Origin of the sequence: Shewanella sp. OMA3-2, assembly GCF_021513195.1 — a bacterium.
Classification (GTDB): Bacteria; Pseudomonadota; Gammaproteobacteria; order Enterobacterales; family Shewanellaceae; genus Shewanella.
The window spans coordinates 3,374,253-3,835,625 of record NZ_CP090974.1; the positions used below are offsets into that span (position 1 = coordinate 3,374,253).

The 461,373-nt window shown below is 41.4% G+C and carries 379 protein-coding genes, 7 tRNA genes, 1 other RNA gene, 25 pseudogenes and 2 riboswitches (2 of these 414 running past the window's edge); of the genes and pseudogenes, 156 read left to right on the forward strand and 256 right to left on the reverse strand.

Features of this window, described 5'->3' with window-relative positions; genetic code table 11:
* Positions 1-140, reverse strand: the 5' portion of a protein-coding gene (locus L0B17_RS14880) for a hypothetical protein (RefSeq protein WP_235085865.1). Its footprint begins 73 nt before the window's first position; the window shows 140 of its 213 coding nt (coding positions 1-140); the start codon lies at positions 138-140; its stop codon lies beyond the left edge, outside the window.
* Between the two features lie 35 nt (positions 141-175).
* On the reverse strand, positions 176-967 hold the full coding sequence (locus L0B17_RS14885; protein WP_235089854.1) for an SAM-dependent methyltransferase: 792 nt from the start codon (positions 965-967) through the stop codon (positions 176-178).
* A 303-nt stretch (positions 968-1,270) separates the two neighbouring features.
* On the opposite strand from L0B17_RS14885, the gene L0B17_RS14890 reads away from it, so the two are divergent.
* Entirely contained in the window at positions 1,271-1,762 is a 492-nt protein-coding gene (locus L0B17_RS14890) for an outer membrane protein assembly factor BamE (protein WP_235085867.1), read from the forward strand.
* 80 nt (positions 1,763-1,842) lie between these two features.
* Here the strand turns inward: L0B17_RS14890 and L0B17_RS14895 are convergent, their stop codons facing one another.
* Both L0B17_RS14895 and L0B17_RS14900 read right to left on the reverse strand, forming a co-directional pair.
* Positions 1,843-2,178 (reverse strand): RnfH family protein, encoded by a 336-nt coding sequence (locus L0B17_RS14895; protein WP_235085868.1) that lies wholly within the window; start codon positions 2,176-2,178, stop codon positions 1,843-1,845.
* Complete coding sequence (locus L0B17_RS14900) at positions 2,168-2,605, reverse strand: SRPBCC family protein (protein ID WP_235085870.1); 438 nt, start codon at positions 2,603-2,605, stop codon at positions 2,168-2,170. The genes L0B17_RS14895 and L0B17_RS14900 overlap by 11 nt, the downstream gene beginning before the upstream one ends.
* Positions 2,606-2,832: 227 nt before the next feature.
* On the opposite strand from L0B17_RS14900, the gene smpB reads away from it, so the two are divergent.
* On the forward strand, positions 2,833-3,330 hold the full coding sequence (gene smpB, locus L0B17_RS14905; protein ID WP_235085871.1) for an SsrA-binding protein SmpB: 498 nt from the start codon (positions 2,833-2,835) through the stop codon (positions 3,328-3,330).
* A gap of 71 nt (positions 3,331-3,401) precedes the next feature.
* Positions 3,402-3,757: a transfer-messenger RNA gene (gene ssrA, locus L0B17_RS14910) on the forward strand.
* Positions 3,758-3,897: 140 nt separating this feature from the next.
* On the opposite strand, the gene L0B17_RS14915 is transcribed toward ssrA, so the two are convergent.
* The 5 genes from L0B17_RS14915 to L0B17_RS14930 all read right to left on the reverse strand — a co-directional run bounded on the left by L0B17_RS14915 (position 3,898) and on the right by L0B17_RS14930 (position 8,445).
* The gene (locus L0B17_RS14915) at positions 3,898-6,765 is read right to left on the reverse strand and encodes a DEAD/DEAH box helicase family protein (protein WP_235085873.1); all 2,868 of its coding nucleotides are present in this window, start codon (positions 6,763-6,765) and stop codon (positions 3,898-3,900) included.
* A 92-nt stretch (positions 6,766-6,857) separates the two neighbouring features.
* Positions 6,858-6,980 (reverse strand): hypothetical protein, encoded by a 123-nt coding sequence (locus tag L0B17_RS18125; protein WP_268833998.1) that lies wholly within the window; start codon positions 6,978-6,980, stop codon positions 6,858-6,860.
* A gap of 4 nt (positions 6,981-6,984) precedes the next feature.
* On the reverse strand, positions 6,985-7,563 hold the full coding sequence (locus L0B17_RS14920; protein WP_235085875.1) for a class I SAM-dependent methyltransferase: 579 nt from the start codon (positions 7,561-7,563) through the stop codon (positions 6,985-6,987).
* A 171-nt stretch (positions 7,564-7,734) separates the two neighbouring features.
* On the reverse strand, positions 7,735-8,079 hold the full coding sequence (locus L0B17_RS14925; protein ID WP_235085877.1) for a zinc ribbon domain-containing protein YjdM: 345 nt from the start codon (positions 8,077-8,079) through the stop codon (positions 7,735-7,737).
* 174 nt (positions 8,080-8,253) lie between these two features.
* On the reverse strand, positions 8,254-8,445 hold the full coding sequence (locus tag L0B17_RS14930) for a ribbon-helix-helix domain-containing protein (protein WP_235085879.1): 192 nt from the start codon (positions 8,443-8,445) through the stop codon (positions 8,254-8,256).
* A gap of 369 nt (positions 8,446-8,814) precedes the next feature.
* Between L0B17_RS14930 and L0B17_RS14935 the strand changes: the two genes are divergently transcribed.
* Positions 8,815-11,625 (forward strand): EAL domain-containing protein, encoded by a 2,811-nt coding sequence (locus L0B17_RS14935; RefSeq protein ID WP_235085880.1) that lies wholly within the window; start codon positions 8,815-8,817, stop codon positions 11,623-11,625.
* Here L0B17_RS14935 and L0B17_RS14940 read toward each other — a convergent pair.
* A complete protein-coding gene (locus L0B17_RS14940; protein ID WP_235085882.1) occupies positions 11,614-12,936 on the reverse strand; it encodes a leucine-rich repeat-containing protein kinase family protein in 1,323 nt (440 codons plus the stop codon). The two genes, L0B17_RS14935 and L0B17_RS14940, sit on opposite strands and share 12 nt — an antisense overlap.
* A gap of 238 nt (positions 12,937-13,174) precedes the next feature.
* Entirely contained in the window at positions 13,175-14,218 is a 1,044-nt protein-coding gene (locus L0B17_RS14945) for an alkene reductase (protein ID WP_235085883.1), read from the reverse strand.
* 127 nt (positions 14,219-14,345) lie between these two features.
* Here L0B17_RS14945 and L0B17_RS14950 point away from each other — a divergent pair.
* A pseudogene (locus L0B17_RS14950) lies at positions 14,346-14,911 on the forward strand (TetR/AcrR family transcriptional regulator).
* A 56-nt stretch (positions 14,912-14,967) separates the two neighbouring features.
* Here the strand turns inward: L0B17_RS14950 and L0B17_RS14955 are convergent.
* The gene (locus L0B17_RS14955) at positions 14,968-15,225 is read right to left on the reverse strand and encodes a TIGR02922 family protein (protein ID WP_235085885.1); all 258 of its coding nucleotides are present in this window, start codon (positions 15,223-15,225) and stop codon (positions 14,968-14,970) included.
* 369 nt (positions 15,226-15,594) lie between these two features.
* Here L0B17_RS14955 and L0B17_RS14960 point away from each other — a divergent pair, with 369 nt between their 5' ends.
* Complete coding sequence (locus tag L0B17_RS14960; protein ID WP_235085886.1) at positions 15,595-16,314, forward strand: YebC/PmpR family DNA-binding transcriptional regulator; 720 nt, start codon at positions 15,595-15,597, stop codon at positions 16,312-16,314.
* A gap of 96 nt (positions 16,315-16,410) precedes the next feature.
* On the opposite strand, the gene hpf is transcribed toward L0B17_RS14960, so the two are convergent.
* Positions 16,411-16,767 (reverse strand): ribosome hibernation-promoting factor, HPF/YfiA family, encoded by a 357-nt coding sequence (gene hpf, locus L0B17_RS14965; protein ID WP_235085888.1) that lies wholly within the window; start codon positions 16,765-16,767, stop codon positions 16,411-16,413.
* Between the two features lie 388 nt (positions 16,768-17,155).
* On the opposite strand from hpf, the gene L0B17_RS14970 reads away from it, so the two are divergent.
* The gene (locus L0B17_RS14970) at positions 17,156-17,803 is read left to right on the forward strand and encodes a DsbA family oxidoreductase (protein WP_235085889.1); all 648 of its coding nucleotides are present in this window, start codon (positions 17,156-17,158) and stop codon (positions 17,801-17,803) included.
* A 245-nt stretch (positions 17,804-18,048) separates the two neighbouring features.
* Here L0B17_RS14970 and pulA read toward each other — a convergent pair.
* Both pulA and L0B17_RS14980 read right to left on the reverse strand, forming a co-directional pair.
* A pseudogene (pulA, locus tag L0B17_RS14975) lies at positions 18,049-22,382 on the reverse strand (pullulanase-type alpha-1,6-glucosidase).
* 96 nt (positions 22,383-22,478) lie between these two features.
* A complete protein-coding gene (locus L0B17_RS14980) occupies positions 22,479-25,418 on the reverse strand; it encodes a TonB-dependent receptor (protein ID WP_235085891.1) in 2,940 nt (979 codons plus the stop codon).
* 399 nt (positions 25,419-25,817) lie between these two features.
* Here L0B17_RS14980 and L0B17_RS14985 point away from each other — a divergent pair, with 399 nt between their 5' ends.
* From L0B17_RS14985 to L0B17_RS15005, 5 genes are all read left to right on the forward strand, one after another.
* Positions 25,818-26,255, forward strand: a complete 438-nt coding sequence (locus L0B17_RS14985; RefSeq protein ID WP_235085893.1) for an OsmC family protein — start codon at positions 25,818-25,820, stop codon at positions 26,253-26,255.
* Between the two features lie 141 nt (positions 26,256-26,396).
* Positions 26,397-27,722 carry an IS4 family transposase gene (locus L0B17_RS14990; protein WP_235085703.1) on the forward strand — a complete coding sequence of 442 codons (1,326 nt, stop codon included), beginning with the start codon at positions 26,397-26,399 and terminating at the stop codon, positions 27,720-27,722.
* A gap of 1,081 nt (positions 27,723-28,803) precedes the next feature.
* Positions 28,804-28,965 (forward strand): hypothetical protein, encoded by a 162-nt coding sequence (locus L0B17_RS14995; protein ID WP_235085894.1) that lies wholly within the window; start codon positions 28,804-28,806, stop codon positions 28,963-28,965.
* Positions 28,934-29,473 carry a hypothetical protein gene (locus L0B17_RS15000; protein WP_235085896.1) on the forward strand — a complete coding sequence of 180 codons (540 nt, stop codon included), beginning with the start codon at positions 28,934-28,936 and terminating at the stop codon, positions 29,471-29,473. Before L0B17_RS14995 ends, L0B17_RS15000 begins: the two co-directional genes overlap by 32 nt.
* Positions 29,474-29,797: 324 nt before the next feature.
* A complete protein-coding gene (locus tag L0B17_RS15005; protein WP_235085898.1) occupies positions 29,798-29,962 on the forward strand; it encodes a hypothetical protein in 165 nt (54 codons plus the stop codon).
* A 311-nt stretch (positions 29,963-30,273) separates the two neighbouring features.
* Here the strand turns inward: L0B17_RS15005 and L0B17_RS15010 are convergent, their stop codons facing one another.
* From L0B17_RS15010 to L0B17_RS15030, 5 genes are all read right to left on the reverse strand, one after another.
* Positions 30,274-33,543 carry a S41 family peptidase gene (locus tag L0B17_RS15010; protein ID WP_235085900.1) on the reverse strand — a complete coding sequence of 1,090 codons (3,270 nt, stop codon included), beginning with the start codon at positions 33,541-33,543 and terminating at the stop codon, positions 30,274-30,276.
* A gap of 241 nt (positions 33,544-33,784) precedes the next feature.
* The gene (locus L0B17_RS15015) at positions 33,785-34,672 is read right to left on the reverse strand and encodes a hypothetical protein (RefSeq protein WP_235085901.1); all 888 of its coding nucleotides are present in this window, start codon (positions 34,670-34,672) and stop codon (positions 33,785-33,787) included.
* 2 nt (positions 34,673-34,674) lie between these two features.
* The gene (locus L0B17_RS15020; RefSeq protein WP_235085903.1) at positions 34,675-35,289 is read right to left on the reverse strand and encodes a sigma-70 family RNA polymerase sigma factor; all 615 of its coding nucleotides are present in this window, start codon (positions 35,287-35,289) and stop codon (positions 34,675-34,677) included.
* Between the two features lie 252 nt (positions 35,290-35,541).
* On the reverse strand, positions 35,542-37,437 hold the full coding sequence (locus L0B17_RS15025; RefSeq protein WP_235085904.1) for a vWA domain-containing protein: 1,896 nt from the start codon (positions 37,435-37,437) through the stop codon (positions 35,542-35,544).
* A gap of 487 nt (positions 37,438-37,924) precedes the next feature.
* Positions 37,925-38,815, reverse strand: a complete 891-nt coding sequence (locus tag L0B17_RS15030; protein WP_235085906.1) for a hypothetical protein — start codon at positions 38,813-38,815, stop codon at positions 37,925-37,927.
* A gap of 436 nt (positions 38,816-39,251) precedes the next feature.
* Between L0B17_RS15030 and purE the strand changes: the two genes are divergently transcribed.
* Together purE and purK are read left to right on the forward strand one after the other, a co-directional pair.
* Entirely contained in the window at positions 39,252-39,743 is a 492-nt protein-coding gene (gene purE, locus L0B17_RS15035; protein ID WP_235085908.1) for a 5-(carboxyamino)imidazole ribonucleotide mutase, read from the forward strand.
* Complete coding sequence (gene purK, locus L0B17_RS15040; protein ID WP_235085910.1) at positions 39,743-40,825, forward strand: 5-(carboxyamino)imidazole ribonucleotide synthase; 1,083 nt, start codon at positions 39,743-39,745, stop codon at positions 40,823-40,825. The genes purE and purK overlap by 1 nt, the downstream gene beginning before the upstream one ends.
* An 88-nt stretch (positions 40,826-40,913) precedes the next feature.
* On the opposite strand, the gene L0B17_RS15045 is transcribed toward purK, so the two are convergent.
* The 6 genes from L0B17_RS15045 to L0B17_RS15070 all read right to left on the reverse strand — a co-directional run bounded on the left by L0B17_RS15045 (position 40,914) and on the right by L0B17_RS15070 (position 48,825).
* On the reverse strand, positions 40,914-42,092 hold the full coding sequence (locus tag L0B17_RS15045) for a methyl-accepting chemotaxis protein (RefSeq protein WP_235085912.1): 1,179 nt from the start codon (positions 42,090-42,092) through the stop codon (positions 40,914-40,916).
* Between the two features lie 427 nt (positions 42,093-42,519).
* Positions 42,520-43,137, reverse strand: coding sequence for a transglycosylase SLT domain-containing protein (locus tag L0B17_RS15050; protein WP_235085913.1), 618 nt, complete (start codon positions 43,135-43,137; stop codon positions 42,520-42,522).
* A 61-nt stretch (positions 43,138-43,198) separates the two neighbouring features.
* Positions 43,199-43,651 carry a hypothetical protein gene (locus L0B17_RS15055; RefSeq protein WP_235089856.1) on the reverse strand — a complete coding sequence of 151 codons (453 nt, stop codon included), beginning with the start codon at positions 43,649-43,651 and terminating at the stop codon, positions 43,199-43,201.
* A gap of 19 nt (positions 43,652-43,670) precedes the next feature.
* Positions 43,671-45,296, reverse strand: coding sequence for a glutamate--cysteine ligase (gene gshA, locus L0B17_RS15060; protein WP_235085915.1), 1,626 nt, complete (start codon positions 45,294-45,296; stop codon positions 43,671-43,673).
* Between the two features lie 199 nt (positions 45,297-45,495).
* The gene (locus L0B17_RS15065; protein WP_235085916.1) at positions 45,496-48,354 is read right to left on the reverse strand and encodes a M16 family metallopeptidase; all 2,859 of its coding nucleotides are present in this window, start codon (positions 48,352-48,354) and stop codon (positions 45,496-45,498) included.
* Between the two features lie 48 nt (positions 48,355-48,402).
* Entirely contained in the window at positions 48,403-48,825 is a 423-nt protein-coding gene (locus tag L0B17_RS15070) for a YqaA family protein (protein WP_235085918.1), read from the reverse strand.
* A gap of 290 nt (positions 48,826-49,115) precedes the next feature.
* Here L0B17_RS15070 and L0B17_RS15075 point away from each other — a divergent pair, with 290 nt between their 5' ends.
* Positions 49,116-50,366: a dicarboxylate/amino acid:cation symporter gene (locus tag L0B17_RS15075; protein WP_235089857.1), complete on the forward strand. Its 1,251-nt coding sequence runs from the start codon at positions 49,116-49,118 to the stop codon at positions 50,364-50,366.
* Positions 50,367-50,646: 280 nt separating this feature from the next.
* Here L0B17_RS15075 and L0B17_RS15080 read toward each other — a convergent pair whose 3' ends face one another.
* From L0B17_RS15080 to alaS, 12 genes and pseudogenes are all read right to left on the reverse strand, one after another.
* Positions 50,647-51,456: a RecX family transcriptional regulator gene (locus L0B17_RS15080; RefSeq protein ID WP_235085920.1), complete on the reverse strand. Its 810-nt coding sequence runs from the start codon at positions 51,454-51,456 to the stop codon at positions 50,647-50,649.
* A 173-nt stretch (positions 51,457-51,629) separates the two neighbouring features.
* Positions 51,630-52,760: a sodium ion-translocating decarboxylase subunit beta gene (locus L0B17_RS15085; RefSeq protein WP_235085922.1), complete on the reverse strand. Its 1,131-nt coding sequence runs from the start codon at positions 52,758-52,760 to the stop codon at positions 51,630-51,632.
* Between the two features lie 9 nt (positions 52,761-52,769).
* A pseudogene (oadA, locus tag L0B17_RS15090) lies at positions 52,770-54,552 on the reverse strand (sodium-extruding oxaloacetate decarboxylase subunit alpha).
* 20 nt (positions 54,553-54,572) lie between these two features.
* On the reverse strand, positions 54,573-54,806 hold the full coding sequence (locus L0B17_RS15095; protein ID WP_235085924.1) for an OadG family protein: 234 nt from the start codon (positions 54,804-54,806) through the stop codon (positions 54,573-54,575).
* Positions 54,807-55,677: 871 nt separating this feature from the next.
* Positions 55,678-55,754 (reverse strand) — tRNA-Arg (locus L0B17_RS15100).
* Between the two features lie 76 nt (positions 55,755-55,830).
* Positions 55,831-55,922 (reverse strand) — tRNA-Ser (locus tag L0B17_RS15105).
* Between the two features lie 8 nt (positions 55,923-55,930).
* Positions 55,931-56,007: transfer RNA gene (locus L0B17_RS15110), tRNA-Arg, on the reverse strand.
* Between the two features lie 31 nt (positions 56,008-56,038).
* Positions 56,039-56,115, reverse strand: a tRNA-Arg gene (locus tag L0B17_RS15115).
* Between the two features lie 23 nt (positions 56,116-56,138).
* A tRNA-Arg gene (locus tag L0B17_RS15120) sits at positions 56,139-56,215 on the reverse strand.
* Between the two features lie 23 nt (positions 56,216-56,238).
* Positions 56,239-56,330 (reverse strand) — tRNA-Ser (locus L0B17_RS15125).
* A gap of 277 nt (positions 56,331-56,607) precedes the next feature.
* Positions 56,608-56,802, reverse strand: coding sequence for a carbon storage regulator CsrA (csrA, locus tag L0B17_RS15130; protein ID WP_226410645.1), 195 nt, complete (start codon positions 56,800-56,802; stop codon positions 56,608-56,610).
* 403 nt (positions 56,803-57,205) lie between these two features.
* Complete coding sequence (gene alaS / locus L0B17_RS15135; protein ID WP_235085926.1) at positions 57,206-59,830, reverse strand: alanine--tRNA ligase; 2,625 nt, start codon at positions 59,828-59,830, stop codon at positions 57,206-57,208.
* A gap of 318 nt (positions 59,831-60,148) precedes the next feature.
* Between alaS and L0B17_RS15140 the strand changes: the two genes are divergently transcribed.
* Entirely contained in the window at positions 60,149-60,544 is a 396-nt protein-coding gene (locus L0B17_RS15140) for a DUF2391 family protein (RefSeq protein ID WP_235085927.1), read from the forward strand.
* 224 nt (positions 60,545-60,768) lie between these two features.
* Here L0B17_RS15140 and recA read toward each other — a convergent pair whose 3' ends face one another.
* Positions 60,769-61,830 (reverse strand): recombinase RecA, encoded by a 1,062-nt coding sequence (gene recA, locus L0B17_RS15145; RefSeq protein ID WP_235085928.1) that lies wholly within the window; start codon positions 61,828-61,830, stop codon positions 60,769-60,771.
* Positions 61,831-62,158: 328 nt separating this feature from the next.
* Between recA and mutS the strand changes: the two are divergent.
* Positions 62,159-64,770 (forward strand): annotated as a pseudogene (gene mutS / locus L0B17_RS15150) (DNA mismatch repair protein MutS).
* Between the two features lie 64 nt (positions 64,771-64,834).
* Here mutS and rpoS read toward each other — a convergent pair.
* The 13 genes and pseudogenes from rpoS to rlmD all read right to left on the reverse strand — a co-directional run bounded on the left by rpoS (position 64,835) and on the right by rlmD (position 79,191).
* Positions 64,835-65,803 carry an RNA polymerase sigma factor RpoS gene (rpoS, locus tag L0B17_RS15155; protein WP_235085930.1) on the reverse strand — a complete coding sequence of 323 codons (969 nt, stop codon included), beginning with the start codon at positions 65,801-65,803 and terminating at the stop codon, positions 64,835-64,837.
* Between the two features lie 77 nt (positions 65,804-65,880).
* Complete coding sequence (locus tag L0B17_RS15160; RefSeq protein ID WP_235085931.1) at positions 65,881-66,804, reverse strand: peptidoglycan DD-metalloendopeptidase family protein; 924 nt, start codon at positions 66,802-66,804, stop codon at positions 65,881-65,883.
* A 39-nt stretch (positions 66,805-66,843) separates the two neighbouring features.
* Positions 66,844-67,479: a protein-L-isoaspartate(D-aspartate) O-methyltransferase gene (locus L0B17_RS15165; RefSeq protein ID WP_235085933.1), complete on the reverse strand. Its 636-nt coding sequence runs from the start codon at positions 67,477-67,479 to the stop codon at positions 66,844-66,846.
* Positions 67,476-68,225: a 5'/3'-nucleotidase SurE gene (gene surE, locus L0B17_RS15170; RefSeq protein WP_235089859.1), complete on the reverse strand. Its 750-nt coding sequence runs from the start codon at positions 68,223-68,225 to the stop codon at positions 67,476-67,478. The genes L0B17_RS15165 and surE overlap by 4 nt, the downstream gene beginning before the upstream one ends.
* A 31-nt stretch (positions 68,226-68,256) precedes the next feature.
* Positions 68,257-69,324, reverse strand: a complete 1,068-nt coding sequence (truD, locus tag L0B17_RS15175) for a tRNA pseudouridine(13) synthase TruD (RefSeq protein ID WP_235089861.1) — start codon at positions 69,322-69,324, stop codon at positions 68,257-68,259.
* Positions 69,325-69,338: 14 nt separating this feature from the next.
* The gene (ispF, locus tag L0B17_RS15180; protein WP_235085935.1) at positions 69,339-69,818 is read right to left on the reverse strand and encodes a 2-C-methyl-D-erythritol 2,4-cyclodiphosphate synthase; all 480 of its coding nucleotides are present in this window, start codon (positions 69,816-69,818) and stop codon (positions 69,339-69,341) included.
* A gap of 13 nt (positions 69,819-69,831) precedes the next feature.
* A pseudogene (ispD, locus tag L0B17_RS15185) lies at positions 69,832-70,534 on the reverse strand (2-C-methyl-D-erythritol 4-phosphate cytidylyltransferase).
* 4 nt (positions 70,535-70,538) lie between these two features.
* Positions 70,539-70,841 (reverse strand): cell division protein FtsB, encoded by a 303-nt coding sequence (gene ftsB / locus L0B17_RS15190; RefSeq protein WP_235085937.1) that lies wholly within the window; start codon positions 70,839-70,841, stop codon positions 70,539-70,541.
* A gap of 95 nt (positions 70,842-70,936) precedes the next feature.
* Entirely contained in the window at positions 70,937-72,238 is a 1,302-nt protein-coding gene (gene eno, locus L0B17_RS15195; protein ID WP_235085938.1) for a phosphopyruvate hydratase, read from the reverse strand.
* 266 nt (positions 72,239-72,504) lie between these two features.
* The gene (locus tag L0B17_RS15200) at positions 72,505-74,142 is read right to left on the reverse strand and encodes a CTP synthase (protein WP_235085940.1); all 1,638 of its coding nucleotides are present in this window, start codon (positions 74,140-74,142) and stop codon (positions 72,505-72,507) included.
* A gap of 161 nt (positions 74,143-74,303) precedes the next feature.
* On the reverse strand, positions 74,304-75,128 hold the full coding sequence (mazG, locus tag L0B17_RS15205) for a nucleoside triphosphate pyrophosphohydrolase (protein WP_235085942.1): 825 nt from the start codon (positions 75,126-75,128) through the stop codon (positions 74,304-74,306).
* A gap of 128 nt (positions 75,129-75,256) precedes the next feature.
* Positions 75,257-77,461: a GTP diphosphokinase gene (relA, locus tag L0B17_RS15210; RefSeq protein WP_235085944.1), complete on the reverse strand. Its 2,205-nt coding sequence runs from the start codon at positions 77,459-77,461 to the stop codon at positions 75,257-75,259.
* A 335-nt stretch (positions 77,462-77,796) separates the two neighbouring features.
* Positions 77,797-79,191 (reverse strand): 23S rRNA (uracil(1939)-C(5))-methyltransferase RlmD, encoded by a 1,395-nt coding sequence (rlmD, locus tag L0B17_RS15215; protein ID WP_235085946.1) that lies wholly within the window; start codon positions 79,189-79,191, stop codon positions 77,797-77,799.
* 102 nt (positions 79,192-79,293) lie between these two features.
* On the opposite strand from rlmD, the gene barA reads away from it, so the two are divergent.
* The 6 genes from barA to L0B17_RS15245 all read left to right on the forward strand — a co-directional run bounded on the left by barA (position 79,294) and on the right by L0B17_RS15245 (position 86,960).
* Positions 79,294-82,164 (forward strand): two-component sensor histidine kinase BarA, encoded by a 2,871-nt coding sequence (gene barA / locus L0B17_RS15220; RefSeq protein ID WP_235085948.1) that lies wholly within the window; start codon positions 79,294-79,296, stop codon positions 82,162-82,164.
* A complete protein-coding gene (locus L0B17_RS15225; protein ID WP_235085950.1) occupies positions 82,154-82,750 on the forward strand; it encodes a YjaG family protein in 597 nt (198 codons plus the stop codon). The genes barA and L0B17_RS15225 overlap by 11 nt, the downstream gene beginning before the upstream one ends.
* 224 nt (positions 82,751-82,974) lie before the next feature.
* On the forward strand, positions 82,975-83,943 hold the full coding sequence (locus tag L0B17_RS15230) for an AEC family transporter (protein WP_235085951.1): 969 nt from the start codon (positions 82,975-82,977) through the stop codon (positions 83,941-83,943).
* 125 nt (positions 83,944-84,068) lie between these two features.
* Positions 84,069-85,727, forward strand: coding sequence for a DNA repair protein RecN (gene recN / locus L0B17_RS15235; RefSeq protein ID WP_235085953.1), 1,659 nt, complete (start codon positions 84,069-84,071; stop codon positions 85,725-85,727).
* Positions 85,728-85,785: 58 nt separating this feature from the next.
* Complete coding sequence (locus tag L0B17_RS15240) at positions 85,786-86,556, forward strand: hypothetical protein (RefSeq protein WP_235085955.1); 771 nt, start codon at positions 85,786-85,788, stop codon at positions 86,554-86,556.
* Positions 86,553-86,960 (forward strand): hypothetical protein, encoded by a 408-nt coding sequence (locus L0B17_RS15245; RefSeq protein WP_235085956.1) that lies wholly within the window; start codon positions 86,553-86,555, stop codon positions 86,958-86,960. Before L0B17_RS15240 ends, L0B17_RS15245 begins: the two co-directional genes overlap by 4 nt.
* 2 nt (positions 86,961-86,962) lie before the next feature.
* Here L0B17_RS15245 and L0B17_RS15250 read toward each other — a convergent pair whose 3' ends face one another.
* The 9 genes from L0B17_RS15250 to glyA all read right to left on the reverse strand — a co-directional run bounded on the left by L0B17_RS15250 (position 86,963) and on the right by glyA (position 94,474).
* Entirely contained in the window at positions 86,963-87,457 is a 495-nt protein-coding gene (locus L0B17_RS15250) for a phosphatidylglycerophosphatase A family protein (RefSeq protein WP_235085958.1), read from the reverse strand.
* Entirely contained in the window at positions 87,457-88,413 is a 957-nt protein-coding gene (thiL, locus tag L0B17_RS15255) for a thiamine-phosphate kinase (RefSeq protein WP_235085960.1), read from the reverse strand. The genes L0B17_RS15250 and thiL overlap by 1 nt, the downstream gene beginning before the upstream one ends.
* Positions 88,414-88,500: 87 nt before the next feature.
* Positions 88,501-88,905: a transcription antitermination factor NusB gene (gene nusB, locus L0B17_RS15260; protein ID WP_235085961.1), complete on the reverse strand. Its 405-nt coding sequence runs from the start codon at positions 88,903-88,905 to the stop codon at positions 88,501-88,503.
* Between the two features lie 11 nt (positions 88,906-88,916).
* Positions 88,917-89,396: a 6,7-dimethyl-8-ribityllumazine synthase gene (ribH, locus tag L0B17_RS15265; RefSeq protein WP_235085963.1), complete on the reverse strand. Its 480-nt coding sequence runs from the start codon at positions 89,394-89,396 to the stop codon at positions 88,917-88,919.
* Between the two features lie 122 nt (positions 89,397-89,518).
* A complete protein-coding gene (ribBA, locus tag L0B17_RS15270; RefSeq protein WP_235085965.1) occupies positions 89,519-90,622 on the reverse strand; it encodes a bifunctional 3,4-dihydroxy-2-butanone-4-phosphate synthase/GTP cyclohydrolase II in 1,104 nt (367 codons plus the stop codon).
* Positions 90,623-90,765: 143 nt separating this feature from the next.
* The gene (locus L0B17_RS15275) at positions 90,766-91,422 is read right to left on the reverse strand and encodes a riboflavin synthase (protein ID WP_235085966.1); all 657 of its coding nucleotides are present in this window, start codon (positions 91,420-91,422) and stop codon (positions 90,766-90,768) included.
* A gap of 57 nt (positions 91,423-91,479) precedes the next feature.
* Positions 91,480-92,616 carry a bifunctional diaminohydroxyphosphoribosylaminopyrimidine deaminase/5-amino-6-(5-phosphoribosylamino)uracil reductase RibD gene (ribD, locus tag L0B17_RS15280; RefSeq protein ID WP_235085968.1) on the reverse strand — a complete coding sequence of 379 codons (1,137 nt, stop codon included), beginning with the start codon at positions 92,614-92,616 and terminating at the stop codon, positions 91,480-91,482.
* A gap of 26 nt (positions 92,617-92,642) precedes the next feature.
* Positions 92,643-93,092: a transcriptional regulator NrdR gene (nrdR, locus tag L0B17_RS15285; RefSeq protein ID WP_235085970.1), complete on the reverse strand. Its 450-nt coding sequence runs from the start codon at positions 93,090-93,092 to the stop codon at positions 92,643-92,645.
* A 128-nt stretch (positions 93,093-93,220) separates the two neighbouring features.
* Positions 93,221-94,474 (reverse strand): serine hydroxymethyltransferase, encoded by a 1,254-nt coding sequence (gene glyA, locus L0B17_RS15290; RefSeq protein WP_235085972.1) that lies wholly within the window; start codon positions 94,472-94,474, stop codon positions 93,221-93,223.
* 431 nt (positions 94,475-94,905) lie between these two features.
* Here glyA and ettA point away from each other — a divergent pair.
* The 3 genes and pseudogenes from ettA (at position 94,906) to L0B17_RS15305 (ending at position 98,755) form a co-directional block, all read left to right on the forward strand.
* Positions 94,906-96,572 (forward strand): annotated as a pseudogene (ettA, locus tag L0B17_RS15295) (energy-dependent translational throttle protein EttA).
* Positions 96,573-96,823: 251 nt separating this feature from the next.
* Positions 96,824-98,035, forward strand: a complete 1,212-nt coding sequence (locus L0B17_RS15300; protein ID WP_235085973.1) for a hypothetical protein — start codon at positions 96,824-96,826, stop codon at positions 98,033-98,035.
* Between the two features lie 246 nt (positions 98,036-98,281).
* Entirely contained in the window at positions 98,282-98,755 is a 474-nt protein-coding gene (locus L0B17_RS15305; RefSeq protein ID WP_235085975.1) for a LabA-like NYN domain-containing protein, read from the forward strand.
* Between the two features lie 21 nt (positions 98,756-98,776).
* Here the strand turns inward: L0B17_RS15305 and L0B17_RS15310 are convergent, their stop codons facing one another.
* On the reverse strand, positions 98,777-99,202 hold the full coding sequence (locus tag L0B17_RS15310; protein WP_235085977.1) for an OsmC family protein: 426 nt from the start codon (positions 99,200-99,202) through the stop codon (positions 98,777-98,779).
* Positions 99,203-99,431: 229 nt separating this feature from the next.
* On the opposite strand from L0B17_RS15310, the gene L0B17_RS15315 reads away from it, so the two are divergent.
* Entirely contained in the window at positions 99,432-99,872 is a 441-nt protein-coding gene (locus tag L0B17_RS15315; protein WP_235085979.1) for a thioesterase family protein, read from the forward strand.
* 130 nt (positions 99,873-100,002) lie between these two features.
* Here L0B17_RS15315 and L0B17_RS15320 read toward each other — a convergent pair whose 3' ends face one another.
* Entirely contained in the window at positions 100,003-101,505 is a 1,503-nt protein-coding gene (locus L0B17_RS15320; protein ID WP_235085981.1) for a putative bifunctional diguanylate cyclase/phosphodiesterase, read from the reverse strand.
* Positions 101,506-101,573: 68 nt separating this feature from the next.
* Complete coding sequence (locus L0B17_RS15325; RefSeq protein ID WP_235085982.1) at positions 101,574-102,416, reverse strand: HDOD domain-containing protein; 843 nt, start codon at positions 102,414-102,416, stop codon at positions 101,574-101,576.
* Positions 102,417-102,702: 286 nt separating this feature from the next.
* Here L0B17_RS15325 and trhP point away from each other — a divergent pair, with 286 nt between their 5' ends.
* Positions 102,703-104,091, forward strand: a complete 1,389-nt coding sequence (gene trhP, locus L0B17_RS15330) for a prephenate-dependent tRNA uridine(34) hydroxylase TrhP (protein WP_235085984.1) — start codon at positions 102,703-102,705, stop codon at positions 104,089-104,091.
* A gap of 19 nt (positions 104,092-104,110) precedes the next feature.
* Positions 104,111-104,362 (forward strand): YfhL family 4Fe-4S dicluster ferredoxin, encoded by a 252-nt coding sequence (locus tag L0B17_RS15335; protein WP_235085986.1) that lies wholly within the window; start codon positions 104,111-104,113, stop codon positions 104,360-104,362.
* Between the two features lie 413 nt (positions 104,363-104,775).
* Here L0B17_RS15335 and L0B17_RS15340 read toward each other — a convergent pair whose 3' ends face one another.
* The 4 genes from L0B17_RS15340 to L0B17_RS15355 form a co-directional block, all read right to left on the reverse strand.
* Positions 104,776-105,459, reverse strand: coding sequence for a PA2778 family cysteine peptidase (locus tag L0B17_RS15340; protein ID WP_235085988.1), 684 nt, complete (start codon positions 105,457-105,459; stop codon positions 104,776-104,778).
* 51 nt (positions 105,460-105,510) lie between these two features.
* The gene (locus L0B17_RS15345) at positions 105,511-105,888 is read right to left on the reverse strand and encodes a PA2779 family protein (protein ID WP_235085990.1); all 378 of its coding nucleotides are present in this window, start codon (positions 105,886-105,888) and stop codon (positions 105,511-105,513) included.
* A 262-nt stretch (positions 105,889-106,150) separates the two neighbouring features.
* Entirely contained in the window at positions 106,151-107,701 is a 1,551-nt protein-coding gene (locus L0B17_RS15350) for a sigma-54-dependent transcriptional regulator (protein ID WP_235085992.1), read from the reverse strand.
* A complete protein-coding gene (locus L0B17_RS15355) occupies positions 107,701-109,881 on the reverse strand; it encodes a PAS domain-containing hybrid sensor histidine kinase/response regulator (RefSeq protein WP_235085993.1) in 2,181 nt (726 codons plus the stop codon). Before L0B17_RS15355 ends, L0B17_RS15350 begins: the two co-directional genes overlap by 1 nt.
* A gap of 549 nt (positions 109,882-110,430) precedes the next feature.
* Here L0B17_RS15355 and L0B17_RS15360 point away from each other — a divergent pair.
* Entirely contained in the window at positions 110,431-112,845 is a 2,415-nt protein-coding gene (locus tag L0B17_RS15360) for an ice-binding family protein (protein WP_235085995.1), read from the forward strand.
* A gap of 290 nt (positions 112,846-113,135) precedes the next feature.
* Positions 113,136-114,584, forward strand: a complete 1,449-nt coding sequence (locus tag L0B17_RS15365; RefSeq protein WP_235085997.1) for an ice-binding family protein — start codon at positions 113,136-113,138, stop codon at positions 114,582-114,584.
* A gap of 361 nt (positions 114,585-114,945) precedes the next feature.
* Here the strand turns inward: L0B17_RS15365 and ubiT are convergent, their stop codons facing one another.
* Complete coding sequence (gene ubiT / locus L0B17_RS15370; RefSeq protein WP_272491874.1) at positions 114,946-115,317, reverse strand: ubiquinone anaerobic biosynthesis accessory factor UbiT; 372 nt, start codon at positions 115,315-115,317, stop codon at positions 114,946-114,948.
* Between the two features lie 149 nt (positions 115,318-115,466).
* On the opposite strand from ubiT, the pseudogene ubiU reads away from it, so the two are divergent.
* From ubiU to L0B17_RS15385, 3 genes and pseudogenes are all read left to right on the forward strand, one after another.
* Positions 115,467-116,479: pseudogene (gene ubiU / locus L0B17_RS15375) on the forward strand (ubiquinone anaerobic biosynthesis protein UbiU).
* 11 nt (positions 116,480-116,490) lie between these two features.
* Positions 116,491-117,378: a U32 family peptidase gene (locus tag L0B17_RS15380; protein WP_235085999.1), complete on the forward strand. Its 888-nt coding sequence runs from the start codon at positions 116,491-116,493 to the stop codon at positions 117,376-117,378.
* An 863-nt stretch (positions 117,379-118,241) separates the two neighbouring features.
* Complete coding sequence (locus tag L0B17_RS15385) at positions 118,242-119,603, forward strand: YjiH family protein (RefSeq protein WP_235086001.1); 1,362 nt, start codon at positions 118,242-118,244, stop codon at positions 119,601-119,603.
* 80 nt (positions 119,604-119,683) lie between these two features.
* Here the strand turns inward: L0B17_RS15385 and L0B17_RS15390 are convergent, their stop codons facing one another.
* The 12 genes from L0B17_RS15390 to rpoE all read right to left on the reverse strand — a co-directional run bounded on the left by L0B17_RS15390 (position 119,684) and on the right by rpoE (position 130,193).
* Positions 119,684-120,208 carry an Mpo1 family 2-hydroxy fatty acid dioxygenase gene (locus L0B17_RS15390; protein ID WP_235086002.1) on the reverse strand — a complete coding sequence of 175 codons (525 nt, stop codon included), beginning with the start codon at positions 120,206-120,208 and terminating at the stop codon, positions 119,684-119,686.
* A 130-nt stretch (positions 120,209-120,338) separates the two neighbouring features.
* Positions 120,339-120,719: a holo-ACP synthase gene (gene acpS, locus L0B17_RS15395; protein ID WP_235086004.1), complete on the reverse strand. Its 381-nt coding sequence runs from the start codon at positions 120,717-120,719 to the stop codon at positions 120,339-120,341.
* Positions 120,719-121,456 carry a pyridoxine 5'-phosphate synthase gene (pdxJ, locus tag L0B17_RS15400; protein WP_235086006.1) on the reverse strand — a complete coding sequence of 246 codons (738 nt, stop codon included), beginning with the start codon at positions 121,454-121,456 and terminating at the stop codon, positions 120,719-120,721. The genes acpS and pdxJ overlap by 1 nt, the downstream gene beginning before the upstream one ends.
* Before the next feature lie 188 nt (positions 121,457-121,644).
* Positions 121,645-122,352: a DNA repair protein RecO gene (recO, locus tag L0B17_RS15405; protein WP_235089863.1), complete on the reverse strand. Its 708-nt coding sequence runs from the start codon at positions 122,350-122,352 to the stop codon at positions 121,645-121,647.
* A gap of 42 nt (positions 122,353-122,394) precedes the next feature.
* Complete coding sequence (gene era, locus L0B17_RS15410) at positions 122,395-123,408, reverse strand: GTPase Era (protein WP_235086008.1); 1,014 nt, start codon at positions 123,406-123,408, stop codon at positions 122,395-122,397.
* The gene (gene rnc, locus L0B17_RS15415; RefSeq protein ID WP_235086010.1) at positions 123,405-124,085 is read right to left on the reverse strand and encodes a ribonuclease III; all 681 of its coding nucleotides are present in this window, start codon (positions 124,083-124,085) and stop codon (positions 123,405-123,407) included. Before rnc ends, era begins: the two co-directional genes overlap by 4 nt.
* Positions 124,085-124,999: a signal peptidase I gene (gene lepB / locus L0B17_RS15420; protein ID WP_235086012.1), complete on the reverse strand. Its 915-nt coding sequence runs from the start codon at positions 124,997-124,999 to the stop codon at positions 124,085-124,087. Before lepB ends, rnc begins: the two co-directional genes overlap by 1 nt.
* Positions 125,000-125,174: 175 nt before the next feature.
* Positions 125,175-126,965 (reverse strand): translation elongation factor 4, encoded by a 1,791-nt coding sequence (gene lepA, locus L0B17_RS15425; RefSeq protein ID WP_235086014.1) that lies wholly within the window; start codon positions 126,963-126,965, stop codon positions 125,175-125,177.
* 473 nt (positions 126,966-127,438) lie between these two features.
* Positions 127,439-127,906, reverse strand: a complete 468-nt coding sequence (locus L0B17_RS15430) for a SoxR reducing system RseC family protein (protein ID WP_235089865.1) — start codon at positions 127,904-127,906, stop codon at positions 127,439-127,441.
* Positions 127,907-128,002: 96 nt separating this feature from the next.
* Positions 128,003-128,932, reverse strand: coding sequence for a MucB/RseB C-terminal domain-containing protein (locus L0B17_RS15435; RefSeq protein ID WP_235086016.1), 930 nt, complete (start codon positions 128,930-128,932; stop codon positions 128,003-128,005).
* A gap of 63 nt (positions 128,933-128,995) precedes the next feature.
* The gene (locus tag L0B17_RS15440; RefSeq protein WP_235086017.1) at positions 128,996-129,589 is read right to left on the reverse strand and encodes a sigma-E factor negative regulatory protein; all 594 of its coding nucleotides are present in this window, start codon (positions 129,587-129,589) and stop codon (positions 128,996-128,998) included.
* Positions 129,590-129,614: 25 nt separating this feature from the next.
* Positions 129,615-130,193: an RNA polymerase sigma factor RpoE gene (rpoE, locus tag L0B17_RS15445; RefSeq protein ID WP_235086019.1), complete on the reverse strand. Its 579-nt coding sequence runs from the start codon at positions 130,191-130,193 to the stop codon at positions 129,615-129,617.
* 240 nt (positions 130,194-130,433) lie between these two features.
* Here rpoE and nadB point away from each other — a divergent pair, with 240 nt between their 5' ends.
* Positions 130,434-132,041: an L-aspartate oxidase gene (nadB, locus tag L0B17_RS15450; RefSeq protein ID WP_235086020.1), complete on the forward strand. Its 1,608-nt coding sequence runs from the start codon at positions 130,434-130,436 to the stop codon at positions 132,039-132,041.
* 70 nt (positions 132,042-132,111) lie between these two features.
* Here nadB and L0B17_RS18325 read toward each other — a convergent pair whose 3' ends face one another.
* The 5 genes and pseudogenes from L0B17_RS18325 to nhaA form a co-directional block, all read right to left on the reverse strand.
* Positions 132,112-132,447 carry a protein YgfX gene (locus L0B17_RS18325; RefSeq protein ID WP_443019899.1) on the reverse strand — a complete coding sequence of 112 codons (336 nt, stop codon included), beginning with the start codon at positions 132,445-132,447 and terminating at the stop codon, positions 132,112-132,114.
* 91 nt (positions 132,448-132,538) lie between these two features.
* Positions 132,539-132,787 carry an FAD assembly factor SdhE gene (locus tag L0B17_RS15455; RefSeq protein WP_235089867.1) on the reverse strand — a complete coding sequence of 83 codons (249 nt, stop codon included), beginning with the start codon at positions 132,785-132,787 and terminating at the stop codon, positions 132,539-132,541.
* Positions 132,788-132,827: 40 nt separating this feature from the next.
* Positions 132,828-133,761 (reverse strand): annotated as a pseudogene (nhaR, locus tag L0B17_RS15460) (transcriptional activator NhaR).
* A gap of 178 nt (positions 133,762-133,939) precedes the next feature.
* Positions 133,940-134,329 carry a hypothetical protein gene (locus tag L0B17_RS15465; RefSeq protein WP_235086021.1) on the reverse strand — a complete coding sequence of 130 codons (390 nt, stop codon included), beginning with the start codon at positions 134,327-134,329 and terminating at the stop codon, positions 133,940-133,942.
* A complete protein-coding gene (gene nhaA / locus L0B17_RS15470) occupies positions 134,329-135,501 on the reverse strand; it encodes a Na+/H+ antiporter NhaA (RefSeq protein WP_235086023.1) in 1,173 nt (390 codons plus the stop codon). Before nhaA ends, L0B17_RS15465 begins: the two co-directional genes overlap by 1 nt.
* Positions 135,502-135,840: 339 nt before the next feature.
* Here nhaA and L0B17_RS15475 point away from each other — a divergent pair, with 339 nt between their 5' ends.
* Positions 135,841-136,692: a thymidylate synthase gene (locus L0B17_RS15475; RefSeq protein WP_235086025.1), complete on the forward strand. Its 852-nt coding sequence runs from the start codon at positions 135,841-135,843 to the stop codon at positions 136,690-136,692.
* A 12-nt stretch (positions 136,693-136,704) separates the two neighbouring features.
* Here L0B17_RS15475 and L0B17_RS15480 read toward each other — a convergent pair whose 3' ends face one another.
* The 3 genes from L0B17_RS15480 to rppH are packed head-to-tail and all read right to left on the reverse strand — an operon-like array spanning position 136,705 to position 140,321.
* Positions 136,705-137,505, reverse strand: a complete 801-nt coding sequence (locus tag L0B17_RS15480; RefSeq protein ID WP_235086026.1) for a sulfite exporter TauE/SafE family protein — start codon at positions 137,503-137,505, stop codon at positions 136,705-136,707.
* A gap of 29 nt (positions 137,506-137,534) precedes the next feature.
* Complete coding sequence (ptsP, locus tag L0B17_RS15485) at positions 137,535-139,769, reverse strand: phosphoenolpyruvate--protein phosphotransferase (RefSeq protein WP_235086028.1); 2,235 nt, start codon at positions 139,767-139,769, stop codon at positions 137,535-137,537.
* A 27-nt stretch (positions 139,770-139,796) separates the two neighbouring features.
* Positions 139,797-140,321 (reverse strand): RNA pyrophosphohydrolase, encoded by a 525-nt coding sequence (gene rppH, locus L0B17_RS15490; RefSeq protein WP_235086029.1) that lies wholly within the window; start codon positions 140,319-140,321, stop codon positions 139,797-139,799.
* Between the two features lie 823 nt (positions 140,322-141,144).
* Between rppH and mutH the strand changes: the two genes are divergently transcribed.
* Entirely contained in the window at positions 141,145-141,813 is a 669-nt protein-coding gene (mutH, locus tag L0B17_RS15495; protein ID WP_235086031.1) for a DNA mismatch repair endonuclease MutH, read from the forward strand.
* 221 nt (positions 141,814-142,034) lie between these two features.
* Positions 142,035-143,054: an adenylate/guanylate cyclase domain-containing protein gene (locus L0B17_RS15500; RefSeq protein WP_235086033.1), complete on the forward strand. Its 1,020-nt coding sequence runs from the start codon at positions 142,035-142,037 to the stop codon at positions 143,052-143,054.
* Between the two features lie 76 nt (positions 143,055-143,130).
* On the opposite strand, the gene oxyR is transcribed toward L0B17_RS15500, so the two are convergent.
* Both oxyR and L0B17_RS15510 read right to left on the reverse strand, forming a co-directional pair.
* Entirely contained in the window at positions 143,131-144,051 is a 921-nt protein-coding gene (gene oxyR / locus L0B17_RS15505; RefSeq protein ID WP_235086035.1) for a hydrogen peroxide-inducible genes transcriptional activator OxyR, read from the reverse strand.
* Positions 144,052-144,219: 168 nt separating this feature from the next.
* On the reverse strand, positions 144,220-144,585 hold the full coding sequence (locus tag L0B17_RS15510; RefSeq protein WP_235086036.1) for an Hpt domain-containing protein: 366 nt from the start codon (positions 144,583-144,585) through the stop codon (positions 144,220-144,222).
* 881 nt (positions 144,586-145,466) lie between these two features.
* Here L0B17_RS15510 and gltB point away from each other — a divergent pair.
* The 8 genes from gltB to L0B17_RS15550 all read left to right on the forward strand — a co-directional run bounded on the left by gltB (position 145,467) and on the right by L0B17_RS15550 (position 156,368).
* The gene (gene gltB / locus L0B17_RS15515; RefSeq protein WP_235086038.1) at positions 145,467-149,915 is read left to right on the forward strand and encodes a glutamate synthase large subunit; all 4,449 of its coding nucleotides are present in this window, start codon (positions 145,467-145,469) and stop codon (positions 149,913-149,915) included.
* Positions 149,916-149,920: 5 nt separating this feature from the next.
* Positions 149,921-151,327: an FAD-dependent oxidoreductase gene (locus tag L0B17_RS15520; RefSeq protein ID WP_235086040.1), complete on the forward strand. Its 1,407-nt coding sequence runs from the start codon at positions 149,921-149,923 to the stop codon at positions 151,325-151,327.
* A 241-nt stretch (positions 151,328-151,568) separates the two neighbouring features.
* On the forward strand, positions 151,569-152,867 hold the full coding sequence (locus tag L0B17_RS15525) for a Xaa-Pro dipeptidase (RefSeq protein WP_235086042.1): 1,299 nt from the start codon (positions 151,569-151,571) through the stop codon (positions 152,865-152,867).
* Between the two features lie 158 nt (positions 152,868-153,025).
* Positions 153,026-153,718: a 5'-methylthioadenosine/adenosylhomocysteine nucleosidase gene (locus tag L0B17_RS15530; RefSeq protein WP_235086043.1), complete on the forward strand. Its 693-nt coding sequence runs from the start codon at positions 153,026-153,028 to the stop codon at positions 153,716-153,718.
* Between the two features lie 73 nt (positions 153,719-153,791).
* Positions 153,792-154,808 (forward strand): cobalamin biosynthesis protein, encoded by a 1,017-nt coding sequence (locus L0B17_RS15535; protein WP_235086045.1) that lies wholly within the window; start codon positions 153,792-153,794, stop codon positions 154,806-154,808.
* Between the two features lie 69 nt (positions 154,809-154,877).
* Positions 154,878-155,267 (forward strand): DUF2721 domain-containing protein, encoded by a 390-nt coding sequence (locus L0B17_RS15540; RefSeq protein WP_235086047.1) that lies wholly within the window; start codon positions 154,878-154,880, stop codon positions 155,265-155,267.
* Entirely contained in the window at positions 155,264-155,890 is a 627-nt protein-coding gene (locus L0B17_RS15545; protein WP_235086048.1) for a trimeric intracellular cation channel family protein, read from the forward strand. The genes L0B17_RS15540 and L0B17_RS15545 overlap by 4 nt, the downstream gene beginning before the upstream one ends.
* A 67-nt stretch (positions 155,891-155,957) precedes the next feature.
* Positions 155,958-156,368 carry a nuclear transport factor 2 family protein gene (locus L0B17_RS15550; RefSeq protein ID WP_235089868.1) on the forward strand — a complete coding sequence of 137 codons (411 nt, stop codon included), beginning with the start codon at positions 155,958-155,960 and terminating at the stop codon, positions 156,366-156,368.
* A 126-nt stretch (positions 156,369-156,494) separates the two neighbouring features.
* Here L0B17_RS15550 and tyrS read toward each other — a convergent pair whose 3' ends face one another.
* A complete protein-coding gene (gene tyrS / locus L0B17_RS15555; RefSeq protein ID WP_235086050.1) occupies positions 156,495-157,691 on the reverse strand; it encodes a tyrosine--tRNA ligase in 1,197 nt (398 codons plus the stop codon).
* A gap of 134 nt (positions 157,692-157,825) precedes the next feature.
* On the opposite strand from tyrS, the gene L0B17_RS15560 reads away from it, so the two are divergent.
* The 4 genes from L0B17_RS15560 to L0B17_RS15575 all read left to right on the forward strand — a co-directional run bounded on the left by L0B17_RS15560 (position 157,826) and on the right by L0B17_RS15575 (position 161,664).
* On the forward strand, positions 157,826-159,295 hold the full coding sequence (locus L0B17_RS15560; RefSeq protein WP_235086052.1) for a peptidoglycan DD-metalloendopeptidase family protein: 1,470 nt from the start codon (positions 157,826-157,828) through the stop codon (positions 159,293-159,295).
* Between the two features lie 98 nt (positions 159,296-159,393).
* A complete protein-coding gene (locus tag L0B17_RS15565; RefSeq protein WP_235086054.1) occupies positions 159,394-160,506 on the forward strand; it encodes an anhydro-N-acetylmuramic acid kinase in 1,113 nt (370 codons plus the stop codon).
* Positions 160,507-160,759: 253 nt separating this feature from the next.
* The gene (locus L0B17_RS15570; protein ID WP_235086055.1) at positions 160,760-161,146 is read left to right on the forward strand and encodes a DUF2750 domain-containing protein; all 387 of its coding nucleotides are present in this window, start codon (positions 160,760-160,762) and stop codon (positions 161,144-161,146) included.
* Between the two features lie 5 nt (positions 161,147-161,151).
* Positions 161,152-161,664: a hypothetical protein gene (locus tag L0B17_RS15575; protein ID WP_235086057.1), complete on the forward strand. Its 513-nt coding sequence runs from the start codon at positions 161,152-161,154 to the stop codon at positions 161,662-161,664.
* A gap of 72 nt (positions 161,665-161,736) precedes the next feature.
* On the opposite strand, the gene erpA is transcribed toward L0B17_RS15575, so the two are convergent.
* From erpA to L0B17_RS15585, 3 genes are read right to left on the reverse strand one after another with little or no spacing between them, the layout of a single operon-like run.
* Entirely contained in the window at positions 161,737-162,087 is a 351-nt protein-coding gene (gene erpA / locus L0B17_RS15580) for an iron-sulfur cluster insertion protein ErpA (protein WP_160053015.1), read from the reverse strand.
* A complete protein-coding gene (locus L0B17_RS18130) occupies positions 162,080-162,211 on the reverse strand; it encodes a hypothetical protein (RefSeq protein WP_268834000.1) in 132 nt (43 codons plus the stop codon). The genes erpA and L0B17_RS18130 overlap by 8 nt, the downstream gene beginning before the upstream one ends.
* Entirely contained in the window at positions 162,183-162,905 is a 723-nt protein-coding gene (locus L0B17_RS15585) for a DUF6776 family protein (protein ID WP_235086059.1), read from the reverse strand. The genes L0B17_RS18130 and L0B17_RS15585 overlap by 29 nt, the downstream gene beginning before the upstream one ends.
* Positions 162,906-162,968: 63 nt before the next feature.
* Between L0B17_RS15585 and L0B17_RS15590 the strand changes: the two genes are divergently transcribed.
* The 5 genes from L0B17_RS15590 (at position 162,969) to nhaD (ending at position 169,834) form a co-directional block, all read left to right on the forward strand.
* The gene (locus tag L0B17_RS15590; RefSeq protein ID WP_235086060.1) at positions 162,969-164,693 is read left to right on the forward strand and encodes a chloride channel protein; all 1,725 of its coding nucleotides are present in this window, start codon (positions 162,969-162,971) and stop codon (positions 164,691-164,693) included.
* A gap of 9 nt (positions 164,694-164,702) precedes the next feature.
* A complete protein-coding gene (locus L0B17_RS15595; protein WP_235086062.1) occupies positions 164,703-165,809 on the forward strand; it encodes a glucosaminidase domain-containing protein in 1,107 nt (368 codons plus the stop codon).
* 121 nt (positions 165,810-165,930) lie between these two features.
* A complete protein-coding gene (locus L0B17_RS15600; protein ID WP_235086063.1) occupies positions 165,931-166,950 on the forward strand; it encodes an aspartate carbamoyltransferase in 1,020 nt (339 codons plus the stop codon).
* A gap of 27 nt (positions 166,951-166,977) precedes the next feature.
* A complete protein-coding gene (hemL, locus tag L0B17_RS15605; protein ID WP_235086065.1) occupies positions 166,978-168,264 on the forward strand; it encodes a glutamate-1-semialdehyde 2,1-aminomutase in 1,287 nt (428 codons plus the stop codon).
* Positions 168,265-168,586: 322 nt separating this feature from the next.
* Positions 168,587-169,834, forward strand: coding sequence for a sodium:proton antiporter NhaD (gene nhaD, locus L0B17_RS15610; protein ID WP_235086067.1), 1,248 nt, complete (start codon positions 168,587-168,589; stop codon positions 169,832-169,834).
* Positions 169,835-169,929: 95 nt separating this feature from the next.
* Here nhaD and L0B17_RS15615 read toward each other — a convergent pair whose 3' ends face one another.
* Together L0B17_RS15615 and L0B17_RS15620 are read right to left on the reverse strand one after the other, a co-directional pair.
* Positions 169,930-170,946, reverse strand: a complete 1,017-nt coding sequence (locus tag L0B17_RS15615; RefSeq protein WP_235086069.1) for a general secretion pathway protein GspB — start codon at positions 170,944-170,946, stop codon at positions 169,930-169,932.
* Positions 170,947-171,011: 65 nt separating this feature from the next.
* Positions 171,012-172,718 carry an ExeA family protein gene (locus L0B17_RS15620; RefSeq protein ID WP_235086070.1) on the reverse strand — a complete coding sequence of 569 codons (1,707 nt, stop codon included), beginning with the start codon at positions 172,716-172,718 and terminating at the stop codon, positions 171,012-171,014.
* A gap of 128 nt (positions 172,719-172,846) precedes the next feature.
* Between L0B17_RS15620 and L0B17_RS15625 the strand changes: the two genes are divergently transcribed.
* Together L0B17_RS15625 and L0B17_RS15630 are read left to right on the forward strand one after the other, a co-directional pair.
* The gene (locus tag L0B17_RS15625) at positions 172,847-174,073 is read left to right on the forward strand and encodes a multifunctional CCA addition/repair protein (protein ID WP_235086072.1); all 1,227 of its coding nucleotides are present in this window, start codon (positions 172,847-172,849) and stop codon (positions 174,071-174,073) included.
* A gap of 279 nt (positions 174,074-174,352) precedes the next feature.
* Positions 174,353-174,619, forward strand: coding sequence for an Lpp/OprI family alanine-zipper lipoprotein (locus L0B17_RS15630; protein WP_235086074.1), 267 nt, complete (start codon positions 174,353-174,355; stop codon positions 174,617-174,619).
* 475 nt (positions 174,620-175,094) lie between these two features.
* Here the strand turns inward: L0B17_RS15630 and L0B17_RS15635 are convergent, their stop codons facing one another.
* From L0B17_RS15635 to folB, 4 genes and pseudogenes are all read right to left on the reverse strand, one after another.
* Complete coding sequence (locus L0B17_RS15635) at positions 175,095-175,937, reverse strand: putative RNA methyltransferase (protein WP_235086075.1); 843 nt, start codon at positions 175,935-175,937, stop codon at positions 175,095-175,097.
* A 93-nt stretch (positions 175,938-176,030) separates the two neighbouring features.
* A pseudogene (locus L0B17_RS15640) lies at positions 176,031-176,830 on the reverse strand (undecaprenyl-diphosphate phosphatase).
* Positions 176,831-176,965: 135 nt separating this feature from the next.
* The gene (gene folK, locus L0B17_RS15645) at positions 176,966-177,478 is read right to left on the reverse strand and encodes a 2-amino-4-hydroxy-6-hydroxymethyldihydropteridine diphosphokinase (protein ID WP_235086077.1); all 513 of its coding nucleotides are present in this window, start codon (positions 177,476-177,478) and stop codon (positions 176,966-176,968) included.
* Positions 177,479-177,530: 52 nt separating this feature from the next.
* Positions 177,531-177,883 (reverse strand): annotated as a pseudogene (folB, locus tag L0B17_RS15650) (dihydroneopterin aldolase).
* Positions 177,884-178,152: 269 nt separating this feature from the next.
* Here folB and plsY point away from each other — a divergent pair.
* Positions 178,153-178,737: a glycerol-3-phosphate 1-O-acyltransferase PlsY gene (gene plsY / locus L0B17_RS15655; RefSeq protein WP_443019958.1), complete on the forward strand. Its 585-nt coding sequence runs from the start codon at positions 178,153-178,155 to the stop codon at positions 178,735-178,737.
* 67 nt (positions 178,738-178,804) lie between these two features.
* On the opposite strand, the pseudogene tsaD reads toward plsY, so the two are convergent.
* A pseudogene (tsaD, locus tag L0B17_RS15660) lies at positions 178,805-179,817 on the reverse strand (tRNA (adenosine(37)-N6)-threonylcarbamoyltransferase complex transferase subunit TsaD).
* Between the two features lie 310 nt (positions 179,818-180,127).
* On the opposite strand from tsaD, the gene rpsU reads away from it, so the two are divergent.
* From rpsU to L0B17_RS15710, 10 genes and pseudogenes are all read left to right on the forward strand, one after another.
* Complete coding sequence (rpsU, locus tag L0B17_RS15665; RefSeq protein ID WP_006080725.1) at positions 180,128-180,343, forward strand: 30S ribosomal protein S21; 216 nt, start codon at positions 180,128-180,130, stop codon at positions 180,341-180,343.
* Between the two features lie 7 nt (positions 180,344-180,350).
* Positions 180,351-180,794 carry a GatB/YqeY domain-containing protein gene (locus L0B17_RS15670; protein WP_235086080.1) on the forward strand — a complete coding sequence of 148 codons (444 nt, stop codon included), beginning with the start codon at positions 180,351-180,353 and terminating at the stop codon, positions 180,792-180,794.
* A 90-nt stretch (positions 180,795-180,884) separates the two neighbouring features.
* Positions 180,885-182,611 (forward strand): annotated as a pseudogene (gene dnaG / locus L0B17_RS15675) (DNA primase).
* Positions 182,612-182,758: 147 nt separating this feature from the next.
* A complete protein-coding gene (gene rpoD / locus L0B17_RS15680) occupies positions 182,759-184,597 on the forward strand; it encodes an RNA polymerase sigma factor RpoD (RefSeq protein ID WP_235086082.1) in 1,839 nt (612 codons plus the stop codon).
* Between the two features lie 184 nt (positions 184,598-184,781).
* Positions 184,782-184,858: transfer RNA gene (locus L0B17_RS15685), tRNA-Ile, on the forward strand.
* 175 nt (positions 184,859-185,033) lie between these two features.
* Complete coding sequence (locus L0B17_RS15690; protein WP_235086083.1) at positions 185,034-186,272, forward strand: integrase domain-containing protein; 1,239 nt, start codon at positions 185,034-185,036, stop codon at positions 186,270-186,272.
* Positions 186,273-186,360: 88 nt separating this feature from the next.
* On the forward strand, positions 186,361-187,518 hold the full coding sequence (locus tag L0B17_RS15695) for a hypothetical protein (protein WP_235086085.1): 1,158 nt from the start codon (positions 186,361-186,363) through the stop codon (positions 187,516-187,518).
* 127 nt (positions 187,519-187,645) lie between these two features.
* Positions 187,646-187,909 (forward strand): helix-turn-helix transcriptional regulator, encoded by a 264-nt coding sequence (locus tag L0B17_RS15700; RefSeq protein WP_235086086.1) that lies wholly within the window; start codon positions 187,646-187,648, stop codon positions 187,907-187,909.
* On the forward strand, positions 187,906-188,340 hold the full coding sequence (locus L0B17_RS15705) for a hypothetical protein (protein WP_235086088.1): 435 nt from the start codon (positions 187,906-187,908) through the stop codon (positions 188,338-188,340). The genes L0B17_RS15700 and L0B17_RS15705 overlap by 4 nt, the downstream gene beginning before the upstream one ends.
* Before the next feature lie 291 nt (positions 188,341-188,631).
* Positions 188,632-189,210: a YagK/YfjJ domain-containing protein gene (locus tag L0B17_RS15710; RefSeq protein WP_235086089.1), complete on the forward strand. Its 579-nt coding sequence runs from the start codon at positions 188,632-188,634 to the stop codon at positions 189,208-189,210.
* A gap of 163 nt (positions 189,211-189,373) precedes the next feature.
* On the opposite strand, the gene L0B17_RS15715 is transcribed toward L0B17_RS15710, so the two are convergent.
* Positions 189,374-190,461 (reverse strand): IS3 family transposase gene (locus L0B17_RS15715; RefSeq protein ID WP_188923338.1). Its coding sequence is split into 2 segments (ribosomal slippage): positions 189,374-190,200 and positions 190,200-190,461, totalling 1,089 coding nucleotides; the frame shifts between segments, so codons are not numbered across the junction.
* 222 nt (positions 190,462-190,683) lie between these two features.
* Between L0B17_RS15715 and L0B17_RS15720 the strand changes: the two genes are divergently transcribed.
* Positions 190,684-190,935 carry a PH domain-containing protein gene (locus L0B17_RS15720; RefSeq protein ID WP_235086091.1) on the forward strand — a complete coding sequence of 84 codons (252 nt, stop codon included), beginning with the start codon at positions 190,684-190,686 and terminating at the stop codon, positions 190,933-190,935.
* Positions 190,928-191,545: a hypothetical protein gene (locus L0B17_RS15725; RefSeq protein WP_235086092.1), complete on the forward strand. Its 618-nt coding sequence runs from the start codon at positions 190,928-190,930 to the stop codon at positions 191,543-191,545. The genes L0B17_RS15720 and L0B17_RS15725 overlap by 8 nt, the downstream gene beginning before the upstream one ends.
* A 205-nt stretch (positions 191,546-191,750) precedes the next feature.
* Here the strand turns inward: L0B17_RS15725 and L0B17_RS15730 are convergent, their stop codons facing one another.
* The 14 genes and pseudogenes from L0B17_RS15730 to L0B17_RS15795 all read right to left on the reverse strand — a co-directional run bounded on the left by L0B17_RS15730 (position 191,751) and on the right by L0B17_RS15795 (position 209,218).
* Positions 191,751-192,473, reverse strand: coding sequence for a DUF599 domain-containing protein (locus L0B17_RS15730; protein WP_235086094.1), 723 nt, complete (start codon positions 192,471-192,473; stop codon positions 191,751-191,753).
* 125 nt (positions 192,474-192,598) lie between these two features.
* Complete coding sequence (locus L0B17_RS15735) at positions 192,599-193,261, reverse strand: RluA family pseudouridine synthase (protein ID WP_235086096.1); 663 nt, start codon at positions 193,259-193,261, stop codon at positions 192,599-192,601.
* A gap of 82 nt (positions 193,262-193,343) precedes the next feature.
* On the reverse strand, positions 193,344-195,461 hold the full coding sequence (locus L0B17_RS15740; RefSeq protein ID WP_235086098.1) for a methyl-accepting chemotaxis protein: 2,118 nt from the start codon (positions 195,459-195,461) through the stop codon (positions 193,344-193,346).
* A 188-nt stretch (positions 195,462-195,649) separates the two neighbouring features.
* A complete protein-coding gene (gene gabT / locus L0B17_RS15745) occupies positions 195,650-196,927 on the reverse strand; it encodes a 4-aminobutyrate--2-oxoglutarate transaminase (protein ID WP_235086099.1) in 1,278 nt (425 codons plus the stop codon).
* A gap of 11 nt (positions 196,928-196,938) precedes the next feature.
* Positions 196,939-198,386 (reverse strand): annotated as a pseudogene (gene gabD / locus L0B17_RS15750) (NADP-dependent succinate-semialdehyde dehydrogenase).
* A gap of 30 nt (positions 198,387-198,416) precedes the next feature.
* A complete protein-coding gene (locus tag L0B17_RS15755) occupies positions 198,417-199,703 on the reverse strand; it encodes an NAD(P)/FAD-dependent oxidoreductase (protein ID WP_235086101.1) in 1,287 nt (428 codons plus the stop codon).
* Positions 199,704-200,095: 392 nt separating this feature from the next.
* Positions 200,096-200,914, reverse strand: a complete 819-nt coding sequence (locus tag L0B17_RS15760) for an ABC transporter permease subunit (RefSeq protein WP_235086103.1) — start codon at positions 200,912-200,914, stop codon at positions 200,096-200,098.
* Positions 200,911-201,807, reverse strand: coding sequence for an ABC transporter permease subunit (locus L0B17_RS15765; protein ID WP_443019959.1), 897 nt, complete (start codon positions 201,805-201,807; stop codon positions 200,911-200,913). Before L0B17_RS15765 ends, L0B17_RS15760 begins: the two co-directional genes overlap by 4 nt.
* Entirely contained in the window at positions 201,807-202,943 is a 1,137-nt protein-coding gene (gene potA / locus L0B17_RS15770) for a polyamine ABC transporter ATP-binding protein (protein WP_235086107.1), read from the reverse strand. Before potA ends, L0B17_RS15765 begins: the two co-directional genes overlap by 1 nt.
* A 144-nt stretch (positions 202,944-203,087) precedes the next feature.
* A complete protein-coding gene (locus L0B17_RS15775; protein WP_235086109.1) occupies positions 203,088-204,188 on the reverse strand; it encodes a polyamine ABC transporter substrate-binding protein in 1,101 nt (366 codons plus the stop codon).
* 320 nt (positions 204,189-204,508) lie between these two features.
* Positions 204,509-205,879: an aspartate aminotransferase family protein gene (locus L0B17_RS15780; protein WP_235086111.1), complete on the reverse strand. Its 1,371-nt coding sequence runs from the start codon at positions 205,877-205,879 to the stop codon at positions 204,509-204,511.
* 211 nt (positions 205,880-206,090) lie between these two features.
* The gene (locus L0B17_RS15785; RefSeq protein ID WP_235086113.1) at positions 206,091-207,446 is read right to left on the reverse strand and encodes a glutamine synthetase family protein; all 1,356 of its coding nucleotides are present in this window, start codon (positions 207,444-207,446) and stop codon (positions 206,091-206,093) included.
* A gap of 3 nt (positions 207,447-207,449) precedes the next feature.
* Positions 207,450-208,214 carry a gamma-glutamyl-gamma-aminobutyrate hydrolase family protein gene (locus tag L0B17_RS15790; protein ID WP_235086115.1) on the reverse strand — a complete coding sequence of 255 codons (765 nt, stop codon included), beginning with the start codon at positions 208,212-208,214 and terminating at the stop codon, positions 207,450-207,452.
* 455 nt (positions 208,215-208,669) lie between these two features.
* On the reverse strand, positions 208,670-209,218 hold the full coding sequence (locus L0B17_RS15795) for a cupin domain-containing protein (RefSeq protein WP_235086116.1): 549 nt from the start codon (positions 209,216-209,218) through the stop codon (positions 208,670-208,672).
* A gap of 209 nt (positions 209,219-209,427) precedes the next feature.
* Here L0B17_RS15795 and L0B17_RS15800 point away from each other — a divergent pair, with 209 nt between their 5' ends.
* Positions 209,428-210,735 (forward strand): NAD(P)/FAD-dependent oxidoreductase, encoded by a 1,308-nt coding sequence (locus L0B17_RS15800; protein ID WP_235086118.1) that lies wholly within the window; start codon positions 209,428-209,430, stop codon positions 210,733-210,735.
* 47 nt (positions 210,736-210,782) lie between these two features.
* Here the strand turns inward: L0B17_RS15800 and L0B17_RS15805 are convergent, their stop codons facing one another.
* From L0B17_RS15805 to L0B17_RS15820, 4 genes and pseudogenes are all read right to left on the reverse strand, one after another.
* Positions 210,783-211,496, reverse strand: a complete 714-nt coding sequence (locus L0B17_RS15805; protein ID WP_235086120.1) for a ZIP family metal transporter — start codon at positions 211,494-211,496, stop codon at positions 210,783-210,785.
* Between the two features lie 88 nt (positions 211,497-211,584).
* Positions 211,585-212,508 (reverse strand): sulfurtransferase, encoded by a 924-nt coding sequence (locus L0B17_RS15810; RefSeq protein ID WP_235086122.1) that lies wholly within the window; start codon positions 212,506-212,508, stop codon positions 211,585-211,587.
* A complete protein-coding gene (locus tag L0B17_RS15815; protein ID WP_235086123.1) occupies positions 212,501-212,923 on the reverse strand; it encodes a VanZ family protein in 423 nt (140 codons plus the stop codon). The genes L0B17_RS15810 and L0B17_RS15815 overlap by 8 nt, the downstream gene beginning before the upstream one ends.
* 158 nt (positions 212,924-213,081) lie before the next feature.
* Positions 213,082-214,577: pseudogene (locus L0B17_RS15820) on the reverse strand (aldehyde dehydrogenase).
* Positions 214,578-214,869: 292 nt separating this feature from the next.
* Here L0B17_RS15820 and L0B17_RS15825 point away from each other — a divergent pair.
* The 4 genes from L0B17_RS15825 (at position 214,870) to L0B17_RS15840 (ending at position 219,119) form a co-directional block, all read left to right on the forward strand.
* Complete coding sequence (locus L0B17_RS15825; RefSeq protein WP_235086125.1) at positions 214,870-216,219, forward strand: aspartate aminotransferase family protein; 1,350 nt, start codon at positions 214,870-214,872, stop codon at positions 216,217-216,219.
* Between the two features lie 86 nt (positions 216,220-216,305).
* Positions 216,306-217,802, forward strand: coding sequence for a CoA-acylating methylmalonate-semialdehyde dehydrogenase (locus L0B17_RS15830; RefSeq protein WP_235086127.1), 1,497 nt, complete (start codon positions 216,306-216,308; stop codon positions 217,800-217,802).
* Positions 217,803-217,818: 16 nt separating this feature from the next.
* Positions 217,819-218,184, forward strand: coding sequence for a cupin domain-containing protein (locus L0B17_RS15835; protein ID WP_235086128.1), 366 nt, complete (start codon positions 217,819-217,821; stop codon positions 218,182-218,184).
* 212 nt (positions 218,185-218,396) lie between these two features.
* Positions 218,397-219,119: a TorF family putative porin gene (locus L0B17_RS15840; RefSeq protein WP_235086130.1), complete on the forward strand. Its 723-nt coding sequence runs from the start codon at positions 218,397-218,399 to the stop codon at positions 219,117-219,119.
* A gap of 81 nt (positions 219,120-219,200) precedes the next feature.
* Here the strand turns inward: L0B17_RS15840 and L0B17_RS15845 are convergent, their stop codons facing one another.
* From L0B17_RS15845 to L0B17_RS15890, 10 genes and pseudogenes are all read right to left on the reverse strand, one after another.
* Positions 219,201-220,499, reverse strand: a complete 1,299-nt coding sequence (locus L0B17_RS15845) for a glutamate-5-semialdehyde dehydrogenase (protein ID WP_235086132.1) — start codon at positions 220,497-220,499, stop codon at positions 219,201-219,203.
* Positions 220,489-221,619 (reverse strand): glutamate 5-kinase, encoded by a 1,131-nt coding sequence (gene proB, locus L0B17_RS15850; RefSeq protein WP_235086133.1) that lies wholly within the window; start codon positions 221,617-221,619, stop codon positions 220,489-220,491. The genes L0B17_RS15845 and proB overlap by 11 nt, the downstream gene beginning before the upstream one ends.
* Positions 221,620-221,799: 180 nt before the next feature.
* Complete coding sequence (locus L0B17_RS15855; RefSeq protein ID WP_235086135.1) at positions 221,800-223,089, reverse strand: NCS2 family permease; 1,290 nt, start codon at positions 223,087-223,089, stop codon at positions 221,800-221,802.
* Positions 223,090-223,621: 532 nt separating this feature from the next.
* Complete coding sequence (locus L0B17_RS18330) at positions 223,622-223,723, reverse strand: immunity protein Imm33 domain-containing protein (protein ID WP_443019960.1); 102 nt, start codon at positions 223,721-223,723, stop codon at positions 223,622-223,624.
* A 240-nt stretch (positions 223,724-223,963) separates the two neighbouring features.
* Complete coding sequence (locus tag L0B17_RS15865) at positions 223,964-225,487, reverse strand: hypothetical protein (protein ID WP_235086137.1); 1,524 nt, start codon at positions 225,485-225,487, stop codon at positions 223,964-223,966.
* A gap of 87 nt (positions 225,488-225,574) precedes the next feature.
* Entirely contained in the window at positions 225,575-225,886 is a 312-nt protein-coding gene (locus L0B17_RS15870) for a group II intron maturase-specific domain-containing protein (RefSeq protein WP_235086139.1), read from the reverse strand.
* Positions 225,887-226,304: 418 nt separating this feature from the next.
* A complete protein-coding gene (locus L0B17_RS15875; RefSeq protein ID WP_235086141.1) occupies positions 226,305-227,279 on the reverse strand; it encodes a transposase in 975 nt (324 codons plus the stop codon).
* A 247-nt stretch (positions 227,280-227,526) separates the two neighbouring features.
* Positions 227,527-227,769, reverse strand: a pseudogene (locus L0B17_RS15880) (transposase); the annotation flags it as partial.
* 52 nt (positions 227,770-227,821) lie between these two features.
* Entirely contained in the window at positions 227,822-228,814 is a 993-nt protein-coding gene (locus L0B17_RS15885) for a transposase (RefSeq protein WP_235086142.1), read from the reverse strand.
* A gap of 529 nt (positions 228,815-229,343) precedes the next feature.
* Positions 229,344-230,087, reverse strand: coding sequence for a hypothetical protein (locus tag L0B17_RS15890; protein WP_235086144.1), 744 nt, complete (start codon positions 230,085-230,087; stop codon positions 229,344-229,346).
* A 461-nt stretch (positions 230,088-230,548) separates the two neighbouring features.
* On the opposite strand from L0B17_RS15890, the gene ltrA reads away from it, so the two are divergent.
* A complete protein-coding gene (gene ltrA / locus L0B17_RS15895) occupies positions 230,549-231,898 on the forward strand; it encodes a group II intron reverse transcriptase/maturase (RefSeq protein ID WP_235084858.1) in 1,350 nt (449 codons plus the stop codon).
* 91 nt (positions 231,899-231,989) lie between these two features.
* On the opposite strand, the gene L0B17_RS15900 is transcribed toward ltrA, so the two are convergent.
* The 4 genes from L0B17_RS15900 to L0B17_RS15915 form a co-directional block, all read right to left on the reverse strand.
* Positions 231,990-233,036: an AAA family ATPase gene (locus L0B17_RS15900; protein ID WP_235086146.1), complete on the reverse strand. Its 1,047-nt coding sequence runs from the start codon at positions 233,034-233,036 to the stop codon at positions 231,990-231,992.
* Positions 233,037-233,046: 10 nt separating this feature from the next.
* Positions 233,047-234,134, reverse strand: a protein-coding gene (locus L0B17_RS15905) for an IS3 family transposase (protein WP_188923338.1) whose coding sequence is annotated in 2 segments (ribosomal slippage) — positions 233,047-233,873 and positions 233,873-234,134 — 1,089 coding nt in all. Because the reading frame shifts where the segments join, the coding sequence is not laid out codon by codon here.
* 67 nt (positions 234,135-234,201) lie between these two features.
* Positions 234,202-234,654 (reverse strand): AAA family ATPase, encoded by a 453-nt coding sequence (locus L0B17_RS15910; RefSeq protein ID WP_235086147.1) that lies wholly within the window; start codon positions 234,652-234,654, stop codon positions 234,202-234,204.
* A gap of 1,611 nt (positions 234,655-236,265) precedes the next feature.
* On the reverse strand, positions 236,266-237,795 hold the full coding sequence (locus L0B17_RS15915; protein ID WP_235086149.1) for a M17 family metallopeptidase: 1,530 nt from the start codon (positions 237,793-237,795) through the stop codon (positions 236,266-236,268).
* A gap of 205 nt (positions 237,796-238,000) precedes the next feature.
* On the opposite strand from L0B17_RS15915, the gene L0B17_RS15920 reads away from it, so the two are divergent.
* Positions 238,001-239,461: an aminoacyl-histidine dipeptidase gene (locus L0B17_RS15920; protein ID WP_235086151.1), complete on the forward strand. Its 1,461-nt coding sequence runs from the start codon at positions 238,001-238,003 to the stop codon at positions 239,459-239,461.
* A 36-nt stretch (positions 239,462-239,497) separates the two neighbouring features.
* Here L0B17_RS15920 and dinB read toward each other — a convergent pair whose 3' ends face one another.
* A complete protein-coding gene (gene dinB, locus L0B17_RS15925) occupies positions 239,498-240,571 on the reverse strand; it encodes a DNA polymerase IV (protein ID WP_235086153.1) in 1,074 nt (357 codons plus the stop codon).
* A gap of 180 nt (positions 240,572-240,751) precedes the next feature.
* Here dinB and L0B17_RS15930 point away from each other — a divergent pair, with 180 nt between their 5' ends.
* Complete coding sequence (locus L0B17_RS15930; protein ID WP_235086155.1) at positions 240,752-241,378, forward strand: FMN-binding negative transcriptional regulator; 627 nt, start codon at positions 240,752-240,754, stop codon at positions 241,376-241,378.
* 57 nt (positions 241,379-241,435) lie between these two features.
* On the opposite strand, the gene L0B17_RS15935 is transcribed toward L0B17_RS15930, so the two are convergent.
* The 12 genes from L0B17_RS15935 to dnaK all read right to left on the reverse strand — a co-directional run bounded on the left by L0B17_RS15935 (position 241,436) and on the right by dnaK (position 255,450).
* On the reverse strand, positions 241,436-241,840 hold the full coding sequence (locus L0B17_RS15935; RefSeq protein WP_235086156.1) for a GFA family protein: 405 nt from the start codon (positions 241,838-241,840) through the stop codon (positions 241,436-241,438).
* A 139-nt stretch (positions 241,841-241,979) separates the two neighbouring features.
* Positions 241,980-242,291, reverse strand: a complete 312-nt coding sequence (locus tag L0B17_RS15940; protein WP_235086158.1) for a Fis family transcriptional regulator — start codon at positions 242,289-242,291, stop codon at positions 241,980-241,982.
* Between the two features lie 171 nt (positions 242,292-242,462).
* Positions 242,463-242,930, reverse strand: a complete 468-nt coding sequence (bfr, locus tag L0B17_RS15945) for a bacterioferritin (protein WP_235086160.1) — start codon at positions 242,928-242,930, stop codon at positions 242,463-242,465.
* 12 nt (positions 242,931-242,942) lie between these two features.
* Entirely contained in the window at positions 242,943-243,413 is a 471-nt protein-coding gene (bfr, locus tag L0B17_RS15950) for a bacterioferritin (RefSeq protein ID WP_235086161.1), read from the reverse strand.
* A 209-nt stretch (positions 243,414-243,622) separates the two neighbouring features.
* Positions 243,623-246,844 carry a carbamoyl-phosphate synthase large subunit gene (carB, locus tag L0B17_RS15955; protein ID WP_235086163.1) on the reverse strand — a complete coding sequence of 1,074 codons (3,222 nt, stop codon included), beginning with the start codon at positions 246,842-246,844 and terminating at the stop codon, positions 243,623-243,625.
* Between the two features lie 23 nt (positions 246,845-246,867).
* Positions 246,868-248,025 carry a glutamine-hydrolyzing carbamoyl-phosphate synthase small subunit gene (gene carA / locus L0B17_RS15960; RefSeq protein ID WP_235089872.1) on the reverse strand — a complete coding sequence of 386 codons (1,158 nt, stop codon included), beginning with the start codon at positions 248,023-248,025 and terminating at the stop codon, positions 246,868-246,870.
* A gap of 174 nt (positions 248,026-248,199) precedes the next feature.
* Positions 248,200-249,015: a 4-hydroxy-tetrahydrodipicolinate reductase gene (gene dapB, locus L0B17_RS15965; protein ID WP_235086165.1), complete on the reverse strand. Its 816-nt coding sequence runs from the start codon at positions 249,013-249,015 to the stop codon at positions 248,200-248,202.
* Between the two features lie 110 nt (positions 249,016-249,125).
* Positions 249,126-249,743, reverse strand: a complete 618-nt coding sequence (locus L0B17_RS15970; protein WP_235086166.1) for an FKBP-type peptidyl-prolyl cis-trans isomerase — start codon at positions 249,741-249,743, stop codon at positions 249,126-249,128.
* A gap of 89 nt (positions 249,744-249,832) precedes the next feature.
* Positions 249,833-250,639: a M48 family metallopeptidase gene (locus tag L0B17_RS15975; protein WP_443019900.1), complete on the reverse strand. Its 807-nt coding sequence runs from the start codon at positions 250,637-250,639 to the stop codon at positions 249,833-249,835.
* 197 nt (positions 250,640-250,836) lie between these two features.
* Positions 250,837-252,096 (reverse strand): DEAD/DEAH box helicase, encoded by a 1,260-nt coding sequence (locus L0B17_RS15980; protein ID WP_235086170.1) that lies wholly within the window; start codon positions 252,094-252,096, stop codon positions 250,837-250,839.
* 179 nt (positions 252,097-252,275) lie between these two features.
* The gene (gene dnaJ, locus L0B17_RS15985; RefSeq protein ID WP_235086172.1) at positions 252,276-253,406 is read right to left on the reverse strand and encodes a molecular chaperone DnaJ; all 1,131 of its coding nucleotides are present in this window, start codon (positions 253,404-253,406) and stop codon (positions 252,276-252,278) included.
* 124 nt (positions 253,407-253,530) lie between these two features.
* Entirely contained in the window at positions 253,531-255,450 is a 1,920-nt protein-coding gene (dnaK, locus tag L0B17_RS15990; protein ID WP_235086174.1) for a molecular chaperone DnaK, read from the reverse strand.
* Between the two features lie 679 nt (positions 255,451-256,129).
* Between dnaK and L0B17_RS15995 the strand changes: the two genes are divergently transcribed.
* Positions 256,130-256,456, forward strand: coding sequence for a hypothetical protein (locus L0B17_RS15995; RefSeq protein WP_235086175.1), 327 nt, complete (start codon positions 256,130-256,132; stop codon positions 256,454-256,456).
* Positions 256,457-256,619: 163 nt separating this feature from the next.
* Positions 256,620-256,964, forward strand: coding sequence for a DUF3634 family protein (locus L0B17_RS16000; RefSeq protein WP_235086177.1), 345 nt, complete (start codon positions 256,620-256,622; stop codon positions 256,962-256,964).
* A gap of 126 nt (positions 256,965-257,090) precedes the next feature.
* Here L0B17_RS16000 and L0B17_RS16005 read toward each other — a convergent pair whose 3' ends face one another.
* The 10 genes from L0B17_RS16005 to L0B17_RS16050 form a co-directional block, all read right to left on the reverse strand.
* Entirely contained in the window at positions 257,091-257,672 is a 582-nt protein-coding gene (locus L0B17_RS16005) for a DUF3833 domain-containing protein (protein ID WP_235086179.1), read from the reverse strand.
* A gap of 2 nt (positions 257,673-257,674) precedes the next feature.
* Entirely contained in the window at positions 257,675-258,292 is a 618-nt protein-coding gene (locus tag L0B17_RS16010) for a chalcone isomerase family protein (RefSeq protein WP_235086180.1), read from the reverse strand.
* Between the two features lie 30 nt (positions 258,293-258,322).
* Positions 258,323-258,943: a DUF2878 domain-containing protein gene (locus L0B17_RS16015; RefSeq protein ID WP_235086182.1), complete on the reverse strand. Its 621-nt coding sequence runs from the start codon at positions 258,941-258,943 to the stop codon at positions 258,323-258,325.
* A 58-nt stretch (positions 258,944-259,001) separates the two neighbouring features.
* On the reverse strand, positions 259,002-260,240 hold the full coding sequence (locus L0B17_RS16020) for an SAM-dependent methyltransferase (RefSeq protein WP_235086183.1): 1,239 nt from the start codon (positions 260,238-260,240) through the stop codon (positions 259,002-259,004).
* Positions 260,241-260,344: 104 nt separating this feature from the next.
* The gene (locus tag L0B17_RS16025; protein ID WP_235086185.1) at positions 260,345-261,163 is read right to left on the reverse strand and encodes a DUF1365 domain-containing protein; all 819 of its coding nucleotides are present in this window, start codon (positions 261,161-261,163) and stop codon (positions 260,345-260,347) included.
* On the reverse strand, positions 261,160-262,428 hold the full coding sequence (locus tag L0B17_RS16030) for an NAD(P)/FAD-dependent oxidoreductase (RefSeq protein ID WP_235086186.1): 1,269 nt from the start codon (positions 262,426-262,428) through the stop codon (positions 261,160-261,162). Before L0B17_RS16030 ends, L0B17_RS16025 begins: the two co-directional genes overlap by 4 nt.
* A 67-nt stretch (positions 262,429-262,495) precedes the next feature.
* The gene (locus tag L0B17_RS16035; protein ID WP_235086188.1) at positions 262,496-263,260 is read right to left on the reverse strand and encodes an SDR family NAD(P)-dependent oxidoreductase; all 765 of its coding nucleotides are present in this window, start codon (positions 263,258-263,260) and stop codon (positions 262,496-262,498) included.
* 3 nt (positions 263,261-263,263) lie between these two features.
* The gene (locus L0B17_RS16040; RefSeq protein ID WP_443019961.1) at positions 263,264-263,704 is read right to left on the reverse strand and encodes a nuclear transport factor 2 family protein; all 441 of its coding nucleotides are present in this window, start codon (positions 263,702-263,704) and stop codon (positions 263,264-263,266) included.
* 266 nt (positions 263,705-263,970) lie between these two features.
* Positions 263,971-265,302, reverse strand: coding sequence for an ammonia-forming cytochrome c nitrite reductase subunit c552 (locus tag L0B17_RS16045; RefSeq protein WP_443019962.1), 1,332 nt, complete (start codon positions 265,300-265,302; stop codon positions 263,971-263,973).
* A gap of 82 nt (positions 265,303-265,384) precedes the next feature.
* Positions 265,385-266,596 carry an NnrS family protein gene (locus tag L0B17_RS16050; RefSeq protein ID WP_235086192.1) on the reverse strand — a complete coding sequence of 404 codons (1,212 nt, stop codon included), beginning with the start codon at positions 266,594-266,596 and terminating at the stop codon, positions 265,385-265,387.
* Between the two features lie 468 nt (positions 266,597-267,064).
* On the opposite strand from L0B17_RS16050, the gene L0B17_RS16055 reads away from it, so the two are divergent.
* From L0B17_RS16055 to L0B17_RS16070, 4 genes are all read left to right on the forward strand, one after another.
* Positions 267,065-267,766 (forward strand): haloacid dehalogenase type II, encoded by a 702-nt coding sequence (locus L0B17_RS16055; RefSeq protein WP_235086193.1) that lies wholly within the window; start codon positions 267,065-267,067, stop codon positions 267,764-267,766.
* A gap of 518 nt (positions 267,767-268,284) precedes the next feature.
* On the forward strand, positions 268,285-269,304 hold the full coding sequence (locus L0B17_RS16060; RefSeq protein WP_235086195.1) for a hypothetical protein: 1,020 nt from the start codon (positions 268,285-268,287) through the stop codon (positions 269,302-269,304).
* A complete protein-coding gene (locus L0B17_RS16065; RefSeq protein ID WP_235086197.1) occupies positions 269,267-270,157 on the forward strand; it encodes a fibronectin type III domain-containing protein in 891 nt (296 codons plus the stop codon). Before L0B17_RS16060 ends, L0B17_RS16065 begins: the two co-directional genes overlap by 38 nt.
* A gap of 50 nt (positions 270,158-270,207) precedes the next feature.
* Complete coding sequence (locus L0B17_RS16070; protein ID WP_235086199.1) at positions 270,208-273,507, forward strand: Ig-like domain-containing protein; 3,300 nt, start codon at positions 270,208-270,210, stop codon at positions 273,505-273,507.
* A 506-nt stretch (positions 273,508-274,013) separates the two neighbouring features.
* Here the strand turns inward: L0B17_RS16070 and phrB are convergent.
* From phrB to L0B17_RS16085, 3 genes are all read right to left on the reverse strand, one after another.
* Positions 274,014-275,483 (reverse strand): deoxyribodipyrimidine photo-lyase, encoded by a 1,470-nt coding sequence (phrB, locus tag L0B17_RS16075; RefSeq protein WP_235086200.1) that lies wholly within the window; start codon positions 275,481-275,483, stop codon positions 274,014-274,016.
* Between the two features lie 40 nt (positions 275,484-275,523).
* Positions 275,524-276,486, reverse strand: coding sequence for a YbgA family protein (locus L0B17_RS16080; RefSeq protein WP_235086202.1), 963 nt, complete (start codon positions 276,484-276,486; stop codon positions 275,524-275,526).
* Positions 276,487-276,663: 177 nt separating this feature from the next.
* Positions 276,664-277,605 carry a DUF368 domain-containing protein gene (locus tag L0B17_RS16085; RefSeq protein WP_235086203.1) on the reverse strand — a complete coding sequence of 314 codons (942 nt, stop codon included), beginning with the start codon at positions 277,603-277,605 and terminating at the stop codon, positions 276,664-276,666.
* 137 nt (positions 277,606-277,742) lie between these two features.
* On the opposite strand from L0B17_RS16085, the gene L0B17_RS16090 reads away from it, so the two are divergent.
* From L0B17_RS16090 to L0B17_RS16110, 5 genes are all read left to right on the forward strand, one after another.
* The gene (locus L0B17_RS16090; protein WP_235086205.1) at positions 277,743-278,222 is read left to right on the forward strand and encodes a hotdog fold domain-containing protein; all 480 of its coding nucleotides are present in this window, start codon (positions 277,743-277,745) and stop codon (positions 278,220-278,222) included.
* A gap of 85 nt (positions 278,223-278,307) precedes the next feature.
* Positions 278,308-279,525 carry a DUF418 domain-containing protein gene (locus tag L0B17_RS16095; protein WP_235086207.1) on the forward strand — a complete coding sequence of 406 codons (1,218 nt, stop codon included), beginning with the start codon at positions 278,308-278,310 and terminating at the stop codon, positions 279,523-279,525.
* 60 nt (positions 279,526-279,585) lie between these two features.
* Positions 279,586-280,272, forward strand: coding sequence for a YceI family protein (locus L0B17_RS16100; protein WP_235086208.1), 687 nt, complete (start codon positions 279,586-279,588; stop codon positions 280,270-280,272).
* The gene (locus L0B17_RS16105; protein ID WP_235086210.1) at positions 280,269-280,664 is read left to right on the forward strand and encodes a DUF1294 domain-containing protein; all 396 of its coding nucleotides are present in this window, start codon (positions 280,269-280,271) and stop codon (positions 280,662-280,664) included. The genes L0B17_RS16100 and L0B17_RS16105 overlap by 4 nt, the downstream gene beginning before the upstream one ends.
* Before the next feature lie 99 nt (positions 280,665-280,763).
* Positions 280,764-281,234 carry an FKBP-type peptidyl-prolyl cis-trans isomerase gene (locus L0B17_RS16110; RefSeq protein ID WP_235086212.1) on the forward strand — a complete coding sequence of 157 codons (471 nt, stop codon included), beginning with the start codon at positions 280,764-280,766 and terminating at the stop codon, positions 281,232-281,234.
* Positions 281,235-281,341: 107 nt separating this feature from the next.
* Here the strand turns inward: L0B17_RS16110 and L0B17_RS16115 are convergent, their stop codons facing one another.
* On the reverse strand, positions 281,342-282,562 hold the full coding sequence (locus tag L0B17_RS16115; RefSeq protein ID WP_235086214.1) for a M24 family metallopeptidase: 1,221 nt from the start codon (positions 282,560-282,562) through the stop codon (positions 281,342-281,344).
* A gap of 199 nt (positions 282,563-282,761) precedes the next feature.
* On the opposite strand from L0B17_RS16115, the gene L0B17_RS16120 reads away from it, so the two are divergent.
* Positions 282,762-284,555: an aminopeptidase P family protein gene (locus tag L0B17_RS16120; RefSeq protein ID WP_235086215.1), complete on the forward strand. Its 1,794-nt coding sequence runs from the start codon at positions 282,762-282,764 to the stop codon at positions 284,553-284,555.
* 275 nt (positions 284,556-284,830) lie between these two features.
* Positions 284,831-286,132 (forward strand): DEAD/DEAH box helicase, encoded by a 1,302-nt coding sequence (locus tag L0B17_RS16125; RefSeq protein ID WP_235086217.1) that lies wholly within the window; start codon positions 284,831-284,833, stop codon positions 286,130-286,132.
* Between the two features lie 138 nt (positions 286,133-286,270).
* On the opposite strand, the gene L0B17_RS16130 is transcribed toward L0B17_RS16125, so the two are convergent.
* Positions 286,271-286,489, reverse strand: a complete 219-nt coding sequence (locus tag L0B17_RS16130) for a DUF6500 family protein (protein ID WP_235086218.1) — start codon at positions 286,487-286,489, stop codon at positions 286,271-286,273.
* A gap of 101 nt (positions 286,490-286,590) precedes the next feature.
* On the opposite strand from L0B17_RS16130, the gene L0B17_RS16135 reads away from it, so the two are divergent.
* The 3 genes from L0B17_RS16135 to L0B17_RS16145 all read left to right on the forward strand — a co-directional run bounded on the left by L0B17_RS16135 (position 286,591) and on the right by L0B17_RS16145 (position 289,102).
* Entirely contained in the window at positions 286,591-287,220 is a 630-nt protein-coding gene (locus L0B17_RS16135) for a peroxiredoxin-like family protein (protein ID WP_235086220.1), read from the forward strand.
* A gap of 321 nt (positions 287,221-287,541) precedes the next feature.
* Entirely contained in the window at positions 287,542-288,174 is a 633-nt protein-coding gene (locus tag L0B17_RS16140) for a DUF2913 family protein (RefSeq protein ID WP_235086222.1), read from the forward strand.
* Positions 288,175-288,316: 142 nt separating this feature from the next.
* Positions 288,317-289,102 (forward strand): substrate-binding periplasmic protein, encoded by a 786-nt coding sequence (locus L0B17_RS16145; protein ID WP_235089875.1) that lies wholly within the window; start codon positions 288,317-288,319, stop codon positions 289,100-289,102.
* On the opposite strand, the gene L0B17_RS16150 is transcribed toward L0B17_RS16145, so the two are convergent.
* Complete coding sequence (locus L0B17_RS16150) at positions 289,029-289,601, reverse strand: DsrE family protein (RefSeq protein ID WP_235086223.1); 573 nt, start codon at positions 289,599-289,601, stop codon at positions 289,029-289,031. The two genes, L0B17_RS16145 and L0B17_RS16150, sit on opposite strands and share 74 nt — an antisense overlap.
* 84 nt (positions 289,602-289,685) lie before the next feature.
* On the opposite strand from L0B17_RS16150, the gene L0B17_RS16155 reads away from it, so the two are divergent.
* The 4 genes from L0B17_RS16155 to L0B17_RS16170 all read left to right on the forward strand — a co-directional run bounded on the left by L0B17_RS16155 (position 289,686) and on the right by L0B17_RS16170 (position 292,140).
* Positions 289,686-290,189 carry a GNAT family N-acetyltransferase gene (locus L0B17_RS16155; RefSeq protein WP_235086225.1) on the forward strand — a complete coding sequence of 168 codons (504 nt, stop codon included), beginning with the start codon at positions 289,686-289,688 and terminating at the stop codon, positions 290,187-290,189.
* Positions 290,190-290,433: 244 nt separating this feature from the next.
* Positions 290,434-290,685, forward strand: a complete 252-nt coding sequence (locus L0B17_RS16160; protein WP_235086227.1) for a DUF2960 domain-containing protein — start codon at positions 290,434-290,436, stop codon at positions 290,683-290,685.
* A 14-nt stretch (positions 290,686-290,699) separates the two neighbouring features.
* Positions 290,700-291,209 carry an RDD family protein gene (locus L0B17_RS16165; RefSeq protein ID WP_235086228.1) on the forward strand — a complete coding sequence of 170 codons (510 nt, stop codon included), beginning with the start codon at positions 290,700-290,702 and terminating at the stop codon, positions 291,207-291,209.
* 235 nt (positions 291,210-291,444) lie between these two features.
* Positions 291,445-292,140 carry an aspartate/glutamate racemase family protein gene (locus L0B17_RS16170; protein ID WP_235086230.1) on the forward strand — a complete coding sequence of 232 codons (696 nt, stop codon included), beginning with the start codon at positions 291,445-291,447 and terminating at the stop codon, positions 292,138-292,140.
* Positions 292,141-292,309: 169 nt separating this feature from the next.
* Here L0B17_RS16170 and lptG read toward each other — a convergent pair whose 3' ends face one another.
* Positions 292,310-293,368 (reverse strand): LPS export ABC transporter permease LptG, encoded by a 1,059-nt coding sequence (gene lptG / locus L0B17_RS16175; protein WP_235086231.1) that lies wholly within the window; start codon positions 293,366-293,368, stop codon positions 292,310-292,312.
* Positions 293,365-294,480, reverse strand: coding sequence for an LPS export ABC transporter permease LptF (gene lptF, locus L0B17_RS16180; protein WP_235086233.1), 1,116 nt, complete (start codon positions 294,478-294,480; stop codon positions 293,365-293,367). Before lptF ends, lptG begins: the two co-directional genes overlap by 4 nt.
* A gap of 274 nt (positions 294,481-294,754) precedes the next feature.
* Here lptF and pepA point away from each other — a divergent pair, with 274 nt between their 5' ends.
* The 5 genes from pepA to L0B17_RS16205 all read left to right on the forward strand — a co-directional run bounded on the left by pepA (position 294,755) and on the right by L0B17_RS16205 (position 302,070).
* Complete coding sequence (gene pepA / locus L0B17_RS16185; protein ID WP_235086234.1) at positions 294,755-296,263, forward strand: leucyl aminopeptidase; 1,509 nt, start codon at positions 294,755-294,757, stop codon at positions 296,261-296,263.
* A gap of 149 nt (positions 296,264-296,412) precedes the next feature.
* Positions 296,413-296,862, forward strand: coding sequence for a DNA polymerase III subunit chi (locus L0B17_RS16190; protein WP_235086236.1), 450 nt, complete (start codon positions 296,413-296,415; stop codon positions 296,860-296,862).
* Between the two features lie 32 nt (positions 296,863-296,894).
* Complete coding sequence (locus L0B17_RS16195) at positions 296,895-299,807, forward strand: valine--tRNA ligase (RefSeq protein ID WP_235086237.1); 2,913 nt, start codon at positions 296,895-296,897, stop codon at positions 299,805-299,807.
* A 235-nt stretch (positions 299,808-300,042) separates the two neighbouring features.
* Positions 300,043-300,381, forward strand: coding sequence for a PBPRA1643 family SWIM/SEC-C metal-binding motif protein (locus tag L0B17_RS16200; RefSeq protein WP_235086239.1), 339 nt, complete (start codon positions 300,043-300,045; stop codon positions 300,379-300,381).
* A 150-nt stretch (positions 300,382-300,531) separates the two neighbouring features.
* Positions 300,532-302,070, forward strand: a complete 1,539-nt coding sequence (locus tag L0B17_RS16205) for an MFS transporter (protein WP_235086240.1) — start codon at positions 300,532-300,534, stop codon at positions 302,068-302,070.
* Between the two features lie 154 nt (positions 302,071-302,224).
* Here the strand turns inward: L0B17_RS16205 and L0B17_RS16210 are convergent, their stop codons facing one another.
* Complete coding sequence (locus L0B17_RS16210; protein WP_235086241.1) at positions 302,225-302,941, reverse strand: 16S rRNA pseudouridine(516) synthase; 717 nt, start codon at positions 302,939-302,941, stop codon at positions 302,225-302,227.
* A 77-nt stretch (positions 302,942-303,018) separates the two neighbouring features.
* Between L0B17_RS16210 and glnD the strand changes: the two genes are divergently transcribed.
* The 3 genes from glnD (at position 303,019) to L0B17_RS16225 (ending at position 306,741) form a co-directional block, all read left to right on the forward strand.
* Positions 303,019-305,667, forward strand: coding sequence for a [protein-PII] uridylyltransferase (gene glnD, locus L0B17_RS16215; RefSeq protein ID WP_235086243.1), 2,649 nt, complete (start codon positions 303,019-303,021; stop codon positions 305,665-305,667).
* A 146-nt stretch (positions 305,668-305,813) separates the two neighbouring features.
* Complete coding sequence (locus L0B17_RS16220; protein WP_235086244.1) at positions 305,814-306,314, forward strand: YcxB family protein; 501 nt, start codon at positions 305,814-305,816, stop codon at positions 306,312-306,314.
* 100 nt (positions 306,315-306,414) lie between these two features.
* Complete coding sequence (locus tag L0B17_RS16225; protein ID WP_235086246.1) at positions 306,415-306,741, forward strand: hypothetical protein; 327 nt, start codon at positions 306,415-306,417, stop codon at positions 306,739-306,741.
* Between the two features lie 96 nt (positions 306,742-306,837).
* Here the strand turns inward: L0B17_RS16225 and L0B17_RS16230 are convergent, their stop codons facing one another.
* From L0B17_RS16230 to L0B17_RS16250, 5 genes and pseudogenes are all read right to left on the reverse strand, one after another.
* Complete coding sequence (locus L0B17_RS16230; RefSeq protein ID WP_443019901.1) at positions 306,838-307,647, reverse strand: CsgG/HfaB family protein; 810 nt, start codon at positions 307,645-307,647, stop codon at positions 306,838-306,840.
* A 4-nt stretch (positions 307,648-307,651) separates the two neighbouring features.
* A complete protein-coding gene (locus L0B17_RS16235) occupies positions 307,652-308,041 on the reverse strand; it encodes a curli assembly protein CsgF (protein WP_235089879.1) in 390 nt (129 codons plus the stop codon).
* A gap of 20 nt (positions 308,042-308,061) precedes the next feature.
* A complete protein-coding gene (locus L0B17_RS16240) occupies positions 308,062-308,424 on the reverse strand; it encodes a curli production assembly/transport protein CsgE (protein ID WP_235086248.1) in 363 nt (120 codons plus the stop codon).
* A gap of 324 nt (positions 308,425-308,748) precedes the next feature.
* Positions 308,749-309,132, reverse strand: a complete 384-nt coding sequence (locus L0B17_RS16245; protein ID WP_235086250.1) for an MAPEG family protein — start codon at positions 309,130-309,132, stop codon at positions 308,749-308,751.
* A 143-nt stretch (positions 309,133-309,275) separates the two neighbouring features.
* Positions 309,276-309,554 (reverse strand): annotated as a pseudogene (locus L0B17_RS16250) (DUF1428 domain-containing protein); the annotation flags it as partial.
* 1,478 nt (positions 309,555-311,032) lie between these two features.
* Between L0B17_RS16250 and L0B17_RS16255 the strand changes: the two are divergent.
* Complete coding sequence (locus L0B17_RS16255; protein WP_235086252.1) at positions 311,033-312,628, forward strand: TIR domain-containing anti-phage reverse transcriptase; 1,596 nt, start codon at positions 311,033-311,035, stop codon at positions 312,626-312,628.
* Between the two features lie 903 nt (positions 312,629-313,531).
* Here the strand turns inward: L0B17_RS16255 and cobO are convergent.
* The 8 genes from cobO to L0B17_RS16295 form a co-directional block, all read right to left on the reverse strand.
* Positions 313,532-314,209, reverse strand: a complete 678-nt coding sequence (gene cobO, locus L0B17_RS16260; protein ID WP_235086253.1) for a cob(I)yrinic acid a,c-diamide adenosyltransferase — start codon at positions 314,207-314,209, stop codon at positions 313,532-313,534.
* Complete coding sequence (locus L0B17_RS16265) at positions 314,206-315,690, reverse strand: cobyric acid synthase (protein WP_235089883.1); 1,485 nt, start codon at positions 315,688-315,690, stop codon at positions 314,206-314,208. The genes cobO and L0B17_RS16265 overlap by 4 nt, the downstream gene beginning before the upstream one ends.
* 80 nt (positions 315,691-315,770) lie before the next feature.
* A complete protein-coding gene (gene cobU, locus L0B17_RS16270) occupies positions 315,771-316,343 on the reverse strand; it encodes a bifunctional adenosylcobinamide kinase/adenosylcobinamide-phosphate guanylyltransferase (RefSeq protein WP_235089884.1) in 573 nt (190 codons plus the stop codon).
* Entirely contained in the window at positions 316,343-317,125 is a 783-nt protein-coding gene (locus L0B17_RS16275; protein ID WP_235086255.1) for an adenosylcobinamide-GDP ribazoletransferase, read from the reverse strand. Before L0B17_RS16275 ends, cobU begins: the two co-directional genes overlap by 1 nt.
* A gap of 7 nt (positions 317,126-317,132) precedes the next feature.
* Positions 317,133-318,179: a nicotinate-nucleotide--dimethylbenzimidazole phosphoribosyltransferase gene (gene cobT / locus L0B17_RS16280; protein ID WP_235086257.1), complete on the reverse strand. Its 1,047-nt coding sequence runs from the start codon at positions 318,177-318,179 to the stop codon at positions 317,133-317,135.
* 74 nt (positions 318,180-318,253) lie between these two features.
* Positions 318,254-319,336 carry a FecCD family ABC transporter permease gene (locus tag L0B17_RS16285; protein ID WP_235086258.1) on the reverse strand — a complete coding sequence of 361 codons (1,083 nt, stop codon included), beginning with the start codon at positions 319,334-319,336 and terminating at the stop codon, positions 318,254-318,256.
* Positions 319,333-320,193 (reverse strand): ABC transporter ATP-binding protein, encoded by an 861-nt coding sequence (locus L0B17_RS16290; protein ID WP_235089886.1) that lies wholly within the window; start codon positions 320,191-320,193, stop codon positions 319,333-319,335. The genes L0B17_RS16285 and L0B17_RS16290 overlap by 4 nt, the downstream gene beginning before the upstream one ends.
* Before the next feature lie 165 nt (positions 320,194-320,358).
* Positions 320,359-320,507, reverse strand: a riboswitch (cobalamin riboswitch).
* Complete coding sequence (locus L0B17_RS16295) at positions 320,478-321,218, reverse strand: histidine phosphatase family protein (RefSeq protein ID WP_235086260.1); 741 nt, start codon at positions 321,216-321,218, stop codon at positions 320,478-320,480. It overlaps the preceding riboswitch by 30 nt.
* A gap of 193 nt (positions 321,219-321,411) precedes the next feature.
* Here L0B17_RS16295 and metH point away from each other — a divergent pair.
* A pseudogene (metH, locus tag L0B17_RS16300) lies at positions 321,412-325,125 on the forward strand (methionine synthase).
* 231 nt (positions 325,126-325,356) lie between these two features.
* On the opposite strand, the gene L0B17_RS16305 reads toward metH, so the two are convergent.
* The 3 genes from L0B17_RS16305 to pbpG all read right to left on the reverse strand — a co-directional run bounded on the left by L0B17_RS16305 (position 325,357) and on the right by pbpG (position 328,535).
* Entirely contained in the window at positions 325,357-326,559 is a 1,203-nt protein-coding gene (locus tag L0B17_RS16305; protein WP_235086262.1) for a GGDEF domain-containing protein, read from the reverse strand.
* A 104-nt stretch (positions 326,560-326,663) separates the two neighbouring features.
* Entirely contained in the window at positions 326,664-327,299 is a 636-nt protein-coding gene (locus L0B17_RS16310; protein ID WP_235089888.1) for a cupin domain-containing protein, read from the reverse strand.
* Between the two features lie 336 nt (positions 327,300-327,635).
* A complete protein-coding gene (gene pbpG / locus L0B17_RS16315; protein WP_235089890.1) occupies positions 327,636-328,535 on the reverse strand; it encodes a D-alanyl-D-alanine endopeptidase in 900 nt (299 codons plus the stop codon).
* A 400-nt stretch (positions 328,536-328,935) separates the two neighbouring features.
* On the opposite strand from pbpG, the gene L0B17_RS16320 reads away from it, so the two are divergent.
* The 3 genes from L0B17_RS16320 to rpiA are packed head-to-tail and all read left to right on the forward strand — an operon-like array spanning position 328,936 to position 331,723.
* A complete protein-coding gene (locus L0B17_RS16320) occupies positions 328,936-330,177 on the forward strand; it encodes a hypothetical protein (protein ID WP_235086263.1) in 1,242 nt (413 codons plus the stop codon).
* A gap of 21 nt (positions 330,178-330,198) precedes the next feature.
* A complete protein-coding gene (locus tag L0B17_RS16325) occupies positions 330,199-331,023 on the forward strand; it encodes a mechanosensitive ion channel family protein (protein ID WP_235086265.1) in 825 nt (274 codons plus the stop codon).
* Positions 331,024-331,060: 37 nt separating this feature from the next.
* Positions 331,061-331,723 carry a ribose-5-phosphate isomerase RpiA gene (gene rpiA / locus L0B17_RS16330; protein WP_235086266.1) on the forward strand — a complete coding sequence of 221 codons (663 nt, stop codon included), beginning with the start codon at positions 331,061-331,063 and terminating at the stop codon, positions 331,721-331,723.
* Between the two features lie 276 nt (positions 331,724-331,999).
* Here the strand turns inward: rpiA and L0B17_RS16335 are convergent, their stop codons facing one another.
* The 3 genes from L0B17_RS16335 to L0B17_RS16345 all read right to left on the reverse strand — a co-directional run bounded on the left by L0B17_RS16335 (position 332,000) and on the right by L0B17_RS16345 (position 335,258).
* Positions 332,000-333,862 carry a methyl-accepting chemotaxis protein gene (locus L0B17_RS16335; protein ID WP_235086268.1) on the reverse strand — a complete coding sequence of 621 codons (1,863 nt, stop codon included), beginning with the start codon at positions 333,860-333,862 and terminating at the stop codon, positions 332,000-332,002.
* Between the two features lie 251 nt (positions 333,863-334,113).
* Entirely contained in the window at positions 334,114-334,347 is a 234-nt protein-coding gene (locus tag L0B17_RS16340) for a cytochrome c3 family protein (RefSeq protein ID WP_235086269.1), read from the reverse strand.
* Positions 334,348-334,613: 266 nt separating this feature from the next.
* Entirely contained in the window at positions 334,614-335,258 is a 645-nt protein-coding gene (locus L0B17_RS16345) for a pseudouridine synthase (protein WP_443019963.1), read from the reverse strand.
* A 330-nt stretch (positions 335,259-335,588) separates the two neighbouring features.
* On the opposite strand from L0B17_RS16345, the pseudogene L0B17_RS16350 reads away from it, so the two are divergent.
* The 4 genes and pseudogenes from L0B17_RS16350 to L0B17_RS16365 all read left to right on the forward strand — a co-directional run bounded on the left by L0B17_RS16350 (position 335,589) and on the right by L0B17_RS16365 (position 339,672).
* Positions 335,589-337,675, forward strand: a pseudogene (locus L0B17_RS16350) (M13 family metallopeptidase).
* Positions 337,676-337,812: 137 nt separating this feature from the next.
* Positions 337,813-338,595 (forward strand): RelA/SpoT domain-containing protein, encoded by a 783-nt coding sequence (locus L0B17_RS16355; RefSeq protein WP_235086273.1) that lies wholly within the window; start codon positions 337,813-337,815, stop codon positions 338,593-338,595.
* 129 nt (positions 338,596-338,724) lie between these two features.
* Positions 338,725-339,126, forward strand: a complete 402-nt coding sequence (locus L0B17_RS16360) for an SMI1/KNR4 family protein (protein WP_235086274.1) — start codon at positions 338,725-338,727, stop codon at positions 339,124-339,126.
* Between the two features lie 45 nt (positions 339,127-339,171).
* A complete protein-coding gene (locus tag L0B17_RS16365) occupies positions 339,172-339,672 on the forward strand; it encodes a DUF4447 family protein (RefSeq protein WP_235086276.1) in 501 nt (166 codons plus the stop codon).
* Between the two features lie 178 nt (positions 339,673-339,850).
* Here L0B17_RS16365 and L0B17_RS16370 read toward each other — a convergent pair whose 3' ends face one another.
* Entirely contained in the window at positions 339,851-342,418 is a 2,568-nt protein-coding gene (locus tag L0B17_RS16370; RefSeq protein ID WP_235086277.1) for a TonB-dependent receptor, read from the reverse strand.
* Between the two features lie 347 nt (positions 342,419-342,765).
* Here L0B17_RS16370 and L0B17_RS16375 point away from each other — a divergent pair, with 347 nt between their 5' ends.
* The 4 genes and pseudogenes from L0B17_RS16375 (at position 342,766) to L0B17_RS16390 (ending at position 347,524) form a co-directional block, all read left to right on the forward strand.
* Entirely contained in the window at positions 342,766-344,028 is a 1,263-nt protein-coding gene (locus L0B17_RS16375; RefSeq protein ID WP_443019902.1) for an Nramp family divalent metal transporter, read from the forward strand.
* A complete protein-coding gene (locus L0B17_RS16380; RefSeq protein ID WP_235086279.1) occupies positions 344,025-345,092 on the forward strand; it encodes a serine hydrolase domain-containing protein in 1,068 nt (355 codons plus the stop codon). The genes L0B17_RS16375 and L0B17_RS16380 overlap by 4 nt, the downstream gene beginning before the upstream one ends.
* A gap of 84 nt (positions 345,093-345,176) precedes the next feature.
* A complete protein-coding gene (locus tag L0B17_RS16385) occupies positions 345,177-345,641 on the forward strand; it encodes a DUF1456 family protein (protein ID WP_235086281.1) in 465 nt (154 codons plus the stop codon).
* A 195-nt stretch (positions 345,642-345,836) separates the two neighbouring features.
* Positions 345,837-347,524: pseudogene (locus tag L0B17_RS16390) on the forward strand (NAD-dependent malic enzyme).
* Positions 347,525-347,654: 130 nt separating this feature from the next.
* Here L0B17_RS16390 and L0B17_RS16395 read toward each other — a convergent pair.
* Entirely contained in the window at positions 347,655-348,083 is a 429-nt protein-coding gene (locus L0B17_RS16395) for a DUF3069 domain-containing protein (RefSeq protein ID WP_235086283.1), read from the reverse strand.
* 60 nt (positions 348,084-348,143) lie between these two features.
* Positions 348,144-348,686 (reverse strand): phosphatase PAP2 family protein, encoded by a 543-nt coding sequence (locus L0B17_RS16400; protein ID WP_443019903.1) that lies wholly within the window; start codon positions 348,684-348,686, stop codon positions 348,144-348,146.
* 490 nt (positions 348,687-349,176) lie between these two features.
* Between L0B17_RS16400 and L0B17_RS16405 the strand changes: the two genes are divergently transcribed.
* The 3 genes from L0B17_RS16405 to L0B17_RS16415 all read left to right on the forward strand — a co-directional run bounded on the left by L0B17_RS16405 (position 349,177) and on the right by L0B17_RS16415 (position 353,750).
* Complete coding sequence (locus L0B17_RS16405; RefSeq protein WP_235086284.1) at positions 349,177-350,784, forward strand: tetratricopeptide repeat-containing diguanylate cyclase; 1,608 nt, start codon at positions 349,177-349,179, stop codon at positions 350,782-350,784.
* 557 nt (positions 350,785-351,341) lie between these two features.
* Entirely contained in the window at positions 351,342-352,526 is a 1,185-nt protein-coding gene (gene queG, locus L0B17_RS16410; protein WP_235089896.1) for a tRNA epoxyqueuosine(34) reductase QueG, read from the forward strand.
* Positions 352,527-352,835: 309 nt separating this feature from the next.
* Complete coding sequence (locus L0B17_RS16415) at positions 352,836-353,750, forward strand: LysR family transcriptional regulator (protein WP_235086286.1); 915 nt, start codon at positions 352,836-352,838, stop codon at positions 353,748-353,750.
* 34 nt (positions 353,751-353,784) lie between these two features.
* Here the strand turns inward: L0B17_RS16415 and L0B17_RS16420 are convergent, their stop codons facing one another.
* The 6 genes from L0B17_RS16420 to L0B17_RS16445 form a co-directional block, all read right to left on the reverse strand.
* Positions 353,785-354,525, reverse strand: coding sequence for an HDOD domain-containing protein (locus L0B17_RS16420; RefSeq protein WP_235086288.1), 741 nt, complete (start codon positions 354,523-354,525; stop codon positions 353,785-353,787).
* A 177-nt stretch (positions 354,526-354,702) separates the two neighbouring features.
* Complete coding sequence (locus L0B17_RS16425) at positions 354,703-356,697, reverse strand: TonB-dependent receptor family protein (protein ID WP_235086290.1); 1,995 nt, start codon at positions 356,695-356,697, stop codon at positions 354,703-354,705.
* Between the two features lie 135 nt (positions 356,698-356,832).
* A riboswitch (cobalamin riboswitch) is annotated at positions 356,833-357,027 on the reverse strand.
* Between the two features lie 134 nt (positions 357,028-357,161).
* Positions 357,162-357,827 (reverse strand): hypothetical protein, encoded by a 666-nt coding sequence (locus L0B17_RS16430; RefSeq protein ID WP_235086292.1) that lies wholly within the window; start codon positions 357,825-357,827, stop codon positions 357,162-357,164.
* 161 nt (positions 357,828-357,988) lie between these two features.
* On the reverse strand, positions 357,989-358,291 hold the full coding sequence (locus tag L0B17_RS16435; RefSeq protein WP_235086294.1) for a DUF3622 domain-containing protein: 303 nt from the start codon (positions 358,289-358,291) through the stop codon (positions 357,989-357,991).
* Positions 358,292-358,377: 86 nt separating this feature from the next.
* On the reverse strand, positions 358,378-360,291 hold the full coding sequence (locus L0B17_RS16440; protein ID WP_235086296.1) for a peptidase U32 family protein: 1,914 nt from the start codon (positions 360,289-360,291) through the stop codon (positions 358,378-358,380).
* 120 nt (positions 360,292-360,411) lie between these two features.
* A complete protein-coding gene (locus L0B17_RS16445) occupies positions 360,412-360,978 on the reverse strand; it encodes a phosphoribosyltransferase (protein ID WP_235086298.1) in 567 nt (188 codons plus the stop codon).
* Between the two features lie 180 nt (positions 360,979-361,158).
* Between L0B17_RS16445 and L0B17_RS16450 the strand changes: the two genes are divergently transcribed.
* Positions 361,159-361,818, forward strand: a complete 660-nt coding sequence (locus L0B17_RS16450) for a DNA-J related domain-containing protein (protein WP_235086300.1) — start codon at positions 361,159-361,161, stop codon at positions 361,816-361,818.
* Positions 361,819-361,963: 145 nt separating this feature from the next.
* Positions 361,964-362,644 carry a thiol:disulfide interchange protein DsbA/DsbL gene (locus L0B17_RS16455; RefSeq protein ID WP_235086301.1) on the forward strand — a complete coding sequence of 227 codons (681 nt, stop codon included), beginning with the start codon at positions 361,964-361,966 and terminating at the stop codon, positions 362,642-362,644.
* Positions 362,645-362,777: 133 nt separating this feature from the next.
* Here L0B17_RS16455 and L0B17_RS16460 read toward each other — a convergent pair whose 3' ends face one another.
* From L0B17_RS16460 to L0B17_RS16485, 6 genes are all read right to left on the reverse strand, one after another.
* On the reverse strand, positions 362,778-363,389 hold the full coding sequence (locus L0B17_RS16460; RefSeq protein ID WP_235086303.1) for a hypothetical protein: 612 nt from the start codon (positions 363,387-363,389) through the stop codon (positions 362,778-362,780).
* A gap of 169 nt (positions 363,390-363,558) precedes the next feature.
* Positions 363,559-364,074: a cytochrome b/b6 domain-containing protein gene (locus L0B17_RS16465; protein WP_235086305.1), complete on the reverse strand. Its 516-nt coding sequence runs from the start codon at positions 364,072-364,074 to the stop codon at positions 363,559-363,561.
* Positions 364,075-364,078: 4 nt separating this feature from the next.
* Positions 364,079-364,609, reverse strand: coding sequence for a menaquinone-dependent protoporphyrinogen IX dehydrogenase (gene hemG, locus L0B17_RS16470; RefSeq protein WP_235086306.1), 531 nt, complete (start codon positions 364,607-364,609; stop codon positions 364,079-364,081).
* Between the two features lie 170 nt (positions 364,610-364,779).
* Positions 364,780-366,417 carry a di-heme oxidoredictase family protein gene (locus L0B17_RS16475; RefSeq protein WP_443019904.1) on the reverse strand — a complete coding sequence of 546 codons (1,638 nt, stop codon included), beginning with the start codon at positions 366,415-366,417 and terminating at the stop codon, positions 364,780-364,782.
* A 68-nt stretch (positions 366,418-366,485) separates the two neighbouring features.
* A complete protein-coding gene (locus L0B17_RS16480) occupies positions 366,486-367,640 on the reverse strand; it encodes an imelysin family protein (RefSeq protein ID WP_235086308.1) in 1,155 nt (384 codons plus the stop codon).
* 68 nt (positions 367,641-367,708) lie between these two features.
* Entirely contained in the window at positions 367,709-369,121 is a 1,413-nt protein-coding gene (locus tag L0B17_RS16485) for an OprO/OprP family phosphate-selective porin (protein ID WP_235086310.1), read from the reverse strand.
* A gap of 309 nt (positions 369,122-369,430) precedes the next feature.
* Here L0B17_RS16485 and L0B17_RS16490 point away from each other — a divergent pair, with 309 nt between their 5' ends.
* Entirely contained in the window at positions 369,431-370,564 is a 1,134-nt protein-coding gene (locus tag L0B17_RS16490; RefSeq protein WP_235089899.1) for an MFS transporter, read from the forward strand.
* Positions 370,565-370,590: 26 nt separating this feature from the next.
* Entirely contained in the window at positions 370,591-371,436 is an 846-nt protein-coding gene (locus L0B17_RS16495) for a TIGR03899 family protein (protein ID WP_235086311.1), read from the forward strand.
* A 47-nt stretch (positions 371,437-371,483) separates the two neighbouring features.
* Here L0B17_RS16495 and L0B17_RS16500 read toward each other — a convergent pair whose 3' ends face one another.
* From L0B17_RS16500 to L0B17_RS16510, 3 genes are all read right to left on the reverse strand, one after another.
* Positions 371,484-372,098: a hypothetical protein gene (locus L0B17_RS16500; RefSeq protein WP_235086313.1), complete on the reverse strand. Its 615-nt coding sequence runs from the start codon at positions 372,096-372,098 to the stop codon at positions 371,484-371,486.
* 202 nt (positions 372,099-372,300) lie between these two features.
* Complete coding sequence (locus L0B17_RS16505; RefSeq protein WP_235086315.1) at positions 372,301-372,978, reverse strand: type 1 glutamine amidotransferase domain-containing protein; 678 nt, start codon at positions 372,976-372,978, stop codon at positions 372,301-372,303.
* Between the two features lie 31 nt (positions 372,979-373,009).
* Positions 373,010-374,044 (reverse strand): NADP-dependent oxidoreductase, encoded by a 1,035-nt coding sequence (locus L0B17_RS16510; protein WP_235086317.1) that lies wholly within the window; start codon positions 374,042-374,044, stop codon positions 373,010-373,012.
* Positions 374,045-374,195: 151 nt separating this feature from the next.
* On the opposite strand from L0B17_RS16510, the gene L0B17_RS16515 reads away from it, so the two are divergent.
* Entirely contained in the window at positions 374,196-374,645 is a 450-nt protein-coding gene (locus L0B17_RS16515) for a MarR family winged helix-turn-helix transcriptional regulator (RefSeq protein ID WP_235086319.1), read from the forward strand.
* A 215-nt stretch (positions 374,646-374,860) separates the two neighbouring features.
* On the opposite strand, the pseudogene L0B17_RS16520 reads toward L0B17_RS16515, so the two are convergent.
* Positions 374,861-376,175: pseudogene (locus tag L0B17_RS16520) on the reverse strand (amidohydrolase family protein).
* Positions 376,176-376,395: 220 nt separating this feature from the next.
* On the opposite strand from L0B17_RS16520, the gene L0B17_RS16525 reads away from it, so the two are divergent.
* The 5 genes from L0B17_RS16525 to L0B17_RS16545 all read left to right on the forward strand — a co-directional run bounded on the left by L0B17_RS16525 (position 376,396) and on the right by L0B17_RS16545 (position 383,279).
* Positions 376,396-377,448, forward strand: a complete 1,053-nt coding sequence (locus L0B17_RS16525) for a 2-dehydropantoate 2-reductase (protein ID WP_235086320.1) — start codon at positions 376,396-376,398, stop codon at positions 377,446-377,448.
* 4 nt (positions 377,449-377,452) lie between these two features.
* Positions 377,453-380,731 carry an nSTAND1 domain-containing NTPase gene (locus L0B17_RS16530; RefSeq protein WP_235086322.1) on the forward strand — a complete coding sequence of 1,093 codons (3,279 nt, stop codon included), beginning with the start codon at positions 377,453-377,455 and terminating at the stop codon, positions 380,729-380,731.
* Positions 380,732-380,747: 16 nt separating this feature from the next.
* Complete coding sequence (locus L0B17_RS16535) at positions 380,748-381,131, forward strand: DP-EP family protein (protein ID WP_235086324.1); 384 nt, start codon at positions 380,748-380,750, stop codon at positions 381,129-381,131.
* Between the two features lie 135 nt (positions 381,132-381,266).
* Entirely contained in the window at positions 381,267-382,361 is a 1,095-nt protein-coding gene (locus L0B17_RS16540) for a sensor domain-containing diguanylate cyclase (protein WP_235086326.1), read from the forward strand.
* Between the two features lie 210 nt (positions 382,362-382,571).
* Entirely contained in the window at positions 382,572-383,279 is a 708-nt protein-coding gene (locus L0B17_RS16545) for an oxidative stress defense protein (protein WP_235086327.1), read from the forward strand.
* A 156-nt stretch (positions 383,280-383,435) separates the two neighbouring features.
* Here L0B17_RS16545 and lgt read toward each other — a convergent pair whose 3' ends face one another.
* A complete protein-coding gene (lgt, locus tag L0B17_RS16550; RefSeq protein WP_235086329.1) occupies positions 383,436-384,230 on the reverse strand; it encodes a prolipoprotein diacylglyceryl transferase in 795 nt (264 codons plus the stop codon).
* A 180-nt stretch (positions 384,231-384,410) separates the two neighbouring features.
* Between lgt and L0B17_RS16555 the strand changes: the two genes are divergently transcribed.
* Complete coding sequence (locus L0B17_RS16555) at positions 384,411-385,268, forward strand: pseudouridine synthase family protein (protein ID WP_235086330.1); 858 nt, start codon at positions 384,411-384,413, stop codon at positions 385,266-385,268.
* Positions 385,269-385,286: 18 nt separating this feature from the next.
* Here L0B17_RS16555 and ybaK read toward each other — a convergent pair whose 3' ends face one another.
* The 3 genes from ybaK to L0B17_RS16570 form a co-directional block, all read right to left on the reverse strand.
* Positions 385,287-385,757 (reverse strand): Cys-tRNA(Pro) deacylase, encoded by a 471-nt coding sequence (gene ybaK, locus L0B17_RS16560; protein WP_235086332.1) that lies wholly within the window; start codon positions 385,755-385,757, stop codon positions 385,287-385,289.
* Between the two features lie 285 nt (positions 385,758-386,042).
* On the reverse strand, positions 386,043-387,362 hold the full coding sequence (gene dbpA, locus L0B17_RS16565) for an ATP-dependent RNA helicase DbpA (protein WP_443019964.1): 1,320 nt from the start codon (positions 387,360-387,362) through the stop codon (positions 386,043-386,045).
* Between the two features lie 256 nt (positions 387,363-387,618).
* Positions 387,619-388,488, reverse strand: coding sequence for a pirin family protein (locus L0B17_RS16570; RefSeq protein ID WP_235086334.1), 870 nt, complete (start codon positions 388,486-388,488; stop codon positions 387,619-387,621).
* A 133-nt stretch (positions 388,489-388,621) separates the two neighbouring features.
* Between L0B17_RS16570 and L0B17_RS16575 the strand changes: the two genes are divergently transcribed.
* Together L0B17_RS16575 and L0B17_RS16580 are read left to right on the forward strand one after the other, a co-directional pair.
* Positions 388,622-388,837, forward strand: coding sequence for an ATP-binding protein (locus L0B17_RS16575; protein ID WP_235086336.1), 216 nt, complete (start codon positions 388,622-388,624; stop codon positions 388,835-388,837).
* A gap of 159 nt (positions 388,838-388,996) precedes the next feature.
* Positions 388,997-390,322, forward strand: a complete 1,326-nt coding sequence (locus tag L0B17_RS16580; protein ID WP_235086337.1) for an IS4 family transposase — start codon at positions 388,997-388,999, stop codon at positions 390,320-390,322.
* A 68-nt stretch (positions 390,323-390,390) separates the two neighbouring features.
* On the opposite strand, the gene L0B17_RS16585 is transcribed toward L0B17_RS16580, so the two are convergent.
* The 16 genes and pseudogenes from L0B17_RS16585 to L0B17_RS16660 form a co-directional block, all read right to left on the reverse strand.
* Positions 390,391-392,367 carry a tetratricopeptide repeat-containing diguanylate cyclase gene (locus L0B17_RS16585; protein ID WP_235086339.1) on the reverse strand — a complete coding sequence of 659 codons (1,977 nt, stop codon included), beginning with the start codon at positions 392,365-392,367 and terminating at the stop codon, positions 390,391-390,393.
* A gap of 403 nt (positions 392,368-392,770) precedes the next feature.
* A complete protein-coding gene (locus tag L0B17_RS16590; protein ID WP_235086340.1) occupies positions 392,771-394,090 on the reverse strand; it encodes a DUF2254 domain-containing protein in 1,320 nt (439 codons plus the stop codon).
* Positions 394,091-394,467: 377 nt separating this feature from the next.
* Positions 394,468-395,556, reverse strand: coding sequence for an endonuclease/exonuclease/phosphatase family protein (locus L0B17_RS16595; RefSeq protein WP_235086342.1), 1,089 nt, complete (start codon positions 395,554-395,556; stop codon positions 394,468-394,470).
* Positions 395,557-395,601: 45 nt separating this feature from the next.
* Positions 395,602-395,976 carry a hypothetical protein gene (locus tag L0B17_RS16600; RefSeq protein WP_235086344.1) on the reverse strand — a complete coding sequence of 125 codons (375 nt, stop codon included), beginning with the start codon at positions 395,974-395,976 and terminating at the stop codon, positions 395,602-395,604.
* A 482-nt stretch (positions 395,977-396,458) separates the two neighbouring features.
* Complete coding sequence (locus tag L0B17_RS16605; RefSeq protein WP_235086345.1) at positions 396,459-396,635, reverse strand: hypothetical protein; 177 nt, start codon at positions 396,633-396,635, stop codon at positions 396,459-396,461.
* A 160-nt stretch (positions 396,636-396,795) separates the two neighbouring features.
* A complete protein-coding gene (locus L0B17_RS16610; RefSeq protein ID WP_235086347.1) occupies positions 396,796-397,173 on the reverse strand; it encodes a DoxX-like family protein in 378 nt (125 codons plus the stop codon).
* Between the two features lie 453 nt (positions 397,174-397,626).
* Positions 397,627-398,397 (reverse strand): ABC transporter permease, encoded by a 771-nt coding sequence (locus L0B17_RS16615; protein WP_235086349.1) that lies wholly within the window; start codon positions 398,395-398,397, stop codon positions 397,627-397,629.
* Entirely contained in the window at positions 398,397-399,332 is a 936-nt protein-coding gene (locus L0B17_RS16620; RefSeq protein ID WP_235086351.1) for an ABC transporter ATP-binding protein, read from the reverse strand. Before L0B17_RS16620 ends, L0B17_RS16615 begins: the two co-directional genes overlap by 1 nt.
* 67 nt (positions 399,333-399,399) lie before the next feature.
* Positions 399,400-399,927 (reverse strand): hypoxanthine phosphoribosyltransferase, encoded by a 528-nt coding sequence (gene hpt, locus L0B17_RS16625; protein WP_235086353.1) that lies wholly within the window; start codon positions 399,925-399,927, stop codon positions 399,400-399,402.
* 7 nt (positions 399,928-399,934) lie between these two features.
* A complete protein-coding gene (locus L0B17_RS16630) occupies positions 399,935-400,594 on the reverse strand; it encodes a flavin prenyltransferase UbiX (protein ID WP_235086354.1) in 660 nt (219 codons plus the stop codon).
* A gap of 77 nt (positions 400,595-400,671) precedes the next feature.
* Entirely contained in the window at positions 400,672-402,072 is a 1,401-nt protein-coding gene (gene mpl, locus L0B17_RS16635) for a UDP-N-acetylmuramate:L-alanyl-gamma-D-glutamyl-meso-diaminopimelate ligase (RefSeq protein ID WP_235086356.1), read from the reverse strand.
* A 107-nt stretch (positions 402,073-402,179) separates the two neighbouring features.
* Positions 402,180-402,857 carry a GTP cyclohydrolase I FolE gene (gene folE, locus L0B17_RS16640; protein WP_235086358.1) on the reverse strand — a complete coding sequence of 226 codons (678 nt, stop codon included), beginning with the start codon at positions 402,855-402,857 and terminating at the stop codon, positions 402,180-402,182.
* A 20-nt stretch (positions 402,858-402,877) separates the two neighbouring features.
* Positions 402,878-403,255: a dihydroneopterin triphosphate 2'-epimerase gene (gene folX / locus L0B17_RS16645; RefSeq protein WP_235086359.1), complete on the reverse strand. Its 378-nt coding sequence runs from the start codon at positions 403,253-403,255 to the stop codon at positions 402,878-402,880.
* Positions 403,256-403,394: 139 nt separating this feature from the next.
* A pseudogene (locus L0B17_RS16650) lies at positions 403,395-406,465 on the reverse strand (efflux RND transporter permease subunit).
* 7 nt (positions 406,466-406,472) lie between these two features.
* Positions 406,473-407,555 (reverse strand): efflux RND transporter periplasmic adaptor subunit, encoded by a 1,083-nt coding sequence (locus tag L0B17_RS16655; protein WP_235086361.1) that lies wholly within the window; start codon positions 407,553-407,555, stop codon positions 406,473-406,475.
* Position 407,556: 1 nt separating this feature from the next.
* Positions 407,557-408,657, reverse strand: coding sequence for an efflux RND transporter periplasmic adaptor subunit (locus L0B17_RS16660; RefSeq protein WP_235086363.1), 1,101 nt, complete (start codon positions 408,655-408,657; stop codon positions 407,557-407,559).
* Positions 408,658-408,899: 242 nt separating this feature from the next.
* Between L0B17_RS16660 and L0B17_RS16665 the strand changes: the two genes are divergently transcribed.
* Together L0B17_RS16665 and L0B17_RS16670 are read left to right on the forward strand one after the other, a co-directional pair.
* On the forward strand, positions 408,900-409,304 hold the full coding sequence (locus L0B17_RS16665; RefSeq protein WP_235089901.1) for a thiol-disulfide oxidoreductase DCC family protein: 405 nt from the start codon (positions 408,900-408,902) through the stop codon (positions 409,302-409,304).
* Between the two features lie 78 nt (positions 409,305-409,382).
* Complete coding sequence (locus tag L0B17_RS16670; protein WP_235086364.1) at positions 409,383-410,252, forward strand: SDR family NAD(P)-dependent oxidoreductase; 870 nt, start codon at positions 409,383-409,385, stop codon at positions 410,250-410,252.
* 172 nt (positions 410,253-410,424) lie between these two features.
* On the opposite strand, the gene mdh is transcribed toward L0B17_RS16670, so the two are convergent.
* Positions 410,425-411,360 (reverse strand): malate dehydrogenase, encoded by a 936-nt coding sequence (mdh, locus tag L0B17_RS16675; RefSeq protein ID WP_235086366.1) that lies wholly within the window; start codon positions 411,358-411,360, stop codon positions 410,425-410,427.
* Positions 411,361-411,837: 477 nt separating this feature from the next.
* Here mdh and L0B17_RS16680 point away from each other — a divergent pair, with 477 nt between their 5' ends.
* Both L0B17_RS16680 and L0B17_RS16685 read left to right on the forward strand, forming a co-directional pair.
* Positions 411,838-412,287, forward strand: coding sequence for a GNAT family N-acetyltransferase (locus L0B17_RS16680; protein WP_235086367.1), 450 nt, complete (start codon positions 411,838-411,840; stop codon positions 412,285-412,287).
* 149 nt (positions 412,288-412,436) lie between these two features.
* Positions 412,437-413,237, forward strand: a complete 801-nt coding sequence (locus L0B17_RS16685) for a hypothetical protein (RefSeq protein WP_235086369.1) — start codon at positions 412,437-412,439, stop codon at positions 413,235-413,237.
* 187 nt (positions 413,238-413,424) lie between these two features.
* On the opposite strand, the gene L0B17_RS16690 is transcribed toward L0B17_RS16685, so the two are convergent.
* On the reverse strand, positions 413,425-414,210 hold the full coding sequence (locus L0B17_RS16690; protein ID WP_336246478.1) for a ribonuclease H family protein: 786 nt from the start codon (positions 414,208-414,210) through the stop codon (positions 413,425-413,427).
* A gap of 76 nt (positions 414,211-414,286) precedes the next feature.
* Between L0B17_RS16690 and L0B17_RS18135 the strand changes: the two genes are divergently transcribed.
* Positions 414,287-414,415: a hypothetical protein gene (locus tag L0B17_RS18135; protein WP_268834002.1), complete on the forward strand. Its 129-nt coding sequence runs from the start codon at positions 414,287-414,289 to the stop codon at positions 414,413-414,415.
* A gap of 17 nt (positions 414,416-414,432) precedes the next feature.
* Here L0B17_RS18135 and L0B17_RS16695 read toward each other — a convergent pair whose 3' ends face one another.
* On the reverse strand, positions 414,433-415,242 hold the full coding sequence (locus L0B17_RS16695) for a DUF4097 domain-containing protein (protein WP_235086370.1): 810 nt from the start codon (positions 415,240-415,242) through the stop codon (positions 414,433-414,435).
* On the reverse strand, positions 415,243-416,367 hold the full coding sequence (locus L0B17_RS16700) for an IS630 family transposase (protein WP_223418185.1): 1,125 nt from the start codon (positions 416,365-416,367) through the stop codon (positions 415,243-415,245). It lies immediately after the preceding gene.
* 52 nt (positions 416,368-416,419) lie between these two features.
* Here L0B17_RS16700 and L0B17_RS16705 point away from each other — a divergent pair, with 52 nt between their 5' ends.
* From L0B17_RS16705 to L0B17_RS16735, 7 genes and pseudogenes are all read left to right on the forward strand, one after another.
* Positions 416,420-416,683: a LexA family protein gene (locus L0B17_RS16705; protein ID WP_223418192.1), complete on the forward strand. Its 264-nt coding sequence runs from the start codon at positions 416,420-416,422 to the stop codon at positions 416,681-416,683.
* A 384-nt stretch (positions 416,684-417,067) separates the two neighbouring features.
* Complete coding sequence (gene yjjX, locus L0B17_RS16710) at positions 417,068-417,625, forward strand: inosine/xanthosine triphosphatase (protein ID WP_235086372.1); 558 nt, start codon at positions 417,068-417,070, stop codon at positions 417,623-417,625.
* 6 nt (positions 417,626-417,631) lie between these two features.
* A complete protein-coding gene (locus L0B17_RS16715) occupies positions 417,632-418,120 on the forward strand; it encodes a GNAT family N-acetyltransferase (protein ID WP_336246479.1) in 489 nt (162 codons plus the stop codon).
* A gap of 131 nt (positions 418,121-418,251) precedes the next feature.
* On the forward strand, positions 418,252-419,292 hold the full coding sequence (locus tag L0B17_RS16720) for an NADP(H)-dependent aldo-keto reductase (protein ID WP_235086374.1): 1,041 nt from the start codon (positions 418,252-418,254) through the stop codon (positions 419,290-419,292).
* 95 nt (positions 419,293-419,387) lie between these two features.
* Positions 419,388-420,621: pseudogene (locus tag L0B17_RS16725) on the forward strand (SufS family cysteine desulfurase).
* 8 nt (positions 420,622-420,629) lie between these two features.
* Positions 420,630-421,079, forward strand: a complete 450-nt coding sequence (locus L0B17_RS16730) for a SufE family protein (RefSeq protein ID WP_235086376.1) — start codon at positions 420,630-420,632, stop codon at positions 421,077-421,079.
* Between the two features lie 15 nt (positions 421,080-421,094).
* Positions 421,095-422,255 carry a membrane dipeptidase gene (locus L0B17_RS16735; RefSeq protein WP_235086377.1) on the forward strand — a complete coding sequence of 387 codons (1,161 nt, stop codon included), beginning with the start codon at positions 421,095-421,097 and terminating at the stop codon, positions 422,253-422,255.
* A 340-nt stretch (positions 422,256-422,595) separates the two neighbouring features.
* Here the strand turns inward: L0B17_RS16735 and cysC are convergent, their stop codons facing one another.
* From cysC to cobA, 5 genes are all read right to left on the reverse strand, one after another.
* Complete coding sequence (gene cysC / locus L0B17_RS16740) at positions 422,596-423,219, reverse strand: adenylyl-sulfate kinase (protein WP_235086379.1); 624 nt, start codon at positions 423,217-423,219, stop codon at positions 422,596-422,598.
* A 73-nt stretch (positions 423,220-423,292) separates the two neighbouring features.
* Positions 423,293-425,017 carry an SLC13 family permease gene (locus tag L0B17_RS16745; RefSeq protein ID WP_235086381.1) on the reverse strand — a complete coding sequence of 575 codons (1,725 nt, stop codon included), beginning with the start codon at positions 425,015-425,017 and terminating at the stop codon, positions 423,293-423,295.
* 3 nt (positions 425,018-425,020) lie between these two features.
* Positions 425,021-426,463, reverse strand: a complete 1,443-nt coding sequence (gene cysN, locus L0B17_RS16750; RefSeq protein ID WP_235086383.1) for a sulfate adenylyltransferase subunit CysN — start codon at positions 426,461-426,463, stop codon at positions 425,021-425,023.
* A gap of 62 nt (positions 426,464-426,525) precedes the next feature.
* Positions 426,526-427,434: a sulfate adenylyltransferase subunit CysD gene (gene cysD / locus L0B17_RS16755; protein ID WP_235086385.1), complete on the reverse strand. Its 909-nt coding sequence runs from the start codon at positions 427,432-427,434 to the stop codon at positions 426,526-426,528.
* Positions 427,435-427,503: 69 nt separating this feature from the next.
* Positions 427,504-428,325 (reverse strand): uroporphyrinogen-III C-methyltransferase, encoded by an 822-nt coding sequence (cobA, locus tag L0B17_RS16760; RefSeq protein WP_235086386.1) that lies wholly within the window; start codon positions 428,323-428,325, stop codon positions 427,504-427,506.
* Between the two features lie 236 nt (positions 428,326-428,561).
* Here cobA and L0B17_RS16765 point away from each other — a divergent pair, with 236 nt between their 5' ends.
* Entirely contained in the window at positions 428,562-429,431 is an 870-nt protein-coding gene (locus tag L0B17_RS16765; RefSeq protein ID WP_443019965.1) for a phospholipase A, read from the forward strand.
* A gap of 73 nt (positions 429,432-429,504) precedes the next feature.
* Here the strand turns inward: L0B17_RS16765 and L0B17_RS16770 are convergent, their stop codons facing one another.
* Positions 429,505-431,223 (reverse strand): hypothetical protein, encoded by a 1,719-nt coding sequence (locus tag L0B17_RS16770; RefSeq protein ID WP_235086389.1) that lies wholly within the window; start codon positions 431,221-431,223, stop codon positions 429,505-429,507.
* Positions 431,224-431,948: 725 nt separating this feature from the next.
* Positions 431,949-432,926: a transposase gene (locus L0B17_RS16775; protein ID WP_235086391.1), complete on the reverse strand. Its 978-nt coding sequence runs from the start codon at positions 432,924-432,926 to the stop codon at positions 431,949-431,951.
* 127 nt (positions 432,927-433,053) lie between these two features.
* Between L0B17_RS16775 and L0B17_RS16780 the strand changes: the two genes are divergently transcribed.
* Complete coding sequence (locus tag L0B17_RS16780) at positions 433,054-434,727, forward strand: AAA family ATPase (RefSeq protein ID WP_235086392.1); 1,674 nt, start codon at positions 433,054-433,056, stop codon at positions 434,725-434,727.
* A 347-nt stretch (positions 434,728-435,074) separates the two neighbouring features.
* On the opposite strand, the gene L0B17_RS16785 is transcribed toward L0B17_RS16780, so the two are convergent.
* Both L0B17_RS16785 and L0B17_RS16790 read right to left on the reverse strand, forming a co-directional pair.
* Entirely contained in the window at positions 435,075-435,971 is an 897-nt protein-coding gene (locus L0B17_RS16785) for a hypothetical protein (protein ID WP_235089957.1), read from the reverse strand.
* Positions 435,972-435,995: 24 nt separating this feature from the next.
* Positions 435,996-436,076 (reverse strand): annotated as a pseudogene (locus L0B17_RS16790) (RHS repeat-associated core domain-containing protein); the annotation flags it as partial.
* A gap of 88 nt (positions 436,077-436,164) precedes the next feature.
* Here L0B17_RS16790 and L0B17_RS16795 point away from each other — a divergent pair.
* Together L0B17_RS16795 and L0B17_RS16800 are read left to right on the forward strand one after the other, a co-directional pair.
* Positions 436,165-436,890, forward strand: a complete 726-nt coding sequence (locus tag L0B17_RS16795) for a zeta toxin family protein (RefSeq protein WP_235086394.1) — start codon at positions 436,165-436,167, stop codon at positions 436,888-436,890.
* Positions 436,891-436,911: 21 nt separating this feature from the next.
* On the forward strand, positions 436,912-437,076 hold the full coding sequence (locus tag L0B17_RS16800; RefSeq protein WP_235085898.1) for a hypothetical protein: 165 nt from the start codon (positions 436,912-436,914) through the stop codon (positions 437,074-437,076).
* 82 nt (positions 437,077-437,158) lie between these two features.
* Here the strand turns inward: L0B17_RS16800 and L0B17_RS16805 are convergent, their stop codons facing one another.
* The 6 genes from L0B17_RS16805 to L0B17_RS16830 form a co-directional block, all read right to left on the reverse strand.
* Positions 437,159-438,103: a tyrosine-type recombinase/integrase gene (locus tag L0B17_RS16805; RefSeq protein WP_235086396.1), complete on the reverse strand. Its 945-nt coding sequence runs from the start codon at positions 438,101-438,103 to the stop codon at positions 437,159-437,161.
* Positions 438,097-438,888, reverse strand: a complete 792-nt coding sequence (locus tag L0B17_RS16810) for a hypothetical protein (RefSeq protein WP_235086397.1) — start codon at positions 438,886-438,888, stop codon at positions 438,097-438,099. The genes L0B17_RS16805 and L0B17_RS16810 overlap by 7 nt, the downstream gene beginning before the upstream one ends.
* Position 438,889: 1 nt before the next feature.
* Positions 438,890-439,636: an IS21-like element helper ATPase IstB gene (gene istB / locus L0B17_RS16815; RefSeq protein ID WP_235086399.1), complete on the reverse strand. Its 747-nt coding sequence runs from the start codon at positions 439,634-439,636 to the stop codon at positions 438,890-438,892.
* Complete coding sequence (locus L0B17_RS16820; RefSeq protein ID WP_235086401.1) at positions 439,629-440,405, reverse strand: Mu transposase domain-containing protein; 777 nt, start codon at positions 440,403-440,405, stop codon at positions 439,629-439,631. The genes istB and L0B17_RS16820 overlap by 8 nt, the downstream gene beginning before the upstream one ends.
* Positions 440,402-441,181 carry a hypothetical protein gene (locus tag L0B17_RS16825; RefSeq protein ID WP_235086403.1) on the reverse strand — a complete coding sequence of 260 codons (780 nt, stop codon included), beginning with the start codon at positions 441,179-441,181 and terminating at the stop codon, positions 440,402-440,404. The genes L0B17_RS16820 and L0B17_RS16825 overlap by 4 nt, the downstream gene beginning before the upstream one ends.
* Positions 441,182-441,384: 203 nt before the next feature.
* Positions 441,385-441,684 (reverse strand): hypothetical protein, encoded by a 300-nt coding sequence (locus tag L0B17_RS16830; protein WP_235086405.1) that lies wholly within the window; start codon positions 441,682-441,684, stop codon positions 441,385-441,387.
* A 196-nt stretch (positions 441,685-441,880) separates the two neighbouring features.
* Between L0B17_RS16830 and L0B17_RS16835 the strand changes: the two genes are divergently transcribed.
* Positions 441,881-442,840, forward strand: a complete 960-nt coding sequence (locus L0B17_RS16835) for a hypothetical protein (RefSeq protein ID WP_235086406.1) — start codon at positions 441,881-441,883, stop codon at positions 442,838-442,840.
* Between the two features lie 87 nt (positions 442,841-442,927).
* Here L0B17_RS16835 and L0B17_RS16840 read toward each other — a convergent pair whose 3' ends face one another.
* From L0B17_RS16840 to L0B17_RS16865, 6 genes are all read right to left on the reverse strand, one after another.
* The gene (locus L0B17_RS16840) at positions 442,928-443,083 is read right to left on the reverse strand and encodes a hypothetical protein (RefSeq protein WP_235086408.1); all 156 of its coding nucleotides are present in this window, start codon (positions 443,081-443,083) and stop codon (positions 442,928-442,930) included.
* Positions 443,084-443,524: 441 nt separating this feature from the next.
* On the reverse strand, positions 443,525-445,111 hold the full coding sequence (locus L0B17_RS16845; protein WP_235086410.1) for an N-acetylmuramoyl-L-alanine amidase: 1,587 nt from the start codon (positions 445,109-445,111) through the stop codon (positions 443,525-443,527).
* Between the two features lie 2 nt (positions 445,112-445,113).
* The gene (locus L0B17_RS16850) at positions 445,114-445,290 is read right to left on the reverse strand and encodes a hypothetical protein (RefSeq protein WP_235086412.1); all 177 of its coding nucleotides are present in this window, start codon (positions 445,288-445,290) and stop codon (positions 445,114-445,116) included.
* Between the two features lie 388 nt (positions 445,291-445,678).
* The gene (locus tag L0B17_RS16855) at positions 445,679-446,431 is read right to left on the reverse strand and encodes a phosphoadenylyl-sulfate reductase (RefSeq protein ID WP_235086413.1); all 753 of its coding nucleotides are present in this window, start codon (positions 446,429-446,431) and stop codon (positions 445,679-445,681) included.
* Positions 446,424-448,118 carry an assimilatory sulfite reductase (NADPH) hemoprotein subunit gene (gene cysI / locus L0B17_RS16860; protein ID WP_235086415.1) on the reverse strand — a complete coding sequence of 565 codons (1,695 nt, stop codon included), beginning with the start codon at positions 448,116-448,118 and terminating at the stop codon, positions 446,424-446,426. Before cysI ends, L0B17_RS16855 begins: the two co-directional genes overlap by 8 nt.
* A 184-nt stretch (positions 448,119-448,302) precedes the next feature.
* Complete coding sequence (locus L0B17_RS16865) at positions 448,303-450,096, reverse strand: assimilatory sulfite reductase (NADPH) flavoprotein subunit (protein ID WP_235086416.1); 1,794 nt, start codon at positions 450,094-450,096, stop codon at positions 448,303-448,305.
* A gap of 460 nt (positions 450,097-450,556) precedes the next feature.
* On the opposite strand from L0B17_RS16865, the pseudogene L0B17_RS16870 reads away from it, so the two are divergent.
* The 3 genes and pseudogenes from L0B17_RS16870 to L0B17_RS16880 all read left to right on the forward strand — a co-directional run bounded on the left by L0B17_RS16870 (position 450,557) and on the right by L0B17_RS16880 (position 454,419).
* A pseudogene (locus tag L0B17_RS16870) lies at positions 450,557-452,083 on the forward strand (Re/Si-specific NAD(P)(+) transhydrogenase subunit alpha).
* 11 nt (positions 452,084-452,094) lie between these two features.
* On the forward strand, positions 452,095-453,582 hold the full coding sequence (gene pntB / locus L0B17_RS16875) for a Re/Si-specific NAD(P)(+) transhydrogenase subunit beta (RefSeq protein ID WP_235086418.1): 1,488 nt from the start codon (positions 452,095-452,097) through the stop codon (positions 453,580-453,582).
* Positions 453,583-453,714: 132 nt separating this feature from the next.
* Positions 453,715-454,419 carry a hypothetical protein gene (locus tag L0B17_RS16880; protein ID WP_235086420.1) on the forward strand — a complete coding sequence of 235 codons (705 nt, stop codon included), beginning with the start codon at positions 453,715-453,717 and terminating at the stop codon, positions 454,417-454,419.
* Between the two features lie 66 nt (positions 454,420-454,485).
* Here the strand turns inward: L0B17_RS16880 and L0B17_RS16885 are convergent, their stop codons facing one another.
* The 3 genes and pseudogenes from L0B17_RS16885 to L0B17_RS16895 form a co-directional block, all read right to left on the reverse strand.
* Complete coding sequence (locus L0B17_RS16885) at positions 454,486-454,848, reverse strand: DUF3703 domain-containing protein (RefSeq protein ID WP_235086422.1); 363 nt, start codon at positions 454,846-454,848, stop codon at positions 454,486-454,488.
* Between the two features lie 165 nt (positions 454,849-455,013).
* Positions 455,014-455,238 (reverse strand): amphi-Trp domain-containing protein, encoded by a 225-nt coding sequence (locus L0B17_RS16890; RefSeq protein ID WP_235086423.1) that lies wholly within the window; start codon positions 455,236-455,238, stop codon positions 455,014-455,016.
* A 208-nt stretch (positions 455,239-455,446) separates the two neighbouring features.
* Positions 455,447-457,641, reverse strand: a pseudogene (locus L0B17_RS16895) (TonB-dependent receptor family protein).
* 307 nt (positions 457,642-457,948) lie between these two features.
* On the opposite strand from L0B17_RS16895, the gene L0B17_RS16900 reads away from it, so the two are divergent.
* On the forward strand, positions 457,949-458,650 hold the full coding sequence (locus L0B17_RS16900) for a DUF3581 domain-containing protein (RefSeq protein WP_235086425.1): 702 nt from the start codon (positions 457,949-457,951) through the stop codon (positions 458,648-458,650).
* Between the two features lie 364 nt (positions 458,651-459,014).
* Here L0B17_RS16900 and L0B17_RS16905 read toward each other — a convergent pair whose 3' ends face one another.
* From L0B17_RS16905 to hldE, 3 genes are all read right to left on the reverse strand, one after another.
* Positions 459,015-459,494, reverse strand: coding sequence for a TetR family transcriptional regulator (locus L0B17_RS16905; protein WP_235086427.1), 480 nt, complete (start codon positions 459,492-459,494; stop codon positions 459,015-459,017).
* 271 nt (positions 459,495-459,765) lie between these two features.
* A complete protein-coding gene (locus L0B17_RS16910; protein WP_235086429.1) occupies positions 459,766-460,794 on the reverse strand; it encodes a hypothetical protein in 1,029 nt (342 codons plus the stop codon).
* Position 460,795: 1 nt separating this feature from the next.
* Positions 460,796-461,373, reverse strand: partial view of a bifunctional D-glycero-beta-D-manno-heptose-7-phosphate kinase/D-glycero-beta-D-manno-heptose 1-phosphate adenylyltransferase HldE gene (gene hldE / locus L0B17_RS16915; RefSeq protein ID WP_235086431.1) — the end only. The gene runs 853 nt beyond the window's last position; 578 of the gene's 1,431 nt are visible here — the last part of the coding sequence; its start codon lies beyond the right edge, outside the window — the gene reads right to left on this strand; it ends in the stop codon at positions 460,796-460,798.

Genomic DNA, 461,373 nt, shown 5'->3' on the forward strand with positions numbered 1-461,373 from the left:
AAATCACCAGACATAATTAAATCAACTTGTTCGACTGTTAAGCCATTTGCCAGCATAACGCCTCGAGGATCCGCTTTATAAGCTTCTAATAATGCTGCATCAACCGATAACGCTTCGGCAAATTGTTGTAATTTAGACATGGTATTCCTTTATAGTTTTTATGATTTTTTTTTAACTAGCCAATACTAGCAGCTGTTATGCCTAATTTATCTAAAATTTGTTGATTTAACACTAGCTTTTTTGCTGGTGGTATCATTAACGTACTAATTGGTTTGAGTAGCGCAAAAGGTAAGTCACTCAAAGCAACAGTATCAATTCTTGGTTGTTGGAATGGCAAGGTGGCCGCTTCATAAATCACCACGGAATGATCTAATGGATACCACTGGCTCAAATGCTCAACTAACACTTCAAGTTTTGCTTGTGTGGTCGAAAATTGGGTCAAGGTATGCTCACCAGCCAACGCTATTTGCCATAACAATAAATGGGTACAGTTATTGGGTATATGGTTATAAAGTAAAAACTGCGTCGCCTCAAAACTTTGGTGGCCCACATTAGCTGGGTCAATCCCTAAATCCGCCCATAAACACGCTTCTGCTGAAATTCCAGGTAACATACTCGACTCAAACCCTTCAGCTCGGGCTTGCTTAATTGCCATATGTGCAACACACGCAAAAACACCAGGGTGACCATAGAAGGCGCACACCACTAATTTGCCTTGGCGCACTTCTGATAAAATGGCAGCTACCATTTCATTATATGTATCACGTCGATTTTTAACTTGGTCTGGTTTAGCATAAAAAGATTGTAACGACCGCACATCAGCGTTAGTCGAATCAAGCCACCGCTGAGCAAAACCATCAGTTACCAATGAAAAAACCACATCGGCTATTTCAATATAACTTTTGCTTAATGTGCTAATTTGTCCAGCCAAGTGCATACCAGTGCCCACGCAAACCAACCTACCGATACTGTTGGGTTGTTCAAAATTGGCCGCTATTTTAGTATTTTTGACGTTCAAGATTACACTATTCATTATTTATTCATTTTTATTATTAAAATACCGTAACAGAGTGCAAAATAACATTTAATTTATAGCTCAAGCTAAACAATTTGAATAATTATTCCAATGTTTTTTTACTTAAAAACATAATAAACCATTGAACTTATGCTTATTGAGCTAATCAAATTTGCCACAAGTCACATCCGCCCTTGTCATCATAGGGTTTGCTTGGGTATGATAACCAACAGAATTTAGGAAGTAGCACAGACAATGATTAACAAAAAACAAAGTCTTACTCTGTTAAGCGCAGTAGCATTATCTATATCTTTAAGCGGTTGTAGTGTATTTGACTGGTTGATTTATAAGCCAGATGTCCCGCAAGGGAACTACATGGAAAGCCAGCAAGTCGATAAGTTACGTATCGATATGACTAAAGAACAAGCTGAATATATTTTAGGGCGTCCCGTTTTACGTGACAGTTTTGCTGATGATACTTGGTATTACGTGTATCACTTTAAAAGTGGCCGCGATGCTAGCATTATTCATAAAGAGTTAATTATTCATTTTATTGATGACAAGGTTAACCGTGTTGAAGGTGATTATGATTTACATGCGGACTTTAATACTCCGCTTGATGAAAACAAGTTACCGTCAAGCAATGAACCAGAGGATGACCCGCTCATTCCGGAAGCTCGTCCAGACGCAAAACCTTTAGTTGAAGAGCAACGTGGTTTAAACAGCACTATCAACGATAAAAAATAAACCTCAACATAACGGTAGAGGCCTAAAATAAAAAGCAGGGATGCCTCCCTGCTTTTTTTATGCCTGCAATGCAAGCGTGCTTAACCTAACTTAGCGCCAGTAATTTTATTAATTCGCCCTTCATCTTTAGCTTTCTCCGCACGTTTACGGCGCACGTCTTTAGGGTCAGCAATAAGCGGCCTATAAATTTCAACACGCTGACCAGGCACAAGCACCTCATCGTGCTTAACTTGGCGACTAAACACCCCAAGTTTTACCTGTTCTAAATCAATTTCAGGAAAAAAAGCGCAAATATCACTTTGTCTTACCGCCTCAATAAAACTGCAACCTGGTTCAACCATCACAGTAATGACTTTTTGTTGGGTTGGCAGCGCATAGACCACATCTACAGCAAACGGTTGTTGTTCAATTGTCACGATAAATTACCTTAGCTCGGTCAGTAAATGCGGTCACCATAGACGACATCAATTGTTTAAATACCCGCCCAAAAGCTAAATCAGACAGCGGATTAGCAAATTCAAAATCCAAATCAAACTCTACTTTACAGGCATCATCTGTTAGCTCAGTAAACACCCATAACCCCTGTAAGCGTTTAAACGGACCGTTTTCCAGTGTTAACGTAATTCGTTTACCTGTTTCAACTTGATTACGTGTTGTAAAAGTTTTTTTAATGCCAGCTTTACTGACATCAACCGATGCCACCATGGTAGAGCCATCAAACTCCAACACCTTACCGCCCACACAGCCAGGTAAAAAAGCATGGTAAGACTCAACATCATTAACCAACTCATACATCTGCATGGCACTAAAGCGCACCAACACACTCTTGGAAATCTTAGGCATCTGCACTCACTTCTACAAAATAATGTCGTGATTTTATCACGATAAATGAAAAAGGCATCTGTTGCAGCACAACATAGACGTACACAAACTAATAATTTAGGTATAATCGTTGAATTATTAATACTCTCCCCCCATATCTGTTGTAGTACCGAATAAAAAAGTTAACACAACAGCGCTTTTCAAATGGGCAAATTGCAGGCGATATAACGCCTAGATGGTAAAAAAGCATGGTAAAGAAGAATTCAAAATCGGGAAAAAACCCCTCAGCAACCATCGCACGTAACAAACGCGCGACTTTTGAATACCGCATAGAAGATAAAGTCGAAGCGGGATTACAACTTATGGGCTGGGAAGTTAAATCTATCCGCATGGGTAAAGTTAACTTATCTGATTGTTATGTTTACATAAAAGAAGGTGAAGCCTTTATGCATGGTTGTACTATACAACCACTTAATACCGCTTCAACCCATGTTATATGCGATCCAATAAGAACCAAAAAACTGCTATTAAAGCGCAGTGAAATCGACAAACTTGCCGGATTAATTGAACGTCAAGGTTACACCCTTGTCCCCTTATCCATGTATTGGCGTAAAGGTGCTTGGGTCAAAGTCGAAATAGGCTTAGGCAAAGGTAAGAAAGATCACGATAAACGTGAAGACACCAAAGAACGTGAATGGAAAGTCGAACAGTCTCGCGTAATGAAAAAGAGCAGACTGGACGGATAATAACCAAACGATGATATTTTGTTAATCGTCGCTAGGTATTAGCCAAACAACACGTTATGATATTACTAATTGGGGGCGATTCTGGATTCGACAGGATTCACGAAACCCAAGGAGCATGTCGAGGGGCGGTTGGCCTCGTAAAAAGCCGCACCGTTATAGTTGCAAACGACTCTAACTACTCTCTAGCAGCTTAGGCTAGCTAGCCATCACCCACACGTTTCGCACGTGGACAGTGGATCATGATGGTCATATTACAGTGTGCTAGCGAGGGAACTCCGTCCAGGGGTGAACCGCGAAACAGTACCGGACTCACCAAGTAGCATCCTGTCTTTCGGAGACTCCTTGGTTAAATAAAAGAGAGACTAAACATGTAGTGCCGAGGATGTAGGCTTTCTGGACGCGGGTTCAAGTCCCGCCGCCTCCACCAATTTATAGAAGGGCTTAGCAGCAATGCTAAGCCCTTTTTGTTAGTTTTTTTAACTTATATTGTTACAGCGAAAATCACTTTCTATTTTTATCCAATTCAGATGTGGCGGCGGGACTTGAACCCACGTCCTATTTGCATCGCTAAACCTCAATAACTCCTTTAAACCTTGCAAAGGTATTCATTGACGTTGTTGATTGCATGTCTTGATAATCTGGATTATTGGCACTTAAAGTGTACTGACCTTGCCCCAGTTTTTTCACTTTACGTAATAAATATTGGGGATCTCCGGTTTCATCTAATAATTCAATCGCAAGAGTATGATTGGATATTGAGCCCGCACTCGCTGACGTTATCCACTCAAACAGTAGATAATCGCCATCACAAATAGGCTGTTTACCTCCATTCATTGAGTTGCCCTTTGCGCGCGCGATGAAGTGTTTCTGAGAATTTAAGTTGCCATAGTGTGCAGGGACTTTAATGGTACTAACTTGTTCGGCTGAACTGGTTTTAAAATGCCCACACGCAATTTTTAAATCTTCATAGAATGGAAGGTAAATAACATTATCTTGGGGTGCATCATTTAGCATAGATAACGCACTGGTTGATAAACTCAGTGAGTTTAAATCTGATGGTTTTAATATAATATCGAGTTTGGCGTAATAATCTTTTAAGTCAGTTAGCATTTGTTGATTAAGCTGTTTTAGATCGCTGTCTTCAAGCTTTTCCCATAGTACAGTGTCAAATGACATTAAACTGAGTTCATTACACTGATAAAAGAACCGTTTCCGCTCAAATTTTTCAAATGGATTACTGCTTATACTGCGTTTAATATATGCATTATCAAATAAATTTTCATGGCGATTTAGCGGATTGTGCTCTTTCTCACTTCGACCATATTGCTGTAACATGGTCTGGTAAAAGCCACTGTAATGTTGAACCATTTTATCAATGTCGACTTCACCTTGCGGATTATGATGGTTAATCATGATCAGCATAAAGATGATTTTATATGAATAGGTATAATCTCGTTTTTCAATAAACTCGATAAAATCAGCTTTACGGGTATCTTGAGTACGAATAGGGATATTTTTATCTTGTCTAAGATCATTAAGCTTTTGCTGGCTGAAATAATTTAAGGTTTTACTGCCAAAGGGGATCGTTTTACTTGCAACGAGTTCACCTTTTCTCATCCACGCTTTAACAGTACCCGTTGATATAAAGAGTTCTCGAGCGAGTTGCTCTTCATTGAGTAAATCACTGAATTCTTTTTCAAAGTTAAATATATTGATTGGCTCAATTCTTCGTTCAGACTCCCACAATCCATCTAGGATAATCAGATCATGCTGTAGGGTGCCATGGACATCTTTTACCACATCACCAAAGGGTTGATAAAATCCTAAATTAAACAACCCATGAATTGACCAAGGCTTAATCACAGCGCCATAACTATCAACAACGTCAATCACATATAATGCTTCTTTGCCTGGATGATTTCTTGTTCCACGGCCTAACTGCTGGGTATACAGCACCTTTGACATAGTCGGCCTTGCCATAACTAATATACTGGTTTGTGGGGCATCCCAACCTTCATTCAGTAACTCGCATGCACAAATTATCTGTACTTTCCCTTGCTGGTATAAATCAAGGCCTGAGCGATCTTTACCGCTAACAGCCACCGCTGTTATGCCTGACTGATTCAACAATGCAGCCATTCGCTGGGTATGTTTAATATCCACACAAAAGATAACCCCCTGTTGGGCGCTAATTTTGTATTCGCTATTATGAGGAAAAAAATACTTTTTCAACATATCAACAATGAGTTGATCCCTAGAAGGTAAGATGATTGTTTTTTGCAAGTCACTTTTAACAAACTCTTTGCCATTAAAACGCACTTTTGAAAAGTCGATATTTGACTCTAGTCGAAAAGCCCTTATTTGAGGAACTAGCTTTTGCTGAATGGCTTCTTCTAGTGTCATTTCAACTTCATACTGACCAAAAATATCAGCCAATTGGCACTGATCATATCGTTGATCCGTTGCCGTTAAGCCTAGTAAAGTTTCTGGAGAGAAATAACTTAGCGCTTGCCTTAACCCATCAGCACCAGCTCGATGAGCTTCATCCACAACAATATAGTCAAAATGATTTTTAGCTAATTTACGATAATGCCGCAATACATAGGCGCTTGTTTGCACAACAATATCCAATTGAGTATTTGATAACTCTAGACCAACGTGGATATTAGGTAGACGTTTCTGTATTCGCTCTATTAATTGCTGGCGTAAATCACGGGTAGGTACGATGGCAAGCACCTGTTTAGCTTTAGCTTGTTGACACTGTAATCTGAAGTCTTCAATAAAAACTTCGGTTTTCCCTGTTCCTGTTGGCAGCACGACTAAAAAACTGTTTTGACCGTTTTCACGTTTCAAGGCCAGCTTATCTACTGCATCTTGTTGATGTTGATATATCTCGAAATTATAGGCTCGTTGTGCTCTATAAAGCGGCGATTTTTTAAAGCTATTTGCGTCACCAAAATATTCCTTTATTTGATCTTCAAATTTAAACTCGTCACTCATGCCGCGATCAGACCAGCGATAAACCAGGTAGCCATCGTTAACTAATGAGTTCTGCTTAAACAATTGTGAACGGTATTTATTTTTAGTGACTAAAGCAGATAAAGGGTGATGATAGATTTCACCATTGAGTTCAATTGCGATGGGATTGGTGCTGCGTTGGAGAATGTAGTCAACGTAACGTTTATGACCTAATCTATCAATATAAGGTGCTTCTGCTTGCAAGGCATGGATAGAGGCAGCGCCATAAACTTGTTCAAATAACTCGGCAAATTTATATTCTGGTGGCGTTGGGTCAATATGATCCTCAGATCTATTGGCACCAAACTTTCTTAACTCAATATCTTCAATCTCATCAAATAAAAAATCTTGCCAATCATTGAGTAATTGCAGCTTATCAGATGCACAGAAACGATAAAGCCCCTGATATCTATGCATGATTCTGTTTTGATAACTCGTATAGTTTACATAATGAAATGACGTTGGTGATAAATCATATAATGTGTGATCAACCAATACAGCAGGCTTCTCTAAAGCAGAATATTGACTCCCCCACCGATATAAATATACAAACGACCAACATCAACCACATCTTTAAGTTGATACTGAAAACCAGCAGCTATGTTATCTATGTCATGTCCAGTGATAGCCATAGTGTTACCGTTTTATCAAAATGGCATTTAGCCACTTATCATCTTGCCTGTCGGGTCTTACATCTTGGGTTATCCATGTTTTTTTTATTGATAAATCAGAGTGAGCAATGAACGAAGCAAGCCTTTCTTCATTAGCATTGGTAAAGAAGCGCCCTCCTCGACTTATATCATCATCACCATACTTAAATGAGCAATAGAAAATGCCTCCAACGGCTAAATGTGAGGCTAAACGCTTGAACGTAGTGGTAATTAACGGACTAGGCACATGTAGCAATGACGCGCATGCCCAGATAGCATCAAATTTAAATCGAGTGTCAAAACTGTCAAAAGTAGCCAGTGAGACTTCAAGGCCTGTATATAACCTCGCTTTATTTACTAGGGCTTCGCTAGCATCAAACGCGGTAACCTTAAACCCCTGTTTAATAAAATAAGCACTGTCACGGCCGCTACCACAACCTGCGTCAAGGATAGTGCCAGTTAACGGAATGAGGGGAACAAACTCATTATAAAGGGCTGTCATATTCACATTAACAGTATCAGAGTAGAAGGCATCAGAATGCTGGTTGTAGAAATCTATGGTCATACTGAGTTTAGGTATTTTCGGGACTAGACATAAACTCAAGATTAACATAACCAATTGAAAGGTATAGTAACTAATTCACATTACCGCGACAAAAAAATACCTGCACTTGGCAGGTATTTTCGTAAGCTTAAAACAAATCAAGGGCGAGCTATTAACTCAACGCTTGTGTTATTAGCTTTGCTTTTTTACAAACTTCGACTTCAGCATCATTTGGCCGTTACCATCGACTTTACAATCTATGTCATGGTCGCCAGCCGCAAAACGGTTGATTACTGCTTTAGTACCCACTTTAAGTACGAGTGATGACCCTTTCACTTTAAGATCTTTGATTAAGGTGACTTTATCGCCCTCTGCCAGCAAGTTACCTACTGCATCGCTTAGAATGATGACATCTGGATCAACGACCACTTCATTTGGGTTCCACTCGTTGGCGCATTCTGGGCAAATTAATAATGTACCATCTGAATAGGCGTATGGTGACTCACATTTTGGACAGGGTGGGATTATATCGCTCATCTGTAACTCTCTTTAATTAACATACTATAACAGTCAGAACTTTATATGCGATGCTGACTCTATAATGAGTCTAATGGGCTGTAAGCAGTATTCTGACCAAAAATGATAATGGTATTATAATAAAATTATCATTCATACTCAATCCAGCATCCTCTTTTAAGACTAAAAGTAGCGCTAGCCTTGCACTTTTGGGTTATTAGTCGGCTTTTGATCCCCGTAGCTGACATCATGCTGCTCAAGATAACCACGAATTAGCTGGCGTACAACTTGCGATGGAGTTAAATCTTGTGATGCGCACAGTTGCTCAAAAGCCTGTTTTTTATTTGGGTCTAATAGCACAGTAAATCGTGCGGTTTTATTTTCCATCAAGGTTACTCCCTTAAAACATTATCATTTGATGATAATACCTTATATGCAATGATGCAGATACTGGTTTTATCTCCAGCTGGCACAGAATTGTAGCTGCCAATAGCAACGTGTATTACCACTCTTATGACTGTAATTGTGACATTAGAATATCAGGTTTAGAATGTGATTTTAGTTAACGCTAGGCTTGACCGAATCCATTTTGCACCGCATATTATCAGTAACAAAATATCTACATTTTATCTTCTCGTTAGTCTATCCGTCAGGTGTGCTACTACTCGTATTAAGGATGGCATGTGCCGCGGTTTCATTCGATCAGTTTTTTAACTAGTGGTGACGCTACATGATTACCATAAGCGTTGTCATTAGATGAGTTTGATTGCCCATTATTTACATAAGTGGAAGTTTAGATTAGCCATATTGATTGGCTTACTTTTACTGTGGCCGCTTCAAAATGCTTTCATTAGCACCTTACAGTCGGATGCGCTTAAACCTTATCATATTCAGTTACCCGTCAACCTTGATAGTGCTACCCGTGATAAATGGGGAATAAACCAAGACGCTGTTATTGAAAAAGTATTTGTTAGCGGAAGCTTTAGCGACTGGCATATAGATGACACCTTTTATCAATTAACGCAGCAAGACGGGCATTGGCAGTTTGATTTACCTATTTACCCTGGGGAACTAGAATATAAACTGGTGTTATTTATTCAAAACCAAGTTGAGCCTGTGTGGATTTTAGACCCTAACAATCCTGACATTACCGTAAACCCATGGGAGGGGAGCAACTCTGTTTTACACATTGCCGACTGGCCAAAAGTCAGCTTAATCAGTCAAATCCTTACCGCTGCGTTACTAGGCACATTTTTACTTTTTTGTATTTTAGAACCTTTTCTTTATTGGTTACTGCACCAGAAATTACCCTTTCATCGGAAATTAGTGCTCAGTAATATTTTAATTTTAGCCTGTACGCAAATTATATTTCTAAGTTACCAACTGCATTTAAATAGGCAACTAATTAAGCAGGGCTTAATCGACAGCGTACACGGTATGCATCTGATTTTTCATGGCGAAGGAGTTGATTTTGAACATCTCAATACACAAACAGATAATATCAATCATGCATTAACAAAATTCTTTTTACCTGCCACCACACGCATTGATAAAACTCAAAGTAGTTTATTTCAAATTACCCTATCTGACTTCGCCGTATTAAACGAAAACGGCCAGTTAATTACCCTGCGCCATCGAGAACAAAATCAACATATTCAACAGTCACGGGCTGAACAACTGGGATTTAATAATAGCCAGGACTACTTTATTAACGGCATGTGGCAACACTTATTGCCTAACGCGATAACTAACGCCCTAAACGGCCAAATAGTGATAGCGTCACGGCCACATAATATGCGCAAGGTTGAAACATCGCGTACCCAGTCGGCAGAGTTGATACTTGGGTTTAGCCAGTTTGTGCAACCCATTGTATCCCGAGGCCAGTTAAAGGGCTTTTATGCAGGCTCGGTTCAAGTCAAGCTGTACGGAGATGAACTACTAAGAATACTTGTGTTTCAGTTGCTATTACTTGTGGGAGTGATTGTATTATCAAGTTGGTTATTTACCCGCGTGGGCAAAATGGTCACTGAGGATATTTTAAAGTTAACCCAATGGACTCAAAATATTGTTAAAGGCAATTTATCACAAATATTGACCATCAATAGCCAAGATGAAATTCAACAGTTGTCTGAAAATTTCAATAAAATGCGCCAATCTTTACAGGATAGTTTTGCCCAAATAGCGGTGCAAAATAATAAACTATATCAAGAAGCCTATTTTAATGGGCTAACGGCATTACCAAACCGTAAAAAATTGCATAGCGATCTAGCTGAGCTAGCTATTGGCGCCTTGTTGGTGATTAACATTAATGATTTCGGCGAGTTTAATGACTTTTATGGTGTCGATGCCGGTGATGAAATTTTATTAGAAGTGGCTAATCGACTTGCGTCAGGAAACAGACCGGTTACATTATATAAAACTGGCCCGGATGAGTTTGTCGTAACATTAACAACTCAAGTGTTAACCTCTACATCAATATCAGATTCGCTATCATCCTCAGCCGTGACTACTGTAGCAAGCTCGAATAATCAACAACTGGCAAAACTTGCGCAGCTTTTATTTGATGATATTTGCCAAAAACCGCTGCTTATCAAAGGCAGTGAATATTATATCTGTGTCAGTATTGGCGGTGCCCTGCTGGCTAATGAGCAAACATTAGTGACAGAAGAATCGGGGTTATCAGTTGAACACTCTCCTGCCACAAAGTCAGCTAATCAGTTGCACCGACATGCAGATTTAGCCCGTCGCTTTGCTAAAAAACAGCAACTCTTTTATTGCTGTTTTAGCACTGAAATGGCTAACTCAGCCGCATTTGAAGAAAACATGCGCCAAAGTAGAATGCTAGCAAAGGCTGCACAAGAGAATTGGGTGGTGCCTTATGTTCAGCTTATTCAGCCTTTAATTGATGCGCCTATAAAATTTGAATGTTTGATGCGCCTGCAACTCCCCGACGGACAAATATTAGCGCCCCATCAATTTATGAAAGCCGCTAGACAATCACGTATTTATCCGCAGTTAATGCGTTGCATGTTACAAAAGTCGATTGCGCTGTTTAAAGACCAACCCTATGATTTTTCGGTTAACATCACTTTGGATGATATTGCCATTACACAAAATCTAGAGATAATTATCAGTTTACTGAAAACTGATCCAAACACCTGTCAACGGATAACCTTTGAGCTACTCGAAAGTGAAGAAATTACTAACTATGAGGCGGTGGAACATTTTATTAAGTTAGTCAAACCATTAGGCTGTAAAATTGCTATTGATGATTTTGGTGCCGGTTATTCAAACTTTGTGCATTTACTCAGTTTAGATATTGATATTATCAAAATAGATGGTTCATTAATCCGTCATTTAGATAACGATCCTAAAGCCAGATTATTGGTTGAAACCATCGCGATTTTCGCCCATAAGATGGGTAAAAAGACCGTAGCTGAATTTGTTGAAAATGATGCGACTCTGAACTTACTTAACCAATATGAAATTGATTATGCTCAAGGTTACTTACTTGGCAAACCTGCGCCAACAATCACTCAAGCACTAGCCATTTATTCAACTAAGTAACTGTGCTGATATCATTTTAAAATCTGGACGCTGTAATACATTCTCTTGCATACACAGTTTCGCCAAAGCAGTTAATTCAGCATGCTTTGGTATTGAATACTGTGGATTTTCTGGTGTAATTAACGCTAACAAGTCATCAATTAAACAGCCTAAGGCACGCACTTCAATTTTATGCATTTTGAGGCGTTGTTGTAACGGTAAGTTAGCTAAGTTAGAGGCTGCGCCAAAATCACCAAATAACACCTTACACTCATTATCAATCATAATATTATGCGCGTAGATATCGCCATGACTAACCTGTTGCTGGTGCATATGGGTCATGGTGTCACTCATTTGCTTAACTATTCGCACTATGGCTTCAACAGAGAATTGTGCATTGTCATTAAAAGTGTCACGGGTACACGTCTGCAATGAGGGTGGCAGCCCTAAGTTTTGATAACCTTCAGGAATAAGTGCCATCACCAAGCCTAATTGTTCACCATGATGAATTTGACCAATGGCGGGAATTAAATTTACATGCTCGCCTGTTGTTAAACAGCAATCCAGCTCATCTGCTGGGTAGCCGTCGCTGGTAATGGCGCCTTTAAAAATCTTCACTGCGACATTGTCGGGTAAATGGGCTTGAGTGGTAGGTCGATTAAGCCAATGGGCTTTATATATAATGCCCGATGCACCTTGACCAATTTGAGCACTGAAATGCAAGTGTTCGGGGTCTATCATTGGCACACTGTTATTTAAACATTCATCAACATGGCTAAAAGGATTACCTGCAAATGCAAGCCAACTGAGTTTGGGTAAATTGAGCAACCAATCGGGTAAATGACTCAGTTGGTTAGCGGATAAACGCACTAATTCAAGTTCACGGCAATTAGCCATAGAGTCAGGTAATTCGGTTAACTGGTTACCGGCTAGCGCAAGTTTTTTAAGCCGAGTTAAGCGCCCCATTGACTGGGGTAAATGGCTTAATTGATTATCGGTTAATATCAACCACCGGGTTTGGCTAGGTAAAGCATGCTCACTAACATGGCTAATTTGATTGGCTTTAAACCCAATCATTTCCAGTTTAGGACAACGAGCTAATACCTCAGGTAACTCAGTAAAGCAGTTTTGCGATAGAAACACGATGCGAAGCTGAGTTAATTTTTCAAAGTCATCAGGTAGACTTGATAATTGGTTATTCGATAAATCTAAAATCTCTAAACTGTCAGCTAATGACAATATCGCCAGAGGAAACTCACTGAGTTTGGCCGCTATTTGCACACGAGAAAGCCCTTTCAATTCGCCTGATTCAAGCTGTTCTAATGTATGCATGGTAGTATTCCTGTCAATGTCGTAATCGGCTAAATGAACGCGGGATTGTAAAGAAGCAGGCCCTTGATAGCAAATACTCATCAAATTGATATTGCCATAACAGATTGGAATGACAGGCTGAAATAACAGCACAAAAAAACCACTGCATAACAGTGGTTAAATGGATACTAAAATGTCAGTTTGGGGTTGATGCTTTAGCTTTACGTTCAGTTAACTGAAAATAATATCCTTAAAAACATTAGATAAGTTCAGCTAGCATTGCGTCGTTATATTCAACAACCGCTTCACCTTGGCGCACTTTGGCCACGTAATCTGGGTTGGCAATAAATGGACGACCAATGGCCAGTAGATCAAATTGATTATTTAAAATAGCTTGTGCGCCTGTGTCTGCAGTATAACTGCCAACACCCACTAAGGTTTTTGGATACACTTTACGTAAGTAGCTAGACACTCGACCATCGAGGTAGTCAAACTCCATTGAGTCGTCAAATATCCCAGCATGAACAAAAGCAATATCACGCTTAGCCACTTGTGGTAATAAATAGTCAAATACCTCACGGTCACGTTTGTCGCCTGCTATATTGAAATAAGCACCTGGCGATAAACGCAGACCGGTACGTTCTGCACCAATACGCGCAACAATCGTATCAAGCACTTCTAATGCAAAACGAGACATATTTTCAGGGGTTTGGCCATATTCATCATCACGACGGTTACTGTCATGGTGTAAAAATTGATCGATTAAGTATCCATTAGCACCATGAATCTCAACACCATCAAAACCGGCATCCATCGCATTCGCTGCTGCTTGGGCATAATCTTTCACTAACTGTGCAATATCTTCTTTAGTCGCTGCTTTAGGCGTTTGATAAGTCAGTTCGCGCATTCTTGGTACACTGCCCTCAATCGCAATGGCTGACGCAGATAACACATCGCCGCCACCAAAAAAATGTGAGTGCGCAACGCGACCGGTATGCCACAGTTGAGCAAATATTTTGCCTCCATTTGCATGTACCGCATCGGTTACCACTTGCCATCCCTTAATTTGCTCAGGGCTAAATAAACCAGGTGTATTGGGGTAGCCTTGACCATCTGGACGAATAATAGTGGCTTCACTAATAATCAGCCCAGCGTCTGCACGACGAGCGTAATAGTCAGCAATTTGCTGAGTGGGCACTAAGTTAGCATCGGCCATGCAACGCGTTAATGGCGCCATTAAGATTTTATTGGCTAAGGTTAACGTATTATTTAATGCATATGGCTGGAATAAATTGGCAGACATGACAGTTCCCTTTCTTGAGTATGCGTTCAAGATAATCTTATTTGAACGATCATTCAAGTAGTTTTTGAATGTTTATTCAAAATTGGGTAAACTCAGCCAATACTTACTTAACACTATAGAGACCACCATGAGAAATGCAGAGTTTGATCGCCAAGTTGTCCTTCGTGCGGCCATGCGAGCATTTATGGTGAAGGGTTATACTAAAACCAGTATGCAAGATTTAACCAAAGCAACTGGGTTGCATCCAGGGTCGATTTATTGTGCATTTAAAAATAAAAAAGGCTTATTATTAGCCGCAATAGGTCAATACCATGATGATCGCAGCGTGCAGTTTCAACAGTTATTTGCCAATAATAATAACCCGCTGCATAATTTAAAAGCTTACTTGGCCTCTATTGTAGAAGAGTGTTTAAGTTGTGATGCCAACTAACGAAAGCCTTAAATGAGGTAGGTGAACAAGATGAGGATATTAGCCAATTAATTAATACCAATCTGAATGCATGGCAACAGGCTATTGAGCAAGTGTTTGATGCGGCAAAGTCACAAGGGTTAATTGAAAATGGCACCAGTAGCCAATTACAGGCGCAATTTTTAATGATGGGCATGTATGGTTTACGCACATTTGCCCATACACACCCTACAAAAGAAATGTTATTACCACTGGCTGACAAGCTATTTAACAGCTTACTTTAAAAAAATGACGCCTTTCGCGTCATTTTGTTTAACTGAAATATGGGTTTAGCTTACTATTAGCCAATCGTTTTTTGTGAAAAGACTCGCTCGCCCAAGGCATTCAAAATAGTACATTCGCCATCTAACACCGCAATAATCGATTTTCCGCGACGAAAACTATCAGGGATCATTACCCTACCTGTGTGGCTAACCGGTAAATCGGTTAATACCATATTATGCATTTCAAGCCCAGCTGGTGCTTCATAAAACAATATTGTCACCGTGGCTAATGACGGTTGTTCGCTATTTGTATCTTGCTTTGCTTCAGATTTCATTCTTTACTCTCGTACCAGTAGACACTAGTTAAGTGAAGGATTAATTAGCCAACATTCCGTATTTAGTTTATCAATCGTTGTCATTTCTAAACTGTGATGTGATCAACCCATAAGAAAAATCAGATCACTTTTAAATTTAATAATATGCTTTTTGATGCGTTAATCCTATACAAAAAGAAACAAAGGTAACTAAAAATACTGCCAAAGTTACCAAGATTAATGAAATGTAAGCGTTATTAATTTAGCACAAGTGGATTTAAATATAGATTATCTACACGTTTTTTAAAGTCAGCCCTAAACAGCTTGAATGATTCCTGCTAGAATCGATGACAATTTTTAGCCTTAAACATTTAATAAAACGAGATTAAGATGGGCAGAGCATATCAAAATAAAAAAGAGTCCATGGCGAAAACCGCTGGCCAAAAGACACGAATTTACTCACGTTACGGTAAAGAAATTTACATTTGCGCTAAAGGCGGTGTTGACCCTGATGGCAATTTAGCACTACGTAGCTTAATTGCCCGCGCGAAGAAAGATCAAGTTCCGGCGCATGTTATTGAACGTGCTATTGAAAAAGCCCGTGGTGGTGGCGGTGAAGATTACGATACGGCTCGTTATGAAGGTTTTGGCCCTGGTGGTTGTATGGTTATTGTCGACTGCCTTACAGATAACGGTAACCGCACATTTACCCAAGTTCGCCAGGCGTTTGTTAAAAATGATGCCAAACTAGGTGGCCCAGGTACTGTTGGTCACATGTTCGAACATCAAGCGGTATTTGTGTTTGAAGGCGATGACGATGAAGCCATTTTAGAACTGCTTATGATGGCTGACGTTGACGTTGCCGACGTAGAACTAGAAGATGGCATTATCAGTGTATTTGCACCGGTATCAGAGTTTAACAATGCTCGTACAGTGTTAACTGAAGCTTTTCCTGACATTGATTTCAAAGTAGAAAATTTAGCGTTTGTACCACAAACCATGACAGAAATCAGCGGTGAAGATATCGAAAGTTTTGATAAGTTTTTAGCGGCATTAGATGATTGTGATGATGTACAAAACGTATATCACAATGCTGAGATTAACGAGTAATCTCTTATGGAATCAACACTGAATTCAGTTTGATGCCATAAACAAAAAACGCAGCTTAGGCTGCGTTTTCTATTAGCATTGGATTTAACAATTCAATTAACGTAAATCCATCTCTTGTACTTTTTCATAAGCAATTTCTGGCGCGGTCACTTCAGGCTTTGCATGCAGATCTGCTTTTAAATGACCTTTACGGTGCTTAAGTGCTGCGTCTAATTTTTTAGCTGCACTTGCAATAGCTGGGTACATTACGGAATCAAGGCCTTTAGCCGCGATACGAGTACCTTCATAATTAGTACTAACTTCTACATCATATTCGCCGTGTTCTTTGGCAATGATAATGTCTAGTGCAATTAGAGTAGGAAAATGGCTAGCAAGCTTAGCGAACTTTTCTTCTACATGTTGTTTGACAGTGTCAGTAACATCTACATGGTGACCAGAAAGATTTATTTTCATAAAGTGTCCTTAGCGTTATAACGTTTCTTTAATGTCATATTAATTGACTGCATAAAAGAGAACTTGGGGCATTTACTGTAGATTTCAAGAGATTAAATCAAAAAAGTGTCAAAATGAATATCAAAGTCACATCTGTAATTTAATTCTGTATTGCTTGCATCAGTAAAGTTAGCTCCAACTTTTTGAACAACCTTGTTCTCAATTTGAGTTAACATCACCATACACACTTAGTATAGGCATAAACAAGTAACTTTGTTCACTACTTTTACTCGCTTTACAACACCGCTCACAAAGCAGTCTAATAAATGACTTTTTAAGTTAAATTTTGACCAGTTAAGTGAGTTTTACCTTACTTTGATAAACTTAAATTAATCTATAGGTTAACCCAATGTCACTCAAAACCCTGCAAATAGATATTGTCTCAGATGTTATGTGCCCATGGTGTATTGTTGGCTATAAGCGACTTCAACAAGCCTTAACCGCTTTTGCTGATACCCAGGTGCAAATCACTTGGCACCCGTTTGAATTAAATCCCAATATGGGCAAACAAGGACAGCACCTTGGTGAGCATTTAGCTAAAAAATACGGTTCTACACCGCAGCAAAGTCAGCAGAATCGAGCCAATTTAACGGCTATCGGTAAAACGCTAGATATTGAGTTTAACTTCACCGACCAATCGCGTATTTACAATACCTTTAATGCCCACCAGCTGCTTCAATGGGCAAAGTTATTCAATAAACAAACTGAGCTTAAGCTCGCCTTATTTGATGGCTATTTTACCCAGCAGCAAAACCCTGATGACATTAGGGTATTATTAGATATTGTCGACAGCGTGGGATTAGACCGAGTAGAAGCGGAGCAAGTACTGGCTTCTCAACAATTTTCCGAGTCAGTTAGACAAGAGCAAGCTTTATGGCAAAGCAGAGGCATAAGCGCTGTGCCAGCGATTGTATTGAATCAAAAGTATTTGATTTCCGGTGCACAAAGTGCAGATTACCTCATTGAAGCCATTAAACAGTCAGTAAAACCAGATTAGCTCAATAACATTGAGCATACTTATTGATTATGCTTATTTAGCACAGTCATTGAGCTGGCTTCTTTGATTTAGCTGAAGTTGATGAAGCTGAAGTTGATTTAGCTGAAGTTGATGAAGCTGAAGTTGATTAAGCTGAGGTTGATTAAGTTTAGTCCATAAAAAAACCAGCTCATGCTGGTTTTTTGTCATTACGTTTAAAACTAGCTTTTTAATAACCGCTATTTAATCTTGTCGCGTTAGACCTATTAATTCAACTTAGTCACATTCAATGTAGGCGAGTTGCTACTTGGACCGGTTACCGTAAAACGATAGGTTGCATTACTGGCGACAGATAACGTCAAGTTAGCGCCCTTCTTCGCCAAGGTTTTAATTGCGCCTTCAACCACGGCTTCATCAGCGGCAATAGCGCCAAAGTCGACGGTTGACCAATCGCCTGTGGCGATTTTGAACTCATAATCACCGGCAGCAACAGCAATATCAACCGTGTACACAGATGAGCCTTGATACGCAAGTGCATCAACCTCGCCCCAACCATTCATGCCACCGCGAATATAAACGGTATTACCGGCAAACATATCGGTTTTATCTATGGTTAAGATAGGTTCGTTACGGTTGCTCATGTCGAATGTGAAACTGTACATGGCATCGCTAGCAAAATTAAAACCTAAATTAGCGCCTTTTACCGCTAACACTTTAGGCAGTCCTAATTGAACGGTTCCGTCAGCATCTGCGCTACCATAATCTACGCTGCTCCAGTCACTTGAGGCAATTTTAAAGCCTTTAGTGCCCGCGGTGACCATGATTTCGGCGCGGTATAAGCTGCCCCCTAAATAAACCATTTCACTGTCAGTAGACCAACCATTCATGTCACCCAGTAAGTAAACCGCTGTGCCGATAAATGGCTCTTCATTGAACACAGTTAATACTGGGTTGTCTTTGTTTGCAGCATCTAATGAGAACACATAGGTGGCATCAGTTGCAGCCGTAAAGGTCATGTTAGCCCCTTTAGCGGTCAGTTGCTCAGCGATATCTTGATCAACCCCTGCAACATCGGCCGACACAGCGCCAAAGTCGACGGTGTTCCAATCAGCTGAAGCAATCTTGAACTCATAACTGCCAGCGGCAAGTGTAATCGCAATACGATATTCGCCTGCGCCCACATAGGTAAACTTATCCACTTCACCCCAACCATTCATGCCACCACGCACAAACACATCTGTACTGCCATAAGGCACAACATCGGGTGCACCTGCGGTAGCATTGGCACTTAAGCCTTCGCCTTGGGCATTACCTTGGTTTTTAACAAATACGGCTGTGGTGTAAGCCGGCACAGTAAAGGTACCGTCAGTATCACCCTGGCTGAAACTTGCGCCTTGAACTGTGCTGTCAATCGACATCATTTGTTTAGCGTGTAAGCTAAAGCCCGCGGCGGTGGCTATGGTATGCGATTGGGTTTGTGCGCTACCGTTTACCATTACCACAATGGCGTCAACTGCTGGGTCAATATCGGCTAGGCCTAGGCCGTCGTCGATGCTCATGACTATCAGGCCCTGCTGCTGGTTTTTACCAATATTATGGAAACCAACCCGGTCGATAATGTCTTGTGCTGTGGTCAAGCGGAATAACTTACTTGATTGACGAATCGATAAAAACTCATTGAACACACTTGATGCAAAATCAATTTCTGACATTGAAGCGGCTGCATTAGGGTTAGCCGAAATACCACTAATAACCGACCACTTTTCTTTATTGTCTTGCGCTAAAGGTAAGCCAACATTCCAGTTATTACTGTTTTTACTAAAGTCGACCCAGTTAAACCAATCGCCGGCATCGTATGTGTTTCGGTCCATTGATTTTGAGCGCAGCATTTCGCCGCCCATTTGGAAAAATGGAATACCCTGACTCATTAACGGAATCGTGGCGGCAATATTTTGCACCCGCACACGGTGTTCTAACGACAAACCGACTTTATGTTTATATTGTAAAGTATCCCATAGGGTTTCGTTATCATGTTTGGACACGTAGTTAATGCTGTCGGCTGGATCTAAAGTGTAACCCGTTGGTTGACTGTTCCAGCTAAAACTACTGCCTTTGGCTGAATTGCCGTTAAAGTCTTTTAGAATGTAGTGTTGTAAGTTACCCGCCATAGATAAGCGCAGCGTATCTTGGTCGCGTAGGTAGTCATCTTTTTGGTCTGTGGCAAATAATGCACCACCGCGCACGGCTTCACGAATACGGTCGTTAAAGGTGCCCACTTCACTGCCGGCCATGTTAGCTTGAGTCGCTTGCTCAAATAATCGATTATCAGCCACCTCACCAAAGTTCCAACCTTCACCGTAAAAGTAGTTGTCGGCGTCCACAGCTTGAACCGCTTCACGGGCGGCTAAAATACTGCTTTTAGGCATATGGCCCATCACGTCAAAACGAAAGCCATCATAGCCATATTCTTTGGCTAAAATCACCATTGAATCTGATACAAACTTGTCCATCATCCGATGTTCGGTAGCAGTATTGTCACAACAGGTTGATGATTCAATATTGCCGCTGATTTCGTTATACCTGTGGTAGTAACCTGGTACCACTTTATCAAGCACTGAATTGTCCCATAACCCTGATGAACTGGTGTGGTTATACACGACATCAAGAACTACGCGTAAACCTAGCTCATGTAAGGCTTGGTTCATGGCGCGTAACTCTTTGACTCGCGCAACCCCTTCAGGGCTTGAAGCGTAACTGCCTTCTGGGGCAATAAAATGCTGTGGATCATAACCCCAGTTAAAACCATCATAGCCGCGCATGGCATTAACCAGATCTTGTGCATCACCAGAGCCAGGTAAAAAGTCCGCTAATATATCAACAATTTTGGCTGATTTATCTTCTGTTTTACAGGCTTTAGCGTTGTCAGCAATTTTGCTACATAACATGCCTAAGGTATCGGTAATTTCAATTCGCTTAGTCACATCTTCTTCTATGGTGGCAATATCGGTTACTGGCAATACGTGGAAATGGGTGACGCCATTGTCAGCAAGTTGGCGTAAATGCTCAACCGGTGCACTTCCTTGCTCAGTAAAGGCTAAATATTTACCGCGATTAGCAACAGACGTGGTTTCATCTCTGATACTAAAATCACGTACATGGCCTTCATAGATAACAATATCTTCTGGATTTTCGACCGTTGCAACTGTGTGCCCGTCCCAGCCATCCGGCTTAGTGTCATCGTCAGATAAATTAATAAACTGACTGAAACGGCCGTTAGTTGATACGTTTAGTGAGTATGGGTCTGTGGTTTCCATTGTCTCAATTTTTTTAGACACAGGATGGAAGGCTTTCACTTCATAACGATAATATTGACGGTCTAAACTCATATCACCATTAAATGACCAAATACCGGTTAGGTTATCAAGGGTCATGGCCTCAGTTTTAGTCAGTTTTTTTGCACTGTCATATATCTTCAAATTGACCGATTGTGCAGTCGGCGCCCACACTTTCGCGCTAATGCCGTTGTCATACACAATACCGAGTGTGGCTTCATCGGCATCCATATCACCCCGGTATAAAGTGCATCTAACACTTTAGCCACTTGAACATGGGTCGCTGCAGCGGGTTTGTTATCACTGTCGTACGCCACCAATACCAATTGTTCTTTAGCGATATTTTTCGCTTCATCAACGCTAAAGTTGGCTTCATAAGCAGGCCATTGTGCTAAATGCGGCACTAGGGCTTTTTGCTCGTCAGTCAGTGTCGCTTCGGTTAACTCAAGTTGAATACCGTTGATATTACTGTCGTTATCAGCCTCAATACCTGCGGTGGCTGAATGGTGTAATACAAATTTAGCGATGCCCTCTGGCGACTCATTCCACACAAAGGTGTTTTGATCTAACCAATGTGCGCTTGCGCCATCAATGGCAAAGCCGACATCTAAAATAGGATAGTCATACACATCACTTTCACCGTGAATGGTAAAATTGACTCGATTAAATTGGGCTTCAGGGGCGGCGTCATCAATAAAAGATTTAAGATTCATCACTGAATCGCCATCGCCTAATGCTTTACCCGAACCTTCAGTACCAATATGGATGATAAAGTTAGCGCACTCGCTGTAGCCTTCTTTTAAATTGATTAACCAGTAAGCGCCGTAATTAGGGTCGATGCCATCAAAAGAATGACCATTAGCCCAGTCAGTTGAATCAAAAGGTGGCGCATAAGCGTCACAGGTATCATTGTTCCAAGAATGGAGTTTATAGCCTGGGTAATTTGGATTACCACTGCTGTTATCTTTGTCTTTAATGCGGTTGTAATACAGCACTGCCTGATTTGGCCCCGCCAATACTGAAGGTAAAGGTAAATCTGGGTTGTAACCCACAATACAGCTTTCGTTGTTAGCATCGGGGAACTTAGGCGCTGGGCAGCTTAAGGGGGGCGGTGGCACACACGCGGTTCCCTCTGCATTGGGCACGTTTGGCACATTACAGGTCAGTAATACTTCACCCGATTCGGTTGAGTCACTGCCGCATCCCATTAGTACTGTCATACTCAGTGCAAGTACACTGAATGTCGTTATTGTTGGCTTAGTCATCATGACTGAATTCTCCCGATCACTTTTTGCTGTAAAGCAACTGCTTGATTAGTGCTTGTTGTTATTGTGATATTGCTAATGTCTAAAATCGCTAGGTGATTACATCGCATACGTGAACCCCATATAGAATTCGCGGCCAAAGTATTGCAAGGTGCCGGTTTTGTTTTCGGTGCCGAAGTAACTTCTGGTCGGCTCGTCAGTTAAGTTGTTCACTTGAAACAACACCCCTAGGCTGTCAGTGACTTGGTACGATGCTTGGTAATCAATCACGGTTTCGCCGTCAAAGTTAACCACTTGCTCGTTAATGGCGACCTGCTCTGAAACAAACTCATCACGGAAACGCGCACTTACGCGGGTTTCAAAACCTTCATAGGAATAGAACAAAGTGGCACTGACCACGTTATTAGACAAACCGGGCAAATCTTGCGCGCTTGTATCGCCACCAAGGTTGGTGATTGATTGCACTTCAGATTCGGTGTAGGAATAACTGGCGTTAAAACCTAATCCAGACCAAGCATCAGGCAGCGAGGCAAACACTTGGGTATAAGCCAGCTCTAAACCTCGAATATACCCGCCCTCAGCATTGTTTACTGCTGTGGTGTAGGTGCCATTGGTGGTGGCAATTTGCTCACCACTGACTTCATCAATAATATATTCAGGTACGTTGAATCCATTACCTTTAAAGTCAAAGTTTTCGATGGCAACAGTATCGATAAATGAATCAATATTCTTATAGAAAATGGCGGCAACAAATGCGCCTTCATCAAAATACTGCTCAAAGGATAAGTCGTATTGATCAGCGTAAAATGGCATTAAAAACGGGTTGTTAGTGCTTGAACCATTAATTTTGCCGTCATCGGACACTGATGCGCTAATATCACCGGCTAAACGATTAATCGGTGGACGTGACATAACTTTTGCTGCGGCAACCCGAATTTGCATGTCGTCTGCCACTTTGAAGTTTAAGTTAAGTGATGGCAGATAATCGGTATAGCTAATACCTTGCACCGTTGGCGCGTAGTTTTGGTTAATAATGCCAATGCTGTCAGCAATATTTTGCGCGCCTAGGTTTACATCACCCTCAACGTTTTGCAGCATGGTGGCTGACTGGTCGGTATCAACCATACGCACACCAAAGTTACCGGTAACAGGAATACCCGCTAATTCAGTATCAATATTGGCCATCACATAGGCCGACAATACTTCTTCATACACCTCGCCGCTTTGCAGCATGGTCCATGAGTAGTTGGTGGTGTAACCTTGCGGGTCAATAACGCCCCCCGCATTACCCCAGGTTTGTACCGGTTGCGGCACACCATTTGGAAACCAGGCATTTAAAGCGGAATCTAAATCAATGGCGAGATAAGACGGGAAGTAACTAAAGTCGCCTTGCCAATCGACCACTGTGGTCATGTCGTCGGTGAGTTTTAACGGCGGCTGAGATTTAGAAAAAGCGCCATCATTACCGTATTCAAATACCGAGCGGTCATTTGAGTAATTACGGTCAGAATAACGTGCGCCAAACTCAACGCTGGTAATCACATCCATTTCTAAGTCGTATTTAAAGTCAACTCGATAAGCTTTTACTTCATCTTCATTGAGAAAAGGATAAATCCCGTACTTGCTGACCATCACGCGGTCAACATCAGAAAAAGCATCAGCTTGATTAAAACCAACATCTGGCAGGTTTAGGCCGTTGAGTAAATAACTGATCGACACGTTTTCATCAAAAATAGGAGTTTCTGCATTGGCATCCTGGGCAACATTGGCCCATAACAAACCGTTGCGGAAATCACTTTTAGCCGATGATAACGACACATCTAGATTGACATTTAATCGGTCAGTGACTTGCCAATCGGCATTAATGCCATAGTTGTTTACTTCATCGAAGTCTTGGTTGTCATCGTTAACAATTTCTACTCGGGTATAGCTTTTTGAGGTGCGGTTGAACGTGCCACCAATAACGCTGTTACCGTCAAGTACAGGGTTCGCCACGCTAGCATTACGGCCACCTAATTTGGCGCGAAAACCGCGGGCAAATGATTCACTGTCAAAACGAGACATAAACGCATCGGCTTTAAGCACAAAGTTATCAACGGGTGCCCACTCAATGGCGCCCATATAACCATTACGGGTTTCAACGCCGCCTAGGTGCTGCATTTCAAAACCTTCACTAATATATTCATAGCTTGGGTTATCAACCGGACCATTGGTGTCGTTTGCTAGGCCGTCTATTTCTTTAGAGTCGTTATAAGCTAAACCAATAAACTGGGTTGCTACGCTGGGCTGATCTAAACGAGCATAACCGACCGCAATACCGACTGTGTCTTCTAAAAACTTGCCTTGATATGAAAAACTTAAGCGGCTACCGTACTCTTCTGCACCAAACACTTCACTGGCGCGATCATTATGCATACCACGGGCGTTGACGACAAAACTATGGTCTTTATCTATACTTAAAGGGCTAATGGTTTGCAGCTCAACCGTACCGGCTACGCCGCCTTCAATGAGTGAGGCTTTAGGGGATTTATAAACCGCAGCAGAGCTAATAAGCTCTGATGGATACTGATCAAACTCAATACTGCGTGAGCCACTAGTAGAGACTTGTTCACGGCCATTAAGTGTCGAAAATACAAAGCCGCCAGACATTCCGCGAATATTAATTTCAGCAGCCTGGCCACCGGTTCTAACCGCTGATATCCCTGGTAAACGCGTTAATGCGTCAGCCATTGATACATCGGGTAAAGCGCCCAAGTCATCCGCTGATAACTGCTCTGATACGGTATCACTAAATCGTTTCGAGTTAAGTGAATCTATCAAGCTACGGCTGTAACCTTTAACCGCTATACGTTCGATCTCTTGATCATTTTCAGTAAGTGTATTGTCAGTAGGCTCATCACTAATCACATCGGCTTTGACTGCTTCTGGTTGCACAATTGGCTTTATATCTGCTGCATTAGCGCCATAAGACATGAACATCACACTCATACCCGCTGCCGCTAACGCCAATGATAAAACACTGGGTTTACTTTTAAGCATTGGTCTTCCCCTTCACCTTTAAGGTTTTATTTTTGTCCAATACTCAGATATACCACCCAAATTATGCAAAATATCGGACACTTATTATCCCGATATACTAGGCTTGCCCCCTTTTGATAACAATACAGTGCATACGTATTCATAACATTTCGGCAACAATTGAGTTTTCAATATCACAGCTAAATGTCTAAATTGTGCACTTTTAGTGTTATAAATTAATGCTTTGTAATTAACTCTCAATAAAACATATACTTTTGTGTTAGACCTCATACGAAAATCATTTGAACCTAACGCCTAAAAGCGTGGATAAAGCATGGACATTAGCTGCCAGTTAGTGTTGAATCAGCACCGCATAACGCATTGTGAATACAATGTGGTCGCTAAAAATAGGAGTATCAGATGGGTTTTAAAGTCACTGTGGATTGGCACTCTTCGCCAGCACAAGAGGGTGAATTTAATCGTGATCACCAAGTCAATTATGGCAGTGGTCAAATGGTTCAAGCGTCGTCAGCGCCAGAATATAAAGGCAATGCCGATAAAGTGAATCCAGAGGAAAGCTTATTGGCGGCGTTGTCTTCTTGCCATATGCTCACTTTTCTGGCTATTGCGCACCTTAAACGTTTACCCGTTAGTACCTATAGCGATAATGCTATTGCAGATTTAGGCAAAAATGATACGGGTAAAATTGCTGTGGTAAAAATGACCTTAAACCCTGAAGTGGTATTTGCAGAAGGTGTTGAAGTTAGCGAAGAAACCATCTCCAAAATTCATGAAAAAGCCCACGCTAATTGCTTTATCGCTAACTCTTTAGCCTGTGAAGTTGAAATTAAGCACTAAATTGTGTGTGGAAAATTGAAAAAGCCGCTATTTAGCGTAATGCCGATCAGTTAAGAACTGAAGTGATAAAAAATATACCGATCTATTGACCGATCCTTTTAGTCTGCCAAAATCCGATAATCTTTATTATCGGATTTTTTTATGGAACTTTCAGAAGCACTTGCTCGCACTTCAATTAACCGACTTACCGAATTTTCATCTCTTGCTGATGTCCTTGAACCCGATATTATTCAATCTTGTCTAGACTCCAATGGTGTTGCCACATTAAGACGTCGAAAACTACCCATGGACGCTATGGTTTGGGCTGTTATTGGAATGTCTTTATTTCGCACTGAATCCGTTCGTCAATTGATTAACAAGCTTGATATTGTGCTGCCACAAGAGGTTGATTATGTGGCGAGAAGTGCTGTCACACAGGCCAGAAAAAAGCTTGGCAGTGATGTGGTTCGCGATATATTTCATCGCTCAGCGGCCACATGGCATCAACGTGCTGAACATCCTCATTGGTGCGGTTTGAACCTCTTTGGCGTTGATGGCGTAGTCTGGAGAACGCCTGAAACGAAAGAGAATAGTGCAGCTTTTGCGCGCACAGCAAACAAATCAAGTGAGTCTGGTTACCCTCAAGTGCGCATGGTTTGTATGATGGAACTGAGTAGTCATTTACTGGTTGATAGCGTCTTTGACAGTGTGGCTGAAAATGAAATGAACTTAGCGGCTAAGCTTATCAAAAGTGTACCCGACAACAGCTTAACCTTGTTTGATAAAGGCTTTTACTCGCTAGGCTTATTACACGATTGGCAGGCTAAAGGCGTCAACACCCATTGGTTATTACCGTTAAAAAAAGGCACTCAATATGAAACAATCCGCAGTTTAGGTAAGCACGATAAGCTTGTCAGGTTAAGTACAACGCCTCAATCGAGAAAGAAACGCCCTGAATTACCATTAACAATAGAAGCCAGATTAACCACTCGTCAGATAAAAGGTAAACAGGTCAACATTCTGAGTTCAATGCTTGATGTTATGGCCTATCCGGGTGCAGAAATAGTTGATTTATATACACATCGCTGGGAGATAGAGCTGGGTTATCGAGAAATGAAACAATATATGTTAGAAAGTCGATTTACGCTGAGAAGCAATCTTCCAGAGTTAATAAATCAAGAGCTATGGGGACTATTATTAGCTTATAATTTAATACGTTATAAAATGATTTTAATGGCGAAATCGCTTAAAAATGTATTTCCAAATCAGCTGAGTTTTCGAGATGCTTCATCTCATATTATCAATCAACTCACTAATATGCCGTTATATGCACCAGGAAATGTTCCGAGGTTTATTTTAGATATAGAGAGAAATGCCAAGCAGTTTAAGTTGGAAGGAAAACGAGAAAGAAGTTATCCAAGGTGCTTAAAAGTCAGTAAAAATGGCTACCCAGTCGCAAAAATAAAAAATGCCGCTCACCTTAAGTGAACGGCATTAGCTATTTAGCGGCTTTTTTTATCCGTTTTGCACAGCAGATGACTCAAGTCTTTGCATGAAATCGTCGCTAGAATCGGTTTTCCAATACTTGTAGCCTCGAACCGCGGCCTGAGCGGCTGCAGCCATAAAATTCACTTGGTAGGTTTTCACGCCATCAATATCAACCGACTGATTAGCAAACGCTTGAACGACGTGTTCTGGCTAATAAAGATATGATGACTTTATTTATCAATCACTTTGTTAATGAGGATAGTCAATAACCTCAGCGGTGATAATGAATACATATCAAGGATTAACACATTTTTGCCCCAAGGTTTGCGTGAAAATATGCAGCTTCGCTCATAGCAAAAAATATACGTGAAGTTTATCGATGTAGGTTCAGCATCGCATTAACTCATCGACACGCAGCATTCTTTCGAAATAGAAAAGTCCTTGTAGCTCAGCCGCCCCATCCCTGGGTCGGATGCTCGGTTCGCAAACGACTATAATGAACCGTTCGAGCATTTTCTTAACCTGCTAGTTTTAAAGATTGAGTAGAATAAGATTATTTTTAAAACACTGACTTGGTTTTGCCCCAAAGTTTGATTAGATGTATGGCCTAGGGCCACTATGAGAATGGTGCTTCGCTCATAGCAAAGCATGTATAGTGAAGTTTATCTATGTAGGTTCAGCATGGCATTTACTCACCGACACGCAGCATTCTTTCGAAATAAAAAAGTCCTTGTAGCTCAACCGACCCATCCCTGGGTCGAATGGTCGGTTCGCAAACTACCATAATGAACCTTTTCAGTATTTTCTTAATCTGCTAGTTTTAAAGATTGAGTAGAATAAGATTATTTTTAACACTGACTTGGTTTTGCCCCTTTGCTTGTTAGAGCAAAAACTCACTTGCATCCTGTTTATTCCACTTTGACCTATTAAAAGTTATCCGAATACCAGTACGAATAGTTAAACGAAGAGTTGATTCATTGACCACTACAAATCCCCTTTCATTCAATGTGCATGAGTCAACCTAGGTTTTCTTATGAGTTTTGTAATGTACCTCCAATGAAGCCATGATAATGGCGCAACGTTGGAAAGACGTAAACCGCTCAATGACCTAGTGCGTACCGTCTATCAGGAACAAGGCAAGCTGGGCACGGAAAACATCCTGACCGAGTGCGTGGTATCCAATCAGAGCCTGTATTTTGCGTTCTCCAAGGGTGAGCTGGTACGCCTTACCAAGAACGAATAAGCGGGATTTTACTAACTGCCAGCAAAGCACTATTACTCAAGTGCTGCAACAGGGGGAGGATATTCGTTTTACCGTCAAGCTCGATAACGGCCGTACGGTGAGCTTTCAGCAGTCCGATTACTGTGACGAGCAAGGCAGGCTGCAATTAGTCCAAGCCTATGCCAGCACAGTCTACAGTGCTCAAGGCGCTACCGTCGATGGCGACACCTTTGTGCTGTACACCACAGCCATGGACAGAGCGGCATCCTATGTGGCCGGAAGTCGCCATAAAGATAATTGTCACTGGTTCATCAATGGCCAAGAGCTGGATGCCCAAAGCGGTCAGGCCGACAAAGGCCAGATGCCAGACACAGAAACGCAGCTGAAAACCTTAGCCCGCTGCATGAGCGTCAATAAACACAAGGCCATGGCCAGTGAGTACCTTGCAGAGCAGAAGGTCGGACAAGAGACTGAGCAAGCAGCCGAAAAGCAGGTCAAAAAGACAAACGATAACGAATTGGCAGCCTAGGCCAGAGACAACAAAGCCCGCAGTGCGGGCTTTGTAATCACGTTAACTGACCGACTAAATATTGTTAATTATGGGTGTCTCGTTTAAATTTCTGATCAATTCTTAAATTCGCAAGAGGTAGTCAGGCAAGTCAAAGCCAAATATGGTGCAGCTATCAAGATAGATCTACTGATAAAGAACAATGATGGTAGCACTCGTATCTATCATGACAACATCACGGCTGTTGAACATCATATTAAGAAAGAATACTCTCGCGCAGAATTAATAAGACTGTTAAACTTGCCATCTGAGCCTGTTTTTTAGGCTGTTTTATGTGAGAAGCCTATGTCGACCAATGCAGCTAAAAATAACGTTACCACGTCCAAGCTTTCAGCCTTTGTCATGAGCGCAAGTTCAGCAGAGAAAAAGCGTGTGTATACTCAAGTTATCAAGAAAGCGACTGAATCACAGAATAAGATGATTATTGAAGCCAAGTCCATGGCAGTGTAATTCATTGGTTCTGAGAAAAAGCCCCGTTAGGGGCTTTTTCATTTATCCTATTTTTTGTAAAATCCTCAACACGCCTCAAACTTCATTCCCCCTCTCGTACCGCTGGGTATACAAAACAGGACGTTTAAGTTAATCCCACATGGATGCTGATTTTAAAACTAAGAGCCGGCGTCTCGCTGGATCATTTGCACTTGAAGTCTATCTAACACCAATGAAAATTTAATTGAGTTTAGGTTAAATAAAAAAGCCCCATCACTGATGAGGCTGTAATTGATTAAATCGACATTATCTGACCATGTAAAATCAGCTGATTAATTCGTTTTAATATCATCCGCCTTACCTGTTTTAGGTAATGGGAGCACTTTTAACGGTTGATAAGGACTTTGTATTAGCTGCTCTTTTAAATAGCTGATGGCTTTTTCTAATTGCGCATCTTCACCTTGATAGGTGGCATGGGGTAAGTTGCTCACTTCAATATCAGGTTCCACACCATGGGCTTCAACTACCCAGCGACCGTCCATTGCATATTGTGGATACTCAGCAACCCTTGCCATACCATTGTCAGCAACACTGTTACGACCCGATAACCACACACCTGCACCTGCTGTTTGCTTACCAATTAATGGCGCGATACCTAGGGCTTTAATTCCCGCAGAGAAGGTTTCACCATCTGAGTAAGTCATTTGATCAGCCAGTACCACCAGTTTGCCGCGGAAGGTTTGCTGCATATTAGTATTGGCACTGCCATGGGTTGGCTTCCAGAATGCCCATGCTTTACGTAATAGCTTTTCAATAATCCAACTATCAATATTACCACCTCTATTGCGGCGAACATCGATAATTAAGCCAGGTTTATCGTAGTTGGTATAAAACTCACGGGCAAAACTTTCGATGTCACCCGAGCCCATAGCGTACAAATGCAAATAGCCAAACTCCCCTTTTGATGCTTGAGTGACTTTAGCTTGATTATGTTGCACCCAATCTAAATAACGCAATGTAGCATCAGTGTTGGTGTCGGTTGGTAACACCACGGTTTTGTGTTGATTTCTGCCACGCTCTAAAGTTAATAACACTTGTTTGTTGGCTTGGTTACGCAATAGCTGTGCAACATCCCCTAAATTAGCCACGGGTTTACCATTAATAGCTTTAATAATGTCGCCGACTTGAGCATCAACTTCGATACGGGCTAATGGTGAAGCCTGGCTAGGTAACTCAGGATCGTTTTGATAAATATGCGCTATTTCAATACCTTTAGTCGTCAGGTTTAAACGCGCACCCAGTGAGGCTGATTTAGCCGCATCTGCGTCCTGCGCCATATCGCCACCGCGAACTTGCGAGTGCAGCGAATTTAGCTCGCCCATCATTTGCTCAAATATATCGTTCAGTTCATTACGTTCAGTGACCCTTTGCAACAAAGGCAGATACTTGGCTTTAGTTGCTTGCCAATCGAGTCCACGCATTTGAGTATCAAAAAATTGATCTCGGTGCATTAACCACGCATCTTCAAATATTTGCTGCCATTCTTGCATAGGTGAAATGCGCAGTTGCCATTGATCGGTTTTCACCTTCGCCTGACTCACATCAGTGGGTAGCTTCTCGCCTGCGTCGACAATCAATAACTCTTTAGGATTGGCTTGCTTGCGCAGTAATAAAGTGGATTGATCATCTGCTAGGGTAAACTCGGCTACATCGTCGGCAAATACTTTGGCTTTTGGGGCCACATTATCGAACTTAATCCACTTTAAGGCGCTTTTATCGTTCACACTATCAATAACATACAAACCTGATTTTGATTGCTGTAAATGACTGTAATTACCTGACTCTACAGGTACTTGCCATAATCGCTGCGCCAGTCCTTGCCATTCAAGCTTAATATCCGCTTTTTCAACTTTATCTTCAGCATCTTTATCATTTTGTATTGATAGCTCGGTGGTTTTAGCGAACGGGAATAGTGCTTTTTTGTTTAATGCGAGGGCAAACACTTGAGTGCGTTTATCAAATACCAGGCCCATATTTCTGTCGCCCCAGGGCGAACTTGGGGTAGCATGGAAATCACGGTTTGATAGAAAATACAACCAGTTGCCATCTAAGCTAAAGCTTGGCGAGAATGACTCATACTTATCTGATGTCAATGTTTGCGCTTTAGATTCATTAACCGAATACAACACAATTTGCGGGCGTTGTTTGCCAATTTCGGCTTTAGTTAATGCGATGTATTCACTGTCTGGTGACCAGATAATATCTTGATATGGCCCTAGACCTTCGCCATTAACGGCAATTTTACTATTTTTATTGTTGGTTAAATCTAATAACCACACATTGCCCATATAATCGTCATGGGCCAAGTATCGACCACTTGGTGATAGCGTTAAACTGGTACGTAGCGTGTTGCCATCTTTAGTTAACTGTTTTGCACCTTCGCTACCATCGGCTGGAAATTGCCATATTTCTTGTTCGCCAGAGGCGTCACTGATGCCGTACACCCATTTACCATTTTTACTCAGTAATGCATCACGTACCCTGCTATCGGGGGCTGACGCTATTTGCACTAAGCGACGATCATCTTTATTAGCAATAGCAACATGGCTGCGCGCCGTAATCACCACTTGATCGCCTTTAGGGCTTAAGCGAGTTGAAGTAGCGAAATCCATTGGGTCGTTGACCCAGTGCTCACGTCGATGGGGAAAGTCACTGCTTAATTCAACCTCCACAACGGAGTCTTTATTAGTGGCGAGATCAAATAGTTTGATATCAGCACCCTGCTGAAATACCACTTTACCCTGATGCAACTTAGCGTCTCTGACTTGCCAATCACTATATTGGCTATGCTGCTTAATGTCGTCTCCGGTTAATGCCATAGACCAAATATTGTCATTACCCGATGCATCACTAATAAAATACACTCTGTCCTGCCACAACATAGGTTGACGTACAGACCCTTCATGCTGAGTGGTTAATTGCTGGGCTTCTTTATCCTGACCTAAACGGTAACGCCAAATTTCACCTTTAGCACCGCCACGATACACTTTGGCGTTATCGCCACTGGCTTGCAGGCCAAATTGGGTAAAATAAACATATTCGCCTTTAGCATCTATCACCCCTTCTATGGCATCGGCAAGGGGTAAGTCAGTCACAGCTAACGTATTAGGATTAATGGTTTTTAATACCCAATAGTTTGCTGGACCAAAGGCGTTGTCAGTGGAATACAGAATGTCACCTGTGGCTGTCCAACCTTGTAATCTTATCCGCGAGTTTTCGAAACTGACTCGTTTAGCCACTCCGCCCGCCATAGGCATAACATACACTTCAGTGGCGCCTTCATAGTTGGCGCTAAATGCAATCCATTTACCGTCTTGGGAAATACTGGCATCGGTTTCTTCCGCTGCCTGAGTGGTTAACCGACTGGCAACTTGGCTATTAAGCTGGGTTTTCCATAAATCCCCTTCAGCGGTAAAGACTAAGGTGTTGTCATGTAGTGCGGGGGCGCGATAATAACCATTACTGGCCTGCACCATAGATGAGAATGCACTGACACAACCTAAGGCAATCATGCAGCTTAATACTGAGCGACGAAGTTTCATTAAGGGTTTATTCCATATTATTTTTGTTGGCGGTTAAGTTACCAGAATGTGGCTTTTTTTAAAGTCTAAAAATGTAACCAATGGCAACTGGCAGATGAGCAGCTAGATTGTTTTTGCAGGCTTAATAAATAGAGGTGTTTGATTGGCTGTATTTGGTATTTAAAAGTCGCTTAATTAAGGCGATTTAGTGTTAGGCGCCAATCGAAAGTATTCGACTAACGCCAGTAGGGTGTTTCAAGTATCACTTCACGGTTAATTGTTGCTTAATTTTGTGGTAAGCATCATGTAAAGGATGCGAAGGGTTATTAAGCTCTGGAAACCGCTGCTCCATCGTTAACATATAGCCCTCTGCTTGGATCAATTTATCTAATTTAACTAACTCAGTTAACCTTAACATCGCTTTATCTGCTGTATCTAAGCTAATAATGTCAGTACCTTTGGAATACTGCTCCCTAGCGACTGAGCTTAGCTCACTGCGGGCTGATGGTTTAAGTGTCGATATTATTTTTTGTTGACCGCTTTGCTCAATTTTTTCGGCCATTTTAGCGGTTTCATTCGCTGGTTCAGCTTGCAGTGATGACTCTGTTTGTAATGAACCTGCTTGCAACGACCTTGTTTGAGATGTGTCTTTGCCGTTAACCATAGCATCTGCGTTATTGGTAGCGGCTCTGTCTTGCGCTAATGAAGGCGAGTTAGATGCCGACATGGGCGCAGACTTAAGTGCGGCCATGGGGGATATGCCATTAGCCTGGTTATCTGCCACTGGCATATCCAATGATAACGACTCAAGCGCTGGTGACTCAAACTTGGACGAATTAATCTCTGATAAATTAACGTGCTGCTCCATTGGCATCATCATAAATAATCCTGCCACCAGCACAACAGATGCAGCACTCGACAATTGCCAGCGATATTGTCGCCAATCTTTCATACGGACAACATTAGTGTCATCTTGGTTTTGAGCCGCGGGTTCTAATACCGCAGACTGGCTTATGCTTAATTCAGCTTGGGCTTGGGCTAAAATCGCTTCATCTAATTGTGCAGACGGCTGCGGTTTAGGGCCTTGATGATATAGTTTAGTTATTTCATCTTGTAGGGCTAAAAATGTTTCATCATGCTGTTGAGTCATCTTTATACCGCCTGTAGTTTTTGAGTAACGCAAGATTTAATACTTTGATAAGCGTAGCGAATACGACTTTTAGTCGCTTCCACTGTCACCTGTGCAATATCGCTAATAACCGATGCGGTAAGTCCTAATTCAACATTGAGCAAAAATGCTTCTTTTTGTACCGCTGGTAACAAATCAATACAGGTTTGCAATAATCTCGCTTGCTGTTGTTGCTGTAATTGGCTATCTGGCTCTACCTGTGGTGCAGCGCTAAAGCTGTCCATAGTTTGATCTTCTGCCAACTCTTGTGTGTCATCCAAAGGCTTTACCGCTCGTACATGATCAATAATTAAGTTATGGGCAATTTTATAGAGCCAGGTGGTAAATTTAGCGCTGACCTGATAATTTACCGCCGCTTTAATTACCTTACCCCAAACCTCTTGATATAAATCTTCCGCCAAGGCGTTATCGTGTAGCTGACGCACAAAATAACGGTATAGCGGTCCTTTATGTTTAGTATAAAGCACCTCAAATGCTTTTATATCGCCCGCTTGATAAGCTAACATCAAGTGTTCATCGCTTTGCGCATTGACAAGGCTTACATCTAACTCAAGGGTTTCACTCTGATTTGGTGTCATGCACGCTCTCTTTAAAATCCGTTTGTTTATCCCAAGACTGGAGGTTAACAGCTGCCAGCCTAGAGATATTAGTGTTAATTGGCTTGGGTCGACTTTGGCTCTAAGCGCTTTTTACAGGAGCAATTTCTACAATGCCCCATCAACTGAATCACTTTCTACTGGTTCACTCTAGGCAGAATCACTGAGTCCCGAATAGTTGGACTCTTGATGATCAGGCGCAGAATAAAGCCTCGAAGAATACTCTGCTGACGATTACTTGTCGTAAAAGCCCTCTTGTTGCTCCACACCCTGTTCAACTAATAATTTAGCGGTACGCATTAATTGAACAAACTCATGTCGATAGCCAAAATTATCTTCGCCTAGTCCCGTTTTAGCGAGTGCTATCAACTTAGCATAATCCGTATTATGCACATAATGATTATGATTAAGTAGTTGCCCAAAGCCCGCTACTGCAGCGGCAAACCTAAAATCATCACTGGCTTGTTGAATATCTTTAACTTCGATATCGGCATAAATAGGCTGACTGATTAACTGACTGTCATTTACCGCGAGTTTCCCCCCTGAAAAAGGTTTATAACGCAGCTTTAAAAATGCAATTTCATTACGGGTAAATGGCTTAGGCACCTCCCCTGAACTCGGCTCACGCTTTTGTTTATAGCGTAATGGCTCATGCATCAAACTATCACTGTCGTGATAGCGTAGCTCGTAAATAGCAGTCACGTTATGGCCTGCGCCAATTTCGCCAGCATCGACTTTATCGTTATTAAAATCTTCGCGTTGTAATTGACGATTCTCATAGCCGATTAAACGGTATTCAGACACGATGGCGGGATTAAACTCGACTTGAATTTTAACATCAGACGCTATGATATCGAGGGTTTGTGATAATTGATCATGTAGCACTTTTCGCGCTTCATTGAGGTTATCGATATAGGCGTACTGACCATTGGCTTGATTGGCAAGCTGCTCTAATAAAACATCATTAAATTGGGCCGACTGCGAGCCTAAACCAAACCCTAATGTGGTCAAGCCGATCCCCTTTTCTCGCTGTTGAGAAACATAGTTTATTAATTCTGCTTGGCTAGTCATGCCAAGATTAAAGTCACCATCGGTAGCCAGTAACACCTGATTAATACCTTGATCAATAAAATGCTGATGAGCCAAATCATAGGCTAATGCCAACCCTTTCCCCCCATTGGTGCCACCGCTGGCTTGAAGATCATTTAACGCCTGCTGTATTTGCTTGGTATTATTTCCCTTGGCGCCATCCAGCACTTTATGAACGCCATTGGCATACACCACAATCGATACTCTGTCTTGTGACGTTAATGATTGCGTTAACATAATTAATGCTTGTTGTAATAAAGGTAACTTATCTGCTGCAGACATTGAGCCTGAAACATCGATTAGAAATACTAAGTTTTTAGCTTTAATTTGATCTGCAGTTAACTTAAACCCTTGAATACCGATGCGTAAAAGCTTTGCATCTTGATTATACGGCGAGGGGGCGAGTTCTGTATTAATACTAAAAGGCACCTCATTTATGTTTGGTATAGGGTAGTCATAATCAAAGTAATTCAGTAACTCTTCCACCCGAACACTGTTTTTAAGCGGTAATATTGCGCGGTTTATTTGTTGTCTCATGGTGGTATAACTTGCTGTATCAACATCAATTGAAAATGTCGATACCGGTGTTTCTGCCGTGACCATATTGCCATTTTGCGCATAGGCAGCAAAATTATCTATTGCCCCAGTACGGTTTGCAGTTGATCCGATAGGATATTGTTCAGAAGCGGTTTGATGAGTACGTATTGTTGATTTAACCCATGCCGATTTAGTCTGATGTGCAGACGCATCAGCGCTAGCATGGGCTAACGAGTAGGACGCGGCTTCATCTCCGGCTAACGGCGCTATCACTTGCTCCGGGGCTATTATTGGTTCAGGGGCAGCTATTGGCTCTGGAATTATTCTGGTAGCAGGTTCTAACTCAACTTTTTGCTGACATCCCATAAACCCAATAGCGCTAAGCAGTAATATGCCTATAGACCTCTTTGCGCCTAAAATAATCTGCTGTGATGTTTGATTAGGTGATAGCTGGTTTTGTGGCTGTTTATTTTTCAAAAGCCATAATGGAGTAAAATTCGTCATGATAAAACCCTTATTGATATACGCTTATGGTTACTAACGTATTCGAATCTAAAAAGGGTTTATTTAAAAATAAGGCTCTATGACTCAAGCCACTATTGATTGGATTCATATCACTAAAATAATTATAGCTGCGAGAACTTGTCAAAACCGAGTTGAACGAGTGCCTGCTGAACATAATCAAAGCGTTGACTATATTCTTCGATAAAAACCTGCTTAAGCTTGGAGTCGCCATAACCCTATTTATTGCTTACCCACTAGGGTCTGTTGATCTTTCAAGGTTGTTTTTGCTCAAATGATATAGCCATAGTGAGCTTGCATAGCCGTTAATCAGGAGGTGAAGTATTGCAGGAAATGCTCAATATCGATAATACTAACTTTCAGGGTAGAACAGCTTGCTAGTCACTATAATGTTTAAACAGGCGCAAAGTTTAAATGATGGAATAGCTCCCAGCATACTCTTGCTAAACGGTTGCAAATTGAGAACCCTTTACAGCTGTGTTAATACTTTATTTTTTAATAATTCAGGTTGGGAAAAAATATTGATAAGTTCAGACGTTAATAATGATTTGTCATCTATAGATGAAAACTCATTATGAATAGATATTAGCTCTTTTTGAAAATACTCATTTCTCATCGCCTGATCAATGGCATCAACGAGTTGTCTACCATATGCCGTTTTAGAGCACACGATATATCCAGGCGAGGGTTTATCAACGCCTTTTATAGGGATACTTTTAAAATCAAAATTAATTTTATTTTCAATAACATAAGTATTGACCGAATCAGCATACTCGATAAAGCCATCAATTCGGTTAAGCGCTAACATGTCCACTAGTTTGCCAACAGAGTTTGCCCCATCACGAAAAAATAATAACTCTTGTTTTGCAGAAATCAGTGTATCGAGCATTTTGCCATAGGAGCGACTTTTAGCCACCGCATAACGCATATAATGCTGCTGTTCAATGGTCGATAAATCAAAACCAGTTGAATATTGACTAGCATCTGCGGCACGAACTATCAGTCTTAATGGCGGATATAAGGTAATCGGATATTGACTATAATAACCAATCTGTTCCCGTGCCTCGGTTTTGACTTTGTTATACATGCAGGCATTGTCAATTTTAGTTATCTCTAACCACCCACGAGGCATACTCATTTGTTGGAAAGAGAATCCAATATTTTGTAGGCTGTTTTTTTTCAATAAGGCCAGCACAGCCATCGGCTTCATTTGTGTCACATCGATAGCATTCTCAGAGAACTCACCTAGCATTACAGCGTTTAGTTCAGTTCCATAAGTCATCGGAGCTGATAAAATCAGCCCTAATAAACCTGCTAGCTTATATGATGCTGGGTTGCTGGATGAGTATCTAATGCTCAATTCTGCACTCCCTATTAATAATTAAAATTAGTTAAGTTATAGTTTAGCGGGTGATGATGATAATTGCTTTTTATGTTGTTTTATAAAGGTTGCGTTAAGTGCAATAAGTCAGCATTTATAACACAGTATACTAAGCGTACTAGTCACAATATACTACCTTTGGCCCAACATACCGCCAATATAATGAGGGTTAATCATACTTTTTTGATCTGCATCATTTTTATCCCCTGTAGAATGAATTATTACCTTAATAGAGTTTTCTATTTTAGAAACTAAGTGTTAGCCGCACGAAACACTAAACAGCAGCGAACTTAACGTCACCATGCTATTATCTGTCCCCTTTTTTATCGCCTTAATATTGATGCTGTAATCACTTCACCACTAATGGGTAATGATGAGCTAAATATACCAATAAATAGTACATTAAGGAGTAAACATGCAAGCCCTTGTTGCTGTAGTTATGGGTTCTAAAAGTGATTGGCCAACCATGGAAGCTGCGGCTGAAATTATGGATAAGCTCCAGGTGCCTTATCATGTTGAAGTTGTTTCAGCTCACCGTACTCCAGACAAGCTGATGGACTTTGCCAGTACAGCTGTCGACAAAGGTTACAAAGTGATTATTGGCGGCGCGGGTGGTGCGGCTCATTTACCTGGCATGATTGCTTCAAAAACACGTTTACCTGTTCTGGGTGTCCCAGTACAAAGTAAAGCGCTATCAGGCATGGACAGTTTATTATCTATCGTGCAAATGCCAAAAGGTATTGCGGTAGGGACTTTGGCGATTGGTACCGCGGGTGCATTTAATGCAGGCTTATTAGCCAGCCAAATCCTTGCGATAACCGACAGTGCATTAGCTGCTCGACTTGATGCATTTCGTGAAGAACAAACTCGCACGATATTAGACAATCCAGATCCGAGAGAAGCGTAATGAGCCAACAACATACTGTTTGGGTTTTAGGTAATGGTCAATTGGGTGCCATGCTCAGCCATGCAGGGCAGCCTTTAGCGATAGATGTTCGCCCGGTTGACATAATGGCGCCAACAGGCAAGACCTTACCCATTGATGCATCACACGTTATTACTGCTGAACGTGAACAATGGCCAGAATCAAGCACTAGCTTACAACTCAGCACTCATCCACACTTCATCAATGGTCCTGTATTTGGGCGCTTAGCTGATCGCTTCACTCAAAAAAGTCTACTTGACGAACTCAATGTCGCGACATCTCCTTGGCAGCTAGTTGACGAAAAAGTACAAGCCGACGACTTACACCAAGCTTATGGCGATCGCGTGCTATTAAAGCGCCGCACTGGTGGTTATGACGGCAAAGGTCAACACTGGTTAAAGCAAGCTGAAGCAACTAGCATTCCCAATGACTGGCGCAATGAAGCCATTGCTGAGCAAGCGATTAATTTTGATGAAGAAGTGTCTTTAGTTGGCGTGCGAACTCAAGATGGCCGCTGCTTGTTTTACCCTTTGACATTAAATTTACATCAAGACGGTATTTTAATGGCGTCGATTGCACCATTAGCTCGCCTTAGTCATTTGCAAGATGAAGCTGAAAGCATGCTTTCAACCATTATGAATGGCCTTGAGTATGTCGGTGTAATGGCTATGGAATGTTTCCGCATAGGAGAACATTTACTGGTTAATGAACTGGCTCCACGCGTTCATAATTCAGGGCATTGGACACAAACGGGTTGCCATATTAGTCAATTTGAATTGCATTTACGTGCTTTATGTCATCTGCCAATTCATACACCGCAAGTCAACTTTCAATGTGTCATGGTGAACTTAATTGGCATTGAAAAAGATGACCGCTGGTTAAGTCTGCCTAACGCTGAACTGTTTTGGTATAACAAAGAGGTTCGCCCTGGTCGTAAAGTGGGTCATTTGAACCTATCAGTGCATAATACTGAAGCGTTAAATGAAACCATAAGCCAATTAAAATTATGGATGCCAGAGCAATACCAAGCACCACTTGATTGGATATTAGCTGAATTTGCTTAGCGATTATCGCGTTATTGTCTACGTATAAAAAAAGAGCCTAGGCTCTTTTTTTATACTCATTTTTCACATTAATTTTTATGATAAAAATCTATACACAGACTCGCCCAAGTACTTGTTCTAACTTGTAGGAAGTTTTACTTTGAATTTGAGCACTTTCGACAACCACTTTTAACCCTTGAGACACTTCTTGGCTCAGGCGTGATATTTCATTGGCTCGTTGATTTATGCTTTCAGTTGAGGTTTGCTGACCTTGAATGCTATACGTCATATTACTGGCCACATTGTCTAGTAGGCTATAGGCTGCTTCAATATCTTTAAAAGCGCGAGTGACACGTTGACACTGTTCAACACTTTCATGGCTAATACGTTGACTTTCGCTAATGCCATTAACGGCATTTTTAGCTTTAGTTTGCAGCTGCTCAACAATGGTCTGTATTTCCACAGTTGACTCTTGAGTGCGATGTGCAAGTGCACGAACTTCATCGGCAACCACGGCAAAACCTCGCCCTTGTTCTCCAGCTCGCGCAGCTTCAATAGCGGCATTTAATGCAAGTAAGTTAGTTTGCTCAGCAATACTCTTAATCACTTCAAGCACCTTACCTATCTTTAAACTGTCGTTATTCAATAAACTAACATCATTGACCATGCTTTCAATTCCACTGGCTAAAGCCGTCATTGCGGTTTGATTTTCAATAGCGTCTTTATTGCCAATTTGCAGTAATTGATGCACTTCTGCAGACGTTGATTTTAACTTACTTGCATTAGTTGATAATTCAGTAGCGGTATGGGTAATTTCTTGCAGTGATAGGGTAATTTGCTGGTTTTCTTGAATGCTTTTATCGACTGAACCTTCGGCATGATGCATTTGTTCGGTTAATACATTCGCCCCTAGCTTGAAAGCTTTAGCATCAAGCCTTATAGCATCGAGTATCACTTTAAGGCCTTCAATAAACTGGCTTAAGTCATTAGTGATTAATGCAAGTTCGTCAGATTCAATATCTTTAAGTGGCCCTACTGGCGCTTTTTCTGTACTCACGACGAGTTGTAAATACTGATGTAATTTAGCCAAACGTACTTGTAAATAATGATCCATTGACCACAGCCCAATTGCCAGCTGGCATAATAGTAATCCAATCAATAAGCCAAATACACTTGCCTTAGTCATGTCATTATCTAGAAAACTGACAATGACTAAAAAAGGGACAAAGGTTAATAAAATAGGTACTAATAGCTTACGGTGTATCGATTTTTGGAATGTCGTTTTCATATTATTTTCCGATCATCTTATTATTATTCAATTTGAACGTTTTGTTATCACTAAATAACCTCAACTCGGGTTAAGAGATGGGCTCAATAAGCTGAATTCAACAGATTTAGCTTATTTTGTAGCAAACTTGCCATTTGTGTTGAAAACAAGGCGCATTAGCACGTCAATAGCTGGCCTATTGCACGTACTCTTGTGAAAAAAATAACGCTGTTAGCAATGCAAATAGCTGTTTGGTAAGCGTTTATCATCCCGATCTGAGGTTAAATACTTGTGCTAGCAGCCTTACTGGAACAGGTATCCTTAACAAACTGATTACATTGTATCGACAAACAACTGTGAAGTTAAACTAATAAAATATTATAAAAAAATACCACCTAATTTTAGATGGTATTTTCTTGATTATTTTAACAATAAAAATGGGCTTGAGTTAGCCGAAGAAAAGCCGCCATAACCATGAAGAGTCAAGATCGTCCTTACATGTTTGATATTGCTGAGCATAGCGCCTAGCACGATCATCAACTTTTTGAGCGACTGGCGTTAACCATTTTTTGGCTTTATAGGAACCGCGTTTATACCCCCCCCAACCTTCGTGGTAATTTAGATACTGGTTTTTCGCATCCCATTTCGACACGCCATTAATCTTATTGGTTTTATATATAAACCAGCCCATAAAGTCCATCGCATCATCAAAGTTACTGCGACTAGACCAAGAGTTACCTGTTTCTCGCACATAATCATCCCAGGTCATGGTTTTAGCCTGCGCATAACCATATGCATCGCTGGCACGCCCCGTAGGAATAAAGCCTAAAAAATACTCCATTGGTGGAGCGGCATTATGCTTGAATGAACTTTCTTGATACATCATGGCTAAAGGTATATGGACAGGCACGCCCCATTTTTCACGGGTATCAACCGCAGCTTCATACCATGAACGATGTTCTTGAAAAATGGAGCAAAGGTTTTCAGGCTCGGCAGGAGGAGATGTCGCACAACCGGATAATACAATTACACTGCACAAACTGACCATGCATAAGAACGGTTTCATAACACCTCAATTAGCTAACTTAATATAAATTTAGTGTCACATCTATGGTCAGCTAATGCAATTATGGTTGTGGATTTAGCTCACATTCAAAAAACTCTTGTTTAAATACCACGGGTTGCCAGAAGTCTTTATTAGTACCGACGTAAATTTTGTCGGTATTCATTTGAGCGGCTATATGATAACGCTGATCCGTTTCAACATTGACGATTAAGGTTTTTGGGCCTCTGGCTGACAGTGACACTTTTAACTCTGGTGAGTTTATTAATTCCACTACCGTAAATTGATGCTCACCCGTTTGCAGTAAGTAATTAGGACGAGAAATAACCGGTTTACCATCTAAGTGAGTCACAATCGTGCGATAAAGGTACTGGCTTGCATCCGGTTTGATATAAGCCGACACAATGCCACATTCAAGACCATTGCCAGACAAAGCACAACCAGACAGCAACATTATCGTTGCTGTTAGACTGAGGAATAACCCTGATTGTGGGGATAATCGCTTTACTACACCCATCACACTTTATCGCCTGTCATTATGCTTTACAGCCACTATACAACTCTGGCGAAGCGACTTCTTTAAAATACTCTTGTAGGAATACATCAAAATTAGGCATAGACTCGGATTCTATTTGTTGCTGCTTGCTTAGTGATGATTCGGCCTCATCTCTATACTGCTGTTCAGTATCATGACTTAATGGATAAGTGCATAAAAACTCATGATAATTATTAGCGAGTTGTTTAACCCAGTCACCATGATCAACATTTTTAGTGATAATTTCATTAAGCACACGGCCAGAAAGTGTTTGACTAGGATCTTCAATCGCACCTGCCCAATGAGTTAATGCGTTTTGATAACTGTAGCCATGCTCACCATCTAACAAAGTGGCTAGCGGAGACAGATCGGCAAATAAATTGGTTAGCCACACTTTAATGTCAATGTCCTGGCCATTTTGCTTAAGCAATAATCCAGGCTTACGCCCTTCTAATACAACTGCTTTTAGGTTAGCAGCAATCTCTTTTTCACCTTGGCCATCTGTCAGTGCTGACGGTGACAATAAACAATACAGTAAGAATAAATCTAAAAAGCGCACTTGAGTCGCATCAATACCCACTGGACTAAATGGATTAACATCCAGTGCCCGTACTTCAATATATTCAACGCCGGCACGCATCAGTGCCTGTGAAGGTTTTTCACCTGCTTTAGTTACCCGTTTTGCGCGAATAGGCGAGTAAAACTCATTCTCAATTTGCAAAATATTATGGTTTAGCTGACGGTATTCGCCGTCCACATGTACACCAATTTGTTCAAACTTTTTCGATGGCATTTTAATCGCAGCTTGCACGCCAGAAAGATACTCAGGTAATGAGTTATAACTGATATTCAGTGTATCTTGCTCTTTATTGGTATAGCCTAAATCACTCATGCGTAATGAAGTTGCATAAGGTAAATAAAGCGTACCTTTACCGATTTTTTTAAAATCAAAATCAACGGTTTGATCTTTCACAAACGATGAACATAAGGCTGGAGTAGAGCCAAATAAATACGGCAATACCCACACTAAACGGCGATAATTTCGGATCAAACCAAAATAAGATTCAGAAATGAACTCACAGCGACTTAATGAGTCTGAACGCATCTGCGGATGATTAGACAATTTGCGGTCAAATAAACGTTGCCATAATTCCGCTGACACTGAAAAGTTAAAATGCACCCCTGAAATAATTTGCATTAACGCACCGTAACGGTGGGTTAAGCCTTTACGGTAAAGGGTTTTCATCAGGCCGTTATTTGACACACCGTACTGCGCCACCGGAATGTTTTTCACATCGCCAACATAACAAGGCATGCTAACGGGCCATAATTTTTGGCCATTCAAATTTCGCACTGTGTAGGCATGAGTTTGCGTTAACTCTTCGAGTAACGCATCAATGTTATTGTGCACAGGGGTAATAAATTCAAGTAAAGCTTCACTGTAATCAGTGGTTATCCTTGAATGTGTTAATGCAGAGCCTAAAGCTTGTGGGTGTAAATCTTGTGCCAACTGGCCATTATCTTCGATACGCAAAGCTTCACGCTCAATACCACGAAGCATACCGAGTAAGGCTTCGCGCCCTTCGCTGTCGCCAAGTTGGTCGACAATTTCATTGAAAGATTTCAATATTCTATTCTCTATTGATTAATTCGCGTGATTAAATACGATTGGTATCATTAGACCCGATGATACCCGAGATTATTACCAAATTGGCAAAAAAACTGTAAACAAAAACGGCAACAGAAAATCTGCCGCCGTTTTTTATCTGTTATTGATATTGATATTGGGGTAAATCAGCTCAATTCAAGTCAGCTAGATTAAGCAATTAATTTAACACTTCAATTGGATAACCTAATAGTGAGAGTTGCGGCTCAATCACCTTCTTATCGCCAACCACTAATATCACCATAGTATTGATATCAAGTAGCGATTTAGCAAGTGAGTTTAATTCAGTAATCGTCACCGAATTAATAATCTTAGTCTGCTGAGCGGTAAAATGATGGTCAAGCTGATAACGCTGAATTTTACGAATAAAACCGGCCTTTTGATAAGGTGTTTCAAAGTCCAAAGCTTGTCCTTGAGTAATCGAATTGCGCAAAAATGCCAATTCAGTTTCATTCATACCTGACTGCTGATAAGCTTTAATTTCATGAATAAACTCACTAATAGCCGCACCTGTTACATCGCTTCGCACACTGGCTGTGGCAATAAACTCACCACTGTCCTCTTGGCCACTGAAGCTTGTTCTGGCGCCATAAGTGTAACCTTTATCTTCGCGTAGATTTAAATTTATCCGGCTATTAAATGCGCCACCCAATGGGTAGTTCATCAAATTAGCTTTAAAATAATCACCTGTTACATCATAGGTTAACGCGCGTTTACCAATATTGATCACCGACTGTGCCGCATCTGGCTTATCGATAATATAAATAGTTGCAGGTTTAGCATGCACACGTTTATCAATTGGTGACAGCGCACTAGCGGGACCTGCCCACTGGCTAAATCCGTTAAGCATAGGCATCACATCGGCTTTAGTTAAATCAGACACTAACACCATTTGCGCATTACCTGCAGTAAACTGCTGTTGATAGAAAGCTTTTACATCATCAAGTGTTAATGCTGATACCGTTGCAACCGTGCCTAAATCGCTGCTGCCCATGGCGGTGTTATTGCCATACAACAAGGCAGAAAAACCATTATTAGCCAAGAAACTTGGATTGGTCATCGCTTGTTGTAAACTTTGTAATTGCTGTTGTTTAACGCGTTCAAAGTCAGCACTGACAAAGCCAGGGTGAAATAAACGTTCTTCAACAATACTTAAGGTTGCAGCAAGATTTTTAGACAAACTAGACACTTGCACATAGGTTTGTGACTCTCCAGCACTAACACTGACACTTGAGCCTAACATTTCTAATGCTTGGGCTAACGCCTCCGCTGAGCGCTTATTGCTTGATTCATTCATCATAGCTGCGGTTAGCTTAGCTAGGCCGGCTTTCTCAACAGCGACAGTACGATGCCCTCCCTCAAGGTAAATCACTAGCTCAACTGTCGGTGTTTCTTCATTTTCAGTGCCCATCACCTCAATACCATTACTTAAGGTAGCAGACCAAAGTGTTGGTACAGTCAGTTGTGGTGCCTCCCCCGTAGCGGGCATTAAGCTGCGATCAAAACTTGATACTACAGGTTTAATATCAACCACTTCGGCAACAGCATCTTCTGCTATAGCCAAGGTTTTTGGCGCAAAGTTATCTGCTTTGGCAATCAATTGAGATTGACCTTCAGGCACGACACTCATGACCACTTTAGGTTTATCTTTGATGTACTGATTAAATACCCGCATAACATCTGCTTTAGTCACGCTGTTGTAGCGGGCTAAGTCTTTAGCAACCCGATTAGGGTCACCATAAAAGGTCTCATTTGACGCTAATGTAGCAACCTTACCCGCAACGCTTTGTAATCCAAAAATAGTACTGGCTTCAAACTGCACTTTGACCTTTTGTAAGTCGTCGTCAGTCACACCACGTTGCTCAAACTCGGCAATAGATTCGTTAATTTTAGCTTCTAATGCATCCAGCTTGCCACCATTAGCAGGGTTGGCTAATGCATAGAGGGTAAATTGACACATTAATTCTTGGCAGGGATGGCTAACCGAAGATTGCACTGCAAGCCCACCTTTGACCAGATTTTTATATAATAATGATGTTTGACCACCGCCAATAATATTGGCCAGTAAATCTAATGCGGCTTCATCAGGGTGACCGGCATACACGGTTGGCATACCAACGTACAGCAAAGGCAGATGCACTTTATCTTCCATTGAAAGATAACGTGTTTTATCTAGGGTCACCGCAGGTTTAGTCGCTGCATCCACTTTAGGGCCAGAGGGAATTTCACCAAAATATTGGTTAATCCAGGCTAAGGTTTGCGCTTCATCAAAATCACCACCAATGGTTAATGTGGCGTTATTAGGCCCATACCAGCGTTGAAAAAAGTGTTTAACATCATCAACAGTGGCACGTTCAAGATCGTCCGGCCAACCAATTACTGGCCATGAATAAGGATGCCCTTCAGGATAAAGAGCTTGTGCAAAACGTTCACCTAAACGGCCGTAGGGGCGATTATCAATCCGCTGTGCTCGTTCATTTTTAACGGTTTCACGTTGTACCTCAAACTTTTCGCTGGTTAATGCGGGTAACAAGAAGCCCATTCTGTCGGACTCTAACCAGAGCATTTTTTCTAGCTGGTTTTTAGGCACGGTTTCAAAATAATTGGTTCTATCTGAATTGGTGGTGCCATTTAGCGTCCCACCTGCTTCGGTAACCACTTTAAAGTGTTGCTCATCCGCGACATTTTGTGAGCCCTGAAACATCATATGTTCAAATAAATGGGCAAAACCACTGCGTCCGGCTAATTCTCGCGCAGATCCGACATGATAAGTCACATCAACATGCACTAGAGGATCTGAAGTGTCTTGATGCAATATCACTGTCAGTCCATTGGCTAACTGATATTTTTTATAAGGAATGCCGCTGTTGCTGTCATCGACAGCAAGGGCTTCAACTAAACTAACGCCTGCTGGCAAGCTGGTTTGCTGTGCGATTGGGTTAACACCATTATGAGTATTTTCTGCTGCACATCCGGTAATAGCCGCACTGATCGCGACTGCAAGTATCCACTTTTTCAAAAACACACCTCTTGAACTATATAGCTGTATTATCATATAGCTATATGATTAAATTGCTGCCATAAATATAAAAACAATGACACTGTAGCGTACTGTTTTTCCAATAAGAATCATGACTATTGAGCTTGCCACTGGTAATTTAGACCAGCCAGCAATTAAACATAAGAAGTCACCTATAAGCGGTAACCAAGATAACAATAACGCCCATACACCAAAGCGCTCAAACCACCTTAATGCACGTTGATAATATTTATTATCAAAATCCGTTGGCGATTTTGCAAACCGCCCCGCTCGGCCTAAATAATAACTCGTGACGGCCCCTAAGGTATTACCCACACTGGCAACAATTAACAAGGCTAACCAGGGCTGGCTGTTTTGTTGCAACAAGCCAATAAGTAAAATTTCTGATCCACCTGGTAACAAAGTGGCAGCTAAAAAAGCCCCAGAAAACATCAGCCATAACTCGGTCAAAATATACCCTTATGATTTTAAATACTATTTAAAATATTTATGAATAAAAAACGCATCATTATAAAGGTTACTGCGCAGTAACAATTAATAATTATATTAACATTGATATATATAATTATAAGTTATATCAAATTGACGTTGTTTGTCTGCATTTGCCTATCTAGAATGCCATTAAACTTGATTCATCTACTCAGCATGCGTAACGTACGCTGTTGATTCATCCCGCGATAGTAAAGATGAGTTATTCGTCTTTATAGCTGACTAATAATGACAATAATATGAGAACTTCGATGATTTTAGACACCTTTAAACGTATTCCATTTTGGCAAAAAGTCCTCGCAGGCTTCATCTTAGGGACTCTAGCCGGTATCGCTTTAGGCAATTCGGCAGTAATGCTTAAGCCGTTGGGTGATTTATTTATCAGCGCCATTAAAATGCTGGTCGCCCCGTTAGTTTTCTGCGCCATTGTAGTCAGCATTACCTCATTAGGAAATCAAACAAACTTAAAGCGCTTAAGCTTTAAAACCTTAGGTCTATTTATGCTAACAGGCACAATAGCCTCATTTATTGGTCTTGCCGTTGGCAGTTTAATTGACATGGGCGGTTCACTTGAACTAGCCACCAGCGAAGTGCGCGAGCGTGATATACCTGGATTTGCTCAAGTATTGCTCAATATGATCCCAGTTAATCCTTTTGCTTCTTTAGCTGAAGGCAAAGTATTACAGATAATTGTGTTTGCAGCCTTAGTGGGTATTGCTATCAATGCCGTAGGTGAAAAAGCAGAACCTTTAAAAAAGGTTATGGAAGCCAGTGCTGAAGTGATGTTCCAACTGACACGCATGGTACTTAAACTTACCCCGATTGGTGTGTTTGGTTTAATGGCTTGGGTGGTTGGCGAGTATGGCTTAAGCACTTTACTGCCATTAGGTAAGTTTATTATTGCCATTTATATTGCAGCGTTAATTCACATTATATTTGTTTATGGTGGCTTAATTAAATTTGCCGCAGGGTTAAGTCCGATAAAATTTTTCCGCAAAGCCATGCCTGCTCAACTGGTTGCTTTTAGTACAGCTTCGAGTTTCGGTACCTTACCCGCCAGTACTCGTTGTACTGAAGCTATGGGCGTATCAAAACGTTATAGCGCCTTTGTATTGCCTTTAGGTGCGACAATGAACATGGACGGTTGTGGCGGTATTTATCCTGCTATTGCGGCGATATTTATTGCGCAAATTTATGCAATTCCATTAGACATGACCGACTATATGTTAATTGCTGTCACCGCAACTGTGGCTTCAGTCGGCACAGCGGGAGTGCCAGGCAGTGCAATGGTTATGCTCACGGTTACCTTGGGCGTGATTGGTTTACCATTAGAAGGTATTGCATTTATTGCTGCTATTGATCGCATTATTGACATGATCCGCACCGCAACTAATGTGACTGGCGACATGATGACCGCGGTGGTTATAGGTAAAAGCGAAGGCCAATTAGACGTTGAACAGTTCAACGCTGAAGAGATACCAGCGGAGCAAAAAATAGCATAACAAGTATTAAAATGACTTATTGAGTATCTTTGAGTCTATTGATGCCGATACAATAAATGCCAATATCAACTTAATGATGTTGGCATTTTTTTATCACTTATTCTGCCTGGTTAACACTCATTTGATATCACTCTGATTTACCATAATCATCATGCAACAAACATCTTGGGCAATAGCACTAGACGCAACCTAAAGTAGAGTCTCTCTATGTGTAAAGACTGTTCATATCGAGTAAAAAATGCCATTCAAGTTACCGGCTATATAAACAAATATATTTTGATTACTCGTCATCTAGCATCATAGCTTCTTTTATTTCATCACTGCCGAATCCTTTACGGGATAAATAGGCATATGCTTTGGATTTTTCTTTGTGATCCGATAAGTTATAACGCTTTTTAGCGAGTTGATCTTTACAGCTTTGATAGAAATCAACTTCTTCGGTTAAGGTTAATTGGTACACTACTTCCTCAAAATCACTGACATCAATTAATCGTTGTTTAAGCTCCTGCAAGATAAGTGTTCTACCTTTGCCTTTATTATATAGCTTAATAATTTCTGTTGTGAGGTCGACTTTATCCGCTTTTATCGCCAGCTTGCTACGCAATGTGTCACTTTCAGGATGCTGAGATAGTGCATGTTCAATTTCTGCACGAGAAAACCCTTTGGTGGTCATCTGGGTGTAGACTTTTTCTTTACTGGTACCATAAAAATTATCAAATCTATTGAGTAATCTAGAAGTGGCCATTTCAAAGGTATCAACTTGTTGCTCCTCCATTACTTGCTCTATTGCTGTTTCAATGTCTGTTGCGGATACCCCGCGCAGTTGCAATTTTCGCCTTATAGCTCCCGCGCCTAGCTCACTGCTAAAAGCCGACTGACAATAACGAACAGCGAAGTCGAAGTCATTTTTTAAATAACCGTTTTCTACCAGTTTAGCCAGTACGATATCAATCCACTGTTGATTATCAGTTTTACGCGCTAGCTTGGTGCGAATTTCATTAATAGTGAAGTCTTGCTGACCAAGATGCCAGTAGGCACTATTAAAGACATTATCGATGGTTTTGGCTTGACGTAATGGGGCGCGCTGCATAGAAATGGTTCTTTCAGTAACAAATAATCTCCAACAGTGTAGCAGTTATGGCTAATGATGATTAAGCAAAAAAATAAGGCCAGCACATGATGTACTGGCCTTAATTTAGTAATATCGACACACATTACTAGGTGTTGATTCTATGTGTCATACATAACTACTTTTAAGTAATATTAGCCTAACACGGCTAATAACACCCCCGCAGCAACCGCGCTACCGAGTACACCGGCAACGTTAGGCCCCATTGCATGCATTAATAAAAAGTTTTGATGGTTAGCTTCAAGGCCAACTTTATTAACCACTCGTGCCGCCATAGGCACAGCAGATACGCCAGCGGCACCAATCAATGGATTAACTTTACCACCTGACAATTTACACATTAGCTTAGCCATGAGTATGCCGGCAGCGGTACCAATACTAAATGCGACAGCACCTAACACTAAAATACCTAAGGTTTCGATACGTAAAAACTGATCTGCCGATAATTTAGAACCCACTGCGAGCCCTAAGAAAATCGTTACAATATTGATTAATTCGTTTTGTGCTGTTTTTGATAAACGGTCAACAACCCCCGACTCACGCATCAAATTACCTAAGCAGAACATACCCACAAGTGGTGTTGCCGCAGGTAAAAACAAAATGGTTAACCCAACTACCATTAACGGGAAAATAATCTTTTCACGCTTACTGACTTCGCGAAGCTGTTCCATTTTAATGCTACGTTCAGCAGGAGTGGTTAATAACCTCATAATAGGTGGCTGAATTAAAGGGACTAACGCCATGTAAGAGTATGCAGCAACGGCTATTGCGCCCAATAAATCAGGTGCTAGCTTAGAAGCCAAAAAGATAGCGGTAGGCCCATCCGCACCACCAATAATGGCAATAGCCGCGGCATCTTGCATGGTAAATTCAAAACCTGGCACCCAATTTAATGCTATCGCGCCCAGCAATGTGGCAAAGATACCAAACTGTGCTGCGGCTCCTAACAGTAACGTTTTAGGGTTAGCAATTAAGGCTCCAAAATCGGTCATAGCACCTACCCCCATAAAGATCAATAACGGAAAAACCCCCGTCTCAATCCCGATATGGTAAGCATACCAAAGTAAGCCGCCTTCGTCGGTAAAGCCTGCATTGGGAATGTTGGCTAAAATAGCACCAAAGCCGATAGGCAATAATAACAAAGGTTCAAAACCGCGTGCGATTGCGAGATAAAGTAATAAACACCCTACCCCCATCATTAACACTTGCCCCCCAGTAAAATGAGCAATACCTGTTTCGCCCCAAAAGGCCATTAATCCTTCCATAATGCCCTCTTACGCCAAATCTAATAAAGCTGAACCAACCGTGACACTGTCGCCTTGCTTGACAGCAAGATTAGTCACAACACCGTCTTCGTTCGCACGCACTTCGGTTTCCATTTTCATAGCTTCAAGAATGATAACCACTTCACCCGCTTTAATTGCTTGGCCGTTAGTGACAAGCACTTTGAATATATTACCTGACAGAGGCGCTCTCATACTGTGTTTAACAGCCCCCGTCGGCGCTGAGGCGACAGGTGTAGGCATTGTAGTATGGGACGCGGTAGCAGGGACAATTTGGCTAATTTCGCCGCCTTGGCTGACCTCAACAACAAAGCTTTGACCTTCAACATTGACGGTATAGGTTTCTGGCCCTTTTTCTTTATCGGCTTTAACCACTAAATCATCTGCGGACGGCACAGGTTCAAAGGCATCAGGGTTACCCCGATTTTGAAGAAATTTAAGACCAATTTGATTAAATAACGCATATGTCATCACATCGTCATCAGATTCCGCCGCTAAGGTAAAACCTTCCTCTTGGGCTTTAGCAGCGAGCTCTGTTCGTAGTTTATCTAATTCAGGTGCGATTAAATCAGCAGGACGACAAGTAATGGCTTGCTCTCCTTTTAATACACGAGCTTGCAGCTCAGCATTGACTGGCGCGGGTGTTGCACCATATTCACCTTTGAGCACACCTTCGGTTTCTTTGGTCATCGACTTGTATCGTTCACCCATCAACACATTAATCACGGATTGAGAACCAACAATTTGTGACGTTGGCGTGACTAAAGGTAAAAAACCTAAATCGGCACGCACACGTGGAATTTCAGCTAACACGGCATCCATCTTGTCTGCTGCGCCTTGCTCTTTTAGCTGATTTTCCATGTTAGTTAACATGCCACCCCGGCACTTGTGCACGTAAAATGCGTGAATCAATGCCTTTTAGGGCACCTTCAAAACGAACGTATTTTTTACGCACCTCACGGAAATAAGCGGCTATCTCTTCTAATAAAGCCATATCGTAACCAGTGGCTCTATCGGTATCCTCTACCATTGCCACCAAGGTTTCGGTGGCGCTATGGCCATAGGTTTGGCTCATTGAAGAAATGGCGGTATCTAATACATCTACACCCGCTTCGATAGCCTTTTGGTATGTCGCTGTGCTTAAACCTGTTGTCGCATGACAATGCATCGATACCATTAAGTCCGTTTGCGTTTTTAGACGGCTAATTAAGTCATAAGCTTGCATTGGCTTAAGTAAGCCGGCCATATCTTTAATGCATAATGAATCTGCGCCCATGTCTTCTAAACGTTTAGCCATATCAACCCAAGTATCAAGGGTATGAACCGGACTAGTGGTGAATGAAATTGTTCCCTGGGCGTGCCCTCCCACATTCTTAACCGCTTTAACTGCCGTCTCTAAATTACGCACATCGTTCATCGCATCAAAAATACGGAACACATCGACACCATTGGTGTGAGCACGCTCAACAAAACGAGTCACAACGTCATCGGCATAATGACGGTAACCTAATAAATTCTGGCCACGTAACAGCATTTGCTGTGGCGTGTTTGGCATTGCCTTTTTAAGCTCACGAATACGATCCCATGGGTCTTCACCTAAATAGCGAATACAAGAATCGAAAGTCGCGCCACCCCATGATTCTAATGACCAATAACCCACTTTATCCAGTAGCGGAGCAATAGGTAACATGTCATCAATACGCAGGCGTGTTGCAAGTAAAGATTGGTGGGCGTCACGCAGGACGACATCGGTGAGTACTAACGGCTTGCTCATAAAAGCTCCCAAAAAAATGCTTACGCGCGATACTGATGAATCGCAGAAGTAATGGCGGCGACTAACTTAGGATTTAAACCTGTCGTTGATCTCGTGTTGATGTTTGGCTCTGGTGTTGGCTCAACAGGTACTGGACTATATTTAGCCACTATTCCAATGCCGACAATTAAAATACTCAAGAAAATGAACACTAAGCCCATTCCCATTACCATAATGCCAAGCGCATCAACTAATTGTTGGCTGATCGATACCATAGTCCCTCACTGTAATAAATGTGCTATACGATAAATGTGTGCTTCTGAATTGAATACCATGCCAAGTAAATGACATGCGTATAAGTCATGATGATTAGCGGCTTCGTTGGCTTGCACCTATCTAAAACCACCTCCAGAATAAATATTCAGTCACAGCTAACTACATTAGCTAAAGTTCATCTAGTAAAAGCTAAATTCGGATACACTTTTAAGGCTTTGCACGTTACAAAATACAAACAAATCATATCAAAAACATTATCAACCTGTAAAATGGTCTTACCAAAAACAGTTACCTTAAACAGGAACAAATGATAATTATTCATTAAACCTAACCAGTTACTAAAGATTCATCAATAAATTTCTTTTAACAGCTATCACGACGCAATCGTTAAATCATTGTTAACAATAATTCTTATAAAAACGAATTAATAATCAGATATTCATTCTGATTTTTCACCCAAGACACAGCTATTGAATAAAAAACCACTTAACATAGCAATAAAGTCAAATTTCAGTTGTGAGATAGCATTCTGGCTATCAAAAAGTCCATCAGATGATTAAGAATGGGGAAAACATAAGTAGCTGTAGCAGTGATCTGTTACACGTGAGCTAAATAACCTGAACTCGGGATAATAAAAGGTTTTCAAACAGCCCTTTGTCTCGCTAACTGCGTTGAATGAACTTGCAATAGGCTAGCTATTGACGCGTTAATTCGCCTTGTTTAGCAAAACAAATGACAAGTTTGAAATATTTTAACCCTAATGCTTTGATATTAAGCATTCTGTTTCCATCTCTTATCCCGAGTTCAGGTTAAATAGATATAAATTTAAAGCAAAAAAAAACCTGCTAATTAATAGCAGGTTTTTTAATATGGTGCGCGTGGGAGGAGTCGAACCTCCGACCGCCTGGTTCGTAGCCAGGTACTCTATCCAGCTGAGCTACACGCGCAAAATCTTATTTCGTACTTAATGCCAATCACTGCATACCATTAAAGTGCTGAGCACTATTAACAATAATGAATGAATGGCGGAGAAGGAGGGATTCGAACCCTCGATGGGAGTTAAAGCCCATACTCCCTTAGCAGGGGAGCGCCTTCGGCCACTCGGCCACCTCTCCGTCAAATATGGTGCGCGTGGGAGGAGTCGAACCTCCGACCGCCTGGTTCGTAGCCAGGTACTCTATCCAGCTGAGCTACACGCGCAAATTTGTCGTTTACAGTCTTTCATTTTGAATGGTGCGGATGGAAGGAGTCGAACCTTCGACCACCTGGTTCGTAGCCAGGTACTCTATCCAGCTGAGCTACATCCGCATTCAAAATCACAACAATAGAAATGGTGCGGATGGAAGGAGTCGAACCTTCGACCGCCTGGTTCGTAGCCAGGTACTCTATCCAGCTGAGCTACATCCGCATCGATTTAACTATTGTAAGAAATGGCGGAGAAGGAGGGATTCGAACCCTCGATGGGAGTTAAAGCCCATACTCCCTTAGCAGGGGAGCGCCTTCGGCCACTCGGCCACCTCTCCGTTTTCTTGGCGCACATATTACTGTTTGCCGAAAATAAGTCAAACCCTTTTTCCAAACAGCTAACCATTTGAACTGTTTTTAAGCACATTGAGGGGTTTAACGGCAAATAAGGCCAAAATGCAGTGCTATTAAGTGAATAAATAATATTAGCCAAATAAAATATAAGCTAACTCGTCCACCATATTTATTGCCGAGCTCAAAAAAACATTGCCGCGCTTAAAAACAAAAAAGTCAGCATATGCTGACTTAGTCGTTTCGATATCTAACAAAAACTGCTTAGAAGTTACCGCTATCCGATGAGTCTGATTTTTCAGATTGGATCCTTTGGTAAATCTCTTCACGGTGAACAGATACTTCTTTGGGTGCATTGACACCAATACGTACTTGGTTACCCTTGACACCTAATACTGTGACAGTGACTTCATCACCAATCATCAATGTTTCGCCTACACGACGAGTCAAAATTAGCATATTGGTTGCTCCTTTAGTTCACACTGCATAACACGCTTTGTCCGTAATATGCGTTTATTATAGGGTTTGCTCAGTAAAAGTCATAGTAACTTCAAATACAAAGTTTGACTATTAAGCATATATAATTCAAAAATTAACAAATGAGCTAACATCAACAAAAAAGTATATTGACATTAGATCATACAAAATGACAATTACAATAAATAGTTAACAAACCCGCTATGCACGATATATTAAACCATTTTAGAGCTAACTTAAGCGTTAAGTTAATCGCGCTGTGATCATAACCAGCAACAAAACTATGTTAACTATGCCAAAAGTGTCAATGACACTCAAGCCTTAAAATGTAATAACACGACTTTAAGGCTTGATTTAAGTATTATTATTCATTAATGACTACTGTCTAGCCTAAGCGTTCAGTCAACCAAGGTAACACTAGAGCTAATGCTGCATCTAAGTTCTCAGGTTGAGTCCCGCCCGCTTGAGCCATGTCTGGGCGTCCACCGCCTTTACCACCGACCTGCTGAGCAATCATAGCCACTAACTCACCGGCTTTCACTTGCTTGGTTAAGTCATTACTGACACCGGCAATCAAATTAACTTTACCTTCAGTTGCAACACCTAACACGATAATGGCAGACTTTAGCTTTTGCTTAAGTTCATCTTGCAAACCACGTAGTGATCCAGCATCCACGCCTTCAAGCTTTTTCACTAAGACTTTAATACCATTAATTTCAATAGCATCAACCGCTAAATCAGCACTTGCTGCTGCAGCAAGCTTATCTTTCATTTGCGATAAGTCTTTCTCAAGTTGTTTCACTTTATCAAGCTGTGCTTTTAATTTAGTGATAACCGAAGCACTGTCTGACTTAAGTAATGCTGCGGCTTCTTCTAGTTGAGCTTGTTGCTCGGCAACATAAGCCATTGCAGCTGCGCCAGTAACGGCTTCAATACGGCGTACGCCTGCCGCTATACCGCTCTCAGAGGTTAACTTAAATAAGCCTATATCACCGGTGCGGCTAACGTGAGTACCACCACATAGCTCAACAGAGAAGTCACCCATAGTAACAACACGCACTTGAGCATCATATTTCTCGCCAAATAACGCCATTGCGCCTTTTTCTTTGGCTTCATCGATCCCCATTTCTTGAGTATTTAATTGATGATTTAAGCGAATTTGAGTATTCACTAACTCTTCAATTTGTTTAATTTCGGTTGCTTTAACGCCTTCAAAGTGTGAGAAGTCAAAACGTAAACGTTCTGGATTCACTAATGAACCTTTTTGAGTCACATGACTGCCTAATACCTGACGAAGTGCGGCATGCAGTAAGTGAGTCACTGAATGGTTAAGTTCAGTACTTTGTCTAAGCTTTTTATCCACTAATGCGCTTAACTTAGCGCCTATTTTTATACTGCCTTGAACGACTTTACCTTGATGACCTGTTGCCTGACCAAATTTTTGTGTATCAAGCACCTCAAAGCTAACGCCTGGCGCATTTAGTACACCTTGGTCACCAACTTGTCCGCCAGATTCAGCGTAAAAAGGCGTGTTATCGACAACAATCACAGCTTCTTGACCAGCGGTCACTTCACTTACTTCAGTGCCATCAACGTACAAAGCAACCACTGTCGCTTCACCACTTAAGCCTTTATAACCACAAAATGCGGTTTGCTTATCAATAATTAACTGTTTGTTGTAATCAGTGCCAAAGTTACCTGCAGCTTGGGCGCGGCTACGTTGCTCAGCCATTGCGGCTTCAAAACCCACCTCATCAACGGTAATATCACGTTCACGGCACACATCTGCGGTCAAATCCACAGGGAAGCCATAGGTATCATAAAGTTTAAATGCAGTGTCACCATCAAGCACCTTGCCTGACAAGCTATTGAGGGCGTTATCAAGCAAGCCTAAGCCACGCTCTAAGGTGCGGGCAAATTGTTCTTCTTCAGCTTTTAACGCTTTTTCGACAATCGCCTGCATTTCAGCTAAACCTTTAGCCGCATCGCCCATAACAGCAATTAAGGTCGGCACAAGCTTGTAGAAGAAAGCATCAGTAGCGCCAAGTTTATTACCGTGACGTACCGCGCGGCGAATAATACGACGGAGCACATAACCACGGCCTTCGTTAGAAGGTAAAACGCCATCGGCGATCAGGAAAGAGCAAGAACGGATATGGTCGGCGATAACTCGCAATGATTTATTTTCTAAATCGGTGACGTTTATTATTTCAGCTGTTTTAGCAATAAGTTGCTTGAAGATATCAATTTCATAGTTTGAGTGTACACCTTGCATGATAGCGGCAATACGCTCAATCCCCATACCAGTATCAACCGATGGCTTAGGTAAAGGTAGCATCTCACCGTCAGCTTGGCGGTTATACTGCATAAATACGATGTTCCAAATTTCGATAAAACGATCGCCATCTTCTTCGGGTGAACCTGGACGGCCACCCCAGATATGATCGCCATGGTCATAAAAAATTTCAGAACATGGACCACAAGGACCTGTGTCACCCATTTGCCAAAAGTTATCTGACGCATAAGCCCCGCCCTTATTGTCACCGATGCGAATTATATTCTCAGCAGCTACGCCAATTTTTTTATTCCAAAGCTCAAACGCTTCATCATCAGTTTCATAGATGGTCACACATAGTCTTTCTTTTGGCAGCTTCAATGTTTCAGTTAAGAAGGTCCAAGCAAAACGAATCGCTTCTTCTTTAAAATAATCACCAAAACTGAAATTACCTAGCATTTCAAAAAAGGTATGATGACGCGCGGTGTAACCCACATTGTCTAAATCATTATGCTTACCGCCAGCACGGACACAGCGCTGTGATGTTGTTGCACGAGTGTAGCTGCGTTTATCCATGCCCAAGAATACATCTTTAAATTGGTTCATGCCGGCATTGGTAAATAACAGTGTTGGGTCGTTAGTTGGAACCAGCGAACTACTGTCTAAAACTTGATGTCCGTTATCTTCAAAGTACTTTAAAAAAGCACTTCTTAACTCTGCAGTGGTCTGAAACATGGATGCGTCCTGATATAAAGAATACAAAAGTGTCTAACTTGCTATACAAGCCAGTAAATGGGGGCATTATATACTGAATTTACGCAAAAATGCGAGATGAGTAAGGCGATTATCGTCTGCACAATATTAGATTAGCATATCGCCAAATATGTTTGTTATAGCATCAAACTAACAATCTTCTCAATTGCTATAATGGTCAATACTGGTGCACAAACACTCACTTTAAGGTAATTTGTGCTTCAACAATCATGCATATATTATTTGAACACTGCTACTTGTGGTGAGTTATTCAAACGACAATATTTAGAAGGGAAAATAATGAAGTTTAACTTCAACGGCGAAGATGCCAGCCAAATTTTTGTAGGCGCATTTGCGCTTGCGGTACCTATTTCATTTTCAGAGGAAGCCTGGCGATTAGGTGAAACACTGCCACTTTTCAATTTATTGATGCTATTTATCTTGTCGGTGATTTTTCTGGGGCTATATACCTACCAAAGTGTTTTTCAACATAATATTCGCTCAAGAAAAATAGTGTTTATCTCTCGTATTGTTATCGCTTATTTGATGACAGCTTTAGTCGTCGCACTAGTTTTATTTTGTTTAGACAAATTACCATTTTTGGTCGAACCATTAATATCGTTAAAACGGGTCATCGTTATTACTATGCCAGCCTCTATGGGTGCGATTGTTGTGGACAGTTTTGATAAAGAGTAATAATAAGCACTATTACATAGGGTATTTAAGTGGGCCATTGTTATGTGGTTAGCTTTCAAGCTACAAATAAATTGAATCACTCACTTCATTGAGCTAATGACGGGTTTATCGAGTAAGCACCGCGAGGATCACAAGAGAGTTCTTATCCTCCTTAAAATGAAACGTCGCGATACGTAAATGACGTACCGCGACTCAAATAAACCAGTAGCTAAAGCAAATTTAGCTTAAAAAACTTCGCCGGTTTCTAAATCAATATTTTCATCTGTAGATGATGCTGCGCCTGTACTGGTACCTGAACCAAGTAACATCTCACGTAATGTCTTATCAATTTCTTGTGCAATAGCTGGGTTTTCGGTTAAGAATTTACCGGCATTAGCACGACCCTGACCAATTTTTTCGCCTTTATAACTGTACCAAGCACCTGCTTTGTCAACTAGCTTATGCGCAACACCTAAGTCCACTAATTCACCAGTGCGGTTAATACCTTGACCGTAAAGAATTTGAAATTCAGCTTGCTTAAAGGGGGCAGCTATTTTGTTTTTAACCACTTTAACGCGAGTTTCGTTACCGACAACTTCATCACCATCTTTAATTGCGCCGGTTCGACGAATATCTAAACGAACAGAAGCATAAAACTTAAGTGCATTACCACCGGTAGTCGTTTCAGGGCTACCAAACATCACGCCAATTTTCATACGAATTTGGTTAATAAAAATAAGCAAAGTATTTGATTGCTTAAGGTTACCAGCCAGTTTACGCATCGCTTGACTCATCATACGTGCTGCAAGGCCCATGTGCGAATCACCAATCTCACCTTCAATTTCAGCTTTAGGCGTTAATGCGGCAACCGAGTCAACCACGATAACATCTACCGCGCCAGAACGGGTTAACGCATCACATATTTCTAATGCTTGCTCACCTGTATCTGGCTGTGAACATAATAAGTTATCAATATCTACGCCTAGTTTTTTAGCATAAATAGGGTCAAGTGCATGCTCTGCATCGATAAAGGCACACGTTTTTCCTTCACGTTGTGCTGCGGCAATAACCTCTAGGGTCAGCGTTGTTTTACCTGATGATTCTGGGCCGTAAATTTCAACAATACGTCCCATTGGTAGCCCACCAGCGCCAAGGGCTATGTCCAATGAAAGTGAACCAGTAGAAATAGTTTCTACATCCATGGTGCGGTCTTCGCCCAATTTCATGATAGAGCCTTTACCGAATTGCTTTTCAATTTGGCTTAACACTGCGGCAAGTGCTTTCTCTTTATTTGGATCAACCTTCATTTTGACACCCCTTCCAGGCAATAACTTTGTTCACAATTAATGGTAAAACTGCTGTGTATAATCTTGTTTGTAAGCGGCGTTTAAATCGTCACCCAACTCAATATGATGTTCAGTATACTGTATAATCATACAGTATCAAGTGCTGAGGTTAATTTTTTTTATTTAACAACAAAATCAATATTTTAATTATTTTATACTAATATAATGAATTTGTATTTTTCCTATTGCGGCTTATTTTGTTAAGATTACCGTCAATAAAAACGCCATCTTAATTCTACCAATGCTTAATGAATAACTACAGATGATTAAAAAGAGTATTACACAGCCCATGACTGAAATTGTTAGCCTAGATTTAGAGAAACATACTCCGATGATGCGTCAGTATTTGACTCTGAAAGCCGCTCATCCTGACATGCTGTTATTTTATAGAATGGGTGACTTTTATGAGCTTTTTTATGACGATGCTAAAAAAGCCTCTGAAATGCTCGGTATTTCATTAACTGCACGCGGCAAAAGTGGTGGCGATCCGATCCCCATGGCAGGTCTTCCTTACCATGCGGTAGAGGGTTATTTGGCTAAGTTGGTTCAAATAGGTCAATCGGTCGCAATTTGTGAGCAAATTGGCGATCCTGCTACGTCAAAGGGCCTGGTTGATCGTCAAGTGGTACGTATTGTTACACCGGGTACATTGACAGATGAAGCCTTATTACAAGAACGTCAGGATAATTTATTAGCCGCGCTTTACCAGGGTAAGATCGGTTATGGCTTTGCCACATTAGATATTTCTTCTGGTCGTTTTGTTATTTCAGAATTAGATTCAAGAGAAGCATTAGAAGCTGAGATCCAACGTACTCGCCTGGCGGAATTACTCTACAGTGAAGATTTCACTGATATGATACTAATCAATCATTTAAAAGGTATTCGCCGCAGACCTGAATGGGAGTTTGATTATGACAGCTGTGTCAATTTATTATTAAATCAATTTGGTACTAAAGACTTACATGGCTTTGGCATTCATGATGCTCGGTTAGCATTACAGGCTGCTGGCTGTTTGATGCAATATGTTAAAGATACTCAAAAAACAGCTCTGCCGCATATCAATTCTATTGTGCGCTTTAATCAAGCTGATTCGATTATTTTAGATGCCGCCACCAGACGAAACCTTGAACTCACCCAAAATCTTTCTGGCGGACGTGAAAACACGCTTTCATGGGTATTAGATAGTACGGCGACGCCAATGGGGAGTCGCATGTTACAACGTTGGATCCACCAACCACTGCGCGATCGCAAACAAATAACCCAGCGTCATAATGCTGTTCAAGAGTTAATAGAACAAGATCTATACTCTGTTTTACACCAGCAACTAAAAGCACTTGGCGATATAGAACGAATAATGGCCCGTTTGGCATTAAGAAGTGCCCGCCCACGAGACTTTGCTCGACTTAAGCAAGCTTTAGGTCTATTACCAGAAATTAAACAAACGCTGCAAACTTGCCAACAGCCACAGATGACTAGTTTGGCCACCCTATTAGGTGAGTTCCCAAATGAATATGATTTACTAACCTGGCAATTATTGATAACCCACCTGTATTGATCCGTGATGGCGGCGTCATCAAAGATGGTTATAACAGTGAGCTAGACGAATGGCGTAGATTAAGTGAAGGCGCCAGTGATTATCTAGATGAGCTAGAAACTCGCGAGAAACAACAGACCGGCATCAACACCTTAAAAGTGGGCTATAACCGCGTGCATGGTTATTACATTGAAGTTAGCCGACTACAGTCTGATCGAGTCCCTATTCATTATCAACGTCGACAAACGTTAAAAGGGACAGAGCGTTACATTACCCCTGAACTTAAAGAGCATGAAGAGAAAGTGCTTTCAAGCCAAGGTAAAGCGCTCGCATTAGAGAAACGCCTATGGGAAGAATTGTTTGACTTACTACTTCCTAAGCTTCATGAATTACAACAATTTGCCAATGCAGCAGCAGAACTTGATGTGATTAGTAATTTTGCAGAACGAGCAGAAACCTTATCTTATCACTGCCCAACTATGACGAATGATATTGGTATTGCTATCGAAGCGGGTCGTCATCCTGTGGTAGAAAAGGTCAGTCAAAAGCCTTTTATTGCTAACCCAGTGCGCTTATCACCAAAACGAAAAATGCTGATTGTAACCGGACCTAATATGGGCGGTAAATCAACCTACATGCGACAAGTCGCGTTAATCACCTTGATGGCTCATATTGGTTGTTTTGTGCCTGCACAGAGTGCTGAAATTGGTCATGTTGATCGTATTTTTACCCGCATTGGCGCCTCAGATGACCTTGCATCAGGACGTTCAACCTTTATGGTGGAAATGACTGAGACTGCTAATATTTTGCATAATGCTAGCAAACAAAGTTTAGTATTGATGGATGAAATCGGCTGGGGAACATCTACTTATGACGGTTTATCGTTAGCTTGGTCTGCTGCTGAGTACCTTGCCCAAAAAGTCGGTGCTCTCACCTTATTTGCGACTCATTATTTTGAGTTAACACAATTACCAGAATTACTCGATGGCGTGGTTAATGTACATTTAGATGCCATTGAACATCAAGACACGATTGCCTTTATGCATGCCGTTCAAGACGGTGCCGCGAGTAAAAGTTATGGCCTACAGGTTGCCGCTTTAGCAGGTATACCTCAGCAAGTGATCAGCGCCGCTAAGCATAAGCTACATCAATTAGAAAGCCGCGACGATAACTCTGGTGTTAATAATTTTGGTGTTAAAAATTCTCATATTAACCAGAATACATCGACACAAATGAGCTTAAGTATGCCGCACATTGATTATTCACCTTTGGCTGAAAAATTGACATCCATTAATCCTGACGAGCTAACGCCAAAACAAGCACTAGAGTATTTATATCAATTAAAACAACTAGCTAAGTCTATATAAAACAAAAACGCCATATGACATTTCATATGGCGTTTTTAATCTGTCATTACTCTTTATAAACAAACTAATCTTGAAAAAGTGCCTCAACTGATAAGCCTTGTTGACCTAATATATCCTTAAGGCGTTTTAAAGCTTCAACCTGGATTTGACGCACTCTTTCCCGTGTTAAGCCAATTTCAGCACCGACATTTTCAAGGGTCGAAGGCTCGTAGCCTAATAAACCAAATCGGCGGGCAAGTACTTCTCGCTGCTTAGTATTTAATTCATTTAACCAACCCACAATCGAATTAGATAAATCTTCATCTTGAACGCGGTGATCAGGTCCTACGGAGTCATCATCGGCGATCACATCGAGTAAGGCACTATCATTATCACCACCAATGGGCATATCCACCGAAGTAATACGCTCATTCAGTTTTAGCATTCTGCTTACATCACCGGTAGAGACATCTAATTTTTCAGCAATTTCTTCTGCGGTTGGTTCATGATCTAATTTTTGCGCAAGTTGTCTCGCGGTTCTCAGGTAGACATTTAATTCTTTTACAACATGAATAGGCAAACGGATAGTACGCGTTTGATTCATGATGGCGCGCTCGATGGTCTGACGGATCCACCAAGTCGCATAAGTTGAAAAACGGAAACCACGTTCAGGATCAAATTTTTCAACCGCTCGGATCAGTCCTAAATTACCTTCTTCAATAAGATCAAGTAAGGCTAGACCACGATTATTATATCTTCGGGCAATTTTTACCACGAGACGAAGGTTACTTTCGATCATTCGGTTACGAGATTTTGCGCAACCTTTGAGGGCTTTACGTGAAAAGAAAACTTCTTCCTCTGCGCTTAGCAGTGGTGAGAAACCAATTTCACCTAAATATAATTGAGTGGCATCTAAATTTTTATGTAAGTCGTCTTGGACTTTTTCTTCAATGTCTAATTGTTGAACTAACGTGTCTGTAGTTGCAACGTCTTGTGGTTTTTTAGCTTGATCAACAGATTGTTCTGCTATAGCAGTACTTATTTTCTGGCTCATAATTGCTCTCCCAAACCTTAATTGTGATGTTTAAAATCTACACTTGATCATCCTCCGTTATTTATGTTGCTAAACAATTACTGTTTAGGTAGATATCGTAATGGGTTGACAGACTTACCATGATGACGAATTTCAAAATGTAACATCACTTGGTTTGCCCTGGTACTTCCCATTTTTGCAACTGTTTGACCTGCGCTAACATATTGCTTTTCTTTAACCAGAATCTTGTCGGTGTGTGCATAGGCGCTTAAGTATTCATCGTTATGCTTGATAATCACTAAGTTTCCGTATCCACGTAACGCATCTCCTGCGTAAACGACTCTCCCATCTGCCGCAGCCTGTATAATATCACCGCGGTTTCCTGCAATCTTTATACCTTGATTGCCTTGCTCACTAGAAGAAAAATAACCGACTATTTTTCCTTTTACGGGCCAGTACCACTTCTGCACTTTACTGGGTAAATCGGCTATCAGTGGACTTTCAGTTTGGTTAATTTTATGTTGGGTAGTTGTTACAGAATACGCAGGCTTAGCTTGGTGATCAAGAACTTTTTTCACTGTTGTCGCATTTACCGTTTGATTAGGTTCCAAGCGGGTTTGCGGTTGATTTATTTTAGAATTTTTACTCGAATTAACTCTGGGGTAAGGTAATGTTGCAGCCTGAGATGTTACAACTGAAGTATTATAGTGACTATTTTGTGCCGCACTATTTGCTGATCTGTCGGCTAATTCAATCTTCTGACCAGGGTAAATAGTATAAGGCATCTTAAGATTATTCAGTCTTGCGACTTCGGTAAAATTTCGCCCTGCGCCCCAGGAAATAGAATAAAGAGTGTCCCCTTTTTTAACTATATAAGCAGAATCTGTCAATGAACCACGATTATATTTAGGGCTATAAGTGCTGGATGAAATATTCTCCACTGGCGCAGGCTGATTAGCCTGAAAACTACAACCAGATAGAAATATCGATAATATGGAAAGTCGAAGTAAAAACGAACACATCAAATACAATCCTTTAAGCTGAATAGCACAAAGACAAGCTTATGCTAGATCGCCATTAACTAATGGCACAAATTTGACCGCTTCAATTACTTGGGATTTATATTCATCCCCACGGCGGGTTATTTTCAGCAATTGTTGGGTATCGTCACCAACTGGAATAATTAATACTCCTCCTTCTGCAAGTTGCTCTAATAACGCTTGCGGCACACTCGCAGCAGCTGCAGTAACCATGATGCCATTAAATGGACCACGATTACTCCACCCTTTCCAACCATCACCATACTTAAAAGAGACGTTATGAAGATCTAACTTTTTGAGTCTTTGCCTTGCTTGAATTTGTAACGACTTAATTCGCTCTATTGTACAAAGCTCTGGCACTAACTGCGCTAAAACTGCGGCTTGATAACCTGAGCCAGTACCAATCTCTAACACTCGTTGTGGTTTGGTCTGCAATAATAGCTCGGTCATTCTTGCGACAATATAGGGTTGTGATATGGTTTGCCCTTGCCCGATAGGTAAAGCGGTATTCTCGTATGCTTTATGTGCAAGTGCATTATCAAGAAATAACTCCCGCGGTGTATTGGCGACAGCCTCAAGTACCACGGATGATTTGATCCCCGACTCAGCCAGTTTTTTAGCTAAATTCGTTGCACGTGCAGACGACACTCCGGTCATATTCTCGTTACCCAGTCAGCTAACTTTGTTAATTGATTATAAGCCGTTAAATCAACCGTCAATGGCGTTATCGAAACGTACCCATCGGCTACAGCACCAAAATCGGTTCCCTCACCAGCATCTTGCTCTGCGCCTACAGGGCCAAGCCAATATATGTCTTTACCTGCTGGGTCTTGGGTTTTAACCATACCTTCCGCTTTATGCCGAGCACCAAGGCGTGTAACTTTGATACCCTTAATTTGATCAAGCGGTAGATCAGGCACATTCACATTTAAAATTTGATTAGATTCAATAGGGTGTGCGAGTAAATGTTTAACTATTCTTGCAGCATAATCTGCGGCGCTTTGATAATGCTGTAAATTTTTTCCAACTAATGAAATGGCAACTGCGGGCAATCCTAAAAAGCGCCCTTCCATCGCTGCTGCAACAGTGCCTGAATATAAAGTATCATCGCCCATATTCGCTCCAGCATTAATTCCTGATATCACAATATCAGGCTCAACTTGGCATAATTGTCTTATTGCTAAATGGACGCAATCTGTTGGTGTGCCGTTAACTGAAACGTATCCATTATCTAAGTTGTTTATTCTTAATGGATTAGTTAACGTTAGCGAATTACTGGCACCAGAACAATTTCTGTCGGGGGCAACAGTTAACACCTTCGCGAACGCGTTAAGCGCATCACTTAATGCAATTATTCCTGGTGCATTTACACCATCGTCGTTACTGACAAGAATATTGATCATTTGAGTTGATTCATCCATTTAGTGATTAAGCTTATGAGTTGGCTTGAGCTTGCTGATCTGCAACCATGGTTTTCCATTGCTCATCTTTTATATCTTGATAATCGACTAACTCACGTAATACCGATGTCGCATAACTTCCAGCAGGTAACATAAATTCAATAGTGCAAACATCACCATCAACCCGTAATTTCATTGCCTGAGGCTTTAATAATAACAAGCGTCGCTCTTGGCTCAAGCCCGCATTTTCAAGTCCGTATAAATCATCTTCGAATGCAGCTATCGCTGCCGCTTCCATAGCCGCAGCTTCAGTTAAAGCAAGTGGTTGCCCTCTGCCCCACAATGGGACTGAAAAGCCAATATCATCTTCTTGTAAACGTTTCAGCAGCAACTCATCCCACTGCTCGGCGACAAAATAACTCTTGCTGCCCGCCAACATAACGCAATCTCCAGCTAAAGGCTGAAGCTGATGATGCTCAAGTCGGTAAGAGGCAACCTGATTAAAGATGTGTGATCGCACCGCGGATAAATACATGCTTTTTTTCGATCTATCATGTACTTTACGCGCGCCCGAAAGCATTTGCCTTCCTTGCTGTAAATTTTTACCGTTGTGACCAAAACGTTGTTCACCAAAATAGTTGGGCACACCAACGGCGGCAATTTGATTAAACCTTTGTTTCAAAGCGTCGATATTAGTCACATTGCGCAGCGTAAGTGTAAAACGATTACCAAGTAGTGCACCAATACGCAGCTTTTTACCGTGACGAGCACTGGATAATATCGTCAGTTGGTCACTATTTAATTGTTGCCAATCGGGTGTTTCTTTTCCGGGTATACGAACGCCAAACCACTGTTCAGTTTGAGCATTTTTGTCTTTCTGGCCGGCATAAGTCACCTCTTTCGGGTGAACTTTAGCAAATTTGGCCAGCACTTCAGCGACATGCCCAGTATTGAGACCATCTTTGCGAATATGCAGCATATGATGCTCGCCTTCACCTGTAGGTGAAAACGGTAAAATTTCCTCTACGATAAAGTCACTATTATGAGTACGTAAATCAGCGGTACTGTTTGGTTGCCCATATAAATAATACAGATCAGTTATCATTTTCATTATTCCTATTTCTGTATCATTAATACAACAGATTCAACAGCAATGCCTTCCTTACGTCCAGTAAACCCTAGCTTTTCTGTCGTAGTCGCTTTGACATTAATATCATCAATAGATGTGTGTAAATCGAGTGCTAAACACTGTCGAATAGCCTCAATATGAGGTGCCATTTGGGGTGCCTGTGCAATGACAGTAACATCCAAATTACCTATTTTGTAGCCCTTGTGCAGCGCTAACTCGTAACAGTGTCTAAGTAGCACACGACTATCAGCACCTGCATATTCGGCATCGGTATCGGGAAAATGTTTACCTATATCTCCTAATGCCATCGCTCCTAGAATAGCATCACTAACAGCATGTAAAATGACATCACCATCGGAGTGAGCAATAAGACCTGTCTCATACGGAACAATCACACCACCTAGAATAAGCGGCTTATCTGCGCCAAACTTATGTACATCAAAGCCATGACCAATACGCATTTTCATTTTGTTGTCCTGTCTATTCTGATATTGATTGCTGCTTTAAAAAAAGTTGTGCTAGCTGTAAATCATCAAAGTGAGTAATTTTAATATTATCAACTCTACCCGAAACTAAGCCCTGGCTGAATACCCGCCCATTCCATGGCACTGGCTTCATCTGTAATCGTCGCTTTAGCATGTAATGCGTGTTTAAGATTTTGTCTTAGAGCTAATACTGGAAACAACTGCGGCGTTAATGCATGCCATAATTGAACCCTATCTACCGTTTGTTGAATTGTTCCATTGGCATTTGAGCGCTTCATGGTATCTCTTACCGGAGCGGCTAGAATAGCGCCTTGTGGATACTGGCTAATGGCATTAATGAGTTTATCGATATCTTTGTGGGTAATACACGGCCTTGCAGCATCATGGACTAATGCCCAAGCATTTAAATCTGCTTCTTCAAGTGCGGCCAATACCGAATCAGCTCGTTCTCCCCCACCAATCACTTGCACCAACTTAGGATCTAATGCTTGGGGTAGATTTGCGAAAAAAGTGTCTTGGGGATGTAAAGCGATAATCACTTTATCAATGGCTGGATGAGACAATAAGCGCGTTAAAGTGTGCGCCAAAATAGTTTGCTCACCTAAGGTTAAATATTGCTTGGGAATATCAGTCCCCATGCGGCTGCCGATACCAGCAGCAGGAACAATGGCTACAATATAAGGAATAGAAGATGTCATGAAATTATTGGCCCAAACTATTTCGATCACGCAATTCAGCACCGACTACGCGGTAAAAAGTCTCACCTTCTTTTACAAGGCCTAACTCATTACGGGCACGCTCTTCAATCGCTTCAGTGCCACTTTTAAGATCGATAATTTCTGCTTTAAGAATTTGATTTCGAGCGTTCAACTTAGCGTTGCTGTCTTGCTGTGCCTGAATTTGAGTTTGCAGCAGAAAATATTCAGATAAGTTATTCTCGCCCATCCATAGTCTTAATTGGAGTAGCGCTAACAAAGCCGTTAGTGCGAATAAAAGTTTCTTCATGGTAGCTAAGCAAATTATCCGAAATGATGAATAAGCTTATGATACAACAAAAAAGGCCACCGAGTGGTGGCCTTTTTAATCAACAAAGCAAAATATTAACCTTGGCCTTTAACTTCTTTAAGACCGTTATAAGGTGCTTTTGAACCTAGTGCTTCTTCTATACGCAGTAATTGGTTATATTTAGCCACACGATCACTACGGCTTAGTGAGCCAGTTTTGATTTGTCCTGCCGCTGTACCCACTGCAAGATCAGCAATTGTTGAATCTTCTGTTTCACCACTACGATGAGAGATCACCACAGTAAAGCCAGCATCTTTAGCCATTTTAATTGCAGCCAATGTTTCAGTTAACGAACCGATTTGGTTGAATTTAATTAAAATTGAGTTAGCGATACCATTGTCGATACCACGCTTAAGAATTTTTGTATTGGTTACAAATAAATCATCACCGACTAATTGGATTTTGTCGCCCATTAGTTTAGTTTGGTGAGCGAAACCATCCCAGTCTGACTCATCTAAGCCATCTTCTATCGACACGATTGGATAACGTTCAGTTAGACCTTGTAAGAAGAAGTTGAACTCTTCAGAAGTAAACTTTTTGCCTTCGCCTTTAAGGTCGTAAATGTTGGCTTGTTTGTCGTAAAACTCAGATGCAGCACAATCCATAGCTAAAGTGATATCTTTACCTAACTCGTAACCTGCGTTGGCAACCGCTTCTTTAATTGCAACAAGGGCAGCTTCGTTTGACTCAAGGTTTGGTGCAAAACCACCTTCATCACCTACCGCAGTGGAGTGACCACCAGCTTTTAATACTTTAGCTAGGCTGTGGAATACTTCCGCGCCCATACGTAAACCTTCACGGAAGGTCGCAGCGCCAACAGGCTGGATCATAAATTCTTGAATATCAACGCTGTTATCAGCATGCTCACCACCATTGATAATGTTCATCATAGGCAGTGGCATAGAATACACACCTGGAGTGCCGTTTAAATCAGCAATATGAGCATACAAAGGAATACCTTTAGCTGCTGCTGCCGCTTTTGCTATAGCAAGCGATACAGCAAGAATGGCGTTAGCGCCAAATTTTGCTTTGTTTTCAGTGCCATCTAAGTCAATCATGATTTGGTCAAGCTGCGCTTGAGCTAATGCATCTTTACCTTTAAGTGCCTGTGCAATTGGACCGTTTACTGCAGCAACAGCATTTAATACGCCTTTGCCTAAGTAACGAGATTTGTCACCATCACGTAATTCTAATGCTTCACGACTACCCGTAGAAGCACCTGATGGCGCAGCTGCCATACCCATAAAACCGCCTTCTAAATGCACTTCGGCTTCAACAGTTGGGTTACCGCGTGAATCCATGATTTCGCGACCGATGACGTTAATAATGTTAGCCATAATTCCCTCGTAAATAATGTCAGTAATACTGAAAGTTTTAAATATAATAAAAAATTAACACCAATAAAAACCCATTTAAGCTTCAATTAACAACTTATTATTGGTATTAACTTTCAATTTGGTAATTTAAATCCGTAAACACTAGGATAAATCTAATTCGGTTCAGCAGCAACTATCAATTTAGTCACAAGTTGATCTAGCGTATATTATGTGCAAATAAATAACATAAAAAAAGCCGCTGAGGTTAATACCAGCGGCTTATAATATTAGTTTAAATCTTTTTTCTGATAAGCAAAGGAAGCTGCAATAAAGCCTTCAAATAGTGGATGCCCATCACGAGGCGTTGAGGTAAATTCAGGGTGGAATTGACCTGCAACAAACCATGGGTGATCTGGCAATTCAATCATTTCAACTAACTTACGGTCAGAAGACAATCCACTAAAGACTAAACCTGCTTTCTCTAAACGCTCAACGTAATTGTTATTCACTTCATAACGATGACGATGGCGCTCGACACAAGAAACACCTTTATAGGCTTCTGCGGCTTTTGAACCTTCAAGTAAATGACAAAGTTGAGCACCTAAACGCATGGTACCGCCTAAATCAGATTCTTCATGACGTTGCTCTACATCACCGTCTTCATTGATCCATTCTGTAATTAACCCCACTACAGGGTAAGGCGTATTTTTGTTGAACTCAGTCGAATGTGCATCTGCAAGATTGGCCACATTACGGGCAAACTCAATTAACGCGACTTGCATACCAAGACAAATACCAAAATAAGGTAGATTATTCTCACGTGCATATTGTGCCGCTAAAATTTTGCCTTCAATGCCGCGCTCACCAAATCCACCAGGAACCAGAATACCATCTAGACCATGTAAAACATCTGTGCCTTTAGCTTCAACGGTTTGTGAATCAATATACTTAATATTGACACAAACGCGTGTTTTGAGACCTGCATGCTTAAGTGCTTCATTTACAGATTTATAAGCATCTGGTAACTCAGTATACTTACCAACCATACCAATGGTCACTTCACCATTTGGGTTAGCCTCTTGATAAATAACGTTTTCCCATTCAGACAAATCAGCATCAGCACATTCAATATTAAAACGCTTTATGACTAAGTCATCTAAACCTTGTGAGCGTAATAATGCTGGTATTTTGTAAATACTATCAACGTCTTTTAATGAAATAACAGCGCGCTCTTCCACATTACAGAATAACGAAATCTTCGCTTTCTCATTAGCAGGAACCGCACGGTCACCACGACAAATGAGCACGTCAGGCGCAATACCAATAGAGCGTAATTCTTTAACAGAATGCTGAGTTGGCTTAGTTTTAATTTCACCCGCAGCACCCAAGAAAGGCACTAAGGTTAAATGGATAAATAAGGTGCGTTCACGTCCAAGTTCTGCACCTAATTGACGGATAGACTCTAGGAAAGGTAATGATTCGATATCACCTACAGTGCCGCCTATTTCAACAATAGCAACATCATGCCCTTCGCCACCAGCAATGACTTTTTCTTTAATCGCATTAGTAATATGCGGAATAACCTGAATGGTTGCACCTAAATAATCACCGCGGCGTTCTTTGCGAAGCACTTCTTCGTAAATACTGCCAGTAGTGAAGTTATTACGACGATTCATTTTAGTACGAATGAAACGCTCATAATGACCTAAGTCTAAGTCAGTTTCAGCACCATCTTCAGTCACGAACACTTCACCGTGCTGAGTAGGGCTCATTGTACCTGGATCAACGTTGATGTATGGGTCCAGTTTCATAATGGTTACATTAAGGCCGCGAGCCTCTAAAATTGCCGCTAATGAAGCTGCTGCAATGCCTTTACCTAGTGATGAAACAACGCCACCAGTAACGAAGATATACCTTGTAGTCATGCTGAACCTGAGAAAATGTGTTGGAAAAATACGTGCTTGTAAGAAAGCACTAGGACGGGGAGACATTGTACCAAAGCCACAACGATTCGACAAATCAAAACAGCGATCATTTAGACGATAAACACTCAGGCTGCTGATTAGCCTAAATGAAAAATAAAGAATTAACGTTTTTCTTGCAGCTTTACTTGGGTCCAGTACAGATCTAGCTGCTCAAGGCTATGTTCATCAAATTTTTTCCCGCTTTGCTGTACACAATCTTCAACGCCCCGAAAACGACGTTCAAATTTGCTATTGGCTTGTCTTAATGCCTGTTCCGGATCAACATTTAAATGACGGGCTAAATTGACTACCGCAAATAATAAATCACCGATCTCATCCTGCACTCTAGGTTGGTAGCGCGCAGGATCGGTATCAAGTAATTTAGCTTCTACCAACACTTCATCTATTTCTTCGTATACTTTTGCCACTACAGGCTCAAGTTCAGGCCAGTCAAAGCCAACTTTAGCTACTCTTTGTTGAATTTTTGCCGCTCGTTTTAAAGCAGGAAAAGCATGCGGAATATCATCTAACAACGACAGTTGCTGCTTATCGGCACGCTCCTGCGCTTTAATCGCTTCCCAGCTGTGCTTAACTTGAGCCGCGGTTTGCTCTGCTGAGGTGCCTATATTACTGAAAATATGTGGATGTCGGCGGACGAGTTTAGTGCAAATGCGCTCGATTACAGTGGCAAAGTCAAACTTACCTTGCTCGGTTGCGAGTTGACAGTAAAACACTACCTGAAACAGTAAATCACCTAGTTCATCAGGTAATTCATCCCATGCGGTGCGCTCTATTGCATCTGCTACTTCATAGGCTTCTTCTAAGGTAAAAGGTACTATGGTATGAAAGTTTTGCGCTAAGTCCCATGGGCAGCCCGTTTCAGGATCGCGCAGTTTTTTCATTATATTAAGTAACGGTTGAATATCCGCGTGGGGTGTAGCATCCATTCTGGTTTCACTCACCTATAAAAATTACATCGGCTTTTATAGCGGCAATTTATTGGCTATCACCAATATAATGAATTACCGCATTAAGTGCTCAACAAACAATTTGCTATCAAATCATAACGCCAAATTTATAAGCGTCTTGACTCGATAACACCCTCGACTTGAGACAATTTAGACTGTACCCGCGATAAGTCATCAACATTATAAAGCTCTAATTCAAGCTCAACCGTTGCCGTTTGGGTTTTCACATCGGAAGTTGAACTCATCGCCATAACATTCGATTTTTCAGCGGCAAGCACTGCGGTTAAATCCCGTAACAATCCACTGCGATCATGGGCCACAACTTTAACCCGAATGCGATATCCACCAGAGTAGTTCTCGCCCCATACCACATCAACGCTCCGCTCTGGGTGAACGCGCATTAACTCTTTAACTTGTTCGCAATCACTACGGTGAACTGAGATACCACGGCCCATAGTGATATAACCAAAAATTTCATCGCCAGGCACTGGCTGACAACAACGCGCGATATGACTAAGTAAATTACCTACCCCATTTACCTCAACTTGACCTTTACCCATTTTTTTAGGGCGGTGAACCGCTTTCTTTAAAATGTCTTCAACAATATCTTCTTCTGAATCAGGTTCTTTACGCAACTTGGTGTCAATATAGTTAACCACTTGGTTTAGGCGTAAATCCCCCCCACCAATAGCCGCTAGCATGTCATCCATACCGTTGAGATTAAAGCGCTCAACGGCGATGTTTGCATCTTTCAATTTAAACCCTGCACGATGTAACTCGGTTTCAAGCATTTCCTTGCCTGCGGCAATATTTTTGTCGCGGTCTTGCTGTTTAAACCAATGCTGAATTTTAGAGCGTGAACGCGAAGATTTGATATAACCTAAATTAAGGTTGAGCCAGTCGCGTTTCGGATTAGGTGTTTTTGAGGTGATAATCTCAATGCGCTCACCGGTTTCAACTTGGTAAGTAAAGGGGACAATTCTGCCATCAACTTTAGCACCAATACATCTATGCCCTACTTGAGAATGAATATAGTAGGCAAAGTCCAATACTGTTGAGCCTAATGGAAGGTCGACCACTTCACCGCTTGGGGTAAACACATAAACCCGGTCTTCAAAGACCTGACTGCGTACTTCGTCAACCAAGTTGCCACTCTCAGCCACATCTTCCTGCCATTGCAAAATTTTACGCAGCCAGTTAATTTTTTCTTCATAGCCAGTTTGTTTGGTATTGCCCGCACCTTCTTTATATTTCCAATGCGCTGCGACACCGAGCTCAGAATCTTGGTGCATCGCCTCGGTTCGAATTTGAATTTCAACCGTTTTACCCTCAGGCCCAACAACTACGGTGTGGATTGATTGGTAGCCATTAGGTTTGGGGTTGGCCACATAATCGTCAAATTCACGCGGAATGTGATGCCATAAATCATGCACTACGCCTAAGGCGCCATAACAATCTTGCAGTCGGTCAGTCACAATACGTACCGCACGCACATCAAATAGCTCATCAAACTTAAGGTCTTTACCCTTCATTTTGCGCCAAATGCTGTAGATATGTTTGGGTCTGCCATAAACCTTGGCACGAATTTGGTCGTCATCAAGCCGTTTTTGCAGTTGGGTAACAAACATGTCGATATAGACCTCACGGTCCATTCTTTTTCCGTCAAGTTGCTTAGCGATATCTTTATAAACCGTAGGGTGCAGGTAGCGGAACGAAATGTCTTCAAGCTCCCATTTTAGCTGGCCAATACCTAAGCGGTTAGCCAGTGGAGCGTATATATCGGCGATTTCCCTTGCAAGTAATACGCGGGTTTCTTCATCGGCATTTTTAACCGCGCGCAGTAAACACACTCGCTCAGCCAGTTTTATTACCACAGCACGCACATCTTCAACCATGGCTAACAACATTTTACGAATGTTATCTATTTGAGGTTCTGCACTTCGGCCATTGGACACTTTTAATGCGCCAATGGCATTCATGGTCACAACACTGGCAACTAGTTTGGCTAAAGGTTCGCCATAGGACTCAAGAATTTGTGCTTCATTAATGCTGTTGGCATCTAAAATAACAAACAATAATGCCGCCTGAAGCGTTTCTAAGTCCATATTAAGTGGCGCTAGAATTTCAATCATTTCACGCGCGCGGGCAAGTAATTGCGTATGGGCCAACTTATCTTTAATAGGCAACGCTTCCATGCTCTTGAGCATGTCCAGGAGAGTTTGCGCGTCGTTAACATCTTCGATGTAGCGGGCCACCCAGTCTTCAAGGTTGAAATCGTCTGTATTAAAATGCGCTTCGCGAACTGAAACCATGTTTTATCCTTACCCATTGGTGCTTATCTTCGCAACAATGTTATGTACTTTTCTGCCAAAACGGACCATAAAATGAATAAAGCGTAATCTGCAATTAAAAACATCACAAACCACGCAAATGCAACTTACCTAGGAAATCGTCTCGAATTTTATAAAGTCTATATTGAGCGTATCGCAACTATTTATCAATTCAATAAACGGTAAATGACTATGTTTACTCATTATTTAACGTTATTCAGCTTTTATATCAATATTGATAGCTGTATTAAGACTTAGTAACATTAAGACTTAGTAGCATTAAGACTTAGCTGTATTACGGCCTAACAATGCTAACTTCACTCGTCGTTTAATTCAAATAGCGCCATAGCTTCAATATGGTGAGTTTGCGGGAACATGTCGACCATGCCTAATTGTCGCAGCTGATAGCCTTGTTCAATCAACACTTTACTGTCACGGGCTAAGCTTGCAGGATTACATGAAACATACACCACCTTTTTAGGGCGCATTTTTTTAAGCCATTGCAAGCTTTCAAACGCGCCAGCTCGAGCAGGGTCGAGTAATAACTTGTCAATTTTACCCAGCCACTTTTCATGGGTGAGATCGGCACTTAAATCGGCATGATGAAAAGATAAGTTGTCTAGCTGATTCAATGCTGCATTATCTTTAGCTTGCTGCACCATTTCAGGCACACCTTCCACGCCAATCACTTTCGATGCGCTTAACGCCAAAGGGAGGGAGAAGTTACCCACGCCGCAAAATAAATCTAATACTCGCTCATCGGCTTGCGGATCTAGCCAAGTAATCGCCTGCTGCACCATAGCATGATTTATTTCCCCATTAACTTGCACAAAATTACCTGGGGTAAACTCACAGCGTAGTGACTGCTCCGCATCTGTACTTTCAGTTGCAGTTGCAGCTAAAGAGTAATAAGGCAAAGTCACGTTTGTATCTGCATCATCGACTTTGGGGTATAACTGGCTTAATTGGTTGTCGTTATCTTGGGTCAATAAACAGATTTGATGCTTTGCAGCAAACTCAGTTAACCAACGAATATCTGACGCGGGTAAAACCTTAGTCACACGCAATACCGCAAACAAGCCATTTTCAGCCATGGTTAATTCTAAATGGCCTAGACTGGCTTTAGATTTTAATTGGTTTAAATTAACCGCAAACGGGGTAATCAAATCAGATAAAGGTTTCGCTAATACGTTACATTGGGTAACAGAGACTATGTTACTAGATGCTGATTGACGAAAGCCGAGTTGCAAATGATTGGTTTTTTTATCGAAAACGGCCGCTAAACGCGCTCTGCGTCGGTAGTGCCATGCATCACCTGTTATTGCAGGCGCTATAACATTTTGCGCTAAGGTACTATTACCCAATTTAGTCATTAGCTCAGTTAGCGCCTGCTGTTTGAATTCACGCTGGGCATCGACATCTAAATGCTGTAAATCACAACCACCACATTGCACATAATGGGGACAAAGAGGTTCGCGTCTTACCGCGCTCGCTTTATCAATTTTTATCAGCTTAGCTTTAGCATAACTTTTCTTTTGCTCTGTCAATTGCACTGTGACTTGTTCATTTGGAAGAGCTCCGGCAACAAACACGACTTTCCCCTGATATTGCGCCATTCCGGCGCCCAAATGATCCAACTGGGTAATATCAAGGCTAAGCTTTGCTGATAATTGCTTAGATTTGTTTGGTTTAGCTTTAAAAAATTGTGCCATTTCGGCCTCTAAAAATGAATAAAACACTAGTCAAGAGTGCGGGCTTTCTGGCAGTCTAGACTGAATATCAACAGATTATTGTAGGAACCTAAGCCAAAGACCATGAAAAGTACCGAAAATATGACTAAATACAGCCTTCGTTCGTGGGTACTGGTACTGGCATTGGCTCCTACCATTGTGGTAGGTATTCTACTTGGAAGTTACTTCACCATAAACCGCTTTTATGAACTTGAAGACACACTGATGGCAAAAGGCAGCAATATTATCGAGCCATTAGCCATCGCCAGTGAGTTTGGTATTGTGACTGAAGATAGAGAGTCAACAAAAAAACTGCTTTCTGCAACGCAAATGAAAAATGCATCATTAATACTCTCTATTGCGATTTTTGATAGTCAAAACCAACTTTTTGTCACCTCTCATTACCATAAAGACTTCGAGGTAATGCGCACTCAGCAGCCATTATCAACGTTAGACGCCACTGAATTTAATACCTTAGAAGATATTTTAGTCATTCGCAGTCCTATTGTGTCCAATACGCATTTTAACCCACTTGCTTTTATTAATACTCAATCAAGTAAAGATCCGCTTGATTCTATTAATCAACAAAATACGGTTTACAGCCAAAGTATGGCAAAACCTATTTATAACAGTAAACAAGAACAAGTTATTGGCTATATCGCAATATTAATCAATAAAGAAAATGCGTTACTAGAGCAACATAGAGCTGCCATTGCCGCGTTTATTATTGTCCTGATTGGCGTGCAGTTTAACCTATTTTTCACCTTTCGCTTAGTGAAACACGTCAACCATCCTATTACCGAAATGGTCAGGGTTGTGGCAAAAATTCGTGAAGGTAAACTCGACACCCGTTTAGATGGTAATTTAATTGGTGAATTAGATTTACTTAAACGAGGCATTAATGCCATGGCAGGATCCTTGTCTGAATACCATGACGAGATGCAACAAAATATTGATCAGGCAACCTCGGATTTACGAGAAACCTTAGAGCAGATTGAAATTCAAAACGTTGAATTAGATTTAGCCAAAAAGCGTGCATTAGAAGCCAGTCGCATTAAATCTGAGTTTTTAGCCAATATGTCGCACGAACTGCGTACCCCGCTCAACGGGGTGATAGGGTTTTCAAGACAGTTAATTAAAACACCGTTACATTCAAGTCAGCTCGATTACATTAAAACCATTGAGCGTAGCGCCAGTAATTTATTAGGCATCATCAATGACATTCTTGATTTCTCTAAACTTGAAGCCGGTAAAATGGTGTTTGAAAAAATGCCTTTTGCGTTACGTGAAACCTTAGCTGATACCTTAAGCCTTATCGCCGGAAGTGCGCGTGAGAAAGGCCTAGAACTTGTTATTGATATTGATTCTAATGTGCCTGAAAGCGTTAGCGGTGATGCAATGCGTGTGAATCAAATTATTACCAATCTGGTTGGCAACGCAATCAAATTTACTGACCAAGGTAGCGTAATGCTAAAAATCACCCTTGTGGGCACTAATGAAGATACTGTGACCCTTCGATGTGAAGTCATCGACACAGGTATTGGCATTGATGAAGGACAGCAGGAATATTTATTCCAAGCTTTTGGCCAGGCAGATTCGTCGATATCTCGCCGTTTTGGCGGAACAGGTTTAGGCTTAGTGATAACCAAACGCCTCATTAATCAGATGGGCGGCCAAATTGGATTTACTTCAAGCCCAGATAAAGGGTCAAACTTTTGGTTTATTTTACCCCTAAGCACCAGTCAGTTTGACATAGGTGAAGTATTACCAATGGATGTGCTGCAGGGCAAATCTATTCTATTATTTGAACCAAGAGAGCTCACACGTGGCACCTTGAATAAACGCCTAGAATCATGGCATTTAAAACTGACCAGTGTGGGGCAGTTAGAACACCTCAATTCCATCCTTGGGCAAAACAATATTCACTTTGATTATATCTTAACAAGCTGTCATGGCTTTGATAGCCCGGAGCAAATCAGCTCACAACTACAAGAGATGAAAAATCATACGCAATGTCTGATTTTACTGCACGACTGTATAGACCAAGACATCATTAGTTATCACTTGAAACCCAATACCGATTTACTGCTGAGCGTGCCTATCAATGATATGGAGTTAGCCAGGCATTTAATTTACCCACCGACGCCCAAAGCTTTACAGCAGTTGCAGCCTGTCGCGTCTGTCACTGATAGTGAGCGTTTGAATGTGTCAGTGTTAGCCGTAGATGACAATATGGCCAACTTGAAGCTGATTGATACTTTATTACAAGAGTTAGTTGTCAATGTCACCACAGCTAAAAATGGCCAAGAAGCAATTAAGCTGGCAAGAAGTAAAAGCTTTGAATTAATCTTTATGGACATTCAAATGCCGGGGATGGATGGCATAACAGCAACCAAGCGTATACGTCATGAATCAATGAACCGCAATACGCCAATAATTGCCGTTACAGCCCATGCTATTGCAGAAGAAAGAGAAAATATTTTAGCGGCAGGTATGGATGCCTTTCTACCCAAGCCCATCGATGAATCATCCTTAAAAAAAGTGATTAATCGCTGGGTAGCAAAACCTAAATTTACCCATTTTGAGCTTCATACCCTCAATTGGGAATTATGCTTAAGCCAAGCAAGCCAAAAACCAGACTTAGCACTTGAAATGCTACAGATGTTGGTAGACTCTATTCCCAGCACTATCGCCACCATTGAGTTAGCGCTGCAAGAGCAAGATCAATCGCAAATGTTACAAGCGGTTCATAAACTGCATGGTGCCAGCTGCTATTGTGGCGTACCAACAACGCAGAAGCTTTGCCAAGAAATAGAATTAGCATTGAAGCACAAAACCTCGACGAGTGAGCTAGAACCGGAAATACTTGAGTTACTTGATGAGCTAACTAAGGTAGAATCAGCGGCAACTCAAGTATTAGAACAGTTATCGATGGACATCACGCATGACTCATAAACCTGGATTTTTTCAACGTTTAAAAGCGTTATCTTTACCCCAAAAACAATTATTTGCGATCGCTTTATGCCAGCGTATGTTACCTAATTATCAACTATTTTCAGAGGTATGCGAATTTGGCCAACCTGCCGTTCTATCAACGGCCCTGGACTTATTATGGCAAAGCCAGTACGACAAAAAAAACAAATACAATGTCGATGTACATTTACAAAAATTAGAAGAAAACACTCCTGACCCAAGCGAATTTGAAGCTTATGGTGTTTATCCTGCAATGGATGCTGTAGTAGCAATTTCAACATTAATGAGTGCGATTGCAGATAAAATTGAAGATGACATTATCAATATCAGCAAGCTATCTTCCAGTACTGTGGCGAACTATGTTGAAGCCCTGAGTGATGATGATTTGATGGATGAAGCATTAGATGACTTTGTATTTGCCCATCCTGTGATGATAGAAGAAAAAGAGCTACAAAATATGTTATTAGATATTATTGAAGCAAACCCAGATATTCATCCAGACTTAGTTAAAGGTTTACGAAAAGATATTATCGACGCGGGTGTGTCCAACATCGGCATTAGTCTCTAGGGCCTGATACTGATATCGTTAAAAACATTCAAAAGCCTGATATTCTTCAGGCTTTTATCGTAATATCTTCAGTAAATTTAAACACGTCAATAAGTTTAAGCACGCCAGAATGTTAAGCCTAAAACTCAATAAATAAGCACTTGTTTAACTTTAGCCTAATTGCATCATCGTATTAAAACGCAGTAAAGTGAGCTTATTATTATTTTGCTAAGGAATTGCGAGGGATGTCCAGTATTCTTACCCCGCTTATCGCTGTGTTTATTATTATGTTACTCGGCGGCATTGTTCAAAAATTAAGATTTCTACCTGCAGATACCAATCTTATTCTCAATCAGTTTGTTTATTATATTGCCTTTCCAGCCATTTTATTGATTGTACTCGCCGAAACGCGCATTGAAGATATTATGCAATGGGGCTTTATTGGTGGATTTAGTTTAGCAATGGTCACCACCTATGCACTCGTCATAGCGGTATCCTTATGGCGTAAACCTAAGCAGCAAGCAATTGCCGCTATGCGCGCATTAAATGCCACCTTTGGCAATACTGCCTTCATTGGTATTCCATTACTCAGCTTACTATTTCCGGGTAACAAAATCGCATTAGTGGCCGCAGCAATAACTAGCTTGCTGTCTGTCATCATGTTCGCCTTTGCATTAGTCTCCATTGAACTGGCCAGCCGTAACAAACAGTCTACCGATCATGCCGTTATCATTATGGCCAATGCACTATTTAAAAACCCGATAGTTCTCGGTAGCGTTATAGGGATCAGCTTATCAGCATTACATATCACCGTACCTGAAAGCCTATCATTAGTGCTGCACCAAATAGGCAGTACCTCTAGTCCCTGTGCACTATTCGCTATAGGAATGGTTCTTGCCAAAGCGTTTCAGCATCAATCTTTTGCAAACATGTTCAGCTCTAGCCTGATTGCAGAAATAAGTTTAATCAACTTACTTAAATTAATTATTCAACCTTTTATTGCCTTTGGATTGCTGAAACTGTTTAACGTAGAGCATGAACTACTGACAATGGGAGTGCTTTTAGCTGCTTTGCCTACGGCAGCAAGTGTCTATTTATTGGCAGAGCGATACCAAGTTAATGCCAATATCTGCGCGCAAAGTATTTTATATGGCACATTAATTACCTTTGTAAGCTTGCCTATAATAGAAACACTATTAAAATCTACTGCTTAATGATCATCCGACTGTCGATGATATAATGGTCAATGATAATTTTACCTCAACCACTTTACTGTATAAAAAATCAGTATATACTGTTTATTAATACAGTGGTTTAGTTTTAGTTACAGGACATCATTATGCTTTGCCAACTCAGTATCAACAATTTTGCGATAGTACGTTTTTTAGAACTTGATTTTAAAGCCGGCATGACCACCATCACGGGTGAAACGGGTGCGGGTAAATCTATTGCTATTGATGCGTTAGGTTTATGTTTAGGTAACCGCAGCGATGCCAATACCGTGAGACCTGGAGCCAGTAAAACCGAAGTAAGCGCTCGCTTTACCTTACATGATGTGCCACAAGCTAAGCGCTGGTTAGAAGATAATGACCTTGATAATGAAGATGACTGCATTTTACGCCGCACCATTAACAGTGATGGTCGCTCACGCGCTTATATTAATGGCAACCCAGTCCCGATTGCGCAACTTAAAAGCATAGGACAATTGCTAATAGGTATTCATGGTCAACATGCTCACCATGCAATGCTAAAAAGTGAGCATCAACTTACGCTACTAGACAGCTATGCTAATCATAAGCTGTTAATTGATACTGTACATGCCAGTTACCAACGTCATAAACAGATCGAAAATGAGCTAAAAATGCTCGAACATGCGCAACATGAGCGTATATCGCGTAAACAGTTACTCCAATATCAAGTTGAAGAGTTAGATGAGTTTAATTTAGCAGATGGTGAGTTTGTTGAAATAGAACAAGAACATAAGCGTCTTGCTAATGGCACCGAATTGATAGAAACCTGCCAAGCCAGTTTAGACCTACTGACTGAAGGTGAAGAATTCAACATAGAATCACTGCTAAATAAAGTGATTCATTTAGCTGATAATTTACAAAATGTAGATGAAAAGTTCGCCCCCGTAGCCAGCATGCTTAATGAAGCATTAATTCAGATCCAAGAAAGCACAGTTGAAATAGAAGACTACCTTAGTCGTTTAGAGCTAGATCCTGAACACTTTATCTATTTAGAAAAGCGTTTAACAACGGCCATGCAACTTTCACGCAAGCATCATGTCAGTGCTGAAGACTTATTCGCGCACCATGCTCAACTGAAAGCTGAACTTGTTAGCCTGTCTGATGATGAAACTAAGTTAGATGAAATTAAACAAGCTTTAGATTTTAGCCGTGATGCCTATTTAGCACATGCACAAAAACTCAGTCAAAGCCGTGCTCGCTATGCTAAAGAGTTAGATAAATTAGTTACCCGCTCAATCCACGAATTAAACATGCCAAAAGGCCAATTTAATATTGCGGTAAACTTTAACCCAGAAATGAGTAACAGTTTAGGTTGTGATCAAGTAGAGTTTTTAGTTAGCACCAACCCTGGCCAGCCACTACAACCGATTGCTAAAGTGGCTTCAGGTGGCGAGTTGTCTCGCATAGGATTAGGCATACAAGTTATTACCGCCAAAAAAGTCTCTACCCCCACATTAATATTTGACGAGGTCGATGTTGGTATTTCAGGACCGACTGCGGCTGTTGTTGGCAGAATGCTGAGAAGCCTAGGGGATTCAACCCAAGTATTTTGTGTTACCCATTTACCGCAAGTAGCTGGAAATGGCCATCAGCATATGTTTGTCAACAAGTTCAACAAAGGTGGACAAACTGAGACGACCATGCAAAGTTTAGATAAAGAGCAACGCATAAACGAACTAGCGCGTTTATTAGGGGGTGATATTATCACTGAGAACACCCTCGCAAATGCCAGAGAGTTGTTGCAATAATGTAATATAAAATTCTAGTATGGTCGTTAAATAAAGATAAATAAAATCAAGGATAAGAATGTTTAAGTCGATACTTAAAATAGCCATTTATAGTGTAGTTTCAATAACATTAGTGATGGCGCTTACCTTTGCTGTTTTATTCTATATTAATATTGAAGACCGCTATTTATCGGTAAACACTCAACAACTAGAAAAATGGGCGCAACTTGAATCTGTCGATGAAAGTCAAAATGCTTTTATATTAGCGCAACAAATAGTCGGCACCCAGCAAGCTCCTATAATACTGCCTTTGTCAGACGCTGAGCACGTATCGCTGCAGCATTACCAACAAGCCTGCCATAAAGAACCGGTTGAAAATTGTCAGGCTTTTATAACAAGTAACTTATTAGAAATTAAGTCTATGCTGATAAGTCATGTTGATTTAATTAACCAATACCAACAAATCATCACGCAGCCTTTGTGGCAAGAAAATCTAGCTAACTCAACAGATAGACAGTTACTTAATTTCACTAACTTATTTAATATTCAGATGCTTGCCGAGCTGAATGTTCTCGTGAACTCAAGCACTCGCCGCCCTGGTATTATTAATGACTTTATCGATGCAGACTATCGTTTTTGGAACACTGTTTTCCATTCATCAAGCTACCTTGTTACCTTTTCTCTAGCCGGCAGTAAAATGCAAAGTAACTTAGCCTGGGGAGTGAAAATGCTTAGTTTAGAATCAAGCCTTAACGGTACTTACCCTGCAGCTTGGCAACTTAGCAGTAAGCTATCAGAACAAAGTATCCAGAGAGTGTTTGCGGGGAATTTGTTTTTGGCAAAGCAATGATGGTTGAAATGCTTGATAATCCCTATCCATTATCTGATATTAACTATTATAAGCAATGGCTTGTCAGTCATTTTTTCAAGCTAAATGACAGCATCAACATGAATGCGGAAAGATTGATGAATCAATATCAAAAAGTCATCGCAAACCAAATAAATAACAAAATAGTGAAAGATTCAATACATGAGTTAACAGCAAAGGATGATCAAAATGAGCAAAAATTTGCATATTGTGACCTTGATTCAACTATAAAAAAACTTTGGGCGATGAAATATAACCCTATAGGTAAAATGCTCAGCTGTTTGAATATGGGTGTGGATAAGTACTTTGACCAATCTGAGAAAATTACACGGCTACAACAAAAATCAATACGGCTTAGCACTGAAAGCACACACTCGCTAAGATAGCATTATCCGAAAAAGTAAACGCATGCCTGCAAACACAAAAAGGCAAAAACACCCGCCAGTACATCATCAATCATAATACCAAAGCCACCATGTACTTTGGCATCTAGCCACCTAATAGGCCAGGGTTTTAGGATGTCAAAGAACCGGAAAAAACCAAAACCGACTAACAACCATACCCAACCTGTAGGGGCGGCTATTAAGGTTATCAATAAACCTGCGACTTCATCCCACACAATTGCGCCGTGATCATGCACTTGCATATCTCTGGCTGCTTTATCGCAAATATAAATACCCAGCAGCACACTTATTAATGTCAAAGCTAAATATACTGGCAGGCTTAAGTGGCTCATCAATAAATATAAAGGGATAGCCGCAATAGTGCCAAAGGTGCCAGGCGCTTTAGCTGCTAAACCACTTCCAAAACCCAATGCAAGAAAGTGAATAGGATTAGATAGACGTAAACGTTTCAGTGCTGGGTCTTGTGAGAGTAACTTCATTAAAAATGCTCGAAACCTTTAAACTCTGGCGTGAAAGGTTGACCGTCTAAAGTGAATTTAATTTTATCACCAGAACAAATTTGGCCAACGTTAACAAACTTAACCCCCGCATGAATTAAGGCGGTGTCTATTGCCCCACGCTGCGACTCAGGTACAGTAAATAACAGTTCATAGTCTTCACCTCCGGTTAAGGCATAGGCTAAAGCTTGCTCTGCCGTCACACTATTTTTTAATGAGCTAGATAATGGTATTGCATTAGCATTAATCGTTGCACCCACATTGGATGCTTTAAGAATATGAGAAAGATCTGAGACTAAGCCGTCAGATAAATCAATCGCGCTAGTCGCAAGACCACGTAATGCTTGCCCTGCTAGCACCCTTGGGGTGGGATAATAATGGCGGTTCAGTAGGTATTCTTTGTACTCTGGCTTAACAGTCTGAACACCACGCAGCATATCGAGTCCAAGCGCTGAGTCGCCTAAAGTTCCGGTCACATATATCCAGTCACCCACTTTTGCACCACTGCGTTTTAGCGATTTACCTTTAGGGATCTGCCCATTAATGGTCAGATTTATACAACGGGGTCCACGGGTGGTATCGCCGCCGACTAAAGCAACGTTATAATAGTCTGCGATTTCAAATAACCCATTACTAAAATCAGTAAGCCACTGAGCATCAACATCAGGTAAAGATAGCGCTAAAGTCATCCAGGCAGGTTCTGCTCCCATAGCGGCTAAATCAGACAGATTCACTGCCAGTGATTTATAGCCAAGAGCATGTGCAGGCATATCAGCAAGAAAATGTACCCCTTCAACTAAGGTATCGCATGAAATAGCAATAACCTTACCCTCTGCAGGCTGTACCAGAGCACAATCATCGCCAATACCTAAGATGACATCACGGCGCTTCTGGCCACGGTTTTTAAAAAACTGTTCAATAAGTTGGAATTCTTTCACGCTAGCACTGGTCGGAAAACCCGCCCACCTTATGTTTAAGCATGTTAATACAAATAAAAACGGTATCCGAAGATACCGTTTCTAGGGTTACTTATTTCTCACGATTTTATCCAACAAACCGTTGACGAACTTGTGACTGTCATCAGCACCAAAGGCTTTAGCAAGTTCGATACCTTCGTTGATGGCTACCTTAAAAGGAACATCTTTTTTGAAAGTCAGCTCAAATGTTGCTAAGCGTACTATGGCTTTTTCAACTGGCGATACTTCACTAAAATCACGGTCTAAGTGTGGTTTTAATAATTCATCTATCTGAGCGACTTTAGCTGTAACACCCGCTAAAAGTTCACGAAAATAAGCAACATCAACACCATCTAAACTTTGTTCGGTTAAAAACTCATGTTCAACATCAGCAACATTGTTGCCTGTTAGCTGCCATGAATAAATTGCTTGAACGGCTAAACGGCGTGCCTTACGGCGCTCTGAAGGCTTCATTAAATTTCCTACTATACCAACTGTTTTTCTAACTCTTGAAGCACGTTAACCATCTCCAGCAGGCTTAATGCAGCTTCGCCACCTTTATTGCCCGCTTTTGTACCTGAGCGCTCAATGGCTTGCTCAATGGTATCTGTTGTTAACACACCAAAAGAAACGGGGATGTCGTACTCTAATGCTACTTGAGCAAGTCCCTTATTACATTCACCGGCAACCATATCAAAATGAGGTGTACCACCGCGGATCACAGCACCAAGTGAGATAATGCCATCAAATTTTCCACTTGCAGCAACTCGACGAGCAGCCAGTGGTAATTCCACAGCGCCAGGCACACGCACAACTGTAATGTTATCATCTGCAACCTGACCAAAACGTTTTAAAGTATCTAGTGCGCCGCTAAGCAGACTTTCAACAACAAAGCTATTGAAACGCGATACAACGATCGCCACTTTGGCATTTTTCGCTTCGATATTACCTTGAACTATGTTCATTTTTATCTTACCTAATTTAGCTAAAGCACCCAGCCTGGGCGAAAGAGGCGGTATGATAACACAGCCGACCACTCTGAGCGCAATGCAATTATTGAAAATGTTAAATTGAATTTATTAACAATTTATTCCGAAATATATTCAGTCACTTCCAAGCCGAAACCCGACAAAGAATGATACTGCTTAGGCGAACTCAACAAACGCATAGTGGTGACACCAAGGCTTGATAAAATTTGTGAGCCTACACCAACACGACGTGACGTACCTTGCCACAAAGCAGGAGCCATAGCTTGACCATTGTCTTCGGCCTCAAATGACTTAACCTTAGCCAATATACTGCTGGTGTGTTCTTGATTACCAAGCAATACCAATACACCACCGTCATCTGCAATTCGCTCCATGGCTTTTTCAAGCGGCCAGCTGCGTTTTTGATCGCGTTCTGAATGCAGTAAATCATTAAAGGTATTCTGCAAATGCACCCGCACCAATGTATTAGCGTTAATATCACCCTTAATCAAGGCGTAATGAAGTTGGTTATCGATAGTGTCTCTAAATGTCACCATATCAAACTCACCAAAGCGGGTAGGCAGTTTACATTTTGCTTCACGTACAACTGTGGTTTCTTTGTTATTACGATACTCAATTAAATCGGCAATAGTGCCCATTTTTATGCCATGTTTCTCACTAAAAATTTCTAAATCAGGACAGCGAGCCATAGTGCCATCTTCATTTAAAATCTCAACAATCACACCTGAAGGTTCAAAACCAGCAAGACGGGCTAAATCACATCCAGCTTCAGTATGGCCAGCACGGATCAGCACCCCGCCATCTTGGGCCATCAAAGGGAATATATGCCCTGGCTGAACTAAATCGGATGCTTTGGCATTTTTAGCCACTGCAGCTTTAACTGTTACCGCTCTGTCGTGGGCAGAAATACCTGTGGTAACACCTTCAGCCGCTTCAATAGACACGGTAAAATTAGTTGAAAACTGGGCGTTATTATTGGTCACCATTAAAGGTAAATTTAATTGCTGACAACGCGCTTTTGTCATAGTTTGACAAATTAAGCCACGACCGAAAGTGGCCATAAAATTGATTGCCTCCGGCGTCACACAATCGGCGGCCATGATTAAATCACCTTCATTTTCACGGTCTTCGTCATCCATCAAGATAACCATTTTACCAAGACGGATGTCTTCGATGATTTCTTCTATACTGTGTAAAGCCATGTAGGGACCTTTATTTGTTATTTAGGGTGATTAGTTATGCTCTACTCAACATGCCGAAAAGTAGTACATTGGTCAGAATGTTGTTTTATAAGGCTTAGTGGTAATGATAAAACTCTAGGCACTTATTAATCACATTCTACGGGTTACTTCATAAATCCAGCACTGGCTAACATCGACAAGGTGACGCCAGATTTAGGTTGCTGTTCATCTTGTGGTTGCATTAATCTTTCAAGATACCGAGCTATTAAGTCAACTTCAATATTAACGCTAGCACCGGCTTTTAATTCGGTTAACGTCGTTTCACTTGCTGTGTGCGGCACAATAGTCAACCTAAACTGATTACCTTTGACCTCATTAACGGTCAAGCTCACACCATCTATGGTGATTGAGCCTTTATGGGCAATATATTTAGCTAAATCAGCAGGAGCTGACAACCAAAACTCAATCGCTTGTCCACGGTACTGACGCCCATCGACTTTAGCGACACCGTCAACATGGCCGCTAACCATATGGCCACCTAAACGCGTTGTTGCTGTAACCGCCTTTTCTAAGTTAACTTTTTGGCCAACCTGATAGTGAGCGAACCCCGTTAAGGTAACAGTTTCTGCAGAAACATCGGCAACATAGCCATCGGCTAAGCATTGGACTACAGTCAAGCAAACGCCGTTTGTGGCAATGCTGTCACCTAATTTTACATCAGATAAATCAAGTTTACCGCTAGCCACAGTTAAGCGGATATCGTTACCTTTACGCTCAATTTTGCGCAAAGTGCCTAGGGCTTCAATAATGCCTGTAAACATAGTGAGTCACTTTTCCTATTTATGCCCATCTGAATTGAACATTAATGATGAGGTATTCTAGCTGAAACCAAATACAAATCGTGTGTCTTGGCCAACATTTCGTTTATCTTTTAAGACTATTTTAGGAATTTGATCCATTGATTGATAATCCGCTAAGGTCAACATGTTGCGCCCTTCACTGCCTAACAATTTTGGGGCTTGATACACAACAAGCTCATCGACCAAATGATGTTCAATAAAACTGCCCGAAAGTGTCGCACCGGCTTCAATCATCACAGAGTTACAACTTTCGCCCAAATATTTCAATACGGTGTCCAGACAAACTCGCCCTGCACTATTTGCATTTACTTGCAGTAAACTAACATGCTTAGGAAAAAGTGCTTGTACCGCATCAGAATAACCACAAGTTGACACCAATAAAATCGGCGTTTCAATACTGAATAAGGTAAATTCAGCGGTTAATCGGGCTTGGGAATCTAATACAACCCTTAGTGGCTGATGTAGAGATGTGGGTAAAAGTGAATTTTTCAAGCTACCAAGCTCGTTATAACGCACATTTAAGCTAGGGTTATCTGCAATAATGGTTTCAACGCCTGTGATTAATGCACTATGACGGGCACGCATTCGTTGCACATCTTGTCGAGCGGCAGGGCCGGTAATCCATTTAGATACACCATTAGACAGCGCTGTTTTGCCATCTAAACTGGCAGCAACTTTAACCGTCACCCAAGGTAAACCGGTTTTCATCCGCTTCATAAAGCCTGGGTTTAACTCCAATGCTTCAGCTTCTAATAACCCGACGTCGACGTGAATACCTGCATCTTGCAACATCGCAATGCCGTTATCAGCCACTTGAGGATTAGCATCTTTCACCGCAATAACGACTCTAGCAACTTGAGCATTAATTAACCCTAAGGCGCAAGGCGGAGTACGCCCATAATGACTACAAGGCTCTAACGTGACATAGGCTGTCGCGCCAAGGGTAGAATGCCCTTTTTTAGCGGCATCAGCTAACGCATTGACCTCAGCATGCCCTTGCCCCGCAATCTGATGATAACCTTCACCAATAATAACTGAGTCTTGAACAAGTACGCAGCCAACTGATGGATTGGGGCGAGTGGTATAAAGACCTTTTCGCGCCAGCTGGATCGCTCGACTCATCATTTGGGTATCAAATACACTAAAACTAGTCATAAAAGTTTACTCAAGTCGTAGGAAAATTATTTTTGCAATTTGGCAATCGCTTCACCAAATTGAGACACATCCTCAAAGGCGCGATAAACAGAGGCAAAGCGAATATAAGCTACTTTATCTAGGCTCATTAATTGATCCATCATTAAGTTACCTATCATCTCTGAGTTAATTTCACGTTCGCCTGTTGCACGTAATGTCGACTTGATTTTTGTAATTGCTTGTTCGATTTCATCCATAGAAACCGGACGTTTTTCAACTGCGCGTAACATACCACCGCGGAGTTTTTCTTCATCAAAAGGTTGGCGGCTGCCATCACGTTTAATCACCCTAGGCATGACTAGCTCTGCGCCTTCAAAGGTTGTAAAACGTTCATGGCATTCAGTGCATTCGCGGCGACGGCGCACCTGGTGGCCATCGGCCACTAAGCGTGAATCGATAACTTTAGTGTCTGTCGCGCTACAAAAAGGACAATGCATTGAACCTCCGTAAAATAAAATGGCCGCTAAAATTAGCGGCCATAAAGTTTATCCTATTTACTCATCAAGGTTAAGCTAACCTTTAAGGCTGGCGCTACCGATGAAAAAGGATGTTCCGCAAACTGGAGTTATCCGTAAACAGGGAACTTAGCACATAAGGCCAACACTTGACCTTTTACGCTATCAATCACAGTTTGGTTTTGTGCGTCATCTAAAATGTCACAAATCCAACCCGTTAATTGCTTCGCTTCAGCTTCTTTAAAGCCACGACGAGTAATCGCTGGCGTACCAATACGAACACCTGAAGTCACAAATGGTGAACGTGGATCATCTGGTACCGAGTTTTTATTAACCGTGATATTGGCACTGCCTAAGGCTGCATCCGCTTCTTTACCGGTTAAATCGCGACCGATTAAATCAACAAGCATTAAGTGGTTTTCGGTACCGCCAGAAACAATTTTGTATCCACGCGCTAAAAATACTTCAACCATTGCTTTAGCGTTTTTAACAACTTGTTGTTGGTAAACTTTAAACTCAGGCTCTAGTGCTTCTTTAAACGCAACCGCTTTACCTGCAATAACATGCATTAATGGGCCGCCTTGGCCACCAGGAAATACCGCTGAGTTTAATTTTTTGTATAAGTCTTCGTCATCAGCTGCAGAGATAATGATACCGCCACGTGGGCCTGCTAATGTTTTATGGGTTGTTGAAGTAACAACATGGGCATGAGGCACTGGCGTTGGGTAAACACCTGCAGCGATAAGACCCGCTACGTGCGCCATATCGACAAAAAAGTATGCGCCAATTTTGTCCGCTATTTCACGCATTCTGGCCCAGTCGACAATACCAGAATAAGCAGAGAACCCTCCAATCATCATCTTAGGTTTATGCTCTACCGCTAAACGTTCCATTTCATCGTAATCGATTTTGCCCGACTCATCGATACCATAAGGAATGATGTTATATAATTTACCAGAAAAGTTTACTGGTGAACCGTGGGTTAAGTGACCACCATGCGCTAAGTTCATACCAAGTACAGTGTCACCCGGTTTTAAAAGCGCCATAAATACTGCACTGTTTGCTTGTGAACCTGAATGCGGCTGTACGTTGGCGTAAGTTGCACCAAATAATTCTTTAGCACGTTCAATAGCTAAGGTTTCAACAACATCAACATATTCACAACCGCCGTAGTAACGCTTACCAGGGTAGCCTTCAGCATACTTATTGGTTAACTGTGAACCTTGAGCTTCCATCACGCGTGGGCTAGTATAGTTTTCAGATGCAATTAACTCGATGTGCTCTTCTTGGCGACAAGTTTCATCTTCAATGGCTTTAAATAGTTCTGGATCGTAATCCGCTATATTCATCGCTTTCTTAAGCATGGTAACTCCAACGGTAGGTTTTATATTAGTAGGGTTGCGCGGTATTCTACTCTGCAAATGCAAACAATCCCAGCCTTTACGGCATGAATTAAGTTATTAAACAACAATAGATAATCTCATGCGAAACAGAAAATAACCTTAACTTACATGCGTTAACTATCGCCACCTTAAGATTTATGCCATTTTTTCACCCTACATAATCCATAAAACAGTCACTAAAAACACTGTTCTATTTTTACGACTAAAACGGCTTATATTACGCAGTAAACCACGACTACTAGGCGACTTTCTGTTTAGCCTAATTCTGACGGTTCTGAGCTAGTGCGCTACAAGATGATAAAAATCGACTTATTACAATTAAAATCCGATTTAAGTTCGATTAAGATTCCATTAGAATCATCCTATTCTGTGTTAATCAATGTTGGAACCTCATGGCTCAATTTGTATATAGCATGCTAAGAGTGGGCAAAATTGTCCCACCTAAAAAGCAGATTTTAAAAGATATCTCTTTAAGTTTTTTCCCTGGCGCAAAAATTGGCGTATTAGGCTTAAACGGTTCAGGTAAATCAACACTGCTGCGCATTATGGCTGGTCTTGATACTGAAATTGAAGGCGAAGCTCGCCCTATGCGGGCCTAAAAATTGGTTATTTGCCACAGGAACCAAAACTAAACTTAAACCAAACGGTTCGTGAAGCGATTGAAGAAGCGGTAAGCGAAGCTAAAAACGCACTAACTCGTTTAGATGAAGTTTATGCTTTATATGCTGAGCCTGATGCCGACTTTGATGCATTAGCCAAAGAGCAAGGCGAATTAGAAGCCATTATTCAAACCCACGATGCCCACAATCTAGACAATGTGTTAGAACGCGCGGCAAATGCATTACGTCTGCCCGATTGGGATGAGAAGATTGAAGTGTTATCGGGTGGTGAGCGTCGCCGAGTGGCGATTTGTCGCTTATTACTTGAAAAACCTGAAATGCTGTTACTTGACGAACCAACCAACCATTTAGATGCTGAATCAGTAGCTTGGCTTGAACACTTTTTACAAGAATACACTGGTACTGTGGTCGCTATTACCCATGACCGTTACTTCCTAGATAATGCAGCGGGTTGGATTTTAGAGCTTGACCGTGGTGAAGGTATTCCATGGGAAGGCAATTACTCTTCCTGGTTAGAGCAAAAAAATGATCGTCTTAAGCTAGAATCAGCAACTGAAAGCGCTCGTCAAAAGACCATAGCAAAAGAACTAGAATGGGTACGTCAAGGCGCTAAAGGCCGCCAATCTAAAGGCAAAGCACGTATGGCGCGTTTTGAAGAGTTGAACACCAACGACTACCAAAAACGTAATGAAACTAATGAGTTATTTATCCCTCCTGGACCACGTTTGGGTGACAAGGTCATAGAGGTTACCAACTTAACTAAATCCTATGGCGATCGGGTATTAATTGATGATTTAACCTTCACTGTGCCAAAAGGCGCAATCGTCGGTATTATCGGCGCCAACGGCGCGGGTAAATCAACCCTGTTTAAAATGATCTCTGGTACTGAACAACCTGACAGCGGCACAATTTCTGTGGGTGAATCAGTGCAAATAGCCTCAGTAGAGCAGTTCCGTGATTCAATGAATGATAAGAATACTGTGTGGCAGGAGATCTCTGGCGGTCAGGATATTATGAAAGTCGGCAATATGGAGATACCAAGCCGTGCGTATGTTGGTCGCTTTAACTTCCGCGGTGGAGATCAACAAAAAATTATCGGCACTTTATCAGGTGGTGAACGCAACCGTGTCCACCTATCTAAATTACTTCAAGCCGGTGGTAACGTATTACTACTCGATGAACCAACCAATGACTTAGATGTGGAAACTTTACGTGCACTAGAAGAGGCGTTATTAGAGTTCCCAGGTTGCGCCATGGTAATTTCCCATGACCGCTGGTTCTTAGATCGTATCGCAACCCATATTTTAGATTACCGTGATGAAGGTAAAGTTAACTTTTATGAAGGAAACTATACTGAATATTCTACTTGGCTAAAAAGTACTTATGGTGCTGATATTGTTGAGCCACATCGCTTAAAATATAAGCGTATGACAAAATAAAATCACCCAATTGACAACAGGGGCTTCGGCCCCTGTTTCATTATTGTCTAATGATCGTCAGATAAAGCATTAGGGCATTACGTCAAAAATTTGTCATTTATACTGAGTCCTCGCCATAATCTGTTTGTAAACCCCTAACAAGTTAAGTATTATCACTTAATTAATGGATTATTTTGTGCGTTGCTGATTTTTGTTAACAATTTCATTTTGCAGCGATTGTATAAGCTAATAGTTATTCAACGGAGATATCAGTGAGATACGGTTCAATTACCCTTGCGTTATTGTACTTATTTGCGAGCAACTCTTTTGCTGCATTAGAAGTCATCAACTCAGAAGAAAAAAGACGTCTAACTCAAATTGAAGATCAATTCGATATTGATGCACTATTAATTTCAGTTAATAACAAATTTACTCAACATAATAAGAAAGCCTTTGATATAGAAGAGCTGGTAGAGCAAATTGAAAGTGAAAAACAGTCATACGATTTGTTAATCACTGATTTACCTAAAAAAATACTTGCTAAAGACAATATGCCTCAGGTCTATAAACAGATTGAGTCAACGGTAAACAAAATTGACCAACTTGAAACTCGCTCAATTGAAGAATCTGCAGCTTTAGAAGCAGAAAATGCTGAAATTTTGGCAGAATATAACGCGATTAATACTAAGCGTACTGCACAAAGTAAACAGCTTTTTAAGTTGAAAACAGATATAACTAACCGTTTAATTGGCGATTTATCAAAATCAAGTAGTAGCCTTCCGGTAAATATTAATGGTTCAACTGAATGCTCTAAATACCAGTCAATTACTGATTGTTTAAAAGAATCTAAAAGCTTTATTTTAACTAACACCCGCAATGAATCACCATTTCTGAATGATAAAAGCGTGCTATTGTCGTACGAAGTAATGGATGCCAACATGAACATGAATGGTAACTTAAATTACACCGTAGCGATGAAATTTAAACCATCATATAACAACAAAATTGATCAACTACTTAATGAAAGATTAGGATTAAACTCTGCCATGATCACCTTGGTCAGCAATGTGCCTGCTGATTGGTTTGTTAATGGTGTTAAAATTGGTACTGGTAAAGAACTATTCCATGAAATTCCTCTAGGAAAGCATGGTATTTTAGCGTCATACCAATCAAAAGATAAATCCAGTGTTGAGAATATTGAAGGTAACGGCGTATTTAATTACACCTTTGACTTATCTGGTTCTGCTTTAACCAAAAGTAACAGCAAATCGTCTTCAGGTGTGACTGAGTCAGCTAAGGGTGAAATCAAGCAAAAACCTAAAGCTAAATATACCTTAATGGCTGATCAAAAAACCATTAAAGAAACCAAACAGCCAGAAGCGAAAAAATCACTATCTGAGCGCGGTTATGAGTATTTTATGGGTGTTACACCATCAAATAAAAAGCAAAACTTTGAATTTACCAATGAACCGGTAGAAAAGTAACTTACTCGATATTTGTTTAATGCTTAATCAAGCCATGCCACAGTGTATGGCTTTTTTTATGGCATTAATCACTGGATAATTGACTAGGGCCTGTGATTTTTCAGGGTTGTTTTTGCAGCGAATTGTTCGAATAAAAACGTTTTTAACTCGAACAAAATTCAACCAGCAAAGATCAACAGACCCCAGGTTAATATGGTAGCATTAACTATTAATATTTTATTAAACTCATGTGTCTAAGGTTGATTAATGTATAAAATTGCTGTGTTTGTTGATGTTCAAAATGTGTATTACACCTGCAAACAAGCGTTTGATCGCAGCTTTAATTACCGTGAATTATATAAACAATTAGCTGACAGGGGTGAGATTACCCATGCGATTGCTTATGCGATTGCCCCAAATGATGATGGTCAGGTCAAGTTTCAAGATGCGCTTAAATACATTGGTTTTACGGTTAAGACAAAACCCTACATACAACGCAGTGATGGCTCAGCTAAAGGTGATTGGGATGTAGGGATAACGATTGACATGCTTGAACTGTCCGCTGACGTTAATGAAGTTATTTTATTGTCAGGTGATGGTGATTTTGACTTGCTGATTAAAGCGATTAATCGTAAATATGACTGTTTAACCCATGTGATCAGTGTGCCGCGGTTAACGGCAAAGTCACTTACGGATCAATGTCAGCAGCATACCCCAATAGATTCTACACTGCTGCGTTAACCGATTGACTATCCAAGGCCTTTATTTAGCACTATGGCTGACTAAGGTTGGGTTGAGTAAATTATCGTGTACCGGGCAACGATGGCATACCTCATCAAGAAATGCCTGTTTTTGCTGTTCGTCTAAATCGGCATCAATCGTCGCCATTAAATCAATCTGTTTAAAACCAATTCGGTCATCCGTTGGCTGTCCAGACAGCCCTGCAGTATTTACCACTGCTTTAACTTGCATATCAAACTGACGAATATGAATTTTTTTATCACGCGCAACCATTTTGGCAATGGCAGAAATACACCCTGCAAGTGAGAATAAAAAAGTTTCTAATGGGTTTGCTCCTTCATTACCTGCTGTAGGTTGATCGATAATCAATGTGTGCTCACGAATTTGGGCGGTCACTTTCCAGCCTTCACCCATAGTGGTATTAACTTCAACAATTTTGTCCGCCATAGAAGCACCATCCATTAAAAAAATCAAATTACATTAGAAAAATCTTATGTAAAGAATTATACCTTTTATTATTGCTTAATGGCAATGGTTACTGAAAAAAGACATTACTCTATGCTGAATATATTGACTGAAAAATTGTTCAAAATCCTCTACACTGCCATCGTTTCATTTCGACTTACACGTTAACAATGCTGCGTTTTATATAAACAATAAAACGATTAGGAAAATCATGAACAAACCTACTAGCCACAACTCGCTTATTTGGAGTGATACCGCTCACTTTGCCGTACAAATTTACTATGAAGATACGGATTTTTCTGGTGTGGTTTATCACCCTAATTTTTTAAAGTACTTTGAACGCGCCCGTGAACACGTTATTGGGGCAAATATATTGCAACAACTTTGGAGTGAGCAAGGATTGGGGTTTGCCGTGTATAAAAGCGACATGATTTGCCATGACGGGGTGGAGTTTGCTGACATTATTGATGTTAGAACGCAATTTTGCTTTGAAAGTAAATATCGTACTATATGGAAACAAGAAATATGGCGGCCTAATGCCACTAAAGCTGCTGTCACCGCTAATATTGAAATGGTGTGTATGAATAAAAATCGACAGCTTGCGCCGATGACAACCGAGTTGATTACATTGCTTAATACAAATATTACTTAAGACAACTATTTTTTCATACGACTATGGCTTAATAAAATGGTGTCTTGATAAGACTATAATGGTTTGTTTGAGCGGTTATAATTTTATTAAGTTATCAGGGTTATGAGCAATATTAACGTTATGTCGCAAATTATTCATAAACCTGATATTGAGATAATTTTGGATAAGCGTAGGCAAACTCAGTAGCATCACAAGGCTTAGCAAAGTAATCGCCTTGAATACGATCAACACCAAATTCGGTTAATATCTGTAAAATACTGAGCGTTTCAACGCCTTCAACTGTCACATCAAACCCCAGTTCTTTAGCCAATGCAATGGTCATTTTTACAATACTTTGCGCTTGTTTTTCATGTTGAAAACCTTCCAAGAACGCTTTATCTATTTTGACTTCATTAACCGGTAAATGACGTAAATAAGCTAAAGACGAGTGACCAGTACCAAAATCATCAATAGCCACCTTTACCCCTATCGCTTGTAAAGCTTCAACGGTACTGATCACGTGCTCAACTGATTCCATCAAGGTGCTTTCAGTTATCTCAATCATCAAACATTCTGCAGGCACTAAATACCGTTGCAGTGTAGTAGTGATATTATTAACTAACTGTTCATTGTGTAAATCTGCACTGGATAAATTAATCGCAACTTTGACATTAATTCCTTGTTCACGCCATTTCGCTTGCTGAGACACCACTTGTTCTAATACCCAGTCACTGATCATACTGATCATACCGGTTTTCTCAGCTAAAGGAATAAACTCATTGGGGGAAACATCGCCTAATCCTTCATGACGCCAACGAACGAGCGCCTCCACTTCAGTACACTTACCGGCTTTAATATCCAACTTTGGCTGGTACACCATAAATAGTTGATTTTGCTTTAAATTTTTAGGAAGGCTATTTATAATTAATAACTCACGGTACTGTTTTTTATCATCATCTTTATCATAGTAAGCGATATTATTACGATGCAATTTAGATTTTTTTAACGCTAAATCTAAGCGGCGTAACATAATACTGACATCACCATGATGTGCCGCTACAGCTAACACACCTAACTGTACTGTAACACTAATAGGTTGTTGTTCAATTTCAAATGGCTGTTGCAGCTGCTGTTTTATTTCGATTAAATATTCATCGCTTACACTGTCGGGGAAAAATAACAAAAACTCATTACCATTCATCCGGGCAACAAACAGGGCTTTTTCCGGTAAACCTGTAACACGATGAGCAAAAGCCTTTAGCAAAGCGTCGCCAAAAACAAAGCCAAACAAGTCATTTACAAAGCGAAACTGTTTAATATCAATAAGCACAATCATGCCTTGTTTTATCGGCATACGACTGAGCATTTTACGCTTAAAACCCACTCGATTTGATAAACCGGTGAGCTTGTCGCGTTCAACGTTGAAGGGAATCGATTTCTGTAGATTGATTAACACTGTGATAAGTGAACTGAACACTTTAGGTACATTGCCAAAATCAACGGCCGAAATCATCTCTAGTTGGCGTTCTAAAGCGAACGTCAGATAGTGTAGATATCGTTTTAGGCGCCAACAATAAATGCCACCCACAACCAAGATGATGCAGAGTAAGGTGGCTAAAATGGACACACTAAATAGATATACTGTCTGAGTCATCAAATTGTTCTATTCACGTTATACCGGCACAAATAATCATTATTATTACTAACAGTCGTTAGTATCAATTATTCATAACTTTCTTTAATAGAATGATATAGATCAGTAAACGCATCACTGCCTAAATCCTCTGGTGTTACTGGTAATCCTCGTTCAGCAAACACATTAAGACGCTGTGCTAGCTCTTCACCGGCACGTAACTCTCCAGTATAAAAAGCGGCTGCGCGAATAAAGTCTAAATAGGTAACACGCTCTGAAAGATAATGTAAATCAGCCCATCGTTCAACTACTTCTGTTACTTCAGGCGCGAAGTCCCAACTTTTCAACACCGCTCGACCTATTGGCCCTTGCATTTTACGCACTAAGCCGCGGAGCTGATCGATACTGGCAAAAAACTCTGGATGTAATTCAGCTTCAGACAATACCGGTAATGCACCAATATTATGCACCAGTCCCGCTAAAGTAAGGGTTTCTCGATCTAATTTCTTACTTGGATTACGTTTATTATAAATCTCTAACATGGCACAAGCCGCTGCCGTCACTTCAATAGATGTGCTCCATACTTCATCCATAACTTCCCAGACCATTTCATTGGTCGAGATAAATAGCTGTTCCATTGCAACAGAAGTGGTAATTGATTTAATTTGAACCAAGCCAATACGATTTACTGCAGCGGTAATATTCTCGGCTTTATTGCCTCTTGAATATAATGCGCTATTAGCCACTTTAATGATCCGGGCAGAAATCGCCGCATCTTGACCAATAATATCACCCACTTGTTTCAAACTAGAGTCTGCACGGGCAACCACTTCTTGCACTCTCATAGCAACTTCAGGCAATGTTGGAAGGACTAATGAGTCGTCTTTTAATTTTTTTAATAAGCTGACTAATAGTTGATGTTCAGTAGACATGTTGTCTCCATCAAAAAAGGAAAATGGTTAAGAATAGAATTGTATACCGAATACAGGGCAATGTGCGAATTTAGCCAATCAAAATCATTACAATGTGATAACTTTAACTAACAAAATCATATTATCACCTCGGTACGAGTTTAATATACACCTATATCACTGCTGGTAAGCTTAAAAGGAGAGTTACCTCACATAACAGAGGGCCATGTTTGCTCCACTGTTATATCTTAAGTACGATTCGGCCCCCCACGATTGGTACATTAAAAATGCGAGATTGAGCGTAATTATGTTTAAACCTGAGTTATTGTCTCCTGCCGGTACCCTTAAAAATATGCGCTATGCCTTTGCTTATGGCGCAGATGCTGTCTACGCCGGCCAGCCTCGCTATAGTCTACGGGTGAGAAATAATGACTTTAAGATGGAAAACTTAGCCAGCGGTATTGAAGAAGCACATTCTCTTGGCAAGAAACTCTATGTAGTGAGTAATATTGCGCCCCACAATGCCAAATTAAAAACCTATATAAAAGATATGAAACCTGTGGTCACGATGAAGCCAGATGCACTGATTATGTCTGACCCTGGACTTATCATGATGGTACGTGAAGCATTTCCCGATCAAGTAGTTCATCTTTCAGTACAAGCTAATGCGATTAATTGGGCCTCGGTTAAGTTTTGGCAACAACAAGGTATTAAACGAGTTATTTTGTCTCGCGAATTATCACTCGATGAAATAGAAGAAATACGTCAACGCTGCCCTGATATTGAGTTGGAAGTCTTTGTTCATGGCGCATTATGTATGGCATATTCTGGCCGTTGTTTATTATCTGGCTATATTAATAAACGCGACCCAAACCAAGGTACTTGCACTAATAGCTGCCGCTGGAAGTATGATGCCCATGAAGCCAAGCAAGATGACAATGGTGATATCATAGCGCTGCAATCAAGCCCTTCAATTTATAATCCAAGGGATGCACAAATTGCGGTTCCAACCTTAGGCGCAGGTGCCCCAACCGATAAAATGTTTTTGTTAGAGGAGCCTGGTCGCCCAGGTGAGTTAATGCCAGCCTTTGAAGATGAGCACGGCACTTATATTATGAACTCCAAAGATTTGCGCGCAATTCAACATGTCGACCGACTGACTAAAATGGGCATAAACTCATTAAAAATTGAAGGGCGAACCAAGTCTTTCTATTATGTCGCGCGTACCGCACAATTATATCGCCAGGCAATTGAAGATGCTGCGGCAGGTAAGGACTTTAACCGCACACTGATGCATAATTTAGAAGGATTAGCTCATAGAGGCTATACTGAAGGCTTCTTGCGTCGTCATGTGCATGACGAATACCAAAATTATGAACATGGTTATTCTGTTAGCGATACCCAGCAATTTGTGGGCGAGCTTACCGGTAAACGTAATGCCGAAGGTCTAGCTGAAATAGAGGTTAAAAATAAGTTCTCTGTTGGTGATAGCGTAGAAATCATGACACCTCTGGGTAATATGAACCTAACCATTGGCCAGCTCGTTAATCGTAAAGGAGCACAAGTCGAAGCAGGATTAGGTTCAGGGCACTTTGTATTTCTAAAGCTGCCGCCAGAAGTGGGTACTGACAAAGCGATTTTAATGCGTAACTTGCCACAGGGTCAGAATACGCGTAACCCTCATCAACAAGGTTAAATTATTACAAGGTTAAACAATGGCTTTACTCATAGATGATAGCTGCATTAACTGTGACATGTGTGAACCTGAATGCCCAAATTCAGCGATTACTATGGGTGAAGAGATTTATGAGATAGATCCGCTATTATGCACCGAATGCGTAGGCCATTATGATAAGCCGACATGTATTTCTGTTTGCCCTATTGATTGCATCGCCATAGATCCAAATCATAAAGAGTCACAAAATGAGCTGCAGATGAAATATACCGCTATTATGGAGTTAACATAAAGTTGAGCCCAAATTGCTTAAAATAAGCACTGAGTAACGCTTGAAAACAATAAAGCGACAAAGTAATTTTAAACCAAAGCACTGCACTTAAATGCACATTATGCGATACCATTCAAACGACTAACTTTAATGCTCTGAACAAATACCACTGTCAGGTATTTGCTCTATTTCTTTTTGACTATTCTGAATGTTGCTATCGGCAGGGTCTAAGCTAAGGGCCTTTTCAATCATTTCCATAGCGCCTTGTTTACACCCAATTAAAGACAGACTATAAGCATAATTATTTAAATAAGAAGCCTGCTGCTTAGCGTGCTGTTTTGATAATTTTTCTGTAAAAACAAGTCCCTTTTTATACCAATAGTTAGCTTTGTTCTTATCAATGGTTAAATAATAATTTCCAAGTAAAAAATAACTTAGCCAATAGTCAGGCCATTGCCGGTCGCATTTTCCAAAGCCGCAATCCCGTAACGGCTTTGGCCAATACTCAGTAAATCTTGGGCGGCACTAATGTACACAAAAGGATCGAAATACACACTTGCCACATCAGTAGGTACCGCCGCCAGTAACCAATATTGACCGCGCTGCCAAGTTTGCTCAAACACCTTAAATTCGGCAATTCGGTTCTTATTGGTACCAGAATGCAAGATCACATGCTGCTTATCTAAATCGTAGCCCGTGACCACGGCGTAATGCCACATGGGATACCATGCAGTCGATAAGTTTTGTAGCACAATAACTGGAATATTCTCACTAACCAACGAAAGTAACTGTGTCAAATTACCAGACTCTGCATAAGCAAGCAGGCCTTGTTGACGTGCCGCTGCAACCATTTCAATTTGCAGACTTCCTTGTAAATCAGGAATAAAAAGTGAGGGGGCAATTTGTTGTGGCGTTTTACTCATCCCATAAAAATTAAATATTTCCGATAATGTGGTAGGACCACAAAAATAGTCCTCTTGAGCATAAAAAGGAACATCGACTATTTGATATTTAGGCGAGATAGCTGGCGGATTTGCTAGCAGTTGCAATGTTTGAGGTGTAACTGATGCACAGCCACTGATAAATAAACAAAAGCCAATCAAAAGAGTGGCTTTCATAAATATGCTATATATCAAAATATAAATAGCTCTGATATTTGAGAAAATGATTTAGTTTATTGGCCTAATAAAGGAAAACACATCGGTCACACCCACCAAGTCGAGTACCACTAATACGACTAATACAGTGACAACCACCCCGACTATACCCGCAGCAGCAGGCATTTCATTCATCTGGGTATTCAATTGGTTTAATTCCTGATCTGTCATACTGGCGATGCGCATTTCTGCATCGTCAATACTCACACCAAGCGCGACAAGTTTGTCTTGAACTTCAACGTTGTCCAGCATTTCTAGTACTTGTTGTTTGTTATAAATACTCTGCTGTTGAACTATAACCTGCTCAGAGGAAATAACACCAGCGTAAGTGCTTGAAATACAAGCCAAGTAGGTTAATATAATTGTGGCAACGACAAGAATTTTTTTCATTGGTTTTCCTTTAGTTGATAGAATGTAGACAATTTTTTAAAGAATAGAATGAATGTGAAGTGATCACAAGACATATCAAGTTTATGCCAAAATATAGAGCGCAATTATCTATCTGACAGTTCACTTTTAGCATTAGAGCGACCTAGATATACCTACATGAATAGCCAATACTGTCACTTTATTATCGCTTGTAAAGACCCCATATACGACTTGATAGCGGCTAGCTAATATACCTACCTTTATATGCAATACAGACCCAACATCACTGCCTGACTATGCCATATTTACGCATCCTAGCTCTCAATGTGCTGGGGTTGAGTCCAAGGATCAATGCCGCCCCTTTTTCACCTTCAATGCGCCACTTAGTTTGCTGCAAGACTTTGACGATATGCTCATATTCCAAATCACCTAACGCCTTGTTCAACGACTCTTCGCTTAGCGGCTGCTTATCGAAGCTTTCAAAGCGATCGAATATTTGCAGTGAATGCCCTTCGCTAAGTATCACTGCACGCTCAATGGCGCTCTCTAATTCTCGTACATTACCAGGCCAATTGTGCTGCTGCAAAGCGTGTAATGCCTCCTGGCTAATGATATCAATTTGCTTACCGATCTTCTTATTAAATTTAATCACAAAATGATTAACTAATAATGAGATATCTTCCTTTCGTTGCCTTAATGGCGGCAGAATTATTGGAAATACATTGAGCCGATAATAGAGATCTTCACGGAACTTACCTTTATGTACTTCTTCAAGAAGGTTACGGTTAGTGGCGGCTATAATTCTTACATCAACTTTAACAGTGCGCGGACTGCCCAAACGTTCAAACTCACCATGCTGGATAACTCTAAGTAATTTGGCTTGCATCTCAAGTGGCATCTCGCCGATTTCATCCAGGAATATAGTGCCACCATCGGCAAGCTCAAAACGGCCAATCTGTTTGCTATCAGACCCAGTGAAAGCTCCTCGCTCTCTGCCAAACAACTCACTTTCTATTAGCGTAGCGGGCAAGGTAGTACAATCTACTGTGATCAAAGGCCTCTTTTTGCGCGAACTGCGACTGTGAATGGCGCGGGCTACGACACCTTTACCAGTCCCTGTTTCGCCAAGTAATAGCACGGTCGCATCCATCGGGGCCACTTGCTCTACTTTCTGGAAAACCTGCGAAAGCAGTTTGCTATTGCCGATAATTTCGTCGAAGTTAAATTGCTGTGCGACTTCCTTTAGCAGATAAACGTTTTCAGCTTGTAGCTTATCTTTTAATTTTTTAATTTGCGTATAAGTCTCCCGCAAAGACGCTTCGGCTTTTTTGCGCTCCTCTATTTCCTGACAGAGTTGCAGATTGGTTTTTATTAACTCTGCAGTCCGCTGTTGCACTGTGTCTTCCAGAGTAATGTTATTCTCCCCCAATTGCTTGTACAGCAAACGCACTTCTAGCAGGTTATAAATGCGTGTTTTAACTTCAAGCAGATCAAAAGGCTTACTGATAAAATCCTTAGCACCAGCTTGTAGAGCCTTTAGTTTATGGTTGGGTTGTGCAGTAAGCACCAATACGGAAACATAATCGTTGCCATCATCCGCCTTAAGCGCGGCCATTACTTCAAAACCATCCATTTTGGGCATCTGTAAATCAAGTAAGATCAAGTCATAGTGGTTTTGCCGATTGAGCTCACACACCTTTTGAGGATCCATTGTTGTAGTTATTTGACTATAACCACTATCAAGCAGCAGTTGTTCAAGCAAAATGACATTGGGTTCTTGATCATCAACAATGAGAATCTTAGCGTTAAGAATATCGATAGCAGTGATTGCCATTATTTTATTTCCTTATCCGGACTATTGTCTGACCTATTGACTTGCTCAAGGGCTATGTCCAATGTACTGATGAATTCATTAATCCGCAGTGGTTTGGTGAGATAGCGGAAAAAACCGGCATCCAACCCTTTTTCAATATCGCGGGGAATGGCATTAGCACTCAGCGCTACCACGGGTATGGCGGCTGTTTTCGGGCTTTCTCGCAGAATTTTTAATGCCGTCAAGCCACTAATCCCTGGTAAGTTGATATCCATCAAGATAACATCCGGCTGATGGGTATGTGCCATTTCTATCCCTTTAATGGCGTCCGCCGCACTGAGAAAACGAAGATTCGGTCGCCGAGAGATAATGTTTTCAACCAACATCAAATTAGCCGGATTATCCTCGACGTAAAGCAAGGTTTGCACTCCTCCAGGATCGTCACATTCTAACGTTGCCTGTACAATATCAGCACTGTCTGCATCGCTGGATAAAGGTTCGTCTGTTCGATTTAATTCAAACCAGAAAACACTCCCCACACCAACCGTACTTTGTACGCCAATGACCCCTCCCATTGACTCAACCAAGCGCTTACTGACTACCAGACCAATGCCTGTACCTTCCTGGCCATTAGCTTCTTGTCCAAGTCGGTTAAAGGGTTGGAAAAGTTGCCCTAGTTGTTCCGTAGACAATCCTCCCCCCGTATCACGGACACTAATGCGCATCATGTCTTCGTTACTTTGGCTGCATTCCAATACCACGCTGCCACCCTCGCGATTATATTTAATCGCATTAGAGAGCAAATTAATAATGACCTGCTTTAGTCGGGTTCGATCAACATTGAGAAAAACCTTAGTAGCCAAACGCTTAAAGACAACCTGGATATCATGTGTTTTCGCTTGTGGCTCGCTCATCAACACACATTCTTCCATGACTTCTGCCAGCGACACAGCTTCGATTGACATAGGTAATTTACCTGATTCAATCAACGCCAGATCAAGAATTTCATTAATTAGTTTAAGTAAATACCAACCAGCTTTAAGAATTTGAGCAATACTGCGTTTTTGAGCAGGCGCGAGTGCGGGAGTGCCCGACTCCATCAGTTGTGCAAAACCCAATATTGCTCCCAGCGGCGTCCGCAACTCATGGCTCATGCTGGAAAGAAAATCGGATTTAGCCTGGTTAGCTTTCTCTGCCACCGCTTTGGCATTTTCCAGCTCAATGTTTTTTTCTCGCAATATTTGATTGAGACGATTACGTTCAGTGACATTTCGGGCACCATAAAAAACACCTTGCAGTTTGTTGTCGCGGTGATAAAAGGTGGTTGCGTTAATCGAAACTACGGTTTCTTTACCATTTTTAGCTCGAGCGGTCAGTTCATAATCAGACACTTTCTTTTCATTTAACACCTTCTCTACACCGGCAGCAGCAAGTGCTGGATCGGTGAAATAGTCTTTGAATGGAGTACCTATCAGTGAATCACGACTGTTTCCTGTAAGCTCTTCCATCTGTTTATTGACATCGGTAATGATTCCAGATGGATCTGTGGTAGCCAGCGCATCAATATTAGATTCAATCAGATTTCGGGTGTAAAAATGCTGATCTTGAAGGCGTTGTCCCAAGATTTTCTGTTCTTGTTCGATACGCTTACGAGCAGTGTTGTCGGTACCAATCAACAAATAACCTATAATAGCGTCTTGCTCATCTCGTAACGCGGTAACCGACACTACCGCAGGGAACCGGCTACCGTCCTTGCGAATGTAGGTCAGTTCATAAATATCTTCAATGCCACGCCTAGATTTAAATACCAACGCATCGAAACCTGGGGTTATTAAGGTTTCAAGTTCAACACTAAGTGCTTCTGCGCGGGCAATAACTTCTAGGGGATCGGATATCTCTGCGGGGGTAATTTTGTCGACCACTTCAATGGCCGAATAACCCAGCATTCGCTCTGCGCCAACGTTGAAAATTTGGATAACTCCTTTCGCATCAGTAGCGATACAGGAGAAGTTAGCGCTATTAAAAATGGCACGCTGCAAAGCGCCAGCATTAAGCAAAGCCTCTTCAGCTTGTCGACGTTCGGTAATGTCTTCAATTGCGGTCTCAAATAAATCCGCATCACCGCCTTTGAGTTCTAGCAAGCTTTTAAAGCTATCTGAATTAATCAAGTTTGATGGGGTTGTTTGGTTATCTTTTTTCATGTCTATTTCTATTTTCATCCGTTGGTGCTGACGGAAACAAGTATGGCGATCCAGAGGCGATTAAACTGCCGAGTCGGGAAGTTTGTCTGACACAAATAAAGAGTAATACTGATACAGCTTGGTATTTGCTGTTCGCTGTTCAATATAACATTACTTACTTGACAAGCCCTATTTATATCCATGAAAAACCGCATTATTTAACACACAAAAAAACCGTAACCACCATATATAACAGTTCTTTCATACTTAGCAGAAATTGATCTGCGCTATTTAATCAAACCCCTAAATGAAAACTGTTATCTAGCTGTTATTAAACAACTAAATTATTTATCTGGCTTATTTCATATGTTGGCAGGCTAGTTGCATTTACTTGGATAATGCTATCGATATCTTACTCGAATGTGTGGCCCTATATTGTCAAAACATCGACATCACTCAACCAGAATAAAAACGGATTGTGACTGTCATCTCTGCTAAACAAATCGTCACCTTTATTGATGTAAGAAAACGAAAAATGAGTAATTCAGTCAAGCTAGAAGGAAGAAAAGAATGAATAGATTTGTACAAAAAGCTTATCTCGTGTTCGCTATGCTACTTGGAGTTGTCCTCCTAGCAGGGTGTCATGGAGATAACAATAATGATAATGGCGCGGCACTTACAGCCATTGCAGTCACTCCAGCGAATCCAAGCATTGCTTTGGGTTTAAATAAACAATTTATTGCAACTGGTACATATTCGGACGGCACATCATCTGATATCTCTAGCACTGTCACATGGTCTTCTACTGACTCGACAAGAGCGACCATCAATACCCGCGGCCTTGCCATTGGCGTTGCTACAGGCGATGTTGATATCACTGCCACGGTAAATTCATTATCAGGTGTATTAGTCGCAACAACCACGCTGACCATCACTGATGCAACTTTAACAAGTTTAGTCATAACCCCAATTACCCCAAGTATTGCTAGAGGATTAACAAAACAATTTGTTGCCACAGGCATCTATTCAGATGGCACCTCGCCCGATGTGACACCTTTAGTTTCTTGGTCATCTACAGATCCGCTACTTGCTAGCATTAATGCCAATGGTCTTGCAAAAGGCGTTGCTGTTGGAAAGGTAATGATTACTGCTTCTTTTGGTGCAGAAGATGCTACCACTGAGCTGTCGATCACTGATGCTATTTTAAATTCAATTGCATTAACCCCTAAGAATCTAAGTATTGCTAACGGCTTGACTCAACAGTTTACTGCTACCGGTACTTATTCTGATGGTATTTCTGTGGATATTACAGCCACTGCAAGCTGGTCATCTGCTGATACGCTAGTTGCAACGGTTAATGCTAATGGTCTTGCCAGTAGTATTGCTGTCGGAACATCACTCATTACGGCAACGTTTGAAACCCTATCCACCTCGTCATTATTAACGGTAACCGATGCAGCTTTGGTCTCTATTGCCGTTATGCCAAACAACCCGAGCATTGCTAAGGGATTGAGCCAACAATTGATCGCCACTGGCACCTTCTCTGATGGTACTTCGGTTAACATTACTACCTCAGTTATCTGGTCATCTGGTGATACCTTAATTGCCACTATGAACCCCAATGCACAAGTAACCAGTGGTCTTGCTCACGGCGTTAATGCTGGTAATGCACTTATTACAGCAACTAAAGGCAGCGTATCAGCAAATACTACCCTGACAGTCACAGCAGCTACGTTAAATTCAATCCTGGTATCACCGATTAATTCCACTATTCCTAATGGGCTAAATCAACAGTTTGCCGCAACCGGAACCTATTCAGATAACTCTGTGACTGATATTACCGCTGCCGTTACCTGGTCTTCTAATGATACTTTCGTTGCATCGGTCAAAAGCAACGGACTTGCTACAGGTATGAATCCAGGTTCAGCCAGTATTAGCGCAACGTTAGCTTCACTCTCAAATACCACCACGTTGACAGTGATCTCCGCGACATTAAATTCAATTGATGTCACTCCGACGAATCCGAGTATAGTAAAGGGATCAAGCCAGCAGTTTGTTGCCAAGGGTAATTATTCTAACGGCGAGTCAATAGATATCTCCTCAACGGCTATTTGGTCTTCAAGTGATATACTCGTTGCCACAATGAATCCAAATGAACAACTCAATAGCGGACGTGCAAGTGCTATTGAAGTCGGTTCATCTATAATTCAAGCATCACTAGGTGGATTATCAGCAGATACCACGTTGGATGTGACTGACGCCTTGTTAAACAATCCATTAGCGCCTGAAATGGGTGAAATAAAGCGCTTTGTTATCCTCGCATCGCAAACTATTACTACCACCAGCGGCTCAAACCTTGTTAACGGTGATGTAGGTATTCTTGACCAAGCTCGCTCTTATTACGCAGGGTTTACCCCTGGCGTTAACGCTGGAGAATTTACTGAACTAACTAATGGTTTGTCTTATGCTGGCGACGACAGCACGCCCCCTTATGTGGTTCCTGTGCCGTATGCTTCGATGGTCACATTTATTAATCAGTCTAGAACCGACCTTGGAATTGCCTACAACTTCCTAGCGGCAGATCCTAATCCAAATGCCGCAACCCAAGTTTGTCCGATTGAACTAGGTAATCTGACACTGACTCGTGGTGTATATAAAACCGCATCCGATGTCACCCTTCAAACCGGCACCCTTACCCTTGATGGCGAAGGCGATCCAGATTCTGTGTTCATCTTCAGCATAGGCGGCAACCTAACATCTGGTGCACCAGGTGGTGATATTGTGCTTATCAATGGCGCCCAGGCAAAAAATGTCTATTGGAGAACCGCCGGTAAGACTGTTATTGGCACAAATACCAGCTTCTATGGCAATGTTTTTGCCTGGTCAGAAGTGAATGTATTAACAGGTGCTAACGTCACTGGCCGATTATTTGCCGTTACCGACCAGGTCACCTTGGATGCTAACGCTGTGACTAAAGCTAACTAGTTTTACCATCGACTTAGCCGAGTCGAGGTCATAAAAACAAAGAATGAGGTGACAGTCTGTCACCTCATTATTTAATACCACTGCCAGGTGAGGCACATCTTAGGTGCTGATACAGCTGTAAAAAGTTCCGTTATGGTCAAGGTTATTACTCTAACATTTGTCTGTATGCGCGACTTCAGCTATCGAAAACTATCCACAATGCAAAACAGAATCTATCCATCGGTTAATTGCTGATGGTGATACCTGACACTCTGTCTATTGCAATGTTAATTATTAAAAGGATATACACAATGCACGCAACAAATAAATATTACAGCCAGACGATATTGGCTAGCACGATATTGATGGTAACCTTAGTCACTGGTTGTAACAGTGACAATGACGATGAAGCGACAACTGTGCCTGTCATTAACGCCAGTAACCCAATCGATTTTGCTATTGATGTCGCGATCAACCAACAAATCACAGTCACCTTTAGTGAAGCGATGAAACAGGCGACCATTAATGATGCCAGCTTTACCTTAACAGATCCGAACCAAACTGCCGTGTTAGGCGTGGTTTCTTACAATGAAACCAGCAATACCGCAGTATTTGCCCCAAGCAGTGACTTTTCACATAACACTATGTACAAGGCATCAATCACAACTGAAGTAACAAGTGTTGCAGGCATAGCGCTTGACAGTGACTTTAGCTGGGTATTTACCACCTCTGCGCAACCAGATCTTACTGCGCCGACAGTGGTGTCAAACTCCCCTGCCAATGTAGCGCTGGATTTTGCCATAAATAGAAATCTGACCGCGAAGTTTAGTGAAGCCCTTAACCCTAATACTGTCAACGCGACAAGTTTTACCTTAAGTGATGGCACAAATAATGTCGCCGGTGTCATTAGCCTCCTAGGCACAACGGCAAGCTTTAATCCAAATGATAATTTAGCCGCTAATACGCTTTATACTGCGACCTTGACGACGGCTATCAGTGATTTAGCAACCCCAGCTAATCAATTAGCAGCGAATTTTAGCTGGAGCTTTACCACCAGCGCAGTCGAGGCTCTTGGACCTGATCCTGTTAACTTAAAAAGTGCGAATAATTTTGTTATTTTAACTAAAACAGGTATTACCAATATTCCCGCTTCAGCAATAACTGGCAACATAGGTTCAAGCCCTATTACAGCAGCGGCAATGGATAATGTATTTTGTGATGAAATTAGCGGCATCATTTATGGTGCGGATGCAGCTTATACCGGCAGTGGTATCATTAGTTGTTTTGCAGGCGCTGCTGTAGACAATACTTTAGTGGCAAGCGCTGTGCTTGATATGGGCACAGCCTATACCGATGCTGCGGGGAGAACCTTACCTGATTTTACTGAACTCGGTGCCGGTGATATCAGTGGTATGACATTGGAGCCTGGTCTATATAAGTGGAGTTCAGGCGTATTGATTTCTACCGACGTTACCCTGTCAGGCAGTGCTAATGATGTGTGGATTTTTCAAATAGCCGGTGACCTTACGCAGGCTAGCGCCAGTCGTATCAATTTACAAGGTGGCGCTCAGGCAAAAAATATATTCTGGCAGGTTGGTGGCAGTTCGGGTGTAGCGCTCGATACCACTGCGCATTTTGAGGGTGTAGTCTTGGCTGAAAAAGGCATAAGTATAAACACAGATGCAACGGTTAACGGCAGATTAATGAGCCAAACCGCGGTCACTTTAGATCACAATACAGTGACTCAACCTACAGAGTAATACGAGTAGGCTTGTTACTGTTGTACATAAAAATTCGCTAAATCTTATTTAGCGAATTTTTTTATGCCACAACACCATACCTATACTCAATAACTTGAATTAGAAGTGCATCGAAAATGTCGACAGCCATCAGTAATAAACCCTACAATCTCGTTACCAATCAAAGATGTAAACTACTACCAAATCGAATTTCTGGTTTAGCTTCATCAAGCCACTTTCACAGTAGCGGCTTTGGCCTGTAGCATTTCTAGGCTAAATAATAACTTGTTTATTATCAATTTTATGGGTGTCGGTAAAGTATCGAGTTCTATCGACAACAGCAGATTTTTAACCTCTAATCCCAACTCAGTGTCCCCCTCAATTAACAGCTTTCGTTGAAAAAAAGACTATCAGGATCTTCTTTACCTGAGGCGATGAGCAATAGCTCTGGAACATTTCCGCTGAAAATCACATCTGTTTGATTTAATTCTCTTACCACCACCTTAGGCTGAATGACTTGATTTATGCTTATCGCGAAATCGAGTCCGATATCAAGCACACTTATGCCAATCCATTTGCCGGCAATAAAGTCCATCTCACCTGTTGCAAGTTGTTTACTAAGCGCTAGATTGATCAATTTAGCCATCACTTCTAACGTTAATTGCTTGGGTAGCCGATTCAAAGAATGACGCGCCATGCAAGGGGCCGAGGTTAATATTTTTTGGGCTAGAGTGTGCTGCCAATCAAGTAACATGATGCGCTCCTACAGGGAATGAATAATAATTCAAGCCAGTTTACTCACATTTTATTCCTAGAAACCTGTTCCAAATCAAACCTTGTCAACTCAATCGCTTTTACACTCTTTGCCCTATCGACAATAACAACAAAACTGCGAGAAAGATCATGGAACTTTTGTGTCCTGCGGGTAACCTAGCGGCCTTAAAAGCCGCTTTTAATGCTGGCGCCGATGCCGTCTATCTTGGATTAAAAGACGACACTAATGCGCGATCTTTTGCTGGACTTAACTTTTCAGCGGAACAAATAAAGCAAGCAAGTCAATTGGCTAAACAACAAAATAGAAAACTTTTTCTGACCTTAAACACTTTTGCTAAACCTGGCCATGAAGACCGCTGGCAACAAGCCATAGATCTCGCCGCCGACTTAGCGCTAGATGCGATTATTTGCGCCGATATCTCATTACTTGAATACGCCCATTATCATTACCCGAATTTACCCTTGCATTTATCTGTGCAAGCCAGTGCAACTAATGTCGCCGCACTGTCTTTCTACAAAAAACAATTCAATATTGAACGCGCTGTTTTACCTAGGGTGCTGTCGATGAAACAAGTCAGGGACTTAGCTAAGGTCAGCCTGGTTGATTTAGAAGTGTTTGCTTTTGGTAGCCTTTGTATTATGGCTGAGGGGCGTTGCCAGTTGTCTAGCTATGTGACGGGTCAATCTCCTAATACAGGTGGCTCATGCTCTCCCGCCAACCATGTTCGCTGGCAAGACGCCGGTAGCGACAAGTTAACCCGTCTAAATGAGGTGTTGATTGACAAAGCCAGTCAGCATGAACAACTAGGCTATCCGGTGGTGTGTAAAGGGCGTTACCAAACAGATAGCGACATGACACCCGAATATATGCTCGAGTCACCTACTAGCTTAAATACCATGAGCCTTATTCCAGAGCTTGCCCAAGCAGGTATTCGCTCGCTTAAAATTGAAGGACGCCAACGAAGCCGGCCTATGTGACCCAAGTCACTCAAGTGTGGCGCCAGGCAATAGATACCTACCTTCAATCACCAGAACGGTTTAACGACAAACTTAACAACCAACCTCAATGGCATTCAGCACTGGATAAAGTGTCTGAAGGTCAGGTCACCACTTTAGGTGCATATGAACGTCAATGGCAATAGGGACTAATAATATGAAACTATCTCTCGGCCCCCTTACATATTGCTGGAATAAAATCAGCCTATTTGAGTATTACCAAGCAATTGCTGACACTAAGATAGAGACCGTTTATTTAGGCGAAGTAATTTGCAGTCGCCGCCGTGAAATGAAATATAAAGATTACCTTGAATTAGCGCATATATTGACTGCAAAAGGTAAGAAGGTAATTCTGTCTACCATGACCTTAATTGAGTCACAATCAGAAATCAGTGAGCTTAAACGTATTGTTGATAATGGTGAGTTTGCTATTGAAGCCAATGACATGGCTGCGGTCAACCTTGCCTCAGACGCTAATATCCCTTTTGTCTGCGGCCCATCATTGAACCTCTACAATCGCGGCAGTCTTGATATCATGCAAAAATTAGGCATGACACGATTTGTAATGCCTTATGAATTGTCTAGGGCATGGCTTGAACAAGTATTGGCGCAAAGTACCACTCAGTTCGAAACCGAAGTATTAGGTTATGGCTACATGCCATTAGCACATTCTGCCCGCTGCTTTACCGCCAAGCATCATCAGAAGCCTAAGCTCGATTGCCAGACAGTTTGTCTGCAATACCCCAAAGGATTGTTGACACAAACTCAAGAGTCACAACCGCTGCTCAGATTAAACGGTATCCAAACTCAATCGGCGGCAAAAGTTAACTTAATTAATCAAATACCTTTAATGTCTAGAATCGGCGTCGATTATTGGCGATTGTCACCAACAGGACTTGATGATATTGAATTAGTTAATCAAATAGCATCCTGTCAGCACAATGAGTTAATAGAGATAACGCCGTCACATTCAGCTATAGAGTGTAATGGGTATTGGTTTGGTGAAGCGGGCATGCAGATTCATCAAGGTGTCACGGCACTATAGCCGCTCAGATTTCATAGATTGATTTAGCCACGGCTGCAGTGATAACACCCAACAAACCAAGGTGATATCACTGTACCATTTAATCAATACATCAATGCTTGCCAGCAAAGAGCCGACTTTGGGGATAGTGCTGCTGATGCTGCGATAATATCCACGAAGGTCATCTTCATAGGGAAAAACTATGCAAATTAAGCAATCAACAAATATTAGTATCGAGAAAAAACCAACCTAAGCTGTTGAAAATAAATAAAGTAACCCATAAGCAACCTGTAAGCTCATTGTATACTACCTCAAAGAACTGGCGGTAATTAAGCCTAACAAAGCCCAAAACATCCTAATAAATTAAAACGCATTGCAACTGCTCAATACTATCTTGATTTGTGATTACACCATTTACTGTAGAACGCATGCGCATGCAGTTTAAATGACATAGCAGCCAAAAACAGAGCCTTACAAGGTAAAAGTGCTGCTCAACAATTACGCTTTTAAATAAAAAATCTATAATAATGTGCTATTTTTTTTGGCATATTGGCGTTACAGACGCATAAATATGTGCCTTATAAGTCAATTCAAGCCAAATTATCTATATAAATCAGAGTAAAAACAACACCTCCAAAAATTACAGCAACAAATGTAACCGTCTGATTACATTTATTTTAAGTACATAAAATCATTTTTGCGTTACAATATACTTAATCAAAAATAAGTACTAACTATTCGTTTGAGTGAACCATTTTACTTAACCATGAATTGACGGTAACCTTGCGGCAAAAATGACTATCAAAACACGTTAAGCCAAACTTTATTGGCATAACTTGATAATTTATTCACTGCCTAGAGTAGGTATATTTAAGGTATAAGACGTGAATCAACAAAAACCAATACATAACCTCAAGACAATATTAACTTTTATTATACCGTCTCTGATCGGTTTGTTACTTTTTATTGCCCCAATTAGCACTGATAACGGCTTAACCATACCTATTGCTATCGTTTCTAAGACTTTACAGTCAACAATGGGAAACAGTATTCAACTTATTGTCACTGGTATTGTTATTTTTATGGCCTTAATTTCTATTCTGGCCAGATTAGTTAAACCTAAGTTTGTCAGACAAAGTCATTTTTTACATGCCTTGCTTAATGTGTCACTGTTTTGGTTACTAATGCGAGTGCTTGGCGCTGTATTTATTGGTTTAACCTGCTTTGAAGTCGGCCCTGAAGCCATTATTTCAGGTAATACCGGCAGCCTAGTGTATAACGACCTGCTACCAGTGCTTTTTTCAGTCTTTGTATTTGCTGGAATGCTATTGCCACTTTTGTTGAATTTTGGGTTACTTGAGTTTTTTGGCACTTTGCTAACAAAAATTATGCGACCAATATTTAATTTACCCGGACGCAGTGCTGTAGACTGTATCGCCTCCTGGTTAGGCGACGGTAGCGTGGGTATTTTAATGACGTCTAAGCAGTATGAAACACGCTTTTATACCCAACGAGAAGCCGCGGTTATTGGTACCACGTTTTCGGCAGTATCGATTACCTTTAGCTTAGTGGTGATTTCACAGGTTAAATTAGAGCACTTATTTGTCCCCTTTTACCTGACAGTCTGCTTAGCAGGCATAGTCGCAGCAATCATAGTGCCTAAGCTCCCGCCACTATCTTGGAAGAAAGATAACTATATTGATGAAACTCCTCGTCACCCTGATGATGAGATGCTACCACAAGGTCATGGTGTATTTTCTTGGGGTTATCATCAAGCATTAGCGCGCGCGTCGCAGGTCACTAGTGTTAAACAAGTGATATTGGATGGGGTTAAAAATGTCGTCGATATGATTTTTGGCATAATACCTGTGGTGATGGCAATTGGCACGATGGCATTAATACTGGCTGAGTACACCCCTATATTTGATTATTTAGGCATGCCTTTCATTCCATTACTGGAACTATTACAGATCCCCGATGCTGCTCTGGCCTCTAAAACTATTGTTGTCGGTTTTGCTGATATGTTTATTCCTTCAATTTTAGCTAGCTCAATTGAGTCAGATCTGACGCGTTTTGTTATTGCAGCTTTATCTGTAACTCAATTAATTTATATGAGTGAAGTAGGTGCTCTACTTATTGGCAGTAAAATCCCAGTTAACTTTTTAGAGCTGTTCGTCATCTTCATACTACGTACTGTAGTGACCCTACCTATTATCGCGTTAATGGGGCATCTCATTTTGTCTTAAGGGATTGCTCACTAATAACAAAAGCCGTCTAATGACGGCTTTTTGGTTTTATAATCAGCTAATTATATTTAACGTTCAACCTAAATGGTCCGCTTAGCAGTTTCAATTGCACGGCGTTTATCTCTTGCTATAGGCGTGATTTCAGCATCTAATTGCTTTTCCCAGCCAAACATAAAATACAGTTCCGCCATTAAAAAAAATGGTCCAATAAGTAACTGATTTAAATCATCCATAAAAGCCGGTTTAGCTTTTTCATATTTATGACCAATAAATTGAATCACCCAACCCACAACGAATATGGATATGGCTAATATAAAAGGATGAGCAGTATGAACAGCCATTTCAGAGGTGATTAACACAGGGACAATAAATAACGTTAATCCAATAGCAAGCCTAACATGCAGCTTATAATAATAGCCAAGTACAACCAACATCACCACCATAGCCGCACTGAACTCGAAGTCACCGTATTGAAACCGTAATGTGCCAAACATCAAAAATGCTGACCAAATGATCATTGGCACCCCTATAAAATGGGTTTGAATATTCTTAGGGTTCAGGTGGACACTTTTATAGGTGGCAAGTTGTTCTACTGCAGATTTCATGTTGAGTCTCTAATGAATATTATTATTTTATTAATTTAACGTATCAGCTCTAGTTTGCAAAGCCATTAAAAAAGGCGCCTATGCGCCTTAATCAAATGGAGGGTAAGATAAATCAAAAATGGATACTCAATCAACTCTCTAATACCACAGTTGCCACCGCATAATGTTGTTCATCTGCAATAGTAATAAAGCCATGACGCCCCTTTAATTGCTCCAATCGTACTTTTGCCCCCTCGCTGAAGGTGACAATAGGGGCACCATTTTGATCACTAGTGATATGAATATGCTGAAATGACACACCACGACCAATCCCTGTCCCTAAGGCTTTAGCTGCAGCTTCTTTTGCAGCAAAACGTTTTGCCAAAAATCGTTCTGGTATTTTTGATGTGGCATAGATTGCAAATTCTGCTTCTGTGAGCACACGCTTAGCTAACTTGTCGCCAAGACGTTCACGTTGCTCACGTATGCGCGCAATTTCAACAATATCTGTACCTATGCCAACAATCGCCATTACTCGCCTCTACGCCCTTCAAGCATTAACTGTTTCATATCACGTACCGCTTTATCCAATCCATCAATGGCTGCGCGCGCAATGACAGCATGGCCAATATTTAACTCATACAGCTCAGGAATAGCGGCTATCGGTTTAACATTATGATAATGCAAACCATGGCCAGCATTAACAATTAAACCTTTGCTGTGGGCATAAGTAGCCATATCTGCAATACGTTTTAATTCATGGGCTTGCTCTGCATCAGTATGCGCGTCCGCGTAACATCCAGTATGAATTTCAATATAAGGTGCCCCAGATGCGACGGCGGCGTCTATCTGCGTTTTATCTGCATCGATAAATAATGACACTTTAATACCTTGTGCTGCTAAACGGGTTACCGCTGACGTAATTTTATCTAACTGACCAGCAACATCTAAACCGCCTTCAGTGGTTAATTCTTCACGCTTTTCTGGTACTAAACAGGCATAAGCCGGTTTAACTTCACAGGCGATAGCAATCATCTCTTCTGTAACCGCAAATTCAAAATTCATCCGCGTTTTAAGGGTTTTTGCTAATAAGTACACATCACGGTCTTGAATGTGACGGCGGTCTTCACGTAAATGAATCGTTATTCCATCGGCACCAGCGTGCTCAGCGACTGCAGCAGCATGAACAGGATCAGGATAATGCGTGCCACGAGCCTGACGTAGTGTGGCAATATGATCGATATTTATACCTAAAAAAATGGCGCTCACGGTCGATTCCTTATCATGATGATAATAAAATTATAGTATGGCTATTGTACTGAGAATACTGCGTAAATTCGAGATTATTATCTGCATTAGACTCAGGAGAACCCTGTTAGTTTTTCAGGATAACTTTGGATAACACTTTTTAAAAATAAAACGCTTTACGACTTATTCGTTACCAAAGGCGTCTAAGGTTAAGGTTTGACGAACAATTGACGGCTTAATAGTGGTTTAGTGCCTAATAGAGGCGTGAGTAAAAAGCGCATTAAGCCTTTGGCACTATTAAGATGCTCTGCTGATAATTGCTCATTTTGCAGTGCAATTAACATGGCCCCAGGCACGACACTTCGACTGTGACTAAACACCCCCACACTCTGTTGCAGCACAGGAATAAAACCGCAATCTGCCTCTAATCGATAAGTACTTGTCGCGTCAATCGTATTACCATCCACATCATATTGCAGTGAAGGTAATGCCCCGAGTTCAAGTAGTAATGCTTTTTCAAAAAAACGTAAATGGCTGGAGCAAAATGACTCTGCTAGGGAGATCAAACTGCGATGATAAGCTATAAATAAGAGCTCTGCTTGATGATCCACGGTTAACAGGCGCACCAACAATTCATTCAAATAAAAACCTGAATATAGGCTATTTCCACTGAGCGGAATAGCAGGTGCTGCGGCTTCAATGTGAGTCACGGTTTTTAAAGAAAGATTTTTAGCTTCTGATTGGGCACTAAATTGAATAATGAGCGGTTGAAACGGTTGTAGTATTGATTTAATTGAACGTTTACCGCTGCCTGTTCGGGCAATGGCATCAACACGCCCGACACCATCAACCAGCAGATTAACGATCACACTGGACTCGCGATAAGCCCTGTGATGTAGCACATAGCCACGTTTCATCGCGGCCATGTCAGTGTGTCTAGCATGACAGAAACAATATTGTTAATCGTCGCCATAACCTAAACTGCGCAGTGCACGTTCATCATCAGCCCAACCAGATTTCACTTTCACCCAGACTTCAAGAAACACTTTATTATCAAACAGAGTTTCCATGTCTAAACGGGCTTGGGTGGCAATGGTACGAATTCGTTCACCTTTATTACCAATCACCATGCGTTTTTGGCCTTCACGTTCAACTAAAATTAACGCATTTATCTGATAAACACCGTTTTCCATCATCTTAAATTGTTCAATTTCAACGGTACAATCATAGGGCAATTCATCACCTAAAAAGCGCATAAGCTTTTCACGTACAATTTCAGATGCCATAAATCGCTGTGAGCGATCCGTCACATAATCTTCAGGAAAGTAAAATGGCGCTGTGGGTAATGACGTCTGAGCTAGCTCCAATATACGTTGTACATTAGTGCCTTTGTTGGCTGAGATTGGCAATATGTCATCAAAATTAAACTTTTTGCCTAACTCTTCTAAATAAGGAAATAACGATTCCTTATCTTTAATGTTATCCACTTTATTGATAGCCAGAACAATTCTACGGCCGTCATTGTGGTGCTTTATTTTTTGCAGCACCATTTCATCATCCGCGGTCCATATCATGGCATCAACAACGAACACCACCATGCACACATCAGCTAACGAACTGGCTGCTGCGCGGTTCATTAAACGGTTAATGGCACGCTTTTCTTCAATATGCAGGCCAGGCGTATCAATGAAGACGATTTGTTTTGGACCATCGCTATGAATACCCATAATTCGATGACGGGTAGTTTGTGGCTTTTTAGAGGTAATACTGACCTTTTGGCCGAGTAATTTATTCAGCAGAGTCGACTTGCCCACATTAGGGCGACCAACAATGGCAACCATACCGCAGTAAGTCACATCATATTGAGCTGTGGCTTGTGGCGCGGCAAGGTTCATCCTTGACAATAATTCATTTAAGCTTGGCTCTTGTGTTGCCTCAGCTTGTTGACTTGGCAAGTCAGTTTTTTTGGTCATTTATTCAGTAACTCCAACACCTGAGCAGCCGCTAGCTGTTCAGCTTTTCTTCTTGAACTTGCCACGCCGGTAACGACATTGGCTAAGTCCGTAATACGACATTCAACCGTAAAGGTTTGATCGTGGGCTTCACCTTCTACTTTGACAACTTGGTAGTCAGGTAAAGGCTTCTTAAAACCTTGAAGATGTTCTTGTAGAATCGTTTTAGGATCTTTTTGGTTAATACCTGGCTTAATATTGACTAAGCGCTGTTTATACCAGTTTAGTAATAAGCTGCGACAAGCATCTATGTTAGCGTCAAGATATACCGCGCCAATGATGGCTTCAACGGCATCGGCTAAAATTGACTCTCGACGAAAACCGCCACTTTTAAGCTCCCCTGGCCCTAGATATAAATAATCACCCAGTTTAAATTCTTGGGCGATAATGGTCAAAGTGTCGCCTTTTACCAAGGTTGCGCGCATGCGGCTTAAATCGCCTTCTGTCGCTTTAGGAAACTGATGATATAAGGCATCAGAGATAATAATCGACAAAATGGAATCGCCTAAAAACTCTAAGCGCTCATTATGTTTGTTCGCTGCACTTCGATGGGTTAATGCCTGAATTAATAAGTTAATATCGTTAAATTCATAACCTATTGTGCGACACAGTCTAGGCAGATTTTTAATCGGTTCCATTACTTTATTCCACCAGTGCGCTCAAAACGCACACCACTTGGTACCCATGTTGGTAATAACCCACTTGCATCACGGTCAAATTCAAAGCTGATCCAGATTGCTACAGCCTTTCCAACCAGATTTTCTTCAGGAACAAAACCCCAAAAACGACTGTCGGTACTGTTATCACGGTTATCGCCCATGGCAAAGTATTGCCCTTCTGGCACAATAAACTCACCCATTTGAGTGCCTGATTGCTGATAAAAATGTTGTCTGAAATCTGGACGTGAAGGATTAACTAAAATGTCGTGTTCAAGGTCATCGGTAATCTCCGTATAACGGGTTAACGGAACTCCCTCAAAGGTAAATTCACCACGATTCACTTCCACATGTGCAATGCTGATAGCATCAGGGCAAACGTTATCGCTACTGCATTTAGGCTGAATAGTTAATTGTTTATTAGTGTAAGTCACTTTGTCGCCAGGTAAACCCACTACACGTTTAATATAGTCAATTTTTGTGTTTTCAGGATATTTAAACACAAATACATCACCACGCTCCGGCTCTCCGGTTTCAATCAATTTGGTGCGCCATACAGGATCGCGTAATCCATAGCTGAACTTTTCAACTAAGATAAAATCCCCCACTAGTAGTGTTGGCATCATAGAGCCAGATGGTATTTGAAAGGGTTCATAGATAAATGATCGCAGGATCATCACAAACGCGATGACAGGAAAAATTGAATGCGCGGTTTCAACCACCACAGGTTCACGAATAATTTTGTCAATCGCTTCTTCACTAAGCTGTTGTGAGCCAGACTGAGCTATGGCGAGTTTTTCTTTGCGTTTAGGCGCAAAAAATAACACATCAATAAGCCAAATCAGACCACTGATAAGGGTGACTAGCACGAGAATGGTAGAAAAATAAGCTGCCATTACTGATAGAACTCCTAAAATAAGTCTTACACTTTGAACATTATTATCAACACAAACAGTGTAAGCCATTTTTAACGACTCAATACTGAAATCATTTTGCAGATAAGTTAGATTTATTATAACGATAACGCCGCTTAATGCGGCGTTATCTTTGAAGCTTCTGGGTTAATTATGATTAATCATTTAACTTCAAAACTGCTAAGAATGCCTCTTGTGGCACCTCAACATTACCCACTTGCTTCATTCGTTTTTTACCTTCTTTCTGCTTGTTTAGTAGCTTCTTCTTACGCGATACGTCACCACCGTAACACTTAGCGGTTACGTCTTTACGCAATGCTTTAATCGTCGCTCGCGCAACAATTTGACTACCAATAGCCGCTTGAATCGCAATATCAAACATCTGCCTAGGAATAAGCTCTTTCATCTTCTCAACCAATGCCAGGCCGCGATGACGAATGTTTGAACGGTGAATAATCATCGCCAAGGCATCAACACGGTCGCTATTAATTAAAATATCAAGACGTACCATGTCAGCGGGATCAAAACGAATAAAGTTATATTCAAGTGACGCATAACCACGGCTAGTCGATTTTAAGCGGTCAAAGAAATCCATCACCACTTCAGCCATCGGCAAGTGATAAGTCACTGCAACTTGGTTGCCGTGATAAACCATATTGGTTTGCATGCCGCGCTTATCAATACATAGGGTAATAACATTACCTAAGTATTCTTTTGGCACTAGAATATTAGCTTCTACAATCGGTTCACGAATTTCGGTCACATTGTTAAGTGGCGGTAGATCCGATGGATTATCAACATAGATAACTTCACCACTGGTCATTTCAACTTCATACACCACGGTTGGTGCTGTGGTGATTAAATCAAGATTGTATTCACGCTCTAAACGCTCTTGCACGATTTCCATGTGCAACAAACCAAGGTATCCAATGCGGAAACCAAAGCCAAGTGCACCTGAGGTTTCTGGTTCAAAAAACAATGAGGCATCGTTTAATGATAACTTATTCAACGCGTCACGAAAGTTTTCGTATTCGTCTGTTGAAATAGGGAAAACACCGGCATAAACCTGTGGTTTTACTTTTTTAAACCCAGGTAATGGCAACTCAGCGCCATGCTTAGCATGTGTTAACGTATCCCCAACTGGCGCACCATGGATCTCTTTAATACCGGAGATAACATAACCGACTTCACCAGCTTTTAATTCTGCAGTATCTTTCTCTTTCGGGGTAAAAATACCCACGCGATCTGCGTTGTAATTTATGCCAGTAGACATAACCTTAAACTTATCGCCTTTCTTTAATACGCCGTGTTTAATGCGCACTAATGACACAACGCCTAAGTAAGCATCGAACCAAGAGTCGATAATAAGTGCCTGTAAAGGACCATCGATATTACCTTGCGGTGGTGGAATTTTGGCAATAATCTCTTCAAGTACATCTTGAATGCCTACACCGGTTTTTGCTGAACAGCGCACAGCATCCATGGCATCGATACCCACGATATCTTCGATTTCTGCCGCCACTCTATCTGGCTCAGCTTGTGGTAAGTCAATTTTGTTCAATACGGGTACAACGTCTAGATTCATCTCTAAGGCGGTGTAACAGTTTGCTAATGTTTGCGCTTCAACACCTTGACCCGCATCAACCACTAATAGCGCGCCTTCACAAGCGGCAAGAGATCGAGAGACTTCATATGAAAAGTCAACGTGGCCAGGCGTATCAATAAAGTTTAACTGATAGGTGTTTCCATCTTTGGCTGTATAGTCCAAGGTCACGCTTTGGGCTTTAATGGTAATGCCACGCTCACGTTCAATGTCCATTGAATCAAGAACCTGAGCAGCCATTTCGCGGTCACTTAAGCCGCCACAAACCTGGATAAGACGATCAGATAAGGTGGATTTGCCATGGTCGATATGGGCAATAATTGAGAAATTACGTATGTGATTCATTTTACTGGACATTTTAGCCTTTCAAAAATAGCGTATCTGTTATTTTGTACACAAGCTTGTACACAATTAAAAAAGTAACACCTTTTCTTGTTTACCGTTTTGATCTAATGATTAGTTAACAACTAGGTTTGCGCGGCATTATATATGCTTTGTTTCCCCCGCGCAAAATATCCGAGCTTGCGGTAACTTTTATTCGTGGTTTAATTTGTATTGTGATTAGCAAATACTAATTGCTTACTGATAGGAAAGACTATCTGTATTCCGTAACTTTCATGCGATAGGTATTAAACAAAGTGCATGGCTGAGATAGTAAACTCAAGAATTAAACTCGTGCTAGAACGGTATCTAGACTCTTATTGGTGAGAGGTTCACTCAATGAATCATGGTAGCCCATGCGAGAATCAGATTCATCATTGATGTTTAAATGAAGCGAGAAATAACGCTAATTGAGATAGTGAAAGAAGCGTAAATCATTAAACTTGGCGGAATAAACCCACTTGCTGACCTAGATTACTAATAATCACTGGTTGAGCATCGGCTTCAATTCGATGGGCAAAATACTTACCTATTCGCCAACTTAATGCCCCCCCTATTAATGCCATCAACATGGCACAGTTATTAGTATCAAGTGCTAAACCGAGTCCTAATAAATGACCCAAAGCGGCAAAGGTAAATAGCCCTAATAAAGGAAGAAGATACACTAGTGCAGCAGCCTTAATAATGACACTTTCTGGTAAGCCAAGTTTGAGCATATCGCCTTGTTGATAGGATTTATCACTGGCAATAGCAAAACGTTGAGTTTTTACAGAAAAGGCTTTAGCGACTGCTGATGTACCGCAACTTTCACTGCTACTACAATGGTTACATGCGCTTTTTAGTTCAACCTCAACCATAACCCAACCAGATTGATGCTCTACTACGCGCGCGAGTTCCTCCATCAAGTCACTAGACGCTTGCGAGTCATGTTGAGGCGTTTTCGGTTGAGCCTTAGAAGTATCTGGCATAATCATTGATATCTATTGATAAGGTTTAATCACTTATTTTAACGCTAAACTTCTGGCAATGCGCTCTAAAGTTGCACTGGGCACTTTTCCAATGGCAACCACTTCAGCGTTACCTACCTTTTCTACCACCATAGATAAACCATTGCGGGTGACCAGTTCTTCGGGCATAGGCCCTTCTGTCGCACGTGCTACATAGACTGAAATATTGGTCAAACCATCTGAGAGTGCAATATATTCAACAGGCTCATGAATGCCAATTAGGCGATGGTTATCACTTACAACCAGATTGAAACCTTCAGGTAACCAGGTAAACCGCCAGTCTTGGGCATCTTTGCGATCACCTTGATTAATGATCTCTGGCCATTTATGTTTACTCGCTTCTGCTAGAATGCTTGGAGATTCAACAAACTCGACAAGCTCAATAACCATAGTCTGCTCAAGCAACTGTTTATCAAGATTTAATGTGTCATATCGCAACGGTAAATATGTTTCCATATCGACCCAAATCTGTGCATCATAACGGTGCTCATCTTTAGCAATAAATCGGATCATCTGACCCGCTCTACCCGCTATACGGCTTCGACCACCTAAAACAAACTGATAACCTTGCTCTAATTTGGCAATATTCCCTGAAAACGAGGCTGGCCAAACCCCCTGAATAAGATTGGCTTTTACGCTATAAGGTGGTTGATCATGCTCTAAAAAGGTCACTTTATTGCCCACTTTTACGGCATTTTTAGGCGGACCATTTAAATACTCTACATAAGAAATATGCTGTTCACCTACAAGTCCTTGAATAAATACTAAAGGACGAACGTGATCAGCTTGAATTTGAATAATAGAGGCTTTGAATTGTTTCTCGCTAAGTGCTTGACTCATATTAACGAGCCATTCTTTAGCAGACAATTCTTCAGCATAGCTAAGGGGAGAAAGTATCAACAGTGCTAGCAGGATAATGCGCAAGCTAACTCCTAAAAGGTAAAACAGTAATGGCCTATTAGACCATTACCGTAGGAAGAATAAAAGTTATTGGTTTACATCTGCAGTGTTAGCTTTTTGTGCTTCAACACTCGGATTTAAACGTTGTTGTAGCATGTGGTCTTGAATATAAGCGTTAACTCTTCGACGCTGCTCAAGTACTTGCTCATTACTGTAGCCTTGTTGGTTAACCACTGGACCTGTTTGCAAACTTACCGGTGACATAGTTCCCACTAAAGGACGGGTATTAAACACAGGTAAAGGTGATTCTGGGTCTTGATCATAAGATTGCACCCCAACAATTGCCACAAGCGCCACACTGGCTGCTATTGCATATTGACCGAACTGTTTAAATAACGAAACCACATTTGAAGGTTTACTTGACGTTACCACGACATCTGGTTCAGACTTTTTCGCTTTAGGCGCCATTATCGTTGGCTCTAGTGCGATTGCTGCGGCAATGCTTGCAGTAATATCTAAGTCGATGGCCACGGGAAGTTCACCGCGCATCGCATCACCAATCATGTGATAACGTTGCCATTCTTGATGAGAGTCAACATCAGATGCAAGTTGAGCCAATGCTTGCTCATCAACTTCACCATCTACTGCAGCAGATACCCATTCTTGACTTGATTTAACCATTTGTCACCTATCTTAATAAAGGCTATTACTTTTCCAGTAGAGGCTGGAGCTGTTTATCGATTGCTTCACGGGCGCGAAATATCCGCGACCTTACCGTGCCAACGGGGCAATCCATGATATTGGCAATATCTTCGTAACTCATACCATCAAGTTCACGTAAAGATATGGCTATCTTTAATTCTTCAGGCAATGTCTCGAGGGTATCAAAGATCACTTTACTCATTTGATCTTTCATTAATAACCGCTCTGGTGAAGCAAATTCTTTTAAAGCATCACTGCCTTCATAGTATTCAGCTTCTTCAATATCAACATCACTTCCAGGGGCTTTACGACCTTGTGATGTAAGATAGTTTTTTGCCGTATTAACTGCTATTCGGTACAACCAAGTATAAAAAGCACTATCACCGCGAAAATTAGCAAGTGCACGATAAGCTTTAATAAAAGCTTCTTGTGTTACGTCCTGCACATCCGCTTGATTTCGAACATATCGTCCGATCAGACTCATTACTTTGTTCTGGTATTTCATTACCAACAGGTTAAAAGCGTTTTTATCGCCTTGCTGTACACGCTCAACTAATTGTTGATCACTATATTGTCCACTCATCCGAGCCGACTACTCCTAAATCTGTATAACTGATATTCAGCCGCTCGAATCCTGTTCATATAAGTAGACAGAGCATTTTGATAAAAGTTCGATAAAATATAAAAAAATTCATTTTGCTGGCTTTATGCCACATAAATACTAAATAAACACTTCTAGCATGAACAAAATATCGGCTTAATGTACCCAAGTATGGTGTTTTGATTTACCATTACTGAACCATTTCTTGACCCATGATACCCGATGATACAAGCAGTTGAATACCAATCTGACATTTTGGTTATAGGTAGCGGTGCTGCAGGGCTTACTTTAGCACTACATTTAGCAGAAAAGTCGTCAGTTATTTTACTTTCCAAAGGCCCTTTAGCCGAAGGTTCAACCCTGTATGCACAAGGGGGAATAGCGTCGGTTTTTGATGAAGATGACACCATTGAATCTCACGTCAGTGATACACTTATTGCCAGGGCGGGATTATGTGATGAAGCGGTGGTTAAATTTACCGCCGAAAATGCTAAAGCTTCTATGCAATGGTTAATAGATTGCGGGGTTGCTTTTGATAAAGAAGAAACGTTAGGCAACCAAAAAGATGCACCTTATCATTTAACCCGTGAAGGTGGGCACAGCCATCGCCGCATCTTGCATGCAGCTGATGCTACAGGCAAAGCGGTACAAACCACACTACAAGAACGCGCATCAAACCACCCTAACATTAAAGTATTAGAACGCTACAATGCGATCGATTTAATCACTTCTCGCAAGCTTAATCGTCCTGGTAATAGAGTTTTAGGCGCTTATGTGTGGAACCGAGATAAGGAACACGTCGAAACTATTACAGCCAAGTTTGTTGCCCTTGCCACTGGTGGTAGCTCAAAAGTTTATCAATACACTTCTAATCCCGATATTGCCAGTGGCGATGGTATTGCCATGGCATGGCGTGCAGGATGCCGCATTGCGAATATGGAGTTTAATCAATTCCATCCAACTTGCTTATATCATGCGGAAGCTAAAAACTTTTTACTCACTGAAGCACTTCGAGGAGAAGGGGCTTACTTACTTCGCCCTGATGGAAGCCGTTTTATGCCTGAATTTGATGACAGAGCTGAATTGGCGCCTAGAGACATTGTGGCTCGCGCTATTGACTATGAAATGAAACGCTTAGGCTCAGATTGTGTTTATTTAGACATTAGCCATAAGCCAGCCGATTTTATCATCAAACATTTTCCAACTATTTATCAGCGTTGCTTAGAGTTAGGTATCGACATTACTAAAACAGCTATTCCAGCTGTACCTGCAGCACATTATACTTGCGGTGGCGTAATGACAGACTTGCATGGCCAAACAGATTTAAACGGCTTATATGCTGTTGGTGAAGTTGCATACACAGGGCTTCATGGTGCCAACCGTCTTGCGAGTAACTCGCTACTTGAGTGCCTTGTGTTTGCCCGCGCAGCCTCGCAAGATATTGAAAGCCAATTGCAAAAAATTAAAATGCCAGAAAAAGTGCCGGTATGGGATGAAAGTAAAGTCAGTAATTCTGATGAAGAAGTCGTTATTGCCCATAACTGGCATGAGCTGAGACTGTTCATGTGGGATTATGTCGGGATTGTCAGAACGGATAAACGCTTAGAGCGAGCAATGCGTCGTTGTATGATGTTACAACAAGAAATTCAAGAATATTATTCAAACTTTCGTGTCAGTAATAACTTACTTGAACTACGTAACCTTGTGCAAGTTGCGGAGCTGATTATCCGTTGCGCTATGGAGCGTAAAGAAAGTCGAGGTCTGCATTATAACCTTGATTATCCTGAGTTACTTGATAATCCACAACCGACTATTTTACAGCCAAATTGATAGATTAATTAGTCGCAACTGCGATGGAATAAACGAGGCAGTGATTGCGAGCGATGAGAATAACTTGCTATCAATGCCTAGTTTGATTAGCTAGACGACATAAGGTTCTGTACTGAGTGTTGTCTAACATATCCGCCCAAACACAACATATTTGACGCGACTGATCTTCAAATTCAAGGTAGAGAAAGCAAAATAACGGACAAATAAACGCTGCTTTACCAAAGGTAAATGATTGACCATTTACTAAGCGCCCACCCAACTTTCCCTCAATTATTATCTGGCACTGCCATTTTTTCAACAACCATAGCTGCCACGAAAACAACACAGGCACAAGCAATATAAGTATATAAAATAGACTGTTAAATAATATTGAGTCCATCTGCGGCCAGGCTATAAAACTGGTCATGACGACAGCAAATATTATCCAGTAGCATAAGTACTGATTAAACGATGCACTCAACACAAACAAGTTTGCGTGAGTGCGGTTGGAGGCTTGCTTAAGGTGCTGGGCGTCCACGAACTTTAATTACCATTGCAGCAAGCTGAGCATCGGGGCATTGTTCGTGCCCCATAAACCACGCAAATAATTCAGGGTCTTCGCACTCTAGAAGACGAATAAAAGTTTGCTTATCTTCATCAGACATATCTTGATATTGAGCCTCTATAAATGGCTGAAGCAGTACATCGAGCTCTAACATTCCGCGGCGACAAGCCCAGCGGACTCTAGCAATATTCATTAATTCCAACACAATACTCCTGCGAAAATTTAGGTTAACCCTATTGATATTAGTCTGCTAATCCTATGCGATTATCAAAATCTTGTACCTGCTGATCTAACCCTAAGAATAAATCAGTAAAATCGGTTTCAAGTAAACTTTTTACTGCCGGATGTTGGATCATACGTTCAGCAAACATGACATGATATTCTTCTTTAATATCGGTGGTTTCGCCTAACAAAACCATTCCTTGCGAAAGTATATCATGACGATAAATAGACGGGGCGACAAAAATACCCCGTTTAAAATATCCAAATGCTCTCATCATAGCCGCATCATCAAATTCGCCTAAAATACTGACATTGAGGTTTTTCTCTGCAAACCAGCGATGCAATTGTTGGCCTAATGATGTGCGGATCCCCGAGAATAAGTAGCTTCTCTTGCTCTAAACATTCAGGGAATTTAGCATCAATAGGATGAGCACAGAAAAAACTGACCCCACATTCACCTAACTTTTTAGATAGAATATCAGTGTACTTTAATGCCTCACCGGCACAATCAGACAGTATCATATCAAGCTGATGTTCACGTAATCTAGCGATCAAGCTTTCGTGGGTAGACTCATAACACGCTAAATGTATCGAACCATCATGGGGAATGACGGTTAATAGCACCCTGCTTACCAATGCTTTGGACAAAGCATCAGCTATTCCGACTTCAAATAGTACAGATGAGTCTTTTTGATAGTTAAGTAAATCCAGCATTTCGTTGCTTAAATTAAACATTTTATCGGCATAACGATAAACAACTTCACCAAGTTCAGTAGCCTCTAAATTGCGCCCAACTCGCTTAAACAGCGCGCCCTTCAGCCGCCCCTCTAGCAAACGCATTTGACCAGTTATAGTTTGAGGCGCTAAACACAATGCTTCAGCAGCTTTAACTACTGAACCTTTTCGCTTAACCATCCAAAAATAATAAAGATGATTATAATTAAGATGTTGCATAGAATCAGCCTTTTTAAAAGTACATCTTTTGCAATGCAGGCATGAGTAAAACCCACACTGTACAAACTGTTTAACTTCACTTAATACGCCCATTCACTGAGTAAGTGAAGTCTGTGAAACAAAAATCGCCCACATAAGTGAGCGATTATTTCTATAAAAACACAGCAAAATAAGGCCGTTATTGACTACGACAATCCATCAATGAATTAATCACAGTCTCAAGATCATCACTGTTAGCAACATTGCCCATAGAAACTTGCTCAGTTAATGCATCCACAATGTCTGTGCTATCAGGAATATGGCTAACACAGTATTTAGCATTGGCTTTTTGATAACGTTTGCCTGCACGGTATTTAAGTGCACGCGACTCATAACCACCTTGAGCATTAATCTTTTTTGCAGGTACATCTTTACGGTACATTAAAGCACCATCAACTACACCTTCAAGATAACTGTGGCAGCTTGGACTATCTGAGTCGGTTAAACAGACATCAAATGAATTAGCTACAACTGGAGTGGTAAACACTCCTAATGTCACGGTAAAAGCAATAACGGATAAAAATTTCATTATTTTGCTCCTTTCTTAGGTAACACTTTATCCAACCAGAAATAGCCGATTAACGCTGCAAACAAAGAACCGGTTAAAATACCGAGTCTTGCAAAATCACCAAATGCTGCTGGAGAGTTTTCAAATGCAAGTGAAGCGATAAAAACTGACATAGTAAAACCAACACCACACATTGCCGCGACAGGCGCGATTTGAGTCCAGCCAATACCAGGTGGCAGTTCAGCCCATTTAAGCTTCACGGCTAAATAGCTAAACAATAACACACCAACTGGCTTACCTAATACTAGACCTAAAATAATACCTATGGTTATTGGTTCAGCAAATGAACCTAACGTCATATTAGCAAGCGATAATCCAGCATTAGAAAAGGCAAATACTGGTAAAATTAGGAAGGTACTCCAAGGGTGTAAGTTATGCTCTAAATGCTCAGAGGGTGAAGTACCATCTTTAGCCCTTAATGGAATACAGAATGCAATAATGACCCCTGCAAGCGTCGCATGAACACCCGATTTTAGTACCGCAACCCATAATATAAAACCGAGTAATCCGTAAGGCGCTAATGAAGTGACCCCTTTACGATTAAGCGCAATCATTAACACAATTGCGACGGCTGCAATGATCAGGCTTAGCATCGACAGATCGGTACTGTAAAATAATGCAATAATAACAATAACGCCTAGGTCATCTATAATGGCCAAAGCTAATAAAAAGACTTTTAGTGCAACAGGTACACGGCTACCCAATAAAGCCATAATACCTAAAGCAAAAGCAATATCAGTTGCTGCGGGAATAGCCCAGCCGACTTGCGTAGCGGGATCTGAATAATTAAACATCAGATAAAATAATGCAGGAAAAACCATCCCCCCGATTGCCCCAAAAGTGGGTAAAGATGCTTTAGCGACTGTCGATAACGCACCTTCCAATAATTCACGCTTAACTTCTAAGCCGATTAGCAAAAAGAACAATGCCATTAAGCCATCATTAATCCATAATAATAATGGCTTATTAATATCTAACGAACCGATACGAACCTGAACGCCTGTATTTAAGAAACCTTCATAAAAACCCGACAGTGGTGAATTTGCTAAAATCATGGCCAAGGCGACGGAGACCATCAAAATAATGCCGCCTGCTGACTCTTGGCTCAAAAAGTTTTTAATTGCTCTTTCCATATGTAACTCCTAAAAATCGATGCTTCGAGTCTATACTAGATCAATAACATAAATATAATCGGATGTTTCGAGTTAATACCTCGAAAAAACCGAGTTGGATTAATAATGCATCAGATTTTTTTATATTAACCCCTATTAACGGGCTTTAAACACTACAATAACCTGTTTATTATTGTTACCACCACTAGCTTAATGATTTACATATACAAAAAATTTACCTTACCATTAATTAATTGGGCATATTTTTACCAACCCGAAAAGCTTCATTAAGTTATTTATGCTCAAACAACTCATAGTTGTATAATCTAAATCTATAGCACATAAAAAATCAGGGATATCATGAGACAATATTTGGATCTTTGCCAACGTATCGTAGACGAAGGCACTTGGGTTAATAATGAAAGAACCAACAAACGCTGTTTAACCATTATTAATGCCGACCTGAGTTATGATGTTGCTCACAATCAATTTCCACTGGTAACGACTCGGAAAAGTTTTTGGAAGTCGGCCATAGCTGAAATTATTGGTTATATGCGCGGTTATCAGAATGCCGCTGATTTTCGTGCATTAGGGACAAAAACCTGGGACGCCAATGCCAACTTAAATCAAGCATGGCTTAACAACCCGAATCGTAAAGGCGAAGACGACTTAGGATTAATTTATGGTGCTTTGGGGAGAGCATTCCCTAAACCTAATGGCGGCCATGTTGATTTATTGCAAGGCATTGTCGATGACCTTTCAAAAGGTATTGATAATCGAGGAGAAATCTTAACTTTTTTACACCCTGGGGCATTTGATTTAGGCTGTTTACGCCCTTGTATGTACGAACATCACTTTTCATTGCTTGGGGACACCCTGTATTTAAACAGCACTCAACGCAGCTGTGATGTGCCGCTAGGCTTAAATTTTAATATGGTTCAAGTGTATGTATTATTAGCATTAATGGCACAAATAACCGGTAAAAAACCCGGTAAGGCTTACCATAAAATTGTTAATGCCCATATTTATGAAGATCAATTAGCCCCAATGCGGGATATTCAACTAAAACGCGAGCCCTTAGCCGTGCCAAAGTTAATTATTAATCCAGACATAAAAAGCCTAAAAGACATAGAGACCTGGGTGACTTTAGATGATTTTAAAGTTGAAGGGTACCAGCATCATGATGCAATTCAATACCCATTTGCGGTTTAATGCGACATTTAATTAGCTAAAAATCAATTTCAACCCGACTACAAACAACAGGCCTGCAAAGGCCTTTTTTAATATTGGTGTAGGTAAAGTACTCGCAGCTTTGACGCCCAAAGGAGCAAAAACCATTGAACTAATAATAATACCGAGTAGTGCTGGTAGGTATATATAACCTAAGGTGCCAGAGGGTAAATCTGATGCATTAAAGCCTGCAATGACGTAGCCCGTCGTGCCAGCAATAGCGATTAAAAACCCCGTTGCCGAAGAGAAACCTACTGCTTGCTTCATTTGCAAACCGCAAAGAGTTAGAAATGGCACTAATAATACCCCACCACCAATTCCCATCATGCCAGCGACTAATGCGATTAAAATAGACACAACAAACAATACCCATAAAGGGGGTAGCTTACCTTCGCCTTTTGACTTAAAAGGGAATGCCATTTGAATAGCCATCAAGACGACAAACACCGCAAAAGCTTGCTGCAGTTGATCCGATGGAATCATCTCTGACACAAATCCTGCAGACAATGCACCTAAAACAATACCAGGGAATATGGGCTTAAATAACGACCAAGGAATATTACCCCGTTTATGATGAGCGATTGCTGAAGATAAAGAGGTTAAAATGATTGTGCTTAATGAGGTTGCTATGGCGACATGGGTTAATTGAGAAGAGTGAATGCCTACCCATGGCAGAATATATAACAATGCAGGTACAATAATCAGCCCACCGCCAATGCCTAATAACCCAGCCAAAAAACCAACTATTGCCCCTAATCCAAGGCAGATAGAAAAAACAAGTAACAAATTGTCCAAGATATTCCCTTAACATTGATAAATATAAACTAATGTAAAATATCTTCTAATTGATGCTGTTGAGTAAACTCAAACAGCACTTGCTTGACTTGGGTAGCATTAGAAACAGATAAGCAAGTTGCCAGAACTTGGCTTAACTGAGAATGCGATACACGTCTAAGAAGATAATTAATCCGCGCTAAACTCGCTTGGTTCATACTGAGTTTGGTGTATCCCATAGCCACTAACAAGAGTGCACCATAGGGTTCCCCCGCAAGCTCACCGCAAACACTAACATCTAACTCATATTGTTGGCATTCATCCAAAGCCCGTTTTAGCGCCCTTAAAATACTGGGATGATAACTATCAAATAATGAACTGACATTGGGATTATTACGATCAACAGCCAACAAGTATTGCGTTAAATCATTACTACCAACAGACACAAAATCAACCCGCTTAGCGACATCATCTAACTGATATAGTAGTGCAGGCACCTCAAGCATTACACCAATTTTGGGTCGAGTCAGCATATTATTTAATTCAACATTCAACTCATTATAAGCCTGATCAAGATATTCAATAGTTTGATCTATTTCATCTAAATTGCTGACCATAGGTAATAGGATTTGTAACTGTTTCCCCTCGCCTCCCGCTTGTAACATCGCCCTTAATTGCATTAAAAACAACTCTGGATGATCAAGCGACAATCTAATGCCGCGCCAGCCTAGAAAAGGGTTATCTTCTTTAATGGGGAAATACGGTAAAGGCTTATCCCCGCCGACATCAAGAGTTCGCATAACAACAGGGCGATCCCCCACTGCATTTAATACACTTTGATAAACTTTGATTTGCTCCGCTTCACTGGGGAAACGTTGATGCAGCATAAAGGGGATTTCGGTGCGATATAAACCAATACCATCGGCTCCGTCAGCAATATCTGACTCCACACCACTTAATAAGCCTGCATTCAAATATAAATGAATACGTTTACCATCTAGCGTTTGTGCTGGCAGGGAAAGTTCAGCTAAAAAACGTTTTTGTTTTTCTGCATCAACCCTAATAAGTACTTGATATTCAGCAACAACAGTAGGTGATGGCGACACTAGTAATTGACCACGATTGGCATTTAATACCAATAGTTTATTATCAATATTACTCTCTAAAACCTGCTCAACACCAATCAGTGCAGGGACACCTAAAGCTCTAGCAAGAATAGCCGCATGGGCATTGACACCGCCCAGTTGAGTTACAATACCCGCTAATTTATGCCGTGGAAATTCGGCCAACATAGTCGCATCGACTTCTTTAGCAACCAAAATCACTGGGGTTTCAGGTTCAAACTCCAATTTATCTGGCTCAATTAATTGACGCAGTACCTTTTGACCCAGTTCGCGTATATCACTTGCTCGTTCTTTAAGATAAGGATCATCCATCGCTAAAAATTGATCAATGTAGCGCAGAGATACTCGGCTAACGGCAGATTCAGCTCGCCAACCCGCTGCGACTTCACGCACATATTCACCACCCAAACTGCTGTCATCAAGCAGCAGTTTAAAAGCGGAAAAAATAGAGGCTACATCTTCTGCCTTATCACGCTCGAATCGCTGTGAAATAGCAGCCAACATGTCTTTACTGCGATTAATAGCCAACTTAACCCGAATGGTTTCATGTTCTATACTTTCACATGCTAAATCAGCTTGCTCTAAGGAGATCACACCTCCAAGTACCAACCCCTTAGCGATCGCAATGCCACTTGATGCAGTGATGCCACTAAAGACCACTTGATCCTGTACATTAGTCATGGCCGCTTTATTTTTTAAACTGCGGATCACCACGGCTAATTGCGCTGCTAATGTCATTAAAAATGCTTCTTCACCCTCACTAAATTGACGAGGGTTAGGCTGCTGAACCACAATGACGCCTACCACCATTTTTTGATAAATGATCGGCACAGCAAGAAAAGCGCGATATTCTTCTTCTTCGACTTCAGGGAATAATTTAAAACGTGGGTGAATTCTTGCATCAGCTAAATTGACAGCTTCTTCACGTTCAGCAGCTAAGCCGACTAACCCTTCGGTCAATGGCATTCGAACATGGCCAACTGCAGATTGATGTAGCCCCTCTGTAGCAGAAAGAACTAACTGCTGTTGCTCAAGAAGATAAACAGAACAACACTGGGTTGCCATAGCATGCTTAGTTTGCACAACCAATAGCGATAACGCCGCTGATAACGTGTTAGCAGCGGCAACGGCCTGTGTAATATCCCTAAGTGTATTTAACACTGTCTTGTAATCCTTTAATAATAATCCTTAATTTCGGTTGCGGCCTCTTCGCCTATTGTGATTAATCTCTCTGGTTTGCAAAGCTAACGTGATTATTGCAAATTCCTTCATCACTTTTCGGTAAACGTCCCGTTTAAATGACACCACTTGCCTAACAGGATACCAATAACTGACCCAGCGCCAATCATCAAACTCAGGATGGCCCGATGAATTCAAGTTAATGGTGTTGTCATGACCTTTTAATTGTAGCAAAAACCATTTCTGCTTTTGTCCGATACACACGGGTTTGCTGTCTTGTCGAATTAATCGCTTTGGTAAACGATAACGTAACCAAGAGCGAGAAGTAGTCAGAATTTGGACATGTTCAGGTAATAAACCGACTTCTTCATATAATTCACGATACATGGCTTGTTCGGCTGTTTCGCCTTCATCAAGCCCACCCTGTGGAAATTGCCAAGAATGCTGACCAAATCGTCGCGCCCACATAACTTGACCAAACTGATTACAGATAATGATGCCCACATTTGCGCGAAAGCCGTCGCTATCAATCACATGGACTCCAATTTTACAAAAATTTTCATTAATGTGATTGTTTCACAAAGCTTGCTTATCAGCAAACCCCTATTTGGGGCATTTTATGGGATAATTATGATTTTTACTCACTCTTATCAACAATTAATCACATCCTGCATGCTCGTTATCCACAAAATCTGTGGATATGTCTGTTTGAAACTCCCGTGAACTTAATAATTTGATTAAAAAACCACTCATTACAAAGTGTTTAAGAAATTAGCCGCAATCAATTTAACCAATAAAAAACAACATCTTAATAAACAAAAAATATCAAACCACCCTAGATCAACAAAGGTTGGCCATTTTTTAACCACCCATAAAGTTATCCCACAACATCTGAGTAGCAACTAAAACTTATTCACAAATAACAACTGAAATTTTAAAGTAAAATGCTTTTTTTGCTTATAAAAGTGATTGACTCACGCTTTTAGTTCGGTTAAAGCCCCCTACTTTGATATGTTATGCAACAAAACTGTGGATAACTATGTGGGAAAGGCTAGGGATAAAAGCGTGTAACTTTTTTTAAGTCGATTTATTCTTTAAATGAAAATACGTTAAATTGCTTTATTTCATCAACTTAAATGGCTCTTTGACGAATAAATAACTTCACCAAAATTAAATGAGCATTATTTGACCACCCCATTATAACTCGCCTAAAACCTGCGATAACCTCGTTATAATCAAAAGAGTTTTATCATCAAACCGTTTAAGGATATTTTTCAATTGTTTATTACAAACGGTTGCACTAGAGACCAATATTGATAATCTACTGCTATAACTCAATATCATCAGCTTATATGTTATGCCGAAACCATCACCACAAAGTTTGACAGAACTTATGCAACGAGCCCATGACATGGCTGGCGTGTCGTTAGCTGACATTGCATTTGAAAATGGTATCAATGTGCCTCAAGACTTAAAACGGGATAAAGGTTGGGTAGGACAACTGATAGAAATGGAACTTGGTGCTATAGCCGGTTCAAGACCTGAACCCGACTTCATCCATTTAGGAATAGAATTAAAAACTATCCCGATTGATCAAAAAGGTAAACCGCTCGAAACCACCTATGTCACAGTTGCGCCGCTGACTGATATTCATGGCCTGACTTGGGAGCAAAGTGTGGTGTTTCATAAGCTTCAATCTGTCCTTTGGGTGCCCATCGAAGGTGAACGTCATATTCCGGTTGGACAAAGGCGAGTCGGTACTCCGCTGCTTTGGTCACCATCAACAGCAGAAATGGCTCTACTAAAACAGGATTGGGAAGAAATCATGGAAAAGATTGCTTTGGGGAAAGTCGATAACATTACCGCTCGTCATGGTGAAGTGTTGCAATTACGACCTAAAGCCGCAAACAGTCATACATTAACCGAAAGCATTGGTCCTGATGGGACGATTCAATTATCTAATCCACGAGGATTTTATTTGAAAATCCCCTTTACCCAGCAGATCCTTAGGAATGCATTTCTGTAAGATGTGTTTATTAATTTAAGCAAAGATCAACAGGCCCTAAACTAAAATAACTTTTTCTGAACTTCTATTGATCTAAATCACAAATACCACTAACACAAGTAGGGTTTTTTGGTTAAACTGCCGCCTTATTTTCTACTCATTTGCGGATCTAATTTTTACTCTTGAAAGCTAAAAAGCAACTCAAAAAACTCGTATTTGCCATTTTAGCTTGGTGCTTTGCCATGGCTGCATTTGTGTTTTTCCGATATGCACAAACCCCTGAATTACCACAATGGGCTGTGGGTAATGGTGATCTAGCCACTTTGGCCATCTTTATGGGCTGCGTATTTGGTTGCTTACATTGGATGTCAAATTTGATCGCTGACTTTAGTGCAATTAGTCGGTTGCCTTATATTTTTTCGGTCATGTTTAAAGGGTTGTTCTTACTATTAGGGGCAACCACTATTGCTTATTTAACCCAGTACTTAAACATGTGGGCAATTGAAAACCATATGATCACTTTAAGGCAAATGCTAACCGCTCACGTGCTTTATAGTCCCTCTTTTCAGGCTTTAGTTATTTACTTAGTTGTCGTTAGAGTCGGCTTAGCCTTTATTGAGCAAATGGCTTTATTAGTTGGCCCTAGAGTATTATTAAATATTGGCCTTGGTAAATACCATAAACCTCGCTATGAGCAACGGCTATTTTTATTTTTAGACATGGCGTCATCCACCTCTCATGCTGAGTCGCTCGGTGATTATCGATTTTCACGTTTGATCCAAGATAGCTTTAGTTTACTGGCTGATACCGTGATAAAAAATGATGCTGAAATCTATCGTTATATGGGAGATGCGGTGCTCATTTATTGGCCACTTGAAGAAGGGATAAAAGAAGATCGTTGTTTAAACATTTACTTTGAGTTTTGTACTGAACTTCAATGGCAAAGACAATATTTTGAAAAACAATATGGCTTCGTGCCTAAATTCAAAGCTGCCGCCCATTGTGGCCAAGTCGTTGCTGCGGTTGTAGGCGTACATAAACAAGAAATTAGTTTCTTTAGCGATGTACTAAACACACTAGCTAGACTACAAGATCAATGTAACCCACTAGGCCAAAGAATGCTGTTGTCAGGCGATGTCGCCCATCGCCTTGAACAACAGGACAGTCTTTACCAGCTTAAAGATTTAGGTTTAGTACAACTCAAAGGCAAGCAACACCCTATTGAAGTCTATGCTGTCAGCACCAAACAAAAATCTGCCTGACTTTAAACAGTGCACAAGGTCCTTGTTAATATTGCATAGCGATCAGGTTTTCTCATCACAGGGTTAAATAACAATATTAGGGCTTAATCATAGCTTGAGGCATTAATTTTTGCTGCATTGCCAAGCCTAAAGTCCTAAAGGTGCTAATCCGGCTAGTTGTTTGACGCCATACTAAGCCAATCTCACGGTATGGCGCCTCACCTGGCGGATCAATCACTTTAAGTTCTGTGTCGTTTAAGATCCCCGCATCAATTGCCATCTGTGGTAAAAAGGTTGTCCCTAATTTACTGTCCACCATTTGCACTAAGGTGTGCAGACTCGTTGCTGCGAAAGGATTTATTTTTGCGCTATTACTCAGCTGACATGCGGTAATAGCATGGCCAGTAATACAGTGTTCAGCCTGTAAGAGAAAGATACTTTCATCTGGCATTGATTGGTAATCAATCGGCTGTATGACATCATGGGATAAATCTCGGTGCATTACCATTTTAAAAAGGTCAATACCCACTTTCATACTATGAAACCCACTAGTATCGACAGGTAATGCCAGAATCAATAAATCTAGCTCCCCCTTAGCTAAAGCATCGAGTAAACGTTCCGTAGTATCTTCTTTTAATAATAACGATAACAATGGGTAGTCTTTTTGACATAGTTTGACCACTCGACTAAGCAAAAATGGCGCAATAGTAGGAATACAGCCTAAGCGTATTTCCCCTGTCATAGGTGCACCTTGGTTTTTCACCAATTCAACTAAGTCATCTACATCGGTCAAAATATTGCGAGCTCGCTCAACAACTTCTTCACCGATTGCAGTGAACATGAATGATTTATGATCTCGTTCAATCAATTGATAACCAAGCTGCTCTTCTAAATTCTGAATACCACTGGACAAGGTCGATTGGCTAACAAAACACAATTTGGCTGCACGGTTAAAATTTTGCTCTTGATGTAAGTTAGTCAGGTAATACAGATTTTTTAGACTGGGAAGACTTTTCATATAATCGATTATATCAAGGGATAGTAATTTGAATAATGAATTAACCGAGGTAGAAAAACAAGATGTACATGGTGAACAAACACACAAAACTAAAAAAGTAGAAAAAAATACCCCTATGCATAAGGGGTATTGATATTAGAGTATCTCACTAAATAAGCTGAAATTCGCTTAAGCTTTAGCTTGTAAAAATAACTTAAGTTGCTGTAAATCGCTTTCAGCATGCGCAACTATTTCAGCTAACCATGTTTTATGCTCATCTGCCCACTTAGCTTCTTCGCCATGTTGTAGTAGTTGGGCAAACTGTTGAATACGCTTTAAACCAACGGAGCCTGCAGCACCTTTAAACTTATGTGCTTCAGAACATAAGGCCTCTTTATCAGCGGCATCGTTAGCTTTAATCAAACAACCAAGATACTCAGGCATTAACTGTTCGAACAACACAACACTTTTCAATAATGTGCCTGCACCGATTGCACTGATATATTGCTCAAGCGTGTTCAAATCCAAAATAGCATCTAACGTTGTTACGGACATTTAGGGCACCTCTAATTAGTTTAAAATTCTAAGTCTAAGCCTATAAAATTAGCTTTATAATACCCCGTCCTTGTCCCTATGCAAGCTTTGCTAGATGTAAGCCCCTTAAACCATCTGCTAGCAACATTTTGATAACAAATAAATAAACAACCTTATCCCATGCTTAAAAAAACATCTTAACAATTCGCACAACAATCCTGCTTTAAGATGATAAAAATAGCACTACACAATGACGCTAGGCTGACATAATCGACTATTGAAAGAGTTTACCCCTTCCATTACGGCTACATTTTACAGTCCGCTACACTGATTAATTAAATATATTAACTCAACCTATAAATGACATCGCACTAAATGTCTAATTAAGCTATTTTATAAAAAATAGCTTAAGGTATTGAAGTAAATCAAACAGCCATTTTAGACTTGAATCAAAGAAATCTAACTCAACCACTGACAACATTGAGGTAAACCAGCTTTTTGGTAAATGTTTTAAACAAAACCCTACATTTAAAATTACCAAAAGTGAATATTTAGTCATAACAGCGCTAAGCACCCCTCCCAACTGTATTTGAAATAAAATTCACTATTTTTATTTCAAAAACAATTCAAGGCCATTGTTACCAAAAAGTTACCAAACCAAAGGTAAAATTCTAAAATTCTTTTTATTCATAAGGTTATACGAATAATACTGCAGTTTACGTTAACGTAAACCTGATGCAATGTTACAGTTATTCAGTAATAAAATTTCACAAACATGCAATAATTACGTTTGACCTTTGTACAAACTCAGTTTAATTTGAGAGGTTCGGGTGCATATCTATGGAATATCTTCACATTTACCCCGAGTCGTATCTAGTTAGAGGTTTTAGGGGGTTTTTTGTATGAGCTTATATCATCCCAGTTTCGAGCGGGACAATTGCGGGTTTGGATTGATTGCACAAATGGATGGCGATGCCAGCCATAGAATCGTGCGCACTGCAATTCATGGACTCGATCGCATGAAACACCGTGGTGGTATTGCAGCCGATGGACGTACAGGTGATGGCTGCGGTTTATTAATGCAGATGCCCACCGAATTTTTTGAAGCAATAGCTGCTGAGAATGACTGGCATTTAAGTCGTAAATTTGCTGTCGGAATGTTTTTTCTAAGTCAAGATCAGCAAAAAGCTGACGAAGCTAAGTTTATTTTAGAAAAAGAATTACAACGTGAAACATTAAGTGTTGCAGGCTGGCGTAAAGTGCCAATCAACCCTGACGTACTGGGTGAAATAGGCCGTAACAGTTTGCCACAAATTTACCAGGTGCTAATTAATGCACCTGTAGGTTGGCGAGAGAAAGACTTAGAACGCCGCTTATATATGGCACGTCGCCGTCTTGAGCAACAAATTACTAATGACGATGACTTTTATGTCGCCAGTTTATCGGGTCAGGTTATTGTCTATAAAGGCTTAATGATGCCGGCTGATTTACCGTCATTTTATAGCGACCTTGCTGATATAAGATTAAAGAGTGCTATTTGTTTATTCCACCAACGCTTTTCAACTAACACATCACCTAAGTGGCCTTTAGCCCAGCCGTTTCGTTATTTAGCTCACAATGGTGAAATTAATACCATTACCGGTAATCGCCAATGGGCTCGTGCACGTGCTTACAAGTTTAATTCACCTTTGTTGCCTGATTTACAGCAAGCGGCTCCCTTTGTGAATGAAACCGGTTCTGATTCATCATCGTTAGATAACATGTTAGAAATGTTGTTATCAGGCGGAATGGACTTGTACCGCGCAATGCGCTTACTTATTCCACCAGCGTGGCAGTCAAATCCAGAAATGGATGATGAGTTAAAAGCATTTTATGACTTTAACTCTATGCACATGGAACCATGGGATGGCCCTGCGGGTATCGTGATGACCAATGGTCGTTATGCTGCTTGTGCCGTTGACCGTAACGGTCTGCGCCCTTCTCGTTATGTGATCACTAAAGACCGTATTCTCACTCTAGCGTCAGAAGTGGGCATTTGGGATTATGCTGCTGATGAAGTGATTGAAAAAGGCCGTGTAGGCCCTGGTGAGCTGTTAGTGCTTGATACGCTTAACGGTCGCTTACATCAATCATTTGAAATTGATAACGATTTAAAGCGTCGCCACCCATATAAAGAATGGATGGCCAAAAACAGCCAAACTTTGGTACCTGCAGAAAGCATCGATCCATCAAAACAAGGCTCAAGCCGTTTTGATGCTAAAACTTTATTGCAGTATCAAAAACAATTTGGCTTTACCCGTGAAGAACTTGAACAAGTTATTTGGGTATTAGCCAGCAAAGGCGAAGAAGCGATAGGCTCAATGGGTGATGATACCCCAATGGCGGTGTTGTCGAAAAAATCACGCTCATTATATGATTATTTCCGTCAAAAATTTGCCCAAGTCACTAACCCACCAATTGACCCATTACGTGAAAAGCACGTGATGTCATTGGCCACTTGTGTGGGCCGTGAACAAAACCTGTTTAGCGAAACCACAGGTAATGCTTACCGCGTAATGTTTAACTCGCCCATTTTATTGTTTAGCGATTTTAATCAATTATTGGGATTAGACAGCACCAACTACCGCGCTAACACAGTTGACTTAAACTACGACGCCCATGAAACACTTGAGCAAGCGATTCATCGTATTACCGATGAAGCTGAACGTTTAGCCCGTAGCGGTACAACCTTGCTCATTTTATCTGATCGCGCTGTAGACCAAAAAGCGCAGGTTATTCCTGCTGCAATGGCCGTAGGCGCGGTACAAACACGTTTAGTCGATAAGAGCTTACGTTGCGACACTAACATCATTGTTGAAACGGCATCGGCACGTGACCCGCATCATTTTGCGGTACTAATAGGCTTTGGTGCGACGGCAATTTATCCGTACCTGGCGTATGAATCAATTGCCGCAATGGCCAAAAAACATGCCATAGACGATGTGACCAGCTTAATGCTTAACTTCCGTTATGGCATTGAAAAAGGCCTACGTAAGATTATGTCTAAAATGGGTATCAGCACCGTTGGATCGTATCGTTGTAGCCAACAGTTTGAAGCTGTCGGTTTAGCCAGCGATGTGATTGAATTATGCTTTAAAGGCGTGATAAGTCGTATTGAAGGCGCAAGCTTTAGCCATATTGCTGATGATCAAAAAATACTCCATACCGCGGCATATCGTGCACATGTGCCATTGCCACAAGGTGGATTACTTAAGTATGTTGAAGGGGGTGAATACCACAGCTTCAACCCTGATGTTGTAAACACACTGCAAGCATCGCTTAAAAATAAAGATTACCCCGCTTACAAGCAATTTGCCAAATTAGTGGATGAGCGCCCAATTGCCACCCTTCGTGATCTCATTGGCGTAAAAGGCACTCAAGCAGCAATCGCATTAGATAAAGTTGAAGATGCCAGTCATTTATTTAGCCGATTTGACAGCGCCGCAATGAGTATTGGTGCATTAAGCCCTGAAGCGCATGAAGCGCTTGCTGTTGCCATGAACCGCTTAGGTGGTCGCTCTAACTCTGGCGAAGGTGGAGAAGATGCTAGCCGCTTTAACACTGAGCGTAACTCTGCCATTAAACAGGTCGCCTCGGGTCGCTTTGGGGTTACAGCCCACTACTTAGTTAATGCTGATGTACTGCAAATTAAAGTTGCTCAAGGTGCTAAGCCAGGTGAAGGCGGTCAATTACCAGGCCATAAGGTCAGTGTTGAAATAGCCGGATTACGTCATGCTCGTCCGGGTGTGACGCTTATTTCACCTCCACCACACCATGATATTTATTCCATTGAAGATTTAGCTCAGCTAATTTTTGATTTGAAGCAAATTAATCCAACCGCACTGGTCTCAGTCAAACTCGTATCTGAACCAGGTGTTGGCACCATTGCAACCGGTGTGGCTAAAGCCTATGCCGATATGATCACCATTTCAGGCTATGACGGCGGTACTGGCGCGAGTCCGATCACATCGGTGAAGTATGCTGGCTCTCCATGGGAATTAGGCCTAGCTGAAGTGCAGCAGTCGTTAGTTGAAAATGGCTTACGTCATAAAATTCGCTTACAAGTTGATGGCGGCTTAAAAACCGGTACCGATGTTATCAAAGCGGCACTGTTAGGGGCTGAAAGTTTTGGTTTTGGCACAGTTCCGATGATCGCATTAGGCTGTAAATATTTACGTATTTGTCACCTTAATAACTGCGCTACCGGTATTGCTACTCAAGATAAAAACCTGCGTGATAACCATTATCATGGTTTGCCTGAACGGGTAATGACTTACTTTGAATTTGTTGCCCAAGAAGTACGTGAATGGATGGCTGTACTGGGTGTGAGTCAATTTGAAGACTTAGTGGGTCGTAGCGAATGGTTATATGCACTTGAAGGCCAAACTGCTAAACAGCAAGGTTTGGACTTATCGCCAATTCTCTATAAACCAGTGGTACCAAGTACCTCGTCATTAACGTGGAAAGAAATTAACCCGCCATCAGATATTGGTCAATTGAACCAAACGCTGCTAGCGGATTGCAAAAAAGCGGTTGATGAAGGTGATGTTTTTGCCTATCAATACGCCATCAATAATACCGACCGTTCAGTTGGCGCAGCACTATCGGGTTATATAGCCAAGTTACATGGTGTTGCTGGCACTAAAGAACCTATATCACTCGGTTTTAGTGGTAGTGCAGGTCAAAGTTTTGGGGTATGGAACAGCCCAGGACTCAACTTAAAACTGTGCGGAGATGCCAACGACTACGTCGGAAAAGGTATGTCTGGTGGCAAGATTGTGATCCACCCACCCATCGGCAGTCCATTCCAGTCTGAGCGTAGCGCGATTATCGGCAACACCTGCTTATATGGTGCAACTGGCGGTAAGTTATTTGCAGCAGGTCAAGCTGGTGAGCGATTTGCCGTGCGTAACTCAGGTGCCATTGCGGTTGTTGAAGGTTTAGGCGACAACGGCTGTGAATATATGACCAGCGGTATTGTAGTGGTACTGGGTAAAACTGGCGTTAACTTCGGTGCCGGTATGACAGGCGGCTTTGCTTATGTATTTGATCAATATGGCCGCTTCAATCGCCGTGTCAATACTGAGTTAGTCGATACCTTAAAAGTCGAGTCAACGATTCATCGTCAGCACTTAAAAGGCTTAATTGAAACCCATGTTGCTGAAACAGGTAGTGAACATGCCAATATGATTTTAAGTGACTTTGACAATTGGATTGACTGCTTTGTAATGGTTAAACCTAAAAATATTGCCGTTGCTGATCTGTTAAAAATCGAGCAGAAAAACCCTGAATTAGCTGTTAAGGCGGGATAATAAACATGAGTAATGATTTTCAATTTATCGAAGTGGGCCGTGTTGATCCAACCAAGCACGCCGCAGAAAAACGTGCGACTCAGTTTATTGAGATTTATCAGCCGTTCACCCAACCACAAGTCAGCTCTCAGGCCGATCGCTGTCTAGACTGTGGTAACCCATATTGTGAGTGGAAATGTCCACTGCATAACTACATCCCTAACTGGCTAGAATTAGCCAAGCAAGGGCGCATAATGGAAGCGGCTGACTTGGTGCATGAAACCAATACGTTACCTGAAATTTGTGGCCGAGTGTGTCCACAAGACCGTTTATGTGAAGGCGCATGTACGCTAAACGATGATTTTGGTGCAGTGACCATCGGCAGCGTAGAAAAATACATTACCGATACCGCCATTGCCCAAGGCTGGCGACCAGACTTATCTAATGTCACTCCACGTAAAGAGCGTGTGGCGATTATTGGTGCCGGCCCAGCAGGTCTTGGTTGTGCTGACATTCTTGCCCGTAACGGCGTGCAAGCGGTAGTTTATGACAAATACCCACAAATTGGCGGCCTGCTTACTTATGGTATTCCATCATTTAAGCTAGATAAAACCGTAATGGCGACTCGCCGCTCGGTGATGGAAGGCATGGGTATCCAATTTAAATTGAATACCACTATTGGTAAAGACATCAGCTTTCAAAGTCTTTTAGACCAGTACGATGCGGTATTCTTAGGCATGGGAACTTACACGGCTATGCCAGCTAAATTGCCTAATGAAGATGCCACCGGAGTATTACAAGCCTTACCTTATCTTATTGGCAACACCCACAAAGTCATGGGCACAAGTGACGACAGCACACCTTACATTAGCTTAGAAGGTAAAAATGTTGTGGTACTTGGCGGTGGTGATACTGCAATGGATTGTGTTCGTACAGCGGTACGCCAAGGTGCAAAAAGCGTTACCTGTGCTTATCGTCGTGATGAAGCTAACATGCCAGGTTCTGTGCGCGAAGTACAAAATGCCCGCGAAGAAGGAGTTAAGTTCCTTTTCAATCGTCAGCCTGTAGCGGTTACTGCTGATAATGGTGTGGTAGTGGGTATTGAATGTGTAGAAACCCAAATGGGTGAAGCAGATGCCTCTGGACGTCGACGCGCTGAAGTTGTACCAGGCAGTGAGCAAGTGCTAGAAGCTGACGCGGTTATCGTGGCATTTGGTTTCCAAGCCAGCCTGGCTGCTTGGTTTGAAGATTTTGGTATCGAAACCAATGAATGGGGATTAGTTAAAGCCAAAAAATCTGATGCCAATCCATTCCAAACCACTAACCCAAAAGTATTCGCTGGTGGGGATATGGTCAGAGGATCCGACTTAGTGGTTACCGCCATTGCCGAAGGCCGTGATGCTGCATTAGGCATTTTAAACTTTATTGACTAAACAAAAGAGTTCGCTTGTGAATTTGCACACCCTCGGGTGTGCTTTTTTTATCTACTGATAGTAGATAACCTTGGTAATGAGGATAATAAAATATCGACAAGTCCTGTTACAAACTCACATACTGATTAGCGACTTATTAATAACAACCTTGTTTGAACATAGCGTATGATAAATTACCGTTTTTTGAATCTTTTATAACAACAAATTTATTCCCAATATAACAATAAAGGAGCCACGCACGATGGCCTTACTAACATTAACTTGCCTTAGATCCCCCTTGAATAACGCCCTATTAGTTGCTTTAGGGTTATCATTTTCAAGTGCTGCTTTAGCACAAGATACCCTTATCATTGCCGATGCTTATGTGGATGTAGCCAAGGGTAAAACGGTTAAAGATGTGGCGATTATTGTCACCGACAGTAAAATCAGTAAAGTTGCTAAACAAGCTGACATCAACAATAAACAGAATTACACCGTCATTGATTTAAGCGGTAAAACCCTAGTACCAGGGGTGATGGACATGCATGTGCATTTATCCGGTGATGCTGATGATAACTTCCTTGAAGCTCAAAATGATTCAGTGCCACGCCAAACAGTAAAAGCCGTTAAAAATGCCCAAAAAACCTTGATGGCCGGTTTTACCACAGTACGTGATTTAGGTGCATCCGGTTACTCGGTGATCGCCACGCGTGACGGCATTAATGCCGGCGATATTGTTGGGCCGCGCATTTGGGCTGTTGGCCATGCCATTAGTGTTACCGGAGGACATTGTGACGATAACTTTTCAGCACCCGAAAAGCATGCAAAGGCGCAGGGTGTAGCAGACGGTCCATGGGCCGTACGCGCCAAAGTGCGTGAAAACATCAAGTATGGCGCTAATGCGATAAAGATATGTGCCACTGGCGGTGTATTTTCAAAAGGCACTCAGGTTGGTATTCAGCAGTTAAGCGATGAAGAAATTAAAGCGGCTGTTGATGAAGCGCATATGCAAGGCATGGTTATTGCGGCACACGCCCATGGCACTAGCGGTATTAAAGCGTCAATCAAAGCAGGAATTGACAGCATTGAGCATTGCAGCTTTATGGATGCCGAAACGATTAAAATGGCCATTGATGCTGGCACTTACTTGTCGTGCGATATTTATAACACCGAGTACACCTTAGCATTTGGTGCTGCTAATGGCGTACCAGAAGCCAATATCAATAAAGAAAAATTGGTATCACAGGCGCAACGAGACAGCTTTAGAAAAGCAGTAAAAGCCGGTGCAAAAATGGTATTTGGCTCTGATGCGGCTATCTATCCCCACGGCGATAATGGCAAACAGTTTTCACGCATGGTGACATTCGGAATGACTCCTGCCCAGGCCTTACAAGCAGCGACCATTAATAGTGCTGCACTATTAAAGCAACAGGACTTAGGCCAATTAAAAGTGGGCTTTTTAGCCGACATTATAGCCGTTGATGGCGATCCACTTGAAAATATCAGCTTGATGGAAAACGTCAGCTTTGTTATGAAAAACGGCATTATTTATAAGCAATAACCGATATAGAAATAATCTTCAGCAAGAAACAACAAGGTGCGACTCATGTCGTGCCTTTTTTTATCGGTTTACCTGTGATTGAGCTTTTCACAAAGCAGACCTCGACATGGTATATTATTGGCTTAATCAATTGGTATAAAACTGTTTAAGGTTACCCCATGAAAATTGGTATTATCGGCGCTATGGAGCCCGAAGTCGTTCATCTTGTTCAAGCTATTCATTCTCCAGCCCATACCACCATTGCTGGAATTGAATTCATTAGCGGTAAAATTGCTGGTAAAGATGTCGTTGTCACACGTTCTGGTATTGGTAAAGTAGCGGCAAGTATTGCAACAACGCTATTAATTGAAAAGTTTTCAGTCAGTCATGTAGTTAACACCGGCTCTGCTGGTGGATTTGTTGATGACTTAGCCATTGGTGATATTGTGATTTCATCAGAAGTTCGCCATCACGATGTTGATGTGACGGCATTTGGTTATGAAATTGGTCAAATGGCACAGCAACCTGCGGCATTTATTCCTGATGCTGAATTAGTGAAAGCAGCGCAACAAGCGGTTTCATCTCTGGGCGAAGTCAAAGCGATTGAAGGGTTAATTTGTACTGGCGATAGCTTTATTTGCGACCCTGAGCGCACGAAAGTGATGCGAGCTAACTTTCCAACAATGGCGGCATGTGAAATGGAAGGCGCTGCTATTGCACAGGTGTGTCATCAATTTAACACTCCTTTTGTGATCATCCGCTCACTGTCTGATAATGCAAATAATGACTCACCGGTTGATTTTGACTCGTACATTATTAAAGCTGGGCAACATTCGGCCATGATGGTCATTGCACTGTTACAACAATTGTAATTTTACAGCTATTGTAATATTAAATATGATTAGCTTTTAACGGCATAAGCTTGCAACGGATATCCACATTAGTATGAACAATCTACTTTTGCAAAATGAGTTCATACAAGGCTGCTTAGTGCTAATAGCATCTATTGCTGCGGCGCAACTTGCACCACTGCCTAAGCACTGGCTTCCCTGGTTATGGTTTAGGTTATTAGCAAATCAATTAGCGGCTAAGGTTAATCACCTTAACCGCTCTGTTTCACAACAGATGACTGCGGGGATCTTAGCGACGCTATTGTTAGTTATCCCCATCACCACCATCACAGCTTTTTTTCTTGAACTTGCTGCCTATGGCTGGTTTTTTGACTTTCTAATACTGTACTGCAGCATTAGCGACTACCAATTCACTCATCAAGCAAAGCGTATTCAAGCGGCGCTAGAAAAAGGCAACAATGCCTCCGCTAAAGTCATATTAGCACCTTGGGTCAGTCAAAGTACCCAGCGACTATCCAGTGTTGGCTTGTGTAAAACCACTATCGAAAAAACACTGATTGCGCCTGTTTACGGCAGTGTTGCCACAGTCCTATTTTTTGCTTTAGGTGGCTCAACTATGGTTATTGCGGCACACTTACTTAAACAACTAGAACAGTGCTGGCCAACCTATCATCCTAATTTTGTCAATTTTTCTAGCTTTATTGGCCAATTTAATCGCTTACTGTTTTTTATCCCTAGATTATTATGGCAGTTTTCATTAGCAATACAGTTTGGTCAACTTGGTGTTAAAAGCATAGTTGTTACAGATAAGGTCACTCAAGGACTAAATAATGACTTTAGTGTGATACATCTAGGGGCTAATTTACTCAAAACTGAACTTGGCGGGCCACAACAATTTATACTGCCATCAGCTTCACAAAAACTCAGTTATACAAATGGGGCTGCTGAAACTGTTTTTGAAAAAGTGGCTTTAGCCAAAGTATTAGCCGGCCCACTCCCCCACTACCAGCATATTCATATTGCGATCAAGGCGGCCCAGAATGGTAAATTTTTCTTCTTAGCATTAGCTATTTTATTGCCTTTGTTATGGGCATTGCTGCAAAATATGTAAATCGTTAGCCAAAAGCGGTATTATCCGCGGCTGCTTGTTTTATATACCCTCGTTTATAGGAAAGTGACCTTGTTCGATAATTTACATGTTTCATTAACCACGCCGGCTTTGCTATTTCCGGCCATCTCATTACTTTTGCTGGCATATACCAATCGTTTTTTTGCACTAGCGGCACTTATCCGCCAGCTAAGTGAACGAGGTAAACCTGTCAATGACGAGCAAATAAAAAACCTTAAACAACGCATTAATCTTATCCGCAAGATGCAGGAAGCGGGTGTGAGTAGTTTTGCTTTATGCGTGTTATGCATGATTTTTCTTTATACTGGATTTAATCAAGTTGGCTCAGTTATCTTTGGCCTAAGTTTGCTGTTGTTACTCTATTCTTTGATTTTATCTGTGATTGAAATTCGCATTTCGGTTGATGCACTTAATATTCACCTTAAAGAGTTAAGTAAATGAGCCAATGGATTTACTTTTTTGACCTCTGCGGTACTGCTGTATTTGCACTATCTGGGGCCTTGGCTGCAGGAAAGCATCGTATGGACCCTTTCGGCGTAACGGTATTAGCCTCTGTGACTGCGATTGGCGGCGGCAGTATCCGTGACACATTATTAGGCTCCACACCGGTTTTTTGGATTACCGATCCCAATTACATCATAGTGATCCTCGCGACCGTGGTTGCTTGTTTGATCCTGGTCCGCAAGCCCCATAAGTTACCCAACATCACCCTGCCTGTGGCCGATGCTCTAGGCTTAGCCCTGTTTACGGTTATTGGTGCTCAAAAAGCATTACTACTGGGTCATTCTGGCATGATTGCTGTTGTAATGGGATTAATAACCGGCGTTGGCGGTGGTATAATTCGAGATGTATTATGTCGACAAGTTCCCATGGTATTACGGACAGAAATTTATGCTACAGCTTCTATTATTGGCGGGATCTGTTATACCTTGAGCTTACTGTCAGGAATAGATAGTATGACTTCGATGTTCTTAGCTATGGCTAGCACGCTCATCATTAGATTAAGTGCAATCCGCTGGCATCTTTCCTTACCTGCATTCGATTTAAAAACAAAGAGACCTTGATGTGCGTTTAATTAGCCTACTATTTAGCTTACTATTGAGTTTTCAAACTCATGCGAATATTGGTGATATGCCAGCAGAACAACAGCTTGCAATTCAATATGTTGAGGCCTATACCAGCCATGATTTTAAAACGTTAAAAAAGTTTTATACCCGTGAGAGCATATTTTTTGATAAAACTGCTGGGGTAGAATATAAAGGTGAGCGCCAGATTATTGCTTTCCTCACCCGTGCCTATGAAGGTGTACTTGAATACCGACTGAATATAGAACATATGTTCAATAATGGCGCTATTATCGTCATAATTGGCAGCTATAGCTTACGTGGTCCAGGTGATCAATATGGTAAACCCGATAAAATTATTGATATTGCGGTTCCAGGGGTCACCACCTTAAAATTTGATATGAAAACCCAACGCTTAATCGAACATATGGATTTGATGGACTACCAAACAATGGCTGACCAACTAGAATCTCAGTAATCTATTAGTCCCTCCAGTGTTTCGATGGGCTTCTTCAATATCGAACATAACTCCCCCAAAAAACGATTAAATTCAGATAATAAAAAAGGCTCATAAGAGCCTTTTTTATTGAACACAGAATCTGACTTAATTCAGCACGACTTTGGCAAACTTGCGTTTGCCAACCTGCACTACAGCTTCAAAACCTGCGTTAAACACTTGACGACTATCTTCTACTTTTTCACCATCAAACTTCACAGCACCTTGCTTTATCATGCGCATACCGTCAGAAGTAGACCCAACTAAACCGGCATCTTTAAGTAAGTTAGCAATCGCTAACCCTTCACCAGCAGCAAGTGTTACCGTTTCAATGTCTTCCGGAATCGCGCCTTTTTGGAAACGATTGATAAATTCCTGGTGGGCAGCTTCAGCTGCTGCTTCATTATGGAAACGGGCAATAATTTCTTTGGCTAAGGTAATTTTAATATCACGCGGATTAGTGCCATTTTCCATATCCAACTTAAAACCAGCAATCTCTTCTAGCGGACGGAAAGACAGTAACTCAAAATAACGCCACATCAAGTCATCTGATATGGACATAATTTTGCCAAACATTTCATTTGCAGGCTCACTCACACCAATATAGTTGTGAGCTGATTTAGACATTTTTTTCACACCGTCCAAACCTTCAAGCAGCGGCATCATAATCACAGTTTGTGGTTTTTGACCTTCTGCTTTTTGTAATTCACGTCCCATCAGTAGATTAAACTTTTGGTCAGTACCACCTAATTCGACATCGGCTTGTAACGCTACCGAATCGTAACCTTGCAGTAGTGGGTACATAAATTCATGGATCGCAATAGATTGCCCAGAAGCATAACGTTTTTTAAAGTCATCACGCTCCATCATACGCGCAACCGTTTGCTGTGAAGCTAAACGGATCATACCTGCGGCACCTAATGGCTCTAACCAGCTAGAATTAAACTCAATACGTGTTTTAGCGGGATCCAAAATCTTATAAACTTGCTCTTTATAGGTTTCAGCATTAGCAAGTACTTGCTCACGTGTTAGTGGCGGACGAGTGCTATTTTTGCCGCTAGGGTCGCCAACCATGCCAGTAAAGTCACCGATCAAGAAAATGACTTCATGACCAAGCTCTTGGAAGGTACGCATTTTATTTAAAATGACAGTATGCCCTAGATGGATATCTGGCGCGGTAGGATCTGCGCCTAACTTAATCCTAAGAGGTCGTCCTTCTTTAAGTTTTTCAATGAGATCAGCCTCAAGTAAAATTTCATCCGTACCACGTTTGATCTCTGCCAACACTTGATCTAATTCAGCCATCTCTACTGCAACTCCTAGAGCGTAATCATTAACAAATAAAAATAAAGAGGACTATGTTACTTGTTAGCCACAGCAAATGAAAGAGTGTACACTTACCGGATAACAACAAGAGTGGGAAATTGGTAACTGAGTCAATGGCAAAGCTGATTACAATATTTAAGTTGCTGCCTAAAGCACATCAAATAGCCTTAGCTACATTAGCTATATTTACTTCTTTAATTTTGGTATTTCCATCAGAAGATGCCCAAGCTTCTAAGCGGACATCAACAGATGGGTTATCATCGCTAACAACCGACTCAAATCAGTCGGTACCATTAGCCTTTAGAAGCCCTAGCGCCCCAAAAGTAGCTAAAAAAAATACCCCATCATCGGCCCCCACTGCAGATGATGAAATTTTTGCTGCGCATTTAAATACCTTGTCGCCTGAATCAGAAACAGACCAAGTGATTAATAATATCGCTAGCGAGTTACAAGCTCAAAAACAGGCGATTCAACAAGCCAGTGAAGCGGTTGATCCTAATGCTCTGCATGCTGAATATTATGAAGTGGCAAAAGGCGACACATTAGGGGGGTTATTTAACCGTGCAGGGCTAACGGCTAAAGATGTATACGACATCACCAGTTTACCTATCGCGAAAAAGAATTTACTTAAAATTATTCCTGGTGAAGAAATTGCTATCAGCAAGAATGCCCAAGGCGAATTAGCCGAACTAAGTTACCGCATGGATAAAATATCGACTTTGGTTATCTCTAAAGCAAACGATAAATATCAAGAAGTCGTAAATAAAAAACAGTTAGAAACACGCCAATCTTTTATTACCGCCAAAATTAAAAGCAATTTCTGGACTGCGGCGGCTGATGCAGGTTTGTCGGCTAATCACATCATGCAACTTGCTAACATCTTAGGCTGGGACATAGATTTTGCGTTAGATATTCGTAAAAACGATCATTTTTCACTGATTTTTGAACAAGAATATGCCGATGGTCAGTTTATTCGTACTGGTAATATACTCGCGGTAGAATTTGTTAACCAAGGTGAGCGCTATACCGCCATTCGCTACAAAGACGGCCAGTATTATTCAGAAACAGGCAACAGCATGCGTAAACCATTTTTACGCTCACCGGTAGATTTTAAATACGTTAGCTCTAACTTTAACCCAAGACGACTGCATCCTGTAACGGGTCAAATAAAAGCTCACCGTGGGGTAGATTATGTTGCGGCTGTTGGTACGCCAATTAAAGCTGCTGGGCGAGGTAAAGTGGTTGAGGCGGGTTATAATCAATTTAATGGTAACTATGTGTTCATTAAACACAATGATACCTATACCACTAAGTATCTGCATTTAAATGCCCGTAAAGTTAAACGTGGCGATATAGTAAAACAAAGCCAAATTATTGGTACTTTAGGGCGCACAGGCCGCGTAACTGGCGCGCATTTACACTATGAGTTTATTGTCAATGGTGTACACAGAAATCCTAGAACGATTAATTTACCTAAGTCTGAACCCATTGAGCGCAGCGAAAGAGGCAAGTTTGAAAATGTGAGTAAGCTACTAATGGCTCAGCTAAAATCAAACCAAGCGCAAATGATTGCGAGTAACTAACTTTCCTAATATCTATCTAATTTATTAACTAATATAAGCTTGGATATCTTGCTTATATTAGTTAACCATCACTCTCATTCAAATTAAGGAAGTCTTTCATGTCTGAGCCAGAATATTATATTGGTCTTATGTCCGGCACGAGCATGGATGGTGTGGATGCAGTATTAGTTGATTTTAGCCACGGTTACCCGCAACTGGTTAGCGCACATACTGAAGAGATTCCAGGGCATTTACTTAGGGGGCTACAACGCCTTTGCCAACCTTCAACCGATGAAATTAACCGTTTAGGTAGACTAGATCGCAGCGTGGGTTTGTTATTTGCAAAAGCCGTTAATCAGCTACTAACCCACGCGAGTGTGAGTCCAAGTCAGGTTATCGCTATTGGATCGCATGGTCAAACGGTCAGACACATGCCTAATTTAGAAATGGGTTTTACCTTACAAATTGGCGACCCCAATACTATCGCGGTAGAGACGGGCATTGATGTTATTGCAGACTTTCGCCGTAAAGATATCGCATTAGGTGGCCAAGGCGCGCCATTGGTACCGGCTTTTCATCAACAAATTTTTGCTAAACCTGATACCCAACGGGTCATTTTAAATATTGGCGGTATTGCAAATATCACCTATCTTCCAGGTGATTCAAATAAAGTGATAGGTTTTGACACTGGCCCTGGTAATAATCTAATTGATGCTTTTATCCAGCAAGCCCAAGAGCTCCCTTTTGACAAAAATGGCGAATGGGCCGATTCAGGTAACTCAAACCCTGACCTATTAAAACAGCTTTTATCGCATTCTTATTTTTCGTTAGCTTACCCTAAAAGTACTGGACGAGAACTCTTCAACCAGGCGTGGCTTGAACAACAATTATCAGAATTTAGTCACTTAGATCAAGAAGACATTCAATCCACATTACTTGACTTAACTTGCCATAGCATAGCGAATGACGTTAACAAGCTAAGTGCTACAGGCGAGCTATATGTTTGTGGTGGCGGTGCACTGAACAAGGCACTAATGCGTCGACTCGCTTTGTTAGTACCTGGCTACAAAGTGGCCACAACAACGGACATAGGTATTGACCCTAAATGGGTTGAGGGATTTGCTTTTGCCTGGCTTGCCATGCGTCACCATCGCCAATTACCGGCTAACTTGCCCGCTGTCACAGGTGCAAGCAGAGAAGCGGTATTAGGTGGACGATATTCGGCAAAGTAATCTGCCATGATGCTATTTGATGCCCTAACAGGCTTAATTTAAGTTTAATTATTTGGATCTGTATCCATTTTAACAGACCCGATTTAAGTCCATTGGATTAATCATTTTGTGTTCATCGCCCAATACATAAAAGTCCGCTTACTGTGGACTTTTCTTTTTCAAATAATCCTGTCAGTGGTATCATGCGCCAATATTTAGTTTTTAATCGGCATATGGATACCTGTATTGCTGATTGCTGCCATATGAGAATCGCATGAGTATTAAACAAAAAAGTGTTGCCGAATTACTACAACTAACGCCTGAAGGCCGTTATGATTACATGATTGAACAAGTCAAAAGCCACAAAATGATTTGGTCTTTGCAAGACAGTGATGGCTGCGTCATGCTAACCACTGAAGATGAAGATTGTATTCCAATGTGGCCATCAGAAGAAACGGCTGCACTGTGGGCCGTTGATGACTGGAAAGACTGCGAGCCATTAGCCATTCCCCTTGATGAATTTCAAGAGCGTTGGGTGAGCGGCATGGAAGATGATGATTTATTTATTGCCGTATTCCCAGTTCAAGAAGATTTAGGTGTCGTTGTGCCACCTTTTGAAGTCGATCAACGCTTAACCTCTAAAGACACTACAAAGCACTAATACTAATGAATAATCCCATGGATGCTAAAGCTAAAGCCATAACCAATATCGCTGAAAATATATCACCGAGTATCGATACTGAAAAAATTAAGCCTGCTGTGGTAAAGCCAATACTGCCTAAACGTTTGACGGCATTGATGTTAATTTACACAGTGGCATCTATCAGTGGTTTAATGGCTGCTAATTCTGTTTCAGAGTTAAGTACTATGCTATGCCTATTAACGTTACTAATGGTTGTGGCGGTATTTGGCCGTCAAAAAGCAGCCCTGTATATGCTCAGAGGTTACAGCGTTTTGCAATTAGCATTTTACAGCTTTTTACCGGTACTTATGTATGATCCAGACAATTTAGTTGCCGGGCCTACCACAATGGATTTTGGTTTATTTCAAGCTGTGGTATCTGACTGGGTTATTTTTAGTGCATTGATTATTATAGGTATAATACAAGTTTGGATAAGCTTCAATGGTAAAGTTAAGGCGTGGTTTAAACCGCGACAAAATATGAATATCATGAGCTAATTAGCAACAACAAAAAAGCCGTCTAATGACGGCTTTTAGTTTTCTTGAACAATATTAATCAATAACACTGACTTATACCGAGAAACTTGCTCCACAACCACAAGTAGTCGTGGCATTGGGATTCTTAACAAAGAAGCGTGAACCTTCTAGGCCAGATGTGTAATCAACTTCGCCACCCATAAGATACTGTAAGCTCATTGGGTCAACCACTAACTGTACGCCTTGCTTTTCAATAGTGAAGTCACCTTCGTTCACTTTTTCATCAAAAGTAAACCCATACTGAAAACCTGAACAACCACCGCCGGTAACATAAACTCGCAGTTTTAATTCAGGGTTCTGCTCTTCTTCTAACAGCCCTTTTACCTTGGTCGCCGCAGCATCGGTAAATTGTATCGGCATTGCTGCATCAGTTTGTTCAGTCATTATTACCTCTTACTTCAATTTTCTGCTGCGAATTATCTAATACCTGACTGTTTTGTTCAAGTATTACCCGCGCTTCTTTTTTTACAGCCTGTGACTTACGTGCCTGTAGCAATGATATCTTCAATATTATACACCTGTTCAACCTCACCGCCTTTAATGCCACGGGCAGGTTTCACCTTCACTTTTACGTTAATGCGTTGCAAGGTAAAACCATCCGGCAAGGTAACATCGACATCCATTATATGGAAATATTTAAAGTCGATATTATATTTCTTATCGGTCAGTTTGGTTAAGTTTAACTCAGATACTTGATCGTTTTGTATTCCTATAAAATCAGCATCTACTGTCACCGTTAATTTAGCTTGACGTTTTTGTTGTTGGGTTAGAATCACTCTAAGTTGCTGCTGCCCTGGTAACATGCCGCGATTAAGCTCTACTCCGTGGATCATCACCCCTTCAACTTCTGCGTCAGGAACCATTAAACTACGATAAAACGATAACTCTTTTTCAAGACTTTTTTGATGAATTAATTGATCGCTGAACATTTGCTGCAAGTTTTTATTGGCTTCTTGCTCTATAGTAAGTGCAAGGTTACGACTGGCAAGGGTTTTAGCTTGTAGATCAAGCTCAAGTATTAGTTTACGTTTGCCACTTTCACTATTAGGTGCGGCTTCTGGAGCAAATGACAGCCAGATTTGATGACATAAGGCACCAGTGATAAATGCTATTAGCACTAATGTGATGAGATAAGTACTAGATGTGCGTTTTTTACGCTCAATTACTTTTAACTTATCCAGTAAACGATGGTAATTTAGCATTAGGTAACAAGCCCTTAATAAAATACAATGTCCAAGTTAACACAGGGAAGCAAGAGCATAACAGTGCAACTTAAACTCAACAAAGCTGCCATTATTCACGCCAAGAGGGCGGCACGCAAATATCTAAACAATGAATTTCGCGATAAAGTATCACAGGCGAAGATCAGTGTTCAATTGTGTGCGCTAGCATTACTGTTTGCGATTATAGCATCCAGTGTGATTATTCTATTCCGTTTACTGCTAGTTTGGGCAGATATTTACAGCCATACCGATGCCACCAACTTAAATAATATCCTTATAGACTGGCGGACCTACCTGCCTTTAATTGGGGCGCTATTAATTTGGCTATTATCGCTATTGGGATCTAAGCGCTATCGACGTATGGGCATAGCTTATGTATTACATCGATTCAAAATGCATTACGGAAAAGTGCCACTTCAATCTGCAGCAGGGCAATTTTTTCAAGCATTAATTGCGCTAGTGACTAATTTCTCTGTAGGACGTGAAGGTCCGGCGATTCATTTAGGTGCTGTGAGTGCCAGTGTGATGGCGGAGAAATTTAAATTACCCGACAACAGTGTGCGTATCATGTGCGCTAGTGGTATTGCTGCTGGAATAGCCGCAACCTTTAACGCCCCCTTAGCTGCAGTGCTTTTTGTGTTTGAAGTCATTGTCAGAGAATATAAAATACATTACTTTTTCCCAATTATGTTGTCAGCCATTTGTGGCGCAGTATCAAGTCAACTTGTATTTGGTAATGTGCACGAATATGACCTCATTAACGTCATCCGCATTCCACTAGATCATTACCCTATTTTATTACTCGGCGGTCTAGGTCTAGGCTGCACCGCCGCACTATTTAATCACTCTTTGCTAAAAGTCACCGCCACGGGCCAGCATTGGCCATTAATATATCGGTTACTCCTTGCAGGAGCGATAACTACCCTAATTGGCATATTATTGCCTCAAGCACTCGGCTCAGGTGACTTAGCCATACACGAAGCCATTAGCGAGTCACCTAACTTATGGTTTTTAATCGCTTTATTATTAGGTAAAATGCTGGCAACAATTGCCGCTATAGGCTTAGGTGTGCCTGGAGGGTTAATTGGTCCCTTATACGGCATAGGCGCTTTAGTTGGCGCTATTTTAGCCTTAGTTAGCAGCGCGTTATTTCCATCTATTGCGCCCTATGTAGGTCTTTATACCGTGATAGGCATGACGGCAATGATGGGGGTGTGTTTAAGTGCCCCACTTGCGGCCTTAGTCGCATTACTTGAATTAACCAATGATGCCTCCATAATTTTACCCGCTATGTTTGTCACAATCCCTGCATTTTTAGTTGCTTATCAGGGCTTTAATACAAGTTCTATTTTTATCAAACAACTTGAAATAATGGGCTTAGATTATAAAGTCGCGCCGATGAACCAAGGGTTACAGAAAAAAGGTGTGCGAGTATTGATGAATCGGCGTTTCGTGGTGGTCAATGACGATGACGAATTATTACTGGAAGTATTGAAACGTGCTGAGGGTCGGCCTGTTCTCGTTCGTAACGCAGAGGGGCAAATTGAAATGCTGCGTTTAGAGATCCAATCATTTGAGGACGAAACCACCTTGTCTCGCCATCCAATGGTTGGATTACCTGACTCAGCTACACTCAATGAAGCTCATGAAGTGTTAGCAGCTAAACGCACTGGAGAAGTGTATATTTACCGTAATAATCCTAATAATGTCATTGGTGTAATCAGTTGGGCAAACTTACTGCAAGAAATACGCTCCGGACAAGAATAGAGAAAATACATGAAGATAATAAATAACAAAGTATTAGCATTAGTGTGCTTATTGAGCGTGTTTATAACGGCATATGCCACGATAATATCGACACCAGATACCAGCTCAAAAAACAATAAGCTGAACACTGAACTGTACATTGCATCAGTGGCTACAGAAATTAAAGCTAATGACAATGATCAAACCTCCTTAGACATTCAGGTTGCACCTTTAACTGAGTTTGCAGATAACTTACCAGACCAATTGCAGAATAGTTTTGCCTTAATCTCAGATAATCGCCCCATAATAAAACCTAAAAAAGTGCTGGTGCATTCTCTAGACAGTATCAAACATTTATTTGATTCCATTCACTACAACTCACATAGTTGGCAGCAAGGTAATCGCGAAGTTCCTCGTCTGACTTTTGAAACCGTCACTGAACAATGGCAGAAAAATGCCCATAACATTCCAGTTGATGAAAAGAAGATGATTTTCTTCCGCTTAATGGCGCCTCTTATTTTACTCAGTAATGAAAAAATGCTGTTAGAGCGGCGATATATTGAAATAAGCGCTAACGACAACGATAAAGTATTGCAGTTAGCACAAAAATATAAAGTTATCGATTCAACCGAATTAAAAAACACGACAACATTAACTGATGAACAAAAAACGACACTGCTAAATAGAGTTGATATTGTGCCGCCCTCATTAGTGTTAGCACAAGCTGCGGAAGAAAGCGGTTGGGCAACATCACGCTTTACCGTTGAAGGTAACGCATTCTTTGGCCAATGGGACTTTAGTGGTAACGGTATGATGCCTAAGCAGCAACGCACTGAATTAGGTCATTACGGTATCGCACGTTTTGACTCACCACTTGAGTCTGTTATTGGTTACTTAATCAATATCAACACCCATGATGCCTATCAAAAACTGCGTAATTTACGCGCAAATCTCAGGCTTAACAATGAGCCTATTACTGGTCTTGAACTTGCTGGTACATTAGATAAGTATTCTGAACGTGGCCAAGCTTATATTGATAGCCTGCGCAGCATGATTCGTTACAACCAATTAGAACAAGTCGATGAAGCCTATTTATCTGATGATAATCCCATTCATTTGATAACAGGTAATCTGTAAGCTAGTTTATCTGTACAAAATAGTCTGCTACAATTTCGCCTCAGCCCCCCTACACAACTTGGGTAGATTAACTGCTTCTAAAAGTCAGTAATTTACCCCCTAAATATTGGAAATCAGGCTGATGACTCAGTTCGAAGGTTCGCATATCCTCTCCGTAAACCAGTTAAATCTGGATTCAATTACCACTATTTTTGATGTCGCTAACAAAATGACCCCCTATGCTTTGCGCGAAAAACGCACAAAAGTATTGGAAGGTGCGATTCTCGGTAACTTATTTTTTGAACCTAGCACACGTACCCGTGTCAGTTTTGGTTGTGCCTTTAATTTATTAGGTGGACATGTACGAGAAACAACAGGAATGGCGTCTTCATCGTTATCTAAGGGCGAATCCTTATATGACACAGCTCGCGTGTTATCAACCTATTCTGATGTCATCGCCATGCGCCACCCCGATGCTTACTCAGTAAAAGAATTTGCCGAAGGTAGCCGAGTGCCTGTTATTAATGGCGGTGACGGCCCAAATGAGCATCCAACTCAGGCATTACTGGATTTATTTACCATCAAAAAAGAGCTCAGCCATTCAGGTATGGGGATTGATGGTATGCATATTGCGATGGTCGGTGATTTAAAATATGGCCGTACTGTGCATTCACTGTCACGTTTATTGTGCATGTATAAAGATATCCAATTCACATTAATATCACCCACTGAATTAGCAATGCCTGATTATGTGATCGCTGACATTGAAAATGCTGGCCATAAGATCAAAATAACCGAACAACTTGAAGGAAATTTACATCAAGCAGATATTCTGTATCTAACCCGAATTCAAGAAGAGCGCTTTCCGTCACAGGAAGAGGCGAATAAGTACCAGGGTAAATTCCGTTTAAACCACAATATTTACACCCAACACTGCAAGTCCAACACAGTGATCATGCATCCTTTGCCACGGGACTCTCGTGAACAGGCAAATGAACTCGACAATGATTTAAATAGTCATCCAAGCTTGGCAATTTTCCGTCAAGCTGATAATGGCTTATTGATCCGTATGGCACTGTTTGCATTGACCTTAGGTGTTGAAAACCAACTCGAAAAATATGAGTGCCCAGTAAACTGGTATTCACGTAAAGCTGATCGTTAATCAGCGGCATTAAATTAAGGATTACACATGACCCGTTCCGAAGCATTATTTGAACAGGCTAAAAAAACCATTCCAGGCGGCGTAAACTCGCCAGTTCGTGCATTTAACGGCGTGGGTGGTTCACCATTATTTATCGAAAAAGCCGACGGTGCTTATATTTATGATGCCGATGGTAAAAAATATATCGACTATGTAGGCTCATGGGGCCCAATGATTTTAGGACATAATCACCCTAAAATTCGTCAAGCGGTATTAGCTGCGGTTGAAAATGGTTTATCTTTTGGTGCACCAACAGAGCTTGAAGTCAAAATGGCTGAAAAAGTTATTTCTATGGTGCCATCAATGGAACAAGTGCGCATGGTGAGTTCAGGCACTGAAGCCACCATGAGCGCGATTCGTCTTGCACGTGGGTTTACTAACCGTGACAATATTTTAAAGTTTGAAGGCTGTTACCATGGTCATGCAGACTGTTTACTGGTTAAAGCGGGTTCAGGGGCATTAACCCTAGGACAGCCAAGCTCACCTGGTATTCCTGAAGACTTTGCCAAGCACACGTTAACAGCAACTTATAACGACCTTAACTCGGTACGTGAGTTGTTTGAACAACACCCAGAAAGCATCGCCTGTATCATTCTTGAGCCTGTTGCCGGCAACATGAACTGTATTCCACCCGTTGAAGGTTTCTTACAAGGCTTACGCGCTATTTGTGATGAATTCGGCGCATTACTGATTATTGATGAAGTCATGACTGGTTTCCGTGTATCTATGAGCGGTGCACAGGGTTATTACGGCGTAACACCAGACTTAACGACATTAGGTAAAGTGATTGGCGGCGGTATGCCTGTGGGCGCGTTTGGTGGCCGTAAAGATATCATGCAGTTTATCGCTCCTACGGGTCCTGTTTATCAAGCAGGTACTTTGTCGGGTAACCCAATTGCAATGACCGCAGGTCTTGCACAAATGGACGCGTTAAATGCTCCTGGCCTTTATGAAGAGTTAGCCGCGAAAACGAAACGCGTTGCAGAAGGATTTAAAGCCGCTGCAGATAAACATGGCGTTCCATTAAGCATTACTTATGTAGGTGGCATGTTTGGTTTCTTCTTCACCGATGACAAAGCGCCAATGACCTCATTTGCTCAAGTGACAAAATGCAACATGGAACATTTCCGCCATTTCTATCATGCCATGTTAGATGAAGGCATTTATTTAGCGCCAAGTGCCTATGAAGCAGGCTTTTTATCTATGGCACATGGTGATGCTGAAATTGAATACACTCTAGCCGCTGTCGATCGTATTTTTGCAGCAATGAAGTAAATCAACACCATCGTTTAAGCTGATTTTAGTTAGCAACATAATTGACATCAAAAATAGGATAAATAACTCAGTTGTTTATCCTATTTTTATTTGTGATAACAAATCTGTTTTTCTTTTCACTATAAAGATTCTTTATTCTCGACTTTGGTCGATTATTAATAAAATAACGGTGATCTCAGTTGCGAAATCCCCTGTTGTGTGATGTGATCGCCCCGCCAAACGGGAAGCTTAATTTAACCTTAAAAATAGAGGCTAAATTAGGTTAGCAAAAATTCATGGTAATGAGGTTAATTACCTACAACACAAAGTTGGAATTGCAGTCATGCTACACACTTTTCTTATATCACTTGCAGTGCTTGCGCTGTTAAGTATCGTGCTTGAAGAAGTTACTCATATTAATAAAGCCAAAACCACCTTATTTTTAGGCTGTATTTCTTGGATAACCTTATTTATTGCCGCTCAGACCCCTGAAAAAACGGCAATTATCTCGGCAGAATTAAATGAAAACTTATTAGAAATTGCCACTTTATGGCTCTTTTTAATGTCAACAATGACCTTTGTTGCCTATCTTAATGCCAAAGGCATGATCCAAATGATAGTGCAGAAAATCTTCCCGCAGCAGGTTTCTGTTCGAGTGTTGATGCTACAGGTGGGGTTTTTCTCGTTAATCCTTTCCACCTTTTGTGACAACGTTACCGCGACCTTAGTGTCATTAGGCTTATTGACCACTTTTAACTTAGACAGCCAAATGCGTCGTCGTATGGCGGTGTTAATTATATTTGCTGTTAACTCTGGTGGTGTGGCACTCATTACTGGCGATGTGACTACCTTGATGATCTTCCTCGCGGGTAAAGTCCATATTTCAGAGCTACTAGTACTGTTTATCCCTGCTTCTGTCAGTGTATTGCTATTGGCAGTATTATTCTCATTAAAAGCTGAAGGCTCGGTTAGCACAACACCAGTCACGCAGACTTACCAGACAACTGATATCGTTATTGGGTTAATCTTTTTAACCACTATCGTACTCACTATGGTGTTAAACGTATTGTTTGGTATTCCGCCGGTATTGACCTTCTTAGCAGGTTTATCTGTGATGTTTTTAGTGGGCCGCAACAGTAAATCTAAAGATGAGGAAGTACAGATTTTAGAATACATCCGTCAAGTCGAATTCGATACTTTACTATTCTTCCTCGGTATTTTATTACTGGTTGGCATGCTTAAAGAAATCGGCACATTACATTTATTGACTGAAGTCTACTCAATGTATGACCCAAGTATCTCTAACTTCTTTGCCGGTGTCGGTTCAGCTGTATTAGATAACGTACCGTTAACGGCTGCTTTATTAAAAGCGGACCCAATATTGACAACTGCACAGTGGCTAGGGTTAACCTATTCAGTGGGCGTAGGCGGATCGTTATTAGTGATAGGGTCAGCGGCGGGTATCATCGCGATGAGTAAAGTACAAGAACTGACTTTTGTCAGCTATTTGAAATACGTTCCTGCATTGCTACTTTGCTACTGCGTCGGATATTCACTGACGTTATTTTTAGCTAATCATCTACATGGCTAATCATGCCCTAAACAGTTAACTGAACTTGGCTTTAATCCAGTTCAATGACCATAAACAAGGCGCTTAATGCGCCTTGTTTATGGTGACATTACTGTCTATATAGCGGGCACTTTAAACTCTTGACCATTAATCTCTAAAATTATATCCCTTGGACGAATTTCAATAATGGTTAATTTTCCCTGGATCATATCGCCCTGTTGTAACTCTTTGCCATCAACATTTAACCAACGATTATTAGGGTCGCTTGAATACACATGGGCAACAATATTAAACTCAGGCACACTAAGTTGCACGCTGGCAGGCAGATCACCGTATTTCGGAATGCCTTGTGGTTTAGCTTGGGGAATAGGATCTAATTTTGCTGCAGTAACATCTTTGTTGGCTGATTGCTCATACTCAACATCTTTTAAGGCCGCTGCAAATGCATTTGCTAGATTACTGTCACGATTAACATCGAGATGACTCTTCGGTTGGCGAACAGATTTAAAGTCTACTTCATTGGCAGCCATATTGACTTGTAACTTCAGCGCTTCTAATTCTTTTAATCCGCGCTGATTAGCATTAGCCCCTAGAATAATCGGCTCTATCTCTGCAATATCATTGTTTTGCATCACATTAGATTGCTGATAAGCCTGTTGTAATTGTTGATCATATTGCTGACTAAGTTGTTGTAATTGAGTCAACGACAACTGCCCTTCATCCATATTAGTCGCTTGCTGGGCGCTATTATTAAATGAGTTAGTCGACGCTTGATACATCAAGCTAGGTTGTGAATCATTAATTGCAATTACTGCCGATAGCGGCTTAGCCCTTGGTAATGCCACCTTGCCCGCTAAACTAAATTCTTCACGAGTATTAGTCGCGGGTGTTCCTTCGACAGCTTGTGGAATAACAACTTGCGCAGCGGATTTTTGTTGAGCGGTGACAGGCAATATGGCAACGGGTTGAATATGCTCACTAGCGTGCTGAGGCTGCTTATGTGATGCGTCTAACAAAGTATCTAATGCCCATGCGCCCATAATTGCCGCAGACACGGCAACGCCGAGCAGTGTTAACTTCATTATCATTGGTCGCTTTGGTTTAACCAAAGGTAAAACCGGACGAGGGGTCATTATAGCGTCATGAACGCTCGTTGATTGGTGTTTCTGTTTACTTACAGCATCCAATAGTATCGACATTATCGGCGCTCCGCCGCTGTTAATCTTGGTCCTGTTTGACTCAGATATAAGTTAATTTGGACTAAGGTTTGATTGCCTGCTATACCATCGGCTTTTAACCCATGTAAACGCTGAAACGACATTAAGTGCTGCTCAAGCTGGCTATCAAATTGGTTGATTAACCGTGCAGGTCGCTGTTCGATCATCGCTAAGCTATTTTCTAGCCATTGCACTTGTGCTAGCGGTGAGCTTTGGCCAATTTCTCTGGGCATCGCCTGATCAAACTGCCACAGTATTTCAAACGTGCCACTAAAGTGGCGATCAAACCAATCCTTACCCACCCAAAACTGTTGCTCACCCAGTTGCAGTAAAATTTGCTCATATTGGCGTTCAACAATAACACCATAAAAAGGGGTGATTTTTGCATCTTGCAAATAAACGACCGCGGGGTAATTAAGGCGCATAATGCTATTCCAATTACCTTGCTGCTGGTAACACGTTAATCCCTGTTGCTGCGCAGCCTGGCATGGCGATAGCTCACTGATAGGCTGCATATCCCACAAACCAAATAATGCCGCAAAGGCCACATCAATATTCTGGCTTTGCATCATCGCTTGCTGCATCACTCGTTGATCCGCATTCAACGAACCAGTATTTGCGGGCATAACAGAAACCGCTACTTGGTTAAGGTCAATCTGTGGCTGTGGTGTTTGTACCTGCGGTATCGTTGAGGGTGGTAATTGAGCCAACGACTGCTGAACCTGGTGTTGAAGGCCAGGTGTTTCAGCCGCTGAGGTTGTAACCACTAGGGCAGCATTCACATCTTGGCGACTTTGATTAAAGAGATAAAAAGAACCTGCAAAAGTCATTAATGCCGCAGCAGCAATAACGCCATACCAAAGCTTATTATTGTTTTCTTCTATATCGCCTAAAACTTCCTTAGCCGCTTGATCAATCATTTTATGATCGATCGGGACTTTTGATTGGCCGTAACCCGCCATTAATGCTCGTTCACACAACAAGTTAGTTAAGCGTGGAATGCCACCGCTATAGTGATGTAATCTGCGAATCGATTTAGCGGTAAACAAGGGCTCATGTCGTCCCGCCACTTGCAAACGATGTTGAATATAGAGGGCTAATTCAGACGGGTCTAAGGGTAAAAGATGGTAGCGTGCGGTGATCCGCTGCGCCAGTTGACGTAGGTCTTGGCGCTTCAGTAACTGCTGCAATTCAGGCTGACCAATCAAAATCACCTGCAATAATTTTTTGGTATCGGTTTCAAGGTTAGTCAGTAACCTCAGCTGCTCTAATACTTCCGAACGTAAATGCTGTGCTTCATCAATAATCAGTACCGTATTGCGGCCATTTTTATGATTATTCAATAAATACTGGCTTAATAAATCGGTCAGCTTTTTAATACTCGGATTATCAGCATAGGTGATTCCCAGCTCGTCACACAAAGTCGCTAATAACTCTTGTTCAGTTAGAGAAGGATTAAGAATAAAAGCCGTATCGGTATTTTCAGGAATTTGCTGTAATAAACACCTTGATACCGTAGTTTTACCGGTACCAACCTCACCAGTTAACAACACAAAACCACCGGTTTCGCCTAAGCCATAAGTTAAGTGAACTAAAGCCTCTCGGTGACGATCACTTAAGAACATGTAATGCGGATTAGGAGCAATGGAAAATGGATTATCGTTTAACCCATAAAAAGCTTTATACATACTACTTAACACCCTTAACTAAAACTGACGGCTCAAGTTAATGCTTGCGAGGTAGCTTGTCAAAAGTTAGCCGCAAAAATCTAACTCTGGTAAGCTTTAACCCATCAATTAGCCAAATGTGATGTCAAATGAAGATCTTTTTAGTCGGTGGCGCTGTGCGCGATAAATTACTTGGCCTTGCCATCAAAGATAAAGACTTTGTGGTGGTTGGTAGTAATGTTGAGGAAATGCTGGCACAAGGTTATCAGCAAGTCGGTAAAGATTTTCCGGTTTTTTTGCATCCTAAAACCCAACAAGAATATGCCCTCGCCAGAACAGAACGCAAAACGGGTAGCGGTTATCAAGGCTTTAGTTGCTATGTGTCTAACGATGTCACATTAGAACAAGACTTACTTCGTCGAGATTTAACCATCAATGCAATTGCAGAAGATAAATCAGGCCAATTGTTTGATCCCTACGGCGGTATCAGTGATATTGAGCGAAAAGTACTACGCCATGTATCTGATGCTTTTATTGAAGACCCGCTAAGAGTATTGCGAGTAGCCCGGTTTGCTGCTCGTTTTCATCAACTAGGTTTTACTATCGCTCCAGAAACCCAAGCCTTAATGCAACACATTTCAGAATCCGGCGAGCTAACACATTTAACACCTGAACGTGTGTGGCAAGAAATAGATAAAGTCCTTAGCGGTGATAACCCAGAAATCTTTTTCAAAACATTACGTGACTGCGGCGCCCTAAAAGTCATTATGCCTGAAATTGATATTTTGTTTGGCATTCCACAACCAGAGAAATGGCACCCAGAAATTGATACTGGCATTCACACTTTAATGGTACTGGAACAAGCCAGTTTGCTGTCAACCGACAAAGCGGTTCGCTTTGCGGCATTAACCCATGATTTAGGTAAAGCAGTTAGCCCAAAAGAAACCTTACCCAAACATCATGGTCATGGCCAAAAAGGCGTACCCATTATCAAACGGCTCAGTAAACGGTTGCGTGTGCCAAATGAGTATTGCGATTTAGCTATGCTAGTCAGCGATCAGCATCAAAATATTCACAATGCAGCAGAGCTGCGCGCCGAAACCATTATTAACATATTCAATAAAGCCGACTTTTGGCGTAAGCCACATAGATTGGAACAACTTTTATTATGCAGCCATGCAGACATGCGTGGCAGAACCGGTTTTGAACATGCCGATTATCCTCAACAACACTACCTAACCGCATGTTTTAAAGTGGCCAGTAATATTGATGTGCAGCACATTATATCTGCAGGATTTACAGGCGCGGGAATTAAACAACAGTTACAACTTAAGCGGATTGAGCAAGTCAGCGAGTTTAAGCAAACTCAAACCTGATAAATCACGCTAAAATGTTTATAAAAAACAATAATAAAAAGAGGATAAAGCTGTTTTTATTCCAACGTTTTTAGGATAATCCACTCTTTATAATAACATTGCGATTGAAAAGACCTAATAAGCACCTAAATACTTGCAATTTTCATTTATTTAGCTATTTTAGTTAAACATTTTGCTTTTTGCCTATAGCATAAAAAAAAATGTGTGACATAATTACGCCGCTGCAAAGGCATAGGCTTTTGCGCTAAAACTACAACCTATATTTTAAAGGATTTACCCATGAACAAGAAAGTACTGATGATTGCTGCTGTTGCTATGACTGCTTTATTAGGTGGTTGTGCTAACACTACTGCTTTAGAAGAAAGCGTTGCAAACTTAGGTAACAAAGTTGATCAACTATCTGCAGAAGTTGGTTCTTTAAAGTCTGAGCAAAGCAAATTATCTGCTGATGTTAAAGGCGCTAAAGCTGCTTCTATGGACGCTCAAGCAGAAGCTAAACGTGCTAATGACCGTTTAGACAACATGGCTTCTTCTTACAAAAAGTAAGAATTGCTATACAGAATTAGCTTATATCCATAGGTTGATTATTAGGGCTTGAATCTAGTTCAACTGTTATACAGTTTGAATCTACTTCAAGCCTTAATTGTTTCTGCTGTTTACGCTTTTATACAAGTGAATTCGATACCGAGCCACTTAGATGTTAGAAAGCGTAGATGTTAGAAAGCGTAGATACTAGAAAACTTAGATGTTAGAAGATTGGGATAATAAGAGTCTTACATATTCATTGGGATTGTCTCGTTACAAACAACAGGCTTTATCAGCGATTGCCCTTCTATCTGTTGCGACCACTCAGACACGACTCCACTCACCTCATTCACAATACACTCGCCATTAACGACGAGCCATCATTTACCAACCAGCCCTTATTTAACCCGCAACTGGCAGAACAGTATTTACTTCTATCAATAGCTGAATATTATAAAAATTCCGTTACCGCCAGCCGGTAAACATGATTAACACCCTAGCTTTTTTTCAGCACTATCACTTCAAACTCACACTTTAAGCCACTGATTGGTGATGACTTAATTTGGTGACGAATTTCATCATTAGCGCGCCAAGCAAACAAAGAGCTATCTAATAAATTAACCGCCTGCTCACCTGTAACATCAATTTCAAAAGAAACTTGTTGCTGCGACTCAATACTCAAACGTTTAGGAATATTAAGTTGTGATGGCTTTTCGACTAAATCAGGATAAACATGTTGTTTAATTTGCCATAAATGTTGGTTGCTTGGTTGAACTAACACAATTCGACCCGCTTCTTTTAAGACTCTAAGGCATTCTTGACCTTTGATCGGCGCATCAAATAAGGTCACCACATCCATACTGTGATTGGTAAATGGTAGCACCTTGGTAGAACAAAAAATTAAACTTGCTGGAGTGTTAGCTTTAGACGCAGCAAACAACGCATTCTCCGCATCTGACACGCCCCAAACCGCCATCGGCTGGGTGATGCCCTCAGACATTAAATATTGATGTATTTGAGTTAAATAAAACCCATCACCGCATTGGTAATCCAGCCAATTGATCTCATGTTCAGCGGTTGCCGTTAACGCCAACATCTGTTGTTGCAACGTATCCACTAAAGGTTGAAAAACCCCGCTTTGTAATAAAAATTGGCGCGCACGCATTTGTTGGCGTGAAATAGAAGATTGAGGAGTTTTCGCTTTCACTTTTACTAATGGATAGTAGCCCTGCTCAAGGCGGTCAAAATGATGCTTAGCTTCGCAATAAAAGCCTTTAGAAGCTTCGTGTTGATGCAATGGTAGAGCGCAAGTCGGGCAAACTAAAGGTAAGGTCATCATATTTTAAATAAACTTTTAATGGGGAAGATAAAAACTAGCAATAAAAAACGGGTAAATCTACCCGTTTAGTGCATTATTCATTAGCACAATCTACTATAAGTACAATAAACCAAGCAGTATGCTACCTAATATGAGTCGGTAAATCACAAAGGGAGTCATACCAATTTGACTAATAAATTTTAAAAAGTAGTGAATACACACATAAGCAGCAAAAAAGGATACCACCAAGCCTAAACTTAGGGCTTGATAATCAATTGGTAACGGGCTTTGGGTAAGATCTTTAATGACTAAAATAGCTGCGCCACAGCTAACCGGTATCGACATTAAAAATGAAAAACGCGCCGCGGCTTCACGCGTCAAGCCTAACATTAGCGCCGCTGTCATAGTGGCACCTGAGCGAGATGTGCCGGTATTAATGCCATCGCTTGTGCAATACCAATTAACAACGCTTTTTTCCAACCCATTTGAAATTCATTCAATTGTGCCTTTGACATGCGATCCGCAACCCATAACAACAGGCCAAAAAAGATAGTCGTTATCGCAATAACAAATGTATTACGCAAATGTGTTTCGATAAAATCTTTTGCTAAAAAACCCACTATCACCGCAGGTATTGTAGCTAACACAATCCACCAGGATAATTTACTTTCCTGGGTTTGAGTTTTTGTCACTAAACTTTTAGTCCACGCCTTTGTCAGCGACACAATTTCAACACGAAAGTAAATAATAACGGCAAAGAGCGAACCGGTATTAACTGCCACATCAAAAGAGAGCCCTTGATCTTCCCACCCCAACAATTGAGCCGGCAGAATTAAATGTCCCGAACTTGATATAGGCAAAAATTCAGTTAACCCTTGAATTAACGCTAAAAATATAACTTGTAACGATTCCATATTTGTCCTTGTATAGATAACATCTTTGGTATTTTACTAATATTTACATCTACTTAAAAATTACAGAATCTTAAACATACAGGTGCTGAAATAATTACAGTATTAAACAGTCATCACTTGAACTAAGAGTCACGCTCAAGCGCTTGTATAACGTAATTGGTCTGGAAAAACAAAATCGACCGGCCAGAGCTGTTGCTGCTGTTTATTATATTGCTGCCAAAGTGTTTCATAAGACAGGCCTACTGTAGGATGTAAAACATTAGGCGCTAATTCAGCCAGCGGCCAAAGCACAAAAGCATTGAATAAAATTTCACCACGGGGCAACTCAACGGGCTCAGCCGTTATCTTGTCGTCATAAAGTAACAAATCAATGTCTAAACTCCGCGGGCTAAATTTTTTCTCACTTCGAATACGGCCATTGGTTTGCTCAATCATCTTAAAAACAGCCACAACCTCAGCAATAGACATTTCAGTCTCAGCACTGGCAACCATATTTAAAAAGTTAGTCCCTTTAAACCCTACCGACTCGCTTTCATACACTCGTGATAAAGATAATTGGCCAAAATGCTGTTGTAAATCTAACAGGCCAGCCTTAAGGTGTTGTTCAGGTTCAATATTCGTTCCTAAACTGATATAAATCTTTGCCATTAAGTTTACTCGTCCACGCTAGGTTAAAAAGTGATTCATCATGAGGTGAAGATTAAATGTGGCCACGTTCAATCACAACACCGACTGAATCAGCATGTGGCACTGCGCCAGGCTTCATCACCACAACCTTAACCCAAGGTACGTTAAACTCACTGAGTAAACACTGGGCAATCATCTCTGCAACGGTTTCAATCAGCTCAATAGGTTTTTCAATAATCAGCGCGGTTAAACGATTTGAAACGGTTTCATAACATAAGGCCTGTTGGTAATTGTCACTGGCCGCAGCTAAGCGATTATCCCAAGCCATATCTAAATCAATCAATAGGGTTTGATGGATCTTTTTTCCCATTCATAAATCCCTATCACAGTGTCAATTTTTAACTGCCGAATAAGTACTTTATCCATCTGAAGCTCCATAAAATAGCCTTGAGAGACCTTGTTCAAAATTAATTCCAAATAAACAGTGATATTCTCACCATCTGGTCTTTTGCCCGCACGCTTAAAGCAGTAGGATAAGCCAATACAAAAACAAAGGTAACGAATTTAATTCATACCACGGAAGCGTTTTTGATTTTTGCAAAATGATTTGCAATAGCGCATTAAAAAATTATGCGCGATAATACCCTAAGACGAGTAAGGAAACCAATTTGAACACCATAGCTTTGACCATTTTGATGATAATAATCGCTTATTTAGCAGGTTCTATCTCGAGTGCGATACTGGTTTGTAAAATGAGAGGTTTACCTGATCCAAGAGAACAAGGTTCTGGCAACCCAGGGGCCACCAATGTGTTACGCATTGGTGGCGCAAGTTCGGCAATATTAGTGTTATTTTTCGATATGCTTAAAGGTGCAATCCCATCTTATTTAAGTTATTTAATGGGATTAGATGCTGCCTCTTTAGGTTTTATTGCCGTAGCGGCATGCTTAGGTCATATCTATCCTGTCTTTTTTCAATTTAAAGGGGGCAAAGGTGTTGCCACCGCATTTGGTGCTATGGCCCCTATTGGTCATGATCTTGCTCTGTGTTTAGTTGCCACATGGATTGTATTGGTCATTATTACCCGTTATTCATCGGTATCGGCAATGGCTGCCGCTTTACTGGCACCGGTTTACACTTGGTTATTAGACGAGCGTTTTGTGCTCCCTGTGGCAATGTTATCAACACTGATATTAATTCGGCATAAAGATAATATTGAGCGGTTACGTATTGGTGAAGAAAGTAAGCTCACCCGTAAAAGAAGCAATAAAAAAGCTTAGCGGTTTTAAACACGCTAAGCTTTTCTAATATTGTAAACAATTTAAACGGTACAGGGTTATCGATAGACTATACCGCAGGTAAGGTATCTAACGGCCAACGTGGTACCCCTTTAACCGCTAAGTCTTCCACTTGTCCCGCTTTTAAGCGCTGCATACCGGCGTAGGCAATCATGGCACCATTGTCAGTACAGAACTCGCCACGAGGATAATACACCTTGCCCCCCATATCCCGCATCATCTTAGCCAATGAGTCTCTTAAGCGCGTATTGGCGCTTACACCACCTGCTATGACTAACCGTTTATAACCCGTCAGTTTTAATGCACGCTTACATTTAATAGCCAGCGTATCAACTACCGCCTCTTCAAACGCTCTAGCGATATTAGCATGTGTTTGTTCATCTTTTGGCTCAGCGGCAATCGTATTAGCCGCAAAGGTTTTAAGACCAGAAAAACTGAAATCAAGACCAGGGCGATCGGTCATTGGACGCGGGAAACGATAACCCACATCAAGACCTTTCGCGGCTAATTTAGCTAACCGTGGCCCACCAGGATAATCTAAGCCTAATAATTTTGCCGTTTTATCAAACGCTTCACCGGCGGCATCATCAACAGACTCACCTAATACTTGGTATTGGCCAATACCTTCAACCTGCACTAGCATTGAATGTCCCCCCGACACCAACAAGGCTACAAACGGAAACTCAGGGGCATCATCCTCCAGCATAGGCGCAAGTAAATGCCCTTCCATATGATGCACCCCTACCGCAGGTTTGTCCCAGGCATAAGCTAGCGATCGCCCAACACAAGCACCTACCAACAAAGCGCCAATTAAACCGGCCCCTTGGTGAAAGCAACGCCATCAATATCATCAATTGACGAGTTAGCTTCTGCTAAAGCTTGTTTAATTAGCGGAACAATTTTACGCACATGGTCACGAGACGCTAATTCAGGTACAACACCGCCATAGTCCGCATGTAGCTTTACTTGGCTATACAATACGTGAGAAAGTAAACCTTGCTGATCATCATAAATCGCGATGCCAGTCTCATCACATGATGTTTCAATACCAATTATGCGCATAATGTCTCGTTCCAATAAATAAGGCGGCTAATTCTAGCGCTTGATGCGATTTTTCTCCAGATAAAATCTGTATCGTCTTCAGCTGGACACTCAAAGATCATTTTTGATCGCCGATCTGATCACAAAAACAACTAGTTATTGTGATTAGACCCGATGAAGTGCAGACAATCAGAACAAGGGGTTTACAAAGACCCTTGCCTCGGTGTAAAATTCCGCACCATTTTAATTAGCCTTTGGCTATTTAAAAGTTTAAGTTAAACAACTAAAACATTTAATATCCAACTCAACTACACCTAAGGGGTGATGGCGTATGCCAATTATTAAAGTACGTGAAAACGAACCATTCGACGTAGCTCTACGTCGTTTCAAGCGCTCTTGTGAAAAAGCTGGTATCTTAGCGGATGTGCGTGCTCGTGAATTCTACGAGAAGCCAACTACTGCTCGTAAGCGTGCAAAAGCTGCTGCAGTTAAACGTCTAGCTAAAAAGCTTTCTCGCGAAAACGCACGTCGCGTACGTTTATATTAATCTCATTATGAGCCTAATTGATCAGCTAAAAGAGCAGATGAAAGATGCTATGCGTGCCAAAGAAAAGGTGCGCTTAGGTACTATTCGTATGGCACTCGCTGCCATCAAACAAGTTGAAGTGGATACCCGCGAAACCTTGAATGATGAACAAGTGATAGCTATCTTAACCAAAATGGTCAAGCAACGTCGTGATTCAATGTCTCAATATGAAGCAGCGAATCGCCCTGAGCTTGCACAAGTAGAAGCGGATGAAATTCAAGTAATTGAAACTTTCTTACCGACACCATTAACTGAAACGGAAATTGCGACGATTATCGACGCAACTATCGTAAAAGTAGGTGCTACTAACATGGCGGATATGGGCAAAGTAATGGGAGCATTAAAATCTGAAGTTCAAGGCCGTGCAGATATGAGTGCCATCGGTGCTTTAATCCGCGCAAAATTGAAGTAATCAGGCGTTAATGTTGAATAAGCCGTGCACCTGCACGGCTTGTTTGTTTACATCAATTGATAAAGTGACTTCGAGAATATATAACAATCAATGGCGATCCCCCGTGATTTTATCAATGAACTTATTGCTCGGACAGATATTGTCGATCTGATCGATCGAAAAGTACCATTGAAAAAAGCTGGTAAAAACCATTCAGCTTGTTGTCCTTTTCATAGTGAGAAATCACCGTCTTTTACTGTCAGCAGAGATAAACAGTTTTACCATTGTTTCGGCTGCGGTGCTCATGGCAATGCAATTGATTTTATAATGGAATATGACCGTTTAGAATTTGTTGATGCTATTGAAGAATTAGCTGGTCAACTTGGGCTAGATGTCCCGCAAGATAATGGCAATGCAAAACGCCAAGACCATGGACTCAGTCGAGATTTATATCAGTTAATGGAAGAAGCGAGCTTATTCTACCAAAGCCAACTGAGACAACACCAAGACAAACAAAAAGTATTAGACTACCTTGATTTTAGAGGGCTTTCTGAAGATGTTATTAAACACTTTGGCATTGGCTTTGCCCCTGACGGCTGGGACGGATTATTAGGCCGCTACCGTCAAAATCAAACATCACTGGATAAACTACTTACTGCTGGCATGTTGATAGAAAACGACAGCGGTAAACGATATGACCGTTTTCGCGACAGATTAATGTTCCCCATCCGCGATAGACGTGGCCGAGTCATCGGCTTTGGTGGAAGAGTTTTAGGTGAAGGTACCCCTAAATACTTGAATTCTCCAGAAACGCCCATATTTCATAAGGGTAATGAACTTTACGGCTTATACGAATTAAAGCAACGCCACCGCGATCCGCAACAAATATTAATTGTTGAAGGTTACATGGACGTAGTGGCCTTGGCACAATTTGATGTTGATTATGCTGTCGCTTCACTTGGCACCTCAACCACAGCTGAACAATTTCAGCTTTTAGTTCGTAGTGCCAAAGAAGTTATTTGCTGTTATGACGGTGACAAAGCAGGCAAAGCTGCAGCGTGGCGTGCATTAGAAACCGCGCTGCCATTATTAAAACCAGGTGATCTGGTCAGATTTATGTTTTTACCACAAGGTGAAGACCCTGACACCATGGTGAGAAAAATAGGTAAAGACGCGTTTGAAGCTTTGATGCTACAAGCCATGCAGTTACCTGACTTTCTATTTGAAACATTAAGTCATGCACACGGCACAGATAAAGGCGCTTTGGCTAAACAGGCCCTAGCCTTAATTGAAAAAGTGCAAGACAGTGTATTACAAAATTTATTGCTAGAAAGCTTGTCCCATAAACTGGGCATGAATAGCAGCGATGATTTAAAGAAAAAATTAGGCTTTGCGGTTAAAAAACCGCAGCCGCTTAATGCAAAAGGGTTGCAAGGCCGTGGCACACCATTGAGGTTAGCCATAGCACTGTTAGTACAAAAGCCCAGTTTAGGTTTTGGACTTGCGCCACAACCTGCATTAAAAAAATTCAAATGGCTGGCATTGAATTGCTTAACCATTTGCTTGAAATAACTCGAACTCAGCAATTTAATAGCGCACAACTACTTGAAATATATAGAGAGCATCAGTATAAGAGCACTCTAATTAAGTTAGCCCAATGGGATCATCAAGTGGCGGATGAAAATGTGCTGACCGAGTTTAAACAGACCCTGATATGGTTGACTAACCAATATATAGAACAACGTTATCAGGAACTTAGTCTAAAACAAACTTTAACAAAAGCTGAGAAAGTACAGCTAAGTAAGCTGATTTCAATAATGAAAGGTGTTGAGAAGTAACCCTGAAGTAAGCAAACTTTAGCGGTTAAAACAACACCATGGACTAGCTAAGATGAGTCCACGCAGCTATAATTGACGATTTGCGCGACACTAAGCTAGGCTCAGTGTCCCGTCGTTATTTCAGTTCCCCAAACTTGGATGATATCTATGGATCACACTCCGCAGTCGCAACTTAAACTGTTGCTCGCTAAAGGTAAAGAGCAAGGTTACTTAACCTATGCAGAAGTGAACGACCACTTACCTGCAGACATGGTCGATTCCGATCAGATTGAAGATATTATCCAGATGATAAATGACATGGGTATTCGAGTGTTTGAAGAAGCACCGGACGCCGATGACATGATGATGTCGGAAGACAACACAGACGAAGATGCAGCAGAAGAAGCTGCTGCCGCTTTAGCCACAGTTGAAAGTGAATTAGGCCGTACAACAGATCCTGTGCGCATGTACATGCGTGAAATGGGTACGGTTGAGCTTTTAACTCGCGAAGGCGAAATTGTAATTGCAAAGCGTATTGAAGAAGGTATTAATACCGTTCAATGCTCTGTGAGTGAATACCCACAAGCCATTGCAATGATCTTAGAGCAATTTGACCAGTATGAAGCTGACGAAATTCGCTTGTCTGATATTATCTCTGGATTTGTAAACCCTGACGATGACGATGTCGCCCCAACCGCCACTAACATTGGTTCAGAAGTCCCTGATAGCGACGATGATGACGATGATGATGACGACAGCGACGACGAAGATGAAGATGAAGAAGAAGGTCCAAAAGGTCCTGATCCTGAAGAAGCCAAAGAAAAGTTCACTCAATTACGCGAAGCTTATGAAAAAAGCTTAGCTATTATTGCTGAAAAAGGGCGTGATCACCCTGAAGCTATTGGTTCGCTATTTGTTATCGGTGAGTTATTTAAAGAATTCCGCCTAGTACCTAAGCAATTTGATCGCTTAGTGAAAAGCATGCGCACTATGATGGATCGCGTACGTATTCAAGAACGTCTAATTCTTAAACTTGTTGTTGAACAAGCTAAGATGCCGAAAAAGAACTTTGTAAAAGCCTTTACAGGTAAAGAAACTAATCTTGATTGGTTTATCAAAGAAGTCAGTAGCAGCAAGCCATACGCCGAAGGTTTACGTATGGTAGAAGATGACGTTAATCGTTGTGTTCACAAACTTGACGTAATTGAAAAAGAAACAGACTTAACCATTGCTGGTATTAAAGATATCAACCGTCGTATGTCAATCGGTGAAGCGAAAGCGCGTCGTGCGAAAAAAGAAATGGTTGAAGCCAACTTACGTCTGGTTATCTCTATTGCTAAAAAGTATACCAACCGTGGCTTACAATTCTTGGACTTAATCCAAGAAGGTAACATTGGTTTGATGAAAGCGGTGGATAAATTCGAATACCGTCGTGGCTATAAGTTCTCAACTTATGCTACTTGGTGGATCCGTCAAGCTATCACTCGCTCAATAGCTGACCAAGCACGTACTATTCGTATTCCAGTACACATGATCGAAACGATCAACAAGCTAAACCGTATTTCACGTCAAATGCTTCAAGAAATGGGCCGCGAGCCGTCTCCAGAAGAATTGGCAGAACGTATGATGATGCCTGAAGATAAGATCCGTAAGGTACTGAAGATCGCCAAAGAACCAATCTCAATGGAAACCCCAATCGGTGACGATGAAGATTCGCATTTAGGTGATTTTATCGAGGATACCACCCTCGAGCTACCATTAGACTCAGCAACTAGCGAAAGTCTGAAAAACGCCACACACGAAGTACTAGCAGGCTTAACAGCTCGTGAAGCGAAAGTACTGCGTATGCGTTTTGGTATTGATATGAATACCGACCACACGTTAGAAGAAGTGGGTAAGCAGTTTGACGTAACACGTGAGCGTATTCGTCAAATTGAAGCAAAAGCGTTGCGTAAACTACGTCACCCTTCTCGCTCAGAAATCTTAAAATCATTCTTAGATGAGTAATTATTAGACATGATTTATAAAAAACCTGCTTCGGCAGGTTTTTTTATCTGTAAAATCAGACATATTGATTAACAGATAACCAATTAGAACAAGATATTATAATTCAATGCAAATCACGGGTGACAAGCAAGAATAAACTTCGTATAATTCCCCCCGCTTTCGGTAGTGACGACTATCTTAAGTCGGCCCCTTAGCTCAGTTGGTTAGAGCATACGACTCATAATCGTCAGGTCCCCAGTTCGAGTCTGGGAGGGGCCACCAATTTAACGAATCAAGACGCTTTTTAGCGTCTTTTTTTGTGCCTGAAATTCAGTAATGCCCTAGTTAATCTTCAATTATCACGACCAACAAGACTTAAAGACGATTTGTAAAACTCAAAGTTTGATGTACCATCGATTGTACCAACAGCTTTAGGCAATCATTTTATTGGTACATTATGGCAAAAATCATAACCCCCTTAAGCGATACACAAGTAAAACAGGCTAAAGCCAAAGATAAAGAGTACACCCTCGCTGATGGCAACGGTTTACAACTTAGAGTGCGGCCTAATGGCTCAAAGTTATGGATATTGAAATATTCACAACCGTATACAAAGAAACGTACCAACCTTGGTTTAGGTAAGTACCCTGATGTTTCTCTCTCTAAAGCAAGATCACTTAGAGACGATGTCCGTAAATTACTAGCAGATAATATTGATCCTAAAGATCACCGCGATGAACAAAATCAACTGAAAAAAGAAGCCATAGAAAATACATTTGGGGTAATGGCAAACAAATGGTATCAGCTAAAATTAACCAAGGTGAAGGAAGAAACAGCTAATCACGCATGGCGAGGATTAACAAAGCACGTCCTACCAAAACTAAGTAATGTGCCAATCAGCACGATTAAACCTAAAACCATTATTACTTTACTAACGCCTATAGCCAATAAAGGTAATCTTGAAACAGTTAATCGGTTATGCCGCCATATCAATGAAGTAATGCGACTTGCCGTAGCCGAAGGTATTATAGAAGTAAACTACCTATCCGATGTAACTAAGTTATTTCCCGCAGCTAAATCTACCAATATGCTGACAATTAAGCCTGAACGTTTACCAGAACTAATGCGAGCAATCAGAGAAGCTAGAATTACCCGTATAACCCAATGTCTAGCTTTATGGCAGCTTCATACAATGACAAGACCGATTGAAGCGGCAACCGCACATTGGGATGATATTGATATTGATAATAATGTTTGGGTTATTCCGGCTGAACGTATGAAAATGAAAAAACCCCATACGATTCCACTAACTAAACAGACATTAGAACTACTTACTACAATCAAATCTATGTCAGATGGAACTGGTTACCTGTTTACTAATCATCGAGATCCGTTAAAGCATGCCAATAGTCAGAGTGTAAACGTAGCACTTAAGCGTATGGGCTTTGCTGGTGAGCTCGTTTCACATGGCTTACGCGCGTTAGCAAGCACAACGTTAAATGAACAAGGGTTTGACCCTGATGTAATTGAAGCATCGCTCGCACATGTAGATAAAAATGAAGTGAGACGAGCTTATAACCGCGCTGAATATTTAGAGCGCAGACGGATATTAATGTGCTGGTGGTCTGAACATATTGAGCAAGCTGAAACTACGTTTTACATGTCAAAAACAAAAGGCTTGAAAGCCGTTATCTAGTTTCACTTAGCCTAGGGTAGCTCCCGAAAGAAGTTGATAACCTACCAACTTTTGGCTTTGTGAATTCAAGTAGGTGCGCGAGGGCGTAATGGACAAACTGAACAATTATTTTTCAAAGAAGAAGCTAGCTAGAGCAATTGAACTACCTTTTTCTGATATTGAAGATATGCTTGATAAATACATATATTTTAAAGGTTTAATCCAGAAAGACGGTTGCTTTTTGTATGTCGACGATTATTTCATTTTAGAACAAACTGAAATGAATATTCCGGATTTTACAGTGGAAGAATATGAGAGCGGATATGCTTACATGGAGCCTGATATGGCTGCTTATGAAGTGGTTATAGCGGTTAAAGGGGCTGAATTTTCTAAAAACTCTGAATTAATTGGTAACTCCTATAAATTAAAAAAACCAAAAGAAGTTGATGAGATATTTTATTCGTACCAGCAGCTTTGCGATTTGTCTAAAAACATTGGAATACCTCAACCCAAAAGCAAAGAAGAACTATTAAAAAAAGAGTTTGTGTATGACGTTAATATTTTAAATTTGAAAAGTAATTTCACTCTCAAAGAAGCAAGCCAGATAGCAGGCAACGTTTATGGCTGCCAGATTGAAGAAACACTTTATTTAGAAATGCTAAGTGACTGTATAAAAGGCACTAACATAGATGGATTTAAATTACACACTGTAGAGCTTTGGTGTTTTTACCATTCTTACGAAGAAGATAATTACTCTAAACCGTACGATAACGGAACTTACTTAAAACAAAGAGCTTTATTAGATTACAATCTTACAATCATCTCGAAACTTGAATTTATTAGATGGTGTAATTATGAAGGTATTGATACAGGCTTAACCTATGTTCCAAAAGATTTCGATGAATCAATAGAAGCACTAAAAGAAGAAAATATTAAGTTAAAACAAGAAATTTTAAGACCAGCACCTCAACTAGCACTTCCACTTAAGGCAAAAAATGACAAAGAAATTGAACAGTTAAAGAAACAACTGAAAGTGCTTAACGAGCAACTAGACTCACAAACATATCCTCCAGAGTTACAAATTGCTATTGATGCTTACGAAACTCTCGTTCGTAATAATACAGCTAAACCTCTCAATAAAAACATCAAATTATGGTTAAGTGAACAGAGCATAGTAAGAGAAATCGGGCATGTCGATTTAGGAACAAATTCAAAGGGCCTTAGTGAAAAAGTAAAAGAGGTTATCGCTAAAATAATAAAGTCGTAACACTAAAAAATGATGGATTAACCACATAACCCCCCGATAAGCCCTAGGGTAACCCCTTTGACTAACCCTAGGGTACATAGGAAATAATTATCCCGCACCATCCACTAACGGATAAGGATAATTATCAATGAACCAATACCAACCAAGAATCATCAGAAAGCCTGATGTCATTAATGAAACAGGCTTATCAAAATCCACTCTGTACAACCGCATTAAAGATGGCCTATTCCCACCACCTATCAGTTTAGGGGCTAGAGCTGTCGGATTTGTGAAGTCTGAATGTGAAGCCGTTATTAACGCAATGATAGCCGAGCAAACGCCTGAGCAGATCAAATCGCTGGTTATCACTCTAGTTCAGCAGCGTAGTGAACATAAGGGGTGGAAACTATGAATAAGTTATTATTTACCGCACCTGATGGCGCACTACCAGAAGCTACTAGCCCAGCCTATAGGTTACTCCATATACTAGCTGAAAATGGTAAAACACCACGCGATGTACTTTGCGAAAAACTAGGTGGAGGCTTCCGATCCTACCTACAACAGTTAACGGGTGAGTATTATCAGCACTGGTTAATTCGTAACGAGAAAGGCGTATTTAATGGCCGCAAACAATCGCTGTATTGGATTGATAAGCGACATTTTAGCTGCGACTGGGAGCAAGACAAAGACGCCAGAACAATCGCAAGAAAGCGATATAAGGATCGCTCTTACTATGGTAGTAAGAACGCAGTTAAGCGACTACAGCAGGCCACTAAAGAAAAGGGAGAGGCTGACAGGGAGTATCAGCTGCGAATAGAAAGCAAAAAGCCCACTCATAGCTAATCTAAGCAGGCTTTAATTTGAACCTGCTGGTGGTTGTAGTTGGCGAACCGCACCACCAGCAATAAATGGAGTATAAACTAGAAGTGTAGTTAGTGACTACTCTCACTGTAATACCCAGAACTATTAACTTGTTCGTTAATAATCGCTAATTATTGGTTTTCCACCCTTCATATTGAAGATTTAAAACGATATAAGCGTTTATATAACAATGGTATTGCTGTAAGTGAAGATGATCAAATATCTAGGTAATTGATAATATCAAGTTATTGATCACTTCGTTTTATCTATTATATGTCCTATATAACCAACAACTTAACGATAACTTTAGATGGCATAACATGGTGGGTAAATGCTAAAGCAAGCGGTTTAGTCGTTAACGCGATTAAAGCCATGATTAACCAAGTAAATGCCATGATCAGTCACCACAGTAAGGTTCACTTACTTCGCTTCGATTTACGAATGAGCCAATACACCCATGACAACAAAATAATAACCATATTCAACCGTAGACTTCATCGTTGGTTAATACGTCAATACCAAGTAAAAAGTGACCGTATAGGTTATATCTGGTGCCGTGAAATGGAGAAAGCAACACAGCAACACTACCACTGCGTGTTAATGATAGATGGTCATAAAGTGAGACATCCAATCAAGGTGCTGGAAAAAATAAGAGAGATTTGGAAGGATTTAGGTGGTTCTGAATACACACCTAAAAACTGCTATTACAATCTACACAGAGACAATTACGAATCACGTCAAAAAGCCATTTGGCGCATATCCTATTTAGCTAAAGCACGAGGTAAAGGCTGTAAACCATCTCAAACCAAAAACTACAGCACCAGTAGGATAAAAAAAGCACAAAAGGTATAATGTACGCAATGTGTTAAGCCCAAAATTTCGCACAAGAAAGGAATCTAATGGAAGCGTATTCAACGAGCAAAATATGGCGTAGTGCTGAGGCACTCATAGAAATTATCTTAAAGCTGGTGGGAGGGTAATCTCTCCATTTTTAACTGAGATCAAAAGTAGATATTTAGGCCACTAGTGCCAGTTTTTGCTTTGGTGGGACACCACCAATTGCTGTATTGGGTCTTTCATTGTTATAAAACCATAGCCATTGTGTCGCATGTTCCTGTACCTCGGCAATACTATTCCAAAGATATTGGCTCAGCCATTCGTATCGCACAGTCCGATTATAGCGTTCTACATAAGCATTCTGCTGTGGATTGCCAGGCTGAATAAATTTCAGTTCTACATCGTGTTTTTCAGCCCATGCAGCCAGCACCGCACTGATGTACTCTGGACCGTTATCACTGCGTATTTGTTTCGGTTTTCCACGCCATTCGATGATTTGCTCCAAGGTTCTGACCACACGCTCTGCTGGTAAGGAGAAGTCGACCTCTATCGCCAAGCCTTCACGGTTGTAATCATCAATCACGTTCAATAACCTAATGCTGCGACCATCTTCAAGTTGGTCATGCATAAAGTCCATAGACCAACATTCATTGATTGCCTCAGGCACCGCCAATGCGTCCGGTTTATCACGCTTCAAGCGTTTCTTCGGCTTAATCCGTAGGTTTAGCTCCAATTCACGGTAAATTCTATACACTCGCTTATGGTTCCATCGGTAGCGTTTCACGTTACGTAAAAAGTAATAACACAGCCCAAATCCCCAACTTCTATGGGTCGATGTTAGTCGCTGTAACCAATCAGCAATCACAGCGTTTTCACCGCTGAGTTTTGCCTGATAGCGATAACAGCTCTCACTGAGTCCAAACAAGGCACAGGCAAATGCGATTGGAATGGCTTTATCATGCACCGCCTTTTGCGCCAGCTCCCGCCGCCGCGACGGCTTTACCACTTTTTTTCGATGGCCTCTTTGAGTATTTCGGCTTTTAGACGCTCTTCGGCATACATTTTTTTGAGTCGTGAATTTTCAGCCTCTAACTCTTTCAATCGCGCCATCATAGAGGCGTCCATGCCGCCAAATTTGGCCCGCCACTTGTAGAAGGTAGCCGAGCTCATGCCGTGCTCACGGCACAGCCCTGGAACTGGGGTGCCAGCTTCGGCTTGCTTGAGGATAGCCAAGATTTGGCTGTCGCTAAATTTTGATGTTTTCATGCAGAATCTCCCTGCGTATATAGTACGAGAAAATTCTACTTTTGAAATCAGCTTTTTTTAGGGGGGATTACCGGAGTATATTTTACCTACCTGATTTTTAATAAATTAGGACAGTGGCTGCTTAATGCTGACTTTTCATCAGAAACGCTATTTAGCTTATTAATGTTACCATCACTCTATATTTTAAAGAGCGCCCACACGATCATTAGTCCATGGTTTGTAATGGTAAACATTTCAGATACAGAAGTAGAGGCTAGGACAGGCGTGTTAACGCACCGACTAGATAAACTTAACTTAAAAACCGTCGAAAACATAGAGGTCATATCCACCCTTGGCGGTAGAATATTTGGCTATAGTTCAATATATTTATACGCCTATGGTTCTTGGGTACATCTACCATTTATCACTAACTGCGACCAAGTAAAAGCAAGCTTAGAGGGTAAAATTGATCTATTAAGGGGTGGTAATGCCTAAAGGCCATCACTACGGAAGGCAACGCCAACGGGCTTACACAGCTGAATACCAACGTTTGTATGCCTATAGCTTTAAAAGCTTACTGGTTTCGACTCTTGGCCCTTATACGATAGATTCTAATAGCCTCAGCACTGAACATAAACGACTACAGTTAACTGAATCAGATGACGGCATTCGCATAATGACTTTCACCATCAATGATAAGCCACATCAGATAGCCTTAAAGCTCGATAACAGCAGCGCAAGCAACAAACTTTACCTCACTTGCCCCTATTGCCAACAACAGCGTCACCATCTATATGCCATCAAATACGCCTATGCTTGCCGATCGTGTATTGGGTTAAACTACGCTTGCCAAAGTGAACGCCCCAAAGAAAGGCTGATGAGGCGTATAAGAAAACTCAGAATAGAGCTATGGGGTTACGATTGGCCAGAAATTAACAACATGTTTGAACAAGTAACATATTGGCCCAAGCCTAAATGGATGCGATGGAAAACCTTTTTATTAAAACGAGAGAAGATCACTGAACTAGAGAGTCGCTACTGGGGTTTGGCTATCCCACAATTCAAAACGATGTTTGGTGATCAATTTATGCCAAATATTTTATAAATAATTTGGTTCATTAATTACTCGCTTTATAGGTCACATTACATTTATGTACCAACAGATGTACCAATAGCATTTACACAAAACATAGAACCCCATCCCACATAGATTTGAAAGGGCTATTTGAGTCTGGGAGGGACCAATTTACAACAAAAAAGCCCATTTCAAAATGGGCTTTTTTGTGTCTAAAATTTACGCTGGCGACATTTTATTCATTCATTATGTATGCAGGGTCTTTTTCTAAATGCGCTTGAGCAAGGGTAATAGCTTGTACCGCGCGAGAATTAAATTCGCGTTGGTAAAGGGTAAACACCACAAATAAACTAGCGAAAATTAACGCGGATGGGTGTAGAAACCAACACAAAGCAGCCATAGCGAAATAGTAAGATCGTAAACCGTGATTATACGAATGAGCGGCTTGGTCTTGTACCACCGCCATTTGCCTCGCATAACCTCGCAAATTAATGTCTGTGCCGGTTTTATCCAAGGGTGCAGCACCAATCATTACGTTAACAAAACCATATTGGCGCATCGACCAGGTAAATTGAAAAAACGCTAATACGAAAATACCCGCAAGTAAGGCAAGCTTAACTTGCACTAACGCATGATTGGGAGAAACCGAGAAAGGAATTGATCCAATCACAATCTCAAGCTTTTCAACTTGTGAAAATAACGTTAGTACACCGGCAAGAATAAGTAATGTCGTCGAAGCAAAAAAAGCAATATTGCGCTCAAGGTTAGCCAATAACGCAGCCTCCGCTACCCTAACCTCCTTGGTAATGACTTGCGTCATCCAACGAATACGCTGCTGATGCATCACTCTGGCGATGCAATTGGCGGTTTTAGCTTTATGTTTTGAAAAGCGTGTGTAACCAATCCAGCTAATCAAAAAAGTAAATAATGCTAAATAATCCAGAGGCGAACCGATCATATACTTTCCCTATATAGCTAAGCCCGAATTGAGGCAATAACCGCAACACTTTTAATCAGAATATTTATTATGCATTAGTTTTATTTCGGCTTGAATAACTATTTAATGACAAACAAACATAAGGCTTAAAAAGGACAAGCACATTGAGCATTAATCCGTTCACTATTGATCGGGTGAATAAAGGAAAGCGTGGTTGCATGTAGCATTAAACGGCTAGCCAACACCGCTGATTGGCCAAGATAATAAAGATCACAGCCGAGAATTGGATGGCCTATTTGCTGACTGTGTATGCGCAGCTGATGGGTTCGACCTGTTATTGGCGTAAAAGCCACTTTGGTCACTCGCTGACCGCTTACCAAGTATTCAACGCCAAGAACTTGATAATGACTATGAGCCGCTTTACCCGTTGCACTGCAAATTTTCATTAATGGAAAATCATCTTTGGCAATAGGTAGCTTAATATCTCCTTGGGAGCTTGGCATTTCACCCAATAATATTGCCGTATAGGTTTTATCCACTAAACCAGTTTGAAACTGCTTAGTTAACAGTCCATTGATCTGTTTGTTTAATGCCACCAGCATAATACCTGAGGTACCAAAATCTAACCGATGCACTAAGGTACAACCTGGATAGTCTTGTACTAATCGATAATGAACCGAATCGATATTAAGCGGATTTTTACCTGATAAACTTAATAAACCTGAAGGCTTATTAATTAATAGTAAATGTTCATCTTGAAATAATATATCGATACGCTCAAGGCAAGGCGGGGCGATAAATTCTGTCATTAAACTACCTGTTAAAAATAAAGGCTGAGCATAAACAAAAGGTGGCCATTGAGCCACCTTTTAACTGCAATACTATAATGTATTAGGTTCTTAACTTGCCTAATTCACTATGTTGTTGTTGCACTAACTCAGCTAGCGAATGACTACTTTGTTGTGCCTCATCCGCAAGTTGTGACAATTCTGCTGCTGAATCTGATATGCCAGTAATATTACGGCTTACCTCTTCAGTAACCATGCTCTGTTCTTCTGCTGCGGTGGCAATATGGGTCACCTGTGATGACACTTCATTAATTTGTACCACTATGGCATTCAGCGATGATAATGCCATTTCAGTTTGCTCTACGGCCAACTGAGCTCCCTTAGCACCTTTATCAATAATTCTTGATGCGTTTTTGACTTCCGATTGCAGCGCATCAATTAACTTAGTGATTTGATTTGTAGAATTTTGGGTTTTAGATGCTAATGCTCTAACTTCATCAGCGACAACGGCGAAACCTCGCCCTTGCTCACCCGCCCTTGCCGCTTCAATAGCGGCGTTTAATGCCAATAGATTAGTTTGATCTGCAATAGAGCTAATCACTTCTAAAATGCCACTAATGTTACCACTGCTTTGAGACACTAATTCAACCGCTTTCTGTGCTTGCGCTGACTCAACAGACATATCATTTACGTAGCCCATGGCTTGAGTTAAACGTTGTTCGCCTTCTTTAACATTTTTGGTCATCGACTCCGTTTCATGGGCAGTTTGCTCCGATGCTTTAGCCACTTCTAAGGCTGCGGCACTCATTTGATTAACAGCAGTAACAACACTGTCAATTTCTGCATATTGACGATTGACACTTTGACGGGTTAGCTGGGCAATATGGGCTGACTTTTGACTTTCAGATTGTGAACGATCTGCCAAACCTTTAAGACCAATAATCAAGTCTCGCAGTTTAGTGATAAATAGGTTGAAGCCTTTGGCTAAAGCGATCAATTCAGCATGTGAATCCACATGAATAGATTGGGTTAAATCCCCTTCTGCACTGCCTAAGTTCTCAACCCTTTTTTGGATCATATTTAGCGGTGAGATAATGCTGCGGATGACGATGCTAATAACACCTATTGCGACTACTGACACAATAACGCCTAAAATTAACAATAAACTCCCTAGCGAAGTGGCCATTTCATCCATGGCATCATCCATTTTAGTGATAGCTGCAAACGCTTGTTCTTTTGGTACCTCAATCACCAGTGACCAAGTCGCATTGGCAAGTGGAATGAGAATGGGGAATGCGACAGCTATGGTTTGCTCGTCATGATAGATTTGATTGCTTTTATGCAATGTTAACAATTCAGATGCCTTACTTGCAGAAATAGATTCTGCCAGCGGTCTAGCTAACTTATCATAGTGGCTGGCCGCAACTACCAGCCCTTTCTCACTTAATAAGGTGACTTTGGCAGTGCCCTGATAAAGGCTTTGAGATAATTGCTCAATCAGCTTTTGAAAAATAGGTAAATTAACATCAACCCCTACCACACCTTTAAATTGATTATTAACCACAACAGGGACGGTCAGCGAAGTCATTAGCGCATTATTACCAGGAGATATTTCATAGGGATAAGGTTCCATCAAGCAAGGCTTTTTAGTGTCTTTAACACACAGATACCATTCTGCTTCTCTGATCCCAAACTCATTTAAGGTGGCGACATACTTTTCAGCTGGGTCCTCAACTTGTTGATGCTCTACAGTGCCATCATCATTGCGAGTGTAATAAAGCTCTAACCCACCATTGCCTTGTATACTATGATTAAAACCGTTTAAATACTCACTATCTCGTCCATCATAACCATTGGATTCAAATTGAGCATACATAGAGGATATTTGAACATTTTTGCGTAAATTAGCTATCAGTAGGTCAGCCAACTTTGAACGAGCAAGCGGCTCCTTATCAGACGTATACTCAACCATACCGGCAAATGAATAAGGGATACGATAGGCTTCATTGATAAACCCAGCAATTTGTTGACCATATTCTGCCGCTCTAGCTGACAACTTTTGGCTTATTTCTTGTTGTAGTGTTACGTCCATCTCTGTCGCTAAAATTTTATTTTTATCGGTTAATCCCCACCATAAACTCAAAGATAAAGTCAGTACGATAAGTAAAAACAATCCTGATGTGATCCAAAGTAATTTCGTTTTAACAGGCAATGCCTTCATATTGTTACTCCACTTTCTTATTATATCTTTAATAGGTACGCTAACAATTTCACATACGTGTTTAAGTTTAGTCAACATTCTTACAATAGGATGAAGTTACAGTAAAAAGAACTATAAACACTAACAAAAAAGCCCTATTTCTCAATAGGGCTTACTTTTGCTATAGATTATGATGAATATCGTGCTATTTAGCGATTAAAAACAACATCAAAAACATCATCCATAATCGCCAAACCTGCATCAACTTGTGCATCTGGTGCAGTTAAAGGAACAAGTACTCGTAATACGTTTCCATAAGTGCCACAAGAAAGTAAAATCAATCCACGGTTACGCGCTTCAATTAATACTTTTGGACAGTACTGTGGTGCCGGTTGGCCATTTTCCATTAACTCAATGGCAATCATTGCACCTAAACCACGCACTTCGGCAATTTGGCTGTACTTGCTTTGCATCGTGGTTATCGAAGCTTTAATACGTGCGCCAAGATCATTAGCTCGTTCAAGTAGTTTTTCTTGTTCAAATACTTCAATAACCGCCAACGCTGCAGCACAAGCCAATGGGCTGCCACCATAGGTACCGCCTAAGCCACCAGCAGTAATAGCATCCATGACTTCCGCGCGGCCGGTAATACCTGACAATGGAAAACCACCGGCTATCGACTTAGCAAAAGAGGTAATGTCGGCGGACACCCCCATTTGCTCCATCGCAAAAAAGGTTCCTGTACGGCCTGCACCGGTTTGTACTTCATCAGCGATAAGCATTATACCGTGGGTATCACACAATTGACGTAAGCGTTTCATAAAGCTTGGCGTTGCAGCATAAAAGCCGCCCTCGCCTTGTACGGGTTCTAAAATAATCGCAGCAATATCACTTGGCTCCGCATCATTTTTAAAAATACGCTCAATTGAAGCCATTGCCGCGTCTTCTGACACACCATGTAACTCACAGGGGAACTCGGCTCTAAATACATTAGCCGACATAAGCCCCATACCTTTACTGTAAGGTGCTACTTTACCGGTTAATGCCAATGCTGCAATAGTACGACCATGATAGCCTGAGGTAAACGCGATAACGCCGGCACGCTTTGTATGAGCACGGGCAACTTTAACCGCATTTTCGACCGCTTCAGAACCACTGGTAAACAAGGCTGTTTTCTTAGCAAAGTCACCTGGCACTAATTGGTTTAATTTTTCACATACTTCTACATAGCTTTCATACGCTAATACCATAAAACAGGTGTGGGAGAAATCATCTAATTGCGCTTGAACTGCGGCCTTTACTTTTGGGTGTAAGTGGCCGGTATTGAGCACAGCGATACCACCTGCAAAATCAATATATTCACGGCCTTCAACATCCCACACAGTGGCATTTTCGGCGCGCTCAATAAAAAGCGGATGTATTTGACTCACACCTTGTGCTACAGCCGCTTGGCGACGAGCCATTAATTGTTCATTTGTTTTGTTCATTGCCGAGACCCTTAAACAGACATACAGATGTATTTCATTTCGAGGTATTCCTCGATGCCAAATTTAGACCCTTCACGGCCCAGACCTGAAGATTTTATGCCTCCAAAGGGTGCAACTTCTGTCGAAATAAGCCCGGTATTAACACCTACCATGCCATATTCTAATGCTTCAGCCACTTTATAAACCAACGAAATATCACGGCCGTAAAAATATGCAGCTAAGCCAAACTCAGTATCATTGGCTTGTTGAATGACATCATCAACTGTGTCGAATTTGAATATGGGTGCTAATGGGCCAAAGGTTTCTTCGCGAGCCACTAACATGGTTTTATTAACATCACGTACTATGGTTGGCTCAAAAAAGAAACCGCCTAACGCATGGGGTTTTCCCCAGCAACCACACTAGCACCTTTTGCTAACGCATCATCTAAGTGACTTTGCACTTTTGCCACTGCATCGGCATTAATTAATGGCCCAATAGTGACGCCTTGCTCGGTGCCATGACCCACTGTTAATTTGGCCACTGCATCGGCAAGCTTTTGGGTAAAAGTGTCATACACTCCGGCTTGTACATAGATGCGATTAGCACACACGCAGGTTTGGCCTGCGTTGCGATATTTAGCAATCATTGCACCTTCAACTGCCGCATCTAAATCTGCATCATCGAACACAATAAAAGGCGCATTGCCACCTAACTCTAACGATAATTTTTTCAACGTAGGGGCGCATTGCGCCATTAACTTAATACCAACGCCTGTTGAGCCGGTAAAAGACAGTTTTCGCACAATAGGGCTATCACATAGGGTGTTACCAATGGCAACTGCATCCCCTGTAACCACACTAAATACTCCCGCAGGAATACCTGCTCGGCGGCTAAGCTCAGCTAATGCTAGCGCAGTAAAAGGGGTTTGCTGTGCTGGTTTAACCACCATAGTGCAGCCCGCCGCTAATGCAGGGGCGGCTTTACGGGTAATCATAGCCGCAGGGAAATTCCACGGCGTAATAGCCGCCGTTACGCCTACCGGTTGCTTAATAACGGTTAGTCTTTTATCGGCTTGATGACCAGGAATCGTATCGCCGTAAATTCGCTTACCTTCCTCGGCAAACCATTCAATAAATGACGCTGCATACGTCACTTCACCTTTTGCTTCAGCTAAAGGTTTTCCCTGTTCGGTGGTCATCAACAATGCCAAATCGTCAGCATGTTCAAGTAATAACTCAAACCAACGACGAAGCTTACTGCTGCGATCTTTGGCTGTTAATGCGCGCCATGCTGGCAATGCTTTATGGGCAGCATCAATAGCAACTTGGGTTTCCATTGCCCCCATAACTGGCACATGGCCTACTACAGATTGTGTCGCAGGATTGATAATAGCGAGCGTTTCGCCACTGTTAGCACTTAACCATTGGCCATCAATGTAGCATTGCTGTTGTAATAAACTTGGGTCATTCAATACCATGGTGTTTTCCTTAATCTAAATAGCCAATACTTATACGCCGAACTTATCACGCATAGTGTAATACCAAGCACCGATAGCACTGAATGGCACTCTTAGGGCGTGTCCACCAGGGAACGGGTAATGGGGTAGCGCAGCAAACGCATCAAAACGAGTTGCCTGACCATTTAACATTTCTGCAATTAACTTACCGGCCAAGTGTGTGTAGGTCACACCATGACCACTACACCCTTGAGAATAGTATATATTATGACCAATCCGACCAACTTGTGGCAAGCGCGACAAGGTCATTAAGAAATTACCTGTCCAGGCATAATCAATTTTAATGCCTTTAAGTTGCGGGAATGTTTTCAATAACTTAGGTTCTATAAGTGCTTTAACATTGGCAGGATCACGAGCGCCATAAACCACTCCACCACCAAAAATCAGGCGCTTATCACCGCTTAAACGGTAATAGTCGAGCAAATAATTACAGTCTTCAACACAATAATCTTGCGGTAAAATACTGGCAGCTATCTCATCAGATAATGGCTCTGTGGTGACCACTTGCGTACCACATGGCATTGACTTGGCGTGTAATTCAGGCAGTAATTTACCTAAGTAGGCATTACCAGCAACGACCACAAACTTACACTTAACCTGGCCTTGCGCAGTATGCACAACCGGTGATGCACCATCATCAATGTTAATGACAGCTGAATCTTCAAAAATTAATCCACCTAAAGACTCAACAGCACGGGCTTCACCTAATGCTAAATTAAGTGGATGAATGTGGCCGCCGCTTTTATCTAATAAACCGCCAACATATAGGTCAGTGTCTACCACTTTACGAATAGCATCTTGATCTAACATTTCAAGTTGTTGGTTATGTCCATGGGCTTCCCACAAGTCTTTTTGTGAACGTAAATGGCCCATTTGCTTTTTATTCATGGCCGCAAAAACGCCACCATTTTTTAAATCACAATCAATATTATATTTGGCAATGCGTTCACGAATAATGCGTCCGCCTTCAAATGCCATCTCACCAAAAAGCTTACCTTGCTCTTTACCTACTACTTTTTCAATACTGTCTATATCACGGCTAAATGAGTTAACAATTTGACCGCCATTTCGACCAGATGCTCCCCAACCAATTCTAGCAGCCTCAAGGATAACAACCCTCATGCCACTTTCTAAAAGATGAAGCCCTGCTGACAAGCCTGTATAACCTGCGCCAACAATACAAACATCTGTTTCTATAACAGATTCTAGACGCGGACGCTCAACTTTATCGTTGGCCGATGCGGCATAATATGAACTAGTATGAGGTGTAGCAGACATAGCACTTCCTTATATGTATATTGCAAAATACAACTGTCTCATCCTACACCCAGGCCATCATAAAAACCAGCCGAAAAGGTATAATTATTTACAGACCGTTGAAAATATTAAACACTCTAAATCGATACTCCAGCTGCATTAGTAGCATGATTAATAGGCAACAATACAGCTTGTTCTGATGAGTGCTTGGTTATCTAAATAATGATGGCATAAATAAACTGACAAGTGATTCAAGTGTAAGCCACCTATTAAAGATCAAATACACTAGCACTAATTTTAACAAGTTTATTCCAAGATAGAACTCGAGTAGTGACTTACTCTAGATAATAAAAAAGCGCGTTGATGAATCGAAATATCATCATCACGCGCTTCTATTACGTTAAAGTATTAGCCTAAGACTCCATCGCTTTTTGCGCTTTCTTTTCTGCCCGTCGAGTAAAGTACCAAGACAGGAATGCCACAAGAGACACGGCAAAAATAATGATGGTTGCTAACGCATTAATCTTAGGCGACACCCCTAAACGTACTGACGAAAACACCACCATAGGCAAGGTTGTTGAACCCGGTCCAGAAGCGAAGCTGGCAATCACTAAGTCATCTAATGACAAGCTAAATGATAATAACCAACCGGCAATTAAGGCTGGCGAAATCATAGGCACTGTTATTAAGAAGAAGGTTTTTAGTGGCGTCGCCCCCAAGTCCATCGCAGCTTCTTCAATTGATTTGTCTATTTCACGTAACCGTGATGACACCACAACAGCGACATAAGCGGCACAAAATGTTGAGTGTGCTATCCACACTGTTAACATACCGCGTTCAGTCGGCCAGCCAAACGTATCAGCCATTTGTACGAAAAGCAGCAATAATGACAAACCAGTAATCACTTCAGGCATCACTAATGGCGCGGTGATCATGTTCGACAAGGTCAATTTTGCCCAAGAGCGACGAAAACGAGTCATTACAAATGCCGCCATAGTGCCAATAATCACCGCCATAGTCGCACTGTAAAATGCAATACGTAAGCTGACCCACACTGCACTTAAAATCTGTTCATCTTGAAATAGTTCGCCATACCACTTTGGTGAAAAACCGCTCCAAACCGTGACCAGCTTTGATTCATTAAAAGAATAAATAACCAAAATAAGCATCGGGGCATACAGAAACAGTAAACCGAACCACAGCATGATTTTAGAGAAACTTAATTTTTTCATGCATCGTTCTCCATATCTCGTGATTGATAGCGATGGAACAAGGTAATTGGCACAATGAGCAGTGCAAGCATGACAATAGCCAATGATGAAGCCACAGGCCAATCACGGTTATTAAAGAACTCTTGCCATAATACTTTACCTATCATCAATGAGTCTGGACCACCTAGTAGCTCTGGAATAACAAACTCGCCCACGGCAGGAATAAACACTAGCATTGAGCCTGCAATGACTCCTCCCATTGATAGTGGTAAAGTGATTTTCCAAAACGTGTTAAGGCTACTTGATCCTAAATCAGATGCCGCTTCAATTAAGCTCATGTCCAGTTTTACCAAGGTGGCATATAAGGGCAAAATCATGAAGGGTAAATAGCCATAAATAATACCAATATAAACAGCAAAATTAGTATTGAGCATTTGAATTGGCTCAGAAATAACACCAAGCCACATTAAAAAGTTATTCACTAACCCTGTGTTACTTAAAATCCCCATCCAGGCGTAAATACGGATCAAAAAAGAGGTCCATGATGGCAACATCACCAACAGTAATAATACAGGTTGAAACCGTGTTGGAGCTCTAGCAATGGCATAAGCCATAGGGAAGCCTAATAACAAACAGCCGATTGTGGCAATAAATGCCATTTTCAGTGAAGTTAAATAGGCAACGTAGTACATTGAATCCTGTATCAATAATAAATAATTACCAAAATTCAAAAAGATGGATAATGTTTCATCAATAAAGCTAAAGGTTGCCTCGTAGGGAGGAATCGCAATCGCGGCGGTTGAAAAACTTAACTTCAACACAATCGCGAAAGGCAGTGCAAAAAACATCAATAGCCATAGGTAAGGAATCCCCATGGTTAGATATCGGCCTTTCAGGCGTTTAAATGGATTCATCATGATTGCAATACAACCCCGCTGGTGTCTTCCCAACTGATAAAGACTTCTTCTTCCCATGTTGGGTGATCAGATCTGCGTTCACGGTTAATCATTGAACATTGAACAATTTGCTTGTTTCTTAGCTTGATATAAAACACTGAAACGCCACCTAAATAGGCAATGTCATGCACCACGCCTCTAGCCCAGTTATACTCACCTTCCGGCTGCACACGGGTAATGATGGTTTTTTCAGGGCGAACCGCAAGTAACACTGTCTTATTATCTAAACTAGTAGAAATTCCGTGTCCAATATAAAAAGGTTGTTTTAAGGTGTGCGATTTAATGATGGCGTGATCGGCTTCATCGGCAATAATATCGCCTTTAAATAAGTTTACTGTACCAATAAACTCAGCAACCATTCGGCTATTAGGTGCTTCATAAATATCAGTAGGGCTACCAGTTTGTGCAATCCAACCTTCATTCATAATAGAAATACGCCCAGCCATAGTCATGGCCTCTTCTTGATCGTGAGTCACCATCACACAGGTCACTCCTACCGCTTCAAGAATATCGACCACTTCTAACTGCATTTGAGTACGCAGTTTTTTATCTAATGCGCCCATCGGCTCATCAAGCAGTAATAACTTAGGTCGTTTAGCTAATGAACGCGCCAAGGCGACACGTTGGCGCTGCCCACCCGATAATTGATGCGGTTTACGCTTAGCGTATGTTTCCATGTGCACCAACTTGAGCATTTCTTCCACTCGTTGGGCAATTTCAGCTTTAGGCATTTTGTCTTGCTTCAAACCAAAGGCAATATTTTGTTCAACCGTCATATGTGGAAATAACGCATAGGATTGAAACATCATATTGATAGGACGTTCATAGGGAGGCATGTCGGTTATATCGACACCATCCAAAAAAATACGGCCTTCAGTTGGCTTTTCAAAACCTGCCAGTATACGTAATAGGGTTGATTTTCCTGAGCCTGAACCACCCAATAATGCGAAAATTTCACCTTTATTAATTGTCAGTGACACATTGTCGACTGCACGAACATCATCAAATAGCTTACTAATACGATCAATTTTAAGGAGTACTTTATCTTGCGTCTTTTTGGTTGGATTATTAGTGACGCCCGAGGTGTTTTCCATGATACTGCTCCGCCTAGTTGGAGTATGTGTTCCGCGATAAAGTAAATATTGTGGTCACACGATTAAATATTAGAGAAGTTAATCTAACGAATGAAAGATCTAAATAATTAGGGCAAGTTACCTTGCCCTAATATGTGGATCTGACTACTGACCAGATTTCACTTTAGTCCAAGCACGTGTAACAACTCGTTGAATTTTCATTGAGCGTACATCGCCAATGTACAGCTTATCTATTACGCTTTGTGGCGGATAAATTGCTGGATCATTTTTGATTGAATCGTCAACTAGCGCTTGTGCAGGAACATTCGGGTTCGCATAAGCAACATAGTTACTGATAGGTGCTATTACCTCAGGACGAAGTAAATAGTTGATTAGCTTATGAGCGTTAGCCACATTTGTAGCATCTTGTGGAATCGCTAACATATCAAACCAAAGGTTAGCGCCTTCTTTTGGAATAGAATAACCAATCTTATTACCGTTACCGGCTTCATCAGCTCGAGCAGCAGCCTGGAATACATCACCAGAGAAACCATATGCTACACAAATATCACCATTAGCGAGATCTGAAATATAGCGCGACGAATGGAAGTAGGTAACAAACGGACGCACTTTGGCAAGCACCTCTGCGGCTTTTTCATAATCGTCGGCATTTTTACTGTTTGGATCTAAACCGAGATAAATCAGCGCTTGTGGCAACATATCGTCTGCAGAATCTAGCATTGAGAAACCGCATGAACTGATTTTTTCAGCATACTTAGGGTTAAAAATAAGCTCTAAAGAATTAAAGGGTGCATCTTCGCCTAACACAGCTTTGACTTTATCGACGTTATAGCCAATACCATTAGTGCCCCATAGATAAGGTATAGCATGTTCGTTGGCGGGATCGGCCTTCTCAAGTTGCTTCATTAAGTCTGGCTTTAAGTTGCCATAGTTCGATAACTTAGTTCGATCTAACTTTTGAAATGCACCGGCTTTAATTTGCTTCGCCAAAAAGTGATTTGAAGGAACCACTATGTCATAGCCACTGCGACCAGACAGCAATTTAGCTTCAAGCACTTCATTACTATCGAACACGTCATAAATAACGCGAATGCCTGTCTCTTTTTCAAAGTTTGCTAAGGTATCTTCTGCGATATAGTCAGACCAATTGTACATCTTGACAACTTCTTCAGCATGCAGCGACGTGCTAGCAAATACCGACGCTGAAATAAGCGCAATGGTAGACAGTTTGTTAAGTAGCTTCATATGTTCTCCCTTACTTGGATAATGGTCAGGACTGTGCTGACAGTTATTCGCTTTTTAAGCGTTATTATCATTCCCTTATAAAAAGGAAATTATCCAATGCTACATCGTATTTCTGCATCGGTAACATCACAGCAAAATGCAAATGCTATAATTTTCTGGATTCTATCAAAAACCTTTTTAATTACTAGATGGTAGCTATCTAATCGCTTAAAAAACCACTAATTACTCATAAACATGCAAAAGCTTTGTTAACCATGCAAGAATATTTTCTAACCATGCAAAAAGTATTTTTTAAACATTCAAAGTCATTATCATTGTTATCAATATGACTTACTGGTTACACATTTAGCATAAGTGTCATTTAAGGCCATTAATGCCTTATCAACCAACTCATCTATCTCTGCCTTGGTGATAACAAGTGGCGGAGAAATAATCATAGTATCGCCTACGGAACGCATCACTAAGCCATGTTCGATACAAAAGTCTCGGCACCAAGTTCCCACCCCAATATTGGCTGGAAAACGCTGCCGTTTCGCTTTATCTTGCACAAGCTCAATAGCAGCCACTAAACCTAGGCCTCTAACCTCACCCACTAATGGATGCTCAGCTAACTGCTGTAAGCGTTGTTGAAAATACGGGGCTGTTTCAGTAGCCACTTTTTCAACTAATTTTTCTTGTTTGATAATATTAATATTTTCTAATGCCACGGCAGCAGCAACTGGATGACCTGAATAGGTAAAACCGTGGGTAAATTCACCACATTGTTGTCTAATCACATCCGCGACACGATCTGCAATTATTACGCCACCCATAGGGATATAACCAGATGTCATGCCCTTGGCTATTGAAATAAAATCAGGTTGTAAATCAAAGTATTCCGCCGCAAACCAATGACCTGTTCTGCCAAAGCCACTGATCACTTCGTCCAGAATAAGTAACACGTCATATTTGGCTAGAATACGTTTAATTTCAGGCCAGTAGCTTGATGGCGGAATAATGACCCCACCAGCGCCTTGAAATGGCTCGGCAATAAATGCCGCAACATTGTCTTCGCCTAATGCTAATATTTTAGTTTCGAGTGTTTGGGCTGCTTGTAAACCAAATGCTTCGGGCGTTAGCTCTCCACCTTCACCATACCAATATGGCTGAGCAACATGCACTATTTTAGGGATGGGTAAATCCCCTTGTTCGTGCATGCCAGACATGCCACCTAAACTCGCACCTGCTACGGTAGAGCCATGGTAAGCATTATGGCGGCTGATAATGGTTTTCTTATTGGGTTGACCTTTTAGATCCCAATAGCGTCGCACCATACGTAAATTAGTGTCATTTGATTCAGACCCAGAACCGGTAAAAAACACACTGTTCATATGTTTAGGTGCAAGCTCAGCAATGGTTTTAGCTAGCTCAATTGCTGGCGGGTGAGTACATTGAAAAAAACTGTTATAGAAAGGAAGTTTTTGCATTTGCTGACAGGCAGCATCAACAATTGATTGTCGCCCATAACCTACATTTACACACCAGAGTCCTGCCATTCCGTCTAATAATTTATGACCTTCGACGTCCCATATATACACCCCTTCGGCGCGCTCAATAACACGGGTGCCTTTTTCGCCAAGCACTTTAGAGTCGGTAAATGGATGAATAAAATGTGCTTTATCTGTTTGCTGCAAAGAGGCTAAATTTGTCATACACATTCCTTAAGCTGGCAAAAATAACAACTTATCAGTTCTGAATGCTGTTATGTCATCATCTGAAAATATTATTAACTCATTGGTAGACTTAATGAGCCATTCTGCTTTTTAGCAATGAATGACTAGACATTTACTAGACATTTACTAGACTAAGTCGCGAGCGAGATTTGCTTCACAACTCAGTCTAGTACTGACTAAGCGATTAAAACTAAACGGTTAGTAACAGGAACTCACGTTCCCAAGAACTGACCACACGGCGGAAGTTTTCAAGTTCAGCTTGCTTAACAGCCACAAAACCTGTGGTGAAAGACTGACCTAAATATTCAATACACGCCTCACTTTCTTGCATTGCAATCAAGGCTTCTTCTAACGTCAGTGGTAAACAGTATTCATTACTGGTACGGCTTTCGTTTGAACGACCTGTCACTGGATTTGACGGGCGCAAGCCTTTTTCCATACCGATAAAACCAGCTAACAAACTCGCCGCAATGGTTAAATAACAGTTTGCATCTGCGCCTGGAATACGGTTTTCAATACGGCGATTCTCGGGTGATGATTCAGGAATACGTAGACCACAGGTGCGATTTTCAACACCCCACTCTAGGTTTACTGGCGCTGAAGTGCCCGGTAAAAAACGACGGAAAGAGTTAACGCTTGGTGCCATTAATGGTAATAACTCGGGAATATAGGTTTGTAAGCCTGCAATGTAATTTAAAAATAACTGGCTTTGAGTCCCGTCTTCTTTGGTGAAGATATTTTTACCGGTTTCTTTATCAATGACACTTTGGTGGATATGCATTGCACTGCCTGGCTCATCGGTCACAGGCATAGCCATAAAAGTAGCACACACATTATGCTTTAATGCAGCTTCTTTAAGTGTGCGTTTAAATACAAATACCTGGTCTGCTAACGATAATGGGTTACCGTGACTGAAGTTAATCTCCATCTGTGCAGGACCATCTTCATGAATTAAGGTATCAATATCTAAACCTTGAAGCTCACACCAATCGTACATATCTTCAAATAACGGGTCGAACTCATTGGCGGCATCAATTGAAAACGACTGACGACCCGCTTCAGGTCGGCCTGAACGACCAATAGGTGGCTTTAGTGGTAAGTCATGGTCATCGCTGCGCTGAGTTAAGTAGAACTCCATTTCTGGTGCAATAACTGGCTCCCAACCTTTATCTTCATAAAGTTTAAGCACTTTTTTAAGCACGTTACGTGGTGATAACTCAATTGGATTGCCCATGCGGTCATAACAATCATGAATAACTTGCGCTGTGGCTTCTACAGTCCAAGGCAGCATGAAAACTGCATCTTCATCTGGCACACACACAAAATCGATATCGGCTTTATCAAGTAATGAATAGAAGATACCGTCATCGATGAAATCACCGGTCACAGTTTGCAGCAATACACTTTCAGGTAAACGCATGCCTTTTTCATCAATAAACTTGTCTACTGGCGCAATTTTGCCTCGAGCAATACCGGTCATATCACTGATAACACATTCAACTTCGGTAATTTTTTTATCTTTTAGAAACTTAATTAACTTATCCATTGGTTATCTCTCTCGCTTAGCTGCATGCAAACGGCAAGCATTGCCAAATGCATCAAAAATTGATGAATAAAACTGGTTATCTTGAACTTTCCATTCGGGGTGCCATTGCACGCCTAACGCAAAAGCCTTAGCACCTTTTACAGAAAAAGCTTCAATTAACCCGTCAGGCGAATGCGCCTCAGGTGTTAATCCTTGACCTAATCTGTCTACGCCTTGAGTATGCACTGAATTGACTTCAGCCTGTTCGCTCCCCCACGCTTGATGGAGTAAACCACCAGGCACTATATCAATAGCATGTGACAAGCCATACTGCACATCTACCGGAGCGGTTTTATCTTCTCTGTGTTCAATGAATAGGCCAACTTCATGCAGTTTTTGATGCAGACTACCACCATAAACCACGTTCATTTCTTGAAAACCACGACAAATACCAAACACAGGCACGCCTGCATCTATGGCCGCTTTAATTAAGGGTAATGTAGTCGCATCGCGCTTAGGATCATGATGAGTACCTTCTGCACTAGCAGGGCCTTGAAAATGATGAGGTTCGACATTAGAAGGTGAACCGGTAAACAAAATACCATCTAGGCGAGACAGTAATTCTTCAGTTGGTACAGCTAGCCCTAAAGAAGGGATAACCAAAGGAAACCCTTTAGCGCCATTAACTACACTAAGTAGGTACTTTTCACCCACAATATTAAATGGGTGTAATCCTATTTGTTGATTACATGCCACTACCCCAATCATTGGGACTTTTGACAAAGACATATCACACCTACATTGTTGGACTACAAAATTGTTGGGCTGCAAAACACGCAGTATCTCTTTCAAACACTAAGGAAATTACTGTGATTAAACTCTCAAACTTACGATACTTTCACTATAATTGAGTTATTTAACAAACCAGTAATTCGTGTTCGTTTTTTCACACACTACACTTAATTCAAACACTAGGCAATAGCAATAATACAACGGAATAAACTTTTATAGTTTCATACTAACCTTGTTAACCAAACGCACTAAAAACAGGATTAAACAGTTGTTAAAGCGAAAAAAAATATTTAGAGATAGTTGAAAAAGATATAGGGAATCAGTAAATTCGAAAACAAAATTCTATATAAAGAACAATAAAATGATTAATATTATTTACATTTTTCAATTTAATTACAGTGTGTTTATCGTAAAAACAGTTAACGTATTTGCAAAGTCACAATCAAAGAATACTAAAAATCACCTGGCGTGGTAGCACTCACTAAACAGCAAGGCTCATCGTAAGGATTAGCAAACTTATGTGGCAGTTCACTATTAAAGTAATAACTATCACCTTTATGCAGCACAAAGAGCTCATCGGCAACGGTAAGTTCAATTTTGCCTTCTAGAATATAGGCACCTTCTTCACCACGATGTTGTAGCATGTCATCGCCAGTGCTTGTGTTTGGCGGATAAGTTTCATGCATCAATGACATTGCGCGATTAGGAAAATCTCTACCAATAAGCTTATAGACTAAATCACCAGTACCAATATCAAGTAACTCTTCAGAGCGATAAACAACTTTCTGCTCACCGACAGTGCCCTCTTCAATAGAAAAGAATTCAACCAATGACATAGGGATCCCAGCAAGTACCTTCTTTAAAGAACTGATAGAAGGGCTAACACTGTTTTTTTCAATCATTGAAATAGTGCTATTGGTCACGCCTGCACGCTTAGCTAACTCACGCTGTGAAAGCCCGCGCATTTTTCGTACCGTTTTTAAGCTTGCCCCTATATCCAATTTCTGACTCCTGAAAGTGATAACCGTTTCGAATGACACCAGATGACACCGAATATGTCACTGCAATTTATCATTGAAATTACTAGCGTGAAAGAAATTGTATTCTAGCGCAATTCAGTGTTAAATAAAATGCACATTCTGTCGATTAAAAATTACCTGCCGATAGTCGCTGGCACTATTTAATCATTCACCCTTAAATTGGAGACGCTATGTCACAGTCCTCACCGATCCATAGCGATAAGTACCCAGATTCTTTTTACTTCCACAGCGCAAAAGAACTGTTCAATCATCCACAACTGACAGAGTCTATCAATGTTGATGTTTGTATAGTTGGCGGAGGGTTTACGGGTATAAATACCGCCATAGAACTGGCTCAAAAAGGTTTTAGCGTGGCGGTTTTAGAAGCTAAACGCATTGGTTGGGGGGCCTCGGGTCGCAACGGTGGTGAGCTTATTCGTGGTATAGGTCATGACGCCAGCCAATTTAAAAATATCATTGGTAGTGAGGGCGTAAACGCTATCACCCAAATGGGGTTTGAAGCGGTAGAAATTGTTAAGCAACGCGTACAACGGCATAATATCCAATGTGACTTAACCATGGGTTACTGTGACTTAGCGGTAAAACCTCGACACATGCATGAGCTAGAGCAAGAGTTTGCCGAATTGAAACAAGCGGGCTATCAGCATGATATTCAACTACTTGATAAAAACCGTACCCGTGAGGTTATTCAATCTGACTTTTACCAGGGCGCATTAGTTGACATGGGCAGTGGCCACTTACACCCGTTAAATTTAGTACTGGGTGAAGCAAGAGTTGCCCGAGAATTAGGGGTACAAATTTTTGAATATAGCCCAGCAGAACATATATACAAAGGCAATAACCCCGTGGTTAAAACCGCTCAAGGTGAGGTTAACTGTCAGTTTTTAGTTTTGGCTGGCAATGCGTATATTGGCCATAAACTGAATGACTACGTAGGTGGAAAGGTGCTTCCTGCAGGCAGTTATTTACTGGCAACAGAACCATTAACGCCAACGCAATGCCAAACGATTATTCCACAAAACATGGCATTTGCCGATATGCGCGTGGCCTTAGATTACTTTCATCTATCCGCTGATAACCGCTTACTATTTGGCGGATTATGCACTTACTCAGGTAAGGACCCCAGCAGTATTGAAGCAGCGTTGAGACCCAATTTAGAACATGTATTCCCGCAGCTTAAAGGGGTTAAAATTGATTACCAATGGGGTGGTATGATTGGTATTGGCGCTAATAGAATGCCGCAAATTGGACGATTACCCGATGCTAAAAACATTTTCTATGCTCAGGCTTATTCAGGACATGGGGTGAATGCGACACATATGGCAGCCAAGCTTATCGCCGAAGCTATCACTGAACATGCTGAACGGTTTGATATTTTTGACCAGATAAAACATATGACTTTTCCAGGCGGGCCTCGTTTCCGCTCACCTATGTTAGCGGCCGGTATGTTATATCATCGCTTTAAAGATATTTTCTAATCCAACTTCGCGGCTGCAGGCTAACCTTCCGCCGCTAATTTAAAGCGTTACTGCACCAGCATATAACCTACCATACCCAGCCCAAAACCCAGTACTGCCCCACATGGTGGTAACCAGTGTTGGGCTAATTTCACTTGCGGGGCGATATCTTGAAACACAGAATAAAGAATGCCGCCTGCAGCAAATATCATTATGGCGCCAATCACTTCAGGTTGTGGCGCTAACCAAACATACCCCACTACCCCCGCAATAGGACCGAACAACGCCATTAACGCAAACATGCCGATCAGTAACCAAGGCTTAAACCGATTATGTTGGTTTAACTCCCGATAGGCATTAAACCCTTCAGGCAAATTTTGTAACCCTATGAGTACCGCTAATAAAAAAGCGGTGTGACTACCGGTCGCAAAAGCAGCACCTAAAGCAATAGACTCAGGAATAAAATCAGCCAGCATGGCGCTTAATTGACTTGCTGGCGTATTTATTTTAACCAGTAAAATATCTAACAACATAAAAGCCAGCGCGCCCAACCCGAAAAACATCACTGCCGATGGCAGCGATAACACCTCAACACTTTCAGGCACTAATACTAAGCCAACAGCAGATAATAGCGCCCCGCCGCCAAAGGCCATCACACCATGGCGAAATTCCTGTTGTAGCCAATCGGACTTAATGTGTTCCATTTTGGCGATAACTGCGCCCAATGGCATAGCTAAACCCGCTATCAAAGTGGCAAAAATAACGATCAATACCTCTGACATAATCCTTCATTTCCTTATGCTGTTATTAGTTATTAGTTATTAGTTGCTAGTTGCTAGTTGCTAGTTGCTATGAATTCTATCTAAGGCATTAAACTATTGGTAAACGGGTATTGGTTCCCCACTCGGCCCACGAACCATCGTACAAGGCAGAGTTTTGATGCCCAGATGTTGTTGATGCGAGTATTAAAATACAGGCAGTAATGCCTGAACCACAGCTAAAAATACGTTTCTGGGCCTTATTTTCATCAAGCTGATTAAAAATAATCTGTAATGCTGCCGATGGCTTTAATCGGACACCATCAAGTACTTGGGCAAAAGGCAGATTAATCGAATAGGGTATATGACCACTTCGTACCCCAGCTCTTGGCTCTGGCGCTGTACCATTAAAACGGGCTGCCGCTCTAGCATCAAATACCTGTGTTCGGCCTTGAGTACCAGAGCCTTGAGAAGCAGAACTTGGTAAAACAGAGCTAGAAACGCGAGACTTATTATTAACTGAGCGGTCACTAGTTGAGCAGTCATTTACAGTAGCCAACACACTAGTCGAGTCACACACTAAATCAGCGCGTTGCTGCGCTTTGACATTACCGGTTAGTTCAGGGGTTAAATACTGATTAGCGGTTGGTAGGTTTTCGGCCATCCATTGTGGTAACCCGCCATCAAGCACAAATACCTTCTCAAACCCCATCACTTTAAAAGTCCACCAGGCACGTGGCGATGAATAAATGCCCTGGTTGTCATAAATAACTACAACACTGTCTTGATTAATACCTAGCTTGCGAGCGGCTTGGGTAAATTGCTCAGCGGTTGGCATTGCATGGGACATCACCGAGTCATGATTAAAGAAGTCTTGCTCTAAACGCATATTAATAGCATTAGGTATGCACATTAGCCTGTCATAAATTAACGGCTCTTTACCTAATACCATCTCCATACTGGCATCAAGCAAAATAACGTTTCTATCATCTAAATGTTCAACCAACCAGGCTGTTGAAACAGTTGAATTACTCATTATTTTCTCCTTGATGAAAAGACCGCACGTATTTATGCGTTAACCAGGTGAAGTAGCTGAACAGCATAATACCTACACCATCAGCAGCCAAATCAGCTATATCCAATGTGCGGCGCGGAATAAAACCCTGACTCATCTCCTCCACCAGCACAAATAATCCGACTAAACAGCTGCCCATATAAAGCGGCAAAGAACCTAATCGAATCGTGTTAAATTGTAAGGTCAAATTGGCTAAATAGGTTAATACCCCAAATAGTAAGCAATGGCCAACCTTATCGCCATAGGGGATGTGTTTGATAATGTCGAAGAAAATACTGTTGCCACCCGTATTAGCTAAGTATATGACCCAAATAATGAATCCCAAAAAAGCACAAGCGGTTATGGTAGCCAGCAGATAAAAATGTTGTTTAAGCATTAGCGTCACTTCCTGTGTGGTTCGATGCCATCCTAATATACTTTGGCGATATTCTTATGATACTTTTTGATGAATTTCACTTAATAAAAAAGCCCTATGAGCAACACTCAAAGGACTTTTATACAGCTTTAATTTACTCGATGCTTATAGCAAAATAGTTATAAAACAATCCAGGTAGCTTTGATTTCAGTGTATTTATCAAATGCATGCAATGACTTATCACGGCCATTACCTGACTGTTTATAGCCGCCAAATGGCGCCGTCATATCACCACCATCGTAATGGTTAATCCATACCATGCCGCTGCGCAAGGCTTTAGCGGTTTTATGCGCTTTAGAAAGATTTGATGTCCACACACCCGCAGCTAAACCGTAAATGGTGTCATTGGCAATTTTAATCGCTTCATCCATGCCATCAAACTCAATGACTGACAATACCGGACCAAAAATTTCTTCACTGGCAATCGTCATTCGATTATTTACCCCAGAAAAAATCGTTGGCTGCACATATACACCGCCAGTGTCAGCCATGACTTGTTTGCCACCTTGTACTAAGGTAGCACCTTCATCTTCACCCGCTTTAATATAATCAAGTACATTGTTTAATTGCTGTTCATCAACCATAGCGCCGGTAACTGTGTCGGGATCTAACGGATGGCCTGGCTGCCAAGACTTTAACTCTTCTGCAATCAATTGTATCAGCTCATCTTTAATGCCTGACTCAACCAACAAACGCGAGCCTGCGGTACACACTTCACCTTGGTTAAAAGCAATAGCTGACGCTGCGGCTTTTGCTGCGGCTTTTAAATCCGGCGCATCATTAAATACTATGTTAGGGCTTTTGCCACCCGCTTCTAACCAAACGCGTTTCATATTTGATTGGCCAGCGTAAACCATCAATTGCTTAGCAATTTTAGTTGAGCCTGTGAAAACTAAAGTATCTACGTCCATATGGAGTGCTAACGCAGCACCAACAGTGTGCCCTAAGCCAGGCAATACGTTTAATACGCCTTTTGGAATCCGGCATCTAACGCTAATTGCGCCATTCTGATGGCGGTTAAGGGAGACTTTTCTGAAGGCTTTAATATGACACTGTTACCCGTTGCTAACGCTGGACCTAATTTCCAGCACGCCATAATCATCGGGAAATTCCAAGGCACAATCGCGGCAACCACACCCACTGGCTCACGGGTAATCATGCCGATTTCATTATGTGCTGTTGGTGCAATTTCATCATAAATCTTATCAATGGCTTCACCACACCAGCGAATAGCACGGGCTGCGCCCGCAACATCAACCGATTTAGCAAACTGAATTGGCTTCCCCATATCTAGCGTTTCTAACAGCGCTAACTCATCGGCATTTTGTTCTAATAAGTCTGCAAAACGGATCATAATTGCTTTACGTTTTACTGGTGCTAATTGTGACCAAGTACCCGCTTCAAAAACCGCTTTACCATTAGCAACCGCTTTATTTGCGTCAATGTAATCGCAACTGGCGACCTTGACCAACAATCGACCGTCAATTGGACTAATACAATCAAATGTTTCACCTGAATGTGCGGCTTGATACTCACCATTAATCATGGCGTTGCCATTAATAGCGATACTTTCTGCGAGTTGTTCCCATTCGTTACGATTTGTTGGAGAGCTCATTGTTACCTCGTCATCCTATATATGCATGCTTAGCTGATTACTTAAAAAAAGTCGCCAAACAACTTGGCTGTAATTATACGCTGTAATCGATACTTCAAATTATGCTTAACCGCTAAAGATTTCAATATATTTTACAAAAATGTCCAATTTACTTTAATTTTTTACTAAAAATGCTTTCGTGTTCGTTATATTTGATATAACGTAGCAAATATTGACCACCCTGTAGATTTATTGATCATATACAAAGACCTCCTAATGAGTCATATGGAGCCTTAAGCATAAGGATTTAGTAATGCCACAAACGTCGCCTCAAGCAATCAATGCCCAAACATCAACACCAGAAATGGCAAATTACTGGATGCCTTTTACTGCCAATAAACAGTTTAAAGCTAATCCAAGAATATTGACTCATGCTAAAGGAATGTATTACACCGATGATCACGGTCAAGCCATATTAGATGGTACTGCGGGGTTGTGGTGCTGTAATGCCGGTCATGGTCGCCAAGAAATATCAGAAGCGGTCAGCAAACAAATTACCCAAATGGATTACGCTCCCTCATTTCAGGTCAGTCATCATTTGCCATTTGAACTGGCGAATAGAATAGCCGAGTTAGCGCCTGCAGGCTTAGATAAAGTCTTTTTTACCAACTCAGGTTCAGAGTCGGTAGACACAGCCTTAAAAATGGCCTTGTGCTATCACCGCGCTAATGGTCAACCAACACGCACTCGTTTTATCGGCCGAGAGCTGGGTTATCACGGTGTCGGTTTTGGCGGTATTTCTGTTGGCGGCATTGGCAATAATCGTAAAACCTTTCATGGCCAGCTGTTACAGGGAGTTGATCATCTGCCTCACACTTTAGACATTCACAATAATGCTTTTTCTCGAGGTCTGCCAAAACATGGCATCGAAAAAGCAGAAATTTTAGAGCAACTTGTCACCTTGCACGGTGCAGAGAACATTGCCGCTGTAATTGTTGAACCAATGTCAGGATCGGCTGGGGTTATTTTACCGCCAGATGGCTATTTAAAGCGCCTACGTGAGATTACACAAAAGCACGGTATTTTATTGATTTTTGATGAAGTCATTACCGGATTTGGTCGACTAGGTTCAGCGTTTGCTAGTGACTTTTGGCAGGTTACCCCAGATATAATCACTACCGCTAAAGCAATCAATAACGGCGCGATCCCCATGGGTGCGGTCATTGTCAGTAACAGCCTTCATGACACTTGCATGCAAGGTCCTGACAATATGATTGAATTTTTCCACGGCTATACCTACTCTGGCCATCCAGTAGCAGCAGCATCCGCTTTAGCAACATTGAATATATATCAACAAGAAAATCTTTTTCAGCGCGCAAAAGACTTAAGCCAATATTTTGAAGATGCGGTGCACAGTTTAAAAGGCCTGCCTAATATTATCGACATCCGCAATATTGGCTTAGTCGCTGGCATTCAATTTTCCCCCAGCGATAAAGGGGCCGGAAAACGCGGTTATGACATTTTTGATCGCTGTTTTAGACAAGGGACATTAATCAGGGCAACGGGCGATATCTTAGCCTTGTCACCTCCTTTAATTGTCGAAAAGTCACAAATTGATGACATGGTAAACAGCCTAACCGATGCAATTCATGCGGTAGGTTAATACGAATCTAAGCGGCTATCAATGTAACGTCAACAACAAATATAAATTCAATATTCACTTTAATCTATTAATGCAAAAGGTTTTTTATGCTCACTCTATCTCATTATGTCAATGGCAAGCACACACAAGTAAGTCAGCGCCAGCAAGCTATTTATGAACCTGCCAACGGCGAATTACGTGGCCATGTGTCATTAGCGTGTGAGCAAGAAGTTTGTGATGCCATACAAGTAGCAAAACAGGCGTATCAAACTTGGTCACAGGTGACACCACTCAATCGCGCCCGTGTACTGTTCAAGTTTAAAGCCTTAATGGAGCAAAACATTGATGAACTAGCGGAGTTAATCACTCGCGAGCACGGCAAAGTATTAGAAGATGCCAAAGGCGAATTAGTCCAGGGATTAGAAGTGGTCGAATTTGCCTGTGGTATTCCACACTTACTAAAAGGTGAACACACCCAACAAGTGGGTGGCGGTGTTGACGCTTGGACAGTAAACCAGTCTTTAGGAGTTGTGGCCGGTATCGCGCCGTTTAACTTCCTGGTCATGGTGCCAATGTGGATGTTCCCTATTGCCATTGCTTGCGGTAACAGTTTCATCATGAAGCCATCAGAGAAAGATCCTAGCTCAGTATTACGTATGGCGGAATTGCTCACCGAAGCGGGTTTACCTGATGGAGTATTTAACGTAATTAATGGCGATAAAGAAGCCGTTGATACCCTACTGACTCATCCAGATGTTCAAGCGGTTAGTTTTGTTGGCTCTACCCCAATTGCCGAATACATTTACAGTACAGCATCTGCCCACGGTAAACGTGTACAGGCATTAGGTGGCGCTAAAAACCACATGTTATTAATGCCTGATGCCGATTTAGATCAAGCGGTAAAAGCCTTAATGGGGGCTGCTTATGGCAGTGCTGGCGAACGCTGTATGGCCATTTCAGTCGTATTAGCTGTGGGTGACAGCGGCGATAAGCTTGTTAATGCATTATTACCTCAAATTGAAAAGCTAAAAATCGGTAACGGTTTGACCCCAGAAATGGACATGGGGCCATTGATTTCATCTCAGCACCTTCAAAAAGTGCGCGACTATGTTGAACAAGGCGTGGCTGAAGGTGCAACCCTGATTGCTGATGGCAGAAATTTATCGGTTAAAGATCAGCAACAGGGCTACTTTCTAGGAGCCTGTTTATTCGATAACGTCACCCCAGAGATGACCATTTATCAACAAGAAATTTTTGGTCCTGTTTTAGCCATAGTTCGCGTAAAAGATTATGCCCAAGCCCTTAACCTGATTAACAAACACGAGTTTGGCAATGGCACCGCCATTTTCACTCAAAACGGTGAAGTGGCAAGACACTTCTGCCACCATGTTGAAGTCGGTATGGTTGGGGTTAACGTGCCTATACCTGTGCCAATGGCGTTCCATAGTTTTGGTGGCTGGAAGCGTTCACTGTTTGGCCCATTACATATGCATGGACCTGATGGAGTCCGCTTTTACACCAAGCGTAAAGCCATAACCGCAAGATGGCCAAAAGCCGCAGTAGTGAGTGAAGGTTCGGCGTTTATTATGCCAACGATGAACTAAAAATTGGTGAGCAAAAATGACTAAACTGATTAAAGATATACAAAGCTTGGCGACCTCTACTGCTGGAATAGATCAATACCATCTTGCTGATGAGAAAAGGCTGCAAGGCAACCCGTTACAGAGCGTGCAAAACCATTATGCCAGTCCTTGTTCGCAGTTCAATGTAGGCGTATGGCAAAGCGAAGCTGGATGCTGGAACGTGCAATATACCGAACACGAATACTGTGACATTCTTGAGGGGACTAGCATAATTAGTGACAAAGATGGTGTGCAGCTTACTGTTAATGCTGGTGACAAATTTGTTATCCCTGCTGGATTTATAGGGACTTGGGAGGTTATTGGGCATTGTAAAAAGGTGTACGTTATCTTTGAAGCCCAATAAATATCTCATCAAGGTTTGCATGGCTAACCCTGTAAAAAATATCTTGCAATAAATATTAAAATGGTTCAAAAATAGTACAAACAATTCAAGATGTGATGTACCTGTAACATCCGCCACGGAGTATAAAACCAAAACGCGTGTTTTGGGCAAAGTTGGCAGCACCAGTTTTACCCTACAAAACTGAGCATATAATTATAATTGGAGAAGATATCGTGTCTAAAACATTCACAAAAACAAGACTAGCGCTATTGGCCGGCCTCACCCTCTCAGCTTCTGTGCTTGCAACTTCTGCACAGGCTGAACTCTCTGGTGAAGTGTCACTTACAAACGACTATCGCTTTCGCGGTATATCTCAAACAGCTGGTGATCCAGCATTACAAGCAGGCGTAGATTGGAGCGCAGAAAATGGCTTCTTCGTAGGCGCTTGGGCAAGTAACATCGACTTTGATGAAGAAGATTATAATGGCCCAGATATAGAACTGGATATTTATGCCGGTTATTACGGCGAAATAAACGACAACACTAGCTGGGATGTCACCTTGTATCGTTATAACTACCCAGGTGATAGTGAACTCGATTATCTAGAGGCTACTGTAGGTGTAGATTTTAGCGGTTTTAGAGCCGCTTATTGGTATACCAATGATTATAGTGGCAGTGATTTAGACTTACATTACATGGAGCTAAATTACGGCTGGGAATTCACTGAAAACTGGAGCCTAGATGTACATTACGGTTATAACTTTGGCGATGCATTAGATGATGGCGAAGGCTTTGATAGCTACTCTGATTACTCTGTTGGCGTATCAACAGAAGTGGCTGGGTTTGGCCTATCTCTGGCTTATCTAATGACAGATCTAGATGGTGATAATGAAGTGAATGATGGTGTGTTCAAAACTAAAGACACCTTCCTTGCATCTGTAAGCTACGCATTCTAAAACAGATTAAGTCCTTTATAAAAAAGCTTACTCAATTGAGTAAGCTTTTTTGATCTTTGCCTTAGATTGAGCTGACGTGAGTTATTTTCGGCTAGTATAATCACCCCAGGCTAACCATTTATACGTGGTTAACGCATCCAATGCCATTGGCCCACGGGCATGTAGCTTCTGGGTACTTACCGCTACTTCCGCACCTAAGCCAAATTGAGAGCCATCAGTAAAACGCGTGCTGGCATTAACATACACAGCAGCAGAATCAACTTGATTCATAAAGTAACTGGCCGCATGAATATCATCGGTTAAAATCGCTTCAGAATGTCCACTTGAATATTGACGAATATGACTAATTGCCCCATCAATATTATCAACCACTCTAATGCCTAAAGTTAAAGATAACCACTCGGTTGAAAACGATTCATCATCTGCAGCGTTAACATCAAAACCTAAGCCATCTAAATACTGTTGAGCTTGATCACAGGCGTAAAATCTCACCCCAAGGCTATGTAAATGGGCTGCCACTTTAGGCACAAACTCACTGGCAATGGCTTGGTCAACTAATAAGGTATCAAGGGCGTTGCACACGGTTGGTCGTTGCACTTTCGCGTTGGCGATCACATCTATCGCACGACTAAGGTCAGCACCTTTATCCACCAGTAAATGGCAAATACCAATCCCGCCAAGAATCACCGGAATACTCGATTGCTCAGCGCATAAACGCTGTAAAGTATGGCCGCCGCGAGGAATGATCATATCGACATATTTATCTAAGCGCAGTAAACCACTCACAATAGCGCGCTCAGGCGAATCAATCAGTTGAACAGCACCTTGGGGTAAATTCAAACTGGTTAATGCCCCACGGATCACGTCACTTAAGACTTTATTTGATTCGATGGTTTCTTTGCCGCCACGTAAAATTACCGCATTACCGGTTTTTAACGCTAATACCGCAATATCGACAGTCACATTCGGCCGCGCTTCATAAATCACCCCAACAACGCCAAGCGGTACGCTACGCTGAGTCAGTCGTAATCCATTATCAAGTAACTGACTTGCCGCTTCTTTTCCTATAGGGTCGGCTAATGCGATAACATTATCAATGTCGCCAATAATGCCCGCTAAGCGACCTTCATCAAGCATTAAGCGATCGATCATAGCATCGGTTAACCCATTGGCTTTAGCGGCGATAACATCTTTAGCATTGGCGGCTAAAATAACCTCTGCATGCTCAGCGAGTTTCTGGCTAATGGTTTGTAACAGGTGGTTTTTTTGTTTTGAAGATAAATTAGCCAATGTAAAACTGGCCGCTTTAGCTTGTTGACCTAAATTAACCAGATACTCATTAACTTGATCTTGTTTTGCTGACTCTTTATTAGCTGACATGTACTGTTTCCTTGTTTTCTAATACCACCATATCATTACGATGAACGGCGGCATCACCATAGTCATAACCTAAAATATGCTCGATTTCATTGGAATGCTTACCGCAAATTTTACGTAAATCAGCGGCGCAATATCGGCTAATTCCTTTACCCAACACTTTTGCCTGTGTGTTAACGATTAACACAGTTGCGCCACGCTCAAAATCACCTTCAATACGGGTAATGCCTTTAGATAATAAGCTGCGACCACTTTCAATAACTGCTGTGGCGGCGCCTTGATCAATATACAGTTTCCCCCGAGTCGCTGGACCTGCCAAAATCCACTGTTTACGACTTTCTAATGGCGTATCAATAGCACTAAAATGAGTGCCAACAGACTCACGCATAGCCACTTTATTGATCACATCAGGATGATGCCCAGAAGCGATAACCACCTCAATTCCCGCACGCCTGGCAATATCTGCAGCCTCAAGCTTAGTGGCCATACCGCCTGTACCTAAACCCGAAACTGAACCACCGGCTAATAAACGTAAACTATCGTCGATATTGACCACTTGCTTAATTAACTGTGCGTTAGGGTTAGTACGCGGGTCGGCATCAAATAAGCCTTTTTGATCGGTCAGTAAAATCAATAAATCAGCATCACAAAGTAATGCCGCTCGTGCCGATAAGTTGTCATTATCGCCAACCTTAATCTCATTGGTTGCCACGGCATCATTTTCATTAATAATGGGAATTATATTGTTATCCAATAATGCATTTAAGGTATCGCGGGCATTCAAATAGCGTTCGCGGTCTTGTAGATCGGCGCGCGTCAGCAACAATTGCCCCACGTGCAAACCGTACAAGCTAAACAGTTGTGACCATGCCAGAATTAATTGGCTTTGTCCCACCGCGGCAAGTAACTGTTTATGCGCCATGGTATCGGGCAAAATGGGGTATTGTAGATGTTCACGTCCAGCGGCTATTGCGCCTGAAGTACATAACACCACTTCAACACCCGATTTCATTAAATAAGCCATTTGTCTGGCCAACTCAACCATGTGTGCTTTATCTAATTTTTTGCTGCCAGAAGTCAGTACACTGGTGCCTAACTTCACTACCACGCGGCGATAACCCATTTAAGCTTCTCTCAAATTTGATTGATAAATAGTACAAGCTATTTTTATACCCAATTCGTTACACAATTCCTAGATAAAGCTGCATTTGAATCAGCTTAAATGAATTTAATTCGATATAAGCAATAAAAAAGGGCTATGCATTGCATAACCCTTAATTAACATGGCTCGACTTACACGACACTAGCCGTAAATAAACTTCACCAAGAACAAAATGGCAATAAATACCACACCGGCATTTAAGTCTTTAAAACGACCCGTTAGCAGTTTTATCACTAAATAAGAAATAAATCCAAAGCCAATGGCATTGGCAATAGAAAACGTCAGCGGCATCAACAAACAGGTCACCACTACTGGAGCCGCTTCAGTTAAGTCATCCCAATCAACATTAACAAGACCCGACATCATTAAAATAGCGACATAAAATAACGCGCCAGAAGTAGCATAGGCTGGCACCATACCCGCCAATGGCGAAAGAAATAGTGCAGCTAAAAATAAAATACCTACTACTACAGCGGTCAAACCAGTACGACCACCGGCACTGACACCCGCGGTACTTTCAATATAACTGGTGGTAGTAGAGGTCCCCAACATAGCACCTGTAATGGTTGCCACACTGTCTGCCGTTAAGGCACGTTTTACTCGCGGCAAACGACCTTTATCATCTAACAAACCACCGCGCTGTGCCACAGCAACTAAGGTGCCAGATGTATCAAATAAATCGACAAACAAGAAGGCAAAAATGACTGAAATCATACTGATTTCTAATACGCTAGATAAGTCCATTTTCATGAATGTTGGCGCAATAGAAGGCGGTACAGACATTAAACCATTGTACTGCACATCACCAAATAGTAAGCCTAATACCGTGACTATCATAATGCTTAGAATGACCGCCGCTTTCCAGCCTCGGTGCACCATGGCAATAATTAAAAAGAACCCAAGCGATGCCATCACAGCGGGAAACGAAGTGATGTCACCCATAGTGACTAACGTTGCTGGGCTTGCCACCACAATACCGGCACTTTTTAAGCCGATTAAGGCTAAAAATAACCCGATACCCGCGGCAATACCAAACCGTAACGACATTGGAATACTGTTAACAATCCACTCACGAATTTTGACCAGAGACAACACAAGGAAACAGATACCTGACATAAACACAGCGCCTAAGGCGGTTTCCCAGCTGTAACCCATTTCACCTACCACAGTGTAAGTAAAAAATGCGTTTAACCCCATTCCTGGTGCCAATGCTATAGGGTAATTGGCTAATAACCCCATGATTAAACAGCCAATGGCAGCAGCCAAACAGGTTGCTACGAATACCGCACCATGATCCATCCCAGCATCCGCTAGCATCATAGGGTTAACAAATATAATATAAGCCATGGTTAAAAAGGTTGTTAAACCCGCAACCACTTCTTGCTTTAACGAGGTATTGTTTTGTTTTAGTTTAAATAGTTTTTCTAGCATAGAACTCGTTACCTTGGGCGTAGGGTTAATTAATGTTTTTATTATTTTGAGCCGATCCGATATATGACCCCGAATGCTCAAAGCAGGCAGATTATATCCTGTAGCATGTCATAAAATCATACTTTAGACGCAAAAATACCTTATAAAGCCTGAAAACAGACTTTTCATATCAGATTAATCACAGTGGTTAATTGCAGACTGACAAGCAAGAGTTAACTGGTTTCAGAACAAAATTGGGTTGGAAGGTTTCATTTTATAACAGTAATTAAATCCTCATAGACGTTAGATTGACTTCAAGTGCAAATGATCCCGCGAGACGCCGCAAGCACATCCATGTGGGATTAACCAAATCATATATGGACCCATCCCGTTTTATATGGGCCCATTGAGCGATGAGTCATGCCATACATCCTCATAACCGTCAGCGATTAAAAATCTATACCCTGGAGGCTAAATATTGCTCTATTTCTGGTAAGTATGCTTTTATATGGTTCATATGTAGCGGTTTAAAAAAATTAGTTTCTTGGCTCAGTTATTCACCGCACCAAATATACCAGCCACATGTTCCATTTTCTGCTTTATGACGCAGACCATTTATTGGAAGGTTAACCGATAAATGTCTAGTGCCCCTGATATTTCAAAGGAATGGAAAGTGTCAGGCAGCGATAAGATCGCACGAAGAGAGCCTCTATATGTGTTTGCTGTAAACGACGATTTGACAGCTAAATGACAGACGAAGTAGATGAATTTGTTGATTGATTTTAATTTGACTGCAAAAGCAGTCAAATAAGTTAAGCTCGCCTATTGACTGGCGGAAGGCTCATATGTGTTATATGGCAACACCTATTACTAGCGCCAGATATACAATAAAATTTTATTGTTCTGCTACGCTATTGTATGCCCACCAACAACTTCCACCACCTGAACCCATTTTTCTTTCTTCTGTCAAATCAATTTCAAATGTACCATCACAGGCAAGTCCGTGATCAAGCGCACCTTTCAAATCAGACCATTGAGATTGAAGGACTGGATCTTTTGCCCATTCGGGAGGTTTCGGAAATGCCATTATATATTTGTATTTAACGATTTCTTGTTGAGAATTATTTCCTCTAGCATTACTAGCAATTATTGTTAGATCGACCAGGTTTACTTTTCCTTTACCTAAATAAATACACCCTCTATCTTTATCAATAATATGATTATAATTAGGATTAAGTTGGTAAACAGTACCACTAAATAAACTCCCTCGGTTTTTTTTATTTCCTTCAATCCCTTTTTGTAAATGAGAAGTCAATAAACCAGCTTCAACCAGTTGATCTAAATAAGGCTTTGTTTTTATTTCAATATTATCCCATTTAGATCTTTGTAAATTATCAAATATTGCTACGCTATAATCATATGGATTACCTGATTTGGGTTTCTGATCAACTTCAGCCCCATTGGAGCTTTGTCCTGGTAAACTGATACAGTTCCAATATTTATTTCTATGCTCTTCAATTTCAAATGCATCAAGCATGTGTTCTTTTTTAGTGATTGGCGCATTGATATTAAAATAATTGATCGATCTGATTTTCCCTGACTTTGCCATTCGTTTAATAGAAGACGGGGACAAATATTCAACCCATTCACCATTGACTTTATGCATAGGTATTACTTGTTCATATCCATTAACCAATTTATCAATGAGAGGAAAAGCCTGTCGTATATCTTTATGATTAGTCCAATCAGGTAATTTAAACTCATCAGAAAGTCCGACTATAGTCGTCACTCTATAAGGAACTTCTTGCCCATCACGATTAATAGGTACTTGAGGTTTATTTATGCTGATTACGGAACGGTGTTCCGCTTTACCAAGGTAAAAACAATCACTACCAACCAAATACCTCCAACCTTTCAGCGTAAGGCGATATCTATTAAATTTTTGTTTTACTGAATCAATATCTATATAAACTATTTTTTTTGAGAGAAGGTTTACTATGGCTAAGGCATCTAGTTCTTTAATACCGATGGTTTCTTGACTGGTAATTTTTCCCTCTGTAGGCACATCGATCACCCATTTGAATGCCCTTTGGGATTTTTGGCGTTCCCCTTTGTGAAGATTATGATTAATGCGAATACATTGATCTGTGCTAACAAATTCAGATATAGAACTTTCGTAGGTGAAATGTGGCTTTAAGTTTTCATTCTTTTTTATAGCTTCAAAAATATCTTTTTTCTGATTATCAGATTCTATATTTGATGGGTCTGATGCATATATATTGCTGGATAATGTCAATATAAATGTAATAAAAAAAGCCTGTAGAACATCCATGTTATTTTCCTTAAAAGTAACGATTCTAATCAAATATTTAAAAATATTGGCATTCAACTTTGCCATAATCGTGGTAGAGCGGGCCATTACTGACCCGCCCCCACACAGATCCGGACGTGCGGAACTACCGCATCCGGCTCTTCAGTTATATATTCACTCGTGTAAAACACGACCCTAGTACCAATCAACCAGCACTAGACGCTTACTGACTTTTGGACTCTCAATTCTAAAATACTCTAACATCTTCTTGAAATTACTCCAGTTGTAACTTCGTCGACCACTGCGTCTGTTCAGCCATTTGTACAAGTTATGCAGAACATAATCGTATACGTAGCTCAGGCTTCGGCTGTTGTCGGGAAGACCAAAATAGTTTCTAAACCCTGTTAATTTACGTTTTAACTGCGGAAGCCAAATACTCAGTTTTAATGAGCGCTTGGCTTTAATCCATTGATAATACTCGCTCAACGTCGCCTTCTGCTTTTTCACAGCTGTTCGTCGTCAGAGTCTTGCTTTACCTTTCGAATCTCTGCCCCCGACTAATTAAACCACCCATTTTAAAGGCAGATTAACATTACTGCTTTCACTTTGATTGCGATATATTTAACAGCGAGTCGAATGTGAAAATTGAACGGAAGTTATCAATAAACTGAGCATATTGTGGAGAAAGCGTAACATTTTTTAAAGCCACCCATTTTAAAGGCAGATTAACATTACTGCTTTCACTTTAATTGCGATATATTTAACAGCGAGTCGAATGTGAAAATTGAACGGAAGTTATCAATAAACTGAGCATATTGTGGAGAAAGCGAACAATTCTGCAGATTTAAAGCAGTACTAATGGCTTGATATCAATCAAGCTGGAAATGAGGTTGTTGTATTTGTAGTTTGTGTTAAACGTTAACGATTAAGCACACAGCCAACGCTGGCAATTTGATGCACCTTGTCGTCGTTTTCGGTCTAGATGTTCACAGTATGCTGTTAATGCCGGTAATGCACCGACAGCACCTTTGAATAACGAGCCAAACTCAGTAGTGATTTTTAGCCAGTTTTCGGCAGGAATATTCAGTCTGTTTAGAATGTTTTGACTACTGGCACTAATGGCACCGCGTTTATCTTCTCGAATAATCCGACCGGTATCTTCTACCAGTACAATATAGTCTTTAATACTGAACATCAGCCCATTTAGCATATCTAGCCGCTCATTACCGACAAAAGGCAGTAACGCTTTGGGTTGCTCACCTTTCATTGCTGAATTTATTCGGCGTTGAATGCTGGTGTAGTCAGAAGTTTCGGGTGTGGTGGCCATCTTTGCACGAATGGGGTTTAAATCAACATAAGCCATACAACTTAACACTGCCGCTTCATCTAATAATGCCTGGGATTTAAAGCGCCCTTCCCAGAATCTGCCTGTGCACTTATCTTCTTTATTGGCCATTCGCGCAATCGGCTCACTCAAAGAGCGCATAAACCAACTGATATCAATTAAGCGCTTACGGTATTCGGTAATGCATTCATTAACCGTTTGAAGTTCGAACTGATTAAGGTCTTCTTTTAAGTATTTGTGCGTGAGTAACGTGCCCTTAAAGCCTTTGTGCCATTGAGTTAGCACGTCTTTATCTGACCAATGCTTTGCTTTATCTGCGTTCACTTTAATGACTACGTGCAAGTGGTTACTCATCACAACGTAAGCACAGATATCAATGGCAAAGATGGTGGCAAGTTCTAGAATACGAGCATCAACCCATTCACGCCGATGTTCAAAGTTCTCACCCGTTGAATTATCAATACCACACAGAAAAGCTTTACGGACTACTCGCGAACAACAGTGATAATAAGGCGTATCTTCTAGGCTAACGATTGTTTTTCTTGGTCTGGCCATCTTCAAATACCGTTTAGGAAGGGTAAATAAAGCGTAGTTTACTGCTCGTTATTTAGCCAAAAATTTTGGGTGGCCATGTTATTTGGGTGGGGTGGCCATGTTATTTGGGTGAATACCGTTTAGGAAGGGTAAATAAAGCGTAGTTTACTGCTCGTTATTTAGCCAGAAATTTTGGGTGGCCATGTTATTATGGGTGGCCATGTTATTATTAAGCTATAAATCTCTACAGTTTCATTAGACCATTACAATCTGCGTTCACTTTAATGACTACGTGCAAGTGGTTACTCATCACAACGTAAGCACAGATATCAATGGCAAAGATGGTGGCAAGTTCTAGAATACGAGCATCAACCCATTCACGCCGATGTTCAAAGCTCTCACCCGTTGAATTATCAATACCACACAGAAAAGCTTTACGGACTACTCGCGAACAACAGTGATAATAAGGCGTATCTTCTAGGCTAACGATTGTTTTTCTTGGTCTGGCCATCTTCAAATACCGTTTAGGAAGGGTAAATAAAGCGTAGTTTACTGCTCGTTATTTAGCCAAAAATTTTGGGTGGCCATGTTATAACGCACTGGCAATTTGATGCACCTTGTCGTCGTTTTCGGTCTAGATGTTCACAGTATGCTGTTAATGCCGGTAATGCACCGACAACACCTTTGAATAACGAGCCAAACTCAGTAGTAATTTTTAGCCAGTTTTCGGCAGGAATATTCAGTCTGTTTAGAATGTTTTGACTACTGGCACTAATGGCACCGTGTTTATCTTCTCGAATAATCCGACCGGTATCTTCTACCAGTACAATATAGTCTTTAATACTGAACATCAGCCCATTTGGCATGTCTAGCCGCTCATTACCGACAAAAGGCAGTAACGCTTTGGGTTGCTCGCCTTTCATTGCTGAATTTATTCGGCGTTGAATGCTGGTGTAGTCAGAAGTTTCGGGTGTGGTGGCCATCTTTGCACGAATGGGGTTTAAATCAACATAAGCCATACAACTTAACACTGCCGCTTCATCTAATAATGCCTGGGATTTAAAGCGCCCTTCCCAGAATCTGCCTGTGCACTTATCTTCTTTATTGGCCATTCGCGCAATCGGCTCACTCAAAGAGCGCATAAACCAACTGATATCAATTAAGCGCTTACGGTATTCGGTAATGCATTCATTAACCGTTTGAAGTTCGAACTGATTAAGGTCTTCTTTTAAGTATTTGTGCGTGAGTAACGTGCCCTTAAAGCCTTTGTGCCATTGAGTTAGCACGTCTTTATCTGACCAATGCTTTGCTTTATCTGCGTTCACTTTAATGACTACGTGCAAGTGGTTACTCATCACAACGTAAGCACAGATATCAATGGCAAAGATGGTGGCAAGTTCTAGAATACGAGCATCAACCCATTCACGCCGATGTTCAAAGTTCTCACCCGTTGAATTATCAATACCACACAGAAAAGCTTTACGGACTACTCGCGAACAACAGTGATAATAAGGCGTATCTTCTAGGCTAACGATTGTTTTTCTTGGTCTGGCCATCTTCAAATACCGTTTAGGAAGGGTAAATAAAGCGTAGTTTACTGCTCGTTATTTAGCCAAAAATTTTGGGTGGCCATGTTATTCGAAAAAAGAGAAGCGAGCATGACTGTGAATGATGTGGCTAATGAAGCAATGACTTCTCACCATCATCACTATGCCAGATGCTATTTAAGCTACATCGCCTTGATTAGACACCTTATTGGCGCGCATTAATGAATGCAATCAACAAAGTCGTTTACACCTTAAATGAGCCTGAAACTAACTGTGCATAAAGCACCTGAGACTTGAATAGTGCCATCTTAGGGTTAACCGATAAATGTCTAGTGCCCCTGATATTTCAAAGGAATGAAAAGCGTCAGGCAGCGATAAGATCGCACTAAGAGAGCCTCTATATGTGTTTGCTGTAAACGACAATTTGACAGCTAAATGACAGACGAAGTAGATGAATTTGTTGATTGATTTTTATTTGACTGCAAAAGCAGTCAAATAAGTTAGGCTCGCCTATTGACTGGCGGAAGGCTCATATGTGTTAGTTACCATTTGCACGGTACTCTAAGATTCTCTGTTTTGCTAACTCAAGAGAGTTATCTTCCCAAATATCAACTTTACTACCCTCTACAGAATAATTATCAAGAAAATTCCGGGCATAATGCCAAGGATGATATTCCCAACCATTATTTTCTGCATTTATAGAATTACGAATCCAGAGTTCCCAGATTGCTACTTCGATTGTATTTGATAAATGAAGCTGCTTTTTGACATAAGATTTCCAGTCACCATTAGTTGATTCAAAAAAGCTTGGATGTTTATCATTGAACTCTTTAAGTGCCACTTCCGTTTCTTTAGGTAACTTGTTCAGCGTGCTAATAACGTAAAGTTCAAAAAAGTAATCTAATGGTCTTTCAGCCTGATAGTAAGGTGCTAATGTAGTCATGACATCACTATACGACTCGGGATATTCAGGCATAACAGGAGGAATGTATTGCTCTTGATTCAATTGATTTCCTTTCTCTATGGCTTCAACACTAAAGCCTATAAATGCAAAGGCTAAAAATAAAACTCGCAGATTTAGCATATGCTTACCTTTGGTAACTAACGCCGCCAACAACGGCAGGCTTGTTGTTGCTGATTTTGTGCAATAATGGCGAAGCCATGCACAAAATGAGCGACGACAAGACTGTCCAGAGAGCGCAGCGAACGATGTTGCTTGGCCTTGTGTACGCCCAGCATGGGCATGAACTAATGAGGTGAAAGTCCTCTGTAGGAAGGTCACCGTTTAAATAACATACTGTTATTAAACGTTAACTACTAGCGAATGGCAAGGGCTTAATCGCGAGGTTAGGTCCGGAGGAAGCCGCTAGCAAATTTGCGAGCTGATGAACAAGAACATCATATGAGGCGTAGGCTAGAGGTGAGTTGGCACAAGACGACGAAACCACGTGATCTAATGGCCACCGTAAATGATGCAGCAGTGCAAAGAAAGTTCATGTTCTTATCTGGGGAGATCTGCTTAACACGCGATTGGTCATTAACCAGTAAGGCTCTGGTTTATTAAGTGCCTTGGCTTTTCAATTTCATCGACTGAAAAGAGCGAATCAGATGGAAACCGATAGCGCATGACGAGGTAACTTGACATGTGATTAAGCAGAAGTCAGCAGACGGCATAGTAGCCCAACGCCCATCGTAATGGTTGGGACATGGTGAAGGCCTGAACATTTAGAAGAAGGAGGAGTCTTGTCAAACTTGTCGATACCCACTACGTCGCCAGACGATTACTATCGGCAGCGTATTGATATGCAACCGGCCTTCAACCGCGATCTATTTCAACAACTGCTCGAACCTGAAAATCTACACCGAGCTTGGCGTCAAGTTAAAGCCAATAAAGGTGCAGCGGGCATCGATGGCATGACCATCGAAGCCTTCCCGCTCTGGATGCAACAAGGCGGCTGGCAACAGTGTAAATCTCAATTAGAGCGAGGTGAATACCAACCCTCAGCGGTCAGGCGCGTAGAGATCGACAAACCCGATGGCGGTAAACGCAAATTGGGGATCCCTAACGTCATTGACCGTGTGATACAGCAAGCTATTGCACAAATACTCACGCCACTGTTTGACCCATTCTTCTCGACTAATAGCTTTGGCTTTAGGCCGAACAGAAATGCTAAACAAGCGGTACTGCAAGTCAGGGATATCATCAAACAGAAACGCAAATTTGCCGTTGATGTTGATCTGTCTAAGTTCTTTGACCGAGTTAATCATGATCTCTTGATGACTCAGCTGAGGAGCAAGGTACAGGATAAGCGTCTGTTGGCGCTTATCGGTAAGTACCTACGAGCAGGGGTGATGGTCAATGACCAATTTGAAGCAAGCTTTGAAGGTGTGCCTCAAGGCGGTCCACTCTCGCCATTACTCTCTAACATTATGTTGGATAGTCTGGATAAAGAGCTGGAAAGCCGAGAGCACAAATTCGCCCGCTACGCGGACGATTTTATCATATTGGTAAAATCTCAACGCGCTGGCGAACGGGTACTCAAGAGTATTACTCAATACCTTGCCACTAAGTTAAAACTGGTTGTAAATGAACAGAAAAGCCAAGTGGTTAAGGTCGCTCAAAGCAAGTTTCTTGGGTTTACATTTAACCGAGGCAAGATCCAGTGGCATGCTAAAACATTACACATTTTCAAACAAAAGATGAGACGACTAACGAACCGAAATTGGGGCGTGAGTATGAGTTATCAGCTATTTAAAGTGCGTCAATACATGCAAGGCTGGATCAATTATTTTGGCATCGCTAACGCTTATCAAGGGTGTGTCGATTTAGACCATTGGATCCGACGTCGTGTTCGTATGTGTTACTGGCGTCAGTGGCGAAAACCACGGACTAAGGTACAAAACTTACTTAAGCGTGGCGTCAGGATCCAAGTGGCTGTTGGTTGTGGGATCACAAGCAAAGGTCCATGGCGAAGTTCGAAAACACCAGGGATACAGCAAGCGCTGAGTAATGAGTACCTGAAGAAAGCAGGATTATATTCACTAAGAGATGGATGGATCGCAGTTCATTATCCTAACCCAAAAGTGAGTTAGGAGTTCTAAATGAACCGCCCTGTGCGGAGCCGCATGCAGGGTGGTGTGGGGGCTGGAGGCTAGATACCTCCGGCTACCCGATTAAGCCTTTTCAGAATAGCGCTCGAATTCTATTAGTTAGAGATTCGACATCCAATCTTTCGTATATACTGCTACAAATTTCCCGTAAAAATTCATGCTCAGACATACCTTCGTCACCAATAGTGTTAACCATTCGCTGCCAAAGTTTCTTACCTTTCCTATCAATTCCAGATTCTTGATAATCAGCAATAACTTGATCTAGTGATATTTTTCTATAGAACCTATCATTAATTTCTCTAAAGAAAGAAGCATCTACATTATCAATTAGATGTTGGTGTAAATATTTTTCAAGACTGGGGATAGGTAAAAACGTCACATTAAGTCTTTGTAAAGCAGCATCTTTATTTTTTTCTCTATCAAAATCATCAGTAACATCACCATCTAAAACAGAAATCACTTTTGTGGAATGGCTCGTAAGATTGGATTCTAGGATTTCTTTGTGCAGGCGAACAGTGTTTCTCCAATCACCACATGGCAAAATATGAATTAACTTACCTTCATAAAGACGCTGATTATTAATTACCTTGTCAATTACAAACTTAGCAAGATCATCCTCTGGCAATATTAAAATATCATACCCATCTTGATTATATAAGAATCGAGTGGCATAAGCCGGATAACATGGATTTATCACCTCAATATCTTTGTTCGGCAAGCTCTGAAGATAATAAATATTATTTGGATCAATTGATCTTAACAACTCTGTCGAATGTGAAGAAAAGTATACTGACAAATTAAACTCTTTGGATAATTTATTGAGCAGTGTAACTAGCCTACTAATGGCGACAGGATGTAATGCCAACTCCACTTCATCAATCAAGATCAGTGAAATATACTTGCTTCCCTTCCTCTTCTGTTGGAATATTTTATTATTAAGAAAATGCAGAAGACTCAGTAGAAGATTCTCGCCGCTACTCAACCAAAATTGACTTAACCTTCTATCTTCATACTCCATAAAATACGGAACTGATTCGAATCCTAATTCGACAGCTAGCCTCTTATTCTTTATCTTTTTTATTGTTGGATAGGTAATCTCCCCATTTTTAACTGAGATCAAAAGTAGATATTTAGGCCACTAGTGCCAGTTTTTGCTTTGGTGGGACACCACCAATTGCTGTATTGGGTCTTTCATTGTTATAAAACCATAGCCATTGTGTCGCATGTTCCTGTACCTCGGCAATACTATTCCAAAGATATTGGCTCAGCCATTCGTATCGCACAGTCCGATTATAGCGTTCTACATAAGCATTCTGCTGTGGATTGCCAGGCTGAATAAATTTCAGTTCTACATCGTGTTTTTCAGCCCATGCAGCCAGCACCGCACTGATGTACTCTGGACCGTTATCACTGCGTATTTGTTTCGGTTTTCCACGCCATTCGATGATTTGCTCCAAGGTTCTGACCACACGCTCTGCTGGTAAGGAGAAGTCGACCTCTATCGCCAAGCCTTCACGGTTGTAATCATCAATCACGTTCAATAACCTAATGCTGCGACCATCTTCAAGTTGGTCATGCATAAAGTCCATAGACCAACATTCATTGATTGCCTCAGGCACCGCCAATGCGTCCGGTTTATCACGCTTCAAGCGTTTCTTCGGCTTAATCCGTAGGTTTAGCTCCAATTCACGGTAAATTCTATACACTCGCTTATGGTTCCATCGGTAGCGTTTCACGTTACGTAAAAAGTAATAACACAGCCCAAATCCCCAACTTCTATGGGTCGATGTTAGTCGCTGTAACCAATCAGCAATCACAGCGTTTTCACCGCTGAGTTTTGCCTGATAGCGATAACAGCTCTCACTGAGTCCAAACAAGGCACAGGCAAATGCGATTGGAATGGCTTTATCATGCACCGCCTTTTGCGCCAGCTCCCGCCGCCGCGACGGCTTTACCACTTTTTTTCGATGGCCTCTTTGAGTATTTCGGCTTTTAGACGCTCTTCGGCATACATTTTTTTGAGTCGTGAATTTTCAGCCTCTAACTCTTTCAATCGCGCCATCATAGAGGCGTCCATGCCGCCAAATTTGGCCCGCCACTTGTAGAAGGTAGCCGAGCTCATGCCGTGCTCACGGCACAGCCCCGGAACTGGGGTGCCAGCTTCGGCTTGCTTGAGGATAGCCAAGATTTGGCTGTCGCTAAATTTTGATGTTTTCATGCAGAATCTCCCTGCGTATATAGTACGAGAAAATTCTACTTTTGAAATCAGCTTTTTTTAGGGGGGATTACCGATAGAATTTCTTTCCATGAAGAATATAATTAAAGTTTTCATTTATAAAATCATCCGCATCGACCAAATGCTCTTCAAGAACTTTTTCTGACAATTCAAGAACATTTGAATTTGTAAATCTTGTTCCGTGTATAATACTCCCTTCGATGAATCCATCAATTCTCACAGCTTTATTTTTCTTTCCTTGCAGCTTCCAAAGATTTCCTTCTCTAGTCCATAAGTCGGTGTTTCCTTCGTAAGTATATTCAACAACACTGTCATGGTTTGCGTTGCTAAATATTGTCCAAAGCACGCTAGGTCTAAAGGGTTCGGCAAGCAACCCCATAATGGTACTCTTTCCTATTCCGTTAGAGCCTGCAATGACATGTAAACCTTGCTCAATCGGTATCTCCATCGAGAAATCTCTGATGCTTTTTAAATTTTTAATACTGACTTTCAATCCGGACATAATTACTCGATCTCGTGAATCTAGATTAGGGGCTTAACAGCTTATTGAACGGCCAAATAAATTTAAAGTCGGTCGTTTAAGTTATTGATTAATATCATCCTACATTTAGTATCTTATTGATGTAAAGCGGTTTTATTTAACACCACTGGCAAATGAAAGCGAGCTTGCGCGTTAAAAGTGGACTTAATATTTGACAAAAAATAAAAACATATAAATTTCAATTGATTAAAAAATTATCGGTTTATTACCAGTACGACTTTAGTTTACTTATTAGCCGATTCAACTTAAAAACACACCAAAAACCATTACAACTGCTTTATACACAGTACACACTACATAAAGGTGGAAGATATGGCTGATACTAGATATTTATGCGACATTTGTAAGTCGGTTACAGATGAGCTTAAAGCTGGATCGTTCACCATCGAAAATATGCGTTTTTCATCATTTCTCGTCTAGGGCGCTGAGGGTTTCTAAAGGCGCGCAAGCTTTTTGCCCTTTTGGTCTGGTGAGGGGTGAAGTGCAACGATGTTAGTGGCCATAGGCCATATCGCCAAACACTCTTTGGGGCAAAACCAAGTCAGTATTTAAAATAATCTTATTCTACTCAATCTTTAAAACCAGCAGATTAAGAAAATACTGAAAAGGTTCATTATAGTAGTTTTCGAGCCGACCATACGACCCATGGATGGGTCGGTTGAGCTACAAGGACTTTTTTATTTCAATAGAATGCTGCGTGTCGGTGAGTAAATGCCATGCTGAACCTACATCGATAAACTTCACGTATATTCTTTGCTATGAGCGAAGCTGCATACTTCCAAACAAAACTTTGGGGCAAAACCAAATCAGTGTTTTAAAATAATCTTATTCGACACTATCTTTAAAACTAGTAGGTTAAGAAAATACTGGAAAGGTTCATTATGGTAGTTTGCGAACAGACCATCCGACTCAGGGATGGATATGTCGGTTCAGTGACAAGGAACCTGTTGTTAAATGACATAAATCGCGGACAAAAAAAAGCCTACTCATCAGAGTAGGCAGACATGGTGCAAGTATCCCGTTGGGGAACGGAAAACGAGTATCACTTGGGGATGTGATAAGGGAACAAATCAAATTGATCTATTACCCGAGTCTAAACGTCAACAAGACGAAAAAGGGTTGTGAACAGTCAAACGGAAATAAGCTGAACGATTTTAAAACTTCATGGCGAAAAAACCGCCGCGCAAAGCCTCTGGATTAATCCAAGTGTTTTGCCAAAATATCTTGCCATTGCCTAAATAAGACATCATAAATTCTCCAAATTAAAGTTGTATAAACCTAGTAGTGGTTCTGATCCGTGGAACTAACCTTTCTCAATCCATTGAGACAACTTTCTTTCACTCGATTCCTTGGAGATAACATCCTTCCTGGATTTACTAGCATTGACGGTGTCTTGCTTGCCGACGAAGAGAATTATACAAAACCGTAATTAAATTACAAGACTTATTTGATATAAATCACAAAAAACCTTTATTTGGTAACAACATTACCAAACAAAGGTGTTAACAAACACAGATCAAACCATTAACATCAGGCTAGATGACTGTTTTACAACAACAAATAATAAATAAACTAACCAACAGTAAACTGTAATAAAGCAACCAAAGGTTGTGCTGTTGGTTTGCCGTATAACGGATCGCCCTCAGTCGCACTTCCGGCAATATCAATATGGGTATAGCTTAAAGGTTGAGGGCTTTTTAAATGGTGAGTATCTAAGCCTGAGGCTTTCAATAAAAATGCAGCCGGGTATTGATGACCACGTGCGGTTACTGATGACGGGCCATTATTTGACGATATAACATCAGCCGCGCCATTTTTATCAGCAACCTTATCAAAATCTTCAGGGCGTAAATATGACACCTCAAAGGGTTCAGCCCATTGCTGGCCAATTTGTTGCAGTGTTGCCGCCACGCCTTGCTGCTTAGCTACCGCATTTTCCACTAGCGCGGTATAGCTGCCATAGGCACGCACAACATGACCAGTTAAGGTCGCCACTGAATATAATGATGGCGCGACTGACTGCGTTGCTTGAATGCGTAAATGCGACAGCAAATCAGCTAATACCAATCGCCCTTCAGCATCGGTATTACCAATACGTACCCGCACACCGGCATGGCTGGTAATAATCTCATCAGTAACAAAGGCTTCACTGCCAATGCTGTTACGTACTAACCCAAGCTCAGCAATCACTCTCACCCCTTTAGGTTTAAGTATTGATAAAGTTTTCATTAATCCCGCAACGGCCGCAGCACCGCCTTTATCGCGGCTCATACCCGCCATGCCGCCGGCGATTTTAATGTCTGCTCCGCCAGTGTCATACACCACACCTTTACCGGCAAATAAAAGCGTGCGTGTAATGTCACCTTCACCGGTATAAGCCACTTTCACTACCCGTGGATGATGGCGCGCCACATCAAACGAGCTGCGCCCCACAGCACTTAGCAATGGGTAATCTTTTATTAAAGTCGCTTTATCTTCTATTACTGCAACGTCAAGGCCGCTGTCTTTAAAAGAGGCGACACAGTAATCGGCAAAGTTAATCGCACTCATGCGCTCAGGCTCGGTACCACATAAATCACGCGCCAATACCCTTCCCGCTTCTAATGCATTTAACAGATCGCTTTTAGGTGAACTTGTCATTAACCCCATAGCGGTTAATGCTGGTGACAGCGAATTTGCTTCACGGGTTTCCAGTGGTTGCCACAATGTTTGACCACAAGCCAGTGCTGCCACTTCAGTTGCAAAACTAAAACGAGGGTCTTGTGACGACGCCACGATTAATAAAGGCTTAGTTGCCCCTGCATCTTTAGCAATACTGATCCCTTCTTTTGCCGCTTTGGCATAAATGCGCACATCGGCATAGTCGTCATCACCCGTTACTGGGGCAATAATCAATCGACCACCAGCCAACCCTGGCGCAAACAGTAATGTGGCTTGTTTACCCACGCGGTGATCAATTTGCTTAGCATGCTCTGCTAATAAACTAATCTCTTGCTGGGTAACATCGGTCAGATTAGGTGTGACGACGATGACGGCATCAAAACCTTCACCTTCAAATATGGCCTGGTCGTTATTTACATCTATTATTGGCACCTGAAACATGATTTTCCCTTATGCTTTGTTGACGATTATTTTTGCATGCTGAACATCGAATTAACATTGCGCATTAATGTTATTAGTCATTCTTGAGTGAATTTTTATTTACACAAGAACGTGTCTACGGCAAAGAAAAACCACTGTATCACAATGGCAATTGTGCAGCCTATGGTAGAATAATGGCATATTTTATCCTGATTGAGGACGTTTCGTGACAGCATTAAATCAATTATATCCACAACCTCTTTGGCAATGGTTCGAACAAATTTGTGCTATTCCCCATCCTTCTAAGCATGAACAAGCGTTATCAAGCCACATTCAACAATGGGCAAAAGGCAAAGGCCTTAGCGTTGTTGAAGACAAAGTAGGCAACCTCATTATTCGTAAGCCAGCCACTGCGGGTATGGAAGATCGCAAAATTGTTGTGTTGCAAGCTCATATCGATATGGTGCCACAAAAAAATGCAGATAAAGTGCATGACTTTGAAAAAGATCCTATCGAAGCCTATGTAGATGGCGAATGGGTTAAAGCAAAAGGGACAACATTAGGTTCAGATAATGGCATTGGCATGGCTTCGGCTTTAGCCGTGTTAGGCAGCGATGACATTAAGCATGGTCCATTAGAAGTCTTGTTGACCATTGATGAAGAAGCTGGCATGACTGGCGCTTTTGGGTTAGAAGCCGGTTATTTAGACGCAGAGATTTTGATCAATACCGACTCTGAACAAGAAGGTGAGATTTACATGGGGTGTGCTGGCGGTGTTGACGCCCAGATATCTGTGCCACTTTCATGGCAAGCACCTGAGCTGAGTAATCAATCTTTTAAACTGACCTTGTCAGGCATTAAAGGTGGTCACTCTGGGGTAAATATTCATCTTGGTCGCGGTAACGCAAATAAGCTACTGGCGCGTTTTCTGTTTAAATACAGTGATGAATTAGCCCTAGAACTGGTTAACTTTACCGGTGGTTCATTACGTAATGCCATTCCGCGTGAAGCGAATATCAGCTTTATGTTACCTGCGGAAAATGTTGATGGATTAAAAACAGCAATTAGCACATTCCAGGCTGTGGTACGTGAAGAGTTAGCCATTGCCGACCCAAGCATGTTATTAACCTTAGAAGCCATTGATGCACCCAGTAAAGTAATGGGTGAAGATGCGCAAAACAGCTTAATCGACTTATTATATGCTTGCCCTAATGGGGTAATGCGGATGAGTGATGAAGTGGCTGGTGTGACCGAAACATCATTAAATGTCGGTGTGATAAGTACTGAACAAGAAAGCGTAGAAATTTTATGTTTAATTCGCTCGCTTATCGACTCTGGCCGTGATGAAGTGCAAGGCATGTTAAATGCCCTAGCCAATCTTGCGGGTGCCAGTATTGAATTTAGCGGTGCTTACCCAGGCTGGAAGCCGGATAACAGCTCACCGGTTATGGCTATTGTGCGTGATACCTATAACGACATTTACAAAAAAGACCCCACCATTATGGTTATTCATGCAGGTCTTGAATGTGGTTTATTTAAAGAGCCCTACCCAACTATGGACATGGTCTCAATTGGCCCCACCATTCGTTATCCGCACAGCCCAGATGAAATGGTTAATATTGAAACGGTAGGTCAATACTGGCAGTTATTATTAGCCGTATTAGAACGTATTCCAGCCAAAGCTTAATGCTATGTAAGGCGTTAAGCCAATCAGAATAAGCGCTTAAAACTGCAAATCGAGTTGGGCAACCGACTTAGTTTGCAGTTTTTTTTCACCTAATTCTGCCAGACCAACACTTACCCCAATCAGTCTAATGCCACGTTCATTACTTCTGGTCAGTGCTTGTTGTAACAATTGATAAAACAGCTTTACCGATATTTCATCGCTGCGTTGCTCGATGGTGGTTTGTTTAAAATCGTTAAATTTGATTTTCACCACTTGCTTGTTGATTAAGCGATCTTTTGCGCTGCGGCTCACCTGGCTATCAAGCTCTTGAATAAGTTGTGGTAATACTTGATGGCATTGAGCTAGCGTAAAGATATCTTGCGCTAATGTTGTTTCAACGCCAACGGATTTACGCACTCTATTATTGCTAATAGACCTTGGATCGATGCCATTTGATCGCTCAATTAATACCGCACCAAACTTACCAAAACTTTCGAGTAACTTTACCTTAGGATACTGCTGCACATCGGCGCAGGTCTCTAACCCCAATAGCGACAATTTTTGTGCGGTGACTTTTCCTACACCCGGAATTTTCTTTAACGCTAGTGTGCGCACAAACTCAGGAATGTCATCAGGGGTAATCACATATTGGCCATTAGGTTTATTTAAATCAGAGGCTATTTTGGCTAAAAACTTAATTGGCGCGACACCGGCTGATGCCGTTAGCCCTGTTTCTAACTCAATATCTCGGCGAATAGCTTGGGCTATTAAGGTTGCACTGCCATGGTATTGCTGACAGTCGCTGACATCAAGAAAAGCCTCATCTAATGATAATGGCTCAATTAAATCACTGTAACGATTAAATATTTGTCTTATTTGCAGTGAGACATCTTTATAAACTTGCATTCTCCCAGGCACCAAGACTAAATGAGGGCACAGCTTTAATGCTTGATAACTCGACATAGCTGAACGCACCCCAAATTTACGTGCAGCATAGTTACAAGTACTGATAACACCACGGCGATCGCTACGCCCGCCAACCGCAATCGCTTTATCGCGTAATTCAGGAAAATCACGCATCTCAACCGCAGCAAAATAACAGTCCATGTCGATATGAATAATTTTGCGCATTGCTTACGCCATCATCATTAGTAAGGTTGCTCATAATACTGTATATAAAAACAGTATTCAACATAGCAAATTATAAACATGACGCGATAAAAGTCAGCATGAAATCAGTTGTATGTTATCTATAAGTATCTATGATGATGAATCAATTAGTTATAGGTTATTTACAAGGAAAGTGAACACATGCATGTACCCGAAAAATGGCAGATGAACAGCTCAACGGATATGCATCAGTTTATCGCACAACATGGCTTTGCGGTTGTTGTGTCATCTAATTTAGAAGCCTCACACATTCCGCTAATATTAAAAGCAGAGGAAGGTGAACACGGAGTACTTTACGGCCATTTAGCACGCAGTAATCCACACTGGCAAGATATTATAGACAGCACAGTACTGTGTATTTTCAATGGCCCTCATGCCTATATTTCGCCAACCTGGTATCACGCCTTCCCTGCTGTACCAACCTGGAATTACAGTGTGGTTCATGCCAAAGGCGCAGTTGAACTCACCGACGATGAAACCACATTGGCGATATTAGAAACCACAATCCAAAAGTATGAGCCCAGTTTATTAACCCCCACCCCTGAAAACTGTGAAGGTTTTATCCCTAAGCAATTTCAAGATAAATTAGCCAAAGGCATTGTAGGGTTTAAAATTGTAATCACTGAATTACAGGGTAAACAAAAGCTTGGCCAGCATAGAAGCTCACTCGATCAAAAAGGGGTCGTTGAAGGGCTATCAAAATCGCCAGGCATAGATGAGCAACAGTTGCTGAAGTACATGATCAATCAAAATATTGCGCTAGGTTAAAAGTGAGCACTTTATCTAGCGACTATTGAGCTAAACAGCATGATTTAACTGTGCAACTTATCGACCTGGTTCAAAGGCATCATACCTAGGCAACTGGGCATCTAAATCTTCCCAGTTTGCTTTGGATGAGACAAAGTTGTGCGAGATGGGTCTCTCAGATATATCAGTATCCAGAATGCCAAGCCTAATTCTATAACGTTGTGGGTCTTGCTCGTTTGAACTATAAACCGGTGAGCCACAATGGCTGCAAAAATGCCTATTTCGACCTGGCTTAAATGAAAATATACTTAAGCTATTTTTACCCGATACGATTTCAAAATCAGCCGCGTTAATGAAGCCATTTGTAGCAAAGGCAGTCCCACTATTTTTTCGACATAAAGAACAATGACAATGAATAATGTCACTTATTTCACCCTTTATGGTTATTTTGACTTCACCGCATAAACATTTACCCTGGTACATAATTGGCATTCACCCTATTTGTGCAAACATTTAAAATACTGATTCAGCGTTATAAAACTAGATGCTATCAAACTAAAACCGAAAATACCTATATGGTTCGCTTAATAATGATGTTCAGCATGCTCCACATTTGTGACCGCTAGTGAGTCTTTTGATTACGGTTATCTTCACTGTCATAACACACTTGGCGACTATCAATCGTCACCTTAATACTGAGCAGTTTTGCTTGAATGAGCTTACTGAGCGTATCGCGTTCAACCGATGCCATAAAGCGGTTGAGGCTATAAGGCGTATCGAAGACACATATCACCTGTAAGCTTTTAGGAAAATCGCTGTAATTAACAATATGGGTTAACCATTGGAAACCACTGTATTCATTTAACGCAATTTCACACACCTGAGTTAACACTTGTCGAATTTGATTGTCTATTTTTTTATCTGTTTTACGCATATATCACAGTGTTCCAAAATTCAAATAGCAGCTAGAAAGCGGGGTAAATTAGCCAGTGTAGCAAAGTTCACTGATACGATTTAACATAAAAAAGCCCAATCCCTTACGGGGCTGGGCCTTAAATCAAAAAACGACCTTATTAATAATAATTAAGCCGCTTTAGTCAATTAATTACATCTTAGTTTGCAGGTAATTCTGTAAACCAACACGCTCAATTAGGCGTAATTGTTTTTCTAACCAGTACATATGATCAGATTCAGTATCATCCAATAAGACTTCTAAAATCTCACGGGTTTGGTAATCGCCTTTCTCTTCACATAGCTTGATCACTTTACGTAAATCATCAGCCACTTTATATTCATACTGCAAATCGTTGTTGAGCATTTCTGGTACATCTTTACCGATATTTAATGCTTCACGGCTAGCAACATCTGGGGTGCCTTCTAAAAACAGAATGCGCTGAACCAATTTAGCTGCATGGACTTTTTCGTCATCAGATTCATGTAATATGCGGGTATACAGTTCGTCAAACCCCCAATCTTCATACATATGAGCATGCACAAAATATTGGTCCATTGCTGATAACTCACCGGTTAACAAACTGTTTAGTGCGTCAATAACTTCTGGATTGCCTTTCATAATATTATCCTGTTAATCTTTAATTTGTGACTGAAGATAGTTCTGAATACCGGTTTGCACGATCAACTCTTGTTGAGACTCAATCCAATCTAAATGCTCTTCTTCATCTTCAAGCAGATCTTCAAGCAAATCACGGGTGACATAATCTTGTTCTGTTTCACACAATTTGATCACATCACGTAATGCAGCAATTTGCTCAGTTACCGCTTCTTTATCACAGCCCAACATTTCTTCGGTATCTTCGCCAATACGCAGTTTGTCTAATTGCTGTAAATTTGGTAATCCCTCAAGAAATAACACCCGCTCAATAAGCTTGTCGGCATGTTTCATGTCTTGAATTGATTTCTTGTATTCTTTCTCGTTGAGCTTCTCTAAACCCCAATGCTTAAACATGCGCGCATGCAAAAAGTATTGGTTAATGGCGGTCAATTCGAAAGTTAATACACGGTTTAACTGACTAATGACTTTTGGATGACCTTTCATAATGATGTCCTTGATAGCTTAACTTGATCTGGATCAATTTAGACTAGGATAGTACACCTAGGGCGGCATTGCAAATTATCCTTTAAATTCATACACATAGTATTGATAACTATTATCATTATAACTAAGGTTTGTAACGGAAGTAAAAATCACAGCCATAAAAAAAGCCTTCAAAATGAAGGCTCTTTACAATGTCAGCTAACTCAATTTTAGCCAGTGATGCGCTTATGTAACTCTTGAAGCGAGTTTACATTGGTGCGGTCATCAGCTGCATGTGCTAGACAGGTAGCAAATGCTGCATTCAATGTTGTGGTGTAATTCACCTTATAACGCAGTGCACCGCGACGAATTTGACGTGAGTCTTCAATTGCCTGGCGACCTTCTGTCGTATTGATGATATAGGTGTATTCATCATTCTTAATACGGTCAAGAATGTGTGGACGACCTTCATGCACCTTGTTCACTAAACGAGGGTTAATACCTGCTTCACCCAGTACCACTGCGGTACCGTGTGTTGCGTCAATCTCGTAACCCAGTTCAATTAACTTAGCGGCTAATGCGGCAACACGCTTTTTATCACTGTTACGAACAGAGATAAGTGCACGTCCAGACTTAGGCACTTCAGATGTCGCACCTAATTGCGCTTTAGCATACGCTTCAGCAAAGGTTTCACCCACACCCATTACTTCACCTGTCGAACGCATTTCAGGCCCTAATAAAGGGTCAACGCCAGGGAATTTATTGAATGGCAATACCACTTCTTTTACAGAGTAAAATGGTGGAATCACTTCTTTAGTAAAGTTTTGTGATTTTAAGCTTTGGCCGGCCATGACGCGTGCTGCAATTTTAGCTAATGGTACACCGGTCGCTTTTGATACAAAAGGTACCGTCCGTGCTGCACGTGGGTTAACTTCAATCATATAGATTTCGTTATCTTTCACGGCAAACTGTACGTTCATTAAACCAATAACGCCTAATTCAAATGCAAGCTTTGATACTTGCTCACGCATGCGCGCTTGAATTTCAGCACTTAAGCTATATGGCGGTAATGAACAACCTGAGTCACCTGAGTGAACCCCTGCTTGCTCAATGTGTTCCATAATGGCGCCAACAACCACAGTTTCACCGTCGCATACCGCATCAATATCCACTTCAATCGCATCATCTAAGAAGTGATCTAGTAGTACTGGTGATGCGTTAGACACTTTAACGGCTTCATTGAAGTAGCGTAGCAAATCTTGCTTGTCGTAAACGATTTCCATCGCACGACCACCTAATACATAGGATGGACGAACCACTAACGGATAACCAATTTTTTCAGCTTCAATTACCGCACTTTCAACCGTAGTAACGGTGGCGTTTTCTGGCTGTTTCATGTTTAAACGTTGAATAGCTTGCTGGAAACGCTCACGGTCTTCAGCGCGGTCAATCGCATCTGGGCTAGTACCAATAATAGGTACGCCAGCGGCTTCTAGTTCACGGGCTAATTTAAGCGGAGTTTGGCCACCGTACTGAACGATAACGCCTTTTGGCTTCTCGATACGAACGATTTCTAACACGTCTTCTAGTGTTACTGGCTCAAAGTATAAACGGTCAGAAGTATCGTAGTCGGTTGATACCGTTTCAGGGTTACAGTTAACCATAATGGTTTCATAACCGTCTTCACGTAAGGCTAATGCTGCGTGTACACAACAGTAATCGAACTCAATACCCTGGCCGATACGGTTTGGACCGCCACCCAGAATCATGATTTTGTCACGATTTGATGGATTAGCTTCACACTCTTCTTCATACGTTGAATACATGTAAGCGGTGTCAGTTGAGAATTCAGCGGCACACGTATCTACACGCTTGTATACCGGATGAATTTCATGGCGATGACGTAATTTACGAATTTCGCTTTCACTCACACCAAGTACATCAGCTAACCGTAAATCAGAGAAACCTTTACGCTTTAATTGGCGTAAGTAGTTTTGCTCTAAACCTGACATGCCTAGCTCAGCCACTTTAGCTTCTTGGGCGATCAAATCTTCGATTTGAATCAAGAACCAATGGTCAATGTTGGTTAATGCAAAAATATCATCACGGCTTAAACCTGCACGGAATGCATCTGCTATGTACCAAATACGGTCACAACCAGGCTCTTTCAACTCATGACGAATGCGCTGCATACCTTCAGTAGAGGTAAAATCAACAATAGAGTCGAAACCGTTACGGCCTACTTCAAGACCGCGTAACGCTTTTTGCAATGACTCTTGGAAAGTACGGCCGATTGCCATTACTTCACCAACCGACTTCATTTGCGTGGTTAAGCGATCATTAGCACCAGCAAACTTTTCAAAGTTAAAACGGGGGATTTTGGTCACAACATAGTCGATAGCAGGCTCGAACGATGCAGGTGTTTTACCACCGGTAATATCGTTACTGAGCTCATCTAATGTGTAACCTACAGCCAATTTAGCCGCGATTTTGGCAATCGGAAAACCAGTTGCTTTAGAGGCTAGTGCTGATGAACGTGATACGCGTGGGTTCATCTCAATAATAACCATACGGCCAGTATTAGGACAAATACCAAACTGTACGTTTGAACCACCGGTTTCAACACCAATTTCACGCAGTACCGCTAAAGAAGCGTTACGCATTAATTGATATTCTTTGTCGGTTAAGGTTTGTGCAGGAGCGACGGTAATTGAGTCACCTGTGTGCACACCCATTGGGTCAAAGTTTTCGATAGCACAGACGATAATACAGTTATCGTTGCGGTCACGAACCACTTCCATTTCATATTCTTTCCAACCAATTAATGATTCATCAATCAATAATTCGTTAGTTGGCGACAAGTCTAAGCCTTGAGAACAAATCTCTTCAAACTCTTCTTTGTTGTAGGCAATACCACCGCCGCTGCCACCCATGGTGAAAGACGGGCGAATAATACAGGGGAAGCCCACCATATCTAATACGCCATACGCTTCATCCATATTATGAGCAATACCCGCACGTGGGCAGTCTAAACCAATGGATTTCATCGCTTTGTCGAAACGGCTACGGTCTTCAGCTTTATCAATTGCGTCTGCTGTCGCGCCAATCATTTCAACGTTAAATTCTTTTAGTACGCCTTTAGCTTCAAGTTGCAGCGCGCAGTTCAGTGCCGTTTGTCCACCCATAGTCGGTAGAATGGCATCTGGACGTTCTTTAGCAATAATGTTGCGTACTACTTCCCAGTGAATTGGCTCGATATAAGTGGCATCGGCCATGTCAGGGTCGGTCATAATGGTTGCTGGATTAGAGTTAACCAGAATGACGCGGTAACCTTCTTCACGAAGGGCTTTACAGGCTTGAGCACCTGAATAATCAAATTCACACGCCTGACCAATTACAATTGGACCGGCACCTAGGATAAGAATACTTTTTATATCGGTACGTTTTGGCATTGCTTTTCTCTTCTCCTAGATAACTATTTAGCGTGCTGACGATATTGCTCAATAAGTTCGATGAAATGATCGAACAGAGGCGCAGCATCGGTTGGGCCAGGGCTTGCTTCAGGGTGACCCTGAAAACTAAACGCAGGCTTGTCGGTTAAATGGATACCTTGTAAAGAACCATCAAATAATGACTTATGAGTCACTTTGATATTGGCCGGCAATGTGGTTTCATCCGCAGCAAAACCATGGTTTTGACTGGTGATCATCACGTTACCTTTGTCAATGCAGCTCACTGGGTGGTTTGCACCGTGGTGACCAAATTTCATCTTTAAGGTTTTAGCGCCTGAGGCTAATGCTAATAATTGGTGGCCTAAACAAATACCAAATACAGGAATCTCTGTTTTTAGGATTTGTTGGATAGCCTTAATGGCATAGTCACATGGCTCTGGGTCGCCAGGACCATTTGATAGAAACACGCCATCAGGGTTCATGGCTAAGACATCGGCTGCAGGGGTTTGTGCTGGCACCACGGTGACATCGCAACCACGGTCAACTAGCATGCGTAAAATGTTACGTTTTACGCCGTAATCATAGGCAACAACTTTATATTTCAATTCTTTCTCTGGGGTATCAGAAGGTAAACCACCTTCTAATTTCCAGCTACCGTTTCGCCATTGATAAGCTTTATCAGTAGTGACTTCTTTGGCTAAATCCATGCCTTTTAAGCCAGGAAATGCTTTTGCTTGTGCAAGCGCTTTTGCTTCGTCCAGGTCACCCACCATAATACAACCGGCTTGGGCGCCTTTTTCACGCAGGATACGGGTTAATTTTCGGGTATCGATATCCGCAATACCAACAACGTTATTCGCTTTTAGGTAATCACCTAAAGATTGTTGATTACGGAAGTTACTAGCCATTAACGGTAAATCGCGAATGATAAGACCACAAGCATGAACTGCACTTGATTCTGTGTCTTCATCATTAGTACCGGTATTACCGATATGCGGATACGTTAAAGTGACTATTTGGCGTGAATATGATGGATCCGTTAATATTTCTTGGTATCCGGTCATTGAAGTGTTAAAAACCACTTCACCAACTGAAATACCTGTTGCACCAATTGCAGTGCCAGAAAATACGGTTCCGTCTTCGAGTACGAGTAAGGCAGACTGTGTCAACGCGACCTCCAGAAAAGAGCCAAGCTATTGAAATTATTTTATTTTATTTTGCACTAAGATACCAATTTCCGCTGTTTTACGAAATTTTGACAAATTTCGGCGATTTTACAGGAGTTCTGCAATTTCGTCCACACATGAAAAAAGGTTTTTCAAAAAAAACCACCATATCGAATGGTGGTTTTTAATTTAATCATTTAGTCCAAGGACCTGCTGCATATCATACAGACCTGGATTTTGATCATATAGCCAATAAGCTGCACGCATTGCGCCATTAGCGAATGTCATTCGGCTTGATGCTTTATGAGTTATTTCTAAACGCTCACCAATATCAGCAAACATTGCGGTGTGTTCACCGACTAAATCACCTGCACGTATCGTTGAGAAACCAATGGTGTCACGCGAACGCTCACCAGTAATCCCTTCACGGCCATAAACAGCGCATTTTTCAAGATCACGTCCAAGGGTATTAGCAATCACTTCACCCATTTTAAGTGCTGTGCCAGAAGGCGCATCTTTCTTAAAACGGTGATGACCTTCAATAATCTCGATATCGGTATAATCACCCATCACTTCTGCAGCAAGCTCTAACAACTTCCACATTAAGTTAACGCCAACTGACATATTAGGCGCAAATACCACAGGGGTTTGCTCTGCATATGCACCAATAAGCTCTTTTTGAGCATGATTGAATCCAGTTGTACCTAATACAATGGCTTTGCGATTACGCGCACACCAGTCAAGGTGGATAATTGAGGCTTCAGGTGAAGTGAAATCGATGAGTACATCAAAGTTATCAGCCACACTGTCCAATGAGTCCGTAATAGCAACATCCATTGCACCAACGCCTGCAAGTTCACCCGCATCAACACCAATTAAGCTTGACCCTGAACGCTCTATTGCAGCGCCAAGACGGATAACTTCTTGATGTTTCGCTGATTCAATTAATGTGCGACCCATACGGCCACTGGCACCCACAACGGCGACTCTTACTTTTGCTGTCATATGTTCTCCCAGTGAAAGCTCACTCAGCATCTAACATTTGATATTGAGGCTTAATAAAAAATTGACTATATACAAAAACGCCTAAGTCATCTTAGGCGTTTTTATGATTATTAGAGAATGTCTAACAATTCGACTTCAAACACTAACGCTGTATATGGAGGAATAGATGCACCTGCACCACGCTCGCCATAAGCTAAGTGATGTGGCACAAATAACTTAAGCTTAGTACCTACTGGCATAAGTTGTAATGCTTCAGTCCAACCAGCGATAACACCCGATACAGGGAACTCAGCAGGTTGTCCACGAGTCACTGAACTATCAAACACGTCACCATTGATGAAAGTACCGTGGTAATGAGTACGTACTGTTGAGTCAAACGTTGGCTTTTCGCCTTCGCCTTGTACTAGTACTTCATATTGAAGACCAGACTCAGTTACCGTTACGCCATCACGCTTAGCATTATCAGCTAAAAATGCATCAGCTTCTGCAGTTGCATTTTCTGCAGCGGCTTCTTGTTCAGCTTGTAAACGACGGCTAATTTCAGTAAAAGCTGTTTGTAAGTCTTCCATAGACACTTGGCTTTCTTTACCTGAAAATGCATCCGCTAAACCAGCTTGAACAGCAGAGATATCAATTCCTTCAAAAGGATTAGCTGCTAGTTGCTCACCCATTTGACGACCTACACCATAACTTGCATGCTGCTCCATTGTGCTGAACACATCTGACATAATTTCTTTCTCTCATTGATCAAATAAAAATTTGCACGGAGTCTATCACATTTTATTCGCCTATGCTGTGAAAAAGCCTCACTATCTGGCTATTTTGAGCCATTGATTTTACACTCAGCCAAAGACTGTTTTCTAGCTTGAGTATAAAGCGGCATCACTTGAGTTTGCGCTGCTTGTAAGTCTTCAATACGCGTGCTGTGTGACGGGTGCGTGGACAATAGTTCAGGCCCTTGCGCGCCACCTGCTTTAGCCATATTTTGCCATAAGCTGATACTTTGCCCTGGGTTAAAACCCGCTTTAGCCATTAGCTCAAGGCCAACGATATCAGCCTCAGATTCTTGACTACGGCCAAAGGGCAATATAATGCCGACTTTAGCCCCTAAACCCAGTCCAGCCATATATAAATCTTTATTGGCTATGCCCGTGGCACCAATTGCAGCATCGGCAGCTTGCATACCCAGTCCAGTAAGCTGAGCGCGGGAAACTTGCTCATTACCGTGCTGTGCTAATACGTGTGCCACTTCGTGACCCATCACTGTCGCTAACTGATCTTGGTTGGTAGCGACATTTAATAAACCGGTATACACACCAATATGCCCACCAGGTAATGCAAAAGCATTAACTTGATCAGAGTCAAACAGTACCACTTCCCACTGTAAGTTTTGGTCTGGTAGTACAGCTGTAATACGCTTAGCAATACAATTTACATAAGCCGTTTTGTTTTTATCTTGGCTTATTTTTTGGTCTTGCTTCATGGTTTCAAAAGATTGCGCCCCCATTTGCTGCATTTGTGCATCTGAAAATAGTAAGGTTTGGCTTCTACCTGTGGGTGATTTTGTACTCACACATCCAACCAATAAAGCTGAAATAGCGACTGCAAGTATTAATTGCTTCATATTTTTCATCCTTTAAAAAATAATATTCATTAAACAACGATAATGTAGATCGAGTTATATTACGGTGATGTTAACCCCTTGCGGCTTAAAACGACGACAAGGTTCAATAATTATTGTTACATACCACTATGCGCCTCAACTAAGCGCATCATAAACTAAGCGCATCATATTTGATTGAAGCTTTACCCAAACGCGACTTATTGTGTCGGTTTTCGTTTAGAAAAATCATTAATACTGCGCTTATTTGCAGTACGACGATTGGCTTGCTTATCCCGAGGAGCACGTTTACTAGTTGCATTTGTCGCCTGGTCGGTTACCGGAAAATCTGCCAGTGTGGTTAACGGCAATACTTGACCTGTTAATTGCCGAATAGCCTCTAAACTGACTAATTCTAAATGGCTGACCAAAGATAAAGCGACACCACTTAACCCAGCCCTTGCGGTGCGCCCAATGCGATGAACATATACAGCCGCTTGACTAGGTAAATCAAAATTGATGACCACGGGCAAAGCATCAATATGAATGCCGCGGGCAATAACATCTGTTGCCACTAATACGTTCAGTTTTTGCGCTTTAAAATCATTCAAGGTTTGGCTGCGCAGTGCTTGTTCTTTATCACCATGCAGTGCTGCTGTGTTAATGCCCGCTTTGAGTAGTTTTTTACACAGAGCATCGACATCATCTTTTGCATTCACAAATACTAAAACCTGCGACCATTGGTGCGACTTAATCTGTTCTATTAGTACTTTGGCTTTACTGCCTTTATTGACGTGATAAATCGTTTGATTAATCTCTTCTACCGCACGATTAACGGCATTGGCTTCTAAGCGTATTGCTGAAGGTGACAATACCGTCTTTACCAATTTATCTAACGTGACTGGCATAGTCGCAGAAAACATTAACGTTTGCCTTTTAGGCATGAGTGCCAGCAGTGCATTAATATCAGCAATAAAGCCCATATCTAATAATCTGTCGGCTTCGTCAAACACTAAATATTGTAGCAGCTCAAATTGAATAACACCTTGTTGTGCTAACGCTAATAAGCGCCCCGGTGTGGCAACAACAACCTCTGCGGGATAAGTCAGTCGCTCAACTTGCGGGGCTATATCTTCACCACCACATAATACATCCACGCGTAAGTTGACGGCTTGCGCTAGTGGAGTTAAGTTTTGACAAACTTGCGCTGCTAACTCCCTCGTTGGTGCAATAACCACGGCTAAAATACTTGATGCTTGCTGACTAAGCTCTGATAAATCACTTTGCAATGCCGCTATGCGATGCAATATGGGCAAACCAAAAGCATAGGTTTTACCACTGCCGGTTTGCGCCAATGCCAAAACATCTTTTCCGCTCAAAATAGCAGGAATAGCCTGTCTTTGCACTGCGCTAGGTTCAATCACCAACGCGGGCAATGATTTAACAAGCTTAGGATTGAGCGAAAATAATGAAAAACCCATGCGGTATCGCCTAATTTTTTATGGCTAAAGTTAGCATTAATCATAATGATATCGAACTAACAATAGTCTCAATATGGATATTGAAATTCAATAAAAAAAGGCTGTTTACCCGAGGTAAACAGCCTTCAATCTAATAGAACCCTATTTAACCTATCTTAAATAAGGATCCATAGTCACAACTAGCTGTTCAAGTCTTGAAAGAACTTTTTCACGCCATCAAAAAAACCTTCCGCTTTTGGGCTGTGTTTTTTTGACTCGCCTGTTAAGGTTGCTTCAAATTCGCGCAATAACTCTTTTTGCTTATCGTTTAAGTTAACCGGTGTTTCCATGACCACTTTACACAGTAAATCACCTACTGCATGGCTACGTACCGACTTAACACCTTTGCCACGTAAACGGAACATGCGGCCCGTTTGAGTTTCTGTTGGAATTTTCAGGCTAACTTTACCATCTAAGGTTGGCACTTCAATCTCACCACCTAAGGCAGCTTTGCTGAATGAAATAGGCACTTCACAGTAAAGGTTATTGGCATCACGGGTGAAAATATTATGTTCACGTACACTCACCTGAACATATAAATCACCTGGAGGCGCACCAAACTCGCCCGCTTCACCTTCACCGGTTAAGCGAATTCTGTCACCTGTATCAACACCAGCAGGGATCTTAACCGACAATGTTTTGCTTTTCTCAACACGGCCTTCACCATGACACTTGCTACAAGGGTCTTTAATGATTTTTCCACGACCATGACAGGTTGGACACGCCTGTTGAACCGCAAAGAAGCCTTGACGCATTTGTACTTGGCCTTGACCATGACAAGTACCACATGTGGTTGCCTTGGTGCCAGCTTTAGCACCGCTGCCATCACATAAGTCGCAAGCGGCTAATGTAGGAATGCGTAACTCTTTGGTTAATCCACGCACAGCTTCTTCAAGCGATAATTCTAGGTTGTAACGTAAGTCACTGCCACGCGCAGCTTGGCGCTGGCCACCGCCACGGCGTCCACCGCCGAAGATATCACCAAATACATCACCGAAAATATCGCCAAAGTCTCCTTGACCACCATGACCACCGCCACGGTTAGGATCAACGCCAGCATGACCAAATTGATCATAAGCGGCTTTTTTGTCGCTGTCGGTTAAAATTTCGTAGGCTTCTTTAACTTCTTTAAAGCTTGCTTCTGCGGCTTTATCACCTGGATTGCGATCAGGGTGAAATTTCATCGCTAAACGCTTGTAGGCTTTTTTAATTTCACGTTCACTGACATCACGACTGACACCAAGAACCTCGTAATAATCACGCTTTGACATAGTGTTTTGCTTCTCGAAGGTTTGCTTAAAATTGATTAAGTATGATTATGCAAACGGGCGTTAGAGGTAAGCCTCAACGCCCGCTTTATACTAACTAGTTGCTTTTTCTATCAAAAGTAACTAATTACTTTTTGTCGTCTTTCACTTCTTCAAACTCAGCGTCAACAACATCATCAGCAGGATCTTGCTTACCAGCGTCAGTGGCTTGGTCTGCTCCGCCTTGCGCTTGCGCCTTAGCTTGTGCAATTTCCATTAGCTTAGCTGAAGCTTCGATAAGTGCTTGAGTTGATTTATCAATAGCTTCTTTATCGTTGCTTTTCACTGCGGCATCGACATCAGCGATTGCTGCTTCAATTTTCTCTTTATCTTCCGCTGGTAAATCATCACCCGCTTCAGTCACTTGTTTCTTCGTTGAATGCACTAAACCATCAGCTTGGTTGCGAGCTTGAACTAGTTCTTCAAACTTGGCATCTTCATCAGCATGAGCTTCTGCGTCACGTACCATTTGCTCAACTTCTTCATCAGTTAGACCAGAGTTAGCTTTAATGGTGATGTTTTGTGCTTTACCGGTTTTCTTGTCAGTAGCTGATACTTTTAAGATACCGTCAGCATCAATATCAAATACCACTTCAATCTGTGGTTGACCACGTGGTGCTGCACCAATACCGTCTAGGTTAAATTGACCTAAAGACTTGTTGTAGCTAGCTTGCTTACGCTCACCTTGAAGTACGTGAATCGTCACTGCACTTTGATTGTCATCAGCGGTTGAGAATACTTGCTGCGCTTTAGTCGGGATAGTGGTGTTCTTCTCGATAAGCTTAGTCATTACGCTACCCATGGTTTCAATACCAAATGATAACGGGGTGACGTCAAGTAATAGTACGTCTTTTACTTCACCAGAAAGCACACCTGCTTGAATTGCAGCACCCACGGCAACAGCTTCATCAGGGTTAACGTCTTTACGTGGCTCTTTGCCGAAGAAGTTTGTCACTGCTTCTTGCACTTTAGGCATACGAGTTTGGCCACCCACTAAAATAACTTCGTTGATGTCAGATATTGATAAATCAGCATCTGCTAAAGCAACTTTTAATGGCTCTAAAGTACGTTGAATTAAGTCTTCAACTAATGACTCTAACTTAGCACGAGTAATTTTAACCACTAAATGCTTAGGACCTGTAGCATCAGCTGTGATGTAAGGTAAGTTAACTTCAGTGGTATTAGTGCTAGATAATTCAATTTTCGCTTTTTCAGCAGCTTCTTTAAGACGTTGCATTGCTAATGAATCTTTACGTAGATCTAAGCCCTGGTCTTTCTTAAACTCATCTGCTAAATAATTAATTAAACGGTTGTCAAAGTCTTCACCACCTAAGTGAGTGTCGCCATTGGTTGCAAGTACTTCGAAAGTTTGGTCACCGTCATTGCTGTCGATTTCGATGATTGAAATATCGAATGTACCGCCACCTAAGTCGTATACTGCAACAACGTTGTCGCCTTGCTTCTTATCAATACCATAAGCTAATGCAGCAGCTGTTGGTTCGTTGATAATACGTTTAACATCTAGACCCGCAATACGACCAGCATCTTTAGTTGCTTGACGTTGTGAATCGTTAAAGTAAGCAGGCACAGTAATAACCGCTTCGGTAACTTCTTCACCTAAAAAGTCTTCAGCTGTCTTTTTCATCTTTTTCAAGATTTCAGCAGAAACCTGTGGTGGTGCCATTTTTTTACCACGTTGCTCAACCCATGCATCGCCATTATCGGCAGCGATAATTTTGAAAGGCATGATATCAACGTCGCGCTGAACTTCGTCATCTTTAAAACGACGACCGATTAAACGTTTAATAGCAAAGAAAGTATTAGCAGGGTTCGTCACTGCTTGGCGTTTTGCAGGCGAACCTACAATTGTTTCATCATCGGTATAAGCAACGATAGAAGGTGTTGTACGATCGCCCTCTGCGTTTTCAAGTACGCGTGCTTTGCCGCCATCAAGGACTGCCACACATGAATTTGTTGTGCCTAAGTCGATACCAATAATTTTGCCCATGAGGTCCTCCGGAAATTGACGTTATTCGTCAGTAAATTTGTTGTCTGGTATGGATATGGGGGTAAGCTAACGGTTTTCAAGTATCTATAAACTTAATAACCTTGACTTATGTACCACCCAAATCTTTCTTAACACTGGATATAGGGGCACAAATTTCATTTACAAGGGGAAGTGAAAAAATTTATGCTGCTTTGCTAAAATGAATGGCAATTATATCTTCAACGCAGGATGTGACATACGGTAACCGAACGGATAACTAAATAGTAACGTGATTGCAAACGATTTAGTCATCAAGGGCAAAAGCTTTAATTAACATAAACCAAACTGCTTGCAGTATATTTTAAGGAGAATGTTTTAGGGAAAAATGTATAACAAGTATGTTTTAACAATACGTTATAACACTCACTGTCATCACTTACCTTTAAAGCCATATCAACTGTTGCTTTACTGCGGGTATTTATAACTTTTAATCAAAGTGCTGAGCAATATTCTAGATGCCATTATGCGTTGAAATACCTAGTTGAAAAAACAATCAACTATGGTTATAACTATATAGCAGCACTGGTAATCTAGAGTGGACGATTTAATGAGGGTTCTACTGGTTTGAGTCACCGCTTACTGCAAACAGCTTCGTTAGTGGAATGCTGGGTTAAATGGACTGTTATAAGGAGCAACGGCAATGGGACTGCCTAGATGGAACTTATCAAATAAAGCGGAACGTCGTTTTCGCATAGTAGTGCTGACCTCAGTTGCACTATTATTAATCTATGAGAAAAACTATGGCTCTAGCTCAACCCAATATGCTGCTATGTATTTGAGTGTATTTTCTTTAGTAGGGACTTTTCTGACAAATGCTGTTCAGCAGCGTTATTTCACTTATATCACTGAATATGCCCAAGCAATTCGTATCGTCGCATTAGTGATGATGTTGTGCTTTTTAGGTATTTGGGGGTATCTCACTTACCAGGAACGCTACCCGCCAAGTATTTTAATCAGTATTGCTTAGTCTAATTGAGGGTTACCAAGCAATAAAAAGTTAAAGTCACGCTAAGCTAAATAACCAAATAAAATATTTATACCGCGACTCATATTTTGATAAAAAACATTGCACCGAAACGAATCTGGCGTATCTTTAATAGATTAATAACAAAGATTAAAGGACCCACAACATGCTAGAGATGTTATTGAAAACTTTATTTATTGCAGTATTTTTTTTCATTGCCTACAAACTGATTTTTTCAGGCAAAAAGGGGTTAACGCTATTCGAAATGCACTTCAAGCAAGGTCGCTTAAATCGGCATAAAGGCAAAATACCAGACAAATTTGAGCGAGAGTGTCGTGCCTTTGCCAAAGAGCATAAGCTGACCTGTACAATAAGAGCTGAAAGAGATAATCAAGTTAGGCTACATGTCTCTGCTAACATAGGTGATGATCTTACCCAGCAAATTCGCAATATATTTCCCTTTGAATATTATGACCGCAAGCAAGTGGATAACAGTAAACTAAAAGGTTAACCACCAGTCACCCCAAAAATAGTGAACAAGCCAACATTGTTGTCTAAATGATTAAAAACACTAACTTACAAGGGGGAAACTAAGTGTAAGCGTTATCACAGGCCCAATAGCTTGAGTGACCCTATATTATTGCTTTTGAATCACTAAAGTGACTGTACCAACCGTAATGCCAAACTTAATGATGTCGCTTTTATTAATGATGGTGTTGTTACCAACTAAAAACATCCAGTCATCAAACTCGACCTGATACTCAGTACCATCAACCATCAACTTCATATCATAGCGCCATCTAAGTGCGCTGCCGTTTGCTTCACCTTTAGCTACGCCTAAAATGTCATCTGCACGGCCTTCGAATTGGCCATTACCTAAATCAGTTAAATGCCAAATCCGGGTTTGCTTTTCACCGTCATCATAAATAAACCACTCTTTGAGCTCGCCTTGCTTACCTTGTGGGCTATCTTGCCAGCTTCCTGCCATTGTTACGGTAAATTTTCGCGTCACTTTACCGGAAAAATCTTGCACTATGCCTGAAGCCGTTAACTCACCGTCAAAAAAATCGACCAAGTTTAACTCGGGTGTTGTATTGGCATAATCTTCAATTGAAGCCGACGAGCAAGAAAATAAACTAAAACAAATAGCCATCACCAATAAGGTGTTAATAAAGGACCAACCTTTACCCCTAAATGTATTCAAAGTTGACTGTTGCATGATTAAGTGGCTCCGATTAATTGTTGACGTAATTTAGGCTCAGTTGTGGTTTCAGATAACCAGATACCGATAAAGGCGGCACTAAACTCCGCATCGTCTAATTGATAAAAAGGCTTATCGTTAAACAGAAATTCAGCTTGTTTATCATTATGAATAATAAAGCTGAGGGTATCGTTATTGTTAACATCAGGCCAAGAAAGTGCTAAGTGGGGTTTTATACGATTAATTTGCGATTCTGTTAGTCCATTTGCTTGCCATTGTTCTATCGTGGCTTCAATCAATTCTGCTGCACTTATGTCGCGGTGATATTGAATGGCTAACTTAATTGGAAAGCTTTCTGGCTGATAGGTACCGTCAAGTGAATATAATTTAGCTAAGTACACATCGAACCAGAGGACGTCCAGCTCAGCTTCACCGACCAGAATTAATGGTGGCAGGGTTAGTCTGCTATTAACTTGAGTCGTATTATTTGACGGGCCTTCATCATTTAAATTGGTTTCACTTATGCTTAGGTCTGATGTCAAAGCCTCAGTTAATTGATTAGGATTTGCAGCGTAAACCATGCTCACTGAAACCAATATTAGTATCACTAAAAGGGAAATCTTACTTATATTTGACATGCCGACCCACCCTACATATTTAATGCGCAGTTATCGTGAAAGCCGCGCCGATATATGAAGTAATACGGGAAATAACACTGACCAGATCACTGCTAAGATAATTGCCGAATAAGTTAGCCCTAAAGGCAATGCCACAGCAGCAAACTTTGCACCGCCAAGGTAGCTTAAACAGCCTGATACCCCACCAACAATAGCCTGAACGGGCATATTGAGTTTATGTGCAAAACCTAAGCTTGAATTTAATGTCAGTGAAAAGTATCCCCAAAGCAGTAATAACCACCATGGTATTGCTGTAAAAACAAATACACCGAAATAAGTTAACCCTACATCGACAGCAACGCCCAGTGTTGTAATCACTAACAGAATAACTAGATCGGCTCGTTTATGATCAGATATTAGAAAGTGTAATCCAATCAGCATCAATGATACAAAGATAAACTGGTTGTGATACAACACTCCCAGCCACCATGTCGCTTGAAAACCGACCGTGTTAAGCAGCAGTTTTTTAAGCGTCATTGAGTTGGTTTCTGCAGTGTTTTCGGTAATATTATGGCTAATTACTGTGTTATTATCGGCAACTTGGTCACTGTCAAAATGGTCGGTCTTGATATCTAAATGAGGAGGCGAAGAGGACGCCACTGACTTTTTCATGGTAATCCCCCCTTCGATAGAGTACGCAATGTAAACACGTTAGCCACCTAGCAATATACTAGCTTTTACGGTAGCCCGGTCTTACGGCAGTTAAGTGCACAGTACTGGTAGCACGCTCTAAAAAACCACCTTCACAGTAGCTTAAGTAAAACTTCCACATCCTGATAAAGTCATCACCGTAACCAAGTTTGGTAATGGTGCTTTTGGCCATATCAAAATTATCATGCCAGTGCTTTAGAGTACGCGCATAATCGAGGCCTATATCATCTAAAGACCAAATAACCATGTCGGTTTTATTGGCAATATGACGAGACATCTCGCTGATTGAGGGTAGACAACCACCAGGGAAAATATAACGTTGAATAAAATCGACACTTTTGCGATAGCTGTTGTAACGTTGATCGGCAATGGTAATGGCTTGAATTAATAAACGCCCCTCGGGCTTAAGCATATGCTGTAACTTTTCAAAAAAGCCAGGTAAATACTCATGACCTACAGCTTCAATCATTTCAATTGACACCACACGATCATACACCCTGGTAAGCTCGCGATAATCTTGTTTTAACAAGGTAACTTTATCTAACAAACCTTCATTTGTAAGCCGAGATAAGGCGTAGTCATATTGCGCATCTGAAATAGTTGTTGTGGTCACTAACACGCCATAATGCTTAGCAGCATAAATCGCTAGTGCTCCCCATCCGGTACCTACTTCTAATAAGGTTTGCCCTGGTTTTAAGTCCAACCTTTGGCATATAGTATCTAGCTTGTGTAGCTGCGCTTGCGCTAAGCTTGCGTCGCTGGCTGGATAAATCGCACTGGAATACATCATTTCTGGGTCTAAAAACTGCTGATACATATCGTTACCCAAGTCATAATGGGCTAGGATATTGCGTTTTGAGCCAGTTTGAGAGTTTCGATTAAATATATGCTTAACACGGTTAATCCCCTTACTTAACCAGGAAAAGTAACGTTCGATATTATCAAGTAAAGCTAAGTTTCGGGCAAAAATTTGCACCACTTTAGTTAAGTCTGGGCTAGACCAATGCCCTTGAATATAAGCTTCGCCTGCGCCAATTGAGCCACCAAATATCACTTGGCGATAAAAACCTGGGTGTAGCACTTGCATGGTCGCGTGAATGTCGCTTTCTGGATGACCAAATACATGTGATTGCGACACATCAACTATCGTTAATTGCCCTTCAGCTAGATGAGCCAGTGCTCGTAATAAAATCTTCTTCGCCAAACTGTCTGATAACGTTGCTTGAGCAATATTTGTATCGGTAGCGGCATTATCCATGCTTGCACTCCATTCTAATTAACGAAATTAGACTTAAAATTATAATATTAAACTGCAATACGCACTCACTCGCTATTTGGTTTACTTGAACTACTGATTAATTGCTATGTCGATGTCTGTTTGGTTTGCTTGCCTACAAACGGGATACGTTTAATAAATAATGTTAATGCTTGCCAATAGATACCTGAGACAATTTTTGCCGTCATCACAGGGTAGCCCAACATAAAACGCTTAACATTTGCCGCAGTAAATGACATTCGTTTTAAGGCTATTGTGGCATCAAATAATTTTTCGTTGGCATCATTTCGATTTTCAATCGTCACTTTAAGCCGATTTTTTGGCGGTAAAATACGCCATAAATAATGCATATCTAAGGTCATAAAAGGTGATACATGGAATACTTTATCTGTATGAGTGGTATTTGCTAAATCGACCAGATAACAATGGCGCTCATTCCAAGGGGTATTACTGACTTCAGCTAACATGTAAAGCGGAGTTTCATCTTGGTAACAGAAGAAAAAATTAACAGGGCTGAAATAAAAACCAAAATGGCGAATTTGCCCACAAAACATCACTCGATTACAGCGTTGTTGCGCGCCTAGCTTGTCTATTGTAGCTAATGCACGCTGTTTTAATCTCTCAATTGCACTGAGTTTTTCAACGTTTAACCCTGAGATAAAATGCTCACCAAACTGCTGTCCAAGACTGTTAAGATAATCATCGGCTTTAAATGTCAGTAATGCATTTCGCTCCGCAAACAACTTACTGGTATCGATTAATGTCGGTAACTCATCTAAATCTAATACCATCATTGCAATGTTATAGCCAAAGCTATGGCGTTTAGGCACGTGGCGTCTATGGCTGATTTTGCCATAATAGATACCACTATTTAACACCATATCGTCAGTTACCATTACGGTCATAAACTGATCTCAAATTGATTACACACATCGACGGCACTTCTCACGCCATCCTCATGGAAACCGTTATACCAATAGGCACCAGCAAAATAAGTATTCTGCTTACCAGAAATCAGTCCACGCTTTGATTGCGCTTGCATACTAGCTTCATTAAACACTGGATGAGCATAATTAAATTGACGTAATATTTTACTTTTATCAATCAATTCAGTTTGATTCAAGGTCACGCAAAAAGTGGGGGCGTCTTTAGGCAGCCTTTGTAAAATATTCATATTGTAAGTAACACTGGCAGGCCTATCGCCCATTGCGACCTTATCACCACCGTCTAAACGATAGTTCCAGCTTGCCCAAGCCGCTTTGCGTTTTGGCAATAAATTAATATCAGTATGTAACACCACTTCATTATTTTGGTATTCCATTGCAGATAAGACTTCATATTCATCTTTGCTCGGGTCACTTAACATAGCTAATGCCTGGTCACTGTGACACGCCAATATAACATCATCAAACAGCTGCCATTCACCGTTCATCACTTGAATTTTTACCCCCTCATCACTGCGACAAATGGCAGTGACAGGGCTATTTAGCAAAATATTGTTCTTGAAGGGTTCAATAAGCTTAGGAATATAACTGCGTGAACCACCTTTTAATACTGACCATTGCGGACGATCACTAATGTTAAGCAAGCCGTGGTGCTGGAAGAAACGAATAAAAAATCGTAACGAAAAAGCACGCATGTCATTAATACTGGCAGACCAAATAGCCGCCCCCATTGGCAAAATATAATGTTCACAGAAAAAAGGGCTGAAATTATGTTTATCGAGATATTCTCCTAGGCTAATAACAGGATAAGAATCTGACTCATAGATGGCTTTACAATCATTATTAAATCGCACTATTGCGGCTAAAAATCGATAGAAATTAGGTTTAAAAATATTACGTCTTTGGGCAAACATACTCCATAGCGTATGGCCATTGTATTCAAGCCCAGTAAAGACATTGTATACACTAAAACTCATCTGCGTCGGTAATGACTCAATCCCAAGCTTTGCCATTAACTTTTCAAATCTTGGGTAAGTGCGATCGTTAAAAACAATAAAGCCAGTATCAATAGCATAGCTTTTATTGCCGACTTCGACGTCAACTGTTGCAGTGTGTCCGCCGATATAATCATTAGCTTCAAAAACAGTCACTTTATGCTTACTGCTAAGTAAATGTGCGCAGGTTAAACCCGATATACCGGTTCCTATCACCGCAATATTTTTCATTCTTATTCCTATTTTTACAAACCTGACGCTTTATCGTTAATTCGGGTGTGTGTTCAGTAATACTTTTTTATTTAACCGCTTTATCTGCAAGTAACTTAATAAGCACTCTCTCAGGAAGTAAAGACAAACACTTGAGTATAAAGGTGAACCGTTTAGGGAAATGGATTTCAAACTTACGCAGTGCCATTCCCTTAAAAATACGTTGCGCAGCTTGATCGCTACTGATTTGCATCGGCATAGTAAAATCATTTTTAGCGGTAAGTGGCGTGTTAACAAAACCAGGACAAATCACACTGACTCCAATATCGGATTTAGCGGCCAAATCTAACCTTAAACTGCGACCTAAATAGCTTATCGCGGCTTTTGAAGCACCATACGCCTCAGCTCTTGGGAAAGGTAAATAAGTGGCACTTGAACTCATTAATCCAAGTTGCCCACCTTCAGCCAGCTGTGGTAAGAATGCACTAATGCAGTGGCCAACAGCGATTAAATTGGTGTTGATCACGCGACTAAAAAGCATGGCATCAAACTCAATAACATCGTCAATATACTCACAGGTTCCGGCATTCAATATCACTTGAACAAGTTGAAGCTGTTTTTCCGCTATATGCTGCTTTAGCGCGATACCAGCCTGATTAACTTGTTCGACATCAGTAATGTCAAAGACTAATGAATGACCCACATTAATTTCTGCTAATACTGCTTCATTTCGACCACAAGCTATGACATAAAACCCTTTGGCAGCATAAAATTTAGCAGTAGCCAGACCAATACCAGATGTCGCACCAGTGATAAGTACTGCTTGCGATAATGAAGCTTGATGGTGACTCATATTTTATCCCATCCTATTGTTTAACATGCGAATAACACCGCCAAGTATTGGCACATGCTGATAGAGCATTTCGCCAGCATCAAAGTAATCTCTATGATAAAAAATAATCTTGTTAAATTTGAGTAGACTCATGCCATCGACTTTAATGATTTGCCCTTTATTCAATTTAGGATGCGTATAACTCATGGTCCAAAACAAAGACGCTTGCAGCTGGCAGTCGCTTACGATTGTGTGAGTGATATCAAAGTGAATATGGCTAACATTCTCATATAAATTGGCAAAGTATTCAGTAAGTTGCTTTAGTCCATTAACTTGATGTAAAGGGTCTTGGAACTTTATATTGGCTGCATAAATTTCAGATAAGCGTTGCAAATTACCTTTATTCAACTGCTGATAAAGTTGAATAAAATGTTTAATAATTGCTGGTAACTGTTTTGCAGACATTGGCAACTCAGTCACTGTGGACGTATCTGACATATAACACTCCGTTTTTATAGCTAACACACTTACCATAAAGTGTACTTTACAAGAACACAATGCCTTTAATGACAATTAGTTAGTAGATATTCACCGCAAATAAAATTGAAGTAAAAAGATATTTTATATAATAGGTATTACGTGCAGGGGCTGAAAATAGATCAATAAAAAAGCGCTTAAGTCTCCTTAAGCGCTTTTGTATTTAAGCCGATATAAATATGGCGTAACCCCTGTTACTGTTCATATCCATGACGGGCGACTGGTTGCCAATGTTTATCCACTTGTTGTTTAATAAACTGGTCTTTGGCTTTTTGTGCTTCATCTTTATCAAACCCAATAACAGCATGAGCTTTTTCTTTGGTACTGATATCAGGGTAGTTCACTTTATCAACACCAAGTTTTTGTAACACTATTGCTAATAATGTTCGCGATAAAGTGACTTGCTCAATCGCCTTATCAAGCAATGCATTACCCTCTTCAGGATTATGAGCGTATAAACCATGGGATGCCATGGCAAAGTCCCAGCGCCACTGACCATGACGAATATTCATTATAGGATCATTCATTAATTCCCACGTTGCGCCTGCATCCCACGCTGCTTTGGCTTCAAAATGAGCTTTGACTAGCAAACCTTCAACCTGACGAGCTTTGGTATTAATCTGCTGCTTATTTTTTACCAAAGTTTGAGTAATGGCTTTTTTACTGCTGTGGCAGGATTGACAACTTTTGTCGAAACTGTCTAATGCATTACCCACTTTATGATCAGTAAAATCATTGCCTTTTTCATCGGTCGCCGGTGGCATATGGCAGGTAATACAAGTCACCCCCGCTTCAGCATGTTTACTGCGACTCCAATGCTCAAACTCGGGGTGGCGTGCTTTTAACATGGGCGTTTTAGAAATAGGATGGATCCATTCATAAAAGCGACGTGTATCATAATACTTTTCAATATCATCAGCTGTGCTGCCAAAAATCCATGGAATATTGACCTTATCACTACGCTCAGGCTGAAAGTAATAGGTGACATGGCATTGACCACATACTTGCGCCCCTTTCATGCTGGTATTTTGTTTATCAAAAGGCAGTTTAATCTTGGCCATTGCATCTTGCGCATGCGGCCTTGGCAATGCCAGCTTAGCACTGCCGTCTTCATGGCAATCACTGCAATACACTACTGACTTAATTTCAGCACCTAAATCGGTAAAGTTGGCACCAGAAAACCCCTCAACGCCCATTTTGTCCATCAACCTAGGGGCGTCGGGTGTTTTACAAGTCCAGCAACTGGCTGAAAGCCCTTTCTGGCCTTCTTCTACAGAGACCCAGGTGCGTAAAATATGAGTCACATCCGCCACCGCAAACTGATGCCCACGAGGACTATTATATTCTTTAGCAAAAGATGACCCCGCCCAAAGAATAATGTTGGCAGGATAAGCCGCCAACATATCTTGTTTTTCTGTTTGCTCAGATGTCGCTAACCAAGTTTGATACTGGCTAGGAAATTTAGCTTTATTCTGCTCATCAATATTCACATTAGCCAATACTGACAAGCTAAATAACATAGTCATAACAGCAGCTATCGAAATTTTGACACCTTTCTCACTCACAAATTTAATTAACATAATCCACTCTTTTAATTAATTTGTTACGTTAACCTGGGCGTCCATCTAATCTAGGTTTGGTCAGAATGGGGGCGTAATACCAAACAAACATACCAAAACTAATAAACCAACATGCTCCCGCCAACCACAACCAAGTCGAGGTGTACTGAGGGACCCACAATGGCATCACCGCACGAAAAATTGCCGCTAGGGGAAGCCCTATAAAGGCAAGCACCATATTAGGACCTTGATAAATATTGCGACTAGTGTGCCCCAATGACACTCGCGATATCATCGACAAACACAGTGATGCAATACCGCCAACCGCAAACAAGTGCAATAAAGTGCGATACGCAAACTCATTATTTATCTGCCATGCCATAGCCAACAAGGTAATCGGCAGTGCCCAATATGAAACATGCAAAGACCACAACATAGGCTCTTTAAATGTTTTATGCCCTTTCCAACGAGATACTCTTACCAACTGCAATATACCTGCACTGAGTAGAATGCCTTGTTCAATTTCACGGGGGAGTAAATGGAATACAGATTGAACGAACAACAATCCCATCACTAATAATAACGTTATCTCAAGCGCTTGAATGGGATCTGGCTTTGAATGTTGTAATTTCATTGCTGTAAAAAAAGGAATAACTCGGCCACCAACAATTGTTATCACCAGCGCGAGCCACCAAATCATTGCCTGCCAAAGTTGAGTAGACAGGGAAAAATTACGCTCGTGTAAAGCATAATAGCTCACCAGGTTAACCACTAATGCAACAACCAACATGATAGGAAAACCGATGTTACGCCACTGCCTTGCTGTGTAAATACAACGCCACAAGGTTGCTGCGCTGATCCCTAAAAACAAGCTGTCAAACAGTGCAGGTAGCCAAAGCGGAATATTAAATGGCAACAACAACAGTAATCTTGCAGCCAACCAACATGCGAAAGTGAATGCCAGCACACCGCCCTTCATCGTCGGCTGATTAGTCCACGCTTGCGCTGCTGTTAATAAGAAACCACACACAATCGCCATCGCAAAACCGAATAACATCTCATGCGGATGCCACCATAAAGGGACAACATTAGCCCAAAACTCACCATTGAATAAACTGTATTTAGGGGTAAACCACCCCATCAACCAGAGTGGGATATATAAGGCAGCAACCACAGCCCCCCCCAAGAAAAACGGCCTAAAACCTAAACGCCAAATTGCAGGAGTGTTATCGGTGGCTGCAGGATCATCAATATTTAACATTCATTATCGCCTTAAAGTATGCCTTGAACAAAACATGCATATAAAATAAATCTTTAGTTGATTTTATGCTCATTAGCAGGTTTGTTCAATAACAATGGATATTCATCACCAGAAAGCCATTAAAAGTGTGATCTGGATTGTGTTCTGAATAGGTAGGACAATTATTTAGATAGTGATTTAACCACTCATTCAATAGCGTGAAATTATCGAGGAATAACAAGCGAATAATTAGCTAGATTGCTACGACTACTGTGTACCCGATAACGCAGATAATGTTAATATGCAGTTTATTTAATTTAAGCGTTCAATCAACCCAAGCGCATAACCGCCCAGAAATGCACTCTGCATCAGTATAAGTACACCACGCTTTAACAATAGTTTAATTAATGTTGTAAAAATATACTTAGAAATAAAGACCACTCACATAAAAACATGTGCGTGACAAACATTGAGCCAAGGATATTCAAAATGACAAAAACACTCGCATTTGATGTCTATGGGACCTTAATTGACACTCATGGTGTAGTGGCTTTACTGATCAAAATGTTCAAACAAAAAACATTAGAGCGAGAAACTGAGTCAGTCATTAACCAAGCTCATGCATTTAGTCAAACATGGCGAGATAAGCAGCTTGAATATTCCTTTCGACGCGGTTTAATGCAGCAATATAAAGACTTCTCTATTTGTACTCGAGATGCACTGGAATACACTTGCCAGTTTCACATGATTCCGCTCACCAACAGCCAAAAATGCCAGCTATTAGAAAGCTATCTGACTTTGCCCGCTTTTGATGATGTCGCCCCCGCTTTACACACCTTAAAAGAGAAAGGTATCAGCCTATTTGCGTTTTCTAATGGTGAATACTCTGCCGTCGAGTCGCTATTAAAAAACGCAAATATTTTAGGATATTTTGAAGGTATTGTGAGCTGTGAAGCCATTATGACCTTTAAACCTAATCCTGCGGTGTATGAATATTTCATTCACACCACAAACGCAAAACTCAATAACGTTTGGCTGATATCCAGTAACTCTTTTGATGTTATTGGCGCTGCGGCATCAGGCTTTAAAACTGTTTGGGTTAAGCGATCACCACAGGTAATATTTGATCCCTGGGGAGTGTCGCCTACCCAAACCATTACTGATTTAGCCCAATTAGATGCAGTGATTTAACTTCAGATTTTTACTGCTTAAAAAGTGAGTGAATACTTTTATGCCCATATCAAGTCACCTTATTAGCGCCAAGGTGAGGGTACAGTGATGAAAACCTTACTTCAATGACCAAGCTTAGGGGGTTTGACCAGAGATGATGACAACGCAAAAATATTTGTGGAATAAACTCACGGTAAGCGAATAGCCACTAACTATACCCAGAAAACTCTATAGCTACCTACCATTAATTCATCGAATATCATAACACCCTACAGGTTACAATTATGTAACAATTAACATTCAAAAAAATATTAAAATACCCAACGACGACAACGCCCCTCCTACTACTCCCCTGGTAAACAAACACAAACTCCTCCACAACTACAAAATAGGTTAAAATAATGTTAACCAAGTTATTTTTTTATTTGATAAAGCTTGCTCTACTTTTTCTATGAACTAAGCTTTAATCCTAAACTGGCACAAATACTTAAAAATTATAAATTTATAACGAACTAAGCAAGTTAACTAGAGGAAGTATTATGGAACAATCGAAATTACGGCTTTTGCTATTGGCCTCTGTAGCCACTAGTGCTAGCTTTTTTGCGCCAGCAGCATGGGCCATTAATGATAATAATGCAATGGTCATTAATACTATCAGAGCCATCCCCGCAACTGCGTGTACAGCACAGAGTAAAATATCCAGTTGCATGAAGATGAACGGCAGCGTAGAGGTGACTGCAGGCACTGGGGTACCGAGCACTTATTCAATAGATGAATTGGCATACCTCAGAGATTCGACAGCGGTAAACGGGATTACCCCATCAACCTTTACGGGAAATGGCATCCCCAGCGCTGGGACGGCACAAAATTCGGGCTCATTAATGTGTTATGTGCTAGATGTGAATGCCGGTGCTGCTGGTGTTTATAATTTTTCTTGTGAAATGAGCGCATTAACATGTAACAAACTGTACCGTTATCATTTTGCAGGCTCGCATACCACGGCTGGCCAGGCCGAGCATTCTCATACCAATAGCACGAATACTTCACTTTATGCGTATTCCACCGCTTGTGCGCCCGTAAGTGGTACAAATGGCTCCTTAAATCAAACCAGCGCCGATGTGTCTGTAAATGTTAACAAAGGGGCCTTGCCTCAGACCATGAGTATCGAGTGGGGCACAACCACAGGCTATGGCAATGCGGCGGCCATCACTAATAATGCGTTAGTGGCCGCAGCAAATTCAGGCACTGCTAACGTTACCGCCTCAATGACGGGACTTAGCTGTGAGACCAGTTATCATTATCGCTTTAACACCACGACAGATGACAGCGCCGTCAATGGCAGCGTAACAGTCAATGGCAGCGATCAAACTTTTACCACTGGCAGCTGTGATACCACGCCTCCGGTATTAAGTGATATTTTACAGCTGACGGGTGGCACCACAGATTTTAGCTATACCTTGACTTCAAATGAGGCGGGTAACTTGTATTATGTGGTATTACCGTCAAGTGCTACAGCGCCTAATGCAACTCAAGTGCAAGCAGGCCAAGATTCTACCTAGTACCCCTGTAACTGCATCGGGGCAAAAAACCTTAACGGCTGCTAGTGCGGTAAATGTAATGTCTGCAGGCCTGACAGGTGAGGTGCTACATTCACTGTATGTGGTAGCTAAAGATACAGGTGGTAATACTACTGGAGTGACAAGTTATCCTATTGTTTTCACTCCAAGCGCGCCGACGACTGTTGCTGCGACATCAGGTACATCCCAAGCTAATGTTACATTTACCGCCCCTAGTTTTAATGGCGGTGGTGCTATAACAAGCTATACGGTAACATCGAACCCAGATGGATTAACAGCAACGGGCTCGAGCGCTCCAATTATCATTTCTGGATTAACCAACGGGTTACCATATACTTTTACTGTCACAGCGACTAATGCTATGGGTACAAGTACTGCTTCTTCTGCTTCAAACAGCGTGATTTCAAAGGCAATGCAAAGCATTACTTTTGCTAATCCAGGAGCTCAGGATTTCGGTAGCAGCATCACTCTATCAGCAACCAGTACATCAGGATTACCCCCTAGCTTCACATCATCAACTCCGGCTGTATGTACTGTAACAAATATTGGTGCATTAACTTTAGTGACTCCCGGCACTTGTACTATAAATGCAAATCAAAGTGGCAATAGTAGTTTTAACCCTGCGCCTCAAGTCAGTCAAAGTTTCAATATTACCGCATTGGTCGCTACCGTACCAACATCAGTGCAAGCAACTGCTGGAGATACTCAAGCTACCGTGGCCTTTACAGCGCCTAGCTTCAATGGTGGTTCGCCAGTAACAAGTTATACCGTCACTTCAACCCCAGGTAGCCTAACGGCCAGTGGGATGGCCTCGCCAGTTATAGTGCGGGTTTAACTAATGGAGTTGCTTACAACTTTAGTGTAACTGCAACTAATGGTGCGGGAGTGAGTGCAGCATCTGCACCTTCAAACTCAGTCACACCTAATGGTGCACCTGTTGTGTCTAATACTCATGTAACATTAGAGGAAGATAGCTCAATTAGCATTCAATTTAGTGCTCAAGATGACGTTGGTGATGTATTAACTTATGAAGTTGTTACCCCTCCAGCATCAGGCAGTTTTGATAAAAACGGCCTTGTGTGGCTTTACACGCCTAACGCTAACTTTAATGGTACTGACAGCGTTACCTTTACCGCGAATGATGGATCATTAAGTTCAACAATCGGCACTGTTAACATAACAGTAACAGCTGTCAATGATGCACCTAAAGCGGTAAATGATAATTACAGCCTAAGTAAAACTGCAACTAATAGTTATTCACTTTCAGTTCTTGAAAATGACTCCGATGTGGATGAAGACACATTAACGATTGAAGGCGCTGCGGCTGATGTTGGTATAGTCACAATTGACAGCGGAGTATTAATTTATAAGGCGTCGACAGATTATGTCGGACCGGTAAATTTACGTTACTCAATTTCTGATGGTCAAAAAGCTCGCAGTAACGCAAAAGTAAGCCTATTAATAACAGGCGAGAATGCTGGTGACTTACCTACTATAACGGTTCCTGACGACCTTGATGTCAACGCAACAGGACTGTTTACCAAAGTAAAACTAGGTGTGGCCACTGCAGTAGATAAATTAGGTAATAAACTACCTGTATCGTTAGTGAACTCTCAACAGCTATTTGCACCAGGTAATCACCTAGCTTATTGGCAAGCAACTGATGCACAGGGACGCACAGCTTTGAAATCGCAAAAAATTAGGGTTCACCCTCTAATCTCAATCAGCAGAGAGCAAGTTGTAGCAGAGGGAAGCGAAGTTAAAGTCAGTGTGTACTTAAATGGTGAGGCGCCTGAATATCCTATTTCTGTACCTTTTACTATATCAGGTACTGCTGATGCTAACGATCACAGTTTAGTTGATGATCAAGTAGAGATTGTTTCTGGTTTATCAGCAAGTTTCATTGTCAATGTGTATGAAGACAGTGAGGTAGAAGGAAATGAAGATTTAATCATCAACCTCGACTCGGCACTAAACCTAAGCGCTCAAAACGAGACTCGCTTAACTATATCTGAAGATAATATCGCCCCAAAAGCGAGTATTGAAGTACGTCAAGCAAATGAGTTACGCACTCAAATAAGCAAGCTAGCTGGTAAGGTATATGTTCTCGGCAAAGTAAGTGATGCAAATAGCCAAGATAACTTATCTCAAGTTTGGTCTTCTGGAGAACTGGTTCTTGAAACCGACGCAGATGGTACTTTCTTCACACCAAATACGCTCGATGTAGGTATTTACCCAATTAGTTTGACGGTAAGCGATGATGGTTCACCTAGCTTATCTACCATAGCAAGCATGAATGTAAAAGTGGCTGAGTCATTAGCTGTATTAACAGGTGAAGATTCTGATGGTGATTTGATCCCCGATGACCAAGAGGGCTTTACTGACACCGATGGTGATGGCATTCCTGACTACTTAGATGCTATATCTCAGTGTAACGTGTTACAAGAGCGTGGCCTTGAGCAAGTATTATTCCTTGCCGAAAGCCCATCCGGCATATGTTTAAGTTTAGGGAATATTGCACTAGCAGATACCAACAATGGTATAGGTTTAAGTAATGGCGCTATACCTGCAGACACAGATACAGCCAATATTGGTGGAATATTTGACTTTATTGCCACCAATTTACCTAAACAAGGTGATAGCTATAGCTTTAGCTTACCACAAGCTTTGCCAGTACCGATTAACGCTGTATACCGTAAATATAGTGCCCAAACAGGCTGGCGCGATTTTGTTATTAATGACAAAAACAGCATAGCTAGCAGTATTGGTGAGCCTGGTTTATGTCCACCACCAGGAAGCAGTTTATGGCAAGCAGGTCTTAACGAAGGTCACTGGTGTGTGCAGTTAACGATACAAGACGGCGGCGCTAATGATGATGATGGCATAGTCAATGGCACCATTGTTGATCCTGGTGGGGTAGCTGTAGTGCTTAATGGTAATAACTTACCCATAGCAGTTGCTGATACTTTCATTGTGCCAGTGAATCAAAGCCGTGACATTGATGTTCTTGCAAACGATACCGATCAAGACAATGACACGCTTATGGTAACTCAAGTGATTAGCCAATTTGGTACAGCGGTAGTATTAGGTAACCAACAAGTTAGCTATACCGCTGCGGCTAACTTTATCGGTGATGATGTATTGGTTTATAGTATCAGCGATAGTAAAGGCGGAACTGCAACTAGTAAGCTTACTGTCAGCGTGGTAGCTAATAGAGCACCTGTTGCAATAAGTGATATGGCAAGTACTGATGATAGAACCAGTATATTAGTTGATGTATTAGCTAATGATAGTGATCCTGATGACCAAGTATTAATATTAAGTTCAGTAACAGCACAACATGGTAGCGTCATGATAGAAGGTACACAAATCCGCTACACACCAAAGACTGGATTTGAAGGTACTGATACTGTGAGCTATCAAGTTAGTGATGGATTAGGAGGAGAAGCTGTAGCCAATTTAACGGTTAACGTGAAAGCGTATCAAGCGCAGACTATTAATAACCAATCCGGTGGTGGTAGCTTATCTTTATATGGATTAGTCCTGCTTGTATTTGGTAGTTTACTCCGTCGAGTGAAATGGTTAACGGTAAGCAGCGTGTTATTGGCCAGCGTGATAACACAAGCCAATGCAGCAGAAGCCAATACATGGTATGTCGATGGATTTGTAGGTCAGGCCTATGCTGATAGCAAGATACACCATTGGCAATCTCCAAACGATGTAGCCGTCATAGATGTTGATGATAGTGATACTGCATTTGGTGTGAGTGCGGGTTATCAATGGAACACGTATCTTGCTGTTGAGTTAGGTTATTCAGACTTTGGCAACGGCAGTGCGCAACTTAAAGGAAGCACCTTAACCCCTGAGGCATATCATCAAGAGTTGAAATCGGTTACCCCGATATTAGCTGACGGTATAACCTTAGGGATGCGTATCACACTAATGGAACGTGAAGATTGGCGTATTGAAGTGCCGGTGGGGCTATTTCGATGGGATGCCGATATTGTCAGTGACATGAATAATAGTCGCCTAACAACAGGCATGAGCGGTACCGATTGGTATGCAGGGATGCAATTTAGTTATCAAATGACAAAATCTTGGTCTTTAGGTATCGGGTATCAATATATAGATTTGGACCCAAATGATATTATAACGGGTCAGTTTAGTTTGCGTTATCGTTTTTAATCGATAAATGAAGTGAAAAAGGAGCTAATGAGCTCCTTTTTTATTGAGCCTAAGTCATTCACTATTCACTTAGCCTCTACTCGGATGTACAGATTAATTCAATAAGCTAAATTCAACTTGTTTAGCCTATTGAATAGCAAAACTTACCATTTGTTTTAAAACAAACTGTATTAACGTGTATATAGCTGGCCTACTGCACGTTAATGGAGGGCTGCTATTAAAATAAGAATCTGTTGAATAGGCATTTACTATATTGTCTGGGGTTAATTAATCCGAGTTATTTAGGTTTTGCTGTTTGAAGCGCATTGTTGTAAAAATTGTTACTTTCTTATAAAAGTACAATAAAAAATGGGAAACTGGAGTGGTTTCCCAAGCAAGAGGTTCATGATTTCATGCTGAATTTTGGAGTTTTATGTGCCTTTGACATAAAGCAACTATGCCTTCAACCCTATCACCTACCTATCTGTGTAACTCATACTAAATGAACAGATAATTAATGGTACTGGTTACCCTCGTTTCAATGCAGCTAGCACTTCAATTGCCCGTTTTCTGGCAAAGCTATGTTCAACAATTGGTAAAGAATAAGCATTAGCTTGCTTAGCACGCTCAGAGAATAAATCTGCCATCAAATTGCCCTGCTGTGCTTTAAGATGTGGCTCGTGTATGTGTTTCAAGCTCCAACCAGCCACTTCGGGCACAAACTGTTTTATAAAACTCGCATCAGGGTCAAACTTACTGCTTTGAGTCATAGGATTAAACACCCTAAAATACGGCTGTGCATCACAGCCGGTTCCTGCTGACCATTGCCAACCACCGTTATTAGCGGCCAAATCGCCGTCTATTAATTGTTGCCTAAAATACTGCTCACCCCAGCGCCAATCTATTAATAAATGCTTAGTTAAAAAGCTGGCAACTACCATACGTAATCGATTATGCATCCAACCGGTTTGGATTAACTGGCGCATTGCCGCATCGACTATTGGATAACCCGTTTGCCCTTGACACCAGGCATCAAACTCTGTCTTATCGTTGCGCCATTGTATGTGCTGACCAAGGTCGTTGAAGTTTTGGCCTCGAGATAATTTAGGAAATGCCACCAGCAAATGACGATAAAACTCACGCCAAATAAGTTCGTTAAGCCAGGTTTTAGCTGGGCTTGCATCATTTATTAGTACATCGGGGTAATGAAACAAAATCGCTGTAATGCATTGCCGTGCACTAATCACACCAATGGCTAAATATGGCGACAGTCTGCTAGTACCCTCTATTGCAGGGAAATCTCGTTGTAGTTGATAATCGCTAATATCTTGCGCAATAAACTGCTGTAATAACTCTCTTGCGCTATCTTCTCCTGCTGCCCATTGCTGACTACTAACAGGATTGGGATAATGCGATTGAATATTGAACTTGATTGCCTCTGAGCTGTCAATGGGTGTATTAAAGCTTGCTGCTGGCAAAGGTTTAATTAATTTACCCGCAGCTATCTTCTTCCACGCTTTTGAAAACGGGGTAAACACTTTATACATAGTGCCAGACAGAGTCGTTACTGACCCCGCAGTAAGTAAACAATCCTGCTCAATTAATGCTAAAGGTATACCCGCTGCGATTAATTTCATATCGCGCTGGCGTTCATTATATTCAGGTTCATTAGCCGCAAAAATTTTATCAATGTGATGCTCTGCGCAATATTGTTGCAACCAAGGCAACATATCGTCAAAACGATCTAAATGAACAACCTCTAAAGCAATACCAATACTGGCTAGATTTTGTTTAAGTAGATTGACATGTCGTTCAATAAAATCGATTTGAATGGCTGCCACATCATGTTCAGCCCACTGAGCTGGAGTAACAAAAAACACAGCATTAACCTGTGAGTTTTGCTGTAATGCAAACTCACAAGCCTGGCTTAGGGCAGGATGATCATGAATACGTAAATCTTGCCTAAACCACACTAGGCTATTTGCTACTACTTGCATCAGTTACCTTACTTGTCTGCATAGGGTTAAAAAGTAAACCTTAATAGGCGTAACGTAGTTTTAATGTTTCTGGATGTGGATTTAAATAAATTTGCTCAGCGATATAAGGCACTTCAAACTCTTTCAAATAATGATTAATTAACGTAATGGGCACCAGTAAAGGTAATAAACCTTCACGATATTTCATTATAGATTCAGTCAATTCTTCTTTTTGACGCGCATTTAAATGCTTTTTAAAATAGCCCTGAATATGTTGTAAGGTACTCGTGTGATTTTTACGGGTAGCCTTAACCTTTAAAGCAGTCATGAAGCCGGTAAAGTAAGTATCAGCAGTTTGTTCTAAATCGTTAATCTCGGCTAATACAGGACCTAACTCACGGTACCATTTAGGGCTATGAGCCATAAGCAGATATTTGTAGCGAGAATGAAACTGAATGAGTTTATGCTTTGTTAAGCCCGACGCTAACATTTTACGCCAATCATCGTAGGCATAAACCCGGGTAAAGAAGTTTTCGCGAATGATCATGTCATTTAGGCGACCTTCCTCTTCAACGGGTAATAATGGATATTTATCCATTAACGCTTTAGCAAACACCCCTACACCACTTTTAGTGCTGTTATTGGTGCCAATTTTGTACTCTAAAACACGCTCCATGCCGCAAGTGGGTGACTTGGCACATAAAACATAGCCACCTAGGTAACCTAGCTCAGCCACTTTATTTTGACTGAACTCTGTTAATTTAGCGGTAACATCAAGGCTACCATCAGCACTTTGAATATATAACACATCGCCATCAAGCACCTGACGAATACTCTTTCTGGGCGCGCCCATACCAATAGCCATTTCAGGGCAAATGCTAGTGTATTCAAAAAAGGGCTCAATTTCTTTGGCGCAGTAATAAGAGTTTTTATGACCACCGTCAAATCGTACCTCATTTCCAAGCAAACAACTGCTGATACCTATTTGAATTTTTTCTGGCGTAAATGTCTCTGATTTATTCATAAGAACGCACTCCTGTGGCGGTTAAAATAGAAATAGTGCTGTGTAACTTAGCAGCTAATACGAGTCTTTGTTAAAAGTAGTTTATTTTTAACAAAAAAAAACAGAACTAGTGCTCTGTTTTATTAAATTAATATTAAGGTTAGCTATTCACTTTGATATGCTTAACATTTGATATATTCAATTCTTAGTATGTTTAGCGCCAATAGTATGCTTAGCGCCAAAAAACTCTAGTGACCACACTAATCCTATACCGAATAAAGCACATGCAACCGCAACACCGAGCTGATGAGCTTCGCCTGTGATAGCTTGAAAATCAAATGGGGTTAGATTTTGCTCCAATAACGGCACTTGTTTTCCGCTGGAGTTCTCTCGCCACGTCACAACCTCTTTCCAAGGCCAAATTTTACCTAATGTGCCTAACATCAGTCCGATAAGAAACATCAAGGTCGCATCATGAAACTTACGCAACAACGCCGAAAGTACATGACTGAAGCTCAATAAACCAAGAATACACCCCATTGCAAAACAGGCTAAATAAGCAATATCAAACCCTTTTACTGCGGCTAACACCGCTGGATATATTCCCATAAGCAGTAAAATAAAGCTGCCTGAAATACCCGGTAAAATCATTGCACAAATCGCGATAGATCCAGCAAAAAAGAAATTAATATAACTGGCCTCTATCGCAATAGGATTTAATACCGTAATCCCCCAAGCTAGCAACACTCCCAAAGCAAATAGAACGACTCGCTGCAGATTAAACTGGCTCACTTGTTTAAGCATATGAATAACAGAGAATAATATCAGCCCGAAAAAGAATGACCATACGGGAATGGGGTGAGTCACTATCAGCCATGAGATTAACTTTGCAAAGGAAAAAATGCTCGTCAAAATACCAGCAAATACACAGACTAAAAATGGGCCATTTATATGTAAAAAGGCCGCTTTAACCCCCTGCTTGCGTACAATACCAAATAATGTAGGGTTAATTTTGCGAATACCATCAAGTAAAGGGTCTAAAATACCTGTGATAAACGCTATGGTTCCACCAGAAACACCAGGAACTACATCCGCAGCGCCCATGGCCATGCCTTTTAAATATGTTTTTAATAACTTCAAAATTAATCCTAATCCCTGAGCTAAACTGAATAATATTGCTGGCGATTATACCCACTTGCGGTTAGGCAAACTACTAGCAGAGTGTGAACATTAATGCTAACCTCATCCGACCAGACAATAATCACCCGCAATGGATTATGAATAACAACAAAACCAATAAAGTCATGGCATTATATCAAAAGGTAACGAGTTATCCTTTTGGTCACGCTATATTTTCTAAAATAGTGGCCCGTATGGCACCGTATTTCGGCACTATTCATCCACACATTACATCGTTAAAAGAACATCGATGTGAATGCTTGATTAAAAAGCGTAAAAGCGTCCAAAATCATATTGGTACAGTTCATGTTATCGCTATTTGTAACGGCATGGAAATGGCGATGGGGACTATGGCGGAAGCCTCTATTCCTAAACACTTACGTTGGATCCCTAAAGGCATGTCGGTCGACTATACCGCTAAAGCTGGCACTGACATTTTATGTGTAGCAGAAGTACAACCTGAGCAATGGCAAGTCGGTGATATGTTAGTTGACGTAAAAGCTTACGACACCAATGGTGTTGTGGTTGTTCAAGGTCATATCAAATTATGGATTTCAGAAAAACCAGTAAAGGTATAAGCTAAGTTCACAAATGGACTAAATCTTTAGAATGATAGAACCATTACACCTTTGTAATGCTTCTATCATACATTATGGATAATACATGCTTATAAACCATCAAACAGATCACGCTTTACGCGTTTCAAATAGTAACGATATTTCTCCAGATCACCGTATTCAACCTCATAGGCGACTCGCCAATTTAGATGCGATACGAGGCTTTGCCTTGTTAGGTATTTTGTTCCTCAACATCTATTTTATGGCGAACAACTTTTACGGTTACGCCCCTCACCAACCAGAAATAGCATCCGATATAATCATAGAAATTATCAGTAACTTCTTATTGGAAGGCCGCTTTATCAGCTTATTCTCCATGCTATTTGGGGCAGGATTATGGTTGCAATATCAGAAAACGATTAGCTTAAATAGCAAAAATGATCACAGCACCAACAACAAAGTTGCGCCTAAAAAGAGCAGTATAAAACGCCGACTTTACTTATTAATCGCACTCGGGGCGATTCACGGAGTATTTTTATTTTCTGGCGATATATTACTCAGCTATGGTTTGTGTGGCCTAGTGGTGTGTCGCTACGTCACCCTTGAGCCAAAACAATTATTAGCCAAATCAGCACTGTTTATGGTAATCGCAATGGCTGTTATCGCACTTATTTCTATCACCCTTGAGGATGAACAATTCTACCGCGGCTCAGACTATTTTATTGAACAACTCGCGATTTGGACTGGCAGTTATACAGACCAGGTCGTGATGCAAGCTTATATGATTGGTTATATGTTACTGATTATCCCCATTTCGATTCTCTGGTACGGCGCAAGTTTAATGCTAATTGGCATAGCCTTAATGAAGCAGGGCTATTTTGAGCGCGGCTTCAGTCATAAACAACTTGGGCTATTTGCCTGTATAAGTATCACTTTTGCTAGCATTGATAGCCTATTAAGCCTGTCAGACTCTGCTGTATTAAAAGAGATTTCAGGGATATTTATGATGCTTGGCGCTATTCCAACGGCATTGGTTTATTGGCATATTATTGTGAAAATTTGTCAAAACAACCCGCTAAGGCTAACCTGGCTGCAAAATATCGGCCGACTGTCGTTAAGTTTTTATATACTTCAATCCGTATTAGGCATAATGCTATTAAGGCATTGGATGCCACAATGGCAAATGGAGTTTGATCGCATCGACTATATGTTATTGGCAATAGTATTAGGGCTATTACAACTATTTTTAGCCGCCCTATATTTACGTTTTTTCTCCCAAGGGCCGTTAGAATATTTAATGGCAAAGTTAACCAAACACAGTTAATTATGTCGCTTTAATATATCGCTAATGTCATCCAGATAAGCAAACGGCTTAGGAGTATTTTTGAAAAATTTAACCCATCAATATTTTCGCATTATATTTATTAGCCTAAGTCTAATAGGGCTTTCAGGCTGCATAAGTTGGGTCACTCCAGCGGTAACACCTCAGCTAACCGAGCTACCAGCCGGCGAATATACCTTAGACCCTAATCATGCCGCACTCGTGTTCAAAATTCAGCATTTAGGCTTGTCTACCTATGTGGGACGATTTAATCAATTTGATGCCAAACTGAGTTTTGCCCCTAACAATATGCAGGCGGCACAATTAGAAGCCACAGTGCAAATTGACTCATTAGATATTAATAATCAAAAGCTTGAAAAAACACTACAAAATAGTAACTGGTTTGACAGTAAACAGTTTCCTCAAGCTTATTTTAAAAGTCAAAAAGTCACGGCAGTTAGCTCAATTAAAACGAGTCTCACTAAAGCTGGTGCAGAAGTAGATCCGAATGAGGCGCTAAATAGTAATCAGTTTGAGTTCTATGGATTACTGACCTTGCATGGAATCACGCAACCTGTCACATTTAACGCCACCTTTCATGGCGGGGCAGACAACTGGATGACGGGTAAATACACCTTAGGATTTAGTGCGATAGGCACAATAAAGCGGTCTGACTTTGGCATCAGCAGTTACATCCCCATTGTGGGCGATGAAATACAATTAGAAATTTATGCGGAGTTTTTAAAATGATGATATTTGCAATTGTTATGTTAGGTGTATGGCTAGTGCTGCTGGCTGTAGGTTATGGGTTTTACGCCCTTTCACCGTGGGTAATTGGTGTATTTGTAGGCCTAAATCTACTGAGCTTTATTGTCACTTGGTATGACAAACGTGTCGCTACACATAATCAACAGGCCAGCACGAATCCATCATCGACATCAAATCAACGCAGCCGAATCAGTGAAAAAACCTTATATATTTATGCCCTACTTGGCGGCTGGCCAGCGGCAATAATAGCCCAACAACACTTTCGCCATAAAACGCAAAAAAATGCCTTCAAATACCGCTTTTGGCTATCTATTTTTGCCAATATTCTCCTGACTATCGGCATCAGTTATTTATATCTGTTGTATACAGTTTAAGGTTATTTAACCACGCGCCAAAGCGCTCACTGTCGCCTCAATATAAACTAGGTTACACTAGCAAATAATTTCCACTGTTGATAATAAAGAGAATTATTTATGCGCATGATCATTGCCGTCGCCGTAATCGCTTTAGTTATTTTTTACTTTTTTAGCCAGATGAACAACCAAAAAGCAGCTAAAGAAAACATTGTTAAAGGTAACGCTTTTTTAGCTGAAAACGCCAAGCGTGAAGATGTAGTACAAACCTTATCTGGCTTGCAATATGAAGTGCTCACTAAAAGCAACAATACCGAACACCCTACCGCTAAAAGTAATGTCACTGTGCATTACCACGGCACTTTAATCGACGGTACGGTTTTCGACAGCTCAGTTGAACGCGGCCAAACGATCGCTTTTCCACTTAACCAAGTCATTAAAGGCTGGACTGAAGGTGTACAGTTAATGACTATTGGTGATAAATTCCGTTTTTATATTCCAAGTCAATTAGCTTACGGTAATCGCACCAGCGGAAAAATTGTGGGCGGTTCAGTGCTAATATTTGATGTTGAGCTATTTGAAATCAACTAATTTATTCGCTTTACTATTTGATTAAAAACGCCTCATAACTTGAGGCGTTTTTTTATGCGTGCAATAACAATATACACTCAACGTAAACTTGAAAACGATATATTGAGTTAACCAAGATAAAAAGGATCATCTATTGATTTTGCAGGCAGAGTAAACCATTTTGCTCCGGTTGTTGTCATGTAGAAATGATCTTCATGACGAACGCCAAATTCGCCTGGTACACACAACATAGGTTCATTACTAAAACACATACCAGCGGCCAATGGAGTGCGATCACTTTTAACTAAATAAGGCCATTCATGAATGTCTAAGCCAATTCCGTGACCGGTACGGTGTGGTAGACCTGGCACTGCATATCCAGGGCCAAAACCAGCATTCTCAATAACTTGTCTCGCCGCTGTATCAACATCACCACAAGGTAGGCCAATTTTAGCCGTATTAAAAGCCGCTAACTGTGCTTGTTGCTCTAACGACCATAATTCACGCTGGCGTGGGCTAGGCTCACCAAATACATAAGTGCGAGTAATATCTGAGTTGTATCCTTCTAACTGAAAACCCGTGTCAATTAACACAGTATCATTTTTTGATAAGGTTTTAGGTGACTTGACCCCATGTGGATAGGCAGTATCTTCACCAAATAACACAATACAAAAATATGAGCCTCGTTTGGCACCGACCTTTCGATGTGCGGTATCAATAAAAGCAGTGACTTCGTCTGTGGTAATACCTTCATATAATATACTGGCAGCGGCTTTGTGCACCTCAATCGTCATGCTCATTGCTTGCTGAATAAGGGCTAACTCGGCTGGCGATTTGATCATTCGACAACCTGCTGTCACAGACTTTGCATCAACTAAAGTTAGTTGTGGCAAGACCTTAGCAATACCATTACTGATAAAATATGAAGTCGACTCATCAATAGCGAGTTTGGCATGGCTGGCATCGATTCCCATCACGGCAAGCGTATCAGCTAACAACACATACGGACTTTCATCCTCGTGCCACGTTTTCACCGCCCCTTCAACAAGCATATAGCCTAGTATGGTGTCCAATTCAAATGCGGGAGCGATAAACTGTACCTGCCCCTTAGCAGGTAAAATAGCACCCACCATGCGCTCGCTGGCAAACCAACGCATCCCCGTAAAGTAGTAAAGGTTAGTGCCAGCATTGAGGTATATGGCATCGATACCTTGCTGTTGCATCAACTGCTGTGCCTTAGCAATACGCGCCTCAAATTCAGCTAAGGCTATGGGCTCAACATTTTGAGTCATATTTTTTAAGCCTTCAAGGGCTTGCTGTGGGCTAACGCCACCAATACCGATTGTCATATAAACTCCAAAATTGTTGGGTTGTGCTTGCTTACTTCAGCAAAAAATAGCCGAGAATGCGCGTTGAAATTGTATACAATATAAAGTTACAATTCGTTAGGTCAAGTTAAAGTACAGTTCACTTGCAACTTATCATCTGAGCTTGAGATAATCAGGCCACGTTTCTTACTCGCCACCCTATTTCTGGAGTCGCCTTTCTATGTCTCAATCGTCTGTTATTGCAGAGCGTCTTAGCGCTATTCGCCAGCAACTTATTATCGAAAATATCGATGCTTTTATTATTCCTCGCGCGGATGAATATTTAGGTGAATACGTTCCAGCCAGAAATGAGCGACTACATTGGGCTACTGGCTTTACTGGCTCAGCAGGTATGGCGATAGTATTAAAAGACACCGCCGCTATTTTTACCGACGGCCGCTACACAGTACAAGTACCTCAACAAGTTGATGGTACATTATTTCAATATTTAAGCTTAACTGACGACCCGCAAATTGACTGGTTAATTGACACCCTTGGTGCGGGCAGTAAGGTCGGCATCGATAGCCGTTTACATACGTTAACCTGGTATCAAAATGCTAAAGCACAATTTGATAAAGCCGATATTGAATTAGTTGATGTACAACAAAACCCGATTGATGTGCATTGGCAAAACCGTCCTCAGTTACCAAGCTCACCGTTTACGCTTTTTAGTCATCAAGGCGCTGGCCGAAACAGTGTAGACAAACGCCAACAAATCGGCGCATTAGTTAAAAAACAAGGTGCTGATGTGGCACTTATAGCCGCGCTAGACTCATTTTGTTGGTTGCTCAATATTCGAGGCAACGATGTACCACGTTTACCGGTTATTTTAGGAAGCGCCCTTTTAGCGACCAATGGTGATATGACTTTATTCACTGACGTAAGCAAAGTACCTCCAGGTTTTGCAGAGCATGTCGGCGAAGGCGTTACCGTAAAAGATGAAGCTGAATTAGCCACGGCATTAGCGGCGCTGACAGGGGTTAAGTTATTAGCAGATCCTAATTCAGCTAATGCATTCTCGCAGCTTCAAGCCCAAGCTGCTGGCGCAAAATTAATTGCCGGACTTGATCCTGTTGCCCTGCCTAAAGCACAAAAAAATGCCGCCGAGCTTGCAGGCATCAAAGCCTGTCATATTCGTGACGGTGTTGCTGTTTCACGTTTTCTAGCCTGGTTAGACAGCCAAGTTGAACAAGGCATTATGCATGATGAAGCCGCCTTGGCTGAGCAATTAGAAAGTTACCGCTTACAAGACCCACTGTATCGCGAACCTAGTTTTGATACCATTTCAGCGACGGGCGCCAACGCCGCTATGTGCCACTACAATCACAATAATGGCACCCCAAGCACCATGGCGATGAACAGTATTTATCTAGTAGACTCTGGCGCACAATACCTAGACGGCACCACAGATGTCACTCGCACAATAGCCATTGGTAAGGTGACCGATGAACAAAGAAAAATGGTTACTTTAGTATTAAAAGGCCATATTGCGTTAGACACTGCGCGTTTTCCTAAAGGCACTTCTGGTGTACAGCTAGATGCATTTGCACGCCAGTATTTATGGCAACACGGTTTTGACTATGACCACGGTACCGGCCATGGTGTGGGTCACTTTTTAAGTGTCCATGAAGGCCCGCAACGCATAGGCAAAAACGTTAATGGCGTCGCGCTATTACCTGGAATGGTGTTATCAAATGAGCCTGGTTATTACCGTGCTAGTGGTTTTGGTATTCGCATCGAAAACTTAGTGGTAGTACAACACTGTGAAGCGCTAAAAGGCAGCGAGCGTGAAATGTATGAATTTGACGCCATCACACTTATCCCAATGGATGCACGCCTGATTGATAAAACGCTATTATCAACAAGCGAAATTAATTGGTTTAATCAATATCACGCCAAAGTACGCAAAACATTAACACCTTTAATGCAAGGTGATGATTTAGTTTGGTTAAATAAAGTTACCATGGCAATTTAAGCGCTTATAACTATAATGACTAAGCGGCGATCATTACCCGATCGCCGTTTTTATTGGATAAAGTGCAAGAACTATACAAACTATATCGAAAAGTTTGTTATACTCCGCGCCCGTCAAAACACGTACGTTTGATACGTCAACATGCCTAAGATTACTGATAATATAAGGCATTAATTGTGCGTAACTCATCCCAAAAACATACGCTGTAATATACAAATATTGTAAAACCCCGCCGAATAAACTGTCGGCTTGATGCTTAATTAGGAACTGAAACCATGAAATTTGAATCTTTTAGCTTCGCACCTGAACTTTTACGCGCGATCGCTGAATGCGGTTATCAGACAATGACACCAGTTCAGCGCCAAGCCATTCCTGCTATTCGCCGTGGTTCAGATGTACTAGCCAGTGCTCAAACTGGTACAGGTAAAACCGCTGCATTCGCTTTACCTATTTTGCAAAAAATGATTGAAAAGCCTAGAGCCCCTATTGCATCTAACACTCGCGTATTGATCCTTACCCCAACACGTGAATTAGCCGCACAGGTTGCCGACAATGTTGCCGCTTACGGTAAATACATGAACATCAATGTATTAACCATTTATGGTGGCGTCAAAATGGACAGCCAAGCAGTAAAACTAAAACGCGGCACCGATGTCATTGTTGCCACACCAGGTCGATTACTTGAGCACATTTTGTCGTGTAACTTAAGCTTATCCCACGTTGATTTTTTAGTGCTAGATGAAGCTGACCGCATGTTAGATATGGGCTTTAGTGCTGATATTGAAAAAATCATGCAAGCAGTGAACAAGAATCGTCAAAACTTATTGTTTTCAGCGACCTTCTCGACAGCCGTAAAAAAACTCGCAAATAACATGCTAAACAAGCCTATAATAATTTCTGCTAACGACCAAAATAGTACCGCAGATACGATCAGCCAAGTGGTTTATCCGGTTGAGCAACGCCGTAAACGCGAATTGTTATCTGAATTAATTGGCACCAAAAACTGGCACAAAGTATTAGTATTTAGTGCAACTCGCGCAGATACAGAACTATTAGTCACAGAATTGAACCTTGATGGTATTCCTACCGCAGTAGTTCATGGTGAGAAATCCCAAGGTACTCGTCGCCGTGCTTTACGTGAGTTTATGGAAGGGAAAATTCGCGTATTAGTCTCTACCGAAGTGGCCGCGCGTGGCTTAGACATTCCTGACTTACAGTACGTGGTCAACTACGACCTACCTTTCTTGCCTGAAGATTATGTTCATCGTATTGGCCGTACTGGCCGTGCAGGTAAATCTGGGGTTGCTATTTCATTTGTGAGTCGTGAAGAAGAGCGTACCTTAAATGATATTGAAAAGTTAATTGGTCAAAAAATTCGTCGTATTACCGTACCAGGTTATGAAGTCAGTAATCGCGAACTGCTGCTCAAGCAAATTCAAAAGCGTCGCAGTTTTGGTAAAAGCAAACAACGTGATGACGGTGCAAATGCTCAAATGGTGGCTGAAAAAAGTATGCAAGGCCGCCGCGTAGCCGTTGGTCAGTCTAAAGATGCTGTAAAGTATAAAAAAATTAAGTAACTGTCACCCAACCATAGGGTAGTTCATAGCTTAAACCATAAAAGCGCTGGTAATTTACCGGCGCTTTTATGTAGCTGCAGTTTATATTACTCAACCTTAGCATTGTCGTTGCCAAGAAAAAGTAAATATCAGGGTAAATTACTTACCTTCTTGAACCATAGCCAGGATCTTGACCGCCTTTTCAAAGTGATCAAGTTTATGGGTTTGGATCCACCAAGTTGCGGCTTCCATTAATAGTGCCAGGTTATCATTTCTATTCGCAAAAAAAGCATAAAAAGATAAGCCGACATTGGTGCCTTTTTGATCAATTTTTTTAAGGCAAACTGCCACAATCGTTTCTCTTAATGTATCCCGCACTAAATACTCCTAATATTTATTTTTACACCTGCTGAAATAAACTAGCTGATGCTCAGGTCTAATCGATTATCGAATTCTATTTTACCTATTTAGGAACCTGTATGCTGAATAAACTCGTCCTTGCTGCAACATTAGCCCTTACCAGCTTAACCGCTATCGCCAAGCCAATTGCTTTGAATGAAAATAACATTAGCCCACTGCTTAATGGTCATGAGATCCCCGATGTCACATTAAAAACAGTTGAAGGTAAAGCCATTAATTTGAAACAACTTGTTAGTCAAAAAAAGACTATGTTCTTTTTCTATCGCGGTGGATGGTGTCCATTTTGTAATGTACAAATGGGACAATTACAGGCAATTGAGCCTAAATTAATTGCAATGGGGATTCAGCTGGTTGGTATATCACCCGACTCACCCGAAAAGCTGCAAGCTTCGATGACAAAAAACAAACTCAACTACTTGTTACTTTCAGACGAGAATATGGCCGCAGCACAGGCGTTTGGTTTAGCTTTTTACACCAGTGATAAAGTCACCAGTATGTACCAAGCAAAGCTTGGTGTGTCGAACACATTACATAAAATGCCTACGGGTGAAGCGCGTTTAGTTTTACCTGTGCCTGCTATTTATTTAAGTGATAAAACTGGTTTGATTCAGTTTATGTATGCCAACCCGAACTATAAAGTCCGTGCTGCACCTGAGCTTATTTTAATGGCAGCCAGTTTGGTTGAGTAACCTTCTTTTTTAGCATCCATCTCCATGCGCCACTTTTGGGTATAACAGCAATGCTGTTGTACCCTTTTTTTACTTTATTGTATTGGTTCGATTAATTTATCAGCAAACTCACTTAACAATAATGACCACCTTTGCCTCATACCTAAAGTAATTAAGCCTGCTATTTTTAAAACCTTCGACCGCTGAACAAATTCTCAACTTATCGTGCCAATATCAGATATAAAAATGTCAGAATCGCTCAAGTCCAAGTACACTATAGATTAACGATAAAACTCACTCTGTATTAACGATATAGCACCTGCACTGGAACATTGAAACAGCATGACTGAAACCTATAACTCAGCAGTACTTAATTTAGCTGTCACTGGCATACATGATTTAACCGAGTCGAATAAACAACACAAAGGTGTTCGCACGCCTGCACAAGAAAGCCACTTTTTATGCAGCTGGATGGTCGACTCTCTGAAAGCTAAACGCTTTTCAAAACTGGTTGCCGAAGATTTAACTCAATGGATCCGTCTTGGTAGAAGCCAAGGGGCAGGCGCACAGCTAAAGCAACTGTTAGAGCGCATCGTTATTCAATATCAAGATGCTAAAGCCGCTAAATTAGGCGATGCATTAGATGCAGTGTTAGCCGATTTTGCACAGCAAAACTGGTTAGTGGTGACTGACACCCCATTATCAAGCAAGTTAAAATTAGACGGCGATGGTCAATCCAGTGTGGTGGTTTGTGCTGTTCAAATGAAAAGTCATCGTAAAGATGCTGAATTACTAAAACCGATAGCATTGTATGTTAGGGGCGATGAAAATGTGCTTGCAGAAATAGCACTGCAACATGGCTTGTTAATTAGCCAGGCTAATAAAAAAACCACTTTAATCAAACACCACAAAACCTATCTAGTCATCCCAAAGAATCAACATGCAAGCTTATGTTTACTGGCAAGGTTAAAGTAATTACATTGGGTTATAAAAAGGTTGAATAATTGCTTCAAGCTGATATATCTATTAGCAGGTTGTTTTCAAAAAAGGATAATTCTTGAAGCCTTTATTTTGTAACTTGTCTTTAACGTTTCTTTTAATACTTTCCAGTCACGCCATGGCTGAAAAACCATTAAAATATAATGTTAATGGCTCAAGTAGCTGGGTTCCCTATTACGTTCCAAATCAACCAGAACGTCCAGGTATACTTGGCGAACTCGTGCCGCAAATTTTAAGCTTGGCTGAAATTAATAATGAGAAGCACAATTATCCGCCAAAACGCACTAATCAAGCATTAGATAACGGTTTATTAGATTTTGACTTTGTCAGCCCTAGTTGGTTTCCTAACAAAGATATAGGGGATAAGTTTGTTAGCTCAGACCCTATTATTGAAATTCAAGAAAATATCATCACCCTCAAAGATAATGCTAGTGCATGGAATAATATTGACAGCATTAAAGGCCAAGTTATTGGCACCGTTAGAGGCTATTTGTATCACGATGACGCCTTGTTTACCCGATTTGACTTTACCTCTGAGCGAGAACTGGTAAAGGCACTACACAAAAACCGTATTAACGCGGCTATATCAGGTAACTTGCCTGCTTTATATTGGAGTAAACAATTTAATCTTCCTATTACATTAGCTGCCGAGCATTCAAATGGAGTATTGGTTATGCGCCTTAGAAAAGAGCATAAAGATTTACTACCAAAGATAAATGCAGCTATCGCGACTCTAAAAGCCAATGGCACTATTGAAGCAATGATTTATAAATACACTCATCAAGCTACTTTTAGTGAGTCAACTCTCAAGGTTAAAACGACAACTAATTTTAGAAAGGATTCATGCTATAACCTTGCTGAGCTAGCACAGCGTGAGCTGTTAACGCTGATAATGCTAACTTAACCTCCGGTAATAAGTCATTCTGGCTAATTCCATAATACGCCGCTGTTTGACCACATACATAAAACTTCACCTGATATTTGTTCAGCTCAGCAATTAAAGGTTGATTGGCGTTAGGAGTATTTTTATGAGTTTGCTGATACATCGCATTGTTGGTCATATCCATAGCAGCCTTACCATGTACCACCAAAGCTAGCTCAATATCCTCAGGTTTAACCCCTGCAGCCACATGCATATTAATAAATCGAGCCAAAGTATCAATCTGTCTATTTACTTCACCAGCATTAGCCGCCGAGCCGACATCAAAAGCGACTTTAAATTTCATATTTTGGGGGATAGTTAATTGGCTATCAACCTCTGCAACTTTTCCAAAGTCTTTAATAACAACACCAGGTTTAAATGCTGCTAACCCTGAATTCGCATAACTTATTTGGCTAAATGACATCAGCATTAAAAATACTAGGCTAATTACTATTTTCACGGCATTAGATAGTTGATACATAATGTTTCCTTCATGAGTAAGAGTTGTTCATCGGTTATCATCACAGATATACTCACTGCTGCTTATTTGATTAACAGAGTTATCATGAAAATACGACAAATTACCGTCAAAGATTGGCCTGCTATTATGGCTATTCAGGCTAGTTGTTACCATGACATTAATCCTGAGTCATTGGAAGTCATGCAAAGTAAATGGCAGAGGTCACCACAAAGCTGTTTGGTATTAGAGCACCATAATCAAATTGTTGCTTATATACTTTGCCACCCTTGGCTAAAGGGCGATGCACCTAAATTAAATACTATCTTAACGGTAGTAAATGACACCCAATCACTTTATATTCATGACATGGCGGTGTCACCCGCAGCACAAGGTTTAGGCATAGCGAAGCAACTCGTTAACCACATTATCCTTACATCAGTTGAGTTAGGGTTTTTCGGTATTGGTTTGGTGGCGATTCAAGGCGCGGGCGAGTTTTGGCAGCGTTTTGGCTTTAAGCCTTTGACTGATATTAGCCCAACATTATTAACATCTTTAGCAAGTTATAATCATGATGCTTGCTATTTGTTCCTTGAAACTCAAAGTGAATAGTCACTAGCATTTTGGATTTGAGTCATATTTATTGCCCGTTCCCGTAAATCGTATTGGTTATACGCTAATGAACGTGGGACAATTAAACATTCAGCAAGATGCGATCATTTAAAGCTTATTTGTTGCCTTTGCAGCATGACCTCAAAGAGCGATACAAGCTAGATGACCTTCTGGCAAATTTATGCATTCTCGGTGCAGTATATTTTATTTTTATAAGCGACATATGATCGCATGAGGATTGTGAATGGCACGCCAAGTGATTTATACCTTTAAAGGCAAAACCAAAACGATTGCCTTTAGCTACGACAAACACCACGACCTTTACGAAGCAGCTGCTGAAGCTGAAGGGATCGATTTGACGGGCTTTCTGGCAATGGAACAACAAGTGGCTTTAACCTCTAAAAAAGGCGCCAAAGCAGAAAAAGAATTCCGTCAAACAGAATTTGCACGTTTTGGTTTTACTAGTATTAAATTTGTTCGTGAAGATGAAGTATAAGAAGGCTAATTGATATGTTAAATGCAGAACACGCCAATTTTCCCCGTGCAAGTTTTATACGCCGTTTAGGCGCAATGATTTATGACGCCTTGCTTGCTGTTGCGGTATATATGATTGCCGGAGCGATTGGTTTTGGGGTTTTCTATGGCTTATCTAGCACAGGAATAATGTCATTAGGTGGTTATGAGCATATATCAGACACGCTAAATAACACCCCTGTTTATCAAGGTATTTACCAGTTATGGCTCGCTTTATGTGTGGGTGGCTTTTATGCATTATTTTGGAGTAAAGGCGGCCAAACCCTTGGCATGAGAGCATGGCGCTTAAAGGTTCAGCATCCTAATGGTCAAAACCTCAGTTTTATTACTGCTTGTGCCCGTGTCATCTGGTCAATATTAGGACTAGGCAACCTATTTGTTTTATTAAATAGCGACAAATTAGCCCTACAAGATAAGATGACTCGCTCTGAAATAGTCGTATTATCAGTTGAAGCAAATCAGATGCGCAACTGGCATGGTGCTTAAGCCTATCCTGATCTAACGTTAAGTTTACCTGCATTATAAAATACGCGCTTCGGCGCGTTTTTGCTTTTTACGCTGACTGTTATTTTCATTGTATTTAGCCCAGTGATACTGCCTAAAGCATCTCAAATTATAATAAATCACAGCTCGAAATAATAAGAATGGATATTAACAATAACAAATTGCCCATTAGCTTTTCAACGCTGAATACTGCGACCTAACCATAAGGATATATCAAATGAGGACAATAGGATTAATTGGCGGCATGAGTTGGGAAAGTACTCAAAGCTATTATCAAGTGATTAATCAGTCGATTAAGCAAAGGTTAGGTGGACTTCATTCAGCAAAAGTGATTATTTATAGTGTTGATTTTGCTGAAATTGCAGCATTACAAACTCAAGGAGACTGGCAAGGTGCCGGAAGAATGCTCGCTGACGCAGCCCATAAACTAGCACTTATTGGCGCGGATGCCATTGTAGTGTGCACCAATACCATGCATAAAGTCGCCCCGCAAATTGAGGCGAGTATTAATATACCACTGCTGCATATTAGCGACGCTACCGGTCAAAAATTAGCCGACAACAAGGTCGTTAAAGTGGGCTTATTGGGGACTCAATTTACTATGGAGCAAGATTTTTATAAAACACGTTTAACCCAAAACTTCCCTATCGAACTTATTACACCGAATCAGCAAGACAGAGAAACAATTCATCGCATTATTTATCAAGAATTGTGTTTGGGTAAAACACTGTCCGGCTCTCGAAAAGAGTATCTGGATATTATCGATAAATTAGCACAGCAAGGGGCGCAAGCAATTATTCTAGGCTGTACAGAAATAGGCTTACTGGTTAAACAAACGGATACCTCAATACCGCTTTACGATACAGCCCAGATCCATGCTGAAGCAGCTGTTGAATTTATGCTGAGCAAATAGCGCGATAGAGAGCAAACACGCCATTATACTATTTGGCTTTCATAACGTACTTTAATCTGTTGCATTAACCTAAGCAAAAACAAAAAGGCCACATTAAGTGGCCTTTCATTTATACCCAAACACTAGCTTAAATCTATACCCAAACACTAGCTTAAATCATCGGTTAATACTATTTTCTAATATAATAAAAAGCCAAACTGGTAAATAGAATACTTGGGGTTACGGCGCCAACCACTGCGGGAAGATCATATACCATACTCATAGGACCAAATATTTGGTTGCTGATGTAAAAACTAAATCCAGCCACCACACCAAGCAAGACTCTTGCCCCCATAGTAACCGTTCTAAGTGGTCCAAATACAAATGACAATGCCACTAACATCATTACAGCAACTGTTATGGGTTGCATTATTTTACGCCATAGCGCTAACTCATACCGGCTCGGATCTTGTTGATTAACTTCTAAATATTCTAAATATCCCAGTAAACCTTGAATCGATAACGCTTCGGGCTTAACCGATACCACGCCCAACTTGTCTGGTGTTAACGTTGAACGCCATTGCTCTGTCGGTGTTTCGATTAACTCAATTCTATCATCTGATAAGTGAGTGGTGGTTACCCCAGTTAATTGCCATTCATCTTGTTTAAAATCTGCATGTTTAGCTTGAGTAAGCTGTACTAGCTTTGACTGCGCATCAAATTTGTATAAGGTAATATTATTAAGCTTATTGATATCTTGCACTTCACCAATATTGACAAACAAATCGCCATCTTTTGCCCAAATACCGCGATTAGATTTAATTAAACTGCCACCGGATATTTTAGTTGCCTGAAGTTCCTTGGCTGATTGCTCTGCTACGGGCGCGCCCCACTCGCCTAAAGCCATGACCATTATCATTAAGGGAATAGCCGTTTTCATTGCCGACAAGGTGATTTGTAAACGTGACATGCCTGAAGCTTGCATGACCACCAGCTCAGAATTAGACGCTAGCATCCCCATACCAATTAGCGCACCAAGCAATACCGCCATCGGGAAAAACATTTCAATATCACGCGGCACTAAATAGAGTACATAAACTCCGGCATCCATCATGGTATAACTACCACGCCCAACCAGTCTGAGCTGATCAACCCACTTAATAATGCCTGATAGGCCAGTTAACACTAACAAACACAGTGCCGAGGTACTCAAAATTATCCGTGAGATATATAAATCAATTATATTCATGCGCTCACCTGCTTATTGCGTTTAAACAGGCTCAAAAATCTGACACTTGCCGGCCTTTCTTTACCAAGTAATAACACCCCCATCACCAGGGCGCAGCCATGTATCCACCACATACCTAAATACAATGGAATAACTTCATCTTGTAAGGCTTTACGTCCTGCAACCATTAAACCAAAATAGCCTAGGTACAATAAAATAGCCGGGAACATTTTAGCAAACTTACCTTGGCGGACATTCACCCTTGCCAACGGAACCGCAATCAAGGTTAATAATGGAATAGATAATGGAATAGCCAAGCGCCATTGAAACTCAGCAACGGCCTCAGGCCCTGTCGCGGTTAATAACTCATTAATTGGCATAGCAGAAAGCTTGCGGCTACGCTCATCCACCTCTTGCTCTTTAATTTCCATTTTATAGCCGCCAAACTCAATGATTTGATAATTCATTGCATTAGGGCTGCCCTGATAACGTAAACCACTTTCAAGCTTTAACTGCTGGCTACCAAACTCATCCTCAATCACTTTACCTTGCTGCGCCACCACAATATTAGTGAGCCCTTTTTCATCGCCAACCTCAGGCAACTGGGCAACAAAGACCTTACCTAACTGATTATCTTTACTGATAGTTTCCACAAACAACACGGCACGGCCATTAGGACTTGTTTGAAAACGTCCTTGGGTTAATGCAGCAAGACCAGCCTCAGATTGTGCTTGTTCAAGCACTTGGTTTTGCCTTTCTTCTGCCCAGGGAGAAACATAGATAGCCAAATAAGCGGTAAATATCATATTAAATACCGCTAAAATCAGCGTAACCCTGGTGACATACCACTCACTGACACCCACGCCATGCAATACCACCATTTCATTTTCGGCATACATTCGGCCATGGGCGAGTAATATTCCCAAGAAGAAACTTAAAGGCAGAATGAGAACGGTTAGTTGAGGTAAATTTAACCCCAATAATGTCAACACTAAAGAGGCGGGGAATTCGCCGTCAGACGCATCCCCAAGAACGCGAACAAATTGTTGGCTAATAAAAATAGTTAACAGCACTGTCAGTACGGCTAATTGTGCTTTTAAAACTTCACCAATCAAGTATCTAAATACAATCACAAATAGGTTCCAAGGGCTAAACGTATCTTTTTACTGGAATCAGAGGTACTTTCATGTAAACTGTTTACTTTTAGCAGTTTTGATAGTTTTCTGACCAGCTCGTAAGGTGCTACACAGCTAGGATTCAGGCAAATTAAGTCGGTATTTTTATAACGCTTATTTTGTCTATGTACCAGTAGCTTATCACCTTTAATTTGATCTGTGGCCTTTAAGCCTTAATATGAACATTATCTTATAAATATAAAAATTTGTCTTTAAGAATCTAGGAGTGCTCATGGAGTTTAGCGTAAAGAGTGGTAGCCCCGAAAAACAACGTTCAGCATGTATTGTTGTAGGTGTATACGAACCTCGCCGTCTATCAGGCATTGCTGAGCAGTTAGATAAAATTAGTGAAGGTTACATTAGTAACCTTCTTCGTCGTGGCGACCTTGAAGGTAAGCCAGGACAAATGTTATTACTTCACCATGTCCCGAACGTGTTAAGTGAGCGAGTATTATTAGTTGGTTGTGGCAAAGAGCGCGAGTTAGACGAGCGCCAATACAAACAAATCATCACTAAAACCATTAATACCTTAAACGAAACAGGCTCAATGGAAGCGGTATGCTTTTTAACTGAACTGCACGTTAAAGGTCGTGATACCTACTGGAAAGTACGCCAAGCAGTAGAAACCACGCAAGCCAGCTTATATAGCTTCGATGCGCTTAAAACCCGTAAAGGCGAGACTCGTCGCCCACTGCGTAAAATGGTCTTTAATGTGCCTACACGCAAAGAACTTACTATAGGCGAGCGTGCCGTAGAACATGGTATGGCGGTGTCTGCAGGTATGCATTTGTGTCGTGACGTGGCAAATATGCCACCTAACATCTGTAATCCAGCTTACCTAGCATCGCAAGCCCGTCAAATGGCTGAAACCTATGAAACCTTAAAGGTATCAACGGTTGGCGAAGAGCAAATGGCTAAGTTAGGTATGAATTCATACTTAGCGGTCGGCCGTGCCAGCGCCAATGAATCCATTATGACCATTATGGAATATCAAGGCGCGGTAGATAGCACTCAAAAACCAATTGTACTTGTTGGCAAAGGCTTAACCTTTGACTCAGGCGGTATTTCATTAAAGCCAGGCGAAGCTATGGACGAAATGAAGTACGACATGGGCGGCGCTGCTGGAGTTATTGGCGCCATGAAAGCACTGTGTGAAATGAAGTTACCAATTAATGTGATTGGTGTACTAGCTGGCTGTGAAAACATGGTTTCAGGTAGTGCATATCGTCCAGGCGATATTCTTACCACAATGTCAGGCCAAACGGTTGAAGTATTAAACACCGATGCTGAAGGTCGCTTAGTATTATGTGACGTATTAACTTATGTTGAACGTTTTGACCCTGAATTAGTAATTGATACCGCCACCCTAACGGGTGCCTGTGTTGTTGCATTGGGTAAACATGCTTCAGGTTTATTCAGCTCACATAACCCACTTGCACATGAGATGTTAAATGCGGGTGAGCAAAGTGGTGACCGCGCATGGCGCATGCCACTTTGGGATGAGTATCAAGACTTACTAGACAGTCCTTTTGCTGATATGACTAACTTAGGTGGTCGTCCAGCGGGCGCGATATCTGCTGCGTGTTTCTTATCGCGCTTTACCAAAAAATACAATTGGGCACATTTAGATGTGGCCGGTACAGCTTGGAACAGCGGCGCAAATAAAGGCTCAACAGGTCGTCCAGTACCGATTTTGACTCAGTTCTTGATTAACCGCTCAGGTATTGATATCAACGAATAAGTTAGCTTGTAAATCGATAAATATTAGAAAGGTGAAGAAGCAATTCTTCACCTTTTTTGTTATCAACACCATAGCGTTTACCCATTAACCTAGATAACATTTTAGTGTAAACTCACCACTATCTTAACCTCTGCAAACAGCATCGACTTATGACTCAAGCATTGTTTTATTTAATGCCAGAAAATAGCCAGCAAACAACTGCTTTAGATGCGCTTCATTTAGCTGCTTGCAGGTTAGCTGAGCAACAATATAGGCAACAAAAACAGGTCTATATTCATTGCCAAGACAGACAACAAGCGTACGCGATTGATGAATTATTGTGGCAATTTGAGCCAAGCAGTTTTGTGCCCCATAATTTGAAAGGTGAAGGCCCAGTGACGGGTTCACCGGTTGAAATTGGTTTTGATACCCTAGGGCCCAATAAAAGTCGTCAAGTTCTGATTAATCTTGCAGACCAAGCCCCCCAATTTGCGGTAAACTTACCGTATATTATCGATTTTGTGGCTAATGATGACACACTAAAAAGCATAGCAAGAAAACGCTATCGTGATTATCAAACGCTTGGGTGCCAAGTGACTACCCAAACATTAGCTGAATAAACACTAAATTTAGATTGAGATAAAACGCCCCCATGGAAAAAACATACGATCCTAAGTCTATCGAACAAGCGCTTTACCAAAATTGGGAAGAGCAAGGTTACTTCAAGCCACACGGTGATGAATCACAAGGCAATTACTGCATCATGATCCCACCACCTAATGTGACAGGTAGCCTGCACATGGGTCATGCATTCCAAGACACCATTATGGATACCTTGACCCGCTACCAACGTATGAAAGGTAAAAATACCCTCTGGCAAGTGGGCACTGACCACGCCGGTATTGCTACCCAAATGCTGGTTGAGCGTAAACTTGAAGCAGAAGAAGGTAAAACCCGTCACGACCTAGGCCGTGATGCTTTTATCGACAAAGTATGGGACTGGAAAGAACAGTCGGGCGGCACGATCACCAAACAACTTCGCCGCATGGGCGCATCGGTTGATTGGGATCGCGAACGTTTCACCATGGATGAGGGTTTATCTAAAGCCGTTCAAGAAGTGTTTGTGCGCCTGTACGACGATGAACTGATTTACCGCGGTAAACGCCTAGTAAACTGGGATCCAAAGCTTCACACTGCTATTTCTGATTTGGAAGTAGAAAACAAAGAAAAACAAGGCCATATGTGGCACTTCCGCTATCCATTGGCAGAAGGCGCATTAACAGCCGACGGTAAAGATTACCTCGAAGTCGCCACTACACGCCCTGAAACCATGTTAGGTGACAGCGCTGTAGCCGTGCATCCAGATGACGAACGTTATCAGTCATTGATCGGTAAGTTTATTCACCTGCCTATCGTTAATCGTTTAATTCCGATTGTGGCCGACGACTATGTTGACATGGCATTTGGTACAGGTTGTGTGAAAATCACCCCAGCCCATGACTTTAATGACTATGAAGTCGGTAAGCGTCACGCCCTGCCTATGTACAACATTTTCACCTTAGATGCTGCAGTTCGTGCCTTTGTTGAAGTGATTAATACCGATGGCACCCCAAACAAAGACGTCGAAATCGCCCTACCAGAGCGTTATGTTGGCCTAGACAGATTTAAAGCCCGTGATGCTATCGTCGCAGAGTTTGACACTTTAGGTTTGCTTGGCAAAATCGATCCACATGCCTTAAAAGTACCCTATGGCGATCGCTCAGGCGTGGTCATTGAACCATTACTGACAGACCAATGGTATGTGGCTGTTCAATCAATGGCAAAAACCGCGATTGAAGCAGTAGAAACTGGCGAGATTAAGTTTGTGCCACAGCAATACGAGAACATGTATTTCTCGTGGATGCGTGACATCAACGACTGGTGTATTTCACGCCAGCTTTGGTGGGGACACCGTATTCCAGCTTGGTATGACGAAAACGGTAAAGTATACGTTGGCCGTAACGAAGCCGAAGTGCGTGCTAAACATAAGCTTGCCGACTCAGCCGTACTGCGTCAAGACGACGACGTATTAGACACCTGGTTTAGCTCTGCATTATGGACATTCTCAACCTTAGGTTGGCCTGACAACTTAGAAGACTTAAAAACCTTCCACCCAACGGATGTGTTGGTTACTGGTTTTGACATCATCTTCTTCTGGGTTGCCCGCATGATCATGATGACCATGCATTTCATCAAAGATGAAAACGGCAAGCCACAAGTGCCTTTTAAAACCGTTTACGTTACCGGTCTAATCCGTGATGAAGCGGGTAATAAAATGTCGAAATCAAAAGGCAACGTCCTTGACCCATTAGACATGATTGACGGTATCGAGCTTGAAACCTTAGTTGAAAAGCGTACTGGCAACATGATGCAGCCACAGCTTGCAGCAAAAATTGAAAAGAGTACTCGCAAAGAATTTGCCGATGGCATTGAAGCGCACGGTACTGACGCATTGCGCTTTACCTTAGCGGCAATGGCCTCAACTGGCCGTGACATCAATTGGGACATGAAGCGTCTTGATGGTTACCGCAGTTTCTGTAACAAATTATGGAACGCATCACGCTATGTGTTAATGAACACTGAAGTGCAAAGCGATCCTGAAAGCAACGAAGCTGGCGAGCCGTTAGATTGCGGTCAATTATTAGTGGATGGCAAACCTGGTGTGATGGAGTTGTCATTAGCCGATCGTTGGATCATTGGTTTGTTTAACCAAACGGTGAAAACCGTTGAAGATCATATGGCTGCCTATCGTTTCGACTTAGCTGCGAATACTTTATACGAATTCACCTGGAATCAATTCTGTGACTGGTATTTAGAATTAACTAAGCCTGTTATGCAAAATGGCACTGAAGCGCAAATGCGCGGAACGCGCCACACTTTGGTTAATGTGCTTGAAAAAATGCAGCGCTTAATGCATCCATTTATGCCGTACATCACCGAAACGATTTGGCAGCGTGTTAAACCACTTGCTGGCGTAACCGGTGACACAATCATGTTAGCGCCGTTCCCTACGTATCAAGCAGATCAAGTTGATGCTACAGCAATGGCCGACCTTGAATGGGTTAAGCAAGTGATTGTTGCTGTGCGTAATATTCGTGCAGAATTGAATATTGCCCCTTCAAAGCCGCTTAATGCATTACTGCGTGGCGTCAGCTATGAAGACCGTATTCGTCTTGAAGCTAACCAAACTTTCTTTACCAGTTTGGCTAAACTAGAAACCATGACAATCCTAGTTGAAGGTGAAGCTGCACCTATGTCTACCACGCAATTTATCGGTAACATGGAGCTATTAATCCCAATGGCAGGCTTAATTGATGTCGCGGCAGAAATGGCCCGTATTGATAAGCAGCTTGAAAAGCTTGGTCAGGAAATTAGCCGTATTGAAGGCAAATTATCTAATGAAGGTTTCGTGGCTAAAGCCCCTGTAGCGGTTATCGATAAAGAACGTGAAAAGCTAACAGGCTTGAGTCGTGACATCGACAAGTTGAATGAGCAAAAAATTGAGCTAGCTAAAATAGAAGCTTAATCAAATAATTACATTGCTACCAAAAACCAGCGATACGTCGCTGGTTTTTTATTTAATTAGCTAGCCTATTGCAAGTTCATTCAACGCAGTTAGCGAGACAAAGGGCTGTTTGAAAACCTTTTATTATCCCGAGTTCAGGTTATTTAGTACTAAACTAAAACTTTAATATCGCATTTTGCGTTTTTGCTGTATAAGCTTGCGCCAATATCATCATTCTATTTAATGGGTCACCACCATGTCTGATAAGTACTTTTTCAAAGGGCGTAGAACCCCAAAGCCAGCCTATGGCGAAAGTGGCTATAACACCAAACGCGCGACTAAACCAGGCACAGAGATTTCACCTTTGCTTTTATCAGTACAAACTGAAGCACGTAAAGTTGAAGTGGCAGCCCTAGTTGCCGAGCATCAGTTGTTTGCTAACATCACTGTTGATGCAGACAAAGCTGAAAATATCATTGAGTTAACCGGCTTACTGAACAAGCCTAAAGCGGTTAGTTTTGAGGCAAAACCTAATCGTAATGATGTCTGTTCATGTGGCAGTGGTAAAAAATATAAGAAGTGTTGTGGCGCTTAATCGATAACACGATAACATGCTTATTAGCGACAAACTGAAGCGGATCATATGATCCGCTTTTTTATTGCCTTTGGAATTTATCCATAACTTAGGTAGAGTGTCTGTCGTTAATAATCTAACTGTGTAAAACATAAAATAAAAGGGTGACTTATGAGCACTAATTCACACTCGGGCAACGACCTTAGTGAAGTAAAACAATTGGGAATGTGGGCCTCTATTACTAGCCTTGGCTATATTTTCTGGCTAGTCGGTGGCATGGAGCTTATTGAACGTATCGCTTACTACGGCGTCAAAGCCAGTGCGGGTTTATATGCCAAATCGCCAGTGTCTGAAGGTGGTTTAGGGATAGATTTACATGATTACGGGATTATTATTGCTGTTTGGGCAATGATGCAAACCTTTATCCTGGTATTTACCGGCGGAATATCCGATAGAGTCGGTTATAAAGAAACTATTTTTGTTTCAACCATTATCAAAATCATGGGCTATCTTACCATGGCGTTGTTCCCCGACTTTTGGGGTTTTATGTTCGGTGCCATGCTATTAGCTGCCGGTACTGGAGTATTTAAACCTGGTATTCAAGGCACTTTAGTGCTATCGACCAAGCGTGAAAATACCTCAATGGCCTGGGGCATATTCTATCAAGTGGTGAATATTGGTGGTTTTTTAGGACCACTGGTTGCCGTGCATATGCGTCAATTGTCATGGGACAACGTCTTTTATGCCTGCGCGGTGATTATCTCGTTCAACTTTTTATTTTTACTGGCCTATAAAGAACCTGGTAAAGATGAGCGCATCGAACGCGCCCGTAAAGTAAAGTCTGGTGAAATCCAACAAGAAGCACTGTGGAAAGATGCCTTAAGAGAACTGAAAAAGCCAATCGTCATTTACTACATGCTAGTGTTTGCCGGCTTTTGGTTTTTATATAACTCATTATTTGATGTATTGCCAATTCACATTGCTGAATGGGTGGATACCAGCATTATTGTCACCTCCTTATTTGGCCCAGAAGGCACCAGTAACGGTATTTTACAGTTCTGGTTGGGGTTAAATAATGAAGGCACTAAAGTGATGCCAGAAGGCATGCTGAACTTAAATGCCGGTATGATCATGACCACCTGCTTTTTAGTCGCCGCCTTTACGGCTAAATATCGTATCACCACAGCTATGCTAGTGGGCTGTATTTTAAGCATTGCCGCTATTATGTTGGTCGGTGCATTTAATGCGGCATGGATGATTGTGCTGGCGATTGTGATGTTTTCTTTCGGCGAAATGATGATAAGCCCAAAGAAAAACGAGTTTATGGGTAACATTGCCCCTGAAGGTAAAAAAGCCATGTACTTAGGTTTTGTCATGTTACCACAAGGGATTGGTTGGACATTAGAAGGCTATTTTGCGCCTAAGCTTTATCAAATCTACGCGTCCAAAGAAATTATCTCGCGCAATGAACTAGTGACTCGCGGTATGAGCCAAACTGATGTTGACGCCATTCCACAAGGGGAAGCTTTTATGCGCTTAGTTGATTTTACCGGCATGGAAGCTCAACCGTTAACGCACATGTTATATGAGGCGAATAATATAGGTATGGCTTGGTATATTATCGGTGCAATTGGGATTATCTCTGCGGTAGGTATTTTCATTTATGGTAAGTGGTTACTGACGATGCAACGTCAAGAACAACAGGCTTAACTAAACTAAAGTTAAGCATTAGAAATTAATGGCTAGAGGTTAATAACTAGATGTTAATGACTAGATGTTAATGACTAGATGTTAATGACTAGAAATAGAAAGAGGCGCTCAGCGCCTCTTTCTATTTATGTCGTAACAACCAATTATGTCAGTATCAAAAAGTGAGCTTAACAGAATCTATTTCATCCACTGATAACGCTCTAAACTCACCTAATTGTAAGTTATTATCTAGCTCAATCTGACCAATAGACTCGCGATGAAGTGCGACAACAGGATTATTAAATCGACCAAACATGCGTTTAATTTGATGATACTTACCTTCATTCAATTCAACTATTGCCTGATGACGAGAAACAATAGTCAATTTTGCCGCTTGTGTCGTTATGCCCTCATATTCAAACCACATACCTTTAGCAAAAGCTACAGCATAAGTCTCATCAATCGGATTAGCCAAGGTGACAAGATAGCGTTTAGTCACTTTATTATCAGGTGACATTAATGCTTGTGACCACCTTGCATCATTGGTAATTAATAGCAGACCGGTTGAATTTAAATCCAGTCGCCCAGCAATATGCAATAAGTCTTTATCGACACCTTTTAATAAATCTAACGCGGTTTGATGCTGTTCATCCACAGTGGCACTGACCACACCTTGCGGCTTATGTAACATCCAATAGGCGCGCTGACGTTGTTGCAACACCAGCCCTTGGCACTCAATCACACTAAACTCGTCAATTTGAGTATCTGGCGACATGACCATATCGCCATTAAGCAAAAGTTGCTGATTAGCAATTAAGCTTCGCACTGACTTTTTAGGAATTTGGAGCTTTTTAGCGATAAAGGTATCGATTCTGCCGCGTTTTGAGGCCATGACCTATACTATTTCAAAGTTGAGTTAACCCGCATAATACCTTACTCTGTCAGTGGGGAAAACAAACAAGGAGTAACATGATTGCGCAACCTGCTTGTACAGAATTACACTCTGGAATGAGTATTAGCGAGCTTAAGCACGCTATTTCATCGTTAGATAAATTTTTAGCAGACAATATCTTACATTGTTCAATAAATGAAACGCTGACTAACCGGGCGAATTTTTTTGATACCTTGCTAAGCTTACTCTGGTGTGATCATCAATTAGACCCTAGCACTATTTCTTTAAATGCTGTTGGAGGTTATGGCCGTCAGACCTTACACCCCTTTTCTGATATCGATATTTGTATCATTCACGATAAACCGCTTAATCAACAAGACTCTGCCAAGATAAGTGCTTTTCTTACCCAACTATGGGATTTAAATCTAGATTTAGGCCACGGTGTACGTACCTTACAAGACACCTACCAAGCTTGCAGAGATGATGTCACTATTGCCACCAGCTTATTAGAAATTCGTCATATCGCTGGCAATAAACAACATGAACACCAAGTACTCACCGCCTTATATGGTGACGAATTATGGCGCAGCGATACCTTTTTTGAAGCTAAACTCGCCGAGCAACAACAACGTCATACCAAAGCACAGGGCACGGCATACAGTATTGAACCCAATTTAAAAACCAGTCCAGGCGGCATGCGTGATTTACAAACCTTGACCTGGGTGGCGCGTAAACATTTTGGTGTTGGCGATATGCTGACATTAAGAAGACGCGGATTTTTTACCAATGATGAATATGCCGAATTGTTAGAGTGTCAAAACTTTTTATTCAGAATACGCTTTGCTTTACATCAAGCAGCAGCGCGCGCTGAAAACCGTTTATTACTGCAATATCAAGCAGAAGTAGCCAAGCTAATGGGATTTGGTGTAGGCAGCCCGTTAGGCGAAGGTGGCAATATTGCCATTGAAAAAATGATGCGCCAAATTTTCCGTGCCATGAAGCGTATTCGCGAATTAAATCAATTATTAATGGCTTATTTTGCCCGCGAAATATCGCCTAATACGCAGTCACATGTCATTCCAATTAATGAAAAATTTGAAATTGTCGACCAGCACATTCACGTACGTGATGAAGATGTGTTTATTGATCGCACCCAAATCATGGCGTTATTTTTATTAATCGCGACCCATAATGATCAAATTATTGGCATCAGCCCTGAAACCTTACGGTTACTTCGTCAAGTTCGTCGTCGTTTAATGGGCGACTTACAAGATTTTCAAGCATGCCGCGAAACCTTCAAAAAGATCTTTAACCACCCTGAAGGTATGGGGCTGGCAATTACGTTAATGCATCAGCATGGCATTCTAGCGTCATATTTACCCCAATGGCGTGAAGTTGTAGGGCAAATGCAGTTTGATTTATTTCATGCCTATACAGTAGATGAGCATACCCATAAATTGCTTAAAAACATCTATCTATATGGTGTTGATCGCCAAAATGGCACTATCGATAATGATCGCAGACTTGCGGCAGATATTTATCAAAAAATGCCCAATAAGTCGTCACTGCTATTTGCGGCATTATTCCATGACTTAGCCAAGGGGCGTGGTGGTGATCACAGCATACTAGGGGCTGTAGATGCGAGCTTATTTGCCAAGTTTCATGGTTTAAAACTCTCGCATGAACGCTTAATTTGCTGGTTAGTTAAACACCATTTATTGATGTCTATTACCTCGCAACGTATGGATATTCACGACCCTGATGTGGTTAACCGTTTTGCTAAAGAAGTCGGCAGCCAAACTCGTTTAGACGCCTTATATTGCTTAACTATTGCTGATATTCAAGCCACTAATGATGACCTGTGGAATAACTGGAAAGCGGCGCTGTTAAAAGAGCTGTATTTTGCCACCCGTAAAGCATTGCATAATGGCTTTGAAAATGTACAACAGTTACGCGCCATTGTTCGTGACCACAAACAGGATGCCACCCAAATACTGCAAGCAGATGGTGTTGATATAGATACCATAAAAGCCTTATGGAAACGTTTACCGCTGTCTTTTTTCAGTCATGCAGAGTCTGATGATATTGCGCGTTACAGCAAAGCATTGATCAAACATCAGCGACAACCCGAATACGACAGCCAATTTGAAACCTTAATTTTAATCGACAATGTAACGGTTAAAGGTTGCAGCGATGTGTTTGTTTACAGCAAAGACAGGCCGGGATTATTCGTTAAATTATTTAATGCTCTAGCGACATTAAAAATTTCTGTTAAACAAGCGCAAATCTCTAAAACCAAAGACGGTTATGTGGTCGAATCCTTTAAAGTATTAGACTTTGATGACTCACCAATTTTGAGTGAGTCACGTCGAGCACAAGTGCTTAAAAAGCTCTATAACGTTCTCGACCATGATGCTAAGCTACCTAAAATACGTCAACCACGTACCCATAACAGTTTTGAAAACCAGCTCAGTATTGAGTTTTTATACTCACGTCAATCCACTCGTACAGTGCTGAATGTGTCAGCGTTAGACACCAGCGAATTTATGGAACAAATTTCCAGTGCATTTAGAAAACAAGAACTGACTATTCACAGTGCAAATATTAGCACTGTGGGCGAGCGGGCGGATAACGTGTTTTTATTATCCAACGCCCAGGGCCAACAACTTGATAAAGCTGAGCGTCAGCAACTAACCGAACTGCTCAATCAAACGGTCGGGGATTAATTAACGATTCTGTCCCGCTAAAATTAGCGGTGTTCATCATTGCGGTAATCATAGCGGTTAGCGGTATTTTCATTTTGCATTAATAACAACCCAGTAAAGTGATGAGATAATCACCCAGCCGACACTTAATAGAGCTAACACAATATATGACCCAGCCAGCAACCTTTAGCCATGAATTCACCCTTGATAAACGCTATTTTGCCGAAACCTACGATGCATCGGTCGATCCAAAAATTAAGCCGAAGGATTTTATTAAATCGGCTATTTTTACCCTTATTGGACTGGGAATTCTGTTGTCAACCAATTTGGGCAACAATGAACTTGCCAATAAAAACATCTATTACCTAGGATATTTCTTCATCGGCCTAAGTGTAGTTGAAGCATTGAGTATCAAGTTCAAACGCACCTGGTGGTTATGGCGTCAAATGATGAGTAAGGCGGCCAACAACAATGCCACTTTAACCTTAAATGAAGAAGGTATTCACACACGGTCAGCCTATGTAAACCAAACAATCTTATGGACAGATGTTTATCGTATAGCCGAAACAGATAGCGGATTTTTAATTACGTTAGCCAAGACTAAAAGCTACCTTAGCAAACAAGGTTTACCAGCAGATACACTGGCCTTTTTACGCAGCAAAATATAACCACAAAATATTCATCTCAGGGTATATGAACTCTAGTCATACCGTGCAACTTGGATTATGATTTGTCTCATAACGATAAAGTGCTATCTAAATAGGACATATGATGAAGTACCCTGCTATCACCCTAATTTTTTCTGGCTTAATGCTAGTGGCTAATGCCGCTATTGCCCTACCACAACCTTCGGTTAAAGATATTGTCTCTTTAAAAGCAGCCTGTGCTGAAATAGCCCAAGAAGATTCATTACCTGAAAGCGAGATTGCGCCATTTCTACTAGATTGTGTTAACGATCAACTTAACGAACGTGGTTATGAGCGAGTAGAAAACCTTGACGGTATGCCTCAAAATATTGACAGTGAACAAGGTGAAAACCCTACTGAAAAATCATTAATTGAATTGTTAGTTGAAGAAGACGATTTAAATCAATAAGTGTTAAAAATAAAAACACCTACTCATTCGTAGGTGTTTCTATTAACTCGTTTTTATTATCTGTTCGCTTGTTTAGCTTGCTTTGCCTAACTTAGCTTATCCCGCTTCGATGCTAGCAGCATTAGTATCAGCACTTTCAACCGCTTGCCAATATCCTTGCTTAATTCCTTTGGTAATCATTTCAGCTACCGCTAACTCTATTGCCTGTAATACACAAAACTGTACCGGTTCATTGGTGGTAAATCCTACTTCAGCTTCGGCTAATCGATTCAAGCTAGTAAAGCGAAACAACCCCGCACGCATCTCTTGTGACAGCACACGTTTAGTGGTCGACACTGACATCATTACTTTACCGCTATGTACATCAACCGCACGCAAATAAATAGTTACCTGGTCTTCACGGTACATCTCTGAGGCACCAATGCCATAATATTCAACACCTGCACCACCTGTGCTGGTATTGGTTTCATAACTGATAATTCCACCTTCTAACAATAAACGTGCATTAGCCAAGCTGGGGACATCATCACCTTTACTGCCTTGCTTATGACTAATTTTGCGTTCAGTTAATAAATTTTGTAAACCTTCGCGCTCAACTGGGGTAAACCATTTAGAGTCCAATAAAGTTTGTATCAACATTGACGTCGCCCCTTGGGTAACGGCGGTTGAAAAAGAACTGACATTGGCTTGGGGTTTATATTGTCCGGTTTGATCCCTAAATGAATAAACCGCGACAGGAATAGGAAACTTAGGACCAGATTGAGCTTGAAGCGCTAACATTGTTTCACTAATTGGATTAACTTGTGCTTCGGTTAAATTAAGATCCGGTTTAGGTATTAAACTACAGCCAGAGGTTAAACCGACAAACAGCACAATACACAAAGAGAGAGAGGATAATTGTTTCATCAAGTTAGACTCCATATGTCGGCATTTCAATCACTGTCACTTCACCCGACAGTAAATTGGTAATTGTTAACATAACGCCGTTTCCGGTTGAAACAACTTCAACTCTAAAATCCCCAGTGTCATATACACCATCAGTAATTTCACCATCAGCCACACCACGGGTGATGGTGTTAATAATATTTCGCTCTAAAGACTCTTTAAAGCGAGTGACAAAATCTTTGCTACTAGTTGCTGATTGATTGTCATTTTGTGAATTCGCCTTATTGAGTAAAAAAGACCCATTTAAAGGTGAACCACCAAAGCTTGGGTTAACTGGGGTATACACTAATTCAGTAGCGGCAAGGTTACCCACTAACAATGTGCTAACACTTATCGTCAGCAACTGTTTAAACATCCTGTTTTTCATTTTTTGTCCTAAAGTCCGTTTGATGGAATAGCCATTTCATTAGTCAGCGCACTGGCTCTTACCTGGGCAATATAATCAATAGTAATTAATAGTGCCTGCTCAGCGCGTTCTTTAATTGGTGCTGCACGCCGTCCAAAATGGGTTCGATATATTTGTGTTCCGTTGACCTCTAATGTCAACAAGGTCCCCGCTTGAGGGTATACCGTCTCATAAAGAGTAACATTGAAGCCTTGGGTAAAGGGAAGGTCACGCCAATAGCCTGAATAATAAAAACCGAAATCTTTACCAAAGCGAGTTAAGGTCCGATCAATCACTAAGCCACTAATTTCAATATCTGACTCTTCGGCACTAACAGGAATAGCTAATGCCATCGATGCACATAGCAATAAACAGCTCAAAGACCACTGGATCATGAGTGAATAAAAAGAGTGACAACATTGGGTCATGAATGGGTAATCCTTCACCTAAGATATGAAGTATTACATTAACAATATCGACCGCACATCGTCATCCTTAGATTGACAAAAATGGCGTAAATTAGCCCATATGGCTAGGTAATAAAGAGTAAACTAGTTCTTTTGGCTAGGTATAATTGATTGCGATACAATAAAAAAAGCAGCTCAGTTGCTGCTTTAAAATTAGCGAGTATCGTTTCAAAAAACACTACTCGCTATGTTGTGCTCAGAGCATTCTACTTAGAGAGCTTGAACAAAAATGCCGATTGATGCGCCAATAGCAACAAACCAAGATAATGATCGTAAAGTGCCATAATTTAATAAATACAATACATGATAAACCACCCGAGCAACCACATGCACTATCGCTAAAATGGCTACAACATCAGTAACGTTATTGGTCACTATTGCGGTTAATACTGCAATGCCAAATACAATTAATGATTCAAATGCATTTTGGTGTCCTGCTACCGCCCTTGCGCCAAAACCAGTCAACTTTGCTTGCTGCGCTCTTGGGTGAGCATTGTCATACCCGCCCAATTTAGCCATCGCCATCGCTACTGGCACCTTGGTTAAATAAGGTAATATCATCGCGATAAATAAACATATAAGTAAAATAGTCATCTCTTTTCCTTTAATTTTTTGTTATTTTATTAAAAAACTCACTGCTATATTACCAGCAAGAATATTGTGTTTAGTATCAAAAAGATTGTAACTAACACAAAAATGGCATATTACCGACGGTAGGCGCTTGCTAGGTCTAGCGATTAATATTCTAGAATAGTATTAAAACCACCATAGATTAACCGCTTACCATCAAAAGGCATTGGGTTGTCTTCTGGCGACATTCTAGAATCTTCCATCATTGCAGCCCAACCGGAATCACGCACCTCTTTCGAAGGCCACACGACCCACGAAAATACCACTGTCTCGTTTTCTGCGGCCTTAACAGCCATTGGCAAAGAGGTGACCTCACCCTCAGGCACATCGTCACCCCTGTTTTCTACTATTTGAAGCGCTCCACATTCTTTAAATAGCTCAGCTGTGCAAACACGGTTGTGACACGCTGCAAGTTCATCCCTAAAATCTCGGCCATGACGTCCATGTCATGGACGGTCACAGCCGTGCTTACACCCGACATTTTCGCTTCTTAGATTTGACAATATTGATAACTAATTTGGCAAAAAACCTTCTAAACTCAATTTGAATTGAGGTCATCGAGAAAAGGCCGTGAGCTTGGCATGAATGCCATGCTAGCTTTCATTAGGCCAAGGACAGCTATCGGAAGCCTTAGGTTATTTTGTAGTTAGGCCTAGTTGTCGCTGAACCCATACATTGACATAATGCACCCAAGGTTTGACAAAAAATTGCTATTTTTAGTTAAATTACAAATAGTAATTTAACTACATCAGATGGTTGTCAGAATATTGAAGCATAGTCTGACAAATTCAATAAAACCACGAGCCTTAATACTATTAAAGCGCATATGGAACCTCCTTTAATTCCGTTGCTTATCCATGAAATGCCCCAAGGTTTTTTGGAATATGGCCTGCGGCCACCAACGTCGTGGCGCTTCGCTTATAGCAAAGCATGTATCGTGAAGTTTATTTATGTAGGTTCAGCATGGTATTTACTCACCGACACGCGCAAGTACGTCCTTGTAGCTCAACCGACCCATCCCTGGGTCGGATGGTCGGCTCGCAAACTACCATAATGAACCTTTTCAGTATTTTCTTAATCTGCTGGTTTTAAAGATTGAGTAGAATAAGATTATTTTTAACACTGACTTGGTTTTGCCCCAAAGTGTGTTTAGAACCAAAGCTCTATTTAACAATGCTTATTTTCGTTTTCCATACACAATTTAATTCATATTGCTCTCTTACCGATGCCATTTTTACTCAGGGTAACCGCATTAGTGTGTTTTTTTGCTCACTATGAATGATTACAATGCTGATTTACTTCAAATCAATCATGAAGCGATAACTTACTAAACAAATGAAGTTGTAAAAACATACTAAAAAAGTTTAAAAAACGTTCGCGATCTCGTCCTGCATTTTTACTGCCTAAATTGGATAATCTAATAAACTGGTTTTATACACAGGTATAATGAGATTTGGCTGAATTTAAATCAAACAACTCATTAAGTCAGCCTAAATTCGTAACGTAGGCTTAATTAGAAAACTATAATTGATTGATAATATTGAGAGTGTTTTATCGCTTTGCATCAAAGACCTATAAAATGTAAGATGGTATAAATCAATGGCTTGAACAGCCGGCATTGAATGATGCGCCGTTCAATAAGCGTTAGCACTATTTAAAATTTAGTATCAAAGTTTTAGTTCTTCATATAGTATATTGGAGGTTTCAACCCAAAATATCTGAAGTTGTTACTGCTTCGGACTTGGAACTCAGGGTAACATACGCCCCTGGATACTACTTTATCTGATGTTGTCGATGTTATCGATGTGATCAGTTGGCGCAAGGTGATTGGGTTGAAACCATTAATTCATAGTTGAGAATTAAAATGAGCACACCATTAAGCAGTTTACTCTTCAACTTAGAGTCTTTCGAACCAAAAAAAATCCCCAATAAAAAGACGTATAGCTGGAAAAACCTTAAACTATCACCAACTCTTACAAGAGACTTAGAGGTTGCCAAAACTCATTTTGTTGGACTAAAAACAGATAATGATGTTGCCAATATATTAGAAGTTCCAGTTGGTCAATTATTACACATTCTTTATTATCAAAAGCAAAACTATAATTCTTTTACAATAAAGAAAAAATCGGGGAAGACCCGTCTAATTGATAGCCCAACAGCGTCGATTAAAATTTTACAGGATAAAGTTAAGCCCCTTATTGAAGCACACTATCGTGTGAAGAAACCTGTGCATGGTTTTGTTGGCGATGGTAAGGGCATAATGACAAATGCTTTTCAGCATAAAAAGAAAAATCATGTGCTTAATATCGATCTTCAAGACTTTTTCCACTCTGTGAATTTTGGTCGAGTACAAGGTATATTCCGAAATATCCCGTTTAATATGGGCATCCCTGCTGCTACAGTTTTAGCTCAACTTTGTACTCATAATGGCCGCTTGCCACAAGGTGCTAGTACTTCTCCAGTTTTATCTAACCTAGCTTCAACTTCGTTGGACAAAAAGTTGGTTCAAATAGCCAAAAAATTTCATTTAACTTACACACGTTATGCCGATGATTTGACTTTTTCTAGCAACAAGCCTTTTCCAACTATTTTGGTTGAGCGAGTAATTGATGAAAACGGTAAAGAAATATATAAAGTAGGTCGTTTACTTGAGCAAGCGATAAAAGATAGTGGTTTCGAAGTTAGTCATCATAAAACTCGTTTACAACATAAATCACAAAGGCAAGAAGTTACAGGCTTAGTGGTAAATGAAGGTGTTAATGTAAATAGGAAGTTTATTCGAAAAACTCGTGCAATGATAAATGATTGGAGTAAGGGGCTTGCCCAAGCTGAGCTCCGATTTTTAAAGCAACGTTATCATTTGGCTGATAGTGAAATAAAGACTGATGGGCTCGATGGTTCTATATTCAAGCGAGCAGTGTATGGGCATTTGAGTTTTATACGTATGGTCAAAGGGGAAGAGCACTCACCTTATTTAAAACTATGTGAGCAAGTCCTTGCTTTAGACAGTAAGCCTCCAGAGTTCATAAGAAAATTAAAAGGTGTATTTGATATGTATGATGTATTTATTTGTCACGCTAGTGAGGACAAAGCTGAGGTGGCTTTGCCTCTTTATGACGCTTTAACTAAGCGTGATATTAAAGCGTTTATCGATTGCTTTGCTATCAATTGGGGTGACTCTTTAGTGTCAAAAATCAACACCGCATTGAAAAAGTCCAAGTATGTTATCGCTGTAGTATCGGATGAATCTGTTAAGAAATCATGGCCAATGAAAGAGTTAAATACAGTTCTTGCAGCAGAAATTAGCTCAGAAGAAACAAAACTATTACCTTTAATGGTGGGTGACGGTGCAGAACTGTTAAAAGAAATCCCGTTGTTGGGCGACAAACTATTTGTAAACTTTAACGACAATATTGAAGAGATTGCCGATAAAGTAGAAAAGTTACTCCAGCGTTCATAGTGCTAATCGGGTAGCTGGAGGTATCTAGCCTCCAGCCACACCACCCTGCATGCGGCTCCGCACAGGACCGTTCATTTAGAACATCTAACTCACTTTTGGGTTAGAATAATGAACTGCGATCTATCCATCTGTTAGTGGATATCATCCGCTTTCTTCAGATACTCATTACTCAGCACTTGCCATATCCCTGGCGATTTCGAGCTACGGCATACTTATTGTAATTAGAAAATTATAATTTAGGGTTTTAGCTCTAACGTGTTTATGTCCAGAAATGAGCTAACTTTTTATGTTTATTGTTTTCCACAACTATCAATGAAGCTAAATCGAAGAAACAAAAATTCGGGTGCAGATGAGCCAGCGAGTATTCAAAACAAGGATGTTTTGGTTAAGCCCACATGGACGTGCTTGCGGCGTCTCGCTGGATCATTTGCACTTGAAGTCAATCTGACGTCTATGAGGGTTTAATTACTGTTATAAAATGAAACCTGCCAACCCGCTTTTGTCCAAAAGTGAGTTAACTTTTGCCAATTTAGCTTTTGCCACCGCTACCAATGAAGCTAAATCGAAGGAACAAAAATTCGGGTGCAGATGAGCCAGCGAGTATCCAAAACAGGGATGTTTTGGTTAAGCCCACATGGATGTGCTTGCGGCGTCTCGCTGGATCATTTGCACTTGAAGTTACATTTAAAACCCACTTTGTCCAAAAGTTTGTTAGATAGAGCATAAACTATTTGGATCTTCGTAATAAAATTACATTCTCCTTTTAAGCACTATTTTATGACCTTTCGATTTGTCAAACTATGGGTACATTTTATGTCAGAGTATGGTTATATCTTTTCGGTAAGTGATTGAAAGCTATAAGCTGCCTATGTCAGACTTTGCTTCCAGCGACACAAGTATCACTTAATAATCAAACCCTAACTGGGCTTTAATTCCTGCATTAAAGGCATGTTTAATAGGTTGAACCTCGCTGACAGTATCCGCTAATTCAATGATTTCTCGATGACACGCGCGGCCGGTAATGATCACGTGTTGCATTGGTGGTCTGTTTTTCAGCGCAGTGAGGACTCGTTCTAAGTCGATATAATGATAGCTAACCATGTAGGTTAATTCATCTAACAACAGCAAGTTAACCGACTCATCCTGAAGTAATTTTTCAGCATGTTCCCAGGCTTCTACTGCGGCTTTGGTGTCTTTTTGTTTGTCTTGGGTTTCCCAGGTAAAGCCGGTGCCCATGACATAAAACTCAACCCCTGCACCTTCCAGTAAATTACGTTCACCACAAGCCCAAGTGCCTTTAATAAATTGCACTACCGCGGCTTTGTGACCGTGGCCAACCGCACGCGCAACTGAGCCAAAGCCAGAGGTGGATTTACCTTTACCATTACCGGTAAGCACTAATAAAATGCCCTTTTCATCCTGTGCGGCGGCAATTTTAGCATCTACACCTTGCTTTACTTTTTGTTGACGAGCTTTATGACGATCAGCCTTTTGGTTATCAAGGCTAATTCCTTCAAGATCTTTGCTGTCTGTATTGCTACTGTCGATGTTTACATTATTATCTGTTGTCTTCTCTGTCATGAGATAGCTCCGGTTAATTTGTCTAAATCAAGATGTGCTTCTAATACGTCAGCAAGACGATTTAATTGCTGTTCTCGAATGTGATTAATATCGATAGCTTCAGCTTGCACAAGACCGGCCCACTGTAACAGCAGCTGGCAGGCTGCTGGACTGTCAAATAAGCCGTGAATATAAGTGCCCATAATCAAGTTGTCTTGACTAACTTGACCATCAAACTGAATCGTTTCTGTGCCCATTTGAATCGGATGTGAAATATCGGTACGGGTAAAATGTGATACACCACAATGAATTTCATAGCCTGTAAAGCTGGCATGCTGCTGTTCTAAGCGTAAGTAACCACTTACTTGAGTGAGGGTTTTCTTTGAAGTTAATTCTGTATCAATATCTAACAGTGCTAAGCCTTTAATACTGCCTGCAATATCCTCTACCCCTTGGGGATCATCAATCATCTGGCCTAGCATTTGATAACCACCGCAAATACCAATCACTTTTCCACCGTAACGTAAATGCTTTAAAATGGCGCTATCCCAACCCTGTTCGCGCATGAAATGAAGATCCGCACGGACATTTTTACTGCCGGGTAAAATGATCAAATCTGCCGAGGGAAATGGCTTATGTTGATCGGCCATACTGATATAGCGAAACTCAACTTGAGGATGCAAGCGTAAGGGATCAAAGTCGGTATGGTTACTGATCCGCGGAAAAACCAACACCAATACGATTAATTTTTTAGTAGTCAGTGAGGGACTAAGGTTTGACGATTCAACTAAACCGTCTTCAGCATCAAGATGTAAGTCGTGCAAATAAGGCAATACACCAAAAACAGGTTTTTTAGTATAGCGTTCTAACCAGTCAATACCAGGTTGCAGTAAACCTATGTCACCGCGAAATCGATTGATGACAAAGCCTTTTACTCTAGCTTGTTCAGACTCACTCAATAATGCCAATGTCCCCACAAGATGAGCAAATACGCCGCCTTTATCAATATCAGCAATAATGATCACCGGGCAATCTGCTACTTCGGCAAAGCCCATGTTAGCAATATCACCCTGGCGTAAATTAATTTCAGCGGGACTGCCTGCGCCTTCAATAAAAATTAATGAGTACTGTTGCTGTAAGCGTCGATAAGATTGCATGACCGCAGTTAATGCTAAGGTTTTATAACCTTGGCTTTCGGGGCCAAAAAATGCTTTGGCTTCAAGTGTAGTTAATGCTTTACCATGAATAATGACTTGAGCACCGGTATCAGAGCTAGGTTTCAGTAATACGGGATTAAAATCGGTATGCGGCTTTAGATAACAGGCTGTAGCTTGCAACGCTTGTGCTCGGCCAATTTCACCACCGTCTTCGGTTACCGCACTGTTTAACGCCATATTTTGTGGTTTAAACGGTGCAACAGCAATATTTTTGCGGGCAAAAACACGACACAAACCAGCAACTAAAGTACTTTTACCCGCATCGGATGTGGTGCCCTGCACCATCAAAGCCCCTGTTAATGTGTGCTTGATATCGCGAGTAGATAGGGGATGACTTATAGTGAGTTTGGCGCTATCTATAGTCATTAGAGGTTAGGGGCTTTTAATGAAAGAGGTAATCCAGCAACGACTAAACTGACTTGATCAGCCAATGAAGCAACAGCTTGGTTTAACCAACCAGCTTGATCAACAAACTCACGACTCAGTTGACCCATAGGCACAATCCCCGACCCCACTTCATTACTGACTAATACAACATGTGACTGCATTTTTGCCAAAGTAGACAGTAACTGCTGCTTTTCAGTTTGCCAGCGAGATAGAGTGCCACTTTGTAACTGCTCGGATGTAAAAGATAATAAATGATTAGTTAAATAGAGGGTTAAGCAGTCAACCAAAATAACCTGATGAGTTTTATCAATTTTGCTTAAACAATCAGCCAATGCCAATGGTGTTTCAATGGTTTGCCACAACAACTGACTGGCTTGTCTATCCTGTTGATGACGAGCTATTCTGCTACTCATCTCGTCATCACCAGCGGTTGCGGTTGCAATGTAAATAACGTCCATACCTTGCGGTTGTGCTGCGATAATATCGGCCACTTGCTGTTCTGCAAACCGACTTTTACCGCTTCTGGCGCCACCTAGTACTAAATGGATCACTAACTTAATCCAACCGCCAAAATAACCAAGTAACATATCACTTCACTAACCTGTTGTGCGGCGCCTAAGGTATCACCCGTGTATCCGCCTATTTGGCTTCTAAATAAACTGCCTAATAGAAAACGGACACCCCAAAGAATAATAAACAACACAAAAGCGGCAACACCATTTAGCCACAACAATACAAAAATACCACTGGCTAACAAAATGAATAAATCATTCAACGATTGTTGCTGCGCTAAAGGCTTAGATTTACCGCTGTCATCTCGGACATATTTTTCACTAAAAATTAAGCTTGCGGCAATAACTCGGCTTAATGTGTGCGCTACAATAAAGCCACTAATAGCCGCCATTGGGCTGTATAATGCCAGCTCCACTAATAACTGCCATTTTAATAATAATGCTAAACCAATGGCCAACGCGCCATAACTGCCCAAGCGGGAGTCTTTCATTATTAACAGTTTTTCTTCAACCGTCCAGCCGCCGCCAAAACCATCGGCAGTATCAGCTAAACCATCTTCGTGAAAACCGCCAGTGGCAATAACGCCAGCAATCATAGCCACTAAGACGGCAATATTAGCAGGTAAAATAAGTTGTACTAGCCAAAATACCAAGGCACTGATTAAGCCAACCACTAAGCCTACTACACCAAAAAATCGGCTAGATTTATTGAGCTTTTCAGCATCAATCACCACCCATGATGGGATAGGAAGACGAGTAAAAAAACTTAACGCCACAAAAAACAGATTTAATTGCCTTAAACCACGGTATAGATTAGCCATACTTTCCTTAAACTACATTATCAACACCAGCATCTTCGAAACTGGCCATGTCATTATAAAAATTGATTGCTGCTTGTACTATTGGTAGCGCCAGCGCTGCCCCTGTTCCTTCCCCTAAACGTAATCCTAGGGACAAAATAGGTTTGGCATTTAAATGCGCCAACATTAATTTATGCCCTTGTTCTTCTGATTGATGAGCAAACACTAAATAGTCTCGAGCCGCAGGGTGTAATCTTACAGCGACTAATGCCGCAGCGGTAGAGATAAACCCATCAATTAGCACTAATATTTTTCGCTCAGCTGCCGCCAAGATTGCCCCTGTCATTTGCACAATTTCAAATCCGCCCAAGTTAGCTAAGATATGCAGGGGAGAAATCAGATTGGGCCGATGTAATATCAATGCCTGGCTGATGAGTGATTTTTTCAATGCATAGGTTTTGTCATCAATACCAGTACCGCGCCCGACGCATTGTTCAACATCGATATCCAGTAATGCCGCCATAATTGCCGCAGCAGATGAAGTATTACCTATGCCCATTTCACCTAAGCCAATGACATTACAACCTGACAATACGTGGCGTTCAACCACTTCATTAGCGGCCTCAAACCCCTGACTAACTTGCTCTAAACTCATGGCGGGTTGTAAATGAATTGCACCGGTACCATTGCCGAGTCTGTGTTCGGTTATCCCTTCTAACCCTAAAGGCGCTAATACACCGGTATCAATAACCTCTAAATTAAAGCCCATTTGACGACAAAAAACGTTAACTGCCGCGCCGCCATTAACAAAATTAGCCACCATTTGGCTGGTGACTTCACTTGGGGCAATAGACACCCCGTACTTAGCTATGCCGTGGTCGCCTGCAAACACCAATAAACCTGGTTGATTAATATGTAATTTTGTTGCGGTAGGATCACATGAAAACTGTATTTGAGCGATTTGCTTAACTAATACTTCCAGTAAGCCTAATGATCCCTGGGGTTTAGTTTTTTGATCAATTTTATGTTGGATCATAGCGTCAAACTGATGAGTAACAGGCACAACTGTAAACATAACGACTCCGAGTCAGGATTAATCACTGACAAATAACAAAACTTTATTAACACTTAGCGATCCGTTATTAACGATTAGCGCCGGTGCCGTAAAATGAGCAAGAAAAATACACTGCCAATGGCTGCGGTAATGATGCCTACGGGCAACTCTTGATTACCTAAAATACATCTAGCGACAACATCAATCCACACCATAAATAGCCCACCAACAATGGCGGTGACTACCATAGGTTGCCGCCCAGGAAACAGGAGTCGCACACAATGGGGGATCATCAAACCAACAAAGCCAATTCCGCCGCAACTTGCAACTAAAACGGCGGTGATCAACGAGCACAACAACAGCATATTTAACCGTAATTTGGCAACATTAACCCCTAGGGTATGCGCGGTTTCATCACCTGCTTGCAGCGCCACAATTTGACGTTTAAACACCAAAATAATCAGTAAACTGCCGATAACAATAACACTGGGTAATATCACCCCAGCCCAATTAGCCTTGGCAAAACTGCCTAATGACCAAAACAATACTGACGCCGTGGCTTGCGGGCTTGAAAAATACAACAATAAACTGGTTAACGAACCAAATAAAAATGATGTCGCCACGCCAGATAACAACATTCGTTCAATTTGGCTGTTGCGTCCTAACCCAGACAAACTAAGCACTAGCAATACAGACAAGCTTGCACCAGCAAATGCACCTATTGGTAATAATAAATTTTGCCAGCTCCACCATGCAAGATTTGCTGAAGAAAGCGCGATTAAGTCAGCCTGCGCTAATAAGCCACTGGATAACAGGCTAAAAACCAATACCGCGCCAAACGATGCCCCTGAACTAATACCAAATAAATACGGATCAGCTAATGGATTGCGGGTCACCGTTTGCAACACGCTGCCCGCTAACGCTAAACCGGCTCCGGCCACAAACGCCAGTACAATTCGCGGAAAACGCAGTTCGAATACAATTCGCTCTGTAATGCTTGCGTGAGTAACAATTAACTTACCTTGATTTGAAAATTGCTGGGCAATAGCCGATAACACATCAGTAAAGCTGATACTTGCCGCGCCAAAACTGGCCGCTGCAATCGGAGTTGTTGCCGCCAACATGGCCAATATAAACAGAAAAACTTGGTAACGGCGCTGGTGCTTAACTGGGCTCATGATTGCCCCTCATTTACAGTAGATAACCTCTTTTCACTTACTGCCTTGGTGCTATTTTGCTGCGCATAACCATAAAAATAATTGATCAACGGTTTAGCATGTTGTGGATGCTCGGTTACCTCACAGCACACTTCAAACACCTCACCAATTCGCGCTTCTGTTAGCACTTCAGTTGGGGTTCCCTGCGCCACCAGCTGGCCTTTATGAAGTAATAAAAGGTCATCGCACATTGCGCTTGCTAGATTTAAATCATGGATAGAGGCAATTACTGTAATGCCTAAATTTTTAACTAATTCTAAAATTTGAATTTGATAACGAATATCTAAATGATTGGTTGGCTCATCTAAAATCAGCAATTTAGGGCGCTGTACTATCGCCCTGGCAATCAACGCGCGTTGTTTTTCACCACCGGATAATTGGCCGTATTGTAAAAATGCCTTATCAGCTAAACCCACTTGATTAATGGCATCATTAACCAACTGATTATCTTCAGCGGTATAACCATCAAACATACCTTTATGTGGCGTTAACCCCATTGCAATTAACTGGCTGGTGTTCATGTCAAAAAACTGCGGAGTATCTTGTTGCACTACAGCAACTTGAGTGGCAAAAACTTTGCCGTGAAATTGACTAATATCTTGGCCAAACAAGGATATTGTGCCGCAACTTGGGGCAATATAACGATATAAACAACGCAGTAAACTCGATTTACCCGCACCATTGGGGCCAATAATTCCCAGCATTTTATTGGCTGTGAGGCTAAAACTAATGTCAGTTAAAATTTGGCTATCATCATGTCGCCAACTCAGCTGATTAACCACTAAAGCAGGTATTAATGCTGGCGCAGTCGCCGCCATTAGCGCTTCAACACTTGCGGAACTCACAAATAACGCCCTCGACAATGACTCGATTTACCATTCAGTAAGCCAAGCATAAACAAGCCAAAGATAACTCGGTGGCTAATAGGGGAAGTACTAACAAGATCAAACATACACGCTCCGCTGAGTATCCCGCTCAGGCGTAAAAATGAATAGTGACAAGCTGGTATCTGACTTTTATTCGCCACAAACATAAACTATGTCAGGCAAACAATCACAGTTGCGGGGACAGTTCGGGCTTACCCGATTCCCAATACTCAACACTATATATAACACGGCTCTATTTTGGTGGTTAATGATGGCCAGTTCAATCTAAAACTGAGATTTTCAAAACATAAACTGTCTTGCGCTGCCATACGTAAGCCATCTGAATCAATAAATACGTCCACTTCCATTAACGCAGCATAAGGCAATTGGAATTGTGTAAACACACCAGCGCTACCTTCTGCACCAAGCAGTTGCGCCATAACACAACGCATTACCCCACCATGGGTAACAATAAGGGCTTGATTAGCTGATCCGCTGGTCAAAGTTTCATTGGCAAATAACTCATCTTGAGCATTATCTTCTATCGAATTCAGCATTTGGCTAATAATTTGCAATAACGACTGCTTCACACGGGCGCTAAACTCAACTAAGTGCTCACCGTCTGGTGGGGTATTGTCAGGCTGCCAGGGATTTGACCAATACGCATCTAATTGTGGTTGATGTTGCTGATATAGCGCTTGCCAGGTTTTACCGTCCCATTGACCAAAATCAATTTCTTGTAAACTGTCTAATAGGGTTATGGGCAACCGGTGTTGTTTTGCGATAAGGTCGCTAAATACCGCGCAGCGTTTAAGCGGTGACGAATACACAGCAGCAGGACATAACGCTAAACTATCAAGGGCTTGTTGCATTTGTATTTGCCCTTGTTCGGACAATGCCACATCGGTTTTACCGCGCAGGATATCACCGCCCTGGCAGTGACCATGGCGTAGGAATACCAATTGAAGATGTTTCATGGTTTTCAGCCTTGCCCTTAAGATAACAACTCGCGTATTATGGACGTCTATACGTATAAATGTCCAAACAAAAATTCAGTTTGTTGAGAACCAGCTATTCATTTCTTGCCCATTAACTCTCGACAAAATAATTAGTTAGATAAAAATGTCACGATTAAGTTAACGTGCCACTGCATTAAAAAGGTAATCCGTTATGACCAAGTCAACTTCCTACAGTCAAGTGCTTGAACAACTGACAAATACGCTAAAAGAGCGAATTGTTATTCTTGATGGTGCTATGGGCACCATGATCCAAGACTACAAATTAGAGGAAGAAGATTACCGTGGTGAGCGTTTTAAAGACTGGCATTGCGATGTTAAAGGTAACAATGACATGTTGGTGCTTAGCCAACGGCAAATTATTAAAGATATTCATACCAAGTACCTGCTAGCCGGTGCTGACATTATTGAAACGAATACCTTTAACGCCACGACCATCGCCATGGCTGACTACGACATGCAGTCGCTATCAGCTGAAATCAATTTAGAAGGTGCCGGGTTGCCCGCGAAGCTGCCGATGAAGTGGCCGCGCAAACAGGCTATGCCCGTTATGTAGCTGGCGTGCTTGGGCCAACCAACCGCACTTGTTCAATTAGTCCTGATGTTAACGACCCCAGCTTTCGTAACGTCAGTTTTGATCAGTTAGTTGATGCCTATGTAGAGTCAACGACCGCCTTAATTGAAGGCGGAGCCGACATCATTATGGTTGAAACCATTTTTGATACGCTAAACGCCAAAGCTGCTTTATTTGCCATTGAAAAAGTCTTTGATCAACTTGGCGATCGCTTACCTGTCATGATTTCAGGCACAATTACCGATGCATCGGGTCGCACATTAACCGGCCAAACCACCGAAGCCTTTTACAACTCACTGCGGCATATAAAACCATTATCAATCGGCCTTAACTGTGCATTAGGCCCAAAAGAGCTGCGCCCTTATGTAGAAGAATTATCGCGTATTGCTGAATGCTTTGTATCGGCTCACCCTAACGCAGGTTTACCAAACGAGTTTGGCGGTTACGATGAAACTCCTGAGGAAATGGCCGATATCATTAGTGATTGGGCCCGCGAAGGCATGCTTAATATTGTGGGCGGATGTTGCGGCAGTACGCCTGCTCATATCCATACCATACAAGAGGCTGTGATTAATCATGGGCCTCGCCAAATACCTGATATTCCGGTGGCGTGTCGCCTGTCAGGGTTAGAGCCATTAACCATTGATGGTAATTCACTTTTTGTTAACGTAGGCGAGCGTGCCAACGTAACCGGCTCAGCCAAATTCCTACGTTTAATTAAAGAAGAAAAATTTGAAGAAGCATTAGATGTGGTGCGCGAGCAGGTTGAAAACGGCGCGCAAATTATCGACGTTAACATGGATGAAGGCATGCTAGATGGTGCTGAGTCGATGAAAAAATTCTTAAACTTAATCGCATCAGAGCCCGATATCTCCGGTACCTATTATGATCGACTCATCAAAATGGGAAGTCATTGAAGCTGGCCTTAAGTGTGTTCAGGGCAAGTCTATTGTTAACTCTATTTCGATGAAAGAAGGCGAAGAAGCCTTTATAAAACAAGCAACTTTAGTCAAACGCTATGGTGCAGCAGCCATTATTATGGCCTTTGATGAAGACGGCCAGGCTGATACGCGCGAACGTAAAACTCAAATTTGTACCCGTGCCTATCGTTTGTTAGTCGATGTGGTCGGCTTCCCCCCTGAAGACATTATTTTTGACCCGAACATTTTTGCCATTGCTACTGGTATTGATGAACACGACAACTATGCAGTCGATTTTATTGAGTCTATTAAAGACATTAAAGCCAACTTACCCTATGCAATGATTTCTGGCGGTGTATCTAACGTATCGTTCTCATTCCGTGGCAACAACCCAGTGCGCGAAGCAATTCACGCAGTGTTCTTATACCATGCGATTCAAGCCGGCATGGACATGGGGATTGTTAACGCGGGGCAGTTAGCCATTTATGATGATATTGATGCCGATTTAAAACAAAAAGTCGAAAACGTGGTACAAAACCTGCCCTGTCCGGTTGCCGATTCAACTAACACTGAACAACTACTAGATGTTGCAGAGAAATACCGTGGAGACGGCGCTCAAGTCGCTAAAAAAGAAGATTTAGCATGGCGTAGCTGGCCGGTAGAAAAACGCTTATCACATGCCTTAGTTAAAGGTATCACCGAATTTATTGATGAAGATACTGAAGCCGCAAGACTGCAAGCAGTCCGACCGCTTGACGTGATTGAAGGCCCATTAATGGACGGCATGAACGTGGTCGGTGACTTATTTGGCGCGGGTAAAATGTTTTTGCCACAAGTGGTTAAATCTGCCCGAGTGATGAAAAAAGCCGTTGCATTTTTAAACCCATACATTGAACTTGAAAAAGTAGAAGGCCAATCAAATGGTCGTATCTTAATGGTTACCGTTAAAGGTGATGTGCATGACATTGGTAAAAATATTGTTGGCGTTGTCTTAGCCTGTAACGGCTACGAAGTCGTCGACCTAGGCGTGATGGTCTCGGTTGATAAAATTCTTGAAGCAGTAAAAGAGCACAATATTGATATTATTGGCATGTCAGGCTTAATTACTCCAAGCCTTGATGAAATGGTACATAACGTTAAAACTTTCCATCGCGAAGGCCTGACCATTCCAGCCATCATTGGCGGCGCAACCTGTTCCAAAATTCATACCGCGGTAAAAATTGCGCCGCATTATCCACACGGCGCAATTTATATTGCCGACGCTTCGCGCGCTGTGCCCATGGTATCGAAGCTGATTAATAATCAAACTCGCCAGGCGACCATAGATGAAGCCTATGCCGAATATGATGTGATGCGTGAAAAACGTTTATCGCAAACTAAACGTAAAACCATTGTGCCAATTGAGGTTGCCCGCGAAAATCGCTGCAAACATGATTGGCAAAACTACACTCCATTTACCCCAAATGTTTTAGGCCGCCAAGTCTTTGATGATTATCCACTGGAAGATTTAGTCGAACGTATCGATTGGACCCCCTTCTTTAGAAGCTGGGAGCTTCATGGACGCTACCCTGATATTTTAGACGATAAAGTCGTCGGTGAAGAAGCACGTAAACTCTTTGCTGATGGTCAGGCGATGCTTAACACCATCATCAGTGAAAAATGGCTAACGGCTAAAGCCGTGATGGGGTTATTCCCAGCTAACACAGTCAACCACGACGATATTGAGCTGTACACTGACGAAAGCCGTACAACGGTTGAAATGACTACCCACCATTTACGTATGCAGTTAGAGCGCGTCGGCAATGACAACTTCTGTTTATCGGACTTTGTTGCGCCAAAAGAATCAGGCGTTGCCGACTACATGGGCGGGTTTGCGGTTACCGCAGGACATGGCATTGATGAACATGTGGCCCGTTTTGAAGCCAACCACGATGACTACAACGCCATTATGCTTAAATGCCTTGCAGACCGTTTAGCCGAAGCCTTTGCCGAACGTATGCATGAGCGAGTGCGTAAAGAATTTTGGGGTTACGCCGCAGATGAAGTACTTGATAACGAATCACTCATTCGTGAAAAATACAAAGGTATACGCCCCGCGCCAGGATACCCTGCGTGTCCTGATCACACTGAAAAAGGCCTGTTGTGGGATCTATTAAAACCGGATGAAACCATCGGCTTAAATATTACCGAAAGCTATGCAATGTTTCCTACGGCAGCAGTATCGGGTTGGTATTTTGCCCACCCAAAATCTCGCTACTTTGGAGTAACTAATATTGGTAAAGATCAGGTAGAAGATTACGCAAAACGTAAAGGCATGACTCTAGCTGAAGCCGAACGTTGGTTGTCACCAATATTGGACTACGATACAGAGTAGTAAAGTTTAAATAACCTCAATTCAGGTTAAGAGATGGGCTCAATAAGCTGAATTCAACAGATTTAGCTTATTTTGGAGCAAACTTGTCATTTGTTTTGAAAACAAGGCACTTTAACACCTCAATAGCTTGCCTATTACACGTACTCTTGTGTAAATAAATAACGCCGTTAGCACGACAAAGGGTTGTTTGGTAAGCGTTTATTATCCCGAGCTGAGGTTAATTACATTGAGCTAATTCTTCTGGGCAGTAAAACCAAATCTATCGACAACCAACTCCCGTTCACTGGCAGGCTGAGGGACATTGACTTGCTTGATTGGCTGTTTCAATACACGCTCAGCTTGTTGCATTAATATTTGCCAACTATGATCATTATCTGATTGCATCGCAAAACCAGTATTAATGCTAATTCTAACGTCATCATGTAATGCTTTAATGACTAAACTAGCCACTTTATCTTGTAATCTGGCGGTTAACCGTTGCAATTGTTCCGTTGAAGCCTCCTCAAACAACAAGACAAACTTATTATCATGCTGTCTAAAAATGCCGCTATTAATGCGAGTCGTAAACTCTAAAACACTGGCCACATGCTTAACAACACTATCACTACCACCATAACCGTATTTTTCACTTATCTTAGGCAGTGAATCAATTTCAACAATCATAATGGCCATTGGCGCCTTTTGGTAACGACCTAACTCAAAAACATGTTTGGCGCGACTTGGTAAAGCTTGGCGATTTAACAACCCAGTTAATGGATCGACTTGAGTGACATCCTGTAATTTGAGTTGTTGTTGACGATATACAATCAAACAACACGATAATGTCATCAACATTAAAAAAGTGAATACAGCCAAAGTACCTGATGATTGTAAAATACGATTACCAGCAATACTTAAGGTTAATTGCTGATCAAAGGCTACAAATATAAAGCGAACAAGTTGCTGTCCAAAAAATATCAATTCAGCCAACATGAAAGGGTAATAAATAGCGTGAATTTTCCTAGATTTATCCGCTAATACAATGGTCAAAACAGTGCAGATATTGATGAGCATTAAGAGTGGGTATATATAAAGTAACCTAGATGTCAGTGACTCTAAAAAACCTGGAACGTAATGCATTAAAAACACAATCGCGGCGATCAATATCATTGAATGCCACTGAGGGGTAAGCTGAAGGTGCCGCCTAATACCTGCAAGTAAACCGAGATGAGCCAATATATAACATGCATTAGCTAAGCCAGGGCCAAGCCAGTAGGGAATAGTGAAAAAGTAAGACAGTAAGCCAATGCAACTACTGGCAAAAAATAATCCGCCAGCCATGCTCCAATCTATCAAGCTGCGTTGTCGGTGACCAACAATATAAAATGCGAGTAAACTGATGGACATCATCGCACTGACTATTGCGGTTGATACGTGAAGTGTAAAAGCATCCATTGCTAAATTACATCCTAAATGTGCGTGTTTAGTTAATATATCGTTAAAAATAATACTTTAAAAGCAACAAACAACTATTTATATCAAATGATGCTTTCTATCTATTATAAGTGACCTGTTTTGACCCAAATAACCGTATCTTGCTCAACATAGGGGTTATGTTGACTTAGGTGCGGGCTGCGTAGCCAAGTTCCTGCAGGGTAATGACCATACTCGTCGATAAACTCACCACTGATAACATATATTTCTTCACCACCAAAATGACGATGTGGTTGGAATTGACATCCCGCAGGCCAATAAACTAAAGCGCATGATTCTGTAAGATGTTGATGTAATGGCATGACTTGTAGCTTTCCTTGCCCAGGCAACCAAGGCGCGTGTTGGGTATCGACACGAACTTGCTTTACGTCTGACGGTTGAAACTGATGTAACTTAACCAGTAACTCACAACCCTGTAAGCTAAATGGTGCATGACTAAAGCCTTCAGGATTACGAATGTATGTGCCCGTTGGATAATCACCGGTTTCATCAGAAAAAATGCCAGATAAAACCAGAATTTCCTCACCTAATGGATGTGGATGGGATGCAAAACTGGCCCCGGCATCATACTTAACAATACTGGTTGCATGACCGCGTTCAGCTTCTTCTCTAGCAAGACGCTTGCGCCAAACACCTTTCGCGGGGCTTTTATCCCAACTCAATTGATTGGTATCAATAACAACTCGCTGACTAAAGTCCATGTTAATCGAGTCACTTTGTACCGACTTAGAAAGGTTACTCTCTCGTATCTCAAAATCTTTAGGGTCGCTACTGTGCATTACCATTCCTCACTCAAACTATGTCACTATCATAGATTGATTAAACAAGAAAACAAGCTGGTTCAATCGTAACGCCTAAATACTTTTAGGTGCACTTTAATGAAATATAAGTATTAATTTTACGGACGGTAAATAACTAAAGCCTTAGAATACCATTACCCGCTATATCAATATTATAAGGTAACAGCAATTTAAGGCTTGCAGACAAAAGACTAGCTGACGACTTGTCACCTATTTATTCGCTATTGGATTTTGTTATTAGCTATTGGATTTTGCTAGTAGCTTTTGCTGTTTATATGCCTTAGCAGATGCTGGAATAGGGGTTACTTTACCTGTTTCTAACCATTTTTTAAGCCGGTTTGCATCAGCTATATGGGTATATTTACCAAAGGTATCAAGCACTACAAATGCAACCTTTCGTTTATCCATTTCGGTCAACATAATTAAACAATGACCTGCTTTGCTGGTATAGCCTGTTTTAGTTAACGCGATATTCCAGCCGTCTTTAAATACCAACTTATTGGTGTTATGGAAATCAAGATTGTATCTTGGCTTATTGAAAATAATATGCTTTTTCTCTGTGGAGCTTAACGTCCCCAACAAAGGATACTTTTGACTTTCTTGTAACAGAATAACCAAATCCCGTGCACTAGAGACATTATCAGCCGATAAGCCAGTTGGCTCAGCATAACGAGTTTGATCCATACCTAAGGCTTTTGCTTTAGCGTTCATAGCATCAATAAAGGCAAAGTAGCCTCCGGGATAATGATGTGCAAGCGCGGTTGCGGCGCGATTCTCTGAAGACATTAAGGTCATCAGCATCATGGTTTCACGGCTAACTTCACTGCCAACTCGCACTCTAGAGTAGACATTACGCATGATTGGGGCTTGATGAATATCTACTGTTATCATTTCATCTAGCGGTAATTTAGCATCTAACACAACCATTGCTGTCATCAACTTAGTGACGGACGCTATAGGCACTTGATGATTAATATTACTCGAATATAAAACCTCATTGGTATTAAGATCCACAAGCATAGCACTACCTGCAGCTAACTCTTGTTGCTGAGAAGACGCGACGGCTGTTGCTGCATAAACCTGGTGAGTAAAGCTAGCTAATAATAACAGGGTCGAAAAAGCGAATTTGAATGGCATCATCAAGGTTAATTTTACAATAAAAAAATAAAAAAATAAAAATTGAGTATACGCTAAACAGTGATTAGTCAGCGAGCCAATTCATACGAAAGTACTCAATTAAATTCACTTCCCATGATCGAAGCGCCTACAGAGTCATTACATTAAGTCGCCTGCTGCCCCGTAGTCAATTGGTAATGAAAGATAGGCATGCTAAATTGTTAATCCTATTTTTCAGGCTACAATCACAGTAAATTGGTAATAATAACAATAACCACTAGCACTCTACGCCACGGTTAATTTACTGTTATAGTATCTATTCTGACGTAACAAAAAAGACCTTATATGTGTCACTCGGTTTACTTTTTTGAGATTAGATTTTGATGCTTTTTATTAATAGCTTGATCAAATGGATAACAATATGGCAGTAACTATCGATGCAATTATTGCTAAATGGCAGCAATTGTTAACCAATATAAACCCTAATGACTCAGCTAAAGAACCAGAGTCTGAGCCTACCAATACATTATCGCTAAAAGCCATTGCGCAAACCTATTTATACCATGGGATCAGAAGTCCGCTGAAACAACAGCTTTCCTACAAGGTTAATACGGATAATTACCATGTTATTGGCCGAGAACAAGCCATAGTGCAAATCAACAACGCCATCGAGCTATGGCGTGATAATCAAGGTGAATTAAGTGCGATCATTGCCCCTTTTGGTTCAGGTGTCAGTACTTTTATTCAGAATATTATCCGCCAACAACAATCATCAGAACCATTATTATGGCTTAGCTTCTGCAAAGCACCATTGTCGCCAAAAGAAGCTATCGCCACTTTATATGATTGTTTTGACATTCAACATGAACCGCAATCAATTACCGAAGCCATTAGATTAATCAATGCAGAGCCTAAACACATTATTTTATTGGATGATATTCATCGATTAATGCAGCGACAGATGGGCAGTTATCAAGCCTTGGTAACCTTAGCGACTATTTTAATGGAAACCAGGCAAAGACATTGTTGGATTGTGGGATGCGAAACCTATGTCTGGCAAAGACTCTCTTCGCAATACCAAATTACCCACTTTGTCAAAACGCTGGTTCAGCTGAAATATTTTACCCAAACCGAACTAACCACATTTATTACCCTCCACCTAGCTGATTTAGGCATCTATTTACCGCAAGAAAACAGTGATGAGCTAGACGAAGAGGGAGACTCAGCACTCACCATAGAGCTCAATGCTATAGAATCTCATAGCAAAACCTTGATGAAAATCTGTCAAGGTCACCCTAAGCTCGCCTTATTTATTCTAAAGCTATCTATTGATGAACATAAGATAACTAAACTGAGCGACCTCAACTCAAAAGATATTTTCACCATCGACACCCAAGCGCTAAATAGTCTGGATGAAGAATCACTTTTTGCACTCGCAGAGATTTATGTTCATGGTGGGTTAACCGTTGAAAATTTGAGTATTATTTTCAACATGTCTATTGAAGAAAGCTCACTAACATTAGAATTTTTGAGCAAGCAGGGTCTATTAATAACCCAATACTGTGAAAGTGATTTTGCGCGACATTTTTATCAAATACCGCCTGTGTTAAGTAAAATAGTCGCGACGCACCTGCTTAATCACAACAAGCTTTTCAGCCTTTAACTATGACTAAAGAGAATAGAAATGGAATCAACAACTGATGCACTAAAATCGCTCATAAATATTATTTCATTTGAAAAAATAGCCTTGATTTTATTGCTATGCGGTCTTGCTTGGGCGTTATTAAATCTTATAAAAATCAGCTTAGATAAGCTCACCGTAAAGCTGCCTAAATATCGACTATTTTGGGGCAGGTTATACCCTTTTATCCGCTTATTCATTTGGGGTAGTGTGATAACGTATACCATTACTGGCATTATTTCACCGCACCAAAGCGTTGTAATAGCCATTATTGGTTCAATCAGTATTGTTATCGGTTTAGCGACCCAAGAACCGGCTAAAAACATGATCGCAGGCTTCATTATTATGTTAAACCCACCCTATAGAGTGGGCGATATGGTGACTCTGGCTGGCCATTATGGTGAAGTCACTAAACTTGAATGGAGCGTAACCTGGTTGCGCACCTTCAATGACGACACCATCATGGTGCCTAATGCGGAAGTATTAAAAAATGCTGTATCAAATGCCAATAGTGGTGCCTTAGATGAAATGGTTGTTATCAGTTTTAATTTGCCTTTACATGCTGATCACAAACAAGCCATGGCCCTCGCCAAGGAAGCCACACAATGCTCACCTTACACCTTTTTAAATAAACCCATTAGGATCATTCTAGGAACAGACTTATCCTTTGGGCAATATGTGCAAACCATCACCATCAAAGCGTATGTGATGGATGTGCGCCTAGAAAGAAAGTTTGTTAGTGACATCAATGTAAGAGTGTTAGATGCATTTAAAAATGCGCACTTTTATGACGACAAGCAAATGTTTTCATCTCAGGTTACGCTATAATTGAGATAATTTTAAAAACGACTAATGGAATTGCCTAATGACTCAAGATGAAATGAAAAAAGCAGCCGGCTGGGCTGCATTAAAATATGTCGAAAGAGACGCAGTTGTGGGTGTAGGTACAGGCTCAACGGTTAATCATTTTATTGATGCACTCGCCACAATGAAAGATGATATTAAAGGCGCAGTTTCAAGCTCTGAAGCATCGACAGCAAAATTGAAGCAATTAGGCATTGAAGTATTTGATTTAAACAATGTTGCAGAACTTGCCGTTTATGTTGATGGCGCCGATGAAATTAATGACCGCATGGACATGATTAAAGGCGGTGGCGCTGCTTTAACCCGTGAAAAAATTGTTGCCGCAGTTGCCAAAAAATTCATTTGTATTGTCGATAACACAAAACAAGTATCTATACTGGGCGACTTCCCACTACCTGTTGAAGTTATCCCAATGGCACGTTCATATGTTGCCCGTGAATTAGTTAAATTGGGCGGGGATCCTGAATATCGCCAAGGGGTAGTGACCGACAATGGTAATGTGATTTTAGATGTACATAACATGAAAATTCTAGATCCTAAAGTGATGGAAACTAAAATTAATGCCATAGTCGGTGTTGTCACTAATGGTCTGTTTGCTAACCGAGGTGCCGACGTATTATTAGTTGGCACACCTGAAGGCGTTAACACTGTCACCTCAAAGTAACTGTTTGGGATATGACTAAGTCTGAAATAGCGATATTTTAGCGACTGAATAAGCTAACAAGACATTATCGTCCAATAAAAAACCTAACTGGCTAAGTTAGGTTTTTTCATCTAGTGCCTGCTTGTTTAAACACATATGCAAATCGCTATATAAGCCTTCTCGCCCCTGTATCAGATTCTGTGTAACACTCACAAAAATAAACGTAAAATTACACTTTCAATCGCTTACGCAAAATCAAGCTTGATAATGTCAAAACACACCGCACTTCAAACCATCTTATACTTTGAACATACTGACTGACTTATGTAACCCTGCGGCTCGAATACGTAAATCTTCTGATGCCGCTGCATTTTCTTCCGAAGCGTGGGAAGACTCATCTGCAATGTCTCGTATAACTACCACATTTTTATTCACCTCAGCAGCCACCATACTTTGCTCTTCAATTGCCGCAGCAATTTGAGTGCTCATATCCATAATATTAGTCACATCTTCATTGATTAGACGTAATAATGTCCCTGCACTGGCAGCCTGTTCAGCACTTTCTGCCCCTTGGCGCTGGCTGGTTTCCATTAACTGAACAATAGATCGCGTGCGTGTTTGTAAGGTGCCGATAATAGCGGCAATCTCTTCGGTAGACTCTTGGGTTCGCATCGCTAGACTTCTAACCTCATCCGCTACCACCGCAAATCCGCGGCCTTGCTCACCTGCTCTAGCCGCTTCAATTGCTGCATTAAGTGCCAGTAAGTTAGTTTGCTCTGCAATACCTCGGATAACATCTAAAACGCTGCCAATCGTTTTACTGTCTTGCTCAAGCTCGCGAACCACTTTTGCCGAATCGTTAAGCTGGCTGGCAAGCAATTGAATTTTTGCAATCGTTTCTTCAACGCCAATTTGACCACTTTTTGCGTTGTCATGGGTTTGGCTCGCTTTCAATGCGGCTAACTCTGTGTTGTTAGCAATTTCATCAATTGTTGCCCCCATTTCAGTAATAGCAGTTGCAACCATATCCGTTTCATTTAGCTGCTTTAACACCCCTTCTGATGCAATAGAAGCATTATTAGATAATTCCTCACATGAGGTATTCATAGCATCAACCGCTTCATTAACTTGCTCAATCAAGTGTTGAAATGAACCGACCATGCTATTAACGTGAGTCGCTATGCGTGATAACTCATCATCCCCTGAGTCATCACATCTCAGGGTTAAATCTTTATTTTTTTCAATATTGGCAATCACCTGGGTGATATTTTCGACAGGGGTAATAATGCTGCGAATAATATAAAAAGTGGATACCGACAACACTAAGGTAATCAATAAGAAGATTCCGCCACCTAAATACACGCCATTTTCTTCTGCTTGATGGATTTCAGCTATGGTTTGATTTTGTAATATTTTACGATCGTCATCAGTTTTATGGATAACATCACGTAATACTTTCATTTTTCCGTCAACCTCAGTCAAGCCAAACTCTTGCTCTTTACTCACTAACGCCTGAAAATCAGCCTGATATTGGTCGATACTTTCCTGCAATTGACCTTTAATTCCAGATGTTAGATAAGAACTGTTAACAGCCTGCTTGAACTGACTAATATATAACGTAAACGAGTCTATATATTTGGGATCGCGGCGCAACATAAAATCTTTTTCATTACGACGAAGTTGAAGCATGATCATCAGTAACTCATTTTCATTATTACTGTTTAAGATCGTTTCAACATTATGAACAGCTCCCCTTAACTGGCCATACAAACCCGTTGTAGGTGTTAGGCCAATTTCTTTTTGTAGCACCACAACATCGTTAAATGTCGATTTATATGCCTGGACACTCGCCTTTAAACCATTCAAAGCCGTTAGGGGGATATTGCGATCAGTTAATACGCCCTCTAAATGATCAAACAATAGATTAAGATCGACAAAACTCTGTTGATGCTTTTCAAGATATACGACATCTAATCTGCTCAAGAAATCTTTTTCTTTATTTCTCAGCTCAAAAATTTCTTTTTCAATTTCGATTACACTGCTTTTAGAATCAGCCAATTGCTGCTGCACATTAATCGAATATAGTTGCAATGCAAACATAGCAACAAGCGCTAAAATAGAGACCGCAGCACTCAGCATTAGCTTAGAACGGATTAACATAGTGCACCCTTTTCATTTTAATAATTAATATATAGCCGTTTTCATTAAAGTAAGCGAATCATTAACCTAAAATACTTTCCAAAAATTGACCCTAAGCTTTCTATCGGCTTATAACACTAAAACTAAATACTGAGTGTTGTCTTATAGAAATATTATTCATTATTTTCAAAAAAGCATAAAAAAGGTCTTCCGAAGAAGACCTTAACTCATCACCTTTTTACAATGAGTGGACACGATGGCAAACATTGGGGTTACTTTTCCATTTGGTGACAATCAGTACATTCTTTCATTGTCAGTTCAGGGCTGTGCATTTCCATATCAATTTCATGGGCATCACCAATGGCATGGCAATCAGCACAAACTGCTAAAGTGGCTTCATTTTCAGTGTGCATAGCAACGTCGATGCTTTCATGACACTCAACACAGTCAACGGCAACAGCAGCACCTGCAAAAAATAGCGCAGTAAATAAAATTACATATTTCATATATACTCCTAAGTCATTTAGGCGCAGATCAGGATTATGCGTTCCAAAGCTCAACCTTTACTGCACTCATTAATTAAGTGTATTAACGACTATTTTAAGCATTATTTCAAAAAAGATTATCAAAAATGCTAACAACATCAAATTTTAAGCGTTATTGTGTCAATTAGAATCGACTTTAACAAAGCCACAACTTGCTGTACGATTTATCTCCAATCGATTTATTACCAAACAATTTATGACAAGAAAAATCTCAATCATAGAAAAAACTAACTGATTGAGTCGACTTCCTCTTGCGTTAAGTAACGCCAATCTCCAGGCACTAACTCTGGGTCTAGCTCAATTTGACCAACGCACTCACGGTGTAAATTAACCACTTTATTACCGACAGCGGCAAACATGCGTTTAACTTGATGATATTTACCTTCACTGATTGTTAAGCGCACCTGTTGTGGGCTAAGCAACTCTAAAATAGCTGGTTTGGTTAATCCATCCTCATTACGCAGTTCGATACCACTGGCAAAAACGGCGACTAAATCTTCACTAATAGGATCAGCCAGCTCAACTAAATAGCGCTTGCCGCAATCTTTCTTCGGAGAGGTGATTTTATGAGACCACTGTCCATCACTGGTGATCAAGACTAAGCCTGTGGTATCAGCATCTAACCGGCCAGCTATGTGTAAGGTATCAATTTTTTCGATATCCATTAAGCTCAACACTGAAGGATAAACTTCATCAATGGTCGAACAAATGGTGTCTACAGGCTTGTTCAGCATAATATATCGCTCACCGACCACTGAAATGACCTGACCATCTAAACAAACCACTGTATTTTCTGTTACCTGAAACCCCGAATCTTTAATCACTATGCCATCACAGGTAACATCACTTCGATGAAGTGCTTTTTTCGCCATAGTACGCGTCAATTCGGTACTCTCACAAATAAATTTGTCTAAACGCACAATCAATACTCACAGTTTTAATTTGTTCATATTATGCGGTCTTAAGTTAAAAATAGAAATAACAGCCGAGTAAATCGTACTTTTCGTTACACCTAGACACAAAAAAACGCACGCCCTTCCCCATAGAACGCTTGTATTATTAGCCGACAACCCCTTAACATAGCTGTCACAACAATAAGTCAGTAGTCAATTGCAATGATAGGCTTTGACACTCAAACCTGACAATATAAAACAACATTACCAGCCTCCATTGAAGGGCATATTTAAAGCAAAGGAAACAACATGAAAAAATTGGTTATTGGCGGTTTATGCGCCTCATTAATTGTAGGCTTAAGTGCTTGTAGTGATGACAAGGCCGTCGTTGCACCAGCTGCAGACGTCGCAAAAACAGCTACTGCAGCAGCGGTAGAAAAAGCACTAACGTCTGGTATTACTTTCGACAATATCGATAAGTCAGTACGCCCACAAGACGATTTTTACATGTATGTTAACGGCGCATGGATGAAGAACGCTGAAATTCCTGGCGACCGTACTAACATTGGTGCATTTTACGACTTACGTGAAAATGCCCGTGATGATGTTAAAGTCATCATTGAAGATTTAAGTGCCACACCCAATTTAGCTGATGGCACTGATGAGCAAAAAGTAGCTGATTTATATCGCTCATTTATGGATGTTGCCACTTTAAACAAATTAGGCATCGCACCAATCCAAGCTGATTTAGATAAAATTGCAGCACTAAAAGATAAAAAAGAATTAACTGCATTTTTTGGTGAAAATCAAGTTAACGGTGGCGGAACCCCTTTAGCTTTCTACGTTGAAATCGATGCCAAGAACTCTAGCCGTTATGCGACTCACATTTGGCAATACGGTTTAAGCCTGCCTGAAAAAGATTACTATTTTAATCAAGAAGAGCGCTTTGTTAATATCCGTAAAGCCTATGTTGAACATATCGAAAAAATGTACAACCTAGCTGGCTTACCAAATGCGAAAGCAAACGCAGAAGCAATTTTTGCTTTAGAAACCAAAATTGCAGAAAAACATTGGGATGTGGTTGAAACTCGCGATAGCACTAAAACTTACAATCTATATCAAGTGGCAGATTTAAATGAGTTAGCACCAGACATCAACTGGGAAGGTTACTTAGCGGCGTTAGGTGGTGGTGAGCAAACTGATATTATTATCAACCAGCCTAGCTATATCCAAGGGCTAAATGAAGTGATCAAGAACAATGATCTTGGTGCATGGAAAAACTACCTTACATGGATGACCTTAACCCATAATGCAAATAACTTGTCAGAAGTAATAGACAAGGAAAACTTTGCCTTTTTCTCTAAAACCTTAAATGGCCAAGCAGAACAAGAGCCACGTTGGAAGCGTGGTGTTACAGCAGTAAGCGACACGCTAGGTGAAGTCGTTGGTAAAGTGTACGTTAAACGTCACTTTGCTCCAGAAGCAAAAACACGTATGGAGCAGCTAGTTGAGAACCTTCGTGGCGCTTACGGCTCAAGTATTGATTCATTAGATTGGATGAGCGCTGACACTAAAGTTGCCGCAAAAGACAAGCTAGCTAAATTTAACCCTAAAATTGGTTACCCAAATAAGTGGGACGACTATACCAAGCTGACTATCAAAGCTGATGACTTATTAGGTAATGCTAAACGTGCTGCGATTTTTGAACATAACAAGAATTTAGCTAAGTTAGGCCAACCGATAGATAAAGACGAGTGGCACATGACGCCACAAACCGTTAATGCTTACTACAATCCAACCATGAATGAAATTGTGTTCCCTGCTGCGATTTTACAACCGCCATTCTTTAACTTAGAAGCAGATGATGCAGTTAACTACGGTGGTATTGGTGCGGTTATCGGTCACGAAATGGGCCACGGTTTTGATGACCAAGGTGCTAAGTTTGACGGTGAAGGTAACATGCGAGACTGGTGGACAGAAGCTGACCTAAAAGCATTTGAAACTAAAGGTAACGCCCTTATTGCTCAATATAGCGGTTATAAAGTATTTGACGATTTAAACGTTAATGGCGAATTAACCTTAGGCGAAAATATTGGTGATTTGTCAGGTGTGACTATTGCTTATAAAGCTTATAAAATGTCACTTAATGGTCAAGAAGCCCGGTGATTGATGGTCTAACTGGCGATCAACGCTTCTTTATGGGCTTTAGCCAAATCTGGCGTGTGAAAATGAAAGAAGAAGCTATGCGCAACCGCGTAGCAACTGACCCACATTCACCTGGTCATTTCCGTGCATTAGGCGCGTTATCTAACATGCCTGAGTTCTATACCACTTACGATGTTAAAGAAGGTGACAAGATGTATCTTGCACCAGAAAAGCGCGTAAAAATCTGGTAAGCATAATCTAAAATGAAGGGCGCCATTAGGCGCCCTTTTTGTTAAGTTTTCTTAATCTAAATGCCTGTCTTCATTCAGTATTGGTTCAGCTTCATTAAGCTAAAGTGTCTCTAAGCTAACCGCAAGGAGAATTAACATTGAATAAACTCTTTCGTACTCTTTTCATCTTTGTAATCTTACTGAGTACACGTCAAGTTACCGCTCAGTCACTTGCACCTGTTAATCAACAAGATGACAAAGTCGCTTACGGCTTAAATCTTGAGGCTAATAATGCACTTGATATCTTATATTCAATCCCTGACTTTCAAGCATATCACCCCATGCAACAATCGGCTGACTTGATTGATTTAATGTCACAAGCCGATCTTGCTCAAACCGAGTTAGGTCAGCTTTTAGCAGTAATCAGTCAACAAAATGAAGTGACTATGTTGTTACCTGCGACTAAAAGTTATCAGCGAGCATTACAAAAAGTAACCCATAAATTTGAAGGGGATGCCCGTTTAATTACCGATTTAGCTCGAGGCAGTATAGTGGCTAATAATGTTGATGACTTAATGGCAAGCTACAAAATGTTAACTGAAAATAGCGAAGTGGTACAAATTAAAAACCGCTTTGCAAACCCTAAAGCGTCTGGTTATCGCGATTTAAATATGCTCGTAAAACTGCCACAAAGCCAAATGATTGTTGAAGTGCAGTTACACTTACAAACCATTGCTAATATAAAAAGTGGTCAGGATCATAAACACTATGAACAAATTCAACAAATTGAAGCTATTGCCAGTTTGGAGCATCGTGCCCTCAATGAATTTGAAATACAGCAAATCACTCGCATTCGTCAGCAATCTCATAAGCAGTATCATAAAGCTTGGCTAGTATATAAACGTCAAGCAGTAACGACCGATTATCAGCAAGCTGCCTAACCAGCCATTAATTCCACCCACCCTTTTGCGCTCATATGAGCGCATTTTTTTTATCTAACTAAGCCATTAACTCTGCTATAATCCCGCCCAATATCGCATTGATAGCTATCGCGACTAAAGGAACACCCAATGCAAGACATTATTGATCATTTACAAGAGCTCAGTGAAACCGTTCCAGTCCCTTTTGAACTGCCTACTTTTGAGCAACTTGTCGAAGTTGAAGAACAAATATTAATTGGGCTTCCAGGGGATTTAAAAGAGTATTTACTGTATGCCAGCGACGTAATTTATGGCACTTATGAACCCGTTACAGCTGCAGATCCATACTCGCACACCTTTTTGCCAGAAGTGGCCAGTTACGCTTGGTCTATTGGATTACCAAGAGAGCAAATTCCAATTTGCCAAATTGGTGACAGCTTTTACTGCATTGAAGAAAACGGTCAAGTACAGTTTTGGAAAAATGGTCGCTTTAGTAAAGAACGATGGGAATCATTGTGGGACTGGATTGAAGACGTTTGGCTCGGACTTTAACACTCATTTTAAAAATTAAAATATTAGCTTACTTTAGGAAAAATCATGTCAAACTCATCGGGCTTGAACGCCATCGAAATGCAGTGTTTACGCCAATCTTTTGGGTTAACCGCTGAGCAAATTGCACTAATCACTAAGACGACTACCGAAGCGGTTATCGCATGGGAAGCCGGTGAGGCAGAGGCGCCAATTCCTGCTCAAAAAAAGCTACTAGAAATTGATGACATCATTGAAATGCAAGTACTCAATACCACTGATGGCATTGAAGAGTTATTTAAAAAAGAGCCTAAACGCCGTTTAGCGTTTGTGGTATATCCCACTCAAGCACTTTATACCCAATACAACCCTGAATTTTTAAGTTCATTACCGCTAACAGAGCTGTATAACACTGCAGCCTGGCGAATTAAGAAAGAATGTAAGCTGGTACTTGAAGTTGATGTGAGCTTAATCGCCCTTGATGCTGAAGCCTACAAAGCCTACCGCGCAGATAACGGCATGAGCGAAAGCCGCGAGAGCCGCGCTAAATGGGCTGCTGCACAGTTATAGTTATTGGTATTGGTATTGGTATTGGCCATCAAGCGTAACAAACAACAAGGAAGCTTAATGCTTCCTTTTTTAATGCTAATTATATGGTCATTAATGAAAAAGCCACACCCCAAAAGGGAGTGTGGCTTTTATTATCTTAAGGTTATGTTATTAAGATCGTGTTATTAAGATCGTATTATTAAAACTTCATTGTCACTTTAGTATAGATATAACGGCCTAATGGATTATGTACACCCATTGCATAACCATAAAGGTCAGCATCACCATCACCAATTGCAAATGACGGTTCTTCATCAAACACGTTATTCACACCTACAGATAACTTAACCGTGTCATTGAAACGGTATGAGCCAGACATATCGACTAATAACTGAGCATCAACGGTGCGGGTTTTATTGTAGTCTTCAAACTCACCGATATAGCTTAAGTTAACGTTAGCGGCAAAATCATCCATGTTCCAGTTAGTTGTTGCCAACCAACGGTGTTGTGGATATTCATACTCACCAGTGTAATCAACAGTACTGCCATCAACTTCTTTTTCGAAGCTGATTAAGTAGCTGTATTCTAAACCAAACTTAACATCACCAAAATTATTTAACTCAATACCATAGTGGGAAGATAAATCCACACCTTGAACTTCTTGCGAACCAATGTTAACGAATCCTGATTTAATCACATCAAGCGGACCCAATGTTTGACCAGGCTGCGGTGCATTTCGAACACAAACCGTACTGTTTTGATTATTACAATTGTCATCGTAAAGATCTTGGTTTTGCAGTGAATCAATTTTGTTGTCTTGAAGGATATTAAATATATCAAAACCCACATCAAACTGCTGACTTGGCGCCCAAATCATACCGACGTTCCAAGTTTCAGACTCTTCAGCTTTAAGGTTAGGGTTGCCAGCAAATATAAAGTTGTAGTCAAGTAGCTCACAATCAACATTGTCGGCGGCACAACGGTAACTATCAATTAAAAAGTCACTCTTTTCAGATGGACCAAGACCAATTTGTGCTAAAGATGGCGCACGGAACCTGGTAGACCAAGAACCACGAGCGGTTAACTCATCATTAATGCCCCACTGGAAAGCAATTTTAGGGTTAGTGGTTGAGCCAAAATCACTGTAATTGTCATAACGTCCCGCTAGCTGTAACTCAAAACTATCAGTAACCGGAACAGATAACTCAACATAGGCAGCGTATTGATCCCGTGAACCAAAGGCAGATATTGCTTCAGTACCAAAAATCAAACCACGTTGGAATTGCTCGTCCGGTATATCGCTTACACTTTCTTCACGGTACTCAGCCCCTGCTGCCATCATGATATCGCGATCAGCAAGAGTAAACGCATGGCCAGAAATGCTGGCATCATAAGCAGTAATGCTCGACTTACCTTGTCTTACAAGGCTAGTGGTAATGCGGTCAATCACATCTTGTGAGTTAACTGCAGCACCAAATGGGTTGTAATTACCGGCATCAATTTCAGCTTGTAGGTAATCCGTTCTTACCCAGCCTTGTGAACGATTACCCGTTTGAGTAGATTCACTACGACCACGTTGTGTTGATACTTCCCAATCCCACTCGTTCACGACACCACGCAGACCAGCAACAATGCGCATAGTATCTGATTCGATATCCCAACGACGAGCGCCGGCGTCAACGGTACGATAACGACCAATTTCAATATCTTGTCCGAATGGATTATTAGGGTGTGAGCCAGGTACAGTTAACCCTGCATCTTCATCTAATGGTGTTGGTGCGCCGCCCGCTTCAGAGGTGTTATGCTGTACAGACAACTCTAAAAATGCGGTTAAATCTTCACCTAACATGTAGTCAAACTGGCCAATGGCGCCCACTCGCTCAGAAGTAGGAATGGTCATATTGTAAGGACCATAATCAAACAAACAACTACCGCTACCTGTGGCTCTGTCTGGTGGACAATCTGGGTCAATCGTTTTAACACCGTTAACGTAAAAATAGCCCGGATACCCGCGAGATGAACGGTAATCTTCACCGCCATATGGCGACTGATTTGCGGTACCAAATTGGCCCATGTCTTCTGCTGATAATGTGCCGTTAGTAAAGTAATCTAAAATAATAGAAGCACTGCCTTTATCAGCTTTAACGCCCCATACCAAGCTAGCAGTCGTTTCGTCATATCCTGTGCCGCTATCATCGCCATAACCTAAGTTAAGCTCAATTCCTTCGATGTCCTTTCTTAAAACAATGTTAACCACACCAGCAATAGCATCAGAGCCATAAATTGCTGAGGCGCCATCTTTTAAAATATCGATACGCTCAATGGCCGATACTGGAATGTTGTTAATATCAACAAACGAATTTGAAATACCTTCGGCAAATGCACTCGCACCGACACGGCGACCATTTATGAGTACAAGTGTGGCATCAGGGCCTAAGCCACGCAAACTGATCGATGCACCGCCGTTTGCTGTCGAATCCTGGCTGTTACCACGGGTAGAGAATGCACCTGAGCCATTGGCAGGCATACGTTCAAGAAGTTGCTGTAGGTTGTCAAACCCCATGTTAGCAATATCTTCTTTGTTTAATGATTGTACTGGTGAAGGTCCTTCAATATCAGTTCGCTTGATACGAGAACCAGTAACTTCGATACGTTCAACTTTATTTTCTGCAGATGCATCAGCGGCTTGAGCAACAAAGGCTATAGGGGCCAATGACAGTGATACAGCAATAGCGCACGCGCTGCGCAAAACGTTAGGTCTTTTCATGATCTTCCTTAACAGTAATTTTTATTTTATATCCAGGGCTACTGTAAATTACGGTAACAATATAATTGCCAATAGCCTGCTTGGATTATTATTTACATGTCCAAGTTAATTTAAAATTTAACAAAGTCAACACAATGCATTAATGTTAATGCAACTAAATAACGAGTAAAGAGTAAAAACCCAAAAATAATGAATCTAAATTCACAATTAAAATATAATAAAATGATACACAAACAGGACGATTAACTAAAATTACCGGCATAGCATCTATCCAACATTAAATTAATCAATATATTTTCCATTAAATTAATAAGTTAACTAATCAACAATAGGCTTGAATATTTTTTATGCTAAATCAACAATCGGTTTCGATTTCTGCACTGTCTAAAATAAAAATTTTATTTAACGCTACAGGCCCAGGTATTTTAATGGCCGCTGCTGCAATTGGTGCATCGCACCTTGTCGCATCAACCCGTGCTGGGGCTGAATATGGTTGGCAGTTAGCCTGGTTAGTGCTGGCGGTAAACTTGGTTAAATATCCATTTTTTGCTGCTGGAGCGCGTTATACCGCGGCAACGGGTGAAAGCTTACTAGAGGGTTATTTACGTCAAGGGCGCGGTTACTTGTGGCTGTTTACTGGGCTCAATACTATTGCCGCGGTAGCCAGCACTGCTGGGGTATGTATGTTAACCGCGGCAATGTTAACTCAATTTATTCCACTTTCTATTGACGTATTAGCCTTAATTGTATTAATCACATCATTGCTATTGTTAATTGTCGGTCATTATAAATGGCTGGATAACATCACAAAAGTCATCATGTTTGTGCTAACTATCTGTACATTAATTGCGGTGTCATTGGCACTGTCTAACCAATGGGGGAAGCCAGTAACCACCTCTAGTGCAGATGCTTGGCAATGGGCTAACGTGGGGTTTCTAGTAGCCATGATGGGCTGGATGCCCGCCCCTATTGAAGTCAGTGCGTGGAATTCACTATGGCTACTAGAAAAGCAAAAGACCCAAACGATAACAGCCAAACAAGCTATTTTCGATTTCAATTTAGGCTATATCACTACTGCGATCCTTGCATTGGTTTTTCTAGCGTTAGGCGCATTAGTTATGCATGGTTCTGGGGAACAGTTTTCAGACTCTGGCGCTCAGTTTGCAAATCAATTAATCAACTTATACAGTCAAGTCATGGGCGAGAGCACCCGCTACCTTATCGGTATTGTGGCATTTTTATGTATTTTCAGTACCACTGTGACTGTAATTGATGGCTATAGCCGCACTTTAAATATGGGCTGGCAATTGCTCACTAAAGCACAGAACTCAGCCAACAGACTCAATATGATTATGCTACTAATGAGCGCGCTAGGTTTAGGTTTAATCCTGTTTTTTAAAGGTGCACTGCTGCCTTTGCTAGAGTTTGTAATGATTTTAGCCTTTATGACCACTGTAATATTTGCATGGCTTAACTTTCGCCTAATGACCAGTGAAACCTTAGCGCCGAAATATCGTTATGGTAAAACTATGGTGGGTTTATCTTGGCTTGGGTTGTTGTATTTAGTTGGCTTTGCAATATTGTTTATTTATTGGTATTTCAGTAAATGATCATCTCACTAAAGTTGTTAATCCCGCTGACATACTTCACAACAATTATTTATACATTACTGTGGTTTAGCTTTGCCTTTGGCTCACTGCAGGCCAATGCATTTGAATTAACAGCAACCGATATTCAAAGCATTATTGATAAGGATTCAAGAGCCTTTAGCGGCGTAATTATGATTAGCGATAACAGTAAAAATTACGTTAATTATCAAGCCGGTGAAACAATAAAATCGGACAGTGTATTTTTAATTGGATCGATTTCGAAAACAGTCACGGCAACCCTTGTGCTGCAGGCTGTTGACCAACAAAAATTAACCCTAACCGATAATATCAGTGATCACTTAACCATTAAGACCCAATATCCTGTCACTATTGCTCAACTGCTCAATCACACCTCAGGAATTTTACCGCCAAAATCACCGAGTCTTATAGCCGACTCGCAATTCGCGCCCACAAGTCAGTTTAGCTATTCAAACTATGGTTATGCTTTACTCGGGCAGATATTAACTCAGGTCTATCAGCAACCTTACTCCACATTAGTGAATCAATTCGCTACTCAAAACAAACTGGATATTCAGGCAAACATTGGCTCTATTGCTGCTATGTATACTCAGCAACCGCGCTTAGCACAAGGGTATATGGAGCAGCAAAACCAGCGTACTCTATTAGTTGATTTGACCATAGATAACGACTTTCTAGCTTTTGGTGGTATGCAAGCTAGCACAGCGGGTATTAATCAATTTTTAAACGGACTACATCAAGGGCATTATTTGTCAGCATCAAGCTACCAAGCGATGACGAACGCCAGTACGACTCGTCATCATCGATGGGGAGAAGTTGGCTATGGTTTCGGTTTACAAATCAGTCAACAAGGCGGCGTAATAGAATACAGTCATTCGGGGTATATTCCAGGGTACATAAGCTTAATGCTTTATTACCCGCAGCCACAATTAACCGTGGTGATATTAGAAAACACCTCGTGGGATTTAGATAATATTGATCGTGTTTTTGGCTTACAGGATAAAATCCGCCAAACAATAACCGAACAGCTTATGGCACACGAATAACCTGACGAATTAAAGATTAGTCGCTATAATAGGCCCTAGTCACGTGACCTAAACTATTTATGCGCAGCCGCGCCAGAGAACCTTATGATTAACAATGATATTCTTCGCCGTATTCGTTTTGTTTTTGATTACTCAAATGCCAAAATGATTAATATTTTCAGCCAAGCCAATGCCGAAATCACCTCAGATGAGATAATCGCGCTACTGAAAAAAGAGGAAGAAGAAGGTTATCAAGCTTGTAACGATAAATTAATGTGCCAGTTTTTAGATGGTTTGATCATCAAAAACCGTGGTTTAAAACCTGACGCTGAAGTACCTGCGCCATTAAAGCAGCTAACCAATAACCTTATTTTTAAGAAATTACGGGTCGCACTAGAAATGCGCGAAGACGAAATTATTGCCATATTAGCGTTAGCAGATTTTGCGATGTCTAAATCTGAATTAGGTGCATTATTCCGCAATCCTGATCATAAAAACTATAAAGCCTGTGGCGATCAAGTATTACGTAACTTCGTTAAAGGTTTATCAATTAAACACCGCGGTAAATAAGACTAGCTTCAATAACATCTAATATACCCTATTAATGCGCAGCTCCGGCTGTGCATTTTTGTTACTCGCTAGCAATTCAAACAACTGCTTGATAAAAAAGTGTGAAAATCATCACTTAACAGACCACAATACTTATTAGTCATGTTAATCTATCCTTCAACAAACCTATCAAACAACACACAAAAAAGGTTACCCATGGACGATACTAAACGCCCACTCTATCTTCCTTTTGCTGGCCCAGCCATTCTTGAATCTCCGCTGTTAAATAAAGGCACTGCGTTTACCGAAGATGAACGTATTTCATTTAACCTTGAAGGCTTATTGCCTTGGGTAATTGAAACCATTGATGAGCAGGTCGCGCGCGCATATCAGCAGTTTACTAACTTCACTAATGACCTAGATAAACACATTTATCTGCGCAATATTCAAGACACCAACGAAACGTTATTTTATTCATTGGTGCGTAGCAACATCAGTGAAATGATGCCGATTATTTACACCCCAACAGTAGGATTAGCCTGCGAGCGTTTTTCAAAAAACTATCGCCGTAATCGTGGGTTGTTTATCTCGTACGAGAACAAAGATCGTATCGACGATATCTTGAATAACTCAACTCGCCATAAAGTCAAAGTCATTGTTGTCACTGATGGTGAGCGTATTTTAGGGTTGGGCGACCAAGGTATTGGCGGCATGGGCATTCCTATTGGTAAGCTATCACTTTACACCAGTTGTGGTGGTATTAGCCCCGCATATTGTCTTGCGGTTACATTAGATGTGGGAACAGATAACCCACAACTACTGGATGACCCTATGTACATGGGTTGGCGCCACCAGCGCATTGGTGGTGATGACTATAAAGACTTTGTTGAAGCCTTTATGCAAGCGGTTAACCGTCGCTGGCCTGATGCATTAATTCAATTTGAAGATTTTGCTCAGAAAAACGCCATGCCTTTGCTGGAGCGTTATAAAGACCAATACTGTTGTTTTAATGATGATATTCAAGGTACGGCCGCGGTGACAGTGGGGTCGTTATTAGCTGCCAGTAAAGCCGCTAATACCACACTTAGCCAACAGCGTATTGTGTTTCTAGGTGCGGGTAGTGCAGGTTGCGGTATCGCTGAAGCGATTATTGCCCAAATGGTATCAGAAGGTATTACTGACGCGCAGGCTCGCGCTCAAGTCTTTATGGTGGACCGTTGGGGTTTGTTGCTAGACAACATGCCTAATCTATTACCTTTCCAAAGTAACTTGGCGCAAAAAACCACTCTAGTTGAGCAATGGGACAATTACAGCGACAACGTGTCATTACTTAATGTGGTTAATAACGCCAAACCGACTGTATTAATTGGCGTATCGGGTGCTCCAGGGTTATTCACTGAAGATGTGATTAAAGCCATGCATAGCCATTGCCCACGCCCGATAGTCTTTCCATTATCTAACCCAACTAGTCGGGTTGAAGCGACTCCAAAAGATATTTTAAACTGGACATCAGGCCAAGCGCTTGTGGCTACAGGTAGCCCTTTTGAGCCAGTAGTGGTCAATGGTGAAACCTTTGAAATAGCCCAATGTAATAACAGCTTTATTTTCCGGGTATTGGTCTTGGGGTATTATCTTGTGGTGCTACCCGTGTATCCGATGAAATGCTGATGGCCTCTAGCCGTGCATTGTCAGAATGCTCGCCACTGGGCACTACGGGTGAAGGTTCGCTATTACCTAAACTTGAAGACATTCATAAAGTGAGTAAGTACATTGCGTTTGCCGTGGCTAAAGTCGCTATTGAACAAGGTTTAGCCCTACCTTGTACTGATGAGTTGCTGCAACAAGCCATTGATAATAACTTCTGGGAACCTGAGTATCGCCGTTATCGTCGTACGGCGTTCTAAACGGTACCAGCTATTTATCACTAGAAATGCGCTTAATCGCTAAAAACAAAAATCCCAGCTATCAAGGCTGGGATTTTTACTTTATCAGGTTGTTGAAGCAATAGACTGACAAACTCAATCTAATTATCCCCTAGTCAGCCATAACCTTTTTGAAGCTATTAAGCATAATTCTATCTGTACGCGCTTTTTTTAACTTGCGTAAACATTCTTTTAACGACTGCTCTGCTAAACGGCCAAAAATACCATCGTACTCGTTATTATTCATCTCTTCTTCCGTGTCATTGGCATCAGCAATTTCTTGCGCAACACGGCTCAACTGCATCCAAGCATTAGCAATATAAAAACCATGAAATTCAGCCTGCGAAATAAGCTTTTGAGCACTGGCTGGCAGTTTGTCCCAAGCATGACTAAAGGCTTTGGCTTTATCGGCAAACAGCTCTTCAAATAAACCATCATAAGCTTCAATTAAACTGTCAGGCAGTTGGTCCATAGGTAGCACTTTGTTTGCTACGTTATAAGATACTTTTGTCGCGATACCTCTATAGGTTTGTTCAACCATGATTACACCTTATCTTCATCAATACTAATATTTGAGTTTGAGCTTGAGTTAGCGTTTGAATTAGAAACGCCCACTAATAAACACACCATAAGTGCCATTATAAGCCAGTGGAACCACACTAATGTTTTCATAGGGATCAGTAAAATACCAACCCGCTATAATACCAATTGCCGCCCCAGCAAGCACATCTTCAACATGATGTTTATCGCTGGCAACACGAGTATAAGCAACGTATGAAGCAACCACATAGGACGGCACACCATACTCCCAACCATAACGTTGATTAATAAACGTTGCCGCGGCAAAGGTGTCCGCCGAATGTCCAGACGGAAATGAGTCATCGCCGCTGCCATCCGGTCTTTGCTTATCAACGCCTAACTTTAGCGCTTCAACCACTATACGGCTTGAAATACCCGCTTTAGCTAACTGCCAAGCCCCTTGATAGTCATCTTCGACTATTAATGCCGAAGCGAATGCAACCGCAGGTAAAGCAAGGTGTAACACATCTCCAGAAGTTTCAAGATCATCTTTAGCTTGGCTAGGTAAAGACACAATCAATAGCAATATTGACAGCATTATAGGTCTAATGGCTCTTATACTCATACTGACTCCCTTATAAACTCACAAAAGCGATAATCGCGACGTTATACGCTGCAAGGCGTCATAATGCAAATACTGTTATAGTTGGAAATAATAACCAAAGAGCATGTTATATATTTGTTATTTAAATCTATAAGCGACTATAATTGCCCCAATACAGGAACAATAAACATCAAAGTATTATTGTTGCAAATAACAAAAATAAGTGACCTGTTATCTTGAATAAAAAACTTAATATACTGTTAAATATTACTATTTTATCAATAGTAAGCCTTTTTCAGCCCCATCTCTATCTGAGTACTATGATAATGCTCGGGCGGATGCTATTTATCAAAAATTTGAGCTCGCAGATTATAAAGATCAGCAAGAAGCCGATGCTCTAGTTAAAGAATATAAACAGATTATTGCTAGCGATGATGAGGTACGCCAAAAGCTCCTCGTCCGTTTAACCTGTTGGCAACACCCGTCTGAAACTGATGAACAGCTGGCTCAAGTGATTGAATACACAAAACAACAATTACTGATTTATTCAGAACCTTACCCTTCAGAAATTCATACTGACTTACTATTATGCCTAGGCTATCAAAAGCAATTAGCTGGACAAACCGAAGAGGCATTTACCGATATTTCATCGGCAATTAATAGTGCATATGAACTAGAGAGCCCAAGATTAATCGCTGACGGGCGCAGTATTCGCGGCTCTTTGATGTCTTACCAAGGTAACTACAACGCAGCTTTAGAAGATTTAATTACTGCACAACATCTTTATGAAAAATTAAACCTTACTTACTGGGCTAATCAAACTTTAAATGAAATTGCCACCAGTTATCGCCGCTTTGGTGATTCAGAAACCGCACTAAAATATCAAATAAAATTAGAGAAAATGTATATAGAATCTGGTCGGCTGTTTGAAGCAGACATAGTTAACGTACAAATCGCATTTTCATTAGAAGCATTGGGGAAAATTAATGAGTCCACTGAGCGCTTTTATAAATCGCTAAAATACTGGGAATCAAAACAAGAAAAAGTGCCCGCTGCTGACGCCAAAGTTAATATTGCCGGCAATCTTATTCAACAAGGCCAAATCGATAAAGCGCTCACCTTACTAAAACAAGCTGAGCCTGATATTCCAGATAAACATGAAGGCCCTCATAGCTTTATGAGTTTGTATTTTGCTCAAGTTTATTTAGCAAAAAATGAGTTAGACAAAGCTATAAAGTACAGTAATCAAGCCTCGATTGATTTTAACCGCGGCGCAAATAAACGCGGAGAAGCCCAAAATTTGCGCTTATTAAATGATATTTACCTTGCCAAAGGTGATGTGACAAACGCCCACAAAGCCTTAACAGCCTTTATCGATATGCATTTAATACTAGACAAACAAATAATGTCAGATAGAAATGCTGAAATGCAAACCCGATTTAATACCGACAAAGTGCACAATGAAAATCAGCTATTACTTAAAGCAGCAAACGACAAAGAGTTACAGCTACAAATAATGCAACGTAATGAAACATTGCAAGTGGTGATTATCACCTTAGTGGCTATTATCTTGCTCATAGTGTCAGTTTTTGCTTATAAACAGGTTAAACGTAAACGCAGATATCAAACCTTAGCCTTAACCGATGAACTAACCGGACTGTCTAACCGCCGCGATACCTATTATCAAGGTGGTAATTTTATTAAACAAGCCAGACAAAGCGGTAAACCTTTTTCTGTTATCTCATTTGATGCTGATCGCTTTAAACAAGTAAACGATACCTTAGGCCATGATATTGGCGACAAAGTATTAGTTAAATTAGCGGCATTAACCATGGGGATGATGCGAGAGAATGATGTAGTCGGCCGTGTCGGTGGTGAAGAGTTTTTAGTACTATTACCTAATATTTCCAACACAATTGCTCAAGAAATTGCCCAACGCTTAATTGACTGTATTGCTAATTATGATTGGAGCTTAATATCACCTGAGTTACACCAAACTGTGAGCGCTGGTGTCACAAGCTTAACCAATGAAACAGAATTATCGCCATTACTGCTTAAAGCTGATCACGCACTTTACAGGGCCAAAGCCGATGGTAGAAATTGCGTTAGAAACGCATAGCTTTAATCTGGGATAATTACGACGGCAAAAGAATGGATTAATTCAATCGCATCATTGGTGAGTTGATGAGTTGATGATTGAGGCCCTTGCTCATTGGCGCCTCATCTTCAGTTACTATTATCACTGGCTTATGCACCACTGAGTAAAACATTAACTACCTCCACTCGGGTTAAGAGATGGGCTCAATAAGCTGAACTCAATAGATTTAGCTTATTTTGTAGCAAACTTGCCATTTGTGTTGAAAACAAAGCACATTAGCACGTCAATAGCTGACCTATTGCACGTACTAATGTGAAAAAATAACGCTGTTAGTAAGGCAAAGGGCTGTTTGGTAAGCGTTTATTATCCCGAGCTGAGGTTAACGACAAAGCAAAGTTGCTAATAGTCCATAGACATCGCAGCCACTCTTCACAAATGCCCTATCAACTTAAAATAAAGCCGGACTTTATCGACGAAAAAGTCTATAGCCCATTACAGATAGCGTATAATCAACAACAAAATTAACTCACCACTAACGATTTACCATGCCAGAGTCTATTGAGCCACTTAATACTGAAATGCCTCGCACTGTATTAAGTGCAAACCAACTAGCTGAGCTTGCCCAAGAAATTAAGCAATGGGGTAAAGCATTAGGTTTCGCACATATTGGTATCACAGATGTCGACTTATCAGCAAATGAAGCCGATTTACAAGCATGGTTAGATAAAGGTTACCACGGTGACATGGGTTATATGGCTAATCACGGCATGATGCGTGCAAGGCCAGCAGAACTTCACCCTGGCTGTATTAGAGTGATTAGCGCACGCATGGATTATCTGCCACCCGATGCTGGGTTCGCCAGTAACTTAACCGACCCCAATTTAGCTTACATATCACGTTACGCTGGCGGGCGAGACTATCATAAATTAATGCGACAACGGCTAAAACAGCTTGGCGAAAAAATAGCATCGCACTGTCAAAGTCTTGAGTTTAATGACACCGACTTTCGCCCTTTTGTCGACTCAGCACCTATTTTAGAAAGATCTTTAGCAGAAAAAGCAGGTTTAGGCTGGACAGGCAAACACTCGCTGATTTTACATCCTGATGCAGGTAGCTGGTTTTTTCTCGGTGAATTATTAATTAATTTGCCCCTGCCAACCGACACCCCTATCGCTGAAGGATGCAACACCTGTGTAGCCTGTATAAAATCATGCCCAACAGATGCCATTGTAGCCCCTTATGTTGTTGATGCTAGGCGTTGCATATCCTATCTCACCATAGAGTTACAAACGGCTATACCCGAGGAATTTAGACCCTTAATTGGTAATCGAATTTATGGCTGCGACGACTGCCAACTCGTCTGCCCCGTCAATGCCAAAGCCCCGCTCACCCAAGAAACAGACTTTCATACCCGAGCAAAACTAATACAACCTGACTTGCTAAGTTTATTTGCCTGGTCAGAAAGTACATTTTTGTCAAATACCGAAGGCAGCGCCATCCGCCGTATTGGCCATAAACGCTGGTTACGTAACATAGCCGTCGCCCTAGGTAACGCCCCCGCAAGCGAAAATATTATTACTGCATTGACGCAAAAAGCACTAACAGATGAAGTAGATGCATTAGTCATTGAGCATATTGAATGGGCCATTACTCAGCAACAAGCAAAGCTAGCAGAGCAAGCAATCGCTATAATCGAACCGCTGAGCCGCAAAACCCAACGAGTTATCCGCAGTATTGAAAAAGGCCTACCACGGGATGCTTAGTTTAATCTGATTGGTGAATAACGCTTCTCACGCAGCAATTAAATTACCTCACAAAATTTAACTCATCCGCATCTCACCGAGTCCATGTATTTCTAAAGCAAGCTTAAATCCGCCTTGTCGGCCGATGCGTGGAAAACAAGACCTGTAATGTTCATACTACTTTTCTGGTAGGCGAACAGATTATTGTTGTCTTCATGTAAATAAAACACACAGGCGTCTGGACGTCCAGAAGGTTATCGTGCTAACCTGCTGTCAAGTAATCGAATTGATTTCATCGGTCAGTTGAGTAAGTTTCATGTGGAGTGAGCAATGATAGAACTTAGACACCTTCGCACCTTAATGGCGTTAAAGGAAAGTGGTAGTTTAGCGGGTGCAGCTAAGAAACGTTTTGTAACTCAATCGGCTCTTTCTCACCAAATTAAAGAATTAGAAACCCGTATTAATTCATCTATTTTTGTACGCAAAAGTAAACCGCTTACCTTCACCCACGAAGGCGCTCGTTTACTTAATCTTGCTGAAGAAATTTTGCCAAAGGTCATTGCGACAGAATCTGATTTGAAGCGTGGATTAGAAGGTGAAAATCAACAACTCAAACTAGGCATTGAATGTCACAGTTGTTTTAGATGGTTAATGCCGGTTATTGAAGCATTTAAGCAACACGCTCCAGATGCACAGATTGATATTTCAAGTCGTCATCTTTTTGATTCGCTTAATGCACTTGAAACTGGCGGGTTAGACATAGTGCTAACGTCTGATCCTGTTCCTGGACATACTTTGGCGTATCAGCACTTATTTGATTTTGAAGTTAAATTAGTGGTTGCCAATAATAATGCATTGTCGGCTCAGGCTTTTATTAGCCCTGCACATTTAGCCAAACAAACATTATTAACTTATCCAGTGCCGCTTACTCGTTTAGATATTTACAAGCACTTTTTAGAGCCTGCCGGTGTAGAAATTGGCGAACAAAAGCAGTGTGATTTAACGTCAATGTTATTGCAAAGAGTAGCCTGTAATGATGGCGTTGCTGCGCTGCCCACATGGTCAATCAAAGAAAGCCAAGGCCTAAGCTTAACCGCAATACCATTAGGGCCTGAAGGCTTAAAGCGACCATTATTTGGTGCCTATAGACGTGATGCCACCAATGCTAATTTAATCCAGAAATGGTTAGAATTAGTGGCCCAGGAAGGTTTAGCATTGCAAAGGTCTAGCCTGAATCTGGCCTAATATGACCAAGATTAAGCGCAACTCAGGTCGAGCACTATAGGGGGTTTATCAATAAACCTCTTTTAGACAGTATTCTTCGTAAAAGAAGCCCTGCGGAGTCTGGGTTTTTAGTTTGTTGTAAGTTGTGTGCAATCATGAACTCAACACGTAAATCATCATCTAGACCTAAAGACTCAAAGGCTTCAATTGAAAGCGTTTGCTGATGGCTGTCAAGTAACGACTTAATCACTCGCAGTGACACAGGTTTTTCTTGCTCGCTATTTAAGTAAGCAAAGGCGGTTAAGGCTATAACCTGACCAAATACGCTAAACAGTGCTAAGGTTTGCATTTCATCAGCATCAATTTTCAGGCCGCTATCCTTCTCGGTTTCCTGACGTAAAAGTGCAATGGAATCAACTGCAATTAACTCATTCAACTTCCAGTAACCCTGAATTAGTTTTTTATAAGGCTCTGCAAGACCATCTAAACGCTCTTTTAGATAAAACGAAAAAGCATAACGGTAAATATTAACCTGACCAAGACGAATTAGCGCATCTTTAATACTGCGATTCTTAGTGGATATTATACCTGCCGATTGCGCTGTATTGCTGCGCATCAGTAAATGTCCTGCTAAGGCCGGATCATCTGACACTATATCAATCACAATTCTGATATCGGCTTCATTAATTAACGCTTTCTTTAGCGGAATAAGGATCCCGCGGCGGCCAATGACTTGATCTTCATTACCAATAATTGCCCTAACTTGAGTTAATACTCTTTGCTCAAGATCCGTCATACCCCATTATCACCTTATTATTAAATCGAATTTTTTATTTAGGCTGTGAGCAAAACCATAGCATAAAAAAGCCAACAAGGAACTTGTTGGCTTGATAAAGTATAGTCGCTTTATTATTTAAACCAATAGGACTTTAACCAATAGGATTTAAACCAATAGGACTTTAATCAGCAATATTTAAAAACGATATCCGGCTGTTAAACGTAAGTTACGACCATCGCCCGGATAAAAGCCACTACCCCATGCAGAGTAGTAACCCGCACTGACATACTCTTCATCTAATAGATTGTCAGCCCGTAAGCTGGCAGACCATTGCTGGTAGCTGTAGTTAATTGCAATATTGGTCAGTACATAGCTGTCTAATTTAGGATCAAGGTTAGCATTGTCGCCTTCAATAAAGCGCTCGCCAGTGTAGATACCTTCTGCAAATACTTGCCAGTGGTTAGCAAAATCGTAACTGATATAACCACGGCCATTGTGCTTAGCAACCCAAGATAACGCTTTACCAGCATTTTCGCCTTCTGTAAATTCGGCATCAATATAGTCATATGTAACACCTAGCATTAATGCAGGACTAAGCTGGATATCATAAGCCGTGCTGACACCATATCGACGCGATGCATCAGCGTTGATGTTAGCACCGTCAAAACTACCGCCCACAGGTTTTTCAGCGCTTGGATCCCACACAATTTCATCTTCTAAATCAAGTTGAAACAGGTTAATTTTTAGATTATGAATATCATATGCATAGTCCCAACCCGCTTCAAATGATCGCCCCACCTGCGGCTTTAAGCCAACCGTACCAGGTGAGGTATAAGCTTGCTCATCCACTTTAGCAAAGCGGAAGTTATCATCAGCACGCACATACAAACGATGTTCAGTATTAGGACGATAATTTAAACCCAGTTCAAATGCATGTGCATCCTGGTCTAAACCAATGCCATTAGGATAGACATTTTCATCAACCAAATCATCGTCAGCTTCCGCATAACGACCGCCAACAACATAAGATAATGTGGTTGTCAGTGGCACAGTGGCTTGAACATAAGCACTGCTTTGGGTTTGTTGATTACTTCTACCAAAACTAAATATTGACTCACCTAAATTATAATCAATGCCGGTAATAATATTAAGTTCACCACTTTCAATTTGATACTTGGCAACGGCTTTAGGTGAAATAGACAATAAAGTACGATCATTACGACCAGAACTGCCCCACTGTAAGTTGGTATTATTACTGTCGGTGTAGCTAACATCTGCACCTAATGTCCAGGTATCATTGATTTGATTGTGATAGCCCGAGCGCAGTGCTGTCGTCATATCATGAATATAATCCCCTTTATTCCAAGGATTAGATTGACGTGGATTTTGTTCAAGCTGTTCTTTCGTTAACGAACCAGGAGTTTGACGCTCATTATCGAAGTAGTTTGCTTCAATATAAAAATCTTCTTCAAGGGTTTGATATTGTAAGCGACCTAATATTGAGCTGGTTTCATCAGCATTGTCATCACGATAATTGTCCGACTCGCTATACTGACCCGCTAAATAATATTGCCAAGCATCATTAATTACGCCTGCAACATCACCTTTGGCTTCTAGGGTATCAAAACTTCCACCCGACAACGCAAGGCTACCGCCAGTACTATTTGGCGCTTTGGTAATGATGTTAATCACACCGCCTACAGCTTGATCGCCGTATAACACCCTGGAACTACCCGATAATATTTCTACCCGCTCAATTTGGTTAAGCGAAATAGCACTGACATTGGGCGCGGCAATATCGATATTATTAAGACGGCGTCCATCGACTAAAATAAGGGTATTGTTTGCCGCTTGCGAGGCGGTAAATCCACGCATAGAAAAAACCGGTCCAGTATTGTTATTGGATACCTGAATACCACCGTGGCCACGCAATAAATCGCCCAGGTTGGTCGCACCACTCATTTGAATTTCAGCGGCATCAATAACATTAACGTTCGCAGCAATATTAAGTGGTGTTTCTGCACGGCGGCCAATAACAACCATGCTTTCTTCGTGCTGAACGATTTGGTGAATGTCAGAGACTGCTTCAGTATTAGATTGCTGAGCATTTGCAGATACACACAGAGAAAGACTCGAAAGTCCTAGAATAGCGCTTAATGATAAGGCTAATTTTGTTGGATTAGTACCCATTTACCTTTAACTCCTGAAAGGGAAAATGGGGCAATTACGTCGCAATAAAACATCTTCAACATCAAACTTGATCATGGCATCTGATCATTAAATTTGAAAATAGCTTATTACATCTTAAGATCTGCCCACCGAAATCTCAAAATCATCTTTAGGGCCGGTCTCCGGACTGAGGCATTTTGTATGAATGATTTATTCAACAAACAGATAGTGCGATCGTTACACATTATCTTAACCTTTCACCGTTGCGGGGGCAGTATCAGGTTTGCACTGATTTCCCGATTATCCATAAGTTCACTTAAACATTATGGCACCACAAAAGATTGACTAGTCATCATGACCATAAAATCGCGCTGATTATACGGATTATCCGCTAAATTAGATACAAGCAGGAAGAGCTACAGTTATAATTGAACATTAAAAATATTCAGCATTATATAGCTGCAGCATTCAAAGATATGACAAACTTAAGGGTTGGACATAAACTCGCGATAGTTGTTAGCATCAAGCGGAGGTTCGTTTTCTCTGAAAACGGCTACACGAATCGACTTATGAATAAGATAAAGGTCTTGTGAGCCACCAACCACAGTAAAATAGCCAATTTCGCCCTTTGGAATAGTGGTAAAATCTTTTTCAACAAAAATAGACGCATGATGAATGTTGGGCATAATGGTGCAGCCTAAAATACCATGCACTGCATCTAAACCTTCTACTTTGGATGTCCCTAACACGGTATAAACCACCTTGCCTTCGCAATGTTCTTTATAGGTATCAGCCATTCCATCTAGAAACTTTTGTGGTTCAATATCGTTTGCTAATCCTTTAAAACCTTGCATACACACAAGGCCGCTCCAATCGTTTAATGATTCATTGGCGGGAATAAATTCAGCCATAAACATCTCGCCTTGCATTTCACTGAATGCAAGTTTCCAATTAAGCGGGGGCAAAAAACCAAACTTTGATGCAAAGTCAGTTAATTGCTGTACATCCTTTGGCATTTCAACTTTACCAGAGCTTTGGCTATCGTTGCCAAACAGCGTGTTTATTGAAGAGAACGGTTTCGCAATAAGCAAAGCACAGGGCACTAGACAAGCTAGCACCAGCCAAAGCTTTATTGCACTAAACTGTTTCATTTCATACATCCTTTTTTAAACATTCACCAACATCCTTTGATGAGGCCATTTTCGATATCAGTCAAAATCACTATGCATTTTGTGCACTAACTATATATCACAACAGCCACTTTTTGAAACTTATCTTTAACAACTCACTGTATGCTCAAGTAATATGATGATTAGCCTAACTCTTCATCGTCATGATCTTGAACGTCTGCTTCAGTTTCACTTGATTCTGCAGCAATGGCATCAGCTAAGGTTTTTGCTTTTAAATGCTTAGCCGTTTTACGCTTATTACGATCAGCTTGTTTACTTAAAAAACCCTTTAATGCTTCTTCGCCCCATGCTGTGGCTTCTGCTTCTGTTGCAAAACCATCATGACTTTTCGATACTATCGTTTTAGTCGAGGTCATACGGCGAGTGATTTCTGTTTTCCAGCCATTGTCAGCTTGAAACACGCGAGACTCATACTTTTTACTCATTTATCTATATTTCCTAGTGAATTAACGCTTTAACAGGCATTTAGCCTAATTTATTACTGTACGAATAAGTGCTTATTAAGTGCAGTTTAACTTTTTACCATTTGATTTGAACCAACAATCATCATTTCGCATTTTTGGCAATCAAACACTAATTTCAATTTATCTTTACCAACATCTAAAAACATTGGGTCAGCTTTTATGCCTTCAACTTCTTTAGGGCATAAATTAAAGCTGTAACGTAAACAATGTTTTGTCACCATTAATGGCGCATCATGCAGTACTTTATTTTTCTCATAGGTGTCTTCCATTTGAATAACACCATGTTGTTCATAAAAACTACGGGCTTGCTCGTTAGCCACATTAGATAAAAAACTTAACGATTTCTGCGGAAAACGCGCCTCTTTATCATGTGTCCAGCGTTCAGGTCGTTTATAAGCTGCTACTCGTGCAAGCATTAAGGCATCAACCGCATCACGGCGAAGCTCGTTCACGGTTGAGGCTGGTAAAAACCAGGCTTGTGCGGTTAATAAATTCAGCTTATTAACAACAAAATCAGTACTGCCTAACTTACCTAACTGCTTTTTAAGGTTAGCAGCCGATTTAGCTTGATCATTTGCCGCTTGCTTTTCACATTGTAAGCTGGCCGTAGCGCTAATGCCGTGAATATCTGTCATCGTTAGCGCAACACCATCTGCAGTATCATGCAATTGCATATCAACACTGATTTTGCGGGTAGCGGATTCTTTATTTAACATCGATTCAAATTTATGATCGAAGTTTCTGAACATCATTACGCCAACTTTTAAATCTTTTGGCACCTCTGTTAGATATAAGGTATTGCCATCTGCACGGTTAACGCGCGTACCGGCAAGCTTGTCATCCGACAAACGTTGGGTTTCATAATGCTCAACAAAAAAACACAGACCATCGCCGTTATTGAACACAATATCTTTGCCGCTTTCAGTCGTATCGAGTTTGATAAAATCTTTACCAACTTGGGTAATACGGCCCACTTTTTCACCAATAAATTTAGGTGAACTAAAGTGTTCAATCGCTTCGGTTCTTTGGGTGACAAAATAATCAGTTTTGCCACGGTTAAAGCTTTTATCAGGATCTGGGGTAAAATTAAACTCGCAGCGCCCATGAGAAATAGATTCAACATCACTGCGCTTAGCAATAATGGCATCTAATTGCTGACGATAATGGGCGGTGACGTTTTTAAGATAAGTAATATCTTTTAAACGGCCTTCAATTTTAAACGATGACACCCCAGCCTCAATTAATGCTTCAAGGTTGTCGGTTTGATTATTATCTTTTAATGACAATAAATGCTGGTTCTCCGCTAACACTTCACCTTCTCGAGTGGTCAAGTTACACGGCAAACGGCACATTTGTGAACACTCACCCTGGTTAGCGCTGCGATTAGAGTAAGCATGACTTAAGTTACATAACCCGCTGTAACTAACACATAAAGCACCATGAATAAAAAACTCTAGCTTCATTTTAGTGCTGTTAGCAATATCTCGAATTTGCGCAATATTAAGTTCGCGCGCCAGTACCACTTGAGAGAAACCCACTTGCTCTAAAAAAACCGACTTTTCAGGGGTACGATTATCCATTTGCGTACTGGCATGTAACGCTATTGGCGGTAAGTTTAATTGCAACACGCCCATATCTTGAATGATTAACGCATCAACGCCTGCTTCGTATAAATCCCAAATCATTTTCTCAGCTTTAGGTAACTCATCATCCATTAAAATAGTATTTAAGGCGACAAACACTTGGGCATGATAACGATGAGCGAACTCAGCTAAACGGGCAATATCTTCAACACTATTACCCGCATTATGACGGGCACCAAAAGCAGGACCACCAATATAAACTGCATCAGCACCATGGCGAATAGCCTCAATACCATAATCGGCATTTTTAGCAGGCGCTAACAGTTCAAGCTGACGCTTTTTGGCAGGTGCAGGTGTAAAAAATTCAACAGAGGCCATATGGTTATATCAATTCTTGTAATTAAGCAAAAACGGTTGGATAAAAAAGTGCGCCAACAAAATTGTTGGCGCACTCATATATTTTGTTATTCTAGCAAATTTGTTGTAAAAATACCCAGATTAGATAAATAAATCTTGGATGTTTTTCAAATCAGCTTTGCCGTTGGCAATTTCGTCTGGACTAAGACCTTTGACTTCATGTGGAAACACTAACCACTCGTCAGACTCATGGATAAAATAGTCTGGTTTTAAGGACACTTTGGTGTTGTTTGGCTTGTAATAAGGACAGGCGATACGGATATCAGCTGGAATATTTAATCGCATAAACTTCTGCAACTTACCGATTAGTGCATCGATACTACGGCCAGAATCAAATACATCATCAACAATTAATAAGCCATCTGTGGCGTTGGCATTTTCAATAATATAATGCAAGCCATGCACTTTAATGTTCTTATCTTGCTTGTCGGTTCCTATACCATAATAAGATGAGGTACGAACGGCAATATGGTCTGTTTCCACTTTTTTGAAATCAAAATATTCTTGCACCGCAATCCCTATAGGTGCACCACCTCGCCATATACCGACAATAAATTGTGGTCTAAAGCCAGATTGATATACCTGTGCTGCTAAACGGAATGAATCTTCAAGTAATTGTTGTGCGCTTATAAAGTGTTTGTCGGTCATTGGTGTTTGCCCCCATTTTTATTGCGAAGAATTTTATACCAAAACCAGTCACTTTGCCTGCATTGTTAACATTTATTAGATAATGAACACGCTATAAAGCAGATAAAAATCTACTTTTCCTTACATCATCACTATGGCATAGTATTTTTTATCACCACTTTCAGGATGAAGACGATTATTATGTTATTCGAGAAACGTTCAACAGAGCCTAGCTTAGAGGCGCCATCGTCATCGATGACTGCTGAAAAAGGTGATAACCCGCTTATTTGGCCACTGTTAAGTGTGTTGCAGTCCTCAAATCACAGCTGGAAAGTGCATCATTTAGCCAGTGAATTACAAAATAAAGGCCTAATGCACGGTTTAGATCCAGTACCAGAAAAAGATCTGTTTAAACGTAATTTTCTATTAATGAATGCCTTGTATGAGTTACAAGATATTTTGCTGCCCAAACAATGGTTACAAGTAAAGGCTATGGACATTCAGTTGTTTAGAATTGTTCCAGGTAATGCAGACTTATTACACCGCCAAGACGCTGCGCTACGGGATTATTATTTAGACTGGAAAAATTACGATACTAGCATCAATGTTGTCCGTGAAATGTTGGAGTCATTCTGGAACTGCTACCAAGAATATATTGGTGTAAACATACAATTAATGAATAAAGGCCATGCCTTAAAAGTATTCGAGTTAGATGATAGTGCATCAAACAAAGACATTAGAAGACAGTGGAAAAAGCTCGCGTTAAAATGGCATCCAGATCGAGACCAAGGCAATGCCGAACGTTTTAAAGAAGTTTGTGAAGCATGGCAAACATTGCGTGAAAAAAGCCTAGTGGCCTGATGCATTAATAGGCATATAGGTCGCACTAAAAGGCAGTATTTGTCATAAACCACCGCTAGATCACATAAACTTTACGGTCTAGTTTGCCAAAATATGTCATCATTAGCAGATTAAATTCTATTAAGAACATACTTTTGAGGTACTCATGTTTAAACATTTCGCATTAGCCACCAGCTTAATGACCATGCTCATTATTTCTTTAATTTTTACCCCTTTTAACAGTTTCGCCGCCCCATTTATTGAAGGTAAACATTACACGCAAATTTCCAATAACATGGTGCCAAGCCAACCCAAAGTGACCGAGTTTTTCTCTTTTTATTGTCATAACTGCTTCAATATGGAAACCAAGTATTTACCAGAGATTAAAGCGGGTTTAGATAAACAAGTGACATTTGACACCAAGCATGTTGATTTTATGAACAGTGATTTAGGTACTGAGGTTATGCGCTCATTAGCCGTGATCCACAGCCAAAATAATCAACAAGCGTTAAAGGTGGCGATGTTCGGTGCCATTCAAGGTAACGAAAATGATGGCGGTCATGATCACAGTGCTCACGGTGATAAGCACGAGTCACAGGTTAATAGCCGAGATGACATTAAAAAAGTGTTCGCCCAGTTTGGTATTGATGCCGCTAAATATGATGAACTAGCTGACAGTACTGATACCGACAAGAAGTTAAGTCTATGGCGCCAACAGCAGGTGGTATACCGAGTTCAAAGCGTACCGACTTTTATCGTCAATGATAAATATGCCATTAATATGGACGAAATGCGCAGCCTTGATGACATAATCAATGTGATGAACTACTTAGCATTACAGAAATAACTAAATTGTTCAGCTAATTTAGCTTACACACAAAAAAAACCGATATGGCACTGCCAATATCGGTTTTTTTATTGTTAACCGTATATGTTAACCGTAAATCGATTGCAAGCCGACTTAATGTAACATCACAGTTTTAGAAGTTATTAGACCTTTCTTCAATATGCATTTGTTCAACTAATGCTTTATCCTCAGCCCTTTGCTCAACTAATCCGGAACCATTACGTTGCTGATATTTGCCTTCAGCTTGCTTCATACGGCTACTACCGCTGTTAATCAAACTTTGGCCTTGTTCAATGGCACTTTCGCCTTCAGCTAGTTTGGTATTACCATCCTCGACCAATTCTTTACCATCAGCAAATTTGTCATCGGCGTCCTCCCAAAGCTCGGCAATATCTTCCAACTTATTCAATAATTCGATAGCGCGTTTACCCGTTGGGGCAGCATTTAATGTGCTAGTAAAACTTTGAAAAGCTTGTTTTTGCTTTTGCCCTTCAATTCTTGCCTCGGCGATCAGCTTTTCGCCCTCGCGGATCTCTGCGGTACCTTTTTGCACCAGCTTACGGCCATCTTGTAATTGCTCTTTACCATTTCTAACATCCTTATCGCCCTGCTCCCACTGTTGAGATAAATCAAGGTTATGTGCACCTTCAGACTTAACTTTAGAGGCAAAATTATTTTGAGTCGCTGTACAACCACTCATACCAATAACGCCTAAAACCAGTAAACAACATAGAATAGGTTTCATATATAATTCTCAATAAAATGAAGTAGAGATAAATTGCCGCAATTAGACAATTGAGCGAAGCAAATAGCAAGTGGCAGCAATGTTAAATCGTGTTAATACTGTAAATAATTTAGATCGAGATAATCGCTAGGAGATCGAGTCTTAAAATGTCTGGCTTATAAAAACATGCCTAATCAAAAAAATCCTTAATATGCAGTAACCCTAATAGCAGATGAATAATCATAAAACCGATAAAGCATTGAGCAAATATTTGATGATAGCTGCGCCATGTTAGGGCATCACCTAAGTCAACAAAGTACCAAATCACGCCAGTTACAGCCACCAGCAAAAGTAAGATGATGCCTATTCCTTCCACAATACTCAGCAGTCCCTTACCCCCTGACATAGGTGTTCTACCTTTAACAATACCCACTAAATCGATTTTAAGTGGGTTAAAGTCCAGCAGTAACCAGGGAAAGAACTGTCGCCATTGACCTTTAAAACAGATTTTTATGGCAAACAATAACGCTAAACATGCGGTAATAAGGCCGCCATATACATGAAATAGGCTCCAAAAACCGGCATTTTCACTTAATTGCCGTCCCATTAACACCCAAGGACTCGTGCACACTAATATGACCGACATAACGAGTACCAACGCATGTAACTTAGCAGCAATTTTTTGCCATATCAGCTTTAGTGTCATTGCTTTAGGCCTCAATCATTTTAGCGATAAAGTCATCCACCTTTTGCCAATCTGTGTATTCAACCTTGGTATTAAGGTCGGTTGGGCCTTTGGTTATCCACATAATAAATCGAATAATGTGGCGATCCATTACGCCATAACCTTGGTAATCTAAATTACCAGCAAAGGTTTGCAACAAAGCGGGTTGCCATAAAATTTTTTGTAAAAAGGCCTGCATATAGGCATTGGTTTCTGGAGTGTTTTTATTCGGTTTACGAGCCACTAAACTAACCGAAAAAAAACCGCTAGGCTTAGTTTCTAATTCGACCTGATGCTGCTGAATAAACTCATATAACGCGGGTCGATGCTTACCGTGTCGAATGCTTGCACCAATATAAATGCTATCAAATCCAGATAAATCATCTACATCGTCCAAAGCAGCTAAGGTCACATAGTGTTCAGCTTGATCTGCTTGATGTACTTTTTGTTTAATGTACTCGCATATTTTGCGGGTTTGTCCATGTACGCTAGAGTAAATAAGCAGAATTTGAGTCATATTGCCGCCTAAACAAATCATTAATTCGCTTATTTTACGTTATATAGCAAGCTGAGACCTTGAAACAGATCACGGCTTTAATATCAAAATTCGCCAATAAAAAAGCAAGGACAAGCCTTGCTTCTTAATACCAAAATGTAAAATCAGTTATTACCCCGAGCTGAGGTTTATTATAACGACATTAAAAATGCCACTACCTGATCACGCTCATTTTGAGTTAGCGCCATAAACCCTTGCTGGCTTTTTTTAGCTTCGCCGCCATGCCATAAAATAGCTTCTTCTAATGTTGCCGCTCGGCCATCATGTAAAAATCCGGCTTGTGGATTAACCGTTTGAGTTAGGCCTATGCCCCATAAAGGACGTGTACGCCATTCATTACCGCTAGCTAAAAAATCTGGACGACCATCAGCGAGCCCTTCGCCCATGTCATGTAATAGCATGTCACTGAACGGATATATTGTTTGACCTTTTAAGCTGTCGCTCATAGGTTCACCGCCAATATCGCCTGCGGTTTTGGTGGTAAATGTAGGGGTATGACAACCAGTACAATTCAGCTGTTCAAACAAACGTGCTCCTTGACGAACATTGCTGTTACCTATATTGCGTCTGGCTGGCACCGCTAGGGTTTCTGCATAAAAAGTGACGGAATCACTGAACGCCGCATCGGCTTCTGGCTCACCATTTTCGTCACTGCCCGTATCAACAAAACCAGTACGGGTTAAATAGTCATCATGTAAACTGGTGCCTGCGATACTTTCGTCGGGAAATAGTGGGTTAGTAACACCAATATCGCCCCGTAGTGCGCCAAGTGATTGCACGCGTACACTTGGGGTGTTGGCTTTCCAGCCAAAACGGCCTAGCGATACTGGAGGTGCGACACCATCTCGGGCTTTTACTGCATCAAATACCCAGTTAGCACGGCCAGATACCCCGTCGCCATCTGCATCATTGACATCAACATTGGCTAGAATATCCGCTTCTGGTATGGCTTCTAATAAGCCTAAGCCAAATACTGGCATACCATTTCGCCATCCCATTAATACGTCATCTTGCAATAAATTAGAGGTAACATTAGCGCTTTGTTTGGTTTCACCCGGTGCATCGTAAGGGTTTTCAACATCAAACAAAGGCTTTTTAAGGGTAACGGTTTTACCATCAGCATAGGTTATTTCGCTGCGCTGATAAGACAAATATACGTCAGCTTGGCCAACAAAAGCATTTTGCTGCCAATCAGGACGGGCTTTCAGTACACCACGATGAAATAGCTGGTCGCCAAAATCGGGTACCGTTACTGGGGCACAATAATTATTCTGCGCTGTACCTTCAGTGCACACCTCATCAGGTGCCTTACTAATGCGTAAAAATATCCCCGCGGCTGAGCCTAACTTAACGCGGGTTTCATTGGCGGCTAAAAATGGCGTTGAGTTACGGCCATCGCGTTGATGGCAAGAGTTACAATCGGCATTATTAAATACTGGGCCTAGGCCATCTAACTCAGGATGTTCGCTATTAGGCGCTGTGGTAAAAGAGGTTTCAAAATTAACATCGCCCTCTAAATGTAATGCCAGTTCGGCGGCAGTTAAATTTGGCGCGGGGGTAGAAAAACCATGACCAGAATTACTGGCATCAAAGGTAGTGGTATCGCCACCTGAGGCAATTATATCGGTATAACTTGGGTAAGTAATGACTGGCGGCTCAGGTATTGTTTCAGTGGCAGTTTCTTCACCACTTCCACCACAGCCGACTAAAATAGTTGCTGTCATCATTACTGATATTAACCCATAAAGCTTAAGTGTTATTTTCATCATTGTGTTCACACATTTTTATTGTTTTTACACCTAGCCTCAATTGAAGCTAGGTGTAATTAGACGACACGTTAGCTTGCTTTCCAATCTGACAATAAAGGTAACATGTCCGATTCTAGCGAGGCTTGCAGCTTACTTAATGCATCAACGGCCACTTGCACACGTTTACGACCTTCTACATCTAAAATAGCCTGACGAAATGGCATATCGCTACTGCCTTTAATCGCTTGAATTTTTAAGATAGCATCATCAATTTCACTGCCAATACGAGTCGCTAAAGCAGTATTTGCAGCGGCAACAAAATCAATTAGACCTTGCTTGTCTGCACTGCCGGTATATTCGCCCTGGTAGACATTACGTACGCCAATGATGTTATTTGAAAAGTCTGTTAATGAATTCCAAGAATATTGCGATTCTACTTTAGAGGTATCAGCAGTGGTCATTGAGTCACCAAATGGATCGGCAATTTTACCGTTACCGACTTCATCAACAATACCAATCATGCCATTGATTAATTCTTCAATAACCGCAAGTTGTGAGGAGTAAATAGTATTAGTGCTGGTGCCTGGTTGCTTTAATAGCTCAGCATACGGCAGGGCGTTAGCATCTTGTGGGTTATGGCTAATTTGCCATGCATCATCAAGTTGCTTAGTGTAGTCCCGAAATACTTCCGCTAAGGCCACTAAATACTCACGTTCACGGGTAGTTAACTCGGCAATTGCTTTAGTATTATTGTTAACGCCATCACCAAATAATAGGTATTCCATTGTATGGAAACCTTGCACATCATCGTTCCAGCCTTTAATGGTGTCAGCATCAAAGCCGACCGCACTGTTTAGCTGGGTTTGTAGATCAGTAGTATTTAAAGGCCAGCTGTCTAAATGCGGATCAATACTTAACGAATCCACCAGGCCAAAAATATGCGACTCACCTTGCTCCCATGGCTGACGTGCCGCTTTCCAGGCTGCTTGTGCTGCGGTTAAATCAGCTTGAGCGGTTGAGTTAATTAAACTTTGAGTCGCATTGAATAATGCTTCACCTTTACTGGCTAAATCAGCATAACCGTCAACAATAACCTCATCGGTTAAGTTGGTGATCATTTCAGTCGCCACAAATGAAAAACTATCATCTGGTACGATTGGCGCTGCATCGTCTGAGCCTGAACCGCCACAAGCAGATAGCCCCATGATTAATGAAAAAGCGATAGCTGAATATTTAAATTTCATAAAAACTCCATGTAGAACAAATTAATGTCTAAAAAAACAGATGTTCAAACATCTATTAAGACAATGACTTATAAAGAAAATTGGTACCCAACGCCTAAGGCGAAAAAGTGAGTATCCGGAATGCTGGCCACAGCAACTTGATGTAAGCCGCCTTCTGCCTTAATCACAATCTCAGGAATAGGGAAATAATTGATACCTACGCTGCTCCAAGTGTTTTCAAAACGCTTAGTGGCAGTGCCTGTTTCAACCGCCATAAGCGGATTTGAATAATCGATGTTGGCAAATGCGGTAATCGGCACATTGATCCAGCTATCCAGCTTGACACCGGCTTCAACAAAGAAAGACTGAGATTCAGAACCTAGTTGGGCAAAGTTACCTGGGCGTAATCCAGGGGTAGTTTTGTTGGCTTGCGTAATCGCATCACTATTGTCTAACGTGCCGTAAAGATACTGGCCACGTAGAATCCATGGGCCTTCAACAAATGCGCCAGCAACGGACACAATACTCATTGCACCATCAACATCTAACTTATTGCTTTTATGGCGGTTACCTGAAGTATTACCATAATAATAAGCCACACCTACAGCGCTACCCGTTTTAAAGTTACCGTAATCCAAACGACCAGCAAACGCTAAGTCATCACCGTTAACATGCTCAAAACGCTTTTGATGCCCAGAAGCAGCCCAGTCATAGGTACGGAAGTATTCTGAATTTAATCCACTGACAACCTGAGCCTGATAATGAAAGTCGCTAATTTCGCCATAAACACCGATACCGTTTTCATTCCACACTGCCGGTAACATGGCCGCTTCGCTTTTATGACGTAACACTGTGAGGTACTGATTAGGCTTGTGCAGCGTGCTAGTTAAACCGATTGGAAGGTGAATATTACCGAACTTAACCCCAAACGCTTTACTTGGGCGGTAACGGATTTCTGCTTTTTCAACAACAACTTCGCCGCCCGCTTCGATTTCAGATTCAAACTCGCCAAACTCATCAAAACCGTCATATGCAAGTGATGCCCCAGTACCACCATGCTCGTATTCAATTTCAACTTCCATACTCCACTCATCGGTGAACTGATAACCAAACTCAGTCACTATGCGCTCTAAGTCAAAACGATTACGTCGCTCAGGGGTGGTATCTTGAACATTATCGAAATATTCATCACTGGTGTAGTTAGCAGTACCGTAAGATTTAAAACTAAAGCGGTTATAACGGTTCTGGGCGCTAGCAACATCATCTGCTACTTTATCAATCTTAATCGCTAAAGCATTGCGCTCAACCTGTTGCTGGTCTGACTGAACCTGCAGCTGGGTTAACTTGTTTAACTGTTGCTTTAACGTTGCAATTTCAGCTTCTTGTTTTGCAATCGCTTTAGCGAGTGCATCGGTTTCATTAGCCGCATTTGCGTTCGCTGCAGCACCTAAGCCGATAACACTCGCTAAAGTCATCGCCAATAATGAGATTTTGCTATTCATATCAACTCTCCACGTGCACCTAAGTATTTAAGGTTATTTTAATAATTCGACACACGATAAACTAATTGATAATCATTTGCATTAAAATTAAGATCTTTTTTCGTACTACCATTTACAAATAAATTACACTTCCCATAAAAATGTTTTTTTGCCACTATGGTTACACGCTTTTGATATCACTTTTGGAACCCAATGGACTCACCATCCCTCAACACAGCTAATACTTCGGCTAATACACAGCAGAAGTCCGCAACGAATACGCCAATCTATGTCGGTTATAAAACTAACCCGCAACATTTGTTGCTATGGATGACGTTTGTGATGTCGATGGTTTTTGCGGTATGGCAAGCCTTGTTAAATAACTTTGTGATTGAAAGAGCGGCGTTTACTGGTGCTGAAATAGGCATATTGCAAAGCTTACGAGAAGTGCCTGGATTTTTGGCATTTACAGCGGTTTTTGTATTGCTGTTGATCCGCGAACAGGCTTTTGCCCTTATATCGCTGGCATTATTATGTATCGGTGTGGGTATAACTGGATTTTTTCCCGACGTACTTGGGCTTTATCTCACCACAATTTTAATGTCGATAGGCTTTCATTATTTTGAAACCATCAACCAATCATTAACATTGCAATGGGTAGACAAAACCGAAGCTCCAGGATTTATGGGTAAAGCACTCGCATGGCGATCTGCCGCCGCATTAATCGGATATGGCAGTATTTGGTTAGTGATGACATGGCTAAAACTTGACTACATTTGGATGTATTTAATCATTGGCGCCTTAGGACTAATAATGGTGCTAATAATGGGCCTGTATTTCCCTCGTTTTAATATTAGCGAAACACAGCACAAACATTTATTAATGCGTAAACGTTATTGGTTATATTATTTACTGACCTTTTTTTCCGGTGCCCGTCGGCAAATATTTATGGTGTTTGCCGGTTTTATGATGGTCGAAAAATTTGGCTATTCGGTAGCAGAAATTACCGCTTTATTCTTAATTAACTATGTGGTTAATTTATTTTTCGCCCCCGCTATTGGAAAGCTGATTGGCCGTATTGGCGAGCGTTACGCACTAATATTTGAATATGTCGGCTTAATTATTGTTTTCATCAGCTATGCCTATGTAGAAAATGCCCGTATGGCTGCAGGTTTGTATGTGATCGATCATTTATTGTTTGCCATGGCAATCGCAATGAAGACCTACTTTCAAAAAATTGCTGATAAACAAGACATTGCATCAACCATGTCGGTTAGCTTCACCATTAACCATATTGCTGCAGTGATCATCCCCGTATTACTGGGTATGCTGTGGTTAAGCTCGCCTAAATATGTATTTTTCATCGGAGCTGGGTTTGCAGTATGTTCTTTATTGCTGGCCTTTAATGTGCCCAAATATCCTAAACCAGGGTTTGAAACTTATTGGCCTAAAACACATGAATAATCATTACTTTAAAATGAGTAAACTCTATGTCTGAACCAGACAACAACCCAACTGAAGTGGATATACAGGCAACTGACACGGTTAATATGTCTGCACGCAAAAAAGCCTTGTTATTGGGACGCATATTAGGGCTAGCCAGTGAAGATGATTATCGGCCATCAAGTGCATCGATCGCCGAACGCGCGCAGCATCGCCAACGCAAACAGCTAAGTGCATACCAAGCCAATCTGGAAAATATTTTTTCGCTGGCATTAAATTACACCCCTTCGGACGTAACCGGTGTCGATCTAGATGCCGATTGGAGCCATCAATTTTTTCAGATGGCAGAGCAAATTCATAATCGTAAGATGCAGGACTTATGGGCACGAATTCTCGCCAGTGAAATAGTGTCTCCAGGCAATTTTAGCCTTAGGTCACTGTCGGTGCTAAAACAGTTTACATTTCGTGAAGCACTTATTATCGAGAAAGCCTTAGGCATGTCGGTCAAAATTGGCGCTGATACCCGTTATAAATTACTCAGTGGTTATCGAATTAATGGCGGAGTGAAACAATATTTTCGTAAAAATAATCAAGTCAACATCCCGCTATCTCAATATGGGCTACCTTACTCCAACATTTTAACCTTGATAGATACAGGGGTGCTCCATAACAGTGAGTTCGAAACAGGGCTGCTTGACCCCAAAGTCACATTACCAATGCAATTTGTGCATGATAATTTTAATCTTCAACCAATGAGCCAACATCTATTGTTTACTTATTATCGTTTCACCACCACCGGCGATGAAATTTGTCAGCTTATCGCAGCTAAGCAAGATAATGGCTTCACTCAAATGTTAAAAGGGATATTGCAGCAGGATTTTAATATAAGCTAACCATGTTAAACCTAGCTTATTCATCGCATCGTTTGCTCGAATTGAACTTAAATATTATAAAGATGAGAATACTTGGCTTTGTGAGCACTAAACAAAAACTGCCTTAATGCTTCTCTTGCTTCACCATGAGCATTAATTTTGGCTGCCATAATGCCGTTTTCTGCACGTACTGGCTCAAAATCGACATCCACTTGCAAGCCGTTGGTCAACATCAGTTTACCAGAGGTAGGCATTTCAGCATGCAGTTCACCACGCATTTTAATCGTTAATCCTGAACTGGATAACGACAAAACCTCTACTTCCTGCTCAGCATTATCAACAACCGTAACATCTTTTAAATCTGTTACGCGCCAACTGCGTTCAGCACCTTGATTATCGACTACTTCAGGTACGCCTAATACTGGAATAAATTGTCCTAATTCATCGCGTTTTAATACCAATGGGAACCATAAGCGGTAGTGACTAATTTCAGCAAGCAGAGTTAATTTAGCTTCACCCAGAATATGGGCTAATACCTGAGGAATTTCTGTCGAAACACTTAACGCATTATCAGCCAGAATATCCGCATCTGTTTTAGACTGTGAATCATTCCCCACTGTCATACTGGATGTAAATATATCATTAAAACAGGCTAACTCTTCATCACTCAATGATTTTGACACGCTTTCAATATCCTTTTGATTCAAATTGTATAATCTAGACAATATATCATTATTTACACAATTGAATAAACTTTAACCGTTTATGTTGAGAAAAAATAATCTTGTGTACTACTATTGTGTTACTAACGCCTATTTTACAACCAATAAAAAACAAAAAAGCAAACCTAAGTTTGCTTTTGTATACGCGGCTAAATAATCTCGACTAGCTTAAAAGCGTCAACATATGGTGCGCCACTAGCTCAGATGATGCCGGGTTTTGGCCGGTCACTAATTTACCATCAACCTGCGCAAATGGATGCCAGTCATCTGTCTTGACATAATCTGCGCCATTGGCAATTAACATGTCTTCGACTAAAAATGGCACTATGTCGGTTAACTGCACCGCATCTTCTTCGCCATTAGTAAAACCAGTGACTTTTTTGCCTTTAACAATAGAGGTGCCATCAGCATTCTTAGCATGCTTTAGCGCACCAGGTGCATGACAAACTAAGCCTAATACCTTGTCTAGTTTTACCGCATTTTCAATTAATGCAATTGACGTGCGGTCTTCGGCTAAATCCCACAAAGGACCATGGCCACCTGGGTAAAATACTGCATCGTAATCGGCAACATTCACCGTCGACAACACTAAGGTGGTAGCCAGTTGCTGCTGAGCAGCTGTGTCTAATTTAAAACGTTTGGTTGATTCAGTTTGAAAATCCACTTCATCACTTTTAGGGTCTAACGGTGGTTGGCCGCCTAAAGGAGACGCCAGTACCACTTCCACTTGCTTGTCTTTGAACAGATAATATGGCGCGGCTAATTCTTCTAGCCAGAAACCGGTTTTATGACCTGTATCGCCCAATTTGTCGTGCGATGTTAATACCATTAATACTTTCATTTATATATTCCTAATACGTTAAAAAACTTCATTAAATCGCGAGAGGTTCGTTCAGTTTAATCACTAACTTACCAAAGTTTTCGCCTTTCAACAGGCCGATAAATGCTTTGGTAGTGTTCTCTATACCGTCGACTAAATGCTCACGATATTGGATCTCGCCATTGGCTAACCACTGGCTCATATCCTTAGCAAATTCTGGATAACGATGACCATAATCATCAAAAATGATAAAGCCTTGCATCTTAATGCGCTTAACTAACAAGGTGCCCATCAGTAACGACAAACGATCAGGCCCTGCGGGTAATGACGTGGCGTTATATTGTGAAATCATGCCGCACACTGGCACCCTAGCGCCTGTGTTTAGCAAAGGTAAAACCGCATCAAATACCTTGCCGCCAACGTTTTCAAAATACACATCAATGCCTTTGTCACAGTGTTTGGCTAACTGCTGTGCAAAGTCTGCTGCTTTATGGTCAATACAGGCATCAAAACCAAGCACTTCAACCGCATGACGACATTTTTCAGCACCGCCGGCAATACCAACCACTTTACAGCCTTTAAGCTTACCAATTTGACCAACAGTTGCGCCAACAGGCCCAGTTGCCGCAGCAACCACTAAGGTGTCACCCGCTTTAGGCGCGCCAATTTCAAGCAGGCCCATATAAGCGGTAAAACCTGGCATCCCCATAATACCTAACGCATAAGATGGCATACTTGGGTTAGCGCCTAAGTTCATTAAGCCTTCGCCATTAGACAGGCTATAATCTTGCCAGCCACCAAAAGCTAATACCCAGTCACCCACTTTGTAATCATCATGCTGACTTGCTTCAACTTGTGAAACCGTCGCGCCCACCATTACCTCATCAATACCAACCGGATCAGCATATGATTTAGCATCATTCATGCGTCCGCGCATATAAGGGTCAAGTGATAGATAAACCGCACGCAGTAACACTTCACCTGATTGAGGCGTAGGCTTGCTTACCGTTTCTAAACGAAAGTTTTCCGCAGTCGGTTCGCCCTGTGGACGAGAGGCTAACACGATACGACGATTGTGTGATGACATGATTAATCCTTTTAATTGCAATACAAAACGCTGACAACGGTTGATTCAATGATAGCTACAATAGCTAAAACAACAGTGGTAACATCGTCACACGTTTTACTTATTTACGTGACTGTGAGCCATTTTGATCACAATCCAGACAGAGTGAGTTATGAAAGAAGACCATCAGTTACAGCTTGATAATCAACTTTGTTTCGCTGTTTATTCAACATCACTGGCTATTACTCAGCTCTATAAACCTTTATTAAGCTCGATAGGGCTAACTTATACCCAATACCTTATTATGTTGATTATTTGGCAAGATGAAGGCTTAAACCTTAAAGACATCGCCCATAAACTAAACCAACAACCCGGTGCTATTGCCCCTGTGGTTAAACGACTTGAAGCCTTAAATTATCTCCAACGCGTTAGACACCCTGATGATGACAGACAACTGTCATTAACCCTCACAGAAAAAGGCGTGGCGCTAAAGTCAAAAGCCATGCAAATCACCCAGCACGTTAAAGCCCAAAGTGGTATTGATGAAACCGAAATGGCCGATCTCAAACAACGCTTAGATGCATTTCGTCATAAATTGCCAAAGCACATTAATCTGCCTTAGGCATTAGCCCTAACATTAACCGCTAGCAAAATTGTCATTGTGTAGGACCATTAAAACACATTATTATCGCGATAATCAATTGCGCGCAATTAAATAACATTAATAATAGAATGAGATGAACGTGAAGCGCTAAACAACTGACGGATTTTATCCTATAAAAACTGTCAGTTGTGATAGATGATGGCTGACTTAACTGTTTAATTTATAAAGTTTATTTATATCTCTTGCTTGTAAACAACACCTGACTTCATCACGAAGGGAATACTTAACAAGGTTTCAATGTTATCAAGCGGGCTTTGTGAGGTAGCAATAATATCGGCATACTTACCCGTTTCCAGCGTGCCAAGCTGAGCTGACATATCAATTAACTCTGCCGCATTCACCGTCGCACTTTTTAAAATATCCATATTACTCATACCCGCATTGTGCATTAATACTGCTTCTTTAGCGTTATCGCCATGCTGTGATACACCGCTGTCGGTGCCATAAGCAATGTTAACGCCTGCCTTATAAGATGCCTTAAAGTTGGCCATCATATCGCCACCAACACGAATAGCTTTTTCTTTAATAGCAGGAGAAAACACATCAGTGCTTTTAGCCATTTGCACTACAGTGTCGCCAGCCAGTAAAGTTGGCACTAAAAACGCGCCGGTTTTTTTAAACAACTTGATACTTTCTTTATCGGTATAGCTGCCATGCTCAATACTATCAACACCGGCACGTAACGCCGCGTTAATGCCTGACGCTGAATGGGCATGACTGGCTACTTTACGCCCTAAAGCGTGGGCTGCATCAATCACTTCTTTTAGCTCATCGTTTTCCATTTGCTGACCTGTACCAGTATTGGTGTCAGACAATACGCCGCCTGTAGAGGTAATTTTAATCACATCAGCACCAAATTTAATTGCCCGACGCGTTGCACGGCGACAATCATATGGGCCGTCACAAATGGTTTTTTCTGTGTATAAATCGAGTAAATCTGGGCTCATACCATCTACATCACCATGGCCACCCGTCACCGACACGCCGCCTGATGCAATTATTCTTGGGCCATCAACCCAACCTTTATTAATGCCATCTCGCAGGGCATAGATTTGCTCAGCTTTAGCGCCTAAATCACGTACCGTAGTAAAACCCGCTAGTAAGGTTTTTTTGCAAAATACGCACTGTGCATTGCCACATCAGCATCGGACATACGCAGTTTCTGACTGTCATTTTTAGGGCCTAATTCCCCCTGTAAATGCACGTGCATGTCCATTAGGCCGGCATAACAAATGCCTGGCTTAAATCTATAATCGCTAAGGTGTCATCAGCGGTGACAGTAACATCTTTCACAAAGCCGGCTTTTACCTGCTCAATAATGCCATCACGAATAATAATAGATTGCTGCTGTAGCGGCTTTTCACCAGGTACCGCCAGTAATTGTCCTGCATGAATAATTTGTATATCAGCGGCTTGAGATGCTAGCGTTAATAACGCGCCGCCAATTAAAGTGGTTAATTTTGATACTGCGAATACTGTTGTTTTCATTATAAATCGCTCATTTGATAATAGTTGTCACCTAAGCTGACAAAAAAGACCAAAAGTTACAAGTCATTATGTTTTTTGTTACATTTTAGTCTGATGTTATTGTTATAACATAAAAACAAAACGGCATAATTTAACGCTAACAATTTTGCAAAATCGACAACACGAATGACTTATTGCAGATGCACTTTCATTGTAAATGCACTTTATTGGATAAAATTAAATGAGCAAACCAACCAGCACTGCAATGAATATTGCCGTTTATGGCGCAGGCTCTACCGGCTGTTATTTAGCCGCAGAGCTGTTACTCGCTAAGCAAAATGTGACCTTAATCTGTCGTGAACGCATTAAACAAACGATTGTTGATAATGGCGGTATCGCTATCAGTGACTATCACGGTGCCAACCACTGCGTTATGCCAACCAATATCATCACCGACTTAACAAGTTCAGCCCCATCAGCCAGTAAGCCCACCAGCTTCGATTTAGTGTTTGTCACCTTAAAATGCCATCAAGTTGACAGTAATTACCTTGATTTACTTAACATTACCCATGCCAACAGCAGCATTATTTTTATGCAAAATGGTCTTGGCAGCTTTGATGACGCCGCACAGCATTTACCCCATAGAGAATGTTACCAAGGCATTACCCCATTTAACGTGCTGCAATTACCCAATGGCCGATTTCATAAGGGCACCGAGGGAAGCTTTATGTGGCCAAATACCCATCAAACAACGCGTATCGCCGCCGCCATGAACAGCTATAACCTGTCCAGCACTTTAGTGGATGACATGGCCGCGGTTATCGATGGCAAACTATTACTTAACCTCAATAATGCGCTTAATGTTATTTGTGACCTGCCGATACAAACTCAGTTGAAACAGCGCCCTTTAAGATTATTGCTAGCTCAAGCCATGCAAGAATGGCTTGATATATGCCATAAAACCCAGCGCCCGTTAAGGCAATTTACTAAAGTTGCCCCAAAATGGTTGCCATTCATACTGCGTTTGCCCAACGGCTTATTTAATATTGTCGCTAAGTCTATGTTAGCCATAGACCCAGATGCCCGTTCATCCATGTGGGAAGACATTCAAGCCAAACGCTTAACCGAAATTGACTATTTAAATGGTGCGGTAGTCAAACTAGGGGCGCAATGTAATATTGCGACACCGGTAAATGAACTAATATATCAAACAATAAAACAGCTAGAACAAGGTGAGAAGGTCAACATTAACGATCTCACTACTCGGTTAACTGTGCCTAAAAAGAAAATATAATAATATGAATAAACAACATTTCTTCTTCGGGGCCTGGCAGGTCAATCCAGAAAGTAATAGCTTGCAGCAGGGCACAGACATCAAGCAAATTGAGCCCAAAGCGATGGATGTGCTGGTGTTACTCTGCCAACATTCAGGCGAAGTACTCAGCCCAGATAACATAGTCGAACAATGTTGGGGCCATACCGTAGTGGGTGATAATCCGCTACACAAAATCATTACCCAGCTGCGTAAAGCTTTAGGCGACAGCGCATCAAAACCACTTTTTATTGAAACCATTCGCAAACGCGGTTACCGCACCTTAGCCGAAGTTCACTACCCATTAGTGGAACAAGTCGAACATATTCAACCAAACACCTGGCATGGCGGCTCCCCTTTTCCCGGTTTACGGGCCTTTGACGCCAAAGATGCCGATGTATTTTATGGCCGCACCGAACAGGTCAGCACTTTATTAAAACGCATGAGTAAGCAAGTGCAATTTGGCCGAGCATTTTGTTTATTACTCGGCCCAAGTGGCAGCGGTAAGTCATCATTATTAAATGCCGGTGTGGTGCCACAATTTATGCACCCACAAGGGTTTGATGGTATTCGTATTGTGTCCCACACCAGCTTAGATTTAGCCGATATCAGCCAAGATAGGTTGTTCACCGACATCGCGCTGGCCATGCTCGATTTAGACATAAATGATGTTCCGGTATTTGAGGGCATGACCGCACAAGGCCTTGCCGACTTATTACAACAAGATATGCCAGAGGTTATCAAACAAGCGCAGCAGGCGTTAACCAGCATAGCGCCAACTGATACAGCTTATACGCCCAAACTATCGCTATTTATTGACCGCCTAGAAGTCTTATTATCATCACCGTTATTCACCGAGCCAGAAATTCAAACGGCGTTAGATATCATCGAGTCACTCGCCACCAGCGGCTGCTTTATGCTGTTCAGTGCCTGTCGAAACGATTTTTACCCGCAGGTGGTCAGCCGCCCAAGTTTAATGGCCGGAAAAGCCAGCGGCTCGCACTTTGATTTAGCGCCACCCAGCCGCACCGAATTACTGCAAATGATCCGCCTGCCAGCCAAAGCTGCAGGCCTTAAATGGGATACAGACCCACAAACCAGCAGCCCGTTAGATGAACTACTGTGCAGCGAAGCGGCCAACAACCCCGACGCCCTGCCGATGCTGCAATACACCTTGCAAGAGCTCTATTTACAACGCGATGACAACGACACCTTACTTGTGTCTGTGTACCAAAAGCTTGGCGGCATTGAAGGCGCCATCGGCCAAAAAGCCGAAGGCATATTTGCCGCATTAGCCGCAAAACATCAGCACTGCCTAAGTAAAGTATTATCATTGCTGGTGACACTATCAGCGGACGAAACCAATATCACCAGCCGTGCAGCCCGTTGGAGTCAACTCAGTGACGACAATGAAATCGCCCTAGTGCAAACCCTCATCGACAACCGCTTATTTGTGTCACATTTACAGCACAATCAAGGCTGTTTTAGTGTTGCCCACGAAGCCCTGCTAAGGCGCTGGCCTAGGGTATTACACTGGATTGAAGCTCACCGCGACAGCCTGCGGGTTAACTCTCGCCTAGTGATCCTTAGTCAGCGTTGGCATGATGAACAGCAGCAAAGCGCCTATTTACTGACCGAAGGCAAGCCGCTGCAAGAGGCGCTAGCACTAGTGCATAACCCCTTATTTAACCTCGACACCGAGCAACATGCTTTTATTCAAGCCTCAAAGAAAAGTGCCGGGCTAAAACGTCTAGCCAAAATGTCCACCCTAGCCATACTGTGCCTGTTAACTGTGCTGTCGATATTTATGACAGTTAGAAGCACAGAAGCGGAGCACCGCGCCCAAGAAAAACGTTTAGCGGCTGAGAACTTACTCGGTTTTATGGTAGGTGAATTCGCCGACAAAATGCGCAGCATTGGCCGCATGGACTTGCTTGATGGTATAAGCAATAAAGCCTTAGAATATTTCAGTAACTTCAGCAATGCAGACGACGCGCGTCATCTTAGCTTTGAGGCACGCTTTCAGCATGGGCAAACCTTAGAAGCCATGGGCGAAGTCGCCTACTCGCGCGGCAATACCGAAGAAGCCAAAAGCGCCTTACTTGCCGCAAGAGAAAAAATGCTGCCATTAGTCGATTTACAAGCCAACAACTTATCTTTACTTAAAACCTTAGGCGCCAATGCCTTTTGGTTAGGCCAACTGGAATATGATCAAAGCGACTGGCAAGCCACATTGCCCTGGTTTGAGTTATATCTGCAATACAGCCAAACCATGTACCACTATGCCCCAACGAACTTTGATGCAGTGATGGAGTTATCCTACGCGCATAATTCCATCGGCTCAGTGTATATGGAGCAACAAAACTTTAATGCTGCAAGGCAGGCATTTGAGCATTCGCTTGAGTTAAAACTCTCATTATTAAAGCAGGATAAATCAAATAGTCAGCTCATTGCTGATGTTGCCAATACACATTCATGGCTTGCCAGTGCTGCGACTTCACAAGGTGATGTGCCAACGGCAATTAATATTCATACAGAAATACAAATGCTGCTTACCCGTCTTGCTGGTGAAAAACAGCCTTATATACTTGATAGGTTATCCAGCAGTTATTTGCTATTAGCTAGATTATTAATATTCCAAGATGATGTAGGTAGGGCTAATGAAAAAATGCACCAAGCAATAAAAACTATCAACAAAGCGATAAAACAAGACCCTGATAATGATATGTGGATTACCCAGCAGTCAATGATTTACATTGATATGCTAAAAAATACTCATACTATCATCGACAAGAGCACACCTCATAGCATCAATGCTTTAGCTAAAATGTTAACTGACGACCAAGTACTCAGTAGCTCAACTAAAAAACAAGAGTTATGGGCATTATACGAATTAGCCGCGGCGCAATATTTAATGCACACAGGCGCTGTCGAAAAAAGCCTGACCTATGCAGAAACGGCCACCCACTCATTCAACGAGCTAGTTATTCAATTTGATCAGAAATCATCCTACAAATCCAAGTTAGCTGAAAGCCAGGTGTCCCAAGCCGCCATTTTAAGTCAGCTAAATCAGCCAGAACAAGCTAAATTATTATGCCGTAAAACAATCGATTTACTAAGTAAGCTAGTAGCAACCACTAATGACCCAGAATATTTAGTACCCTATGCTAGGGCATTAGATTGTATTGATGAGCTAACTCTGTACCCTCAAATTTTGCAACAATTACAAAATTCAGCAATAACTAACTATCAATTTACTCACTAACAATAAGGTAGCTTCAATGTCAGCACTAAATAACCAAGAAACAATTATTAATGTGATTGTGACTTTAGAAAACAATCAGCCTATTTTCAGCTATACCGATGAAAACAATAACCCAAGAAGTGGCGATGTTGTCATGACCGAAAATGGCTTAATATCGTACAACTTAATCGATAAAACAGCGCGCGGATTAGCCTTTGTTGGCGCTGCATTTTCAACCCCATTTGATAGCGTGATTGATCAAGTACAGGTAGTAAATAATGGCAGCACATTGCAGTTAAGCGACAGCGACCAAGTGATTGGCAATACCGAGTTTAGACTTATACTGTCAAATTCGACTCCAGGATTTAGCTCTCATCTGCTATTAAGTCCAGATCCTGAAGTAATCAACCGCCCAAGCTAATATATTAAATCAAAATAAAAACAACACCTTAAAACCAGAAGGTTAACGGAAGGCTACTTTTTACTTTTTTGAATAAAGTGTGTGTCATCAAAATACTTTTGTTTGATACACACTTTATAATAGAAAGGACTGAGCATGATAACCTCTGACAATTACCAAGAAATCCATGACACATTGACCCGTGCCACCGAACTTGCCAAAGCGTTATCGGGTAAAAATTTCCCTACACCGGACAAACCAACCGCCTCAGTTCCGGTTGAACCCAGCGCATTAAAAAGTACCGTCATTGCACCGAAAACACCTCAGGTTATTGAGCACACTTTAGACCAAGCTAATCAGCTTTCTAGCTTAAACTTTTTAATGAATGCCATTTCAGAAGCCATTTTTGTGGTCAACGATGAGGGCGTCATTGAGATGATTAATCAACATGCGGCTAAGCTATTTGGCGCGCCAAAAGAATTATTGATTGGCCAAAAATGGACTAACTTTGTTAACTCCGCCTACCAGGAAGAATACCAAGATTTGTTTGTCCACTGGCGCGAAACTTTCACCCCGTTTAATCATGGCCCGAAAGAAATTGTGCTGCAACGTGTCGATTCAAGTTTGGTAGATGCTGATTTATCATTATCGTGTTTACCGGTTGGCGAGCATGCTAAACCGCTTATCATTGGCGTAATGCATAATCTGACCAGTCATAAAGAAAAATTTGCTGAGTTAACCCGTCTAGCTAATACCGACAAATTAACCAATTTAGCCAATCGTCATGCCTTTGATGAAGCCCTAGAAAATGCCTGGGACGACAGCAGACAACACCAACATCCTTTAAGCTTAATTCTTATCGACATCGACTTTTTTAAGATTTTTAACGACAACTATGGTCATATCAATGGCGATAAGTGCTTACAAAAAGTGGCTCAGGCAATTGCCGCCGCCATGCCTAACCGCGACTGTTTAGCCGCCCGTTTTGGCGGCGAAGAGTTTACCGTAATACTGCCTAACTTCAGCCAGGCTCAAGCGCAACGAGTGGCAGAGAAAATTCAACGTCAAATTAGTCAAATTAAATTCACCGACATGGGCTTAACTAACGAAGTAAAAGTGAGTGTTAGCCAGGGTATTGCCTGTGAACAAAAAGGCCAGTTCCGCACCGCCACTGCGCTAATTTGCGCAGCAGATACCGCACTTTACCGCGCAAAATCAGAAGGTCGTAACCGTGTTAGCCTTAGTTTGTAATATTGATAATGTTTAGTGCTAGATATGCCATTAAACTAATGGCATATTATGTAATCGTTAATCGCTAGCTAAAACTAAAGCCTCAAAAAAATATATAAATTAACCCTTTTTGATTCTAGTTGCGTTTATATCTACAAATCATCTATTGATACTTGATATTGACCAGCCTCAATGTAACGTCAATAAATTCTATTATTTGTGGAGCACATTATGAGATTAGTGACTAAAACCTTTACGCTTGCATCGTTAACATCAGCCTTAGTCTTTACAGCTTTACCTGTTATGGCAGCAGACTTGCCTTTTCCCCATTTAGAAACCATCGGCACTAGCGAAATTAGCATCGAAGCGGATATGGCCACGGTTGATATTGAAGTGGTAGTTGATGCGCTAACGGCAAAAGAAGCCAAGGCAGAATCAGATAAGGCGATTAGTCAGTTTTTAAGTCGATTAGACAAAGCCGGTATTGCCAAAAATGATATCGACAGCGCCAATTTAAATATTCGCCCACAATACCATTATCAAAACAATGAACCCGCTAAGTTAGTGGCTTATCAAGCCAGCAGAAGCATGACCATTACCGTACGAGATTTAAGCCAGTTAAATGACTTACTCGATACTGCTTTAGATCAAGGTATTAATCGGGTTAATAACATTAAACTGAGCTCAAGTAAGCAGGCAGAATATGTTGAGCAAGCACGCCAAAGCGCCATTGCCGATGCTAAACAAAAAGCGGCATCGTTAGCCAAAGGGTTCGATAAAAAGGTCGATGGCGTGTGGCAAATTCGCTACTTTGACCAACAACCCGTGCAACCGGTAATGTACCGCATGGCGGCCGAATCAAGTGACGCGAGCCAAGGTTATCAGCAAGGGCAAGTGAGCATTAGTGATCGTGTCGAAGTAATATTCAAATTGAAGTGATTTTAAAATAGTCATAGCGGCCTACAGGCACGCGAGACTAGAGGGTTATCGACATAATTGTTATTAACATAAAAAAGTGGTCAGGCGCATATCGCCTTGACCACTTTTTTTATTCGCTTGTTAAATCGCGTTAGAAATATTGATAGCGTTAGCTAATCACGTCTTTGTCACAGGCTCACTTTTTGCCATTATAGCGCGACCAAGTAATACAACACCGACAATTAAAAACGGCACACTTAACCACTGCCCAGCTGTCATAAAGGCTTCGCTGTAAGCGGTTTGGCTTACTTTAACGGATTCAATAGCAAAACGAGCGCTAAATACGAGCACTAAAAACACCCCGAATAAGCCACCATGTTGCAGCTTTAACTTTGTTTTACGATATAAACCCACCAGCAAAATAAAGATCAATAAGTAAGCGAACGCTTCATACAATTGCGCTGGATGACGCGGTAGCATATCGATACGTTCAAAAATAATACCCCAAGGTTTTGTGGTTGGCTCACCTAGAATTTCTGAATTGGCAAAATTTGCCATACGCACAAAAAAGCCGAAAATAGCCGTAGCGATCGCTAGTCTATCTAACAAGTACAAAAATGGCAGACCTATTTTTCGTTTGTAATAATACAGGGCTAAAATAGCCCCTAACCCGCCACCATGACTGGCTAAACCGCCTTCCCATATCGCGAGAATTTTTAGCGGATGAGCAAAATAATAACTCGGGTCATAAAACACACAATGGGCTAGTCGTGCACCAACAATAATACCGATAACGCAGTAAACCAAAAAGTTGTCTAATGACTCAAGGTCTAAGCCTTCTGCCTGATAGATTTTTTTCATTACCTGAAAACCCGCCGCTATCGCGGTAGCAAATAATGCGCCGTACCAATGTACAGTCAACCCCATAAACGACACCAAAACGGGGTCTGCATTCCAAACAAAATGGTCCAATTGTTGCTCCAAAAAAGGCTTACTTATGGTGCTAATGCTACGCTGTTTTACCTTACCAATAAAGAAACTTACCGCTAAAATGATCTGAAAGATTATTCATCTATCAGCAAATTGATCACCTCTTCCTCGATAAAATCGCGTAAAATAGTCTTTACCAAACCGTTAAAGTCGATATAAACCATGCCAGATACGCCACCGTCAGCAGACAATTTAATTGAATGTCACCTTGATATCACCTCTTGTGAGGCTGATGCTGGCACGTTACTGTCGCAACAAACGGGCCTGTCAAAGCAAGCGATTAAACAAGCAATGCAAAAAGGCGCGGTTTGGCACACCCATGGTAAGCAGGTTGTCAGGCTACGGCGGGCTAAAAAGGCATTAAAAGTGGGTGATAAACTGCACTTATATTACAACAGCCATATACTGGCAGAAGTGCCTGCTACTGCAGAGTTGATGTTTGACCAAGGCGATTATAGCCTATGGTATAAACCCTATGGTTTACGTTGTCAGGCATCGAAGTGGAGCGATCACACGACGATTAATCGCGTCATTGAATTAAATACTGAGCCGCCACGCAGTGCGTATATTATTCACCGCCTTGACCGCGCGGCATCTGGGTTAATTATTATTGGCCACACCAAAAAAGCCACCGCGGCTGTCGCTAAACTGTTTGAGACTCGTCAATTAGATAAGTTTTATCAGGTGATAGTTGCAGGACATTTTGCTGATAACACTGTGACCATTACTACCGAAGTTGATGGCAAACCTGCGCTGTCACACGCCAGTTTATTGAGTTATAACGCCGCGTTAAACCAATCTAAAGTACGGGTTAAAATTGAGTCTGGCCGTAAGCATCAAATTCGTATTCACATGGCCAGTATTGGTCACCCTGTTATTGGCGACAGATTACATGGCAATGCTTCAGCCGATGCACCGGATTTAAAGTTGTGTTGCTGTGAGTTTGCTTTTATTTGCCCAGTAAGTGCAAAACCTGTGCAATTTTCACTGCCAGAAGCGTTAAGGCCTCAATTTGAATAGCGGCAGTGTCTAAACTGCTCAGCCATTCACAATATCATTAAAGCTGGCGGATAATAGTGCTTGTAAATCCGTTGGCGACAGTTGTAATTCCAGCCCCCTTTTACCGGCACTAAAATACATTTGTGGCAATAACGCTGCGCTTTTATCTATCACTGTCGGCAAGCGCTTTTTTTGCCCCAAAGGGCTGACGCCACCTAATACATAACCTGTAGTGCGTTCCACCAATGCACTGTCTGCCATGTGCACCTTTTTAACCTTAAGCGCTTTGGCCATTTTTTTCACGTTCAGCTGCTGACTAACAGGCAATATCGCTACCGCTAATTTATGGCTGTCAGTTTCAACCACTAAGGTTTTAAACACCTGTTCAGCGGGAACTTGCAGTTTTTCAGCCGCTTCTAAACCATAAGAGACCGCATTCGAGTCATGCTGATACTCATGAACAGTGAAAGATAAGCGATGTTTTTTAACCAAATCGATAGCGGGTGTCATGGTAATACCTTTTAAAATCGATATTTAAGTCTATTCATTTTGTTAACTCTTTACTTAGAGTCATTTTATTTGAGGATCAATTTACCTCAAACTTTGTACTGCCTCAAAGTCATTGTCATTGTCAAAACCCAAGTCCAAGTCTGGTAATAGTTATACTCAGCTAAAATAGCAGGTTATTCAAATGAGGCTTTAAAGCACAAAAACAAAAAAGGAGCATAATGCTCCTTTTGGGGTGAAATTAACGATTAGCAATTAACCAATAGCGCTTAATCGATAAATCCGCGGTTACATAAACCAGGCGCGGTAAGTTTTACCTTTCAGCTTGCCCTTAGTAATTTTTGCCATTGCTTGTTGTGCAACGTTACGAGATACCGCCACATAGGCACGAATATCAGTCACTTTAATTTTACCGATATCGTTAAAATCAATGCCGTTTTCGCCAGTCAATGCACCAACAATGTCACCAGGACGAATTTTTTGTTTCTTACCGCCCTCAATCTGTATGGTTTGCATAAGAGGCGCTAGTGGCGCTTTAGTTAATGCACTTAATGGTGGCAGTGTTGAAGCAACAATATCTTTGTTCAGTGCTTCTTCAATCATCGCCATTTTATAACCATCATTCTCACCAAAGAAACTATATGCCGCACCTTGGCTGCCCGCGCGGCCTGTACGGCCAATACGGTGAATATGCACTTCGCTGTCGTAGGCTAAGTGGTAGTTAAATACCGCATCTAATGCATCAATATCTAAACCACGAGCTGCTACGTCAGTTGCCACTAAAATGCGGGCACTTTTGTTGGCAAATTGCAGTAACATTTGATCGCGATCGCGCTGCTCTAAATCGCCGTGTAATGCTAAAACGCTAAAACCAAACTCAAGTAATGCATCTGCTACATCTTGGGTTTCACGCTTAGTATTACAAAATACCACAGCACTTTCTGGCTGTTTATCAAGTAACAACAAACGTAGCGCTTCTAAGCGACCTTGGTTGTCTTCAATACGGTAAAAGCGCTGTTCAATGGTCAAGTTGTCGTGGGTTGATTCCACTTTAACCATAACCGGCTTATACATAATGCGTTCAGCAATAGACTGAATTTGCTCAGGGAACGTCGCACTAAACAGTAACGTTTGGCGCTCATGCGGGGTTTGATCGATAATCGCGTCAATGTGCTCTTGAAAGCCCATTTCTAACATGCGATCAGCTTCGTCTAGCACCAACATATTCACTTCGCTTAAATCAAGACGGTTACGATCTAAATGATCAATAATACGTCCTGGGGTACCGACAATAATGTGGGCGCCATGTTCAAGTGAACCAATTTGTGGCCCCATTGGCACACCACCACATAAGGTGAGTACTTTTACGTTATGAATACCGCGGGCTAAGGTACGAATTTCTTTAGCAACCTGGTCGGCAAGCTCACGCGTTGGACAAAGCACCATAGTTTGAATGCGAAAACGCTTCACATCTAATTTATTTAACAAGCCTAAACCGAAAGCGGCAGTTTTGCCTGAGCCGGTTTTACCTTGGCCAATCACATCATCACCCGCTAAAATCGGCGGTAAACTTTCTGCTTGGATTTGTGTCATAGACTCATAGCCCATAGTGCTAAGATTATCTAATAACTCGGGTTTTAAGTTTAATGATGAAAATGCCTGACTGGCAACTTGCGAAGGTGATTGACTCAAAGGAATATCCTGTGCTGAAAGCAAACTGAAAATAATAAGGCCAAAGCGAATGGCTTTGGCCGGAACGGACTAATTATAGCAATAAACCCTAAAAATTACTGCATCATTGTTTAGAAACTGCTTTAAATCCTGTTTGTTAGCTGTTCAATAAAAACACCAACACGTTAGGTTATCAATCGGCTAAATGACCAAAACGGCCTTGCTGGTAATCTTCAACCGCTTGATTAATTTCAGCTTGAGTATTCATCACAAACGGCCCCATATGCACTATTTGCTCGTTAATCGGGTTACCCGCTAAAATTAAACATCCTAGCCCTGAATCACCAGCATTAAACTGTGCCAATATTTGCGGATTAAGTTTAAGCATGGTGCCTTCGCCAAACACCACATTATCACCGTCAACTTTTACATTAAGCAGTCCCTGGTATATATACACATTCACGGCACCATACTGATTTAACAAAATATTAGCGCTGCTGTTTGGCTCAATAATCATATCAGCAATGGCGCCACTGCCCGCAAGCCCTTCAATATGAGTGTTGGTGATACTGTTTGGTACATCAGCAAACTGCCAGGTTCCAGCCAATGCAATTAGCTTGGCGCCCTTACCATTAAGCAAACTGGGATTAGGGTTAACGGTTGTATCACGATAAATAGCAGGGCGCATTTTGTCTTTGGCAGGCATGTTGAGCCAAATTTGAAAGCCGTGCAGCCCTTCATTTGCATCTGCTGACGGCATTTCAGAATGAATAACCCCACTTCCTGTGCTCATCCATTGTACATCGCCAGCACGAATGGCTTTAACGTTACCCATGTGATCACGGTGCTCGAAACCGCCTTTCATTATATAGGTAAACGTTTCTATGCCACGGTGAGGATGCGGCGGAAAACCACCAATAAAATCTTGTTTATCATCTGATTTTAATTCATCCAACATTAAATAGGGATCAAAGCTTTGTTTGCCAAAATCAGCAACACGTTTAATATTTACCCCATCACCGTCCATTGCTGGGCGGGCTTGAGTTTTATTGATAATTTGCATAACCACCTCGAATACACCAAACCAGCAAGACAATTTGCCAGTGAATTGTGTCTAGCTTATCGGCTATTTAGTTGAATACAAATAGCAAAAAATGCCTTAAAACATTCGATTTATTAGAATTTATTTAGATTGGATGAACTATAAAGACAATGGGATAGGCATTCCAGTTCATGATAAGCCAAAAATTTTCGACCCATTTTTCACCACCAAACGTGACCAAGGAGGAAGCGGCTTAGGGATGAATATTGTTTATAATCTTGTGACAGGAAAGCTAGACGGAAATATTACTATTGAGAATAAGCAGGACAATGGAGTCTATTTCCTCATTACGATTCCAGAAGCACTATGACAAAACAATCACAAATGATTTTCTGCCAACGCGCCGTAAAGGTTGGCCGGTGACCTAATGCCGATCAGTTAAGAACTGAAGTGATAAAAAATATACCGATCTATTGACCGATCCTTTTAGTCTGCCAAAATCCGATAATCTTTATTATCGGATTTTTTTATGGAACTTTCAGAAGCACTTGCTCGCACTTCAATTAACCGACTCACCGAATTTTCATCTCTTGCTGATGTCCTTGAACCCGATATTATTCAATCTTGTCTAGACTCCAATGGTGTTGCCACATTAAGACGTCGAAAACTACCCATGGACGCTATGGTTTGGGCTGTTATTGGGATGTCTTTATTTCGCACTGAATCCGTTCGTCAATTGATTAACAAGCTTGATATTGTGCTGCCACAAGAGGTTGATTATGTGGCGAGAAGTGCTGTCACACAGGCCAGAAAAAAGCTTGGCAGTGATGTGGTTCGCGATATATTTCATCGCTCAGCGGCCACATGGCATCAACGTGCTGAACATCCTCATTGGTGCGGTTTGAACCTCTTTGGCGTTGATGGCGTAGTCTGGATAACGCCTGAAACGAAAGAGAATAGTGCAGCTTTTGCGCGCACAGCAAACAAATCAAGTGAGTCTGGTTACCCTCAAGTGCGCATGGTTTGTATGATGGAACTGAGTAGTCATTTACTGGTTGATAGCGTCTTTGACAGTGTGGCTGAAAATGAAATGAACTTAGCGGCTAAGCTTATCAAAAGTGTACCCGACAACAGCTTAACCTTGTTTGATAAAGGCTTTTACTCGCTAGGCTTATTACACGATTGGCAGGCTAAAGGCGTCAACACCCATTGGTTATTACCGTTAAAAAAAGGCACTCAATATGAAACAATCCGCAGTTTAGGTAAGCACGATAAGCTTGTCAGGTTAAGTACAACGCCTCAATCGAGAAAGAAACGCCCTGAATTACCATTAACAATAGAAGCCAGATTAACCACTCGTCAGATAAAAGGTAAACAGGTCAACATTCTGAGTTCAATGCTTGATGTTATGGCCTATCCAGGTGCAGAAATAGTTGATTTATATACACATCGCTGGGAGATAGAGCTGGGTTATCGAGAAATGAAACAATATATGTTAGAAAGTCGATTTACGCTGAGAAGCAATCTTCCAGAGTTAATAAATCAAGAGCTATGGGGACTATTATTAGCTTATAATTTAATACGTTATAAAATGATTTTAATGGCGAAATCGCTTAAAAATGTATTTCCAAATCAGCTGAGTTTTCGAGATGCTTCATCTCATATTATCAATCAACTCACTAATATGCCGTTATATGCACCAGGAAATGTTCCGAGGTTTATTTTAGATATAGAGAGAAATGCCAAGCAGTTTAAGCTGGAAGGAAAACGAGAAAGAAGTTATCCAAGGTGCTTAAAAGTCAGTAAAAATGGCTACCCAGTCGCAAAAATAAAAAATGCCGCTCACCTTAAGTGAACGGCATTAGGCCGGTGACCACTGTTTTTTCTGGGGTGATATTTTTGCAGCTCCGTCAAACGGCCACTTTACATAGAATGGCTAATAGAAAGCAACTTCTTACTTATCGACTCTTCCAGATCCTGATGTAAAACTAAATCAAATGATTTTGGTGCCAGTATCTCGTCAATACAGACCCAGCAATTTCGTTGCTGGCGCTTGCCCATATAGAGGGCATTATCTGCCAGCTTCACAAGTTGAGCCCATGGTATATCTAATGTCTCTTTAGGCGAGTTTGGATAAATCACCCCGCCAACAGTACAGCTAACCTTAAGCTTCAGGTTATTTTCTAATTCAAACTCGACCTGGCTGATTGTGTTGCGCACCCGTTCAGCAATGCGATGATAATCCGCGGTGTCAAACAACCTGGCCACCAAAATAAACTCCTCTCCGCCCCAGCGAATAAACATATCTGAGTCACGGATAGACTCATTGATGCGCCGAGAAAACTCTTTGAGTACATTATCTCCGATATCATGACCATAATTATCATTAACTTTTTTAAAGTGATCGATATCAAAAAGATAAATAGCAATTGGATTATATTTGTTGCCTTCCTTTGCCCGTTTAACAAAATTAATCTCTCGATCGATATTCTGTTCAAAATAATGACGATTATGCAATCCTGTTAAGCTATCGAAAAGACTCATTCGGGCGAATTGATTGGCCAGTTTCTGTTTTTGCCTTAATTGCAGTAACACTATTAACAGAACGAGCACAAATACGGTAATTATTGCCATTGACAGCTTAGATTGACTAGCGATTTTGTCCTGTACCGCAGCAGTTAGCGCTCGTTCTTTTTCGATTAATTCGCCTTTTAATCGGGATTCCTGTTGCAGGCGGCTTAACTCGGTCCGAGATGCTGATTTTGCTGAATTCTGTTTAAGTAGTGGCTGTAAACTATTTTGGTATAACGCATAAAGCTTTGTTAACCCCAGTTCGCTCAGGTCGGCATAATCAGATTCGATCATCCGTTTGAAAAGATCTTGCTGTACTTCAATAGGAGTCGTTTCACTTAGGCGGGTGCAATTATCGATATCATAAGACATTGCCAATTTAATCTGAATAACCTGCTGATAACACGTTAAATACTCTGAATCAAAATCATGACTAGCCGGTGTTGTATATGACTGCTGAAGCAGCTCTTTTGCTTTTAATGTGTTATCAAGCTCAATATAAGATAAGCTCGAAAAAACTAACACAGATTGTCTTAATTCAGCTATTTTTGGGTTAATAAGTTCAAACCAAGGTAATGCTTGCTCATAGTTTGTACGATGAAATATGTTTGCGATACCAAGATTGAAGTAAATTCTGGCTAATGTACTATCAACGTATTCTAAGCTGGCTGGATTTTTCGTCTTTAAATCTTTAAGTCGAGTAATAGACTCAAGCATTAAATCCACGCCTTTATCGATATATTCATTATCACCATGAACGATATAAAGGGTGGCTAAGTTAAGCGTTATATCATTAAGCAAATATATATTAACATGCTCAGCCAGAGGCAACGCGGCTTCATAACTGAGAAAAGCTTGTTCTATATCCCCTACACCAGATTGGATCCAACCAATAATACTTAATGATTCAGCCGCAATACTGATATTGTTATTATCAAGTGCATCTTGTTGAAGTTCCAGCAACTGTCTCAACTTGGCTTGATCGTTCTGCTTCAGCGCTAATAAACATAGTAAACGATAATCCAAATCGTGTTTTTCAGGCGAAAATGACTGACAAGTTGACACTACAGCATCATTGGCATTATTGCGCTCGTACTGGAATGCAAGCTTTCTGGTAAGACGATAAATATTAACATCATCGGTAGCATTACTTATTGCGTCGGTTAACCAAGATACTCTTTCTTTATCACCATACGTCTCAAACTCTGGTGGTAATGGAGCAAGCTCCTCTAAAGCTTGTATTGAAATGTGCTCATTCGAAAGTGCCTGTAACGGTAACAACATGACAATGCTGAGCGTAAATATTCTCGTCAAAAGTTTCAATTGCATTTAGCACCCAAAATAATAAAAGTATCCATACTAGGTTATTAATCCATTATCACTGTAACCGAATTTATAGTTGTTAACTACTTTTGAGCACATCTATATAGGTAACAAACAACTATGGAAGACCGCTGATAATCTTTAACAACTTGGTGACCCACCTCTTTTACTAAAAATTTAACGATTACCATACAAAACTCCCTTTCATTGCATAGTGCAGTAAGAACTCACAATGATAGTTAATTATTCAAGCGGCAACTTAACGTTTAATCGGTATGTTTGATGCTATATGAATGTGTTTTTTACGGTCGTTTATTGAGGGAGAATGACCCCGAAGCTAACAAAAACCAAGCCAAAACCTAACCTGAGCCCTCCATGAGTTAAATCAATTAACACGGTCGACTCAATCTCAGTCTTTCTCCTTTAATGAAGTGTGCTGAGTTTGTGAAGAGCCACTCGTCGTTGCGAATATAGCGGCCTCTTGAACTCCCCTAAAGTCTTCAGCCATATCCAGTGCACTTCCGGCACGTTTTAGCGCCAGTCGACTGTGATACTCAGCTGCATCGCGCATTTTCGAATCACCGACCGATGCTAGGGAATTAAGTGCCTTTTGCAGGCGTACTGACACCTCGACGACACCCGCTCCGTCACGGGCTATCGCCGTGAAAGCGTCATCGAACATGTCCCGCACCGAGAGCTCAGGCACATATACGCGATCGTATTTCAGCGTATCTTCATCCCTAGTGGTCACAGGCTGACTCCACATAGAAAAAAGCCGGACCAATGTTCCTACAATACTGATAGCTGTGCCGGGATCATTGATGCCTGGCGACAAGGCGCGACCAGCGATTTCCGACAGCACGACTAAACCAAATCTTGGATCGTCGTCAAAGAGACGCTCTTCTCCAATGTGGAACGAATCAGCAACGCACTTGCTGTCAATTTCGGACTGTTCACTGGACTGATGCCTGACGAACGCTAGCGCCCTGCCAGCTGCGGCAAATGTGCCAGGTAAAGCTGCTACGACCACCTGAACTTGGGCTTTCTCTGCCCACGTTTGGAGGCCGGCAATGTCAATGTGTTGCACGTAACCCACGCTCGCAGAGTATACCGCTTGCCCGTGTTCATCCTCGGCGCTACCCACAATACCGTGAAGTGATGGCGCATCTCGGCGGCGCTTTAAAGCTGCGGCGGTTGCATTTTCAACTTTGGCGATCGTCGAACCTAGACGTCCGAGACGAGCAATGCGGTCAACCCAGCGCACAAACGTGATGATGACCACCCCAAATACAAGTGCAGTGAGGACGAAAAGGATAAAAAGACCTGCTGTCTGAAAGTAATCGTTCTTAACCGACGTGAGAGCCACAATACTGAAAATGAACGCGCCAACAAAAGTCGACAGAGCATTCTGAGACGCATCGTCGGCGACAACCAAATTGAATGACCGCGGAGTTGCCGTGCTGCTTGCCGAGGCATAGGCTGACACCATGGATGTCACAGAAAAGGTGGCAATAACTAGCATACTAGAAGCCATGATAGATAGGAGCGTCTCGATAGAGTCTGCAGCAATAACAGGCACAAGTTTAGCTAACCCAGTGCCCTCAGCGAGCTTTGCGATGAAAACCGCCGCGATCGAAAGCAAACAAACTGCTAATGGCTTTACCCAAAGCCGTTCGCGAAACCTGTTAAGGATAAACCTGAGTCGATCACCCGAAAGATTAAATGCCATCTAGACCTCCTTGTGCGTTGTATAACGCCTTAATTATGCATTAGCTTTAGTTTGGTCTTTCCTCTGAGACTTTTGCTATTTATAGACTATAGCTTCAAATCGTTTGTTTCTTCTCATGAGTCACAGTGATAATAACAAGGGGCATCCAAGCTAACCATTGATTGGATTAGTCTGATCATCTTCAAATACCCTCTAGAAAAGATAAATAAAGCGTAGCTTATTGTTTATTATTCGTTCCCAAATAATAAGCCATATTATTTAAAACCGATAAATATTAGTCTTTTAGCCCAGGGCTACCGCATATAGTGTGTGTTTGTTGCTCACAATGAATATTTATAATACTGATTTACTTCCAGTCAATAATGAAGGCGATAACTTCACTTATTCTCTCCTGGCTGTGGGACATCATACTTACTAACGCCCTGATTTTCAGCTATCTCTTTCGACCAATTATGGTCAGAAGCATCAGGGGTTAATCCATCTTGGCTGGCCCCTTTCTCGGGAGAAAAAATCAGTTTAGTCAGTAAGGTAAAATGGTCTGAACCAATCGAGGGTAAACGTTGGATGGACTCTAAAGTAAAGTGTTGACTGTGAAACAGATGATCCAAAGGCCAGCGTAAAAAAGGATAGTCCGCATGGAATGTGTTGTACATGCCCCGCCCCACGCGCGGATCTAATAAGCCACTAATTTTTCTAAAAAGACGCGTTGTGGCGGACCAAGCGACGTCATTAAGATCACCCGTGACGATAACAGGTTGATCACTGTCGGCAACACTTCGGGCCACAATCACTAACTCGGCATCCCGTTCGGATGACTCTGAATTTTCAGTCGGACTAGGTGGAGCAGGATGAACAAAGTGCATGCGAATTGTATCGCCTGTGCGTAGCATCAACGAGACGTGTATCGAAGGTACATCTTCCTCGACCAAGTATAATATTTCTTTCTCATCTAAAGGCAATCTTGAAAAAACATGCATACCATAAAGGTTGTCCAAAGGGCATTTTACGCAGTAAGGCATGTCTGCTTCCAATACTTTAAGCTGATCTTCCCACCATTGATCAGACTCCAATGTGACCAGAACATCAGGCTTATGCTCCTTTGCATGCCGGATTAACGCATCAGCTTTTCGATTGGGGGTAAGTACATTGGCCGTCATAATACTGAGCTGATTTTCACGGCTGTTACCGCAGGCTTTCTTCACCTCTCGAGGCCATAAAATAGTATAGGGTAAGATCCACCACAGTTGCCAAATCAGGCATAAGGTCGCGACTATAATTAATGGCCATGTGAATGCCGATTGCATATCAAGTAACAAGAAATCGGCAAGCAACAAAATGGCTATATAAATAGCAAATTGCAACCGCGGAAAATCCATCCCTCTAACAAACCAATGAGGATGCCGAGATAGAGGTAGCAAAGTGACCAGGACTGCTAGCGCCGTAAAGAAAAAAAGTACCGACGTCATATATTTTACTCCAATTTTACTTGAGTTATTTTCTCTGTTAGCCGTTTATGAGGAACTGCTTTTCAATAAGTCGGTAAATTCACTTAATGTATTTCTATAAAATAAACGTATCAATTCTTCAGTTTCAATAGCATTTTTGTCGATAAAAATATGAAATGTATCTCGTTTAAAAAATGGTCCAAAAAAACGTCTGCGGTTAGACACATTTGCGGTGATGCACCATTTATTTTTTTCTAGACAAGAAACATGCATAGACGCATCATCTGGAATTTGAAGCATTAACACTTTCATTGCAGATTGTGTTTTTTCATTTTCCCAATGAAATTTTTTAAACAATAACAGTGCTTCATCTAAAGTAGGTTGCATCGGTACATCCTGATCTATCTCTTCATCGTAGTACCCACAAAATATTCCATCCATTGAATATATCCTTAAATCAATAACTGACTCTACAACTTGAAACGACTAACGAACCTGTAGAATTATTCGTTTTAAATTTATTTTTGATTAGGCCTGTTGATCTTTACTGGTTGAATTTTGTTCGAACTAAAAACGTTTTAATTGAGGCGATGGATTGACGCCTAGGCATCTAAGCAACTCTTTATTCACAAAGATGCATTCAACAAAGAGTAAAACGTTTTTAGCCGAACCCTTCGCTGCAAAAAAAATCTTAGAAGATCAGCAGACCCTAATGAACAAACAATATCTGAGTTCCTATTTTGATTCAATTATTTAGTGTTTTTTAAAGGGAGTGTAAGGCGGATTTGGTGAGCTTTTTGTGTTAAAAATGACTTAGCTTTTTTAGTGCATGGCGTGTTGCAGCTTTTCAATGTTGTGAACAAAACAGTCAACTGTATTTTTGTCCCTCTTGAAATTCTTGTATGGATAATAAACCTACCTAATTAAGTAAATAAACCTGCTAGCCAGTCAAAAGTTAAAACGGTTGTGAACACTTTTAACCCTATTAAAGCTATAAATAGCAGTAATAGAGCTATTTTTAATTTCATACTTTGAATATTATTCCAAAAGAGTAATTTAGCTTTAAACTCACTCTTTAGCTCGTTAATAGATTCTTTCATCAAAGTTCCTTTAATTCATGAATAGTTTAAATTTAAAACCAAAGTACGATGAAAACATAACGCCCAAATAGCGTGCAAAGTAAATGTTGGCAAAATGTGGAACCCATCTAACACAATCAACGTTTATATATCACTGATAATTTTATTTTTATACATACACTTAACTCTGCCGTCGCGCTTGTATGCTAGCCAATAAAATGAAACTTAACCCAATTAGAGGGATATTAGTTGTTACTGGATTAAATGCTCCAATTAAGAGCTGAGGTTGAAGAATAGCCACGAAAAGTAGCAAACCAGTTAACCCTGTAATGTTTAGTAATATAACAATACGGTTTTTATAAAATAGGATAAATATAAGACCAAATATGAGCTCACCAACACCTGCAGATTTAGTAATAAAATAAGATGTTTCGTCAGAAAAACCGAGGCTAGCAGTCATTGCCTTTTCAAGTGGAGCAATCTGCAATAACTTGGGAAATATTCCATGATATAACCAGCTAAACCCAATAATATATCTAGCAATTTGATCAGATGACACCAGACACTTCCTTGTATGTATAACGCTTTATTGAACGGCTCGGCCGCTCACGCCGCCAGTTTAAGTTATTGATCTACAACATCCTACATTCTCTATCTCTTTGATGTAAAGCAATTTAATAACGTGTAATCTCGGATATAAAAGCGAGATTGTGCGTTAAAAGTGTTGTTTTAAAATTTAAAAATAAATCAAACAAAGTCAATTGATTAGATTTTATCTGATTTTTTACCCCTATATTTTAGATTGATTTTTATACTAATTTGGTTGATATTTATTGCGGTAAACCCATTTTTACTGTCTATATACAAGTGTATACACAGTCCAATAGATTATAGCGAGCAGTAGAAACCCTCAACATCTCGAGCATGCCGACAAGGCTAAAATCTTTTAAATAACACCCACAAAAAAGGACTCTTATGAGCCCTTTTAAATTAATTGTATGGCTGTTACTTATTAGCTGCGTAAGCCAATTCCACGTGATATTAGGTAGTAAGCCAAGGTCCATAATGCGACACAAAACCCAACCATAATAGCGACAGATAACGGCACGCTGATATCGGCAAAACCTAAAAAGCCATAACGGAATACGTTGATCATATACACCACAGGGTTTAAACCTGACACACCTTGCCAAAATTCCGGCAGTAATGATAACGAGTAAAATACTCCGCCTAGGTAAGTTAATGGTGTTAACACAAACGTAGGAATAATGCTGATATCGTCAAAACTTTTGGCAAATACCGCATTAATTAACCCGCCGAGTGAAAATAACACTGAGGTTAAAAATACGGTTAAGATAACCAGACCAACATGATGTAAGCTGATGTTAACAAACAGCATAGCTACCACAGTCACAATAAGACCGACACATAAACCACGGGCAACACCGCCGCCAACATAGCCAGCTATCATCACATAGTGCGGCACGGGGGCCACCATAATTTCTTCTATATTGCCTTGAAACTTAGCACTATAAAATGACGAAGCGACATTGGAATATGAGTTAGTAATTACCGACATCATAATTAAACCTGGGGCGATAAATTCCATGTAGCTTACGCCGCCCATTTCACCAATACGGCTGCCGACTAAGTTACCAAAAATCAGAAAGTATAGCGTCATAGTGATAGCTGGCGGCACTAAGGTTTGTATCCAAATTCGGGTAAAGCGATTAATCTCTTTCTTTAAAATACTTCTAAAGGCGACTAAATATAGGGCATTCATTATTTTATCCCCTTGGCTTTTTCAACGAGCTCGACAAATAACTCTTCTAGGCGGTTAGCTTTATTGCGCATCGATAGGACTTCTATGTTGGCGGTGGTGAGCTGGGTAAACAGGTTATTCATACTTTGGCTTTTAGCTACGTCCACTTCTAAAGTGTGGGGGTCAATTAAACGACATGACATGTTTTCAAGCTCAGGTGCGACGCTGATGTTTTGAGTCAAATCTAATATAAAGGTTTCGACATTCAGCTTACTGAGCAACGACTTCATGCTAGTGCATTCCACTAAACGTCCGGTGTCGATAATACCAATATTACGACACAGCATTTCAGCTTCTTCAAGATAGTGGGTAGTAAGAATAATCGTCACGCCCTGGGCGTTAATCTGCTTTAAAAAGTCCCACATTGAACGGCGCAGCTCAATGTCTACTCCTGCTGTTGGTTCATCTAAAATAAGCAGTTTAGGTTCATGCATTAAGGCGCGTGCAATCATTAAGCGGCGTTTCATGCCACCCGATAATTCACGAGCCTGGGCATTACGCTTATGCCATAAATCCAGTTGTGTTAAATATTTTTCAGCCCGAACCAAAGCAATATTGCGTGTTACGCCATAATATCCTGCTTGGTTAACAACAATTTGCAGCACGGTTTCAAACTGATTAAAGTTAAATTCTTGCGGCACTAGGCCAATACATAACTTAGCGCGCTCAAGTTGTTGGTCGATATCAAAACCAAACACCTTGACGCTGCCTGCAGTTTTTTGCACTAATGAGCTAATAATGCCAATGGTGGTCGATTTACCCGCACCGTTAGGGCCGAGTAACGCAAAAAAGTCACCTTGTTTAACCGTTAAGCTGAGTGATTTAACGGCTTCAACACCCCCTTTGTAGGTTTTTTGTAGATTTTCTATCACCAGGGCATCGGTGCGTTCAGTCATGCTAAATTCCTTATTTTATCGAAAAAAACTCCCACAATAGTGGGAGTTATTTGTAATACTGTTGTCGTTATAAAGGGACGACTTTAGCGATGTAAGGCAGATTACGATATTGTTCGGCATAATCAATGCCGTAGCCAACAATAAACTCATCGGGAATGGTTATGCCAATAAAATCAACCGGCACATTCACTTCACGACGCTCAGGCTTATCTAACAAAGTGCATAAAGCTAAGCTTTTTGGATTACGCAGTAATAAAATTTCGCGCACCTTATTTAGGGTGTTACCTGAGTCAATTAAGTCTTCGACAATCAGCACGTCACGGTCAGCAATATCTGATTGGATATCTTTTAAAATTTTAACATCACGAGAACTGGTGATGGCATTGCCGTAACTTGATACCGACATAAAGTCGATTTCAACATGACCTTTAATACGCCGACATAAATCTGCCATAAAAACGACCGAGCCTTTTAATAAGCCAACCATTAATAAACGTTCGCTGTTGGCATAGTGAGCGTTAATACGCTCGGCTAGTTGGTCTAAAGTTTGATTGATTTCTTCGGTTGAAATCATAGGTTCTATGGTGTGTTTCATACAGTTCTCAATTATCGATATCTTGGGGAGCGTCAATGCCATAACCCCAGCGATTTGTCAGTGCGTGTGCAATACCCAAATGATCCAGAATTCGGGAAACCATGAAGTCTACCAGATCTTCCACCGATTTGGGATTATGATAAAAACCTGGTGCGGCTGGCATTATGGTGGCACCATTGCGGGTCAGGCTTAACATATGTTCTAAGTGTATGGCACTAAAAGGGGTTTCTCTTGGAACAAGTATTAATTGACCGCGCTCTTTAATCACCACATCGGCCGCGCGTTCTAATAAATTATTGCTCATGCCGGTGGCGACTGCCGCTAACGTGCCTGTTGAGCATGGGCATATCACCATTTGCTTAGGCGCTGCACTGCCAGACGCTGGCGGCGAAAACCATTCATCTTTACCCAGTACAATTAATTCACCCGCTAATGGCACCTGTTGCTCAGTAAAATAGCGGTGTAATTGCTCGCGTGCTTTGTCAGGATTGGCACTTAACTGTAAGCCGTGTTCGGTGGCAAGTACCACTCTGGCAGCACTAGATATCATTAAAAAAACCTGATAATCCGCCGCCAATAAACATTGCAATAATTTGATGCCATAAGGTGCGCCAGAGGCACCGGTCCAGGCTAAACTAATTGCTTTCTCTTTTTTGGCGTAAGCCATCGTTAATCCTTATTCAATATTACGTTTTGCCGCTAGTGTGGCTCTGGGACGCGTTATCCAGCTCTGGCTGTACTTATTCAGCTTTGAGAGGACTGAGTAAGTAATGCCTGAATGATTTGCTGGTGAATACCATTAAAACCACCGTTACTCATGACCACTATGGTGTCACCAGGGTTAGCCGCTTGAGTGACTTTTGCCACAATATAACTAATATCGTCACTGACGGTAACCGGAATAGAAGCTGAACGCATATTGTCGGCAATGTCCCAACCAACATTGCTGGCTTGATACAGCCATGCTTCGTCGGCCAGTGCCATCGAACTGGCTAGGGTATCTTTGTGCACGCCACTTTTCATGGTGTTAGAACGAGGTTCAAGCACCACTATAATTTTGCCACTGGCGTTATCCCCACTCCCCACTTTGGCGCGAAGGCCTTTTAGGGTGGTTTCAATCGCGGTTGGGTGATGGGCAAAATCATCGTAAACCGCAATATTATTCGGTGTGGCTAATAATTCCATACGTCGCTTTGGCGGACTAAATTGCGCTAAAGCTTCAATAGCATGTTGCGGGGTAACGCCCACGTGACGTGCGGCGGCAATGGCCATTATCGCATTTTCAATATTATGCTGACCAATTAAACCCCAGTTTAATATCCCCTGGGACTCACCTTTAAATAGCACTTCAAACTCATGACCGTCAGCGGCAATGCACTGACCTTGCCAACCCTCATGCGTTGTGACACTAAAGGTTTCTTGCTCACTCCAGCACCCCATATCAATAACCTGTTTAACCGCAATAATATCTTTAGGCCAAATGACTTTGCCCTCACCTGGTACGGTGCGAATAACATGGTTAAATTGACGTTGAATAGCCGCTAGGTCTGTAAAAATATCGGCATGATCAAATTCTAAATTATTGATCACCAATGTGCGTGGTTTGTAATGCACAAACTTAGAGCGTTTATCGAAAAAGGCACTGTCGTATTCGTCTGCTTCTACCACAAAAAAAGCCGAGTCGCCTAATCGTGCTGACACACCAAAGTTTTGCGGTACGCCACCAATTAAAAAGCCCGGTTGATAGCCGCAATACTCTAATACCCATGCAAGCATGCTGGCTGTAGATGTTTTTCCGTGGGTGCCAGAAACCGCTAATACCCAACGATTAGGCAAAATATGTTCTGACAAAAATTGCGGCCCAGAGGTATATTTTATCCCGCGGTTTAATACCGCTTCCACGCACGGATTACCTCGGCTCATGGCATTACCAATCACCACAATATCGGGCTGATTAATGCCTTCTTCACCCAATTGACTTGGGTCAAAACCTTGAATTAACTCTATGCCTTGCTGTTCAAGTTGGGTGCTCATTGGCGGATACACATTAGCATCGCTACCAGTCACCTTGTGACCCATTGCACGTGCTAATAACGCTAAACCACCCATAAAGGTGCCACAAATGCCAAGAATATGTACGTGCATGCAAAAACTCTTTTAAAGAACAATTTGCGCTTATTCTACCCAGTAGCTGCGCCATTGTCAGTTAACAATGCCTTAATTTAACTTCATATTAGGTTTGCATCGACGCTTTACGCGCCAAGAAACTCAGCCCGAGTAGAAGCGTTAGCCTTAAAGCTGCCACCTAATGCAGTGGTTTGCGTGTTTGATGTGGTGTCCATTATGCCGCGCGACTTAACGCAATAATGCGTCGCTTTAATGGTTACCGCTACATCTTGGGTTTCCAATAAGGTTTGCAATGCCACTAACACTTGCTGAGTTAAGCGCTCTTGCACCTGAGGGCGCTGAGCAAAAAAACGCACAATACGATTTATTTTAGACAAACCAATGATTTTGCCTTTAGGGATATAAGCCACTTTGGCGACACCATCTATGGTAATAAAGTGATGCTCACAGGTGCTGACCACGCTGATATCGCTGACTTTAACCATTTCTTCCACGCCCATCTTGTTTTCAATTTGGCTGATTTTTGGAAAGTTAGCGTAATCTAATCCGGAGAAAATTTCATTCACGTACATTTTAGCGATACGGTGTGGTGTTTCAGCTAAACTGTCATCGCTTAAGTCTAGTCCCAGCGTTGACACAACCTCTGTCATTAGCTCTTTAATACGCTCATACTTTTGCTGTGCGGTAAGTTCCGAAGGCAACAACGGCGTTTCTAACCCCTGCTCAACTAATGCTGACTGCACCTTTTTAGCGGCGTCTGAAATATTGCCGTGGTTGACTGACACAGTACGATTTACTGACATAATTGACCCCTTAAATGAGTTTAACGGCGATACTCTAAAGATAACGATACTGAATCGGCAAAGCGTAATGCATGGGGCTTGTCGATAGTGACTTTCGCTAGAGTGACAGACGGATGTTGGCTACATATGTCAACTACATCGGCCACCAGCTTTTCAAGTAATAAGAATCGCCCTTCCTCAACGTGCTGAATCACTTTTTTGGTGATGATTTTGTAATTGAGTGCATCTGCCACATTGTCAGTTTGAAATGACTTGTCTGCGGGGTAATGAATTTCAATATTGATCACCACATCCTGCTGTTTTTCTCTTTCATCCTGGTTAAACCCGATAAAAGTGCGTAAACGAAGATTGGTGACATTAATAATAGCATGGCTATAAGCGCCTATTTTTAAAGACATCTTTATGGCTCACATTAAATACAGATGCCTCGTTATACGGCACGTTTAGATGAAAGGTTCACATATTTAAAAGGATTGGTATAACCGTAATAAAAAAGCCCTGCTCGATGAGCAGGGCTTTGAGGCTGATTAATGCGACTTAGAAGGTCTTGTAATCACGGTATTTCACATTAAAGAATATGATGTAAAACACAGGCACAATAATTAACGTTAAGATGGTGGCCACACCTAAACCAAACATCACTACCGCGGCTAATGATTCAAAAAATGCATCTGTTATTAACGGTAAAACTCCTAAAATGGTAGTTACCGCAGCCATACACACAGGGCGTACACGACTAACGGTAGACTCAAACACCGCCTGAAATATCTCTTTGCCTTCATTAATCTCGGTGTTGATTTGATCAAGCAACACGATACCATTTTTAAGCAACATGCCCGATAAACTCAACATCCCCAGCAGCGCCATAAAGCTAAAGGGCTTGTCTAAAATCAATAATCCTGAAGTAATACCAATAATCGCTAAGGGAACACAGCACCAAATAACCAGAGGCTTACGCACTGAATTAAACAAGAAAACCGTGATTAAAAACATCATCAAGAATCCTATAGGTAAAGTAGAAAACAACGACGCTTTCGCATCACTGGATGATTCAAACTCACCGCCCCATTGCAATTCGTACCCTGCGGGTAACTCAAGCGCTTCAATTTTAGGCCTAACTTGATTAAATAATGCCGCGGGTAAAATATCATATTCAAAGTCAGCATCAGCAAACACAGTTAAGGTGCGCTTACGGTCACGGCGTTGAATAATCGGGTCTTCAAATTTAACGTCAAAGCCATCTACAACCTGCTGAAGTGGCACAAAGCCATTCACAACAGGACTCCAAATTCGAATACTTTCCATTGACTCAATATCAACACGTTCATCGTTAGGTAAACGACCGATAATAGGCAATAAGGTAGTGCCTTCACGGTAAACCCCTATGTCCACCCCAGTAAAGGCGAACTTAATGGCTTTATCGACTTCACTTTTAACAATACCTAAGCGGCGGGCCTGGGTTTCATTAAAGCGCGGTGCAATATATTTAACCCGATCACGCCAGTTATGACGTACGTTAACTGTACCGGGTGTCGTTAAAAATGGTCATAACCTGTGAACCAAGTTCACGCAGCACATCAGGATCTGGCCCGCTTAATCTGGCTTCAATTTTGGCATCTGTTGAAGGGCCAATTTCTAGGCGTTTAAATTTAAGCTGGGTTTGCGGGAAAAACTGTTCAGCCTGACGTCTAAACTCAACCATTACCGGTTGTAAGGTATCAAAACTACTGGTGCGAACCGCTATTTGACCGTATGAGGCAAAGTTTTTCTCCGGTGAGTAAGTTAATAAGAAACGCGGAAAACCTTTACCTATGGTTGAGGCAACATACTCTACATTTTCAATGGCAACGACTTTAGCTTCCATTTGCTTAATCACCACTTCTGTTTCGCGCACATCTGCTCCTTCAGGCATCCACACATCAACTAAAAATATCGGCGTTGTTGAAGGCGGGAAAAAGGATTGCTTAACATAGGCAAAGCCTGCAATAGAAATAACAAACATCACCAGTACAACAAAGGTACTGAACCAGCGGAATCGCATACAAATATTGAGTATTTTTTTGTAAAACACAAAGAATGCGCCGCCATAGGGATCGGCTAACTCACCTTCAGGCACTTTCTCACCGTCTTTACCGAAAAATATTTGTGCAAAAAATGGCGTAATCGTAATGGCGGTAATCCAAGATAAAAACAGTGAAAACAGCAACACCCAGAATAATGACCCAGCAAACTCACCCGTAGCATCGGGTGACAAACCAATTGGTGCAAAGGCAATAATAGCGATAACGGTAGCACCTAATAATGGCCACATCGTTTGCTTAACAATGGCCTGGCCAGCTTCAAGTGTGGTTTGGCCTCGTTGGCGACCAATCAGAATACCTTCAACCACCACAATGGCGTTGTCCACCAGCATGCCTAAGGCAATGATCAATGCGCCAAGTGAAATACGCTGCAGTTCAATTTCTGCCTGCTGCATCAGCATAAAGGTGCCAAGACAGGTTAAAAATAGAATCAGGCCAATTAAAATACCGCTTTTAACCCCCATAAAGACCAGTAGTACACCAATAACAATGACGACTGCGGCAATAAGGTTCCACACAAAGCTGCTAACCGAAACATCCACCTCGTTAGGCTGGTTATACATGGTTTCAATGTGCATACCTGCCGGTCTTGCACTTTCAATTGAGGCTAACTTAGCATCGACTAGCTTGCCCACTTCAACAACATTGACCCCTGATGAAAACGAGATACCTATGTTAATGGCGCTATGTTGGTTAAAGCTTAATAGGTTGGTGGGAATATTTTGAAAACCACGGCTAACGGTGGCGACATCTTTAAGGTAAATGAGTTTGTTACCTTGGGTGCCAGGAATAATTAGCTCTTCTAACTCTTCAACAGAACGAAAACCGCCGCTGGTTCTGATTTTAAGGTTATCACCCGATACCCTAATATTACCGGCATCAGACACCATGTTTTGTGAATTAAGTAGATTGGAAATAAGCTGTGGATCAATATTAGAACTGGCCGCCTTATTCAGTGACATTTCAACAAACACTTGCTCTTGTTGTTTACCCGCAAGTGACACCTTACCAACACCAGGTATAAGCTCTAACTCACGCTTTACATAGTCAACATAATCTAATAAATCTCGGTAACTGTAATCCGTACCGCTCACCATCAGCATAATGCCGTAAACATCACCAAAGTCATCATTGACCATAGGGGCATGCGCGCCCTGGCGGTAAACTTGATGCCATGTCATTCACTTTACGACGCAGTTCATCCCAAATTTGGGGTAATTCATCTGGGCCATAATTGTTTCTCATGGTGACAGTAATTTGCGACATACCTGAAGTACTGAGCGAACGAATTTTATCGATATAAGGCAGTTCTTGAATGGCTTTTTCAACCAAGTAAGTCACTTCTTCCTCAACTTCTGTTGAGGTAGCCCCAGGGTATAAGGTCACGACCACAGCATCTTTAATGGTAAATGGTGGGTCTTCTAACTGGCCTAATCCAGTGAAGGACATTAGCCCACCGATAAGTAAAATAAGGATAAACATCCAACTTATCACGGTATTTTTTACGAAATATCCTGCAATATTCATATAGTAATTACCCTTGAATTAATTGAACTTGTTGGCCTTCAATCATGCGTGAAGCTCCTGTGGTAATAATAGTCTGACCGTCTTTAAGTCCACTGACCACTTCAATATTGTCACCCACAATAACCCCCAGTTTGACTGGCTGATACTGCACGGTTTTAGTGTTAGCCTGGTAAACCCACACGCCGCTTTCCTGATGGGCGAGTTGGTCACCGTCTTTCATGACCACCGCTTTAATGGGCAATAAAAATTGGCGGCTATAGGTGTAGGTCATATTGCTTAAATTGACTTTCACTTTGGCTGGCATCCCTTCCAATACCTTATATTGCTCATCTAAATCTACCGCGATAGTGGCAATATAGGTTGATGTAGTGGGATCTTTTTCAGTATTAATTTCAAGTAATCGCCCCTCAAATACTACCCCATCAAATGCTTCAAAACTGACTTCAAAGGCACTTTCATCTGTCGCACGTCGGGAAACCGCAATCAACATATCGGGAATTTGCACATCGACTTCAATTTGTTCGGTTCTTTGCACGCTTAACACCGATATACCAGGTTGAACGTTTTCAAATGACTGGAGAAAAACATCGCTAATCATGCCATCAAAAGGCGCACGTAATTCAGTATATTGCAGACTAAGCTCAGCTTGTTTTGCCTGTGCTTTTGCCACTAAATATTGCGCGTTCATTTGGTCATATTCAGATTGTGCCATCAGCTTTTGATTAACTAATTGCTTACCACGCTGGGCTTGTTTAAAAGTGACCTCCATACGAGCTTGACGATCATTGAGCACTATTTCATAATCACGCTTTTCAAGTACGGCCAGTAAATCACCTTGTTTAATAGGCTGACCTTTAACCACAGGTAACCGCGCGATACGCCCTTCAACTCGAAATGATAATTTAGTCAAATCTTGCGCCCGTGACACGCCATTAAATTCCCGCATCACCTGATTTTCAATGCTGGGTAAGGTGTATACATCAACTAAAGTCGGTTTGTGTTCCATTTCAAGCGGTTTACTGCAACCGGTCATAAAGACAAATGAAGTTAGAACGCTGATAACAATATTAGTGGTGTTGTTAATCTTCATATTACAGCCCTCTTTCCTTAACCCAGCGCACTGTGTTTTCACCGTCGGTTAACTCACTGGCACCAGCTACCACTAACCAGTCACCGTCATCTAACCCTGATTCAAGTCGATTATCATTTAATCTCACCGCCACTTTTTGTACTTTTTGCTGTTCTGGTAACCAGCGAAACACATAAGTCTGGCCATTTTCATCAACTCTAGCGCCTGCGGTAATTAGCGGGTTACTACTTGCGCCGCGGTAAGGTAATTTAACCCTAACCGATGCAACCATGCCGGGTAATACATTTAATTCAGTAGGCATTTTCAAGGTTAAAATAATGGTATAACTGCCAGTACTGGGATCAGCAACGGTACTGAGCTCTTTCAGTCTGGCTTTATACCAGGCATCGCGGCTGTCAAATTTCACATCAATGTTTTCGACCTGACCTTCATTAACTCTATTAGCCTGAATTGCACCAATAAACTGTTCAGGTAATTGAAAGCTAATGTCGATAAATGATTCGGTACGAATGCCCATAATCGATTCTTGTGCTTGTACAAACTCAAACTGTTTGCGATCACGCTTTGAAATCATGCCGTCATAAGGCGCTTTTAGTTGAGTATAAGCAAGATCAGTTTCAGCTTTATCCAGTGCGGCTCTGGCAATGGTAAAATCACTTTTTGATTGGTCAAAATCATTACGAGACACCACACCTTGCTCGACTAAACTGCTGGCGCGTTCAAACAACACTTTGGCTAGCTCATATTGCGCTTTAGCCACTTCATGTTGCTGTTGATATAAATCACTGTCTAACTTAGCCAGTAAGTCACCCGCTTTAACATGATCGCCAGGGCGAACAAAAATATCGGCTATTTGTCCTGCCACCCTAAACGACAACGACGCTTTATCTGCCGCGCGCACTTCACCAGGTAATAACCGCTCCCGAAAACCTTTGCCAATATCAAGCTGTATGACTTTAACAGGGCGAGCAAACGACTGAGTATTTGCATCCAGTGTGATGTCATTGCTATCGCTAGCAATAGCAGTGGTCGGCGGGACAAACATCATGCTTAACAGCATGATCGAGGTGGAAAACGAACAGAAGATCTGACGAGCATTCATTGTGCTTGATCCTTCAAAACAAATATTAATGAATATTAACATTTAACTAAGTGAGACATTAAGTCAATTTAAAACAATTAGGATCTAATCAGGCGATTTAATCGTATAATTTTTCATTCGATACTGATTTAAACTAGCCTAATTGCGCCAATAGTTAGCACCCAGAATGGGTATAAGATAAGGGCACTTGTATGGCTTGCTTCATAGTCTAGGCTTCAGTGTAATAATAAGAGGGAAATATGATGGAATTGACCATATTTTATGACAGTACATGTCCACTGTGTGCCAATGAAATGCGCCAACTGAAACGGCATGATAAGTATGATGAAATTCATCTAGAAGACTTATACAGTGCTGACTTAAACGAACGCTTCCCACAAATTGATATCGAAAAAGCTAACATCATGCTTCACGGATTAACCAAAGACGGACAAATGCTGCTGGGGTTAGACGTTACGGCAAAAGCATGGGGGATTACCGGTAAAAAAACCTGGATTCAATGGCTTAGAAAGCCTTTGATTAAACCTGTTGCTGATAAAGCTTATCTGATACTTGCCAAAAATCGCTATAAAATCTCATATCTGCTAACCGGCAAACAACGATGCAATAATGGTCAATGTGGCTTACCGAAAAACAATTTCAAGTAATCGATTTTAAGTAAACAGTAATGACAATTAACCTCAAAGGCTTATGAAACCTTCAATTTAACATGGTGGATGCAATCAATGGACAGTGACGCGAACCGAAATAACTCTATTAGTGCGGCTGAAGTTGTGATTATTATTGGCGCTAATTCGGCTATTGGCCAGGCCTTTGCTGTTCAATGTATTAAGCAACATAAAATCGATGCGGGTAGCAACAATCATCAGCAAAACGACAAATACATCGATGACGACAAGCGGTCCATTCATTTAATAACCATTAGCCGAGATGAATACCAACACAGTGCCGAGATGCATCCTCTAGTGCTTCAAAATCAACAGCAGTTATCATGGCAACATTACCAATGTAATAATTCGCAACAGAATATTGAGCAACTGGTAGAACAGCAGATCATCCCTCACATTGCAGCAAGTCACGGCACCGTCAGTCGAATACTTATTTGTAATGGCGTATTGCATCAAGGGGCAATACAACCTGAAAAAAAGATAGAGGATATCAATGAAGCCAATTTGCTCGCCTTGATGCAGATGAATACCATCACGCCTATGCTTTGGCTGCAAGGTTTGGTAAAGCTTCTATCAAAGCAGCGAAATCCTGTAGTGATCAGTATTTTAAGCGCCAGAGTCGGCAGTATCAGTGACAATCGCCTAGGCGGCTGGTATAGCTATCGAACCAGTAAAGCAGCATTAAACATGTTGATAAAAACCACTGCGGTTGAGTTTGCTAGGCGGCTCAAGCATGTAAAACTAATGGCTTTTCATCCGGGCACCACAGACACTGCCCTATCAAAACCTTTTCAGCAGAATGTTGCCGCAGAGAAATTATTTACCCCTGAATTTGTGGCGGTGCAGCTTTACAATATACAGTCGAATATAGCGGTAGACGGGCAAGCGAGTTTTATTGATTGGGCAGGTAATGATATTCAGTGGTAGAGGCACTTTCTAGCTGTATATGCTATTTACTTTGATCATTGCTAATGGCATTCGCTTTAATCATTGGTAATTGTGCGTCGCTTTAGCGGCGGTGATATAAGTGGCAGTGCTACAAATTACAGCCATAAAAAAACGCGAAGCATTGCTTCGCGTTTTTTATTAGAGAGTTGAATTACTTAACGAATTCAACACCTAGTTTAATGTCAGCTTTTAATGTATCTAACATTGAATCACGTGCGTTAGCTTCAAATGCACTTACGTCACCGTAAGGAAGCACTTTTTCTACGCCGTTTTTACCAAGAAGAATAGGTTGAGCGAAGAACTCAGCGTGTTCGCTGCCACCATCAACATAGGCACATTCAACGATGTTAGCTTCACCTTGAAGACCACGTACTAATGATAAACCAAAGCGACATGCTGCTTGGCCCATTGATAATGTTGCGCTACCGCCACCAGCTTTAGCTTCAACAACTTCAGTACCTGCGTTTTGAATACGAGTAGTCATTGCTGCTACTTCTTCATCAGTGAAAGTCACGCCTTCAACCTGAGAAAGTAGTGGCAGAATAGTCACGCCACTGTGGCCGCCGATAACGTTAACTTTAACATCAGCAACGTTTAAGCCTTTAAGCTCAGCAATGAAAGTTTCGCTACGGATAACGTCAAGTGTAGTAATACCGAATAAACGGTTTTTGTCATAAACACCGGCATTTTTTAATACTTCAGCAGCAATCGCTACCGTAGTGTTAACTGGGTTAGTAATAATACCCACTAATGCTTTAGGACAAGTTACCGCCACTTTTTCCATTAGGTTACGCACGATACCCGCGTTGATGTTGAATAGATCTGAACGATCCATACCAGGCTTACGCGCAACACCAGCAGACATTAATACTACATCAGCATCAACTAATGCATCAGTTGGGTCTTGACCAGCAAAACCTTTTACTTCTACATCTGTTGGGATGTGACTTAAGTCAACCGCAACACCAGGAGTAACAGGAGCGATGTCATATAGAGACAACTTTGAGCCAGCAGGCAGTTGAGTTTTTAACAATAAAGCTAAGGCCTGGCCAATACCACCAGCAGCACCAAGTACGGCAACTTTCATAATCATCTCCATCTATTTATACAATTTGTGACATAGACTACTATCTATCGTGGCGTCACATTACTGGATTGGCGGGGTAATTTCAATTATCCATTAGTGGAGTGTAGTAAATAAGTGTTTACTCAATTCAAGGTAAATCAGCGTTGCGCGTTTGAATGCAGGGTTTAGATCATTACCTAATGAGATATGACAAACTCATGCAAGTTTAAATGCTGGTTTTAACACCATGGATTTTACCGCGTATTTGATTAAACGAACTTGGGTTAGGCTTTGATTTAAATTAGATTATTTAGTAATTTAACGCGTTAGTGATGTTTCCCTGCAGAAATTTGATATAGCTTCCTTAGCCGCTAGTTTGTAAAGCCTATTGGGGTGGTACTACTATGAGTTGCTAGGCCATTTATAGTAGGATGCCGATATCCGCCTATATTGATTTAAGTCAATTAATCAAAACCATTCGCAAATTGAGAGAACAAAATGAAAATAAGAAAAGGCCAATTAGCAGACCTGAACGCACTGGTTAATTTCAACCAAGCCATGGCAATGGAAACTGAAAATCTACAGTTAGACAATGCTACCCTTACCCGTGGGGTAAGCGGATTACTCAATAACCCTGAACGCGGTTTTTATTTAGTGGCTGAAATAAATGATGTGATTGTCGGCTCATTAATGGTCACATTTGAGTGGAGCGACTGGCGCGCGTGTCAGTATTACTGGATCCAAAGTGTGTATATTCGCCCAGAAAATCGTCGTCAGGGTATTTATGCAAAACTATATCAAGCTATAAAAGATATGGCGGCAGAAAAAGGCGATGCTGCTAGTTTCCGTTTATATGTAGAACAAGAAAACAAACCGGCGCAAAAAACCTATGAAGCGTTAGGAATGGAGCAAAGCCATTATTTGATGTACGAAGAAAAAGCTAAGTAACTTAAATCACCATTAGTGCAATCACAACAAAAACAGCTTACAAAACCTCGGCTAGTAAGCTGTTTAATAAACGTTAAAACAAATAAAAACTGACCATGAAGGTCAAGTAAACAAACTTGTTTACTATCGTATTGTTAAGGATAATCAGTTTGTTAAACATGAAAAAATTATTAATACTTCTAGGGGGAATGACGTTCTCGGTTTCAACGATTGCTTCACCAGAAATGTATCTTGAGTGCAATACTTGCACAACTCAGTCTCAGCTGGTTAATTTTGCTAAAACGAACGCAAGATTAAATACGACGGTTGTCATGCATGTCATTAACTTAAATCATATTTTGTATGAGAAATATCTAGTCACTAAAACGAAATCTTTTGAATGTGAACAAAACAACCAGTCAGATATAACAACAGACAAATCACCGGTTTGCCAGAATGTTTATCATTACAAAACGATCAGTCAAAGTGTTGATAAACAAGATTTAACTGACTTTACCCATTATGCCTTAGCGTATAATGAGACTAAAGATTTTTTCAACCAAAGCGCCATCGAAATCCCAAATAATATAACGACCTCAGCTTTTGAGTTAATTGGCAATAGTTATGCCCAAGGTCTTTCAGTTGATTATTTCAATAATAGCTTACAAAAATCAGCGCTTTACAAAGAAAAACTCACTAAATGGGCTGAAGGAATTTCAAGCAAAATAAGCACTTCAATAACGGTCAAACCACCATCAATAGTCTTTACCTATTCTGATGGCACTTTAGCTTATGCTGTTGTAGATTTCGTCGATATGGACGGGCAATACCATTTTAAATTTACAACAATTGAAGATAGTAATAATCGTTTCGACTTAACAAAAACCAATCCATTTGGTGACTATTATACTTTTTCGGATATGCGACTTGAATCTTGGCATATTTTATTGGAAATAACTATCACTTTATAACCTGAATTTCAGCGGTACAAGCGAAAATACAGTACCGAGTGGTAAGGTCAATACTGTACCTATATGAACAACAAGTGAAGTCTGCGCTGATCAAAATTAATATTGGGTCAATTTACTGCGGGTGACTGCACCTGCAGTAAATTACCTCAAACAGTACTAAAAATTGACTAGAAACAGTATCTAAAAGCTACCCTGCTCGCATCGCCATTATCGCCGTAAGGTTAATAGGCTCGGGATATTGAACAAAATCCTTTTGTTGCTGATCAACCGCATAAATAGACATTCTGTCGGCAAGCTCATTCCCTTCAATACCAATATGCGCTGCAACATGGACTAACTCTAATCTATCTTTTAGCGCATCATAAAGTGCATGTGCTTGTTTAATTAGTGCCAAATTAGCAATCTCGCCGCCTTTACGGGTCCAGCCTTTAGCTTTCCAACCATAAGCCCAATTACTGATGCAATTGATTGAGTATTGTGAGTCACTGTAAATACGCACGGTTAAATTGTCAGCCAGAGCGCTGGCGGCCATTTTGATGGCTTCATGCAGTGCATTTAATTCAGCGGTATTGTTAGTGCCATTAGGGTTAAATAAGCCATACCACAAGTCAGTCAGTTTACCTTTGCGGTATACCGCCACACCAGAACCTGCTTTACCTGGGTTAGGATCGCAGCCGCCATCGGTATAAAGTACGATATCAAACTCACTTAATGCTGCAGGTTGATGCTCAGCAGTTGAACTTGATTGAGTTTTTGTTTTTGTCGTTGCCGATTTAGCCGAGCTAATGTTTGCAGAGCTCATGCTAGGAGAGCTATTTTTAGCCGAAAAAATGGCTTTATTGGCTGACTGGGCAAAAGCTGCTTTAGCCTCTGATTCGCTGGGGAATGATTTATATTTAGCTCCAGGAAACTTGTCCACCTGGCGCTTTGCTTCATCCCAAGTGGTATAAATACCGGTGTATGGCCTTGCCAAACGACGTAAAATTTCTTTGCCATGTGTGGCCTTGATATGTTGAAAAACAATAAGTCGATCATGCCATGTAAGGCTTATGTCGTCTATTGCTTATGGCTTTGTTTTGGCTTATGGCTTTGTTTTGGCTTATGGCTTTGTTTTGGCTTATAGATTAGTGCCTGGCATTGCCAATAGCTTAATGATCGCTACCGATGAAATTAGATAGCGAACGTGGTACTAGCTTTATAAGTTTACTGGCTCATCAATATGTTGATATTTTACATCACCAGAACCCGCAGTGTGAATAGTTAGCCCTTTAGCATATTCAACATCGATACTGCCTGAACCGTCATTAATGCTAACTAATCCTGCTACATGCTTAATGACCATGCTACCTGAGCCGTCATTCACATCAAGGCTACCTTTAATATCGGTTACATCTATGGCGCCTGAGCCGTCTTTAATGCTTAAGTTACCCGCCACATGATTAATAGTTATGCCACCTGAACCGTCTTTAATGGTTAAATTACCTGACACATTTTGCACATCAATAGCACCTGAACCATCTTCAATAACAAGGTTTTCACCGCCATCAATCGTGATACTGCCAGAGCCATCTTTTAAGCTAATATCGGCATTCATTCCATGAATATCGATAAGGCCAGAACCGTCAGTAATATCCATCAGTAGATGTTGAGGCAAGGTCAAGGTGACATCGATATAAGGTGAGTCAACATTAATCCAGCTTGAGCTTGGCTCAACTTTAGCCACCAACGTAGCTTGGTCACCCTCTTTGACTAGCTGTAAAGTGATATCGGCATCATCATCGGCAAAAATATCTGCTATTAGCTTTATATTTTTGACGTTTTCATCGCCTTTAATCACTAACTTACCCGCGCCAGTTTGTGCAACTAACTTTTGAATATCAGTGCTGTCTAGCATAAGTACTTGTTGCCTTTGGTCAAAGTCGCTGGCGATGCTGTAAGACACATCAAACACGTCGGTATACATAATTAACAATGCCGCAGCAGCGCCTACTAGTACTAATTCCATTTAATTCTGACTGTTTAAAAACTTATAAGCTCGGTTGAGTTTCGACCGGGCGTTATCTACATCAAACATCCAATTAATACTAGCCTTCTCGTTATTCCTGGTTGTTTCCCAAGCCTTAAGAGAAAGCCGCAGATCATTCCACGTGCCAATTCGTCTATCCAAACATTGTCTGTTCATCACGCCTATCTCAATTTCTACCATATTTAACCAACTGGCATGTTTTGGGGTGTAGTGAAATTCAATTTTCTTCAAGATACGCCGAGCTTCTGCTGCTGGATAAGCTTTGTATAAAGAGCCTGGGGAGTGCGTTGTGTAGTTGTCTAAAACCAAGTGGATTTTATCGGCATCAGGATAATGAACATCAACCAAATCCCGCATACACGCTGCAAAGTCTTCTCGTTTCTTGGTTGCTGTTGCTTTAGCATGTCGCCAGCCTCTATGCCTATCGTACATCAGATAGATATTGGCCACATCTTCACGCCGGTACTCGTAATCTTCTTTAGCTAAGTGTCCTGGCGAAGCTAATTTGGGCGGTTTCACATGTGACACCAGTTGTTTCATTGCTTCATCAAAATTAACCACAGGATGTTTTTCATCCGCAGGCATTGCATAAATATCAAGTACCTCTTCCATCTGCGCAATGAAGTCGCTATCTAACTCGCCAATACACCACATCTTCTTTTGCCATGGTTTTAATTCATTGTTTTTAAGCCGTTGACGGACGGTTTCCAGCGATACGCTTTCAAGCTCTGTCAGCGTAATTAATCTGTCTGCGATGAGTGATAATGTCCAGCGAGCGCGGCCATCTGGTGGCTCGCTACAAGCAATGCTAACTAATGTTGCATCATCATTAGCTGAGAGTAATTTGGGTTGCCCTGTTCGTTTTCCTTCGGCGAGTGCGACCTTCAGTCCTTCTTCTACGAAGCGTTTTTTGGTTCGGTAAATAGTAGAGGTACTGGTATTGAGTAACTGGCTGATATCTTTATCACTGTGTTGATGTTGGTTTGCAAGCAACAGTATGTTGGCTCGTTTTAACAAGCGAGCATTGTGTAGGCCCTTGCTTAATAAAGTCTTTAAGGTGTGCAGTTCTTCTTGGGTCAACTCTACAAGGTAAGTGATATTCATGGCATGATACTCTCATCTATCAAAGACGATAATTGATCACAAAGCCTTAAAAATGTCGATCCCCACAGAGAAAAAAATTAATTCCGCATTTAGTGTGAAGCAAGGCCAATACCTTGCTTTCATTTATTATTACAGCAAAGTGAATGGGTATCCGCCAGCTCAGGCTGATATCCAGAAGTACTTTGGTGTTTCAGCCCCAACAGTTCATCAGACAATTTTGAAGTTAGAAACAGACAAATTGATCAGCCGAACTCCGAGAGAAAGTCGTTCTTTGAAAGTATTAATAAAGACCGATGAGCTACCATTGGAATGGTAGCTCAATCGATCATAACTAAATTGAAATGGTACTAGCACGACTTTAGTTTTCATTGTGGCCATTTTATTCTTCCTTGTTTTTATTTTATTGGCTTCAGACAGTTGAAACCGTCAATATAATTTGATCACTCTGTGTAAGATGTAATGGGTATTAAAAGTTAACACAGACTATTTACTGCTATTAAGTCATGATTAGCAATTGATCAGCAATTCGCGTACCACAATAGTAACAAGCTGTTTTATATAAACTAACTTAATTTATAATTAAAAAAACTTAAGTGAAAAACACCACAAATTATGATTTTTCACTCATTTATGTTCAAGTATCAACTTCTGCTATCATGGCGGTTATCTCTATGTAAATACAATAAGTAAAATGCATCATATGACTCAACAACACCTTACTATTCTTGTCGGTTCAAACAATCCAGTTAAAATTGCCGCCGCTAAAGACGCGATAAGCCAATACTACCCACACGCAGATATTAATTGCCAAGGTATGCATGCGCCATCATTAGTGGCAGAGCAACCCATGACAGAATTGGAAACTAAGATTGGTGCTATTAATCGCGCTAAATATTGTCAGCAACATGCTATTGAAACAAATCAGCCTGCGGATTTTTATATTGCAATGGAAGGTGGTGTAGATAAGTTTGACCATGGTGCCGCTACCTTTGCTTATATGGCAATAATTCATCAGGATCAACTTAGCATTGGCCGTAGTGCCTTATTGCCTTTACCGCAAAAAGTGTTTAACGCCTTACAAGCCGGTGAAGAATTAGGCCATGTAATGGACAGACTGTTTAATACCCATAATGTGAAGCAAAAAGGCGGTGCGATTGGTTTATTAACCCAAGGGCTAGCCACTCGAGGTAGCATTTATACCCAGGCGATTATTTTAGCGATGGCACCAATTATTAACCCTGAATTTTTTTCCGAGTAACTTACTATGTCTATTTCAGTCCCTAATATCCGCCGGTTAACCGCCCATGATGATGCCGCTATTGCAGAGGTTATCCGTCAAGTATCCGCTGAATATGGTCTAACACCCGATAAAGGCTTCAGTGTTGCTGACAAAACTTTAGATACCTTAAGCCAAGTTTATAGTACTGCCCGCAGCCAGTATTGGGTTATCGAGTTAGATGGTTTGATAATCGGTGGTGCCGGTATTGCCCCATTAACCGGTTACAGTGATATTTGCGAATTACAGAAAATGTACTTTTTACCGCAGGTTCGCGGTAAAGGATTAGCCAAGGAAATATCTAATTTAGCGTTCGAATTTGCTAAAGAACAAGGCTTTAAGCAGGTCTATTTAGAAACCACTGCGGTATTAGTTGAAGCGCTGGCGTTATATCAAAAACTCGGATTTGAGACTTGTAAACACCTTGGTGAAACCGGCCATGATGCCTGTGAAATTGCTATGTTGAGAAACCTTTAAGGTCATAGGCTTAGTTTAATCAAGTTATCGCTGACTTTTTAAGCAATATATTTACTGATGATTCAATAACCTTTGCAATCTGCTCAAAGCTTGATAGTTTTGAAGCATAAGGTTTCCATCAGGAGGATGATATGGAATATCGACGTCTTGGGCATTCAAGCCTAGAAGTAAGCAATATCTGTTTAGGTACCATGACATGGGGTGAACAGAATAATCAGTCTGAAGCATTCGAGCAATTAGATTATGCCATTGGGCAAGGGATCAATTTTATTGATACTGCAGAAATGTATCCCGTGCCGCCAACAGCAGAAACACAAGGTGAAACCGAACGAATACTAGGCCGCTATTTAAAGGCCCAAGGTAATCGTGATGAATTAGTCATTGCCACCAAAGTAGCCGCACCTGGGATGAAAAGTGGCTATATTCGGCCAAACATGGCATTAGATTGGCGTAACATTCATCAGGCAGTTGATGACTCTTTGTCACGTTTACAAATCGACACCATAGATTTATATCAAGTCCACTGGCCTGACCGAAATACCAACTTCTTTGGTGACATGATTTATACCCATGATGAAGATGAGCATTACACGCCTATTCTAGATACCCTTGAAGCCTTAGCTGAAGTGGTAAAACAAGGTAAAGTGCGCTATATCGGCATTTCGAATGAAACCCCTTGGGGTTTTACACAGTATCTGCGTTTAGCCGAAAAACACGATTTACCTCGTATTGTGAGTATTCAAAACCCGTATAACCTACTCAATCGCAGCTTTGAAATTGGCATGTCCGAAATAAGCTTACGTGAAAATGTGCCCTTATTGCCATACTCCCCGTTAGCGTTTGGCGCGTTAACCGGTAAGTATGAAAATGACCAATGGCCAGCAGGCGCTAGACTAACAATACACAAACGTTTTGCCCGTTATAACAGCACGCCAATGGCGTTACAGGCCACCCAGGCTTATGTCGACTTAGCCCGTGAGTTTGGCTTAAGTCCGGCGCAAATGGCATTGGCCTTTGTTAATTCTCGCCAGTTTGTTGCGTCCAACATCATAGGTGCCACTAACCTGCATCAACTCAAAGAGAATATCGACAGCCATAAAATCATCTTGTCTGATGAGCTCCATAGTCGATTATATGAATTAACCACACTGTACCGCTTCCCTTGCCCGTAAGCATGGCTTAGGTATAGGTTTAAAATCAGGTTAACCTTGCAATAGGCATCAATATCATTGAAGATCTTGATGCCTTTTTAATGAGTGTTAAGTGAATGACCGACAGCCAATTTGATCACCAAGCCATACGCAGCCAATTTCCGATCCTAGATCAGCAGCTAGGTGAACATTCGCTTTGCTATTTAGATACCGCCGCAACCAGCCAAAAACCGCAATGTGTGCTTGATGCGATGAATGACTACTATGTGCAAAATAATGCCAATGTACACCGTGCAGCGCATCAGTTAGCCGCCAGAGCCACGCAACAATATGAAAACGTGCGTATACAAGTGCAGCACTTTATTCATGCGGTCACCAGTCAACAAATCATCTTTACCCACGGTACTACTGAATCAATTAATATGGTCGCCCACGGGCTAACCGAGCAGTTTAAACCTGGTGATGTCATTTTAGTTGAGGGCGCCGCGCACCATGCCAATATTGTGCCCTGGCAGGCTTTAGCGCAACGAACTGGTGCCAAGGTTATCGCGATCCCGTTAGATAATAACGGTCAAGTTGATCTTACCGCTTACAATAGTTTATTAGCTCAGCAGCCAAAATTAGTGGCTTTATCCCATGTCACCAATGCACTAGGGATTCAAAATCCGGTTGCCGACATGGTGGCTAGCGCCAATAAAGTCGGCGCGATAACCTTAATTGATGGTGCGCAAGCCGTGGCGCACTTAGAGGTTGATGTAGAATCAATGGGTTGTGATTACTATGTATTTTCAGGCCATAAAATGTATGGACCTACTGGGGTTGGCATTTTATATGGCAAACTTAACGCCCTTGAAATACTTACCCCTATGCTAACTGGCGGTGAAATGATCAAAACGGTCAGCTTTGCTGGTACAAGCTATGGCGAGTTACCAAATAGATTAGAGGCGGGGACGCCAGCAATAGCAGAGGTGATCGGCTTAGGCGCGGCGATCAGCTTTTTTATCTAATTTACCTAAAATACAGATCCGTCAACACGAACAATATTTAATTCAATATCTTCAGCAACAGTTAAGCCAATTGGGCGATATTAACGTATATGGTGTAACGACTAACACCCCCAATATTGGCGCTGTGGCGTTTAATCTGGCTAATGAGCACCATCAAGATGTCGGCATTTTATTAGATCAGCAAGGCGTGGCTATCCGTGGCGGCCATCATTGTGCTATGCCGTTAATGCAAAGCTTACAGATTAAAGGCTGTTGTAGAGCCTCAATAGGGGTGTACAGCAATCAACAAGATGTTGATCGCCTTATTAGCGCACTGACTGAAGTAAAATCGATTCTATTGTAAGGTCAAACATGACTCACAACACCATACCAGCTTCAACCTTGTTCTTGCCTGTATCTGATGACTTGTTAACCGGCGCCAAGTTGATACAGCAAGCCAGTAATTGGCAAGAAAAATACCGTCAAATTATGCTATTAGGTAAAAAGCTGCCAAGCTTAGCAGATGAATATCGTCTTGAGGTCGCCCAAGTAAAAGGTTGTGAAAGCCAGGCATGGCTATATCACCGTCACATTAATGGCCAACATTTTTACCTAGCCGACAGTGATGCGCGTATAGTCAAAGGGCTTATTGGATTATTACTTGTGGCCACCCAAGGGCAAACCCGCAGCCAAATAGCGCAATTTGATGTCAGTGCTTACTTCGATAACTTAGGGTTAAACGGACAGTTAAGCCCCTCGCGTACCAATGGTTTGCACGCACTAGCACAAGCCATTAAACACTACGCAACTGAGACCTACTAAAAGGATAAATCATTAATGCCACATGACTTGCTCACCCGCCGTAAATTACTTAAAGGCCTTGGCGCAGCAGCGTTATGTAGTCCATTTCTGAGCCAGCAAGCCTGGGCAGCACGATCACACCCTTTATATATCGACGGTTTATCTTTTTTACCTAAGGATATTAACGATGTAAAAGCCTCTAAGTTGAGTGCCTTTATTGCCGATATTTCTGATATAGAAGCCATCAAACAGGCTGATGGCACCACCAATTATAAACGCAGTTATAATGCATGTATAAAAAGCATTAAAGCAGCCAAAGCAGTAGTAGATGCTAACCCAGAAGTCTACTTACAAGGGCAAATAGGCCTTGATGTTACCAGAGCATATGACACCAATCGTACCGCTGTATTTTTCCAAATTCAAGGTGCTGATTGTGTTGAAACTGACAGCAGCGATACCGATTGGCAGCAACTAGAAGAATTTAAACAGCAGGGTTTACGGGTTTTACAGCTCACCCATCATTACGGTAACCGTTTTGCAGGTGGCGCATTAGATAACAATGGCAAAATAGGGTTAAACTTACCTTTAACGCCAGCAGGCCATGAGTTAGTTGAGGCCATAAACCATCGCCATATGTTAATCGATGTTAGCCATTCCAGCGCAAAAACGGCACTTGATACCGCTAAAGCCAGTAACAGCCCAATAGTGCAAAGTCATGGCGCGGCAAGAAGCATGGTTAATCATGCCCGTTGTTCACCCGATGAGGTTATTCGCGCCATTGCCGACACCGGCGGCGTATTCGGTATTTTTATGATGAGCTTTTGGCTAACCAATAAACCTACCCCAACAATTAGCGACTACATTAAACAAATTGATCATGTGGTCAGAATTGCCGGAGTAGACAGTGTTGCCATAGCGAACGACTACCCGTTGCGGGGCCAGGAAAACTTACTCAAGCTCAATAATAACAATGCCGAAGGGGTAAAAGAGTACTTAGATTGGTGGCACAGCTTACAAGCTAAAAATGTATTAGGTTTTGATGTAGAACCAAAACATGTAGTGATCCCCGAATTGAACAATATCGATCGCATGAGCCTAATTGATGACGCACTGAAAAAAGCCCGTTTTAAATCATCTGATCGCGATCGCATCATGGGTGGCAATTGGCAAAGAGTATTAAAGCAGGTATTGATTTAATACAGTATTTAAGCATAAACAAGTCATTACATTTTGAGGTAATCTACCCAAATGATTTACATGGGAAACCTGACTATTAAGCCTAAATATGTGGATTGATTTAGTTGTATAGGGCCTACAGTTGCTGCAATGACTGGAAGAGAATATTGTCAAATGCTTTCAGGTTTATCATGTGGTGCGCCAGTATAAACCCAAGTTTATTGAACGGATTAAAAACATCTTAAGTGAATACGGATTAACCTCTTTACCCGCGGCAATCAGCTTACTTAAAACATTGTAATCTGCACCACAGTCGATGTGATAAACCACATCGACTGTGATTAGATCCAATCTGTTACGATTAAATCCCTAAACCTGCCATCATTTTTTCACCGTCAACAACTTGCAGCGCACTTAAGTAATCAACCAGGGCTTGTACTTGAGTGGCCAAATCACCTTTGCTGGTGTCTATGGTCAGTTCTGCTGATTCAGGATTCTCATAAGGTGATGATATACCTGTAAAGTTAGCTATTTCACCTTTACGTGCTTTAGCATATAAACCTTTAGGATCGCGTGATTCGCACACACTCAATGGTGTTGAAACATGCACTTCAATGAATTTGCCTTCAGGAAATAAATCCCGTACCCGCTCACGCTCAGCACGGGTTGGGGAAATAAATGCCGACAGCACGACTAAACCGGCATCAACCATTAGCTTGGCCACTTCACCGACGCGGCGCAAGTTTTCATCGCGATCATCAAGGCTAAAACCTAAGTCTTTACATAAACCATGGCGTACATTATCGCCATCAAGCAAGTAAGTATGAAAACCTGCGTTAAAAAGTGCATGTTCTAATGCGCCCGCTAAGGTCGACTTGCCTGAACCCGATAAGCCAGTAAACCATAATAATACTGGATTTTGATTTTTTTGACGCCCACGGGCGGCTTGATCTATTTCATGCTGATGCCAAACAATATCAGTCATAACAACTCCTTTTACACCATACGTTCAAACGGCATATAAAAACTAAAATTCAATACTAAAAATGACTCATTCATTAGAATGGGAAAAAATAGGGCACGGCAAAAATAACGGTCAGTGAATACACCACAGACAAAGGCAATCCTACTCGCACAAAGTCAGATAACTTATAATTACCTGCGTTATACACCATCAAATTGGTTTGATAACCGTAAGGTGAAATAAAGCTGGCACTGGCACCAAACACCACTGCCATAATAAACGGACGAGGGTCAACGCCATAACTGGTTGCGACTGCATAGGCTACCGGAAACGCTAACGCTGCGGCGGCATTATTGGTGATCAATTCAGTCACAATAAGGGTGATAAAAAACACCCCAACAAATGCTGCAAACACCCCATAACCATTAAATATACTGATAACACCATCAGCTAAATTTTTAGCTAAGCCAGTATCAATCATTAACGTGGCCAAGGATAAAGCACTGCCTACAATAATGACTAATTCAAGTGGGAAGCGACGTTTTAATTCAGACAAACTCACTGCACCAATAGCAAAGTAGCTCAGTAATAAAACCACCAATCCCTTTGCTAAAGGCAGCAGTTCAGTTACGCTGGCTAAGATAGTCAACACAAAGCCTAAAATCACCCAGTTACTGCGCTTATCATCTAATCGAACATTGAGATCTAAACCGCTAATCGCTGCAAAGTCGGTACTTAAATTAGGACTATTGGAAAATCGGTCCCCAGGGGTAATCAATAACACATCCCCGGGCTGAAGCACGATGTCGCCTAAGCCACCTTTAAGGGGAGCATGGCCTCGGCGAATTGCCATCACAGCCGAATCATAAATTTCACGAAAACGCGCATCCTTTAGTGTGGTACCAACTAATTTAGATGAAGGGCCTAAAACAGCCTCAACCAAATTTTGACCTTTAGCATGTTGCTTACCAAACCATTCAAGTCCATCAAATTGATGCAGTAGCTCAACTGACTCAACAGCACCACTAAAGCGCAACATATCACCCGCTTGGATCACCATATTAGGTGGTACGGGACAAATACGAATACCACTGCGTTCGAGTTCAACTAGGTAAAGCTTTTTCAGTGCACGTAGACGATTATCGACCACGCTATGCCCTACCAGTTTAGAGTGCTTAGCCACATGGGCTTCAAGTAAATAAGGTAATGCCTCATCAAGATTTTCTTCACGGCGATCAGGCAAGGTATTGGCTAACAGCATCAATACCGCTAAACCGGTTATCACCACTAAAATACCTACTTGGCTGAACTCAAAAAAACCAAGGGGCTCAAGCCCAGCATTTTCAACAAACGAGTTAACGATCAAGTTGGTTGAGGTACCAATTAGAGTTAATGTACCGCCTAAAATGGCGGCATAGTTTAATGGCAGTAATAATTTCGATGGCGCATGGGCTTGATTACGTCTTACTACACCGATTAACGACGCTACTACAGCAGTGTTATTGGTAAATGAAGACAGTAATGCGGTAGAAACACCCATTTTAGCTAAGGTACTAAATAAACTACCATTGCCAATAACCTGGCTTAACTTGCCGATTAACCAGGTCTTTTCGAGTGCTGTAGCGGCTAGCACCAACAGCACTAATACAATCAAACCATTATTTGTAAAACTCATTAGTGCTTGGTTAAGTTCAACCAAGCCTAATAAGTAGGCGCTTAATAGCGCCATAAAAAACATTGTGGCAGGTTTGGCAGCCCCAGCTATTAGGCCGCCTACCATTGCTAACAATATGATCGCTAACAACCACATTTCATTCATCAATTATTTTCCAATCAAACTGATGTCGCGAGCATTCCAGTGTGGAAAATGTTTGCGTACCAAGGTATTAAACTCAAGTTCAAACGCGCTAAACTCACTATTAGCTTGCTTTTCGCCTTGATAACCATCAACCACCATCACGGCTGCAACAGTGGCATTTGATAGGCGATCGATTAAGATCATTCCGCCGGTATCACGCACCAAACTGTAGGCATCTAATACTACGGTTTCGGTTAAATCTAACTTTACTCGCGCAATCGTGTTTAAGCTTAAAGACGTTGCCGCGCTGCGCTCTAGGGTATTAACGTCAACCACGTATTCAATTTCACTGACTACCGCTTGGGTTTTCTTACCAGCGACTTTTACATCGTACAGTTGACCAATCTGTAATGGCTTTTCATCCATCCACACAAGGTCGGCAACAATATGATTAGCTAAGCTTGGTGCACTGTCTGGTTTAGCCAATAAGTCACCGCGAGAAATATCAATCTCATCTTCTAGAGTGATAGTGACTGCTTGTCCTGCAACCGCTTCAACCAAGTCACCATCAAAAGTCACAATACGTTCTATTTTGCTGCGCTTGTTAGACGGCAATGCGACAATCTCGTCACCCACTTTTAAAATGCCTGACGATAAGGTTCCTGAAAAACCACGAAAATCAAGGTTAGGGCGCAGTACATACTGCACAGGGAAACGCGCCGGTAGCTCACTCAACTCACGTTGGGTGTCAATGGTTTCCAGTAGCGCTAACAATGTGCCGCCTTGGTACCAATCACATTGGCTACTGCGATTAACAACGTTGTCGCCATTTAATGCGGACAAGGGGACATAATGAATGTCTAAATCACCAAAATCACTGACAAACTGAGCAAAGTCAGCTTGAATATTATTGAAAACAGTTTGATCAAACCCCACTAAATCCATCTTATTGACTGCCACAACAAAGTGACGAATACCCAATAATGATGCAATAAACGCATGACGCTTAGTTTGAGTTTGTACACCGTAGCGGGCATCAACCAAAATAACGGCTAAGTCACAGGTTGAAGCACCCGTTGCCATATTGCGGGTGTATTGCTCGTGCCCTGGGGTATCAGAAATAATGAACTTACGTTTTTCACTAGAGAAATAACGGTAAGCCACATCAATGGTAATACCTTGCTCACGCTCAGCCTGTAAACCATCAACCAGTAATGCTAGGTCAATGGCCTCACCTGTAGTGCCCATTTTAGCGCTATCATTTTTTAAAGTAGCTAATTGGTCTTCATAAATTTGCGCGCTGTCGTGCAATAAGCGTCCAATAAGAGTACTTTTGCCATCATCAACACTGCCACAGGTTAAAAAGCGCAAAAGACCTTTGTTTTGCTGAAGGGCTAAATACTGTTTTACGCCATGCTCTAAAATTTCAGCGGCCATGCGAGTTGTGTTATTTTCTGCTTGATTCATATTCTTTCTCACTCAATTTGAGTTTATCAACCTGATGTCTAAAACCATGTTCAATACTGAACTTAGAAGTAACCTTGACGCTTCTTATGTTCCATCGACGCGCTTTGGTCTGAGTCAATCAGTCTACCTTGGCGTTCACTTGAGCGAGTCAGTAGCATTTCTTCGATAATTTTTTCTAAGGTATCGGCATCAGATGGCATTGCAGCGGTTAATGGATAACACCCTAATGTTCTAAAGCGGACTCGCTCTGTGGTGACTTGTTCACCCGCATCTAACGACATACGGTCATCATCTTTCATGATTAGCTGGCCACCCTTGTTCACTACAGGACGGTCGGCTGCGAAGTATAAAGGCACTATTTCAATATTTTCTTGGTAGATATATTGCCAAATGTCTAACTCAGTCCAGTTTGATAAAGGAAAAACCCGAATACTCTCGCCTTTGTTAACCGCGCCGTTATAGGTGCGCCACAACTCTGGACGTTGGTTTTTAGGGTCCCAGCGGTGGTGTTTATCACGGAATGAATAGACACGTTCTTTGGCTCGCGATTTTTCTTCATCACGGCGTGCACCACCAAACGCAGCATCAAAACCATATTGATTTAAGGCTTGTTTAAGTGCTTGAGTTTTCATGACATCAGTGTGTTTAGCGCTACCGTGAGTAAACGGCCCAACGCCCTGCTCGACACCTTCTTGATTTGTGTGCGTCAACAAATCAAGACCAAATTTTTTGGCTTGTGCGTCGCGAAAGGTAATCATCTCTTTAAATTTCCAACCGGTGTCAACATGCAATAACGGAAATGGGATCTTACCTGGATAAAAAGCCTTACGTGCTAAATGCAGCATGACTGAAGAATCTTTACCAATTGAATACATCATCACAGGATTATCAAATTCAGCGGCAACTTCACGAATAATTTGAATGCTTTCTGCTTCCAGTTGTTGTAAATGGCTTAATGAACGACCTGCCATGATGGATCTCCGTTTGCTAATGTTGCGAATAAAGTGAGCCACTTGCGCGGCCCAATAATTTAATTTGGTTTATAGTGCGCTTGCTGTAAAACTGGTTTTAGCAGATTCGGTGGCAGCGGTTTGTGGTTGAAACCAATTCAAGGTATCTGCCAACTGTACAACTTCGCCAATAATCATTAATGCTGGCATCACTAACGCGGGATCTGCTGCAATTAGGCCTAATTCCCCTAAGGTGCCAATAAAGCATTGCTGTTCTTGGGTTGTGGCTTTAGACACAATTGCAACTGGAGTATTAGCGCTGCGACCTGCATTGATAAGTCCTTCGCTGATCACATCAGCATTTAGAATGCCCATGTAAACCACCAGCGTATTGTTTGGATTGGCATAACCTTGCCAATCCATTGGACGACTGGCTAATTGGCAATGGCCGGTAATAAACGTCACGCCCTGGGCATAGTCTCGGTGAGTCAGCGGAATACCTGCATAGGCTGAAGTGCCACTTGCAGCGGTAATGCCGGGAACCACTTCAAAAGCAACACCCGCTTTCACTAAGGTTTCTAGCTCTTCACCGCCACGTCCAAAAATGAATGGGTCGCCGCCTTTTAAACGCACCACATTTTTACGGGTATAAGCTTTAGTCACTAATAACTGATTAATTTCATCTTGGCTGGCACTGTGTTTTCCGGCACGTTTGCCCACCGCTATTTTTTCAGCGCCATGGGGAATTAAATCTTGAATATCTTGGCTAACAAGTGCGTCATACAAGACCACATCTGCATGCTTAATAATACGATAAGCTTTGAGGGTTAATAGCTCTATGTCACCAGGGCCGGCACCCACTAGCCACACTTTACCTTTAGCCTGCTGACCTGGTATTGATACTAACTCCATCGCACTTACCTCGTGTTCTTTGATAGCATCAAATATAACGGTTTATATATTCCAGATATAATAGTAAATAGTTAGTTTTTATTCCATTTAGCTATAAGTAGAGTGCGACTTTTAGCTCGATATCAATCAAAAAATAAAATTTCACATGATTTCATTCAAGTATTGCGCTTACAATGCTATTACATGACAAGAACACTCTTAACGGACTAATGACAATGAGACACCCAAAAATTTTGATGCTACTGCCCTTAGTCGCAGGTATTTTTTCTTCGGCTTTAGTTGCAGAAAACTCACTGCTTGATGAACGGGTTAAAGATGAACTTGCAACATCAGAAAAACCTTTTGTACTGACTCCCCATAGACCTAACTACATTCTTCCGGTGACATACCAGTCAAACCCTAACAACACCCCATTTGAAGAAAAATACCCAGATCAGGATATACAGGTAGATGATATTGAAGCTAAATTTCAAATCAGCTTTAAATTCCCCCTTGTGTACAATATGTTTGGCGACAATGGCCATTTATTTTTTGCCTATACTAATCAGTCATATTGGCAGCTCTATAATAAAGAGGTGTCATCACCTTTTAGGGAAACTAACCATGAACCCGAAATGTTCATGTTATTCAATAATGATTGGAAAGTGGCTGGTTTAACCAATTCGTTTTGGGGATTTGGCGCGGTACATCAATCAAATGGACAAACCGACCCATTATCGAGAAGTTGGAATAGACTATATGGCACTATGGTATTTGACCGTGGCCCCTTTGCATTAGGTATCAAGGCGTGGTGGCGTATACCCGAAGATGAGAAAAACTCACCAACGGATTCTAGAGGTGATGATAACCCTGACATTGATGATTACATGGGTAATTTTGAGGTCACTGGCGTTTATGGTTTAGATGCTCACAGATTTACTATGTTGCTGCGTAATAATTTGGCCAGTGATAATAAAGGCGCTGTCGAGTTAACCTGGAGCTACCCTATCATAGGCAATTTACGTGTTTACACTCAGTACTTTAATGGTTACGGCGAAAGCTTAATTGATTACAACCATCACAATCAGCGCATCGGTATTGGTGTGGCATTAAATGATATTTTGTAAAAATCAGTACTATTAAAATAAAAAAACCTAGCAACAAGTGCTAGGTTTTTTATTTTAAAGCACTTGTTACAAATTACTTAGCGGCTTTAGTATTCACTTTAGAACCAATCTCAATGCCTTTAGCATTGATATCAATCGTCATTTGCATACTCATATTGTAATCTTTCATCATAGATAGCTCTTCCGGAATTTCTTCACCGCTTTGCTCTATCATGGTCATCACTGGCGATAACATTTTCTCGTAATCAACAGCTAAGTTAAGCAAACCATTTGAAGTTAATGCTTGTTTACCTAAACTATCCGCTAACTTTTGTGCTTCATCACCGGCAAACAAGACTAAATGCTGACCTTTTACCGCCATTTTTGCTTGTACACCAAATTCTGGTGGTAACATTAATAGTGAAGTCACATCAACCGCTTCACCATCAGCTTTTAAATTAACTTGGGCTAAAGGTGGATACATAGGTTTAACCATATCCAGTAACAGGGTTGGATTTTCAGCAGACATAGTCACTAATGCATCTAATTTGTCAAAAGCAGGTGAACCATTAGCATCTTTTAACTGATAATCAACTACTGTTAGGCTTAACCCTTTAACGCCATTAGCCATACCTGTCATCATACCAATCATGGCAGGATTGAACTCTTCTAATGCATATTGGCTTTCAGCTAAAGGCTGACATTGGTAGCTTGGTGTTTTTAAATCTTTCCACACTGCATTTAAAGATGGTGCTAACTGAGCCACATCAATACCTAAACCAAATGACATAATATGATCGGCAGCATCTGCACCAAAATCAGGAATAAAACCTCGCATTTTAGATAATGCATCCAGTATTACCGCATTTTTACTTTCAATCACAAAACGCGCATCAAATGTACTTTCTTCACGCGAGACAGAATAAGACTTAAATCCCATTACCGAACGAGGCCAGTTATTAGCAATCCCCATAAGTTCAGTTTGACAGTGTTCATTGTGTAACTCAGCAAATGGGTCTTCATCCTGAAGTGAAGCTAATTTAGTAATTTGCTTGGCTAACATATTGCCATCGGTAGAGGTGATACCTTTAACTAACTCAACATGGTTGATAAAACTAATACTGTCTTGCATAAAGCCATGTTGCTTAGCGATATCTTGTAGCATAGTGGTGGCAGAAATTGGGTTATCGACTTTTTTGGCACCTAACGCAGTTTGTAACAACTCAACTTGGTTAAATGAGGTGTTTAACGTAACGGTTAACCAGCCTTTATCTTCAGCAAAGATAATATCCACTGTCTCGTCAGAATTTTCACCCGTTAACCGATAAGCACGATATTCAAGCTCTGCTGTAGTGCCAACAGTGTGCGTTAAGCCACTCTCTTGCTCAGCGCGATCTAACTCAGCCCAAAATGCCTTCGCATCAGCCAGTTGAAGCTTCATCACTGGTAAAGCGCCTAAAGTATAGAAGTAACTTTGCATCTCATTAGGTAAACCATAATGCGCTATCAGCTTGTCAGGCTCAGTCATCAATGTAAGATATTGCTTATAAAGACTTAAGAAAAACTTCTCGTGCGGCTCAGAAAAATCGCTTAATTCACCAAGCTGCTCAACTGAATAACCTTGAGCATTTCCTGCAGCGCTATAAAGATAATCTTTAAATGGAAAAGGGCTTAATTGCCCTGAAAACGCTAACGTATCTGCTGGAATATAGTCCAACATAGGATTTGCGACTACCGAGTTAGCTTGTTGGCTAAAATAATATCCACCCGCACCAACCGCTAATACAGCAACTGCAACAGCCATTTTATTCATTTATAAACTCCAATTTATTCACTATTTAACTCTTCCATGAGAGTCACGTGTATTTTATGTTGGTCAAAAGTACCTATTTCCAAACTTTCAAAGACATAGGCAAACGATTCAACAATTTAACATTAATTCGACCTTAACGCATTAGCTTAGGCTTCTATTTAATTATGATTATCATTTTAAATAGTTAACCTCAACGTAGGTTGAGAGATACGATCAATATGCTAAATTTAATACCTTTAGCTCAGCCTGCAGGGCTTAAAGATTGAGTGAAATAAGATGATGCCAAAAACACCAACTTGGTTTTGTCCAGAAATGAGTTAACTTTTGTTTTGATTTATCTTTGCCACGACCATCAATGAAACTAAATCGAAGAAACAAAAATTCGGGTGCAGATGAGCCAGCGAGTATTCAAAACATGGATGTTTTGGTTAAGCCCACATGGACGTGCTTGCGGCGTCTCGCTGGATCATTTGCACTTGCTTTTTAACCAAGCTGCTTTTTAACCAAGCCACCCATTTTAGTTATGGATAAACATAACGCCTTTTCACTTTGATTGCGATAGCCCTTATTACTATTCAAATATAAAAAATGAACTAAAATTATCAATAAACTGAATGTGTTGTAGCAAAAGGTGACACTGCCGTAAATTTAAAGCAGCTCTAGTGACTTGATATCAATCAAGCTGGAAATGAGGTTGTGGTAATTTGTATTTTAGACGTTAGCTATTAAGCACATAACCAACGCTGGCAGTTTGACGCGCCTTGTCGTCGCTTTCGCTCTAAATGCTCACAATATTCGGTTAATGCGGATAACGCTCCGACAGCACCTTTAAATAACGCGCCAAACTCACTAGTGATTTTTAACCAATTCTCGGCAGGAATATTCAGTCTGGTTAGAATGTGCTGGCTACTGGCACTAATGGCACCGCGTTTGTCTTCTCGAATAATTCGACCGGTATCTTCAACTAAGACGATGTAGTCTTTTACACTGAACATTAACCCATTAGGCATATTTAAACGCTCATTACCCACAAACGGTAATAGTTCAGTTGGTTGCTCACCTTTCATTGCTGAATTTATACGTCGTTGAATACTGGTGTAATCTGAGGTTTCAGGGGTTGCAGCCATTTTGGCTCTGACTGGGTTTAAATCGACATAAGCCATACAGGCTAATATAGCGGCTTCATCGAGTAGCGCTTGGGATTTGAATCTACCCTCCCAAAATCTGCCTGTACACTTATCTTCTTTATTGGCCATTCTAGCAATTGGCTCGCTCAAAGAGCGCATAAACCAACTGATATCCATTAAGCGCTTACGGTATTCGCTAATGCATTCATTGACAGTTTGTAATTCAAATTGGTTAAGATCTTCGCCCTTAAGATATTTATGCGTTAACAAAGTGCCTTTAAAACCTTTGTGCCATTGAATTAACACGTCCTTATCTGACCAATCTTTTCCTTTGTCAGCATCAACTTTAACCACCACATGCACATGGTTACTCATGACGGCATAAGCACAGATATCAATAGCAAAAATGGTCGCCAACTCAAGTATGCGTGAATCGACCCACTCTCGTCGATGCGCGAAATTCTCACCTGTAGATTTATCTATCCCACATAGAAATGCCTTACGAACGACCCGTGAACAGCAGTGATAGTAAGGTGTATCTTCTAGGCTAACGATTGTCTGTCTGGGTCTGGCCATCTTTAATTACCGTGTTAAAAAAAGGTAAATAAAGCGTAGTTCACTGCTCGGTATTTAGCCAATAATTATGGGTGGCCATGTTATTTGATGTTATTTTGCCGATATTGATGCCATCCGGCAACCGGATGTGCTGCCTTTTCCGGAGCCGCTGCCTTTGCAACATATCTTAGATAAGTTGATTGAGTCCCAAGCGGTGTTCCGCTTGCAAGATATCCATGCGGCGGTGGGCGTAGAGGCCCAGTTTAATCATGTGACGCGATTGGACATTGAAGATACGGTGCGTGAGCTGCTCAGCGATAATGCCATGGTGAGCCTTGGCAGAGATTTGAGCAACAACCAGATTTACACCACTAAAGACATGCTGGCCATTGAGCAAGATTTGTTAAAGCATGCGGACATCATGCACGCGAGCAAGCATTATAAGCTTGATGAAAACACCATCCAGCACGCGATTAACCAACAAGGTCAGCAGCAGGGCTTTGCCCTATCTGACGAGCAAGTCGAAGCGGTATTCTCCGTCTGCCAGTCAGGACTGGACATCATCCAAGGTCGAGCCGGTGCCGGTAAGTCCACCTCGATGCAGGCCATGCGCATGGCCTACGAGTCACAAGGCTTTAGCGTCCGTGGCGCTACTGTGGCAAGACAGGCCGCCCAGCAACTTGAACAGGATACCGGCATTGAAAGCACCACCTTGGCCAGTTTGCTCAATGAATTAGGCAAAGGAAACAGCCAAGCTAAATTTAAAGACACGGTGATCTTGCTCGATGAAGCCGGACAACTGGCCACACCTGACCTGTTGCAACTGATGCAGGCGGCGCACAGCGCCGGAGCCAAATTGGTACTGGTGGGTGAGCAACAGCAGATGGACGCCATCACCCATGGCGGCAGTTTGCGTTATCTCAGTCAGCGTCAGGGCTGTGCGCGGATCAATATCATACGCAGGCAACGTGAGTCATGGGCGCGGACGGCGGTCAATGACCTTAGAGGCGGCAACGCCAACGCCGCACTGGCCAGCTTTCAGGGTAAAGGCTTGTTGCATATTGAGGACACGAGTCAGGCCGCCCGTGAGCAGTTAGTGGAGCACTGGCAAGCCTACACACAAGCCAATCCCGACAAGGAGGCCATGATAATGGCGCAGCGCTGGAAGGATGTTAAACCCTTAAATGACCTAGTGCGCAAGGTGTACCAAGACCAAGGCAAGCTCGGCACGGAAAACATCCTGACCGAATGTGTAGTGTCCAACCAGACTTTGTATTTTGCCTTCTCCAAGGGCGAGCGGGTACGCTTTACCAAAAACGATTACCAGCGGGATTTCACCAACGGCCAGCAAGGCACCATTACCCAAGTGCTGCAACAGGGGGAGGATATCCGCTTTGTAGTGAAGCTCGATAACGGCCGCACGGTGAGCTTTCAGCAGTCCTATTACTGTGACGAGCAAGGCAGGCTGCAACTGGTACAGGCCTATGCCAGCACAGTCTACAGCACCCAAGGCGCTACCGTCGATGGCGATACTTTTGTGCTGTACACCACCGCCATGGACAGAGCGGCCAGCTATGTGGCTGGCAGCCGTCATAAAGACAACTGCCATTGGTTCATCAACGGCCAAGAGCTGGATGCGCAAAGCGGTCAGGCAGACAAAGGCCAGACGCCGGACACAGAAATGCGGCTGAAAACCTTGGCCCGCTACATGAGTATCAATAAACACAAGGCCATGGCCAGTGAGTATCTTGCCGAGCAACAGGCCGAACAAGCAGCCGAAAAACAGATCAAAAAGACAACCGATAACGCGCTGGCAGCATAGGCCAGAGACAACAAAGCCCGCAGTGCGGGCTTTGTAATCACGTTAACTGACGGACTTAATATTGTTAACTATGGATTCCTCGATAAATTTCTCAATAATGCAATAATGCAATAACTTACCTAGCACTGGTAACGATTTTGATTCCTGATGCGTCGATTGTACTCACAACAAATGAGCTCCCCACATCAGTACCATCAAGCATTGACCTGTTGACTGGCGACTTAAGATTTAACTCTTTATATTTGGATTCACTCATGATGAAACATTCATCACCGTCAGATGTCTGAAGCTTGAATAGCCAATTTTTATTGCTGCTAAAATTAACCTCAATGACCTTTGCTCTCATACTAATTTCCACTCACTCGTTTCACATTGCTTATATCTGGCACGAAATACTGGGTTTTCCCCCCAATCCATGGGAATTGCGTGGCTGCTTTTCCTTTGTAGATAGTGCTCCCAGCAGGAACAGTCCAGTGTGCCTGTTTTGTCATACCATTCCAGCTTGGTCTAAGCGCTAACCCCATTCGATTCAGAAAGGTTGAACCTGATAATTCTGAAGCATCTGTCATGTAACGCCCTTTGGCGAATGCATTTGTATTATCGTAAAACCTAGTCAAGATCTTGGATTCAGCTAGTGTGACTTCAGAGTACCTTCCGAACCTGAATGTGCTTGCGACATCGTCTGCTAGTGCACCTTTGGAGCCTGGCAATCTTGCCAGTGCCACATCCGTTATATCACCACCAGAACCAGCAATAAACACAAGTCCTGTCGCTTCAGCGCCAATATAAGCTGCTAATCCTCCGCCAGTTAATATCACTGCGCCAGCAAATGCTGCCTGACCAGATCCATCCTGAACTGCTTTTGCCATTGCAGGATCTGACATGTGAGGTGTTCCACCGCCCCAACCTTCAAAACCGTTATTCGCAGTCTCTGTGCCGTTAAACCCTGCGGGTATCGATGAAGGATCACCATATTGATCAGTCCACATGGCGTTTTTCGCGCCTTGGCTGCCAACATTATTGATTTTGAAATCAACTTCCAATGTTGTTTTCTTGTCTAACTGGAAACTCGCAGTGTAGTTATTCCCCCCATTACTGGTCACTTTCGCTTCTGATTTTTTCTTTCCAGAACCGCCACTGCCCGCATCAAAAGACACTGAACAACCAATCGCATCATTACCCTTGATACGGGTGCCTGTGGAACAATACCCTGTCGGATCTGTCCCTGCCAGCGGGTTGTTCATGATGTACGAGTACGGGTTCACGCTCTGGGTTGAGGTGGGGCTCTGAATTAGCGGATCGACACTCAAGAAGCGGCCGAGGTTGTAATCGTACACCCGCCCGTTCATGTGAACGCATACAAGCTATGATAAGTTTATACTCAACTTGCGTTGGCTGATATCATGTTGTTTTAATCTGGTAACGTTATCACGGACTATGACAGAGCAAGAAACTGAAATTGAAACCCAAGCGGTCGCCCATGCGAAAGCAAATCGCACTCGGATAGCACGAGAACTCACCGATTTAGGCAAATTTCCAGCTGATCAACAGCCTGTGTCTATTTTTATGTGTGGCTCTCCTGGTGCTGGCAAAACTGAAGCTTCAAAAGCGTTCCTTGAAATGTTTGATGAAACGGGAATTATTAGGCTTGACCCTGATGAGCTAAGAGTCTTTTTCCAAGAGTACACGGGTGAAAATTCATACCTATTTCAGAAAGCTGTCAGCCTTATTGTTGAACGAACCCTCGACAGGATTTTCAAGAACGATCAAAGTTTTATCTTAGATGGTACTTTTTCAAACTTGGATATCGCTTGCAAAAACATCGATCGCTCACTAAAACGAAATCGAGCCGTACTCATCATCTTCGTTTATCAAGAGCCTATGCTAGCGTGGGAGTTTGTCCAGGCAAGAGAAAAGCTTGAAGGAAGGCGCATTTTGCCCACTACGTTTATCGATCAATTCTTAAATTCGCAAGAGGTGGTCCGGCAAGTCAAAGCCAAATATGGCGCAGCCATCAAGATAGATCTACTGATAAAGAACAATGATGGTAGCACTCGTATCTACCATGACAACATCACGGCTGTTGAACATCATATTAAGAAAGAATACTCTCGCGCAGAATTAATAAGACTGTTAAACTTGCCATCTGAGCCTATTTTTTAGGCTGTTTTATGTGAGAAGCCTATGTCGACCAATGCAGCTAAAAATAATGTTACCACGTCCAAACTTTCAGCCTTTGTCATGAGCGCAAGTTCAGCAGAGAAAAAGCGTGTGTATACTCAGGTTATTAAGAAAGCGACTGAATCACAGAATAAGATGATTATTGAAGCCAAGTCCATGGCAGTATAATTCATTGGTTCTGAGAAAAAGCCCCGTTAGGGGCTTTTTCATTTATCCTATTTTTTGTAAAATCCTCAATACGCCTCACACTTCACTCCCCCTCCCGTGCCGCTGGGTGCGTGTCTTGATAGACTTCCTTTAGCTTACCTATAGTTACATGGGCATAGACTTGCGTTGTCGAAATATCCGCATGACCTAGCTGCTCTTGAATATAGCGAATGTCGGCGCCATTTTCTAACATCGCGGTAGCGGTGGTGTGCCGATACAAATTACATGCACCAGGTTTATCGACGCCAGCTCGCCGCACGTATTTAGATACCAAAGCCGTAAGCTGCCTATCGGCAAATGCGAGGCCATCATTATTCAAAAATAACACTGAACCTGATGCAAATATGGCAAGGCTGGGGCGAACATCATTAACGTACCGCATAACCCACTGGCATGCACGTTTTGCGATCGGAATAATTCTGTCTTTCTTGCCTTTACCTTGTTCTATTCGTAAAACAAAATCCCCAACATCGATGTCATTTAGCTTTAAACGCCCCAATTCGGCTCTGCGGATCCCCGTAGCATAATAAGTTTCTAAAATCGCACGATCACGCAGACCGATATCACCATGCAATGCCGTTTGCTTAAAAATGGCCTCTATCTCTGTGGCAACAAGAAACCCTTTTGGAAGCTTTCGGGGTAACCTCGGAAGCTTAAAACGAACAGTCGGATCGTCTCTGAGATAACTTAGCTCAAACATCCGCACCAGAAAAACTTTCATAGCAGTGAGCTTATTGCGTCGAGTGGCGACATCCAATGATTTGCCAGAATAAGGTATTCGATAAGCGCGTACCCAATGCCTGTAGCTCTCTAAGTGATCATCCTGAACATCATTCAATTGAGTCAGCTTATGAGCCTCACACCAACGTAGAAAACAATGTAAGGCCGATGTTTTACCCTCTACGGTGCGTAAACTCTGCTCTCGACCAAGGCAATCATTTAAATAAATATCAACTGCATCAATGAGGGATACTGGAGGTTTTAACATGTTTCACCTCGATAGCACTGTTGTGCTAAAAAGCAGAGATACCTGATATCAATATCTACGGCTCCCGCTGTATCTGGAAGATAAATGAGGCGACAATTTATTCCTAGTTGGCTTAAGCTCTCAGCCAATAGGCCCATTTCATCCGCTTGGATATCCTCCTCTGGATTAATAGCAATGACTACTCGTATAACACCAGCTTGATGCAACAAAGTACTGTGGCTCTCTATGGATACCGCCCCACAAACAGCAATCACATTGCTCACTCCTGCATTAAATAGCTTTAAAGCAACAAAAGGCGATACGCACAGTATGATGTTTAAGCAATCAGCTAAGATTTTCTGATTAAAAAATGTAGCCGTTGAATTTAATTGCAATATTCTGCTACAGCCTTTTCGCATATACGGCGAGATCCGATATGCGAAGGCATTTACGCATTGCCCTGAAGCATTAAAAACAGGAAAGACTAACGCCCCTCTGAACCGCTCTCGACCATTAGGCTTTAGCCAGCCATATCGCTGTAACACGCCTCGAATGATTTCAGTTTGCCCGCTTTGCTCTTTAGGTAAGATATTGACCAGTGTTCTATCAACAAAACCGATCCGAAAATGCTCAAGGGTTTCAAGCCGAAGGGTACAGCAATAACGCATTACGTAGTCGAGTGCTTTTGGTGTCAGGTTCAATCTGGTGTGATAGTAATTAATGAGATATTCAACATAACTCATTTCCTGTTCTGAACTAATTAGACAAGAGGAAAATTGATGCAAGTTGGTCTGTAAGCTACTCATCTCACACCTCCTTAGTCAAGCTATGTAATTTACGCATTGAGCCGCCAGATAATTCGATACGGTGGGCACGATGAATAATCCTATCTAAAATGGCATCAGCCATCGTTGGCTCACCGAGGTATTCATGCCATTTATTAACCGGTAGCTGAGAGGTGATAATCAGTGAGCGACAACCATTTCGTTCTTCAATCACCTCTAATAAGTCCTGCCTTCCTCTGGCATTAACCGTTGCGATCCCCCAATCATCGAGTATGAGCAGCTTAGCCTTAGACAGCTGCATCCTAAGCTTAGGTAATGAGCCATCGCGATGAGCAATATCAAGCTCCTCAAGTAGTAAGGGAAAACGCTTGTAGATCACCGAATGTCCAAGTCGAATGGCGAGATTACCAAAGGCACACGCCAGCCAGGTTTTACCGACTCCCGTTGCGCCCGTAATTAATAGGTATTGATTTCGCTGTAGCCAATCACCATTTTTTAATGAAGCGATATAGCTGCGATCTAACCCTCGCGGGGCGTGGTAATCAATGTCTTCAATGCAGGCTGCGGCCACTTTAAGTCTAGCCGCCTTGAGTAATCGCTCTTGTTTACGCTGAGTACGTTGATGTACCTCAGCATCTAGCAGGTAACTTAATTTGTCTTCGAATGACAAATCACGCATATCAGGACTTTCAAGCAGGTTAACGAAGGCATCAGCAATACCCCGTAAACCTAACGCCTGACATTCATCGATAATTAATTGCCTATTCATGAGAGCTTCCTCCCTTCGCATAATACTCTGGGCCACGTACATTCACATGCAACGGCAACTGGCCTTGTTTGGGTTCAGCCGGCTCATGGCGCTGGTCAATATTGCATTGAAGAATAGAACGCACGCTGCTGATAGTGAGCGACTGGATTTCACAAGCACACTGGCAAGCAGACTCTAAGCGCTGTGGTTCATAATGACGAGCAAGGCTTTGCAACTGACTACAAGCACGGCACCCCACAATTGAGTGTTCAGGCCTGCCCTCAAATTGATGCATAGCCACAGCATAGGTATTGGCACCTATGGCGCTTGCCCAAGTAAGGTAGTGAGTACTGGATTGCTGCGCATAAGCGCGGTGACTTTGAGGTCTATGCTCATCAATTGTTGAATGACCATCAGCGCCATACTGGCGTACATGCCATGCAACCCGACGATTTTGATAGAAAAACTCAACTTTATTATCGGTAACCCGCGCCTCCAACTTACAACCAACATATTGAAAAGGTACTGAATAAGCATGTTGTAACACATACACATGATAATCCGATGGCACCTTTTGCGCCGTAATCCATTGTGCCGATTCATAAGCATCTGTAGGCAGTGACTGTAAAACAGGTTTGTCGAGTTCCTCAAAGCGGCTCAACCTAGATCCAGTGAGTCGCTTAAATGAACGCCGATTTAGGGCATTTAATAACTCTGGTATGGCTTCATTGATTTCAGCAAGACTAAAAAACCGTCTTCGACGTAACACTACCGTTATCCAGCGTGTCACTTGCAGCACCCCAAGCTCAGCCAGAGATTTATCTTGCGGCTTTCGCCCCTGGCAGGCTCAATCACACAATTATAATGCTTAGCTAACTCGAGGAAATTCCGGTTTAACACCGGAAACCTTCCTGGTGTTATCACCGCAGCTTTTAAGTTATCTGGCACTAAGACCTGTGGCACGCCACCAAAAAACTGCAACATCTTAACCGTTGCTTGAGTAAAGTCGCTGCTGCATTGAGAGCGACACGCACACGCAAAGGTATATTGTGAACACCCCAATACCCCCACATAAATTTGTGCTTGATGCGCTTGACCAGAATGAGGGTCTATCCAAGGAATAGTTCGCCCTGCATAATCAATAAAAACACACTCTCCAGCGTAATGAACTTGCCGCATCGATATATCAAGTTGTCGAATGAACAGACGGTAATAGTGGGTAAACTGGGAGTATGCGTAAGCATCAGCAGGGGAAATGAGTCGATACTCCTCCCACAGCTGCATCAATGTCTGGTGCTTGGCTTGCATCATCTTATGGATAACACCCCAGTCGGGGAGCCGCTTAGCATCATTTAAGCGAGGTTGATGGGATTTAGTAAAAAGGGTTAATAGCTGTTTATCGTCTAATAACGATATTTGGGACCATGTTTTATCAACGTTTGGTACTCGCCTCCGGTAACGCCTAACCGTATTGGCTGATACCTTCATCAAACGACCAATATAACGATTAGAGTACCCAGTGGTTAAAATAAGCCTCAACGTCTCTCTTAACGTATTTGCTAACATAATAGTTATCCTCAACATTGCTTCTAACATGCAAGGCATAAGGACACCTAAACCACAAAATCTAAGCCTTGTGATTTGACAAATAGGGTCTGGGAAGCAATACTGAAGTTGTCGAGGAGTTCAAATTTCGACAGCTTCATAAAGCCCCGATGAGTTCCAGCTCAGCGGGGTTTTGCTTTTATACCTTGCGCGAATAATCTGCCTTATTTCATTGTCTTTTTCTCCTCCTGCTGGTGACTTTCACTCTGTAAACGCTGCTCTGCCAGCCAGTACGCCACATCTTTAACTAACGCAAACTTGCCCCGCCGATTAGGTATCGTAAATACATGCACAGGTACTGTTCCCCTATTAATGGCTTGCCGTAATGCATCGATAGAACGATAGCCTAAAGCCTCTTTAAGCTTCTCACTCTGCAACATAGGCGCACCATAAAACTCAAGCAGATCTTTCTCCAACGCTTGGGATAAGGATTGCAAATCGGTGGATGGGGTTACGTTGGTCATAATCAACTCTCAATTTGGCTATACAGGCTGTGACTAAATAAGTATAGATAATGAAATTAAAGCAACATAAGGCTATGTTTAAGGTGAAAGGACCCTAAATTAGCCGCTATTAAAAACAGCAACCACTTATTTTTCATAGGGATAGTATTATGGCAAGAATATTTTCAACGTTCATTGCAAACTGTGCCAAATTGCCATGTATACCTTTGCTGATTACAAAGCGCTACCTTACTTTGTAAGATCGCTGGCAACTCGCTATTGGGTTGAACATATAAAATGTGCACTAAATGTCACAACGGCCTACGGCATTAGAAATGTGTTGCATAAGCACAAAGCGGGGGGAGAGCAGAGGAACATCAATAATCTTTCTCATTTTTTTGACCATAAACTAAAAGGCCAACCTGTCGCCTATGAATCCAAAGTTGACAGTATTAACGCAGTCATTCCTGGCTCGAAATATATACTCATTCATCCCTTTTGGCAGTTACTGCACCAAACAGATTTAAGCAACGCTGCCATTGCAGCCCTACTGGAACAATTTCCAAAACAGATCCGTGATAGGTTATTTACGGAAAACCGTTATGGCAAACTCACCCGAAGAAAACGTCAGCCAAAAAGCCCTATTGATCCAGAGACACTCGACAGCTCATTGGACGCCTTAACCGTCTGGCTGTGCTTACTCATTGAGCAATTTAACGCAGGTAGAAAATATGGACTGAGTAGTAAGTACAACATTCGAGCCTTTAAGAGTTTTTTTCGGTTATTTAGCACCCCAGCCCTAACTCATCTGGCCGTCGAGATTTATCCATTGATATACCGACAACTACGAATATCCATGACACTGAATAGCTTGCCAACAAGGTTAGCGCAGGATGACGAGACATCACCAATATCCCTGCCACTCTTCTGGCAAGCATTGGCCACTTCACAGATAACAGGGCTCATTGAGTGCTACACCTTTGTCGTTAACCTAGCCACTCAGATCCAACTCATCAGTGCAGAACCGTATCAGAGGATCGCATTACTATACGCATTGAACCATACCAATTTCTTAGCACTAGGCTGTGAACTTGAAGCCTTGGAGCGCATGCCAAATCTTTCCCTTACTTATTTAGCTGAAATCAGCCGTATATCAACTTATCTAAAGACCCCATAACCTACAACTGCTTGGGCACTTATCACAGCAGACTGAGCAGTTAAAAACAGCAGCGTCCAGCAGTTGAATTCAGTAGAAGTGAGCAATCTAGCCAGCGCCATCATTTGATGGCGCTGCACCAAACTGCGCCCCCTGCTGGCAGAGGCTGACAATCTCTACTGGCAACGATGGCTCAGGCTGCTGGTCACATTGCTTAGTTTCAGGCAAGAAAAAGCCCCAAGCAAATGGGGCTGATTTGTACAAAGTGCTATGGCTGTCCGACTACTCTAATATGGCTTTTCACTTTCTTGATTGATCTGAGCAATTATTAATCCCTTAGTAACATGGTCATCTTTATAGAATAAGATCAACTCATTAATTAAGTCAGGGTACTGTTTTATAACTATCCTCGTTGCAAGTTTAGGTATAGGCTCATCATATTCACCATCCCCCTTCGGCATAAACTAAACAATAGCTTAACGTCGAATTCATAAGATTGAACAAGTAAGCTCCTGAGCAGCATCACTTTTATATGGTTCGACCCTTGCACATTATCACGGTCACTTAATATATACTCAATGTATGCACTTCTAATCATTGATGGGGTGTATTTTACAACCAAGTCGTAAGCAGTCTTATTCAAATTAACGAATAGTATCATCAAGATAAATACAACAACTACAAGTGTAACTTTCTTTATCAAACTCACTGGAATTTTCCTCTCAACCTATCTACCTGTGCAGAAGCTCCCATTAACTCCCTCTGTTTATTGATATCAAATTCACCATGTGTCCTAATAAAATTCCCCTTCATGTTAAACCTCTGCTGCAAATTTCCCAGCAACTGTTCAGCAGCGCCAACTTGATTTTTAGAAAGTGCACGTGTTGAATAATTCCCTAAGAAAGCTATTCCTACATTTCCTTGATTATGTCCCTTCACATGAGCGCCCGCATATTCAAGAGATCTTCCTTCATAAATGGTGCCATCTTCAGATATCATAAAATGGTAACCAACATCAGCATTATTGTACGCTTGGGTCAATCCGACAAGATCTCCAGCTTGCCTCATTAAGGTCACAATCCCTTCATTTGCTCTATGCATATCTTCAACGTCAGTCGGGGTAGTTGCATCACCAGTGTGATGCAGTGTTACCATGTTGTAATCACTAACATTCTTATCTAAATTAGATTCATCCACGGGAATTGTCGAATAGCTATCTTTAGACTTAGTTTTATAAGGGTTTTTTGATGCATATTCCTTTATATTATTAGATAAAGGATTCCCTCCATCCTGCTTGGAAATTTGCTTTAGCCCTCCTAAATCAGAAACCTTCGCCATGGCCCCTTGTATGGCTTGATGTCCAGCGTTGCCATTACTTTTAGTGATGTACATATTGCCTTGACTGTCTTTACCTACAGTACCGACAACTTTACCGCCTTCCGTAATATCTGAAGATTCACCTTCGCCTAAACTGTCAGCACAACCTTCAACCGAATCTTTAGTTGAACAATACCCTGTAGGATCTGTTCCTGCCAGCGGGTTGTTCATTATGTAGCTGTAGGGATTCACGCTCTGGGTCGATGTCGGGCTCTGGATCAGCGGATCCACACTCAGAAAACGTCCAAGGTTGTAATCATACACCTGGCCGTTCATGTGAATGAGCTGCTGCTCGTTCAAATGCTCATGGTCGGTAAAGCCGCGGCGGTTTTTGTTGGTAATGTCTAAATCTTGCAAACGTGATAATAACGTATTGTTATTCAGTATATCCGTTCGATGACTACTACCCAATGCGGCTGTTCGACCAAATGGGTCAAAATAACGCTGACTGACGATATGGCCGTTTTGGTCTGCCATGGTCGTAGCGCTGCCAAGGCGGTCTCTTAAGGTAAACTGCAACAAATGGCTACGCTGCGGTGTGTAACTTAATACCGCGATATCATCAATATAGGCACGCCAACTGCCATCATTGTCTGATTCATAATACTTATCAACATAATAAGTGGTGGTATTGTCAGAGCTGCGCGTTTGTTTGGCACGCATACCGTCACTACCATAAACAAAACTCGTGGTCACATCATTGCGCGAAACTGAAATAGGTTTGTCCAGTGCATTGTACAGCATGGTTAAGCTATCACCCGCGAGCAAGTTACCTCGTTTATCGTATTGAAAACTGACACTACTGCCATTCATTTTACTGAGTTTACACAGGGCATTAGGGCCTGCATTCTGACTCGCCGCACAACTGCCGCTGCCGCCATATTGATAAGCACTTGAGCTGTCGTAGCCAAACAAAGTTATCCCCTGGTTAGGGTTTTATGACCAAAGCCGTTGTAGCTCGCGACGATTCTATTCGTGTTAGCATCTTGTATGACCAAGGGACGACCAGCGCCATCATAGGCAAAACGATTGCTGCCATCTTGGGTATCGACGGTTTCATAGAGCCAGCCTTGACTGCCATAAGTGCGTGACATGCTGCGTCTGCCTGGTCTGTCGAGTTCATCAAAATTACTAAAACAGGTCAATATGTTCAACAAACAGATAGGGCTAATAATATAAAGCCCCAACAAGCAATGCTTGTTGGGGCTTAAATTTGATTGCTTATTACGCTAACAAGTCAATCAATGTGCTCGAGGATGCGAGCGAAGCTTTTGGAGGTACTTGGACTGCAAAACAATCCTAAAAAGTGTCAACAAAAACCATCTACGGGAATGAATAAATGTAGACGAGTATTGACTGCTCTGCCTAACTTTTTAAACAAAATTTAACCCTTTTTAGGGAGTATTTTAAAATTCAAATACTTACTAAAGATAGTGGCAGCTTATGATGATTAAAAACCATCACGGCTGCACTATCGAAATACTATATCTCGTAATGCAATCCACATTCACGCTTCATACCATTAAAACGGGTTTCTTCTTCAGTCATCCCAAGCTCTAATGGCTTACTTGAATGGGTATCACCAACCGACACATACCCTTGTTCCCATAATGGGTGATACGGTAAAGCGTGGGCAGTTAAATACTCATGCACATCTTTATTAGTCCATTCAATAATCGGCAATAACTTATAGCGATTACCGTGAATAGCTAAAATAGGCAATGCTTCACGCGTACCAGCTTGGGTGCGACGTAAACCCGCAAACCAGGTGCCCACGTTAAGTTCAGCCAAAGCACGTTGCATAGGTTCCACTTTATTGATGCGATTATATTGCTCAAGTCCGGCTAAATCTTGCTCCCACAACTTACCAAAACGCGCTTCTTGCCATGCTGCGGTTTGATCTGCGCGATAAACTTGCAAATTTAAGTCTAAACGCTCGGTTAACTGATCAATAAACTGATAAGTTTCAGGGAACAAGTAACCGGTATCAGTCAAAATGACCGGAATATCGGCTTGAACCTGGCTGACTAAATGCAACATTACCGCCGCTTGAATACCAAAGCTAGAGGATAAAGCATGCTCGCCAGGCAAAAATGCCAGCCCCCATGCCACACGCTCTGCTGCGGTTAAAGCAGATAAAAACTGATTTATCTTTGCCAGTTCAGCTTGCTGAACCTCTTTAGGTTGGCTGAGCAATTCAACTAATTGCTCAGGTCCTATAGAGAAATTACCCATGAAAATCCTTAGCGGCGTCTAGTACCGCCTTTACGACACCAATACGTACCGTAAAGTTACCAAAGGTCTCGCCCGCATCACGCTCAACAGCGTAACGGCCAAACAAACCATCCAACTCAGCTAAAATTTCAGCTTCTTGAATGTTTTCTTTGTGCATTTTGTTTAAACGGGTACCTTCAAAACTGGCGCCTAAATACAAGTTATAACGACCAGGTGCTTTACCCACTAAACCAATTTCAGCCGCAAAAGGACGCGCACAGCCGTTTGGACAACCCGTCATACGCACTACAATAGCTTGTTCGCCAATACCATGCTTTTGCTGTAATGCATCAATATGGTCAATAAATGCTGGGAAATAACGCTCAGCCTCAGCCATCGCTAGGGCACACGTTGGTAATGCCACACACGCAATAGAATGACCACGAGTTGCCGATAACACTTCGCCTAATAACCCGTGCTTACGGGCTAAACCTTCAATTTCGGCTTTATCTTCAACCGCGACACTGGCAATAATCATATTTTGATTAGAAGTCATGCGGAAGTCGCCTTTGTGGATCTTAGCGATTTCACGTAACCCTGTTTGTAATGTTTTACCTGGCATATCTTTAATGCGGCCACTTTCGATAAACAAGGTTAAGTGCCACTTGTTATCAATACCTTCAACCCAACCATAACGATCGCCACGATCGCCGATAACGACATCACGTTTAGGTTCGAATTTGATACCGGTGCGCTTTTCAACTTCAGCTTTAAATGCATCATAGCCGTGATCAACTATGGTGTATTTAAGGCGTGAACGCTTACGGTTAACACGGTTACCCCAGTCACGTTGCACTGTCATTACAGCTTCAGCAAATTTAATCACGTCAGCGGTTTTGATATAGCCAAAGTCATCGGCTAAACGCGGGAAGGTTTCCACTTCACCGTGGGTTGACCCCATACCGCCACCCGCGACTAAGTTAAAGCCGATTAGCTCACCATTTTCTTCAATGGCAATAAAGCCTAGGTCATTGGTGTAAACGTCAACGTCATTATCTGGCGGCACTGACACAGCCATTTTAAATTTGCGTGGTAAATAGGTTTGGCCGTAAACCGGTTCAATGGTCTCAGTGTCTAGTAGCTTTTCTTCATCTAACCAAATTTCGGCATAGGCACGAGTATGCGGCAATAAATGGTCAGATAGCTCTTTAGCCACAGCATAAGCTTGTTGGTGCAGCTTAGACTGAACCAGGTTTGGGTTACACATTACGTTACGGTTTACGTCACCACATGCTGCAATAGAGTCAAGGGCAGCTCTGTCTAACCCTTGGATCAAGGTTTTTAGATTACGCTTTGGAATGCCGTGGTACTGAAACGTTTGGCGCGTCGTTAAACGAATACTGTTTGAAGTCGTTAAGGTTGATGAAATTTTATCAACATCTAACCATTGTGCTGGCGAACAAATACCGCCCGGTACACGGGCACGCAGCATGAAGCTATATAAAGGTTCCAGCTTTTGCTCTTTACGTTCGTTACGTAAATCACGGTCGTCTTGTTGGTAAAAACCGTGGAACTTAATTAACTGCTGATCGCCATCACTAAACGATCCCGTCACTTGGGTATCTAAACCCTCTTGAATGGTACCGCGTAAATAATCACTGTCGATTTTTAGGTATTCGTTTACTGCTAATTTTTGCTCATCACTCATGAAGACAGCCTCTTAATTCTATGTGGGCTAAAGCGTTCATCGCTTAAGTTTTACTGACTTAGCGATTAATAACCTAGCACGACAATAATCTTGCTTAATCGCTTAGCTGCGGCATTGCTATTGACTCATCGGGTCGCAATGCATACTTGCAGCTAAGCCTAATTCTGATACTGATGTTATAAGGTTAGTACACGTCTTTCTGATAACGCTTGTTACTGCGTAAATCTTCTAAATACGCTTCAGCTGCATCAGCTGTTAGCCCACCTTGCGATACTACAACGCCAACAAGGGCTTGATGTACATCTTTGGCCATACGCTCAGCATCACCACAGATGTAAACATGGGCACCATTTTGCAACCATTGCCATACATGCTCAGCTTGCTGGGTAATACGATGTTGTACATAAACTTTATCAGCTTGATCACGTGAAAACGCCACATCTAAACGGCTTAAATCGCCACTTTTTAAATACTGCTGCCATTCAACTTGGTATAAGAAATCTTGTTCAAAGTGTGGGTTACCGAAAAATAACCAGCTGTCTCCCGTGACGCCGTCAGCAGCACGCTGTTGCATAAAGGCACGGAATGGCGCAACACCGGTTCCTGGCCCAACCATGATCACTGGGGTGTCTGGGTTTTCAGGTAAACGGAAATGATTATTCGGTTCAACATACACGTTAACTGCTTGGCCTTCTTGTGCTGATGCTAAGAAATGAGAAGCTCCACCAAATCGTGCATGACCTTGACGCTCATCTTCAACCAATGCAACCGTTAAGTGCACCTCAGTTTCCACTTCTGCCTGGCTAGAAGCAATTGAATATAAACGCGGTGTTAATGGGCGCAATACTTCAACTAGCTGGCTTGCTGTAACGTTAGCTGGGTATCTGCTAACTAAATCAGCTAACTGATTTGCAAGCACAAACTGACGCGTTTGCTCTTTATCTTCACTTAATGCTAATAGCTCAGCACTGCCGCTAAACTCAGCCCAAGCTTTTACTAAACCAGGATATAACTGGGTTAGCTCTTTTTTATCTGTTAAGGCATCAACAAGGCTTAAGGTTTCTTTACCTACGATGACTTGATCATCTGCAGATAAACCTAAACCTGAAATAATTTCATTGACTAATAAGGTGTTATTACTAAACCAAATACCTAATGCATCACCCACTTGATATGAAATACCCGATTCACCTAGGTCAATCTCAACATGGCGTACATCTCGGTCAGAATCACGTCCGGTTAGCTTTTGGCTCACTAAAACTTCAGCGGTATACGGTTTTTGCTTAGTAAACTCGCTGTTGCCAGTTTGGGCCTGAGACAAGGATACTACGTTAGCCCCAACACTTTGGATATGAGGTTTAACGGCTTCAACTACACTGTCTTGCCAATCTGACGCAGCTTGTTCGTAATCAACATCACATTCAGCCAATGGCAATAATTGTTTTGCGCCTAATGCGGCAAAACGAGTATCAAAATCTTTACCTGTTTGGCAGTAAAATTCGTAGCTTGAATCACCCAGTGCCAGCACTGAATAATGTAAATTATCCAATTTAGGGGCGCGCTTTGAGGCTAAAAACTTATGCAGCTCCATTGCATCATCTGGTGCTTCGCCTTCACCATGAGTACTCACGACTGCTAGCAATAAGGTTTCTTGCTTCAATTGACGAACATTATACTCGCCCATTGAGGCTAAATTAACCGCGTAACCTTGCGCCTGTGCTTTAGCCGCTAATTCAGTTGCGACACCTCGGCCATTGCCAGTTTGACTACCATAAAGAATAGTCACTGTTTGGCTAGCATTGACTGTGGTTGCGCCGGTAACTTGGCCCTGGCTGTCGTTAGCGTTAGCAGTTGCAGCTAAATAGCCACTTACCCAGGCAAGTTGGACAGCAGATAACTCAGAAGTGAGTTGTTTTAGCTGAGTAACTTGTCCTTGTGACAAAGGTGAAGCGAATGAAGATAGTTCGTTTAACAACATAAGACGGCCTTATAACAGTGTAATGTGGGTAAGCTTACTCCTGTCCGTTAAAAGCAAAAAAGAATAAAAGATAATTTTTTATTCCATTTAGGAATATGCAAAGTGGTTTTTTTAGGCTACAAAAGTGTGTGTTAGTTAAAAGTTTTTAATTTCCCTTAATTAAAACAGCATTAATTAACCCTGTAGCACTTGTTTGATTGAGATGTGTACAGCAAGCTAAGGAGCTGGATTAACAATTGGTTATCTATCAAGTTAATTGTTCTCTGCATAAAACAATAAACCGATCCCCAAAAGGAATCGTCATAGAGAACTATTGATGTTTATCAATTAACATCAATGCCAGCCAAAGTACGATCAATTTGTTGATCACGACCGTCAACAAATAATCATGTGAAAATATGATGCTATTTGGCAGGGGGAGCCTTATCGCATTTTACTCATTAACCATCAGGGAACAGTCATGCAGATTGGAATACCGAGAGAAAGTATTACAGGCGAAACGCGCGCAGCTGCGACGCCAGCCACAGTGGTACAACTAAAAAAGCTCGGCTTTAGTGTGGCCATAGAAGCGGATGTAGGTAAATTATCAAGTTTTGATGATGCCGCATTTGAGCACGCTGGTGCCGAAATTGTAGAAAATGCATACCAAGCTGACTTTGTTTTTAAAGTTAATGCACCTACAGACGATGAAATTGACAAAATGAAGCCCGGGCACAACTCTTGTCAGTTTTATTTGGCCGGCTCAAAATCCTGATTTAGTTGAGAAATTAGCTCAGAAAAAAATCACCGTGATGGCAATGGACATGGTGCCGCGTATTTCACGGGCACAGTCACTAGATGCACTATCATCTATGGCCAATATTGGTGGTTACCGAGCAGTAATTGAAGCCGCCCATGAATTTGGTCGTTTCTTTACCGGTCAAATCACAGCTGCTGGTAAAGTACCACCAGCCAAAGTGTTAGTCATTGGTGCAGGCGTTGCTGGCCTTGCAGCCATTGGTGCTGCGGGATCACTCGGCGCAATAGTCCGTGCCTTTGATACCCGTTTGGAAGTGGCCGAGCAAATTGAATCTATGGGCGGTCAATTCTTAAAACTAGAATTTGAAAATACCGAAGGCGGTTCATCTGACGGTTACGCTAAAGTGATGTCAGACGAGTTTATTGCTGCTGAAATGGCATTATTTGCCGAACAAGCAAAAGATGTCGACATTATTATTACTACCGCGCTTATTCCTGGCCGCCCTGCACCAAAGCTTATCACCAAAGAAATGGTAGATAGCATGAAGTCAGGCTCAGTAATCGTCGATTTGGCAGCCGCCACTGGCGGTAACTGTGAATATACAGTGACTGGGGAAAAGTTTGTCTCCGATAACGGCGTGAAAGTCCTAGGTTACACTGACCTGCCCGGCGACTGCCGGCGCAATCATCTCAACTTTATGGCACTAACCTTGTTAACTTGATGAAGTTAATGTGTAAAGCCAAAGACGGCAATGCCGTATTAGATTTTGATGATGTGGTAATGCGTAATATGACGGTGACCCGTGACGGTGAAATCACCTTCCCACCACCGGCCATTTCAGTATCAGCAGCACCAGCCAAACCGGCCGCTGCACCTGTTGCCAAAAATGTTGAACCCAAAGCCCCTTCCAAGCTTAAGTACGTTTTAGGCCTTGCGGGTATTGCGGCATTTGGCGCAATAGCCACTGTGGCACCCTCGGAGTTTTTATCACACTTTACGGTATTTATACTGTCGTGTGTGGTCGGCTACTACGTGGTATGGAACGTGTCTCATTCATTACACACACCATTAATGTCAGTGACAAATGCTATTTCTGGCATCATTGTAGTCGGGGCTTTATTGCAAATTGGCCAAGGTTCTACACTGGTCACTGTGCTGTCATTTATCGCCGTGTTAATTGCAAGTATTAACATTTTTGGTGGTTTTACCGTCACTCAGCGCATGCTGAAAATGTTCCGTAAAGATTAAGGGGAATTATCGTGTCAGAAGGACTGGTAACAGCATCATATATTGTCGCTGCGGTATTCTTTATTTTGAGCCTTGCGGGGCTTTCAAAACAAGAAACGGCTAAAAACGGCAATTTATTTGGTATCATCGGGATGGTCATTGCGCTTGGCGCAACCATTCTAAACCCAAGCACCACAGGCATAGTGTGGATTATTTTAGCTATGGTCATTGGCGGCGCTATTGGCGTTCGCTTAGCACTTAAAGTTGAAATGACCGAAATGCCTGAACTGGTTGCAATTCTGCACAGTTTTGTGGGTATGGCTGCGGTATTAGTGGGTTATAACAGTTTCATTGATTTACACCCACAAGCCATTAACGAAATTGTAGTGACATTAGGTAATGACTTAGACACTACGCTTGCCACTGCTGAAGCGGCGTTTGCTCAGGCAAATCAAGCACAACAGCACAGCAAACACTTAACCGGCGCAATGCTTAATATTCACCTTGTAGAAGTATTCTTAGGGGTATTTATTGGTGCAGTGACCTTTACTGGTTCTGTGGTGGCATTTGCTAAACTACGTGGACTGCTGCCATCAAAAGCGCTCACTTTGCCCCATCGCCATAAGATGAACTTATTAGCTGTGATTGTGTCATTAGTGTTAATGGTGCAATTTGTGCAAACGGGTGGTGCCATTACCCCAATATTGATTATGACGCTAATTGCTTTTGCCTTTGGTTGGCATTTAGTCGCCTCGATTGGCGGCGCTGACATGCCGGTTGTGGTGTCCATGCTGAACTCATATTCAGGCTGGGCAGCCGCTGCTGCAGGTTTCATGCTATCAAACGACTTGCTGATTATTGTTGGCGCATTGGTTGGTTCATCGGGTGCAATTCTGTCTTACATTATGTGTAAAGCGATGAATCGCTCGTTTATTTCTGTTATTGCTGGGGGATTTGGTAATGACGCTGTCGCCACCAGTGGTGATGAAGAAGTAGGTGAATACCGTGAAACCAATGCTGAAGATGTCGCTGATATGTTGAGAAACTCGCAGTCAGTTATCATCACTCCTGGCTATGGTATGGCGGTTGCGCAAGCACAATATCCTGTTGCTGAAATAACCCGTAAACTACGTGATTTAGGCATCAAGGTACGCTTTGGTATTCACCCTGTTGCTGGGCGTTTACCAGGCCACATGAACGTATTATTAGCTGAAGCCAAAGTGCCGTACGATATCGTATTAGAAATGGATGAGATCAATGAAGATTTTACCAGTACTGATACCGTATTAGTGATTGGTGCCAATGACACGGTTAATCCTGCGGCCATGGAAGATCCAAACAGCCCAATTGCTGGCATGCCGGTACTGGAAGTATGGAAAGCGCAAAACGTGATTGGCTTTAAGCGTTCAATGAACACAGGTTATGCCAGGGTGCAAAATCCGCTGTTTTTTAAAGACAATACCCAAATGCTATTTGGTGATGCAAAAGACAGCGTAGAAGCAATTCTAAAAGCGCTTTAACGCCCTCGCTTTGCAATACAAAAATACCAGCCAACAGGCTGGTATTTTTTTATATTAATCACCTGTAACAGTGATACTGTTAACGTTTAAATCAACGTAGTAAAAACTCAAAACGATATAAATCACACCTTTATGATCACGTCATTTACTGCGTTTATGGCCTTTAGTCCCAGCGCTTGGTATGACGACTATGCGATTAATCAAAAAATGACCCACTTTGTTAAAAACAAAACAAACTTACCCCCGCTGTTTCTATCGGTAGCGAATGAACAAGGTATGGGCGTGACCGAACTGGTCGACGTGCTTAATACCCAAGCCCCAAAACCATGGCAAGTGGGGTTTTCAACTTTTCCTAACGAAACCCATTACAGCACCGCAATGCCAGCAATACTCTCTGGGCTGGCCTTTCTCGCTCCCGGTTATTATACCGATTTGGATCCATTACTTGAGATAAAAACCTATCAGGAAGTGTTTGACCATTTTGAAGCAAAAAAGTCACAATGGGCAGGATTTAGGTTTGAGTGGATGCAATCTTACAATTTAATAAAGTATCTATTTATATCAAAGCAGACCGATAAAATTGATGAAATTCTTATTGATGCCAATAAACGATTTCCTGAATCATACTCTGAATTGTGTATAGGCTTTGCTAAAGGGTTTATAAAAAAACAACAACCCAAAGTGGCATTAAAAGTATTAAATTCAGCGGCAAAAGAAGGCATAAACTGTGCCGACTGGCATCAGCAAATCAGTTTATCTTATACCGGTTTAGGCAAAACGGACTTAGCGAAAAAGCATAAGCTAGCAAGCTGGGAGTTTTGGGAGTTAAAACGCTGAAGCGTGAAATGAGTCTACTAATGCTAGAATGCTGGCGGTAAATTATCACGCCAGCATAAAATGAGCTTAATCTACATTTGCCTGAGCTATCAGTTTTTTATGTTCAGCAGTTAAGGGCATAGGCTTAAATGGACTGACATTCGTCCCACCTGTGTTACCAGCTGGCACTAAGCCAAACACTGTCTTAGTGGCTGCGCCTGCTATTCTCAATAGTTGTCCGGCAAATTCTTTAATATCACACTGAGTAACAGCCCAGCGAGCCATATGATAATGGGTTACTACATGCCAATAGGTCGATTGTTGCCCTAAAACATGAGCATTTTCTAAATGTGTAAAAGCCTGTATTGCATCACCTTGTAAAAGACAAATTTGATAGCTTTTAAATTCACCTAGCACATATGGACGGATCTTTTTTGCGAATGAGCTCATCTAAAATTAACCTATTTTATGAGTACATCATACATGCCCAAACTCGATTCAAAATGTTGCATACTAAAAGCGTTTGGGGATAGTTTGAATATCATTTTTATATAAACTGGTCTTAACCAGCGTTCAGCCACCTATCATCTATATAAAAAATCGACAAATAATGGCTTAATCGTTAGACCATTTAATTTGAAATTCGATTTCTTCTTCTGAATCACCTCTTTCATGCTCGATATTGTAAGTAGCGCGCACTGGTACATAAATTCTTTCACCGGCTATCTGGATCTCAAATTTAGTACCACTTTCAAGCGAGTCCGCTAATCGTCTTAGTTTTGCCACAAACTCAGCCGTTGTGTAAGTTTTTTCGATATCTCTGTCTGCTTTTAAACTCATTTAATGTACTCCATAAACAATTGTTATCCATAACAAAATGAATAGACTTAGCTTGTCTTAATCATTCATTGACTTAATATAACGAATTTAAGCACAGAACAACATCATAAAAAAGGAGGGCTAACCATGTTAGCCCTCCTGATGCAACTCGTTGACTATTTAGGCTAAACTCTAAACAAAGGGTCTGAGCAAAACGCTCAGCCTGCATTTAAAACTTATAGCTGTAACCTAACGTTGCTGATTGCGGCTTGCCAGCAAATACAGAACCGTGAACACGTGTTGTTACGTAGGTTTCGTCAAATAAATTATCTACATTTAAGTACACTTCTGACGCATCGTTAATAAAGTAACGTGCTGATAAATCAAATACTGTTTTAGAAGCAATTAACTCACCAGCAGGAATATCACCCTGACCTGCTTTAGTGCGCATATCGTCGGTATAACGACCCGCTAATGTCACTTGCCAGCTTTGTGCTTGTACGCCGGCAGAAAGGTATAATTGATTGTCAGGCAGATAAGTCAGTGAGTCACCTTTACTTACGCTATCCCAGCTTTCAAAGTCTGACGTAAAATCTGAACCAAACTCAGCACTGGTGTAGGTATAGGCCATTTTAAGCGGGAAGCTTAAGTCACTGGTTTGATTAAACTCATAGCCCAAACTTAATTCTAAACCATGAATATCGACTTCACCGGCATTATATTGGTTACCAATGTTGTTATCATCACACCCTTGGGCAGCGGTACAGTTACCGTGCATATTGCTGTAATCACCGATAAATACAATGGCTTCTGAAGTAAATGCAGCCTGGTTATAACGTAAACCAGCTTCATAATTCCAGCTTTCTTCTTCTTGACCGTCAGCATTACCTGGCGCTGCTGGAGAGAAGCCTTTTTGCGCTCCCGCTAATACGATAAGCTGTTCATTAACTTGGTAAGTCGCTGATAATGATGGCAACACTGCAGTAAAACTGTTGTCGACATCTTTATTCGGGGCACCATCTCGACCAGGGTTAGCTTTACCCCAATCTAAACGCTGTGTACTGATATCTTCATAGCGTAGACCTGCAGTAATCGCAAAGTCACCAATAGTCATCCGGTCTTGAACAAAAAACGCCCATGCTTCAGCGCTGTCAATACGGTTTGAATCTGTACCAGGAATACCACTTGCTGTGCGAGTCATCACTTGTGTGCTATCAAGCTGATAAATGTCAGCCCATTGGTAACGATCCATTTCATCTTCATGATAACGCGCCCCAAAAGCTAACTCATGATTAGCCACATAGTAATTCAACTCTGTCTGTAAACCTTGGGACAAATAACTACGATTATTGGCTTTCACGCTAACATCAATTGGTGAGGTCATTAATCCTTTATCAAATTCAGCAGCGTTAACAACGCCACCACTACTTAGGCTTGAACCCGCGACTTTGTCCGCTTTATACCAGTTACGGTGAAAGTCGTTATGGTAAGCAGTAGTGCTTAATGCTAGATCACTATTAAATTCAATAACATGATTTAATTGAATTTGTTTATGCTCTGTGGTCATTTTATCTTTTTGCGATGCAGAGTAACGCATAAAGGGGGTTGCGGCATAATCTGCGTCAGTTAACCCCATGTAGGTTTCGTTAGAAACTTCATCTGCATACTTAAGTTTTAATTCAACAACTTGCTGATACTTAGCCGCTTCATCTGTTTTGATACTGATTTTAGCCAGCGCATCATTTTTAACAAAACCAGTATCGCCACCGACACCATTAATATCCTGGAAACCGTCAGCTTGATAGCGATAGATTTCAGCGACAGTACCAACGCGATCACCTTGACCACCCGCATAGGCATGCACTTTACCAAAGCCATCTTGGCCAGCAGCGACATCCACTTTACCCGCGAGTTCCTCATCAGGGATCTGGCGAGACAACATGTTAATTACGCCACCGGTTGTACGTGGACCATATTTAACCGTTGAGCTGCCCTTAAGAATTTCTACGCTTTGCATACGGCCCGATGTAGGGAAATAATAAGCCGCAGGTGAGGCGTAAGGAGCGGGAGCGGCTAATACACCATCTTCCATAATAGTAATTTTTTCAGAGCGATTCTGACCCGTTCCGCGCATACCTAAGTTAGGACGTAAACCGTAACCGTCTTCTTCTTGAATATACACCCCAGGATAGAAGCTAAAGTACGCATAATATCGGTATATTTGAATGTTTCAATTTCTGCTGCAGAGATAACATGCGCACTGCCTGGCACGGTATTAATCGAGTTACGGCTACCAAAAATAGATATTTGCTCAATATTAGCCATTTGGCTAGCATCAGCTTTAACTTCAGCAGCTGTGATGCCTATAGTCATCAATAATGCACTTGTTAAAACACTCAAACGTAAGGTGTTTGACTGGCTCATGTTAATTCTCCTAATGACTACAACTATCAAAACGCAAATCAAAACAATTACCATTTGCGTTTCCATTTTTCGCAATTTTACTTAAGAGAGCCTTAAAAGCAACAAATGGATACGCTTTATTTACAAATAAGGTAATCTGGTGGCGACGAATTTCAAATATGTGCATTAGATCACCGTTATTCCGTACAAAAAACGTTCTTTTTTAACTTTATATCAAAAGATATTTAGTCATCGGGTGAGTATATTGCTCATTGTGCAGTAAACTGCGGTTAAAAAATTAACCATTAATTATAAGACTCATTTCATCATGTTTTTATCACCTTATTATTCTAAGCAAGATCAAAGTGTTTTCATCGCGGCGCAACAAGCCAGTGATTTTGCTAAGCGGGTTGCTGGAGATTTCAACCCTATCCATGATGTCGGCGCAAAACGTTTTTGTGTACCAGGTGACTTATTATTTGCACTGGTATTAACCGAATACGGGTTAAGTCAAAATATGACATTCCAGTTTGCTGGCATGGTCGGTGAGGGAGTTGAATTATGCTTACCCAATGCTGGCGAAGATAAGTTCACTATTATTGATGCTAAAAATAAAGAGTACATGCACGTAACCCGCCAAGGCAAAGTGTGTCAATGTGATATACAAACAGCGGCATTCATCAAAAGTTATGTGGCGTTTTCTGGGCTAAACTTTACCCACGTATTAGTGCCGATGATGAAACAACACCAGGTGATGATTAACCCTGACCGTCCATTAGTTATTTACGAAAGTATGTCATTTCATCTTGATCATTTTGACTTTGACGACATCAGCCTGCATTTAATTGATCAGCAATTATTGATTAACGGCAAACGCGGCGATGTGACTCTCACCTTTGAATTACGCCATAATAAACGTGCTATTGGGACAGGGAAAAAAACCTTAGTGCTAAGTGGACTGCGTGAATACGATGAAGATAAAGCACAACAAATGTGTCTGAATTACGAGTCCCGCAAAGACACGCTATAACCCTTCAGCTTGCTTCTAAATGCGCTTACTCCATTATGGATAAGCGCGGGCTAACCTATTTGTGACAATAAAACCTTAAATTAAGGCATTGTTATTTATAAGTACGTTTCTATTTCATATTGTTTTTACACTTGGATCACCAACTAACTATCCACCTAAAACAACTATTGCTGTCCATACAGCTGAAATAGCCCCTTGCGCAAGATAAAGGCCAAGATAAATAATCATGTTAAAGGTCATTGTAAGACTGGAGGTAACGGGCGGATCTTAACGGTGAAAGGGAGATGCTGTACAATTTAAAAAAATATCAGTATAAGGTTGTCTTAGTGAACCTTATGGCCAGCTCACTAAGTCAATATATCAATTATGCCGCTTTTTGTTGAGGTGAACTTTCTAGCAATAAAATAGCGCTGTAACCTATCAAATGATTTACGCATTTTACGCCATTATCACCTAACTCAGTTGACGCTATTTCTTGAGCAGTATTGACAGCTCTAAAATACGTAACGCTATCATCACTCGTACCACAAAGACTAAAAAACAGTTTTAATACCGCTTTATGCTCTGCAAGTTGTAATGCTTTTTTCCATGACAACTCTAGTGATGCAATAGAACTAAAATCAAGTGTATCAACAAAGAACTGTCCGATCCTATGATCTAAACGCACTAAAAACTCTGTCTTTTTTGGAAAGTGATGACTAATGCCTGTTCGACTAATGCCAGTTGCATTTGACAAGGTCGTATATGACATACCCTGAAAGCCTATTGTAAGAATTTGCTTAAGAGCTTCATCTAAAATTTGATTTACGGTTTGTTCGGTTTCAACTCGTGAACGCTTAGCCATACCACGGTACCTCTTCTAATTATTTTGGAAAAAAGCTTACCAGACAGTATTAGAAAGTTCCGCTAAAAATAACGCCAAAAATATCATTATTAGCAAAATTACACGCCAAATTGTATCAAAAAACCACCAAAACCGTTACATTTGTTACGAATTTACCTTTAAAATTCAAAGAGTATTAAGCTCTGTACCAACTAAGTTGCCCCAGAAAAACTGGCAAAAATGATCATGAAATTTTTTATTTTAAATAATCATATAAATCAGTAGATAGCGCTTACAAATGTTGCGAGGATTCTAAATATTGACTAAGCCATTTTTGCGCAGCTGGCTTTCCCATTAAAAAATCTAATGTCGGTTGAAGAATTTTGGCTAAATCGGGTTGACGCCAGAACATATAATTAGGTAATGGTTGCACCACTCCTGCACCAAATGTTCGTTGGATTAAACTTGAAAATTCGCTAATGTCTCTGGTGGAATAATTAGGCAGATGCGGATAAATTTGACTCATAAATTGACGATAAGAAATATCTTTTACCAATGATTGCTGCTGATTCATTTGTAGCAAATACTGCAGTTGAGGGGCACTCCAGTGAGATAAATTATCACTATCATGAATAACGGCTAAGTTACGACGATGCAGTTGTTGCCAAGCAAAATGTAACTGCTTGCTTTGCGCTAAATGCCAAAATAAATAAACATCAGCCAACCACTCATGCTGATAATCAGTTAAGTTTGTGGGTAATTCTTTACCCTGCAATGCAATATTATGTAAATGCCCTACCTCATGCCACAAGCTCAACTGAGCCTGGTTTACAAGCTCAATACCATAGGTTTTAAGCCCGAGTGCCCCCGTCTGCTGCTTGGGCTCACGTTCAGCTTGTATTGCTATAATGCCGGCAATCGTTGAGTGATTAACAGCTAACACCATCGCACTTTTATAGCCTATGGATTGGCGTATGTTAGATGCAGAAAGACTGATTTGTCCCTGTAAAGATTGCGGCAGTTTTTTAAGACAAGTCTCAATACTAACCAGTGGACAGACTAGTGCCCGCTTGTTGAAAATATCAACCCATTCAGATGAGTTATCGACGGATAATGTCGATGGTAGAACAGCTGTATGGGTTAACTGTTTAGCATGCAGATGGCTAGACAAAGTAATACACAATAGCAGGCCAAGAAGTCTGATTAATTGGCCACGTTTGCCCTTCAAATCGATAAAAAAGCCAATGCGACGATAGCATTTAACCATTTGAATAAGATCAATATCGATGAAGGGCAAGGTTTTGTGTAAAAACAGAGTCACACTATTTACTAGCCATAATGTTTTGAATAATCGCGGTAGTTGACACCCCTTCTTCAAAACCAAGCACTTCTACCTTACCGCCATTTGCGATAACTTCTGCACCACCAGCAATATCTTCGATTTTGTAATCACCACCTTTTACTAACGAGTCTGGCAGTAAACGGGCAATAACGCGCTGTGGGGTATCTTCTGCAAAGGCTACAACCCAATCAACTGATGCCAAGCCAGCCAATACCGCCATACGGCGATCAACAGGGTTAACTGGACGACCATGGCCCTTTAAACGTTTAACCGACGCATCATCATTAACGGCAATAATTAATCTATCACCAAGCGCCCGAGCTTGTTGTAAATAGCTAACATGTCCCGCGTGCAAAATATCAAAGCACCCGTTGGTCATCACAATTTTTTCGCCACGTAAACGGGCTTGCTCCATAGCAGAAGCTAACTGATCTTCACTCATTACCCCAAAGCCCGACTCGCCTTGATTGATCTTAAGGGCGTTAATCAACTCAATGCGGCTTACGGTAGAGGTGCCTAATTTACCTACCACAATACCGGCAGCAGTATTGGCAATAG

What these genes read in the sequence shown, in the direction of transcription:
- L0B17_RS14890 (WP_235085867.1), top strand. Translation starts at nt 1,271, where the DNA reads ATGATTAACAAAAAACAAAGTCTTACTCTGTTAAGCGCAGTAGCATTA.
- L0B17_RS14900 (WP_235085870.1), bottom strand. Translation starts at nt 2,605, where the DNA reads ATGCCTAAGATTTCCAAGAGTGTGTTGGTGCGCTTTAGTGCCATGCAG.
- smpB (WP_235085871.1), top strand. Translation starts at nt 2,833, where the DNA reads ATGGTAAAGAAGAATTCAAAATCGGGAAAAAACCCCTCAGCAACCATC.
- L0B17_RS14915 (WP_235085873.1), bottom strand. Translation starts at nt 6,765, where the DNA reads ATGCATAGATATCAGGGGCTTTATCGTTTCTGTGCATCTGATAAGCTG.
- L0B17_RS18125 (WP_268833998.1), bottom strand. Translation starts at nt 6,980, where the DNA reads ATGGCTATCACTGGACATGACATAGATAACATAGCTGCTGGTTTTCAG.
- L0B17_RS14920 (WP_235085875.1), bottom strand. Translation starts at nt 7,563, where the DNA reads ATGACCATAGATTTCTACAACCAGCATTCTGATGCCTTCTACTCTGAT.
- L0B17_RS14925 (WP_235085877.1), bottom strand. Translation starts at nt 8,079, where the DNA reads ATGAGCGATATAATCCCACCCTGTCCAAAATGTGAGTCACCATACGCC.
- L0B17_RS14930 (WP_235085879.1), bottom strand. Translation starts at nt 8,445, where the DNA reads ATGGAAAATAAAACCGCACGATTTACTGTGCTATTAGACCCAAATAAA.
- L0B17_RS14935 (WP_235085880.1), top strand. Translation starts at nt 8,815, where the DNA reads ATGAGTTTGATTGCCCATTATTTACATAAGTGGAAGTTTAGATTAGCC.
- L0B17_RS14940 (WP_235085882.1), bottom strand. Translation starts at nt 12,936, where the DNA reads ATGCATACATTAGAACAGCTTGAATCAGGCGAATTGAAAGGGCTTTCT.
- L0B17_RS14945 (WP_235085883.1), bottom strand. Translation starts at nt 14,218, where the DNA reads ATGTCTGCCAATTTATTCCAGCCATATGCATTAAATAATACGTTAACC.
- L0B17_RS14955 (WP_235085885.1), bottom strand. Translation starts at nt 15,225, where the DNA reads ATGAAATCTGAAGCAAAGCAAGATACAAATAGCGAACAACCGTCATTA.
- L0B17_RS14960 (WP_235085886.1), top strand. Translation starts at nt 15,595, where the DNA reads ATGGGCAGAGCATATCAAAATAAAAAAGAGTCCATGGCGAAAACCGCT.
- hpf (WP_235085888.1), bottom strand. Translation starts at nt 16,767, where the DNA reads ATGAAAATAAATCTTTCTGGTCACCATGTAGATGTTACTGACACTGTC.
- L0B17_RS14970 (WP_235085889.1), top strand. Translation starts at nt 17,156, where the DNA reads ATGTCACTCAAAACCCTGCAAATAGATATTGTCTCAGATGTTATGTGC.
- L0B17_RS14980 (WP_235085891.1), bottom strand. Translation starts at nt 25,418, where the DNA reads ATGCTTAAAAGTAAACCCAGTGTTTTATCATTGGCGTTAGCGGCAGCG.
- L0B17_RS14985 (WP_235085893.1), top strand. Translation starts at nt 25,818, where the DNA reads ATGGGTTTTAAAGTCACTGTGGATTGGCACTCTTCGCCAGCACAAGAG.
- L0B17_RS14990 (WP_235085703.1), top strand. Translation starts at nt 26,397, where the DNA reads ATGGAACTTTCAGAAGCACTTGCTCGCACTTCAATTAACCGACTTACC.
- L0B17_RS15005 (WP_235085898.1), top strand. Translation starts at nt 29,798, where the DNA reads ATGTCGACCAATGCAGCTAAAAATAACGTTACCACGTCCAAGCTTTCA.
- L0B17_RS15010 (WP_235085900.1), bottom strand. Translation starts at nt 33,543, where the DNA reads ATGAAACTTCGTCGCTCAGTATTAAGCTGCATGATTGCCTTAGGTTGT.
- L0B17_RS15015 (WP_235085901.1), bottom strand. Translation starts at nt 34,672, where the DNA reads ATGACTCAACAGCATGATGAAACATTTTTAGCCCTACAAGATGAAATA.
- L0B17_RS15020 (WP_235085903.1), bottom strand. Translation starts at nt 35,289, where the DNA reads ATGACACCAAATCAGAGTGAAACCCTTGAGTTAGATGTAAGCCTTGTC.
- L0B17_RS15025 (WP_235085904.1), bottom strand. Translation starts at nt 37,437, where the DNA reads ATGACGAATTTTACTCCATTATGGCTTTTGAAAAATAAACAGCCACAA.
- purE (WP_235085908.1), top strand. Translation starts at nt 39,252, where the DNA reads ATGCAAGCCCTTGTTGCTGTAGTTATGGGTTCTAAAAGTGATTGGCCA.
- purK (WP_235085910.1), top strand. Translation starts at nt 39,743, where the DNA reads ATGAGCCAACAACATACTGTTTGGGTTTTAGGTAATGGTCAATTGGGT.
- L0B17_RS15045 (WP_235085912.1), bottom strand. Translation starts at nt 42,092, where the DNA reads ATGAAAACGACATTCCAAAAATCGATACACCGTAAGCTATTAGTACCT.
- L0B17_RS15050 (WP_235085913.1), bottom strand. Translation starts at nt 43,137, where the DNA reads ATGAAACCGTTCTTATGCATGGTCAGTTTGTGCAGTGTAATTGTATTA.
- L0B17_RS15055 (WP_235089856.1), bottom strand. Translation starts at nt 43,651, where the DNA reads ATGGGTGTAGTAAAGCGATTATCCCCACAATCAGGGTTATTCCTCAGT.
- L0B17_RS15075 (WP_235089857.1), top strand. Translation starts at nt 49,116, where the DNA reads ATGATTTTAGACACCTTTAAACGTATTCCATTTTGGCAAAAAGTCCTC.
- L0B17_RS15080 (WP_235085920.1), bottom strand. Translation starts at nt 51,456, where the DNA reads ATGCAGCGCGCCCCATTACGTCAAGCCAAAACCATCGATAATGTCTTT.
- L0B17_RS15085 (WP_235085922.1), bottom strand. Translation starts at nt 52,760, where the DNA reads ATGGAAGGATTAATGGCCTTTTGGGGCGAAACAGGTATTGCTCATTTT.
- L0B17_RS15095 (WP_235085924.1), bottom strand. Translation starts at nt 54,806, where the DNA reads ATGGTATCGATCAGCCAACAATTAGTTGATGCGCTTGGCATTATGGTA.
- csrA (WP_226410645.1), bottom strand. Translation starts at nt 56,802, where the DNA reads ATGCTAATTTTGACTCGTCGTGTAGGCGAAACATTGATGATTGGTGAT.
- alaS (WP_235085926.1), bottom strand. Translation starts at nt 59,830, where the DNA reads ATGTTTCAGACCACTGCAGAGTTAAGAAGTGCTTTTTTAAAGTACTTT.
- L0B17_RS15140 (WP_235085927.1), top strand. Translation starts at nt 60,149, where the DNA reads ATGAAGTTTAACTTCAACGGCGAAGATGCCAGCCAAATTTTTGTAGGC.
- recA (WP_235085928.1), bottom strand. Translation starts at nt 61,830, where the DNA reads ATGAAGGTTGATCCAAATAAAGAGAAAGCACTTGCCGCAGTGTTAAGC.
- rpoS (WP_235085930.1), bottom strand. Translation starts at nt 65,803, where the DNA reads ATGAGCCAGAAAATAAGTACTGCTATAGCAGAACAATCTGTTGATCAA.
- L0B17_RS15160 (WP_235085931.1), bottom strand. Translation starts at nt 66,804, where the DNA reads ATGTGTTCGTTTTTACTTCGACTTTCCATATTATCGATATTTCTATCT.
- L0B17_RS15165 (WP_235085933.1), bottom strand. Translation starts at nt 67,479, where the DNA reads ATGACCGGAGTGTCGTCTGCACGTGCAACGAATTTAGCTAAAAAACTG.
- surE (WP_235089859.1), bottom strand. Translation starts at nt 68,225, where the DNA reads ATGATCAATATTCTTGTCAGTAACGACGATGGTGTAAATGCACCAGGA.
- ispF (WP_235085935.1), bottom strand. Translation starts at nt 69,818, where the DNA reads ATGAAAATGCGTATTGGTCATGGCTTTGATGTACATAAGTTTGGCGCA.
- ftsB (WP_235085937.1), bottom strand. Translation starts at nt 70,841, where the DNA reads ATGAAGAAACTTTTATTCGCACTAACGGCTTTGTTAGCGCTACTCCAA.
- eno (WP_235085938.1), bottom strand. Translation starts at nt 72,238, where the DNA reads ATGGCTAACATTATTAACGTCATCGGTCGCGAAATCATGGATTCACGC.
- L0B17_RS15200 (WP_235085940.1), bottom strand. Translation starts at nt 74,142, where the DNA reads ATGACTACAAGGTATATCTTCGTTACTGGTGGCGTTGTTTCATCACTA.
- mazG (WP_235085942.1), bottom strand. Translation starts at nt 75,128, where the DNA reads ATGGATGCTACACCCCACGCGGATATTCAACCGTTACTTAATATAATG.
- relA (WP_235085944.1), bottom strand. Translation starts at nt 77,461, where the DNA reads ATGGTTTCAGTTCGCGAAGCGCATTTTAATACAGACGATTTCAACCTT.
- rlmD (WP_235085946.1), bottom strand. Translation starts at nt 79,191, where the DNA reads ATGGCACAATTTTTTAAAGCTAAACCAAACAAATCTAAGCAATTATCA.
- barA (WP_235085948.1), top strand. Translation starts at nt 79,294, where the DNA reads ATGAAAAGTACCGAAAATATGACTAAATACAGCCTTCGTTCGTGGGTA.
- L0B17_RS15225 (WP_235085950.1), top strand. Translation starts at nt 82,154, where the DNA reads ATGACTCATAAACCTGGATTTTTTCAACGTTTAAAAGCGTTATCTTTA.
- L0B17_RS15230 (WP_235085951.1), top strand. Translation starts at nt 82,975, where the DNA reads ATGTCCAGTATTCTTACCCCGCTTATCGCTGTGTTTATTATTATGTTA.
- recN (WP_235085953.1), top strand. Translation starts at nt 84,069, where the DNA reads ATGCTTTGCCAACTCAGTATCAACAATTTTGCGATAGTACGTTTTTTA.
- L0B17_RS15240 (WP_235085955.1), top strand. Translation starts at nt 85,786, where the DNA reads ATGTTTAAGTCGATACTTAAAATAGCCATTTATAGTGTAGTTTCAATA.
- L0B17_RS15245 (WP_235085956.1), top strand. Translation starts at nt 86,553, where the DNA reads ATGATGGTTGAAATGCTTGATAATCCCTATCCATTATCTGATATTAAC.
- L0B17_RS15250 (WP_235085958.1), bottom strand. Translation starts at nt 87,457, where the DNA reads ATGAAGTTACTCTCACAAGACCCAGCACTGAAACGTTTACGTCTATCT.
- nusB (WP_235085961.1), bottom strand. Translation starts at nt 88,905, where the DNA reads ATGAAGCCTTCAGAGCGCCGTAAGGCACGCCGTTTAGCCGTTCAAGCA.
- ribH (WP_235085963.1), bottom strand. Translation starts at nt 89,396, where the DNA reads ATGAACATAGTTCAAGGTAATATCGAAGCGAAAAATGCCAAAGTGGCG.
- ribBA (WP_235085965.1), bottom strand. Translation starts at nt 90,622, where the DNA reads ATGGCTTTACACAGTATAGAAGAAATCATCGAAGACATCCGTCTTGGT.
- L0B17_RS15275 (WP_235085966.1), bottom strand. Translation starts at nt 91,422, where the DNA reads ATGTTTACAGGCATTATTGAAGCCCTAGGCACTTTGCGCAAAATTGAG.
- ribD (WP_235085968.1), bottom strand. Translation starts at nt 92,616, where the DNA reads ATGACTAGTTTTAGTGTATTTGATACCCAAATGATGAGTCGAGCGATC.
- nrdR (WP_235085970.1), bottom strand. Translation starts at nt 93,092, where the DNA reads ATGCATTGTCCTTTTTGTAGCGCGACAGACACTAAAGTTATCGATTCA.
- glyA (WP_235085972.1), bottom strand. Translation starts at nt 94,474, where the DNA reads ATGCTTAAGAAAGCGATGAATATAGCGGATTACGATCCAGAACTATTT.
- L0B17_RS15305 (WP_235085975.1), top strand. Translation starts at nt 98,282, where the DNA reads ATGTATAAAATTGCTGTGTTTGTTGATGTTCAAAATGTGTATTACACC.
- L0B17_RS15310 (WP_235085977.1), bottom strand. Translation starts at nt 99,202, where the DNA reads ATGGCGGACAAAATTGTTGAAGTTAATACCACTATGGGTGAAGGCTGG.
- L0B17_RS15315 (WP_235085979.1), top strand. Translation starts at nt 99,432, where the DNA reads ATGAACAAACCTACTAGCCACAACTCGCTTATTTGGAGTGATACCGCT.
- L0B17_RS15320 (WP_235085981.1), bottom strand. Translation starts at nt 101,505, where the DNA reads ATGACTCAGACAGTATATCTATTTAGTGTGTCCATTTTAGCCACCTTA.
- L0B17_RS15325 (WP_235085982.1), bottom strand. Translation starts at nt 102,416, where the DNA reads ATGTCTACTGAACATCAACTATTAGTCAGCTTATTAAAAAAATTAAAA.
- trhP (WP_235085984.1), top strand. Translation starts at nt 102,703, where the DNA reads ATGTTTAAACCTGAGTTATTGTCTCCTGCCGGTACCCTTAAAAATATG.
- L0B17_RS15335 (WP_235085986.1), top strand. Translation starts at nt 104,111, where the DNA reads ATGGCTTTACTCATAGATGATAGCTGCATTAACTGTGACATGTGTGAA.
- L0B17_RS15340 (WP_235085988.1), bottom strand. Translation starts at nt 105,459, where the DNA reads ATGAAAGCCACTCTTTTGATTGGCTTTTGTTTATTTATCAGTGGCTGT.
- L0B17_RS15345 (WP_235085990.1), bottom strand. Translation starts at nt 105,888, where the DNA reads ATGAAAAAAATTCTTGTCGTTGCCACAATTATATTAACCTACTTGGCT.
- L0B17_RS15350 (WP_235085992.1), bottom strand. Translation starts at nt 107,701, where the DNA reads ATGGCAATCACTGCTATCGATATTCTTAACGCTAAGATTCTCATTGTT.
- L0B17_RS15355 (WP_235085993.1), bottom strand. Translation starts at nt 109,881, where the DNA reads ATGAAAAAAGATAACCAAACAACCCCATCAAACTTGATTAATTCAGAT.
- L0B17_RS15360 (WP_235085995.1), top strand. Translation starts at nt 110,431, where the DNA reads ATGAATAGATTTGTACAAAAAGCTTATCTCGTGTTCGCTATGCTACTT.
- L0B17_RS15365 (WP_235085997.1), top strand. Translation starts at nt 113,136, where the DNA reads ATGCACGCAACAAATAAATATTACAGCCAGACGATATTGGCTAGCACG.
- ubiT (WP_272491874.1), bottom strand. Translation starts at nt 115,317, where the DNA reads ATGTTACTTGATTGGCAGCACACTCTAGCCCAAAAAATATTAACCTCG.
- L0B17_RS15380 (WP_235085999.1), top strand. Translation starts at nt 116,491, where the DNA reads ATGAAACTATCTCTCGGCCCCCTTACATATTGCTGGAATAAAATCAGC.
- L0B17_RS15390 (WP_235086002.1), bottom strand. Translation starts at nt 120,208, where the DNA reads ATGAAATCTGCAGTAGAACAACTTGCCACCTATAAAAGTGTCCACCTG.
- acpS (WP_235086004.1), bottom strand. Translation starts at nt 120,719, where the DNA reads ATGGCGATTGTTGGCATAGGTACAGATATTGTTGAAATTGCGCGCATA.
- recO (WP_235089863.1), bottom strand. Translation starts at nt 122,352, where the DNA reads ATGAAACGTGGCTATGTGCTACATCACAGGGCTTATCGCGAGTCCAGT.
- era (WP_235086008.1), bottom strand. Translation starts at nt 123,408, where the DNA reads ATGACCAAAAAAACTGACTTGCCAAGTCAACAAGCTGAGGCAACACAA.
- rnc (WP_235086010.1), bottom strand. Translation starts at nt 124,085, where the DNA reads ATGGAACCGATTAAAAATCTGCCTAGACTGTGTCGCACAATAGGTTAT.
- lepB (WP_235086012.1), bottom strand. Translation starts at nt 124,999, where the DNA reads ATGGCAGCTTATTTTTCTACCATTCTCGTGCTAGTCACCCTTATCAGT.
- lepA (WP_235086014.1), bottom strand. Translation starts at nt 126,965, where the DNA reads ATGAATCACATACGTAATTTCTCAATTATTGCCCATATCGACCATGGC.
- L0B17_RS15440 (WP_235086017.1), bottom strand. Translation starts at nt 129,589, where the DNA reads ATGGTTAAATCAAGTCAAGAATGGGTATCTGCTGCAGTAGATGGTGAA.
- rpoE (WP_235086019.1), bottom strand. Translation starts at nt 130,193, where the DNA reads ATGAGTGGACAATATAGTGATCAACAATTAGTTGAGCGTGTACAGCAA.
- nadB (WP_235086020.1), top strand. Translation starts at nt 130,434, where the DNA reads ATGATACAAGCAGTTGAATACCAATCTGACATTTTGGTTATAGGTAGC.
- L0B17_RS18325 (WP_443019899.1), bottom strand. Translation starts at nt 132,447, where the DNA reads ATGACCAGTTTTATAGCCTGGCCGCAGATGGACTCAATATTATTTAAC.
- L0B17_RS15465 (WP_235086021.1), bottom strand. Translation starts at nt 134,329, where the DNA reads ATGAAATTTTTATCCGTTATTGCTTTTACCGTGACATTAGGAGTGTTT.
- nhaA (WP_235086023.1), bottom strand. Translation starts at nt 135,501, where the DNA reads ATGGAAAGAGCAATTAAAAACTTTTTGAGCCAAGAGTCAGCAGGCGGC.
- L0B17_RS15475 (WP_235086025.1), top strand. Translation starts at nt 135,841, where the DNA reads ATGAGACAATATTTGGATCTTTGCCAACGTATCGTAGACGAAGGCACT.
- mutH (WP_235086031.1), top strand. Translation starts at nt 141,145, where the DNA reads ATGCCGAAACCATCACCACAAAGTTTGACAGAACTTATGCAACGAGCC.
- L0B17_RS15500 (WP_235086033.1), top strand. Translation starts at nt 142,035, where the DNA reads ATGGCTGCATTTGTGTTTTTCCGATATGCACAAACCCCTGAATTACCA.
- oxyR (WP_235086035.1), bottom strand. Translation starts at nt 144,051, where the DNA reads ATGAAAAGTCTTCCCAGTCTAAAAAATCTGTATTACCTGACTAACTTA.
- L0B17_RS15510 (WP_235086036.1), bottom strand. Translation starts at nt 144,585, where the DNA reads ATGTCCGTAACAACGTTAGATGCTATTTTGGATTTGAACACGCTTGAG.
- gltB (WP_235086038.1), top strand. Translation starts at nt 145,467, where the DNA reads ATGAGCTTATATCATCCCAGTTTCGAGCGGGACAATTGCGGGTTTGGA.
- L0B17_RS15520 (WP_235086040.1), top strand. Translation starts at nt 149,921, where the DNA reads ATGAGTAATGATTTTCAATTTATCGAAGTGGGCCGTGTTGATCCAACC.
- L0B17_RS15525 (WP_235086042.1), top strand. Translation starts at nt 151,569, where the DNA reads ATGGCCTTACTAACATTAACTTGCCTTAGATCCCCCTTGAATAACGCC.
- L0B17_RS15530 (WP_235086043.1), top strand. Translation starts at nt 153,026, where the DNA reads ATGAAAATTGGTATTATCGGCGCTATGGAGCCCGAAGTCGTTCATCTT.
- L0B17_RS15535 (WP_235086045.1), top strand. Translation starts at nt 153,792, where the DNA reads ATGAACAATCTACTTTTGCAAAATGAGTTCATACAAGGCTGCTTAGTG.
- L0B17_RS15545 (WP_235086048.1), top strand. Translation starts at nt 155,264, where the DNA reads ATGAGCCAATGGATTTACTTTTTTGACCTCTGCGGTACTGCTGTATTT.
- L0B17_RS15550 (WP_235089868.1), top strand. Translation starts at nt 155,958, where the DNA reads ATGCCAGCAGAACAACAGCTTGCAATTCAATATGTTGAGGCCTATACC.
- tyrS (WP_235086050.1), bottom strand. Translation starts at nt 157,691, where the DNA reads ATGGCTGAATTAGATCAAGTGTTGGCAGAGATCAAACGTGGTACGGAT.
- L0B17_RS15560 (WP_235086052.1), top strand. Translation starts at nt 157,826, where the DNA reads ATGGCAAAGCTGATTACAATATTTAAGTTGCTGCCTAAAGCACATCAA.
- L0B17_RS15565 (WP_235086054.1), top strand. Translation starts at nt 159,394, where the DNA reads ATGTCTGAGCCAGAATATTATATTGGTCTTATGTCCGGCACGAGCATG.
- L0B17_RS15570 (WP_235086055.1), top strand. Translation starts at nt 160,760, where the DNA reads ATGAGTATTAAACAAAAAAGTGTTGCCGAATTACTACAACTAACGCCT.
- L0B17_RS15575 (WP_235086057.1), top strand. Translation starts at nt 161,152, where the DNA reads ATGAATAATCCCATGGATGCTAAAGCTAAAGCCATAACCAATATCGCT.
- erpA (WP_160053015.1), bottom strand. Translation starts at nt 162,087, where the DNA reads ATGACTGAACAAACTGATGCAGCAATGCCGATACAATTTACCGATGCT.
- L0B17_RS15585 (WP_235086059.1), bottom strand. Translation starts at nt 162,905, where the DNA reads ATGCTAAATTACCATCGTTTACTGGATAAGTTAAAAGTAATTGAGCGT.
- L0B17_RS15595 (WP_235086062.1), top strand. Translation starts at nt 164,703, where the DNA reads ATGAAGATAATAAATAACAAAGTATTAGCATTAGTGTGCTTATTGAGC.
- L0B17_RS15600 (WP_235086063.1), top strand. Translation starts at nt 165,931, where the DNA reads ATGACTCAGTTCGAAGGTTCGCATATCCTCTCCGTAAACCAGTTAAAT.
- hemL (WP_235086065.1), top strand. Translation starts at nt 166,978, where the DNA reads ATGACCCGTTCCGAAGCATTATTTGAACAGGCTAAAAAAACCATTCCA.
- nhaD (WP_235086067.1), top strand. Translation starts at nt 168,587, where the DNA reads ATGCTACACACTTTTCTTATATCACTTGCAGTGCTTGCGCTGTTAAGT.
- L0B17_RS15615 (WP_235086069.1), bottom strand. Translation starts at nt 170,946, where the DNA reads ATGACCCCTCGTCCGGTTTTACCTTTGGTTAAACCAAAGCGACCAATG.
- L0B17_RS15620 (WP_235086070.1), bottom strand. Translation starts at nt 172,718, where the DNA reads ATGTATAAAGCTTTTTATGGGTTAAACGATAATCCATTTTCCATTGCT.
- L0B17_RS15625 (WP_235086072.1), top strand. Translation starts at nt 172,847, where the DNA reads ATGAAGATCTTTTTAGTCGGTGGCGCTGTGCGCGATAAATTACTTGGC.
- L0B17_RS15630 (WP_235086074.1), top strand. Translation starts at nt 174,353, where the DNA reads ATGAACAAGAAAGTACTGATGATTGCTGCTGTTGCTATGACTGCTTTA.
- L0B17_RS15635 (WP_235086075.1), bottom strand. Translation starts at nt 175,937, where the DNA reads ATGATGACCTTACCTTTAGTTTGCCCGACTTGCGCTCTACCATTGCAT.
- folK (WP_235086077.1), bottom strand. Translation starts at nt 177,478, where the DNA reads ATGGCAAAGATTTATATCAGTTTAGGAACGAATATTGAACCTGAACAA.
- plsY (WP_443019958.1), top strand. Translation starts at nt 178,153, where the DNA reads ATGATAATAATCGCTTATTTAGCAGGTTCTATCTCGAGTGCGATACTG.
- rpsU (WP_006080725.1), top strand. Translation starts at nt 180,128, where the DNA reads ATGCCAATTATTAAAGTACGTGAAAACGAACCATTCGACGTAGCTCTA.
- L0B17_RS15670 (WP_235086080.1), top strand. Translation starts at nt 180,351, where the DNA reads ATGAGCCTAATTGATCAGCTAAAAGAGCAGATGAAAGATGCTATGCGT.
- rpoD (WP_235086082.1), top strand. Translation starts at nt 182,759, where the DNA reads ATGGATCACACTCCGCAGTCGCAACTTAAACTGTTGCTCGCTAAAGGT.
- L0B17_RS15690 (WP_235086083.1), top strand. Translation starts at nt 185,034, where the DNA reads ATGGCAAAAATCATAACCCCCTTAAGCGATACACAAGTAAAACAGGCT.
- L0B17_RS15695 (WP_235086085.1), top strand. Translation starts at nt 186,361, where the DNA reads ATGGACAAACTGAACAATTATTTTTCAAAGAAGAAGCTAGCTAGAGCA.
- L0B17_RS15700 (WP_235086086.1), top strand. Translation starts at nt 187,646, where the DNA reads ATGAACCAATACCAACCAAGAATCATCAGAAAGCCTGATGTCATTAAT.
- L0B17_RS15705 (WP_235086088.1), top strand. Translation starts at nt 187,906, where the DNA reads ATGAATAAGTTATTATTTACCGCACCTGATGGCGCACTACCAGAAGCT.
- L0B17_RS15710 (WP_235086089.1), top strand. Translation starts at nt 188,632, where the DNA reads ATGTCCTATATAACCAACAACTTAACGATAACTTTAGATGGCATAACA.
- L0B17_RS15720 (WP_235086091.1), top strand. Translation starts at nt 190,684, where the DNA reads ATGGTAAACATTTCAGATACAGAAGTAGAGGCTAGGACAGGCGTGTTA.
- L0B17_RS15725 (WP_235086092.1), top strand. Translation starts at nt 190,928, where the DNA reads ATGCCTAAAGGCCATCACTACGGAAGGCAACGCCAACGGGCTTACACA.
- L0B17_RS15730 (WP_235086094.1), bottom strand. Translation starts at nt 192,473, where the DNA reads ATGATCGGTTCGCCTCTGGATTATTTAGCATTATTTACTTTTTTGATT.
- L0B17_RS15735 (WP_235086096.1), bottom strand. Translation starts at nt 193,261, where the DNA reads ATGACAGAATTTATCGCCCCGCCTTGCCTTGAGCGTATCGATATATTA.
- L0B17_RS15740 (WP_235086098.1), bottom strand. Translation starts at nt 195,461, where the DNA reads ATGAAGGCATTGCCTGTTAAAACGAAATTACTTTGGATCACATCAGGA.
- gabT (WP_235086099.1), bottom strand. Translation starts at nt 196,927, where the DNA reads ATGAACAAAACAAATGAACAATTAATGGCTCGTCGCCAAGCGGCTGTA.
- L0B17_RS15755 (WP_235086101.1), bottom strand. Translation starts at nt 199,703, where the DNA reads ATGTCTGCTACACCTCATACTAGTTCATATTATGCCGCATCGGCCAAC.
- L0B17_RS15760 (WP_235086103.1), bottom strand. Translation starts at nt 200,914, where the DNA reads ATGAAAAAATTAAGTTTCTCTAAAATCATGCTGTGGTTCGGTTTACTG.
- L0B17_RS15765 (WP_443019959.1), bottom strand. Translation starts at nt 201,807, where the DNA reads ATGAATCCATTTAAACGCCTGAAAGGCCGATATCTAACCATGGGGATT.
- potA (WP_235086107.1), bottom strand. Translation starts at nt 202,943, where the DNA reads ATGGAAAACACCTCGGGCGTCACTAATAATCCAACCAAAAAGACGCAA.
- L0B17_RS15775 (WP_235086109.1), bottom strand. Translation starts at nt 204,188, where the DNA reads ATGAAGCTACTTAACAAACTGTCTACCATTGCGCTTATTTCAGCGTCG.
- L0B17_RS15780 (WP_235086111.1), bottom strand. Translation starts at nt 205,879, where the DNA reads ATGACAAATTTAGCCTCTTTGCAGCAAACAGATAAAGCACATTTTATT.
- L0B17_RS15785 (WP_235086113.1), bottom strand. Translation starts at nt 207,446, where the DNA reads ATGGATAAGTTAATTAAGTTTCTAAAAGATAAAAAAATTACCGAAGTT.
- L0B17_RS15790 (WP_235086115.1), bottom strand. Translation starts at nt 208,214, where the DNA reads ATGTCTTTGTCAAAAGTCCCAATGATTGGGGTAGTGGCATGTAATCAA.
- L0B17_RS15800 (WP_235086118.1), top strand. Translation starts at nt 209,428, where the DNA reads ATGTCACAGTCCTCACCGATCCATAGCGATAAGTACCCAGATTCTTTT.
- L0B17_RS15805 (WP_235086120.1), bottom strand. Translation starts at nt 211,496, where the DNA reads ATGTCAGAGGTATTGATCGTTATTTTTGCCACTTTGATAGCGGGTTTA.
- L0B17_RS15810 (WP_235086122.1), bottom strand. Translation starts at nt 212,508, where the DNA reads ATGAGTAATTCAACTGTTTCAACAGCCTGGTTGGTTGAACATTTAGAT.
- L0B17_RS15815 (WP_235086123.1), bottom strand. Translation starts at nt 212,923, where the DNA reads ATGCTTAAACAACATTTTTATCTGCTGGCTACCATAACCGCTTGTGCT.
- L0B17_RS15825 (WP_235086125.1), top strand. Translation starts at nt 214,870, where the DNA reads ATGCCACAAACGTCGCCTCAAGCAATCAATGCCCAAACATCAACACCA.
- L0B17_RS15830 (WP_235086127.1), top strand. Translation starts at nt 216,306, where the DNA reads ATGCTCACTCTATCTCATTATGTCAATGGCAAGCACACACAAGTAAGT.
- L0B17_RS15835 (WP_235086128.1), top strand. Translation starts at nt 217,819, where the DNA reads ATGACTAAACTGATTAAAGATATACAAAGCTTGGCGACCTCTACTGCT.
- L0B17_RS15845 (WP_235086132.1), bottom strand. Translation starts at nt 220,499, where the DNA reads ATGTCAGCTAATAAAGAGTCAGCAAAACAAGATCAAGTTAATGAGTAT.
- proB (WP_235086133.1), bottom strand. Translation starts at nt 221,619, where the DNA reads ATGGGTTATCGCCGCGTGGTAGTGAAGTTAGGCACCAGTGTACTGACT.
- L0B17_RS15855 (WP_235086135.1), bottom strand. Translation starts at nt 223,089, where the DNA reads ATGCTAGAAAAACTATTTAAACTAAAACAAAACAATACCTCGTTAAAG.
- L0B17_RS15865 (WP_235086137.1), bottom strand. Translation starts at nt 225,487, where the DNA reads ATGGCCCGCTCTACCACGATTATGGCAAAGTTGAATGCCAATATTTTT.
- L0B17_RS15875 (WP_235086141.1), bottom strand. Translation starts at nt 227,279, where the DNA reads ATGGCCAGACCAAGAAAAACAATCGTTAGCCTAGAAGATACGCCTTAT.
- L0B17_RS15885 (WP_235086142.1), bottom strand. Translation starts at nt 228,814, where the DNA reads ATGGCCAGACCAAGAAAAACAATCGTTAGCCTAGAAGATACGCCTTAT.
- L0B17_RS15910 (WP_235086147.1), bottom strand. Translation starts at nt 234,654, where the DNA reads ATGTCCGGATTGAAAGTCAGTATTAAAAATTTAAAAAGCATCAGAGAT.
- L0B17_RS15915 (WP_235086149.1), bottom strand. Translation starts at nt 237,795, where the DNA reads ATGTTTCAGGTGCCAATAATAGATGTAAATAACGACCAGGCCATATTT.
- dinB (WP_235086153.1), bottom strand. Translation starts at nt 240,571, where the DNA reads ATGCGCAAAATTATTCATATCGACATGGACTGTTATTTTGCTGCGGTT.
- L0B17_RS15930 (WP_235086155.1), top strand. Translation starts at nt 240,752, where the DNA reads ATGCATGTACCCGAAAAATGGCAGATGAACAGCTCAACGGATATGCAT.
- L0B17_RS15935 (WP_235086156.1), bottom strand. Translation starts at nt 241,840, where the DNA reads ATGTACCAGGGTAAATGTTTATGCGGTGAAGTCAAAATAACCATAAAG.
- L0B17_RS15940 (WP_235086158.1), bottom strand. Translation starts at nt 242,291, where the DNA reads ATGCGTAAAACAGATAAAAAAATAGACAATCAAATTCGACAAGTGTTA.
- bfr (WP_235086160.1), bottom strand. Translation starts at nt 242,930, where the DNA reads ATGAAAGGCAATCCAGAAGTTATTGACGCACTAAACAGTTTGTTAACC.
- bfr (WP_235086161.1), bottom strand. Translation starts at nt 243,413, where the DNA reads ATGAAAGGTCATCCAAAAGTCATTAGTCAGTTAAACCGTGTATTAACT.
- carB (WP_235086163.1), bottom strand. Translation starts at nt 246,844, where the DNA reads ATGCCAAAACGTACCGATATAAAAAGTATTCTTATCCTAGGTGCCGGT.
- dapB (WP_235086165.1), bottom strand. Translation starts at nt 249,015, where the DNA reads ATGACAGCAAAAGTAAGAGTCGCCGTTGTGGGTGCCAGTGGCCGTATG.
- L0B17_RS15970 (WP_235086166.1), bottom strand. Translation starts at nt 249,743, where the DNA reads ATGTCAGATGTGTTCAGCACAATGGAGCAGCATGCAAGTTATGGTGTA.
- L0B17_RS15975 (WP_443019900.1), bottom strand. Translation starts at nt 250,639, where the DNA reads ATGAAGCAATTAATACTTGCAGTCGCTATTTCAGCTTTATTGGTTGGA.
- L0B17_RS15980 (WP_235086170.1), bottom strand. Translation starts at nt 252,096, where the DNA reads ATGGGTTTTTCATTATTTTCGCTCAATCCTAAGCTTGTTAAATCATTG.
- dnaJ (WP_235086172.1), bottom strand. Translation starts at nt 253,406, where the DNA reads ATGTCAAAGCGTGATTATTACGAGGTTCTTGGTGTCAGTCGTGATGTC.
- dnaK (WP_235086174.1), bottom strand. Translation starts at nt 255,450, where the DNA reads ATGGGCAAAATTATTGGTATCGACTTAGGCACAACAAATTCATGTGTG.
- L0B17_RS15995 (WP_235086175.1), top strand. Translation starts at nt 256,130, where the DNA reads ATGGGACTGCCTAGATGGAACTTATCAAATAAAGCGGAACGTCGTTTT.
- L0B17_RS16000 (WP_235086177.1), top strand. Translation starts at nt 256,620, where the DNA reads ATGCTAGAGATGTTATTGAAAACTTTATTTATTGCAGTATTTTTTTTC.
- L0B17_RS16005 (WP_235086179.1), bottom strand. Translation starts at nt 257,672, where the DNA reads ATGCAACAGTCAACTTTGAATACATTTAGGGGTAAAGGTTGGTCCTTT.
- L0B17_RS16010 (WP_235086180.1), bottom strand. Translation starts at nt 258,292, where the DNA reads ATGTCAAATATAAGTAAGATTTCCCTTTTAGTGATACTAATATTGGTT.
- L0B17_RS16015 (WP_235086182.1), bottom strand. Translation starts at nt 258,943, where the DNA reads ATGAAAAAGTCAGTGGCGTCCTCTTCGCCTCCTCATTTAGATATCAAG.
- L0B17_RS16020 (WP_235086183.1), bottom strand. Translation starts at nt 260,240, where the DNA reads ATGGATAATGCCGCTACCGATACAAATATTGCTCAAGCAACGTTATCA.
- L0B17_RS16025 (WP_235086185.1), bottom strand. Translation starts at nt 261,163, where the DNA reads ATGACCGTAATGGTAACTGACGATATGGTGTTAAATAGTGGTATCTAT.
- L0B17_RS16030 (WP_235086186.1), bottom strand. Translation starts at nt 262,428, where the DNA reads ATGAAAAATATTGCGGTGATAGGAACCGGTATATCGGGTTTAACCTGC.
- L0B17_RS16035 (WP_235086188.1), bottom strand. Translation starts at nt 263,260, where the DNA reads ATGAGTCACCATCAAGCTTCATTATCGCAAGCAGTACTTATCACTGGT.
- L0B17_RS16040 (WP_443019961.1), bottom strand. Translation starts at nt 263,704, where the DNA reads ATGTCTGCAAAACAGTTACCAGCAATTATTAAACATTTTATTCAACTT.
- L0B17_RS16045 (WP_443019962.1), bottom strand. Translation starts at nt 265,302, where the DNA reads ATGACTATGTTATTTAGCTTGTCAGTATTGGCTAATGTGAATATTGAT.
- L0B17_RS16050 (WP_235086192.1), bottom strand. Translation starts at nt 266,596, where the DNA reads ATGTTAAATATTGATGATCCTGCAGCCACCGATAACACTCCTGCAATT.
- L0B17_RS16055 (WP_235086193.1), top strand. Translation starts at nt 267,065, where the DNA reads ATGACAAAAACACTCGCATTTGATGTCTATGGGACCTTAATTGACACT.
- L0B17_RS16060 (WP_235086195.1), top strand. Translation starts at nt 268,285, where the DNA reads ATGGAACAATCGAAATTACGGCTTTTGCTATTGGCCTCTGTAGCCACT.
- L0B17_RS16065 (WP_235086197.1), top strand. Translation starts at nt 269,267, where the DNA reads ATGCAACTCAAGTGCAAGCAGGCCAAGATTCTACCTAGTACCCCTGTA.
- phrB (WP_235086200.1), bottom strand. Translation starts at nt 275,483, where the DNA reads ATGCAAGTAGTAGCAAATAGCCTAGTGTGGTTTAGGCAAGATTTACGT.
- L0B17_RS16080 (WP_235086202.1), bottom strand. Translation starts at nt 276,486, where the DNA reads ATGAATAAATCAGAGACATTTACGCCAGAAAAAATTCAAATAGGTATC.
- L0B17_RS16090 (WP_235086205.1), top strand. Translation starts at nt 277,743, where the DNA reads ATGAATAACAACAAAACCAATAAAGTCATGGCATTATATCAAAAGGTA.
- L0B17_RS16095 (WP_235086207.1), top strand. Translation starts at nt 278,308, where the DNA reads ATGCTTATAAACCATCAAACAGATCACGCTTTACGCGTTTCAAATAGT.
- L0B17_RS16105 (WP_235086210.1), top strand. Translation starts at nt 280,269, where the DNA reads ATGATGATATTTGCAATTGTTATGTTAGGTGTATGGCTAGTGCTGCTG.
- L0B17_RS16110 (WP_235086212.1), top strand. Translation starts at nt 280,764, where the DNA reads ATGCGCATGATCATTGCCGTCGCCGTAATCGCTTTAGTTATTTTTTAC.
- L0B17_RS16115 (WP_235086214.1), bottom strand. Translation starts at nt 282,562, where the DNA reads ATGACAATCGGTATTGGTGGCGTTAGCCCACAGCAAGCCCTTGAAGGC.
- L0B17_RS16120 (WP_235086215.1), top strand. Translation starts at nt 282,762, where the DNA reads ATGTCTCAATCGTCTGTTATTGCAGAGCGTCTTAGCGCTATTCGCCAG.
- L0B17_RS16125 (WP_235086217.1), top strand. Translation starts at nt 284,831, where the DNA reads ATGAAATTTGAATCTTTTAGCTTCGCACCTGAACTTTTACGCGCGATC.
- L0B17_RS16135 (WP_235086220.1), top strand. Translation starts at nt 286,591, where the DNA reads ATGCTGAATAAACTCGTCCTTGCTGCAACATTAGCCCTTACCAGCTTA.
- L0B17_RS16140 (WP_235086222.1), top strand. Translation starts at nt 287,542, where the DNA reads ATGACTGAAACCTATAACTCAGCAGTACTTAATTTAGCTGTCACTGGC.
- L0B17_RS16145 (WP_235089875.1), top strand. Translation starts at nt 288,317, where the DNA reads ATGGCTGAAAAACCATTAAAATATAATGTTAATGGCTCAAGTAGCTGG.
- L0B17_RS16150 (WP_235086223.1), bottom strand. Translation starts at nt 289,601, where the DNA reads ATGTATCAACTATCTAATGCCGTGAAAATAGTAATTAGCCTAGTATTT.
- L0B17_RS16155 (WP_235086225.1), top strand. Translation starts at nt 289,686, where the DNA reads ATGAAAATACGACAAATTACCGTCAAAGATTGGCCTGCTATTATGGCT.
- L0B17_RS16160 (WP_235086227.1), top strand. Translation starts at nt 290,434, where the DNA reads ATGGCACGCCAAGTGATTTATACCTTTAAAGGCAAAACCAAAACGATT.
- L0B17_RS16165 (WP_235086228.1), top strand. Translation starts at nt 290,700, where the DNA reads ATGTTAAATGCAGAACACGCCAATTTTCCCCGTGCAAGTTTTATACGC.
- L0B17_RS16170 (WP_235086230.1), top strand. Translation starts at nt 291,445, where the DNA reads ATGAGGACAATAGGATTAATTGGCGGCATGAGTTGGGAAAGTACTCAA.
- lptG (WP_235086231.1), bottom strand. Translation starts at nt 293,368, where the DNA reads ATGAATATAATTGATTTATATATCTCACGGATAATTTTGAGTACCTCG.
- pepA (WP_235086234.1), top strand. Translation starts at nt 294,755, where the DNA reads ATGGAGTTTAGCGTAAAGAGTGGTAGCCCCGAAAAACAACGTTCAGCA.
- L0B17_RS16190 (WP_235086236.1), top strand. Translation starts at nt 296,413, where the DNA reads ATGACTCAAGCATTGTTTTATTTAATGCCAGAAAATAGCCAGCAAACA.
- L0B17_RS16195 (WP_235086237.1), top strand. Translation starts at nt 296,895, where the DNA reads ATGGAAAAAACATACGATCCTAAGTCTATCGAACAAGCGCTTTACCAA.
- L0B17_RS16200 (WP_235086239.1), top strand. Translation starts at nt 300,043, where the DNA reads ATGTCTGATAAGTACTTTTTCAAAGGGCGTAGAACCCCAAAGCCAGCC.
- L0B17_RS16205 (WP_235086240.1), top strand. Translation starts at nt 300,532, where the DNA reads ATGAGCACTAATTCACACTCGGGCAACGACCTTAGTGAAGTAAAACAA.
- L0B17_RS16210 (WP_235086241.1), bottom strand. Translation starts at nt 302,941, where the DNA reads ATGGCCTCAAAACGCGGCAGAATCGATACCTTTATCGCTAAAAAGCTC.
- glnD (WP_235086243.1), top strand. Translation starts at nt 303,019, where the DNA reads ATGATTGCGCAACCTGCTTGTACAGAATTACACTCTGGAATGAGTATT.
- L0B17_RS16220 (WP_235086244.1), top strand. Translation starts at nt 305,814, where the DNA reads ATGACCCAGCCAGCAACCTTTAGCCATGAATTCACCCTTGATAAACGC.
- L0B17_RS16225 (WP_235086246.1), top strand. Translation starts at nt 306,415, where the DNA reads ATGATGAAGTACCCTGCTATCACCCTAATTTTTTCTGGCTTAATGCTA.
- L0B17_RS16230 (WP_443019901.1), bottom strand. Translation starts at nt 307,647, where the DNA reads ATGAAACAATTATCCTCTCTCTCTTTGTGTATTGTGCTGTTTGTCGGT.
- L0B17_RS16235 (WP_235089879.1), bottom strand. Translation starts at nt 308,041, where the DNA reads ATGTTTAAACAGTTGCTGACGATAAGTGTTAGCACATTGTTAGTGGGT.
- L0B17_RS16240 (WP_235086248.1), bottom strand. Translation starts at nt 308,424, where the DNA reads ATGGCATTAGCTATTCCTGTTAGTGCCGAAGAGTCAGATATTGAAATT.
- L0B17_RS16245 (WP_235086250.1), bottom strand. Translation starts at nt 309,132, where the DNA reads ATGACTATTTTACTTATATGTTTATTTATCGCGATGATATTACCTTAT.
- L0B17_RS16255 (WP_235086252.1), top strand. Translation starts at nt 311,033, where the DNA reads ATGAGCACACCATTAAGCAGTTTACTCTTCAACTTAGAGTCTTTCGAA.
- cobO (WP_235086253.1), bottom strand. Translation starts at nt 314,209, where the DNA reads ATGACAGAGAAGACAACAGATAATAATGTAAACATCGACAGTAGCAAT.
- L0B17_RS16265 (WP_235089883.1), bottom strand. Translation starts at nt 315,690, where the DNA reads ATGGTGCAGGGCACCACATCCGATGCGGGTAAAAGTACTTTAGTTGCT.
- L0B17_RS16275 (WP_235086255.1), bottom strand. Translation starts at nt 317,125, where the DNA reads ATGGCTAATCTATACCGTGGTTTAAGGCAATTAAATCTGTTTTTTGTG.
- cobT (WP_235086257.1), bottom strand. Translation starts at nt 318,179, where the DNA reads ATGTTTACAGTTGTGCCTGTTACTCATCAGTTTGACGCTATGATCCAA.
- L0B17_RS16285 (WP_235086258.1), bottom strand. Translation starts at nt 319,336, where the DNA reads ATGAGCCCAGTTAAGCACCAGCGCCGTTACCAAGTTTTTCTGTTTATA.
- L0B17_RS16290 (WP_235089886.1), bottom strand. Translation starts at nt 320,193, where the DNA reads ATGGCGGCGACTGCGCCAGCATTAATACCTGCTTTAGTGGTTAATCAG.
- L0B17_RS16295 (WP_235086260.1), bottom strand. Translation starts at nt 321,218, where the DNA reads ATGAAACATCTTCAATTGGTATTCCTACGCCATGGTCACTGCCAGGGC.
- L0B17_RS16305 (WP_235086262.1), bottom strand. Translation starts at nt 326,559, where the DNA reads ATGGATGCTTTTACACTTCACGTATCAACCGCAATAGTCAGTGCGATG.
- L0B17_RS16310 (WP_235089888.1), bottom strand. Translation starts at nt 327,299, where the DNA reads ATGGACTTTAGTCAGCGAGTTGTTATTGATACCAATCAATTGAGTTGG.
- pbpG (WP_235089890.1), bottom strand. Translation starts at nt 328,535, where the DNA reads ATGCCATTCAAATTCGCTTTTTCGACCCTGTTATTATTAGCTAGCTTT.
- L0B17_RS16320 (WP_235086263.1), top strand. Translation starts at nt 328,936, where the DNA reads ATGGCAGTAACTATCGATGCAATTATTGCTAAATGGCAGCAATTGTTA.
- L0B17_RS16325 (WP_235086265.1), top strand. Translation starts at nt 330,199, where the DNA reads ATGGAATCAACAACTGATGCACTAAAATCGCTCATAAATATTATTTCA.
- rpiA (WP_235086266.1), top strand. Translation starts at nt 331,061, where the DNA reads ATGACTCAAGATGAAATGAAAAAAGCAGCCGGCTGGGCTGCATTAAAA.
- L0B17_RS16335 (WP_235086268.1), bottom strand. Translation starts at nt 333,862, where the DNA reads ATGTTAATCCGTTCTAAGCTAATGCTGAGTGCTGCGGTCTCTATTTTA.
- L0B17_RS16340 (WP_235086269.1), bottom strand. Translation starts at nt 334,347, where the DNA reads ATGAAATATGTAATTTTATTTACTGCGCTATTTTTTGCAGGTGCTGCT.
- L0B17_RS16345 (WP_443019963.1), bottom strand. Translation starts at nt 335,258, where the DNA reads ATGGCGAAAAAAGCACTTCATCGAAGTGATGTTACCTGTGATGGCATA.
- L0B17_RS16360 (WP_235086274.1), top strand. Translation starts at nt 338,725, where the DNA reads ATGCAAGACATTATTGATCATTTACAAGAGCTCAGTGAAACCGTTCCA.
- L0B17_RS16365 (WP_235086276.1), top strand. Translation starts at nt 339,172, where the DNA reads ATGTCAAACTCATCGGGCTTGAACGCCATCGAAATGCAGTGTTTACGC.
- L0B17_RS16370 (WP_235086277.1), bottom strand. Translation starts at nt 342,418, where the DNA reads ATGAAAAGACCTAACGTTTTGCGCAGCGCGTGCGCTATTGCTGTATCA.
- L0B17_RS16375 (WP_443019902.1), top strand. Translation starts at nt 342,766, where the DNA reads ATGCTAAATCAACAATCGGTTTCGATTTCTGCACTGTCTAAAATAAAA.
- L0B17_RS16380 (WP_235086279.1), top strand. Translation starts at nt 344,025, where the DNA reads ATGATCATCTCACTAAAGTTGTTAATCCCGCTGACATACTTCACAACA.
- L0B17_RS16385 (WP_235086281.1), top strand. Translation starts at nt 345,177, where the DNA reads ATGATTAACAATGATATTCTTCGCCGTATTCGTTTTGTTTTTGATTAC.
- L0B17_RS16395 (WP_235086283.1), bottom strand. Translation starts at nt 348,083, where the DNA reads ATGGTTGAACAAACCTATAGAGGTATCGCGACAAAAGTATCTTATAAC.
- L0B17_RS16400 (WP_443019903.1), bottom strand. Translation starts at nt 348,686, where the DNA reads ATGAGTATAAGAGCCATTAGACCTATAATGCTGTCAATATTGCTATTG.
- queG (WP_235089896.1), top strand. Translation starts at nt 351,342, where the DNA reads ATGCCTCGCACTGTATTAAGTGCAAACCAACTAGCTGAGCTTGCCCAA.
- L0B17_RS16415 (WP_235086286.1), top strand. Translation starts at nt 352,836, where the DNA reads ATGATAGAACTTAGACACCTTCGCACCTTAATGGCGTTAAAGGAAAGT.
- L0B17_RS16420 (WP_235086288.1), bottom strand. Translation starts at nt 354,525, where the DNA reads ATGACGGATCTTGAGCAAAGAGTATTAACTCAAGTTAGGGCAATTATT.
- L0B17_RS16425 (WP_235086290.1), bottom strand. Translation starts at nt 356,697, where the DNA reads ATGGGTACTAATCCAACAAAATTAGCCTTATCATTAAGCGCTATTCTA.
- L0B17_RS16430 (WP_235086292.1), bottom strand. Translation starts at nt 357,827, where the DNA reads ATGAAACAGTTTAGTGCAATAAAGCTTTGGCTGGTGCTAGCTTGTCTA.
- L0B17_RS16435 (WP_235086294.1), bottom strand. Translation starts at nt 358,291, where the DNA reads ATGAGTAAAAAGTATGAGTCTCGCGTGTTTCAAGCTGACAATGGCTGG.
- L0B17_RS16440 (WP_235086296.1), bottom strand. Translation starts at nt 360,291, where the DNA reads ATGGCCTCTGTTGAATTTTTTACACCTGCACCTGCCAAAAAGCGTCAG.
- L0B17_RS16445 (WP_235086298.1), bottom strand. Translation starts at nt 360,978, where the DNA reads ATGACCGACAAACACTTTATAAGCGCACAACAATTACTTGAAGATTCA.
- L0B17_RS16450 (WP_235086300.1), top strand. Translation starts at nt 361,159, where the DNA reads ATGTTATTCGAGAAACGTTCAACAGAGCCTAGCTTAGAGGCGCCATCG.
- L0B17_RS16455 (WP_235086301.1), top strand. Translation starts at nt 361,964, where the DNA reads ATGTTTAAACATTTCGCATTAGCCACCAGCTTAATGACCATGCTCATT.
- L0B17_RS16460 (WP_235086303.1), bottom strand. Translation starts at nt 363,389, where the DNA reads ATGAAACCTATTCTATGTTGTTTACTGGTTTTAGGCGTTATTGGTATG.
- L0B17_RS16465 (WP_235086305.1), bottom strand. Translation starts at nt 364,074, where the DNA reads ATGACACTAAAGCTGATATGGCAAAAAATTGCTGCTAAGTTACATGCG.
- hemG (WP_235086306.1), bottom strand. Translation starts at nt 364,609, where the DNA reads ATGACTCAAATTCTGCTTATTTACTCTAGCGTACATGGACAAACCCGC.
- L0B17_RS16475 (WP_443019904.1), bottom strand. Translation starts at nt 366,417, where the DNA reads ATGATGAAAATAACACTTAAGCTTTATGGGTTAATATCAGTAATGATG.
- L0B17_RS16480 (WP_235086308.1), bottom strand. Translation starts at nt 367,640, where the DNA reads ATGAAATTTAAATATTCAGCTATCGCTTTTTCATTAATCATGGGGCTA.
- L0B17_RS16485 (WP_235086310.1), bottom strand. Translation starts at nt 369,121, where the DNA reads ATGAATAGCAAAATCTCATTATTGGCGATGACTTTAGCGAGTGTTATC.
- L0B17_RS16490 (WP_235089899.1), top strand. Translation starts at nt 369,431, where the DNA reads ATGACGTTTGTGATGTCGATGGTTTTTGCGGTATGGCAAGCCTTGTTA.
- L0B17_RS16495 (WP_235086311.1), top strand. Translation starts at nt 370,591, where the DNA reads ATGTCTGAACCAGACAACAACCCAACTGAAGTGGATATACAGGCAACT.
- L0B17_RS16505 (WP_235086315.1), bottom strand. Translation starts at nt 372,978, where the DNA reads ATGAAAGTATTAATGGTATTAACATCGCACGACAAATTGGGCGATACA.
- L0B17_RS16510 (WP_235086317.1), bottom strand. Translation starts at nt 374,044, where the DNA reads ATGTCATCACACAATCGTCGTATCGTGTTAGCCTCTCGTCCACAGGGC.
- L0B17_RS16515 (WP_235086319.1), top strand. Translation starts at nt 374,196, where the DNA reads ATGAAAGAAGACCATCAGTTACAGCTTGATAATCAACTTTGTTTCGCT.
- L0B17_RS16525 (WP_235086320.1), top strand. Translation starts at nt 376,396, where the DNA reads ATGAGCAAACCAACCAGCACTGCAATGAATATTGCCGTTTATGGCGCA.
- L0B17_RS16530 (WP_235086322.1), top strand. Translation starts at nt 377,453, where the DNA reads ATGAATAAACAACATTTCTTCTTCGGGGCCTGGCAGGTCAATCCAGAA.
- L0B17_RS16535 (WP_235086324.1), top strand. Translation starts at nt 380,748, where the DNA reads ATGTCAGCACTAAATAACCAAGAAACAATTATTAATGTGATTGTGACT.
- L0B17_RS16540 (WP_235086326.1), top strand. Translation starts at nt 381,267, where the DNA reads ATGATAACCTCTGACAATTACCAAGAAATCCATGACACATTGACCCGT.
- L0B17_RS16545 (WP_235086327.1), top strand. Translation starts at nt 382,572, where the DNA reads ATGAGATTAGTGACTAAAACCTTTACGCTTGCATCGTTAACATCAGCC.
- L0B17_RS16555 (WP_235086330.1), top strand. Translation starts at nt 384,411, where the DNA reads ATGCCAGATACGCCACCGTCAGCAGACAATTTAATTGAATGTCACCTT.
- ybaK (WP_235086332.1), bottom strand. Translation starts at nt 385,757, where the DNA reads ATGACACCCGCTATCGATTTGGTTAAAAAACATCGCTTATCTTTCACT.
- dbpA (WP_443019964.1), bottom strand. Translation starts at nt 387,362, where the DNA reads ATGGGCTATGAGTCTATGACACAAATCCAAGCAGAAAGTTTACCGCCG.
- L0B17_RS16570 (WP_235086334.1), bottom strand. Translation starts at nt 388,488, where the DNA reads ATGCAAATTATCAATAAAACTCAAGCCCGCCCAGCAATGGACGGTGAT.
- L0B17_RS16575 (WP_235086336.1), top strand. Translation starts at nt 388,622, where the DNA reads ATGAACTATAAAGACAATGGGATAGGCATTCCAGTTCATGATAAGCCA.
- L0B17_RS16580 (WP_235086337.1), top strand. Translation starts at nt 388,997, where the DNA reads ATGGAACTTTCAGAAGCACTTGCTCGCACTTCAATTAACCGACTCACC.
- L0B17_RS16585 (WP_235086339.1), bottom strand. Translation starts at nt 392,367, where the DNA reads ATGCAATTGAAACTTTTGACGAGAATATTTACGCTCAGCATTGTCATG.
- L0B17_RS16590 (WP_235086340.1), bottom strand. Translation starts at nt 394,090, where the DNA reads ATGGCATTTAATCTTTCGGGTGATCGACTCAGGTTTATCCTTAACAGG.
- L0B17_RS16595 (WP_235086342.1), bottom strand. Translation starts at nt 395,556, where the DNA reads ATGACGTCGGTACTTTTTTTCTTTACGGCGCTAGCAGTCCTGGTCACT.
- L0B17_RS16600 (WP_235086344.1), bottom strand. Translation starts at nt 395,976, where the DNA reads ATGGATGGAATATTTTGTGGGTACTACGATGAAGAGATAGATCAGGAT.
- L0B17_RS16605 (WP_235086345.1), bottom strand. Translation starts at nt 396,635, where the DNA reads ATGAAAGAATCTATTAACGAGCTAAAGAGTGAGTTTAAAGCTAAATTA.
- L0B17_RS16615 (WP_235086349.1), bottom strand. Translation starts at nt 398,397, where the DNA reads ATGAATGCCCTATATTTAGTCGCCTTTAGAAGTATTTTAAAGAAAGAG.
- L0B17_RS16620 (WP_235086351.1), bottom strand. Translation starts at nt 399,332, where the DNA reads ATGACTGAACGCACCGATGCCCTGGTGATAGAAAATCTACAAAAAACC.
- hpt (WP_235086353.1), bottom strand. Translation starts at nt 399,927, where the DNA reads ATGAAACACACCATAGAACCTATGATTTCAACCGAAGAAATCAATCAA.
- L0B17_RS16630 (WP_235086354.1), bottom strand. Translation starts at nt 400,594, where the DNA reads ATGGCTTACGCCAAAAAAGAGAAAGCAATTAGTTTAGCCTGGACCGGT.
- mpl (WP_235086356.1), bottom strand. Translation starts at nt 402,072, where the DNA reads ATGCACGTACATATTCTTGGCATTTGTGGCACCTTTATGGGTGGTTTA.
- folE (WP_235086358.1), bottom strand. Translation starts at nt 402,857, where the DNA reads ATGTCAGTAAATCGTACTGTGTCAGTCAACCACGGCAATATTTCAGAC.
- folX (WP_235086359.1), bottom strand. Translation starts at nt 403,255, where the DNA reads ATGTCTTTAAAAATAGGCGCTTATAGCCATGCTATTATTAATGTCACC.
- L0B17_RS16655 (WP_235086361.1), bottom strand. Translation starts at nt 407,555, where the DNA reads ATGAAGATTAACAACACCACTAATATTGTTATCAGCGTTCTAACTTCA.
- L0B17_RS16660 (WP_235086363.1), bottom strand. Translation starts at nt 408,657, where the DNA reads ATGAATGCTCGTCAGATCTTCTGTTCGTTTTCCACCTCGATCATGCTG.
- L0B17_RS16665 (WP_235089901.1), top strand. Translation starts at nt 408,900, where the DNA reads ATGGAATTGACCATATTTTATGACAGTACATGTCCACTGTGTGCCAAT.
- L0B17_RS16670 (WP_235086364.1), top strand. Translation starts at nt 409,383, where the DNA reads ATGGACAGTGACGCGAACCGAAATAACTCTATTAGTGCGGCTGAAGTT.
- mdh (WP_235086366.1), bottom strand. Translation starts at nt 411,360, where the DNA reads ATGAAAGTTGCCGTACTTGGTGCTGCTGGTGGTATTGGCCAGGCCTTA.
- L0B17_RS16680 (WP_235086367.1), top strand. Translation starts at nt 411,838, where the DNA reads ATGAAAATAAGAAAAGGCCAATTAGCAGACCTGAACGCACTGGTTAAT.
- L0B17_RS18135 (WP_268834002.1), top strand. Translation starts at nt 414,287, where the DNA reads ATGTCGTCTATTGCTTATGGCTTTGTTTTGGCTTATGGCTTTGTTTTG.
- L0B17_RS16695 (WP_235086370.1), bottom strand. Translation starts at nt 415,242, where the DNA reads ATGGAATTAGTACTAGTAGGCGCTGCTGCGGCATTGTTAATTATGTAT.
- L0B17_RS16700 (WP_223418185.1), bottom strand. Translation starts at nt 416,367, where the DNA reads ATGAATATCACTTACCTTGTAGAGTTGACCCAAGAAGAACTGCACACC.
- L0B17_RS16705 (WP_223418192.1), top strand. Translation starts at nt 416,420, where the DNA reads ATGTCGATCCCCACAGAGAAAAAAATTAATTCCGCATTTAGTGTGAAG.
- yjjX (WP_235086372.1), top strand. Translation starts at nt 417,068, where the DNA reads ATGACTCAACAACACCTTACTATTCTTGTCGGTTCAAACAATCCAGTT.
- L0B17_RS16715 (WP_336246479.1), top strand. Translation starts at nt 417,632, where the DNA reads ATGTCTATTTCAGTCCCTAATATCCGCCGGTTAACCGCCCATGATGAT.
- L0B17_RS16720 (WP_235086374.1), top strand. Translation starts at nt 418,252, where the DNA reads ATGGAATATCGACGTCTTGGGCATTCAAGCCTAGAAGTAAGCAATATC.
- L0B17_RS16730 (WP_235086376.1), top strand. Translation starts at nt 420,630, where the DNA reads ATGACTCACAACACCATACCAGCTTCAACCTTGTTCTTGCCTGTATCT.
- L0B17_RS16735 (WP_235086377.1), top strand. Translation starts at nt 421,095, where the DNA reads ATGCCACATGACTTGCTCACCCGCCGTAAATTACTTAAAGGCCTTGGC.
- cysC (WP_235086379.1), bottom strand. Translation starts at nt 423,219, where the DNA reads ATGACTGATATTGTTTGGCATCAGCATGAAATAGATCAAGCCGCCCGT.
- L0B17_RS16745 (WP_235086381.1), bottom strand. Translation starts at nt 425,017, where the DNA reads ATGAATGAAATGTGGTTGTTAGCGATCATATTGTTAGCAATGGTAGGC.
- cysN (WP_235086383.1), bottom strand. Translation starts at nt 426,463, where the DNA reads ATGAATCAAGCAGAAAATAACACAACTCGCATGGCCGCTGAAATTTTA.
- cysD (WP_235086385.1), bottom strand. Translation starts at nt 427,434, where the DNA reads ATGGCAGGTCGTTCATTAAGCCATTTACAACAACTGGAAGCAGAAAGC.
- cobA (WP_235086386.1), bottom strand. Translation starts at nt 428,325, where the DNA reads ATGGAGTTAGTATCAATACCAGGTCAGCAGGCTAAAGGTAAAGTGTGG.
- L0B17_RS16765 (WP_443019965.1), top strand. Translation starts at nt 428,562, where the DNA reads ATGCTACTGCCCTTAGTCGCAGGTATTTTTTCTTCGGCTTTAGTTGCA.
- L0B17_RS16770 (WP_235086389.1), bottom strand. Translation starts at nt 431,223, where the DNA reads ATGAATAAAATGGCTGTTGCAGTTGCTGTATTAGCGGTTGGTGCGGGT.
- L0B17_RS16775 (WP_235086391.1), bottom strand. Translation starts at nt 432,926, where the DNA reads ATGGCCAGACCCAGACAGACAATCGTTAGCCTAGAAGATACACCTTAC.
- L0B17_RS16785 (WP_235089957.1), bottom strand. Translation starts at nt 435,971, where the DNA reads ATGAACAACCCGCTGGCAGGGACAGATCCGACAGGGTATTGTTCCACA.
- L0B17_RS16795 (WP_235086394.1), top strand. Translation starts at nt 436,165, where the DNA reads ATGACAGAGCAAGAAACTGAAATTGAAACCCAAGCGGTCGCCCATGCG.
- L0B17_RS16800 (WP_235085898.1), top strand. Translation starts at nt 436,912, where the DNA reads ATGTCGACCAATGCAGCTAAAAATAATGTTACCACGTCCAAACTTTCA.
- L0B17_RS16805 (WP_235086396.1), bottom strand. Translation starts at nt 438,103, where the DNA reads ATGTTAAAACCTCCAGTATCCCTCATTGATGCAGTTGATATTTATTTA.
- L0B17_RS16810 (WP_235086397.1), bottom strand. Translation starts at nt 438,888, where the DNA reads ATGAGTAGCTTACAGACCAACTTGCATCAATTTTCCTCTTGTCTAATT.
- istB (WP_235086399.1), bottom strand. Translation starts at nt 439,636, where the DNA reads ATGAATAGGCAATTAATTATCGATGAATGTCAGGCGTTAGGTTTACGG.
- L0B17_RS16825 (WP_235086403.1), bottom strand. Translation starts at nt 441,181, where the DNA reads ATGTTAGCAAATACGTTAAGAGAGACGTTGAGGCTTATTTTAACCACT.
- L0B17_RS16830 (WP_235086405.1), bottom strand. Translation starts at nt 441,684, where the DNA reads ATGACCAACGTAACCCCATCCACCGATTTGCAATCCTTATCCCAAGCG.
- L0B17_RS16835 (WP_235086406.1), top strand. Translation starts at nt 441,881, where the DNA reads ATGTATACCTTTGCTGATTACAAAGCGCTACCTTACTTTGTAAGATCG.
- L0B17_RS16850 (WP_235086412.1), bottom strand. Translation starts at nt 445,290, where the DNA reads ATGTCACGCACTTATGGCAGTCAAGGCTGGCTCTATGAAACCGTCGAT.
- L0B17_RS16855 (WP_235086413.1), bottom strand. Translation starts at nt 446,431, where the DNA reads ATGGGTAATTTCTCTATAGGACCTGAGCAATTAGTTGAATTGCTCAGC.
- cysI (WP_235086415.1), bottom strand. Translation starts at nt 448,118, where the DNA reads ATGAGTGATGAGCAAAAATTAGCAGTAAACGAATACCTAAAAATCGAC.
- L0B17_RS16865 (WP_235086416.1), bottom strand. Translation starts at nt 450,096, where the DNA reads ATGTTGTTAAACGAACTATCTTCATTCGCTTCACCTTTGTCACAAGGA.
- L0B17_RS16880 (WP_235086420.1), top strand. Translation starts at nt 453,715, where the DNA reads ATGATCACGTCATTTACTGCGTTTATGGCCTTTAGTCCCAGCGCTTGG.
- L0B17_RS16885 (WP_235086422.1), bottom strand. Translation starts at nt 454,848, where the DNA reads ATGAGCTCATTCGCAAAAAAGATCCGTCCATATGTGCTAGGTGAATTT.
- L0B17_RS16890 (WP_235086423.1), bottom strand. Translation starts at nt 455,238, where the DNA reads ATGAGTTTAAAAGCAGACAGAGATATCGAAAAAACTTACACAACGGCT.
- L0B17_RS16900 (WP_235086425.1), top strand. Translation starts at nt 457,949, where the DNA reads ATGTTTTTATCACCTTATTATTCTAAGCAAGATCAAAGTGTTTTCATC.
- L0B17_RS16905 (WP_235086427.1), bottom strand. Translation starts at nt 459,494, where the DNA reads ATGGCTAAGCGTTCACGAGTTGAAACCGAACAAACCGTAAATCAAATT.